Here is a 359,045-nt window from a genome sequence, read left to right on the forward strand (position 1 = left end):
TCGATCCCGCTAGGCTCCACTTTTTAAAAGATTATTTTGATCATGGCGGTGTAGCTCAGCTGGCTAGAGCGTACGGTTCATACCCGTGAGGTCGGGGGTTCGATCCCCTCCGCCGCTATAAAGGACCTTTAGCTCAGTTGGTTAGAGCAGACGGCTCATAACCGTCCGGTCGTAGGTTCGAGTCCTACAAGGTCCACCATCTATACGGAGGAATACCCAAGTCCGGCTGAAGGGATCGGTCTTGAAAACCGACAGGGGTGTCAAAGCCCGCGGGGGTTCGAATCCCTCTTCCTCCGCCATATTTTTTAAAACCCATATCATCGCGGGGTGGAGCAGTTCGGTAGCTCGTCGGGCTCATAACCCGAAGGTCGCAGGTTCAAATCCTGCCCCCGCAACCAAAATGGTCCGGTAGTTCAGTTGGTTAGAATGCCTGCCTGTCACGCAGGAGGTCGCGGGTTCGAGTCCCGTCCGGACCGCCATTTTTCAAAAGAATACTTGGCTCGGTAGCTCAGTTGGTAGAGCAACGGACTGAAAATCCGTGTGTCGGCGGTTCGATTCCGTCCCGAGCCACTTTTATAAAAATATTCATAGTATGGCGGTTGTGGCGAAGTGGTTAACGCACCAGATTGTGGCTCTGGCACTCGTGGGTTCGATTCCCATCAATCGCCCCATACATATTTTTGCGGGTGTAGTTTAGTGGTAAAACCTCAGCCTTCCAAGCTGATGTCGTGGGTTCGATTCCCATCACCCGCTCCATTTGTATATCTGTTCATGGGCCTGTAGCTCAGCTGGTTAGAGCGCACGCCTGATAAGCGTGAGGTCGGTGGTTCGAGTCCACTCAGGCCCACCATGATCTTCCGCAGTAGCTCAGTGGTAGAGCTATCGGCTGTTAACCGATCGGTCGTAGGTTCGAATCCTACCTGCGGAGCCAAATGGAGAAGTACTCAAGTGGCTGAAGAGGCGCCCCTGCTAAGGGTGTAGGTCGCGTAAGCGGCGCGAGGGTTCAAATCCCTCCTTCTCCGCCATTGATCTGGCCCGTTGGTCAAGCGGTTAAGACACCGCCCTTTCACGGCGGTAACACGGGTTCGAATCCCGTACGGGTCATTTTTAAAAGAGATCTTGTCAAAGATCTCTTTTTTATTTTCTCCAAAACGAAAGACCGCATCATGGCGGTCTTTTTTTTTACATATTCATGGAATAGATCGTATAAGACAAGTATGTGGCAAAGAAGCCCCATAAGACATAAGGAATCAGTAAAATTGGAACGACTTTGCTTAGTTTACGTGAGACGATGACAAGTGCAAGTGCTGTCAGTGCGACGAGAAGGCAGTCGATTGTAGCTACAAACAAATCCTTTTGTGTAAATTGAAAAAAGCTAAAGGCTTGATTGAAAACATAATTTAAAAGGAAAAGAATCCAAAATGGTAAAGTGATTTTTTGGAATCCATATTTTCCATAAATGATCGCTGCGGACAATGAGATGAGTGCAAATAAGACAGCCCACACAGCACCAATCACACCGCCACCAGGCGTCCATTCTGGTTTATTCAATGCGTCATACCATTCTCTGTCGATGGGGAACAAGAATCCGGCAATAGAGAATAGTGCGTATGTAATAAAGAAGACAACAATCGCCCAAATGATACTTTTTCTAGCCATCAAGAATCTCCTCCAATCAAATTCACTCTTAAAATGATTTCCCAATAATTACATGATATAAACATAAAGCCCCCAATATGAGGGGACTAATGATTTTCTTCTGTATAAGGTTCTTCCTCGTACGGTTTCAAGTCACCAAATACCGTCATGACACCTTCTTCGTCTAATGCATCTTCATAGGCCTCGTGTGCTTTGTTCGGATACACCTTGCTGGCTTTTCCTTCTATATCAGCAGCTGCGAATCCTTCGTAGTCCTCCACATAATCTTCATCTTCTGATTGTGTATACACATCATCGTATGTCAGAGGAGGGAATTCCATATCAGACGGGGTTTCAGAATTTCCGTAGCGTTCTACGTCTTGGTAGGCATCCTCTCCATCGTACGCAGCACTTTCTTCATTTTCAAATTGTCCCGCTGGCGGACTTAATAAATCCTCTTCAATCGGACGGTTTTGTGAAACGGTCTGTTCTTTTGAATGCTCTGTGCATGTGACGGCAGTAGGCAAGGCTTCTAAGCGTTCCTTTGGAATAGGGGCTTTACAGACTTTGCACAGACCATAAGAGCCGTCTGCAATGGCTTGAAGTGCTTCATTGATGTCTAACATATGTTCATGTTCCAAACTGTTTAAAGCAATATCTTTCCCACGCTCGAATAGCTCTGTCCCTTGATCACCCGGGTGGTTATCATAGGCAGACAATTCACCGATCGAATCGTAAGGAAAGGATACTTTCTGTTCATCGTCATGGCTTTTGGCTTCAAGTTCTTTCTTTTCATCGAGAAGGCGCTGCTTCAAATGATGTAATTCGTCTTTAGACAACAAAGCGATCATCCTTTCATATCAAACATATTGTTAGTATGAGCAATTTTGTATGTAAGACTAGTTCCAATTTGAAGCAATTCCTTATTAAAAAAACGCCTGCGGCTGCAGGCGTTTTTTGTTACGCGATATAGTATTGTAAGATCAAAGCGATCGTCAGCAGAAAACCAAAAAATGTATTGGTTTGAGCTGTAGACTTCATGGCATTCATTAATTCAATCGGTTTTTCTTTTTGCTTAAACTCTTTAATGGCTGTATAGGCTTTTGGCACACTGAGTAAAACAAGAAGACTCCAAAGACCGACGATATCTGTGAAGATATAAACAAAAATGAGTACATATGATACCAAAAACATAGAAAGTAAAATGTTCACTGCAGCTTTACGTCCAGCAAGAATGGCAAGTGTTCTTCGTCCATTTTCCTTATCTCCGTCTAAATCACGGATATTGTTCGACAGTAAAATGGCACCAACTAAAATAGAAATTGGTAGTGAGACGAGAACAGCTTTAGACGTCAGTGTGCCTGTTTGGATATAGAAACTAATCAGGATGATTCCTAATCCCATAAAAGCACCTGAAACAAGTTCTCCAAATGGTGTATATGCAATTGGTACAGGCCCGCCAGTATAGAAATAGCCTGCTGCCATACAAATAAGTCCTATTAGTGCAATCCACCAGCTAGACATCATGCAAATATATACCCCAAGTAATAAAGAAAGCGCAAATAGTGCATAAGCGAGGCTGAGAACTGTCTTTGGCTTCACACCGTTTCTTACAATGGCTCCGCCGATGCCGACAGATTTCTCGTTGTCGAGCCCGCGAACATAATCAAAGTACTCATTAAACATGTTTGTTGCGATTTGGATAAACATAGATGCAAATAGCATGGCTAAAAATAGCCCAACATGTATTTGACCACTTGGAAGTGCTAAAACAGTTCCTAAAGTAACGGGAATAAATGCCGCTGTTAGTGTATGCGGTCGTAGTAAATTCCACCAAATTCGCCAGTTTTTATCAGGCTTAATTGGTGAAAGCTGATCTGATATCGAATGATGCTGCATAAAATATACTCCTTTAAATAAAAAAATACGTACACGTCCAAATTCCAGTTTAGCAAAGTTCAAAAAGGTGTCAATATATTGATGCGATGAAACGGGAAAAAGATGTTTGCTAATCGTTGCCATATCGAAGGAAACTTGATTTTCGAACGAGGTCCGGCCATTTTACCTTAGATGCTCTCGTTTCAATAAGCAGGAGCGAAAAAATCTTGAAAGCGTGATATAATAAGGATTCGAGGTTTTAAAAGCTGTTTTCTTTACTAAGTTCATCTGTTAAGGTTTATAATAGAAAAGCAGGTCATTCGACATATTCGAATGTTCATGTATTTTTTCATTATGGTTTTATTTTTTTATGTTATTTCATGGGTTTTGGAGGAATGTATCATGGTGACAACAGTGCAAAGTACTTTCCGGCAGGAAGCGCTTGCGACATTAGAAGAAGCGAATAACGTCAACCATGCTGTTTTGATAAGCTACTCCAGAAGAGTTGACGATCTGGATCCTCTTGCCTTTTTCCAAAGCGGCGAAGCGGATTTTTTAGGCGAGCGGTTTTTTTGGTCTGATCCAGAAAGCCAAATGATATTTTCTGGACTTGGCAGAGCGGCCGTCATTAAATCATCTGAGCAAGGCAAGGAACGATTCGATATAATCCATCAAGAATGGGAACAGCTCAAGCAGCACATGTTCCATTTTCATGATGAGAAGGAGTTAAAGCAAGCGGCTGTTGGTCCGCTTTTATTTGGAGGATTTTCGTTTGATCCGTATGAAGAGAAGGCGCGTCATTGGGAAGCATTTGGCGAGGCTCATTTTTTCGTGCCATCGATCATGCTGACTGTCTCAAAAGAAGGCAGTTTTCTTACGATCAATGAGTGGAAGCAGGTGGACGGGAATGTTCATCAGCTTATTCAGGAATTAGAACAAAAAGCCTCTCGTTTCGAGACATTGCCAGTACGGACTGGTGGACAAGCTGAACTTGTTCATATGGAAGAGCTGGATGTGAAGGAATGGATGAAGGCGATCCAAGAAGCGACAGACCACATTCGTGCAAATGAATATGAAAAGGTTGTTTTAGCAAGAGAAGTCTTGCTTCACTATAAAAATCAAATTGAACTCGCTCCACTATTAGCAGAATTATTAAAGCATCAAACAACGAGTTATGTATTTGCGGTTGAACAAGGAAGACAAGCATTTGTCGGAGCCACGCCGGAGCGCTTAGTGAAAAAAAGCGGCGGAGAGGTCTTTTCATCCTGTTTAGCAGGTTCCATTGTTCGCGGAAAAGATGAAGCGGAGGATCACGCATTAGGCGAGGAACTGCTGCATGATGAGAAGAATTTGATTGAGCATCAAATTGTCGTCAATATGATTGAGCAAGCATTTGAAGCGAATTGCCTTCACGTGCATAAACCAAATCAACCAAGTCTTTATAAAACAAAAAACATTCAGCATTTGTTTACACCGATTGTGGGAGAAATCAAAAGCAGCTGTTCCCTCTTTTCATTAATTGAGCAGCTTCATCCGACGCCGGCACTAGGCGGATATCCTAAGGAAAAGGCGGTTGAAGTGATTCGTGAAATCGAACCGCTCAAGCGCGGCTGGTATGCAGCGCCGGTAGGCTGGATTGATTCTCAGGATAATGGAGAATTTGCTGTAGCCATTCGGTCTGGTCTTATTGAGGAAGATCATGTTCGTTTATTCGCTGGCTGCGGAATTGTAGAGGATTCCCTTGCAAAGCAGGAGTATGAGGAAACACAAGTGAAGTTAAGACCAATGCTGTCTGCTCTTGGAGGTCATCCTATTGAATAATCACATCATGACAACATATATAGGCAGATTGATGGATGAATTTGTCCAAGGTGGTGTGAAAGAGGCAGTAGTCTGTCCTGGTTCTCGTTCAACTCCGCTTGCAATGCTGGCCCTTGCTCATCAGGACATCCATGTCCATGTTTTAGTGGACGAACGGTCTGCTGCTTTTTATGCGCTTGGTCTTGCAAAAGCAAGTCAATCGCCAGTGCTGCTTATTTGTACATCAGGTACGGCAGCTGCTAACTTTTACCCAGCCATTGTAGAGGCGCATTATTCTCGTGTACCTCTTATTGTTTTAACTGCTGATCGGCCGCACGAATTGAGAGAAGTTGGGGCACCTCAAGCGATTGATCAGCAATTCTTATTCGGTAAGTTTGTTAAATGGTTCACAGACTTAGCGTTGCCAGAGGAAAGTCAAACGATGCTGCGTTATGTTCAGACGGCAGCTGCGAGAGCAAATCACATGTCGATGCAGGAGCCAAAGGGGCCTGTTCAGGTCAATGTACCTCTGAGAGAACCATTGCTTCCTGATCTGTCTATTGATCCTTTCGCGCGAGAAGAATCAGACACGAAAAAGGTATTAGCATCAGGTCAGGCTTTCCCAAATGATCGAGTGATGTCTGAAATCGTGACTGCCTTGAACCAATCTAAAAAGGGAATGATTGTGGCTGGTGAACTTCATACACAGGAAGAAAAAGAGGCAGTTTTACGCCTTTCGAAAGCCCTGCATTTTCCTATTTTAGCTGACCCGCTTTCTCTTTTGCGCAACGGGCATGAGAATAAAGAGCTAATTATCGATGCTTATGATTCTTTATTGAAAGATGAAGCATTGCAACAGCATCTATTACCGGATATGATTATTCGTTTTGGCCCGATGCCTGTGTCTAAGCCCTTATTCAAGTGGCTGGAAAAACATGCGGAAGTGAAGCAGATTGTTGTAGATGCAGCCGGAGGTTTTCGTGATCCTGGGTTAAGTGCTTCATACGTCATTGAAAGTACTGTCTCTGCTTTTGTAGAAGCAGCATTAAATCAAGCAGAAAAACGTGAGGAGACAAGTTTCTTAAAACGCTGGCAGAATGCTAATTCTTCATTTAGAACGCATGCAGCCCGCTTTTCAGATGAGGATTTGTCCTTCGAGGGGAATGTGTACCGTCAGCTTCAGCACCTCTTGCCAAAGGAGAGTGTCCTTTTTATCGGAAATAGTATGCCAATTCGTGATGTAGATACATTTTTTGAAACTCAGTCCAAGCCTTTTCGAATGATGGCGAATCGCGGAGCAAATGGCATTGACGGCGTTGTATCCACAGCACTTGGCACGTATGCAGCTTTAAAGCAGCCAGTTACTTTAGTCATTGGAGATTTATCATTTTACCATGATATGAACGGTCTGCTTGCAGCTAAACTGATGGACATTCCGCTGACAGTTGTTTTGATAAACAATGATGGGGGAGGTATCTTTTCTTTCCTTCCGCAGGCGTCTGATGAACCGTATTATGAAAAGCTCTTCGGTACGCCGACAGGACTGAATTTTGAGTATGCATCGAAGTTATATGGGGGAACCTATTCGAAACCGGCATCGAAACAAGAGTTACATGATGTGTATATGGCACACATCGATGAACCTGGGCTTCATTTAATTGAAATTGAAACAGATCGTCATTCCCGTGTAGACAAGCATCGTCAAATGATGGATGACATATTGGAAGAAGTGAAAAAAGAATGCCTTCTCTCATCATAAGAATGCGTGATGGGGTAGCGTACGAAGTGGTGGACCAGAACCCTTCGGCAGCAAATGCCACACTATGCTTACACGGCTTCACTGGAAGTGCAGCGTCTTGGACGTTCTTGAATGCTTATTTGGAGAATACAAGACTGATTCAGGTCAGCTTGCTCGGACATGGGCGTACGGACTCGCCAGAAAGTGTGAGAAGATATACAATGTCTCAGCAGCTGGCAGATCTTGCAGAGATTTTAAACCAATTAAAGCTTCACAAAGTGAATATTCTCGGATATTCTATGGGAGGACGTATTGCTTTATCATTTGCCGCTCGTTATCCAGATCGTGTCAATAAATTGATCCTTGAGAGTACGTCTCCAGGGCTACGCACTTTTAAAGAGCGGATGGCAAGACTGAAGCATGATCATCAGCTCGCTCAAAAAATCAGACATGAGGGCTTAGTGAAGTTTGTGGATTTTTGGGAAAGCATTCCTTTGTTTGCTTCGCAGAAAACTTTATCAGCTGAAAGGCAGACTGAGCTGAGAGAGGGAAGACTGAAGGCCAATCCTCTTGGGCTGGCTCGCAGCTTAGAAGGAATTGGAACAGGTTCACAGCCGTCTGTTTGGAAGGCATTAAAGCATATTCATTTGCCTGTATTATTCATTTGCGGAACGCTTGATGAAAAGTTCTGCCTTATCGGGAAACGTATGCAGCAGGAGCTGAAAGGAAGTCAATTCATTTTGGCGGAGCATGCTGGGCATACAGTTCATGTGGAACAACCACATTTTTTTGGTAAAATAGTAAGTGAGTTTATTTTAGCGCAAGATTAGAGGAGGAAATATTGATGGCTATTGAATGGCAAACTGAGCGTCAGTATGACGAAATTTTATATGAAACGTACAATGGGATCGCAAAGATTACGATTAATCGTCCACACGTACATAACGCGTTTACCCCAAAGACTGTTAGTGAATTAATTGATGCATTTTCACGAGCTCGTGATCATTCAGAAGTTGGTGTGATCGTACTTGCAGGTGCTGGCGGAAAAGCATTCTGTTCTGGTGGAGATCAAAAAGTTCGCGGCCATGGCGGTTATGTAGGAGACGATCAAATTCCACGTCTAAATGTATTAGACTTACAGCGTTTGATTCGTGTCATTCCAAAACCAGTTATCGCAATGGTGGCAGGGTATGCGATTGGCGGAGGACACGTTCTTCACGTTGTGTGTGACCTGACGATTGCAGCAGATAATGCGATTTTTGGACAAACAGGTCCAAAAGTAGGCAGCTTTGATGCTGGTTATGGTTCAGGCTACCTTGCACGTATTGTTGGTCATAAGAAAGCAAGAGAAATTTGGTACTTATGCCGTCAATACAATGCACAAGAAGCGCTTGATATGGGACTTGTTAACACAGTTGTACCATTAGATCAGCTTGAAGAGGAAACCGTGAAGTGGTGTGAGGAGATGCTAGAAAAGAGCCCGACTGCTTTACGATTCTTGAAGGCTGCATTTAACGCAGATACAGATGGATTAGCTGGAATTCAGCAATTTGCAGGAGATGCGACTCTTCTTTATTACACAACAGATGAAGCAAAAGAAGGACGCGATTCCTTTAAGGAAAAACGCAAGCCGGACTTCGGCCAGTTCCCGCGTTTCCCTTGATTCAATGATATTAATGAAAACAGCTTAGTGCATCAGACTAAGCTGTTTTCTTTTACGAAAAGGAGGTGTCATGATGAAGCAACCTAATTGGCTGCTGCACCGTGCCTATTTAACGCCAGATCGAGTCGCACTTATTTATCAAGAGAAAGAGTGGACATTTCACGAATTAGCTCATGAAGTGGACGAGCTTTCAAATAGACTTGCACAGGCATCATTGAAAAAAGGGGAAACGGTTGCCCTTTTGATGAACAATCATCCTCACATGGTGATGCTTGTACATGCCTGTTTTTTATTAGGGTTAAAAATTGTGCTATTGAATAATAAGCTGACAAAAGCTGAAAGACGCTATCAGCTAGAAGATGCAAAAGCAGCGGCTTTATTAACGGAATCTATTTATGCAAGCGACCATGAGGGTGATTTACCCGTTTATACAATGGAAACTTTACCTGAACCAGGGCAAGGCCATGACAAGAAGATCGAGAGCGAATTTGATTTGAATGAAACAGCGACCATCATGTATACATCTGGGACTACAGGACGTCCAAAAGGGGTAGAGCAAACGTTTGGCAATCATTTTCATAGTGCAGTTTCCTCTGCACTGAATCTGGGTCTCAGAGAGGTTGACCGCTGGCTCATTTCCCTGCCTCTTTTTCATATTAGCGGCTTATCCGCTTTATTTAAGTCTGTGATATATGGGATGACAGTCGTGCTTCATCAGAAGTTTGATGTTGATGAAGTAAAGGATTCTATTGAACGGCATCGTGTGACGATGATTTCTGTTGTTCAGACGATGTTATCTCGTTTATTAAGCAGACTGGAAGAATGTCCGTCTTCTTTGCGCTGTCTTTTATTAGGCGGAGGGCCTGCGCCTTATGCGATGCTCCAAGAAAGCAAAGAGAAGGGCTTTCCTGTCTTTCAATCGTACGGGATGACGGAAACCTGTTCACAAATTGTGACCCTTGCGCCCGAATTTAGCGTAGAGAAACTTGGTTCAGCGGGAAAACCTCTTTTTGGGTGTGAGCTGAAAATTCAAGATGGTGATCGCATTTGCCGTCCTTTTGAGCATGGCGAAATTATGGTGAAAGGTGCAAATGTGATGAAAGGATACCTTTACCGTGAAGAAGCGACCTCGGATGCCTTTGATGAGGGCTGGCTGAAAACGGGCGATATTGGCTATGTGGATGAGGAAGGGTTCTTATTTGTGCTTGACCGCCGTTCAGATTTAATTATTTCTGGCGGAGAAAATATTTATCCTGCGGAAATTGAAGCGGTTCTGCTAACACATCCGCATGTAAAGGAAGCCGGAGTAACGGGTATGTATGATGATAGATGGGGAGAGGTACCTGCTGCTTTCCTTGTAACAGATGATAAGATACCGGAGAATGAGCTCTATGCTTTATGTGGGTCGCATTTAGCCAAATATAAATGGCCCGCAGCTTTTCACTTTGTGGACGAGCTGCCAAGAAATGCGTCGAATAAATTGCAAAGGCACAGACTCAGATCAAAGGGGTTTTCAAATGATTCAAATTGAACGAGTAATTTTATATCATGTCACGATGAAGCTTAAACAGCCATTTACAACAAGTCTTGGAACCATTTCAGAGCGTGAGTTTATTATTGTTGAAGTCAAAGATCAGACAGGATTGACTGGATGGGGAGAAGTTTCTGCTTTTTCTTCTCCGTGGTATACAGAAGAAACAATTGAGACTTGCTATCATATGCTGAGGGCTTTCTTTATCCCGAACGTGCTGACGCGCACCTTTACACATCCTTCAGAAATCCCTGACAGTCTGTATCATTTTAAAGGCAATAGGATGGCGAAAGCAGGCATTGAAGCGGCTGTTTGGGATATTTATGCGAAGCGTGAGAATAAGTCTTTACGCGATGTATTAGGCGGTACAAAAGATAAAATACCATCTGGCGTTGTGGCGGGGTTAGGCCCTATTGACGATATGCTTGAGCAAATTCAGCAATTTGTTGACCAAGGCTATCAGCGGGTGAAGGTGAAAATTAAACCAGGACAAGATATTGGACTTCTTCAAAAGATCAGAGAGTCTTTTCCTGATCTGCCATTAATGGCAGATGCAAACTCTGCTTATGAATTAAAAGATATTAGCAAGCTTAAGCAGCTCGACGATATTCGTTTATTAATGATTGAACAGCCTTTAGCTGCAGATGATATTGTGGACCATCGCCATTTGCAAAAGCATTTAAAAACGCCGATTTGTTTAGATGAAAGTATCTGTTCTTTAGATGATGCTAGAAAAGCTGTAGAGCTTGGCAGCTGTCAAATTATTAATGTGAAGCCTTCACGAGTTGGCGGATTGACAGAGGCTCTTAAAATTCATACGTTCAGTAAGGAGCATCAAATTCCATTATGGTGCGGAGGGATGATTGAAACAGGTATTTCCCGAGCGCAGAACGTAGCACTTGCTTCGCTTCCTCAATTTACGATTCCCGGTGATATTTCAGCTTCGTCAAAATTTTGGGAGCAGGATATCATTTTTCCTGAAATTAAGGTTGAAAATGGGTTTATTGAGGTGCCCCGCTCCCCAGGAATGGGCGTGGAAGTTGATTACCAAGCGCTCCGTTCGTTTTCAGATAAAATCGACGTGTTTACAAAACATGATTTTGTGAGATAAAAACGAAGGAATCACCTTTTGCATCCCCAATATAATCTAGGTATAGTGAGAGAAAGTTTTTCCTTCCTGTCTGAACAAAAAAGAAAGAGCGGTGATCCGCTCTTTCTTACTCTTCAACCAGCTCGCTGTCAAAAGCAAGCTGTCCGATATACTGATGAATTTCACTTGGCATGTTTGATGCATGTCCATATTCATAATCCCAAAGATTTAAAAAGGAGTGAGCGGCTTGGTGGAATGCGGCTTCATCCGCGTCATGAATTTCGTCAAAAAACGTTTGAAGCAGCCGATCGTGTTTCAAATTGAAGCGCCTCCTTTAATGAGACTTAAAGGTCTTGTGGTTTAAACGTTTTACAATCCGTTTCTTCACTTTTCTCAGCCGTATTTCCTGTGTGGCTGACGACATATATTGCATCTGCACCACAGCGGTTTCCAGCATTCCAATAGGAACAGTTATTGACTTCACAAAGGATTTTTTGACTCATACAGATGACCTCCTTTTGAGTATGTCTTTCATCTATAATGTAACCGAAATGAAGCTCGTCCATTCATGTTAATCTTCCTGGCGAATATAGCGCTTATCCTTCATAAATAATTTCCAGAAGAAATAAAATCCGGGAAACAAGATGATAAACCCTACAATATAGGTGATAAATAATGCCCTAAATGTGACAGGGTCTGTAAATCCAGACATGATTGTAATATCTGGATAAGCCATGTAAGGCAAATGGGCACGCCCATACACATAGCTTGCTAAGAAATATTGAATGGTAATTGCAATGACGGCAAGGCGTGGTCTCCCTTTCCGATGCTTAAACCGGCTGTTTGGTAAAAATAGAGCCAGTCCTGCGAGCAGAAACATTAAGAGAGATACAAGAAGAATAGGAATGTTCTGCATCATTTTTGTGAACAGCCAATTGGCCTCGCTTCGTAATGTCAGCATGATAAAAAAGGCCATCATGAGTGAAAGTGGACCCGTAATGAGCGCCCCTCTTCTATAAATGCTGTAAGCTTCATCTTCATCAGCAACATTAGAGAAATCAGCTAAAAGCAAGGACGAAAGAAAAAGGGTGCTGAAAATGGCAAAGCCGACAAAAGAATAGACATTTGCACTTGTAAAGACCAGTCCAAGATCTAATGAGTAGACGTTGTTCTCCTGAAAGATAAAGCCACCATGGGTGATTGGGAGAACCATGATCAGGATGGACGGAATGATAAAGCCGCTGATCCCTGAAATATACGTCACCGCTTTTCGGTATTTCTTAGGCAGTGAATGAGAAAACACGAGAAACCCGCTTCGCAGTGCAAGAAGCAATAATATAATGCTGCCGGGTATTAATAAAACGGTACCAAGTACAAAGGTCGCACCTGGAAACAGGCTGAACAATGCGACAACGATGGCGACAATAAAGACGTTTGTCACTTCCCATGTTGGAGAAAGGTACTTATTTGCGATATTAGCGGCCTTTGTTTGTTCTCTATTCATATAAATCATCGACCAAAATCCTGCGCCGAAATCCATTGATGCCATCACTGCATAGATAAAAACGAATCCCCATAAGATGGTGATTGCAATGAGCGCATCAGTTGTAACATCCATTTGCATCAAGATCGCTCCCTTTTTAAGATTCTGTTAACCGTAGGTCTTCTTCAATCGAATGTTTTCTAAAGTAGTACGTCAGCACAATAACGGTTGCTATGCCTAAGATGAGATAGACAATGGCAAAAAGGATAAAAAGTGTCCCGATCGAGCCTGATGATGTGACAACCTCTGACGTTTTGAGCATTCGATAAATGACCCATGGCTGGCGGCCTGTACAAGCAAAGATCCAGCCAAATTCAATAGCCAAAAGACTAAGAGGCCCGCCGAATAAGTAAAGAAAAAGAAGCCACTTCGGAAATTTGTCCCGTTTTAAAATTTTACGGTAAAGCAGCGCTAATACCGCAAATAGAATGAGTACCGATCCAATAATGACCATGCCGTTAAATAATGTGTGTATAAATAAAGGCGGCCACTCGTCACGAGGAAAATCATTTAAGCCTTTGACCACTGTATCGAAGCTATTTCCTGCCAGAAAACTGAGCGCCCAAGGAATTTCGATCGCACCTTTAATTTCCTGCGAATCAGCATCCGTAAAACCACCTATTGCAAGAGGCGCATGTGATTGCGTTTCAAATAAACCTTCAGCTCCAGCCAGCTTTTCAGGCTGATATTCATACAGAAGCTGAGCGGATTCGTGGCCATTTAAGGCTGTTAGAAAAGAGAAAAGTCCTCCTACAATGAGTCCAAGAAAAAGGGCTTTTCGATGAAATGTATAGAGCTTCTCATTTTTTCTCGTTTTGAGCATTTTAAAAGCTGCAACTGAAGCAATCACAAAAGCACCTGTTGTAAAAGCAGACAGCACAACATGTGTAGCAGTTACAGCAAAGCTTGGATTGAAAAAGGCCTTCCAAGGCTCGATATTTGTGATTTCTCCATTTACCATCTGAAAGCCAGCAGGAGTTCCTTCAAAAGCATGTACGTTTGTAATTAGAATCGCTGATGCAGCTGCACCAATGACGATAAAAATAACCGTAATGATGCGCATTGCATTTGATAGGCGGTCCGCTGCGTACACATAAATAGACATAAATAATGCTTCTATAAAGAACGCATAGATTTCAATCTGGAATGGCAGTGACATGACCTTTCCGATGACCTCCATAAAACCTGGCCATAAAAGGGCAAGCTGCGTACCAGCAATGGTGCCTGTTGGAATGGCGACCCCTAACAGAACAGCCTGTGCTTTTGTCCACCGCTTGGCCATGATGGCATAATGCGGGTCCTTCGTTTTTTGAAAGATGAGTTCAGCTAACAAAATCATTAGCGGGATGCCAACGCCAAGCGAGGCATAAATAATATGAAAGCCCATGGTTGTGCCGAACAGGCTTCTAGCTAAAACGAGATCAGTCAATTTTTTCTCCGCCTTTCTTATCGCTTCTCTTTTTCATGATGCTTATTATTCTCCACCATTTTTAGATTATTCTTCCTGACTAAGAAAGCTTGTTTTTTGACAAGTTGTAAAAGAGGGAGTAGAATATAAATATAAAACGTAACCATTACGTTTTATTAACGAAAGGAGTTTTGACATTGAAAAAAGATATTCATCCAACCTCACATGAAGTTGTATTTATGGACGTAAACAGCGGTTACCGCTTCTTGAGTAGATCAACAAAGACATCAAACGAGACAGTAGAGTGGGAAGATGGGAAAACGTATCCTGTCATTAAAGTAGAAACAAGCTCTGATACGCATCCTTTTTATACAGGACGTCAAAAATTCGGAGAAAAAGGCGGAAGAGCTGAGCAGTTTAAGAAAAAATATCAAATGTAATCAAAAAAGCACGCCCGATAACGGTGTGCTTTTTTTACAGCAAAAAACCCCGGTTGATCACCCGGGGTTCAAAAGCATTAATCATTTAATGCAGTTTTTAAGGTCTTTAAGTTTTGTTTCATTAAGCTGACGTAGTTTTCGCCATTTTTGGCATCATCTTCAGTAATGGATTCTAGATTTTTAAGGGTCAAGCTTTTTGCCCCAATTTCACTGCGGATTGTATCTGATACTTTGCTGCTGACATTGTTTTCAAAAATAACGTATTGAATGTGATGCTTTTCCGCTTTTTGTACAATGTTTTCGAGCTGTTTTTGTGATGGCTCCTCAGAAGCGGATAACCCTAAAACACTGATTTGCTCAATGCCATAGCGCTTTTCCCAATAACCATAAGCTGCGTGAGAAACAAGAATTTCTTTATGTTTCGCTTTAGATAACGTTGTTTTAAATTCTTGATCTAACGATTGCAAATCTTTTTTTAGATGTTCATAGTTTTTTGTGTATTCGTCTTTATGATCTGGATCTAAAGAGACGAGTGTGTCTTTAATGTTTTTCGCCATTTGCTGTGCATAAACTGGGTCTAACCATGCATGAGGGTCTTTATCTCCGTGATCGTGCCCGTCATGATCATGGTCGTGGTCTTGACCTTCATGGTCATGATCTTCGCCTTCTTCATGTGCATGTTCTTCTTTTGTCGATAACAATTTGATGCCTTCGGCTGCTTTGACTGTTTTCACACCTTGGTCTTTTAAAGTGGCAGCAGTTTTGTCTGCGAATGCTTCAGCCCCTGTGCCGCTGTAGATAAAGGCATCACCTTCAGCCATTTCAACCATTGTTTTTGAACTTGGTTCAAAGCTGTGTGCATCTGCATTTGCAGGATACACGCTTTGAGCATGAACGTGAGAGCCGCCAATTTTTTCAGTGAAATCTTGAATTGGGAAGATCGTGGTGTAAATGATTAGTTTCCCGTCTGCCTTTCCTTTTGAAGCATTAGTGCCCGCACTGCTTGAGCAAGCGGCAAGACCGATCGCGAATAAAGCAGCTGTTAAAATAAAAAAGATTTTTTTCATGTAGAAAATGTCTCCTCTCAATCTAATAGATAGAAATGATTACGATTTAATGTCCTGAGTTATTGTATCGTAATAATTACGATTTGAAAAGAGGAAAATAAAAAATTTTCATCAGCAGATGTTTTCTTTAAAAAAATAAGCTGCAAAACGTGACGAAATTTCTTACATTGTGCTATATTTATTTTTAAAAAAAGATAAAGGAATGGACAAACGTATGAAACTTTTAGATGAAATCATCGAATATAATCAACAATTTATTGAAGAGAAGAAATACGAAGAGTTTACAACAACAAAGTTTCCACAGAAAAAAGCTGTCATTCTATCGTGTATGGATACAAGACTTGTTGAACTGCTTCCGCGTGCCATGAACATGAAAAATGGTGATATTAAGATTGTCAAAAGTGCTGGGGCGCTTGTTTCTCATCCATTTGGAAGTATTATGCGAAGCATTTTAGTTGCTGTTTACGAATTAAATGCTGACGAAGTATATGTCATTGGGCATCATGATTGCGGGATGAGTAAAATAGACAGCCAGACACTTTTAAATAAAGCCGTTGAGCGCGGTATTCCAGAAAAACGTATTGAAGTACTGGAATACTCAGGAATTGATTTTAAACAGTGGCTCAAAAGCTTTAGTTCAGTTGAAGAGAGCGTGAAGGACAGTGTGTCTGTAGTAAAAAATCACCCGCTTCTTCCATCAGATGTACCTGTACATGGGCTTGTCATTGACCCTGGAACAGGGAAGCTTGACTTAGTTGTCAACGGATATGAAGAAAAGTAAGTTATTTTTCCTTTTTAGGCGGAACAGGATCGATGCCTCCAGGATGAAGCGGATGACATTTCAAAATCCGTTTTATGGTGAGCCAGCCGCCCTTGATCGCGCCATGCGTTTTGATTGCCTCTAGTCCATAGTTTGAGCATGTTGGATAAAACCGGCAGCTTGGCGGTGTCAGAGGGGATATACATTTTTGATAAAAGCGTATCATGCCGATAAAAATTTGTTTCATAGAGGTTCCTCCTTGTCTGTCTTCCACAGTATAAGAAAAAAGGACAAGGAAGGAAAGTTTTATAAACTAAACTGGTCGGAGAAATATGTTATAATATAGGAAATTGCAATTATAGGAGTGGTGATTATGCCTTCAGTCGAAAGCTTTGAACTTGATCATAATGCTGTAAAAGCGCCATATGTTCGTCATTGCGGCGTTCATAAAGTGGGATCAGATGGGGAAGTAAATAAATTCGATATTCGTTTTTGTCAGCCCAACAAGCAGGCGATGAAACCTGATACGATTCATACATTAGAGCATTTGCTTGCGTTTAATATTAGAACACACTCAGAGAAATATGATCATTTTGATATCATCGATATTTCTCCAATGGGCTGCCAGACAGGCTACTATTTAGTTGTCAGTGGTGCACCAACTCCAAAAGAGATCGTTGAACTTCTTGATGCAACATTCAAGGATGCGGTTGAAGTAACAGAAATACCTGCTGCAAACGAAGAGCAATGCGGCCAAGCGAAGCTTCATGATCTTGAAGGGGCAAAACGTTTAATGCGTTTCTGGCTTTCTCAGGATCAAGAAGAGCTTTTAAAAGTATTTGGTTAATAGAATGATGAACCGGACATTTAGATGTCCGGTTTTTTATTTGAATTCAAACAGAGATGTCAAAATAGGGGATATTTGTTAAAATGGACATGTCAGTAAAAGAAGGGGGAAACGCAGGATGCGAAAAATGTTGGGAATGATTCTGATGCTCACGTTATTGAGTGCATGTGGAAACTCTGCAGCAAATAGCGGCAAAGGGGAAGTGCCTGAGCTATTAGAAGTAAAGCTCACAGGACCTGAGCAAGTGGAGAAAAATGAAAGCGTTATAGTAAAAGCAGCTGTCACATACGGTGATACGCCTGTTGATGATGCAGATGATGTTCAATTTGAAGTGTGGAAAGATGGCGACAAGGATAACAGCAAGATGATTCAGCCAAAGAAAGAAAACAAAGGTGTATACGAATTGCACACAGCCTTCAAAAAAGATGGCCTTTATATCATACAAGTCCATGTGACAGCTAAACAGCAGCATAATATGCCGAAAACGAACATCCACGTAGGTGAGGTGAAAAAAGAGAGTTCAACTACTGCAGAAGAAGAAACCTCACATCATTAAAAGCGGATTTATTTTGGATTAGGACGTTGATTTGGTTCTGCATCCTGTGGTGAATCGACTTTATGCTTATATTCATAAGCCTTCGATGTCGTCCACAATGATAAAAAGACAACGATTGAGATAATGATAAAGCTGATAATCCCAAGTAACAGCATCTAACTCCCTCCTTATTTCCATATTAACATATATTTCATGCAGTCAAAATAGAAGAAATTGACGGCAGGTTTCAGTATAATAAGAAAAGGGTATTCTCATACTAAACGCAATTACATAAGGAGGAATAAATATGTCTGAACAATTATTAAACGTCGTCAATAAACAAGTAGCTGATTGGACTGTGCTTTACGTGAAATTACATAACTATCATTGGTATGTAAAGGGGAAAGATTTCTTTACACTCCATGAGAAATTTGAAGAACTATATACAGAAACAGCTACATATATTGATGATTTGGCTGAGCGTATGCTTGCTTTAAATGGACAGCCTGTTGCGACAATGAAAGAGTGCTTAGAAATTTCCAGCATTCAAGAAGCAGAGGGCAAAGAATCAGCGGAGCAAATGGTGAAAAATCTATATGATGATTTCTCCAATATCGCTGAGGAATTAAAACAAGGAATGGAGCTAGCTGCAGAGGTTGGCGATGAAACTACAGGTGATATGCTGCTTGCGATTCATCAATCCATTGAAAAACACAACTGGATGCTTAAAGCATATTTAGGATAATACACGTATGTGAAAAGAATGTCGGTCATAAATAGGCCGACATTCTTTTTTTACTGGAATCGGGACAGACAGCCCATTGAAATCATAGGGCTTTCAGCCGAAGAGAAAAGAGAAGGGAGGGAAGAAGATGTCTTCTATTGCAGGAATGATGAGTCAGCAAGTAGCGAGCATTCAAAAGACACTCAATATTAGTTTGTTGAATTCACAGCTTGCTACGAATACAGCACAAGCTATGGTGATGCTGGATCAAGTGCAGCAGCAGCCTCAAGCTGTTCAACCAAAGGATTCAGATGCTTCATTTATTGATGTCAGAGTCTAAAAAGAGAAGCCGCCTCATGGGCGGCTTCAGCGTGTAGACAAACCCTCGCATTCGGTGTCAGGTCTGCGCTCCGGTGCTCACGAATGTTTCAATTCGCTCCGCTCCGGTACTCGCCCTTCCTAGGGCTGCAAAGGTTTTCTATCACTCTGAAAAGAAGACAAAGGGCTAAAATCAAGATCATTTTAGCCCTTTGTCAACAGTCTAAAGCCGCCTCATGGGCGGCTTTTTTGGTCTCATTCGTCTCCCTGAATACATAACAGCGCCTTTATTTTTTGTCGTCCAAGCTATTGCGAGAATTCGGCATATACTATTGAGGTAAGGAGTTCCACTTTGAAAGGATGTTGATGCCAAGTGAGCAAGGATTTAGGCATCTTTTCGTTGGTTACAGTGAGTTTGTCGGCGATGGGCTTTCTGTTTGGTGGAGCAGGATATTTACTGATGATTTTAGTGACGTTGATGGCTATTGAATTAATTTGTTCAAGCCTAAGAGAATCTTTGACTGGGCAGCTCACAATGAAACGGTTTTTGACACGGATTGTTCGAAAGGTCGTGACAGTCTCCTTAATATCTATGGCACATTTCTTCGATGTCATGCTGAAGACAAATGGGACGATTAAGGATTTAGCGATCATCTTTTATATTATTTATGAATCTTACCAAATCGTCTCGACAGCCAGAGCCCTTGGAGTTCCCATTCCACAGTTGTTTATTGATGTATTGGACATGTTGAAAAATAAATTGCGCAAAAAGCCGTAATTTCCTCATATCTGGTCATACTAAAGGAAAAAGGATGATTCAGATGGCGCGACACACGTACTATGTATCCGTACAAGATGGATCGATATCGCAGCATAGAGATGCAGCGGCTTGGCAATTTCAAATAGAAGCAGATGATGATCAAATTTTGCAGCTGAGAGACTATTTCGATGAACAGTATATGACAGATTGGAAAGGCTTCTTTCGGGCGCATGTTCCGTTTCTTGAATATCATTATGATAGTCCAAATGATGAAATGGATAGAAAAAGAAAAGAGATTTACACAATGATTTATGAGCTCGGCAATGAAGAAACAAGGAGCTTTATTGAGACAAATGGTTTGATGAATTGAAAAAGCATGTAGAGAATCTCTACATGCTTTATTTTCGCGGTTGTAAAATGCCTCCGATCAAATCACTGATCCCGCCGCCTCTATTTTCTTGCTGTAAATTGGTGAATTCATGAGAGGAGCTCTGGCTCTGAGGTTTGTAGCGATTATCATCTAAGCCCACCCGTAAGCCAGATGTGCGCTCAGATGGCTGGATAATGACGATTTGATCTTGTTCCTGGAACTCAAATAAGTAGGATTCGCCAGATGTTTGTCCAATGAAAGTTTTCCAGTTCACATCTAGTTTGACCTTCGGTGATTTGCCTGTCCAAGCAACAATTGCGTCAGGGTCTACACGGCAGGGGGCTTTTAAAATGAGCGGATTTCCATTCGTTTTAATGGCGACCTGCGCTCCGTGCCCTTGATAAGAGAGTTTTGATGTAAACAGTCCTTTCTGTGATAAAATACCAACGCCTACTGGTGTGACGCCGTAATGGCATTCCTCAGTAAAGGCAAGTAAATCTTCACTTTCTACACTTACATGCTGCCAAGGACCGCTTGGCTCAAGATTAATCACTGTTACATGCTCGCTTGCATCCGCCAAGTAGCAAGTACCTTGTCCACTCACTTCCATCATTTCAAGGTTTTCACCTGTGAATTTCCTGCTGATATGGTTAAATACTTGGCTGACCATATTTCCTTTATTCGTTCCAAGTAATCGCTTGCGGTATTGGAAACTTCCTTGATCAGCAATCATGGCGCCTTTTTTGGCAAAAAAGATTCCGCTGCCTTCTGCTTGTAAGGTAAGTTCTTCTATCGTGTTGAAATGAAATCCCATAGGTGCCGGCTCCTTTCCTGCGTCAAGATGTAAATCCGTAGATGCGGCATAAATCATTTAAATCTAGAGTAGTCCCTTGCCCGGTCGCGGTGATTTTCCATTCCTCCTGATCTCTCGTGAGTTCAGCGCATATAATGGATGTACAATACGAATAATCCTCTGTTAACTGAAAGGTACAAATCTCTTGCTGCGAGATTTGATCCGTAAGTCGCACGTAGGCATTGGTGACTTGTCCAAAATGATGCTGGCGTTCGTGTGCATCATGTATCGTGGCTGTGACGACAATTTTATGAATATCAGGTGAGACTCTGCTTAATTGCATAATAATCATTTCATTGTCTCGATACCCTCCGCCAAATTGATGATCACCAAGATGACGAACAGCTCCATCTAAGCTTTGCTGCTGGTGATAATAGATCAGATGCTTAGGAGACAACAGCTTATCCTCTTCATTTAAAAGAAACACTTGCGTATCTAAATCAATTGGCTGACCAGCCAGGTCCCAGCCAAGCCCGATATGAATTTGGTCGACCGATGGATTGTCTTTTGTTAAATCTAACTTTTGTCCTTTCACGAGGTGTTTCTTGATCACCTCATGGGGTGAGTCTTGTTTTGACCCATTTTTTATACTCATGCTGATTTCCTCCTCGTTGTCATAGGACAAACACTGATTCATTTACGTCATATAGGGATAAAAGGTTTCATGATTAAAATTGGGTGAAGTTGGAGATGATAAAAAGGTTTTAGCAACAATACCTCATTTTAGATACAGACGAGTTGGAACCACTTGTTTGTTTCACTTTTGATAAAAATTCTTCAGATAAATGTGATCTGTGGTATGATGTTTTACAAGAAGCAAGGACAGGATATGAGGGATTTCACATGCATGTATTTAAAGACTATTATCATAATACGGTCAAGCTCTCTTTTGAGGAGAAGCCTTTTTCAAGTCATCCTAAGCATGTTTGGGCCATCTGCCGCTACCAAGGGAAATGGCTGCTCACTGAACATGAGGATCGGGGCTATGAGTTTCCAGGAGGGAAAGTTGAGCCGGATGAAGAAGCAGACCAAGCCGCTATACGGGAGATTCAAGAAGAGACGGGTGCTGTTGTTCGTGAATTAACGTATATTGGTCAATATCAGGTGCTGGGCAGAGAAAAGGTCATTGTCAAGAATATTTATTTCGCTGATATTGAAAAACTAGTGAAGCAAGACACGTATTTTGAAACGAAAGGACCCGTTCTTTTCGCAGACTTGCCAAGATCCATCGCAAAAAATAAGAATTTCAGTTTTATTATGAAAGATGATGTGTTAAGACAAAGTCTTGCTTATTTAGAAAAGAACGGTTTGATTCGTTAAAAAAGCGCAGGGTGACAATCCCTGTGCTTTTTATTTTTGAAGAAAACGACGTTCGAGCCATTCCACAAGCTGGTACATGATGGTCGCAAACACGGCAATAATGAAAAGACTTAAGAACACGAGTGTAAAGTTGAAGACTTGAAAGCCGTAAATGATCATGTAGCCGAGCCCTTTTGAGGAAACAAGAAATTCCCCTACAATAACCCCTACCCAAGAAAGGCCGACATTGACCTTGATCGCAGAAATCATCGTTGGAATACTAGCTGGCAAAATGACCTCGCGAAAGACGACGCTTTTTTTCGCACCAAAGGTTTTCATCACCTTTAAATAATTCTCATCGACCTCTTGAAAGGCTGTATATATGACGATCGTCGTAATGATTACACTAATGATTGCGCCCATGGCAACGATGCTGATCATGCCAGGCCCAAGGGCAACAATTAAAATCGGGGCGAGGGCAACTTTTGGCATGGCATTTAAAATGACTAAATAAGGATCAAGAACGTTTGCCAGGCGGGTGGACCACCATAAGGCGGCAGCGAGCAAAATGCCGCAAAAGGTACCAAGTAGAAATCCGAGCACTGTTTCAAATAATGTAATACTCATATGATTCATTAAAGACCCATCGGATATTTTTTGTACAAACAATTGGCAGACTGCTGATGGTGAACTAAATATCAGTGGATCGATAAGACGAAAATGACTGGCAAGCTCCCAAAGCGAAAAGAAGCTGGCGAAAATAATGAACTGATAGATTCGGGTCATGCGTTTTTCCATTCGGTATTTTTTGCGATAGGCTTCATGTAAAAGGTCACTGTGTTTCAACGGTTTTCAGCTCCTTCCAAATCGTTTGAAAGAGCTCTTGGAAACTCTGGGTCTGTCTTGTTTCGAAAGGAGAAAGAGTCCTCAGTTCATCTGGAACGGTAAACATTCGCTTGATTGAGCCAGGATGCTTAGAGAATAAGAAAATGCGGTCACTCATCGCAATGGCTTCGCCGATGTCATGTGTCACAAGGACCGCTGTTTTTTGATAGTTTTTGAGTGTATGAAAGACGAGATCCTCTAAAGTGAGTTTGGTTTGATAGTCTAGAGCTGAAAAGGGTTCATCTAGTAAAAGCAGACCGGGATTCACTGCAAGCGTTCGGGCGAGAGCCGCACGCTGCCTCATACCGCCTGACAGCTCCTTCGGGTATTTTTCCTCTACATCATGAAGGCCAAGCTTAGGCAGTAAGCCAAGAGCGGCGGAGGTGGCTTCATGTGAATCTTGCTTGGTAATTTTTAACCCGAGAATGATATTTTCCTTGATGGTTTTCCAAGGAAACAAATAATCTTGCTGGAGCATGTAGCCGATTTGATGCTCTTTTTGATTCGGTTCTTTTCCTTCGATTAAAATTCGGCCTTCAGAGGGCGGCGTTATTCCTGCAATGATAGACAGCAGGGTGGTTTTTCCGCAGCCGCTGGGACCAATAAATGAGATAAATTCTCCTTGGTCTATCTCCATATTGATGTGCTGTATGGCCGTTGTTTTTTCTTTTAAAGAGAAGTACGTGTGGGTCACATGGTCAATTTGAAGGAAAGACATGTGCTACCTCCTATTCTATTTGTGTTCTGTGACCTTCTTTGCAATGGATGAATCGACAAGTTGTTTGTACGGGATAAATTTCGGCAATTCATCGCTCTCCTTCATGATTTCCTGCAATTTGTTCCATTCCTCTTCATTCAGAAGGGGATCTGCTGCATAGGAGTTTTGCTGTTTGTAGCGTTTGATGGCAGTTGATAAGACATCAAGTTCTGTGTCAGGAAAATGAGATTGAATGGTTTTGGCAATCTCCTCCGGCTGCTTGGCTTCTACCCATTTCTGCGCTTTGTAAATGGCGCGAGTGAAGGCTTCAGCTGTCTCTTTGTTTTCCTCTAAGTAACTCTTCTTTGCCATGAAGGTGGTATACGGCACCTTTCCGGAAGCCTCTCCAAAGGAGGCGGTAATGTACCCTTTGCCTTCTTTTTCAATTAAGGATGCTGTCGGTTCGAATAACTGCACAAAATCGCCAGTTCCAGAGGAGAAAGCGCCTGAAATGTTGGCAAAATCAATATTTTGAATCATGCGGAGATCCTTTTTTACATCAATGCCTTCCTTTTTCAGGACATATTCACCGACCATTTGCGGCATGCCGCCTTTCCGCTGTCCAAGAAAGTCTTTTCCTTTTAATTGATCCCAAGAGAATTCGCTCACTTTCTCCCTTGAAACAAGAAATGTACCGTCTGTTTGTGTCAGCTGTGCAAAGTTGATGACAGAGTCTTTTGTGTCTTGAGCCTCTACATAGATAGAGGATTCAGATCCGGTCAGGGCGATATCTGCACCGCCGGATAAGAGAGCTGTCATCGTTTTATCACCGCCCCAAGTCGTTTTTAATTCAACCTCTAGCCCTTCTTCTTTGAAGAAATCCTCAGATAAGGCAACATATAGCGGAGCATAAAAAACCGAATGGGTCACCTCGGCTACTTGTACGGTCTGCTCTTGTTCTTTTTTACAGGCGACAAATGGAATAAAGAGCAGGACAACGACGATGAATGCAAGTCTGACTTTGATGGAACGATTCAAGAGTAATTCGCCTCCTTTGTTCTAGATCACTAATTAAAGTATGTCAAAAGGGATTTTTGGTGAGTGCCTAGATGAAAATAAGAAGCGCATTGTTTATTTATAGAACGTGTCTTTTTTTCTATACTAGAAGCATGAATACTTTCTTGAATTTGGAAGAAATAAAGGGGCGGTTTCGTGTATAGAGTGAGTTGGGTATTTCTTGGATGGTATTTAGTAGGGCTCATATTAATGGTCTCTTTTGAAGTGCCAGCATGGCTTCAGTTTGCAAATGGCATTTTCCTTGTGCTTTATGCCTGCTGTGTGATAGAGATTGGGCGAAATATTTATGGGGCATGGGGGGGTGTGATCAAAAGGGCAGCCGTTGTCGGGGTGCTGACATTTACGGTTGAATGGGTTGGGATCACAACCGGTTTTCCTTTTGGGGCCTATGACTATTATCCGACGTTAGGTTTTCTAGTGGCAGGGGTGCCTTTAACCATTGCTTTTGCATGGGTTGGTGTGTTTTTAAACAGCCTTTTTTTATCCAATCAGCAGTCGAAATGGAAACGAGCTGTCGAAACGGGGATATGGATTGTCTTGCTTGACCTCATATTAGACCCAGTAGCGGCTGAACGGAAATTTTGGGTGTGGTATGACGGCGGCGGTTTTTATGGTATTCCTTTTGAGAATTTTGTGAGCTGGGGTATGATTGGAGCAGGACTTTCCTTTCTCTTCCCGCTTGTTCAGATTGATCAAAAGGCTCTGAGCTGGACGAGCCGTATTTATCAGGCAATGGTGTTCTTTTTTGGTGTGCTGGCATTAAAGGGCGGGCTCGATGTCATTTTTTATTTAGCACTGATCATTGTTATTTTGTGTGAAGGAAGGGTTCAATTTGAAAGAAAGCGACAAAAGCCGATCGTTTAGACGTATATTTTCTCTTTATCTTGAGCGGTATTTACTTCATAAACATTTCCGCTGCGTGATGATGAAAGGCACTGTGGACCCAAACGAGAAGCTGCCTGTTCTTTATATCGCCAATCATAGCTCATGGTGGGATGGACTGATCATCTTTCTTTTAACAGAAAAAGCGTCCGAACTCGATCACTATATGATGATGGAGGAGAAACAGCTGAAGCAATATGCCTTTTTCCGAAAGCTTGGTGCCTTTCCGGTTCAGAAAGAGAATCTGAAAAGTGTGAAGCAAGCATTAATGACGGCAAAAGAGAACATGCAGGCTGGCAGGGCTGTATGGCTTTTTCCACAGGGGAAAATCATGCATCAGGATATGCGGCCGCTTGAATTGGAGGGCGGGGCTTCATTTTTAGTGAGACAATTTGAGCAAGTCGTGGTGAAGCCTGTGACCTTGCATTATACATTTAATCAATTTCAAAAGCCGACAGTATCTGCTGTGTTTGGTGAAGATACCTTAGTATCTGGCGGAGAATTTCGAAGCAAGGACGTGACGCATCTGCTTAGAGATCTGCTTGAAACGCAGCTAAATACACATCAAGCACAGGTCATCACAGATCCTGATTTTTCAACTAATCAAGAATTTAGACAGATGACAAGGACAAGTCAATCAACAAGTGATGCGTTTGATTCCTTTAAAAAGTGGGTGAAAACATGGCGGTCTTCTTAACCGTAATCAGTGTACTCTTGCTCTGTCAGTTTATTTTCACCATATGGAATATGAGGCAGCTTCCTGTTTTAAAGCCAGCACCCTTTTCGCCAGGTGAACCTATTTCGTTATCAATTCTGATTCCAGCGAGAAATGAGGAAAAACGAATAGAAGCCTGTCTTCAGTCGATCGTTGATCAACGCTTTTATCCGAAAGAGCTTATCGTACTTGATGACCATTCGACAGATCAGACTAGAGCGCTGGTGGAGCGCTTCGCAGAAACATATCCGTGGATCCGAGTCCAGTCAGGTCAGCCATTAAAGCGGGGCTGGCTTGGTAAATCATATGCCTGTTCTCAGCTCGCAGAGGCAGCAGCTTCTGATTGGCTGCTATTTTTAGATGCGGATGTCCGGTTAAAAAAAGGGGCAGTTGAATCAGTTTACAAGCAGTTATGTATGCAAAAAACGGGCATGCTGTCAGGTTTTCCAGAACAAAAAACAGGTACATTTTTTGAGCATCTTGTCGTTCCTATGATGATGTTTACCATTGGCTGTCATCTGCCAGTGAAATGGGTAAGAAAATCAAAGAACCCCGCTTTTGCTGCAGCACATGGTGGTTTTATTGCCATTGAAAAGAATTGTTATCACGACATTGGCGGGCATGAAGCGATCAAGGATTCACTCGTTGATGATATGGCTTTGGCTAGAAGGGTGAAGGAAAAAGGCTTTCCGTTCACACTTGCAAGCATTCATCCATTTGTGTATATGAGAATGTATGAAAGTGGACAAGAGGTTTGGGAAGGTTACCGGAAAAATTTGTTCCCGGGGGTGAATCGAAGCATTGCTTTGTTAAGCAGTGTCTTTTGTTTATACACCCTCCTTTATTTGGCTCCTGTCATTTGTTTCATGATCGCCTTGTTTCAGCTGGATGTTTTGAGCATATGCTTAGCCATTCTTTGCTATGGGCTGGGTGTATCGATTAAAGCAGCAATTGATACTGAAAATGGGCGGACATCTGCGATGGCTTTTTTATTGCCGGTCAGTATTTTAAGCCTGATCGCCATTGGCTTTGCTTCTATGAAAATCGGTCTGAAAAAAGAAGGGTATGAATGGAAAGGGAGAAGGTACGAATGAAAAAAGTGATCATCATCGGCGGCGGACTTGGCGGATTATCAGCAGCGATCCGTCTACAGTCACGCGGGGTTCAGGTCACCATTTTAGAAAAAGAAGCGGCTTTAGGGGGGAAATTGCAGCGCCATCACGAGGCAGGCTACTCTTTTGATTTAGGACCGAGCACCATTACAATGAAGGCCTATTTTGAAGAAGTGTTTACATCCTGTCATAGACGGATGGAGGATTATGTGACCTTTTATCCGATTTCTCCGCTTACCAAAAATATTTTTCCAGATGGACATACGGTCGAGTTTACGCCGAATATTGAGCAAATGGAATCACAAATTGCTGCATTCAGTCCTGAAGATGCGAAGCAATACCGCGCATTTTTGCAGGAATCAAAGACGCTTTTTCAAAAGGCAGAGGAGCAGTTTTTAAATCGTTTGTTATTGAGCTGGAAGGATAAGGCGGATGTAAAGCTGATGAAAGCACTTCTCGCTGTCAAACCGTTCACATCGGTTCAGCGCCTGCTGCGTCAATATTTCCGTCATCCCCATACATTGGCGATGTTTGGACGGTATGCCACTTATATTGGCTCTTCTCCCTACGAGGCGCCGGCTATTTTTAATATGATGGCGTATTTAGAAGGGGAGAAAGGGATTTATGGAATACAGGGCGGTACGTATCGTTTAGTTGAGGCATTTGAGACACTGGCAAAAGAATTAGGCGTTCAGATTTACCTCAATGAACGAGTGAACAAGATTCATGTGAAGGATCGGCGGATCAAAGGAGTGGAGACGGATCAGCAGATGTATGAGGCAGATCAAGTCATTGCAGGAGCAGATGCGCTGACTGTATACCGTCATCTCATAGATGAAAAAGACCGTCCTCGTTTTTTAAATCAAAAACTGTCTGGCATTGAACCGTCGTTGTCGGGCTTTGTTCTCTTATTAGGGGTACCTAAAGTCTATGAACAGCTGGTCCATCACAATGTGTTTTTCCCTGAGGATTATGAGCAAGAATTCAAGGATATTTTTCAGAAAAAACAATTGCCTCAAGACCCGGCGCTATACATATGCTATTCAGGCCATTCAGAACCAGCTTTAAGCGGAGGACCGGGAAGAAGCAACCTGTTTGTACTGGCCAATGCACCTTATGTGACAAAAGAGCAAGATTGGGACATGCTAAAGGAGACATATCGTCAGCATGTAAAAAACAAATTAATGGAAAAAGGTCTTTTTAATTTGGATGAGCTTATCGAATATGAAGCGGTTCAAACCCCGCTCGATCTGCAGCAGAAAACGGGGGCATATCGTGGAGCCATTTATGGCATGTCTTCAAACTCGTTCAAACAGGCATTCTTTCGCATCAATAATCAGTCAAAGGATATTGAAGGACTTTGGTTTGTTGGTGGAACAAGTCATCCAGGCGGCGGCACGCCGATGGTGACAAAATCAGGCCAGCTTGTCGCAGAAGCGATACTGAAGCAATGGACGTAATCAAAGATGAAAAGGAGAGAAATCAAGTGATTGTGGAAAAAAGAAGGTTTCCGTCGCCCCATCCGCATATTCACTTATATACAGTGACCTATGAGGCAGATGGACTTCGGATGAAAGGCCTGCTCGCTGAACCAGCCGGGGAAGGTTTCTACGACGGCTTTTTGTATTTACGAGGCGGCATTAAAAATGTGGGGATGGTCAGACCTGGCCGGATTGTGCAATTTGCCGCGCAGGGCTTTGTCGTCTTTGCTCCCTTTTACCGGGGAAACCAAGGAGGCGAAGGGAACGAAGATTTTGCCGGAGAAGATCGAAAAGATGCGTTCGCTGCCTTTCAGCTGTTAAAACAGCACAAAAAAGTGAAGAAGGACCGCATTCATATCTTTGGTTTTTCGCGAGGCGGTATTATGGGCATCTGGACCGCTGTTGAAATGAAACAGGAGGCAGCTTCCTTTGTCACATGGGGAGGCGTCAGTGACATGAAACTGACTTATGAAGAGCGTGTGGATATGAGACGGATGATGAAGCGTGTGATTGGCGGTCCGCCGCATAAGGTGCCAGAGGCATATGAGAACAGAACCCCTTTAAATGATGTGGACAAAATTGAAGCACCTGTCCTTATCATCCACGGAGAAGAGGATCAAAATGTATCGATTGAGCATGCGTATTTGTTAGAAGATGCGCTGCGCCAGCACGGAAAGTCCGTGGAGACATGGTATTTCCATGGATACAACCACTATTTCCCGCCGCAGCATAATCGAGAAATTGTGAGAAGGCTGACCACATGGATGCACAGCCGAAAAAGCGGAAATGTGGTAAAATAAGCAGTATAACGAAATATAGAAAGTAGGGGGATTTTCATTATGGGAATGCCTGTTGAATTTAATACAATGATTGTCACAAAGGGAAAAGAGACAAGAATTGAAGAAAATGTATTTGAACTCATGAAGGATGGATACCGCATTTATCCATTAAATATTCCACTTGAGGTGCGCAAAACGAAAGACGGAGAAAAAACAGGGACAGCACATGTTGAAAAACTGGAGCTGACAGACAATGTCACGAAGGTGACGTACCGTCTTGTGTCATTGCATTCAACAAACTAAAAAAGCTGAGGAATTTTATTCTCCTCAGCTTTTTTCATTTGGTTATACGAGTGGACCGCCTTTGGCTTCAATGTCACTTGCCGCGTGGCTGAATTTTTGGAAGTTCTTTTTAAATTCATTGGCAAGGAAGTGTGCTTTTTCTTGATAAGCCTCTTGGTCCTCCCATGTTTTAGCAGGTTGAAGCACTTCATCTGGTACACCAGGAATATGAAGCGGGATGTGTAAGCCAAAGATGTCATCAGTAATCATCTCGGCATTGTCAAGGTCACCTTCGATTGCTGCCTGCACCATTGCTCTTGTATGAGCGAGATTCATTCGTTTGCCTGTACCGTAGCCTCCGCCAGTCCAGCCTGTATTCACAAGGAATACTTTTGCACCGTGCTCATCAATCTTTTTGCCAAGCATTTCAGCATAGACGTGAGCTGGAAGCGGAAGGAATGGTGAACCGAAGCAAGTAGAGAATGTCGTTTCTGGTGATGTGACACCGCGCTCAGTTCCAGCTAATTTACTTGTGTACCCGCTCAAGAAATGGTACATTGCCTGCTCTTTTGTTAAACGGCTGATTGGAGGTAAGACGCCAAACGCATCAGCTGTTAAGAAGACAATGGCAGATGGATGTCCTGCGATACTTGGTTTCACGATGTTATCAATCATTTCGATTGGGTAAGCAGCGCGTGTATTTTCAGTAAAGAAGGTATCATCGTAATCCGCTTCACGTGTTTCTTCATCAAGCACAACGTTCTCAAGAACTGATCCGAAGCTGATCGCTTTGTAGATCTGAGGTTCTTTTTCTTCACTTAAGTTCACACATTTCGCATAGCATCCGCCCTCGATATTGAAGACCCCTGTGCCAGACCAGCCGTGCTCATCGTCTCCGATCAGCTTGCGGCTTGCGCTTGCAGAAAGCGTCGTTTTCCCAGTACCTGAAAGCCCGAAGAATAAGGCTACATCGCCTTCTTGACCTACGTTTGCTGAGCAGTGCATGGATAAAATGTCTTGCTCAGGAAGCAGGTAGTTCATCACAGAGAAAATGGACTTTTTCATTTCTCCTGCATATTCTGTTCCACCGATAAGAATCGTGCGTTTTTCAAAAGAAACGATGATAAACGTTTCAGAGTTTGTGCCATCTGTTGCAGGATCTGCTTTAAAGTGCGGTGCAGATAAGATGGTGAAAGGTTTTTCGTTTGAAGAAGGTGTTGACCCGTCAGGTCTGATAAATAGCTGCTTGGCAAAAAGATTGTGCCATGCGAATTCGTTTACAACTGTAATCGGCATACGATATCTTTCATCAGCGCCTGCAAACCCTTCAAAGACGAATAGTTCATCACGTTCTTTTAAGTACGACACAACCTTTGTATATAAACGGTCAAATGCTTCTTTGGAGATCGGCTGGTTGACTTGACCCCAATCGATTTTATGTTCAGAGCTTTCTTCTTTGACGATAAATTTATCTTTAGGCGAACGTCCTGTATAGGCTCCAGTTGTGGCGCGGACAGCTCCAGTTGATGTTAAAACGCCTTCATTACGTGCCAAAATCTTTTCAACAAGTTTCGGAACAGATAAATTTTGGTGCGTATTTTCTAATGAGAGCAATGACTGCAAATCTTCTTTTAAATCCACTGAGTTCATAAAAAAACCCTTCCTTTACCGTTGAATTTGTTTGTTTCGATTAGTATAACACATTAATAATAATAGTCTATACTATTTAAAAATTTTTGTGTGTGTTTTTTCATTTCTGCTATGAAAATATGCTTTTTGGTGATGCTAATGGTGAGGAGAAAAAAGAGGGAGATAATTCTTATGAAGCATTGACATGACGCAAGGGTTTAAGATAAGATATCTTATTGAACGGATACTCTTATCCCGAGTTGGTGGAGGGACAGGCCCGATGAAGCCCAGCAACCGGTTTCTTATTTAAAAGGCATGAAAATGCTGAGAAACCAAGGTGCTAACCTGATGCAAGGTACAAGAACACCTTGAGCGATAAGAGTGAAAGGCATGCGATCTCAGACCCTTTCCTCGCAATGAAGGAAATGGTTTTTTTATTTTTGGGATATCATATGAACAAATTGCCAATAACATCTCTAATATAAACGTTTTCAAATATAAGAGGGAACGAGTTCCGTATCATATTGGAGGCCTCATCTTGGGATGATGTGGTCTTGTACAGGAGGAAATAGCCATTATGAGTCAAAATCGTCGTTTATTTACTTCAGAATCAGTGACAGAAGGACATCCGGATAAAATCTGTGATCAAATTTCAGACAGCATTTTGGATGAAATTTTAAAGAAAGATCCAAATGCACGTGTTGCCTGTGAAACTTCTGTTACAACCGGTCTCGTATTAGTAAGCGGTGAAATTACAACGTCTACTTATGTCGATATTCCAAAGACGGTGCGTGACACAATTAAGGAAATTGGCTACACACGTGCGAAATATGGTTTTGATGCGGAAACATGTGCGGTACTTACATCAATTGATGAACAGTCTGCTGATATTGCGCAAGGTGTAGACAAAGCGCTTGAAGCACGTGAAGGAACAATGACTGAAGAAGAAATTGATGCGATTGGTGCAGGTGACCAAGGATTGATGTTTGGTTTTGCCAATAACGAAACCGAAGAGCTCATGCCGCTGCCAATTTCACTAGCGCATAAATTATCTCGCCGTTTAACAGAAGTACGCAAGAATGAAACACTTGCATACCTTCGTCCAGACGGAAAAACACAAGTCACAGTTGAATATGATGAGCAAAACAAACCAGTTCGTATTGACACAGTGGTTATTTCTACGCAGCATGCACCAGAAGTGACGCTTGAACAAATTCAAAGTGACTTAAAAGAACATGTCATCAGTCCTGTCGTTCCAAGTGAACTGATTGATGAACAGACAAAATACTTTATTAACCCAACTGGCCGTTTCGTGATCGGTGGACCTCAAGGGGATGCTGGTTTAACTGGACGTAAAATCATTGTTGATACGTATGGCGGATACGCTCGTCATGGCGGCGGTGCTTTCTCAGGTAAGGATGCAACGAAGGTTGACCGTTCTGCGGCTTATGCTGCTCGTTACGTAGCGAAAAACATCGTAGCTGCCGGCCTTGCAGATTCTTGTGAAGTACAGCTTGCTTATGCAATTGGTGTAGCACAGCCTGTATCGATTTCAATTGATACATTCGGGACAGGAAAAGCTTCAGAAGAAAAATTAATTGAAGTGGTTCGTGCAAACTTTGATCTTCGTCCAGCTGGCATTATTAAAATGCTTGACCTGCGCCGTCCGATCTACAAACAAACAGCTGCATACGGACATTTCGGCCGTCACGACTTAGATCTTCCGTGGGAAAAAACGGATAAAGCCGATACACTTCGCAAAGAAGCATTGGGACAATAACAACATAAAAAACCGCTTATTTTAAGCGGTTTTCCTTTTGATTAAAAAAAAATCTTCAAAAAGCGAAAAAATGTGAAACAAAATCGGACAAAATACTGTCTAATTATAGGTCTACTTTTAAGAAATAACATAACGTGGAGGCAATAATATGTGTGGGTTTGTTGGTGTATTTAATCACCGTCCATTGTCCGAAACTACTGAACAGGAAGAGCTAATTAAACAAATGAATCGTCTCATCGTTCATCGTGGTCCGGATGATGAGGGTTACTTTCATGATGAGCATGTAGGATTTGGATTTAGACGTTTAAGTATTATAGATGTTGAGCACGGAAAGCAGCCGCTTTCTTATGAAGATGAAAAGTATTGGATTATTTTCAACGGAGAAATTTATAACTATGTGGAGCTGAAGGAAGAGCTTGTGAAAAAAGGCTATACGTTCAGCACAGATTCTGATACGGAAGTACTTCTTGCTACATACCGTCATTATAAAGAAGAAGCGGCTTCTAAGCTTCGCGGCATGTTTGCATTTTTAATTTGGGATAAAGAAGCGCAATTGTTATATGGCGCAAGAGATCCTTTCGGCATCAAACCGCTTTATTTTACACAAATGGATGAGCAAGTGTACTTTGCGTCTGAACGCAAAAGCTTGATGGCAGTGAACGAGAACATTTTATTTGATGAGACTGCTTTGCAGCAATACATGTCATTCCAGTTCGTACCTGAGCCAAATACACTTGATCAAAAGGTGCACAAAGTAGAGCCAGGTCATCAGTTTACTTTACGCCCAGGACAGGAGATTGAATTTAAGACTTACTGGAAAGTTCAATTCAAGCCTGAGCAAACACAAGAACAGAAGCTGATTGAAGAAGTACGCGATGCAATCTATGATTCTGTGAAAGTTCATATGAGAAGTGATGTTCCTGTTGGTTCATTCCTATCAGGTGGTATCGATTCTTCTTTCATCGTATCTGTTGCAAAGGAATTTCATCCTGAGCTGAAGACGTTTTCTGTTGGTTTCCAGCAGGATGGCTTTAGTGAAGTTGATGTAGCGAAGGAAACGGCTGATAAGCTGGGCTTACAAAACTTCAGTGCGGTAATTTCTCCTGAGGAATATATGAATGAGCTTCCGAAAATTGTTTGGCATTTAGATGATCCTTTAGCTGATCCGGCGGCGATTCCATTGTATTTCGTGGCAAAGGAAGCGAAGAAACAAGTGACGGTCGTTCTTTCTGGTGAGGGAGCAGACGAGCTGTTCGGTGGATATAATATTTACCGTGAGCCGCTTTCTCTTAAACCATTTGAATCTGTTCCATCTATGCTGAAAAAGCTTCTTCTTCGTCTGGCGCGCTTAATGCCAGAAGGAATGAAAGGAAAAAGCTTTATCGTCCGCGGCTGTACACCATTAGAGGAACGTTATATCGGTAATGCGAAAATCTTTGAAGAGCCAGTAAAGAAAAACCTCTTAAAGCAGTATGATCCGAACATTACGTATCGTGATGTGACGAAGACATACTTCGAGGAAAGTGCAGGCTACAGTGATATTAACAAAATGCAATATGTTGATATTCATACGTGGATGCGCGGGGACATCTTACTGAAAGCAGATAAGATGACAATGGCGAATTCTCTTGAGCTTCGCGTTCCTTTCCTTGATAAGGTCGTATTTGAAGCGGCTTCTAAAATTCCAGAAGAGCTGAAAACAAAAGATGGCACAACGAAATATTTATTGCGTAAAGCAGCAGAAGGCATTGTGCCTGACCATGTGTTAAACCGCAAGAAGCTGGGCTTCCCTGTTCCAATTCGTCATTGGCTGAAAAATGAGATGAACGCTTGGGCGAAAGACATCATTAAAAACAGTCAAACTGACGAATATATTAACAAAGCGTATGTACTTGATTTATTAAATGAACATTGTGCTGGTAAAGCAGATCATAGCCGTAAGATTTGGACCGTCCTGATCTTTATGATTTGGCACAGCATTTATGTCGAGCGCAGTATTGATCCAGAGCAATTGAATCATCAACCAAAAGAAGTCATCTTTAGTTAATGAAAAAAGGTTTTCAGCTTTGTGCTGAAAACCTTTTTTGTCATGATAGAAAGTGGCGAAAAAGGGTAAAATAACAAGCGGTTCATAGTTATTGCTTAATATCCTGAAAAAAACGTGATAAAGTGAAGATACACGTATGATGTTAACGAGATAAAAGGGAACGATAGTATTGTCCTTTTTCTACATATTCTCTGCGGATTCGGTCCATGTCTTGAATATCTTCATCTGTTAACAGCCGAACGACTTTGGCTGGACGACCAAAAGCGAGTGATCCTTTTGGGATGACCTTTCCTTGAGGGACAAGACTTCCTGCACCGATAAAGGCGCCTTCGCCAATCTCCGCACCATCGAGAATGATGGAACCCATGCCAATGAGGGCATTTTTTCGAATGATTGAGCTATGTAATGTGACTTGGTGTCCAATGGTAGCACCATCTTCAATAAGAAGTGTTTTTCCAGGACTTTGATGCAGACACGATAAATCTTGAATGTTGACGTTCTTTCCAATTCTCACAGGTGCAACATCGCCTCTGATGACGGTTTGAAACCACACGCTCGAATATTCTCCAATTGTGACATCACCGGTAATGGTGGCGTTATCTGCGACAAAGACCGATTCATGAATCTCAGGTGTAAACTGATGATATGGATAAATCACTTTTTCGACTTCCTTTCTTAATACAACATTTGTGAGGTGTTTCCTTTGTGGACTTGGCATGCTGAAAGACCAGTTGGTACAATTGTCATTGTACATGGTGCGAGTGAATATCACGGCCGATATAAATGGCTGATTGAAATGTGGCGGAATGCAGGCTATCACGTCGTCATGGGTGACTTGCCTGGGCAAGGCACATCGACACGTGCGCGAGGCCACATTCGTTCGTTTCAAGAATACATTGATACAGTCGATGAATGGATCGAACATGCGAAATCATTCAGGCTTCCTACTTTTTTACTTGGACACAGTATGGGTGGACTCATTTCAATTGAGTGGATGAAGCAGTATACCCATACGAAGTTGAATGGCCTTATTTTATCATCACCTTGTTTAGGTCTGCAATTTAAACCGAAGAAGCTGATGGATTTTGCGTCAAAAGGTCTAAATGTGCTGGCACCGTCTTTTAAAGTGGAGTCAGGGCTGTCGATTGAACTAGCCACACGAAATCAGGCGGTCATTGAGGCAGACTCAAATGATTCTCTTTACGTGACAAAGGTGTCGGTTCGCTGGTATCGAGAGCTGATCAAAAATATCGATGCGGCGATGCAGCCGACGAATGTCTTTAAATCGATCCCGCTCCTTTTAATGCAGGCGGGTGATGATAAGATCGTCGATAAAACGAGGGTGATTAAATGGTTCAATGGCATAGAATCAACCAATAAATCATACCGTGAATGGGAAGAGCTGTATCACGAAATTTTTAATGAACCAGAAAGAGAAGATGTGTTTAAGGCGGCAAGAGCCTTTACAGATCAATATATTTGATTGTGAGCTTTAAGTTGGGGGTGGAGTGATTTGTCAGTACCAGAGCGTCCTTTTGCACTGATGACAAAGGTGTATAAAGATATTTTTCCGCTTGTTCATCAGGAGCTGAAAAAGTGGCGGGCTCATGCCGAAATGATTGAAAATGAAGAACTGAGAACGCAGGCACTAGCGAGCATATCGAGTAAAACGTTTCACTGTGAAGGCGGAGGCATTTTATCTCTTTTAGCAGGTGAAGAGAAAGAAACGTGTATTGAATTCATTGTGGCGTATCAAACCATTAGTGATTACTTAGATAACCTATGTGACCGCAGCACGTCGCTTGATCCAAAGGATTTCCATATGCTGCATCAAGCGATGAGAGATGCGCTTGATATTCATGCTGAGCTCAAGCCATACTATCAATTCCGTGATGATCAAGAGGATCATGGATATTTACATGCGCTTGTCCGCACATGTCAAAACGTGCTTATGCGCGTTCGGCATTATCCGATCATTCAGCCATATTTACACACGCTGTGTGATTACTATAGTGACCTGCAAGTACATAAGCATGTCGTTCCTCATGAACGTGTGCCAAGATTAGAGTCGTGGTTCCGTCAATATGAAAAGGATTTGCCGAAGATGGAATGGTATGAGTTTTCAGCTTGTGCGGGATCAACGCTAGGGATATTCTGTCTTGTGGCGTATGCGCTGCAGCCTGATTTTACAGAAAAGCAGGCGAAGCAAATTTACGAAAGCTATTTCCCTTATATTCAAGGTCTGCACATTTTACTCGATTATTTAATAGACCAAGAAGAGGATCGGCTTGGGGGAGATCTGAACTTTTGCTCATACTATGATTCTCATCATGAGATGATGGATAGACTTCAGCATTTTATCGAAAAAGCGGATGAGCAGCTGAAAGGTATTCCGCATGAAAACTTTCACAAATTGATTAACAGAGGATTACTGGCGGTCTATTTGTCCGATGAAAAAGTGACAGCCCAAAAAGAGATGAACAAGCTGGCAAAGCGGCTGATCAAATCAAGCGGGAAAACATCGTTCTTTTTCTATATTAACGGAAGAGCCTATCGGACCTATCAGAAAATGCCTTGGATGAAATCATCATAAAAAAGCTCAAATCCATTAGGATTTGAGCTTTTTTTCAATGGCGACCACAAACGGCGGGTCGTTTTGAATATTCATGTATTGATATGATAAAACTTGTACCTCTTCATGAGGCAGGGATCTGCAATAGTCGAGAAGCACTTCTTTTTCTCTTTTTCCTTCGGGATGTCCATGGTAGATCACAAGGACGATTAGACCTCCGGGTTTGAGCCATTCGAGGAGCTGCTTGATCGATTCAATGGTTGTATGAGCCTGAGTGGTAACGGCTTTATCGCCTCCAGGCAAATACCCAAGGTTAAACACTGCACCAGATATATGTCCATAAACATCCTTCGGAAGATGATCCGCCAGTTTTTCATGTCCATCATGGATCAGGTGAACGTAAGGATATTGACCGCCAAGCCTTTTGCTTGTCTGCTGCAAGGCTTCCTCTTGCACGTCGAATGCAAACACTTGTCCATCAGTTCCTACAAGGTCCGCTAAATAGAGTGTATCGTGGCCGTTGCCCATTGTTGCATCTATAACGATGTCGCCTTTTTGACAAGCGCGTTCTAACAGCTCTTTACTAAAAGGAAGCATGCGTTTCAAAATCATTTTGCTGCTTCTTCCAATCTGACGAAACGTTTCCCTTGGTAGCTGTTACGTCTTTCGAGCTCAGCATTAATGGCATTGAGCACTTCCCACTTGTTAACACTCCACATTGGACCAACCATTAATTCAATTGGGCCGTCGCCTGTAATACGATGAATAATCATTTCTGGCGGCAGAATCTCCAGCTGATCACAAACAAGCTGAACATATTCCTCCTGGCTTAAAAACTCAAGCTTTCCTTTTTCATATTGCTTGACCATTGGGGTTCCTTTTAAAAGGTGAAGCAAATGAATTTTAATTCCCTGCACATCTAAATCCGCAACAGCTTTTGCTGTTTCCATCATCATGTCTCGGTTTTCAAGAGGCAATCCATTGATGATATGTGAGCAGACACGAATTCCGTGTTTTCTCAGTTTTTCTACACCTTCAACGTAGCATTCATAATCATGAGCACGGTTAATGAGCATAGCTGTCCGTTCGTGTACCGTTTGAAGACCAAGCTCTACCCATAGGTAAGTGCGTTCGTTTAATTCGGCTAAATACTCCACTACGTCATCCGGCAGACAGTCAGGTCTTGTTGCAATGGATAGACCTACGACACCATCCAGATTCATGACGGTTTCATATTTTTCTTTTAGGACAGGGAGCGGCGCGTGTGTGTTTGTATACGCCTGAAAATACGCCATGTATTTTCCATCTTTCCATTTTGTATGCATCCGGTCTTTGATTTCGTTAAATTGAGTGATGAGATCATCAGCCCGGTTTCCTGCAAAATCACCAGATCCAGCGGCACTGCAAAATGTACAGCCGCCGTGGGCTACAGTACCATCACGGTTTGGACAGTCAAAGCCGCCGTCTAAGGCAACTTTAAATACTTTATGACCAAAGTGTTCACGCAAATGATAATTCCATGTGTGATAACGTTTTTCGCTGTTTGAATATAAAAAAGGGTTATGCTGATCCAAGTCAGTAACCTCCTTGCATAATAATAGGCATCCTTAAAGTTTAACAAAAATCACGAAGGAGGACAATTGAATCTGTCCAACATTTTCTTTAGTGAAAAAGCTTTACATGGGCAAAATAGGCGGGAGCGATGATGAAATGGAGGGAATGTAAGATGGCAACAAGGCAGTCGATCGATGAATTTATCCAAAAAAGTACGGAAACCCTTGAGTTTGCAAATGAACAATTTGATTTGAGCTCACGTCAGGAACATTATAATGAGGAAGAGTTTTCAAAAGCACAGCTCATGCTTGAGAGTACGGTCAACGAATTAGAAAAATTAAAAGATGTCGCCAATGACCAGCAAAGAGAACGGTTAGACAGGGCGCGTGTTCAAATTCAGAGCTTGCAAAACCAAATGATTTTAGGGATTTCCTACGATAATGAATGATGAACAGATCCTTCTTTTAAGGGTCTGTTTTTTATTTTTTTAATAAGCTATTGACTTTTATACTGGGTGTCTATATTGTATTAAGTGTACTACATCAACTAATACACTACAGACACTTAAAAAGTGAAGAAAGGTGTTCAACCATGAAAAAAGAAAAAAAATCAATCAATTTGAAGTGGATGGTGCTGGCTGTTGCGATAGCATGTACATTTTTTTTCGTTCTCGTTTTCATTGGTTTTGAAGTTCAAAAAGATTTGATACCCAATTCGTTTCCTTTAATGCAAGGACATGAACAAGCGATAGGACTGCAAAAGCATGAATGAGGAAAGAGGGAGCCATCATGATCCAAATAGATCCAAGAAGCGCTGCGCCAATATATGAACAAATCATTGAGCAGCTCAAAATTTTATGTTTAAAAGGCGTGATGAAGCCAGGTGACAAACTGCCCTCTGTCAGAGAGCTCGCCACCATTATTATTGCCAACCCAAACACCGTCAGCAAAGCGTATAAAGAGCTTGAGCGGGAAGGCATTATTGAAACTCTGCGGGGCCGCGGTACGTATGTAACAGAAGGTGCTCAGTTAAAGCTGAATGAAGGGAAGGTGCTCGAGATGAAAGAACAGTTAAGACAACTCATCATAGAAGCTCATTATGCTGGTATTGATATTCATCAGCTCAAGGAATGGCTAGAAGAGATCGGCTCAAGTCTAAAAGGAGGAAAACAAGTTGATTGAGGTCAGAAATGTATCGAAGAAATTAAATGGACGCGAAGTACTCAGCGACGTTTCCTTCAAAATAGGCGAAGGTGAGATCTTCGGTCTGCTTGGCCGGAATGGCTCTGGGAAAACAACACTTCTCAGATTGATTCAGCAAATTCTTCTTCCAGATGAAGGAGAGATTTATTTTAAAGATGTGCTAGTGAAAGACCACCCTTTAGTAAAGCAAAATATTGTATTCATGCCAGTCGTGAATCCTTACTTTGACAGATACAATTACGGACAGCTTGTCCAGCTGTTAAAGCATATTTATCCAAAGTTTGACGTGACCTATGCCAATGAGCTTGTGAACCGCTATGAAATTCCGGAAAAAGTGAAGTATCGTGAATTGTCGACAGGGTTAAAGAAACAGCTGTCATTAATTTTAAGCTTTGCCATCAAACCAGCGGTCATTTTATTAGATGAGCCGACTGATGGTATTGATGCCGTCACAAGAAATGACGTTCTTCAGCTGATGATTGACGAGGTGGCAGAACGACAAACAACGATTTTAATTACATCTCACCGCTTAGAGGACATTGAGCGTATGTGTAATCGAATCGGGTTTTTAGAAGGAAATCAGCTCACAAGTGTCATGGATTTAGATGAATTAAAGAATGACTATGTCAAAATCCAAATGGCTTTTGAAGAAGATATGAACTTAAGTATTCGAAAAAATGGTGTTGCGATTTTGGATCAAGCGGGCGTTTTCTATACAGCGCTTGTTCTAAAAACCGACGAAGAAGCTAAAGAGTACTTGAAGTCACTGAAGCCAAAAGTATGGCATGAACTGCCTGTGAATTTAGAAGAAGTATTCATTGCGAAGTTTGGAGGGAAACGCAGATGGTAAAGCGGCAATTATTATATAAGGAGTGGAAGCAATCTGAGCTGACATTCATTTTAGTGATGCTTGTTGCGATGTTTGCGACACCATTATCCCTCTTAATGGATTACTCAACCTTTCAAGATTGTTTGAAAAATTCAGACTGTATAATGGATTCAACAACATTCACTTATATGTTTAAGAAGGATGCATTTCTCTCACTTTCATGGTTAATGGGAATATTTTTTGCTGTGATTCAGCTAGGGTTTGAGAGAAATAAAGGGCAGATGGACTTTACATTATCCTTGCCATTTAGCAGAAGTGCTATCTTTCATACCAAGTTTTTCTTAGGTGCTGGCATCATCGCAGGCGTTCATGTTGTCTCATATCTTATCATTTATTTACTCAAATTAGGCCTTCATCCAATAGAAACACCTGAGTTCAACAGTCGTTATTTTTATGCACTGTTGTCAGCTTTGATGATCTACACTTTATTTTTTGCAGCAGGTACATTAACAGGAAGTGCTATATCCCAAGCAATCGTTGGATTCAGTACGTCCATTCTACCATTTTTGTTAATTGGACTTCCGATTGTTCATTTAGATTTTATCTTTAGAACAAGTGAGAGGTGGATAGATACGAGCCTCAATTATTTGATATCGCCTATTTCACCAATTACTTATATTACAAATGACATTTTTCAACAAGAATATCAGCATTGGTTTAATGGTGAAGCATTCATCATTCCACTTGTCATGATGGTCATATTTTACCTAATTGGTTTGTTTAGCTTTATAAAACATCCAATTGAAAGAAATGGCCGCTTCTTCCTTTACTCAAGTATGGATAGACCTATTCAGATTATGGTCATTGTCTTCGGTGTTCTAGGGTTTGGATGGTTTGGTTTTTCTTCAGATAATTCCATATTTGGTTATATCGTTGGCATGCTCATCGGTGGAGCTGTGGGCGCACTAACGAGTTATTTCTTAATCTATCGAAAAAGATAAACAGAGAGCAGGGGAGTAGAGATGATTCAGATTCAAGCATTAGATCATGTATTTAAAATTGGTAAAAAGGGCAGGGAAAATGAAATTCCTGTGCTGAAAGGAATTGACCTGTCCATCAAAAGAGGCGATATTGCTTGTATTGTTGGACGAAGTGGTTCGGGGAAATCAACTTTATTGAACTTAATATCAGGCTATATTACGCCAACGAGCGGAAAAATTGTCATTGATGGCACCGATGTGACCGGCTTTAATGAAAAAGAATGGGCAGACTTTCGCTTAGATCACTTTGGCTTTATCTTTCAAAGCTTTCAGTTGATCGGGAGCTTAACAACGTATGAGAATGTTGAACTTCCGCTCACTTTAAAAGGGGTGAAGCCGTCTGAACGAAAGGCGAAAGTAAAAGAAATGTTGAAACGAGTAGGACTTGAACATCACGCAGGACATTACCCAAATGAGCTGTCAGGCGGACAGCAGCAGCGTGTGAGTATTGCAAGAGCCTTGATTTTAAATCCATCAATTATTTTAGCGGATGAACCAACAGGCAGTCTGGATTCAGAAACTGAAGGGGAAATTTTAGCCTTTATCCAGCAGCTCAATCGTGAAAAAGGAATTACATTTGTCATCATTACACATGACGATGAAGTCGCTTCAATTGCAGACACAACGTTCCAGCTTCACGATGGTGTATTAAAGAAAGGGGAACAATCCATTGAAATTTAGAGATCAGGTCAAATTCATTAGAAGAAATATGAAGAAAAATAGATTGCGTGTGTTTATGACCATTCTTGCGACAACAATGGCATGCTCCTTCCTAATCGTTCTAGCGTCTGTCGGTTTTGGTTTGCAAAAATCAGCTCAAGATGAAATTATGAAACAGCAAATCATCACAGAAATTAAAGTGTTAGGAAAAGAAAAAGGAGACGTCAAGATTGATGATTTAAAGAAATATGATCATGTGAAATCTGTTGTCTCAAGAACGGCAATCAATCCATCGGTTAATGTCGAGCTCGATAACCGTTCAAGTGAAACACAGGCTGCTTTGACCGATATGAAAGAAGAAAAAGAGGCAGGGCTTGAACTAGACCGAGGAAAAGTCCCAACATCAGCGAACGAAATTGTGGTCGGATATCATATGGCGCAGCAACTGTGGACAAAAAAAGAACGCGAAGCCTATGAAAAAGAATTAAACCAGACGTCAAATGGGGAAGAAACACCGAAGGAGCCAAAAGGCTACACGAAGGATATTTTAAATAAAGTGATTCAAATCAAAGTGCCAAAACTAAATGAAGAAGGTGAAGTCGTTAAAGAAAAAACATTTGATTTCCGTGTAGTAGGTGTTTTGAAAAAGCCGAATTTGGAGTGGCAGGAAGATCATAAAATTCTAATTCCGAATGCTTATGAAAAAGAATTTGGTCAAATACTCGACCTGTCTCCTGAAGCAGGAAATGTCGAGAAAAAGACCTCTGTTTATGCAGATAAATTCGACAATGTCGGTACGCTCACGAATAAACTAACAGATGAGGGCTATCAAGTCATCTCTGTGACGAACCAGCTTGAAGGAATGGATATGTTCTTTACGGTCTTCAAAATTGGACTCATTTTTGTCGGATGTATTGCAGTCATTATTTCTGCCATCGGAATTTTCAATACGATGACCATGGCGGTAACAGAGCGAACACAAGAGATTGGGATTATGAAAGCCATTGGCGCGAATCCATCCATTATCAAGCGGATGTTCCTAATGGAAAGTGCTTATATTGGAGTAATCGGATCAATCATCGGTATTATCATCTCATATTTGATTAGTTTCGCCGTTAATTTAATCATCCCAGCCATTTTGTCGTCCATGTCTGAGGGAGGATCAAGCGATCAATTCTCGATTACTTTTTCCTATATTCCACTCAGCCTTGTCATTACAGCGACAGTGATCAGCGCAGGGGTAGCGATCATTTCAGGGCTTAACCCGGCACGTAAGGCAACAAAAACGAATGTATTAGCAGCTTTAAGAAGAGAAATCTAAAAAAGAACCTCCTGTAAACCCGATTGGGCGCTCAGGAGGTTCTTTTTTATCTTCATTAAACATCGCTATTGCTTAGGTGCCCTGTATCCGGCACGCTCTGCTTCTTCTACTGAGCAGAACATTTTGGTTACATTCTTTGTTCTAGAGTAGTATCTGCTGCTTGGTGTGTGGTAAATGCCGTTGACACTCCCTTTAATGTTACAGGCAGCCGATTCTTTTTTTGTTTCCTTTTGTGATTCATGACCGCCTGTGCTTTTTCCTTCATCTTTAGGTGCGGAGCGCTGGACGGAGGAAGACTTCGTATCGCTGCTGCTATTCTTGATTTCTTGTTTGAGTGTTTCATTGCTGGAGGTGAGCTTGTCTATTTTCTCTTCAAGCGATTGAATGGTCTTCTCTTGCTGTTTGACCGTTTCTTTTTCTGAGGTGATGGTTTCCAGCTTTTTTTCTAGCTTTTCTTTTTCCTTCTCTGCATCTTCTAAAGAGGAGATAAGCGACTCTTTATCAGCTTTTAAGCGCGAAATGTCAGATGAGAGTTCCTTTTGATCCTTTAACAGCTGTTCAGAAGATGGATCGGCTTGTGCCTTTGGCGCATTTCCAGCAGTAAGCGGTAATGACATAATGGAAAAGAAGAGACCAATGATCAAAAAAGGATAAAAAAGTTTCTTTGAAAAAATCAGCTCGTTCTTGCGTTTGAGTAAGAAGAAATTGACAGCATATCCGATGGCAAAACAAACACATAAAAGACCTAATATGAGTAAAAACATATCTAACAGCCCCCCTAAATTGCTATTTACACCTATCATACCTCATTTTTCCATTTTGGGGAGCGGTTCAATTGAAAAAACCCTGTTTACACAGGGTTTTCAGCTAATGGTAATCCTTTTATGGCTTCTTTTACTGTCAAATAAGTGATCGTATTCTGGAAATCTGTATCGAGGTCTTTCATTTTCAGCGCAAGCTGCGGCTTAATCCCAGTGATGATCAGTTCGGTTCCAGTTAGATTGAGAAGATGATGCAGTTTGAAAATACGTGCTGCGACGGAATCATCGACCTCGATTAAACCAGAAAGGTCGACAATTAAATAATCATCCTTTGAATCATCTAATATACAGGTTAACTTAGCGACAATGGCATCAAAGCGTTCTTCAGATAATTTTCCGATAAGCGGAAGAGCAGATACACCACTTTTGATTGGGACGATTGGCGTCGAAAGAGAGGTGACTTCCTGTAAGGAATCTTCTAGGAGCTGTTCATATTCTTTCTGTTTCGTAATATCCTTTTGAAAACCAATGAAAAATGTTTTGTCATCTTGTTCAATGTATAGAGGATCTATATTGAGTTCATTCCAAAAAAAAGTGCCGTCTTTTTTATAATTTTTTAGCTGTGTGGTAATAGGTGTTTTGTTTTGAATTCCATCACGAATTAAAGCAAGCTGCTTTTGATCCGTGTCTTTTCCTTGAAGGAATCGACAATTACGACCAAGAATCTCATCTGGTTTGTATCCAGTCATTTGTGTAAAGCCGTGATTCACATAAACGATAGGGTTATCCTCTAAGGAAGGGTCTGTAATGACAACACCGATCCGCGCATGATCCAGCGCTTTTTTGATGAGTTCAAGCTGTTTTTGCAAGCCGAAAATGTTCGAGCTGACCATATTACCCTCCTTTGCTGCTATAAGACATATCAAATGGTTGTCTTTTCAACCAAACGAATCCTTTTAAACGTAACATAACATATGTTCTGTTTCAACGATTGCAAACGCTTTGTTAAATTTGTCATCATAGTTTGTCCTCCATTAGAATAGAGTAAGTAAGGAGACTTTTCATTAGAAAAAGAAGGAATCAATTACTCATCATTCATAAAATGACAAAAATAGTTAATATGGATTAGGTAAAAATGATTCCAATGCATCAAGATTGTTTTTAGGTCATTCACATATAATGGAAGAAACAAGCTTTTTTTCTTCGTTAGAGAGAATAGACCTTTTACATGGATTATGACGGAACAGCAGAATGGCATTACAGGGGGCTGGACAGCCTGAAGTCGCTTTACTATTCTAAGGGCTTTAGGAAGGTGATGAAAATGCTGCAACAAGTCATTATTGCTTGCGCCATTGGAGGGGTCATGGGCATTCTCGGTCACGTAAAGAAAAAAGGCAGGCTAGAGAAGCCCAGAATGACAAAAAAGTTTATTTACTTAGGGTTTATTGAAGATTGGCTCGTTGGGATGATTGCCGCTACACTGCTTGTCTTATCCTCAAATCCCGAATCTAGTCTGCACTTGATCATCTTATCCATTATTTCAGGTTACGGAGGAGAAGCAGTTCTGCGAAGCTTCGATTTTGTGAGAGAAGAACGTTCACAGGATGCAGGCTCCAACCGTCATAACCGATCTCCACACGAATAATATCCTCTACTTTACCCTAGTCTAGGGTACATTTCCATTGTATACAAACCTGCTTGCACTTATGATCATAATTCTATAAAATACTACTTAGATGACGGTTACGATAAGAACAGTGAAGAGGAGTAGTAGGAAAGCAGTATTTGTCTTTAGAGAATTGACGGCTGGTGAAAGTCAATCAAATCTGCTTCTGAACTCGCCTCAGAGTTGCAGTTGCGTTAAAGCTTCTGTCGCATGTCTGCGTTAAAGATATTAAGTGAGCGTACGAACAGCATGTTACGCTAACAAGGGTGGTACCGCGGGAACCAAAAAATCTCTCGTCCCTTTCCAGGGATGAGGGTTTTTTGTTGATTTTAGAAAAATCTGAATTCTTGCAGTGGTCATCTAAGCAGATAAAGCCGTACATATTAAAGGAGGTTTTCACATTGAGTTTTCAGCATCGGGAAATTGAAAAGAAGTGGCAGGATTATTGGCTGACACATAAAACATTCGCCACATCTGACTCGGAAGATAAACCGAAGTTTTATGCACTTGATATGTTTCCATATCCATCAGGAGCAGGGCTTCATGTCGGGCACCCTGAGGGCTATACAGCAACGGATATTCTATCACGCATGAAACGTATGCAGGGATATGATGTTCTTCATCCAATGGGATGGGACGCATTTGGTCTCCCGGCAGAACAGTATGCACTTGATACAGGAAATGACCCGGCGGCCTTTACAGAAGAGAACATCAATAACTTCCGCCGCCAAATTCAATCACTAGGGTTCTCGTATGATTGGGATCGAGAAATTAACACGACAGATCCGAATTACTACAAATGGACACAATGGATTTTCTTAAAATTGTACGAAAAAGGATTGGCCTATATTGATGAAGTACCAGTGAACTGGTGCCCAGCGCTTGGCACAGTGCTTGCAAATGAAGAAGTCATTGATGGAAAAAGTGAACGCGGAGGCCATCCTGTTGAAAGACGTCCTATGAAGCAGTGGATGCTAAAGATTACAGCATATGCGGACAGGCTGTTAGAAGATTTAGAGGACATTGATTGGCCTGAAAGCATCAAAGATATGCAACGTAACTGGATCGGACGCTCTGAAGGTGCGCACGTTCATTTTGAAGTAGAAGGACATGACGAACAGTTTACGGTTTTCACAACGCGTCCTGATACACTATTTGGCGCAACATATGCAGTGCTTGCACCAGAGCATGCACTTGTTGAAAAAATTACATCAGATGCTCAAAAAGAAGCTGTCAAAGCGTATATCAAAGAGATTCAATCAAAGAGTGACTTAGAGCGGACAGATCTTGCTAAAACGAAGACAGGTATTTTCACTGGAGCGTATGCCATCAATCCTTTAAATGGTGAAAAGATGCCGATCTGGATTGCCGATTACGTGCTGGCGACTTATGGAACTGGAGCCATTATGGCGGTTCCTGCCCATGATGAACGTGACTATGAATTCGCCAAAACCTTTGATCTTCCAATTAAAGAAGTTGTAGAAGGCGGAGACATTGAAAAAGAAGCCTACACAGGTGATGGAAAGCACATTAACTCTGATTTCCTAAATGGCTTAGGAAAAGAAGAAGCGATTGAAAAAGCGATTGCATGGCTTGAAGAACATCAAAAAGGTGAAAAGAAAGTCACATATCGTTTAAGAGACTGGCTGTTCAGCCGTCAGCGCTACTGGGGTGAGCCGATTCCAATCATTCATTGGGAGGACGGAACATCTTCAGCTGTTTCAGAAGAAGAGCTTCCACTGATCTTGCCTAAGACGACAGAGATTAAGCCAAGTGGTACAGGTGAATCACCATTAGCCAATATTAAAGACTGGGTTGAGGTTGTAGATCCTGTTACAGGTAAAAAAGGCCGCCGCGAAACGAATACAATGCCGCAATGGGCAGGCAGCTGCTGGTATTTCTTACGTTATATTGATCCTCATAACACAGAAGAGCTTGCCTCTCCTGAGAAGCTGAAGAAATGGCTTCCAGTTGATGTGTATATCGGCGGAGCAGAACACGCTGTACTGCATCTTCTATATGCACGCTTCTGGCATAAGTTCTTGTATGATATCGGTGTTGTTCCAACAAAAGAACCTTTCATGAAATTGTTCAACCAAGGTATGATTCTTGGGGAAAACAATGAAAAAATGAGTAAATCAAAAGGAAATGTGGTCAACCCAGATGATATTGTAGAATCTCATGGTGCGGATACATTACGACTTTATGAAATGTTCATGGGACCTTTAGATGCGTCAATTGCTTGGTCTGAAACAGGACTTGATGGCGCTCGTCGTTTCCTTGATCGTGTATGGCGTCTCTTTACAAATGAAGATGGCTCACTCAGTGATAAAGTGACAGAGCAATCTGGCGGCGCATTAGAACGCAGCTATCATGAAACAGTCATGAAGGTAACGGATCATTATGAAGGCTTGCGTTTCAATACAGGCATTTCACAATTAATGGTGTTTATCAACGATGCCTATAAGGCGGATACACTGCCGAAAGAATATGCAGAAGGCTTTGTAAAGCTTCTTTCTCCAATTGCACCGCATTTAGCAGAAGAGCTTTGGAATAAACTTGGTCATGAAGGATCTATTTCTTATGAAGCATGGCCTCAATATGATGAGTCAAAGCTTGTCGACGATGAAGTAGAAATTGTCGTACAGCTTAACGGTAAAGTAAAAGCAAAATTAACCGTTCCTGCTGATGCAACAAGGGAGCAGTTAGAAGAGCTCGCGAAAAATGATGCACGTGTAAAAGAACAGCTTGAAGGGAAAACCATTCGTAAAGTGATTGCAGTTCCTGGGAAGCTTGTCAATATTGTTGCGAACTAATGATGACACCCATCGGTATGAACCGATGGGTGTTCTTTATTTCCCGGGACATAATTTTGTCGAAAACAAGGTGATTCCCGCATCGGTCTCGTATTTTAACAGGTGATCAAGAAAATGAGGAGTGACGTCAATGGAAAAGGAAAGCAAACGTGAACAACTGCTCAGTCTGTTAGGAGAAATGCCAGAACGTCATCGCGTGGAGGCTTATACGTTAAAAATGGAGGAACGTGAATCATATGTAGTGGAAACACTCATTCTCTCCATGAATGGTGTAGAGGAAGTACCTGCTTATTTCGTGAAACCGAAGGATACAGTGAAAAAAAGACCCGTTGTGCTGTTCCAGCACTCTCATGGCGGGAATTACGTGAATGGGAAGGAAGAGCTGTTAAAGGGTGCCCATTATTTGCAAGAGCCTTCATATGCAAAAGAGTTTACATCAAAAGGATATAGTGTACTGGCCATTGATCATGCAGGGTTTGGTGAGAGAAGAGGAAGAACAGAAAGTGAAATTTTTAAGGAAATGCTTTTAACAGGAAAAGTGATGTGGGGCATGATGCTGTATGAAAGTATGTGTGCGATTGATTATTTGCTGTCTCGATCTGATGTGCTGGCGGACAGGTTAGCTGTCTTTGGGATGTCAATGGGCGGTCTTCTTTCCTGGTGGACGGCTGCACTTGATGAGAGGGTCAGTGTGTGTATTGATCTTTGCGCACAGGTGGACCATCATACATTAATTGAAACGAACAATTTGGACAGACATGGCTTTTATTACTATGTACCGAGTTTGGCGAAGCATTTTACAGCAGCGGACATTCAAGAAATGATTTTTCCAAGACCGCATTTAAGCTTAGTTGGAAAACTTGATCAGCTCACGCCTGCTGAAGGCGTTGGAAGGATTCAAAAGGTATTGAGTCAAACCTATGAAGCTGCTTCATTGAAAGAACGATATCAGCTTACCCGTCTTCATGCAGGTCATTTTGAAACAGCCGCTATGCGTCACGAGGCGACACGATTTTTGAAAAAGTGGCTGTAATCAAGAAACGCTTGGACATACTACGTCAAAAGAAAGGAGGAGACTAGATGAAAAAAATCACCATCATTGGCGGATGCGGTGTGATTGGACGTATTTTAACAAAAGTGCTCTCTACTGAGTACAGCGTCACGATTATTGATCTAACGAGCTGTGTAGAAGGAGTCATTTTAGCCGATGCAGCGAATGAACAGAATGTATATGAGGCAATTCCGCGGGATACAGATGTCATTTTGCATCTTCTAAACATGGACATGACGCATGATGTGATGGATCATGAAGAATTTGCAAAAATGACTGATATTTTTTGGAGGAGTACCTATTATATGTTTCGTTCAGCCGCCCGGCATGGCATACGAAAAGTCATTTTTGCAAGCAGCAACCATGTGACGGATCGTTATGAAGAGGATGGACGCTCCTTACTTGGACGGCAGATTACAACTGACGATGTGCCTGCGACTAAAAATGTCTATGGCATTTTAAAGTTTGCTTCCGAACAGCTGGGACGTTTGTTCCACGATCAATCGGGAATGTCTGTCATCAATTTAAGAATTGGAACAGTTGTAACAGATGAGATGAAGGCATTGCACAAAAAGCAAAGAACAAAAAGAACTCTGCTGTCACATGAGGATCTTACAGGTATGATAAAGGCAGCGATTGAATCGGATATTCCCTTTGGGACCTATTATGCTGTATCAGAGAATGAAGAAAAGCCGTGGTCTACTGAGAAAACGAAGCTGGAGTTAGGCTATGAACCAGATGTCAATACGACGGAAATCCTCGAAGAAAATGATCGAGCATAAGGCATAATCATGTCATGAGTTAATGATCTTATTCTTTTGTTTCATGAGCACAAAAGCACGGCTGATATGATCTATCCAGTTGGTCTGTCAAAATGATTATAGACGCTTTCTTCCCCCGTTTGTTACATTTTAATCACGATATCGTCACAGGCTGCAGCTTACTTTCAGATGAAATGATAACGCTTTCAAGGAAAGGGCGTGATGAACATAGATCGTTCTATTAAAGGCCGATTGTTCAATTTATTTAATTACTCTTTTCTACTCATGTTCGCATTAATATGTGTGCTTCCGTTCATCCATGTCATTGCTGCCTCTTTTGCAACAGTAGAAGAGGTCATCACGAAGAAGTTTATCTTGTTCCCGACGACGTTTTCTTTAGAGGCATATCGATATATTTTTTCTACAGATATTGTGTATCGCAGCCTCATTGTGTCCATTCTTGTGACGCTTGTTGGAACAGCTGTCAGCATGTTTTTGTCCTCGCTTATGGCATACGGTCTGTCTCGCCAGGAGCTAAAAGGCCGGAGAACACTGATGTTTCTCGTTGTTTTCACGATGCTGTTTAGCGGGGGTATGATTCCGACGTTTATTGTGGTGAAAACACTTGGTCTGCTTGATACCTATTGGTCACTTATTCTTCCGGTTGCAATCAATGCGTTCAACTTAATCATTTTGAAAAACTTCTTTCAAAACATACCGGCAAGCCTTGAGGAATCAGCGAAGATGGACGGTTGTAACGATTTAGGGATTTTCTTTAAAATTGTGCTCCCACTTTCTTTGCCTGCCATTGCAACCATTTCACTTTTTTATGCTGTGACGTATTGGAATACGTACATGACCGCCATTTTGTATTTAAATGATTCAGTGAAGTGGCCGATTCAGGTGCTGCTGAGACAGATTGTCATTGTCTCAAGCGGAATGCAGGGAGATATGTCGGATATGGGCTCATCCACACCACCGCCAGACCAGACGATTAAAATGGCTGTCATTGTTGTGGCAACCATTCCGGTTCTGCTTGTCTATCCATTTATACAAAAGCATTTCAACAAAGGGGCATTACTAGGTTCTGTAAAGGGTTAAAAAGATGGAACAACGGAGGGATCTTATGGGGAGAAAGAAATTATGGCTGATTGCGTTTGTCCTGTTATTTGCAGCAAGCGGAATTTTGTCAGCCTGTTCAAGTAAAGGGGCAAACTCATCAGATGAGAAGGTTGATTTAGACAAAAAGGTAAAGCTGACATGGATGGCGATTTTATATCATCAGCAGCCGCCGAAGGATTCCGTTTTAAAAGAGATTGAGAAGCTCACAAATACAGAGCTTGATATTACATGGGTGCCTGATGCAGTGAAGGAAGATCGTTTAAACTCCGCACTTGCAGCAGGGAATTTGCCGCAAATTGTGACGATTCAAGACATTAAAAATTCGTCTGCGATTAATGCGTTCAGATCAGGCATGTTTTGGGAAGTCGGTCCGTATTTAAAGGATTATCCAAATTTAAGTAAGATGAACGAACTGATTAATAAAAACGCCTCTATAGACGGTAAGCTTTATGGCATCTATAGAGAAAGACCACTTTCAAGACAAGGGATTGTCATTCGAAAGGATTGGCTTGAAAATTTAAATTTGGATACACCAAAAACATTGGATGATTTGTATGAAGTAGCCAAAGCCTTTACGGAAAAAGACCCGAATCAAAACGGAAAAGCCGATACAATTGGCTTTACGGATCGGAACGATTTAATTTATGGCGCATTTAAAACACTTGGTTCATATGAAGGAATGCCGACAGACTGGAAAGAAGAAAACGGGAAATTCACGCCGGACTTTATGACAGATGAGTATATGAATACAATGAAATACATGAAAAAGCTGCGCGATAATGGCTATATTAACAAAGACTTCCCAGTGACAAGCAAAACACAGCAGCAGGAATTATTCTCACAAGGAAAAGCAGGTATCTATGTTGGAAATATGGTAGATGCCGTGAACCTGAGAGATGATGCGACAGATAAAAACATGAAAGTAGATATTATCAACCGAATCAAAGGCCCAGATGGCAAAGAACGTGTGTGGGCATCAGGGGGGCATAATGGCATCTTCGCATTCCCTAAAACAAGCGTGAAATCAGAGGCGGAATTAAAGCGGATTTTGGCCTTCTTTGACCGTATTGCCGAAGAAGATGTATATGGTCTCATGACGTACGGTATAGATGGCAAGCATTATAAGAAAGAAGAAGGAAATACATTTGTCAGGGAAGAAAGCCAAGTGAAAGACTGGCAGACAGATGTACAGCCGCTTGTCAGTCTTGTAGGAATTGATAAACGTTACTTGAAAAATAAAGGGGATGCAGTTCGTTCTAAATATGAAGAGCTAGAAGAAGACAATCAAAACATCATCGTTGCCAACCCTGCTGAAAGCCTTTATTCAGAAACAGCATCAGAGCGTGGAAACGAATTGAAGAAAATCATCGATGATGCGACGTATAAGTTCATTCTTGGAGACATCAGTGAAGATCAATTTCAGAAGGATGTAGAGAAGTGGAAATCCAATGGTGGGAATAAAATCATAGAAGAATATGAAGCTTCCTTTAAAAAATCAAAATGACCAATAGGAACACCCCCGCAAAGCAAAAAAGCGGGGGTGTTTTCATTAAAAGTCGAAATTATCTGGATCTGGACCGATACGTTTGTTTTCATTTAAGTCAGAAAGACGTTTCATATCTTCATCAGATAAGACAAAATCAAATATATCAGCGTTTTCCTTTAAACGATGTGCTTTCGTTGATTTTGGGATGGTGATGACACCTTTTTGTACATCCCAGCGCAAAATAATTTGAGCAGGTGTTTTACCGTATGTGTCTGCGAGCTCTGTGATCAGCGGGTGATGCAGCAGTTCACCCTGCATCAGCGGTGACCAAGCTTCCATTTGAATGCCGCGAGAGTTCAAATACGTAGAGAGTGTTTCCTGCGTTAGTTTTGGATGAAATTCTACTTGGTTGATCGCTGGTTTGATGTCTGCATCTTTTAATAGCTCGTCTAGATGATGCGGCTGGAAGTTGCTCACTCCGATGGCTCTGACCTTTCCTTCACGATACAAGGTTTCCAGTGCACGCCAAGCTTCTTTGTATTTTCCTTCAACCGGCCAATGGATTAAATACAGATCAAGGTAGTCAAGCTGAAGTTTTTTTAAGCTTTCTTCGTATGCATTTAGAGTAGATTCATATCCTAAATCGGCATTCCACACTTTTGAGGTGACAAAGATGTCCTCACGGCGCAGTCCTGTTTCTGCTAAACCAAGCTGTATGCCTCGTCCAACACCTTCTTCATTTCCGTAAATAGCCGCTGTATCAATACTGCGATAGCCTATTTGAATGGCTGTTTTGACAGCATCAACTAATTCTGCTCCATCTTCCACCTTAAATACACCAAGGCCAAAGCCTGGCATGAGAACCCCATTGTTTAATGTTTTTGTACTTTGTAAATGTTCCATCATAAAAACTCCTTTAAATGGTTTGTGTTTGTTCTTTTTGTTCTATTTGATAACTGATCATCGTAAGAATGGCTGCGATGAGGACCATGATGCCGCCGACCCAGCCTGTATGCACAAGCCCAAGTGTATCTGTCACGATGCCGCCTAAAAATGAGCCAATAGCAATACCGGCATTAAAGGCAGCGATATTCATAGCAGATGCGACGTCGACCGCTCCAGGTGTGTATCTTTCTGCAAAATCAACGACGGCTACTTGCAGCCCAGGCACATTCATGAAAGCAAACAGCCCCATCAGCATGACGGTTCCAATGCCTAACACTGTGAATCCTGCAGTGAAGCTAAGGATAAACAAGATGATGCTTTGGATAATAAACATATAGATCAGTGCTTTCATTGGCTGTTCATTAGCAGCTTTTCCGCCAATGACATTTCCGGCTGCGATCGTGATTCCGTATAAAAGCAGAATCAAGGCCACAGCCCCAGGCGCAAGACCTGTCACATGCTGCAAGAGAGGAGATAAATACGTGAAGACGACAAAGGTTCCTCCATACCCTGTGGCTGTAATGACAAATAAAAGCAAAATTCTTTTTGTTTTTAATAGGACAGCTTGATCTTTAAAAGATGTTTTCACACCCTGCTTTAATTCAGACGGAACAAGAAAATAGTTGGAAATCAGTGCAATTAGACCAATGATCACAATCACACCAAATGATGTCCGCCAGCCGAACTCGTGACCAAGAAATGTCCCGAATGGCACACCTGTCACAGTTGCTACTGTTAAACCAGTGAACATAAAGGCAATCGCGCTTGCTCGTTTTTCTTTCACGACAAGGCTTGCAGCAATCGTAGAACCGATGGACATGAAGATTCCATGGGACAAGGCTGAAATCACCCGGCCGATTAACAGCACTGAAAAAGTCGGGGCAACGGTGGCAAGTGTATTACCAATCAAAAAGACGAGCATAATGAGCAAAAGCAATGTCTTTCTTTTCATCGTGGAAGTAAGGGAAGTCAAAATAGGCGCACCAAATGTCACACCAAGTGCATATAAAGAGACAGTCCAGCCCGCCTGACTGACGCTCACTCCAAAGTCTTCTGAGATCATTGGCAAAAGACCGACACTAATGAACTCAGTTGTTCCTATAGCAAAAGCACTAATCGCTAGTGCGAGAAGAGCAAAATGGTTTTGCTTTTTCTTCATAAGTAAGTTCACATCCTTCTGTGATGACATTTTGATAGACGAAGCCGATCGGCAAGAGTTATTATCTAACATAGATGACGAAAAAAAAAGTACGTACTTTTTTGTAATATAGGTACTAAAAAGTGCCTGTTCGTACAAAGAGGAGTGAACATTCGATGGAAAAGAAAAAATATAATATCTCTGTGGAAGCAACGCTTGAGGTCATAGGCGGGAAGTGGAAGTGTGTGATTTTATGTCATTTGACACACGGGAAAAAACGGACGAGCGAATTGAAGCGGCTCATGCCAAACATCACACAGAAAATGCTCACGCAGCAGCTGAGAGAGCTTGAAAGTGATGGGGTCATTAATCGAATTGTCTATGAACAGGTGCCGCCTAAAGTGGAATATGAATTAAGTGAATACGGACAGTCGCTCGAAAGAATTCTCAATGCGCTATGCGATTGGGGGGCAGCTCATATTGAACGTGTGTATGGAGAGCCGCTTTCCGTGCTGGAAGACAGCATCTTAAATGAACAGTTTAAATAAAAGAGTCCCGCTTTCTTGTGAGAGCGGGACTCTTTGTCTTACATGCCTTTTTTCTGGTCGCGGTATTTCCCAGGAGTAGTACCTTCCAGCTTTTTAAAGGACCGGATGAAATTTTGCGGGTTTTTATATTTCAGTTTTTCCGAAATTTCTTTGACGGACATATCGGTTTCTACTAGCCAGTTTTTAGCGACATGGTGTCTGTAGGAAGAGAGATATTCACTAAAGGAGATATCCATTTCCTTTCTGAAAATGCTGCTTAAATAATTGGGATTGTAATGCAGACGTGTGGCGATTTCATCCAATGTGAGATCTGAGTCGAATTCTTGATGAATAATATGAATGATTTTTTCTGAGATGTTTTTGTATTGTGAGTCTTCACGTGCAGCAAGCTGGTCAATAATTGGCCGGATGATCTCATGTTTGAGCCATGCTTCTGTATCTTCAAAGGTTTTAAATTCAAAAATCGTATCATAGAGCATTTTGTTATCTTCGACCTCAAATAATTCAATGCCCAGCAAATGCATCAGCTCAATTAAATTGTTTAAAAAACGAGCGAGGGCAATATGATATTCGTGCGGTCCTGCATTTTTAGAAAAAATGGATTGCAGGAGCACATGTAAATAGTGATCCGCTTTGCCTTGATCGCCAGCTTTCATCGCATCAAATAAATCATGCTGCAGCTGCTTTGGAAAATGGGTTTTGAACGTCTTTCCTTGCTGGATATGCTCATATAAGATAATGGACTTTTTCTCTGCTTTGAGTCTGTATTTTAAGGCTTCTTTTCCTTCAATGTAAGCATGTTTTGCCATCGTGAGTTCCTTAAACTGACGGCTGATCCCAATGCTGATCGATAAACCGAGCTCTTCTTCAATACGCTGCTGAATGCTTTCTGCTAATTGATTTAAATATTCAGTAAACTCTTCATCTGAATTTGAGTGGTTGAGGATAATCGTTGTTTGATGCTGATTGACAACGGTTGGCTGAAGGTGCTCCTCTTGCGGAATAATCTGCTCGATCAGTCCATTGATCGCAAATAAAAGCAAGTCAGCATCTTTTTTTTCATAAGGTGTTCCTTTTAATGTATCGATTTGGGTCACAAGCATGGACAAATGAGACCAGCCCTGAGGAAAGCCTAAGCTTTGGAACCGGTTGTTTACTTCTTCATCTGTCAGCTTTCCAAGCAGCAGCCGTACCATAAAGTATTGCTGTAAGTGTGTCACTTGTTGCTCAATCCGTTCCTCTAAATCATTGTTTTGATCTTTCATTTGTTTAATACTCGATTCAATCAACTCAAATTCATTTTGAAAAGGCTGTTTTTGCAAAAATGATTCATTGCGTGCAAATGACTCGTATAATAAGCGGATTGGTTTATAAAAATGTCTAGAACCAAACCATGAAAATAGTAATGAAAGCGCTAACAAAATAGTGCAGATAATAAAGGTAATCCACCCAATTGATTTCGTTTGCTGTTTAAGTTCTGGAATAGAAACAAAGGATAGGTACGTCCATTCATTATAATCTGATTTTTGAAATGTGATTTGATAGTTGAGTTCGTCGACCTTCATATCAAATTGGCCTGATCGTTTTTCAAGTGAGAGCACATGTTTGACGATATCTTGATGTTTCAGCGATTCACCAATTTGTTCTTTGCGATTATGTAGCAGCACTTTTCCGTTTGTATCGATGACAAACATACTATCCGATTGAGAGAAGTCAGGCATGTTATCAGCAATTACGCAGCTTGGAATGCTGGCGACAGCGATTCCCTTTTTTTGAACGCTGTTCATAGGCAGTTGTTTGATTAAATTCACATTGTACTTGCAAAAGGATGCTTTTCCTTCTTTGGTTGCAACAAGTGGATTATTCTCTTCAAGTGCCCAGCTGGAGTGACTTGGTATATTGAGGTAAGAGGTCAGCGCTTTTTCTTGGTCTTCGCTTGTGACATGATAAAGCCCCGAATTGTTCATGTACCAGTCTTCCATTTTACTGACGAGTGTAATATTGGAAAGGTCGGTGTCAAAGGTTTGCAGGTAGTTCAGTTCCTGCTGTACTTGATTATAAAGCTGGAATTGGTCTGGATTTAAAGGTTCTGCCAGTGTTTGAAGGAGAGGCGGCGAACTGACATAGTGAGTGAGAGAATGATCAACAGTTTTTAAAATATGCTCAATATTGGATTGCGTTTGTTTTACGCTGTCGAGCTTTTCATTTGAGATATTTTCAAGTGCTGTTTTTTGCGAATGCTGATAAGAAAAAATGCCGACAATGATAACAGGAATCGTACTAAGTATGAAAAAAAACGTCACTAGCTTGTAATAAAATTTGTACTGCCTTCTTTTCATAAAACCCCCCATTTCAAACGAAACAATCTTTTCCCCTTAATTTATTAATCCAAAAATCTGGTAGGTTTGTCAATAATCATTTTCTGAGATCAGGATCATTTTCTTATGTTTTATGTAACGTTTTGAGTAGCATCACCTATGAAAATATGATCTGTTGATATGATTGTAGACGGATTTTTCATCCTTAAGATACAGTTAACACATGCATTAGCATGAGGGGAGGCTTTATCAATGAAAACAGAGGATGTCACTGCCAAGGGTGTGCCTGCGGCAGCTTTGAAAAGCGAAAAAAGAAAGCGCTTACTTAATCAATTACTTAGTCAAAAGTTTTTGTATTTAATGATTTTGCCGGGGCTCATTTATTTTATTGTTTTTAAATATGTGCCAATGTGGGGGCTCATTATTGCCTTTCAAGATTACCAGCCGTTTCTCGGCATTCTTGGCAGTGAGTGGGTTGGCTTTAAACACTTTATTCGATTGTTTACAGAACCAACATTTTTCATCTTATTAAAAAATACGCTGATTTTATTTGCCATGAATGTCGTGATTTTCTTTCCAATTCCGATCTTATTAGCCCTTCTTTTAAATGAAGTGAGATTGGCATTGTTTAAGAAATTTGTACAGACGATGATTTATATCCCTCACTTCATGTCATGGGTAATTGTCGTGTCCTTATCTTTTGTTTTGTTAACAGTAGATGGCGGGTTAATTAATGAATTGATTGCTTTCTTTGGAGGAGAAAAGATTAACTTCCTTCTTAGTCAGGAATGGTTTAGACCGATGTACATTTTACAGGTAATCTGGCGGGAAGCAGGATGGTCAACAATCATTTACCTTGCGGCGATTACAGCGGTAGATCCGCAGCTATATGAAGCAGCAAAAATGGATGGGGCCGGGAGACTGAGACAAATGTGGCACATCACACTTCCTGCCATTAAAAGTGTCATTGTGGTTCTGCTTATTTTAAAAATCGGTGATACGCTTGAGCTTGGCTTTGAGCATGTCTATCTATTACTGAACGCAACGAACCGGGAAGTAGCAGAGATTTTTGATACGTACGTTTATACAGCAGGTCTTAAGCAAGGACAATTCAGCTATAGTACCGCTGTTGGTTTATTTAAAGCAGCCGTTGGACTTATTTTGGTCATGCTGGCAAACCGTTTAGCGAAGAAATTCGGGGAAGAAGGTATTTATTAAAAAGGGAGATGAGGAAGAATGACATTATCAATTGAAAAGGGATCACCACTTGAGCATGCAGAGAAATTAGCACAAACCATTATGAAAGCGTATACACCGATTGAGCTGCCGCCAGCTGGAAGATGGCATTATCATCAAGGGGTTTTCCTTTGCGGTGTCATGAAGCTATATGAGGCAACAGGGAACGAGGCGTATTTCGATTATGTGAAAAACTATGCGGACTCCCTCATTGATGAGTACGGAAATTTATTATTTCGCAGGGATGAGCTTGATGCCATTCAAGCAGGACTCATTTTATTCCCTCTTTACGAACGAACGAGAGAGAAACGGTATGTGCTGGCGGCGGAGAAACTGCGCGGACTTTATCGTACGCTAAACCGCACGTCTGAGGGCGGATTTTGGCATAAAGACAATTATGCTTATCAAATGTGGCTCGATGGTCTCTACATGGGCGGTCCTTTTGCCTTAAAGTATGCTCAGCTTAAAGGTGAAGAGTCACTAGTGGATATGGTCATTCATCAAGAGCATCTCATGAGAAAGCATACGAAAGATGAACAAACAGGTTTGTATTATCATGCGTGGGATGAACGAAAAACGATGCCATGGGCTGATCAAAAGACCGGCTGTTCCCCAGAGTTTTGGGCAAGATCGTTCGGCTGGTATGTCCTTGCATTAGCAGATATGATCGAGGACCTGCCCGAGCATCATGAAAGGCGGAAGGTATGGAAGGAAACGCTGACAGACATGCTGGAAAGTGTGGCAAAGTACCAGGATCAAAAGACAGGTCTCTGGCATCAAATCATTGATAAAGGAAATCACAGTGACAATTGGCTTGAAAGCTCGGGGTCGTGTTTATTCATGTACGCCATGGCAAAGGCCATGAATGAAGGGTATGTGAGCCTCCGTTATGTTGATCATGTGGTCAGAGCATATCAAGGCTTGATTCAGCATAAGACGGCTGAGAAAGAAAATGGTGATTTTACCATCAATGATATTTGTATTGGAACATCTGCGGGATTTTATGATTACTACGTTGGAAGAGAGCGGAGCACAAATGACTTGCACGGGGCAGGCGCTTTTATTATGGCGTTAACTGAGCTAGAAAAGCTGTCTGTTTTTCAAAAGGCATGAGGAGGCAAAAAAGAGCCGCCGTATGGCTCATCAGTTTCATCGCTGCCATTTGTTTATCTGCCTGTCAGGGGAAAACAAACGGGATCGATGTCCTGATTTTTTCTGATATGTCAAAGGGAATGAAGGATCAATTAGTGGAGAAGGCTTTTCAGCCGAAACAAGAGACTTATAGCGTCCACATCTTTCCGGCGATTCCTGAAAAGCTTCTTGTTGAAATTACCTCAAAAGAGGGGGACGTGATGCTTGTTCCAGAAGAAATGTTTAGAACGTATGATGATCCTGAAAGCTTTCAGCTGCTGGAAGAGATGGAAATAGGCGATCAAGCAGCAGGACCATATACGGTCGAGGACAAAAAGACAGGGAAAACGGTCGATTATGCAGTTCAAATCAATAAAGGAAAGAAAAAACTCAACGGCTATACCTTTCAATTACACCGAGATATGGTCGCTTTCATTCCCGTGTATGCTGATAAGACGGAAGAGGCGCTGTCTCTCATGAAACAGCTTCGTGAAAACCAATAGAAAATGGGGTGGGGAATGTGAAACGGGTCGTGATTTGCGGGCTGAGCCATCGTGCGTTCAATATGTTTATTCAACCGCTCATAGAGGATTTCAATGAGCATTATCGGATTACAGGGCTCCTAGATATAGATCATCAGCGGTATATACTTTGTCAGGAGCGTTTTCCGTCACTCCGGGGCGTTTCGTTTTTTCATGAAGATGCATTTGATCAGATGGTCAAAGAAACAAAACCAGATATCGTCATTGTGGCAGGCAGGGATGACACACATGTCACATATATCATGCAGGCACTTGACCATGATCTAGATGTCATCACTGAAAAGCCGATGGTGACAACAGCAAAAGACGCCAAAAAAGTGATGGAAAAAGAGGCGGAAAGTAAAGGGAAGGTCACGGTCACCTTTAATTATCGCTACAATCCTTTCCATCGAAAGGTAAAAGAACTGATTCTAGACGGGAAAATTGGAAGGGTCACATCTGTTGAACTGAGCTGGCTCATTGATACATATCATGGTGCTAGTTATTTCAAAAGGTGGAACCGCACACGTCAATTCTCTGGCGGACTGTCCATTCATAAGTCGACGCATCATTTTGATCTGGTCAACTGGTGGATTGATCAAAAGCCGAAGCAAGTATTTGCTTACGGGGCGCTGAACTATTACGGCAGCGAAAGCCCTTGGAATCCCTTGCAGGGGGAGGAAAATAGATTTTGCGGAACATGTCATGTGAAGGATATATGTCACTATGAAGCAAGGTGGAATCCGCGGGTTGAGCGCTCGAAGGTGGAGGACGACCATATTGAATCCGGTCAGGAGCAAACGCAGCAGTACTCAAACTATCGCCCGGATGCGTGCATTTTTGATCAGGAAATAGATATTGAGGATACATATGTGGCGTCAGTCGCTTATGATCAAGGGGCTCTGCTCAGCTATTCGATTCAATTCTCAGCCCCATATGAAGGCTACCGTCTGGCTATTAATGGGACGAAGGGGCGTATTGAAACAAATGAGTTTCATGTGCCATCAAGAATTCCTTTTCAATTTCCAGAACAAACAATTTCTTATTACCCGATGTTTGGATCAAAGGAGACGATTGAAGTAGTAAAGCAGCCAGGCGGACATGGCGGCGGAGATCCTCTGCTTTTGGCTGATTTATTTATAGGAAAAGATCCCTTGATTCACTATGACATCTTAGCAGGAGCAGAGGCTGGTGCTTATTCGATTGCTCTTGGTGAAGGCATGTGGCGCTCTGTCACAGAAAAACGCCCAATTGAAATCGATGAATTGTTTCATAAAGAGAAGGTGTAAAGAGAGAGGAGGGGAAAGAGATGGATCATGATGGTTCAATGAGCAGAATGCTGAGGATGTGTGAGTGGGTGATGAGACTCGCCTATACGAATTTGTTATGGCTTTTGTTCACCATTCTAGGGCTTGGCGTTTTTGGCTTGATGCCCGCGACCACTGCGTTATTTTCCGTGATGAGAAAGTGGATTCAAGGTCATGAGCAAGTCAATGTATTCCGCACTTTTTGGAAGGTATTCAGGGAGGAGTTTGTACGCTCTAACGTCATTGGAGTGGTGCTGTTCATCATTGGAACGATTATTTATGTCGACCTTGCTTATATCTATCCAACGAGCTGGCTCTTACATGTGCTTCGCTTTGCTATATATATTTTCGGTTTTCTGTTTATTGTGAGCTTATTTTATATTTTTCCGCTACTGGCTCATTACGATTGGAAAAAACGTCTCTATCTGAAATTCTCTCTTCTGCTTGGTATCTCATATTTGCAATATACACTCTCTATGCTTGTTTTCTCGGCTGTGCTGTTTGTTCTGTTTGCTTATTTACCGGGAATCGTGCCGTTCTTTAGTGTGAGCATACTCGCTTACGGTCATATGTGGCTGGCCTATCAAGTCTTTAAAAAGGTAGAGTTTGAAAGTGAGCACGAGACAGCCGAAGTGAAAAAGCGGCTGCCGTCTTTCCTTCAATCAAAGCGGGTGAATACGCAGTGAAGTGAATCATTTGCTATAATGGTGTCACCGTAATGAAAAGGAGAGATGAGAGTCGTGTCAGTGAAAGAAATTTCAATAGAAGAATTAAAACAAAAGCTGGAGCAGGAAGATGCCATTCAGCTTGTCGATGTACGTGAGGATGAAGAGGTAGCAGAAGGCATGATCCCGGAAGCCATCCACATTCGAATGGGCGATATCCCTGAGAAGCTGGATGCATTCGATCAAACGCAGGAATATTATATTATTTGCCGCTCTGGTAAACGTAGTGAAAATGTCTGCTATTATCTAGAAGATCAAGGCTACCAAGCGACCAATGTCGTTGGCGGGATGCTTGCTTGGACAGGAGAAACAAAACCGAAGCTGTAAATAGAAGGCCTTTCATCTTAACGATGAAAGGTTTTTTTGTTCATATGCCTCTCTCTATGTGCATAAAGATAGAGTAGCGAGAGAAGGGAGAGTGGCATAGGTGCTAAAGGTAGCTGTATTTGATGAAGAGCATGAGAAAGATTTGCAGAGTGAAATCAATCATTTTTTAAAAGGAATGGATGACGACCAAATCATTGACATCAAGTACAATGTAGCGGTGATCTGTGAGCAGGGAGGGGAACAGCTCTACTGTTTTTCTGCACTCATTTTATATAAAAAATAGACGGCATCAAAAAAAGGACCTGCTTGAAGGGTCCTTTTACTTTGGTTAGCTGGCGTCAATATATAACCGATGCTTGTTGCAGTGAACACATTGAAAAAGGTAGCCTTGTAAGTCTCCTCCGTTGACGAGCCATTGCTTTAGGTTCTCTTTTGTTAATCCTTCGCCGCTGCAAATGTCTTCGATATCCTCGGCGAGTTCTTCCTCTAGATGTTCAATCTCTTTCCAGCCGACATACTGGACGATTGCGCAAAAATCTCCGCAATGACTTAACCAATATTCTTGCTGCCATCCGCGATAGCCTGGCGTTCTGAAGATCAGCTCATCGATATATTCCTCTTGATCGACATCATCACAGCTTGCATCGTCTTGAAAGGTTCCATTGTATTTTTTCGCTGCTGATCCATCTTTAATGCACCAAGGACAAATTCCCTCTACATCTTCAACAGTATAAAAAGGGCCATGGTACACATAATCTCTTTCTTTCTCACAAACAGGACATGTCGTATGCTCTTTTTTGATCACGTTTAACGAAACTGGATCTGGGTTGTACTTGAACGTAGGTAACGTCATATAAACCTCCATTATGTAGAAAGTGATGATTCATCACTATTTTAAAGGAATCCTCAAGCTTACAACAATCTTAAATTGTTTATATAGAAAAAAGCCGTTCGGATAAGGAACGGCTTTTTCTCGCTTGCGATTATGCTTTTTTTACTCTTGGACTTCTTGGTTTATTGACTTTATTGGCTTGTTTGATGATTCTTCGTTCATCATTTAGTGATTTATACAGTGAGACAATCATCAATATAATGACAACGGAGAACGGCAAGGCTGCGAGCTTGGCTGTATTTTGCAAGGCTTCAAGTCCCCCTGAAAATAAAAGCACAGCAGCAACAGCCGATTGGATAATGCCCCAGCTGACTTTGACACTGCCAGAAGGATTCAATGATCCGTAGGTTGTCTGCATTCCAAGCACAAATGTAGCTGAATCAGCCGATGTAATAAAGAATACGGCGATTAAAATGAGTGCCAGTATCGATGTAATCATCGCCAGCGGATATTCATTCAGTACACCGAAGAGCATCGTTTCAGTTGAAAGACCTGCAACATCGACAATATTCTTTTGCTGTAAGTCCATTGCAGATACACCGAAAATCGAGAACCATAGGAATACTAGGATGGAAGGAGCGACTAAGACACCCACTAAAAATTCGCGAATTGTTCGCCCGCGTGACACTCTAGCGATAAAGATCCCGACAAATGGTGCCCAAGAAATCCACCATGCCCAATAAAAGATCGTCCATCCATTAATCCATTCTCTCTTTTCAGGATCATTGGGAGATAGACGGAAGCTCATTTGAACGATATTGGATAAGTATTGTCCAATCGAGTCAGTAAATGAATTTAAGATAAAAACAGTTGGACCTACCAAAAGTAAGAAAAACATCAGAACAGCTGCTAATACCATATTGATATTACTTAAGTATTTAATGCCTTTTCCAATCCCGCTTAAAGCAGATGCAAGGAAAAGCACCGTCACAATGATAATAATGATCAATTGTGTGCTAAAGGTATTTGGAATATGAAAAAGATAATTCAATCCACCATTTATTTGTGCCGCACCTAATCCTAGGCTTGTTGCAACACCAACCACAGTTGCAAATACCGCAATACAATCGATGGTTTTACCGATCCATCCGTGAATTTTATTTCCTAAAACGGGCTGCAGCGTTGCACTGATTAAACCAGGTGCATCTTTTCTAAATTTAAAGTAAGCAATGCAAAGTGCAACAATGGCATAAATAGCCCATGCATGAAGCCCCCAGTGGAAAAATGTATAGCGAAGGGAATCGCGGAAGGCCTGCGCAGTTTCAGTCTCCCCTGTTGGTGACTGAATAGCATAGTGGCTGATTGGTTCAGCTGCTCCGTAAAAAACAAGACCAATTCCCATACCGGCACTAAATAGCATAGCAAACCAAGAAAATAAACCAAATTCAGGCTCTTCCCCCGGCTTTCCTAGCGTAATCTTACCGATTGGGCTAAAAATAAAGAATAGACAAAAGCCGACAAGCAGTGATACCACTAACAAGTAATACCAGCCAAAGTCATTTGTAATGTATGTTTGAATTTGATCTGTGACATTTTGCAATGTGTCTGGAGAAAACGCTCCCCACATCACGGCAACAAATGTGATCGCAATCACAATCCAAAATACACTTGATACGTTTTTCACACCATCTCACTCTCCTGTTGTTCTACACGTTTAAGCAGAGGACTTTTGCTTAATATCCCCTAACTCAACTTATTTCAAACAAAAAGAGGCGAGCTTCTCACTCGACCTCTACTTTACCGTAACATGTTTTGCTTCCATTTATCAACTATCGATATGGGAAGACGATTTTTCCTCAATTCGTTTGCGAAGACGGTAGACATATTCTTTTAAACATACTGCAAAAATGGTAAACGCCAATACAATGGCGACTTTTAACGGGGTAATGGACAGCTTCAAGAAAACAGCGGCTGTCAAACTGATAACGACCGCAAGAACAATCGGTAATGCACGTCTGATCATTGATCTCTCTCCTTTGCTTCTAGTGCAGCATTCATCCCGGCAAGCCTGCCTGTCACAAGTGCTGACGTGATATTGTAGCCGCCTGTGTAGCCATGGATGTCTAAAATTTCTCCGCAGAAATAAAGACCGGGCATTTTTTTAGACGCCATTTTCTTCGGTTCAATTTCCTTCACAGAAACGCCGCCTCCTGTCACAAACGCTTTGTCCAAGGATAGCGTACCATTTGCATGCACAATAAAATGTTTGCAATCATGGGCAAATGCACGCAGTTTATCCTTGGCTAGACCAGAGAATGTGTCTTGTGGATCAATCCCGTTCCGTTCTAACAGAAACAATAAATAGCGTTCTTGCATCCAAGACTTGAGGACATTTTTAATGGCTTTCTTCGGTTCATCTTTAAGGTCACGATGAAGCTTCTGGAACAGCTCCTCGTCATTCAGCTTCGGATATAAGTCAATTTGAAGACGGACACTCGGCTGTTTTTTCAATTCCTTCACAACAAATCCGCTGCATCTAAGAACAGCTGGACCTGATAAACCAAAGTGAGTAAAAATCATATCCATGACATGTGTGACGACGGGTTTCCCTTTTTTATTTAAAACACTGACAGCCACACTTCTTAAAGAAAGACCTTGAAGCACTTTTTCTTTAATAAATCGTTCATCGGATGTGACCGGTACCTCTGTTGGGAAGAGCTCTGTAATGGTATGACCGGCTGCTTCTGCCCATGCATAGCCGTCTCCAGTAGAGCCGGTATGCGGCACACTTTTTCCGCCGACAGCAATGACGACAGACTTACTTGAAATTTTTTCATCATTATTTGTAACAATTCCAGCTGCTTGTCCGTCTTGATACAGAACTGTTTTAATTTTTTCGTTCGTTCGAATGGTGACATTGAGGGCGCGGAGCCTGTCTAGAAGGGCATCCACAACAGATTGTGCTTTGTTTGATACAGGGAACATACGTCCATGGTCTTCTTCTTTTAGTTCAATGCCAAGGTTTTCAAAAAACGAAATAATATCCTCGTTGTTGAACTCAGAAAATGCACTATATAGAAAACGGCCGTTTCCGGGAATATGTTTGATGATTTCTTCTACTGGAAGGCGATTGGTGACGTTACAGCGTCCGCCGCCAGAAATGGCCAGCTTTCTGCCAAGTTTGTTTCCTTTGTCAATTAACAGAACAGTCGCACCGTGCTCTGCTGATGCAATCGCGGCCATCAGCCCAGAAGGTCCGCCGCCAATGACAATGACATCATAATGTTTCATGTTACATTCCTCTTTCTACTTTCAGTCATTTTTCTATTATAACGAAGATTAGGGAAGGCTGAAATATGAATTGATTGGTTTTGTGACTTCCGTATTGGATTTGTTACCTGTGTGTTGAATTGATGTGGTAAAATAGTTAAGTTGAATATTCATTAGAAAAATGGTGGTTAAGCGCATGTCTAATAAACTGCTTCGTGGTACGTTGGTTTTAACGATAGGGACGTATCTCTCTCGTATTCTTGGTATGATTTATTTAATTCCATTTAGCGCAATGGTTGGAGCTACTGGTGGTGCGCTATTCCAATATGGATACAATCAGTATACGATCTTTTTAAGTATTGCTACGCTTGGTTTTCCAACAGCGGTATCAAAATTTGTTTCCAAATATAATGCGATCGGCGATTATGAGACAACAAGAAAAATGTTCAGGGCGGGTATGTCGGTCATGCTTGTCACCGGGATGATCGCCTTTTCTATTTTATATTTGTCCGCACCGATTTTTGCCAAGATTCAGCTTGGCGGATCAAATGAAACAGGCGGTTTGACTGTCGATCAAGTAGTATATGTGATTCGAATGGTCAGCTTAGGTCTTTTGGTTGTACCGATCATGAGTCTTGTACGCGGGTTCTTCCAAGGACACTCCATGATGGGACCGACAGCTGTTTCCCAAGTGATTGAACAACTTGTCAGAATCATCTTCCTATTAACGGCGACGTTTATTATTTTAAAGGTGCTTGACGGCGGGCTTGTCATTGCTGTCGGATATGCAACATTTGCGGCACTGATCGGTGCATTTGGCGGTTTATTCACGCTTTATTTATATTGGCTGAAGCGGAAGGATCGGCTCTTAGCTATGCAGCCGAATACAGGCGCTCACTCTGATTTATCTTATAAGCAAATGTTTACAGAGCTGTTTAGCTATGCGGCGCCGTATGTATTTGTTGGACTTGCGATTCCAATTTATTCTTATATCGATACAAACACAATTAACAGAGCCATGATTGCATCCGGACATCAGGATATTAGTACAGCGGTATTGTCCATTGTGACGTTATATTTACCGAAGGTCGTGATGATTCCTGTGTCACTTGCAACAGCGTTTGGCTTAACATTGATTCCGACGATTACGGAATTATTTACAGCACGTAATTACAAGCTGCTCAATAGACAAATTGATCAGACGATGCAAGTCATTTTATTTTTCGTGCTGCCTGCTTCATTTGGTATCTCGGCATTGGCTGGACCGGCTTATTGGTTTTTCTATCCGTCTGTTCATCCTGAGATTGGGATTTCCATTTTGTTCTGGTATGCACCTGTTGCATTATTGTTTTCTTTATTCACCATTAATGCAGCGATTCTGCAAGGGATCAACAAACAAAAATTTGCGATCGTCAGTCTTTTGTTAGGGATCATTATTAAAACGGTTCTGAACATCCCGCTGATCAGCTGGCTGCAAGGAAATGGTTCTGTATTGGCAACAGCATTAGGCTACAGTGCGTCCATCTTGTATATGTTTATCATGATTAAACGCCATGCCGGCTATTCTTTCCGCAGAATTTTCAAACGTTTTATTCTCATTGGTATTTTAACGGCGATCATGGCTGTCGTGGCATATTTGACAAGTCAGCTTGTGAACCAAGTAATTTCTTATGAAGACGGAATTTTACAAGCGGGTATCGTCATATTGATTTCCATGATCACTGGCGGCGGTGTGTATATGTACTTGTCTTATAAGGTGGGATTACTAGAGCGTGTACTGGGCAGCCGTATGCCGAAATTTTTAAGAAAAAAGAGTTAAGAAGAGGTAGATATTCATGAGGCTTGATAAATTACTTGCTAACAGCGGCTTTGGTTCAAGAAAAGATGTGAAAAAGCTTGTCAAGGCCCGGGCGGTCACAGTGAATGGAGAAGTGGCAAAGCAGGTGAAAGATCATGTTGATCCATCAAATGATGAAGTGCTCGTACACGGAGAGCGTGTAGAATATAAAGAATTCATTTACTTAATGATGAACAAGCCGGACGGAGTGATCTCAGCAACTGAAGATCTGCGGGATGAAACGGTTGTCGATTTACTCGAGCCGGAGGATATCGCAAGGGAGCCATTCCCTGTGGGGAGACTTGATAAGGATACGGTCGGTCTCCTTCTCCTCACAAATGATGGACAGCTTGCTCATCAATTACTTTCTCCAAAAAAGCATGTGCCAAAAACGTATGAGGTTCATTTGAAATATCCTTTAGGAGATCAAGACATTAAGCGTCTTGAAGAGGGCGTTGTCATCTTAGATGATTATCACACGAAGCCGGCGAAGGTGGAAGTAGATGCAAATGAAGAGGAAGATACACGCATCCGTTTGACGATTACTGAAGGGAAGTACCATCAAGTGAAGCTGATGGCCCAAGCGGTGGGAAATGAAGTGATCTTTTTAAAAAGGCTCTCGATGGGGGTTGTCTCTTTAGATGAAGATCTAGCACCGGGAGAGTACCGTGAATTGACGGATGAAGAATTAGACAGCTTAATGAATCGTGAATAACATAAGAACAAAAGACGAAGGGCTAAAATAAAAATCATTTTAGCCCTTCGTCAACAATTTGCAAAAGAAAAGAACCGGCATATCGCCGGTTCTTTTTGTTATATGGACAATTCATTATACGCTTAAGATGATATTTTTACTTTTTTTCTCGTTGTTTCCCATTTGCCTCTGCTTGGACTATGAACAAGATCGTTATAGGCAAGCACGTTTAAGTCTCTTTGAATGGTTCTAGGTGTGATCCCGAATTCATCAACCAGCTCTTGTGTCGTCACAAGACCTTTCTCTTGAATGAACATATAGACTGATTTGATTCGAGTCATCATACGGTTTGTTGAAGGTTTCAAAAAACCACTCCCTATCAATAAGATCGGATGGACTTGACTAACCACAACTTACTACACTAAAACTGCGAAATAAGGACAAGCAACAATGGTAAATGTTCGTGTTTCTTAATGTTTTATTCTATTATACACGTTATTATGCATCTAGTTCCACCAAAAAGTCAACTTTACGTGTTTTTAAACTTGTCTTCATGAAATGAAATATGGTATATATCATGATTTGAATCCGGTTACAACCCAATAATGATAAGGGATGCGATGGAAGCTGACATTTTCAAATTCCGAAAAATAAACACAGAAAATTTACAAAATAAAAAATTCAGTGAAGGCAAAAAGGCACATTCCATGTGAGGATGTGCCTTTTTTGTTTCTGTTATCCTTCTAAGAAAAAGAGCTGAATGAAAAATAAGACCGCAAAGATGAGAACAAGCACATGTACTTCTCTCCATTTCCCTTTCGCCAATTTCACAAGCGGATAGGAAATAAATCCAAGTGAAATTCCTGTAGAGATACTAGAAGTCAGCGGCATCGAAAGAATAACAAGGAAAGCAGGGAATGCCTCGTCTAGTTCGTTCCAGCGAATGCGTGACACCGAATTCATCATCAAGCAGCCAACAATGATTAAAACAGGTGATGTGATCGATGGTAAAGAGGAAATTGCTTGAACGAGCGGGCCAAAAAATAGTGCCACAATAAACAGCGCAGCGACCGTTAAAGACGTCAGCCCAGTTCTTCCGCCAGCAGCTACTCCTGATGATGATTCAATATAAGCAGTGGTTGGGCTTGTACCAAACATAGAACCAACCGTTGTTGCAGCCGAGTCAGCGAGCAGGGCTCTGCGCACTTTTGGCAGCTGGCCATTTTTCATTAATCCCGCTTGTTCGGCAACGCCGATCATAGTGCCTGTTGTATCAAAAATCGTCACCAGTAAGAAGGAGAAGACGACAGCATACAAATGATGAGAGAACACGTCACCAAAGGCAGCGATTGGATTTGTAATCAGCATGCCTTCAGGCAGTGCAGGGATGTCCATCAGTGTTTTAGGGAAATGAAGCTGGCCGGTTGCGAGCGCAATCAATGTGGTCGCTAACATGCCGATAAACAGTGCACCATTTATTTGAAGAACCATTAAAATAACCGAAATCATTAAGCCGACAAGCGTTAAAATGACAACTGGCGAGCTTAAATTGCCAAGCTTCACAAGGTTTTCTGGATCAGCAGCGATGATCCCAGACTGACGGAGGCCGATAAATGCAATGAAAAGCCCAATTCCTGCTGTAATGCCGTACTTTAAATTATCTGGAATGGCTTGAATCAGTTGTTTTCTAAGGGATGTTAACGATAAAATAATAAAGAGTAGACCAGCAACAAATACCGCACTAAACGCTGTTTGATAGCTGATGCCGCCACCGCCGACAACGGTAAAGGTGAAATAGACATTCAGCCCCATGCCTGGTGCAATGGCAATCGGATAATTTGCAAATAGTGCCATCCAGAGCGTACCGACAACAGCAGCGATGATTGTTGCAGTAAAGACTTGGTCAAAAGGAATACCTGCTTTTGAAAGAATTCCCGGGTTGACGGCAACAATATAGACCATGGTAAAGAATGTCGTCATACCAGCGATTATTTCTTTCTTTATGTTGGTTTGATTTTCTTTTAACTGAAACATAAAATCCTCCATTTACGAACATTATTACAAAACAATTAATATAATATTCGTTTTAAGGGTGGATTGCAACCTTTTTTCAAGGAGGAATGGAAAAATGAATTGGGAAGCTGAAGTAATACGAAAAAAAGACGACTTGATTCAGGACACACAATCTTTTTTACAAATTGAAAGTGTCCTTGATGAAGAAGGCGGCAAAGAAGGAAAGCCATTTGGTGAAAAAGTCGATGATGCCCTGCAGTATATGCTGAAAAAAGGGGAAGACGAAGGCTTCACAGTCAAGAATGTCGACGGCTATGCAGGTCATATTGAATACGGGGAAGGCGAAGACATTGTAGGTGTGCTGTGTCATGTGGACGTGGTTCCTGCTGGCGACGGCTGGACAACCCCGCCATTTTCAGCTGACATCAGAGAAAATAAAATCTTTGCACGCGGGGCTATTGATGACAAAGGCCCAACCATGGCGGCATTTTATGCGCTGAAAATCTTAAAAGATACTGGCCTGCAGCTGTCGAAAAAAATTCGAATGATCATTGGAACAGATGAAGAAAGCGATTGGCGCTGTGTGGATCATTATTTCAAGCATGAGGCGATGCCGCAAATCGGATTTGCACCAGACGCCGATTTTCCAATTATTCATGCGGAAAAAGGGATTATTGATGCCACCCTGTCATTTACATATCAACAAACAGCGAATCATCAGCGCTATACGCTGAAGCAATTTACATCGGGTATGAGGCTCAATATGGTGCCAGATGAGGCAGCTGCTACTGTGACTGCTGCACAGGAACACGATGCTGAATTAATAAAAACAGCTTTCAAAGCCTATCTTGCTGATCATCAATTATCTGGTGAGGTAAAAAGCGCAGCGGATGGACTGCATTTTACATTAAAAGGGGTATCTGTTCATGCCATGGAGCCGGCGCATGGGACAAATGCGGGCATTCATATGGCGAATTTCTTATGCGGACACGAATTAGATGAGCAGGGACTTGCCTTTACTTCCAAAATCAACGCTTTATTTGATCAGGATACAAGAGGACAAAAGCTGGGGATTGCTTGCAAAGATGAGATTAGTGGAGATTTGACGTTGAATGTTGGGACAATCCGCTATAAACAGAATGAGGAAGCAAAGGTAGGGTTAAATGTCCGCTATCCAGTGACAGCAGACGGCAAGGACGTCAAAAAAGGAATTGAAAGCATCAAAGGGGCGGCTCTTCTAAAATTCGAAGACAGTCCTCCGCATCACGTCTCAAAAGATCATCCGCTTGTGAAAACCTTGCAGCGGGTATATGAGGAACAAACGGGAGATCCTGCAACTCTTATTGCCATTGGGGGAGGAACGTATGCGAGATCTTTAGAAGCAGGCGTTGCCTTCGGACCTTTATTTCCTGGCAGACCAGACTGCGCCCATCAAAAGGATGAATATATTGAAATTGATGACTTACTGAGAGCAACAGCTCTTTATGCACAAGCCATGTATGAATTAGCAAAATAGAAATTGGAAAAGAGAAGAGGGGATTCACAGTGAAAAAAATGTTCTTATGCTCTTCATTCAAAGACAGTTATTCTCTCTTATCTGACTTTGCCGGTGAATCTTTAAAAGGGAAGTGCGTGACTTTCTTTCCAACGGCAAGTGCTGTAGAAGAAGTCACGCACTATGTGGAGGCAGCGAAGGAAGCTTTTCAGGAATTAGGGATGCAGCTTGAGACTGTACAGATAGATGAACAGTCCGCTGAAGAGATCGCGCAGATGATCAAACAAAATGATGTGATCTACGTTTCAGGAGGCAACACTTTTTATTTATTGCAGGAGTTAAGAAAGCATCGTCTCGATGACGTTTTGAAAGAAGAAATCAACAACGGCAAGCTGTACATCGGAGAGTCTGCGGGGAGTATCATCATGGCGCCAAGCATTGAATATATCTCCCTGATGGATGATCAAAAGAAGGCGCAGGAGCTTTCATCATTTCAAGGTGTCAATGAAATAAGCTGCTATCCAGTACCGCATATGCACAATGCCTATTTAGGCGAGGCTGCGCAGCTAATCACAGAGAAGTATCAGCAGACGCTCGATTTATGTCCGCTTACTGATGAACAGGCTTTACTTATCAGAGGGGAACAGGCTGAAGTGAAATCTGTCAAAACATCTTAACCGTGAAATGAAGAAAAAGGAACAGGGATTCATCGCCCTGTTCCTTTTTTAATCTTGAAAAACATCACTTGATAAGTATCGTTCGCCCGTATCTGCTGTCATACAGATCACAATTTGATCTGCCGGCAATTGTTTGGCTGTTTCAATGGCTGCATAGCAAGCCGCCCCAGAGGATGGGCCTACTAAAATTCCTTCAAGCTTAGCGAGCTGCCGTGTGATGTGATAAGCATCTTCGTCACTTACTTGCACGATGTCATCATAGACGTGCTCGTTTAAAATATGGGGGATAAATCCTGGGCTTGTGCCAACAAGTTTATGCTTCCCAGGTTTCCCGCCAGATAAGACAGGGGAACCCTTAGGCTCTGCCACACGGATGGTTAAATGAGGGAATGCTTTTTTTAATTCCTCTCCAGTTCCTGTAATAGTACCGCCTGTTCCAGCTGTTGCGACAAAGGCTCCAAGTGGCTGTCCAAGTTGTTTCACAGCTTCCATAATTTCGACTGCTGTTGTTCCTCTATGTGCATCTGGGTTCGCTCTATTGTCAAACTGCATGGGAATAAAGCTATGAGGAATTTGAGCAGCCAGTTCCTCAGCCTTGCGGATGCAGCCTGGCATTTTTTCTTCTCCTGGGGTTAAGACGACCTGCGCCCCGTATGCCTTCAAAATATTGATTCTTTCCTTTGTCATCGTATCAGGCATGACAAGGATGGCTTTGTAGCCTCTTGCGGCGGCATTCATGGCTAAACCAATCCCTGTATTCCCGCTCGTAGGCTCAATAATGGTTGCTCCTTTTGTGAGTTTCCCTTGTTTTTCTGCTTCGACGATCATATTGTAAGCCGCGCGGTCTTTTACACTTCCGCTGGGATTAAATGATTCCAGTTTTAAGTAAACAGCCGCCGCATTTTCTGGCTGGAGCCGCTGTAATTTGACAAGCGGTGTATCGCCAATCAGCTCAGCTATATTTTGTGCAACTTTCATCAGATGACACCCTTTCTTCTCATTCCGCATTTCTTTAGTTATACTATCATCAATGGGGATTCGTAAAGTTTGTTAAAAAAGGACAGGTGATATTGTGTCAGAAAACCGTCATTATTTTATAGGGATTCACATCCCTGAACAACTTGCGCATCAAATCAAACAAGACATTGATCAAAGGAGCGGACTGTTCTTTCAAAAATGGACAGCACCACATGATTATCATGTGACCCTTGTCTTTTTAGGCGCCATTCCAGAAGAACGTTTAAAAAAGATCATCCAGCTGCTTGACATCCTTTCAAATGAAGCGTCTGCATTTCCACTAGAGCTGAATGAGGTAGGGCAGTTTGGTGCGAAGGAACGCCCAAGAGTCTTTTTTGCAAAGCCTCATGAAAGTGAGCCGCTCATGCATGTAAGAGAAAAGGTAAAGGAAGCCGTCTTGTCAGCAGGACACCCTGTTGAAAAGAGACCGTTTCATCCGCATATGACGATTGCGCGCAAATGGAATGCGGATGACCCTTATGAAAAGCAAGCACCTTTACGCAAAGAGCCATATGTGATGGAGGTTTCTCGTATCACTTTATTTGAAATACGTCCGAAGGAAACCCCTCGTTATCACGCAATCAAACAATTTACACTACATAAATGATCCTAGAAGTTGGAGTGAGCAGCAGATGGCGCAAATTATCAAAATTCAAGATTATATATCACGATATGAACAAGACCCGCATCACTATATCAATCAATTCAATCGGTTGAAAAAACAAAGATGGGACGATTTAAAAAAGGCTTCAAAAGAGGAGGCGCAGCAACCGGTTGACCAAATTCCTCAACAAGCGCCTGAACAAGAGGAAGAAAAGAGAAAGAAATTCTCCTTAAAGAGAAAGCAAAAAGAAGCCGATATGAAAAAGGAACGGGACCTGAGTCTTTTTAACGAGCCGACAGATATAGAGCAAGGGGTTTTCAGAAACGTCCCTACCGATGAAACGAAGCTGATTCACTTTTTTAAGGATCATCTCTTTGAAGTGCAATTAAAATGGGCGAGTTCGACGATTTCACATATTTCAACCGTTTCCCATCATATTCGGTATGATGAAAAGCTGCGGATGCTTGCAAGGCAGCTTCCGGATTCTTATTTTGTGATGTACAAGCCGGTGCTGCTCATTCAAAAAGCTGAGATGGAATTATGTCCGATACTCATCACGCCGCTCGAAGTGATCTGTTTATCCTTCTTAGAGGCCGAGCCAGACAGCGTCTATATTGGAACAAAGGAACGTTTTTGGGAAAAACGGGCGACTGGGAAAGCTGTTCAGTCCGTCTTGAATCCTTGTCCAAGCCTTTTGCGTTCTGGCACCGTCGTGTCAAAGATTTTACAGCAAAGTGGTGTAGACCTTCCTGTGAAAAAAATCCTCATCAGCCGAACCTCTTATATTGATTTACCTGAAGTTCCATATGGGATGGAGGTTATCGATAAGAAGAAGGCAGAAGAGTGGTTTGAAAAGCAGCGGAAAAATTCGGCGCCGACAAAGCATCAGCAATTTAAGGCGACAAAGGCATTGCTTGCTTATGGTGAATCAGACAGCAAAAGAAGACAGGAATGGCTCGATTAAAGGCATGATGGAAGGTCACGAAAAATGAGACCTGAGTGGAGCTAATATATGAATGAATGGTACTTTATCGTTAATCCAGAAGCAGGACATGGAAAAGGACTCCGCACATGGAGGAGCATAGAGAAAGAATTACAAAAGGTGGAGATCTCTTATCGATCATTTCTCACCCAGCATGAAGGCCATGCAGAAGTTTTGGCAAGACAAATCAGTGCCATGCAGGATGACAGGCTGAAGCGATTGATTGTTATTGGCGGTGACGGCACCATTCATGAAGTACTGAATGGCTTAAAGGAAATCGATCATGTGCAGCTTAGTTTTGTCCCTGCTGGTCATTGGAATGATGCTGCGAAGGGTCTCGGTATCCATCGTCATGATGTCCTAAAAGAAGTGAGAAAGCAAAAGAGAATGCTCACCAAAACATTTTCTCTCGGCTCCTTTCAAGATCATGCCGAAAGTCCGCAATCTGTTCTCTTTCTCAATCACATCGGTGCGGGGTTTGACGCACATGTACTGAGAAAAACGGTGCATTTTAGAGGGAAAAAGTGGCTGAAACGGCTGGGGCTTGGCTTTATCATCTACCCGATGTCATTTATCCATTCTTTATGGTCGTTTAAGCCGTTTGATCTTGCGTTATTTATTGAAAATGAGAAGAAAGTCTTTCGCCAAGTGTGGTTTGTGATCGTCTGCAATCACCCGTATTACGGGGGAGGGCTGGCAGCGGCACCGGAAGTGAGTGCGAGGCAGCCAGGTTTTCAAACGATGGTTGTCACAGATTTGAATCCATTCAAAGTCCTTTTGTTTCTAAGTGCGATGGTGTTCCGAAAGCACCTTGGAATAAAGGGGGTTACCCTGTTTCAGCATGAGGAAGCGTACTTAGAAGCAGATGAAAAAATCTTATTTCACGCAGATGGAGAAGTGATCGGCGCAACGCCTGTCTTTGTGAAGGCAAGTGAACGATCCTTAAAATTACGTGCTTAAATAACTTGCGGTATATCCGAAGTCAAAGAACCGTGAAAAAAGCCTTCTTTTTCGTAAGGTTCTTGTCCTGATTTTTTAGTTTTGCTTGACGAGTATAAGAAGGTAACGATAAAATCTATAGGACGGCTATTGTTTAGCATCTCATTCTCAATAGCTGTCCTTTTTGTTTTTATGATCATATAAATAAAAAAAGAAACAGCCAATTGATCCTCAATCGGCTGAATTTTGTCGACTAAAAAAGCAAGATTTAAAATATTTTAAGAAATGATGGGTTGAAAATTGATATGAACTGGTTGGGACAAATATTAGGTAGCGAATGGCACATCTCTCCGGCTGGAGGCGCTACGGGAGATGCGTACTTCGCAACACACAATGACCAAAAGCTATTTTTAAAACGCAATACGTCACCGTTTCTTGCGGTTTTGTCAGCTGAAGGCATTGTGCCGAAGCTTGTCTGGACAAAACGGATGGAAAATGGAGATGTGATTACTGCACAGCACTGGCTGAGCGGCAGAGAGCTGAAGCCAAAGGACATGAATGATCGTCCTGTAGCAGAGCAGCTAAGAAAAATTCATACATCAAAAGAATTGCTCGATATGCTGAAACGATTAGAGAAGCACTCTCTAGACCCAGAATCCATTCTGATGCATCTGAAACAGTCCATATTAAACGAGCAAATTGATTCACAAGACATTTCGCGTGCCATCCAGTATTTAGAGAAGCATGTGGAGGCTGTCCATTTTGAGGACAAGGTCGTCTGTCATTGCGATCTCAATCATAATAATTGGCTGCTGACAGATGAAAATCAGCTCTATTTGATCGATTGGGATGGGGCGATGATTGCAGACCCAGCGATTGATCTTGGACCGCTTTTATACCATTATGTTGAGGAAGAGAACTGGGAAAGCTGGCTCTCTATGTACGGCGCCCCGCTGACGGACAATTTGCGAAAGCGCATGGCGTGGTACGTGCTCGCTGAAACCGTATCGTTTGTCGTTTGGCATAAACGAAAAGGGAATGAAAAGGCGCAAAAAGAAGTGCAAGCGGAGCTAAATGCACTCTTAAAACGATTAAATATCCATTAAGACAGTGGAATGTTCTCGACCCACTCAGACAGATGTGATTGATGCTCCTCAATATGTGCATCAATTGAACTGACAGAGGTGCCCTTTTGGCTGTAATCATAAATATCTGTTAATAGCTGACGAATGTCGGCATCCAGATCTTCTTTTGCCAGCATTAATTGAATCACGCGTCCCACCTGTTCATACTCTGCAACAGTCCCGCAGCAATCCAGCTGGTGATCGGTTAATATATCTTTGATTAATTGAAGCTGATGTTGACGGTTTAAACCCATACGAATGCTCCTTTCCTGCGTGTCATTTATGAGGTTAAACTGTGCATTCAGCGTCCAATTTATACATGCGGCAGACCAGCTCAAGCGAAGGGCTGGTCTTTTTATATGGACATAGAAGATGCTGTCTTGCGGGTCTTTATGTTTCATGGTATCTTGATAAAATGTAAAGAAAATAGAGGTGTATCAAATTGAGAATGCGACATAAACCATGGGCAGATGATTACTTAGCTGAGAATGCTCATATTGCTTTAGCAAGTCCCGAGCAATATAAAGGGAAATGGCATGAGCTATTTGGAAATGATCATCCAATCCATATCGAAGTTGGGACAGGAAAAGGGAGCTTTATTGCTGGAATGGGCAAGCTTCATCCTGATATCAACTATATTGGCATTGAATTATTTAAAAGTGTTATTGTGACGGCAGTAGATAAAATCAAAGAGACAGATGTTGAAAATGTAAAGCTTTTGAACATCAATGCTGAGACGCTGACAGATGTGTTTGCGGAAAATGAGATTGACCGGGTGTATTTGAATTTCTCTGATCCGTGGCCAAAAGCAAGACACGAAAAGCGCAGATTGACGTTTAAAACCTTTTTAGAGCGATATGAACATATTCTCCGTCCAGGCGGTGAGTTACATTTCAAAACAGATAACCGCGGGTTATTTGAATATTCCTTAAAAAGTTTTTCTGCATATGGCCTTCTTTTAACGTATGTCAGCCTAGATTTACATGAGGACGGCTTAGAAGGAAACGTGATGACTGAATATGAAGAGAAATTCTCGTCTATGGGACAACCGATCTATCGTTCAGAAGTCAAATTCCCAGAATAACAAGTGATATCAAGCTGGCTGCAAAGAAAAATGGCAGTCAGCTTTTTTTATGAAAAGATTGGTGCATGCGATTTTTGGCTGTATTTGCTACGATAGAAAAAGGAGGGATGACAGCAATGGAGACAATGAAAATAGGTGAAATGGAACTGTTTTGGTTAAACGGGGGAGATACGCACATGGACGGCGGAGCGATGTTCGGTGTCGTGCCAAAGCCATTATGGTCAAAAAAATACCCGGTAAATGACCGCAATCAAATTGAATTACGATGTGATCCAATTCTCATTCGGTGGAAGGGTCTTCATCTGTTAGTGGATTCCGGTATCGGATCAGGGAAGCTGACAGATAAACAAAAACGCAATTACGGCGTGACAGAGGAAACCAAATTGGAAGAATCTCTAGCAGCCCTTGGTCTGCGCCCATCAGATATTGATTACGTATTAATGACACATCTGCACTTTGATCATGCCAGCGGATTAACAAGACGTGAAGGCGATATGCTCGTGTCTGTTTTTCAGCACGCAAAAATCATCACATCGAAAATCGAATGGGATGAAATGAGAGCGCCAAACATTCGCTCAAGAAATACATATTGGAAAGAAAACTGGGAGCCTGTGGCAGATCAAGTCGTCACATTTGAAGAAAGCATCGAAGTGACAGAAGGAATCGAGCTGCATCATACAGGCGGACACAGCAATGGTCATAGCATTTTAACGCTCACAAGTGAGGGCGAAACAGCGATTCATTTAGCTGATATCATGCCAACACATGCTCATAAAAATCCACTTTGGGTTTTGGCTTATGATGATTACCCAATGACTTCGATTCCAGCCAAGCAAAAGTGGCAGGCATTTGCAGAAGAAAAAAATGCGTGGTACTTGTTTTATCATGATGCCATTTATCGTGCTGTAAAATGGGACGTAGACGGGCAGATCACACACGAAATCAAAAGACAAATAGGAAGATAAAAGATCATCTGTATGTTTTTTTCGCCTTTCACACAAAATAACGACAAAATGAACTTGTGAAAGGAAGAGTGCAGGTGAACCAATTTTATCGTGTACATGGTGATGTGATCGAAACACCATTAAGAGGGATGGAAGTCATGTCAGTCCCTTATTTAAACAAAGGGGTTGCATTTACAAAGGAAGAGCGTGAGGAGCTCGGGTTAAAGGGATTTCTTCCGCCTAAGGTCTTAACCTTAGAGGATCAAGCAAAGCGTGCATATGAGCAGTTCAAGGCACAGCCTGATGAACTGGGGAAAAATGTGTATTTAACATCACTTCATGATAGAAACGAAGTGCTTTTTTACAAATTACTTAATGAGCACTTGGCGGAAATGCTTCCGATTGTCTACACGCCGACTGTAGGAACGGCTATTCAGCGTTATAGCCATGAGTATCGAAAGCCGAGAGGGCTTTATTTATCGATTGATGATCTGGAAGGCATGGAAGAGATTTTTGCTTCTTATGGTGTCGATGAATCAATTGATTTAATCGTTGCAACTGATGCAGAAGGTATTTTAGGCATTGGAGACTGGGGTGTTGGCGGGATTGCCATTTCAGTTGGGAAACTTGCTGTTTATACAGCTGCAGCAGGCATTGATCCTAGCCGCGTGCTGGCAGTAGTGCTTGATGCCGGCACGAACCAGGAAAGTCTCTTGAATGATCCGCTTTATGTTGGAAATCAGCACTCCCGTGTTCGAGGAGAGCGCTATGATCAGTTCATTGATCAATATGTCGAGCTTGCCCGTGCTACTTTCCCAAATGCACTCCTTCACTGGGAAGACTTTGGCACAAAGAATGCCCGTGCGATATTGGAAAAATATAAGGACCGTATTTGTACATTTAACGATGACATTCAAGGGACTGGCGCCGTTTCACTTGCTGCAGTTATGGCATGTGCAAAAGCTTCGAAAGTTCCGCTGAAAGATCACCGTATCGTCATTTTTGGAGCGGGTACGGCAGGTATTGGCATAGCCGAGCAAATCCGTGATGCAATCGTCAGAGACGGAGTCAAAGAAGAGGAGTCCTACGATCATTTCTGGTGTATTGATAAAACGGGGCTGCTCACAGATGATTCACCTGACATTCAGCCATTTCAAAAGCCATATGCAAGGCGTTCTGACGAAGTAAAGGATTATGCCCGTAATGGTCCAAAGCATTCGATTGATCTATTAGAGGTCGTCAAGCAAGCGAAACCAACGATCTTAATTGGCACCTCGACTGTCGGAGGCGCTTTTACAGAGGAAATTGTAAAAGAAATGGCGTCACACGTGGAGCGCCCTGCGATTTTACCGATGTCGAATCCGACACCTCTTTCAGAAGCAAAGCCGCAAGATCTGATCGAGTGGACTGAAGGACGTGCCCTTGTGACAACAGGAAGTCCATTTGATCCTGTCGAATATGGCGGCGTCACTTATGAAATTGGACAAGCGAATAATGCCCTTGTCTTCCCAGGCCTTGGTCTAGGCACAATAGTGTCAAAAGCACGCCTCATGACAGACAGTATGTTTGTTGCGAGTGCTGAAGCCATTGCAAGCATGGTCAATGTTGGGAAGCCGGGTGCAGCGATGCTGCCAAGTGTCGATCAGCTTCGAACCGTTTCAGCGACAGTGGCCGTCCGTGTGGCGCAGGCAGCAATTGATGAAGGAATAGCAGAAGAAACGCCTGATGATCTTATTCAGGCTGTGCAGGACGCTATGTGGCATCCTGTGTACAAAAAAATCAAAGCCATATAAAAAAAGCTTCGCAAGGACACGTCTTTGCGAAGCTTTCTTGATCAAGCAACGGAATCAATTACATCCACGATCATGCCAGTTTTGGCATCAATCATCACTTCATACTGTTCAAGCTCGCCAAAGGCAGAGCGGGTAATGCCAGATTTGTATACATCAATCGTTTCGCCATTTACGGTATACGGTTCTGGTACAGTATAAATCCAAGAGCCATCAATCGGGCCGCGCTGTTTAAAAGCAGATTTCACAATTTTTAATGCTTTTTCAGACGAGATATACGTAGGGAAAAATACTTTCTTTGCAACAATTGCAGCGGCTACGCCAATACTCGCACCAATCAGAACATGTTTTAACTTCAACGTGCTGCACCTCCGTATTGCTGTTTTTTCCATTATACAAAACTTGTCCATTGATGTTAAGGAATCCGAATACTTGAAAGCATATTCAAAATTTCTGGAGAGATACTTGGAAAACCGAAAGAATTCTTATAGTATAAAGTGAGTGTAATTTTTATAGGAATATATATGGTCATTACATAGAAACGAGGTAAACTGTAGAATGAACGAAGAAACATTGTCGCTTTTCCGAAATTTAACAGAATTACAGGGAACTCCAGGAAATGAGCACCATGTGCGTGCTTTTATGAAAAAGGAAATTGAGAAATATTCTGATGAACTCATTCAAGACCGTCTTGGCGGAGTGTTTGGCGTACGCAAGGGGCAGGAAAACGCACCGAAAATTATGGTAGCGGGTCATATGGATGAAGTCGGATTCATGGTCTCATCCATTACAAAAAACGGGATGATTCGTTTTCAAACACTTGGCGGCTGGTGGAGTCAAGTCATGCTGGCGCAGCGTGTGGACGTCCATACCGATCACGGGCCAATTCCTGGTGTCGTCTCTAGTACACCTCCTCACCTTCTGACGCCAGAACAAAAAAGCAAACCTGTGAAGCCGTCAGATATGCTTATTGATATTGGTGCAGACAGTGAAGAAGAGGCAAAAGAGCTTGGCGTTCGTCCAGGACAGCAAATCGTTCCTGCAACGGTTTTTACCCCAATGGCGAATCCAAAAAAGATTTTAGCGAAGGCTTGGGATAACCGCTATGGCTGCGGCCTTGCAATTGAATTATTAAAAGAATTAAAAGACGAAACACTTTCATGTCAGCTGTACTCAGGAGCAACTGTTCAAGAGGAAGTAGGGCTTAGAGGGGCTGAGGTAGCTGCGAATATGATTCAGCCAGATCTTTTCTTCGCTTTAGATGCGAGTCCTGCAAACGATGTGACAGGTGACAAAACACAGTTCGGCCAGCTAGGAAAAGGTGCACTTCTACGTATTTTTGATCGGACAATGATTACGCACCGCGGTATGAGAGACTTTGTGCTTGATACTGCTGAGACAAACAACATTCCATATCAATATTTCGTATCACCGGGTGGTACGGACGCTGGACGTGTTCATATTTCAAACCAAGGTGTGCCTTCTGCTGTCATTGGGGTTTGCGCACGCTACATTCATACAAGTCATTCTGTTTTGCATGTGGATGATTACGCAGCGGCAAAAGAGTTAATTGTCCGCCTTGTGAAAAATTGTGATCAAAGTACAGTGGATTCTATTTACCAACAAGTATAAATAGAATAGAAAAAGGCTACTTCTTCAATGAGAGCAGCTTCAGCGTGTAGACAAACCCTCGCATTCGTTGTCAGTCCTGCGTGCCGGTGCTCACGAATGTACAATTCGCTCCGCTCCGGTACTCGTCCTTCCTAGACTGCAAAGGTTTTCTATCACGCTGAAAAGAAGACAAAGGGCTAAAATAAACATCATTTTAGCCCTTCGTCAATAATCTGAGGCTGCTTCTTCAATGAGAGCAGCCTTTTTTCTTATTGCTGTTCAAACACATAAGATAACGCCTTGATCGCTTGGTTTACGGTTTCCACAGTGATATTTGCTTTGTTTGAGAGTTCTTTTAATGGATGGTGCAGCTCTTTTGGACGGATTAAAATAAGAGGTTTACCTTTTGCAATCGCAGCAGATGCATCCATGGCTGTGTTCCACTGCTTATATTTCTCACCAAAGCGCGCAATGACGACATCTGCTTTGTTTAATAAAATTTCAGTACGAAAATTGTTCAAATCAGAAGCTGCATCATCTTTGAAAATGGCATTCGGCTGCTCACCTAAAATATCCTCACCGATGTTATCTGAGCGGTCATGATTTTCCATTGGACCGACAAATGTCACTGGCAGCTTCAAAGATTGGCTTTTCTCCTTGATTTCATCACGCCACTGGCTATGAATTTCTCCAGCTAAATAGACAGTTAATTGCATAACGATCTCCTCCTTTTGTACAAACTTAGTAAAGGTTTGTCCTGTTTCTTTTCATGTTACACAAGAAGTGCTTGATAAAGCAAAAAAAATATGATTATGATATTCATGGTAGAGACTATTTTTCATCGCAAGAATACTACATATAATGGGAAGGACAGGCCTCTTCGTCTTTCCTATGAGAAAGCAGGAAGACGACGTTGATGACTTATTTAAAAAGAAAGGGGATCTCCCTTTCGCCAAAGGTGTATTTCATTGATGCACTTTCTTATATGGCTTTAGGTCTATTTGCTACATTAGTGGTAGGTCTGATTTTAAAAACAGCAGGCGGTCTGTTATCACTTCCACTCATCATTAAAATGGGAACCCTCGCCATGGGGCTCATGGGACCGGCGATCGGCGTAGCGGTTGCGTACCGTTTACATGCATCTCCTTTGATCATTTTTGCAAGTGTTGTCTCAGGCGCTGCAGGAGCAGAGCTTGGGGGGCCTGCTGGAAGCTTTGCCGCAGCATTAATTGGTGTGGAACTCGGCAAGCTGGTCAGTGGTGAGACAAGAATTGATATTATTTTAACGCCGCTTGTCACCATTATCACTGGCTTTTTCACCGCTGCTCTAATCGGACCTGGGATTGAAGCCATGATGACAGGGCTCGGCAGGCTCATCATGTGGGGGACAGATCAAAGCCCGCTGATCATGGGCATGCTGGTAGCGACCATTGTTGGACTTGCTCTCAGTTCTCCGATCTCAAGTGCTGCACTTGCGCTCATGCTTGACTTAAGCGGGACAGCTGCTGGTGCTGCAACGATTGGCTGCTGTGCTCAAATGGTCGGCTTTGCCGCTGCAGGCTTTAGAGAAAATCGCTTTGGCGGTCTTGCGGCTGTTGGCATTGGAACGTCAAAGTTGCAGCTTTCGAACATTGTGAAAAATCCCCTCATCCTGATTCCGCCGACAATTGCTGGTCTGATTCTCGCGCCAATTGGTATTATTGGCTTTGGGATGGTCAATAATGCGGCAGGAGCGGGAATGGGAACGAGCGGGCTTGTTGGACAGCTCATGACGCTGACCGTCATGGGGTTTCATCCATCTGTATTTCTGGCGATCGCTCTCTTGCATATCGTTGGCCCGGCAGTGATTAGTTTGGTAGTATCAGAATGGATGAGAAAGAAAGGCTATATACAATTCGGAGATTTAACCATACAAACTGGAGGAATGAAACATGAAAAAAATTGAATCAAACGAAGAATTACAAAAAGTGATTCAAGAAGACTTAACGGTATTGCTATTTTCAGCTGACTGGTGCCCGGACTGCACATTTATTGAGCCATTCTTGCCAGAGCTTGAAGCAAACTACCCAGAATTTGAGTACTTCTATGTCGATAGAGACAAGTTCATTGACACTTGTGCAGAGTGGGAAATTTACGGTATTCCAAGCTTTTTAGTCTTTAAAAACGGACAAGAGATTAACCGCTTTGTCAGCAAAGATCGTAAGACAAAGGAAGAGATTGAAGCATTTTTAACAGATTCTCTTTCTAAATAACGAAAGGAGAGTCTAAAACGATGGCAAAAATGACATCAAGGCAGCTTGCGAATGAACTCAAAAGCCGTCTGACGAACGACAGCTGGTCACACGAGTTTGACCGGGAAAAAGATACGCTTCGTATTGAAGATAAACAAACAGGCAAAGGCATCACACTAGAGCTCCCGCCAATTATTGCAAAGTGGGAAGTAAAGCCTGATGAAACCATCGATGAGATCGTTTATTATGTGAAAGAAGCGCTGAGTGCCATGAAAGGCGAAGCGCAGCACATTTCAGGAAAAGAAAAGCAGATCTATCCAGTCATTCGTTCCACTTCCTTTCCTGAGGCATCCAGTGATGGGATTCCGCTCGTGTTTGATGAGCATACAGCAGAAACGAGAATCTACTATGCACTTGATCTTGGAAGCACCTACCGATTAATTGATGAAAAGATGCTTCAAAAGGAAAACTGGACAAAAGAGCGAATCAGAGAAACCGCCAGCTTCAACGTCCGTTCGCTTAAAACTGTAGTGAAAATGGATGAAGTGGCAGGCAACCGGTTTTATTTCTTCCGTGCAAATGACGGGTATGACGCCAGCAGACTTTTAAATGAGTCGTTATTACAAGAATACGCGCAAAAAATAGAAGGACAAATGGCGATTTCTGTTCCCCATCAAGATGTATTCATCATTGCAGATGTTCGCAATGATTCAGGCTATGATATTTTAGGACAGATGTCGATGAGCTTCTTCGCCAGCGGTACGGTTCCGATTACCGCATTGTCATTTTTATATGATGAGGGTAAGCTTGAACCGATCTTTATACTTGCAAAAAGCAGACCAAAACAGCAGTAGAAGGGAATTTTGAAGAATGAACGTTTTTTATAATGCAGAAGGTGTAGGCGACACACTCCTTATCTCATTGAAAGATGTAACGAGAGAAGAAGTAGGTCATGAGACGTTTGGAGATGTTGTACGAATCTTCAATCAAGAAACAAAAGAAACAACAGGCTTTAATATCTTCAATGCATCCACTTACATGAAAATTGAAGAAAACGGATCTGTCCCGCTTTCTGAAACCATTGTTCAAGATATCAATGAAATTTTAAACCGTAACGGTGTCAGTGAAACGTTGACTGTGGATCTATCACCAAAATTTGTTGTCGGCTATGTGAAGGAAAAAGAAAAGCATCCGAATGCAGATAAATTAAACATTTGCCAAGTTGATGTGGGCGATGAAACCTTACAAATCGTGTGCGGTGCACCAAACGTTGACCAAGGCCAATATGTCGTGGTTGCGAAGGTCGGTGCAGTGATGCCAAGCGGTATGGTCATCAAAGATGCTGAGCTAAGAGGCGTTCCATCAAGCGGCATGATCTGTTCAGCGAAAGAGTTAGATCTTCCAGATGCACCTGCTGAAAAAGGGATTCTTGTTTTAGATGGAAGCCATCAAGCTGGTGAACCCTTTAAAGCGTAACCTCCCATAAACGGGCACATAGGAGCGAAGAATGTGTTATACCAAAAGTCACTAAGTACGTACTTAGTGACTTTTTTTCATCTATAACAGAGATGTACAGCATAAAGCGGCACTTTTCTCGCTTTTCTGCATGAAAAAGCAATGGTATACTAAAAATCGCCCAAGAAAACGTAAGGGGAGTTAAAGTGAGTGATAAATGATGAGTTGGTTAGATAAATTTTTTAGTGTATTTTTAGGAGAAGAAAAGAAAGAAGAAAAAGCTGCAAGACCTGAAGAAGATCTAGCTGCACCAAAGCAGCCAGCTTTTGAACAGCATAAAGAATATAAAAAAATCGAAGATACGAAAGTGTATTATGAATATCCAAAAGGCAACTTTCGCTTTCCTCTCGTTCCTGATGAACCTCAGCGTGATGGAGTGAAGCAGGAGAGAAGACGCGTGAAACCAAGTCAGCCAAAGACCAAACAGACAACCTATCAGCCTAAACAAACGCTTCAGCCTGATATGAATAAAAAGCCATTCAAACCAGAGCAAATTCCATCACCGATCTATGGCTATCATCAGGATATGCGTCCAAAACGGGCAGATGCAAAAGAAGAAACAGCTTCAGTTCAAAGGAAAGCAGCAGAAGAAACGGCGCAGCGTGTCACACTGTTATCAGAAGAGGCAGAGCGTGAACGGAATGTCAGACAGCAAATGAACATCCCGTCAATACAGAAAGAAAAACGTATCAAGGAAATGGTTTCAGCGTCAGCAGAAGAGAGAGCAGATAAGGAGCCTGCAGTAACCCCGCCGCATACATTGCAAGAGGAACTCGCTTATCAAGATCATGTTCAATCGACGATGGAACGTTTAACTGACGAGCCTTTCATCCAGCCGGAAGAAAACGAGCCAGAAGATCATCATGAAGCTGATTTACATAAGCAGCAAGCAGAAGTCTATCAGGAGCAGGCGGTACAGTCCGAGCCGGAACAGGCTGTCTCCAGTGATGAAGAAGAAATAAAAGACGAGCCTGTCCATCAGTTTGAAGATCATACTGAGGAAATAGACATGTTGACCTTCGAAACACCGGAACCTTCGCAGCCAGCGATTGAAATGGAAGCAGACCTTCCAGTAGAAGAAGCGGCGTTAACAGAAAATATGTCAGCAGAACCAGTGGAAGAAGTAGAAGCTGATCCAATAGAAGACAAACAAGAAGAAGCGCCCGCGACAGCATTTGAAGAAGCTGAGCCAGTCAACCTGCAGAAAGAGCAGCTGGTTCAAGAAGCTGAAATTGAAGAAGAAAACTTGATGCCAGTAGAACAAGTAAGAGAGGAACAAACTGCATCTGAACCGGCAGAAACAGTCATAGAACAGACAGAGCAGCAAGAACAAACGCACGAAGTCAAGAAAGAAGAACCAAAACAGACATCTCCGCAGCCACCACGCGCAAGCGGTCAAACCTCTACGGTTCCGTTTAATGTCATGATGTTAAAAAGCGATCAGCGCGTGCAAGGGCAAAAGAAAGCAGCCGACACACAAGGGTATGTTTTTCCAAGTCTCGCCCTATTAGATGTACCGCCAGCTCAAAAAGAAGAGGACGGGACATGGGTGAAAGAGCGGGCAGAGCTGCTTAATGCGACGCTTAAAAATTTCAATGTAAGAGCAAGTGTTGTTCATGTCACGCAGGGCCCTTCTGTGACAAGGTTTGAAGTACATCCAGAACCAGGTGTCAAAGTGAACAAAATCACGAACCTGTCAGATGATATTAAACTTAGTTTGTCCGCAAAGGATATTCGAATTGAAGCACCGATTCCAGGAAAGAACACAATCGGGATCGAAGTGCCAAACCTGCACAGTAAAATGGTGTTCTTAAGAGAAATGATCAGAAGCAGTGCGTTTAGAGACAATCCATCTCCTTTAACAGCGGCACTCGGATTAGATATCTCAGGCCAGCCTGTCGTGGTTGATCTGCAAAAAATGCCGCATGGCTTAATTGCTGGAGCAACTGGTTCAGGAAAAAGTGTCTGCATTAATACTATTTTAGTGAGCCTCATGTTTAAAGCATCACCAGATGAAGTGAAAATGCTCTTAATTGACCCTAAAATGGTTGAGTTAGCGCCGTATAATCACATTCCGCATCTTGTGAGTCCTGTTATTACGGATGCCAAGACAGCAACTGCTGCTTTGAAATGGGTAGTGGATGAAATGGAAAGACGCTATGAACTATTTGCACACTCTGGCGTGAGAGAAATTAAACGATTCAATGAGCTTGTGAAAGAAAAACAAATGGGTGAAAAACTGCCTTATCTCGTCGTGGTGATCGATGAGCTGGCTGATTTAATGATGGTCGCACCAAATGAAGTCGAAGAAAGCATCTGCCGAATTGCACAAAAAGCAAGAGCATGCGGCATTCACTTATTGATTGCGACACAAAGACCGTCTGTTGATGTCATTACAGGTCTCATTAAAGCCAATATCCCCACAAGAATTGCGTTTTCTGTTTCAAGTCAGGTTGATTCAAGAACGATCATTGACATGGCAGGTGCAGAAAAGCTTCTCGGAAAAGGAGACATGCTCTTCTTAGAAAATGGCTCCGGCAAGCCGACAAGGCTGCAAGGGAACTTTGTATCAGACCGTGAGATTGATCAAGTGGTGGCACATGTGAGAAAGCAGCGCAAGCCCGTGTTCCTTTTTGAACAGGAGGAACTAATGCTGCAGGGCTCCGCGATTACAGACGAAGATGAATTGTTTATGGATGCCTGCCGTTTTGCCATCGAGCAGAATAGCGCTAGTACATCAAGTTTGCAGCGAAGATTTAGGATTGGCTACAATCGTGCAGCCAGACTGATTGATATGATGGAGCGCGAGGGCATGATCTCTGGTGCGAAAGGCAGTAAGCCAAGAGAAGTGCTCATGACACTGAGTGACTTAGAACAGTTGATCTAAACAAACCACTTCATTTTTTTCATAAACATGGTATGATAGCACATAGGTGCAATTTTGTAATTGGACGCTTTTCGCATGTCTGCCAGAACGCTTTTTTATGTAAAATAAGCGGAAACAGGTGTTAGAAATGGGAAAGTTGTCGGATACTAATCATAGTTAATATTGATTAGAATAGGAAGATCGGAAAAAAATCTTTATTTGGAGCTGCGATCTGTGATCAGCTAGAGGCAAAAATCACAAGTTGCAAATTGAAATGAGCGTCATATACTGTAAGTCAGATAGACGTTTGTTGGAGGTACAATTATGACTGTTTATCATTTTGTTGGAATAAAAGGGACAGGTATGAGTCCACTGGCCCAAATTCTTCATGATACTGGGTATACTGTCCAAGGATCGGATATCGAAAAACATATCTTTACACAAAAAGCATTAGAAGAACGAAATATTAAAATTCTACCATTTGACCCAGATAATATTCAGCCAGGGATGACGGTCATCGCAGGAAATGCATTCCCTGATACACACCCTGAGATTGAACGTGCCCTTTCTGAAGGGATTCCTGTCATTCGTTACCATAAATTCCTTGGAGAATACATGGATTCATTCACAAACGTTGCGATTACTGGTGCTCATGGCAAAACATCGACAACAGGACTGCTTGCTCACGTCATGCAGGCAGCCAAACCTACTTCGTACTTAATCGGTGATGGATCTGGAATGGGGAAAGAAAACAGCGAGTATTTTGTCTTTGAAGCATGCGAATACCGCAGACACTTCCTCAGCTATCATCCAGACTATGCGATCATGACCAATATTGATTTTGATCACCCTGATTATTTCTCGGATATTGATGACGTGTTTGATGCGTTTCAAAACATGGCGCTTCAAGTGAAAAAAGCCATTATCGCCTGTGGTGATGACGAGCATCTGCCGAAGATTCAAGCGAAGGTACCTGTTGTGTACTACGGTTTCAACGAAGAAAATGATTTCCAAGCACGCAATGTTGTGAAAAATACGGAAGGTACCACATTTGATGTATTTGTACGCAATACGTTTTATGATACCTTCTACATTCCTGCCTACGGAAATCATAATGTCCTCAACTCGTTAGCTGTCATTGCATTATGTCACTATGAGTCCATTGATGTAGAGCTTATCAAAGGCGCATTAACGACATTTGGCGGTGTGAAACGACGCTTTAATGAAAAAGTGGTTGGTGAGCAGGTCTTAATTGACGATTATGCACATCACCCAACTGAAATTGAAGTCACGATTGAAGCAGCTCGCCAAAAATATCCGGACCGTGATATTGTGGCTGTCTTCCAGCCGCATACGTTCACACGTACACAGCAATTCTTAAGTGAATTTGCTGACAGTCTAAAGAAAGCCGACTATGTCTACCTTTGTGATATTTTCGGTTCAGCCCGTGAAAACATTGGGAAGCTGAGCATTGAAGATTTACGAGAAAAAATCCCGCAGGCCCAATTGATTGAGGAAGAAGATACATCTGTGCTGAAAACGCACGAAGATGCGATTCTGATCTTTATGGGAGCAGGAGACATTCAGAAGTATTTGCGTGCTTATGAAAAAGTCGCTGTATAAATCCTTTAAAAAAGTGCCGTTTCACACGGCACTTTTTTTATTTTGAATAAAATGTGACAAAAGGGCTAAATGTGTCAACATGTGGCGCTTTTTTTCGTTCGCTGTGGACAGGAATTAGCGAATAAGTGTAGAATTATTATTCAATCGGTCATTCTAGGCGATGTTTGAATGATACAACGAGAGGGTAATGAATTGAATATGCCCGCAGCAAAGGAGGTATCAGATGATTATTATTCTATATCTAAGCGTTGCACTGATCGCAATTGCTTTCCTCATTCTTGTCATCTATTTGTCCAAAACATTAAAATCCTTACAGCTGACTTTAAAGAATGTTGCATCAACTTTAGAAGGTCTTGAAGGTCAGATGCAAGGCATCACCACAGAGACAGCACAGTTGCTACATAAGACGAATCAGCTTGCTGAAGATATTCAAGACAAATCAGCAAAACTTAACACAGTTGTGGATGCGGTGCAGGGAATTGGTGGCTCGATCAACCAATTTAATACAAGCATAAAGCAGGCAGCTGGTGCGGTTTCTTCATCCGTTGAAAGAAATCAAGAAAAAGTGACGGATGTGGTAAGCTGGAGTAACGCAGCACTTGAAATTTATAAAAAATGGAAACAGCGTAAACACCAAAAATAAACCATATTCGCATAGGAGGAATAATCATGAGCAAAGACGGAATCAATAGCAAAGACTTTTTGATCGGAACACTTATTGGTGGAATTGTTGGTGCAACAACAGCATTATTTTTAGCACCGAAGTCAGGGAAAGAGCTTCGCGATGATTTGAACACCCAAGCGAATGCGTTAAAAGAAAAAACAGACCGGCTCACAACAGATGCAAAAGAAAGAGGCACTGAATATGTGACGATTGCGAAAGATAAAACGTCTGAATTGTCTCAGCTTGTAGCAGAGCAGTCAAACCAGATTTTAGACAAAGTGAAAGACATAAAAGAGCGTGCGGCTGGAAAAGCTAATCACGTGAAAAATGAAGCAGAAGATGCGGCAGCGGATTTGGCAAGCGAAGCATCTGATGTAGCAGATGAAGCAAAAGTAAGAGCACAAGAAGCAAAATCAGAAATTGAAGACGGCATCAAAGATGTCAAAGAAAAAGTAGAACAATCTACTAAAGGCTAACTCTCACTGCTCGAAGTGAAGAAGGAGAACATCATGTCAAAACAACTCATTGAAACAGAAGAACAGTTTGATCAACTAACGAATCAAGATGGGACCTTTGTCTTTTTTAAGCACAGTTTGACATGTCCGATCAGCCAAGCGGCTTTTCAAGAGTTTGAAGCATTTGCGTCTGCACATGAAGACGTGCCAACTTATTTCTTGCAAATTCAAAACACGAGAGAGCTTTCATCCTACGTGGCTGAAAAATCGGGTGTAAAGCACGAAAGTCCGCAGGCACTCGTTTTTAGCGGTGGAAAAGTAAAATGGCATGCTTCTCACTCAAGCATTACAAAAGAAGCGCTTGAACATAATCTGTAAAAGAAAGAAACGTCAGCAGCGGCTGACGTTTTTTTTATAAAAAAGGTTTACTTGAACGAAAAGTATGCTATAATCTTACATACAATACTTTATCGCTTAAAAGCGTTTGGGTAATAAAGAAAATTTTCGTGACAATTCCGAAATCTTTGTTTATAATAAACCCTATCATGCAAGAATGAAAAAATAAAAAGCGAGAACAGGCAGAGGAAAGGATGACAAAAATGAGCAACAATGAACTAGAAAAATTGAGGCAGCAAGCAGATGAACTAAATCTTCAAATCTTAAAACTGATCAATGAAAGAGGAAACATTGTAAAAGAAATTGGAAAAGCGAAAGAAGCGCAAGGTGTCAACCGTTATGATCCTGTCAGAGAGCGCACAATGCTGAACCAAATTCTTGAAGAAAATGATGGACCATTTGAAAACTCAACGATTCAGCATATTTTCAAAGAGATTTTCAAAGCAGGTCTAGAGCTTCAAGAAGATGACCACAGCAAAGCACTTCTTGTTTCTCGTAAGAAAAAACCAGAAAACACAATCGTGAACATCAATGGGGAAGCGATCGGTGATGGAAAGCAGCGCTTCATCGTTGGACCATGTGCCGTTGAAAGCTACGAGCAAGTTGCAGAAGTAGCTGCAGCAGCGAAACAGCAAGGGTTAAAACTACTTCGTGGAGGCGCATTTAAACCTCGTACAAGTCCATACGATTTCCAAGGACTTGGTGTAGACGGTCTCAAGATTCTAAAGCGTGTAGCGGATGAATACGGTCTTGCTGTCATTAGTGAAATTGTTAATCCTGCTCATATTGAAGAAGCGATTGAGCATATTGATGTCATCCAAATTGGGGCGCGTAACATGCAAAACTTCGAACTGTTAAAAGAAGCAGGTTCCGTGAAGAAACCAGTTCTTTTAAAACGCGGTCTTGCAGCGACCATTTCTGAATTCATCAATGCAGCTGAATACATCATCGCCCAAGGAAATGATCAAATCATCCTTTGCGAGCGCGGTATCCGCACATATGAAACAGCGACAAGAAATACACTAGATATCTCGGCAGTGCCAATCTTGAAACAAGAGACACATTTACCAGTCTTCGTTGATGTGACGCATTCAACTGGACGTAGAGATCTTCTCCTTCCAACAGCAAAAGCAGCTCTTGCGATTGGAGCTGACGGTGTTATGGCAGAAGTACATCCAGATCCATCTGTTGCTCTATCTGATTCAGCGCAGCAAATGGACATTCCACAATTCGAAAAATGGTTAGATGCGCTAAGACCACTTGTCAACATTCACGCGTAATCATAAATAGAAATAGCCGCCGGATGACTGCCCGGCGGTTTTTTTTTGGAGAAAATACGATGAAGTTTGGAAATGAAAGGAAGAAAGCGCATTGCAAGCTCAAAAAGAGCTTGTTCACAATGTTTTCATTTTTAAAAATCGATAGAATCTGTTAAGATCATTGTCATAGCTGGCGTTCTCGATGGTTTTTTATGAAATATGATTCAAATTACAGGTAACAAGCTGTTTAAAGTTTGTTTAATTTAGTTATAAAAAGAAAGGGAACGTTTTCATATGACAAAAAAACGTGTATAATTTCATAAAAGAATGTCATTTTGATGTAGATTGAAAAATTATGTGTCTCTTTTCATCGTTTTAATGACAAATAGGATATTATTTTCCTCGTATCTGACATGTCTCTATACAATTGGTGAATGCTATAGATATGAAGTGTATTTGAAGGAGTGATTTATGTGAATAATGTTACAATATATGATGTAGCAAGAGAAGCAAATGTAAGTATGGCAACGGTATCACGCGTAGTAAATGGTAATCCAAACGTAAAACCAACAACAAGAAAAAAGGTGCTTGAAGCGATTGATCGCCTTGGGTATCGTCCGAATGCAGTGGCACGAGGCCTTGCAAGTAAAAAAACAACGACAGTTGGGGTCATCATCCCTGATATTTCTAGTATCTTCTATTCGGAATTAGCACGCGGTATTGAAGATATCGCCACGATGTATAAATACAACATCATTTTGAGCAATTCAGATCAAAATACAGATAAAGAGCTTCATTTGTTAAATACGATGCTCGGTAAACAAGTAGACGGAATTGTCTTTATGGGCGGAAACATCACAGACGTGCATGTGGAAGAATTTAAGCGCTCTCCTGTTCCGATTGTTCTTGCAGCATCTGTTGAAGAGCAGGCTCAAACACCATCTGTCAACATCAACTATGAGCAGGCCATTTATGATTCAGTTCAGCTGTTAGTTGAAAAAGGACATAAACGTATTGCGTTTGTTTCTGGTCCAATGTCAGAACCAATTAATTCCGTGAGAAAACTTGCAGGTTATAAGCGTGCGCTTGAAGAAGCGGGCATCGCGTTTGACGATGCACTCGTTGCTGAGGGCGATTACTCTTACGATTCTGGAATTGAAGCACTTGCTCATCTGCTTGAGCAGTCTGACAAGCCGACAGCTGTTATCGCAGCTACAGATGAAATGGCGCTAGGTGTCATTCATGGAGCACAAGACAGAGGGGTATCCATTCCTGAAGATTTAGAAGTGATTGGCTTCGATAACACAAGACTTTCTCTCATGGTGCGTCCTCAGCTGACAACAGTTGTTCAGCCGACATATGATATTGGTGCTGTTGCCATGAGACTGCTCACAAAGCTGATGAACAAAGAACAAGTGGACGATCAAATTGTTGAGCTTCCGCACAGAATTGAAGAAAGACAATCAACAAAATAAAACAAAAAAGCAGGCTTACCTTATGAGGGAAAGCCTGCTTTTCTTATGCCTTTTTCTTTTCTCTTCTAACAGGCATGAGTGCTTTTTCTACTGTTTGAGCATTTTTTTCTGTGATTTCTGCTTTTCTTGGGATCGGTGGATATAAATCGTCAGGATCTTTCCATGTAGGTGGAAGGGTAACAGGCGATTGCTTATTCCATGCCCGAATCCAGTCCTGAGGCAGCTCATCTGGCGGTGTAATGCCTTTCATCTCAAGCCAAATACGGCTCCAGGCTCTTGGAACGACGCGCCAAATATCATATCCCCCTCCGCCAACAGCGATCCATTTGCCATCACAATATTGATGCGCAAGCTCATGGGCAAGTCTAGGAATTTCCTCATATATTTTCATGGTGGCAGATAAATGAGTTAACGGATCATAGTAGTGTGCATCAGCCCCGTTTTGCGTCAAAATCACATCTGGTTTAAAAAAAGCAGCAATCTCAGTCACTGCTGTTCGGTATGCTTCGAGGAAGGATTCATCTTCCGTAAATGCATCTAGCGGAATATTATAGGCGTAGCCATAGCCTTTATCGTGGCCTCTTTCCTGTACTTGTCCGGTTCCAGGGAACAAGTAGCGTCCCGTTTCATGAATGGAGACTGTACATACCTCTGGGTCGTCATAGAAGCTGAACTGGACACCATCGCCGTGATGAGCATCCGTATCAATATATAAAATTCTAGCGCCATATGTCTTTTGAATATATTGAATCGCCACAGAGCTGTCATTATAAATACAAAAGCCAGATGCACGCCCTTTGAATCCGTGGTGAAGCCCGCCGCCAAGATTGAGTGCATGCTGCGAATGACCGAGCATCACTTGATCAACCGCTGTTAATGTTCCGCCAACAAGGAGAGATGCCGCCTCATGCATGCCTGCGAACATCGGTGTATCCTCAGTGCCAAGACCGTAGCGTTCACCCTCTTCTGTAGACAGCTTTCCTTCACTTGCTCGCTGCACAGCCTGGATATAATCTGCTGTATGGACGAGCTTTAATTCCTCCAGAGTAGCCATACGCGGTGCGACGATTTCATCCTCTGTTAACGCCTTCATTTTTTGAAGAAGATCATAAGTTAAGTAGACACGAAGCTGATTGAAGGGATGATCTTGGTTAAATTGGTACGTTTGAAAAGATGGTGAAAAAACAAAGGTCGCTTCCTTCATTTGATCGTCTGCTCCATAGGCCAGAGCACCTTATAGCCTTTTGCGCGAATCAGCTTCGTCACATGATCTGCATGAATGGTTTGAAGGCGGAATACGAGCACTTTAGAAGCCTCATTGGCATGAGGGTACACAAGTACACTCAGCAATTGAATATGCTGCTCCTTTAAAATGGCCGTAATGTCTGCGAGGCCTTCAGTCATCTGCTCCACTTCAACCTCTAAGTGCGATCCAGGCTGATCTGCACCTGTCAGTCTTACAAACGTACGAAGCAGATCTGTTTTTGTGATAATGCCTACAAGCTTGCCGCGTCTCACCACTGGAAGACAGCCAATTCCGTGCTCAAAAAAGACACTTGATATCTCCTCAACGAAATCAAGCGGGTGAGCAGTGATCGTCTCTAATACCATGATCTCTTCGACTGGCCGCTGAATAAAGAGCTTTCTTTTCTCTGTTTCAAAAATACTTGGACTGGCATTTTTAATATCTCGATCTGTCACCATCCCAATGACAGATCCTTGATCAGATACGATCGGAATATGCCGTATGTGGTGTGCACTCATTTTTTGAATGGCTTCTTCAATCGTATCGGTTTTTCGCAGCGTGATCACATCACGCTCCATAATTTGTTCAATCATCATTGTTTACCAATCCCCTTTGCCAAAAAAACGAATTGAACGTTAATACATAAAGCGCTGATGGAAGCGAAGACGATCGAAACGCTCGATCGAATCAGGACTCACATGTTTCCCAATTCTGGCCATTAAACAATTGGCTGGATGTGAGCTAATCTCTGGCTCGTCTGTTGCAAACCAGACAAGACCGCCTGCGTTCATCATTTTCTCCATCATTTTGCGGTACTCCCAAACGTTTTTATTTGTCCCCTTTAAATCCCAATGCCAGTAATATTCGGTTGTAATGATGATGTAATTCTCCATTTGTTCATCCATCATGCTCACATCAAGCAAATGCTTGCCAAGTGAGCATCCTCTAAATGGAGGAGCGACCTCAATCGCGCCAAGCTCAATTAAATTGTCCATTTTGCCCTCTGACCAGCGCTCAAGTGGATCAGGATACAAATACGTGACATAGCCTACGACGAGCTCATTCGCTCTTGCAATGATAATACGTCCTTCTGGAAGATCTGCTATTTCAACAAGTGCTTGTTTCTGTTCCTCAGGCGTGCGAAATGCCGTTAGTCCTTCATGAAACGTATAGTTCGCAAGCTCTGATGCAGGTACCGGTCCTTCAATCAGGATGAAACCTGTTTCTCGCTCAATGGTTTTTGAATAATAAGTTTTAGGATGCTCCACGTATCCACCGCCCCTAATTCTAGTGAGTCGTCTCTATTCTATCTTAAATCTTGCAATAATTAAAACGGTTTCATCAGAAGTTTTTTAAAAATTGAGAAAAAAAGTCATCTATACTATAATGGTCATTGTAAACGTATGCAAAGGGGGACTGTTTGATGAAATTGGAAACGCTACCATCAGTAAAAGGGGATTATCATTTAAATGATTATGAGCAGGCATACAAAGATTTTTCATGGGAGGAAGCTAGAAAAAACTTCTCCTGGTATGAAACAGGAAAAATAAATGCAGCCTATGAAGCGATTGACAGACATGCGGACTCGTTTCGTCAGAACAAGGTGGCGCTTCACTACAAAGATTCACAGCGGGATGAAAAGTATACGTTCAGGGATATGAAAATCAACACAAACAAAGCGGGGAATCTATTCAGAGAAAAGGCACATGTGGAAAAAGGGGATCGCGTGTTTATCTTTATGCCAAGATCACCTGAGCTCTATTTTCTTCTGCTTGGTGCGGTTAAAATTGGAGCGATCGTTGGCCCGTTATTTGAGGCATTTATGGAAGGTGCTGTCAAAGACCGTTTAGAGAATAGCGAGGCAAAGGTAATCGTGACAACACCTGATCTGCTCGAGCGAATTCCATTTGCAGAGCTTCCGAAGCTTGAATCTGTCGTCATTGTCGGCGGTGAAAACGAAGACGTCGATGGTGTGCGGACAATTCACTATGAAAAGGCGTTTGAGGAGGCAGCAAAGGAGCTTGAGATTGAATGGATGGATGAAAAAGACGGCTTCCTGCTTCATTACACATCAGGATCTACTGGTACGCCAAAAGGTGTGCTTCATGTCCATGGTGCAATGGTCCAGCAAGGTCAGACTGGTAAATGGGTGCTTGACTTGAAAGAAGATGACGTTTACTGGTGTACAGCTGATCCAGGCTGGGTTACAGGCACAGTGTACGGTATTTTTTCACCGTGGTTAAATGGGGCGACGAATGTGATTTTAGGCGGCCGGTTTAATCCTGATACGTGGTATGAAACCATTGAATCACTCGGTGTAACCGTTTGGTACAGTGCCCCGACCGCCTTTAGAATGCTCATGGGGGCAGGGGATGATCTTATTCAAAAATATGACCTCAGCTCGCTCCGACATGTCTTAAGTGTGGGAGAGCCACTTAATCCAGAAGTCATCCGCTGGGGAGATGCTGTTTTTGGCAAACGGATTCACGACACTTGGTGGATGACAGAAACCGGAGCACAGCTGATTTGTAATTATCCATGCATGGACATCAAGCCAGGCTCGATGGGAAAACCGATTCCAGGCGTAGAAGCGGCGATTGTCGATAATGCAGGAAATGAACTTCCGCCATACCGGATGGGCAACCTTGCGATTAAAAAAGGCTGGCCTTCTATGATGCATACGATCTGGAACAATCCTGAAAAATATGAATCTTACTTTATGCCGGGAGATTGGTATGTTTCAGGAGATTCAGCTTATATGGACGAAGACGGATACTTTTGGTTCCAGGGACGTGTCGATGATGTCATCATGACGTCAGGAGAGCGGGTCGGTCCATTTGAGGTGGAAAGTAAACTGGTCGAACATCCAGCTATTGCGGAGGCTGGTGTCATTGGAAAGCCAGATCCGGTCCGCGGTGAAATTATTAAAGCATTTATAGCGCTTAGAAGTGGATATGAGCCGACAGATGAGCTGAAAGAAGAGATTCGTACGTTTGTGAAAAAAGGACTCGCAGCACATGCGGCACCGCGGGAAATTGAGTTTAAAGACAAACTGCCGAAAACGAGAAGCGGAAAAATTATGAGACGTGTGCTAAAGGCGTGGGAGCTGAATTTACCTGCTGGCGACCTTTCGACAATGGAAGATTAAATTTTTCATCAGTTGACTTGATATCAAAAGTGTGTTAAAAATGACATTAGTTGAATATGAAAAGGTTTTGACTGAGATTCAGTAGAATGATCTTTCCCTGTTGAAGAGAGCTGACGGCTGGTGCAAGTCAGTACAAAGAGATATTCGAATTACCCTCACGAACCGCTTTTACGAAAAGGAGCATGCCCTGATTAGTGAAAGAACGGATCTGTCCGTTATCAGTGTAAGTGAAAAGACGAGATTTTTTGTCTTTTAAGCAGGGTGGTACCGCGATATATATCGTCCCTTCGTTCATTCGAAGGGGCGTTTTTTATGTTGAATTGTAAAAAAAGGAGATTTGGAAATGAGTCAATTGATGGAAGAGCTATCGTTCAGAGGATTAATTCAGCAGCAAACTGATGAAGAAGGTTTAACAAAATTGTTAGCAGAAGAGAAAATCAAACTATACTCCGGTTTTGATCCGACAGCTGACAGCTTACACATTGGTCATCTATTGCCAATTTTAACATTACGTAGATTCCAAGAAGCAGGTCATCATCCGATTGCTCTTGTTGGCGGCGCAACTGGACTCATTGGTGACCCTAGCTTCAAAAAAGCAGAACGTTCACTCAATCCAGCAGAAATCGTCGAACAGTGGTCAGAAAAAATCAAAGGACAGCTGTCTCAATTTCTTGATTTTGAAGCAGGCGAGAATCCAGCTGTCATCGTGAATAACTACGACTGGATCAGCCAAATGAATGTCATCACGTTCCTTCGTGATATTGGAAAGAACTTCGGTGTGAATTTCATGCTGGCAAAAGATATCGTGAGCTCACGTATCGAAACAGGGATTTCTTACACAGAATTCAGCTACGTCATCCTGCAGTCTTTAGATTTCTTAAACCTTTACAGAAATGAAAATTGTAAGCTGCAAATCGGCGGAAGTGACCAGTGGGGAAATATCACATCTGGACTTGAGCTGATCCGTAAGTCTGAAGCAGAAGGGGCAAAAGCATTCGGTCTGACGATGCCGCTTGTCACAAAAGCAGACGGCACAAAGTTTGGTAAAACAGAAGGCGGCGCCATCTGGTTAGATAAAGAAAAAACGTCTCCATACGAGTTCTACCAATTCTGGATCAACACAGATGACCGTGATGTCGTGAAATACTTAAAATACTTTACGTTCTTATCAAAAGAAGAGATCGCATCGTACGAAGAAAAAGTGCAAACAGCACCTGAAAAGCGTGAAGCGCAGCGCCGTCTAGCAGAGGAAGTGACAACACTTGTACATGGCCGTGAATCACTAGAACAGGCTGTTAACATCTCAAATGCGCTATTTAAAGGTGAGATCAAATCTCTTACAGCTGAAGAAGTGAAAGTAGGCTTTAAAGATGTTCCATCAATGGAGAAAAGCAGCACAGAAGAATTAACACTTGTCGATATCCTTGTGGAATCAAAGCTGTCTCCATCAAAGCGTCAAGCACGTGAAGATATCACAAATGGTGCTGTCTCCATCAACGGAGAGAGACAAACAGATAAAGATTATGTTCTTTCAGCTGACGACCGAATTGAAAACCAATTTACTGTTTTAAGAAGAGGGAAAAAGAAATACTTCCTCGTGACGTATAAATAAAGTATGAAACAGTAAGCATCATGGAAAAGCCCCTCAAATGTTCGTGTACATTGAGGTGCTTTTCTTTTTTATGTAGAAGTAGCTTATTCGTCTGCTTCTTGTTCAAGGAGTGAATCTTTGTTTGTATAAGCATGTTCTACCTTACAAATTCGAGTTGTATAGGATTCATACCAATCTTTTTTCCCCTTTTTTTGAACACGTTGATGTGCTGTGTGTGCTTTCCATTCTTTGATGGCTTCTAATGAATCCCAATAAGAGACAGTGATTCCAACACCATGTTCATCTCGTACACTTTCTATTCCAAGAAACCCATTTAGATCTTTCGCTAATTCTTCCAATTTTTGAGCAGCCGCATCGTATTGTTTCTGTTCGACATTTGTTCGTTTTGATGTGAAAATCACGGCATAATAGGGTGGTGAAGGTGTTTGAGTAAATAGCATTTAGTAGAACCTCCTTTTGTCTATTTGACATTATATATGAAAGAAAGAGGGTCTCGTAGTCTTTTTGTTTTAATTTAAAAAAGTCCAAGGTGCTTTTTGATTATTTATATTTTTGTAAAATCATCTCATAAACATTACCTTGTTCACTTTTCTGACATATTTTTCTTGTATAAAATAGAGTCGTATAAGATGAATAAGGGGGAATGAAAGTGATGTTCGTTAAGAAAAGGAGTTTGCAAATTCTCATTGCGCTTGCATTGGTGATTGGTTCAATGGCTTTTATCCAGCCGAAAGAGGTGAAGGCGGCTGAGCATAATCCAGTTGTGATGGTGCACGGCATTGGTGGTGCCTCTTATAACTTTTTTTCTATTAAAAATTACTTGATTGGACAAGGCTGGGATCGAAACCAATTATATGCTATTGATTTCATAGACAAAACAGGAAATAACCGCAACAATGGTCCGCGTCTATCGAGATTCGTCAAAGATGTGTTAGACAAAACGGGTGCCAAAAAAGTAGATATTGTGGCTCATAGTATGGGCGGGGCGAACACGCTATATTATATTAAGAATCTAGATGGCGGCGATAAAATTGAGAACGTTGTCACAATTGGTGGAGCAAACGGACTCGTTTCAAGCAGAGCATTACCAGGCACAGATCCAAATCAAAAAATTCTTTACACATCCGTCTATAGCTCAGCAGATCTTATTGTCGTCAACAGCCTCTCTCGTTTAATCGGCGCAAGAAACATCCTGATCCATGGCGTTGGCCATATCGGTCTATTAACCTCAAGCCAAGTGAAAGGGTATATTAAAGAAGGACTGAACGGCGGAGGACAGAATACGAATTAAAAAACAAAAAAAGACAGCGGCATATGCTGTCTTTTTTTATGTCAGTTGGCACATGGCGGCTGCTAGGTAAAAGAGATATTGATAAAGGAGGCAAAACGATGATGCAAAAACAGACAAAACATCGTACATAGCCAAATAAAAACATGTACAAAACGATCCTCATTCCTTACACTACATGTAGTGAATGTGAATATTCGGAGGTGGGCGTTTGTGAAAACGAATCAAAAGGCTTTTATCATTGTAGATGTACAAAAAGCGTTCGAGCATGAAAAATGGGGAGAACGCAATAACCTAGGGGCAGAGGGAAATATCAGCAGGCTATTGGCGTTTTGGCGAGAGAAAGGCTGGAAAGTGATTCATATTCAGCATACATCCGACAATCCGGACTCTGTATTTCATCCAGCAAATGAAGGGCACCTTTTCAAAGATATGGCTAAACCGCTAGAGGAAGAAACAGTGATACAAAAGAAAGTCAACAGCAGCTTTATAGGTACAAGCTTGGAGGAACAACTAAGGTCAAATCAGATTGACACGGTCGTAATTGCAGGATTAACAACCCCTCACTGCGTATCAACGACCACAAGAATGAGCGAAATCTTGGCTTTGATACGTACTTGATCTCAGATGCAACAGCCGCATTTGGACTAACAGATCAAAACGGTACATATTTTGACCCAGAAACGATCCACCGGCTCTCACTTGCAACCCTGCATGATGAATTTGCGACTGTCATGACAACAGAGCAGCTCATCGCAAAATGGACAAGTCCAGAATGAACGTTTGAAAGCTCCTAGGAAGAAATCTAGGAGCTTTTTTTATGCTAAGTATATGTGTCCAGCGATTGTTTTCGTTGTTTCTTACGTGAGTAAACGAGATCAATCTCAATAAATAAAAAACTGACAAAGAATGATAAAATCAATACGCCGTCATCCCCTATCGATACATTCATTAAGTTTAAGTAAAGGACATACTTGATAGAGAGATATAAAACGATCCAAGAACTCACCCATTCCAAAGCATAAGTGAGCCATACAGGAAGTTTAAGGAGATAAGCCAGTCCTTTTCCTATGAATAGAAGGACAGGTGACCAAAAAACGACGATAACACTCACGAACAAAGAGAAAGAGATCAAAGAAAAAAACGAATCATACGTGATGGTTTCTCCAAAAAGAAAATTCACGCCTAGAACGGTGATGTATAGCAATACACTTGAAACCGCGATCACAAAGCAGATAGAAAAAAAGAGCAGGAAGATAAACAGACTTGCAGCAAATCTATTGGGTGGCTCATCTATAATCTGTTTTTTTCTTAGAAGAGAATAGGCAATCACTGATAAGGTTAAAAGTAAGAATAGAATAATCGTGATACTATACATGGAACTCCTCCATCTAAGTACTATAGAAGACCATACGACTGATATGTCATCTATCATGATTGTACCAATAGAAAAAAGGAACTTCAATGAAATATTTCCTATATTTGTATATAAAAATAGAGACAGGTTTGATTGAAGTAGAAATGGAGGGGATGGTCGAGGAAAAGTGGTTTTTGAAAATGGGAGGTTTCTTCCAATAATCTCATGTATAATAGAGAATGTACAAATGTACGGCTTACTCAAAGGTGGTCTTGGCTAAATCCCCTTGAAAGGGGGTGACGCCTATGTCAACTTTTCAAGCATTATCCCTTATGTTTTTATTTGGGATGTTTATACTTGCTTTGTTGACGTATATAGACAAAAAGAAATAGACCACCCTTTGAGCCTAGACAACTTGTAGGGTAGGTCCATTTATTGCGTACCTTCTAGCCAGCTCACTTTGAGCCAAGCATTTGTGCATTGCCGGGATGTGACAGCATCCTGGCTTCTTTTATTTTACGCTAAGTCTATTTGTATTATAACATAAAAAGGATGCGGTTAAACACTGTCATACATTTGCTTTTACTTTATATGTTTGACCCGAAACAAAAAACCCTAGAAATCCTTGAACAATCAAGGGATCTAGGGTTTGTTTGCTCTGTCTTAGAGAAGTAATGAAATTAACGAGAGTAGAACTCAACGATTAGTTGTTCGCTGATTTCAGGCGCTAATTCAGAACGCTCTGGAAGACGAGTGAAAGTTCCTTCAAGCTTTTCAGCATCGAAAGAAAGGTATTCAGGAACGAAGTTGTTTACTTCAACTGATTCTTTCACTACTGCAAGGTTTTGAGATTTCTCACGAAGAGCAATCGTTTGACCTGGTTTCACAGAGAAAGATGGGATGTCTACACGGCTTCCATCAACAAGGATGTGACCATGGTTTACTAGCTGACGAGCTTGGCGGCGAGTGCGAGCAAGGCCAAGACGGTATACTAGGTTGTCAAGGCGAGTTTCAAGAAGGATCATGAAGTTTTCACCTTGTTTACCAGGAAGTTTAGCAGCTTTGTCATATAGTGTACGGAATTGACGTTCGTTGACACCGTACATGTGACGAAGCTTTTGCTTCTCTTGTAATTGTAAACCATATTCAGAAAGTTTTTTGCGTTGTCCTGGACCATGTGGGCCTGGAGCGTAAGGGCGTTTTTCAAGTTCCTTACCTGTTCCGCTTAATGAAATGCCTAAACGGCGGGAAATCTTCCAACTTGGACCTGTATAGCGAGCCATAATGTGACTCCTCCTTATTGTTTTTATTTGTGAAAAATAAAAACCGTCTGTTCTTCCTCTTTTTCGTCATTATGTTTTCATGCATCCTCGCTCCAGCAGCAGGGAGTTACAAGATACACCTTCATAATATAGAAGGAACAAAATGATACAAAAAAGCCGAACAAAAAGGCTGCCATATTTCACACAAACTCTATTATATGACGCTGGGTAGGAGAAGTCAACCTATTTAGAGGCAAAGGTGACGTTCTTCATTATATAAAGAAACATAAAAAAGCAGACAATGTGCCTGCTTTTTCTGCATGATTACGCATCCGTAGAGACGGATAACGCCTGTTGGAGAATTTCTGTAAATTGAATAAGGTAGGTCTCATCTACTTCACTGAAGCGGTCTTTCACAGGGCTGTCAATATCGAGTACCCCAATGATCTGTCCATTGACCTTGAGCGGAATGACTATTTCAGATTGCGATGCGGCATCACAGGCAATATGTCCAGGGAATGCATGGACATCAGCGATACGCTGCACTTCACCTGTCGCAAAGGCTGTACCGCAAACACCTTTTCCAGAAGGGATGCGCACACATGCAGGCAGTCCGTTAAATGGTCCAAGCACAAGCTCGCCGCCCTTTGCTAAATAAAACCCTGCCCAATTGACTTCAGGAAGTGAGTGATAGAGTAGCGCAGCTGCATTTGCCAAATTGGCAATCAGATCAGGTTCACCATCTGTAATGGCTTCTACCTGTTTGACAAGCAATTGATAGTCTTTTGAAGGATCGCCAGACTGTTTTTCGACATGAAACATGAAAATCTCCTACTTTCTATCTTAAAAATACATAACTTGCGTCTCGCATGTGGGATTTGTCGAGCAAATGTAAAAGGAACTTCCGCCTTCATCTTGAAGTATGTACACATGAAGAGGGGTGAGCGGATGAAAACATCAACAACCGTACAAACAAAAGATCGTATTATGGAGGCTGCCATCAGACTTTTTAACCAAAAAGGATTTTCTGGAACCTCTGTCCGTGAGATTGCGAAGGAAGCAAACGTCAACGTTGCCCACATTTCTTATTACTTTCAAGGAAAAGGAGGGCTGCTTGAGCAGCTCGTATCCGATTTTTATGAAGGCTACATTCACATGATTGAATCACATCTCCATCACATGGAAACCCGTCATGCAAAAGAATGCTTACTACATGTGGTTTTTGATATTTTATCTTATCAGCACAAGCACCGTCAATTAACCCGTTTCGTTTATCGGGAGGTGACGATTGATTCGACACTCATCAGAGAAATCATGTCGACATATTTAACAAAAGAAAAGTATCTGTTTCAGCTTATCATTGAAAAAGGAAAAAGCACCCATGTTATTTGTGAGCAGCTTTCACTCGCATCCTTTATGATTCAGCTAAAATCACTTCTCATGATGCCATATTTACAGCCGCAATATTTAACAGAGGTGCTTTATTTGAACCCAAGTGAGCCGTATTTCTATCAAATGTACTTTAAGGAGCTGAGCCGCTCGCTTCATTATCTGTTAGAACCAAAAGAGCCGGCACTAGATTCTCATCTGAACCTCATGATGTCCTCGAATTGATCATACGCATATCCGAGATCTTCCGCTTGATGGGCATCAGAGCCGAATATGAGCGGAATTTTTTTCTTTTTTGCAAGGTCAATCATCCATTGATCTAAATAGATACTTCTGGCATATGTTTTACGAAGACCTGATGTATTAAAATCTAAGGACATGCCTTTTTTTGCCGTTTCTTCAAGGCAAAGGGTGACCTTTTGACAAAGTTCAGGTGACATTTCATATGGAAAAAGCTGTTTGAATTTCTGGACAAGGGTGATATGACCGATTCTCTTTGGCTTATATTGGCCTAAAGATGATAGAATAGAAGAATGAATTTGGTCATAGTAGCTTTGATAGACCTGTTCGATGCTGCCATAGATGCTTATTAGCTGCTGGAAGGCATGCTCGTCAAAATCAAGGCAAATATAATCATCGCCAGCAGGAAGAAAGTGAACAGATAAAATGGCGTCGTCTAGTTCTGGACCGTAGCAGTCTAAAAAGGTTCTTGTTTCCTCTTCATACTCTTTGATAAAGTCAACCTCAAGCCCAGTTTTTACTATTAATTGTCCTTTGTATTCTTGTTTCAGCTGAGCCAGTTTCGTTATATACGCTTCAAGGTCTTGGCGCTTCATGGCACTATCCTGCTCAGGTGTTGGATCTTGAAACGATGGAGGCAGCGGGGCATGCTCGGTAAAGGTTATGGAATCAAATCCCTTTTTGATGGCTTTTTCAATATAAGAATGAAAAGAATCAAGCGAACCGTGCGGGCAAAACGGTGTATGTAGATGTGCATCTTGTTTCAGCATGTCGTCACCTCTTGTCGATATTTTGAAAAACGTGATGTTTATCAGCGAAAATAATGAAAAATCATGACCAAAAATGCTGGTTACATGGTATCATAATAACAATGAAAACGACAGCTTCCGCATACATAAAAGCAGGTCACATTGATACGTGTGATCAAATGATAGAAAGCGCACAAATACTTTCTTGAAAAAACATACATAAAACCGTGAATGGATGGTATTGGAAAACATACGATCCTGCTTATAAAAAACAAATGCAAAGCGGACACGAAAGGGTTCTCAGGTCTACTCGGGACACTTTTACCCTGACATCACTTAGATCACAACAAGGGGGCTCATTATGGAGTTAATCATCGGTTTAATTGTCATTTTGCTTGCTTTGTTTTCAGTCGGTTATTTCCTGCGAAAAAATATATATAAAGAGATTGACCGATTGGAAGCATGGAAAATTGAAATTTTAAACAGATCAATTGTAGAAGAAATTTCAAAGATCAAACATTTAAAAATGACCGGAGAAACAGAGCAATTTTTTGAAAGATGGCGTGCAGAGTGGGACGATATCGTCACAGCCCATCTTCCAAAGGTAGAGGAGCTATTATATGATGCAGAAGAGTATTCTGATAAATATCGATTCTCCAAAGCCAAGCAGGTTCTTACGCACATTGAGGACTTGCTGAGTGCTGCTGATTCGAACATTGAAGACATTTTAAAAGAGATTGCAGACCTTGTCACAAGCGAGGAGCAAAATCGCAAGGACATTGAAAAGGTCAAAGAACAATATCAAACAGTTCGAAAAAATCTGCTTGCGTACAGCCATTTGTACGGCACCCTTTATGACAAAATGGAGCAGGACTTAGATGAAGCCTGGGAAGGGATCAAGCAGTACGAGGAAGAGACAGAAAACGGCAACTATATGAAAGCAAGAAAGATTTTGCTTGAGCAAGACCGCAGACTCGATCAGCTTCAGCTGTATATCAATGATGTACCGAAGCTCATTGCAGACTGTAAACAAACCGTACCAGGCCAGCTGACGAAGCTGAAAGACGGATATAAAGAAATGACAGACAAAGGCTACAAGCTCGAGCACATCCAGATCACTAAAGAGCTTGAGAGCTTAAACAAACAGCTGACCCGTGCGGAAAAACTACTGATTGATGAACTCAATCTGGAAGAAGCATCAAGCATTTTGCAAATGATTGATGATGCCATTCAGACGCTGTATGATCAGCTGGAAGCGGAAGTAGAAGCAGGTCAGGAAATCAAAAGCAAAATGCCTGAGCTGACGGAAGCATTTGAAAAGCTCGAGCAGGATCACACCCAAACAAAGGCAGAAACAGCTCTTGTAAAAGAAAGCTACAAACTGACAGCCGGAGAGCTTGATCAACAGAAGGCGTTCGAAAAACGCTTAGAAGAAATTGAAAAGCTCATGAAACAAATTCGCGAGAAGCTTGATCGTGACCATGTCGCATATTCATTATTAATGAATGAAATCAATCAGCTTGAGACCTTTATCGATGATGCAAAAGCATTGCATGATACATTTAAGGATCATCTTCAATCATTAAGAAAAGAAGAGCTGCAAGCGAGAGAAACACTGGCTGAGCTCAAAACGATGCTGACAGATACAGTGCGTCAGCTGCAAAAAAGCAATATTCCAGGTGTACCTGCTGATATGAAAGAGCAGGCTGAAAAAGCGCAGGAGATGATTCAGCAAGTGCACGAGCAGCTGGAGAACCTGCCGCTCAACATGCCAGCTGTGAATGGGCAATTAAAAGAAGCCTCCAACACAGTGAGACATGTTGTGAATGAGACGGAAGAAATGCTCACTAAAGTGGATCAAATTGAACGAATCATTCAATATGGCAATCGTTTTAGAAGCCAAAATCATATTCTTTCAGAACAATTAAAAGAGGCAGAGCGAAGATTTTATGCGTATGATTATAACGGTTCATTTGATGTAGCAGCAGCAGCTGTTGAAAAAGCATCACCTGGAGCCGTTCAGAAGTTATTAGCTCAGCACGAAAAAGAATATCAGCATCAATAAAAAAGCTGAAGTCCATTGATAGGACTTCAGCTTTTTTTGTATTATGATGCCTGTTTCTGGCGTTCTTCTGAAGCAGAAGAAGTGAAAAGTGAGATCACGAACCCAATGGCGACTCCAAGTATCGCAGGAACAAGCCAGCCAATGCCAAGGTCATAAAAAGGCAGCACTGTTTGGAAAATGTCTTTTACTGGACCGATTGGAAGCTTTGCTGCTGCTAAGCCGTCAAATAAGCTGACGCACCCTGTTAAAATTAACGAGAGGACATATACAGGTCTTCTATGTCCAAGCCATTTATCTGCAAGTGATAGAACGATGATCACAATCGCCAGCGGATAAATCGCTGTTAAGACTGGAACAGAGAAAGCAACAATATGAGCAAGTCCAAAGTTAGAAATGATGAAACTAAATAATGTAACAAGTGTCACGACCATTTTATATGAAAGCTTAGGAAGTAACTTCGAGAAATACTCTCCACATGATGTGACAAGACCGATACTTGTTGTTAAACAAGCGACTGTGATGGCAGCACCTAATACAATATTTCCTAGACTGCCGAAAAGGAACTGAGAAGACTGTGCTAAGATTTTGCTTCCATCTCCAACGAATCCAATGGCATGTGTACTAGAAGCACCTAGATATGCAAGTGACAGGTAAACAAAGGCTAATCCAGCAGCTGCAATCAAACCTGCTTTGATACAAGCAGAAGCCAGTGCCTTTTTACTTGTCACACCGCGTCCTTTAATCGCGTTGATGACAACAATTCCAAATACAATAGAAGCAAGAGCATCCATCGTTTTATAACCCTCTAAAAACCCTTTGAAAAACGATCCGTTGCTATAAGATACATCTGGTGTACCAATGACGCCCATCGGTGTCAAAATGGCTTTGACAATGATAATAAAAATGATCGTAAATTTAATCGGTGTTAATATTTTCCCTACACGATCCACGATTTTCGTTGGATTTAAAGCAAGGTAATACGTAATACCGAAAAAGACGAGTGTAAATAAAAGAAGAGACAGCCAAGCTGGCACACTTGATAAAAATGGTAATGCTCCAATCTCATATGAAACTGTTCCTGTACGCGGAATAGCGAAAAGCGGCCCAATGGATAAATATAAAATGACGGTGAATGCTGTTCCAAACACTGGGTGAGCCTTATCTGCAAGTCCTTTTGCATCACGCCCTGTTAAAGCAATCGCAATAATCCCGAGTAGAGGTAAACCGACACCTGTTAATAAAAATCCGCCCATTGCTTTCCATACATTTGTTCCGGCATATTGCCCAAGCTCTGGTGGATAAATCATATTTCCGGCGCCGAAGAATAAAGCAAATAACATAAAACCTATAATAATCGTATCTTTCGTCGACAATGTTGCCTTCATTGAATATAAAGCCTCCAATATTATGTTGAAATATTCTGTTAATTAGCTGCTAAAACGGTTCTTCATTAACATTCACTAATTATAAAGGATGTACGCCTGATGTCAACATGTGTTTTCGTACAAAAGTCATGAATTTTTCTATTTTAGTATATGAAGAACAATAAAAAAACATCCCCTTCCACAGAAGAAGAGGATGTTTTGGTTCACGATAACTAGGAGGCGAGCTGTTTCGACGGATTGGTAAACATCGAAATAAGTAAACCAATCACAGCACCGAGAATAGCTGGTACGATCCAGCCAATCCCTAAATCATAAAACGGAACGATTGAACCTAAGATCTTAGGCAAGCCGCCTAGATTGACTTCGGCTGCTAATAATCCATCAATAATGGCAAAGAAACCAGTAAAGATGAGAGATACGATATAAATGAGTCTTCTGCCGTTAATCCAGCGGTCAAGGAATGACAATAAAATAATGACAATGGCCAATGGATAGATGGTTACAAGAACAGGAACAGATAGAGAAATAATTTGTGCCAGCCCAAGGTTTGCAACCAGTGTACTAAATAAAGAAACAATTAGAACGACTGTACGATAAGAAAAGCTAGGGAAAAGCTTTGAAAAATATTCCCCGCAAGATGAAATAAGTCCAACACTCGTCGTTAAACAAGCAAATAAAATGGCTGCGCCAAGAACAATGTTACCAGCAGAACCGAATAAAAAGTTGGCAGAGAGTGAAAGGAGCTTTCCACCTTCATTGGCTCCAACAATGCCCGTCGCATCAGGACTTGAAGCACCCACATAAGCAAGTGAAATGTACACGAGTGCCAGTCCAATAGCAGCCACGAATCCTGCTTTAATACAAGCTGCTGCAAGAGATTTTCGCTCCGTAATGCCTCTGTCTTTAACAGCTGTTACCACGACGATTCCAAAAACGATAGAAGCAAGAGCATCCATTGTTTTATAGCCTTCTAAAAAGCCAGTGAAGAGCGGGTTTGCTTTATATGTTGCATCAGGAGCACCGATCATTCCCATTGGCGTAGCAATGGCTTTAATGACAATAATAGCAATAACTGTTAATAAGATCGGTGTTAAAATTTTACCAATTCGATCAACCAGCTTTGAAGGATTTAAAGCGAGCAGATATGAAATGGCGAAAAACACAACGGTAAAGATGAATAGCGGTACCCATGAAGTAGATTGGGCACTTGACAAGAAAGGAGCTAATCCTATCTCATACGAAACCGTACCTGTTCTCGGAATAGCGAAAAATGGTCCAATGGACAAATACAGAATGACGGTGAAAATGGTGCCGAATTTAGGATGAGCTTTATCAGCAAGGCCTTTTGCACCGGTACCTGTCAGTGCGACTGCAATTACCCCTAGAAGCGGAAGACCTACTCCTGTGAGTAAAAATCCACCGATGGCGAGCCATACATTCTCACCAGCATATTGTCCAAGAACAGGTGGGAAAATCATATTTCCAGCGCCAAAGAATAATGCAAAAAGCATTAGACCAATGGCTAGCGTCTCTTTTATACTTAAACTATTTTTCAAAATAGTCCCTCCTCAATCTCAATCAGTGTAGTGTGCCAAATTAAAATATTCTGACAATTTAAATGTTTATGTGACAATTGCACTATGGATGATATAGTGAAAATGAAAAGTTGTCAACTGCCATTTTCAGAAAATTCTCTGTCTGACTTCATTATGGTAACATATAATTGCATTTATTTTTTAAGCTTTTTGTAAGGAGTTACATTTATGATCTATCTTGATAATAGTGCAACCACAAAACCGTACCCTGAGGTTTTACAAGTATATCAGCAAGTGAGTGAGCGTTATTTTGGAAATCCATCTTCGCTTCATCAGCTCGGAATAGATGCAAGCCGGCTGTTAAATGAAACGAGAAAACAAATGCTTCACTACACGGGCTTGAAACATTATGAGATTATTTTTACTTCTGGTGCAACAGAAGCGAATAACATTGCCATTAAAGGGGCAGCACTTGCCAAAATGAACCGGGGCAAGCATATTGTGACAACAGAAATAGAGCATCCTTCTGTTATTGAATCGTTTGAACAGCTGAAGGCGTTATTTGGCTTTGACATCTCCTATATTCAAGTAAATGAGCATGGCCATGCAGATATGACTCATTTAAAAGAAGTGCTTCGCCCTGATACAGTGCTTGTCAGCATGATGCACGTCAATAACGAAACCGGTGCCATCCAGCCGATTGAAGAGGCTGCTGGTATCATTCGAGAACATGCCGAAAACGCACTTTTTCATGTCGACGGGGTGCAGGGAATGTGCAAGATAGCACTCAATAAACAGCTGGATGTAGACCTTTTGACGATGTCAGGCCATAAAATTCATGGATTAAAAGGCACAGGAGCTCTCTTTTTAAAGAAAGATGTCACTCTCGCCCCTTTCATTACTGGAGGAGAGCAGGAATTAGGGCTTCGTTCAGGTACTGAAAACCCTGCTGGAGCTGTCAGCTTAGCAAAAGCCATGAAACAATCATTTGAACAGCTTGACAAGCATCATGATGAGATGCTGAACTTAAAAACGCAGCTGCAAAAACAGCTTGGAGAGATAGAAGGTATTGTGATGAATACACCGAGGGCACAAAGTGCGCCGCACATTGTGAATTTTTCAGTGCCGGGTATTCAAATTGAAGTCCTCCTCCATATGCTTGAAAAAGAAGGTATATATGTTTCTACAACCTCTGCCTGCTCAGCCAAGAAAAAAGAGCCAAGCCGTGTACTGCTGGCAATGGGAAAACCAGAGGAAGTAGCCAAAAGCAGTATGAGAATCAGCTTGACGTATGGACAAGGACCAGAGCTTGCAACGCAAATCATCACATCGATCGCACAAAGTGTGAAAAAATTAAAAGGAATGAGATAACAGCATGAAATATGATCATATTTTAGTCCGTTTTGGTGAAATCTCAACAAAAGGGAAGAATAGAAAGAAATTTATTGAAAAACTAAGAAAGCACATTCGGTTCGTCTTAAAGGATTTTGAAGCATTAAAGTTTGCATCTGATAGAGACCGCATCACGATTATGCTAAACGGAGAAGACCCTGAACCGATTTCAGAACAGCTCAAAAGTGTATTTGGTATTCAGAGCTTTAGTCTTGCGGTTAAATGTGAGACGAATCTAGATGCGATTAAAGAAGCAGCACTAACAGCGGTACAGGAAGTGTATGAACAAGGAAATACATTTAAAGTCTCAACGAAACGCTCTTATAAACAATTTGAACTTGATTCAAATGAAATGAACCGAGAAATTGGCGGACATGTTCTAAGTAATACGGAAAATTTAACGGTCAATGTGAAACAGCCGGATGTGCATTTACGCATTGAAATCAGAGAGCAAGCCACGTACATTACATTTAAAGATGTCAAAGGTGCAGGCGGACTGCCGGTCGGTTCTAGCGGAAGAGCGATGCTCATGCTTTCAGGCGGCTTTGACAGCCCAGTTGCCGGCTATCAAGCAATGAAACGCGGAATTGAAATTGAAGCTGTGCATTTCTTTAGCCCGCCGTATACAAGTGAACGTGCCAAACAAAAGGTCATTGATCTTGCAGAATGCCTGGCAGCATATGGAGGCGAAGTGAAGCTTCACATCGTACCTTTTACAAAAATTCAAGAGCTGATCCATAAACAAGTACCTGAAAACTATACGATGACATCAACAAGAAGAATGATGCTGAAAATAGCTGACAAAATAAGAGAAAAGCGCGATGCCCTTGCGATTATTACCGGAGAAAGCCTTGGTCAAGTGGCAAGTCAGACACTTGAAAGCATGTATGCTATTAACCATGTGTCCAATACACCAATCATCCGCCCGCTTATTGCTGTCGATAAAAATGACATTATTGATGAAGCGAGACGAATTGGCACATACGATACAAGTATTCAGCCTTTCGAGGATTGCTGCACGATCTTTACGCCGCCGTCTCCTAAAACAAAACCAAAGCTTGAGAAGGTAGAACGCTACGAAAGCTTTGCTGATTTCGAGCCGATGCTGGACGAGGCAGTAGAGCAAATTGAAACAATTATTGTGACAAATGAAAAGAAAGCGGCAGACGAATTCGCTGATTTATTCTAAAACGAAAATTTCATAATAATTACCATAAAATCAATCGCATGAAGTCATGTGTTTCTACACATTCTATATTCACAAGGAGGTGAGAACACATGGCTCAACAAAACAGACAAAGCAGTTCTAACCAATTACTAGTACCAGGCGCTGCACAAGCTATCGACCAAATGAAGTACGAAATCGCTTCTGAATTTGGTGTAAACCTTGGTGCAGAAACTACATCTCGCGCTAACGGATCAGTTGGTGGAGAAATCACTAAGCGTCTTGTATCTTACGCTCAACAACATATGGGTGGCGGATCTTTCTAAGACACACAATTTAAAAGCTATGGCTTATGAGCGGGATCCTTCCCGCTCTTTTCTTTTTGTACATATAAATAGTTAGAATATTTTAAAAAAAGAAGACGGATGAAAAAAATTATGGCATAATACTAGGAGTAGGTCCTAATTCAAGCATTTTTCAGTTATGAGTGTTAGAATAGGTAAATTGAAACATGTTTCGTTTCATAAGAAAGAGGCTAAAAGGAGCTGTACCATGAAAAGAGAAGACTTAATTGCACCAGAACAATATAACTTAGTCAGCGAGATTGAAGCGTTCAGTCATGACAAGGAGAAAATGGCCCTGCACTGGCAGGACGGCAATGGCCACGAAGCGCATGTGACGTATGCAGCATTAGTGGAAGAGGCAAATAAAATTGGACATGTTTTATTAAAAGCAGGCTTCAAAAAAGGTGATAAAATCATTGTGATGGTGCCGCGCATGCTCGAGGCATACAGCATTTATTTAGCAATTTTGAAAACAGGAATGGTTGTGATTCCTTGTTCTGAAATGCTGCGTGCGAAAGATATAGATTACCGAATTGAACATGCAGAAGCAAAGGGAGCGATCGTTTACTCTTCATTCATTCAATCGTTCGACGGAACCAAACAGCCAAACGATTTTAAAACATTCTCAATCGGTGAAAACGATCATGGCTGGAGAAACATTCTAGCGCAAAAGGAAGAGCAATCAAACGAGCTTGAGTTGGCAGATACAAAGCGCACAGACATGGCGTTTTTATCCTATACATCAGGTACAACAGGGAACCCAAAAGGGGTTGTTCATACACACGGATGGGCGTATGCACATTTACGCACAGCTGCAAAAGCATGGCTCTCCATTAATGAAGGAGATAAAGTATGGGCAACAGCAGGACCAGGCTGGCAAAAATGGGTGTGGAGCCCTCTCTTATCTGTGTTAGGAAGTGGAGCAGAAGGCTTTGTATATGGAGGAAAATTCAACCCAAATACATACTTAGAGCTGCTTCAAAATAATGAAATCAATGTCCTATGCTGTACACCGACAGAATACCGCTTTATGGCAAAAGTAGATGATTTAAGTCAGTACAAGCTGCCAAATCTGCATAGTGCTGTTTCTGCGGGAGAGCCGCTGAACCGTGAAGTCATTGATACATTCAAAAAGCATTTCGATATAGAAGTACGAGACGGCTATGGCCAAACTGAAAGCACACTGCTCGTAGGGGTGCTAAAAGGAATGGACATCAAGCCAGGCAGTATGGGAAAACCAACCCCTGGCAACGAAGTAGACATCATTGATGAGGATGGAAACGTCTGCGCACCTGGAGAAATTGGTGACATTGCGGTCCATCTTGAAACGCCGGCTTTATTTAAGGAATACTACAAAGACGAAGAGCGTACAAAGGCGCAGCGCCGCGGCAATTACTTTATTACGGGTGACCGCGCGAAAAAAGACGAAGATGGGTACTTCTGGTTTGAAAGTCGCAGAGATGACATCATTGTCAGCTCAGGCTATACGATTGGACCGTTTGAAGTAGAAGATGCGCTGATCAAGCATCCAGCAGTGAAGGAATGTGCAGTTGTGGCGAGCCCAGATGAAATCAGAGGATCAATCGTGAAAGCATACGTCGTCCTTCGTGATGGAACTGATCAAAGTGATGAACTGATCAAAGAGCTGCAAACACATGTGAAAAACACAACAGCACCGTACAAATACCCAAGAGAAATCGAATTCATTGACGAACTGCCAAAAACACCGTCAGCGAAAATCCGCCGTGTAGAGCTGAGAGAAAGAGAGCTTGCACGAAAAGGTCAATCATAAAGAAGCGAGAAGCGTTCGGATGGAAGCATTCGGCGCTTTTTTTGTACGGAAAATTAAATTTGTTGAAAGCAGGCAGGGTGCTTTGTGTTAAAATATGTAGGAATTTCTGAAAAAGGAGAATGTTAGTAGATGTCCATTGCGATCATTCATGGAATTGTGCTTGCCTTTGGTCTTATTTTACCTTTGGGCGCTCAAAATGTATTTGTATTTCAACAAGGAGCGCTGCAGCCTCGATTATATCGGGCTATGCCTGTTGTCATCACGGCTGCTCTTTGTGACACACTTTTAATTGCTTTAGCTGTCATAGGTGTTTCTGTTGTGGTGTTTACCATTCCAGTGCTGCAAATTGGTCTTTATATCATTGGTTTTTGTTTTTTAGTTTATATGGGATGGTCTGTATGGAACACAAGCTCATCATCAGGTGATCAAGAGAAGCAGAAATTAATGCCTGCAAGAAAACAAATTGTATTTGCCTGTTCAGTTTCTCTTTTAAATCCCCATGCGATTCTCGATACAATTGGTGTCATTGGTACAAATTCGCTGCAATATAGCGGGGCAGAAAAGCTGGCGTTTACACTTGCCTGTATCATCGTGTCCTGGTTATGGTTTATGGGGCTCGCCCTTTTAGGGAAGATGTTAGGAAAGTTAGATACAAACGGCAAATGGATGAACCGTATCAATAAGGCTTCGGCGGTCATGATCTGGCTGGTAGCGTTATACATTGCGTATCAATTGATTGTGTAAGATACATAGAGAATCGAACAAAGAAGCGTTTGGATGTAATGATCCTGCGCTTTTTTTGTCAAGTTGGAAGGTCGGCAGCCCAATCCTGCATGAGCGTAGTAGCGCTCATGCTTTTTTCATTGGGTCATTTTTTGAATATCGTTTGATTTAATAGACGGAGAGCTTGTACGATATCATCCATTTGTTCTATATCTGAGGAAGATAGGCTGTCTATTAGCACCCTTTCGATATGCTGGAAGGCTTCGTTCATACAGGCACGGCCTTTGTCAGAAAGCATAATGACATGCTTTCGTTTGTCATTACGGTCTTCTTCTCTAACAATGAATTGTTTTTCGTGCAGCTTTTTCAGTTCTCTGCTGACATTTGGAAGAGACATATGCTGGCAGTCTGCGATTTCACTAGGGGTAAGCGGTTCGCTGACCGCTAGCTGCTCTAAAATCAAATATTGTAAGGGTGTTAATTCTGGTGGTTTGACTTTGCTCATCAAGTCATGTTTTAACTCTGAAAAAGTAGAAGCAAATGCGACGAATTCCTTGAAGAAATGTGGATGTTGCATGATGATCACCTCCTCCGTAACATACCAAATTTATTATCGAAAAACAATTATCATTTGACAACTAGTTGGGTGGGGTGTATTATTTTGTTATCAAATGATAACTAAAGGAGAAAAATATGAATGTACTCATTATCTATACTCATCCTCATCACAATAGTTTAAATGGTGCTTTTTTAAAAGAAATTGTAAGAGGCAGTGAAGAAAATCCAATCGTTCAAGAAGTGAAAATCATCGATTTATATCAAGAAAAATTTGATCCTGTGCTTGTTTTTAATGAAGAGAAAAAAAGACGAGATATGCATAAGGACCCTGATATTCAGGTGTATCAGGATAAGATCAAGTGGGCAGACAAAATCGTGTTCGTTTATCCCATTTGGTGGGGGCGGCCGCCAGCTATGCTCCTTGGCTTTATTGACCGCATGTTTGCTGCGAATTTCGCCTATCGCCAAACAGGCGGTCTGCTACCAGAAGGATTATTAAAAGGGAAAAGCGCCGTTTGTGTATCAACAATGCAAGGACCAACCAACTACCCTTTGTTCTTTTTACAAAATGCGCACAAGATGTTAATCAAACGAGCTCTCTTACAATATGTCGGAATCAAACCTGTGAAGTTCTTTGAGTTTGGGATGATGGAAAGTCCAAAAGGGAAGCATGACATCAAATTAAAACGCACATACAACTATTTCAGAAACATCAGCTCTTAACATATTGGAGCAAGTCACTTTTCTTCTAATTTGATCCTTTTATGTTTTAAAATAACATTGAAGCGGGGTCACTCTTCCTCGTCATTTGAAAAGGGGGATATGGATGAAGAAAACATTGTTTAAAGATGCAGCTCTCTTAACACTGGATCCATCTTTAGGTTTTTTTGAAAAGGGAGATTTATTAATTGAAGGGAAACATATTTTAGAAGTTGGACCTTCAATTGAAGTAAGCGATGCAGACATCGTTGATGCATCTGATATGGTCATCATGCCAGGTCTTGTAGATACACATCGGCATGTGTGGCAGTCTGTCATCCGGGGCATAGGGACGGATTGGTCTTTGCAGACATATTTGAGCAAAATCTATTATGGCAACTATGGAGCGATGAGACGCCCATCCGACGATCGAATCGCCAATTATTTAGGGGCATTAGAGGCTTTAGATGCAGGCGTGACTACATTTTTAGACTGGACGATGATCAATTCAATGGATCATACAGAAGAGCTCATTGAAGGATTAAAAGATGCGGGTATTCGAGCTGTTTTTGCTTTTGGTTCCTCTGGAGATGCTGAATATTGGGATAGAGAGAGTACGCTCACTAATATGGAGGACGCAGCACGTGTGAAAAAAGCGCATTTTCAATCATCAGATCAGCTTTTAACAATGGGACTTGCGATTCGTGGTCCAGAGTTTTCTTCATGGGAGACGTCGGTATTTGAAATTGAAACAGCTCGGTCTCTAGATGCTCTATGCAGTATGCACATTGGCTTTGGGAATTGGGGAGCGGAGGATCGATCGATTGAGCGGCTTCACAAAGCAGGGTTACTCGGGCCGGATTTGAACATGGTGCATATTAATGCAATCGATGCGGATCAAATGAAGATGCTGGCAGACAGCGGAAGCTCCATATCCATTACCCCTGAAATTGAAATGATGATGGGTCACGGTTATCCTGTCACAGGACTTGCGATTGAACAAGGTGTTCTTCCAACGCTCGGTGTTGACGTAGTGACAGCGACAGGAGGAGATTTATTTGCCCAAATGAAATTCGGACTTCAGGCAGAGCGCGCGATCCAAAATCAATCGTTGTTAATGGATGGGATCATGCCGGGGCCTGAACTTGGGCTGTCTGCTTATCAAATGCTTGAAGCTGCGACGATCAATGGCGCTCGTGCATTACAGCTCGATCATAAAATTGGGTCACTTACACCTGGGAAAGAAGCTGATTTCATTTTGATCGATCGGACAAGCATGAATCTTCTTCCGATGACAGATCCGGCTGGAGCGGTTGTCCAAACGGCACATCCTTCAAATGTTGATTCTGTTTATGTGGCTGGAAAAGCAGTGAAACAGAACGGAAAGCTTGTCGGTGTGAACCTAGAAGAGGTCAAACGAATAGCTTATGCAGCAAGAGACCATATTTTATCACACAAGTTTGAATCGACACCTTCGTAAATAAAATAACCCCATAGGCGATGCCTATGGGGAATTGTTTACAAGGATTCTTTGATGACCTTTTTATAATATTGGACAGACAGGAATCCGAAGACAGAATAGAGGGCAGTGTAAATCGACATGACGATAAGCATTGGAGTCCACAATTCTCCGCCGAACAAAAACCAGCCTGATTGTACAGCAAAGTAGCTGTGCAGCAATCCGATGATGAGCGGAATCCCAAAGTTAAACAGCTGTTTAAGCCGGATGCCTTTTAATAGATCCTTCTCAGTAAAACCAAGCTTACGCAAGATTGTGTAGGAGCTTTGTTCCTCTTCACTTTCATTCATTTGTTTAAAGTATAAAATACAGCCTGATGTGACAAGGAAGCTGAGACCTAAAAATCCGACCACAAACATCATTAGTCCTATTGTCTGCTTTTGCTGCTGAGCTGAAGCTAATTGAGACATGCTGTTGTCACTTAGTTTTAAAGATGTAAACACGCGATTTGCTTGTTCAAGATTTTGATCATCTTTTATATTGACTGCGTTATATTGGCTATTCTCAAGCTGCAGCTTTGGATCTTTCTGCTTGTCGAGCTGCTCAAAAACATGTTGACTCACGACGGCAACAGGCAGACCGCCAAAAGTGAAGTTGTAAGAAATGAGATAATCTTTCTTCATATCCATGACTTTCAAATCAATAGGCTTCTTGATGAGAAGCTTCACATCGCCTGAGCTTTGAATTGGCATGAATTTCTTTAAGAGATCGCTGTAGCCGCTTAAAATCACTTCGCTTTTCTCTACATGAATATTTGGTGCGTTTTTCTCACTGATCACAGGCAGTGTCAATACGCCTGGATCATTATTCATATTTTTCAACTCTGTATCCATGATTTTTTTCGCATCAAAATCCGCTTTAATCACTTTGACCTGCTTTTGATCATAAGCAATATGTTTGTCAGAAAGTGCACGAGTGAAGGTTGCTGCTTCTTTTTCTGAGCCCATGACGAAATGAGCTGGAATTTGCTGCTCAGCGGTTTTTTCTGCTGAGTAATAAGAAATGTAGCTAAGAGCCAGCAAACCGATGGCAAGTGCAGATACGGTTGTAATAATCGTTAAAAGCAGTGCATTTGATTTTAGCCGGAACATAATGGATGACAAAGATAACACTTCATGAATGGCGAGATAGCCATTTTTTCTTTTACGTACGATATTGGCAATGAAAGAAACAGAGCCTTTGTAAAAAAGAAAGGTACCGATGATGACAGAGGCTAGAATATAAATCATGGCTAAAAGTAACTCAAGCATCGACGTATACGAGCCGGTAAAAAGCTTAGAAGAAATATAATAGCCTGAGCTGATCAAGACAATACCGAAAACCCCAATGATGATTTCAAACACAGAGATCTTTTTCACACGCTGTTCTGTCGAAGATGTTGTTCTAAACAAAGATAAAATCGTCTGTTTTTTAATAAAACGCCTATTTCTCAGCATAATCAATCCATAGATAATGAAAAAGACAATAAGTGTTTGCAGAAGGGCCATGCCTGAAAAATGCAGATTGGCGATGGCATTAACACCAGTCACTTTAAATAACACCATCAGCATCAGCTTTGAACCGATAAAGCCGGCAATGATGCCGATAACCATGGCTGCCACGTATAGGATAAAGTTTTCTGCATTGAGCAGTCTGGCAATTTTTTGTTTCGTCATACCAATGAGCTGTAAGAGACCTATTTCTTTTCCTCTGCGCTTAATAAAAATGCTATTCGCATATAGCAGGAAAATACCGACGATCGCAATGAGCAGAACCGAAGCGGCTTTAATTGAAGCGCCTCCTTTAATGGAGCCTTTTACACCATCAAGTGCTGGTGAGTACTGCAAGGTGACAAAGGAAAAATAGAGCGCGACACTAAACACGAGAGCAAACACATATAAATAGTAATTCTTCAAATTTTTCTTCAAGTTACGGAAGATGAGCTGATTAATGTTCATGCTTCACACCGCCTAAGACACCTTGCGTTTTCATAATATCTTCGAAAAACATTTTTCTTTCTAAAGCGCCTTTATTCAACTGTGTATAAATCTGTCCATCCTTGATAAAAATGACGCGGCTTGAATAGCTGGCTGCGACAGGATCATGTGTCACCATCACAATGGTCGCTTTTCGTTTGCGATTGAAATCTTGCAGCTTGTTGAGCAGGTCAGATGCCGATTTGGAATCAAGTGCCCCAGTAGGTTCATCAGCGAAAATAAGACTTGGTTCATGAATGAAGGCACGAACCGCCGATGTCCGCTGCTTTTGTCCGCCAGAGAGTTCATTCGGGTATTTGTCTCTTAGTTCATAAATCCCCATATCTTCTGCGAGCTGCTGAAAACGTTCAAAAGCTTCTTTTTTTGGTGTTTTGGAGATGGATAAAGGCAAAAGAATATTTTCTTTGACCGTGAGTGTATCAAGTAAATTATAATCTTGAAAAACAAAGCCAAGCTGCTTTTTTCTAAATTCCGCAAGCTGCTGATCCTTCATTTGCGTCATCTCAGCATCTGCAATACGAATGGATCCGCTGGACACATGATCGATAGACGACAATACGTTCAGAAGGGTGGTTTTCCCCGAGCCTGATGGCCCCATGATACTGACAAATTCCCCGGCTTCAATGGTCAAATCAATACCGCTCAGTACCTCTTGTTTGTTGAATTTATTTCCGTAGCTTTTATAAATTTTACGAGCTTCTAAAATGTTCATTTGCTGAACCCCTTTTTCTTTTAATTGATAACTCTAGTATAAAAAGAAGCCTGCCAGACGTCCTTCGATTTGGCGAACAAAACAGACGAGCATGTGACATTGTTGTCACATGCTCGCAATATGAACAAAATCATTCTTTTTCGGAAAGATGAAGGTGAAGGTTGTACCTTGATCTATCGTGGAGTTGACCTCGATCGTCATATGAAGAGCGTCTGCTCCTTTTTTCGTTAAATAGAGCCCCATTCCTGTTGAGGCGGTGTCATTGTGATGTCTAGTTGAGGTAAAGCCTTTTTCAAAAATACGAGAGATGTCTCTTGGATCAATTCCTCTGCCTTGATCTGTGATCGTCAGCATGACTTGTTCATTTATTTGCTTGCTTTCAATGACAATATCGGAAGAATGGCTGTATTTGACTGCATTTGTGAGTACCTGTCTGATCATAAAGGATAACCATTTTATATCACTTAATACGGTGCGTTCCTCCAGCGTCAGCTCAAAGCCGATTCCTTTTTGCATACACCAGGATTGGAGCGCTTTGATTTCTTTCGCTATGATGCTTTGCAGGTCCAGCTTTTCAATGAATAAATCATTTTCGATATGACGTACTCTGCTTTGGTGCAGCTGGGCATCAAGTAATAAATGTATTCTGAGCCACTCATACGTCATATTTGATTTCAGCGGCTGATCTGTTAAGCGGTCAATCATTAAGCGCATCGCTGTAAGCGGTGTTTTGACCTCATGTATCCAAGTGAGCAATTCATCTTTTTCTTCTTCGAGAGCAATTTTCTGCTCTGCTGCCATCTGCCGGTAGCGTGCGATTTGCTCTGACGTTGCATCATGGATGAGCTGCTCAAATGGGGAAGAGGGGGTTAGCCGTATTTGATGTTCAATGTCATCATCCCATTCTTTGAGCCCCTCATAATAAGCCGTTTCTTTTCGGTATCGGAAAAAGAGAAAGACAATCATGAGAAACGTAGATAATAGCACAATATAAAAAAGAGAAGCGATTGGAATGGTCGTATCCAAATAAGCAACAAACAGAATGAGGAGCTGCAAACTAAGAAAGAAAAGAATCCAGCTTCTTCGTTCTTTTAAAAATGCTTGCAGCATCATTGATCATCCTTTTCCTTTGCAAGATAGCCTTGACCCACTTTTGTCTCAATGAAGGCGCCAAGGGAGATCTCGTCTAGTTTTTTTCTGAGGCGGTTGACGTTTACAGTCAGTGTGTTGTCACTGACAAAACGTTCATCCTCCCACAATGCTTGAATGAGTGATTCACGGCTGACGATATGATTTTTATGCTGAATCAATTCCTTGAGAATAAATAACTCATTTTTTGTTAATTCAACCTCACCATGATCATTTGTTACGGTATTTTTTTCTAGGTCAATCGCAGCGCCGCACCATACCTTTAGGCTGGCCGGTTCTGCATTATAATCATGCACGCGGCGAAGAACAGCACTTATTTTGGCAATGAGCACGTCAAAATGGAAGGGCTTTTGCACAAAATCATCGGCACCGAGCTGCATTGACATGACCATATCAGCTGGATGGTCTCTTGAGGAGAGGAAGATGATTGGAACATTTGAATGATGCCGAATCATCCGGCACCAGTGAAAGCCATCGTATTTTGGCAGCTGTATATCTATAATGACGAGATCAGGCTGGACAGACGTGAATTCCTGCAGCACCTGATGGAAATCTTGAATCCCATAGACATCATAGGACCAGTTAACTAGACGTTCTTTGATTTCCTGGAAGAGGGTTGTATCATCTTCAATTAGTAAAATCTTAAACAAAATCAGCACCACACTTTTTGTATTCGCTTGTTGTCATTGTAGCGGAAAAAAGGACCTGCCGCTAGAACCAGACAAGAAAAAAGCAAGGGAAGAGGTCCCTTGCTTCAGCTTATTTACCTAAAAAGTGCTTTTTAAAGAATGATAGTTGGAATTCAAGTGTAAGTGGGTCATTAAAATAGAATTCCTCTGCATTGGCTTCATACACACGATGTTTTTTGACAGCTGGGATGGACTTGTAAATTTCACTGTTTTGATAGGAATTGTCCATTTCGCTGTTTTTACTAATGATCATATAGTCTCCAGCAAATTCAGGAATGACCTCCTGTGAAACCGCGTAGTAGCCGGCTTTTAATGCTTTTTCTTTCACTTTCTCAGGCATTTTCAGTTTCATTGCTTGATAGAGAATTTCTGTTCCGCGGCCCCATGCATCTCCAAAAACGTAAAGATCTTTTGTGCCACTTTCAAAGACAGAAACTGTTGCATCTTTACCGATTTTTGCTTTGATTTCTTTTCCAGCTTCAGCTGCGCGTTTTTTGAAATCTTTTACCCAAGCTTTTGCTTCTTTTTCTTTGTTTAAAACTTTTCCAATTTCAATGTGCTGCTGAAGGTAATCAACTTTGTTATACGTAAACAAAACGGTTGGTGCGATTTTTTTGAGTTTTTCTACATTTTTAGTATTGCTTAAGCCAATGATGACATCAGGCTTTAGCTTCATGATTTTCTCTACATTTGTATCCGATACTTCTTCCACATTTTTCAATTCCTTTTGGAAACGCGGATTCTTTTTGGACCAAGAGTCAACGCCGACAAGGTTCACACCAAGTGACATGACATTCCCTGTGTAAGAGCCGAGCACAACAACACGTTTTGGATGCGCTGGCAGCTTCACAGGTCCATTTTCAGATTGATATGTAATTTTGTCTGATGATGCTGATTGATTTCCTTTATTTGAGGAAGAGCTGCTGCTATTGCCACATGCGCTCAATGCAAGTACAAAGATGAGCATCAGAGGGAACAATATTTTCTTCATGAATGTAGACTCCTTTGAAATCGGCACATAAGCCGGATATTGGTTGTATTAGTGATAATGATAATTATTATCACTTGGATATCATATCATAGGAATGTAGGCTGTTGTCAATGACATTTTGATAGCTGGTAATAAAAAATAAAGGGGGGATTTTCAATAAAAAAAGATCAAGGCAGCATGTGTCCTGATCTTTTTTCTTATTTAAACCAGCCTTTTTCTTTTGAGCGTGTAATGGCCTCGATGCGGTTTTTCACTTCCAGCTTATCTAAAATAATGGAAATGTAGTTCCGGACAGTGCCGCTTTTGATGCTGAGTTCTTTTGCAATTTCTTTTGTGTTTTTACCGTCTGCGACGAGTTCAAGGACCGATTTCTCTCGCTCTGTTAAAGGATTTTCATCACTATATAAGTCTTCCATCAATTCAGGGGCATACACCTTTTTCCCTTTCATCACACTGCGAATCGCACTTGCCAGCTCCTCGCTTGGACTGTCTTTCAGCATGTAGCCGCTGACGCCCGCTTTTAGCGCCCTTTGGAAATAACCGGAGCGGGCAAAGGTCGTTAAAATAATGATTTTCACATCTGATCCTTTGAGCTCTTCCGCTGCATCAAGTCCGGATTTTCCCGGCATTTCAATATCCATTAAGCAAATATCAACAGGGTGTGTTTTGGCAAAATCAATGGCATCTTGGCCATTCGTCCCTTTTCCAACAACCGTCATATCGTCTTCTAAATCGAGAAGTGAACCGAGTGCACCAAGCAGCATTTGCTGATCTTCTGCGATAAAGATGTTGATCATTTCATCCCCTCCTTTTCTTTTGCTGCTGAATCATTTGGAATGCTCATAATGAGCTTTGTCCCGTCTTTTGTTTCAATACGCAGGCGTCCATTTGCAAATTCCAATCTTTCTCTTATTCCTAAAAGGCCGTGACCCTTCATTTGAGAGGGCGGATTGTCACCTTTAAATGTTCCGTCATCTTCAACGGTGATGATGGCTTCCTTTGACTTTTGGTGAATGGTGATTTTGCAAACCGTTGCATCACTATGTTTGACGACATTTGTCACCGCCTCTTTGATGCACATGCTCACAATGTTTTCGTTCAGAAGTGAGATGTGTTTCGGTGCTTCCTTTTCATCATAGATCAATTCAATTCCAGCTGCATCGAGAATTTGCTCGATGTTCGACATTTCCTCTTTGATTCGGATGCCCTTCATGGAGGAAACAATCTTCCGCACTTCATTGAGAGACGTTCTGGCGGTCTGCTGGACGCTTTTGAGTTCGGCACGAGCCTGTTCAGGGTCTTTATATACGAGTTTACGGGCAAGATCACTTTTTAACCCGATCAAAGAAAGCTTTTGTCCAAGGGTGTCATGCAGGTCGCGTGCAATGCGCTGCCTTTCTTCAAGCTTCACAAGATCAGCAATCCGCTCATTGGCATATTCTAATTTCTCCTCAAGCCGTTCACGTTCCTTCCTGCTCCGAATGCTGAGAGGAAGAAGAATGGCACTAATCAGGGTGATCACGACAAGAGGAATTTGTGTGAGAAACCAGCCCTTTTTTAAGATCAAACTAAAGTTCACCGCTATAGCAGCGCTCCCTAGATGAATATAGTATAAGATATAAAAAGGTACTTTTCTTTTAATATGCCCATTGAAATAGGCGATGCAAAAAGCGAAATAAATATAGCTGTAGAGCATCACATAACCAGTTGAAATACCGATCAATAAAAGACCGAAGACATATAAAGACCAGCCTTTTGCGACAAAGGCAAAACGATACACAGCGAAAAAGACGACGTTCAAAATAATGCCGATCACAATACCTAAAGTCGAAGGTGTCTTAAAGATAAAATAGAAGGGCAGGATGAAAAAAATGGCCCATATATAGGGAGAAATCCCATGCAACTTTTGAATTTTAAACTGTTTTTTCATCCGTGTGCCACCTTTTCCGTTTTCGTTCTTTTTCCTTACTTTATCAAATTCAACTTATGGTTGCATCCTGTAAATGACAACAAGCTCCTTCTAGTGTAAGAAAGAGCTTGCACCAATTATGCATTTTTCTTTAGAATGTCTCCTTTAATGACAGGTGCGGGCATCTTCTTAGATTGCCGTGCTTCTTTAAAGGTAACGAATGCTTTCGTTTCTTCATCCCAAAGTCTAAATTTCATTGATTCAATACTTGTTTTTAAAGTGATGGTTGGAACATTTTGAAGCGGCTCACTATGATCATGTGCATGCTCCAAGTGATAATTCGGTACCCTCGGACTTAAATGATGGACATGGTGATAACCGATATTGCCTGTTAACCACTGAAGAAGCTTTGGCAATTTGTAAAAAGAACTGCCTTCTACCGCTGCCTGCACATAATTCCAATGTTCATCTGCTTCAAAGTAAGAATCCTCAAACGTATGCTGAACATAAAACAGCCATACACCAATTGATCCTGAGATCAGGAAGATTGGACCTTGGACGAGCAGGAACTCCTGCCAGCCAAAAAGAAGACACGTTGCAGCTGCTAGCGCAATGATGCTCACGTTTGTGAAATACGTGTTCCAGCGCTCTTTTTTACGAGCATTTTTGACGTTGAAACGGTTTTTTAAGAGAAAGACAAAGATCGGACCTAAAATAAACATCACAAAAGGGTTACGATAAAATCTGTAGCGAAATTTCGTCCATGCTGATGCTTCTTGATATTCTTTGACTGTCAGGAGCCAAATGTCGCCAGTACCTCGTTTGTCTAAATTACTACTTGTGGCATGGTGAATTGAATGATCTCTTTGCCATTGAAGATAAGGGAAAAGGGTGAGTACGCCCGTTAAAAAACCGAACAGGTGATTCAGCGGCTTCTGTTTGAAAAAGGATTGATGGCAGCAGTCGTGAAAAATAATAAAGACACGTACTAAAAAACCAGCTGCAATAACCGCAAAGAAGAGGGTTAAAAGGTAGGAGATGTTCAGGCTATAATAGGCAAGAAACCAAAGCCCCAAAAATGGAATGAATGTATTAAAGAGTTGAATGATACTTTTTTTCGAATTAGCACCAGAGAATTGGCCAACTTGTTTTCTTAAAGTGGCTTGCTGCTGTGTGTTTGTTGAAGTCGTCATGAACGTTCAAGTCCTTTCCGTTTCTTTCTACTTCAAAGTATAGAAGGAAAGGTGTCATGCTCATAGTAGCACCCATCATGTATTCAATATGACATTTGTCATGTTTGTCACCAAAAAGGCTGATGGGATACGGTTTTTGAGCTTATTTCATCATAAATAAAAAAAGTAAAGGCGCTGGGCCTTCACTTTTTATGAACGAGCTTCATGTACTTTTAACTGCTTGCCTTTAATGGTAGTGTGGCGCATGGCATTCAGCACAAGAGGGCCTTTGCCGTTTAAAATATCGACATATGTTTTTGTATCTTGAATTGTAATAATCCCAATGTCATCAAAGGCAACGCCTTCTATTTTGGCAATGGTCCCAACGAAATCAACAGCCCTCAGCTTCTTTTTCTTCCCACCGTTAAAATAAAGCTTCATAATATCCTTCTCAACGCCTGCCTGTTTATTTTCCTTTTGAACAGGCGTTTCAATCTTTTCTTCAAAGCTTTCTACATGCTTTTCTGCTTCTTCTTTCGTTGGATAAGGCTGAGTTTGAAAGTCTATGCCGGCATCCTGCTTTAATTCATCAATGAGCGGCTTTGCATTCTTTGTCATAAACGCAATCGTTTTCCCGCTTTTCCCCGCTCTACCTGTTCTGCCAGTCCGGTGAATATAGCGCTCTTTTTCATAAGGAAGATCATAATGAATGACATGTGTCATATCACTGACATCAATTCCCCGGGCTGCTATATCTGTTGCGATCAGATAACGGAATTCACCTTTTTTAAATTCATCCATCACATCAAAGCGGTCTTCCTGTCTCATGCCGCCATGAATTTTGTCACAGGGCACATCCCATTCGTCCAGCTTCATCGTGAGTTCATTCACCCGGTCTTGTGTATTACAGAAAATAATGCAGCTATCTGGATTTTCAATGACGATTGTACGCTGTAAAAGAGAGAATTTCGATTCTTCTTCCGTTTCAATCACGGTGTGGGTGATTTGCTGTACAGACGTTTCTTCACGTGCAATCTCAATGACTTTTGGTGATTGTAAAAACTGTTCGCTCAATTTCTTCATGTCATCAGACATTGTCGCTGAAAACAGCATCGACATGCGCTTTGGCGGCAGATACTGAATAATAGAAGAGACTTGATCGATAAATCCCATGTTCAGCATTTCATCCGCTTCATCTAACACGAAAAATTTGAGATTTTCTAAAGAAAGGGTGCCTTTCTCAAGGTGATCCAAAATGCGGCCTGGTGTCCCGCACACAATATGGTTTTTCTGTGAAAGCTCTACTTTCTGCGCTTGAAAAGAGGCTTTTCCATAAATGGCTGCGGCTTTGATTCGTTTGAATCGCCCAAGGCTTGTGAGGTCTTGTTTGACCTGCATGGCGAGCTCCCGTGTTGGAACGAGGATGAGGGCTTGAGGTTTATTTTCAGCCCAATCAACCATTTCACAAATCGGCAGACCATAGGCTGCAGTCTTGCCGCTGCCAGTCTGAGATTTGACGATTAAATCCTGCTTTGAAAAAGCAACGGATAATGTCTCGTGCTGAACGGGTGTAGGTGTATGGAAGTGAAGCGCTTCTAACGCTTGTTTCAATTCATCACTTAATGGATATTGATCAAAATGTTGTAATGTCATCGTGTTCTCCTTTTCGTACATTCATACTTGTGACATCATACCATAACCATAAGGGTGAATGAAAAGCCATAAAAAAAAGCCCCGTAAAGGAGCTTTCAGCACGCGGACAAATTCTCAAAGGAATCTGCGTTTTACTTTTTCCCAGTAAGAGTTGTCTTTTAATTTCACCGTTTTAATGACTTTTCCTGAAAGGCCAATGTCAATTTGTTTGACGTGTTTTGTGCCGAGCGCTTCGTTATCAAGCCCGATAATTGGATGATCGTTTCCATCCTGCACTACCTTCAGCGTCAGCTTGCGGTCACTGCTCAAGATGAAAGGAGCACCTAATGTACGGTACGAGTTATTATTCAGCGATGCAAGCTCTGTGACTTGCATACAAGGAAGCATCGGATCAACCACGGCGCCGCTCACGGATTTATTATAAGCCGTTGAACCAGTCGGAGTGGAAATAATCATGCCGTCGCCTCTAAATGTTTCAAAGTGGAAATCATCTATATACACATCAATCACAAATGTTTTAATAATGCTGGAGCGGATCGACAGTTCATTTAAGCAATGGAACTGGTTTGTGCTGTCAACGCTTACATCGATGATCGGATATTTTCTCACTTCAAGCTGTTCAGTATTCATGGCATCAATCATTTTATCAAAATGTTCTAACGAGAAATCGCAGTATAGGTGCGTATTCTCTGATTTTGATACCCCTACATACAAGCAGTCATCCCGGAAGTTTGTTTTACGTACTGCTTGAAGAAATGTGCCATCCCCGCCAATTGAAGCAATAATGTGGGCATCCTCTGCACGCTTGACGACGTGAAAACCCTGATCGGTAGCGAGCTTCTCGAGAGAAGAAATGTGTCCATCCAATTCATGATCTTTTTTGTAAAAGAAAAATACATTGCGACGATTGTCTGTCATTGACGTTCTCCCCTTTGCTGTCAAAAATAATTTTCAATGATAAAGGGCTTACATGAAAACCCTTGCTCACATTTTACACTTTTTTCATATGAAAGTAAAAACTTTAGAAAGAACCACCTGATGATCGGATTGCTTTATGAGAAATGAGTCGATGTGAGTGATTTGAAATGGTTGAATCCTGAGCATAATTGAATAGCCGTTTTCTCATGAAAGAATGGTTTAGGTGTTTCGTTGCGGTGAAGATCTAGCCTATTAGGTGCAGGGAGAGGAGAAAAAAGCCAATTTTTCGTCATGCGCATGTCTAAGTAGACGACGTAAAGTTGATCGTTATTTAAGAGAGGTGCTATCATATGCCTACATGAAATGTAAAAAAACCACAATTCCTGTGAAACATTTCGTGTGGGCATTCGTATGAATGAAGTGAGATAAAAAGGAGGAGAAAAAGATGAATGCGAAAAGATGGGTAGCACTAATTATTGCACTTGGTGTTTTCGGATTTTCAATTGTGATTAGTGTCACGATGGCCTTGTTCGATAGCTTCAATGACAACAAAATGAGCTATCAATTCGGGGATGAAATAGAAGAGAAGGTACTAGAGAATGGCAGCGGTGCAGGCAAGATTGCTGTACTTGAGATTAATGGAACCATTCAAGATAATGGCGGCGCATCGAGCCTATTAGGCGGAGAAGGTTATGATCATCGTGCATTCCTCAAGGAACTAGATAAAGCGAAAGAGGATGCTTCTGTAAAAGGTGTACTTCTGCGCGTAAACTCTCCTGGCGGCGGTGTCTATGAAAGTGCTGAAATACATAAAAAATTAGAAGAAGTGAAAAAAGCGAAGAAGCCGATTTACGTATCTATGGGTTCAATGGCAGCTTCAGGCGGCTACTACGTGTCAACTCCAGCGAAGAAAATCTTTGCTTCACCTGAAACATTAACAGGATCGTTAGGTGTCATCATGCAAAGCTTGAATTATTCAAAGCTGGCAGATAATTTGGGTATTAAATATGAAACGATTAAGAGCGGGAAATTCAAAGATATCATGTCTCCTAACCGTGATATGACAAAAGATGAGCGCAACATCATGCAAAGCATGGTCGATAACTCTTATGAAGGATTTGTCAAAGTGATCTCTGAAGGACGCGGCATGTCAAAACAGGAAGTCAAGAAAATTGCGGACGGCCGAGTATATGACGGGACACAAGCAAAATCGAACGGATTAGTCGATGAGCTTGGGTATTATGAAGATGCATTAAAAGCGATGAAGAAAAATGAAAAAGGCTTAAAAGGAGCAACAGTGGTCAGCTATTCTCAAAGCTTTGGCTGGAACTCTCTTTTCAACATGAGTGCAAGCAAGCTCTTTAAAAGCGAAATTGATTTTCTGAATTTAAAAGAAACACTGGCTGGCTCAAATGGGTCTAAACCGATGTATCTCTATTCAAAATAAAGGAGGGATCATAGATGGATTCTACATTCGATGAAGTAAGCGAAAGCCGCAGCCAAGAGGAAGAATCGAAGCCGGCCTTTGTGAAGCGCGCTTCAATTGAAGCACAGGCGTTTGCAGGTTTTTGGATTAGATTTTGGGCACTTATTCTTGATTGGCTCGTCGTCTGGGGTGTAAACCATTTGACGGTTTCTCCAATCTTTAGTCTGTTTGGCTGGTCCAAAGGAGGGGGATGGTTTTCTCCGTTTTCCGTCACAACGACGATTGTATTCCTCCTTTACTTCGCCATCATGACGAAAATCTTTCAACAAACACTTGGCAAGATGGTATTTGGGATTAAAGTGGTCTCACTTCAGCCTGAGAAGAAGCTGGCATGGGATGTTATTTTCTTTAGAGAGATTGTGGGACGCTACATTAATACGATCTTTATTCTCTATGCTATCGTTGGGTTCTCACCGAAAAAGCAAGGGGTTCATGATTACTTTGCCGATACGGTGGTCGTTCATGAACATTTATATGAAAAAACAGAATCAAACGTATAATCAGAGGAGTTTGGCCGGGTACCGGTCAAACTCTTTTTTATTGATTGGGTATAAAATCCAGAATGAGAGCCATAATCGTAGGGGAAGCATCATTTGTTATGGAGGAAGTGAGCACAGTGCTTTACGTTTGGATCGCAGCGTTTTTGTTTCTTGTGATCTTGTTGATTTTCATGAAAGTAACCATTTCGCTGGACTATTCGCATACAAACGACAATGACCACATTGCACTGAAGGTCATCACCTTATATGGATTGGTCAGACTCAAAAAAGAGATTCCGATGGTGAGGGTCAATCCAGAAGACCAAACGATTGATATTCGTGAAAAGAAAATGAAGAGCGCCAAAACGCCTGATCACGAAAAAGAATCGATGCATAAAAAAGTAGGAAAACGTGATATGAAGCAGATCCTTCATCAAATGGAGCGCATCACAAAAGAGATTGTCGATTTAAACCGGATCATGCGCAAGTTCTTCATCCACGTAAAGATTGTCTCGTTTCACTGGTCGACATGGATCGGCTTTCAAGACGCCGCTTTAACAGGTGTAGCAGCCGGCGGTGTGTGGTCAGTTAAAGGAGCACTGCTTGCCTTTATGCAGGAGCATCTCACCTTTAAGCATAAACCGATATATGAAGTCATTCCGGCCTTTCAGCACAATGTGTCACAGACTCAGTTTACATGTATAGCTTATTTTCGTATTGGACATGCTATGCTTGCAGCCATTCGTTTACTTGTCCATTGGTTAAAAGGGAGAAAGGCGAGAAAAAGCGCCTCTCTTCAAGCAACGAAGAATGAATCATCTGTTTAAGGAGGAACCCGAAAATGGCAGATCATCCAATCCAAGGTCTCATGAAGACAGCGATGGAAAACTTAAAAGAAATGATAGATGTGAATACAATCATCGGCGATCCAGTCGAAACCCCTGACGGCAGTGTCATTCTCACTGTGTCAAAGGTTGGTTTTGGATTTGCAGCCGGCGGCAGTGAATTTAACGGGAACCAAAAGAAAGAAAAGCGTTCTGATGAACAGGAACGAAAAGAGCCGAGACTCCCATTTGGCGGCGGAAGCGGCGGCGGGGTGTCGATTACACCAATCGCCTTCTTAATTGTAGGAACAAATGGAGTTCGAATGCTTCATTTGGATGAACACACACATCTGCTCGATAAAATATTGGATTCTGCTCCTCAAGCAATTGAACGTCTTCAGCACATGTTTAAGAAGGATGAGCGGGAGCACCGTCACAAAGAACGAAAACTAGATGACATAGACCTTTAAAAAGTTAGCTGCGCTGCAGTTAACTTTTTTTGCAAAATGGACGATTAGGCTTTGCAGTTTTTTGCTTTCTCTACTATGATAGAACCATACATTTGAAAAGGGAGGAATTGTTTTGGCATCGATCACATTTAAAGGAAGTCCTGTCACGCTTGTAGGAAATGAAGTAAAGGTAGGCGAGCAGGCTCCTGATTTTACGGTATTAACGAACTCACTTGGAGAAGTTTCACTTTCTGATTTAGCAGGAAAAGTGACGATCATCTCAGTGATTCCTTCTATTGATACAGGTGTGTGTGACGCACAAACAAGACGTTTCAATGAAGAGGCATCGGATTTAGGTCCGGTCAATATTTATACGATTAGTGCAGACCTTCCATTTGCACAAGCACGCTGGTGCGGAGCAAACGGAATTGAAAATGTCGAAACATTATCTGATCACAGAGATATGTCATTTGGTGAAGCATTCGGAGTGTATATGAAAGAATTGCGTTTATTGGCGCGCGCAGTCTTCGTATTAGACCCTAACGGAAAAGTGGTTTACACTGAATACGTAAGTGAAGCAACGAATCACCCAAATTATGAAAAAGCCATTGAAGCTGCAAAATCACTGTTATAAAAGCAGCATCGACAAGAGCTCCGGCTTCATCCTGGGGCTCTTTTCAATGAGAACATATAGCTTTTAACAAAGCGAGGAGAGAAAAGCATTGCAGAAAGATCAAGTAAGTACTATTTTTGAACTGCTCGATACAGCTTCTATTCGATTAAAAAAGGAACAGAGCATTTCCTATATTGAAGCATTGGCAGAAGCAGGAGAAGCCTTTTTCCAAGCAAATGATCGAAACGGTTTATTAAAGGATTTAATAGAGAAAGCAGATTTTGCTTCTTATGATCATGAGCAGATTCGTAAAGCGTTTCAGCTCGCCGTATTGAAAGGTCAAAAGGATATTTCTCATCCAAATCGCCAGATGACACCGGATACGATTGGACTGTTTGTCAGTTATTTGGTGAACAAATTTTTAGACGGTCAAAAAGAGCTTGTAGTCTTTGATCCAGCAGCGGGAACAGGAAACTTACTTCTTGCTGTTTTAAATAATCTCACTGCAGAAACAAAACGCGGCTTTGCGTCTGAAATTGATGATGTGCTCATTAAAATTGCTTGGGCCCAGGCGAATTTAGAGGAGAAAGAAGTTGAGCTTTTCCACCAAGACAGTCTTGAGCCGCTTCTGATCTCACCAGCAGATGTCACTGTATGCAGTCTCCCAGTCGGCTATTATCCAAATGATGAGCGTGCAGCAGACTTTGAATTAAAGGCAAAAGAAGGACATGCCTTTGCCCATTATTTATTCATTGAACAAAGCCTTCGCTACACAAAAGAAGGCGGCTTCTTATTCTTCATCATTCCAAACGATTTGTTTGAAGGAAAAGAGAGCGTACAATTAAAGGATTTCATCAAAGATCATGCGTATATGAATGCGTTAATTCAGCTGCCAGTGTCCATGTTTAAGGATAAAAAACACGCCAAAAGCTTATTTGTGATGCAAAAGAAAAAAGAAGGGCTGGAAGCACCAAAACGAATGCTGTTTGCCAATCTTCCATCTTTCTCACAGAAGGAAGCAATGGTCGGTGTGATGAGAAAATTAGACCAGTGGTTTATAGAAGAAAAAGAAACGAAAGAATAGCCAGAGTGATTTCTGGCTATTTTACTATTCAGAAAATAACGACTTATTGATGTAAGCGATAACAGTTTGAAGGTGCACTTGAAATGCAAAGTTTTCAATGTTTAAATGAAAAAGTCAGATATTTTTCGGACTTATCGTTAAACTATAAAAGACCCGTCAAACAGGTTGAATATAGCACCGGAAAAAACGTGAAACCTTATATAACAACTGAGTAAAAGGAGCGACAGTAATGTCCAAAATTATTGCAATCAACGCAGGAAGCTCATCTCTTAAATTCCAATTGTTCGACATGCCAGAAGAAACCGTTTTAACAAAAGGGCTTGTTGAAAGAATCGGAATGGACAACAGTATCTTCACGATCTCTGTAGATGGAGAAAAGAAAACAGAAGTGACAGATATTCCAGATCACGCAGTAGCGGTCAAAATGCTGCTTGAAAAACTAACTGAATTTCACATCATCAAAGACTTTAATGAAATTGATGGCGTAGGTCACCGCGTTGTTCACGGCGGAGAGAAATTCAGCGATTCTGTTCTTTTAACTGATGAAGTGATCAATGACATTGATCAGCTTTCAGAGCTTGCACCACTTCACAACCCTGCAAACGTTGTAGGAATCAAAGCTTTCAAACAAATTCTGCCTGACGTACCAGCGGTTGCTGTGTTCGATACAGCATTCCACCAAACTATGCCAGAGCAGTCTTACCTATACAGCCTTCCGTACGACTACTACAAAAACTTTGGTATTCGTAAATACGGATTCCACGGGACAAGCCACAAGTTCGTAACAGAGCGTGCAGCAGAGCTATTAGGCCGTCCACTAGAAGAGCTTCGTCTGATTTCTTGCCACCTTGGAAATGGTGCGAGTATCGCAGCAGTTGAAGGCGGAAAATCAATCGATACATCTATGGGCTTTACACCACTTGCTGGTGTTGCAATGGGGACACGTTCAGGTAACATTGACCCTGCCCTTATTCCATTCATTATGGAAAAAACAGGACATACTGCTGAAGAAGTGCTTTCTACTTTGAATAAGAAGAGTGGTCTTTTAGGTGTGTCTGGTCTGTCAAGTGATCTTCGTGATATCGAAGAAGCAACAGAAGAAGGAAACGACCGTGCAGAAGTTGCTCTTGATATTTTTGCGAGCCGTATTCATAAATATATCGGTTCTTATGCAGCAAGAATGAATGGCGTAGATGCGATCATCTTCACAGCTGGAATCGGTGAAAACAGTTCAGAAGTAAGAGCACGTGTACTTCGTGGTCTAGAATTCATGGGCGTTTACTGGGATCCTTCCCTAAACAACATGAGAGGCGAAGAAGCATTCATCAGCTACCCGCACTCTCCTGTAAAAGTGATCGTCATCCCTACAAACGAAGAAGTCATGATTGCAAGAGACGTTATGCGTTTAGCGTAATCAAGTTTGAGAAGCTCTTTTCCAATAAGGAAAAGAGCTTTTTTCTGTTAAAAGCAGCATGCTATAATGTTGTCCAATATGAAGCAAAAGGGAGCGGTGCGAAAGATGAGCGTGACAGAACATAAACATGAGGCGAAAGAAAGGCTTTATGTGAAAGTCATTACGGTCAGTGATACAAGAACGAAAGAAACAGACAAAAGCGGCCGTCTGATGATCGATTTGCTCAAAGAACAAGGACATCTTGTTCTTGCATACGATATCGTAAAAGATAATATTGGAGCCATTCAAGACGCTGTGCTGGAAGGAACAAGCGAAGCGAAAATAGATGCGGTCTTGTTAAATGGCGGGACAGGAATTGCCGCAAGGGATGTGACCATTGAAGCCATCACCCCTCTTTTTTCCAAGGAACTGCCTGGTTTTGGTGAAATCTTCCGCATGCTCAGTTATACAGAAGACATAGGTTCAGCCGCTATTTTGTCCCGGGCAACGGCAGGAGTCGTCAATCAAAAAGCTGTCTTTGCCACGCCGGGATCTACCGGAGCCGTTCGTTTAGCCATGACCAAACTTGTGATTCCAGAGGTTCCTCATGTCTTACGAGAGCTTGAAAAGGATCAAAAATAGCCCAAAATGACTCTGCCAAGAAAATTTGGCAGAGTTTTTTTCATAAAGGGGTTGAAAAAACAATTTTTCCTTGTTACAGTGTATACATACTAAATGCATGTTTATAAATTAAAACTTATTTTTATGCAAAAAACATTCACAGAATCAAAACAAGCGAGAGGAGCTTTTCAATCATGTCACAAAATAAAAAAGTCGTATTAGCATATTCCGGAGGTCTTGATACCTCTGTTGCAGTTAAATGGTTACAAGAGCAAGGATACGAAGTCGTTGCTTGCTGCCTAGACGTAGGTGAAGGAAAAGATTTAGCATTCGTTCAACAAAAAGCACTTCAAGTCGGAGCTGTTCAATCATACATGATTGACGCAAAAGAAGAATTTGCTGAAGAGTTTGCACTCACTGCATTACAAGCACACACAATGTATGAAGGAAAATATCCACTAGTATCTGCACTATCCCGTCCGCTTATTGCAAAAAAATTAGTGGAAGTGGCAGAAAAAGAAAATGCAGTAGCAGTTGCTCATGGATGTACTGGAAAAGGGAACGACCAAGTTCGTTTTGAAGTATCCATTAAAGCATTGAATCCAGACCTAGAAGTTCTTGCACCAGTGCGTGAATGGAAATGGTCTCGTGATGAAGAAATCGATTATGCACAAAAACACGGTATTCCAATTCCGATTAACTTAGACAGCCCATATTCAATCGACCAAAACCTTTGGGGCAGAAGTAACGAATGTGGCATTTTAGAAGATCCTTGGGCTGCGCCGCCAGAGGGTGCATATGATCTGACAAATCCACTTGAAAAAACGCCTGACACACCTGAAATCATTGAAATCACGTTTGAAAAAGGAAAACCGACAGCCATTGATGGTATCCAGTATTCATTATCTGATCTCATCCTTCATTTAAATGAAGTCGCTGGACAGCATGGTGTTGGCAGAATCGATCACGTTGAAAACCGTCTTGTCGGCATCAAATCTCGTGAAGTGTACGAATGCCCAGGTGCTGTCACACTTCTAAAAGCGCATAAAGAGCTTGAAGACTTAACGCTTGTCAAAGAAGTCGCACACTTTAAACCAATCGTTGAACAAAAAATGGCTGAATTAATATACAACGGCTTATGGTTCTCACCGCTGAAAGAAGCACTAGATGCATTCTTACAAGAAACACAACAGAACGTAACGGGTGTTGTACGTGTGAAACTATTTAAAGGTCATGCCATTGTAGAAGGACGTAAATCACCATATTCACTTTATGATGAAAATCTAGCAACTTATACAAAAGCAGATGAATTCGATCATGATGCAGCTGTAGGATTTATTAATCTTTGGGGCTTACCGACAAAAGTAAACAGCATCGTGAATAAAAAGGAGCAGGTTAAAGCATGAAAAAGCTTTGGGGAGGCCGATTTCAAAAAACACCAGAAAAATGGGTCGATGAGTTTGGCGCATCCATTCATTTCGACAAACAATTAGTCAAAGAAGATCTGACCGGCTCCCTTGCTCATGCAAGTATGCTGAATAAATGCGGTATCCTCGGCGATGAGGAGGCCGCTGCCATCAAAGATGGACTAAATACGCTCATGAAAAAGGCAGAGGCGAATGAACTGGAATTCTCAGTCGATTATGAGGACATTCATTTAAACCTTGAAAAAATGCTCATTGATGAGATTGGTCCGCTTGGCGGCAAATTGCACACAGCGAGAAGCCGGAATGATCAAGTTGCAACCGATATGCATTTATATTTGAATAACCAAGTCGAGCATATTATTGAACTGATCTCTTCCTTTCAAACGGTGCTTGTAGAAAAGGCAGAACAGCACGTTGAAACGATTTTTCCAGGATATACGCACCTGCAGCGTGCACAGCCTATTTCCTTTGCCCATCATATGCTCGCCTATTTCTGGATGTTTGAGCGTGACAAAGCGCGTTTCCAAGATTCATTAAAGCGAATTAACGTGTCTCCACTTGGATGCGGTGCGTTAGCAGGAACGACATTCCCGATTGATCGTGAATATACAGCAGAGCAGCTTGGCTTTGACCACATTTACGAAAATAGCCTCGATGGTGTGAGTGACCGGGACTTCATTTTAGAGTTTTTATCTAATAGCAGTCTTGTGATGATGCACCTCTCACGTTTTTGTGAGGAAATCATTTTATGGTGTTCGCAAGAATTCAAATTCATTGAACTCGATGACACGTATGCAACAGGCAGCAGCATGATGCCGCAGAAGAAAAACCCAGATATGGCTGAATTAATTCGCGGGAAAACAGGCCGCGTGTATGGCAATCTGATGGGGCTTCTCACGATTATGAAAGGCTTGCCGCTTACGTATAACAAAGACCTGCAAGAAGATAAGGAAGGCATGTTTGATACAGTGAAAACCATCGCTGGCAGCCTGCAAATTTTCACAGGTATGATTCAAACGATGACAGTGAACGAAGATGTCATGAAAAAGGCAACAAAAGAAGATTTCTCAAATGCGACAGAAGTGGCAGACTACCTTGCGAAAAAAGGCATGCCATTCCGTGAAGCACACGAAATCGTTGGCAAGCTTGTGTATACATGTATTCAAAAAGGCATCTATCTAAGTGATCTATCTTTTGAATCATTCACAGAAGCAAGCGAGCTTTTTGAACAAGACATTTACACTGTTCTTGATCCATATGTTGCTGTTGAAAAAAGAACAAGTGCAGGCGGAACTGGATTCAAACAAATTCAGCTCGCTTTAGAAAAAGCAAAAGCATGCCTGGCGTAACTTATGAAAACCATTCGTTTATACGGATGGTTTTTTTGTCATGGAAAAAGGAGATTGATGATCATTGGAGAAATGAAAGCATACCTGCGTCAAGCAGAAGAGGGAGTGACAGCAGATCATGAAGAAAACGCTTGAGGCTTTGTTTCATCAACCAATCGTATCAGTGAAAGCGTTAGGAGAACAATATGATGGACGGGCTAATGATGTGTGGCTGATCTCCTTACAAGATAAAACGGAATATGTAGTCAAATCTCCTAAAACTGCAAGAGAAGAAAGTGAATTTGTGTCTGGGATCAAAATGATCTATGGAGTAGATGACCGTACTGTACAAGAGCATATTGATCAAATCAATCAAAAGCTGTCTCATACGCATTCCTTTCATATTCCAGAAGTTGTTCGTAAAGTGAAGAAGGCAGGGAGACAATTTTATGTAATGGAAAAAGTAGAAGGAACACCTTTCACATCTTTTGAGGGACGTTCATCAGACTTTTATAAGGATTATGGGAGGAAATTAGCACAGCTTCATTCATATCGTACTGACTTTTTTGGTGCAGTATACGGAGCTGAAAAGAAGCATTTGCGAGAATTCCATGCTGTGTTAAAAAAGGCTGTATCCAAACTCATAGGCCGCTATTACGCTGATCAGCCTGAATTTCACTGTTATGCAGAAATTGCGCTGCAAAAGATTGAAAAGCTAAAGCCTCCTGATTCAGCCAGTCTCATTTTAATTGATTTAGATCCGTCTCAATATATTGAAAAAGATGAGCAAGTGACGAGTTTAGTTGATACAGAATATGTCGTATATGGACCAGCTGCGTTTGATTTTATTGCATTGGAATACCTTTTGACGAAAGAAGCTGCCCGCAATGTTCAATTGGGCTATGAAGAGATTTGCCCGCTTCCTCGTGATCTTCATGAGGTGAGAGAGTGCTATCGTTTTGTTTCTCTTCTGCTCGATATCCATGGCTCATGGGATTTGAAAAAATGGATGAATCACCCTATACTGTTTGACTCATATCGATAAAGGGTTCATAAGTGCGCCAGATGCCGGTTTATAGTAAAGTAAAGATAACAAAAGAAACACGTGAACTTGCAACCTTTGCTTTAGGAGGAGATTGTGTGCGACACGCATTAATAACAGCGGGTTCTAAAGGACTTGGCCGGAAAGTCACCGAGTCTTTACTGAATATGGGGTATTCTGTGACAGTGAATTATCGAAGTGATGATGAAGCTGTCCGGCAGATGAAAGAAGAATTACACCAGTACGAAGATAAGCTTCAATTTGTCCAAGGTGATGTGACAAAAAAAGAAGATTTAAAAAACATGGTAGAGCTGGCAGCAGAGCGATTTGGGCGGATTGATGCCTTGATTAACAATGCCGGTCCTTATATTTTTGAACGAAAAAAATTGGCGGATTACTCTGAAGATGAATGGTATCAAATGATGGAAGGCAACCTATCAGCAGTATTCCATTTGTTCCGAATGGTCATCCCAATGATGAGAAAACAAGGCTTTGGCCGCATTATCACTTATGGCTTCCAAGGTGCAGACCATGCGCCAGGCTGGATGCACAGATCAGCCTTTGGAGCGGCAAAAGTGGGTCTTGCGTCATTGACGAAAACCATTGCGATTGAAGAAGCCGAAAATGGCATCACTGCTAATATGGTTTGTCCAGGCAAAATCGTTGGAGACATGAAAGAATCGACAATAGAGAAAGCCCGTCAAATCAAAGACGATGAAACGCCGATAGGCAGGTCTGGCACTGGAGAGGATATAGGGCGTATCATCTCATTTCTATGTGATGACCGTTCAGACCTCATTACAGGCACCGTCATTGAGGCAACAGGTGGTCTTAACGTGATTCACAGGCATTAAGTTTTTCAGCTTTTTATAGAGGGAATAAATGATATGAGATCAAAATTTGAAAGGTGGATATACTTACATGAAAGCTACATATCATGGACATTCAGTTGTACACATTGAAACAAACGGATACCATATTTGGATTGACCCATTTTTAAATGGAAATAAGCACACAGAGATTAATCCGCAAGATGTGAAAGCGGATGTCATTTTACTGACACATGGACATGGAGATCACCTTGGTGACACGATTGAAATTGCTAAAAATAATGACGCTCTCGTCGTTGCGCCAAATGAGCTTGCAGTTTATTTAAGCTGGCAAGGGGTGAAAACGCACCCGCTTCATATCGGCGGCGGACGTGAGTTTGAATTTGGTAAAGTGAAGCTCACGCAAGCGTTTCATGGTTCAGCTGTCATTGATGAAGAAACGAAAACAATTACGTATACAGGCATGCCATCAGGTATTTTATTCACGGCAGAGGGCAAAACGATTTATCATGCTGGAGACACCGCGCTCTTTTCAGATATGAAGCTGATCGGTGAACTGAATCATATTGACCTTGCCTTTCTTCCAATCGGGGATAACTTCACGATGGGACCGGAAGATGCAAGAATCGCAGCAGAATGGCTGCGTGCAAAGCAGGTCGTTCCGATTCACTACAGCACATTCCCGCCAATTGAACAGGATCCGCATGCCTTTGCAGACAGCCTGCATGGCGGCGTCGGTCATGTGTTAAACAGCGGGGAATCAATCGAGATTTAATCCTCATATGAAAGAAGCTGGCACACAAATGCCGGCTTTTTTATTTGCCTTCATCTGCCGAAAGAAAAGACAAATTGCTATTAAAAGCCTCCTGCCCTTATAATGAAACATAGATGAAAACGCTGAAAACAAAAAGGGTGAACGGGATTGGCGACAAAGCATGAGCAAATTTTATCGTATATTGATTCATTAGATGTCGGAGAGAAAATTTCTGTCCGGCGCATAGCGAAAGAAATGAAAGTGAGTGAAGGCACCGCTTACCGGGCCATCAAAGATGCTGAAAATAAAGGATTCGTCAGTACCATTGAACGAGTCGGCACCATTCGAATTGAACAAAAGAAAAAAGAAAATATTGAAAAACTGACATATGCAGAAGTGGTCAATGTCATTGATGGACAGGTCCTTGGAGGACGCGCCGGCTTACATAAAACGTTAAATAAATTTGTTATCGGAGCGATGGAGCTGGACGCAATGATGCGCTATACAGCAGCTGGCAACCTGCTCATCGTCGGAAACCGAATCAATGCCCACAGACAGGCATTAGAGGCAGGGGCGGCTGTGCTGGTCACAGGCGGATTCTCAACAGATGATGAAATCATTCAGCTCGCAGATGAGCTGGAGCTGCCGATTTTATCGACAAGCTACGATACATTTACCGTAGCGGCTCTCATTAACAGAGCCATTTATGACCAATTAATTAAAAAAGAAATTGTGCTTGTAGAAGATATTTTAACGCCGATTGAACGCACCGTGTATTTATCACCAGAGGATAAGCTTGAAAAATGGTATGAAAAGAATTATGAAACTGGCCACGGCCGTTTCCCGGTCGCAGATGATCAAATGAAGATTCACGGAATCCTCACCTCAAAGGATATTGCGGGGCATGACCGCTCCACACCGATTGAAAAAGTGATGACGAAAAATCCGCTGACGGTCATTGGCAAAACATCTGTCGCCTCAGCTGCACAAATGATGGTGTGGGAAGGCATTGAGGTGCTGCCAGTTGTGGATGATCATGCGAAGCTGATTGGTATGATCAGCCGTCAGGATGTGCTCAAGGCGCTCCAAATGATTCAAAAGCAGCCGCAGGTCGGAGAAAAGCTGGATGATGTTGTCTCAAGAGGATTTAAAGAAGCCGATACAGAGAAACCAAAAGCAGATGCGGTTTATCAATACGAGGTCACCCCGCAAATGACGAACCAGCTTGGAAACATTTCATATGGAGTGTTCACACAAATTTTAATCGAATCAGCCAACCGCTTCTTAAAATCTCATAAAAAAGGCGAACTGATCGTTGAGAGTCTTTCTGTCTACTTTTTAAAACCAGTCCAAATGGAATCCACAATCCAGATTAAGCCGAATATTTTAGAAGTAGGACGCAAATTTGGAAAGCTGGAAGTCGAGGTGTACCATCAATCGAATATCGTAGGAAAAGCGATGCTGATGGTGCAGCTGATGGAAAGAGGATAATGATAAAAAGGGCGAACTCATGTCGCCCCTTTCCTTATTACGCGTGATCTTTTTCGCCTTCCTTTAAAAAGAGCGGAAGATAGTGCTTGTAGGCTTTATACCCAGCCCATGTACTGCCGATACCAACAGCAACAAAAATAAATCCGATGACAAATGCAAGTGACGAGCGGTTTAAAAATAATTGATTCACACCGAAGAGCAGGACAAAGCAGCCAAGTGCCATACTGGATTTCGCCGACCAGAATTTTTTCTCGACTGGCCGGTTCGTACGAACATTTTTTGCTTTGTAGTATAAATAAAACATGGCAGAACAAATAATAAACACAATCAAAACAAGCATGTGCCAAGCCTCCATTGTAAGTGGTTACAACCCTATTTTAAACGTAAATAGGCTTGCTTACTAGAATAAATTGTCTATTCCTCACTTTTCCGTCACGATAGATTATGATTTAATAATAAAAAGAGTATCGCATGAGAAGGAGTTTTTATGAAAAAAGAACTGATTAGAACCATATCATTATATGACACCATCATCATCCATAGACATGTAAGACCAGATCCTGATGCGTATGGATCGCAGTGCGGCCTTACGGAAATCTTGCGTGCCACCTATCCAGAAAAAAATATTTATGCGACAGGAACGCCTGAGCCATCCCTTTCATTTTTATATGAACTCGATGAGGTACCAGACGACGTGTATAAAGGGGCCCTTGTCATTGTCTGTGATACGGCCAATCAAGCAAGAATCGATGATCAGCGCTATTTAATGGGCGATAAGCTGATGAAAATCGACCATCACCCGAATGAAGATCCTTATGGTGATTTGCTTTGGGTGGATACAGAGGCAAGCTCTGTGAGCGAGATGATTTATGAATTGTACTTAGAGGGGAAAGAAGAAGGATATCAGCTGAACACAAAGGCAGCTGAATTGATCTATGCCGGCATTGTAGGAGACACAGGCCGCTTCCTTTTCCCAAACACAACGAAAAAGACACTCAAATATGCAGGGGAACTGATCGAATATCCATTTTCATCTTCAGATCTTTTCAATCAATTGTATGAGACAGATTTGAATGTCGTGAAATTAAATGGCTATATTTTTCAACATATTTCTTTGTCAGAGAACGGGGTTGCATCTGTTTTCATTAAGCGTGAAATTTTGGAATCGTTCCAAACAACAGCGCAGCAGGCCTCACAACTTGTTGGGACACTAGGAAATATTGCAGGCATTAAGGCATGGGTCTTTTTTGTGGAAGAAAACGATCAGATTCGTGTGAGATTCCGCTCTAAAGGCGTCGTCATTAATACCATTGCGAAAAAATATCATGGCGGCGGCCACCCGCTTGCAGCCGGTGCGTCCATTTATGATTGGGCAGTAGCAGATGAGATTTTGCGTGATTTAGAGGAAGTATGTAAATCATCATCATAAGAGAGGAGGGATACTTAAGTCCCTTCTCTCTTTTTTGTCATGGAGAAAAGGGTTACTTGCATACAGGGATAAACCAGCAGCCGATGTCTGTTGAATCTTCATAGGCTTGGAGATTTTGATGCTTTAATTCTTTTTTAATTAAATGAGCCATCATTTCTGTCTCAGCATAAGCACACATGCCGTCTTTGATCCGGCTTGCTTTGTCTCGTGCCATTTGACGATAGCTGTAAACCTCCATTGTCCTCACCTCTTTCTATTTAAGATCTCGTTCTACTTTTAGTGTATAAAAATGAAGCGTGAAAAGAAATCATTGAGGGCAGAAATTCATAAAAATTCCACAACCTCTTTATTCAGCAAATGAAATACGTACTTCAAGTGAAAGCTTCGTATAAATTGTCAGCTCTGTCACTTTCGCGCGGTATGCCTTTTCCCGAATGGTATATTCTTTATTTTCCACTGTCCGTTTTAGTAATTCCTTTGTTTTATAGACACTTTCAATATCTTTTGTAATGACTTCTGAGATATCCTCCTTGACCTGATCTTCAAACTTTAGCGTATCTGGCTCTGGGATTTTATATTGCTCACGATTCACGAGATGAACATCTACGCTTTGGATCAGCAGCCGCTTCTTATTATCCTCATTTAACTTATGCAAATCTTCCCGATAGAGTGTGATTTGTTCTTTCAGACTGTCCATATGATGCTGCTGGCTTCTCAGCAGTGTCACTTGTTTTTCCTGAAAGGTTCCGTAAGTAAAGAGAAAAATAAGCCAGCTTACAATCGCACCAAACATCATTCCTGCAAAAAAACGCTGCCAGCCTGGGCGTTTATACAGCTCCGGCACCCTCATGATGACACATGCTCCTGGGTGAGCCACGTAATTATGAGATACCCCGTTTGTGCACCGCCCATGGCAGAGATGATTAATAAAATCTGCTTGAAAATATCACGCGTGTTTCCTTCAAAAATGCCTCGTTCAAAGCTATATACAGCATCAAATGTTCCGCCGATAGCGGCGACAAGCGCCCAAATCTTTAAACGGTTGGCAAGACTAGTAATAATGGATAAAGGCGGCTGACCAGATAAATACGCACCAACGCCGCCTATGATAGCACCACCCAAGATGACCCCTAGGGCGATAAAATAACAGCTGATAAAATTCGGAATAAAAGCTTCCTTCACATCCATTTTGTCCACCTCACTCTATTCAATATATGGCGTGTGCTGGACAAGTATGAACGGACAGAAAAGAAAGAACATTTGTTTCTCATCGCATCGCGTTTTATAATGAAAGAATGACTTTAGACGAAAGGAGTGGATTAAGCATGTCTTATGTTCATCTTCAGGTCCACAGTGGATACAGCTTGTTAAGCAGTGCAGCTAAAGTAAAGGAGCTTGTGCTGAAAGCAAAAGAACTTGGCTGCAAGGCGCTCGCACTTACCGATGACCATGTGATGTATGGCACGGTTGAATTTTATAAGGAATGTAAAAAACATGGCATCAAGCCGGTTATCGGTTTAACAGCTTCTGTCTTCATAGATGAACAAGAGACAGAGGCTTATCCCCTGGTACTCCTTGCAAAAAACAATGAAGGCTATCAAAACCTAATCAAAATCAGCAGTGTGCTGAAATCAAAATCAAAAGCCGGATTGAAAGAGAAATGGCTCAAAAGCTATCACCGCGGGCTCATTGCCATCACACCAGGCGCATCTGGGTATATTGAAACGCTTTTGCAGCATGATCAGTTAGAAGAAGCGCGTGAAGCCGCCAAACAATTGCAGCATATATTCGGCGAGGGACATGTGTATATCGCACTTCAGCCATTTCAGCAGGACGAATCGCTCGCCGGCAAACTGCGGGACGTCTCACAAAGTGCAGACATTCCTCTTGTTGCGACGGGTGATGTTCACTATATCAATCGAGAAGACAAAATGGCTTATACGTGCTTAAAGGCGATTAAAGCAGGTAAGCAGCTTTCAGAGATAGAGGAAGACCGAGGAGAAAAGCATTTCAGAACCTTTGAAGAAATGTTGGAATGGTATAGAGATGATCGAGAGCTGCTGACAAGAACGGTGGAGATTGCAAACCGCTGTGAAGTTGATTTAAATCTTGGGCAGACAAAACTTCCATCCTATCCGACTCCTGATCAATCAACAGCAGATCAGTTTTTACGCAGAGTGTGTGCAGAAGGGATGAAGCAAAGAAAGATTGCTTCAAATGACATGTATGTCAAAAGGCTTGAATATGAGCTGAGCATTATCCAAAAAATGAATTTCAGTGATTATTTTCTCATTGTGTGGGATTTTATGAAGTATGCGCATGACAAAGGGATTGTCACAGGCCCTGGAAGGGGATCAGCAGCGGGTTCACTTGTTGCGTATGTTCTGTTTATTACGGATGTCGATCCGATCCGTCACGGTCTTTTATTTGAGCGTTTCTTAAATCCAGAGCGGATCAGCATGCCAGATATTGATATTGATTTCCCCGACACGAGAAGAGATGAAATCATTTCTTATGTAAAAGACAAATACGGAGACATGCATGTGGCGCAAATTGTCACGTTTGGAACACTTGCAGCAAAAGCTGCTTTAAGGGATGTTGGACGTGTGATGGGAATTGATTCAAAGGCAGCGGACCGTCTTGCCAAGCTGATTCCATCAAAGCCAGGAACGACGCTGAAAGAAGCGGTGACTGCATCTTCTGAATTAAAAACGATGCTTCAGCAATCCGAAGAGCTTCGAAAGGTCTTCCAAACTGCTTTAAAAGTAGAAGGCTTGCCAAGACACACCTCGACACATGCAGCTGGTGTTGTGCTGAGTGAAGAGCCGCTGACAGAGGTCGTTCCGATTCAAGACGGCCATGAAGGTGTGTATTTAACGCAGTACGCCATGAATTATTTAGAAGATCTTGGACTTTTAAAGATGGATTTCTTAGGGCTCAGAAACTTAACATTAATTGAATCCATTAAAAACCAGATTGAAAGACAGGAAAACGTCCACATTAACTTTAGTGACATTTCATATGAGGATCAGAAAACGTTTGAATTGTTATCCGCGGGAGATACAACTGGAATATTCCAGCTTGAATCACAGGGAATGCGTCAGGTGCTGAGACGCCTGAAGCCGTCTAGTTTAGAAGACATCGTGGCGGTCAATGCTCTCTATCGTCCAGGTCCAATGGAAAATATCCCGCTTTTTATCGACCGAAAGCATGGCAGAGTCAAGGTCTCCTATCCTCATCCTGATTTGTATGACATATTAAAGGATACATATGGGGTCATCGTCTATCAGGAGCAAATCATGCTGATTGCAGCGAAGATGGCTGGTTTTCAGCTGGGCGAGGCAGATCTATTAAGAAGAGCTGTTTCAAAGAAGGATAAAAAGGTCCTGGATGAAGAGCGAAGCCATTTTGTTGAAGGATGCCTCAAAAAGGAGTATCCTGTTAACATTGCAAATGACGTTTATGACTTAATCGTCAAATTTGCAAACTATGGTTTTAATAGAAGCCATGCTGTTGCATATAGCATGATTGGCTTTCAGCTTGCTTATTTAAAAGCGCATTATCCGTTATATTTTATGTGCGGTCTTTTAACGAGTGTAATTGGAAATGAAGACAAAGTTGCTCAATATTTCTATGAGGCGAAGGAAAAAGGGATATCTGTGTTGAAGCCTTCTATTAATAAGAGTGAGTTTCCATTTACGGTTGAAAAAGGGGAGATCCGCTACAGCTTAAGAGCGATCAAAAATGTCGGAGTGTCAGCTGTAAAGGATATATACAGAGCAAGACAGGAAAAGCCGTTTGAAGATTTATTTGATTTTTGCGCAAGAGTATCACCAAAGAGTGTCAACCGAAAAACGATTGAAGCGCTCATTTTTTCAGGGGCGATGGATGAGTTTTATCCCAATCGTGCTTCGTTATTAGCATCGATAGATATCGCGTTAGATCACGTGTCATTTTTAAATCCAGAGGATCAGCTGGACTTTCTTGGGGATACAACCTTCTCCATTAAGCCAAAATATGCGGAGATAGAAGAAATGCCGCTTGTTGATCTCCTGCAATTTGAAAAAGAGGCACTCGGGTTATATTTATCAAATCACCCAGTACAAGCATACCGAGACCGCTTAAGAGAGAATGGTGCAGTGGAAATCATCAGGCTTTCTTCCTATATAAAGCGTAAAATCTCAATGGGTGGTCTTTTGACAAAAGTGAAATCGATTCGGACAAAAAATGGACAATCGATGGCATTTGTTACATTTGGGGATGAAACGGGAGAAATGGAAGGCGTCGTCTTTCCAGAGCAATTTAGAAAGCTGTCCCCCTTACTTGAGGAGGGCAACATGCTTTATGTTGAAGGCAGAGTAGAGGTCAGAAATGACAGCAGTCAAATCATCGTGCAAGAAGCTGCTTTGCTGGAAGAGATGGACGAAAAAAGAAAAGAGTCTGTCTACATTCGTGTGAAAGAAGAGAATCATACGCAGGAGCTGCTAGAGCAAGTAAAACGAGTCATCTCAATGCACAGCGGAGAAGCAGATGTCTATTTGTATTATGAGAAGCAAAAAAAGACGATGAGACTTCCAGATGCATACAAAGTTCATGCAGATCATGCTGTGATTTTCCAGTTAAAAGAGCTGCTCGGTGAACAAAACGTTGTGATTAAATGATGACAAATCGCCTGAATATGTTTTACAAATTCACCTATTGTGTTATCATTTTAAAGATTCTGTTTATTTAAAACTGCCAGTATGTGCTTATCAACTTAGCAAATCATTAAATCATTTTCCACTTGAAGGAGTGTTCATCACATGTCATTAAGAGAAGAAGCATTACATATGCACAAAGAGAATCAAGGCAAACTCGAATCAAAGTCAAAAGTACAAGTGAAAAATGCGAAAGACTTGAGCTTGGCTTATTCACCTGGTGTTGCAGAACCATGTAAGGATATTTATGACGACACAAGCAAAGTGTATGATTATACAATGAAAGGCAATATGGTCGCTGTTGTCACAGACGGAAGCGCTGTTTTAGGACTTGGAAATATTGGTGCAGAAGCATCTCTTCCAGTAATGGAAGGGAAAGCTGTATTATTCAAAAGTTTTGCAGGCGTAGATGCCTTCCCAATCGCGCTTGCAACGAACGATGTAGACAAAATCGTTGAAACAGTGAAGCTTCTTGAGCCGACTTTTGGCGGTGTGAACCTTGAAGATATTGCAGCGCCTAACTGCTTTATCATCGAAGAGCGCTTGAAAAAAGAGACAAACATTCCAGTTTTCCACGATGATCAGCACGGAACAGCCATTGTGACAGTAGCAGGACTTGTGAATGCATTGAAGCTATCTGGAAAATCCATGTCTTCAATCAAAGTAGTTGCAAACGGCGCCGGGGCAGCAGGAATTGCGATTATCAAACTTCTTTATCATTTCGGTGTACGTGATATCATTATGTGTGATACGAAAGGTGCTATTTACGAAGGCCGCCCGAACGGTATGAATGCAGTGAAAAACGAAGTAGCTAAATTCACGAACCAAGACCGCAAAGAAGGTTCATTAGAAGAGGTCATTGAAGGCGCAGACGTCTTTATCGGGGTTTCTGTAGCAGGCGCTTTAACAAAAGAAATGGTTGGAAAAATGGCAAAAGATCCTGTCATCTTTGCTATGGCTAATCCAAATCCAGAGATCATGCCAGAAGATGCACATGCAGCAGGAGCAAGTGTTGTAGGAACTGGCCGTTCTGACTTCCCGAACCAAGTGAATAACGTACTGGCATTCCCAGGAATTTTCCGCGGAGCATTAGATGTACGTGCAACTCACATTAACGAAGAAATGAAAATCGCAGCTGTTGAAGCCATTGCGTCTCTTGTTTCAGATGAAGAATTGTCAGCTGAATATGTCATCCCTGCACCATTTGATGCACGCGTAGCACCAGCGGTAGCAAAAGCGGTGGCAAAAGCAGCAATGGAAACTGGCGTTGCAAGAATCAAAGTCGACCCAGAAGCTGTCGCTGAAAAAACAAGAAAATTAACGATTATCGGCGAATAATCAACTGGAAAAGTGTGCACGTTCTTTCTGAAACTGGAGAAAAACGTGCACCATTTCCTCTCTTACGCGAAAATTTTTTCATCCGGAATGAGATTTTTTTGTAGACGTTCACAATTCAAACATATCAACTGCTCAGCGCCCCAAACACATACTCATTTCTCATCAATTCCCCACTGAAAAAATTGAATGAAGGATGACAGCGTTTGACAAAAAAAGTACAATAGTTTCGGTACAGTTATGACATGTCCTATAATAGTGGATGTGCGTGTAAAGAAAAAACCCTTCAAAAAGGGAGGTAGTCATTTGTCAATCAAGAATATTTTCAGTAAAAAGAAAAAATATGCATCTGTACCCTCTGAACAGGCAAGTCAAGATGTGCCTGAAGGCATCATGACCAAATGTCCGCAATGTAAAAAAATAATGCTCACCAAAGAACTAGATAAAAATTTACGTGTTTGTATGAATTGCGGCAGACATTTGCAAATGAATGCAAAACAGCGTATTGAAAGCCTTGTAGATGAAGGCACATTTGAAGAATTTAACGGGCACCTCATTTCATCAAACCCGCTCGGTTTCCCAGGCTACGAAGAAAAGCTTGAGAAAGACAGAGAAAAAACATCTTTGAATGAAGCCATTGTTACAGGTAAAGGTGAAATTGAAGGCCAAAGTGCTGTGATTGCTGTCATGGATGCCACGTTCCGTATGGGCAGCATGGGATCGGTTGTTGGTGAAAAAATCACGCTGGCGATCGAGAAAGCAAAAGCGGACAAGGTGCCATTTATTATCTTTACTGCTTCTGGCGGAGCGAGAATGCAAGAGGGAATTCTCAGTCTCATGCAGATGGCAAAAACAAGTTCAGCATTAAAACTGTTCAGCGAGGATCAAGGTTTGATTATCTCTGTGATGACGAACCCAACAACTGGCGGTGTATCAGCTAGTTTTGCTTCTCTCGGTGATTACAATTTTGCAGAACCTGGTGCTTTAATTGGTTTTGCAGGCCGCAGAATCATTGAACAAACGATTCGTGAAGACCTGCCGGAGGACTTCCAGACGGCTGAATTTTTAATGAAGCATGGACAGCTTGATGCTGTCATCCATCGTTCAGAAATGAAAGAAACACTAGGCCGAATCTTAGCGCTACACAGCACAGGAGGTGAACGAGAGTGGCTGGAGAACTAGAATTTGAAAAACCTGTCATTGAACTTCGAGCGAAAATTGATGAACTGAAAAAGTTCACACAAAACTCAGAAATGGATTTAAGTGCAGAAATTGAGCGCCTTGAAACACGTCTGAGCAAGCTTGAAGCAGACATTTATACAAATTTAAAGCCGTGGGACAGAGTGCAGATTGCTCGGCATGCGATGCGCCCAACAACTCTCGATTACATTCAAGAGCTGTTTGACAACTTTTTCGAATGTCACGGTGACCGTTTTTATGGTGATGATGAAGCGATCGTTGGAGGAATTGCCACGTTTAAAGGGCTTCCTGTCACGGTTATTGGCCATCAGCGCGGTAAAGATACAAAAGAAAACTTGCGCCGTAATTTCGGAATGCCTCATCCAGAAGGCTACCGTAAAGCGCTGCGCTTGATGAAACAAGCAGATAAATTTAATCGTCCAATCATTTGCTTTATTGATACAAAAGGAGCTTATCCTGGTAAAGCGGCTGAAGAGCGCGGACAAAGTGAAGCAATTGCGAAAAACCTATTCGAAATGGCAGGACTTCGTGTACCAGTTGTCTGTATTGTCATTGGAGAAGGCGGAAGCGGCGGCGCACTAGGCTTAGGCGTAGGAAACCACCTATTCATGCTAGAAAACTCTACGTATTCAGTGATTTCACCTGAAGGTGCAGCAGCACTGCTCTGGAAGGACTCATCACTTGCGAAAAAAGCTGCAGAATCAATGAAAATTACCGCTCCAGACCTAAAAGAATTAGATATTATAGATGATGTTATTAAAGAAGTGCAAGGTGGAGCACATCGAGACGTGAAACAACAAGCAGCTTACATGGAAAAAACATTAAAACAGTCACTTACATCTTTGCTCAAACTAACGCCTGAAGAACTAGTCGAACAAAGATATGAAAAATACAAAGCAATCGGGAAAGTCTCGATTGAAAATCAATATATTGGGGTAAACTAAATAAACGTACAGCCTTTTTGGCTGGCGTTTATTTTTTTCATCTTTTTTCATGAAAACCATCTTCATGTAAGCGCTATTTGAAAATAATTTTCTTTTGTTTTCATAAAATTTGAAACGTCTGAAAACCTTGATATGACAAGGTTTATAGCACTTGCCTTTACAGATTTCAGAGAGATTTGCTTTCATGACGTTCTTAACTTTTGTTTAAAAACGGTTTATTTAATTGTATAATAAGTACGGTTTTAGAAATTCGTATTGAAAACATCCAAATTTGCTCATGATTGTTTTCAAGCAGTGGAAATGGTATGTTTAATTCATATATGGTCTCTGAGGTGAAAAAGATGAAGCGTATAGGAGTTTTAACAAGCGGTGGGGATTCCCCAGGAATGAATGCAGCTGTGCGCGCAGTTGTAAGGAAAGCAATTTACCATAATGTTGAAGTTTACGGTATTTATAATGGATACTCAGGTCTAATTAACGGTAAAATTGAGAAACTCGAAATAGGTTCAGTAGGCGATATCATTCATCGTGGAGGAACAAAACTTTACACGGCAAGATGTCCTGAATTCAAGACAGTTGAAGGTCGTGAAAAGGGAATTGAAAACTTAAAAAAATTCGGTATTGAAGGACTTGTAGTCATTGGTGGAGACGGGTCATTTATGGGAGCGAAGAAATTAACAGAGCTCGGTTTTCCATGTGTAGGTGTCCCTGGCACGATTGACAACGATATTCCAGGTACTGATTTCACTATTGGCTTTGATACAGCACTGAATACTGTCATTGATGCCATTGATAAAATTCGTGATACAGCCACATCTCATGAACGTACATACGTAGTGGAAGTAATGGGAAGACATGCTGGTGATATTGCTCTTTGGTCAGGTCTTGCGGGCGGAGCCGAATCTATTTTGATTCCTGAAGCAGACTATGACATGGACGAAATTATTGCTAGGTTAAGAAGAGGTCACGAACGCGGCAAGAAGCATAGTATCATCATCGTTGCAGAAGGCGTAGGCAGCGGTGTTGAATTTGGTAAGCGGATTGAAGAGGAGACAAGCCTTGAAACACGTGTATCCGTCTTAGGACATATTCAGCGCGGAGGTTCTCCGAGCGCGTTTGACCGAGTGCTGGCAAGCCGTTTAGGAGCATATGCAGTCGAACTTCTTCTCGAAGGACAAGGCGGACGCTGTGTAGGCATTCAAAGTAATGAACTCGTTCATCACGATATTTTAGAAATCTTAGATAAAAAACATACAGTCGATAAAAATATGTACCGACTTTCACAAGAGCTCTCTATATAAAACGAGAAGACCTTAGGAGGAACAGTAATGAGAAAGACAAAAATCGTTTGTACAATCGGTCCAGCAAGTGAAAGCATTGAAAAGCTGACTGAATTGATTGAAGCAGGAATGAATGTAGCCAGACTAAACTTCTCCCATGGAGATTTTGAAGAGCATGGTGCACGCATTGAAAACATACGTAAAGCAGGTAAAACATTAGGCAAGGACATTGCGATCCTTCTAGATACAAAAGGTCCAGAGATCCGTACACGTACAGTTGAAAACGGCTCAATTGAGCTAGTCGCTGGTGCTGATCTTATCGTGAGTATGGAAGACATTGTTGGAAATACGGAAAAAATTAGTGTGACATACGAAGATTTAATTCATGATGTAGAAGTAGGTTCAACGATTCTATTAGATGATGGTCTGATTGGTTTAGAAGTAAAAGAAATTAACAAGGACCGCAAAGAAATCGTCACTAAAGTCATGAATACAGGCACGCTCAAAAACAAAAAAGGCGTCAACATACCTGGCGTCAGTGTGAACCTGCCAGGTATTACAGAAAAGGATGCCAATGATATTCTGTTTGGAATTGAACAAGGCGTCGATTTCATCGCAGCCTCTTTTGTGAGACGAGCTTCTGATGTTCTTGAAATTCGTGAGCTTCTTGAAAAGAACAATGCGACTGATATTCAAATCATCCCTAAGATTGAAAACCAAGAGGGTGTTGATAACATCGACGAGATCCTTGAGGTATCTGACGGTTTAATGGTTGCGCGTGGAGATCTTGGTGTAGAGATCCCGGCAGAAGAAGTACCGCTTGTTCAAAAAATGCTGATCAAAAAATGCAATCGTTTAGGCAAGCCTGTCATCACAGCGACTCAAATGCTGGACAGCATGCAGCGTAACCCTCGTCCAACTCGTGCGGAAGCAAGTGACGTGGCAAATGCTATTTTTGACGGTACAGATGCGATTATGCTTTCTGGTGAAACAGCAGCAGGAACATATCCAGTAGAAGCCGTACAAACAATGCATAACATTGCATCACGTTCAGAAGAAGCACTAAATTATAAAGCCATTCTTTCTCGCAGAAGCGAAGAAGTAGAAGTCAGTATTACAGACGCGATCGGTCAATCTGTTGCACATACAGCAATGAAGCTTGATGTAGCAGCGATTGTGACACCGACGGAAAGCGGACATACAGCAAGAATGATTTCAAAATATAGACCAAAAGCACCAATCGTAGCAGTTACTGCAAACGAATCAGTTGCGAGAAAGCTTTCACTTGTATTCGGTGTATTTGCAAAGAGCGGATCAAAAACGACGTCTACAGATGAAATGCTTGAGAATGCAGTAGAAAAGTCAATTGAAACAGGCTATGTAAGACACGGCGATTTAATCGTGATTACAGCAGGTGTGCCAGTTGGTGAAACAGGTACGACGAACTTAATGAAAGTATATGTTGTCGGTGACATCATTGCGAAAGGTCAAGGTATTGGCCGTAAATCTGCATTTGGACCGGTTGTCATTGCACAAAGCGGAAAAGAAGCAGAAGAAAAAATGTACGATGGTGCGATCCTAGTCGCAAACTGCACAGATCGTGATATGATGGGAGCTTTAGAAAAAGCATCTGCCCTTATCACAGAAGAAGGCGGTTTAACAAGCCATGCAGCAGTTGTTGGACTAAGCCTTGGCATTCCAGTGATTGTTGGTCTTGACAGCGCCACGACACTTTTAAAAGAAGGCGAAGAGATTACAGTAGATCCAGCACGCGGAGCGATCTACAAAGGCCGTGCGAGTGTCCTTTAAATCATCCAAGAGGGGAGTTGTCTGACTCCTCTCTTTTTTTATGTTACACTAAAAAAAGTAAACAGCTTTCGATGAAAGATACCCCATGAGGTGATATGGTTGAAGAAATATTTTCTACTATTATTAATTCTGTTCCCTGCGGTGGAAATTAGTTTATTTTTAATCTCAAGTAAAATCATTGGCATTTTGCCAACCATGCTGCTCATCGTGCTGACAAGTGCCTTAGGTGCTTATTTTGCAAGAAAACAAGGTATAGAAGCCTTCCAAAAAGTGCAGCGAGATTTACAATATGGCAAGATGCCAGGGGGAGCGATTGTCGATGGTTTTTGCATTCTAATCGGCGGTCTGCTGCTGCTCATTCCAGGCTTCTTATCGGATCTCATTGGGGCTTTGCTGCTCATTCCGGTGACGAGAAAGGGAATCAAGCCGCTCTTTGAACGCTGGCTTAGAAACATGTCTAATCGTAACCGCTACACGATCATTCGTTAAAGAGACCTTCAGGCTGAAGGTCTCTTTTATTTTTGCATGCCATACCGAATGTACTCATAAATATCTCTGAAAACTCCTGCATTACGGAACGCCTGCCACACGACAAGGGAAGCAGGGCCAATCACAAGTCCAAGAAAACCAAACCATTTTAACCCGACAAATAGCGCAACAAGCGTTGCTAAAGGATTAAGTCCGATGGATTTGCTTAAGACTTTTGGCTCTGATATTTGTCTTTGAATGAGGACGACAATATACAAAATGCCCAGTCCAATGGCGAGGGAAAGATTTCCTGTCATAGCAGAATAAATGATCCACGGTAGAAAAACAGTGCCGCTCCCGATATATGGAAGTAAATCGACGAGCCCGATACATAAAGCAATCACAAGGGCATGCTCAACTTTTAAAATGATGAGTCCAATCAATACAATACCAATCGTCATGGCCACAAGCAGGAGCTGGGCTTTCATAAAGCCGGTAATGGCTTTTTTGATTTCAGATAAAATGGCACGTGTATGCTGCATCCATTTTGCGGGAAAGATACGTGAGCCATATGTTTTTAACGTAAACCAATCTTTCGTGATAAAAAAAGTTGCCAGAGCAGAAAATAACAGAGTGGCTGCTGCATCAGGCAAAAGACCCAAAAAAGCCGGAATAAGCTCGAGTGTTTTAGAAAGAAAAGTCCCGATTTTTGCGGCCGCTTCATCACCGAGTGCTTGAATTTGTCCCAAAATTGATTCCTTTTGACCTGCTTGAAGCGTATTAAATTGGGCCGTCACATCATGATATAAAGGCAGAATCTTGTCTGTGAAAAATTGCTCCACAATACCAATCATTTGATCAAGATGGCGGGGCAGCACCTTTGCCAAATAAGCACTTCCTGAAATGATTTCTGCTACTAAAAGCGTCATTAAGCCGGCAGCTGCGACTAAAAAGAGCAAGAGCACAATGACCACAACAAATCCTCTCGGCATTCCAGTGATCTCTTCGATTTTGCATACGGCAGGATGAATCAAACAAGACACAATAAGGGCGATCCAAAAAGGATATAAAAACGGAAAAGACTGATATAAAAAGACAACAGCAAAAACAGCAATGCTGATCATCATCAAACTTCGCAAAAAAATGGCCACATAGGCGTGATTCACACAATCCCCTCCAAAAAACAAGCATGTCCGATACTTCATTTTATTCAAAAAGATTAGTAATATGAAAAGGTCGCAATAAAAAGAAAGAAAGGAGCGGCGTATGTTTACTCAAGCAAATTTATTTTTGGTACTTTTACTCGTTATTGCACTTATTGCAAAAAACAATTCGTTAATTGTAGCAGTCTCTGTGCTGATCGCGATTAAGCTGATTGGCCTGGATCAAAAAATTTTCCCGGTTCTCCAATCTAAAGGCATTAATTGGGGAGTCACCGTTATTACCATTGCAGTGCTGGTCCCGATTGCAACAGGTGACATTGGATTTAAGCAGCTTGGAGAAGCGATGAAATCTTCCTATGCTTGGATAGCTCTTGGAGCGGGTATATTAGTAGCATTAATTGCAAAAAACGGGATTGTGCTACTCGAAAATGATCCGCATATTACGGCAGCGCTTGTGTTTGGTACCATTTTGGCAGTCAGCTTATTTAAAGGTGTGGCTGTTGGGCCGCTTATCGGGGCAGGAATTGCTTATTTGGCGATGCAGGCTGTGAAATTTTTCAGCGGGTGAAAAGAGAGTGGTTCCTGCCACTTTCTTTTTTAAATTTTTTCTTGCGTGAGCTTTTGCAAAAAAACATAATTAAATATATTAAAAGAAGCAAAATCCCTTTATTCCATGCCTGATATAGGAGACTGGAAAAAAAAATATCAAAAAAAATTATAGTTAAACATTTAACAAATGTCTGATTATTGTTTATAATGGGAATAGGCTTAATTTTGAACTCATTGATCACACAAGAGATATGAGGCTAAAAGCGCTCTAACCGTATAGGTAAATGTAAGCATTTTCTTTTCTGAGCCTGCTATCTTATACGGATTGGATAGCGCTTTCAAAAAGTGAGAATTCTGCAACGAAGGGGAATCTTTTTAAAAAGGGGAGATTGAACATGACAGCAACAAGAGGTCTTGAAGGTATCGTGGCAACAACTTCATCCGTAAGCTCAATTATTGATGATACTCTTACTTATGTAGGGTACAATATCGATGATTTAACTGAAAAAGCTACATTCGAAGAAATTGTCTACCTGTTATGGCACTTAAAGCTGCCGAATGAGCAGGAGCTGAGTGAATTAAAACAGCAGCTCAACGAAAATGCTCAGATTCCGCAAGAAATCATTGAGCATTTTAAATCTTATTCGCTCGATGGGGTTCATCCAATGTCTGCGATTCGTACAGCAGTATCTTTACTAGGTTTACTCGATGACGAATCAGAGATTATGGACAAAGAAGCGAATTACAGAAAGGCGATTCGCTTACAGGCGAAAATTTCTGGACTAGTCGCTGCGTTTTCACGCATTCGCAAAGGACTTGAGCCTGTACAGCCAAAAGAAGAATACAGCTATGCTGCAAACTTCTTGTATATGCTAAATGGCGAAGAGCCGTCACCAGTAGAAATTGAAGCCATTGATAAGGCACTTATTCTACATGCGGATCATGAATTAAATGCATCGACATTTACAGCACGTGTATGTGTTGCTACACTATCAGATATCTACTCTGGTGTAACAGCGGCTATCGGTGCGCTGAAAGGACCGCTTCATGGCGGCGCTAATGAAGGCGTGATGAAGATGCTTTCAGAAATTGGCGAAGTTGAAAACGTAGATTCCTATATTCATGGTAAGCTAGAGAAGAAAGAAAAAATTATGGGCTTTGGCCACCGCGTATACCGTCAAGGTGACCCGCGTGCAAAGCATCTAAAAGAAATGAGCCAGCGTTTAACAAACCTCACTGGCGAGCCGAAATGGTATGAAATGTCTGTTCGCGCAGAGGAAATCGTGACATCAGAGAAAAATCTTCCACCAAATGTTGATTTTTATTCTGCATCTGTATATCACAGTCTTGGGATTGATCATGACTTGTTTACACCAATTTTCGTGATCAGCCGATTCTCTGGATGGATTGCTCACATTCTAGAGCAATATGACAACAACCGTCTTATCCGTCCAAGAGCTGACTACATTGGACCTGATCTTCAAACCTTTGTTCCGATCAGTGAAAGAGACTAATGTTTATAGAATAAGCGGGGGCTGATTTCAAAAGGCCAATCAGCCTCCATATCAACAAAAAACGAATCACGTGAAAAACTTCTTTGTTTGCAGACATCAAGCCAAGAAGTTTCAAATATTCACTACATAACCTGGGAGGTAATATCATTGTCACAAGGCGAAAAAATTACAGTTACTGGCGGCGTATTGAATGTACCAAATAATCCAATTATCCCGTTTATCGAAGGGGACGGAATCGGTCCTGACATTTGGAAAGCAGCATCAAGAGTACTTGAAGCAGCTGTAGAAAAAGCATATAAAGGTGAAAAGCAAATCACTTGGAAAGAAGTATATGCAGGTGAGAAAGCTTACAATAAAACTGGAGAGTGGCTTCCTGAGCAAACGCTTGAAGACATTCGTGAATATTTAATTGCAATTAAAGGACCACTAACAACACCAATTGGCGGAGGAATCCGTTCATTAAACGTGGCACTTAGACAAGAGCTTGATTTATTCACATGCTTACGTCCTGTTCGCTGGTTCAAAGGGGTACCTTCTCCTGTGAAACGTCCAGAAGACACAGATATGGTGATCTTCCGTGAGAACACAGAAGATATCTATGCTGGTATCGAGTATGCAAAAGGTTCAGACGAAGTGAAGAAATTAATTGACTTCTTGAAAAACGAATTAGGTGTAAATAAAATCCGTTTCCCAGAAACGTCAGGTATCGGAATCAAGCCAGTTTCTGAAGAGGGAACATCCCGTCTTGTCAGAGCGGCTATCCAATATGCAATTGACCAAGGCCGTAAATCTGTGACGCTTGTTCACAAAGGAAACATCATGAAATTTACAGAAGGTGCCTTCAAAAACTGGGGCTACGAAGTGGCTGAAAAAGAGTTTGGCGACAAAGTCTTTACATGGGCACAATATGATCGTATTGTAGAACAAGATGGAAAAGATGCGGCAAACAAAGCGCAAAGTGAAGCAGAAGCTGCTGGCAAAATCATTGTCAAAGACAGCATTGCAGATATTTTCCTTCAACAAATCCTAACTCGTCCAGCTGAGTTCGATGTTGTGGCTACAATGAACTTAAATGGAGATTACATCTCTGATGCACTTGCAGCACAAGTTGGTGGAATTGGTATCGCACCAGGTGCGAACATCAACTACGAAACAGGACACGCTATTTTTGAAGCGACTCACGGAACAGCACCAAAATATGCTGGTCTTGATAAAGTGAATCCATCTTCTGTTCTTCTATCAGGCGTGCTTTTACTTGAGCACCTTGGCTGGCAGGAAGCAGCTGATCTAGTGATTCAATCTGTTGAAAAAACAATTGCATCTAAAGTCGTCACATACGATTTTGCTAGATTAATGGATGGCGCAACAGAAGTGAAATGTTCTGAGTTTGCTGACGAGCTCATCAAAAACTTGTCTTGATTCTTAAACTTTAAAGTTAAAGGGGAAAAAGGAAATGGCAAACAAGCGTAAAAAAGTATCTGTCATCGGAGCAGGTTTTACAGGAGCAACTACAGCATTTCTAACGGCTCAAAAAGAATTAGCGGATGTCGTATTAGTTGATATCCCGCAGCTTGAGAACCCAACAAAAGGGAAAGCTCTTGATATGCTGGAAGCAAGCCCTGTTCAAGGCTTCGATGCGAACATTACAGGCACTTCTAACTACGAAGATACAGCCGGTTCTGATGTCGTGGTCATTACGGCAGGAATTGCAAGAAAGCCGGGAATGAGCCGTGACGATCTCGTGTCAACAAATGAAAAAATCATGCGCAGCGTGACACGCGAAATCGTTAAATATTCTCCAGAAGCCATTATTGTTGTGTTAACAAACCCTGTTGATGCAATGACATATGCCGTTTATAAAGAATCAGGATTACCAAAAGAAAAAGTCATTGGACAATCGGGTATTCTTGATACAGCACGCTTCCGTACGTTTGTTGCTCAAGAATTAAACCTATCTGTCAAAGATGTGACGGGCTTTGTGCTTGGTGGACATGGCGATGACATGGTTCCGCTTGTTCGTTACTCTTATGCAGGCGGTATCCCGCTTGAAACATTGATTCCAAAAGATCGTATTGATGCGATTGTTGAAAGAACAAGAAAAGGCGGCGGCGAAATCGTAAACCTATTAGGTAACGGTAGTGCCTATTATGCACCTGCTGCTTCACTCGTAGAAATGGTTGAGGCGATTCTAAAAGATCAGCGCCGCGTGATCCCAACGATTGCATACCTTGAAGGTGAATATGGCTACGAAGGCATTTACCTTGGTGTACCAACAATCGTAGGTGGAAACGGCCTTGAGCAGATCATTGAGCTTGAGCTGACAGAAGAAGAAAGAAGTCAGCTTGACCGTTCTGTTGAATCTGTTAAGAACGTCATGAAAGTATTGTCTTAATATGAAAAAAAGAAGGCTTCTCTTATGAGGGGCCTTCTTTTTGTTTACAAAACCAATCTTGTCGAAATTTTAAATTGTCCTCTTGTTAAGCTTTCGTTAAAATGAAAGAGAAAGCATGACTTCTCGCTTTTCACATAAAATACAAAAAAACGGATGCAGGGGAAATCACTAATTGGAGGCACAACATGAATAAAAAAATATTAGTTGTGGATGATGAAGAATCGATTGTAACACTTCTAAGCTATAACCTTGAAAGGGCGGGCTATGATGTCGTCACAGCAAGAGATGGGGAAGAAGCGCTTGAAAAAGCAGCAAGTGAACAGCCTGATCTCATTGTATTAGATTTAATGCTTCCGAAGATGGACGGAATTGAAGTGTGCAAACAACTGAGAATTCAAAAAATGATGTTCCCTATTTTAATGCTGACAGCAAAGGACGATGAATTTGATAAGGTGCTCGGTCTTGAACTTGGAGCCGATGATTACATGACAAAGCCATTCAGTCCTAGAGAAGTGGGTGCTCGGGTAAAAGCCATCTTGAGAAGAGCGCAGCAATCTCAGCCTGTCCCCGCGCAAGAGGAGAAGGAAGAGGTCATTGCAGACCAAATCAAAATTGGTGAACTGCGCATTTTACCAGAACACTATGAAGTCTACTTCCAAGAAGAACGCCTAGAGCTTACGCCGAAGGAATTCGAACTGCTGCTTTATTTGGCCAAGCATAAAGGACGTGTCCTCACACGTGATCTGCTGCTAAGTGCCGTTTGGAATTATGACTTTGCGGGTGATACTCGTATTGTGGATGTACATATCAGCCACTTGCGGGACAAAATTGAAAAGAATACGAAAAAACCAACATACATTAAAACCATTCGCGGCTTAGGCTACAAATTGGAGGAGCCAAAGCCAAATGAGTAAAATTAGAACCCGTCTGTTTTCGGGCCTTATTTTTCTCCTTTTTATTGTGTTTGTTGCACTTGGCCTTTTTTTGGATCACATGTTCCATGTTTTTTATGAAACAAAATTAACGGAACGAATGGAAAATGAATCGAGCTTTCTTCTTTCTTCCATGGATGGTGATGATCTGCAGGCGAAGCAAAACAAGGAGATCCTCAATCAGGCAAAGCAGCATCTCGATATGAATGCGTCAATTGTGGACCTGAAGGGGAATATCATACATACAACGGGTCAAGCGGAGCAAAGGGGCATCATTCAAAACACACTGAACAATGAACGCCTTCAAACAAAAGGCGTCGTCATTGAGGATGAGAAGGATGCGCTGTTTCATTACGCAGTCCCTATCCTGAAACAAAACAAACCAGTGGGCTATTTATTTCTCCATGCGTCATTCCAGCCTTTAAATGAAATTGACGGCCAGCTTTGGCTCGCATTAGCCGTTTGTCTTGGCTCGGCGATTATTATTATCGTTTTCTTTGGATACCGCATGTCGATGAAATATGTAAAACCGATAGATTATGCCACAAAGGTAGCCAAACAGCTGGAACGCGGGAACTATGATACCAATCATTATGAAGAGCTCATCATCGAAACAAGTGAGCTTAATACATCAATGAAGCGCCTGGCAGAAAGCCTTCAAGAAATGACCAGCACTGGGGAAATGCAGCGGGACCGTCTGCAAACAGTCATTGAAAACATCGGTGCAGGAATTATTTTGATTGATAAGATGGGATATATTAACCTAGTCAATCGAACTTTCCGCAAGCAGTTTAAGGTGCAAAAGCACATTTACATGCACAAGCTGTATCATGAAGCATTTACTCATGAAGAAATTATTGAGCTGATTGACGAAATTTTCATGACAGAAACGAAGGTGCGGAAGTTTTTACGCCTGGCCGTTGACATTGAACGGCGCTACTTCCAGGTGGATGGTGTTCCCATTTTAAGTACAGACGATGAATGGAAAGGAATTGTCCTTGTATTTCATGACGTGACAGAAACAAAGCAGCTGGAGCAGATGCGAAAAGATTTTGTCGCCAATGTGTCTCACGAATTAAAGACACCGATTACGTCGATTAAAGGATTCTCCGAAACTCTTCTTGATGGAGCGATTGATGACAAAGAAGCGCTGACACAATTCCTTTCCATCATTCTAAAAGAGAGTGTCCGTCTCGAAACTCTCATTCAAGATTTACTCGATCTTTCCAAAATCGAGCAGCAGCATTTCAAGCTGAATATTCAAGACGCCAATGCGACAGAAATCATTCAAGAGATTGAAGTCCTTTTAAAACAAAAGGCCGCAGAAAAAGGCATTCAATTACAAGTGCGAATCCCGAAAGAGCCTGTCTATGTGATGGCAGATCCGCTGAGGTTAAAGCAAATCTTCCTCAATCTCGTGAACAATGCCCTTACCTATACACCAGAGGGAGGGAGTGTCACCATCTCAGCAAGACCGCGGAAAGGCGCCTATGAATTTGATGTAGCAGATACAGGAATCGGCATGAAGAAAAGCGAGATTCCAAGAATATTTGAGAGATTTTATCGAATTGATAAAGATAGAAGTAGAAATTCAGGCGGTACAGGACTTGGTCTTGCCATTGTCAAACACCTTGTGGAGGCGCATGAAGGGACGATTTCGGTCCATAGCAAACAAGGGAAAGGAACGACTTTTACAGTGAGCCTGAAATCAAAATAGGGAAAAAAGGAAAGTCACGTTAAAATTTACATGATCTTTACAATGAATTCATGTTTAGTTAAACAATCATTGGTAGGATGAATAGGAACCCCTTCATCCAAGGAGCCAATTTTGTAAGGACGAAAACACTTGTTGTTTTCGTCCCTTTTTTTATGCAGGTTCGACTATTTTCTTTTCAAAATAAACTTTGATAAAATGATGATACAATGTGTGAAAGAGACGGCTGAAATGGCTCAGCCGATGGAGGATTAAAACATGACAGACAAAAAGAAATTAGTACTAGTGGATGGAAACAGTCTCGCTTATCGAGCCTTTTTTGCTTTGCCGCTATTATCAAATGATAAAGGCGTCCATACAAATGCCATTTATGGCTTTGCGATGATCTTAATGAAGATGCTCGAGGACGAGAAGCCAACCCATATGCTTGTCGCATTTGATGCGGGAAAAACAACGTTCCGCCACGAGACATTTAAAGAATATAAAGGCGGAAGACAAAAAACGCCGCCAGAGCTATCAGAACAAATGCCATTTATCCGTGAACTATTAGATGCCTATCAGGTGAAAAGGTACGAGCTTCCTCAATACGAGGCAGACGATATTATCGGGACATTGGCTGTGGAGGCAGAAAAAGACGGCTTTGAAGTCAAAATTTTCTCAGGAGATAAGGACTTAACGCAGCTTTCAACAGACCATACGACGGTAGCAATTACGAAAAAAGGCATTACAGAAGTTGAATATTACACACCGGCTCATATTGAAGAGAAATATGGCCTGCGCCCAGATCAAATCATCGATATGAAAGGTTTGATGGGAGATTCCTCAGATAATATCCCAGGGGTGCCAGGTGTAGGTGAAAAAACAGCGATTAAATTGTTAAAGCAGTTTGAAACGGTTGAAAACCTGCTTGAACATATTGACGAAGTCAGCGGGAAAAAACTCAAAGAAAAGCTTGAAGAATATAAAGAGCAGGCAGTGATGAGTAAAAAACTCGCAACGATTCTTGTAGAAGCGCCAATTGATGTATCAAGCAAGGATCTCGCATATGAAGGTCCTCATATGGATCAAGTGATCTCTCTTTATAAAGAACTAGGCTTTCAAACGCTGCTAGAACGTCTAGGAGAAGCACCAGAAACAGGTGAACAGGTCGAAGTAGAAGCATTAGAAGTGAAAAAAATGACCGAAGTAACGGATGAGATGCTGACAGATCATGCCGCCCTTGTGGTAGAACAGCTTGGAGATAATTATCATGAAGCAGATTTGATTGGTTTTGCGATCCATAATGAAAATGGTGCGTTTTTTATCACGAAAGAAGATGCGCTTCAATCAGATGCATTTAAACAATGGGTACAGGATGAAACGAAGAAGAAATGGGTCTTTGATTCAAAAAGAGCCGTTGTCGCCCTCAGATGGCATGATGTCGATCTAAAAGGTGTCGATAACGATGTTCTGCTTGCTTCCTATGTCGTCAACCCTCAGAAATCGTATGAGGACGTCGCAAGTGTGGCGAAGGAATACGGTCTCAACATCGCTCTTTCTGATGAAAAAGTGTACGGAAAAGGAGCAAAGCAGGCGATTCCACCTGAAGATGAACTGAAGGAACATCTTGGGCGAAAAGCAGCGGCGATCTCTGCTCTGCATGATTTAACACTTGAAGCGCTAGAAAAAAATGATCAGCATGAACTATATGAAGACTTAGAGCTGCCGCTTGCCCTCATCTTAGGTGAAATGGAATCCCTTGGCGTAAAGGTAGATATTGAGCGCCTAGAGAAGATGGGTGAAGAGTTAACGAAAAAGCTGAAAGAATATGAAGAAACCATTCACCGCTTAGCAGGTGAAACGTTTAACATCAATTCTCCTAAACAGCTTGGCGTGATTCTTTTTGAAAAATTAGGCCTGCCGGTTATTAAAAAGACAAAGACGGGCTACTCGACATCTGCGGATGTTCTTGAAAAGCTTGAAGATAAGCACGAGATCATTCGGTCCATTCTGCATTACCGCCAAATTGGAAAGCTCCAATCGACCTATGTGGAAGGCTTAATGAAAGTAACGCGCAAGGATACCCATAAAGTGCATACACGATTTAATCAAGCGCTCACGCAAACAGGAAGACTAAGCTCAACAGATCCCAATCTGCAAAATATCCCGATTCGTTTAGAGGAAGGACGAAAGATTCGTCAAGCATTCGTCCCTTCAAAAGAAGGCTGGCTCATGTTTGCTGCTGACTATTCTCAAATTGAGCTGCGTGTACTCGCTCATATTTCTCAGGATGAGAATTTGATCGAAGCGTTTACGCAAGATATGGATATTCACACGAAGACAGCGATGGACGTGTTCCATGTCTCAGAAGAAGAAGTGACTTCCTCTATGAGAAGACAAGCCAAAGCTGTCAACTTTGGTATTGTATATGGGATCAGTGATTATGGGTTATCTCAAAACCTTGGGATCACAAGAAAAGAAGCAGCTGCCTTTATCGAACGCTATTTAACAAGCTTTAAAGGCGTGAAAACCTATATGGAAGAAATCGTGCAGGAAGCGAAACAAAAAGGATATGTCACGACGCTTCTCAAACGCAGAAGGTATATCCCGGATATCACAAGCCGTAATTTTAATATCAAAAGCTTTGCCGAACGAACAGCTATGAACACACCGATCCAAGGAAGTGCAGCTGATATTATTAAAAAAGCTATGATTGATATGGCTCGAAAGTTAAAAGAACAAAACTTGCAGGCAAATCTTTTATTACAGGTGCACGATGAACTGATCTTCGAAGCACCGAAAGAAGAAATTGCCATACTTGAAAAAATTGTCCCTGAAGTCATGGAAAATGCACTTCAGCTAGATGTGCCGCTAAAAGTTGATTTTGCTTCAGGGCCATCTTGGTACGACGCAAAATAATAGAGAGAGAAAAAGGAGCGAGGAGCATGCCGGAATTACCAGAAGTTGAAACCGTCCGGCGCACACTCAAGCGGTTAGTCGAAGGAAAAACGATTGAAACGGTCGATATCAAATGGCCAAATATCATCAAACGTCCTGGGGAGCCGGAAGAGTTCGCAAGAAGGATGGTAGGAGAAACGATACAAACCATTGAAAGAAGAGGAAAGTTCCTGCTCTTTCATTTAGATCACTACGTGATGGTCTCCCATTTAAGGATGGAAGGGAAATACCGTGTACATGAAGCGCATGAGCCATACGATAAACATGTACACGTCGTCTTTACGTTTACAGACGGTACTGAGCTTCGGTACCATGATGTACGTAAATTTGGCACGATGCATTTATTTCAGCAGGGTGAAGAAGAAAAGGAACTCCCGCTCTCACAGCTGGGATATGAGCCTTTTGATGAACAATTCACTCCGGAATATTTATGGGAGCAATTGAAAAAAACATCCCGTGTGGTCAAAACAGCGCTGCTTGATCAAAAGATTGTCGTGGGACTAGGTAATATTTATGTAGATGAGGTTTTGTTTAAAGCGGGCATTCATCCAGAAACAAAAGCGAATCAGCTCAGTCTTGAATCCTGTAAAGTGCTTCACAGGCATATTATCGATACACTTCAAGTGGCGGTAGATGCAGGAGGCAGCACGATTCGCTCATATATCAATTCACAAGGTGATATTGGAACATTTCAGCTGCAGCTTCTTGTGTATGACCGGCGGGGAGAGCCTTGTCAAACATGCGGAAGCATCATTGAGAAAACAGTAGTCGGAGGACGCGGCACTCATTTTTGTGTGACCTGCCAAAAACGTCCTCAATAAAAATCAGCCATCAGCATGCTTCCTTTTTGCTGTGCATACGATAAAAAACATTCATTTATCAGCAAGGTGTAGACTGACACACAGCCCACCTGCTCTTCATATAGTGAAGAAGAGTCTAAGGACGCCTAGAGACTCTTGATCATCGTTGCATGAACAGAAAGGAAGAGTTCAGGTATGATTTCGATTTCGCTCCTGTTTTTAGCTATTGCAGTCAGTATTGACAGCTTTTCTGTAGGCTTTACGTATGGCCTTCGTAAAATGAAGATTCCATTTAAAGCGATTGTCATTATTGCATGCTGTTCAGGGATTGTGCTGCTCATTTCCATGCTGATTGGCAGCCTGCTGACGACATTCCTCCCTGTCTCAGTGACAGATAAACTTGGTGGAGGCATTTTGATCGCCATTGGACTTTGGGTCCTTTATCAATTTTACAAACCAGCGAAAGAGCGTGATTTGCTTCTTCATGAAAAGACATTGCTCAATGTGGAAGTGCAATCTCTTGGTCTTGTCATTCAAATTTTGCGAAAGCCGACAAGTGCAGATATTGACCGTTCTGGGACGATCAATGGAATAGAAGCGGTGCTTCTTGGGATTGCTTTATCCATTGATGCATTTGGCGCAGGGATTGGCGCTGCGATTCTAGGCTTTTCTCCAATTGTCATGAGTATCACTGTGGCCGTGATGAGCTCACTCTTTGTGTGTATTGGGCTCCGTTCTGGTCATTACTTGGCAAATTGGCGCTGGATCGATAAACTTGCATGCTTACCAGGGCTTCTGCTCATTTTAATTGGGGTGTGGAAGCTGTAAAGGAGGAAATCAATTGACGCTTGTCATTGGATTAACAGGCGGGATTGCTAGTGGAAAAAGCACCGTCTCGCAAATGATAAAAGAGCAAGGCATCAGGGTCGTGGACGCAGATGTCATTGCAAAAGAAGCGGTTGCTAAAGGAACACCAGCTCTTCAACAAATCGTTCAAACCTTTGGTGAGGATGTTCTCCTGCCAAATGGGGAGCTGAACCGGCAGCAGCTTGGAGCCATCATTTTTTCTGATGAAAAGAAAAGAAAGCAGCTGAATGCGATTGTTCATCCTGAAGTGAGAAAAGAAATGCTCAAACAGAGAGATGAAGGGGTTAGTCAGAAGGAAACCTTCGTTGTCCTCGATATCCCGCTTTTATTTGAAAGTCAGCTGGAAAGTCTCGTCGACCGCATCATTGTGGTGTATACTACGCCTGAATTGCAGCTATCGCGGCTCATGAATCGAAATGACCTCAGCGAGGAAGAAGCGCTGAATCGTATTCACTCTCAGCAGCCTCTTGAGGAGAAATGTAAAAAAGCAGACCGCGTGATAGAGAACACACAAGATCTCGCGTTTATTAGAAAGCAATTGCAGAACATATTAAATGAATGGGAACATACAGATAAGTAAGAGTACATACACGTACTCTTCTTTTTTTATGCTTTATTCTAATTTCTTTTGAAAAGAACAGCCCTTTTTAGAAAATATACGTTTATATACTGGCAATTACATTCTAATGTGATATACTAATTTCATAAATAAATTTATTGAGTATAACACATAATAGAGGAGTGACCTGTTCATGAAGGTAAAAGCAGCGATCAATGGGTTTGGCAGAATTGGACGCATGGTCTTCAGAAAAGCAATGCTTGATGATCAAATTCAAATTGTAGCGGTGAACGCAAGCTATCCTGCCGAAACGCTAGCACATTTAATTAAATATGATACAAATCATGGACGTTACGAATGTGATGTGACAGCAGAAGATGACGCCTTGATTGTGAATGGCAAAAGAGTTCTTTTGCTTAATAATAGAGACCCAAAGCAGCTTCCATGGGGAGAGCTTGGGATTGATATCGTCATTGAAGCAACAGGTAAATTTAATTCAAAAGATCAAGCGATGGGCCATATAGATGCTGGAGCGAAAAAAGTCGTTCTAACAGCTCCAGGTAAAAATGAAGACATTACGATTGTAATGGGTGTCAATGAGGATGATCTTGATCCTGAAAAGCACGTCATTATTTCAAACGCATCTTGTACAACAAACTGTTTAGCACCAGTTGTGAAACTGTTAGATGATGAATTTGGCATCGACAATGGTTTAATGACAACGGTTCATGCTTATACAAATGATCAAAAAAATATCGATAACCCGCATAAGGATCTGCGCCGGGCGAGAGCATGTGCTCAGTCCATTATTCCAACTACGACGGGTGCCGCTAAAGCGCTTTCTTTAGTGCTTCCGCACATGAAAGGAAAATTGCACGGACTTGCACTCCGCGTACCAGTTTCCAATGTGTCGATGGTTGATCTTGTCGTTGACTTGAAAAAAGATGTGACAGCAGAAGAAGTCAATGCAGCCTTCTCGAATGCATCTAAAACATCTCTTGCCGGTATTTTAGATTACACAGATGAGCCGCTTGTCTCTACGGACTTTAACACAAACCCTTATTCAGCAGTCGTTGATGGACTGACAACGATGGTAATGGAAGGGAGAAAAGTGAAAGTTCTTGCATGGTATGACAATGAATGGGGCTATTCATGCCGAGTGGTTGATCTTGTGAAGTTTGTCGGTGCACAGATGAAAGAGCTGTCTGCTGTTTGAAATGAAGAAGACGATCGTCCCTTTTCAAGAAATGAGAGAAAATCCCACTAAAAACACAGCTTGCAAAATGGGTCTAAACAAAGTATACTATTTTTCGTGAACTTCTTGTTCGCAGACTCATTCGGGTATACTTAAAGGGTTAGGACCTCTTAGGACTAACTTTCCCCCGTGGTATATGTCCGGTCCGGCTGCTTAGAACTTCACTCTTTCATTCTTGTTTAAAGGGGGGTCCATGATGGAAACAATCGGACGTCACGTTATCTCCGAGCTATGGGGATGCGACTGTGATAAACTGAACGACATGGATTTTATTGAAAAAACGTTTGTAAATGCAGCTTTGAAATCAGGAGCTGAGGTAAGAGAGGTTGCTTTTCACAAATTTGCACCTCAAGGAGTAAGTGGAGTTGTCATTATTTCTGAATCTCATCTGACAATTCACAGCTTTCCTGAACATGGTTATGCGAGCATAGATGTTTATACTTGCGGCGACCTAGATCCGAATATTGCAGCAGATCATATCGGAGATGAATTAGGTGCTGAAACAAGAGAAAACATCGAAATTCCTCGAGGCATGGGACCTGTACAAGTAAAACAGGCACAAGCCAAAGCACTGTAAACATAAAAAAGATTGCAATGGGAGCTGGCCAAAAGCATTGAATGCCTTTGTGTTATGCTCCTTTTTATATTTATTTAATAAAAAATCCAACATTCCCCAGCTTGCCTATACTTTTGTTCTAGGAAAACAAAGGTTTTTTTTATAAAATAAAGAAAGAGGCATTATGGCAAAGGGGATACGTGTATGACTTTAAGGCAAAAGTTTAAACGGTTCATGTCAAACCATACAGAAACATCTGACGAGCATCCAGTGTCAGAACTGAAAAGCCATTACTACAAATCGACGAATGCACAAGTTTTTCAAGCGTTGGAAGCTATGCTTTCCCGAAGCGATTCCTATCAAGTGACATCTGTTTCAGCAGAACGAGGTGAAATCAGCGCAAACATACGATTGCCGAAAAAAGCCTTTCTCGTGGCGACTGTCATTTCAATTCGTCCTTTTGAAACAGCTGTCGATTTTAATGTAACAACAGAAACGGCCCTGCCAACAGATTTCGGCTATAGTCAAAAGACCGTTCTGTCCCTTTATGATGAACTAGACAAACAACTTCCAAGAATAGATCGGAGCTGATGAAATGAAATGTCCCACATGTCAGCACCTTGGCACAAGGGTGCTTGATTCAAGACCAGTAGATGAAGGGAAATCCATCCGTCGTAGAAGAGAGTGCGAAAGCTGCCAATATCGCTTTACGACGTTTGAAAAATTAGAAGAATTACCGCTGATTGTGGTGAAAAAAGAAGGGATTCGAGAAGAATTCAGCCGCGAAAAAATGCTGAGAGGACTTATCAAAGCGTGTGAAAAGCGTCCTGTCGCTTTAAAGCAGCTGGAGGATGTCTGCTTTAATATTGAAAAAGAACTGCGCAATCAAGGTATGTCAGAAGTGAAAAGCGAGCTTGTAGGTGAAATGGTCATGGACGAGCTGGCGAAAATTGATGAAGTGTCTTACGTCAGGTTTGCCTCGGTTTACCGGCAGTTTAAAGACATCAACGTCTTTATTGATGAATTAAAAGATCTATTAAAGAAAGAACGCTAAAAAGAGCTGGAGATTCTTCATGCTCTTTTTCCTGCGTAAAGCGTAAAACGCAAAAAGAGTGTACAATGGAAACAATCGCAATTCATGGGGAGGATCAGCATATGACAGAGCATTGGAAGGAAGTGCTAGCCGTCGATCCGTATGTCGTCAAAAGCGCTTCATTGCTCGGTGACATCGATAGACAGCTCATCACTCTTTTATATCAGCCGCTTATTGGCATGTCCGCTTTCAGCTTATACATGACGCTGTGGGGAGAGCTGGAACAAAATCGTATGTGGGGGAAACCTGCACCTCATCGGCAGCTCATGGTCATGCTGCAAACGAATTTAAATGATATTTTTGAGGAACGTTTAAAGCTTGAAGCGATCGGCTTACTCCGCACATATGAACAGGAAACGGAAGAAGGCAGACTGTTTACATATGAGCTTGTACCACCGCTAAGACCAGATGAATTTTTCCAAGATGGTATGCTGAATGTTCTGCTGTACCATCGTGTAGAGAAAGCAAAATATATGCAGCTTCGCGATTATTTCTCTTATCCAGGTGTTCCTGCAGAAGCAAAGAATATTTCACGGTCGTTTGAAGAAGTGTTTCACGTATTGCAGCCAGGCGAGCGCAAGATGACAGAAGAAATTCATCAGGCGTCATCGCTTGATCAAGGCTATGAATATGTGACCGTTGGATCGAGTCAGCCGGCACCGCTCTCGGACGAATCCTTTGATTTCGATCTATTATTAGCGGGTATGTCTGACATGATGATTCCAAGAAAGGCTTTGACAAAGCAGGTAAAAGAAACAATTAAGAAGTTAGCTGTTGTATACGGCATCACCCCGCTTCAAATGCAAAATATTGTAGCAGGTGCATGCGGTTCGGATCAAATGATCTCAACAGAAGAGCTGAGAAAAGCAGCAAGAGACTGGTACCAAATTGAATACAGAGGCGAACAGCCAAAACTGATTGATCAAAAACAGCCAAGACACTTGCGCCAAGATGCTTCAAAGACGCCGGCGGCAGATACTCCAGATGCAAAATTGATTGAAAAGCTGGATCATATTTCGCCTAGGGAGCTGCTAAAAGACATGGCAGATGGCATTGAGCCAACGTATGCCGACTTAAGAATTGTCGAAGATATCATGCTCGAGCAGCAGCTAGAGCCAGGTGTCATGAATGTTCTCATCTACTATACATTACTCAAAACAGATATGAAGCTGTCGAAAACATATATGCAAAAAATCGCCGCTCATTGGGTGAGAAAGAAAATCAAAACCGTTGCTGCGGCCATGAAAATTGCCAAAGAAGAGAACAGACAAATGACAGAGTGGGCGCAGCAGAAAAAGCAGCGCAGCCCATATGGTTCAGGAAAAGTCGTCCGGGAAGAGAAACTGCCTGACTGGATGAAAGAAACCGAAACAAAAGAACAGCCGGCAAAAGAGCAAACGGACAATTTGTCTACAGAAGACCTTGAACGAGAAAAAGAAAAACTGTTAGATCAGTTTAAAAATATGAAAAAGTACAATGCACATTAAGGTGAGGTGAGATGGGATGAAACCGATCGGTCGTTCATTTGAACAGCTAAAAGGACGAGTAGATTTTCGCGTGAGATACAATCAGATTAAAGAAAGTGTGTTGTCTGATGAAGATGTGAAGGCCTTTTTACAGAAGCATCAAGAAGAGATACATGAAGACATGATCAATCGCAGCTTGAACCGGCTCTTTGAATATGTGCAGCAGTCGAAGGGCTGCTCTTACTGCTTAGATGACGAAAACGTCAATGCCATTTTAGATGGGTATCACCCGAAGCTTGTGATCAAAGGTCAGAGTATTGATATTGAATATTCCCCTTGCCTGGTCAAGCTGCGGCTCGATAGACAGAAGAAACAGCAAGAACTGATGAAAAGCATGTATATTCCGCAAAATGTCCTTCAAGCGACGTTCGCTGATCTGAACGTTGTGGGAAGACAAGAGGTTATTCAAAAAGTAGGTCAATTCCTCCAAAGCTATGATGAGACTGGAAAAGGAAAAGGCTTGTATTTACACGGAAAGTTTGGAGTAGGAAAAACGTATATACTAGCAGCTATTGCGCAGCAGCTAGCGGAGAAAGAATACCCATCTCTCCTTGTTTACGTGCCTGAATTTGTAAGAGAGTTAAAAAATTCATTAGCTGATCATACGCTAGAAGAAAAGCTGAATATGGTTAAATCCACTCCTATTTTAATGCTTGATGATATTGGGGCAGAATCGATGACAAGCTGGGTGCGGGATGAACTGCTCGGTACGATCTTACAATACCGTATGGCAGAGCAGCTGCCGACATTTTTCTCTTCTAATTTCTCACCAAACGAGCTGAAGCATCACTTTACGTACTCACAGCGGGGGGAAAAAGAAGAGGTCAAAGCCGCTCGTTTAATGGAACGGATTCTCTATTTAGCAGAGCCTGTCTTGCTCGAAGGAGAAAACCGCCGTCATTTATAAAAGCGTATGTCACCTGAAGGAGGAGCAAATGAAATGAACAAAAGAAAATGGCTGCTTTTTCTTGTGATTGGCATTCTTGCTGCTGCGCTGTGGTGGCTGAATAAACAGCATCTTCAGCTGGCGCCGAAAGATGTGAAGAATTGGGTGCTTCAATTTGGGATGCTGGCTCCTTTTGTTTTTCTTTTCCTATCTCTTTTCCGCCCGTTTGTTCTCGTCCCGATTACGGTCTTTTCTTTGGCGGCAGGTTTGGCATTCGGCAGTGTCCTTGGGACGATTTATGCCCTCATTGGAGCGACAGCCGGGGCAACAGGCTCTTTCATGATTGCTTCAACCTTTCGTGCAAAAAAGAAGGAAACGGAATCAAACAGCCGGAAGCTGAAAGCGGTGACGTCCCGCATACAGGAGCATGGATTTCTTTATATTTTGTTATTGCGTATTGCACCGATTCACTTTGATTTTGTCAGCTATGCGGCAGCTGCTTCACGTGCAAATTATCGTGCATTTGTGGCAGCCACCTTTTTAGGCTTAATACCGGGTACAATTGCGTTAAATGTTCTCGGCTCAAGCTTTGTCAGCGGCAATTATGCTGCCTTAGCGGTTGTTTGTTTGATTTATTTGATCTTTATCTCTGTTCCACTCATTTTAAAAAGAAAGATGCCTGATTTATTTTAGGCGTCTATTTTTTATGTTCCCCCCATATATATGTAACAGATGTCGTTAGGGGGGACAAACATGCTTGAAATAATCTTTGAAGATGAATATGATACCGCCGCTTTTTTACATCTTGCTGAACACTTGGACAGTCGGCATCACATGTCAATTCAACAAGGGAAAGACCGGCTTCTCATAGAGGCGAAGGAATCCGAAGAAGCACTTGAGCACATTGTGCGGCCATTATTGGTTCACTTTTTTTTGGAATGCAAAGAAAATGAGCGCATGCGCAGCATCCTTGAAAACACCTATTTGTTTAAAGATCCCGAAGAGCAGCACCAAATTCTTTCCATCGCACACAGTATCATGAATGGGGACTTAGATGATATTCCCGGCATTCAGCAAGACCCGTCAAGAGAAGCCCTTTTAAAAAAGGAGCTTGAGGCGATTTCTTTACAGCAAGGTGTTTTTTCAATTGGTTCATTTATGACATTTAGGCTGTCAGAGTATGACCGAAGGCTGAAGAACTATGTTGAAGTGTCCATTGAAGAATACAAAATGGAGCAGGAGTATCAAAATTTCATTCAATCGCTTCGAGACTATGTGATGGCAAGAGAGCCTAGGCTCGAAAAAGTACATGTTGTGCATCAGGACCGCCTGGTGATTTGGGAATTTCGCTACGCTTCTGACCGTGATCAAAAACAATACATAGACAGACAGTTTGTAAGAGAGCATCCAATGTATATTGATTCGCAGCTGATTGCACCGCTTGTTTCCATTGCACCGCAAAAAATTGACCTATTTACAAATGATACAGGTCACTCGATGGTGCAAACCATTCAAAATATTTTTCAAGAAAGAGTTGAGGTGTTCCCGTCTCATTCATTCCAAGAGCAGAATGTTCAATTTGTACATGCTCATTTCAACAAGAAAAGTGAAAAGCTTTCTTGATTTTCACGAAAAAACGTTTTATAATACGGTGTAACTTCATACAGAGACCGTATTGATAAGGACATGAACAAATGAACACCCGCTTAAAGAGAGGGAAGCCGCGGCTGAAAGCTTCCTAGCAGAGGACCATTTGCTTTACCACCTTTGAACATCAGCTGTGAACTTTTTAGTAATGGCTGACGGGAATTCCCGTTATCGAAACACAAGCCGTATTTGCTTATGAAAAAGCAAGCTGCAAGTACGGGAAAAAGGGTGGAACCACGATTCCGTTTATTCAACCTCGTCCCTTTCCAGGGGGCGGGGTTTTTATATTGCCAAAAAAAGGAGTGACCAGAGATGTCAGAACAAATTCAACTTACATTTCCAGATGGAGCAGTCAAGGAGTTTGACAAAACAGCTACAACAGAAGACATCGCGGCATCAATTAGCCCGGGCCTAAAGAAAAAAGCACTTGCCGGTAAATTGAACGGTAAAGAAATAGATCTACGTACGCCGCTATTAGAAAGTGGAACAATCGAGATCATCACAGATAAAAGTGAAGAAGCACTCGATATTATGCGCCACAGCACAGCACATTTGCTAGCGCAGGCGATCAAACGCCTGTATGGAAAAGAGCATCACGTTCAGTTTGGCGTAGGTCCTGTCATCGAAAATGGTTTCTACTACGATGTGGATATTGATGTTGCCATCACACCTGAAGACTTACCAAAGATTGAAAAAGAAATGAAGAAAATCATTAACAGCAATCTGCCAATTGAGCGAATTGAAGTATCAAGAGAAGAAGCGAAAAAACGCTTTGAAGCGATTGGTGATGAATTGAAGCTTGAACTGTTAGAGGCGATTCCAGAAGGTGAAGCTGTGACGATTTATGAGCAGGGTGAATTCTTTGACCTCTGCCGCGGGATTCACTTGCCGTCTACAGGGAAAATCAAAGAGTTTAAACTGTTAAGCCTTGCCGGTGCATACTGGAGAGGTGACAGTAACAACCAAATGCTTCAGCGTATTTACGGAACAGCTTTCTTCAGCAAAGAAGATTTAAATGAGCACTTACGTCTGCTGGAAGAAGCGAAAGAACGCGATCACCGTAAGCTTGGAAAAGAGCTGAAACTGTTTGCGAATTCCCAAAAGGTTGGTCAAGGTCTTCCGCTTTGGCTGCCAAAAGGCGCTACAATCCGCCGCGTCATTGAGCGTTACATTGTCGATAAAGAAGTGCGTCTTGGCTATGAACATGTGTACACACCAGTTCTTGCGAGTGTTGAATTGTATAAAACATCAGGACACTGGGCGCATTATCAAGAAGACATGTTCCCAGTAATGGAAATGGACAACGAAGATCTTGTTCTTCGTCCGATGAACTGTCCGCATCATATGATGATTTACAAAAACGAGCCGCACAGCTATCGCGAATTGCCAATTCGTATTGCAGAGCTTGGTACAATGCACCGCTATGAAATGTCAGGTGCTTTATCCGGCCTTCAGCGTGTTCGCGGTATGACATTAAACGATGCACACATCTTTGTTCGTCCAGATCAAATCAAAGACGAGTTCATCCGTACAGTTCGCTTAATTGAAGAAGTGTATCAAGACTTTGGCTTGAATGACTACACATTCCGCTTATCTTATCGTGATCCAGAAGATACTGAGAAGTATTTCGATGACGATGCGATGTGGAATAAAGCACAATCGATGCTGAAGGATGCAATGGACGAGCTTGGTCACGACTACTATGAAGCAGAAGGCGAAGCGGCATTTTATGGGCCGAAGCTTGATGTACAAGTGAAGACAGCTCTTGGAAAAGAAGAGACATTATCCACTGTACAGCTTGATTTCTTACTTCCAGAACGCTTTGATCTCACATATATCGGAGAAGATGGAAAGCACCATCGTCCAGTCGTCATTCATAGAGGCGTTGTTTCTACAATGGAACGCTTTGTTGCCTTCTTAATTGAAGAGTACAAAGGAGCCCTTCCAACATGGCTGGCACCTGTACAATTCCAAGTCATCCCAGTTTCACCGTCTGTTCATTTAGACTATGCGAAAAAAGTACAAGAACGTTTGCAGCTTGAAGGTCTTCGTGTAGAGCTTGACAGCCGCGATGAAAAAATTGGGTACAAAATTAGAGAAGCGCAAATGCAAAAGATTCCGTACATGCTTGTCGTCGGAGATCAAGAAGCAGAAAATGGCGCTGTCAATGTAAGAAAATACGGGGAACAAGATTCAGAAACAATGGATCTTGAAGCCTTTGTGAAACATGCAGTAGCAGAAGCAAAGAAATAATAAGCAAAGCCAGTGATTCTCTTTAGGTCACTGGCTTTTTCTTTTTGGAGAACACCTCCACTAGTGATCCAATTCCTCAAAAGAGACGTTTAGATAGTACAAAAGTAAGGGTAAGTATGTACTATTGGTTCGAGACAAATTGGGGGAATGAAAGCGATGATGCAAACAACAAACAATTTATCGTCACATGTATTGAAGCAATCAGCTGTTCTTCGTGCATTAGAGCACTCGCTGGCAATGATTGAATTTAATGTGACAGGTGAAGTTCTATGGGTGAACGATATTTTTGCAAAAGCCATGGGATATTCTAAAGAAGAGATGATCGGTCTTAAACATAGACAGTTCTGTCCTCCGCATATTACCGAACACACGAGCTATCACATGTTTTGGAAGCGTTTGAGAGAAGGTCAAGTCTTTCAGGAAAAAGTGCAGCGGATCACAAAAAACGGCAGCACCTTATGGCTTGAAGCGACATATTCACCTGTTCAAGATGAAGAAGGAACTGTAGTGGGTGTTGTGAAAGTGGCAACAGATATTACGGAGAGAGAACATACAATGAAGCAAGTCGTAGAAGACTTAAAGGAGATGTCTGCAAAATTAATGGAACGAGCAGAAGTTGGCATTCAGCATAGTCAAAGTGTCAATGCCTCCTTTGATCATATAGCAAACGAAACCGATCAAAATATGAGCTTGCTAAAAGGATTAACCGAGCAGGTAGAGTCCATCAGCTCCATTGCTGCAAGCATTAACAGCATTTCTTCACAAACCCAGCTGCTCGCCTTAAATGCGGCAATAGAAGCGGCACATGCGGGTTCCTATGGAAATGGCTTTAGTGTAGTGGCAGCAGAAATTCGAAAGCTAGCGACAAATTCAAAAGAAGCGATCGTCAAGGTAGATCAATATGTGAAGGCGATCCATGCAGAAGTAGAGAAAGTCAGCAGCGGAACAAGCCGGGCAAAGACAACCGTGTTTACTAACCGGGATCTTGTAAAGCAGGCAAGTGAGGAATTCATTATTGTAGGAGAAGCAGCACGCGGCTTAGACCGGCAAGCGCAAAGTCTAGCGGCAATCATTTAGCTCTAAGAATACAAAAACACCCAATCTCGTCAGGAGAAGGGTGTTTTTTGTTCTATTTTAATATATCAAACAATTCATGTAAGTCTTTGATTTCGTAATCAGGCATCACATCTGTTTCATTTTTCTTGTCATGGCGATTGATCCAAACCGTTTGGATACCAACGCGAGATGCGCCGAGAATATCTGTTTTTGGATTATCTCCAACCATGATCACTTCGTCTTTTGTTAAGTTTAACAGCTCAAGGCAATGCTCAAAGATACCAGGATCGGGTTTGCCTTTTCCATAATCTCCTGAAATCACAATTTCGTTAAAATAAGGGGCAAGCTCAGGAACACCTGCCAGTTTTTCCTTTTGAAGGCTAGGATCTCCGTTTGTTAAAAGGAGCAATTCGTAGCTGCCTTTCAGGCGGTTTAAAACAGGGTATGTTTCTTCATAGACATATGGGCGTTTTCTGCGTTCTGCTGCAAAGAAATCAGCCAAATATTGTCCAAATGCCTCATCGTCAATTCCCGCTGTCTTTAAGCCGTTGGTCCAAGCGTTTTTACGATACTCTGGTGCAATGGCGTTCAGCTTCTGAAAGCCTTCGCTAATCGGTTCACTAAAATTGGACCATAGTCCTTCGAAAGGATTAATGCCGATCATGACAGTATAATCATATGTTTCATAGGAAGAGTACAGCTTTCTAGCTTCTTCACGTACAATCTGTTCAAACGATTCTGGATCAAGTCCATATTTCTTTTCCGCTTCCCGGCAAGTTTCCTGAAAAGTTGTGTGAATGCTTTTTTCGTCCCAAAGCAAAGTATCATCTAAATCGAAAAATACGGCTTTCATGATCTTCTCCCTTGTTATGTATGTGTTACCTTCAATTGCAAGTGTCAGGCTCATGTTCATTTTACAATAGAAGAAGGGGGCGATAAAGAAAAGATTTGAGAGATCTTTGATCATTGACCGCACATGATAGAATAGAAAGACAGTAGATATGACATACATCATTCGAGGTGGCTGGTTTGCTTCATTTAATTATTATGATGATTGAGCGTGTGGGGATCATCGTTATTTTAGGATTTGTGCTTGCTCATGTGAAGGGCTTTCGCAATCTATTGCTACATAATCAAGGGTTTCGGAAAAAGGCAATCCTTGTCTTCATTTTTGCTTCTTTTAGTATTATCAGCAATTACACAGGAATTGAAATCCAACAGCAAATTGTCATGAATCATGAGTTTTCTTATCATCTTGGCTCGTCAAGCTCTATCGCCAATACGAGAATTATGGGGATCGAAATAGGTGGTTTGATCGGGGGGCCGTTTGTAGGGATTGGCGCAGGGCTTTTAGCTGGAATTCATCGCTATTCCCTAGGAGGAAGCACGGCGCTCAGCTGTGCGATTTCTTCCATTTTAGCGGGTGTCATTGCAGGCTATGTCGGCAGCAGATTTAAGCGGAGGAATCGAATGGTCACACCTCGCCAAGCAGCTCTTTTTGGTGTGGCGATGGAATCATTACAGATGATCATTATCCTTCTGTTTGCAAAGCCATTTGCGGATGCATGGGGGCTTGTCAGTATCATCGCTTTGCCGATGATCTTTGTGAATGGAATCGGCAGCTTTATCTTTTTATCTATTTTACAGTCAGTCATTCGGCAAGAAGAGCAGGCAAAAGCGATGCAGACACATCGTGTATTTTCGATCGCCGATCAAACACTGCCTTTTTTCCGCCAAGGGTTAAATGAACAGTCATGTAAAAGTGTGGCGGAGATCATTCATCGGTTGACTGAAACAGATGCGGTCTCCTTAACAGACACAGAAAAGATTTTAGCGCATGTCGGAGATGGAACAGATCATCATATTCCATCTAAAAGCCTAATTACAGGGCTGTCGAAACAAGTATTGATGAGCGGCAAGATTATGAAGGCACATTCGAAGGACGAAATCAATTGTTCAGTCGCCCATTGCCCTCTTGAAGCCGCAATCGTGCTGCCGCTCACTTCTAACGGCCAAACGATTGGAACGTTAAAAATGTATTTCAATTCTCCGGTCGGATTAAGCAGGGTGGAAGAGGAGCTTGCAGAAGGTTTGGCGATGCTGTTTTCCACACAGCTTGAGCTTGGGGAGGCGGAAACGCAAAGCCGCCTGCTAAAAGATGCAGAGATCAAAGCACTTCAAGCACAAGTGAACCCGCACTTTTTATTTAACGCCATTAATACCATCTCTGTTTTATGCAGAACCAATGTGGAGATGGCAAGGAAGCTGCTGCTGCAGCTAAGTATTTATTTTCGTTCAAATATGCAAGGTGCCCGCCAGCTGCTGATTCCAATGCATAAAGAAATTCAGCATGTGGAGGCATATTTATCACTTGAACAAGCAAGGTTTCCAAATAAGTACCATGTGACCTTTCAAATTGAAAAGGAGCTGGAGCAGGTGATGATTCCGCCCTTTGTGCTTCAGGTGCTTGTTGAAAATGCAGTGAGACATGCTTTTCCTAAACATCAAACGAATTGTGAAGTCATCGTATCCGCTTTGATGAAAGATGGGCATGTTTATATGAAAGTGACAGATAATGGACAGGGGATTGAAGATGATAAGATGGCTCAGCTATTAAAAGCGCCTGTCGAATCACTAGAAGGAACTGGGACAGCCCTTTTTAATTTAGATCAGCGGTTAAGAGGAATTTTTGGCAGACAAGCCGCTTTATCCATTCATAGTGACCAAGGCACTGACATCTCATTTCGCATTCCGATGGACTATGTAAAAAAGGATGATTCTCATTGATGAAGGTATTAATCGTAGATGATGAAGTGTTAGCAAGAGATGAATTAAAATACTTATTACGAAGAACGAAAGAGGATGTTCAAATAGAGGAAGCAGAAAATATAGAATCTGCTTTTGACCGGATGGTCGACCATAAGCCGGATCTGCTCTTTTTAGACATTGATTTATCTGGTGAGAACGGATTTGATATTGCCAAAAGGCTCAACCGGATGTCTGATCCGCCAGCGGTTGTATTTGCGACAGCCTTTGATCAATATGCGCTGAAGGCGTTTGAGGTAAGTGCGCTTGATTACTTAACAAAACCAATTGATGAAGAGCGGCTGCTCCAGACCATCCAGAAGTTTAAAAAATGGAAATCTGTTGAGACGCAAGAGCACCAGCTGTCAGATGAGAAAGCGCCCCACCAGCAAAAATTAGCGATCTCAGTCGATGACTCAATTGTGATCCTGCAAATTGAAGAGATCATGTATGTAGGACTCAGCGAGGGGAAAAAGGTCGTGAAAACAAAGCATCATATGTATGAGGTCTCAGAACCGCTTGTGGTCATTGAAAAGAAACTTCCTGAGGCTTACTTTATGAGGGTCCATCGCAGCTATATCGTGAATACCTCTCATATGAAAGAAGTACAGCCGTGGTTTAATTCGACGTATAATCTGCATATGACAGACGGGTCCATCATTCCTGTCAGCCGTACATATGCGAAAGAATTAAAGAAGTCGCTCCTGCTAGAGTAGGAGGGCTTTTTTTGTTTGTATTTCAATACTCGTTTTTTGCATTTCAGTCATTGAATCCAGCGAGTTTCATTGTAAACGCTTCATTTGTTTATTTCATGGCTTATACTGATGGCAGTCGAAGAAAGAGGTGAAGGGGCATGAGTGCCACGAAAGTATATGGGTTTCTATCTCAAGCATTTATTTTTGCAACCGTAATGTTCGTTTCTAATCTCATTTCAATGTATTTACCGATTCCGATGCCCGCATCCGTCATTGGTTTGGTTCTATTATTTGTTTTGTTAACAACGAAAATCGTCAAACTAGAGCAGGTGGAGCAATTAGGTACATCATTGACAGGACTCATTAGCTTTCTGTTTGTTCCCTCTGGGATATCAGTTATTCAATCATTAGGTGTCATGCAAGAAGTGGGTGTGCAAGTCGTCGGTGTCATTATCATTGCAACCATTATGCTACTTGCAGCGACAGGGCTGTTTTCGCAGCTTCTCATGCAATTATCAGAAAGACCGCAGAAACGTAAAGAGACAAAGGAGAGTCAATCTGCTCCTTCTCATTCAAATAAACCAGCTTCAAGTACGCATTAAAGGAGAGATGCAAAATGGGTACAAGTACGATGAGCCCTTATTTTGGCATTGTTGTCTCATTGGTCGCTTTTGGAATAGGGACATTCTTATTTAAAAAATCAAAAGGCTTCTTCTTGTTCACCCCGCTGTTTGTGGCGATGGTACTAGGCATTTTATTTTTGAAAGTTGGCGGTTTTTCCTACGCAGATTATAATGAGGGCGGCAAGATTATCAAATTTTTCTTAGAGCCTGCCACGATTGCTTTCGCTATCCCGCTTTATAAGCAGAGAGCTTTGCTTAAAAAATATTGGTGGCAAATTTTATCTGCTATTTTTGTAGGTTCACTTTGTTCTATTACGATCGTATATCTCGTAGCAAAAGGAATTCATTTAGATGCGGCTGTGATGAAAAGCATGCTTCCACAAGCAGCGACAACAGCGATTGCTCTTCCAATTGCAAAGGATATTGGCGGAATCGCAGATATCACAGCCTTTGCGGTCATATTTAATGCTGTCATTGTCTATGCACTAGGTGCTTTCTTCTTAAAATTGTTTCGCATTAAAAACCCAGTGGCAAAAGGTCTTGCACTTGGTACATCAGGACATGCGCTTGGGGTTTCTGTTGGAATTGAGATGGGAGAAGTAGAAGCAGCGATGGCAAGTATCGCCGTTGTAGTCGTAGGAGTTGTGACCGTTATCGTCATCCCAATCTTTATGCAGTTGATTCTTTGATGGCGTCATGGTGTGAAAAAGTCTTGCCCAATTCGTCTCATCATGTTAAACTGAAAAAGTTGTTTCAAGAGTTCGGTTACTTGACGGACAAATGAAAATTGTGTAGAATAGTTAACGAATTGAATAGATATCACAAGCAGAAGCACCCGCTTCTCACCTGATTGACACATGTTTGTAGTTGACAGGTTGACCGTACATTTATTTTTTCATGCAAATGTTCGCAGTGTGGGTGTTTTATATGCCCACACTTTTTGTTTGCCTGTAAAACATACAACGAAATGGTCAAAATGAATTGTGAACTCAATTCAAAATCTCATGGAGGTGGCTCACTATTAGCAAAGATCAATTAGTTAATGAAGGTATTCGTGCGCGTGAAGTTCGTTTGATCGGACAAAATGGCGATCAGCTTGGGATTAAAACCCGCCAGGAAGCTCTGGAAATTGCTGCTAAAGCTAATCTTGACCTTGTGTTAGTTGCTGCAAATGCAAAACCACCTGTTTGCCGAATCATGGACTATGGTAAGTTCCGATTCGAACAGCAGAAGAAGGAAAAAGAGGCACGTAAGAATCAAAAAATCATTAGCTTAAAAGAAGTTCGGTTGAGCCCGACAATCGATGAACATGATTTTAACACGAAGCTCCGTAATGCAATCAAATTCCTTGAAAAGGGAGATAAAGTGAAAGCTTCTATCCGCTTTAAAGGCCGTGCGATTACGCATAAAGAAATCGGACAGCGCGTGTTAGACCGTTTCTCTGAAGCTTGCGCTGAAGTAGCAACAGTAGAAACAAAACCTAAGATGGACGGACGCAGCATGTTCCTCATGCTTGCACCAAAAGTCGAAAAGTAAAGTAACAGAGGGAGGAAACATCCAATGCCAAAAATGAAAACTCACCGCGGATCTGCTAAACGTTTCAAAAAAACAGGTTCTGGTAAACTTAAACGTTCTCATGCGTACACAAGTCACTTGTTCGCTAACAAATCTACAAAGCAAAAACGTAAATTGCGTAAGAGCGCAATCGTAAGTGCTGGAGATTTCAAACGTATCAAACAACAACTTGCAAACATCAAGTAATTTGGAATAGGAATCATAGGAGGGAATTACAATGCCAAGAGTAAAAGGCGGAACTGTGTCGCGTCAGCGTCGTAAAAAGGTTCTTAAATTAGCAAAAGGTTATTTCGGTTCAAAACATAGATTATACAAAGTAGCAAACCAACAGGTGATGAAATCTGGAAACTACGCTTTCCGTGACCGTCGTCAGAAAAAACGTGACTTCCGTAAACTATGGATCACTCGTATCAACGCTGCAGCTCGTATGAACGGTCTTTCTTACAGCCGTTTAATGCATGGCTTAAAGCTTTCTGGTATCGAAGTAAACCGCAAAATGCTTGCTGACCTTGCTGTGAATGACCTAAATGCATTCAATCAGCTTGCTGATGCTGCAAAAGCACAACTAGACAAGTAAGTTTTATAAAAGATCATTCCTTCGAGGGGTGATCTTTTTTTCTCATCATGTGAGGTGAAATGAATGAATATGGCTTTGATCCTGCTGCTTATTTTGGTGAATGGCTACGGCTTTTTTCTCATGGGTGAAGACAAACGCCGGGCCAAAGCACATAAATGGAGAATTTCAGAGGCACATTTATGGAGTGCTGCGGTTCTTTTTGGCGCTGCCGGATCGTATCTAGGAATGCAGTATTTCCGGCATAAAACAAAGCATCCCGCCTTTCAAATCGGCATGCCTTTATTAATTATTTTGCAGTTGATCCTATTGGGATATATCCAAGTTATTTGAAAAAGGAGCAGACGCCATTAAGACGGCGTGTCTGCTCCTTTTTTTTGTTTGATTTTTTTGATGGGCTGATCCCAATCAATTTTTGTTTGAGGATAACGCTCGATAATGTTTTCCTCCAGTTTTTCAAAGTCTTCTAATGTAAATTCACTCAGCTTCTCAGGTGACTCCGTCCAAACGTAAATGGAGTGGACAAACAGAGGATGATCCTTAGAAGGAACATGCTTCTCCCCTTCAAACAAGACACCTTTATAGACGAAATTAAAATTTTTGCGCGCATTTTGCTGTTCGTCCATAAAATAAAAGCCTTCTTTTAATTGTGCTTGTTTCAGCTTTCTTCTCGGATTTGAGAAGAATTTTACCGCCATGTAGAAGATGTAGACAAGCAGTGCAACAAGAGCTAGTCTCATGAGGATTACAAACATGACAGGATGCACCTCCAATACCGTTATCTGATGTACTACGAATGAAAACGCCAAAAGGTTTCAACTTTTTTTAAAAAAATATTTCGTAAAACGAAAAAATATTCATAAAAAGATCGTATTGAACGAAAGAGGTTTTGTATAATAAGAATGCACCATGAAGATAAAGGAGGATAAATGGAATGACAAAGCTCGATCAAACATTAACTATGCTGAAAGACCTAACGGATGCAAAAGGGATTCCAGGAAATGAACGTGATGTCAAAAAAGTCATGCAGACATACATAGAATCATATGCAGATGAAGTCTCTACAGACCGCCTTGGCAGCTTGATCGCTAAAAAGGAAGGAAATGCTAACGGACCTAAAATTATGCTCGCAGGTCACTTAGATGAAGTAGGATTCATGGTGACAAAAATTGATGACAAAGGCTACATTCGTTTTCAAACAGTCGGCGGCTGGTGGTCACAGGTCATGCTCGCCCAGCGTGTCACCATTGTGACGAAAAAGGGAGAGATCACAGGGGTAATTGGTTCAAAGCCACCACACGTCTTGTCACCTGAAGCTCGTAAAAAGTCAATTGAGATTACGGATATGTTTATTGATATTGGGGCGTCAAGCAAAGAACAGGCAATGGAGTGGGGCGTGCTGCCTGGAGATCAAATCGTTCCTTACTTTGAATTTACAGTCATGAATGATGAAAAAATGCTCCTTGCAAAAGCATGGGACAACCGCATTGGCTGTGCAGTCGCCATTGATGTCATGAAAAATTTGCATAATGCTCAGCATGAGAATATTGCTTACAGCGTCGCAACTGTCCAAGAGGAAGTAGGCCTGCGCGGAGCTAAAACAGCAGCGGCTACGATTCAGCCTGATATTGGATTTGCCATTGATGTAGGTGTAGCAGGAGATACTCCGGGCATCACTGAGAAAGAAGCAACTAGCAAACTTGGCAAAGGCCCAACGATTGTTGTATTTGATGCTTCAATGGTCTCTCATAAAGGACTTCGTGATTTTGTTGTCCAAACAGCTGATGAGCTGAACATTCCTTATCAATATGACTCAATGCCTGGCGGCGGGACAGATGCTGGCGGTATTCATTTAACAGGTCATGGAGTTCCATCACTATCTATCGGGATTCCGAGCAGATATATTCATACCCATGCCGCAATGATTCACCGAGATGATTATGAAAATGCAGTGAAGCTTTTAACAGAAGTGATCAAAAGACTTGATCAAAAAACCGTTGAACAGATTACGTACGGTTCTTAAGTAAGAAAGCCTTTCCTCAGTACAGGGGAAAGGCTTTTTTTAATGAATTTCCCAGGAAATGAACGGTGTTTTCAAGGTGAGTCAAAAGAACTATTTTTGGTAAAAGGAGAGTGTATTTCCTAGTGAATAAGGCACATGTGATCGAGCGTTTATTTTTGTAAGATGAAAGCAATAAAAAGGACAGAGCCATAGAATGCCCTGTCAAAAGAGAGTTTATGGAAGTAGGTGAAGCTACCTTAAGAATAAACATATTATTCTTATTTGTCAACTTGGTTTTAAAAGAAAGAAAAATCAATCAATTTATGTTATATTTGTAACAAATTGTTTATACAAAGGGGATGGTTAAATGAATGCGGTTACAATTGTAATAGGATCTATGTGTATTTTAGCGATTGCCTATCGTCTTTATGGCACATTTATGATGGTCAAGGTATTAAAGGTCACAGATGATCATCCTACACCGGCTCACACGCTAGAGGACGGGAAAGATTATGTGCCGACAAATAAATGGGTTACATTTGGGCATCACTTTGCTGCGATTGCAGCTGCTGGTCCGTTAGTGGGTCCGATTTTAGCCGCTCAATTTGGATATTTACCTGGTCTCCTTTGGCTTTTAATTGGTGCAGTCATAGGCGGAGCTGTACATGATCTAGTCGTCTTATTTGCGTCGATGCGAAAAAAGGGGAAATCATTATCAGAGGTAGCGAAGGAAGAGCTGGGACCTGTTGCTGGTTTTTGTACAGGGCTTGCGATGCTGTTTATTATTACCATCACAATGGCAGGTTTGTCTATGGTTGTGCTTCATGCTTTAGAACGTAACCCTTGGGGGACATTTGCAGTTGGAATCACGATTCCGATTGCAATGGGGGTTGGTCTGTATTATAAAAAAACAGGCAATTTAAAGCTGGCGACATCTGCAGGATTTATTTTGCTGATGTTCGGTGTATTCCTTGGGCCAAATATTCAAGGAACGGCACTAGGTGATTTTTTAACACTTGATACAAAAACGCTTGCTCTTGCCCTGCCGATCTATGCCTTTTTTGCTGCGGCTCTGCCAGTTTGGCTGCTGCTTGCACCGAGGGACTATTTAAGTAGTTTTATGAAAATTGGTGTATTCATTGCGCTGATTGCTGGAATCTTTGTCGTGAATCCGTCCATTCAATTCCCGGCGTTTACAGAGTTTGTGAATGGAGGAGGACCTGTATTAGCTGGTCCTGTCTGGCCATTTATTTCGATTACCATTGCTTGCGGTGCGATCTCTGGTTTCCACGCATTTGTTGGTTCTGGGACAACGCCTAAGATGCTGGACCGCTGGAGTGATATGAAGCCTGTTGCGTTTGGCGCAATGCTTGTGGAATGCTTAGTTGGGATTATGGCTTTAATTGCGGCTACGGCCCTGCATCCAGGAGATTATTTTGCGATAAACAGTACACCAGAAGTGTTCCGAACACTCGGTATGAGTGTCGAAAACCTTCCACAGCTGAGTAAGGAAATCGGCCTTGACTTAGAAGGAAGAACGGGTGGTGCCGTGACATTGGCGGTAGGGATGGCGTATATCTTTACGGGGATTCCGTTCTTTAGTCATTTGGCTTCTTACTTCTTCCAGTTCGTCATTATGTTTGAGGCTGTCTTTATTTTAACTGCTATTGATGCGGGGACACGTGTGGCACGCTACTTGATTCAAGACTTCTTAGGTGAAGCATATAAACCGCTTAAACGAACTGACTGGGTACCTGGTTCGGTGTTTGCAAGTGCGCTTGCTTGTTTTATGTGGGGATACTTACTTTATTCAGGAGACATCGGGTCTATTTGGGCGCTGTTTGGGGTTTCAAATCAGTTAATGGCCTCGGTTGGTTTAATCATTGGGGCAACCGTTGTATTAAAAATTGCAGATAAAAGGCGATATATGCTGACTTGTTTAATTCCGCTTGCTTACTTATATGTGACGGTGAATTATGCAGGCTATTGGATGGTAGCGAATGTATATCTCAATCCTGAAGCATCCGGTTACAGCGTGCTGAATGCGGTGCTTTCGATCATTATGCTGATCTTAGGATTTGTGATTATTGTGTTTGCGATGAAAAAATGGGTTGAAATCTGGCGTGATCCAGCGCTTCGAATGGAAACGCCTATCACTGGCTAAATGAAAAAGGCCGGCTTGCTTTTATAAGCAAACCGGCTTCTTTTATTGCTGCTGCTGAGGCTTTAAGCCTTGTTCTAATGTTTCAAGGATCTCATTTTTCTCGTTTTCTGATGCTTCTTGCCATAGCACTTCGAACAACACGCCAAGGCCTGGCAACATTTTTTCCTCGCCACTTTGAATAGCATCTAAAATCGTATGCTCAAGCTGTTCTTGATTATGGCCAGTAATGTTTTGAATGACTGCGCCTCTTAAATTAAAATCCATTGCCCACACTCCTTTTTTGATGGTAATAGCCCTATTCTGTCTCAAAGACAGGTTTATTATGTAGTGTGCATGAGATATAATAAATTCATGATAATTAAAGGAGTTAACGTCGCTTGAAATATATAGAATCAGCTAAAAACACAAACATTAAACAGTGGAAGAAGCTCCATACGAAAAAAGAACGAACGAAAACGGGGCTGTTTCTCGTTGAGGGAATACATTTAGTCGAAGAAGCATTAAAGAGCGGGATCGTGAAGGAATTAATGGTCACCTCGCCCGATATGCTTCCTTCTCATATCCAGCCAGACATTGAGCTTTATGAACTGAGCGAAGAGGCCTTTTCTGCCATGACAGAAACAGAAACGCCTCAGCACATTGCCGCAGTCTGTACAGTTCCTGTTTTTGAAGAAAAGAAGGTTGAACGGCTTCTTTTATTAGACGCAGTACAGGACCCGGGGAATTTAGGCACACTCATTCGAACAGCAGATGCCGCTGGCCTTGATGCCGTGATCGTAGGAGAAGGAACAGTTGATGCGTTTAACGGAAAAACGCTCCGTTCGGCACAAGGGTCTCATTTTCACCTGCCTATCTTAAAGCAAACTCTTCAACAGGCGATCACGGAGCTGAAAGAACGAGGCATACCTGTATACGGAAGTGCCTTAAAAGATGCGAAAGAGTATAAAAACGTAACGGCAGAAGGTCCGTTTGCATTAATTGTTGGAAATGAAGGGGCTGGTATTGACCCAGAGATTCTGCAAATGACAGACCAAAATTTATATGTACCAATGTATGGGCAGGCAGAATCATTAAATGTAGCTGTTGCAGCCGCTGTTCTTGTTTATCATTTGCGTGGATAATGTTGCAACATGCGTTTATTTTCACTATAATAAAACTAATATTTTAAAAACCATGATAGAGGAAGATTGTTTCAAGAAGCGGCCTTTTAGGGAGAATGCATCGTAGACTGAAAGTGCATTTAAGGAATGCTGAAACAGGAATTCACCTCTGGAGTTGTCACCGGGACCGCAGGCTTTGCGTAAAGGTGGACCGGATTCGTTTGATTCCGTTATGTCAATGAAGCTTATTCGCACATGCATTTGTGCTTAACAAGGGTGGTACCGCGACCACAACTCGTCCCTTCTTTTATGGAGGAACGAGTTTTTTTATTGTCTTCAAACGACCAAACAGCCGTTTATCCGAGCGGTTTTGTATATCAAAAGGAGGATCACACTCATGCAAGAAACGTTAAAACAGCTTGAAACAGAGGCGATAGCGAAGGTTGAAGCAGCTAGCTCGCTCAAAGAGGTCAATGACATTCGTGTTCAATACTTAGGGAAAAAAGGACCGATTACAGAAGTACTTCGCGGAATGGGCAAGCTCTCCGCAGAAGAAAGACCGAAAATGGGTGCACTTGCAAACGAAGTAAGAGAGCAGATTGCTAGTGCCATTGCTGAAAAAAATGAACAGCTGGAAAAAGAAGAAGTGAAGAAAAAACTTGCTTCTCAAACGATCGATGTTACTTTGCCGGCAAGTCCAATCAAAATGGGGGCAAGACATCCATTAACGATAGTTGTCGAAGATATTGAAGATTTATTTATCGGAATGGGCTACACCGTTGAGGAAGGTCCTGAAGTGGAAACGGATTATTATAACTTTGAAGCATTGAATCTCCCAAAGGAGCATCCGGCACGTGATATGCAGGACAGCTTCTATATTACCGAAGATACACTGATGAGAACACAAACATCACCAGTACAAGCACGTACACTTGAGAAATATAAAGGACAAGGTCCTGTGAAGATCGTCTGTCCTGGTAAAGTATATAGACGTGACAGTGATGACGCGACTCATTCACATCAATTTATGCAAATTGAAGGGCTTGTCGTCGATCACAATATTAGCATGAGTGATCTAAAAGGAACGCTGGAGACAGTCGCAAGAAAAATGTTTGGGGAAGATCGTGAAATTAGACTGCGTCCAAGCTTTTTCCCTTTCACAGAACCATCTGTCGAAGTCGATGTGTCTTGCTTTAAATGCGGCGGGAAGGGCTGCTCTGTATGTAAAGGAACAGGCTGGATTGAGATTTTAGGTGCAGGAATGGTTCATCCGAATGTCCTGAAAATGAGCGGATTTGATCCAGAGACTTACCAAGGCTTTGCTTTTGGAATGGGTGTGGAACGGATCGCGATGCTGAAATACGGCATTGATGATATTCGCCATTTCTACACAAATGACATTAGATTCACAAAGCAATTCAAGCAGGACTAAGAGGAGGAAATCAACATGTTTGTTTCATATAAATGGTTAGAAGACTATGTCGATTTAGAAGGCATCAAGCCGGCTGAATTAGCAGAAAAAATCACAAGAAGCGGAATTGAAGTGGAAGCCGTTGAATATAAAGGCGAAGGCATCAAAGGAGTTGTCGTTGGACACGTCATTGAACGTGAACAGCATCCGAATGCGGATAAATTAAACAAATGTCTTGTTGATATCGGCGAAGACGCACCGGTGCAAATTATTTGCGGGGCTCCGAATGTGGAGAAAGGACAGTATGTGGCCGTCGCAACGGTTGGCGCAGTCCTTCCTGGCAACTTTAAAATTAAAAAAGCAAAACTGCGCGGTGAAGAGTCTCATGGCATGATTTGTTCTCTGCAAGAATTAGGCGTAGAGAGCAAGCTCGTACCAAAGGAATATGCAGAAGGGATTTTTGTTTTTCCGAATGACGTGAAACCAGGGGATGATGCTCTTCAAGCACTTCAATTAGATGATGCGGTACTTGAGCTTGGCTTAACACCAAACCGTGCCGATGCCCTGAATATGCTGGGTGTGGCTTATGAGGTTGCCGCCATTTTAGGAAGAGATATCAAGCTTCCTGATACAGCACATGACACTTCTTCCGAAAAAGCAGCAGACTATATTTCTGTTAAAATTGAGGATCAAGAAGCGAATCCACTTTATGCAGCAAAGATCATTAAAAATGTAAAGGTTGGACCAGCACCGCTTTGGATGCAAACAAGATTGATGAATGCAGGCATCCGTCCAATTAACAACGTTGTGGATATTACAAACTTTGTACTGCTTGAATACGGCCAGCCGCTTCATGCCTTTGATTATGACCGCTTTGGTTCAAAGCAGGTGGTCGTTCGTAAAGCGTCTGACAGCGAAATCATTCAAACACTCGATGAGCAAGAGCGTACATTGTCATCAAAGCATCTTGTCATCACGAATGGAACGAAAGCGCACGCGGTAGCAGGCGTCATGGGCGGCTTCGAATCAGAGGTACGGGATGAGACGACGACGATTCTTTTAGAAGCGGCATATTTCAACGGTCAAACAGTCCGTCAAGCATCTAGAGACTTAGGGCTTCGCAGTGAATCAAGCACACGATTTGAAAAAGGCCTCGATCCGCAGCGTACGAAACCGGCAGCAGAAAGAGCAGCTCAATTGATCAGCATGTATGCAGGCGGTGAAGTGCTAAGCGGTACAGTTGAGGAAAATCACCTTGAAGCAAGTATGAATGTCATCCACGTATCAACTGAGCGTGTGAACAAGGTGCTTGGAATGAGCATTTCAAAAGAAGATATGATTCAGATTTTCAACAAATTAGGCTTTACAGTGGGCGAATCAAATGATGTTCTTGTCGTAACAGTTCCTTCTCGCAGAATGGATATTACGATTGAAGAAGACCTCATTGAAGAAGTCGCAAGATTATACGGCTACGATAATATTCCATCTACACTGCCTGCGACAGCCGGCACTGTTGGCGGTCTCACCCCATACCAAGTAAAGCGCAGAAAGGTAAGACGTTTCTTAGAGGGCGCAGGACTTTCTCAAGCGATTACGTATTCATTGACAAATCAGCATAAGTCCACAGCTTTTGCCCTGCATCCAGCTTATGAAACGAGACTTTCTCTGCCAATGAGTGAGGAACGCAGTGTGTTAAGACAAAGTCTTCTGCCAAACTTACTTGATTCTGTAGCATATAACTTGGCAAGACAAGCTGATTCATTTGGATTTTATGAAACGGGCTCTGTTTTCTTAGCAGAAGCTGAAGGGGCAAAGCCAGTGGAAAAAGAACATGTCGCTGGTGCGCTGACAGGCTTATGGCATAAAAATCTTTGGCAGGGCGAGAAAAAAGCCGTCGATTTTTATGTAGCGAAAGGAATTGCTGAAGGATTGTTTGAAAAGCTTGGTGTGTCAGACCAAATCACATATGTTCAAGCAGAGCGTGAGGGTCTTCACCCAGGGCGAACAGCAGATGTTCACTTAAATGGTCAAGTCATTGGCTTTGTTGCCGCACTGCATCCAGTCGTTGAAAAAGAATTGGATTTAAAAGAAACGTATGTCTTCGAGTTTGATTTAACAGATGTGATGACATCTGAAACGAAGGATATGAAATATACAGCGATTACGAGATTCCCTGCTGTGACAAGAGATATCGCACTTGTTGTCGATCAGCATATCTCAAGCGGACAGCTGGAGCGTGTCATCTATGAAGCAGGCGGTCATCTACTCACAGACCTATCTGTATTTGATGTGTACGAAGGGGAACATATGGAAGAAGGCAAAAAATCTGTTGCATTCTCTCTTCAATATTTAAACCCTGAACAAACGTTGACCGAGGAAGAAGTCACCGCTGTTCACACAAAAGTTTTAAAAGCACTAGAAGATACGTATCAAGCCGTCTTACGCGGTTAAAGGAAAAAAGCTAGGGCCTCATGGGCTCTAGCTTTTTTTATAGCATTTTTTTCGCTTTTTGTGTGTTGGCAAAATGCAGCTTTGTAAATTGACGTAAAGCATCTTCACCATGCAGCTTGATGAGCTTGGCGGCGGCCTTATCTACATGAGGACCGGCCCCTTTTGGGATGTCAAAGCCTGCAGCCTGTGATAATTTGTCCATTTCAATTAAAAAGGCGTACCTTGCGATAATGGAAGCTGCAGCGACTGACAAATGGATGCCTTCTGCTTTTGTACTAAAATACGTCCGTTCCCGAATGATTTTTTTCCCGGCAAGATGCTTGAAATAAATGCCTGGTTCTGCAAATTGGTCAATCAAAATGGCTTCAGGCTGCTGTCCTTCCAGTTTTTCTAGCACAGAGGTGATGACTTGGTTATGAAGCAGTGCCTTCATTTTTCCTTGACTCATGCCCTTTTCCTGCATCGTATTGTACTTTTCATTTCGGAGAACGAGAAGGCTGAACGGAATGGTTTTGATGAGATCCTTGGCAATGTTGATAATTTGCGGGTCCTTTAATCCTTTTGAGTCTTTTACGCCAAGCTCTTTCATTAAAGCAAGCTGGCTGGCATCAACATAGGCCGCACAGACTGTGATCGGTCCGAAATAATCACCTGTACCTACTTCATCTGAACCGACGACCGACATGGAAGCAATGCCAGGCGGCGGACTGTATTTTGTGACAGCAGGTGATTTTTGACTTTTCGTATCAGCTGCTTGTAAATGGCTGAATTGACTGGCTTCAGCTTCTGCCTTTTGTCCTTGAAAGAGCACTTTTCCAGATCGATAAGCTGTAATCGTACAGCCAGGGACTTTTGCTTGAAAGAGGGCGCCTGGCGGCAAAGTGTCTGTTAAATGGTGCGCATACGCGCTCTTCATTTTTTTGAGGTCTTCTGATGTTGCTTTTAAAACGGATTGGGGCACAGTGGATAACTCCTTTTTACCTTGATATCATTGATTTCTAAAGTGTACCATAACAGGTAAGGGCTCGTCTTTCCATTCAATGTCTAAACATGTTATGATAGAGACTAGGATTCTCGTGGAATGGAGGAGAAACGTTGTCTGACGGCGGTAAAACGAAAACAACAGTTGAGATATACGGACAGTCCTATACGATCATCGGTCAAGAAACGAAGATGCATATGCGGCATGTTGCGTCAATTGTTGATGATAAAATGAGAGAAATAAATGAAAAAAATCCATACCTTGATATAAACAAATTAGCTGTACTGACAGCAGTCAATGTCGTCCACGACTACTTGAAATTAAAAGAGCAATACGAAAAATTAGAGATTCAGCTAAAAGAAAAGGAATGAAATTACCGTGATCGATATCATCATTTTGTTTTTGCTTCTTATGGGAACGCTTGTCGGTCTAAAACGCGGGTTTATTCTTCAATTTATTAAATTGATCAGCTTTGTTGTTTCTATATTAGTGGCTTCTATGTTTTATCAGTCACTGGCACCACAGCTTACGTGGATTCCGGCACCTAATTTTAGCGGCGGTCAACCGCAGCTCGCTTTCTTTAGCGGGAATCTAGAAACAGCTTATTATAACACCATTGCGTTTATCATTCTGTTTATCTTGACCAAAATCCTGCTCGCCATCATTGGCGGATTGCTCACAACCATTGCAAGTATACCTGTGATTAAACAGGTGAACAAACTGCTTGGCGGTGTTTTAGGATTTCTTGAAACCTATTTATTTGTGTTTATTCTATTGTTTGTCGCTGCATTACTTCCAGTAGATGCGCTGCAAACAATGATGAGCAAATCAATGTTAGCAGATGTGATCGTAAACAACACCCCTTACCTGTCCGGTCTTGTCAAAGACCTATGGTCGACGTATGGAGTTTAAAAACTTCTCCTTTCCTGGAGAAGTTTTTTCTCATTCCATGACAGAAAGTTGTAGGATGAAGGGAAAGTTTGTATATTTATATAGGAAGATGCCAAAGCGGCTGGAGGATGAGAGATGAATAAAAAAGATATTATCAAACTTCTTGAAACAATTGCAGTATATATGGAACTAAAAGGAGATAATCCTTTTAAAATTTCTGCCTTTCGTAAAGCAGCAGCGGCACTGGAACAAGACGACCGCAGCCTTTCTCAAATAGATGATCTATTAGCATTACCCGGCATTGGAAAAGGAACCTTTGCTGTGATCACAGAGTATATCGAAAAAGGACAATCAGAAACACTTGAACAATTAAAAAAGGAAGTGCCTGAAGGACTTGTCCCGCTCTTAAAATTACAAGGGCTTGGCGGGAAGAAGATTGCTAAGCTTTACCAAGAGCTTGGCGTCCATGATGCACAGTCATTAAAGGAAGCATGTGAAGCGGAAAAAGTACAAGCGCTTGCAGGCTTCGGTAAAAAAACAGAAGAAAAGATTCTCGCTGCTCTTGAGGAGGCCGGAAAGCAGCCAGAACGACTGCCAATTGGCTTTGCATTAGATGTGGCAGAGCGGATTGATCATGCGCTAGAACAGATGAAGGGTATTCTTCGTTTTTCTAGAGCTGGCAGTCTAAGACGTGCACGGAAAACCGTCAAAGATCTAGATTATATCATTGCAACCAGCGATCCTGAACAAGTCAGAGAGCAGCTCGTTGCACTTGATGATGTCAAAGACGTTATCGCAAGCGGTGATACGAAGGTATCTGTCATTCTTGCCCTTGATTTTGAGATCAGTGTAGACTTCCGGCTTGTGACAACAGACCAATTTGCCACAACGCTGCATCATTTCACCGGCTCAAAAGATCACAATATTCGCATGCGCCAGCTTGCGAAGGAACGCGGAGAGCGTATTAGTGAATATGGTGTGGAAACAATTGAAACTGGAGAAGTCAAAACGTTTGAAGACGAGGCCGCTTTTTATGCGCACTTTGAACTTCCGCTCATTCCGCCAGAAATTCGTGAAACCGGAGCGGAGATTGATACGTATAAAGAAAGTATGCAATTTGTAGAGTTAAAAGATATCAAAGGCGACCTTCATATGCACTCGACATGGAGTGACGGCGCATTTTCTATTCGCGAAATGGCAGAGGCATGTATCGCAAAAGGCTATGAATACATGGCGATTACAGACCACTCGCAATATTTAAAAGTAGCAAACGGTTTAACAAAAGAACGTTTACGTCTGCAAGCAAAAGAAATTGACAAGCTGAATCAAGAATTCGAGCATTTTCACATTTTCAAAGGGGTCGAAATGGATATTCTCCCGGATGGATCATTAGATTATGATGATGACTTTTTAGCAGACATGGATTTTGTCATTGCGTCTATCCATTCTAGCTTTTCTCAGCCGGAAGAAGTCATTATGGAGCGCCTTGAAAATGCCCTGCGGAATCAGCATGTGGATTTAATTGCACATCCAACAGGCCGTTTGATCGGCAGACGGGACGGCTATGCCTTAAATATAGATCAGCTCATAGAGCTTGCGAAAAAAACGGGAACTGCACTAGAGCTCAACAGCAACCCGTCAAGACTTGATTTAAAAGCAGAGCATTTAATAAAAGCAAACGAAGCAGGTGTGAACATCATGATCAATACAGATGCACACAATATCACCATGCTGGATCATATGGAAGTTGGTGTAACAGCTGCAAGAAAAGGCTGGACACCAAAAGCAAATGTCGTGAATACTTTTTCTCTAAGCGAGATCAAAAAGTTTTTAACGCGTGACAGGTAGTCGTTAGGAGGCTGGACCATGCTGCAACAAAAAGTGTTAGCATCATTAGAATTTCATAAAGTAAAAGAAAAAGTCATGTCCTATACCGCATCCTCATTAGGAAAAGAAAGAGCGCAGGATTTAACGCCGCTGACGGATATTGAAACCATTCAGCATTTGCTGGAAGAGGTAGCAGAAGCACAGGATGTCATCCGCTTAAAGGGATCGGCGCCATTTGGCGGGCTGACGGATATTAGACGCGGGGTCAAACGGGCAGAAATCGGCAGTACATTAAGCCCATCTGAGCTCATGGAAATTGCAGCGCTATTATATACTGCGAAAAATATGAAGCACTTTCTCACGTCACTGTATGAAGATGGTGTAGATATACCGCGCCTTCATGCTTATGCAGAGACGCTGATTTTGCTGCCTGAAGTCAGAAAAGAAATCGAAAGCTGTATCGGTGATAATGGAGAAGTGCTTGATCACGCAACTCCGGTGCTACGAACAATACGTACGCAATTACGTTCATTAGAATCAAAAGTTCGAGATAAATTAGAATCTATGATTCGCTCACAATCTGCTTCAAAAATGCTGTCAGACACGATTGTTACCATTCGTAATGACCGGTTCGTGATTCCAGTAAAGCAGGAGTACCGCTCGAATTACGGCGGAATTGTTCACGATCAGTCATCATCAGGAGCAACCCTATTTATCGAGCCGCAAGTGGTCGTGGATTTAAATAACACCTTGCAGCAAACCCGTTTAAAAGAAAAACAAGAAGTCGAAAAGATATTGCAAATGCTGACAGCGAGCGTGTCAGAGCACATTGAGGAACTGCTTCACAATGTAAAGGAGCTTCAGACGCTAGATTTTATTTTTGCTAAAGCCAAATATGCAAAGGCAGAAAAAGCCACAAAGCCTGCTGTGAACGATCAAGGGGAGATTTATTTAAAGCGGGCAAGACATCCTCTATTGCCTAGGGATCAGGTTGTGGCAAATGACATTGAGCTCGGCAAAGATTTTTCAACCATCGTTATTACTGGCCCAAATACAGGGGGTAAGACAGTTACCTTGAAAACGCTTGGTCTTCTTACGCTGATGACGCAGGCAGGCCTTCATATTCCAGTTGAAGAAGGCTCGGAAGTGGCTGTATTCGACCAAGTCTTTGCTGATATTGGAGATGAACAGTCCATTGAGCAAAGCTTGAGTACGTTCTCATCTCATATGGTCAATATTGTAGATATCTTAAAGAATTTGACATCTAACTCACTCGTGTTATTTGATGAATTAGGGGCAGGAACAGACCCTGCAGAAGGTGCCGCGCTGGCCATGAGTATCTTAGATGAAGTGCATCAAACAAATGCACGCGTCATCGCAACGACTCACTATCCTGAGCTGAAGGCTTACGGATATAACCGAGAAGGTGTCACAAATGCGAGCGTGGAGTTTGACATTGAAACCTTATCACCAACGTACCGCTTGCTCATCGGTGTGCCCGGACGAAGTAATGCATTTGAAATTTCTAAACGTCTTGGTTTGCCAGATCACCTCATTGACCGGGCAAAAGCGGATATGCATGCCGAACATAATGAAGTAGACCAAATGATTGCTTCATTAGAAGACAGCAAGAAACAAGCAGAAGAAGAGCTGCATGAGACAGAAATCTATAGAAAAGAAGCAGAAAAGCTTCATAAAGAATTGCAGAGACAAATTCTTGAATGGAATGAGCAAAAGGACAAACTGCTTGAAGAAGCTGAAAAAAAAGCAGCAGAAAAAATTGAACAAGCCTCAAAAGAAGCAGAAGACATCATTCAAGAGCTTCGGTCGATAAAAAATGAGCATCGATCATTCAAAGAGCATGAACTCATCGATGCGAGAAAGCGTCTTGAAGAAGCAGTCCCTGAGTTTGACCGGAAGAAAAAGCCAGAGCCGGTGAAAAAAGCAGCAAGACAGCTAAAATCAGGCGACGAAGTGAAAGTGCTCACCTTCGGGCAAAAAGGAACGCTGCTTGAACAAACAGGTGACAAAGAATGGAGTGTCCAAATGGGCATTCTGAAAATGAAAGTAAAAGAAAAAGATATGGAATTTATCAAATCAGCACCTGAATTTAAGCAGGAGAAAGCCATTACGGCAGTCAAAGGAAAAGACTATCATGTATCGCTTGAGCTTGACTTAAGGGGCGAGCGTTATGAAAATGCCTTAAGCAGAGTCGAGAAATATTTAGATGATGCTGTCTTAGCTGGTTATCCGCGAGTGTCAATCATTCACGGAAAAGGAACTGGCGCCCTTAGAAAAGGGGTTCAGGAATTACTGAAACAGCACCGAAGTGTGAAAAATGCTCGTTTTGGGGAACAAGGCGAGGGAGGATCAGGCGTTACCATCGTCGAATTAAAGTAAAAAGGAGAAAACGCATGAAAGCCTTTTGGGAAAATGAACTTGTGGAAATTGCCGCCTATTACAGCGTGGCCGTCCTATGTCTTGTCTTATTTCTAACCATTTTTGAACTCGTTACCTCCTATAAAAACTGGGAAGAGATCCAGCGTGGGAACTTAGCTGTTGCCATGGCAACAGGCGGAAAGATTTTCGGGATTGCGAATGTGTTTCAGCATTCAATCGCACAGCACAATTCCCTTCTACAAATGGTTGGATGGGGCGTATACGGCTTTGTGATGCTGCTTGTCAGCTATTTCATTTTTGAATTTTTAACACCACGATTTAAAGTAGACAAAGAGATTGAGAATGATAATAGAGCGGTCGGGTTTATTTCACTCATTATTTCAGTTGGGCTGTCTTACGTAGTAGCAGCCGGCATTTAAGGAGACGACATGGAAAAGCTAGCAAAAGTATTAATCGTAGTTGCCTGCACTTTTGCGGTCATTGGTGCCGTTTACATGTTCCTGTGAAATGAAGAAGACAAAGTGAGAAAGCTGTCAGGGATTCCTTGGCAGCTTTTATCTCACCCGAAGGCGGCGAATCACATGAAGAAAATTCTGCAAAAAGACGAACTCATAAAGCGTATTGATACTTGTCTCCAAATGACTTCCCTGCCAAGAGACATATATGAACCGTATATTGCACGTCCATTTCAAACGACTGGATTTTTTGATGATTTGAGCCCTTATATTCAAATCGATCCGAGTGGCTATATTCTCATTCAATATGAACGAGGAATCCAAATGCTGCACAAAAGAACAAAAGTAGCAGATGAAGTCATTTACTGGATTTTAGAAGACACAATCTTTCTTACAGTCTACATAGACATGATGAGGCAGTATCAAGTCGACAACATCCAGACGCATTTACCTAATGACCCGAGTATCCATCAACAGATCGTGGAGAGAGTAAATGAGTCATTCCGTGCAATCGGTGGATTATATGAACAGTGGCATCATGAAGGAAAAAGAGCATCAATCGAAACACCAGCGCAGAAATAAAGATGTCATGGAACCAAGCTCTATTTGAAAAAAGCAAACTGCCTTAAGGAAAAGTTTGCTATAATAAAATAGTACGAAAGTTCAGGAAGGAGGGTTTTTATGCAGTCAGATAAACGTTGGCTTCTGCATTACCCGAATCAAATTCCCCACGAACTCACCATCCCAAATGAGACGTTACAATCTTACTTATTCAGCTCCGCAGAGGCTGCACCTGAGCATACAGCCATTCATTTTCTAGGAAGAAACATCACCTATGAACAGCTCCAGGAAGAAGCATTGAAACTAGCTGGTCACCTGATGAAAATTGGCGTGAAAAAAGGCGACAGAGTAGCGATCATGCTGCCAAACTGTCCTCAATCCGTCATTTCTTATTATGCTGTTTTAATTGCAGGCGGCATCGTTGTTCAAACGAACCCGCTTTATACGGAGAAAGAACTGGCATATCAAATGGAGGACAGCGGCTCAAAAGTGCTGATTACACTGGATTTATTGTATCCAAAGGCCTATAAAATGAAAGCGCTGACAAGTATGGAGCACTTGATCATCACCAAACTACAGGATTATTTACCATTTCCGAAAAACATTCTGTTTCCTATCGTCCAAAAAAGAAAAAATAAAATGGTCATCCAAGTAGAGAAAAGCGAGACCATTCATCACTTCTCACAAATTATGAAAGAATCGTCAGGAGAACAGATTCCGGCTCTTGCCTTTGAACCGAAAGAGGATGTCGCTGTTTTGCAATATACAGGCGGAACGACTGGTTTACCAAAAGGGGTCATGCTGACGCATGAAAATATTTTAGCGAATACTGAAATGTGCGCTTCTTGGATGTATAAAACGACAAGAGGAAAAGAACGAATCCTTGGCATCATTCCGTTTTTTCATGTATACGGAATGACGACCGTATTAAACCTTGCTGTCAAAGAAGGGCATTCAATGATTCTCCTTCCTCGATTTGACGCAGCTGATACTCTCAAAACGATTGAAAAACAGAAACCGACGCTCTTTCCAGGTGCACCCACCATGTATATCGCCTTGCTGCATCATCCGAACATTGAAAAGTATGACCTGTCGTCCATCACTGCATGTTTAAGCGGCTCGGCGGCTCTTCCTGTTGAAGTCAAACAGAGCTTTGAGAAATTAACAGGAGGGCGTTTAGTAGAGGGGTATGGTCTTTCAGAAACTTCGCCGGTGACCCATTCTAACTTTTTGTGGGGAGCCAACAAAACAGGCAGCATTGGCTGTCCGTGGCCTGGGACAGACGCAGGCATTTATTGCGAGGAAACGGGTGGCCTTAAAGAGCCGTATGAGCACGGAGAAATTATCGTCAAAGGGCCGCAAATTATGAAAGGATACTGGAATCAGCCAGAGGAGACAGCAGCTGTATTAAGGGATGGATGGTTTTTCACCGGAGATATTGGGTATATGGATGAGGACGGTTTTTTCTATATCGTTGACCGGAAAAAAGATGTCATTATTGCGAGCGGTTATAATATTTACCCAAGAGAGGTCGAAGAAGCCCTATATGAACATGAGCTTGTACAAGAAGTCGTTGTCGCAGGTATACCAGATCCTTATAGAGGAGAAACAGTAAAAGCGTTTGTTGTGCCGAAAAAGGATGCTTATTTAACAGAGGATGAACTCGATCGCTTTGTCAGAACGAGAATTGCTTCATTTAAAGTACCGCGCGTGTATGAATTTAAAGAATCACTGCCTAAAACGGCTGTCGGAAAAATTTTACGCAGAGTATTAATTGAAGAAGAAAAAAGAAAGCAAGCTTCATCATCTGAGACACCTGTCGATCAATTGAAGAAATAACGACCTTCATCATCCGGTCGAGCGGCCGGATGATTTGAATGATGACAGTCTGCTCTGGTATGATAAAGGTTGAAAAGAAAGAAGAAGATCTCTTGACAAATCACCCGTTTCTTTTTAACATAAAGTTATGAATGAATGCTCATTCAATTTAGAAAGGGACGAAGCACATTGAAGCAGAAAAGACCGAAGTACATGCAAATTATTGATGCAGCAGTTGTGGTGATTGCGGAGAACGGCTATCATCAATCACAAGTTTCAAAGATTGCGAAACAAGCAGGGGTGGCAGACGGAACCATTTATCTTTATTTCAAAAACAAAGAGGATATTCTCATCTCATTGTTCAAAGAAAAAATGGGACAATTCATCGAACGAATGGAAACAGATATTCAAAAGAAGCCGTCTGCAAAAGAAAAGCTTCTACTGTTGATTGAGGAGCATTTTCGCATGCTGGCGCAAAATCATCATTTGGCTCTTGTGACACAGCTTGAACTCAGGCAGTCAAACCTTGAGCTGCGGCAAAAAATCAATGAGGTGCTAAAAGGGTATTTAAATATGCTCGAGTCGATTTTAACAGAAGGAAAGAAAACAGGAGAATTTAGACAAAATTTAGATGTCCGCTTAGCGAGACAAATGGTATTTGGGACGATTGATGAAACCGCAACAACATGGGTCATGAATGATCAAAAGTATGATCTGCCTGCACTCGCAGAAAGTGTACATGATCTGCTGTTAAACGGAATACATCAATCCTAAAGACAATGTGAAAAAGGGTGATTGACATGGAAAAAATACTTAGCTTACATCATGAAGGACAGACAGCGCTCATCACGATTCAGAACCCGCCTGCAAATGCCTTATCCTCTCAGCTGCTCACTGAGCTTAATGACATGTTCGATGAGCTCGAACAGAATGAAGAAGTAAGAGCGATTGTGATCCACGGAGAAGGCAGATTCTTCTCAGCAGGTGCTGATATTAAAGAATTTACCACTTTACAGGAAGAGTCTGATTATGCAAGCCTCGCAGATAGAGGACAGCAAGTCTTTGAACGGATTGAACAGTGTCCAAAGCCAGTCATTGCCTCGATTCACGGAGCAGCATTAGGCGGGGGCCTTGAGCTTGCCATGTCTTGTGATATCCGAATCGCAACAAAAGATGCAAAGCTTGGACTGCCAGAACTAAATCTTGGCATTATTCCAGGATTCGGCGGCACGCAGCGCCTCCCGCGCTACGTTGGTTCTGCTAAAGCGCTTGAAATGATGGGAACAGCTGAACCGATTACAGGTGAAGAAGCATTTGCGTGCGGCCTTGTTACAAAGCTGGCAGAAACAGAGGAAGAAGCGCTCGAAGCGGCCAAAACACTTGCGGGGAAATTTGCCGCAAAAAGCCCTAAATCACTTGAATATGTGCTTGATTTATTGAACGCAACAAAATTGTATTCATATGACGGCGGAATGAAGCTGGAAGCCAAAAAATTTGGTGAGGTTTTCCAATCAAATGACGCCAAAGAAGGCATCCAGGCCTTTATCGAAAAGCGCAAACCGAACTTTAAAGGGGAATAAGGGATAAGTACGACACAAGGGGGAGAAATAAATGAATATATTTGTTTTGATGAAGCGTACGTTTGACACGGAAGAGAAAATTTCGATTCAGTCTGGTGCAATTCAAGAAGATGGAGCAGAGTTCATTATTAATCCTTATGACGAGTATGCCATTGAAGAAGCCATTCAGCTTCGCGATGAGCACGGGGGAGAAGTGACCGTTGTGACAGTTGGCGGTGAGGATGCGGAGAAACAGCTGAGAACAGCACTTGCTATGGGCTGTGACAGGGCCGTCTTATTAAATGTGGAGGACGACTTAGAAGAGTGGGACCAATATTCAGCTTCTACCATTCTTTATCACTATTTAAAAGACAAAGAGGCTTCCTTGATCTTAGCAGGGAATGTAGCAATTGACGGCGGCTCTGGACAGGTAGCCCCGCGTCTTGCTGAATTACTTGGCTTTTCATATGTAACAACGATAACGAGTATTCAAATTGACGGCGGCTCTGTATCGATTGAACGGGATGCAGAGGGGGATGTGGAAGTCATTTCTGCCGAACTCCCGCTTGTCGTCACAGCTCAGCAAGGGCTCAATGAGCCTCGCTATCCATCATTACCAGGTATTATGAAGGCAAAGAAAAAGCCTTTAGAAGAATTGGAACTTGATGATTTAGATCTGGATGAAGACGATATACCATATAAAATCAAAACAATTGAACGTTTCTTACCGGAGAAAAAAGAGGGTGGCAAGGTGCTGAGCGGCGAGCTTCAGGATCAAGTCAAAGAACTGACAGATCTACTCAGAAATGAAGCAAAAGTCATCTAAACATCCACTTTACGATATCACGAGAACAAGGGGGAGCTTGAAGATGAGTAAAAAAGTTGTTGTACTTGGAGAAAGTCGTGACGGTAAATTAAGAAATGTGACATTTGAAGCCATTGCTGCCGCTCATAAAGTGGCAGATGGCGGTGAGGTCATTGGCGTGTTAATAGGGGATGACGTCAAAGACCTAGCAGATGAACTGCTTTACTATGGAGCGGATCATGTCATGATTGTGGAGCATCCACACCTTTCATATTATACGTCAGATGGTTTTGCGCAGGCACTTCAAGCCATATTAGATCAGGTCGATCCGGATGCTGTGCTCTTTGGCCATACATCTATCGGAAAAGACTTGTCGCCGAAAATAGCTGCACGTCTCCAGACTGGCTTAATCTCAGATGCGATCGATGTAAGCGTTACCGGCGAACACCTTGTTTTCACTAGACCGATTTACTCTGGAAAAGCCTTTGAAAAAGTCATTTCGACAGACCGTCTGCTTCTAGCAACCATCCGGCCAAACAACGTGGCACCACTTGAGCGTGATGCGTCACGAGGCGGAGAAGTCACACCGGTTTCTGTCGATATTCAGAACCTTCGGACGATCGTGAAGGAAGTCATTAAAAAAACGTCAGAAGGTGTAGATTTATCGGAAGCAAAGGTCATTGTTGCTGGAGGGCGCGGGGTTAAGAGCAAGGAAGGCTTTGAACCGCTGAATGAACTCGCTGAGACGCTGGGGGCAGCAGTCGGAGCCTCGCGCGGCGCCTGTGACGCCGACTACTGTGATTATGCCCTGCAAATTGGCCAGACAGGAAAAGTCGTCACACCAGACCTTTATATTGCATGTGGGATATCAGGAGCGATTCAGCATTTAGCGGGAATGTCTAACAGTAAAGTCATTGTGGCGATCAACAAAGACCCCGAAGCGGAAATCTTCAAAATCGCCGATTACGGAATCGTCGGTGACTTGTTTGAAGTGGTACCGCTTTTAAATGAAGAGTTAAAAAAGATGAATATCCACTCGTAACGCTCATACACTCAGAATGCCTAGGTATTCTGGGTTTTTTTGTATGTGATCAAGAGGAAAAGGAGCGGTTGATAAATGAAGGGGACAGTCAAAGTCAATGACGTGATCGGACGCATTTCTAAACACATTTATGGGCACTTTCAGGAGCATTTAGGAAGAGGGATTTATGACGGGATATGGGTAGGAAAAGACTCAGAGATTGATCATATTGAGGGAATTCGTACCGATGTGCTGAAGGCCCTTCAAGCATTACATATTCCGGTGCTGAGGTGGCCGGGAGGCTGTTTCGCAGACGAGTATCACTGGGCAAATGGTGTAGGTGATCTCAGTGAACGAAAGCCGATGGTCAATACCCATTGGGGTGGTACGGTTGAATCCAATGCATTTGGTACGCATGAATTTATGACATTGTGTGAGCTGCTTGAATGTGAGCCTTATATTTGCGGCAATGTGGGAAGCGGGTCTGTTCAAGAATTAGCCGATTGGGTCGAATACATGACATTTCCAAATGGGACACCTATGTCAGACTGGCGCATTCAAAATGGAAAACAAGAGCCTTGGAAGCTGACCTATGTTGGTGTAGGCAATGAAAGCTGGGGCTGCGGCGGGAATATGACGCCTGAATACTATGCAGATTTATATAAACGCTATCAAACGTACGTAAGAGAATTTGCAGGGCAGCGTATTTATAAAATCGCCTGCGGCGCGAACTCTAATGACGTGAATTGGACGAAAGTATTGATGGAGCAGGCTGCACCGTGGATGGATGGGCTCAGTTTACATTATTACACCGTACCTGGTACATGGGAGAAAAAGGGGTCAGCGACTGAATTTGATGAAGATGAATGGTTTATCACGCTGAAAAAGGCCTATGAGATGGAACGGCTGGTCGAAGACCATGGAGAAATCATGGATCGTTATGACCCAGACAAGCGAATCGGGATGATTATTGATGAATGGGGGACATGGTATGACCCAGAGCCAGGGACAAATCCTGGGTTTTTATATCAGCAAAACACACTAAGAGACGCCCTTGTGGCCGGCCTCCATTTTCATATTTTTCATCGCCATTGCGAGCGGATTCATATGGCAAATATTGCTCAGACGGTCAATGTGCTGCAAGCGATGGTATTAACAAAGGACGAAAAGATGCTTCTGACGCCTACGTATCATGTATTTCACATGTTTCAAGTGCATCAAGAGGAAGAAGCGCTTGAAGTAGAGTTCGTTTCACCCCCGTATGAACGAAGAGGTGAAAAAATTCCTCAGGTCAGTGTGTCAGCCTCACGTTCATCAGGGAAGATGCATATTAGCTACTGTCACCTGAATCCGCATGAACAAACAGAGACATCCCTTGCCATTGCAGGGATTGATGAACAAACGAAAGTCACTGGACGTGTGCTGACGGCCGATCGCATGAATGCCCATAATACATTCGATGAACCTCATTCTGTTCAGCCAAAAGACTTTCAGCAAATGACTGTAAAGTCCGGCGAATTAACGGTGGAGCTGCCGCCAATGTCAGTGGTCATGATAACTGTCGACCTCGCTTAATTGCATATTTCGATGTTTGATGAGAAGAATGTTGGGGCATCATACATTGTAAATGAAGCGGAAAGGGTGTCATGTCATATGCTTAGAACCATTCTAATGATCATCGGTGCGATTGTTGTTATTGGTGCGATTATACGGTTTGTTTTTTAATTCATTTCCTAAAAAATGATTCGTAAGCATTTCATTCGCAAGTCACATTGGTAGATGCTATACTAAAAAGCATAATTTACATTGGAGGAATGAATAATGGCAATCGTAAAAGCTACTGACGCAACATTTTCACAAGAAACTGCAGAAGGTGTTGTTCTTGCAGACTTTTGGGCACCATGGTGTGGACCTTGTAAAATGATTGCTCCAGTTCTTGAAGAACTTGATCAAGAAATGGGCGACAAAATGAAAATTGTAAAAATTGATGTAGACGATAACCAAGAAACTGCTGGTAAATACGGCGTTATGAGTATCCCAACACTTCTTGTTTTAAAAGACGGTGAAGTTGTAGAAACTTCTGTTGGTTTCAAACCAAAAGAAGCACTTGCTGAACTTGTCAACAAACATCTATAAACCGATCTATGTCCAAGCGGCATAATCATTGAAGCGGTTCTCGTAAAGACGAGAGCCGCTTTTCTTTCAACATGGTATAAAACAAATGTTCGTGATACACTAGAAGGAGTGAAAGAGGAAAACAAGGACGGATGAAAATATGAACAAACTAATCAAAGAAAAGCTGTCAGTCCTGCCGGATCAACCAGGCTGTTACTTAATGAAAGATAGACAAAATACGATCATTTATGTAGGAAAGGCAAAGGTTTTAAAAAACAGGGTGCGCTCTTATTTCACTGGATCACATGACGCCAAAACGCAGCGGCTTGTCAGTGAAATTGAAGACTTTGAATACATTGTCACCTCTTCTAATATCGAGGCGCTCATTTTAGAGCTGAATTTAATCAAAAAATATGACCCAAAATACAATGTCATGCTCAAGGATGACAAGACATATCCTTTTATAAAAATTACGAATGAACGCCATCCTAAGCTGATCGTCACCCGCAATGTAAAAAAGGACAAAGGAAAATATTTCGGTCCATACCCAAACGTACAAGCAGCTCGAGAAACAAAAAAGCTGCTCGACCGCTTATATCCACTGAGAAAATGCGCCACCCTTCCTGACCGCGTCTGTCTTTATTATCATCTTGGACAATGTCTTGCGCCATGTGTGTATGACATTTCCGAGGAAACGAATAAGCAGCTCGTGGACGAAATCACAAGGTTTCTAAACGGGGGACATCAGCAAATCAAAAAAGAACTCACCGAAAAGATGCAGGAAGCTGCTGAAAATTTAGAGTTTGAACGGGCAAAAGAACTGAGAGACCAAATCGCATATATCGACTCAACGATGGAAAAACAGAAAATGACGATGAGTGATTTATCAGATCGAGATGTCTTTGCCTATGCCTATGATAAAGGCTGGATGTGTGTCCAAGTCTTCTTTATCAGACAGGGGAAATTGATTGAACGTGACGTGAGCCTGTTTCCAATGTATCAGGACCCTGAAGAGGAGTTCCTCACGTTCATGGGGCAATTTTATGAAAAGAACAACCATTTTCTGCCGAAGGAAATTCTGGTTCCGGACAGTGTCGATCAAGAGATGATTGAGCAATTGCTTGAGACGAACGTTCACCAGCCGAAAAAAGGAAAGAAAAAGGATCTGCTTTTACTTGCGCATCAAAATGCCAAAATCGCCTTAAAAGAAAAGTTTTCGCTCATTGAGCGTGATGAAGAGCGGACAATTGGTGCGGTGAAGCAGCTCGGGGATGCGCTTAATATTTATATGCCATACAGAATCGAGGCATTTGATAACTCAAATATTCAAGGAGCAGACCCGGTTTCTGCCATGGTCGTCTTTCAGGACGGGAAGCCCTATAAAAAGGAATACCGAAAATACAAAATTAAAACCGTCTCAGGGCCAGATGATTATGCATCCATGCGTGAAGTCATTAGAAGACGATATACCCGCGTGTTAAAGGATGAACTGCCGCTGCCGGATTTAATTTTAATTGACGGAGGAAAAGGACAGATCAACGCAGCTATCGATGTGCTTGAAAATGAATTGAATCTGTCTGTCCCAGTCGCAGGTCTTGTAAAAGATGAAAAACACCGGACTTCGAATCTCATGATGGGAGATACACTTGAAATTGTTGCGCTGGAGCGGAATAGCCAGGCCTTTTACTTATTGCAGCGCATTCAAGATGAAGTGCACCGGTTCGCCATTAGCTTTCACCGGCAGCTGCGCGGAAAAAATGCATTCCAGTCTATTTTAGACGATGTACCAGGTATCGGAGAAAAGCGTAAAAAGCAGCTCCTCAAACATTTTGGCTCTGTGAAAAAGATGAAAGAAGCCTCTATCCAAGACTTTCAGGAGGCTGGCATTCCGAAACAGACGGCTGAACTTTTAATGGAAGCATTAAAAAAATAGATTGTACTTTTACCAAAAGTCTGTTAAGATGTGACTAATTTAATAAATGAACGTGTTGTTTGTTGAAGATAGAGGTGCGAACTTCAAGAGTAAGCCTTCGGAGATCGATGGGATCTAAGAAGAGGGCTGAAAGGGGAGCGTCGCCGAAGTGAATAAAATCCACTCATTTTATTCGCTGGCTGTACATTGAAGAAATGTAGGGCTGTCAAGAATTCATTTCTTGGAGGGCTATCTCATTGTTTGCATCGTTTAATGATGATTTTAAAGCAATGGGAGATTTGTTCTCTCATTGCTTTTTTATTTGCAGTGAGCGGACAGTCTCCAAAGCTGCCTCTTCTCTCACACGTGAACTTTTGAAAAAGGGTGGTAGACATGGGACTAATTGTACAAAAATTTGGCGGAACTTCCGTTGGGTCAACAGAAAAAATTCGCAATGCCGCAGAGAGAGTGATCGCTGAACGCGAGGCAGGACATGATGTGGTTGTGGTTGTATCAGCGATGGGCAAATCAACGGATGTTCTAGTAGACCTAGCGAAAGAACTCACAGACGATCCAAGCAAAAGAGAGATGGATATGCTGCTCGCAACTGGTGAGCAGGTGACCATATCATTATTAGCGATGGCACTCCAAAGAAGAGGCTATGATGCCATTTCCTTTACAGGCTGGCAGGCTGGTATGAAAACAGAGCATGTGCACGGAAATGCAAGAATCGTGGACATTGATGAATCAAGGATAAAAAAGGAATTAAGTGCGGGGAAAGTCGTTGTTGTGGCAGGTTTCCAAGGAATTGCAGATGACTTACATATCACAACTCTTGGCCGCGGCGGATCAGATACAACAGCTGTGGCACTGGCTGCCGCACTAAAAGCTGATAAATGTGATATATACACAGATGTACCAGGAGTGTTTACGACAGATCCGCGTTATGTATCATCTGCGCGGAAACTTGCAGGCATTTCATACGATGAGATGCTTGAGCTGGCTAATCTAGGAGCTGGGGTCCTGCATCCAAGAGCTGTTGAATTTGCGAAAAATTATCAAGTCCCGCTAGAAGTCCGTTCTAGTATTGAAAATGAATCGGGTACGTTAATTGAGGAGGAATCATCCATGGAACAAAATTTAGTCGTCAGAGGCATTGCATTTGAAGATCAGATTACACGTGTCACAGTGTGCGGGCTTTCAAGCGGTTTAACAACATTATCGACCATTTTTACGACGCTTGCGAAACAGAATATCAATGTGGATATCATCATTCAGTCTGTCACAAACACCAACCAGACATCGATCTCTTTCTCTGTCAAAACGGATGATTTGTCCAAAACAGTTGAAGTATTAGAAGAATATAAAGGGGCGCTTGGCTACGAGCAGATTGAGACAGAAAGCAAATTAGCGAAAGTATCTATTGTGGGATCTGGAATGGTCTCAAATCCAGGCGTAGCCGCTGAAATGTTTGCTGTGTTAGCGCAAAAAGACATTCAAGTGAAAATGGTCAGTACGTCTGAAATCAAAGTCTCAACGGTGGTTGGCCGTGATGATATGGTCAAAGCGGTTGAAGCGCTGCATGATGCGTTTGATTTATCAAAGGTGAGCGCCGCTGCTCATTCTTAAAAAGGTAAAGAGGTGATCTCATGAAAGAGGGTCGCCTCTTTTTTCTATATGGAAACGGCTGAAACGGGCGTAAACCCATTCATTAAGTATGCTATGATAGATGTAGACATATAAAAAAGGCGTGACCTGAAGTCCGCGCCTTTTATCAAGAGTATTAGCTAGGGTCTCTTAAATCCCATTTAACGGTTAAAATGACTTTCTCAGCACGCTTTTTCACTTGTTCATAGGATTCAGCCACGTGCTCATTCAGAAGCTGAATTTGTTCAGCAATAAAACCCGCTTCCATCTGAAAGCATGGCTCCTTTTGATAGGTGAGTCGATTGGATACTAGTGGACCTTCGAGCTCAAACTCAATTTCCTGTTTTTTCGAATGGACCATCGTGAGAGTCCCCCATCCGGCATCATGGAAAAATTCGGGGATCTTCTCCCATGACTCTTGAGGAAATTTACGAGCAAGCAGTTTACCCGCAAAATACATCATAGATGAATGGTCCTGACCAAGAATATCTGGCAGCAGAACTTCGCGTATCAGCTCGTAGGCAAATCCATTGACTTCAATTTCTTTTAGCTGTTCTAAGTTAGATTCGAATTTATTCATTGTACGGCTCCCCTCTTTCAACAATTTATTATAGCTTATGTGGGCATATGATGACAGAGTTTTCCCTGAAGTCTAAGAAATTCTTATTGTAGTAAAACGAATTTTGATTTAAAACTTTTAAATTTCGGAAAATTTTAATTTATGTACGCGGTTTCTTGACGCTTTTTTGACATAGGAGTAAAATGAAATTGTCAATAAATTTGAATAAAGTGCTTACAATTGAAAGAAGCGGGGGTAAGACAATTTTCAAGCAATTGCACTTTTTTTACTAGGGGGTAAAGTAATGTCGGGGAACAAAGAATTTTTTTATCGGAGATTGCATTCTTTGCTTGGCGTCATTCCGGTCGGTCTATTTTTAATACAGCACTTAGTGGTTAACCACTTTGCGACAAATGGACCAGAGGCGTTTAACAAAGCTGCACACTTTATGGAACAGCTTCCTTTCAGATATGCACTTGAGCTGTTCGTGATTTTCTTACCACTGATCTATCATGCTGTTTATGGGGTGTACATAGCCTTTACGGCACAAAACAACACGTCTCGCTTCAGTTACTTAAGAAACTGGCTGTTCAGACTGCAAAGGATTTCAGGTATTATCACATTGATTTTTGTCTCTTGGCACGTATGGGAAACACGAATTCAAGCTCAGCTTGGAGCTGAAGTCAACTATGACATGATGGCGAATATTTTAAGCTCTCCATTTATGCTAGGCTTCTATATTGTCGGCGTTTTATCTACTATTTTCCACTTTGCTAATGGCTTGTGGTCATTTGCTGTCAGCTGGGGAATTACCGTTTCACCACGCTCACAACGAATCTCCACATATGTGACATTAGGTATATTTATAGCGCTTTCATATGTAGGGCTAAGAGCAATTTTCGCTTTTGTTTAAGAGGAAATAGATTAGTAGAAGAGGGAGAGGGGCTACAATGAGTAATTCTAGCATCATCGTTGTCGGAGGCGGCTTAGCTGGTCTCATGGCAACTATTAAAGCAGCAGAAGCGGGAACAGCTGTTCAACTATTTTCAATCGTACCTGTGAAACGTTCGCATTCTGTATGTGCACAGGGCGGAATCAACGGAGCGGTTAATACAAAAGGTGAAGGGGATTCACCTTATGAGCATTTTGATGACACGGTATACGGTGGAGATTTCTTAGCCAACCAGCCGCCAGTAAAGGCAATGTGTGAAGCAGCGCCGTCCATTATCCATTTACTTGATCGTATGGGTGTTATGTTTAATAGAACACCAGAGGGATTATTGGACTTCCGCCGCTTCGGGGGAACACAGCACCACCGTACAGCGTTTGCTGGAGCTACAACAGGCCAGCAGCTATTATACGCACTGGATGAGCAGGTTCGCCGCTATGAAGTAGCAGGACTTGTCACGAAATATGAAGGCTGGGAATTCCTTGGCGCCGTTTTAGATGACGAGGAAGTGTGCCGCGGGATTGTCGCGCAGAACTTGACGACAATGGAAATTGAATCCTTCCGTTCAGATGCAGTCATCATGGCAACAGGCGGTCCTGGAATTGTGTTCGGTAAATCAACAAACTCCATGATTAACACTGGATCTGCTGCATCTATCGTCTATCAGCAAGGTGCGCATTATGCAAATGGAGAATTCATTCAAATTCACCCGACAGCGATTCCAGGAGATGACAAGCTTCGTCTTATGAGTGAATCAGCTCGTGGTGAGGGCGGACGTGTTTGGACATATAAAGACGGGAAGCCTTGGTACTTCCTTGAAGAAAAATACCCAGCATATGGGAACCTTGTACCGCGTGACATTGCAACGCGTGAAATCTTTGACGTATGTGTCGAGCAAAAGCTTGGCATCAACGGAGAGAACATGGTATATCTGGATCTTTCTCACAAAGATCCAAAAGAGCTTGATATTAAGCTTGGCGGAATCATTGAAATCTATGAAAAATTCATGGGTGACGACCCGCGTAAGCTGCCGATGAAAATCTTCCCAGCTGTTCATTACTCAATGGGCGGATTATGGGTCGATTATGATCAAATGACGAATATCAAAGGTCTGTTCGCTGCCGGAGAATGTGATTACTCAATGCACGGCGGAAATAGACTTGGTGCAAACTCACTTCTTTCTGCGATTTACGGCGGAATGGTCGCTGGACCAAATGCGGTGAAGTACATTAACGGTCTTGAAAAATCTGCGGAAGACCTTTCTTCTGCACTATTTGACAGCGCCGTGAAGAAAGAGCAGGAGAAATGGGACAACATCCTCAGCATGGATGGTACTGAAAATGCATACGTGCTTCATAAAGAGCTTGGAGAATGGATGACGGATAACGTTACAGTGGTTCGTTACAATGATAAACTCTTAAAAACAGATCAGAAGATCGAAGAACTAATGGAGCGCTACAAGAAGATCAACATCAATGATACCGCATCATGGAGCAACCAAGGCGCTGCCTTCACACGTCAGCTTGACAACATGCTACAGCTGGCAAGAGTCATTACGATCGGGGCATATAACCGGAATGAAAGCCGAGGCGCACACTATAAACCGGAATTCCCAGAAAGAAACGATGAAGAATTCCTTAAAACAACGATGGCTACGTTCAAAGGGAAAAATCAAAAGCCTGCATTCCACTATGAGGACGTCGATGTATCGTTAATTGCACCTCGTAAACGAGATTACTCGAAGAAAAAGGTGGAGAAATAAGATGAGTGAAAAAAACACAATTCAATTCATTATCACACGTCAAGATACTGCAGATGGTAAGCCTTATGATGAGGAATTCGAAATCCCTTACCGCCCAAATATGAACGTCATTTCCGCACTCATGGAAATTAGACGTAACCCGGTCAATAAACAAGGTGAAAAAACAACGGCGATCAACTGGGACATGAACTGTCTTGAAGAGGTGTGCGGAGCTTGTTCCATGGTCATTAATGGAAAACCGCGCCAGTCATGTACAGCCTTGATTGACAAGTTAGATCAGCCGATCCGTCTCCAGCCGATGAAGACATTCCCGGTCGTGAGAGACTTGCAGGTTGATAGAAGCCGCATGTTCAACTCCTTGAAAAAAGTAAAAGCATGGGTGCCGATCGATGGCACATATGATCTTGGACCTGGACCAAGAATGCCTGAGAAAAAACGTCAATGGGCGTATGAGCTTTCTAAATGTATGACATGTGGTGTCTGCCTTGAAGCTTGTCCAAACGTGAATGATAAGTCTTCCTTTATGGGCCCTGCACCGCTTTCACAAGTTCGTCTATTTAACGCACATCCGACAGGTGCGATGAATAAGTCTGACCGTCTAGAAGAAATTATGGGTGACGGAGGTCTTGCGAACTGTGGGAACTCTCAAAACTGTGTGCAGGCTTGTCCGAAAGGAATCCCGCTGACAACATCAATTGCAGCACTTAACCGAGATACAACATTACAAGCTTTCCGTAACTTCTTCGGAAGCGATCACGCAGAATAACATCACATTCAGTCCTCTTTGCCAATCATGATGAGTGTTTACAAGAGGCTGGATGGAACACAAAATAAACGCCTCTTCCAATATGGGAGAGGCGTTTATTGATGAATAAGGAGATGATGAAGTGAGACTTCCGTCATATATTGAGGAACCGTTTGATGAATGGAGAGCATCCTTTCGATTTTATGTCGAAACGACGGTCCGTTTTTCAGAAACGGATATGTTTGGTCATATGAACAATGTCACCCCTTTTGTATATTTTGAAGAAGCAAGGATAGCCTTTTTTCAAAAAACGGGAATTGTTGATAAACGAATGAAACGTGTGAGAGAGACGATTACAGTCGTGGCAAACCTGCAATGTGATTACATCAAACAGGTGGAGATTGGGGAGCGGCTTCGTGTGTATGTAAAGCCGGAAAAAGTCGGATCAAGCTCACTCATCCTTCATTATTTAGGAGAAAACGAGCAGCAGGAACCATGCTTTACAGGCTCGGTCACCATGGTGCAAATTAATAAAGAAACAGGCGCACCTGTCCCATTTACAGAGGAAGAAAAAGAGACATTTCAAGCTCAACGAAATAAGTAACATAGAGCCCTCATCATCGTGTAAGCTTCATTTTGTTATAATAAAAGGATCATATCAAGAAGAAACAAAAGGAGAACACATGAAGATTTTTCAATATGACACCATTGATAGTACAAATAATGAAGCGAAAAGGCTCATTCAGCAAGGAGAAAAACCTTCATTTGCTGTCTATGCACATCAGCAGACAGCAGGAAGAGGCAGGCTAGGCAGACCGTGGGAAACGCCTGCAGGGAATGTCGCTTTGACCATGACAGTTTTGCCGCCAGAAGAACTCTCCACCCAGTCAACGATCGCTCCGCTGACGGCACTAGCGATCTACGATGTACTCAAACCTCTCATCAGGGCTGAGGATCAGCTGGCGATTAAATGGCCAAATGATATTCTCATCAATGAAGCAAAGGTATCTGGCACATTGATTGAAGCGGACCGTAACGCCATTTATATCGGGGTTGGCATCAATGTGAAGACAAAGCCGGAGCATGTTCCGTACAAAACCATTTGCCTATCAGAACTTACAGAGGTAAAAGCCGATCAGCTTGTGAAGGAACTTGCCGCCGCTTTTGAAAAATATCATACACGCTGGAAGAATGAAGGGTTTGAAGCACTCACTTCCCTCTATAACAAACGGTTATATCGTCTTCATAAACCGCTGCGAATCTCGTTAGATCGTGAAAAACAAACATGGGAAGAGGGCATTTGCTGCGGAGTCAACCGCTACGGTCATCTCCAGCTAAAAGATGAGAAAGGACAGATAAAAGCTCATTCTGCCGGAGATATCGATGCACCGCTTCAGCATTAAAAAAAGCAGACGATATTCTCGTCTGCTTTAAGCTTCTCTTTTAATATGGGGCTGAATCACATAGTCTTGTTTTGTAAAGACAACTCCGTCTAGAATTTCTCTTGCAGTTCGAATGACTTTGACTCTGTTTTGAGAGATGTCAATTTCCGTTTGCATAATCCCAGCAGGATGCCCAATACGAAGGGTGTCATTTTGACCTTGAAACAGCTGAGAAGGAAGCGTTTCATCCAAGAAACAGCTGGCTGTCACGCAGACAGAGCCGGTAATGGCAAGTGCTTGGTGCGGTCTTTGCATCGATAGCATACGAACGATGATGTCCATATCTTCTGCTCGTCTCAAGATTCCATTTGTATCTACATAATCAGCAGGCTCACTAATGAGCGCAAGCTTTGGAACAGCTGGAGACTGTAATGTGGCCATTTCTTTTGTTGCAAAATGACACATTTCAGCAGCGAGGGAACGAATTTCTTCTAAATCATCCAGTAATTCGTCTGTAAACTCTTCAGGCAATTCAGTTCCTTTTAATTGAATATCTTTGGCACGAATAAAGGCAATCGGATTTGCAATGTCAACGATCGAGATTGGAATCTCCCCAAACTTTGTTTGAATCGTATCCATTTTGTTTCCAGTCGGAAAGGTTTTACCTGTGACAGCGCCTTCAGGTTTCTCAAAGGATAAATAAATGGGAGAACCGGTTCCTTTTACGCCTGGAATTTCTGCCTGTCCTTCAAATTTTACTTCTCCATTTTCGACTTCGACCTCTGCCGTAATGACTTTATTTGTATTGGTATTGAGGATACGTACAGTCGTAATAGGCTCAACCGCTTGAACAAGTCCTTTAATGATCGCATACGGCCCAACGGCTGATGAGATGTTCCCGCAGTTTCCTTTAAAGTCGACAAATCTCTCATTAATGCTGACTTGTGCAAATGTATAGTTCACATCCACATCCGGGCGTGTGGCTTTATCGATAATGGCCACTTTGCTTGTTAAAGAATTACCGCCGCCGATTCCATCGACCTGCAGCCGGTCAGGGCTGCCCATAATGTCTAATAGAAATGCCTCGAGCTCATCGTGTTCATATGGTGCATTGTTTGCGTGAATGAATACTCCTTTGCTTGTACCGCCTCGCATGATTGTGATTGGAACTTTTCTCATGACTCTCACCCTCAATTTTTAATGAACTGTTTATCTAACCAAAATGGTAAAGTATAATAAGAAATAAGTTAAATACATTATTTTAAGAGAAATCAATAAAAATATTTTATAATTAGTAAAAAAGGAGAACAAACAATGGATGAAAAAGATTGGCGGTTTTTAAAGGTGCTTTATGAAGAAAAGAACATCACAAAAGCGGCAGAAAAATTATTTGTCTCTCAGCCTGCCTTAAGCTATCGATTGAAACAGCTTGAAGAGGAGTTTGATATGAAGCTTTTCTTTAAAAGAAAACGAGGAATTGAATTTACATCAGAGGGCGAATACTTGGCTAAATACGCAAATGACATGCTCAAACAGCTGCAGCAAACGAAAGATGGCATGCTCAATATGCAAAAAAAGGTCAAAGGAACGATCCGGTTAGGGGTCTCAAGTAACTTTGCCCAGTATAAACTGCCAGAAATATTAAAAGAATTTTCTAAGCAGTATCCACATGTTCAATTTATGGTCAACACAGGCTGGAGCACAAAGGTAATGGATTTATTAGGAACATCAAGTGTGCATTTAGGGATTTTAAGAGGCGATTATGACTGGAATGGAGAGCGTTTTTTGCTGGATAAAGAGCGTCTTTGCATCATTTCAAAATCAGAAATCCAGCTAAAGCATCTCCCGAATCTGCCGCTCATTGACTATCATACAGACAGTTCATTGAAACGGCTGATTAACAGATGGTGGCAGGAAACATTCACAATGCCTCCGCTTGTGACAATGGAGACAGACCGTCAGGATACATCAAAAGAGATGGTGAAGCATGGTTTAGGCTATGCCATTGTCCCAGAAATTTGCCTCAGACCAAGTGATGAGTTATTTGTAAAAGGACTTTCGTATAAAGATGGACAACCTGTTTTAAGAGATACATGGCTCATGTACCAGCCAGACTCACTTCATTTGTCTGTTGTGAAAGCGTTCATTGAGTTTTTAAGAAATCAGCAAGGTTGATTATAAAAAAAATTTATTGAATATACGAAAAAATCGATATTTTCATTATAAAAAAAGCTATTATATCCTTGAAATAGAAAGCGCTAACATATAGATCGCAAGTGCAAGGGGGCGCTTGCAGATCATGTAAAGAAGAGGATGGAGGGATATAAAGTGCTAGCTATTTTAGGGATCTTGATGGTCTTGACATTTACATTTCTCATTATGACAAAACGTATGCATCCGGTGGTGGCTCTAACCGTTGTACCTATCATATTTGCATTGATCGGCGGCTTTAACAAAGGGTTAGGGGACATGATGCTTGATGGACTGAAAACTGTTGCACCATCAGCTGCTTTATTGTTATTTGCGATTTTATTCTTCGGTGTCATGCTGGATGCTGGATTGTTTGATCCTCTGATTAAACTCATTCTACGTATTGTAAAAGGTGATCCTGTCAAAATTGCTTTTGGGGTAGCGATTTTGTCTATGCTTGTTGCATTAGATGGTGACGGAACAACAACGTACATGATTACCGTATCAGCTATGCTGCCACTTTTCTTAAGAATTGGGATGAACCCATTAATTTTAGGAACAATTTCATTATTATCATTAGGAATTATGAGCGGAATGACGCCATGGGGCGGCCCGGCTACTCGTGCAATCGCAGCGCTTGGATTAGATGCAGGCGAATTTTTCATTCCATTACTCCCAACGATGGTTGGAGGCGGTCTTTTTATACTTTTTACTGCTTATGTACTTGGGAAAAAAGAAAGAAAACGGATTGGGATTGCAGAAATTCAGCACAAAGAAGAGGTATCTATTTCTCCAGAATTGGCTGCGTCAATTGAAGATGGAGTAGCCGATATCAAGAGACCGAATCTGATTTGGATTAACTTCTTCCTTACAGTTGCTGTCATGGTCACACTCGTCATGGATATCATACCAATTCCTGTACTCTTCTTAATTGGATTTGTCATCGCTCTGATGATCAACTATCCAAAGGTTGAAGATCAGCGCGAGCGAATTTTATCTCATGCAGGCAACGCATTAACGGTTATCACACTTGTATTTGCAGCAGGGATTTTCACAGGGATCTTTTCTGGAACAAAAATGGTTGAGTCCATTGCCAATTTGGTCATTTACATGATTCCGGATTCCTACAGCTCATTTTTCCCGCTGATTGTGGCTTTGACGAGTATGCCATTTACATTTGTGCTTTCAAACGATGCTTACTATTTCGGAGTACTGCCAATCTTGGCTGAAGCTGGCGCAGCTTACGGGATTGATCCGGTGGAAATTGCACGTGCCTCTATCATAGGGCAGCCTGTCCACTTACTGAGTCCGCTTGTAGCTTCAACACTGCTGCTTGTCAGTATGCTGAACAAAGATATTGGTGATTTGCAAAAATATGCACTGCTATGGACCGTGTTAACTGCCCTTTTTACAACCCTTATTGCATTGTTAACAGGCGCCATTTCAATCTTTTAAATACCACGCAAAAAAAGGACGATGTCTCGGGGAAGAGACACGTCCTTTTTTGCGTGGAGGAAAGCGTAGAAATTGGACGCTGATATGCGGGATTTCTTGATTTTAACGTCACCTACCTCAGGCACCCGGCATATGATATCTCGACTATACAGAATCCCATTCTATAGAGACTAGAGCTCTCACCTTAGCAAGGAGGGTTACAATACTTGAAGGAGAAAGAGTTTCAATCCAAGCCGCTATTAACCAAAAGAGAAAGAGAAGTATTCGAATTGCTCGTCCAAGATAAAACAACAAAAGAAATTGCAAGCGAGCTTTTTATTAGCGAAAAGACTGTTCGAAATCATATTTCGAATGCCATGCAAAAGCTAGGAGTCAAAGGCCGTTCACAGGCTGTAGTCGAGCTTCTGCGTATGGGTGAGCTAGAGCTCTAAAGTCAGCCGGTTTTCCTTCCATATCGGGAAGGAACCGGTTATTTCTATATGGTTTCCATTCTTCTTGCATTTTCTTTAAAAAACGAGGAAAATAGACATGTACGTTTTAATCAAAGTGAGATGCTATAGTGAGGTATCAATAAAATGGAAACGAATGAATCAGGCCATGTTGCAGACATTGAAAAATCATTGCGTCACATTGCCGCAATTATTAAGCAAAAAGGCAGAGAAATCCTGAATCAATATACGATTACACCTCCACAATTCATTGGGCTTCAGTGGCTTTATGAATTCGGAGATATGACCATAGGCGAGCTGTCACAAAAGATGTACTTGGCTTGCAGTACAACCACTGATTTAATTGATAGAATGGAAAAAAGTGAACTTGTCGAACGGGTGAAAGATCCATCTGACCGCCGCGTGGTTCGCATTCATTTATTGCCTGAAGGCGAGCGGATCATTCAAGAAGTGATTGCTAAACGCCAAGAATACGTCAGTGAACTTCTAGAGGCTTTCTCAGAAGAAGAAGCCATCGTTTTCAACCAATCCTTAACGAAACTACAGCAGCAAATGAAAAGAAAATGAGGCGATTTTGTTGGATCAACCAATCGGCGTCATTGATTCCGGCGTCGGCGGTTTAACCGTTGCAAAGGAAATCATGAGACAACTGCCAAAAGAAAAAATCATTTATGTAGGCGATACAAAACGATGTCCATATGGCCCGCGGAAAGAAGAAGAAGTTCTTCAATATACGTGGGAAATGGCGCACTACTTATTAAAACACCACCATATTAAAATGCTCGTCATTGCATGCAACACAGCAACGGCGATCGCACTGGATGAAATCAAAGCAACGCTTGATATTCCGGTCATTGGCGTCATTCAGCCTGGCGCCCGTACAGCGATCAAGGTGACAAACAACCAGCATATTGGCGTTATTGGCACAATCAATACGATCAAAAGCGAGGCATACAAAGAAGCGCTGCTGTCACTAAAAGCAGGTCTAACGGTTCAAAGTCTGGCGTGTCCGCTCCTTGTTCCATTTGTGGAAAGCGGTACGTTTTTAGATCAGACAGCAGAGGCAGTGGTCAAAGATTCCCTTGAACCGATGAAAGAAACAGGAATTGACACTCTTATTCTTGGCTGCACACACTATCCGATTTTAAAAGAGCCGATTCAGCGCTTTATGGGCAGTGATGTCAGCATCATTTCATCAGGGGATGAGACAGCGAGAGAAGCAAGTACGATTCTTTCATATAAAGGGCTGTTAAATACCTCTAAAGAAGCACCTGTCCATACATTTTACACAACAGGGCAGCAGCAAAATTTTCAAAACATCGCTCGTGACTGGTTTGGCTACCTGCCAGGGAAGGTCGAAACCGTGTCACTTGAACACATCTATCAGCAATAACCCCCTTCTATTTGAAGTGGGTTATTTTTTTATGAAAAGGGTCTAATCCTCTGGGGGAGCTCGTATACATAGTAGTACAAACTACTAGAGGAGGGTGAAGTATGCTGAAAAAAGGATCTACAGCAGCTGTTACGTGTATCGCGTCAGCCATGCTTTTGTCAGGATGCGGATTGTTTCAAACAGACCAAGCGAAAACAGAGATTGATCCACCACAAAACGTCACATATGTGAAAGAAAATAAAGAAGATAAACAAACAGCCAAAGAAGGAAAAGAAGAGAAGCAGGCAGATACGGTGATGAGAGAATTATATTTAATTGATAAAAACGGGTATGTCGTATCTCAATCTATTCCGCTGCCGAAAAATGAAGGAAGTGCCAAACAAACCCTTGAATATCTCGTGGATGGGGGACCTATTTCTAACTTAATGCCGAATGGCTTCAGAGCAGTGCTGCCAGCGGACACGAGGGTATCTGTCGATATTAAAGACGGAACGGCGGTTGTCGATTTTTCAAATGAATTTAAAAACTATAAAAAAGAAGACGAGCAGCGCATTTTGCAATCTGTCACTTGGACGTTAACTCAGTTTGATTCCATAGCCAAAGTCAAATTGAAGATGAATGGACATGAACTAAAAGAAATGCCAGTGAACGGTACACCTATCTCAGATGATTTAAGCAGAGAAGACGGTATTAATATCCAGCACGAGGCTGCTGCTGATATGACAGCGACAAAGCCAGTGACGGTGTACTATTTAGCTGAATCTGATGAACAGACGTACTATGTTCCGGTGACCACAAGAGCGCCAAAAGACGAGGATGATCCGATTACAGCAGCGATTGATGAGCTCGTCTCTGGACCAAGCAAAAAAAGCCATCTGCTTACAGACTTCGATCAGGATGTGAAGCTGAATGATGTACCAAAAGTAAAAGATGGCCATGTGACACTTGATTTCAACGAATCCATTTTTGGCAGTGCAGATGAAAAGAAAAAGGTCATTTCACAAAAAGTTCTTGATAGCATTGTGCTCACATTAACCGAGCTGCCGGACGTCAAAAGCGTATCTGTCAAGGTGAACGGCAAGGCTGAGCTTGTGAACGAAAAAGGAGCAGAGCTCACAAAGCCGGTTTCACGACCAGAACAAGTGAATACAGGTAGTTTTTAACGTCACACATTGATATAATGGAGAAAAAGAGGCATGCATATTCGCTGCCTCTTTTTTATTCCAAGCGATTAGAACGAGCTGAGGTTGTCAAAGTTAGTAGGAGAACCCCGCTGGCACTCGCGAGGAATGTATATCGTAACGGAGGTAAAACATGAGATTAGATGAAAGACAATATGACGAATTGAGAAAAATTGAAATAGAGGCAGGCTACATCACGCATCCAGAAGGCTCTGTCTTAATCTCAGCGGGAAATACGAAGGTGATTTGTAATGCATCGATCGAAGACCGTGTACCTCCTTTTTTAAGAGGAGAAGGAAAAGGCTGGATCACAGCAGAATATAGCATGCTTCCAAGAGCAACTGCACAAAGAACAATAAGAGAATCATCTAAAGGAAAAGTCACAGGACGTACTATGGAGATTCAGCGTTTAATTGGACGAGCACTCCGTGCAGTCGTTGACTTAGAAAAGCTTGGCGAACGCACCATTTGGATTGATTGTGATGTCATTCAAGCAGACGGCGGCACACGTACAGCGTCGATCACAGGTGCTTTTGTTGCCATGACACTCGCGATTCAAAAGCTACGAGCTGAAGGAGTTATCAAAGAAAACCCGATTACTGATTATTTAGCGGCGATATCCGTCGGAATTGATTCTCAGCAAGGACTTCTGTTAGATTTAAACTATGAAGAAGATTCTTCTGCTGAAGTAGATATGAATGTCATCATGACAGGCGCTGGACGCTTTGTTGAACTTCAAGGAACAGGCGAAGAAGCGACATTCTCAAGAGAACAGCTAAACGGACTGCTTGATTTAGCCGAAAAGGGCATCAAAGAATTAATCGAAAAGCAAAAAGCAGTAACAGGAGAAGTCATCGAATAAAGAGAAGGGTTTGATCAGGATGAAAACAGCCATCATTGCAACGCACAATGCGGGCAAAGCGAAAGAATTCAAAGCCATTCTTGAGCCAAAAGGATTCACGGTCAAAACACTAGCAGACATTGGCTTTACTGAAGAAATTGAAGAAACAGGACAAACCTTCGAAGAAAATGCCATCATCAAAGCCGAGGCGATTCAAGCCAAAGCAGGTGAAATGGTCATTGCAGACGATTCCGGTCTGTCCATTGATTATCTGGGAGGAAAACCTGGCGTGTATTCAGCGAGATACGCTGGTGAGCATAAAGACGATGCGGAGAATGTGGAAAAAGTACTGAGCGAACTTCAAGGCATTGAAAAAGAAGACCGCACAGCCAGATTCAGATGTGCCCTTGCTGTCAGCATACCGGGAAAAGAAACAAAGACGGTAGAAGGATCAGTAGAAGGCTTCATCGCAGAAAAACCAATCGGCGAAAACGGCTTCGGATACGACCCAATTTTCATCGTCAAAGACAAAGACCAGACGATGGCCGAGTTATCACCAGAGGAGAAAAACAAGATCAGCCATCGGGCGGTCGCGCTTCAAAAGCTTTCATCACTGCTAGACGCAAATGAATAAGGGGGAATGAAGCCATGAAGATACTCATCATTAGTGACAGTCATGGACTCACAGACGAACTTCAAACCATTGCCAATCGGCATGCGGCTGAAGTTGACATGATGATTCACTGCGGAGATTCAGAACTCGAAACGAACCACCCAGCACTCGAAGGATACAAAGTCGTCAAAGGAAATTGTGACTTTATGGGCGATTTTGAAGAAGAGCTCCTGCTCCCACTTGATGGAGGCGGAAAACTATTTCTCACTCACGGACATCTGCATGGCATCAAACAATCCTTACTTCAAGTCTACTACCGTGCAGAAGAGCTGGGCGCAGACATTATCTGCTTTGGCCACTCGCACATCCCAGGCAGTGAACTGCTAAGAGGAAAACTGCTCATTAATCCAGGCAGCGTGCACTTGCCAAGAGTGCGAAAAGAGCGCAGCTATGCTATACTGACACTAGATGGAAGCGAAGCAAACGTACAGTTTTTCACGGACGAAGGTCTTGCCATACAAGACCTCGAAAACACTGTCACATTGGAAGGTATTTCATAAGGGTGCAGCATTTGCCCCTTATGAAAAAACTTTCGAAAAACCGTTGACTTTAAAGAACAATAGTAATATAATAAATCTTGTCGCTGAGGTAATACACCAAAGCACAATACATAACAACATGTCCCAGTAGCTCAGCAGGATAGAGCAACGGCCTTCTAAGCCGTCGGTCGGGAGTTCGAATCTCTCCTGGGACGTACTAAATTAAAAGCCTGAAACCCTTGATATGAAAGGATTTCAGGCTTTTTTGCTAGTATTTATTAAATATTGCTCTGATCTTTCCTATGAGTTCTTAAAGATTTGTTTTATCCCTAGGATAGTCATTCTTATATTAAATTAGATGAAACTTTTATTTGTTTTTTTCGTAATAGAAATAGAGGTGATGACATTTTGATTGATATAGATGATATGTTATTTGAACTTAAACGAGAAGTGAGAAAAGTGAATACAATGAAATACTTATTAATAGATTCTCCTTTTTTAAATGAAGTGAAAGAAGAATCGGAAGTGAAGGCGCAAAAAAAGAACAAAATTTTTGTGGAATGTATATTAAAAATAGTCTCATGTTTAATTGTATTTATATTATTTATTTTCCTCTTTAATAAATTTTCACATGGAAAAGTATTCTTAATTGCAGTTGTGATTGTTTTCTTGCTACTATTATTTATAGCTATATACTGTATAATAAAAGGTTTAACTTATTTTTCTGAATTGTCAGGGTTTAAGACTTTTGATGAGTTAAGAAAAAATGTTATTTATGAAGCTTTTAACGAAAAACTAAATAAACATAATTTGTCAACAACTCAAATTGAAAAATATATATTGCCTCAACTAAAAGAAATAAATAAAGATAGAAGAGAAGCTTCTATAACAACATTTTTGAAAATTTCTATTCCTTCTATTCTAGTTTCGATGATCGCGAGTTGGTTTACTCTTATTATAAATACTGCTGTTGAAGAACCAACTCTAAAAGAAGAAGAGTTTAATCAAGTTCTAGGTTTATGGTTGATACACGGGATTCAAGTAATGGTTGTCGGAGCTTTTTTGTATACTGGTATACATTATGCCCAAAAAATTTTAAGTTCGAACAAAAACTATAAATTATTAGAAAAACTTTTTTATAGCTATCTTTTAGAGAAAAACTTCAATGCTTCAGTAAATAAAAAAGCAAAAAAGTCTAAGAAGAGTAAATAAACAAAAAATATTTGTAACTAATCAATAAAATGTTATTAACCAAGAGCACAGAAATAATAAGCTATTTTAAGATGCTATGTTTACAACAGGCTACGGTGACGGAATGTACCCCAGCTTTTGGGGGCTAGATCAAAACGGAGAACCTGCTTGCCTTGTGACAGACTTTTTATTAGTGGACTGATGAGAAACCCATGAAAACATGGGTTTTTATTGTTCTCTGATTATAGAGTATTAGTAGAGAGAGCTAGTGAAAGTGGATAAAGTTTTGAAGACTTACTATAAGAGATCGTTTTTTCTCTCGGCAAATGTTGCTGGCTATTCGAAACAATATTGTTCTTGCCGATAAAAAGATTAAAAGCACAAAAAGAATGATATGAAATTTGTTAAACAAACGCCAATTAACTTAACTTTGTCAGTTGTGGATTAAGACTACCTAATTTTTGTATAAATATAGTATAATAAACATATAAAACCTTTTGGGAAACGGTGATAATGATGAATAGCAATTTTTCATTTTTTCAAGGGAAGTGGGCAGTACTTTCCAATTTAGGAGAAACAGCTGAAAAAAATGTATATCATGATCCACATACAACAGTAATGAAACTACGGTTATTTGCCGAAACATTAACAAAATTTATTCTAGCCGCTGAAAATATTAAGGAAGCATATGGGACAAAACAAGTAGAGCGCATCAATATATTACGTCGAGAAGGAATACTTGAACCAGAATTAATAGATATCGTTGAAACGCTTCGTCGCAAAGGGAATGTGGCTATGCATGAAGCAGTTTATCAAAAAACAGAAGAAGCGAAATCTTTATTGCATTTGGCTTTTCGTTTGTCGACTTGGTTTATGGAGGTATACGGTGATTGGAATTTTCAAGCTCCAGAGTATATAGAGCCAAATATACAAACAGGAATAGATACACGACAGCTTCAACAAGAGTATGAAGTGAAAGTGAGGCAGCTTGAAGAGGAATTAGAGGCAATTCGCCATCAAGCTGAATTAGAGCAAACAGATGAGAAAATGAAACGTAGAAAAGCGTCCAAAAACTTTATGCGCAGGCAGCAACTGACTGAAGATGAAACACGTATCATCATTGATCAGAAGTTACGTGCTGCTGGATGGGAAGTAGACACGAACTTACTAAACTATAAAAAAAACAGGACGCTACCAAAGAAAAACAAACATATGGCCATTGCTGAGTGGAAGGTCGATGGCGGCTGGGTTGATTATGCATTATTTATTGGACTCAAGCTTGTTGGTTTCATTGAAGCAAAAGCAGAAAAGAAAACGATTCCTGGGGCATTAGATAGTCAAACAAAAGTGTACGCGAAAAATGTGGTGCAAGTAGAAGAAGAACAAATTACACAAACAACTGGTGATTATCAAGTCCCATTTTTATATGCAACAAATGGCCGACCTTATTTAAGACAGCTCCAAGAGGAATCGGGCATTTGGTTCTGGGATTCACGTAAACCATTTGAACATGCACGTCCACTTGAAGGATGGCATTCACCTGAAGATTTACAGCTTCTTCTTAGCCAAGATGATAAGGATGCGGATAAGCGTCTAGAAGAAGAGGATATAACGAAGTTTGGATTGCGTCACTATCAGCAGAATGCGGTTCTGGCTACAGAAAAGTCGTTAAAAGAAGGAAACAGAAGAATGCTTATTGCAATGGCTACAGGAACTGGGAAAACTCGTACCGCTATTGCGCTTATGTATCGCTTAATTAAGTCTAAAAAGTGTCGCCGCATTCTTTTTCTTGTCGACCGTAATTCACTCGGTAAACAAACAGAGGATTCACTGAAAGATACGAAAATTGAAGGTTACTCGTTTGCTGATATATATGATGTGAAGTCATTAGGAGATCTCACACCGGAAGTTGAAACGAAGGTGCAGATTGCAACCGTGCAGGGAATGGTTAGCAGACTTTTTTATAACGATAGCGAAAAGCTTCCAAGCGTCGGGCAATATGATTTCATCATTGTAGATGAGGCGCACCGAGGCTATACAAGTGATAGAGAAATGACAGAGGAAGAATTAGAATTCCGTGATCAGAATGATTATATTAGTCAATATCGGCGCGTTATCGATTATTTTGATGCGGCATGTTTAGGACTTACCGCAACCCCTGCACTACATACAACAGACATTTTCGGTATGCCAATTTTTAAATATTCATATAGCGAAGCAGTGTTGGATGGATATCTAGTGGACCACGAGCCTCCTTATTTGTTTAAAACAGAACTTTCACAAGTGGGCATTACCTTTGAAAAAGATGAGGAAGTAGAAGTGTATGATGTTGATAAAGGGGAGATTCAACTAGAAAAGTTAGAAGATACTGTGCACTTTGAAGTGGAGCAGTTTAATAAAAAAGTCATTACAGAACCGTTTAACCGTGCAGTTTTAAATAAATTAGTTGATTATATTGACCCTGCAGGTAAAGAAAAAACGCTCATCTTTGCAGCTACTGATCAACACGCAGATCTTGTTGTTCGCTTGTTAAAAGAAGCCTTTAAAGAACGTGGCGATGACATTGAAGATGATGCCATTATGAAAATTACTGGATATATCTACAAGCCATTAGATGCCATTACACGGTTTAAAAATGAGCGACTACCTAATGTCGTTGTTACAGTTGATTTACTTACAACAGGTATTGACGTGCCGCCGATCACAAATTTGGTGTTTTTAAGAAGAATACAATCTCGTATTCTCTATGATCAAATGCTTGGCCGTGCGACTCGTCTTTGCCCAGAGATTGGGAAAACACACTTTAACATCTACGACGCTGTTGGTATATATGACAAGTTGCAACATTATACAGAAATGAAACCAGTTGTGAAGAAACAAAACTTTCGTATCGGTGAGTTGTATGATTCTCTTGTAAATGCAACGACTGATGAGGAAGCTTCGTTTTATCGTGATCAATTAGTAGCAAAAATCCAACGTCGCAAACAAAGATTTGACGAAGAAGGCATGGGAAAGTTTGAAGAATTATCAAATGGAAAACATGTGGATGAATGGGTGAAAGAAATTCAAACATACTCACCACAAGAAGCCACACAGCACAATATCCTATTTGAATACATGGAAACGTACCAAGTAACACGTGAAAAACGCTATATATCTGATAAGGAAGATGAAGTAACAGACGTCATTCGTGGGTATGGTGAAGGGAACAAGCGACCAGAAGATTATCTGGATGGTTTTGTTCGATTTATCAAAGAAAATATCAATGAAATTCCCGCTTTGCATCTGATCTGTACACGACCAAAAGATCTAACGAGACAAGATTTGCGAGAACTTATGACAATTTTAGAAACAAAAGGCTTTAAGCAATCTCATTTACAAACTGCTTGGAAACAGACAAAAAATGAGGACATTGCAGCAGATATTATTAGTTTTATTCGCCAAGCCGCATTAGGTGAAGCACTCGTTGACCATGAAGCACGTATTAAACAGGCAATGCACAAAGTGTATTCACTGCATGATTGGACGCCAAGGCAAAAGAAGTGGTTAGAGAGAATAGAAAAGCAATTACTTCAAGTGCCTGTTCTTGCGCCTACCGCAGAAGAGGCATTCTCGGAAGAACCTTTTAGAACGTCTGGTGGCTACAAATTACTGAAACGTGAGTTCGGTGATGAAATTGATCAAATTGTGAATACGATCAATGAGAACCTTTATATCAGCTAACGACGGTGCCTCTTCATTGAGGCACTTTTTTGGGTTATAATGAAAAGGTTCGCTTTCAACTAAAAATCATCAAATGTGATTTAATAGATTAGAAGCTTTTCAGGAGGAAAAAAGATGAATAACCAAGAAATCGTTCAAAAATTATGGAATTTATGCAATGTGCTTCGTGATGATGGTATTACATATCAACAATATGTCACGGAGTTAACCTATATTTTATTTTTAAAAATGATGAAAGAACAGCAAACAGAAAATGTAATACCCGAAGGATATAGATGGGATGATTTGCTAGAAAAAGAAGGGGTAGAACTCAAAACATTTTATCAGCGATTGTTACTTGAATTAGGAAGCAGTGAAAATGAGCGGCTGCGTCTAATCTACAGTGATGCTGCTACTAGTATTACTGAACCCAAGAACCTAGAGAAAATTCTGAAGAGCATTGATGGCCTTGATTGGTACAACGCAAAAGAAGAAGGTTTAGGTAATTTATATGAAGGCTTGTTAGAAAAAAACGCAAGCGAAACAAAATCAGGTGCTGGTCAATACTTTACACCGCGTGTATTAATTGATGTAATGGTACAACTGATTGACCCTAAACCTGGAGAAAGATGTAATGACCCTGCAGCTGGTACATTTGGTTTTATGATTGCGGCAGACCAGTATTTGAAAAATAAGACAGATAACTATTATGATTTAGATCCACAACTGGGCGTTTTCCAAAAGAAAGAAGCGTTTACTGGAATGGAACTCGTCACAGGGACTCATCGTCTTGCTTTAATGAATGCATTACTTCATGATATCGAAGGGCGACTGGAACAAGGGGATTCGTTATCTAGTAATGGAAAATGGATGAAAAACTTTGATGTCATTTTAACCAATCCACCATTTGGGACGAAAAAAGGTGGAGAGAGTGTCTCCCGTGATGACCTGACGTTTGCAACTTCCAATAAACAGCTGAATTTTCTACAGTTAATTTATAACGCTTTAAAAGACGATGGTCATGCACGGGCAGCAGTTGTATTACCTGATAATGTCTTGTTTGAAAGCGGGGTTGGTGCACAGATTCGACGTGATTTAATGAATAAATGCAATCTGCATACAATCTTACGCTTACCAACGGGGATTTTCTATGCCCAAGGTGTGAAAACAAACGTCTTATTTTTCACAAGAGGAACAACAGACCAAGATAATACAAAGGATGTTTGGGTATATGATCTCCGCACCAATATGACGTCATTCGGAAAACGGAATCAGCTAACAATGGCACATTTTGAAAACTTCATGAAAGCATATGTAGCAGAAGACCGTTCAAAAGTGGAAGATGAACGATGGAACAAGTTTACACGAGAAGAAATTGCAAAAAAAGATGATAGTTTAGATATTGGATTGATTGCAGATGAATCATTATCTTCCTATGACAACTTACCAGATCCAATTGAATCAGCAGAAGAAGCAATTGCGAAACTTCAGCAGGCAATGAATTTATTAAATGAAGTGGTTGAGGAGTTACGTGCTGTTGAAGAGGATGAGGTGGTCAAACAGTGATTAGGAAAATGAAGTCCATTGAGGAGTTATTAGAAGAAGCTTTGGTGGGGGAGGCTGAACAGCCATATGAAGTTCCTGAGAATTGGATATGGAGTATTGCAGGAGCAGTTACTAAAACCTTAAGAGGGGTCTCTTATAAAAAGCATCAGGTTGAAAGTCTAAAAAATGTAAATAATTCACTTATTTTAAGAGGTGGAAACATTCAAGATGGTAAGTTGTTAAACCAGGATGATAATGTATATGTCCCTAAAGAGTTAGTAAAAGAAGAAAAGAAGTTAAAAATAGGTGATGTTGTAATTGTATCCTCAACAGGAAGTAGTAAAGTGATTGGGAAAGCTGCATCAGTTTCAAGTGACTTCGTAGGGGAAAGTTTCGGAGCGTTTTTAACTACTATTCGTCCTAGCAAAAAGATGGATAATGGGTATTTTAGTTTGTTTTATCAAACTTCAAACTATAGAAATATGATTTCTAACTTGGCAAAAGGTAGTAACATAAACAATATTAAAAGAGAACATTTAGATAGCCTACCCTTTCCCCTCCCGCCCCTCTATGAACAAAAACGGATTGCTGACAAAGTAGGGCGGCTTTTAAGTAAAATTGATGAAGCAAAGCAGTTGATTAAAGAAGCGAAGGAAACGTTTGAACTTCGTCGAGTAGCTATTTTGGATAAGGCATTTCGTGGGGATTTAACTAGAAAGTGGAGAGAAGAAAATGCTGATATTGATATTTTTGAGGTACAAGAACATTTAGATAGGTTAAGGGCCGATAAAGAATCAAGTCCGATTAAATCTAATACTTTGAATGTTAAGTCTGTTAATGAAGATGATGAACCTTTTAATTTACCTAGAGGATGGAAATGGGTTAGATTAGGTGAACTATCTTACTATGTAACGAGTGGTTCTAGAGATTGGTCTAAATACTATGCTAATCACGGTTCATATTTTATTAGAACCCAAGATATTAATAAAAATAAATTAAATTTAGCAAATGTTGCGTATGTACTACTTCCAGAGAAGGTAGAAGGTAAACGAAGCCTAGTAGAACCTTTTGATTTACTAACAACTATTACAGGAGCAAATGTCGGGAAATGTGCTATCGTTGAAGAAATAATTCCAGAAGCTTATGTAAGTCAATCAGTTGCACTTACTAAGTTAATAGATAAAAGCATGGCTAAATATGTTCACTTAAGCTTATTATCGACCTGTGGAGGTGGAGGTGAACTAGAAAACAGAGCATATGGAATTGGAAGACCAGTCTTAAGTTTAGAGGATATTAAAAATATTAGATTACCAATTGCTCCATACAGAGAAAGACAGGTTATAATTAATATGGTAAAAAAATTATTAGATATGGAAGAAACAACAGGAAATTTGCTTTTGCTTGAGGAGAAATTAGACCAATTAAAAAATTCTATTTTATCTAAAGCTTTTCGTGGCGAAATTGGAACAAATGATCCAAGTGAAGAAAGTGCTCTTGAATTGCTAAAAGAAATGCTACAAGAACAAGTGAAATAGTTATAAGAAGGCATCCAAATTAATTGGGTGTCTTTTATGGTTGCATACATGCCAAGTTGTGGTATTGGGTATGTTGGTGTCTTGGTTTGATACAGAACCACTCTCATTCACAAACTGACAATCGGTGAATTTCCGATACGACTCACATTATCAATGTAATTTAGCATGGTAAAGTAATAAGAAGTGCAGTGAAACCCTATTCAAGTTTGATAATAATATCGATAGCAGAAGTGTAGCCTTATAAGTGATATCAAAGGACAGATACCGCTGCCTTTGTCATGTTGTTTTCGATAGGCTGTGAGTTTCAAAAGGTACACTTTTTGAGACGCGCTTTGTGGAACGGTAGTATAAGGGTTCGGGGAGTCTCATATGGTATATGATTGACTTTTGATACGTATCATAACCGTGATTGAGCTTTTGATACAAAGGCGTTACGGTTAGAGTATCAAATAACAAGGCGGAATTAATTATGGACAACAAAGAATTTGGATACGTTAGAGTAAGCAGCACAGACCAAAACGAAGCACGTCAACTTGTTAGTATGTATGCTCTTGGAATCGATGAGCGTGATATATATCGATAAGCAAAGCGGGAAAGACTTCGATAGACCTCAATACCAAGCTTTGAAATTACGTTTGCGTAAAGGAGATACGTTATACATACATTCATTGGATAGGCTAGGTCGTAACAAAGAGATGATTTTAAACGAGTGGAAAGAAATCACACAGAACATCAAAGCACATATTGTTGTAATGGATATGCCATTGTTGGATACACGGAAATATAATGACTCAATCGGCTCTTTTGTAGCTGACTTAGTATTACAGGTATTATCGTGGGTTGCTGAAGAAGAGAGAACCAAGATTAAGACTCGTCAAGCTGAAGGGATAGCTGCAGCTAAAGCACAGGGCAAACATCTTGGAAGACCTAAAGTAACTATTAAAACTGAGTTTGAGCAGGTATAAACAAGAAGGGGAAGATGAACCGAGTATGAAGAAATTCGAGCATTTACAAAATCAAATTGAGTGATTTTCTTTTGAATGAAGGTGAAAAAAGAAGATCCAAATCATTTAGGGTTGCAAATGTATTGTAAGTATATAGATGAGAATAGAGATGAAGCTTGTCTTGTTACAGATTTTTTATTGACAGATAAAAAGGGAGACTAGAACTAAAACAGAAATAAAAGACAAAGCAAAGAAAAATACATAATCCCAAACGCCCCATAAAAACAATGAAAGGAATGATCCCTTGTACAACATCGATCCAACAAACTTAATTTTGGAAATGGAGAGAACAAAAGCAGCCCTGAAGGTGATTAATTATTTGCTAAACGGTTAGGCCATACGAGATCACGAGCGATCATATCGTTGCATGTGATCCTTTCGTTTCAGAAGGGGACCAATTATTTACGACGAAGGTTGCTCAAGGGAAATATCCTATTCTACTTGTAGTTAAGAGATTAGAAAGCGGTGACGAACGCGTCGTCTATGCATTGATCAAGTTTACAAACGAGCAAGCAATAGAATGGGAGATTGCCACAAGAGCAGGGCAGGAACTCAATCAATTGAAAGAAGACGAGATCTTTGGCTACGGTGTAAATAGGGGTATGGGCTGCTTTATGGTTGCGGAGGCAGCACTATATCTTCAAGCTTATGAGGATGAAGATATAAAGAGGACAATGATTTTTATCTTTATGAGGAATTTGCGAGCCCTTGAGCAAAACTACAAGCATACATGGGACTAGCTCGTCACCCGTTTTCATGACAAAGTAGACATTGCCATGTTTACAACAGGCTTTGGTGACGGGATGTACCCAAGCTTTTGGGGGATAGATGAAAACGGGGAACCTGCTTGTCTTGTGACGGATTTTCTTATAGTGGATTGATGAGAAACCCATGAAACCAGGGGTTCTTATCAAGATATAATTAAGGAAATATTTACATAGGAGTTAATATAAAACAAATTTTCTTAAATTTACCTTAAAATCATTGAAAATCTAATTAATATAATATAATATTTATATTCAACTAAATTTCTAATGAACTATAAGGAGTATTTAACATGATGAAAAAAATAATTTCCACACTATTAGCTCTATCCGTATTTACCTTTGTTTTACAAGCACCAGCAAAGGCAACAGAAAATGAAACTGTTGTAATTAACACAAATGATTTTGTATCATCTGAAGGAGAATTAAATCCTGATCAACTTGCAGAAACTAAATTCGCCATCCCACTTCCTTTCTTTTTTATTCCAGGGTTAGGACAAGCTGCAGTATTAGCAACTGGTGCTGTCATTGTAGGTGGTATGATATTTTCTTCAAACTCTTGGGAGGCTCAAGTTGTCAAACATCATAAAATGACAGCAGACCAATTCATCTCTAAGAATAGAAAAGGGTCAATCAGAAAAGAGTTTCCAAGTGAATACTTAAATAAAACGATAGAACAAATCAACAAAGACGCAAAAAAAGGGAAAAAGAATGCTAAAAAAGCTAAAAAACTGTTAACAGACAACAGATTTAAGAAAAAATGAAATGAAAGGTGATCATTTATGTACGATATTTATTCTGTAAAAGTTTTATTTGAATCAACAACTTCGCCACGATTAAGCCCTGAAAAAATATTTGAAGAGAGAATTTTTTTAATAAAAACAAAAAAACCAGATGAGATTGAAAGTATCATACAGGAAAACTTCCCAGAAGAAACTTATGAAAATTCAGAGGGTGGAATGACTACTACCAAAGTAGTTGCAATTTTAGATATCTTTGAATTAGTAGATAATATAGATGAATCCGTACATTTAAAAGAAGTTTATAGTCGTTATCTTGTGTTTGATAAAGAAACGTCTCCAGAAGAAGCCATTGAAAGATATTCCCTAGACAAATAAATTCGCACAAAATTCTCGAAGTAAATGAAATCAATGCCATCTAGTCCAACTAGGTGGCTTTTGCGTTAGTTCGACAGCTTTCAGCAATTTTAAGGCAAATTTAAGCTCGGATTTCATTTCAAATGTATTAAATCTTTGTTACAATAAGACAGCTTTGCGCAAAAGAGACGTTCTAAGGTTCGACATTTTTTTAGCATTTTCTTAAAAATTTTATGCTTTGATATGAAACTCTTTGAATGAGTCATGCGTCTCTATAAGTGTCAAAAGAAAAGAGGTTATCAATATGCTATTCAAAAAGCTATCAGAAAATAAGTCTGTAAAATGGATAGGATATACAAGCTTTTACTTACTTATTTTGCTATTATTGTTCTTTATTTACGGATTCCACACAGCAAATACGGGATCATTCATTTACAACGATTTTTAATTGGAGATTAAACTATGAAACTATTACACACGATTCATGAATACCAACAAACGAAACCAACACAGCCAGCATTTGTTTCTCAACATGCTTCGATCACATATGATGAGCTTTGGCGTCTATCAGACCAAATGGCTGGTGCGATTGATGCAGTCGCAGCTGGCAGTGAACCTGTCATTGTATACGGTCATATGGAGCCAGAGATGCTGATTTCTTTCTTAGGCAGTGTGAAATCAGGCAGACCGTATATTCCGGTCGATATCTCAATACCTGTCGAGCGCATCGTCTCAATTATTGAAAGCTCAAAAGCCAGTCTATTGATTTGTGCAAATGAGCAGAATGTATTAGATGTAGAAGAGCACATTGAAGTGAAGAGTGCGGCATCGCTTTTAGCACTTGAAAAAGAAGCACCGCCATCCACGCAGTGGGTTCAACAAGATGATGTTTTTTACATCATTTATACGTCTGGCAGTACCGGAAAACCGAAAGGCGTTCAGGTAACAGCCAATAATTTAGAAAGCTTTACAGAGTGGATGTGCCGCGACTTCCCAATTGGTGAGGGACGTACTTTCTTAAATCAAGCACCATTTTCTTTTGACTTATCAGTGATGGATCTCTATCCAGCGCTTCAATCAGGCGGCACGCTTTACTGTTTAGTGAAAAATCTTGTGAATAAGCCAAAGGATATGTTTGCAGCACTTGGTCAATCTGACGTTGAAGTGTGGACATCAACACCTTCTTTTGTGCAAATGTGCTTAATGGATCCTTCCTTTACAGGGGAGCTTTTACCTGAGCTGAAAGTTTTCTTGTTCTGCGGTGAGGCGCTTCCTGTAGCTGTAGCAAGTGCACTTCTGGAGCGTTTTCCAAAGGCGCAGGTCTTTAATACGTATGGTCCGACTGAAGCAACTGTTGCGATCACATCAATTGAAGTCACGCAGGCGATTCTTGATCAGCACGATTCTTTACCAGTCGGCTATGCCAAACCTGATACAGACATCGTCATTTTAGATGAAGAAGGCAAGAGTCTTCCTGATGGTGAAAAAGGGGAAATTGTCATCGTGGGGCCAAGCGTCAGCAATGGCTACTTAGGTGAACAAGCCTTGACAGATAAAGTGTTCTTTGAATACGAAGGACGTCCTGCTTACCGTACAGGTGACGCAGGTGTGGCGCAGGATGGATTAATTACGTGCCATGGTCGTCTCGACTATCAAATTAAGCTTCATGGATACCGGATGGAGCTTGAAGAAATTGAATATCATGTAAGCGAGACAACCTATGTCAATGCTTGTGTGATTGTGCCATTCCAGCCAAACGGTCATGTCGAGTACTTGATTGCAGCGATTGTTCCAGCAGCTCATTCATTTGAAAAAGAGTATCAGCTGACAAGTGCGATTAAGAAAGAAATGGCGGATTCACTGCCAGCGTACATGATTCCAAGAAAGTTTGTGTATCTTGAGCAGCTGTACATGACGCCAAACGGGAAGGTTGACCGTAAGAGAATCGCGAAAGAGGTTCTTCTATGATTCCGTTTAGTTCATTCTTTTTCTTCATTCTAATTGGTATTCTTCTTTTGCCGACGATCATCCTTGGTCTTCGCGGCAAAAGAATGCAGGGCTACAACATGTTTGCAACGGTTGTGGCGCTGGCGCTTATTTTCTCAAAGGATGCCCATGGCGCGCTGCTGCTCTTCTTGTTCACGGTGTGGCAAGTCATCATCATCCGCCTGTACCTTGCATACCGGTTAAAGGCGAATCAGGCATCCGTTTTCTATACAGCAGTGGTGGCATCTATTTTACCGCTTGTGCTGTCAAAGATTTTACCGTTCTTTTTAACTCATCAGCCGCACCAGCCGCCGCCAATGAACTGGCTGAGCTTTTTGGGGATCTCGTACTTAACATTTAAAGGTGTTCAGTTAATTATCGAGACAAGAGACGGCTTGATTAAGAAGAAAATTCCGATTCACCGTTTGGTCTATTTCATTGTCTTTTTCCCGACGATTTCATCAGGTCCGATTGATCGTTACCGCCGATTTGAAAAGGATATGGATACACCGCCTGAAAAGGAAGCATACAGTGATCTTCTATATGCCGGTATTCATAAAATTTTCATTGGCTTCTTATATAAGTTCATTATTGGTTATCTGATTCACACATATATTCTGATGAATATTCATCACATTAGCAGCAGTCACTTTGTTCAGCAGTTAACATATATGTATGCTTACAGCATGTATTTGTTCTTTGACTTTGCTGGATATACAGCGTTTGCTGTAGGTGTGAGTTATATGATGGGGATTAAATCACCAGAGAACTTTAATAAACCGTTTATCAGCCGAAACATTAAAGACTTCTGGAATCGCTGGCACATGTCCCTGTCCTTCTGGTTCAGAGACTACGTGTTTATGAGATTTGTGTTCTTTATGACCAAAAAGAAGTGGATCAAGAACCGAATGGCTGTATCAAATATTGGGTACTTTGTCCTCTTTCTATTGATGGGTGCTTGGCATGGTCTTGCCCTTCAATATATTATTTACGGACTATATCATGCAGTTGTCATGTCCGGTTACAATTTATTTGAGAAATGGAATAAAAAGCACAAGTGGTGGCCGGATAATAAGGTCACAATGGTTGTGTCGATCATTATTACATTCCATGTGATTTGTTTCGGATTTTATATTTTTTCAGGAAAACCATTTCATCATTAATGATTAAGGGAGTAGAAAATTATGGAATTTAAAAATCAAGTATACGGTATTATTGCAGAGGTTTGTCAGGATGACGTTGTGAAAGAAAATCCAGAGATTGCGATTTTTGAAGAAGGTCTTCTAGATTCATTTGGTACAGTAGAACTGCTTATGGCAATTGAAAGTCAACTCGGAATCACTGTTCCGATTACAGAATTCGATCGTGATGTGTGGGATACGCCGAATCATATTGCTGAGCAGCTGGCAGAGATGAAGTAATGAAAAAGCGTTTTTTTGGGCCGCTTATTTTAGCGGCTGTTCTATTCATTGGTGTTCTTCTTGTACCAAATGCATGGCTCTCACACCTGATCCCAAAAGACAAATTACAAAAGTCAGCCACAGAATTAGATCCAGGGATGTTCCAAGGGCTCTACTTACAAGATGAAATGCTAAAAGATCCAACTTATTTGCCGATCTATGGATCTTCTGAACTATCACGTTTTGATCCATATCACCCTTCGAATTTCTTTCATGAGAATCCTCAAGGGTTTACACCTTATCTTATTGGAAAAGGTGGATCGCAATCATTAATTCATGCGATGAACTTCGCAGCGCATATGGATGAATTAAAAGGGAAGAAGCTTGTATTTATCGTGTCCCCGCAGTGGTTTGTGAAATGGGGATCTGATGAGAATCACTTTGCACCGAACTATTCAGCGCTTCAAGCGCTTAATCTCGCCTATAATAAAGAAATTGATCCAACTGTGAAAAAAGAACTGATTAAAAGAATCATGAAGTTTAAAGCAGTCAAAAACGACATGGTGATTACAGAGCTTTTTAAAGCAGAGCTATCTGGGAACAAGTTCGCTTATGGCGCGATTTCTCCTATTGCGAAAATGTATTATGGCATGCTTCAAAAGAAAGACATGTACTATACGATTGGATCGGGGCATGAGCGCAAGCTTCAACCGTCTCCTTCAGTCAAAGGAAAAACATGGGCTGAGCTTGAAAAAGAAGCGAGCATTTTTGGTGCGAAAAGAGCAGGGAACAACCCGTTTTATATTAACCAAAAACTGTTTGACCACAAGCTGAAACCGATCATGAAAAAGATGAAGGATTCCCGTGAAGGTCATTCTTATGCGGAATCACCAGAATACAAAGATTTTCAAATCATGCTGGATATTTTAAAACAGGCAGGGGCGAAGCCTTTGTTTGTGACGATTCCTGTCAACGGAAAGTGGTATGATTACACCGGTTTTCCGAAAGAAGGCCGTACAGGTTATTATGAAAAAATCAATCGTCAAATTCGAGATAATGGGTATGAAGTCGCAGATTTGACTAAGCATGAGTACGATCCATATTTCTTTAAAGATACGATTCATGTGTCTTATAAAGGATGGGTGTACATCGATAAGGCAATTGAAAAGTTTTACAAAGAGCAGTAGAATGCAGCAGCTTTCTGCTGCTTTTTGTTTGTCGAATCAGCGGATATCTTGTATAACTGAGGGAAAAGGGCTATGCTGTAGATGGAGGCGATATGATGAATCGTTCTGAGAAAAAAGAACTATTAAAGCGTTCGAAGAAGCATTTTAATGATCATGCCTTTTGGGAAAAGCTAAAAAAGACGGCCCAAAAAGCTGGTGTCTCTCTTGTCTATGCTGTGCTATTACTTTACTATACATTGCAAAAACCCGAAGTGCCGGTCAAAGCAAAGACCTTGATTATTGGAGCACTCGGCTACTTTATCCTTCCACTTGATCTCATTCCGGATACATTGGTTGGTGTCGGCTATACAGATGATTTAGGAGCCATTACATTTGCTTTGCTTCAAGTAGCAATGTACATTGATGATGATGTGAAAGGGAAAGCAAAAGAAAGGCTGTCAAAATGGTTCGGCGAAAAAACCGATACGTCTTTGATTGATCAAAAGCTTGAGGATGGCGGTATGCCGTCTGTATAAAGAAAAGCCTCCGTTATTGGAGGCTTTTTTCTTTACCCTAAAAATTTCACGCAAACTGGATGAGGGACGGTAATGTCTGATTGTAAGACAGTAAGTCGTCCTGTTTCTTTGTCGCGTTTGTATAACACGAGATTGCTAGATTCTTGGTTTGAACCGACGAGGAATTCTTCTGTTGGATCAAGCACAAAATCTCTAGGCCAGTTACCTTCAGAAGAAGCAATCTCGACAAGACTTAATTGACCGTCAGCGTCTGTTTTAAAAATCGCAATGCTGTCATGACCGCGATTTCCTGCATAAACAAATTGTCCGTCTGAAGAGACATGAATGGCACTGCCTTGATTGTTCTCTGTAAAATCGCTTGGAATGGTCGCGATTGTTTGGATCTCTTCAAAATGACCATCTTCAAAGTAACGAAGCACAATGACCTCGGAGCTTAGTTCTGTCATTACATATGCCACAGGTTTCGTTGGGTGGAATGTGATATGACGAGGTCCGCTGCCTGGCTTTGTTTCAAATGTATGAGCAAGCTCAAGTTTGCCGTCTTCTTTCTTATACGTATAAATTCCATCTGTTCCAAGGTCAACAGCCACTGCAAATTGTTCATCTGGCGTGAGACCCATAAAGTGAGTGTGCGGTTTTTCCTGACGATCTTCGTTAGGGCCAGTTCCTTCATGCTGCGCCTGTGAGAGCGTGCGGATCACTGAGCCATTTTCAGCATCGATTTCATACATCTCTGCTGTCCCTTTATGATAATTCGCTGTATACGCTGTTTTCGTTTGACTGTCCACGCTGACGTGGCAAGGAGAAGCTCCATCGGCAAGCTCTTGGTTGATGAAGTGAAGTCTGCCTGTTGTTGAATCAATTTGATACGCAGCAAGGCCGCCCTGTGATCCTTTTTTCACAACAGCATAAACAAACTTTTGATCCTCTGACACGGTTAAATATGTAGGATTTTCAAGTTCAGCAGCGACTTCTACTTGCTCAATCTGCTGCTTGTCCGTATTTAATGTAAACGTATAAACGCCTTTACTGTCTCCCTTAGTATACGTACCGATATAACCTCTGATGTTAGCCATGTATTGCCCTCCTTCTATTAGATGCTCTCATTCTATCATAAATTCATAGGAAAACGCTTTAGAAAGGCATGCCAAAAGAAAAAACAAAGTCAATGAAATCTCACAATATTCATCAAAAATGTTGTGAAAAAATATCACAAAAGTTTTCTCAAAAGAAAACCGTTCATGTAAAGTAAATAAATTGAAGAAAAAATACAAAAAATTTTAAGTTTTTTCATTCCTTGTCTAGCAAAGGTGTAAGCGTATACATTTAATTTTGATTAGTCTAAATTGTCTAATAATTTTAAAAATGCTGTTGACACTGTATGGAAAGCGGCGTAAGATGGGTTCAACAAAAGCTAAACAAACACGCAGTGCAAGCGAGAGACACTTCAATATAAAGTGTCTGAAAATTCAACTACTTTTTGTTTGAAAGAGAGGGTGCTCACTGAAAATGGAAGACCAAAAGGAACAGTGGATCTTTTTAAACGATGAACTCGTGAAAAAAGAGGATGCGAAAATTTCAGTTTACGATCATGGCTTCTTATATGGCGACGGTGTTTTCGAAGGGATTCGCGTGTATAACGGAAATATCTTTCGAATGAAAGAACATTTAGACCGCCTGTATGATTCCGCTAGATCCATTATGCTGAACATTCCATATTCACTTGAGGAACTCACGGAAAAAATGATTCATACAGTTGAAAGGAACGGCTTAAAGGACGCCTATATCCGCCTTGTCGTCTCAAGAGGAGCAGGTGATCTTGGATTAGATCCTAACAACTGCGGGAGAGCCAATACAGTGATCATTGTAGAGCCGCTGGCCATTTTTCCAAAGCACCTATATGAAACGGGTATTGATATTGTGACGGTTCCAACAAGACGAAATCGTCCAGATGTCCTTAGCCCAAAAGTGAAATCATTAAACTATTTGAATAACATTCTTGTCCGAATCGAAGCCCATATGGCCGGTGTGAGTGAAGCGCTGATGCTCAACGATCAAGGGTACGTGGCGGAAGGTTCTGCAGACAACGTGTTTATTTATAAAAAAGGCAAGCTTTATACACCGCCAGGTTATATCGGCGCACTTGAAGGCATTACAAGAAATGCCATCATGGAGATTGCAGAAGACTTAGGCTACGAAGTGAAAGAAGAACCATTCACAAGACATGATGTGTATACAGCTGAAGAAGTATTTCTAACAGGAACCGCAGCCGAAGTCATCGCCGTTGTAAAAGTTGACGGCCGTACAATCGGTGAAGGAAAACCTGGGTTCCACACAAACAAACTTCTTGAACAATTCCGCAAGCGAGTAGTTGAAGAAGGAGAAAAAGTCGTTTTTACAGATGAAAACATTCATGCAAGTTAAATAGATATCGATAAACGTTGAAGAGGACTAGTAGCTTTAGAGTCAGTATCTACAGAGAGCCGGTGCTAGCTGGAAACCGGTGTTACTTTCTAAAGTGAACTCACCTCTGAGTGTCTGCTTGAAATGATAGTAGGGCAGACCGAGTGACATTGCTCACTCGTTACCAAAATGGACGAAAGATGTCCATGAGACGGCAGCAGGATATGCCGTGAACAAGGGTGGTACCGCGAAAAAACAAAGCTTTTTCGCCCCTTTGACCTAGTGAAAAGTAGTGTCATTGTGGGGTGAGAAGGCTTTTTTATATGGTCTCATATCTCTATCTTGAATAGAAAAGGGTGAAAGGACTTGACTGAAGCAAGACAAAGAGGAGGAAATCAAATGGGGACAAATGTACAAATGGAGACGGAAAAATCAAAAGCGCCACAAACGATGAACGGTGCACTCATGTTAATTGAAGCACTCAAAAGAGAAAAAGTAGAAGTCATTTTCGGCTATCCAGGCGGAGCAGTTTTACCAATCTACGATAAAATTTACGATTCTGGTTTATTTCATGTCCTGCCAAGACATGAGCAGGGAGCGATTCACGCAGCAGAAGGATACGCAAGAGTATCTGGTAAACCAGGTGTTGTCATTGCAACATCAGGGCCGGGAGCGACAAACCTTGTGACAGGGATTGCAGATGCAATGATTGATTCACTTCCCCTTGTTGTATTCACAGGGCAGGTGGCAACGTCAGTCATTGGATCGGATGCTTTCCAAGAAGCTGATGTACTCGGCATCACAATGCCAATTACAAAGCACAGCTACCAAGTAAGAAATCCAGAGGAATTACCGGGTGTCATTAAAGAGGCATTCCATATCGCAACAACAGGCAGACCTGGTCCAGTTTTGATTGATATTCCAAAAGATGTCGCAGGCATTGAAGGAACGTTTGAATATGATCAGCCAATTGATTTACCTGGTTATCAGCCAAAAGTAGAGCCGAACTATTTGCAAATTCGCAAATTGGTAGAAGCTGTCAGCAGAGCGAAAAAACCAGTCATTCTAGCAGGAGCCGGCGTACTTCATGGCAAAGCATCTGAAGAATTAAGACAGTATGTAGAGCAGCAGCAAATCCCAGTCGCTCATACACTGCTTGGACTTGGCGGATTCCCGGCAAAGCATCCTCTTTTCCTAGGGATGGCCGGTATGCATGGCACATATGCAGCGAACATGGCTCTTCATCAATGTGACCTGCTCATTTCAATCGGAGCAAGATTTGATGACAGGGTAACAGGCAACCTTAATCATTTTGCGAAACATGCGAAGGTGGCTCATATTGACATCGACCCAGCGGAAATCGGCAAGAACATTCATACCCATATCCCGGTTGTTGGAGACAGTAAGCTCGTTCTTAAAGAGCTGATCAAGCAGGACGGGAAGCAAGGGGAATCAGACGAATGGAAAAATCAATTAGATCAGTGGAAGGAAGAATATCCACTCTGGTACGTTGAAAACGAAGCAGAAGGCTTTAAGCCTCAAAAGCTGATTGAATACATTCATCAATTCACAAAAGGTGAAGCCATTGTCGCAACTGATGTCGGACAGCATCAAATGTGGGCGGCACAGTTCTATCCATTTGAAAATGCAGATAAGTGGGTCACATCTGGAGGTCTTGGCACAATGGGCTTTGGATTACCAGCAGCCATCGGCGCTCAGCTGGCTGATCAAGAGGCAACTGTTGTGGCAATTTTAGGAGACGGAGGTTTCCAAATGACCCTGCAAGAACTTGCCGTTATCCGTGAGCTGAACCTTCCAGTCAAAGTGATTGTACTCAATAATCACAGCCTTGGAATGGTAAGACAATGGCAAGAAATTTTCTACGAAGAACGCTACTCACATTCTAAATTTTCAGAGCAGCCAGACTTCGTCAAATTATCTGAAGCTTATGGCATTAAAGGAATCAGAATCTCATCAGACGAAGAGGCGAAAGAAAAGCTTGAAGAAGCCTTAACCTCTAGAGAGCCTGTTTTCATCGATGTCAATGTAGCGAGAGATGAAAAAGTATTCCCGATGGTAGCACCGGGGAAAGGACTTCATGAGATGGTGGGGGTGAAACCTTGAAAAGAATTATTGTGTTGACTGTATTAAATCGATCAGGCGTACTGAACAGAATCACAGGCCTCTTTACTAAAAGACACTACAACATTGAAAGCATTACGGTCGGCCATTCTGAGATTCAAGATGTATCACGCATCACGTTCGTCGTCCATGTAGACCAGGAGAAAGACATCGAGCAGCTGACAAAACAGCTGAACAAACAAATCGATGTTCTGAAGGTAACAGACATTACAAACCAATCAATCGTTCAGCGAGAGCTGGCTTTGATAAAAGTCGTATCTGCACCAGCATCTAGAATGGAGATCACGGGGGTCATTGAACCGTTTAGAGCTTCTATTGTAGATGTGAGCAGAGAGAGTGTCGTCATTCAGGTGACAGGTGAGTCTTCAAAAATTGAAGCACTCATTGAATTACTTAAGCCATACGGCATTAAAGAAGTCGCCAGAACTGGCACTACGGCCTTTGCGAGAGATAATCAGCAAAAGCTGCAAACAAATAAAACAATTTCAATTGTCTAAACAAAAGGAGAGAGTCAAATGGTAAAAGTATATTATAACGGTGATATTCAAGAAAACGTATTAAATGGTCAAAAGGTAGCAATCATTGGTTACGGTTCACAAGGTCATGCACATGCATTGAACTTAAAAGAAAGCGGCGTAGATGTGATCGTCGGCGTAAGAAAAGGTGGATCTTATACAAAAGCACAAGAAGACGGCCATCAAGTATTCACAGTAAAAGAAGCAGCAGCACAAGCAGACGTCGTGATGGTACTACTTCCAGATGAGCAGCAAAAGAAAGTATATGATGAAGAAATCAAAGATCAATTAGAAGCTGGCAACTCACTTGTATTCGCACACGGATTCAACGTTCACTTTCATCAAATTGTTCCTCCAAGTGACGTAGACGTGTATCTTGTAGCTCCAAAAGGTCCAGGACATCTTGTGAGAAGAACATATGAGCAAGGCGCTGGTGTACCTGCCCTATTTGCTATCTATCAAGACGTATCTGGCCAAGCAAAAGACAAAGCACTTGCTTATGCGAAAGCGATCGGCGGAGCAAGAGCGGGCGTTCTTGAAACAACATTTAAAGAAGAAACAGAAACGGATCTTTTTGGTGAGCAGGCAGTTCTTTGTGGAGGTCTTACTTCACTAGTAAAAGCAGGATTCGAAACGTTAACAGAAGCTGGTTATCAGCCAGAGCTCGCATACTTCGAGTGTCTGCATGAACTAAAATTGATCGTTGACCTTATGTATGAAGAAGGATTAGAAGGCATGAGATATTCAATCTCTGATACAGCACAATGGGGTGACTTCGTATCAGGACCACGTGTTGTGGATGCAAAAGTAAAAGAATCAATGAAAGCTGTTTTGACTGATATCCAAAACGGTACATTTGCAAAAGAATGGATTGTTGAAAACCAAGTGAATCGTCCACGTTTCAATGCGATCAATGCAAATGAAAATGAGCACCAAATTGAAATCGTTGGTAGAAAGCTTCGTGAAATGATGCCTTTCGTTAAACAAGGAAAGAAAAAGGAAGCGGTGAGCGTCGGTGCGGAAAATTAATTTTTTTGACACAACACTTCGAGATGGAGAGCAATCACCAGGAGTGAACTTAAATGCACAAGAAAAGCTAATCATTGCAAAGCAGCTTGAGCGCCTTGGGGTTAATATCATCGAAGCGGGTTTTCCCGCTTCATCCCGAGGGGATTTCTTAGGCGTACAAGAAATTGCAAGAACGATTAAAAACTGTTCTGTTGCTGGTCTTGCACGATGTGTGAAAGGTGACATTGATGCTGCATGGGAAGCATTAAAAGATGGAGTGGAGCCAAGGCTTCATGTCTTTATTGCCACTTCTGACATTCACCTGAAGCATAAACTAAAGAAAACACGTGAAGAAGTCGTAGAACAGGCAGTCGCAATGGTGAAATATGCGAAAGAACGTTTTCCAGTTGTCCAATGGTCAGCAGAAGATGCGTGCCGTACAGATCTTGCTTTCTTGGCAGAAATTGTAGAAAAGGTCATTGACGCTGGGGCGAGTGTCATTAACTTGCCAGATACAGTTGGATACCTAGCGCCAAAAGAGTACGGTAATATTTTTAAATATATGAAGGAACACGTTCCGAATATCGACCGCGTCAACTTGTCCGCTCACTGTCACGATGATCTAGGAATGGCTGTGGCAAACTCACTTGCTGCCATTGAAAATGGAGCAGATCAAATTGAAACGGCTGTCAACGGAATTGGCGAGCGCGCTGGAAATGCCGCGTTAGAAGAAATTGCAGTAGCTCTTCATATTCGAAAAGATTTTTACCAGGTGGAATCAACGATTCAATTGAATGAAATTAAGCGTACAAGTGATGTAGTGAGCAAATACTCAGGAATGATTGTGCCGCGTAATAAAGCAGTCGTTGGAAACAACGCATTTGCACATGAATCAGGTATTCACCAAGATGGTTTCCTCAAAGAAAAAACAACCTATGAAATTATTTCTCCAGAGCTTGTCGGCGTGACAACAGATGTGCTTGTCCTTGGAAAACACTCCGGAAGACACGCGTTTAAAGACCGCATGAAAACACTAGGCTTTAAACTAACGGAAGACGAAATCAATAAATTCTTTGAGACTTTCAAGAACTTGACAGAGAAGAAGAAAGAAATTACAGATGATGACTTGATCTCTATTATATTAGAAGAAAAAGTAGCAGACCGAAAAATCGGCTACGAATTTGAAAGTCTTCAAGTACACTATGGAACAGAACAAATGCCAACAGCAACAGTTTCTCTGAAAAATCAAGAAACACAGGAAGTCATTCAAGAAGCAGCTACAGGTGCAGGCAGTGTAGAGGCTGTGTACAACACGCTTGAGCGCTGTATGGAAGAAAGAATTCATTTGCTGGACTACCGCATTCAATCAAATGGAAAAGGCAGAGATGCACTAGCAGAAGTATATGTCACTGTTTCAATAGAAGGAAAAGAAACAGCAGGACGCGGTGTAGCGCAAGATGTGCTTGAAGCATCGGCGAAAGCTTACGTCAATGCAGTAAACAGGCATTTAATCTTCAAATCAAATCTGATTGAAATTGAGAAACATCACGCGATCTCATAGGAAAGGAGGAAGGTTCTCATGAAAAAGAAAATTGCACTTTTGCCCGGCGATGGAATCGGACCGGAAGTCGTGACATCTGCAGTCGCTATCCTTCAAGAGACGGCGGCTCAATTTAGGCACGAATTCGAATTTGAAACTGCGCTTATTGGCGGTATCGCAATAGATGAAAAAAACAACCCGCTTCCAAAGGAAACAGTAGATGTATGCAAAAACGCTGATGCGATTTTATTAGGAGCAGTCGGCGGACCAAAGTGGGATCAAAACCCGCCAGAGCTCCGTCCAGAAAAAGGCCTGCTCGCCATTCGTAAACAGCTGGACTTATTTGCCAACATTCGCCCTGTAAAGGTGTTCGATAGCTTAAGCGAGGCATCTCCGTTAAAACAGGATCACATTAACGGAGTTGATTTCGTCATCGTTCGTGAATTAACAGGTGGTCTCTATTTTGGTGAACCAAGCGAACGCTATACGGATGATGAAGGAAAAGAAGCTGCCGTTGACACGCTCCTTTATACAAAGGAAGAAATTGTCCGCGTATTAAAAGAAGCGTTCGACATGGCCTTAACAAGACGGAAAAAAGTGACGTCTGTGGATAAAGCGAATGTTCTTGCTTCTAGTAAACTATGGCGGGATGCAGTAGAAGAAGTTGCTGCTCAATATCCAGAAGTTGAATTTGAGCATATGCTCGTCGACAATGCTGCCATGCAGCTGATTTACAAGCCCGCTCAATTTGATGTCATTGTGACGGAGAATATGTTCGGTGATATTTTAAGTGACGAAGCTTCTATGATTACTGGATCACTCGGCATGCTGCCATCTGCTAGTTTATCAAGCACAGGCCTTCATTTATATGAGCCAATTCATGGTTCAGCACCCGATATTGCGGGGCAAAACGTTGCAAACCCTCTGGCAACCATTTTATCAGCAGCAAGCTTGCTTAGAACTTCCTTTGCATTAGAAGACGAAGCGGCTGCAATAGAAGAAGCTGTGGAAACTGTTCTTGCCTCTGGCAAACGAACAAAAGATTTAGCAGCAAAAGAGGGAACATATCAAACGACTAAAGAAATCACTAATGCAGTTGTAGACGCACTCAAGCAGCGCGTGCAAACCATTGTATAAATAGAATCTTGTGGAATTAGATAGAGGGAGGAAAAGGGTTATGCCTCGAACAATCATCGAAAAAATATGGGATCAGCATGTAGTCAAAAGCGGCGAGGGGAAACCAGACCTTTTATATATTGATCTGCACTTGGTGCATGAAGTGACATCACCTCAAGCATTTGAAGGATTAAGACAAAAAGGGCGCAAGGTGAGAAGACCTCAAAACACGTTTGCGACGATGGATCACAACATCCCAACTGTGAATCGATTTGTGATCAAAGATGAGATTGCTAAAAAGCAAGTGAGTGCTTTAGAGCGCAACTGTGCGGAATTTGGCGTTCGTCTTGCTGACCTTCACAGTGTCGACCAAGGAATCGTCCATGTCGTTGGACCTGAGCTTGGATTGACACTTCCGGGGAAAACAATCGTTTGTGGAGATAGTCATACATCAACTCACGGCGCGTTTGGCGCACTTGCCTTTGGGATCGGTACAAGTGAGGTTGAACATGTACTTTCTACACAAACACTTTGGCAGCAACGTCCGAAAACGCTAGAAATTAGAGTAGACGGAAAGCTTCAAAAAGGGGTAACCGCCAAAGATGTCATTTTAGCCGTCATTGGTGCACACGGCGTGAAGTTCGGCTCAGGTTATGTGATTGAATACACTGGGGAAGTATTCAGAAACATGACGATGGATGAGCGGATGACCGTTTGTAATATGTCAATTGAAGCAGGCGCAAGAGCAGGATTGATTGCACCTGATGAAGTCACCTTCGAATATTGCCGCGGCCGCAAATATGCACCGCAGGGCGAAGACTTCGAAGCAGCTATTAAAGAATGGGAAGAACTTAAAACAGATCCAGGTGCAACCTACGATAAAACCATTGTATTAGATGGAAATCAGATTTCACCAATGGTTACGTGGGGAATTAACCCAGGAATGGTACTCCCTGTGGATGCATCGATCCCAGGACCTGAGGACTTTGCACAAGAAGATGATCAAAAAGAAGCGATTCGTGCTTACGAATACATGGGTGTCCATCCGCATCAGCGTATAGAAGATATTACGATTGAGCATGTCTTTATCGGCTCATGTACGAACTCAAGAATGACTGATTTACGCCAAGCCGCTTCTATGATTGAAGGACAAAAAGTAGCAGATCATGTCAGAGCGATTGTGGTGCCTGGCTCTCAAAGTGTCAAATTGCAAGCAGAAAAAGAAGGTCTTCATGAAATCTTCCTTGAAGCAGGATTTGAATGGAGAGAATCAGGCTGCAGTATGTGCCTTAGTATGAATAACGATGTGGTACCGGAGGGCGAACGCTGCGCGTCCACATCAAACCGTAACTTTGAAGGGCGTCAAGGGAAGGGTGCGAGAACGCATCTTGTCAGCCCGGCAATGGCTGCAATGGCTGCGATACATGGCCGATTTGTCGATGTCAGGAAGTTTAATCAAGAGAAAACAGTCGTGTAAGGAGTTGTCATAGATGGAGCCTTTAGTCACTCATAAAGGAAAAGCCGCTGTGCTTAACCGAATCAATGTAGATACAGATCAAATTATTCCGAAGCAATTTTTAAAAAGAATCGAACGAACAGGATATGGCCGCTTTGCCTTTTTCGACTGGCGTTATTTAGCCGATGGCAGCCCAAATCCAGATTTCGAACTGAATCAGCCAATCTATGAAGGAGCATCCATTTTGATCGCAGGGGAGAACTTTGGCTGCGGATCATCTAGGGAACATGCTCCTTGGGCGCTTGATGATTATGGCTTTAAAATTGTCATCGCACCATCATTCGCAGATATATTTCATCAAAACTGCTTTAAAAATGGGATGCTTCCGATTCGCCTTGATTATGATGTGTGGAAAACCTTCGCTGCGTCATATGAGAACAAAGGGTATGAGATGACGATTGATCTTGAAAAACAGCAGATAGAAGATCACGAAGGGAATATCACCCCTTTTCAAGTCGACCCTCACTGGAGAGAAATGCTCCTAAATGGTTATGATGAGATTTCATTAACATTACTTCTAGAAGATGACATTCAAGCATTTGAAGAAAAGCGCAGCAGCTGGCTGCGCGCTTAAGCAACGAGAAGCTGTCCGCCCGAGGTGTGACGGCTTCTTTTTTGCATGAAAACCTCTCGTTACTTGTGTTTACTAATCTTCGTTGGTAAACTGATAAAAAATATGCGCCCGAAAGGAACGTAAGCATGAAGCATGACAAGAAGAAAGATAATGTCATTTTGTTTCCTGGTCTGAAAGAAAGACTGATTGAAAAAGGAATGGCAGCATTGAAAGATAAACAGTATCAAGAGGCGCTTCACTTGTTTTCAGAAGCTAAATCGTACGATGACGATGAAGAATCCGATATTCACCTCGGAATGGCCATTTGTTTTCTGGAGCTGGGTGAGCTGCAGGATGCAAAGCGTGTTTGTGAAAAAATGCTGCATGAAGGATATGGCCACTATTTCACTGTGCTCCAAGTGTATATGACGATCCTCATTCAGCTGAAAGAATATGAAGAAGTCAAACAGACGATTGAGGCCGTGCTTGAGGAAAACCACCTTCCGGCAGAAAGTGCGGAGCATTTTTACAAGCTGCTCGAATTTAGCAGAAAAATGATTGAATCACCTGAAGAGATTTTAGATGAAGATGAGGACGCCGGAAGTGAGGTCAACATAGATGATATGCTGAAGCGGCCGGAAGAACAGGTCCAGTTCATCCATTCATTGAAAGACCGGAATATTACACCGCACATGGGTCTATTAAATACCATCTTACAAAACCCTGATGGGAACCCTTTGGTCAAATCAATGATCCTGCAGCTTCTGGCAGATCATGATGTGGCAAAGCCGGTTCATGTGACAAAATTCGGTGATTCATTAACACTTATTCCTTCTGAGGCAGTAAAGCCAGAGCAGATGCCGCTTCTTCAGCAAGTCCTTCGTATGCTTGATGACACGCTTGGCAATGAGAATCCGACCCTTTACCAAGGCGTGGAAGAGTTATGGCGCCGGCACTTATTTGTACTGTATCCATTTCTTCCTAAATACACAGATCCGAGTCTTTGGGCAGCGGCACTTCATAAAGTCGGCTATGAAATGCATGGGATTGAGATTGAACTCGAAGAATTGCATCTATTGTATGAATTTAACGAACGAGAGCTGAGAGAAGCTTGCACAATGCTGAAAGATATTGAAGAAATTTCTTATTTGTAATTTGTCGATTTAGTTGAAAGACGGACTTGTTATGTTATAATATAATGGTTGTATTTGTGCATATATAGTGCAGTTGTCAGATTCCAACGGTTGAAAGACGATATCTATAATCAAGTCAAATGTTGTATACATAATGCAAGCTTCTTAGCGGAGTGCGTGGTTTTTGATTGGACGAAGTCTTTATGATGCTTTAGAATGGAGCAACGCACAATCTGAATAGATTTTTGGAGGGAAACACACATGTCAGTAAAATGGGAAAAACAAGAAGGTAACGAAGGCGTTCTAACTGTAGAAGTTGACGCTGAAACATTTAACAAAGCACTTGATGATGCATTTAAGAAAGTGGTTAAGCAAGTATCGATCCCTGGATTCCGTAAAGGGAAAGTACCACGTGGTCTTTTCGAGCAGCGTTTTGGTGTAGAATCTCTTTATCAAGATGCATTAGATATTCTTCTTCCGGTTGAATATCCAAAAGCAATCGACGAAGCTGGTATCGAGCCAGTTGACCGCCCTGAAATCGATGTTGAGAAAATCGAAAAAGGCGAAAACTTAATCTTCACTGCAAAAGTAACAGTGAAGCCTGAAGTAAAACTTGGTGACTACAAAGGTCTTAACGTAGAAAAAGACGACACAGCTGTCACTGATGAAGATGTACAAGAAGAGCTAAAAGGCATGCAAAACCGTCAAGCTGAGCTTGTTGTCAAAGAAGAAGGCGCAATCGAAAACGGCGATACAGTTGTTCTTGATTTCGAAGGATTCGTTGATGGAGAAGCATTCGAAGGCGGAAAAGCTGAGAACTACTCTCTTGAAGTAGGTTCTGGTTCATTCATCCCTGGTTTCGAAGAGCAATTAGTTGGTCTTGAAGCTGGCGCTGAAAAAGACGTAGAAGTTACATTCCCAGAAGAATACCATGCTGAAGACCTTGCAGGTAAACCAGCTGTATTCAAAGTGAAAATTCATGAAATCAAAGCAAAAGAACTTCCAGCACTTGACGATGAGTTCGCTAAAGATGTTGATGAAGAAGTAGAAACGCTTGCTGAGTTAACTGAAAAAACGAAGAAACGTCTTGAAGAAGCAAAAGAAAACGAAGCAGAAGGAAAACTTCGTGAAGAGCTAGTTGCGAAAGCTTCTGAAAATGCGGAAGTTGACATCCCACAAGCGATGGTTGACACTGAGCTAGACCGCATGATGAAAGAATTCGAACAACGTCTTCAAATGCAAGGAATGAACCTTGAGCTTTACTTCCAATTCTCTGGACAAGATGAAGATGCGCTGAAAGAGCAAATGAAAGAAGATGCTGCTAAACGCGTAAAATCTAACCTAACACTTGAAGCAATTGCTGCTGCAGAAAACTTACAAGTGTCTGACGAAGAAGTGGAAGAAGAACTTTCAAAAATGGCTGAAGCATACAACATGCCACTTGAAAATATCAAACAAGCGATCGGATCTACTGAAGCAATGAAAGAAGATCTAAAAGTTCGTAAAGCAATTGATTTTCTTGTAGAAAACCGTTAATATGGTGCATAATAATAAAACAGGGCGCGAGTGACTCGTGCCTTGTTTTGTACAATTTTTGACTTATCATCGCTTCTTTTGGAAACGATAGTGTAAGTCGCATCTTTCTGTCATACATATCTCAATGTGCAGTGTTAGAAACACATCGTTACCGTCTTTTAGGAAAGTATGGTAAAATGCATACATACTGGACCCAGAAAGGTAGCTGACTGTTAGCTACAGGCAAGTGAAGAAGAATAAGGGGTGAAAGAATGTTTAAATTCAACGAGGAAAAAGGTCAATTAAAATGCTCGTTTTGCGGAAAAACGCAAGATCAAGTGCGTAAACTGGTCGCAGGACCTGGCGTATATATATGTGATGAATGTATCGAGCTTTGCACGGAAATAGTTGAAGAAGAGCTCGGCACAGAGGAAGAAGTTGAATTCAAGGATGTTCCGAAGCCTCATGAAATTCGGGAGATTCTTGATGAATATGTCATCGGACAAGACAATGCGAAGAAATCCTTAGCTGTAGCGGTGTATAACCACTACAAACGGATCAATTCCAACAGCAAGATTGATGATGTTGAGCTTTCGAAAAGTAATATTTCTATGATTGGACCAACAGGAAGCGGTAAAACATTACTTGCTCAAACACTTGCTCGTATTTTAAATGTTCCATTTGCGATCGCAGATGCAACATCATTAACTGAAGCAGGTTATGTTGGTGAAGACGTAGAGAATATTTTACTAAAGCTGATTCAGGCAGCGGATTATGATGTAGAAAAAGCGGAAAAAGGCATTATCTACATCGATGAGATCGATAAAGTAGCAAGAAAATCAGAAAACCCTTCTATCACTCGCGATGTATCTGGGGAAGGTGTCCAGCAAGCCCTTTTGAAAATTCTTGAAGGAACAGTCGCTAGTGTACCGCCTCAAGGTGGACGTAAGCATCCGCATCAAGAATTCATTCAAATTGATACGACGAACATCCTCTTCATTTGTGGAGGAGCCTTTGACGGGATTGAGCAAATCATCAAACGCCGCTTAGGTCAAAAAGTAATTGGATTCGGTGCGGAAAATAAAGTCGAAGATCTTGAAAAAGAAGTCCTTCTATCAAAAGTACTGCCAGAAGACTTGCTTCGCTTCGGTTTAATTCCAGAATTCATCGGCCGCCTGCCGGTTATTGCAAGCCTAGAGCCGTTAGATGAAAAAGCACTTGTAGAAATCTTGACGAAGCCTAAAAATGCGCTTGTTAAGCAATATACAAAAATGCTTGAGCTTGACGATGTAGAGCTTGAATTTGAAGAAGATGCTCTTAGCGAAATTGCGAAAAAGGCAATTGAGCGTAAAACAGGGGCTCGTGGTCTTCGCTCAATCATTGAAGGCATCATGCTTGATGTCATGTTTGACCTTCCATCTCGTGATGATATTGAAAAATGTGTCATCACTGGTGCAACGGTTGCTGACGGTGAGCCGCCGCGTCTTGTGTTAAAGGATGGCACAGTCGTCAACAAAGATACTAAAACATCTGCATAAGAGAAGTCTCACTCCTGAATCATTTTGATTCAGGAGTTTTTTATTTATCACAGAAGACGTGTTTATTCCGTCCAGCTCTAGGAAATACTAGCAGACAGAAACCAATACATACGATAGATGAAGGAGGGAGCACCGATTGAGCTGGACAGGAATCGTATTATTTATACAGCTGTTCTTTGGTATCGTCATCGGGCTGTACTTTTGGAACTTACTGCGAAACCAGCGCACACAAAAGGTGACGATAGACAAAGAATCAAAGAAAGAAATGGAAGCACTCAGAAAGATGCGGTCAATCAAGCTGAGTGAGCCTTTATCAGAGAGAGTCCGGCCAAAGGGATTTCAAGATATTGTAGGGCAGGAAGACGGCATTCGTGCTCTAAAAGCAGCGCTGTGCGGACCGAATCCTCAGCATGTCATTGTCTACGGACCACCGGGGGTTGGAAAAACAGCCGCTGCCCGTCTTGTCATGGAAGAAGCGAAACGTCATGCTGATTCACCGTTTAAGAAAGATGCGGTATTTGTGGAGCTCGATGCCACAACCGCAAGATTCGATGAACGAGGCATCGCCGACCCGCTCATTGGTTCCGTGCATGACCCGATTTACCAAGGGGCGGGAGCTATGGGACAGGCAGGCATTCCGCAGCCAAAACAAGGAGCCGTTACGCATGCGCATGGCGGGGTTCTGTTTATCGATGAAATTGGGGAACTGCATCCGATTCAAATGAACAAAATGCTGAAAGTCCTTGAAGATCGGAAAGTATTTTTAGACAGTGCCTACTACAGCGAGGAAAACACCCAAATTCCGAATCACATTCATGACATTTTTCAAAATGGGCTTCCGGCTGATTTTCGATTGATTGGTGCCACGACAAGAACACCTGGAGAAATTCCACCAGCGATTCGATCGAGGTGTTTGGAAATTTTCTTTAAGGACCTTGACCAGCATGAACTGAAAATTGTTGCTGCTAAGGCTGTCAAGAAAATCCAAAAGGAATTATGTGATGAAGGGCTGAACCTGTTAACCTCTTATGTGAAAAATGGCCGTGAAGCAGTCAATATGGTGCAGATTGCCGCTGGAATGGCCGTCACGGAAAACAGAAAAGACATCACGATCGCCGATGTCGAGTGGGTCATTCACTCAAGCCAGCTGACACCAAGATATGAACAAAAAGTACCGGAAAAGCCAAAAGTCGGTGTAGTGAATGGTCTGGCAGTCTACGGACCAAACAGCGGTGCCTTGCTCGAGATTGAAGTGAATATATGTAAGGCACTCGAAAAAGGAAGTATCAACATTACAGGCATTGCAGAAGAAGAAAGTATTGGCAGTCAGTCTAAATCTATTCGACGAAAAAGTATGGCAAAAGGATCTGTTGAAAATGTATTAACAGTGCTGAGAAACTTGGGCATACGGACAAATGAATATGACATCCATATTAATTTTCCAGGCGGTGCCCCTATTGATGGACCGTCTGCTGGGATTGCCATGGCGGCGGCGATTTTCTCTGCCATTCATCAAATCCCGATTGATCATCTGACAGCGATGACAGGTGAAATCGGATTGCAGGGTCAGGTGAAGCCGATCGGCGGTGTGATACCGAAGATTAAGGCGGCGAAACAAGCTGGTGCCACAACCGTGATTATTCCTTATGACAACCAGCAGTCGATCTTAAAAGAGATTGAAGGCGTCACCATTGTGCCTGTGAAGCACTTCCAAGAGGTGCTGGATCAGTGTTTGGTCAACCCGCCAGACGAGAAGAAAGATGGACTAGAAGAGGAAATGAAAAGAAAATCTGTTTAATCCCCATCACATATGGGGATTTTTTAGTGAAATAGATCTTTTTTTCTTTTTCAAGATAAAAAGAAAGGGTATACTACGGTAAGATCATCATTTCTCAAGTCTTTTACATTGTACAAGACTGAAACAGGTATATTATAATGATTCATACTAGTGACGGAGGTGTCAATCAACATGGCAGATGAAATCAAAAAGAATGTTCCGCTCCTCCCATTGCGAGGCTTGCTTGTTTATCCAACAATGGTCTTGCATTTGGACGTTGGACGCGAGAAGTCTGTTCAAGCATTAGAACAGGCGATGATGAACGATCATATGATTTTTCTAGCAACACAGCGGGAAATTTCAATAGATGAACCAGGTGAAGAGGAAATTTTCAAAGTCGGCACCTATACAAAAATCAAACAAATGCTGAAGCTGCCGAATGGAACGATTCGTGTACTCGTTGAAGGCTTAAATCGAGCGCAGATCGAGTCATACGTGGAGCTGGAGGACTATACGTCCGTCGATATTAAAGAATTGGCAGAAGAAGAGTTAAAGGACGCAGAAGCAGAAGCACTCATGCGCACTTTGTTAGATCACTTTGATCAGTACATAAAAATTTCAAAAAAAATCTCAGCTGAAACATATGCAACGGTGACGGATATTGAGGAACCGGGGAGAATGGCAGATATCGTCGCTTCTCACCTGCCGCTTAAATTAAAGGACAAACAAGAAGTACTGGAAACAGTGGATGTCAAAAAACGTCTGAATCGTGTCATCAGCTTAATCCACAATGAAAAAGAAGTGCTTGAAATTGAAAAGAAAATTGGACAGCGCGTCAAACGTTCAATGGAACGAACGCAAAAAGAATATTATTTGCGTGAACAAATGAAAGCCATTCAAAAGGAGCTTGGAGACAAGGAAGGGAAAACAGGCGAAGTCAGTTCATTAATGTCTAAAATCGAAGAGTCCAGCATGCCTGAGTCTGTTCGTGAAACGGCGTTAAAAGAATTGAACCGTTATGAAAAAATTCCTTCAAGCTCTGCGGAGAGCTCTGTCATTCGAAATTATATTGATTGGCTGATCAATCTTCCATGGGGCATCTATACAGAAGATCGTCTAGATTTAAAGCTTGCAAGTGAAATTTTAGATGATGAGCATCATGGGCTGGAAAAAGTCAAAGAACGTGTGCTTGAATACCTTGCTGTACAGAAGCTGACCAATTCATTAAAAGGGCCGATTCTTTGCTTAGCAGGACCTCCCGGGGTAGGGAAAACGTCACTTGCCAAATCGATTGCTAAATCACTTGACCGAAAGTTTATCCGTATCTCTCTTGGCGGGGTGCGTGATGAATCTGAGATTCGTGGACATAGAAGAACTTATGTAGGGGCGATGCCAGGCCGTATCATTCGCGGGATGAGTAAGGCAGGCACAATGAATCCGGTGTTTCTTTTAGATGAAATCGATAAGATGTCCTCTGATTTTAGAGGTGATCCGTCTTCTGCGATGCTTGAAGTGCTGGACCCTGAGCAAAATCACAACTTTAGCGATCACTATATTGAAGAGACATTTGATTTATCGCAGGTGTTATTTATTGCTACTGCCAACAATTTAGCAACCATTCCGGGTCCACTTCGTGATAGAATGGAGATTATCACGATTGCAGGGTATACAGAGGTTGAAAAAGCAGAGATTGTGAAAGATCATCTTCTGCCGAAGCAGCTAAAGGAGCACGGATTAAAAAAAGGGAACTTGCAGCTTCGTGAAGCAGCGATTTATGATATGATTCGCTATTACACAAGAGAAGCAGGAGTTCGTGGATTAGAGCGTCAGCTTGCGGCCATTTGCCGAAAAGCGGCAAGAGCGATTGTGGCTGAAGACCGCAAACGCATCACAGTGACGGAAAAGAACTTATCTGAATTTCTCGGAAAAAGACTTTACCGTTATGGTCAGGCTGAAACGACAGACCAAGTCGGGGTTGTCACAGGACTTGCGTATACGACAGTTGGAGGAGACACCTTATCAATTGAGGTATCACTTTCTCCTGGTAAAGGCAAGCTCTTGTTAACAGGTAAGCTTGGCGATGTCATGAGAGAATCTGCACAGGCGGCATTCAGTTATATTCGTTCCAAAGCAGATGAACTGAACATTGATCCTAATTTTAATGAAAAGCACGATATTCATATCCATGTTCCAGAGGGTGCGGTTCCAAAGGACGGGCCATCAGCTGGTATCACCATTGCGACGGCTCTTGTATCAGCACTCACAGGACGTCCTGTGTCAAAAGAGGTTGGTATGACAGGAGAGATAACGTTAAGAGGAAGAGTGCTTCCGATTGGCGGACTAAAAGAAAAAGCATTAGGCGCACATCGTGCAGGATTGAAAACCATTATTCTTCCAAAGGACAATGAAAAGGATATTGATGATATTCCTGAAAGTGTGAGAGAAGGACTAACCTTTATTCCGGTCTCACATTTAGATGAGGTGCTTGAGAAAGCGTTGGTAGGAGAGGGAAGATGAAAGTAACAAAATCAGATATCGTCATTAGTGCGGTGAAACCAGAGCAGTACCCAAGCGGCGGACTGCCTGAAATCGCGCTTGCTGGACGATCAAATGTTGGAAAGTCCTCGTTCATCAACTCATTGATTAATCGTAAAAATTTAGCGCGTACGTCTTCTAAACCAGGAAAGACCCAAACGCTTAATTTCTACATTATTAATGATATGCTCCATTTTGTGGATGTTCCGGGCTACGGCTTTGCCAAAGTATCAAAAACAGAGCGCGAGGCCTGGGGTAGAATGATCGAAACGTATATTACAATGCGTGAAGAATTAAAAGCAGTCGTCCAAATTGTGGACCTGCGCCACAAGCCATCAGTAGATGATGTGAACATGTATGAATTCCTTAAATATTACGGAGTTCCCGTGATCGTCATCGCAACAAAAGCGGATAAAATTCCAAAAGGCAAATGGGAAAAACATGCGAAAGTCGTCAAACAGACGCTCGACATTGACCCATCAGATGAACTCATCTTATTCTCTTCTGAAACAAAAAAAGGAAAAGATGAAGCTTGGAATGCGATCCTTGCGAAAGTAAACGGCTAAAAAAAGCATCTGCGATGAGCAGATGCCTTTTTTATTGTATAAGTTATTTCCTTTTTAAAAATAATAAGAGGAGACTGACAGCAATCAGTACATAAGGCCAGTACAACTCAAAGCTGGAAACAGGGATCGAAAGGGAACTTAGCTGTTTTGTAATTTGCTGAAAGAAATAAAGGAACAAACCGAGTGCGATCAGCACAACACTTTCAATGCGATATTCTTTTTTCTGAGATGATTTCACAAAGAGTGCAAGTCCTACGATGAACACAATCATTGTAAATGTGTCTGGCCAATGGTCCAATTTAGGCTGAAGAATAAAGTGTAGCGAAAGGCCTGTCATGAGCATACCGATAAACACATGAGCGTTTTCTTGCTCCTTTTTTCCTTGATATAAAAAAGCGAGGCCAAAAAGCAGTAAAAGTGTATACCATTTCTCTTGATCCTTCCAAATGTCAAATTGACCTCCTGAGAGAATGGCATATAGCGCTACAGCCAGTAAAGTGAGCGGCAGCAAAATGGATTTCTTCTTCAAAGATGTCACCTTCTTTTAAGCAGATCATTTGTCCGCACGCGCCAAATCTGGTAAATTGCTTGAAGTGATGATATGGCATAATTGGTGTCGAACATTTTTCTACTATATCACAACTTTTTTGAAATCTGTTCACAATTTTTATCCAGTTAAAAATGAATATATGTTATAATCATTATAAATAATAAATTCTATATTGTAATTATTATAAATTAGACAGGGCGTTGGGGGTGCAAGCTGAAGTTATGCATATTCTTGTTGTGGGTTTAGATTATAAAACAGCCCCTGTTGAGATACGGGAACAGCTGAGCTTTGAACCGAGTGAGCTCGGAACAGCGATGTCCAAGCTTAAAGAAGAAAAAAGCATTCTAGAGAATATCGTCATCTCAACATGTAATCGAACAGAGATCTACGCAGTAGTAGATCAGCTTCATACTGGACGGTTTTATATAAAAAGATTTTTAGCCGATTGGTTCGGTTTAGAAAAGGAAGATGTCTCTCCATATTTGAAGTTTTATGAAAACGATGGAGCGGTTGAGCATTTATTCCGTGTGGCCTGTGGACTTGATTCCATGGTCATTGGTGAAACGCAAATACTCGGTCAAGTACGTTCCAGCTTTAAAGTAGCTCAAGAGGAGAAGACCATTGGTACCGTTTTCAATTATTTATTTAAACAGGCGGTAACCGTTGCAAAACGCTCTCATGCGGAAACGGATATTGCGTCTAATGCCGTGTCTGTCAGCTATGCAGCTGTTGAGCTTGCCAAAAAAATCTTTGGACGTCTTTCTGATAAGCATGTCCTGATTCTTGGTGCGGGCAAAATGGGCGAACTGGCGGCTCAAAACCTTCAAGGTCAAGGAATTGGCCAAGTAACGGTCATCAACCGAACGTTTGAGAAGGCAAAGGAATTGGCGGGTCGTTTTTCAGGAGAGCCTAAGAGCTTAAACCAATTAGAAAAAACATTATCCGAAGCGGACATTTTAATCAGCTCAACGGGAGCGAAACAATTTGTCATTACAAAAGAAATGGTCGAAAGTGCGAATAAAAAGCGGAAGGGCAGACCTCTATTTATGGTGGATATTGCTGTACCTCGTGATTTAGATCCAGCCATTTCTGAAGTAGAAGGTGCTTTTTTGTATGACATTGATGACCTTGAAGGCATCGTGGCTGCCAACTTAAAAGAGCGCCGTGCAGTAGCTGAGCAGGTTGAGCTCCTGATTGAAGCAGAAATTGTGGAATTTAAGCAATGGCTGAATACGTTAGGTGTTGTTCCGGTGATTTCTGCACTTAGAGAAAAGGCACTCACGATTCAAGCCGATACGATGCAGAGTATTGAGCGGAAGCTTCCAAACCTCACAAATCGTGAAATGAAGCTGTTAAATAAACATACGAAAAGCATCATCAACCAAATGTTGAAAGATCCTATCTTAAAGGCAAAAGAAATTGCCGCGGAGCCGAATGCAGAGGAAAAGCTTTTACTCTTTAAAGAAATCTTTGATTTACAGGTTGAAGATGAAGAGCAAAAGGTCGAGCCAATGCAGGTGGAGCAAGGATCATTTCAGCTGTTCAAACCAAATATGGCACAAGGCTTTGCTACAGTTGCCAGTGAGTGATTAAGCGATGATGGAATCCATTGTAGCGAGACTCAATGAAGCGACGATCTTAATCTATGCACTAAGTGTCTTGTTCTATTTCATAGATTTTCTTCAACACAACCGGAAGGCTGGAAAAATGGCTTTCTGGTTGCTTTCTATTGTCTGGCTGCTGCAAACAGTCTACATGTTCTATATTATGATGGAAACAGACCGATTCCCTGTGTTGAATGTAGCAGAGGGGTTATATTTTTATACGTGGGTGCTTGTGACACTGTCTCTTGTGCTCACAAAGGTATTGCGCGTTGAATTTATTGTCTTTTTTACAAATGTGATCGGTTTTTCCATGATGGCGATTCACACCTTTACACCATCTGACCTCCATTCAGCAGAACTGACGGGGAAGCTGACGAGTGAACTGCTCGTGATTCATATTACGATGGCGATTTTATCCTACGGTGCCTTTTCACTTTCATTTGCGTTTTCACTGCTTTATCTCTTTCAATATCGTTTACTGAAAAAGAAAAAATGGGGAAAATGGCTTCTGAGAATTGAAGACTTATCAAAGCTCGATCATATGGCGTACGTATTAAACATTATTGGTGTGCCTATGCTCTTGCTTAGTTTAATTCTTGGCATCATTTGGGCATATATTTCGTATGATACGTTGTACTGGACAGATGCAAAGGTGCTTGGTTCGTTTATTATGCTGTTTTTATACGGCTTTTACTTATATATCAGATTGGTGAGAAATATGCAGGGCAAAATCGTGGCACTATGGAATGTCGCTTCATTTCTTGTGCTGATGATTAATTATTTTCTGCTTGGTAGCTTATCAACCTTTCATTGGTTTCAATAATGATGAGTCTTAAAGGCATTGTCGGGAGGAAGACGTATTGCGTACAATTAAAGTAGGTTCTAGACGAAGTAAGCTGGCAATTACACAAACAAAATGGGTCATTCAAAAGCTGTCTGAACTAAACCCTTCTTATTCTTTTGAAATAAAAGAAATTGTAACAAAGGGTGATCAAATTTTAGATGTGACTTTATCTAAGGTTGGCGGAAAAGGACTGTTTGTTAAAGAGATCGAGCAGGCGATGCTGAATCATGACATCGATATGGCGGTGCACAGCATGAAGGATATGCCGGCTGCTCTTCCAGAAGGTTTAGTTATTGGCTGTATTCCTGAGCGTGAAGATGTGCGGGATGCCCTTATTTCGAAGGATCATCTAAGTCTCAGCGAACTGCCTAAGGGCGCAATTGTGGGAACAAGCAGCTTACGGCGCAGCGCCCAGCTTCTTCAGGAAAGACCAGATCTTGAGATTAAATGGATTCGAGGAAACATTGATACAAGATTGGAAAAGCTGAAAAATGAAGAGTATGATGCCATTATTCTAGCGGCTGCCGGTCTGTCCAGAATGGGATGGAGCAAAGAGGTCGTATCGGAATTTTTATCTCCTGAGACTTGCCTTCCTGCCGTTGGACAAGGCGCGCTATCGATTGAGTGCCGCGGGGATGATGAAGAACTGTTGCAGCTTCTCGCCCAATTTACGAATGAATATACGAAGAAAACGGTCCTTGCAGAAAGAGCCTTCCTCAAACAAATGGATGGAAGCTGTCAGGTGCCGATCGCTGGCTATGCAACGATGAATGAGCATAATGAAATTGAATTAACAGGTCTTGTTGCATCTGCCGATGGGCACACGATTATTCGAGAAACCGTCACAGGCACTGACCCTGAAGCCATTGGAACAGCGTGTGCGAAGCAGATGGCCGATAAGGGAGCAAAGGATTTGATTGACAAGGTGAAAAAGGATCTGTCTCAATGAGCATAGGCAAATCGCTTCACGGACAGACGGTGCTTGTCACTCGAAATGAACGTCAAGCGGGCGTGTTTCAGCAAAAGATCGAAGCGCTGAACGGCCATGCGGTTTTAACCTCTCTTATTCGGTTTGAGCCTACGCTCACAAAAGAAAAAGCGCAGGCCTTTTTAAAGGACTTAGAAAATTGCCATTGGCTTGTTTTCACGAGTGTGAATGGTGCGTCTTTTTTTCTCAACTACATAAAAGACCATCATTTACATAAGGCCTTAACCCATTTGAAAGTGGCTGCTGTAGGAGAGAAAACCTCTGCCTACCTTGAACAGCACGGCTTAAAGGTGGATGTGGTGCCAGAACGATTTATAGCGGAGGAACTGGCAGATGCATTACTTGACCATGTACGCCCAGGAGAGCGTGTGTTTGTTGCAAAAGGGCATCTGTCACGAGATGTGGTGAAAGAGACCCTCATTCCGCTCGGCATAGAGGTAAAAGAATGGATTTTATATGAAACAGTCAAGGATGAGGAAGGAATTGCTGCTCTCAAATCAGCAATGACAAAGCAATCATTTGATTTTATTACATTTACGAGCTCATCCACTGTTCATTCTTTTATGCATGTGATGGAACAAGACGCAGCGAAGCTTGCTGCATCTGACACCTGTTTTGTGACGATCGGTCCTCTGACAAAAGAGGCACTGCTTCAATACGGGATTTCTTCTGAAACCCCAGATACTTATACGATAGACGGAATGCTTGATTTAATGTGCCGTTTATCTGAAAGGAAGTTGAACCATTGATGAAATTTAATAGACACCGCAGATTGCGGACAAGCGCAGGAATGAGAGAATTAGTCAGAGAAACCTTTTTAAGACCATCTGATTTCATTTACCCGATCTTTTTTGTAGAGGGAGAAAATGTCCGAAAAGAAGTCTCTTCAATGCCGGGTGTATATCACATTTCTGTAGACCTCGTGAAAGAAGAAGTCCAAGAGCTTGTTGATCTTGGCATTAAATCGATCATTGTATTTGGTGTGCCGGATCATAAAGATCATGTAGGCAGTGAGGCGTATCACGATCATGGCATTGTTCAAAGAGCAACGCTTGAAATCAAAAAGCATTTCCCAGAGCTCGTGGTCATTGCAGACACTTGCTTATGCCAATATACAGATCACGGACACTGCGGAATCGTTGAAGATGGAGAAATTTTAAATGATGAATCTCTTCAGCTATTAGCGAAAACTGCTGTCAGCCAAGCGCGTGCAGGTGCAGATATCATCGCGCCTTCAAATATGATGGACGGATTTGTTGTTGCCATTCGTGAGGCGCTTGATGAAGCAGGCTTTATTCATGTACCTGTCATGTCATATGCGGTGAAATATGCAAGTGCTTTTTACGGTCCGTTCCGTGATGCGGCACATAGTACACCACAGTTTGGAGATCGTAAAACATATCAAATGGACCCTGCAAACCGTTTAGAAGCACTAAGAGAAGCGCAATCTGATGTAGAAGAGGGAGCTGACTTCTTGATTGTCAAACCATCTCTTTCTTACTTAGACATTATGCGTGATGTGAAAAATGAATTTACACTCCCTGTTGTTGCTTATAATGTGAGCGGAGAGTATGCGATGGTGAAAGCCGCCGCTCAAAATGGCTGGATTTCTGAAAAAGAGCTTGTTCTTGAAATGCTGACAAGCATGAAACGTGCAGGAGCAGAACTCATCATTACGTATCATGCAAAAGATGCAGCAAAATGGCTCTCAGAATAAAGAACGGATAGACAGGAGGACGTTGAAATGGGACGTAGCTATGAAAAATCAAAGCAAGCATTTGAAGAAGCACAGCAATTAATGCCTGGTGGTGTCAACAGCCCTGTGCGTGCATTTAAATCAGTCAACACAGACCCGATTTTTATGGAACGAGGCAAAGGCGCCAAGATCTATGATATTGATGGAAATGAATACATCGATTATGTCTTATCATGGGGACCGCTTATTTTAGGACATACGAATGATCGTGTCGTTGAAAGCATTCAGCGAGTAGCGGAAAATGGGACAAGCTTCGGTGCTTCTACGTTAGTTGAAAATGAATTAGCTAAACTTGTATCAGAACGGGTTCCTTCCATCGAAGTTATTCGCATGGTCAGCTCTGGTACAGAGGCGACGATGAGTGCACTTCGTCTAGCTCGTGGTTTTACAGGCAGAAATAAAATTGTGAAATTTGAAGGCTGCTATCATGGCCACGGTGATTCTTTGCTCATTAAAGCTGGTTCTGGAGTAGCAACGCTTGGACTGCCGGATAGTCCTGGTGTTCCTGAAGGGACTGCAAGTAACACAATCACAGTACCGTACAATGATTTAGAAAGTATTCAAGTTGCTTTTCAAGAATTCGGAGATGATATCGCTGGTGTTATTGTAGAGCCGGTCGCAGGAAATATGGGGGTTGTCCCTCCGCAAGAAGGTTTCTTGCAAGGACTAAGAGACATCACGGAGCAATACGGATCATTGCTTATTTTTGATGAGGTCATGACAGGCTTCCGTGTGGATTATCACTGCGCGCAAGGCTATTTTGGCATCACACCTGATCTGACGTGCCTTGGTAAAGTGATTGGAGGCGGTCTTCCAGTCGGTGCTTATGGCGGAAGAGCGGATATTATGAGACAAATTGCGCCAAGCGGTCCAATTTATCAAGCAGGAACGTTATCTGGTAACCCTCTTGCGATGACAGCAGGCTTAGAAACCCTAAAACAGCTGACACCTGAGTCTTATGAAGAATTTAAACGAAAAGGTGATCGTTTAGAAGAAGGCATTTCGAAAGCGGCAAAAGCATACGGAATTCCATTAACGTTTAACCGTGCGGGTTCCATGATCGGATTCTTCTTTACAAATGAAGAAGTGATCAATTATGACAAAGCGAAAACAGCTGATCTTGCTTTATTCGCTGAATTTTACAAGGAAATGGCCGATCACGGCATCTTCCTCCCGCCTTCTCAATTTGAAGGACTATTCCTGTCAACAGCTCATACAGACGAAGACATCGAATATACGATTGAGACAGTGGAAAAGGTTTTTCAAAAACTACGTCGATAAAACAAAAGGCCGATATGGAGACATATCGGCTTTTTTGCATTAGAGAAAACCAATCATATTTTCACTTCCTCCCTCATACAACTGTATTGACATCTAATTTTATTTTTTAAGGATTAGATGAAAGGAGGACACCGACTTGTCTCAAAACAATCGATTACAGTTTTCGGTAGAAGAATCCATTTATTTTAAAAGCGGACAGGAAGTCAGTGAGCTGCTGTCAATTTCTCTCGACCCTGACATTCTCGTTCAAGAAGTGAATGATTATGTTTCTATTAGAGGTTCACTCGAGCTAACAGGAGAATACAACATAAATCAAGAGGAGCTATTGGGTGAATTGAGTTCCTTTCCAACATACAGGGAAGCAGATGAGGTAAAGGTCAGAGAAGACGGAACGGCGGAGCTTTTGCATCAATTTCCAGTCGATATCACCATTCCGAAGAACAAAATTAGTCATTTAAATGATGTGTTTGTGTTTATTGATGCGTTTGATTACCAGCTGACAGAGAATCGTTTGCTCACCATTCAGGCTGATTTAGCCATTGAGGGCTTGTTAGACGAGGAAACGCCTCCGGCGCCTGTAGAGGAGCCGTATGAATTTGTCCATCGTCCTGAAGTGGATTTTGGCGATATGGCCTACGATTATCAATTGCAGCCGGAACAAGAAGAACAAGAAGAGCTGCAAGACGAAGAACGTGAGCGCGATGAGGATCAGCCTGTATTCCAACATGACACGCGCGCGGAGCAAGAGGAACAGGAAGTGCAGGAAGTACAAGAAGAAGAGGAAGAAGAAATTGAGATAGAATTGGTGAACAGGGAAGTAGAGGAAGCGTCCGACGAACCTGAAGAATTAGAAGAACCTGAAGAGCCAGAACAGCCGGAACAGCCGAATAATCAAGAAGAAGCTGTGGCGCTTGGTTATCGATCCATCCCTGAAGCTCAGGTGCAGGAACCGCCATTTTTTGAACCGCCAAAGCTATTAGAAGAAGAGGAGCGGGAAGAGCCGTTCTTTGAAGTGGAAGTAAGAAAGGATCCGGAAGCTGCTGAAGAGCAGGAAGAAACGGTACAGTCGTATCCGGCTTTTGAATCACCTGCTGATCAAGTGGAGCCTGAGCATGAGGCGCACGATGATGAATATCAGCTCGGGCGGTTATATGAACGGGAAGCACCTAAAATATATGAGTCAGCTCAAGAAGAAGAGGAGCTTGAAGAAGACGTGAGAGAAACGTCTGGCAGTGAGAACTCTCTTTATTTAACAAAGCTGTTCGCTAAGCAGGAGGAGGAAGATTTTTCCCGCATGAAAATATGTATAGTTCAGCAAGAAGATACGGTCGATCGTATTTGTGAGAGATATCAGTTGAATGTGCAGCAGCTTCTTCGCACAAACTCATTATCGATTGATGCGGAGCTTGAGGAAGGGCAGATTCTTTATATTCCTGAATATCAAAAAAGCAATGCATAGCAAGCGATGACTGACCGAGAAAATGTGGTGAGTGAACGTGGATGAAATCCAATCTGTCTTATACGAATACGGACTTGAGGCTGAATATATTGAACCTGTCAGTCCTGCTGTCATCAAGGTATATACAAAGCAGGGTGTATTTGCTCTAAAGCGAGTAAAAGCCAGCCGGCATATGCAATTTACAGAACAAATGCTTGAACTGGAATCAAAGGGCTATCGCTCCTTTGTGCCGATTTATCGGACAACGAGCGGTTCCTTTTTCTCAAGTCATCGAGAAAGCCAGTATGCATACTATCTGATGCCGTGGCTGACGAATGAAAAGAGAGAAGAGCAGGACGATAAGCACGAATATTTATTTCAAGAGATTGCAAGACTTCATAAGCGGACTGAAGTCATGATGGATATCACAGAGCAAGAGATAGAAGCACATTACACACAAATCAAGACCAAATGGGAAACAGAGAAAGACATGTATGAACGATTCATAGAGCGGGCAGAACAAACGTGGTATATGTCGCCATTTGAGCTGGCCGCTGCTATGTATTTTTCAGAGGCGATGTCTGCCAGTGAATTTGCGCTTGAACGTTTAGAAGATTGGCATGAAGAAATGAAAGACAAAGAGACAACGCGTGTTGTGCTAAATCATGGGCAGCTATCGATCCATCACTTTTTGTATAATGATGTAGGGACAGGACATTTCACCAATTTCGAGCGGTCTAAAAAAGCCTCCCCCATTTATGATCTTCTGACCTTTTACTTTCGGACTTTTAAAACCTATCCTACGTCTTGTCCTGAATGTACTTCTTTGTTTTATACGTATCAAAAAGGAAACCCTCTTCGAGAGGAAGAACTGCATTTGTTCCTAAGCTACCTCGCTTATCCGCAAGGGCTGTTTGATACAGTAAAAGCCTATGAAGCAGGCGGGCAGGATGAAATGGAAAGCTGCCAGCAGCTGTTAAGAGCGTATTGGCAGATGAAAAATTCTGAGCCGACCGTCATGAAAATTCACGAAATTGAGCAGGCTAGACGGCTTGAAGAAGAACAAAGTGCCTCGTCATCGGCGGAATGACGAGGTTATGCTTCGTTGGCTTTATATGGGCAGGTACATAATGATGAGTTTTTAAAACCAATCAAGATGAAAGGCACAGGCGAGAAAAATAAGAATACCTAGAATGAGGACGTCAAATGTCGTAGGGAAAATGATCGTACGAAATCCTTGAAATATAGCAATCGGGAGAACGACTTGGGAAGCAACTGCCCGAATTTGTCTCAGCCAGGGGGGAAGTGTGTAAGGATTGATCTTCTTCAAATCAAACGCCCTCCTTCTTCATTTTGTTATTATCATATGGGCAAAAGGGCGAAGGGTGCCTGCCCAATTTGTATAAAGAAGAAGAAAAGCGGAAAAGATGATTGACGAAAACAAAAGGCATTTAGTAATATTAATAAAAGATGAGTATGTGCTGATGAACGTGATATATCGTAAGCGTGGATCAGGAAGAGTACGAGCAAGACCCTAAAGAGAGGGAAGCCAAGAGCTGAAAGGTTTCCTAGGATGTACTTGTTTGGAAGGTCGCCTGTGAGCTTAATTTCTTGAATGAACAAGTAGAGAAATTCGGGAGAACCCCGTTATCCTTTAGAGTGTATGGGACACGTGTATGTGTCTCGTGAAAAAAGGTGGTACCGCGAAAAAGCTTTTTCGTCCTTTTATAAGGATGGAAAGGCTTTTTTTATGTTTCATCAGCCGAAAAAATGTGGAGGTTACACAAATGGGAACAAATAATCAAGAAATGCCAACAAAGTACGATCCAAATGCGATTGAAAAAGACCGCTATACGTACTGGCTTGAAGGGAAATTCTTCGAAGCACAAAATGACAAAACGAAAGATCCATATACAGTCGTCATTCCTCCACCAAACGTGACAGGAAAACTGCACCTTGGGCATGCATGGGATTCTACACTCCAAGACATCGTGACACGTATGAAACGGATGCAGGGGTATGACGTTCTTTGGCTTCCAGGTATGGACCATGCCGGTATTGCGACTCAAGCAAAAGTCGAGGCAAAGCTTCGCGAAGAAGGCGTTAGCCGGTATGACCTTGGCCGGGAGAAATTTGTGGAAGAAACGTGGAAGTGGAAAGAAGAATATGCAGATTTTATTCGCAGCCAGTGGGCGAAAATGGGACTTGGCCTCGATTACTCCCGTGAACGTTTTACTTTAGATGAAGGTCTGAATAAAGCCGTTCGCCAAGTGTTTGTTCAATTGTATGAAAAAGGGCTTATCTATCGCGGAGAGTACATCATTAACTGGGATCCAGCAACGAAAACGGCACTTTCTGATATTGAAGTGATTTATAAGGATGTTCAAGGTGCGTTTTATCACTTGAGATATCCGCTTTCAGATGGAACAGGTTCAATTGAAATTGCAACAACAAGACCTGAAACAATGCTGGGGGATACAGCCGTAGCCGTACACCCTGATGACGAACGCTATCAGCATTTGATTGGAAAAACAGTGGTTTTACCAATTACAGGCCGTGAAATCCCAATCGTCGGTGATGACTATGTCGATATGGAGTTTGGCTCAGGTGCTGTGAAAATTACACCTGCTCATGATCCGAATGACTTTGAGCTTGGAAACCGCCATGGGCTAGAGCGTATTCTTGTCATGAATGAAGATGGCACAATGAATGCGAATGCCTTGAAATACAAAGGAATGGACCGTTTCGAATGCCGCAAACAGCTTGTGAAGGATTTACAAGAGGAAGGCATATTGTTCAAAATTGAAGACCACATGCATTCAGTTGGTCATAGTGAGCGAAGTGGAGCTGTCGTTGAACCGTATTTATCGACACAATGGTTTGTGAAAATGCAGCCGCTGGCAGACGAAGCTATTCATCTGCAAAAAGGGGACGACCAAGTTCAATTTGTTCCAGACCGATTTGAAAAGACATATTTACATTGGATGGAAAATATCCGTGACTGGTGTATTTCTCGTCAGCTATGGTGGGGACACCGCATTCCGGCTTGGTATCATAAAGAAACGAAAGAAGTATACGTTGGACTTGAAGCACCAGAAGATATTGAGAACTGGGAACAGGATAACGATGTACTTGATACATGGTTTAGTTCAGCGCTGTGGCCGTTTTCTACAATGGGCTGGCCGGATGCAGACAGTGAAGACTTCAAGCGCTACTATCCAACCAATCTGCTTGTAACAGGCTATGACATCATTTTCTTCTGGGTATCCCGCATGATCTTCCAAGGTCTTGAATTCACAGGAGAAAAACCGTTTAAAGATGTCCTCATTCATGGGCTCATCCGCGACGAACAAGGACGTAAAATGAGTAAGTCGCTTGGCAACGGAATTGATCCAATGGAGGTCATCGACAAATACGGTGCGGATTCATTAAGATATTTCTTAGCGACTGGAAGCTCACCAGGCCAGGATCTTCGTTTTAGCTTTGAAAAGGTTGAATCCACTTGGAACTTTGCGAACAAAATTTGGAACGCATCCCGTTTTGCTTTAATGAATATGGATGGTTTAACGTATGATGAGCTTGATTTATCAGGAGAAAAATCAGTTGCTGATCAATGGATTTTAACACGCTTAAATGAAACAATTGAAAGTGTCACACAGCTTGCTGACAAGTATGAATTCGGTGAAGTGGGCAGACATTTATACAACTTCATTTGGGATGATTTCTGTGATTGGTACATTGAAATGGCGAAGCTTCCGCTTTATGGTGAAGACGAAGCAGCAAAGAAAACGACTCGTTCGATCCTTGCGTATGTATTAGATCAAACAATGAGACTTTTACATCCGTTTATGCCGTTCTTAACAGAAGAAATCTGGCAGCATCTACCGCATGAAGGTGAGTCTATTACTGTAGCGGCATGGCCTGAAGTGAAGCCGGAGCTTTCCAACGAACAAGCTTCTGCTGATATGAAGCTGCTTGTTGAACTCATTCGTTCTGTTCGTAACATTCGCAGTGAAGTGAACACGCCAATGAGCAAACAAGTTGAGCTTTACATTAAAGCATCTACGTCTGATGTTCAGGAACGTTTAGAGAAAAATCGTTCATATATTGAGCGATTCACGAACCCAAGTGTTCTTGAAATTGGCACAGATGTCCCAGCTAGTGATAAAGCGATGACGGCTGTCATTTCTGGAGCAGAACTCATTCTGCCGCTTGAAGGCTTAATCAACTTAGATGAAGAAATTGCTCGTCTGCAAAAAGAGCTTGATAAACTGACAAAAGAAGTGGAACGAGTTCAGAAAAAGCTTGGCAATGAAGGCTTTATGAAAAAAGCGCCTGAAAGTGTCGTAGAAGAAGAGCGTGCGAAAGAACGTGATTATGTCGCAAAACGCGAAGCTGTTCAAAAGCGTATTGAAGAGCTGAAAGCATAAGAGTGAAAAGACGGCTCCTAATGAAATGGAGTCGTCTTTTTTGAAAATTTCGTATGAAATGAGAGATGACATTGTTTACAACCTACCATGAAGCGATTGAGTGGATTCACAGCAGACTGGCCTTTGGCGTAAAACCGGGTCTTGAACGAATGAAATGGCTGATGAACAGACTAGGAAATCCGGAACAAAGCATAAAAGCAGTACATGTTGCAGGTACAAATGGCAAAGGATCAACCATTGCGTTCACACGTTCTGTTTTACAGGAAGCCGGCTATTCAGTCGGAACCTTCACCTCTCCGTTTATACTAACGTTCAATGAAAGAATCAGCGTGAACGGAGCGCCTATAGAGGATGAAGAATGGCTGAGTTTGGTGAATGAAATCAAGCCTTTTGTTGATGAATTAGATCAAACAGAGCTTGGCGCAGCAACAGAATTTGAAATCATTACAGCATGTGCATTTGCTTATTTTGCTCATGTGCACCAAGTAGACTTTGTCCTCTTGGAAACAGGGCTTGGCGGAAGGCTTGATTCTACAAATATTGCTGTGCCAATCTTAACAGCGATTACGTCGATTGGTCATGATCATATGGCCATTTTAGGTGACACACTTGAACAGATTGCAGCTGAAAAAGCGGGTATTATCAAAGAGGGTATTCCAATGATTACGGCAGTCCACCAGCCAGAAGCTCTTGCTGTCATTCAAAACACAGCAAAAGAAAAGAATGCCGAATGTATTTCCTTACAAGATACTTGCAGCTTTGATGAGCAGCAGCCGACAGAAACAGGTGAACGTTTCACGTTACGCACATCAAAAAGGCAGTATCCTCAGCTTGAAACAGGATTAATTGGAACGCATCAAAGGCAAAATGCTTCCCTTGCTGTTTTACTCATTGAATGGCTGGAGCAAGAAGGCTATATTAGCGTGACAAAAAAGCAAATATATGAAGGCATTCGGCAGGCAGTTTGGGCTGGGAGGTTTGAAAAGGTCAAAGATCATCCTCCAGTGTATTTAGACGGCGCACATAATGAAGAAGGGATCGACCGTTTAATTGAAACCGTACAAGCTCATTTTTCTAGTAAACAGGTGCATATATGTTTTAGTGCTTTAAAAGATAAGCCGTACAAGAAAATGATTCAAAAGCTTGAAGCTGTAAGTTCTTCTATCCATTTTGTTTCATTTGATTTTCCAAGAGCCGAATCAGCTGAAAAGCTTTATGTATGCAGTCATTTAGAAGCAAAGTCGTATGATGATGACCCTCGTACAGTGCTTGAGTTCATTCAGAAAAAAAGTGATGATCCTTCAGCGGTGATTCTTGTGACAGGCTCTCTTTATTTTATTTCAGATATACGAAATCGTATTTTAAGGTAATCAAAAGACGCAATTGCTTTTATGCAATGTGCGTCTTTTTTTTTTGAAATGTAAAAGAGCGGGTTTAATAGGTACTCAAGTTGAAGCTGATGACGGGAAGGAATTCTATATGGAGTGAACATATTTTATTCGATGCCCATCCCTTCTTATTCCCTCTATGAAGGTTTATGGGATATTTTTAATCAAATTTCACTTCAAGTAATGACTGCTGCTCTTTGGAATGGATTATCTTAGGGTTAATGTAACTTTATAGTACAATGGATAAAAAGGTGTATCGCGTAGTATTAATTTATAAATTAACAGATTGTAATTTAATTTTTAAAACGCTTTCCCTCAATTTTCACCTGAAAGGAGGAATAACTTGTTTATCATCAGTGGAGTACTTCTTTCTTTTATGTTATTAATAGTTGTTTTAATAGTTATAATCCTTTTTAAACGAATTATTTTAGGAAAAAGCATAGGTGTTTACTATACGCCCTTTGACAATATTACTGGAAACACCAGTATTGAATTTCATGAAGAGCAAAATGAAGAAGAAAATGAAGACGATCAAGGTGATGATAAGGATAAAAATAATGGGAAAAGATTCTAACCGCTATTAAATAATGAATTACTTAATAGTGATGGAAGTGTAGTTGAGATAATATATAGTGTTAATTTTAGTGCTCTTCTTACAAAACGGGCGTAAAATAATTGCTTATACAGATTAAGTATATGGAGATTTTATAAAGGACGGGTAAACTTCTATCTTGTGCTTTTCCTTGTTAGGATATCTGCTTTATTATCTTGTCATATTTGATCAGAAATTTATGAGTTTGAAGGAAAAGGTTTAGGGTATTTGTAACACTTTTTCTCGGATATCAGAAATCGTTTTTTAAGGCAATCAAAAGACGCAATTTCTTCTATGTAATGTGCGTCTTTTTTCTTTTGAAATGTAAAAGAGGAGGGGAATCACATTTTCATTAGGTGTTCAAGGTGAATCGCTATGGTACAATCCGGGATATTCTATTTCCGGAAGGGGTTACTGAATATGATTGGCATTTTTGTGTTTCTTGCAGGCATCACCATGGGGTCGTTCTTTCATCTAGTTGGTGAGAGGCTGCCACTGAAGCGGTCTATTCTTTTTCCTCGTTCTCACTGCACAGCCTGTAAACAGCCGCTTTCCTTGCGTGAGATGATCCCGCTAATTTCGTATGCATTATTGAGGGGGACTTGTAAACATTGCGGCACACGGCTGTCTTTGCTATATCCACTGGTTGAGCTGCTGTCAGGTAGTCTTTTTTTGCTCATATATAGAATCGCTGGTATTTCGTTTGAAGGTCTTTTTCTTGTGATTCTTTGTAGTTTATTTGTGATTGCTGTCGTGAGCGATCTCCTTTATATGAGGGTGCCAAACGAGCTGTTTCTCTTCTTTTTTCCTCTTTTCGTCATATACCGCACGCTTGAACCTCTTCTTATTTGGTGGGAAGGAGCGGCTTCGCTTCTTTTTTGCTTTCTCTTGTTTTATAGTTTAGATCGTTTCAAGCCAAATAGCATGGGTGGAGCTGATATGAAGCTGTTCGGTGTGCTTGCATTTTGCTTTGGCTTAAAGCCATTCCTTCTCATTCTTTTCCTCTCGTGTATCACTGGAATCGTCTATGCGAAGGTTTTTTCTTTTCGATTAGATGAGCCATTTCCCTTTGTTCCTGCGATCTCTTTTTCTTTTTGGCTGTATCTCTATGGAGCTCATGTCATGCTCCCGTTCGCCGGGTCGATCGGTTGAAAAAATTGGCGAACACTTTTTTTCCCTGCCGACAAAAGTCTTGTTCTTTTTTTTATCCGCTATGTTAAAGTGTGAAACAGAAAGAAGGACGGGTTACATTCGCGCTGATTCATTGGACAAAAAGGTCTTTCTTACAAACAATGTCAGAAAGCGGGGAATGACAGTGAAAAAAAGGCAGGCAAAAAAACAAGGGTTAAAAGTCAATATTAATGGCAAAGAAGAAATGCTTCATGAAGATGACCACCAGCCGCCAAAACAGCAAGAGGATGATCAAGTGACGTTTTCGAATTGGGAGGAAAAAAGGCAGGCAGAACAGGAGACAGCTGCATCTGAGGAAGAACCGGCTAAACCGAAAGAAGAAGATTTCCAGTGGGATGATGCAGCTGATCATATCTATCATTCTGACCCAAAGGTCGTCACACCTTATCAAAAGAAAAAAGGTTCCTTTGAAAACAAGTTCGGTAAAAACCGCGGCCCGTTTAAGAGAGTGATGACAACGATTGTGTTTGCAGTGGTTCTTGGGACAGGCCTTGGTGTGTTTGCACTTAGCTTAAGTCAAGATGGTACTCAGAATCCATCAGGGGGAGATATCAGCGTTTCAGCATCCGGAAATCAATCATCAATGAAAGCAGGCGGTGATGCGCCGCCAGCAGATACTGCTGATGATTCAAAAGAGAATAAGGATGAAAAAAGCGCCTCTGGCAGTTTTTCAACCTATGTTGTACAGGCTGGAAAGTTTTCCTCTGAAAAAGGAGCAGATGAATTAGTTGGCAGTTTAAAAGAAGCAGGATATGCGGGGAAAAAGGTCTCGATGGATGATGGCTATTATGTCATTGCCGGGCTTGCGACAGAACAGGGCATGACAAGTGCTGTTGGGAAGAAGCTGATTGATCAGCACTTTGAGGCGTGGGGAGGCAAGGAGCTCTCATTTCAAGTACCGGAGGAGCTGACTAGTTTAATAGAAAAGGCATCTGTTTTATCCTCTAAGGTCATTGCAGGGGATGATGTGGATCAAAAGGACGTTGCGCAGCTGATCTCTGAGCTTGAAAGTGCCAAAACAACGGACGCACCAGCTAAAAGCAGTTTGCTGAAAGCGGTGCAGCTGTTAAATGAACCTACTGCTGAAAACGGATGGAAATCTCAGCAGGCACTGCTTGATCAATTAAATACGTAAAATCATATTTTAAGAAACCAAACTAGTCAAAAAATGACTAGTTTTTTTCTTTTGCATCCAACATAATGATGATGGAACATGAAAAATGAATTTTCGTAAATTGTCGGTAAGATGTACATTTGATAGGATGAATGGGTATCTTACTTCTTAGGCTAAACCCTGAAAGGATGAACAAACATGAACCAATTGATTCTCGCATCTCAATCCCCTAGAAGAAAAGAATTGCTTGATCTAGCAGGGTTTTCTTATGACATTCAAGCAAGTCAATTAAAAGAAGAAATAAATCGAAACTTTTCTCCTGCAGAGAACGTCCAATGGTTGGCAGAACAAAAAGCAAGTGATATTCAAAGATTATATCCCGAAGCTGTGATTATTGGTGCAGATACGATTGTTGCAATTGACGGCAAATGTCTTGGGAAACCAAAAGACAAGGAAGAAGCGGCCTCAATGCTTCAATTATTGTCAGGAAAGACACATCAAGTCTTGACGGGTGTCACGATTCAGTCAGAGAATAGAAAAGAAACATTTTATGAACAGACAGAAGTGACGTTTTGGACACTTACGCAAAATGAAATAGACCGTTATATCGAAACGGGAGAACCGCTTGATAAAGCGGGAAGCTATGGCATTCAAGGAAAAGGCGCACTGTTTGTTCAAAAAATAGATGGTGATTATTTTTCCGTTGTCGGTCTCCCTATTGCCAAAACAGTTAGAGTGCTCGAAACATTTGGAATCACCCCTTTTTGATGACAGGAAGGAATCTAAAAGGAGTGGGCATCATGAACGATTTCCCTATGTTGCTAAAGCATTTTCCTCAAGATGAAAAGCCGAGAGAACGATTTATGAAATATGGTCCCGGCAGTCTGTCAAACCATGAACTTGTTGCGATTCTTTTAAGGACAGGTACAAAAAAGGAATCAGTTCTCCAAATTTCCGCAAGACTTCTGCAAACATTTGGCGGTCTTCGCTCTGTAAGAGAAGCCTCAATTGAAGAAATGTCGAAGATTCGAGGAGTTGGAAAGGCGAAGGCGGTCTCTCTATTAGCTGCTTTAGAACTCGGCACTAGATTACACCATCAAACGACGGACAACCGCTATGTGATCCGTACACCAGAGGATGGGGCAAACTTTGTGATGGAAGATATGAGGTTTTTACAACAGGAAAATTTCGTTTGTCTTTATCTCAATACTAAAAATCAAGTCCTTCATAAACATACCGTGTTTATTGGAAGTTTGAACTCATCCATCGTTCACCCGCGTGAAATTTTCAAAGAGGCCTTTAAACGGTCCGCTGCTTCATTTATATGTGTGCACAACCATCCATCTGGAGATCCGACGCCGAGCAGGGAAGATATTGAAGTCACACAGCGACTTTTTGAATGTGGAAAGCTGATTGGAATACAGCTGCTTGATCATCTTGTCATAGGTGATCAAAAATTTGTGAGTTTGAAGGAAAAAGGGTATTTGTAACACTTTTTTTTTCAATGTTTTACGATATAATAGAGTTTATGAGTTTTTCCCTAAGGGAATTTTGGTTTAAGAAAGGAAGATACATACATATGTTTGGAATTGGTACAAAAGACCTTGGAATAGATCTTGGAACAGCGAATACGCTTGTTTTTATTAAAGGAAAAGGCATTGTTGTGAGAGAACCTTCGGTCGTAGCCTTGGAAACTGATACGAAGTCTATAGTGGCAGTCGGAAATGATGCTAGAAACATGATTGGCCGTACACCTGGTAATGTTGTGGCACTACGCCCAATGAAAGACGGAGTCATTGCAGATTACGAGACGACAGCAACAATGATGAAATATTACATTAATCAAGCATTAAAAGGCAAAGGGCTTTTTGCTCGTAAACCTTACGTCATGGTATGTGTACCATCTGGTATTACAGCTGTAGAAGAGCGTGCAGTCATTGATGCAACAAGACAAGCTGGTGCACGTGACGCATACCCGATTGAAGAGCCATTTGCTGCGGCAATCGGTGCTAACCTGCCTGTATGGGAGCCAACAGGAAGTATGGTTGTGGACATTGGCGGCGGTACAACAGAGGTAGCGATTATTTCTCTTGGCGGCATTGTGACATCACAATCAATCCGCGTAGCAGGAGATGAAATGGATGATGCGATCAGCAGCTACATCCGTAAAACGTATAACCTAATGATCGGTGATCGTACGTCAGAAGCGATTAAAATGGAAATCGGTTCTGCGCAGCCTGATGTACATGATGAGATGGACATTCGCGGCCGTGACCTTTTAACAGGTCTGCCAAAAACAATCTCTATTACGGCAGAAGAGATTGCAAAAGCGCTTCGCGATACGGTGGAAACAATTGTCGATGCAGTGAAAATGACTCTTGAAAAAACCCCGCCTGAGCTCGCAGCAGATATTATGGACCGCGGAATTGTTTTAACAGGAGGCGGTGCATTGCTTCGTAATCTTGACAAAGTCATTAGTGATGAAACGAAAATGCCAGTCATTATTGCAGAAGACCCGCTTGACTGTGTGGCAATCGGAACAGGGAAAGCACTAGAACATATTCATTTGTTCAAAGGAAAATCAAAAGATAATCGATAATCGGTCGTAATTAAAGAGGTGTAAGACATGCCGCAGTTTTTTATGAATAAAAGATTAATGTTGCTCCTTGTCTGTGTCATCGTACTGGTGGCCATGATTGGTTTTTCAGTGAAAAGCGGCAGAGGTGCTTCATGGCCGGAAAAATTAGTGGGGGATACGACAGGCTTTTTTCAAGGTGTCTTTCATAAACCATCACAATTTATTGCCGGTATTTATGGGAACGTACAAGATTTAAAGAACACATATGATGAAAACGAGCGTCTTCGAAAAAAACTTGATGGACAAACTCAATATGAGGCGAAACTTCAAGAACTAGAAGATGAGAACAAAAAGCTTCGCAAACAGCTTGGCTATGTGAACTCTATTCGTGACTACACGCCAATTCTATCAACTGTTATCGCAAGAAACCCTTCACTTTGGGATAGCTTTGTGATGATTGATAAAGGGAAAAAACAAGGCGTGGAAAAAGATATGGCAGTCACAAATGAGAGTGGCGCATTAATTGGGAAGATTGAAAGTGATAAGCTCAACAATTTTACTTCGACTGTAAGATTGCTAAGCTCTACTGACCAAAATAATAGAATTTCAACGAAAATTTTTGCGAAAAAGGGCAAAGAAGAACTCAATGGAATCATTAACGGTTATGACAGCAAGAAAAAAATGCTGACTATGAATATTCTGAAATCCGATGCAGATGGGGATGTCAAAAAAGGAGATCTTGTTGAAACATCTGGAGCAGGGGGCGTATTCCCGCAAGGCTTAACGATTGGTAAGGTAAGTGAAATCGAGCCAGACCATTACGGCCTGACAAAGATCATTTACGTAGAACCAGCGGCTGAACTCAACAATTTAGACCGCGTGATTGTGGTGAATCGCAGCACAAGTACAGCAGATGCATCTGAATTGACGAAGGAGGAAGGCTCGTGAAACGTGTCCTTCTTGCTTTCGTCATGTTATTTATCTTCGTATTTGACAGCATTTTTGTTGATTTAGTGAAGCTCCCATTTGTTTCAGAGAATCAAATTTTAGCTCCTCATTTCATTTTACTCGCACTTGTATTTATGACTGCTTTTGTGAATCAAAAATATGGTGTGATTTACGGATTTATCTTTGGACTTTTATATGATATTTCATATACAGGCATACTTGGTGTTCATATGTTTGGCTTTGGGGCGCTTTGCTATTTGCTAGCAAAAGCCTTTAAAGTTCTGCAAACGAATATGTTAGTCGTTGTCTTTCTGTCGATTATTGCTGTTTCCGTGATGGAGTTTTATGTATACGGCGTTCAAGCGACAATTCAACCAGGGATTATGCCGTTTAATACGTATGTCATCGAACGCTTTATTCCAACGATTCTTTTAAATACTGCTGCGTCTCTCATACTTGTTGTGCCGTTTAGGCTCTTTTTCACCCACGTGAAACAAGGACTGATCGACGAATAAAAGCAGGAGTTTGTCCAATTACGGCGAAATGAGTATGTTGTTGAGGTGAGCATCTTGAAAACTCAAAAACAGCAATATGTGACGATAAAAGGTACAAAAAACGGATTAACATTACAGTTAAATGATGACTGTTCGTTTGATGACCTTCTTTCCGGCTTGCGAGAGGTTCTATTACTTGAGCAATATACAGATGGAAGAGAAGGACATAAGGTCAATGTGCATATTAAGCTTGGTTTTCGGTATTTAACAGAGGATCAGGAGACACGTTTGACTGAAGCGGTGTCTGAAAATGAACATCTCGTTATCCACTCCATTGAAAGTGACGTCATGTCAACTGAAGAGGCGAGACGATTAAAAGCAGAGGCTGAAATTACTTCTGTAGCAAAAATTGTACGCTCTGGACAGGTGCTATATGTCGAAGGAGATCTTTTATTAATAGGAGATGTCAATCCTGGCGGAACGATTCGCGCTGGGGGAAATATTTTTGTGCTTGGCGCATTAAAAGGTGTGGCGCATGCTGGATGTAATGGCAACAAACAGGCTGTTATTGCGGCATCTCATATGATTCCAACACAGCTTCGCATCGCACAAGTTTTTAACCGTGCACCAGACCAAAAAGAAGATGGAAATGAAATGGAATGTGCTTATTTAGATATAGATGGCAATATGATCATTGAACGCCTGCAGCAATTGGCTCATATAAGACCTAATCTGACAAGGCTTGAGGGAGGAATGTGAAATTGGGCGAGGCTATTGTGATTACCTCAGGAAAAGGCGGCGTTGGCAAAACAACAACATCTGCAAACTTAGGCACAGCACTAGCAATTCAAGGGAAAAAAGTGTGTCTAGTTGATACCGATATCGGCCTTCGGAATCTGGATGTCGTGATGGGGCTAGAAAACCGCATTATTTATGATCTAGTCGATGTAGTAGAAGGAAGATGCAAAATTCATCAAGCGCTTGTAAAAGATAAGCGTTTCGAGGATCTTTTGTATCTTTTACCTGCTGCTCAAACAAGTGATAAAACGGCTGTAGAGCCGGAACAGATCAAAGAATTAATTCAATCATTGAAACAAGACTTTGATTATGTTGTCATTGACTGCCCTGCTGGAATTGAGCAAGGCTTTAAAAATGCTGTATCCGGTGCAGACAAGGCCATTGTCGTGACGACGCCTGAAATCTCAGCTGTGAGAGATGCGGACCGAATCATCGGTTTGTTAGAACAAGAAGATATCGAACCGCCTCGTTTGATTGTCAATCGTATTCGTACACACATGGCGAAAAATGGCGATTCAATGGATGTAGATGAAGTGGTACATCATTTATCAATTGATCTACTTGGCATCGTAGCAGATGATGATGATGTGATTAAGGCTTCAAACAATGGTGAACCGATTGTTATGGATGCTAAAAACAAAGTATCGATTGCCTATCGCAATATTGCCCGCCGCGTACTAGGCGAATCTGTTCCGCTTCAATCTTTTGAAGAAGAAAACAAGGGAATGTTTGCAAAGCTCAAAGCATTTTTTGGTGTAAGAGCATAATCACTGAACTGTGATAGAAAACCTTTGCAGTCTAGGAAAGACGGCTGCCTTTGCGAAGCGAATTTGACATTCGTGAGCACCGGAGCGCAGACTGACACTGAATGCGAGTGTTTCTCTGCACGCTGAGACCGATTCGATGAGAATCGGTCTTTTTGTTGCATATCAGATGGGGTTGTCACATAAAATGTACAAACTGTTTGTATGTAAAGGGTGATCTCATGAAAAGAGTGGACGAGTACCGAAAGAAAATCGCGCAGCGCCGCAAAACGATGCAGCCAGCTGCTCCCCCTAAGAAGACGGCTTTCAAGAAAAAAGAAGATATCCCGCCATGGGTTATGCTGACAGAGGAAGAAAAACATTCTGGCTCGACCTCCTATGAACCGGCGTCCCATCAGCCAAAGAAATATCGTCATCCCTTATTTAACCCGAATACCTTTGTGCTTAAATGCTTATTATCAGCGTCCCTTGTCTTGATTGCAGCCATTTCATTTAAAGGTCAGACAGGTCCGTTTCAGCAGCTGAAGCCGATGATTACTCAGACTTTTGAGCAAGATTTTCAATTTGCTGCTGCTAACCGCTGGTTTGAAAAAACAGTTGGACATCCGCTGGCCTTTTTAACAGAGAAAAAAGATGGCCAAAAGGACGTACAAGCGAATCAAGAACTAGCTGTTCCTGCCTCTGGTAAAGTGCAGGAATCCTTTACGCAAAATGGCGCAGGGGTCAAAGTGGAGACATCCGCTGAAGCAATAGATAGTATGAAGGAAGGCTACGTGGTCGAGGTGAAAAAGCAAAGCGATACAGGGCTTACCGTTGTGGTGCAGCATGCAGATAACAGCTATAGCTGGTACGGTCAATTAAAGAAAGCCGATGTGGCCTTATACGATTTTGTTGATAAGGGTGAAAAAATTGGCCAGATTTCGCTTGATGATCAAGGGAAGGGCACGTATTACTTTGCCATTAAGCAAAATGAACAATTTATCGATCCTATTCAGGTGATGACCTTTGAATAGATGGCTGCTCATGCTGACGAAAATTCACATCCATCCGCTGCTGTGGATTGTGATGGCGTTTGCGATTCTGTCAGGTCAAATCAAGCCGCTGCTTTGTCTGCTCGTGATTGTCTGTGTCCATGAACTTGGACATGCAGCGGCTGCCTGCTATTATCATTGGCGCATTCGGCGGATTTTTTTACTGCCATTTGGCGGAACGGTGGAAGTAGAGGAACATGGGAACCGTCCGTTAAAAGAAGAGCTGGCGGTCATTTTGTGCGGGCCGCTTCAGCATGTACCGCTCCAGCTCATGGCATGGCTTTTCATGGAGGCTTCTCTTATCTCGCATGACGTCTTTACGATGTTTACCTTTTATAATATGGCGATTTTCCTTGTGAATCTTTTGCCCATTTGGCCGCTAGATGGCGGAAAATTATTCTTTTTGCTCTTATCCGTTTTTTACCCTTTCCAACGTGCACATGCCCTAGCAATAAAAGGCTCACTTGTCTTTTTCGGCCTATTGACAGGAGGGTTACTTTTGTTTGCACCGCTGCAATTCAATGGCTGGGTGATGCTTACTTTTTTAGCTTATTCACTCGTGATGGAGCACAGGCAGCGGCATTACGTCAGGGTTCGCTTTTTACTAGAACGGTATTACGGTAAAAAAGAGCAAAAGGTAGAAAAACTGATTCCGCTGAGGGCAAGTGCAGAGGAAAAAGTTTACGAAGTGATGGCCCGATTTCAAAGGGGTTGCAAGCATCCGATTATTATTGAAAGAGATGGCGTGAAGATGAGCCAGCTTGATGAAAATGAACTGCTCCATGCGTATTTTTCAGATCGCAGAACCACCTCCTCAATGGAAGAGCTTCTTTTACCATACTAATGGTGAAAATACATTGACATTCTGCGTCTAGTTTGATATATTTTTTAATGTTATGGATATGTAGCACCCGTGCTACAACCGCGCGGAGCAGGTGTAAAGTGCCTATGGCCCCCTGTATTCGGCGAGTCTGAGTTTATTAGGAGGTGCAGAGATGTACGCAATTATCGAAACTGGTGGTAAACAAGTAAAAGTTGAAGAAGGTCAAACTGTTTATGTTGAAAAACTAGCTGCTGAAGCAGGTGAAACAGTAACTTTCGAAAACGTATTGTTTGTCGGCGGAGACACTGTCAAAGTGGGTAACCCTTCAGTTGCTGGAGCAACAGTAACGGCTAAAGTTGAAAAACAAGGTCGCGGTAAGAAAATTACTGTGTTCAAGTACAAACCGAAGAAAAACAACCACAAGAAACAAGGTCATCGTCAACCTTACACTAAAGTTGTTATCGAAAAAATCAACGCTTAAGGCGTGTGAGTGATATGATCAAAGCAACCATTACTCGGTCATCAGCAGATGAAAGCATTACGTCTTTTCAGATGACTGGACATGCCGAGTTTGCTGAAAAAGGTCAGGATCTCGTTTGTGCAGGTGTATCTGCTGTTGTTTTCGGCTCAGTCAATTCAATTATTGCACTGACAGGACTGGACCCACTGCTTGATATTGGTGAAGAAGGCGGCTACTTCTCTTTTGAACTGCCGGCTGATACAGATCCAGTATCCTTTGAAAAAGCCCAGCTGCTTTTAGAAGGCATGGTCGTTTCCTTAGAGACAATTGAACGAGATTATCACGATTATGTGAGAATATCAACAAAAAAATAGGAGGTGAACTTCATGCTTAGATTAGATCTTCAATTTTTCGCATCTAAAAAAGGGGTAGGTTCTACAAAGAACGGACGTGACTCTGAGTCTAAACGTTTAGGCGCTAAACGTGCTGATGGTCAATTCGTAACTGGTGGTTCTATCCTTTATCGTCAACGTGGAACGAAAATCTATCCAGGTGAAAACGTTGGACGCGGAGGCGACGACACTCTTTTCGCTAAAATCGACGGAACGGTTAAATTCGAACGTTTCGGTCGTGACCGTAAAAAAGTGAGCGTATATCCTGCGGCACAATAATTGCTAAAAACTCCGGTCATTGACTGGAGTTTTTTTCACTTTTTACAAGCAGTACCGAAGATGATAAAAGAAGATGCACTCCATAAATATCAAAGAACGTTTGCTGACTTTGCCTCATTTTCTCCTATACGATCAGAAAAAACAACCTTTCCTCACATAACTAGTGTTTTTCTATGCTGTCTTCTCTGTTATAATTCAGGGAGACATATTGATGATAAGACTCCTAAAAGAGAGACCAAACGATTGGGAGTGCGATAATGGAAGAGATACCAAGTAAAGAAAATGAAAAATTAACTCACGTTGCATTAACAAATGAATTGATCTATCTGCTCAGTCGTTCAAGACACGACTGGATGAATAAATTACAGCTGATCAAAGGCAACTTGACATTAGAAAAATATGACCGCGTGTTTGAAATTATAGAAGAAATGGTCATTGAAGCACAGCATGAATCCAAACTCTCAAATTTAAAAATTCCCCAATTGGCCTATTACTTTCTAACATTTAATTGGGAGTCGCATTTTATCACCTTAGAATATGAAGTGCTGGGTGAAACCCGAGACTTATCAGCATATGAATCGCAGCTGCTAACGGTATCACAGGAGTTGTTTTCGATATTCGATCAATCAGTTTGCCAAAAAACTGAAAATCATTTAACGGTCACTTTCCAAACAGATCATGAAGAAAATGATGTGATCTTATATTTTGATTTCAAAGGAAAATTAACAAGTTTGGATGCGTTAAATGCGTTTCATGACGCAAACTATCCATGTATGAGTATAACGCAATTTCATGTGACGCCTCATGAGTCCATGATTGAGCTTTGTTTGAGGCAAGAACGAGATATGTGATGCAGAGAAACGGAGGAAGTTATGTTTGTAGATCAGGTTAAAGTGTATGTTAAAGGCGGTGACGGCGGAAACGGTATGGTGGCGTTCCGTCGTGAAAAATATGTACCAAAGGGCGGCCCAGCAGGCGGCGACGGCGGAAATGGTGCAGATGTTGTATTTGAAGTAGACGAAGGACTTAGAACGTTAATGGACTTTCGTTATAAGCGCCATTTCAAGGCTGAACGCGGCGAGCACGGAATGAGTAAAAACCAGCATGGCCGAAATGCGGAAGAAATGATTGTCAAAGTTCCGCCGGGTACGGTTGTGACAGATGCAGAGACGGAACAAGTACTAGCTGACTTGACAGAGCATGGGCAGCGGGCTGTAATTGCCAAAGGCGGACGTGGCGGACGTGGGAATTCACGCTTCGCAACACCAGCAAACCCTGCACCACAGCTGTCTGAAAACGGTGAACCAGGTAAAGAACGTGACGTCATCTTAGAATTAAAAGTACTTGCAGATGTTGGACTTGTTGGTTTCCCAAGTGTCGGGAAGTCAACGCTGCTCTCGATTGTCTCTTCTGCGAAACCAAAAATTGCGGATTATCATTTTACAACGCTTGTGCCGAACCTCGGAGTTGTTGAAACAGACGATAACCGAAGCTTTGTTATGGCGGATCTGCCAGGACTAATCGAAGGAGCGCACGAAGGCGTTGGCTTAGGTCATCAATTTTTACGTCATATTGAGCGTACACGTGTCATTGTCCATGTCATTGATATGTCTGGACTTGAAGGTCGTGACCCATACGAAGACTACGTGACGATTAATGAAGAGCTTGAGCAGTACAATATGAGATTGACAGAGCGTCCGCAAATCATTGTTGCGAACAAAATGGACATGCCAGATGCAGCTGACAATCTAGAGGCATTTAAAGAAAAATTAACGGATGACTATAAAGTGTTCCCGATTAGTGCGATCACAAGAGAAGGGCTTCGTGAGCTCTTATTTGAAATCGCCAATCAGCTTGAAACAACACCGGAATTCCCGCTCTATAATGAAGAGGAGCTGTCGGATAACCGCGTGATGTACAGATTTGATGAGGGTGATGCACCATTTGAGATCTCTAGAGATCCTGATGGCACATTTGTCTTAACGGGTAAAGCACTTGAGCGTCTGTTTAAGATGACAGACTTCTCAAGAGATGAATCTGTTAAACGATTCTCTAGACAGCTGCGCGGAATGGGTGTCGATGATGCCTTGCGTGAGCGCGGTGCAAAAGATGGCGACATCATTCGTCTGCTTGAATTTGAATTCGAATTTATCGATTGATCAAAAGGAGGGTCCAGTCCATGGGCTCTCCCGTTTTTAAAAGGGGAGAAAACAGGTGAAAGAAGAAACGTTCTATTTAGTAAGAGAGGATGTACTTCCAGATGCGATGCGAAAAACGCTTGAAGTCAAAAAGCTTCTCGATCGCAAAAAAGCGGATTCAGTTGCCGATGCTGTTCAAAAAGCGGATTTAAGCCGCAGTGCTTTTTATAAATACCGAGATGCTGTTTTTCCATTTTATACAATGGTGAAAGAGCAGATCATCACATTGTTTTTCCACCTTGAGGACCGGTCTGGGGCTTTATCAAGACTGCTTCAAATTGTGGCTGACTCTGGCTGTAATGTGTTATCCATTCACCAAACGATTCCGCTGCAAGGAAGAGCGAATGTCACCTTATCAATTAGTACAGCTGGTATGGCAGATGATATCAACACCGTCATGAATCAATTAAGAAAGCTTGAATTTGTCGAAAAAGTCGAAATTCTAGGTTCTGGGGCGTAAAAGGAGAGATCATAGCAGATGAAGCAATTAACTGTAGGTTATTTTGGACCAGAGGCAACATTTACTCATTTGGCCGTATGCTCTTGTTTTCCAAAAGATGCGGTGCAGCGTGCCTATGCAACGATTCCGCAATGTATGGATGCTGTGTCAAAGGGCGAAGTCGATTTGGCGGTCGTTCCACTTGAAAATGCACTCGAAGGATCTGTGAACTTAACGATTGATTATTTAATTCATGAAGAAGCGCTGTCCATTGTGGGGGAGATGACAGCACCAATTCGGCAGCATTTGCTTGTCCACCCATCAAGAGCGGAGAGCTGGGAGACGTTAGATGTCATTCAATCGCATCCTCACGCGATTGCCCAGTGTCATCAATTTCTGAAAAAGCAGTACCCTCATATTCCTCATCGGCCAGTGGAATCAACAGGCTATGCAGCAAAATACATCAGTGAGCATCCAGATGAAGCTGTCGGGGCTATTGCCAATGAAATTGCCGCAAAAACGTATGGTTTGACGATAGCAAAAAAAGACATTCATGATTATCCGCACAATCATACACGCTTTGTGATTTTACATAAAGATCCTAACGCATCGTTCCCAATGAATTCTGGTTTCTCATCAAAGCCAAAAACGACCATTGTGGTCAGTCTGCCTAAGGATGACCAATCAGGCGCATTGCACCGCGTGCTGTCTGCTTTTTCTTGGCGGAATCTCAACTTGTCAAAAATTGAATCTCGTCCGACAAAAACAGGTCTTGGACATTATTTATTTATTATTGATATTGAAAAAGAAATGGATGATGTCCTCGTCCCTGGTGCGATTCAAGAATTAGAAGCGATTGGCTGTGAGGTCAAGCTGCTCGGCAGCTATCAAACATATGAATTAACGAATGAAAAATAGTGTCCCGTGCAGGACACTATTTTTTTAGTCTTTTATTAAAAACCCAGCATCATCCAGCGCTTGAATGGCTTGGTCAAGCTGCTTTTGGCTGTAAGAAGTGAGAGTATGCAAATGCACGCCGTCTGTTAGTTCTGACAAGTAGGACGCGCCGGTGTTAGAAATATGATGGACAAAATCAGCGACTTGTTTCCGTGTGCTGACGCGAATAGAGGCCGTTAGTTCACCATAAACAGGGTGCTCAATGATCACATCTTTTATCGTCACTCCAAAGTCTACAATTAAGGTCAGTTCCTCTTCTGTACGAGCAGGATCATGCTTGCAGGCGATGATTTGTTCAATTTCTCTTTCTGGCGCATGCTGCGCTGCCATATACACATAGCCTTGGCTTGTGGCAATAATGGGTTCGTTTTTTGCTTTTAATAATGAAATATCTTGTACAATGACTTGCCGAGAGACAGCCGCTTTTTTAGCTAAAAAGCTTCCAGTAAGCGGTGTGTCTGTTTCTTTCAGCCACTCTAAAATGGCGTTTCTTCTTTCTTCGCCAATGAGTTTCCTCTCTTGCTCCACGTCCTAAGCTCCCTTCTTCTCCTTTTGCAAATGCTCAAATGTATGCAAAAGCTGATCGATGTCCTCTTTTGATGACTGCCATCCAAATGATAGTCGAATAAATTGTAGGGCATCACGATCTGATACACGCAATGCCTTCACAGCAGGGGAAGGATGGTGATAACCGGAAGCACATGCGCTTCCAGTTGATAGACAAATCCCGTGCCGGTTACATGCTAACATTACATATTGTCCTTCAAACCCTTCAAAAAAACAACCAATAATATGAGGCAGCGTGCGGCGATTTTCATTGCCTTGAAGTGTACGAACAGGCAGCTGTCTTATTTTTAACTGTTGAAGAAAATAATCACGCAGCTGCTTATCTAATTTTTGCTGTTCATCCAGCCTAAGCATCGCTTGTTCACTTGCGGCAGCAAAAGCACCGATACATGGAACGTTTACTGTCCCTGGACGTAAGCCATTTTCCTGAACTGCACCTGCATATAAAGGTTTCCAAGGAACATGAGCGCCCAGATAAACGGCACCAGCGCCTTTAGGAGCATACACTTTATGACTTGAGATGGACACGGCATCGACTCCAAGTTCTTTGATGGACACACGAATCTTTCCAAATGTTTGCACAGCATCTGTATGAAAAAGAATGTTCCTTTCTTTTAAAAGAGGCGCTAATTCAGCAAGCGGCTGGATAATTCCTGTTTCTGAATTAGCATGCTGAATAGATACTAGTCCTGTTTCAGGCAATAATGCTTTTTTGAGAATGTCCTTTGTTATAATTCCATCCTGATTCGGTTCAATGATCGTGACTTTTACGCCAAGACGCTCTAAGCTGCTAACTGCATGATGAACAGAAGGATGCTCAACTGAAGTTGTGATGACATGCTGTTGATGTGCTGGCAGTCCATTGATGATCGATTGAATCGCAAGGAGATTGGATTCAGTTCCACCGCTTGTAAAATAGATCCCATCCGGTTCACCCTCGATCATGGCAGCGAGTGATTGTCTGCTGTAAGTCAATATGTCATTTGCTTTTCCCCCAGCATCATGAAGGCTGCTTGCATTTCCGTAGAAATTTTTGCTTAGCTGCTCAAAAACATGCAGCGCTTCCTCTGAAACAGGTGTAGAAGCTGCGTAATCTAAATAAACCAACCCATCCATCTCCCGTGTGAAAATTTTTTCTTGTATTTATTTTAGTGTTGTGTAATGATATGTGTCAAGACAGGTGTAAATGACAGGAGGGGCGATGGTGTCATCAATCAAAAAAGTCATTGTGGTGGGATCAGGCATTGCAGCGCTTTCCTTTGCAAAAACCATTTCGAAAAGCTGCCAGGTCATCATGATGACAAAAAAACAATGTTCATCTAGTAATTCCATGCTGGCACAAGGAGGAATCGCTGCTGCCTTTTCAGCACATGACTCAGTTCAGCAGCATGTGCAAGATACACTAGCTGCCGGCTGTGATCACAATGATGAAAGAATCGTACAAGAAATCGTGAGACTTGGAAAACACCTTGTGGAGCAGCTCGTAGCAGAAGGCTGTCCATTTGATCAAGATGAGGCGGGAGAGCCGCAATTAGGCAAAGAGGGAGCACATACCACTCATCGCATCTTGCATGCAGGAGGAGATCAATCAGGCAAAACCCTTGTACAGTTTCTAAAAAGTCAGCTTGGCTCACATATTCATTTATACGAATGTCATCATGTCATTGATCTATTGATTCATGAAGGGAGATGTACGGGTGTTGTATGGAAAGACGAGGCAGGACACGTACATACGATGACCGCAGATGCCGTTGTTTTATCAACTGGCGGCTGCGGCTCCCTATATGAGACAAACACAAATGATCCTTCTATAACAGGAGACGGACTGATGATGGCCTATCGAGCAGGGGCACAATTAGTGGATCTCGAATTTGTTCAATTCCATCCAACTCTTTTAACGATCGCTGGAAAAGCAGCTGGTCTCATTTCAGAGGCAGTACGGGGAGAGGGAGCTTATTTAGAAGATGAGACAGGCAGGCGGATCATGAAAGGTATTCACCCACAAGCTGATTTAGCACCTAGAGATGTGGTCGCTAGAGCGATTTTTCATGAGCAGCAATTAGGTCATCAATTGTATCTTAACATCCATGATATTCCGCATTTTTCAGCTCGTTTTCCAGCCATAGCTGCGATGTGTCAGCGTGCAGGCGTCGATATGGCAAGCGGCAGGCTGCCAATTTCCCCCGGTATGCACTTTTTAATGGGCGGCATCAGCGTCAATGAATATGGAGAAACGACTGTTCCAGCGCTATTTGCCATTGGAGAAGCGGCCTGCACTGGCTTACACGGTGCGAATCGATTAGCAAGTAATTCTCTTCTGGAAGGACTAGTATTAGGCAGCAAAGCGGCACAGAGAATTGAACAGCTGCCTAAACAGAAAGAACCAAGTCCACCTTTTTCAATTCAAGAAATATGGATGGTCCCAATGATTTCAACAACTCAGCTGAGACAATGGATGACTACATTTGCGGCCATTGTGAGAGATGAAAAAGGCTTGCAGACTTTGCTTCATTCATTGCAACGTGTCAATTTTCAGCAAATTAATGTGAAGGATATCACAAATGAACAGATCGAATTAAGCAATCAATGGGCATTAGCGGTCTGCCTTGCTAAATCTGCATTACTTCGTACAGAAAGCAGAGGCGGCCATTATCGAATGGATTATCCAGAGCGGAGTGATGCGTTGTGGCGGGGCAGACAGATTGTTCATGAAAAAGGCGACATTCACATTATGAAAAATGAAAGGATCGGTGCCAAATGGAACGTTTACAGTTAAAACAAATGCTCACTCATTTTTTCACAGAAGATATTGGCTTTGGAGATGTATCAGCTGATGCCATCTTTGGAGACAAAAAAGGAACAGCTCTTATCATTGCGAAACAATCTGGTGTATTGGCAGGATCACAAGTGATTGATATAGGGTACCGCCTGTTGAATGAACAGATTCAAACTGAGCTGTATTTTCAAGAAGGTGATTGGATTCATTCAGGTGCTGTACTGGCGAAAATAAAGGGCCCAGTCAACGACTTATTAAAGGGAGAAAGAGTCATTTTAAATCTATTGCAGCGAATGACAGGTATCGCCACCTTAACACATGAGGCGGTGCAGCGATTAGGTGACCCGTCTATTACGATTTGTGATACGAGAAAAACGACACCCGGCTTGCGTATGTTAGAGAAATACGCAGTGAAGACGGGCGGTGGAAAGAATCATCGCTTTGGCTTATCGGATGGGGTGATGATTAAAGATAATCATATTGCGGCATGCGGTTCTATCCGTGAAGCTGTAGAGAAAGCAAGAGCATATGCCGGTCATATGGTGAAAATTGAAGTGGAAATTGAATCAGAAACGCAGCTTATGGAAGCCATTGATGCAAAAGCGGATGTCATCATGTTTGATAACTGCTCTCCGGACGAGGTAAAACGTTTTAAACAAATGACACCAGAGTCCATTCTGACAGAGGCTTCAGGAGGCATCACGCTAGAGACATTGCCAAGCTACAGGGGGACAGGAGTCGACCTTATTTCACTTGGCTTTCTGACACATTCTGCTCCAGCATTTGATTTTAGTATGAATATGGAATTCAGTCATAAAGGGGGAACAACTCATGTCCTTGCTTAATGTATTAGCCAATCAACATGCAGTCATGATGCCAGATGAATATAAACACCGCTCTGATGATGAGATGAAACAGCGAGTGTTAGACATTAAGCGGGCTTTTGGCTCAAAGCTTTTTATACCAGGCCACCATTATCAAAAGGATGAGGTCATCGAATTTGCAGATGCCACAGGAGATTCATTGCAGCTGGCACAAATAGCTGCTGACAATCACGAGGCTGAATACATTGTATTCTGCGGTGTTCATTTTATGGCAGAAACGGCAGATATGCTGTCAAACAAGAATCAAAGCGTCGTATTGCCAGATATGAGGGCAGGCTGTTCCATGGCAGATATGGCAAATATGAAACAAACAGACAGAGCATGGGAGCAGCTCACTGATCTGTTTGGGGATACAATACTTCCGCTTACGTATGTCAATTCAACAGCAGATATTAAAGCATTTGTCGGCAAACATGGCGGGGCGACTGTTACTTCGTCAAACGCTAAAAAAGTACTCGAGTGGGCGCTGACACAAAAAGAACGGATTCTCTTTCTCCCTGATCAGCACCTAGGGCGTAATACGGCTTTTGATTTAGGTATTCCGCTAGAAGAAATGGCTGTCTGGGATCAGATAGAAGAAAAGCTTATCACCGATCAGCCGCTTTCCCGAATCAAGATGATTTTATGGAAAGGCCATTGCTCCGTACATGAGAAGTTTACCGTTCAGAATATAGAAGAAATGAGAAAAAAAGACCGTGACATTCAAATTCTTGTCCATCCTGAATGCACGCATGAGGTCGTAAGAGCTTCTGACCTAGCAGGTTCAACGAAATTTATTATTGATACGATCAAACAGGCGCCAGCAGGCAGCAAATGGGCGATTGGAACAGAGATGAATCTAGTCAAACGGATCATAGCGCAGCACCCAGATAAACAAATTGAATCCCTCAACCCAGATATGTGTCCATGTTTGACTATGAACCGGATTGATCTGCCTCATTTGCTATGGTCACTTGAAAGCATTGAGAAGGGGCAGCCGGTGGGGTTGATACAGGTCAATGAAGACATCACGAAAGACGCTTTGCTTGCACTCGAGAAAATGCTCGCCATTAAATAATGAATCAGCCCCTCCTATCAGAAAACAAGTTTTTATCATATCGGCTTGTAAATAGGCATAAATTTATGTTGAAACATATTGTACTTCTGACATAACCGTTACGTTCACGTTTTGCATAGGAGGGGAAAACGTTGAAAATTCATATTGTGCAAAAAGGAGACTCCCTTTGGAAAATTTCAAAGAAATACGGAGTCGACTTTCAAGAATTGAAAAAACTAAATTCGCAGCTCAGTAATCCTGATTTAATCATGCCGGGTATGAAGATTAAAATTCCGTCTAGTGGTGTTCCTGTGAAAACAGATCATCACAAAGCAAAAGAAATGCCAAAAACGAAAGAACATCCGTATGTGAAAGAAAAGCCAAAAGATGTCGTGCAAGTGCAAGATACGAAACCGAAGGAAAAGCCAAATGAACCGGTACCATATGTACCGCCAGTGCCAAAAATCGAGCAGCCAGTTTTTCCGCAAGTGGATGTGAACTATTATCAGACCAATCTCTACCAGCCATTCACACCTCCTCCCAAAAAAGATCATCACGAGAAAAAAGACCACGTGCATGAGAAGAAAGATCATGTTCATGACAAAAAGGATCATAAGGATCATTTTCATCATGAAAATAAAGAACATAAAGATCACAAGGATCATGTCCATTATGAAAATAAGGAACATAAAGATCACAAGGACCATTTTCATCATGAAAATAAAGGTCATCTAAAAGATGAAGTGGCAAAGGGGTATGATCCGTTTATTCATATTCCGCATCAAAAAGAGGAGGGAAAAGACATGGAGCATGGCAATTATCCGAACCTTCCTAACTTCCCGCAAATGCCAAATGTGGGAGGGGCAGCGGTAGGGGGAGTGGCTGAAAATAACGAGCATCATCACCAGCATCATCATCATGAACCATATGATCCTTATTTTGGTTATGGTCATGGTCATTACATGCCGGCGATGTATCCATATCCGCAGCAAATGGTGCCGGCATCGCCAATTTTACCGGGATCAGGCCTATGTTATCCTATCCATCCATATTATCACCATCATATGATGCCATATCCATACCCGGCTCATCCTTATTATCCTGCGTATCAAGCGCCTGCTTACTACGGAGAAAATCATGAGCACCATGCAAACGACGGACATCACTGGCATCACCATATGCATCCAAACGCCAATGCAAATGCCAACGCAAATCAAGGCTTTTATCCAAACGTTTCAAATGCAGCATATGGCAAGGAAGATTGCGGATGCGATGATGGCATGAAGCATCATCAGCCTTGGCCAGGACATGATCCGAATCCTGTTCCTTATGGCCAAATGGGGGCTTATCCAGCTCAGCCTTACATGCAGCCATATCCAGGTCAATCCGTTTTTGCAAGGCCGGAGGAGGAGGAAGAGGATTAATGACAGAAGGAACGATCTCAATCGTTCCTTTCAGCGTGTAGACAAACCCTCGCATTCGGTGTCAGGTCTCTGCGCCGGTACTCACGAATGTCAAATTCGCTCCGTTCCGGTGCTCGCCCTTCCTAGATTGCAAAGGTTTTCTATTACGCTGAAAAGAAGACAAAGGGCTAAAATCAAGAACATTTTAGCCCTTTGTCACCAATCAGAAGGAACGATCTCAATCGTTCCTTTTTTTGTTTATAACTGACAGCTTGATTTTTTTCCTAACTGTACATGCTAAAACAGAGCCTGTTTCGCGCTCATGAGATTGAATTTGTACAGGGGGTTTTTCGTTTGAGACAAAAATGGCAAAAAACAATCGCATTAGTGCTTCTTCCTATTGGTTTAACGGCATGTGGTGCAAATAATAATGCAGGTGTCGATACACGTCATAATCAATCAGGCCAGCCGGTTGGTTATCATTCGAATCAACGAGCGGAAGACAACAACCAAGATCATCAAGGACCAGTTTCTGAAATCATGGAGGGAATGAACGGGAGAAATACAACAAATGTTGATTACCGTACACGTCCTCAAGCTGATGATCGAATGCCTCTCACAGGTGGAGATGGACGCTACAGTCATGGAGATATGAACTATCATAACCAAATGTCGTTCTCAGGCTATGATAAACAAGAGAACATCCAGCGTTCAAGAAAAATTGCCAACCGCATCAATAAAATGAATCACGTGGCAGACTCTCAAGTCATGGTGACGGATGAGAATGTGTATATTGCCATTAAATCAGATGGCCGCCTGACGTCAGAAGGCGTATCACAAGTAGAAGAAGCAGCGACTCGTTATGCGGATGGAAGAGCAGTCCAAGTCATAAAAGATGAAGGTGCATTCACACGCTTTAGAGACATGAGAAGAACGCAATTTGAAACAGGCCAAACAGGCATGACCCGATAGTTTGACACAAAAAGGCTAAAGTTCATTACGAACTTTAGCCTTTTCTTAAAAATAAACCTTGATGCCTATATAAAATTCGTAAAAGAAATAACAGCCAAACCCTAGTAATAAAATACCAGCAATAATGGATGTCCACTTGATCATCGTTCGATTCATCACTTTTCTTGTTAAGGATACAAGTGTGAGAAGACCGATGTCATGAAGGAGAATCCCTGCCAAAATACCGCCGGCAGCCAGCATAAATTCAGATGAATCTGTTTTTGTATAAGCATCCGCAAGTACAGCACCAAAAACAGAAACCCAGAACACAAGATTTCCAGGAGATACCGCCACGAGCAAGCCGTTTCGATACGTTTTTGCGAATGATTTATTGACCTTTTCTCCTGCTACATGGATATCTTGATCCGCATGTTTAATGGAATCGTATGCGAGAATCATTAAAAATACAGCTCCGATCAGCCAGAGCGGGATTTGAACAAACGGCAAAGATAAAAACTGAGCAAATCCAGCATATAAAGCCAAAATAAGTAATAAGTCTATGGTCATACCGCCTGCTCCGACAGTTAAACCATGAAAGAATCCGTTTTTGAGTCCCTGTTTTGTCATTTCAACCGTGATTGCTCCAACAGGCAGAGCAATTGAGAATCCTACGACGATAAATGTGAGAAATGTTTGCAATCGACTAGAACTTCCTTTGAATAAATTGTATAAAAATTCTCCGTTTAGATTAATTATACATAATAGGAGAAAAGGATCAACGATTATTTCAGATTTAATTGAAATGAGAGAGACGGATCATGTATAGAAATATGTATATCAATATGATCTATAAAGCTTGTAGGGGAAAGGAACTATTTTCCTGAATTCTCTTTTTTTCATGATGTCTCTGTGCTACACTGATGTGGAAATCAATAAAAGTGACTAGGGGTGCCCGTAAATGGGCTGAGAGAGAAGTATATGCTTCTTAACCCTTTGGACCTGATCTGGCTCGTACCAGCGTGGGGAAGTTGAAGATGATGCATGTATCCTATCAATGATATGCATGTTTATTTCTGACGACGAAACCAGGTTCTTTCAATAGAGCCTGGTTTTTTGCTGGTGCTGATTCCATCCTGTCCGGTGACAAGAAGAAAAGGAGAGAACAGCAAATGAAGGAAAAGAAAAGTGTCCCATCCAACCAATCATTATTATCCAGCTTTGACGGCAGTCGAAAGGTGTATGAGAAAGGATCAAGACCCGATATCTTAGTGCCGAAAAGAGAGATTGCCCTCTCGCATACTGTGACAGAGGCGGGCGACATAAAAAATGAACCAGTCCGTGTATACGATACGAGTGGACCGTACACTGATGAGAACGTTCATATTGACGTCACAAAAGGATTAAAGCGTCTTAGGGCAGCATGGATAGAAGAAAGAGGAGATACAGAAAGATATGAAGGGCGTCATGTAAAACCGGAAGATAACGGATATCGGTCAAGGGAGAAGGAGTCCTTCCATTCTGTCCAAACTGATTTTCATCATAAGCCGCTCCGCGCGAAACAAGGAGCGCGCGTGACGCAAATGCATTATGCCAAAAAAGGCATCATTACGCCTGAAATGGAGTTTATCGCAATAAGAGAAGAGCTAAGCCCTGAGTTCGTTAGAGAGGAAGTCGCGAGCGGAAGAGCCGTTATTCCTTCGAATATTAACCATCCAGAAAGTGAACCAATGATTATCGGAAGGAATTTTCATGTCAAAATCAATGCGAATATTGGCAATTCAGCTGTCACGTCATCCATTCATGAAGAGGTAGAAAAGATGACGTGGGCGATCAGATGGGGGGCAGACACAATGATGGATCTGTCTACTGGAAAGGATATTCATACAACGAGAGAATGGATCATTCGGAATTGCCCAGTTCCAGTAGGAACCGTTCCTATTTATCAGGCCCTTGAAAAAGTGAATGGAGTCGCAGAAGATTTGACGTGGGACGTGTACAGGGACACATTAATTGAACAAGCAGAACAAGGTGTAGATTATTTTACAATTCATGCGGGCGTGCTGTTAAGATATATTCCGCTAACAGTTGATCGGGTGACTGGAATTGTTTCAAGAGGCGGTGCGATTATGGCAAGATGGTGTCTTGCTCATCATCAAGAGAATTTCCTCTACACTCACTTCGAAGACATTTGTGAAATTATGAAAACGTATGATATTGCCTTTTCACTTGGAGATGGACTTAGACCAGGTTCGATTGCTGATGCCAATGATGAGGCGCAGTTTGCAGAGCTGGAAACGTTAGGTGAGTTAACAGAGATCGCTTGGAAACATGATGTGCAGGTGATGATTGAAGGGCCCGGCCATGTCCCAATGGATAAAATCAAAGAGAATGTGGACAAGCAAATGGACATTTGCAAGGAAGCCCCATTTTATACGTTAGGGCCTCTTACAACAGATATTGCGCCGGGATATGATCACATTACATCCGCCATCGGTGCGGCCATGATCGGCTGGTACGGAACAGCCATGCTATGCTATGTAACGCCAAAAGAGCATTTAGGTCTGCCGAATAAAGAAGATGTGAAAGAAGGCGTAATCGCCTATAAAATTGCCGCACATGCGGCTGATCTAGCAAAAGGACATCCTGCGGCTCAAAAGCGCGATGATGCTTTATCGAAAGCGAGATTTGAATTTAGGTGGCGGGACCAATTCAATCTGTCACTTGATCCTGAAAGAGCCTTGGCGTTCCATGATGAAACATTGCCTGCCGAAGGCGCTAAGACCGCTCACTTTTGCTCGATGTGCGGACCGAAGTTTTGCAGTATGAAAATTTCTCATGATATCCGCAATCAATCTGAAGAAGTGAAAAGAGAGATGGAAAAGAAGGCGAAGGAGTTTGTCAGCGGGGGAAGTCAAATTTATCAGCCCTAAAAAAAGAACCTCGCACGATGCTGTGCGGGGTTTTATCAAACGGCTGAGAAGGCTTTTCTTAAAAGGTGAAAAAATGTCTTTACTGCATATGCCATCATGTCCACACTCGGAATGAGAGCATCTGTTAAATGAAAAAAGACTGTTTGTTTTTCTGGAGATGTTCGTTTCTTTTTCTGCTTCATAAAGGGCAGCCTCCTTTTTAACCAATATACTTCTTTGCAGATATAAGAGATAGATGTGTTGTGTGAATTTAAACAAAATTTAAACTTCTTGGGTTTGAATGGAAACAAGGAGGGGAAACGAGTTCAATAGAGAATGAATGAAAAGAGCTGATCTATTTGACCAGCGAACAAGAAGAGTGGAAGGTGATCTTATGATGAAAGTATTTAAGGTAACATTTCATATGAACAATGGGGAAGTGCTTGATTTCGAGCTTAAACGTCCAGCTACCTATGATGTGTATAAAAAAATTGAAGAAGCCAATCATTGGTTTAAGCTGAATAATGAAATCATTAACCTATTAAACGTCAATAGTATCCATGTAGAAACAGAATAACGCAGAAAGCCGCTCAAAGAGAGCGGCTTTCATTATGCAGAAAAATCATTTCGATTATTAAGCTGCCCGCGGGACAGCCAGTTCTTTTTATACAAATAAGCAATGACTTCAAGCCACAAACGCGGTGCTTTTTTAGGGAAAAAAGGTTTTTGGTAATAGGCATAAGCGGCTTTTAAATCATCCCATTGATGACATGCTTTCGTTTGCGTGAACCTGGCAACGTCAATGACCCTGATCCGCCCTTCTTTTGTTAAGATCAGATTGCGCAGATGAATATCAGAAGGATTCAATCCTTTCTCGCGCGCTTCCTCCAGCGCATCATCAACTTGTTCAATCATTTGTTTTTTAATAGGAATTCCTTTTGTAAGGCATTCATAGAATGTGTAGCCTTTAATATATTCCATTAAAATATACTGATCCCCAGACTCATAAATCTCAGGGTAGTAAGACGAACCAGAAAGTTTTTCGTAAATGGCAGCCTCTTTGCGGGCAATATGCTGATAAGAAGGGAAAAAGACTTTTAGTGCCATTTTCTTGCCGTCTTTTTTATATAAAAAGACATAGGCACTTCTTCCTTTGCCGCACAGTTCAAGCTCTGCCGGTTTATAGGCAAGCTTATGAAAACGTTTCTCTTCATGATATTGAATCGATTCGGCTAATCTTTTAACATCTGACATTGACTTCACCTTCTTTGGTTTCAGTTTATGCGGCTGAAAAACGAATGATGAAAAAACCGTGTCATTCGATAAAGCAATGGATTGTATAAAACATAACATTTACGAATGAAGGATACAACGAAAGACTCTTACCATACATTTGAATGATCGATTTGGTTAATGTTTAGAAAAATGGGTCAAACTACATATGTCATGCATCGATCTCATGTTCTAAAGAGGTGTAAATAGTGAAAGTGAAGATGAAATGTTTCGTTACAGGACTTATCATGACAAGTGTGCTTTTTTTTGCTGCGGATATGGAAGGGAAAGAACACTTGCAAAAGCAGTCAAACTCTATTACCGTCCAGCTTGAAAAAGTCTATCTAGACGGCGATGTGAGTATTGAAAGACACCGGGCATCATTAGAAGACAAAGACACATTCTGGGCGCAGTATAAAGGCTGGACGCTGGTAGAACAAAAAGAGGATTTTGCCCTTTTTAGAAAGCAAATTGATGATATCTCTCCATTAAGTAAAGCAAATGGATATATCGGATTATCAGAGGACGGTGTAATTTCTACGTTTCATGGAAGGCCTGACGGCTGGGCGGAGCCTATTCATCTCTTTTTTCAAATTGATACGTCCCGTTTAGAAAGCCATGTGGAAAAGCAGCTTGAGCAAGGCATTCCTTTTCGAACAAAGGATGAATTTGAGCATGTGCTTGAAGTCATGAAGCCTTATCGAAATGAAATATCGTTTTAAAGCGTGTAACAGCTTGCTGGTGTGAAGACCGCAAGCTGTTTTTCGTGGTTTCATCATAAAAATGTACTGAGCGAACGTATGTTAACTTTTATTGCGGTTTTCTCTTCGATTTATGTTACAATGAAGAACAGTCAAAGAGGTGAAAACGGTGATAGAGTTTGTAAAAGGGACCATTGATTATGTGTGCCCGCAATATGTTGTCATTGAAAACGGCGGAGTGGGATATCAAGTCTATACCCCAAACCCGTTTATCTATCGAATAAATAAACAAGAAACGATTTATACGTATCATTACATAAAGGAAGACGCCTTTTCGTTATACGGTTTTCAAACACGAGAAGAAAAAGCGCTGTTCACAAAACTGTTAAATGTCACAGGAATTGGGCCAAAGGGTGCACTCGCGATTCTTGCTTCCGGCGATCCTGGCGCTGTCATTTCAGCGATAGAACGTGAAGATGAAGCCTTCCTGATTAAATTCCCTGGTGTGGGCAAAAAAACAGCACGTCAAATCATTCTGGATCTAAAAGGAAAACTGGCAGATGTGGTGCCAGAAATGATTGGCAACTTATTTAATCACGAGGACCACATTCAGGTCGAAACGCAGCAAACTGCATTAGATGAAGCGCTTGAAGCCTTAAGTGTCCTTGGATACGGTGATCGTGAAATCAAAAAGGTTCTTCCATTATTAAAAGAAGAAAAGAATCTCACAACCGATCAATATGTGAAAAAAGCTTTACAAAAAATGTTGAAATAGGGTGATGTCTCATGGATGAACGGCTCGTCTCAACTGAAGCAGACAACCATGAATCAGCCATTGAGCAAAGTCTGCGGCCACAGACACTTAGCCAATATATCGGTCAGCAAAAAGTAAAGGACAACCTCAGCGTATTTATTGAAGCTGCCCGAATGCGGCAGGAAACGCTTGATCACGTCCTTTTATATGGACCTCCTGGACTTGGGAAAACAACGCTTGCGTCGATCATTGCTAATGAAATGAATGTTCAGCTGCGTACAACGTCAGGACCAGCGATTGAGCGTCCTGGTGATTTGGCGGCCATCTTAACATCTCTTGAGCCAGGTGATGTATTGTTTATTGATGAAATTCACCGCTTGCAGCGCTCAATTGAAGAAGTGCTGTACCCAGCAATGGAGGATTTTTGTTTAGATATTGTCATTGGTAAAGGAGATACAGCACGCTCTGTACGGCTTGATTTACCGCCATTTACGCTTGTAGGTGCAACGACCCGTGTCGGGCTATTAACAGCGCCGCTTCGTGACAGGTTTGGGGTACATGCAAGATTGGAATACTATGAGCAAAGAGATTTGGCTCACATTGTGGCAAGAACAGCCGAGCTGTTTGAGATTGGGATCGATATTCGCTCTGCCGAAGAAATTGCGAGACGCTCCCGGGGAACACCGAGGGTTGCCAACCGTTTGCTCAGAAGAGTAAGAGATTTTGCGCAGGTGCTTGGGAATCATGCCATTACGCAAGACATTGCGGAAGATGCCCTTGAGCGTCTTCAAGTCGACAGGCTTGGCCTCGATCATATAGACCATAAGCTCCTTTTAAGTATGATCGAAAAATTTAGAGGCGGTCCTGTTGGGCTTGATACGATCTCAGCGACAATTGGAGAAGAATCACATACGATTGAAGATGTGTACGAACCGTACTTACTGCAAATTGGTTTCCTGCAAAGAACACCAAGAGGGCGGGTCGTCACAAGAGAAGCGTATGAACATTTTCAAATGGAGGTTCCGATTCGTGACTGAATTCCCTAAAATATTAATGATTTTAGGTGGTGTCCTTTTTGCCGCAGGATTAGTGTTTCAATTGGTTGGTAAGCTTCCAGGTGATATTTTTGTGAAAAAAGGAAATGTAACGTTCTTTTTTCCTGTCATTACATGCATTGTCATTAGTATCGTACTGACCATATTACTTAATATCTTTGGACGGATGAAATAACGTTAACTAGTTAACTACAGAATAGGTGAAGGAAATGAAGCTAGAACTATTTGATTTTGATTTACCAGAAAGATTAATTGCACAAGTGCCGCTTGAAAAAAGAGATGCATCAAGACTGATGGTCTTAAACAAACAAACGGGTGCGATTACACATGATACATTCTCACAAATCATCGATTATTTTCAAAAGGGTGATTGTCTCGTTCTAAACAACACGCGCGTTCTGCCTGCACGTCTGTTTGGTATGAAAGAGGATACAGGTGCCAAAGTTGAACTTCTTCTATTGAAACAAGAAGAAGGAGACAACTGGGAAACACTTGTCAAACCAGCCAAACGGGTGAAAAAAGGGACGGTTATCACGTTTGGTGATGGACGGCTCCAAGCTGTATGTACAGAGGAAATGGAACATGGCGGAAGAAAAGTCGAGTTTCAATATACAGGCATTTTTTATGAAGTGCTTGAATCCCTTGGTGAAATGCCGCTGCCTCCATATATTAAAGAGCAGCTTGACGACCGTGAACGCTATCAAACCGTTTATTCAAAAGAGGTTGGCTCCGCTGCTGCGCCAACTGCCGGTCTCCACTTTACAACCGAGCTGCTGGATGCGCTAAAAGCGAAAGGTGTACACATTGCTTTCATTACGCTGCACGTAGGGCTTGGCACGTTTCGTCCGGTAAGTGCAGAACGGATTGAAGAACACGAAATGCACGCAGAGTTTTACGAAATGAATGAAGAAACAGCTGATGAGCTTAATCGCGTTCGCAAGGAAGGCGGACGGATTATTTCAGTCGGTACAACATCGACAAGAACGCTTGAAACCATTGCAAGTGCACATGATGGTGAGTTCAAAGCCTCAAGCGGCTGGACGTCGATCTTTATTTACCCTGGCTACACATTCAAGGCAATTGATGGCATGATCACGAATTTCCATCTGCCAAAATCCTCGTTAATTATGCTTGTCAGCGCATTAGCTGGGCGAGAGCACGTACTAAAAGCGTACAATGAGGCTGTTAAAGAGGAATACCGATTCTTCAGCTTTGGCGATGCCATGCTGATTCAATAACATTATACAACTAAGACAGGAGGGCTCATTTTTGTCGCAATCACCGATACGTTATGAGTTCATTAAATCATGCAAACAGACAGGTGCACGTCTTGGCCGCGTTCATACACCGCACGGCTCCTTTGAAACACCTGTATTTATGCCAGTAGGTACACTGGCTACAGTCAAAACAATGGCGCCTGAAGAATTAAAGGCAATGGATGCAGGCATCATCTTAAGCAATACGTACCACTTATGGCTTCGTCCAGGTCACGATATCGTAAAAGAAGCAGGCGGTCTGCACAAATTTATGAACTGGGATCGAGCAATTCTAACTGATTCAGGCGGATTCCAAGTTTTTTCATTGAGTGAATTTAGAAAAATTGAAGAAGAAGGCGTTCACTTCCGTAATCATTTAAACGGAGACAAGCTGTTCCTATCTCCTGAAAAAGCCATGGACATCCAAAATGCACTTGGCTCTGATATTATGATGGCATTTGATGAATGCCCGCCGTATCCTGCAGAGTACGATTACATGAAACGTTCTGTGGAGCGGACAAGCAGATGGGCAGAGCGCTGTCTAACAGCGCACCAGCGTCCAGAGGATCAAGGGCTGTTTGGGATTGTCCAAGGCGGAGAATACGAAGAGCTTCGAAAACAAAGTGCAAAAGACCTTGTTTCACTTGATTTTCCAGGCTACGCCATCGGAGGCTTATCTGTAGGGGAACCAAAAGATGTGATGAATCGTGTACTTGAATTTACAACACCATTCTTACCAGCAGACAAACCGAGGTACTTAATGGGTGTCGGCTCACCAGATTCCTTAATTGACGGCGCCATTCGCGGTGTAGATATGTTTGATTGCGTACTGCCGACGCGAATTGCAAGAAACGGCACCTTGATGACAAGTGAAGGCCGTCTTGTTGTGAAAAATGCAAAATATGAGCGTGACTTTAGACCAATCGATGAAAACTGTGACTGCTATACATGTAAAAACTATACACGCGCCTATATTAGACATCTCATCCGAACAAATGAAACGTTCGGAATTCGATTAACAACTTATCATAATCTTCATTTTCTGTTAAAATTAATGGAGCAAGTGAGAGAAGCTATCCGTGAGGATCGTTTAGGTGATTTTAAAGAAGAGTTTTTTGAGCGTTACGGCTTTAACAAACCGAATGCGAAAAACTTTTAACGCATAAACGAAAGGCTTTACAATGCTTTAGAAAGGGGTGAAATAGAATGGATGGTGGTATGGGTTCAATCATTATGATTGTTGTCATGTTTGCTGTGCTTTACTTCTTGTTAATCCGTCCACAGCAAAAGCAACAGAAAGCTGTGCGTCAGATGCAGCAATCTTTATCAAAAGGCGATAAAATCGTCACAATCGGTGGTTTACACGGTGAAATCGACTCAATTGATGAATCAAAAGTGGTCATCAAAACAAGCGAAAACAACCGTTTAACTTTCGATCGTCGTGCTATTAGAGAATTAGCTGACAAAGACTAATCCTCTGATACATAGCCATAAAAAAAGAGCGATATGACCGCTCTTTTTTTATTTGCCTCGAAGATTGACGCCAATCATTCCCCCCAGCATACAAATGCCTAAAAAGGCTCCATGATAGATAAACTGCTCTGGTGAAAACGTTTTTCCAAACCCCAAATATTGAAATAAAAATACAGTGAGAGAAAAAATGATAGATGTGACCGCACCAATCAGCCAGCCGCGCTCCTTTGCTTTCCCGCCAGAAATGATGCCTCCTAATAAAAGGGCAGCAAAGGACAAGATCATAATCATCCATTTAAATGATGATTCTTGCATACTTGTGAATGTAAGCATGAGCGACACAAGTAAACTTGTGACAACCATCACGACAAAAATGGCAATTAAGCCGGATAAAATGCCTTTTCCAATTTGTTTCGTTTCCTGCATGTAGATTCGTCTCCTCTCCAATTGAACGAAGCTTGTCTTTTACTAAAATGTATTCACAGTGAAGAAAAAATAGACATGTTTCAGACGTTTCTTTTCTACATAAATAAAGTGTTTTGACACAAGCTATGTTGGAGAAGGAGGGGCTACATCACATGCAGGACATCTTGATCATTTCCATGAGAACCATCATCTTATATTTTCTTATTTGGTTTATATTTCGCTTAATGGGCAAAAGGGAAATTGGCGAGCTGAGCATTTTAGATCTAGTCATTTTTATGATGATCGCAGAAATTGCGGTTCTCGCCATAGAAGAAGTAGAGGATCACATGTTACATACGGTATGGCCAATCCTGCTGTTGACCTTCATTCAAATCACACTTGCCTACCTCTCATTGAAATTCCAAGGCGTCCGGCGCTTTCTTGACGGCAAACCGGCCCTGCTCATTATCAATGGGAAAATAGACGAGGGTGCAATGAGAAAACAGCGATACAATTTTGATGACCTGCTCATTCAATTAAGAGAAAATAACATCGACAGCATTCAGGATGTCTCTTACGCCATTTTAGAGCCGTCTGGAAAGCTCGCCGTCGTCGAAAAAGAAAACAAGCGCAAACATGCAGCGCTTGAGCTTCCACTTGTTGCGGATGGTGTAGTGCAGCATGACCACCTTAAGCAAATCAATCAAAATGAACAGTGGCTGAAAGATGAGCTTGCTAAAAGAGGCTATCATGATATCGAACAAATCTCTTACTGCAGCTTTAATCAAAAAACATTTTATATTGATTTGAAAGATGAAGTGATCAAAAAGAGATGAGCTAAAACAGCTTCCCAACGAACGGGATGCGGCGCAGCTCTTCTCGTTTCACTAGGCCTAGGCAGATTAATAGAATGACATACAGCGTGCACGTAACAAAAATGAGCGTCACAAGTTCAATAGGAGCAGAAAAGAGTCCGTTTACTTGAGATTTCAGCCAAAGGCTGACAGCCCCTGTACCGATAATCACAAGGACGCATAGTCCATATTCCTTTAATGGTAAATGAATAGGCAGCACCTTTCCAACAGTTGCCGCATGGAGCAGCGTGACAAGGATGATGCCGATTAAGATCGCAAGTGCAGCGCCCATAATGCCAAAGCCTGGCTGTGAAGCAAGAACAAAAATCATCCCTGTTTTCACAATAGCGCCAATCAGGCTGTTGGTCATCGCCGCACCAGCTAAATTGAGTGCTTGAAGCACGGCTTGAAGGGGCCCCTGAAAATAATATAGAAGGAAAAATGGCGCCATGAATTTCACATAAATGGCCGCGTGCGATGAACCATACATAAAGAGCGTTAAATCTTCTGCGTAAACGAAAAGAATAATACATGAAATGCCTCCACTGAGTAAACATAGGCGCATCGCCTGCTTCAGGCGGTATTCGACCGTTTTACGTTTATTCTGCTCCATTCCTTCACTGATCGCCGGAACTAATGCAGTGGAGAGTGAATACGTAATAAAACTAGGCAGTGTCAAAAGGGTCAGAGCAAGACCAGTCAACTCCCCGTACTGCCTTGTCGCCTCTACAGCCGCATATCCAGCAATGGCAAGACTTTGCGCGACAACAATCGGCTCTAAAAACCACGAAATATTCCCGATAAAACGGCTGCCTGTTGTTGGCAGGGCAATGCTCATCAGCTGTTTAAATGTGTCCTTCCCGTCATGAATCGCTTTAAAAAATCGTTTTCGAATACGAATGGTCTTTTTATAGCGAAAGGCGATCAGTAAGTAAGCAAGTGAAATCATCTCTCCAATGACAGATGACACCATCGCACCTGCTGCCGCAAATTCAATCCCGTAAGGAAGGAAAGCCGTTGTACACACCGCCACTAGTGAAATTCTTGCGACCTGTTCCAGAACTTGAGACATCGCAAGCGGACTCATTTGCTGTCTGCCCTGGAAATAGCCTCTTAACACACTGGAAATGGCGATGACTGGTACGACAGGTGTAATAGCAAGCAGTGGGTAGACCGTTCTAGGGTCTGTCAGCATATTTTCTGCCATGATGGGCGCAAACCATAAAAAGAGCGGCGTGAAAATCAGACTGAGTGTTCCTGTTATCGCAAGGGACATGACCAGAATACGTTTTGTTTTCTGTTTGTCACCCCGGGCTTCTGCTTCTGCGACAAGCTTACTAATGGCGACAGGCAGTCCGAATTGTGTGAGCGTCACGGCGAGAAAAAAAGTTGGTGCAGCCATCATATAAAGCCCGACCCCTTCTTCGCCAATGAACCTCGCAATGACAATTCGATTGACAAAACCCAATATTCTCGTGATAAAACCTGCTAAAATTAAAATAATGGTCCCCTTTAAAAACGTTTGCTTCGTCAAATCACAGATCACCTGCCTTCTCAAACGACATAGAATCATATACAATAAGATATGCGTGTATATCGTCCAAGCATGACAAGTCTCTCGATAAAAAACTGAAAAGGGGGAGCTACGCAATGACACAACACCCAGCTGCTATTTACAAAGACCATTTAAAGCCTTTTCTGTTCAGTAAGCTTGAAGAATTCATCGTTTTGGGCTATAAAGATGTAGATTTAGAGGAATTATGGTCATACTTAGAGAATAAGAAGTGGAAGAAAAAACAAGAGTATCCGATTCATGAAATGGTTGCAGATATTTTATCTGTGAAAATAGGCGAATTTATGAACTATGCAACCGTTCAGTCGTTTAAAACGTCTGCTTTTTTGGACAGTGAAGATGGCAAGAATATGCTTGATGAACTGTTGAAATAAGCCATCTTAATGGATTTAGGTGTTTAAGGAGGAAATACATAATGAAAAAAGGGCGCATTCTTGCGTTTTTCTTAGTGGTTCTGTTAATCGGAGCTGGCGTGGGCTTGCTGACAAAGCCTGTTGCGAAAGATATGACGCTAGGGCTGGATTTACAGGGTGGATTTGAAGTCCTGTATGATGTACATCCAGTGAAAAAAGAGGACAAGATCACAAATAGTGTTCTCGTTAGTACAGTGGAGGCTCTTAACCGAAGAGCGAACGTGCTTGGAGTAAGTGAGCCGAACATCTCGATTGAAGGCAATAATCGTATCCGTGTGCAGCTTGCGGGGGTAAAAGATCAAAACAGAGCTAGGGAGATTCTTTCCACTGAAGCACAGCTATCCTTCAGAGATACGAATGATAAAGAACTTCTTAACGGGGCTGACCTAGTCGAAAACAGTGCAAAACAAACATTCAGTCAAACGAATGAGCCAATTGTGACGGTTAAACTAAAGGATGCGAAAAAATTTGGTGACGTCACAAGAAAAGTAGCAGCGATGGCACCGAATAATCAGCTTGTCATTTGGCTTGATTACCACAAAGGAGATTCCTTTAAAAAAGAAGTCTCAAAATCAAACCACAAGTATGTATCTGCACCAAATGTGAATCAAGAGATTAACAGCAGTGACGTACAAATTGAAGGGAAATTTACTGTCCAAGAGGCAAAAGACCTTGCAAGTATTTTAAATGCCGGTGCATTGCCAGTGAAATTAACTGAAAAGTACTCCACTTCAGTGAGTGCGCAATTCGGTGAACAGGCATTAAATGAAACTGTCTTTGCAGGGATTGTGGGAATTGCCCTCATTTTCTTATTCATGCTTTTTTATTACCGAATACCTGGTCTTATTGCAGTCATTACGTTATCAACGTATATTTATATTACCTTACAGGTGTTTGACTGGATGGGTGCTGTTCTGACACTTCCTGGAATTGCGGCGCTGATTCTTGGAGTAGGGATGGCGGTTGATGCCAACATCATCACATATGAACGAATCAAAGAGGAGCTTAAGCTCGGTAAATCTGTCCGTTCTGCTTTCAGGTCAGGGAACCGCCGATCATTTGCGACCATCTTTGATGCAAATTTAACGAGTATTATTGCAGGGGGCGTCCTTTTCTTCTTCGGGACAAGTTCTGTAAAAGGATTTGCAACAATGCTCATCCTCTCGATTTTAACAAGCTTTATCACGGCTGTTTTCCTATCAAGATTCCTTCTTGGTCTGCTTGTGGAAAGCCGCGCGCTCGATCGAAAGAAAGGCTGGTTTGGTGTCCGTCAAAAAGACATCATCGATATTCATGAAACAACAGAAAATACTGAACCAAAAACACCGTTTGATAAATGGGATTTTGTCAGCAAGCGAAAAGGTTTCATGATTTTCTCAGTAGCCATTACCATTGCGGGGATTATCGTCCTTTCGATTTTCAAACTCAATGCGGGTATTGACTTTGCAAGTGGTACAAGAGTAGACATTCAAAGTGACCATAAGCTGTCAACTGCTCAAATCGAGCAAGACTTTCAAAAACTAGATCTTGATACAGATAGTGTTGTGTTATCTGGTCAAAAAGAAAATCAAGCAGCGGCACGATTTGTTGGTGTGCCAAATAAAGAAAAAATCGCAGAAGTGAAAGATTACTTTAAAGATAAGTATGGAACAGAACCGAATGTCAGCACGGTGTCTCCTACGGTTGGAAAAGAACTTGCACGTAATGCTTTATATGCCATCATCATTGCTTCGATTGGGATCATTATTTATGTTTCCATTCGGTTTGAATATAAAATGGCCATTGCCGCGATTGCTTCCCTTTTATATGATGCATTCTTCATTGTGGCATTCTTTAGTATCACACGATTAGAGGTAGATGTGACCTTCATTGCGGCGATCCTCACGGTGATCGGGTATTCGATCAATGACACGATCGTGACGTTCGATAGGGTTCGTGAGCAAATGAAGAAACGTAAACCAAAAACGGTAGAAGATCTATCTTACATCGTTAACTTGAGTTTACAGCAAACCTTTACAAGATCTATCAATACGGTTCTCACTGTAGTAATTGTTGTGATCGCACTGCTTATTTTCGGATCAGCGTCGATTACAAACTTCTCCATCGCCTTACTTGTCGGCTTATTAACAGGGGTGTACTCATCCCTTTATATCGCGGCACAAATTTGGCTGATGTGGAAAGGCCGTGAGCTGAAAAAACCAGCTAAGATAGATACAGATCAAGATATTTAATCTAGAAAGACTGCCTTCTCGGCAGTCTCAGCGTGTAGACAAACCCTCGCATTCTTTGTCAGTCCTGCGCGCTGGTGCTCACGAATGTTCAATTCGCTCCGCGCCAGTGCTCGTCCTTCCTAGACTGCAAAGGTTTTCTATCACGCTGAAAAGAAGACAAAGGGCTAAAATAAAAATCATTTTAGCCCTTTTTCAACAATCTGAGACTGCCTTCTCGGCAGTCTTTTTCTATCGTTTTTTCCCGAAAAGTAGACGCTTTGAAAAAACATTTTGGGTTTCATTGATCTTGAAATGGTCTTTTGCTATAATGACTTACGTTTAGACCAGTATAGAAAGCAAGTGTCTGTTTAGGGCATTTGGCTTTATTCATTGGAGGGGCTGTTATGAAGGTTCGGGAAACTGAACTGCCAGGTATCGGTCATAAAGCCGAAATGATCACAAGAAATAATGAGAAGCTTGCCATCATTACACATGATGACGGCAGAAGAGAAATGTATCATTTTCAGGAGGACGACCACGAAGAAACGATTTCTGGCATCCTGCTAAACGATGAAGAAGCAAGACAAATCGCGGCTATTTTAGGCGGCATGGTCTATAAGCCGAAAGCGCTTGAAACCGTAGAGGTAGCCATTGATGAACTGGTGATTGAATGGTTTAAAATTGAAAAGAATGCACCAGCTGTTCAGAAAAGCATCGGTGACCTCAATGTTCGCCAAAACTATCAAGTAACAGTCATCGCCATTGTGAGAAAATCACATGAGAAGATTTTAAATCCAGGACCAGATACCATCATCGAAGAAGGGGATACCCTTGTCATTTCTGGAGAAAGAAAAGAATTAAAGAATCTGATTAAAGAAAAACTCAGCAGCTGATGATGCCCATGCTGATAGGTTTTCTTCCACTGCTTTCTTTCGGTGTTTATAAAAGGCAGTGAAAAGGGAAGAATAAAAGAAAAAGCTTGGGGGATTTGTAGATGAACAAACAACAATGGACCATCATACTCGCATTTATTTTCGTATTAATTGTCTCAGTATTTGCCGTGATTAATGTACGGCCTGTCGAGGTACACTACTTATTTGGAACGGCTGAATGGCCGCTGATCCTTGTCATTATCGGTTCAGTTTTAATGGGCGGACTGATTGTGGCATTTGCAGGGATCTTCCAAATTGTGAAACTGAAACGTGAACTAAAGGCACTAAAAGCTGAGCGTGCAGCCGCTGCACCTGCTGCGGCGACGAAAAAAGCAGACAAAGATCTTCAAAAGAAATCTCATGTCACGCCTTTAAAAGAACAGCCATCATCATTTGACCGGAAGGAAAAATAATCTTCCAGCACAATTTCATAAAATAAAAATTGAAACCCCTCAGGCCACTCTAGTATAATAGTGTGGTTGAGGGGTGAATTTATGTTATTATCCAAAATGCGCTGGGAATATGAACATCCAAGCGAAGAAAAAGTGAAATCACTCTCTGAAAATCTGAATATTTCAGCGCTGACTGCATCGCTTCTCGTAAAAAGAGGACTTGAAGAAGTAGAAGAGGCGAGGTCTTTTTTATTTGATCAAAAAGCCGAATTTCATGATCCATTCCTATTAAAAGGAATGAAAGAAGCAGTAGAGCGCATCAACAAAGCGATCGAAGAGCAGGAATCGATTGTGATCTTCGGAGACTATGATGCAGATGGTGTGACAAGTACGTCTGTACTTTTACATACATTAAAAGAGCGGTCTGCGATAGTAGACTTTTATATTCCAGATCGATTTAAAGAAGGCTATGGACCTAATGAACAGGCTTTTCGATATATCAAGGAGCAAGGAGCATCGCTTGTTATCACGGTCGATACAGGCATTGCTGCTGTAAATGAAGCACGTATTGCAAAAGAAATAGGGTTAGACCTGATCATTACAGATCACCATGAACCAAGTGAGGAGCTGCCTGAGGCACTTGCCATTGTCCATCCTAAGCAGCCTGGCTGTGAGTATCCCTTTAAAGAACTTGCTGGTGTAGGTGTCGCGTTTAAAGTGGCGCATGCACTTCTTGGAGAGCTGCCAGTTCAGCTGTTAGATCTTGCAGCAATCGGGACCATCGCGGATCTTGTACCGCTTCATGATGAGAATAGATGGCTCGCCAAAAAAGGGCTTATGCAGCTTCGGCAGTCGAATAGACCGGGGCTGAAAGCGTTATTGAAAGAAGCGGGAGCCACTCTAGAAGAAGCAAGCGAGGAAACGGTCGGCTTTCAAATTGCGCCAAGGCTGAATGCTGTTGGGCGAATTGAACAGGCAGATCCAGCCGTTCATCTTCTGATGACTGAGGATAAGGATGAAGCAGAAGAGCTCGCTCGTTTTGTACAGGAACTGAATAAAGAACGACAAAAGATTGTCAGTACGATCACAGAAGAAGCCATTCAAATGGTGGAAGAGGCAGGTGATGACCAGTCTGCGATCGTTGTAGCGAAAGCTGGCTGGAATCCGGGCGTTGTCGGAATTGTTGCCTCTAAATTGACGGATACTTTTTCTCGTCCGGCAATTGTGCTTGGAATAGATGAAGAAACGCAAATGGCAAAAGGATCAGCCCGGAGTATTCCTGGCTTCGATCTATTTTTCCATCTAAGCAAATGCCGCGACATCCTGCCGCATTTCGGCGGGCATCCGATGGCAGCAGGGATGACACTTCGAGCGGATGATGTATCTTTACTAAGGGAAAGATTAAATCAATATGCAAATGAAACATTGACGGAAGAAGATTTTATTCCAATTCAGCGGGTCGATGCCGTGTGCAAAGTAGACGAATTGACGGTACAAGCGATTGAAGAAGCGGGAATGCTGTCACCATTTGGTATGTCAAACCCAAAACCGTTCATTATGATTGAAGATGCGAAGCTTGAAGATATCCGAACGATTGGGGCAAATCACAACCATATTAAAATGTCTCTGAAAGACGAAGACACGCTGCTTGACTGTGTTGGCTTTCACCAAGGGAAATTAAAGGAAGAAATTGTTCCAGGAAGCCGCATCTCCGTGATTGGGGAAATGTCCGTCAATGAATGGAATAACCGGAAAAAACCCCAGCTCATGCTAAAAGATGCACGAGTTGATGAATGGCAGCTGTTTGATCTGCGAGGGAAAAAGGATTGGGAGAAGAAAGTTTCGACACTTGATTCAGAAAAATCATTGGTCGTCTGTTTTGATGAAGCAACAAAACAGGACGTCGATCTCCCCATTCATCATGTTCATGCAGAAAATGTATCCACATTTGATGTACAAGGAAAGTATGTGGTCTTTGCGGATGTTCCCGCAGATGAGCAATTGCTGAAGCAGCTTTTAGAAAATCAAAAGCCTGCGAGAATTTATACGGTTTTTCAAAGAAAAGAAGATCATTTTATGTCCTCTTTCCCAAGCCGTGACCAATTCAAATGGTTTTATGGGTTCTTGTTTAAACGGGGAAGTTTTCCTATCAAAGAACAAGGAATGGAGCTTGCCAAACATAAAGGCTGGACAAAAGATACAATCATTTTTATGACAAAGGTGTTTTTTGAACTTGGTTTTGTTAAAATAGAAAATGGTGTGCTGTCAATAGTACTTGATGTCCCTAAAAAAGATTTAACGGCATCAGCGTCCTATACAGCAAAACAACGATTGATGGAACTCGATCAAACACTAACATATTCCTCAGCTAAAGAGCTGAAGGAATGGCTGAATAGCATGATGAGCGAAGTCTCACCTGTGCTTTGACGTACGAGGAGGAAAAGGAAAAGATGGATTTAAAACAATATGTGACAGTTGTACCTGACTACCCAAAGGAAGGTGTACAATTTAAAGATATTACAACGTTGATGGATAAAGGCGAAGTGTACCGATATGCAACGGATCAAATCGTTGATTACGCGAAGGAAAGAGACATTGATCTCATTGTTGGACCTGAAGCGCGTGGATTCATTATTGGCTGCCCTGTAGCATACGCACTTGGTGTAGGTTTTGCACCGGTTCGTAAAGAAGGAAAGCTTCCTCGTGAAGTCGTTAAAGTCGATTACGGCTTGGAATATGGTAAAGATGTATTAACGATTCATAAAGATGCGATTCGTCCTGGTCAGCGTGTCCTGATTACAGATGACTTACTGGCGACTGGTGGAACAATTGAAGCGTCCATTAAGCTTGTAGAGGAATTAGGCGGCGTTGTGGCAGGGATTGCATTTTTGATTGAGCTGACGTATCTGGACGGCAGAAAGAAGCTTGACGGCTACGACATCATGACGTTAATGCAATACTAATGGAGTTTTTCGTAAAAAGCACTCAGTAAGAAGGGTGCTTTTTTCCTATCAAAAATCTTTTAGCGGACTTCTTCTCTTTACATCTATCGAATTTTTCTTGATAATAAACTACAATACAGTTTTCATTTAAAAAGGTGATTCCATGGCGAACGAACAAGTTTTAACGGCGCAGCAGGTCATTGACAAGGCAAGAGAATACCTGTCCGCTGAACATATTCAATTTATAGAGCGAGCATATGAATATGCTGAAAATGCACACAAGGAGCAATACCGGAAATCTGGTGAGCCCTATATTATCCATCCAATTCAAGTGGCGGGTATTCTTGTTGATCTTGAAATGGACCCATCAACCATTGCAGGCGGTTTCCTGCACGATGTAGTTGAGGATACAGATGTGACATTACAGGATTTAAAAGAGCATTTTAACGAAGAAGTAGCAATGCTTGTTGATGGTGTCACAAAGCTCGGGAAGATTAAATATAAATCACAAGAAGAACAGCAGGCTGAAAACCATCGAAAAATGTTTGTTGCAATGGCGCAGGATATCCGTGTGATCTTGATTAAGCTGGCAGACCGTCTTCATAATATGAGAACGCTCAAGCATCTTCCGCAGGAAAAGCAGCGGAGAATTTCAAATGAAACACTTGAAATCTTTGCACCGCTTGCACACAGATTAGGGATTTCAAAGATTAAGTGGGAGCTTGAAGATACAGCACTCCGCTATTTAAATCCGCAGCAATATTACCGGATTGTGAATCTGATGAAGCGCAAAAGAGCGGAACGTGAGGAATACTTGGACGAGGTTGTCAATGAAGTAAAAGACCGCGTGTCTGAGGTGAACATCAAGGCCGAATTTTCCGGCAGACCAAAACATATTTATAGCATTTATCGCAAAATGGTCTTGCAAAATAAGCAGTTTAATGAAATTTATGATCTGCTTGCCGTTCGTATTTTGGTCGACAGCATTAAAGACTGTTATGCGGTGCTCGGAATTATCCATACATGCTGGAAGCCGATGCCAGGCAGGTTTAAGGATTATATTGCGATGCCAAAGCCGAACATGTACCAGTCTCTTCATACAACGGTGATTGGACCAAAAGGTGATCCGCTTGAAGTTCAGATCCGTACAGTGGAAATGCATGAAATCGCAGAATACGGGATTGCGGCACACTGGGCATACAAAGAAGGCAAAGAGTCAGCAGAATCAACGGAAGAAGCGGTCTTCCAAAAGAAGCTCTCTTGGTTTAGAGAAATTCTTGAATTCCAAAACGAATCCACAGATGCAGAAGAATTTATGGAGTCGTTAAAGATCGATCTCTTCTCTGATATGGTATTTGTGTTTACGCCAAAAGGAGACGTCATTGAACTGCCGTCGGGCTCAGTTCCGATTGATTTCTCTTACCGGATTCACTCGGAAATTGGGAATAAAACGATCGGTGCCAAGGTCAATGGCAAGATGGTCACACTCGATCACAAACTAAAAACAGGTGACATTATTGAAATTCTGACATCAAAGCACAGCTACGGGCCAAGTCAGGATTGGGTCAAGCTTGCCCAAACCTCCCAAGCGAAGCACAAGATCAGACAGTTTTTCAAAAAACAGCGCCGTGAAGAAAATGTCGAAAAAGGCCGAGAGCTCGTGGAAAAAGAAATCAAAAACCTTGAGTTTGATGTCAAAGACATTCTGACCGCTGAAAATCTGCAAAAAGTGGCTGACAAATTTAATTTTTCAAACGAAGAGGACATGTATGCAGCTGTTGGATATAACGGCATTACTGCACTGCAGGTCGCCAATCGTTTAACGGAAAAAGAAAGAAAACAAAGAGACCAAGAAGAGCAAGAGAAAACCGTTCAAGAAGTGACGGTGGAACCAAAGACGTATCACGGGAAAAAACGGGAAGCTGGCGTAAGGGTCAAAGGGATTGATAACCTGCTTGTCCGCTTATCTAAGTGCTGTAATCCTGTTCCTGGTGATAGCATTGTCGGTTTTATTACGAAGGGTCGAGGCGTATCTGTTCACCGCGACGACTGTCCGAACGTAAAGACAGGAGAAGCGCAGGAGCGGTTAATTCCGGTCGAGTGGGAGCATGAGCAGCCTGCTCAAAACCGTAAAGAATACAATGTGGAAATTGAAATATTAGGATATGATAGACGCGGCTTACTCAATGAGGTGCTTCAAGCCGTCAACGAAACCAAAACGAACATCTCCTCTGTTTCTGGGAAGTCTGATCGTAACAAAGTGGCGACGATCCATATGGCGATCTTTATCCAAAATATTAATCATTTGCACAAAGTGGTCGAACGCATTAAACAAATCAAAGACATTTACTCTGTTCGCCGATTCATGAATTAGAAAGGAAGTATATCGTCTATGAGGCTTGTTGTGCAGCGTGTGACAAATGCATCTGTGAAGGTAGAAGAAGAGATCACAGGTGCCATCAACGAAGGTTATATGGTGCTTGTTGGTGTCACACACGAAGATACAGAAGAAGATGTGCTTTACTTAGCTGAAAAGCTTGCACATTTACGTATTTTTGAAGATGAAAATGGGAAAATGAATCGTTCATTATTGGACATAAAAGGAAGCGTTCTGTCTGTATCTCAATTTACCCTTTATGGTGATACGAGAAAGGGCAGACGGCCGAATTTTATGAAAGCCGCCAAGCCGGATGCAGCCAATTCGCTTTACGAATGTTTCAATAATACCCTTAGAGAAAAAGGCATCCATGTCGAAACTGGCCGTTTTGGTGCGATGATGGACGTGTCATTGACCAATTCAGGACCGGTCACGATCTTGATGGACAGCAAAGAATAGATTCTCTTTAGACTGTAGATGAACTCATGCGGGAGTTTGTTTAGAGTCTTTTTCTTTTGCGGTCAAACAAAAAAGAGGCGCAGAGGCCTCTTTCTTTTTAACGGAAATATTGTTTTAATCCTTCAGTCATTCCTTCTGTGACTCGTTCTTGGTAAGAGGCGCTATAAATGATCGCTTCCTCCTGAGGATTGCTTAAGTACCCGAGTTCATATAAAAGGGAAGGGCGTTTGTTTTCTCTTAAAACAAAGTAATCTCCGAATTTGACACCCTTATCAGGGATTTGAGAGCGTTTTGCGACTTCGGAATGAACGCTTGACGCTAACTGCTGATCTTTTGCTGCTTGATAATAATACGCTGTACTTCCTCTAACACTTTGGTCCATAAAGCTATCATAATGAAGACTAATAAATGCATCTGCATTTCGGTAATGAGATGTTGCCACCCTTGATTGGAGGCTGATAAAGGTATCATCACTTCTTGTTAAATATACATTTGCACCAGAAGCCCTTAATTTGCCTGCAAGTAAATTGGCGGTTTTGATTGTGAGGTTCTTTTCAAAAGCACCGTCTGCGCCAATTGTGCCGCTGTCTTTTCCGCCATGACCAGGATCAAGAACAATCGTTTTTCCTTTTAAAGAACCAGTTCCAGACGATGAATCCTGCTGAGGTCTTGGCGCTTCGCCGCTATTTTTCTTCGTTTGAACGACCCAGCTCGCCACATAGCCAGTTCCGCCGTTTGATAGTGTCACCTCGTACCAGTCGCCTTGCGTCCGAACGATTTGATAGGCAGCTCCTTTTGTTGCTCTTTCTGCAATCCCAGCAGAGGTAGAAGCGCTTTTTCGAATGTTGGTGCCGTCATAGACAATGTACGCTTTTTGCTCAGAAGCCGAAGAGGATGAACTCTTTTCAGGTGCAGAGCCTGCTCCTTTGCCTGTGACAATGTAATAGCTTGCAACCCAGCCTTTTACGCCTTTGCCCTCAATTTCATACCAGCCGTTCTGCTCTCGCAAAATGGTGATCTGTGTGTTGCGTGCAAGTGAAGCGACGACTTGTGCATTTGGTGCGGCCGATTGCCTTACATTCAAGCTCGATACGCCAACTGTACCTGTCTGGTTAGAGCGAGAGGACTCGCCGGAGCTTGATTGAGAAGTTTTCTGCCCCCCTGAAACATAATCAGAGTGAACCCAGCCTTCTGCTTGTTTATACGAAATTTTCGTCCATTCGCCGCTTGTCTCGAGCTTTTTAGCGGTAGCGCCTTGCGGGAAAGTACCAATCACTTGATAGGAAGTCCCAGGGCCTGTCCGGATGCGAAGATCGGAAGCTGTCGATGTAATTGTACTGCCTCCAGCCGTGCTTTGACCTTGCGCCTTTGGCTTCGCGGATTTTTGAGCGCCGGATGATGTGGTAATCAGCCATGAGACGACCCAGCCTTTTTGTCCGTTTGATAATTGGATCTGCACCCATTCTCCTTGTTCTGTGAGAATAGGATAACTTTCGCCGCGTTTCACAACAGCTGCAATTCCATAGCTTAAACCAGGGCCCGTTCTCACATTGATTTCATCTGTTGCGACCACAGCTTGATCTGTTTGTGCTGTAGCATGTGTCATAGGCAAAGAACTCGCGATGAGAACAAAACAAGTAAGCAGCATCATCATTTGATTGTGTTTTTTCAGATTCAAAACGGTGTTTTCCCCTCCCTTGTAAAACCGATGAATGTTAATTCGTTATGTAGTGGATGAATTCCTTGCAGTTTTCCTAATAAAAATGAATCAATCTGTTTATACTAAATAAAAATGTGATAAAAGGATGTACAAACATGAGATTAAGCAGAAAATTAGGACGAGTGCAATATAATGGACATCGTGATATCGACCGCTGGCAGCACGACGAAATGGATCAGCCAGGCTTCCTTGAAGAGACCGCATCTGAATACGGATGTACGTCAAAAGAAGAGCTGGAAAAGAAAAAGAGGCACGGCAAGGGTTGACAGAGTGGCAGCACCGACCTTATTATAATATAAATCAACACACTTGAAAATTTAAAATGTGGAACTGATGATAGAGAATAGTAGGATAAATTGCGTGAGCAGAGAGGACTCGCCTGAGGCTGAAAGCGAATCCGCATGGCATTTATCACGAAAGAACACTCTGTAGGTTTCCTGCTGAACGCTCTGAAAATGAGTCAATAGGCGGAGAACGTGAATCTGCGTTAAGGATTTGAGCGGGAACATGCTTATTCATGTTCCAACTAGGGTGGCACCACGGGTATAACTCTCGTCCCTACTATACACATAGTAGAGGCGGGGGTTTTTTATATGTCCACATAAAAAATGAATGATGGTCGTAGGAGGACGAAAAATGAGTTTTAATATTCCAAGAGGCACACAGGATATTTTACCTGGAGAGTCAGAACGCTGGCAGTATGTTGAACAAATTGCGAGAGATACATGTGCAGCCTTTCAATACAAAGAAATCCGCACACCGATTTTTGAGCATACTGAGCTGTTTGCACGGGGAGTAGGCGAATCAACTGATATCGTTCAAAAAGAGATGTACACATTTGAAGACAAAAAAGGACGCAGCATCACACTTCGTCCAGAGGGAACAGCTTCAACTGTACGCTCTTATGTTGAAAATAAATTGTTCGCACAGCCGGCTCAGCCAACAAAGCTTTATTACATCGGACCAATGTTCCGCTATGAACGTCCGCAAACCGGAAGATATCGTCAATTTTATCAATTTGGGATAGAAGCGATTGGTTCCAAGGATCCTGCTATTGATGCAGAGGTCATTTCGCTTGCGATGAGTGTGTATGAGAAAGCAGGTCTTTCTAACTTAAAGCTCGTCATTAACAGCCTTGGTGACAAGGAGAGCCGTGCAGACTACCGCACAGCACTGGTCAAGCACTTTGAGCCAAGAATTGAGGAATTCTGTCACGACTGTCAAACGCGTTTACATCAAAATCCGCTGCGTATTCTTGATTGTAAAAAGGATCGTGATCATGAACTGATGACAACCGCTCCATCCATTCAAGATTACTTAAATGAAGAATCACGGACGTATTTTGAAAAGGTCAAACAATACTTATCAGATATAGGCATTGAGTATGTCGTCGATCCAAATTTAGTGCGCGGTCTTGATTACTACAATCACACAGCATTTGAGATCATGAGTAATGCAGAAGGCTTTGGTGCGATTACAACATTAGCCGGCGGCGGCCGTTATGATGGACTCGTTGAAGGAATTGGCGGTCCTGAATCACCAGGGATCGGATTTGCGATGAGTATTGAGCGTTTCTTATCTGCGATCGATGCTGAAGGAATTGAGCTTCCTCTCCAGGATGGTATTGATCTATACATTGCTGCTCTCGGAGATGAAGCGAAGGATTATTCTGTTTCATTATTAAACCGTCTGAGAAAAGAAGGTATCTCAAGTGAAATGGACTATACAGGGAAGAAATTAAAAGGACAATTTAAAGCGGCTGATCGATTAAAAGCCAAATTTATTGCAGTTCTTGGTGAAGATGAGCTAGCGCAGCAAATTGTGAATGTGAAAGATACAACAACGGGTGAACAAATTGAAGTGAAGCTTGATAAGCTGATTCAAATGTTGAAGGCCCACCAGAAAGCGTAAAGAAGGAGTGGAATGTTTGTGTTTGGTAGAACTTTTTATTGTGGAGAAGTAACAGAAGACCAAATTGGTCAGTCAGTTGTATTAAAAGGATGGGTTCAAAAAAGGCGTGACCTAGGCGGATTAATCTTTATTGATTTGCGCGACCGTACAGGTATTGTACAAGTTGTCTTCAATCCAGACTTATCAAAAGAGGCGCTTGAGACAGCAGAATCAATTCGTAATGAATATGTCCTTGATATTAAAGGAACGGTTGTCGCAAGAGAAGAAGCAACGATCAATCCAAATTTAAAAACGGGCAAAATTGAAATTCAAGTCGAAACGGTCACCGTTTTAAATGAAGCGAAGACTCCTCCATTTGTGATTTCAGATCAGGCAGACGAGGTATCAGAAGATGTTCGTTTAAAATATCGTTACCTGGATCTTCGCCGCCCTGCAATGTTTGAAACAATGAAAATGCGACATGAAGTCACAAAAGCATTCCGCCATTTCTTAGACGACAACGGCTTTCTAGACATTGAAACGCCAATTTTAACGAAAAGTACGCCAGAAGGTGCGCGTGACTATCTTGTTCCAAGCCGTGTACACGAGGGAGAATTTTATGCACTGCCGCAGTCACCGCAATTATTTAAACAATTGCTGATGGTTTCTGGGATGGACCGTTATTATCAAATTGCCCGCTGTTTTAGAGATGAAGACTTGCGTGCTGACCGTCAGCCGGAATTTACACAAGTCGATATTGAAATGTCCTTTATGAGTCAAGAGGACATCATGACGCTTGCTGAAGAGATGATGGCGAAGGTGATGAAAGATGTCAAAGGTGTAGACCTTACATTGCCATTACCTCGTATGACATACGATGAAGCGATGAATTCTTATGGATCTGATAAGCCGGATACACGTTTTGAGATGAAGCTAGTGAACATTTCAGACACGGTAAAAGACTCCGATTTCAAAGTGTTTAGCGGAGCTGTGAAAAATGGTGGAGCTGTGAAAGCCATCAATGTAAAAGGGGCTGCAGCGTACTACTCAAGAAAAGACATTGATGCACTCGGTGCATTTGCTGCGAACTACGGTGCAAAAGGTCTAGCTTGGCTAAAAGCAGAAGGGACTGAATTAAAAGGTCCGATCGCTAAATTCTTTGATGAAGTAAAGCAAGCTGAATTAAAAGAACAGCTGCAAGTTGAAGAAGGCGACCTTTTACTCTTTGTTGCAGATAAGACGTCTGTTGTCCATGATGCGCTTGGTGCACTTCGCTTAAAACTTGGTAAAGAGCTTGAACTGATTGATGAGTCTGTATTCAATTTCTTATGGGTTGTCGATTGGCCGCTGCTTGAAAAGGATGAAGAAGAAGGCCGCTTCTATGCTGCCCATCATCCATTCACAATGCCGGTTCGCGATGATCTTGAATTAATTGAAACAAGCCCAGAAGACATGAAGGCCCAGGCTTACGATCTTGTGCTGAATGGCTACGAGCTTGGCGGAGGTTCTATTCGTATTTTCGAAAAGGACATTCAAGAAAAGATGTTTGGCTTACTTGGTTTTTCAAAAGAAGAAGCTTACGAACAATTCGGCTTCCTGCTGGATGCGTTTGAGCATGGTGTTCCTCCGCATGGCGGAATTGCGCTTGGGCTTGACCGTTTAGTGATGCTGCTTGCAGGCCGCTCTAACTTAAGAGATACGATTGCATTCCCGAAAACGGCAAGTGCGAGCTGCGTTCTTACAGATGCCCCTGGCCATGTAAGCGAGGCGCAGCTTGATGAGCTGAGTTTAGCGATTAAAACAAAAGTAAAACAGTAAAATAGGCGCATGTTTATAGGTATGTAAACGCTTGAAAAAGAAATATGCCTATGATATGCTTTCATCAATCAATAAATAAAGTCCTGATACGTACGGTGGTTACCTAGTTTTGACCGAACATTTTTTTATACGGGAGCTTGCCTTTCCTTTCTGCATAAATGCCTCTTTAGAGGACTTATAAAGTCAGGGAGAAAGCACCCACCTGCATGGTGCGGGGTTCAAAACGAAGGAAATGCTGGCGGCGTCATCGGGACTTTTTTGTGTTTTTTTCTTTTAGAGAAGGATGACGGAGAAGTCTGAATATGATATGATTCTTTCGATTCATTTTAAATAAAGGTGGAGTGAGGCACTTGTTACATCAGTTTTCAAGAAACGAGCTTGCCATTGGCAAGGAAGGCTTAAATATACTAAAAAACAGTACAGTTGCAGTGCTTGGTGTGGGCGGCGTTGGTTCATTCGCAGTAGAGGCACTCGCGCGTTCAGGCGTTGGCCGTATTGTTCTTGTTGATAAAGATGATATTGATATTACAAATGTAAACCGTCAGCTTCCAGCATTGCTATCAACAGTTGGCCAGCCAAAGGTTGACTTAATGCAGGCGAGAATCGCTGATATTAACCCAGAATGTGAAGTTGTTGCGCTGAAGATGTTTTATACAGAAGAAACATACGAACAATTTTTTGAGTATCCGCTTGATTATGTCATTGATGCCTCAGATACCATTCACTATAAAATTCATTTAATGAAAGAGTGTCTGAAACGAGGTGTGAACATCATTTCAAGTATGGGAGCTGCGAACAAAACAGATCCGACACGCTTCAAAATTGATGATATTTCAAAAACACATACCGATCCTATTGCAAAAGTTGTGAGAACACGTTTGCGTAAGGAAGGGATTCGTAAAGGAATTGAAGTCATTTTCTCTGACGAAAGTCCAATTGTCATTCGCGAAGATGTCAGAAAAGAAGTTGGAAATGATGAAGCGAAGATTCGCAAGGCGCAAATGCCGCCATCATCTAATGCGTTCGTTCCGTCTGTTGCCGGACTGATCATGGGTGGTCATGTCATTATGAAGCTTTTAAAAGATATTCCAATTACTCGTGTGAAGGATAAATAAACAGCCCGCCTGCTAACATGCAGGGGGCTTTTTTTATTTCTGGCGTTTTAAATTCTCATAGACCTGTTTCAATGCACCTTCAAATTTTCCGGTTTGCTTCGGTACATAGTATTGCTTGTTTTTCAGCGGATCAGGTAAATATTGCTGCTTCACCCAGCCGTTTTCGTAATCATGTGGGTATAAGTAATCGACGCCTCTTCCGAGTGCTGTGGCGCCTTTGTAGTGAGCATCCTTTAAATGAACTGGAACTTCTCCAATTTTCCCTGTACGAATGTCACCAAGTGCCGCATCAATCGCCTTATATGCCGAATTAGACTTAGGAGAAAGACACAGCTCAATCACTGCGTTCGCCAGTGGAATCCGTGCTTCTGGGAAGCCGACTCTTTCTGCTGTTTGTACTGCGCTTAACACGCGGGGGCCAGCCTGCGGACTAGCTAAGCCAATGTCCTCGTAAGCCATCACGAGTAATCTCCTTGAAATGCTTTCAAGGTCTCCAGCTTCAATCAGTCTGGCAAGGTAATGCAGCGCCGCATCTGTATCAGATCCTCTAATGGATTTTTGAAAAGCCGAGAGGACATCATAATGAGCATCACCATTCTTGTCATGTGAGAAGCTCTTTTTTTGTAAACATTCTTCTGCTGCGGCAAGAGTGATTGTGATATGCCCTGTCTCATCAGCTTTTGTCGATAAGACAGCGAGCTCGAGTGCATTTAAAGCAGAACGCACGTCTCCTCCGCATCCATTGGCAAAATGATTCATCGCTTCATCGTCCACTGTCACCTCATAGCCGCCAAGCCCGCGATGCTCATCCTGTAAGGCTCTTGTTAACGCAGCTTTGATTTGCTCTGTTTCAAGCGGCTTCAGCTCGAATATTTGTGTCCGGCTTCGAATGGCAGGATTGATCGCATGATAGGGATTAGCCGTCGTTGCCCCAATTAAAATGATCATGCCATTTTCTAAATAAGGAAGAAGAAAATCCTGCTTTCCTTTATCAAGCCGGTGGACTTCGTCTAAAATAAGGATCACCTGGCCGCTCATTTTCGCTTCAGCGGCAACAGCTTCCATATCCTTTTTGTTATGAATGACCGCATTCAACGTTCGAAAAGCAATGCTTGTACTGCCAGCAATCGCGGTTGCAATCGATGTTTTGCCGATGCCCGGCGGTCCGTATAAAATCATCGAGGATAAATGTTTTGCCTCGACCATTCGCCTAATAATTTGACCTTCCCCAACAAGATGCTCCTGCCCAATAATGTCTTCAATATGACTTGGGCGCATCCGGTACGCTAAAGGTTTCATAATTATCTCTCCTATAGCAATGTCTTGTTTGTATAGAGTACCGAAAATTCTTCAAATAGAAAAGGGATTCGTCCTTCTATCATGCTCAGAACCCGTAAATGAAAGTTGGCTGAAAGTATGATATAATTGCTTTTGGTCTATATATCAGCGTATATGAAATCAGAAAAATAATTGATGACATAGAATAGAAAACGCAGAGGTGTTTAACTTGAAAATATCAACTAAAGGCAGATATGGTCTGACGATCATGATCGAATTAGCCAAAAAACATGGCGAAGGCCCTACATCATTAAAATCAATCGCTCAAAACAATGATTTGTCTGAGCATTATTTAGAGCAGCTTGTATCACCACTCCGCAATGCCCGTCTTGTAAAAAGTATCCGCGGAGCGTATGGCGGCTATGTTCTTGCACATGAACCAAACGAGATCACAGCAGGTGATATTATTCGTGTATTAGAAGGACCCATTAGTCCTGTTGAAGTCATCGAAAACGAAGAACCAGCAAAGCGTGAACTATGGATTCGTATTCGTGATGCAGTAAAAGACGTACTAGACAATACAACTCTTGAAGACTTGGCAAGCTACACAGATGACGGGGATCAAGACTCGTATATGTTCTATATTTAGATCAGAGGTGTACCGGAAATGGAACGAATCTATTTAGATCATGCGGCCACTACGCCGATGGATCAGCGTATTGTGGACAAGATGATGCCGTACTTTACAGAGATATTTGGCAATCCCTCTAGTATTCATTCATATGGGCGCGAGGCAAGAAAGTGGCTCGATGAAGCAAGAGAAGTCATTGCAGGAGAATTACACTGTAAGCCGCAGGAGATCATCCTCACAAGCGGTGGAACCGAGGCGGACAACCTGGCAATTACAGGTGTTGCCATGGCAAGACAGCATGAAGGAAAACATATTATCACAGTGAAAACAGAGCATCATGCGGTGCTGCATACATGTGAACGTCTAGAGAAACTTGGATTTGAAGTGACATATTTAGATGTGGACAAAACTGGATTGATTCATCTTGATCAATTAAAACAAGCATTGAGAGATGATACGATTCTTGTGACCGTTATGTACGGCAATAATGAAACAGGTGTGATTCAGCCAATTAAAGACATTGGCGAACTTCTGCGTGATCACTCTGCTCATTTTCATACAGACGCAGTGCAGGCGTTTGGAACAATGCCAATCGATGTAGCAGACCTTCATATTGATCTTTTATCTGCTTCTGGCCATAAACTGAATGGTCCGATGGGAACTGGCTTTTTATATGTAAACGAGGGCGTGAAACTTTCTCCGCAAATATTCGGAGGCGAACAAGAAAGAAAGCGCCGTGCTGGCACTGAAAATGTGGCAGGAATTGTTGGGCTTGCAGAAGCTGTTCAATTAACGAAGCAAAATAGAAGAGAAAAAGCGATGCATTATGGTAAGCTCAAAGAAACCATGCTGCAAGTATTCGAAGAGGAATCTCTCAATTTCTCTATCAATGGACATCCGAAAGAGACATTGCCGCACATTTTAAATGTTCATTTCCCGGGCGTCTCCATTGAATCGCTGCTTGTGAATTTAGATATGGAAGGAATTGCTGTTTCAAGCGGATCGGCATGTACGGCTGGATCTGTCCTTCCTTCGCACGTGTTAAGCGCCATGTATGGCGAAGAAGCAAAAGAGCTGACATCCTCAGTCAGAATAAGCTTCGGTCTTGGGAATGAAGAGGATCATGTGAAGCAGGCGGCACGTAAGATAGCGGCTGTTGTCAAACGCCTTGCCAAATAAATGCTTCCTTTTGTTCGTGTGTGAAAAATGAAACAGCAAAGCACCTAAAGAACGAAACGCGCATGTTGTTTCATTGAAATTGGAGTTGATGAAGATGACAAAAAGACCAGAAGAAACAAGAGTTGTGGTCGGTATGTCCGGAGGAGTCGATTCATCAGTTGCCGCTCTTATGTTAAAGGAGCAAGGCTATGATGTCATCGGCATATTTATGAAAAACTGGGATGACACTGATGAAAATGGTGTCTGCACAGCAACGGAAGACTATGAGGATGTCATCCGCGTATGTAACCAAATTGGAATCCCTTATTATGCAGTGAATTTCGAGAAGCAATATTGGGACAAAGTGTTTCAATATTTCCTTGATGAATATAAAGCGGGCAGAACGCCAAACCCAGATGTCATGTGTAACAAAGAAATTAAGTTCAAGGCATTCCTTGAGCATGCATTGTCACTTGGTGCGGATTATTTGGCAACAGGACACTATGCTCGTGTTGATCGAACTGGTGATGAAGTCAAAATGCTGCGAGGTCTTGATGCAAACAAAGACCAAACGTATTTCTTAAATCAGCTGACACAGGAACAACTTGATAAAGTCATGTTCCCAATCGGTGATTTAGAGAAAAAAAGGGTTCGTGAATTGGCAAAAGAAGCAGAGCTCGCAACAGCAACGAAAAAAGATTCAACAGGTATCTGCTTTATTGGAGAAAGAAACTTTAAAACGTTCCTCAGTCAATATTTGCCTGCACAGCCTGGTGTGATGCAGACAATGGACGGAGAAGTAAAAGGGGAGCACGATGGACTGATGTATTACACGATCGGTCAGCGCCAAGGACTTGGTATTGGCGGCAGTGGTGATCCTTGGTTTGTCGTTGGAAAAGACTTGGAGAAAAACATCTTGTTTGTTGAACAAGGCTTCCACAATCCACTTTTATACTCTGAAAGCATTTCAGCTGTTAATATCAGCTGGACTCGTCCTCATATTGTCGGAGAAAACGGTGAATTAACCTGTACAGCAAAATTCAGATACCGTCAAGAAGATCACCATGTGAAGGTCAAAATGACAGGTGAGCAAGAAGCGATGGTTATCTTTGATGAACCTGTTCGTGCTGTTACCCCGGGACAAGCGGTTGTTTTTTATGATGGCGACGAATGTCTTGGCGGCGGTACAATTGACGATGTCTTCAAAGATGGTCAAAAGCTGTCGTATGTGTAGCATGTTTCAAAACCTCAACGTCGCTGTTGAGGTTTTTTAATGAAAGGATGAGAGAGCGAATGAATTATAACGAAATCGGCATAGAAGCCTTGAATCAAGGGAATATCGAAAAAGCAGCTGAAGCTTTTACAAAAGCGATCGAAGAAAGCCCGAAGGACCCGGTTCCATATATTAACTTTGCGAACTTACTTTCAAGTATCAATGAATTTGAACGCGCTTTAAACTTTTTTCAGAAAGCAATTGAACTTGATCATACCGCAGCTGCAGCCTATTATGGAGCAGGAAATGTATATACATTAAAAGAAGACTTTATGAAAGCGAAAGACTATTTTGAACAAGCACTAAAAGCCGGCATGGAAAATAGTGATTTGTTTTATATGCTCGGGCAGACGCTCATCAAATTAGAGCAGCCAAAGCTTGCGATGCCGTATCTTCAGCGAGCCGTTGAACTAAACGAAGAAGATAATGAAGCAAGATTCCAATTTGGCATGTGCTTAGCCAATGAACACATGCTGGAAGAAGCGGTGACAACTTTTACTGAAGTCATCACGCGTGATCCGCAGCATGCAGATGCCTTTTATAATTTAGGGGTTGCGTATGCGTACTTAGAGAAAAAAGACGAAGCACTTGAGATGCTGGGTAAAGCCATTGACGTGCAGCCTGACCATATGCTGGCACTACATGCGCAAAAGCTGATTCAAGAGGCAGAATAGATGGAAGGAGGGAAGACCTGTGCAGGAACATCCAGATCAAATGAAGCTTGAGGACGAACCGTTTTTAAAGGGGATCATTCAAGCCGTTATTTTCCATAATGAAAGTAATTTATACTCGGTGTTAAAGGTAAAAGTCATTGAAACATCGGAAAACTTAGAGGAAAAAACAGCATCTGTCACAGGCTACTTCCCAGCACTTCATGAGGAGGAAACCTACACCTTTTATGGCAAAGTGACAAGCCATCCGAAATTTGGTGAACAGTTTCAGGCCACTCATTTTCAAAAGGAAGTACCGACAACGAAGCAAGGAATCATACATTATCTCTCAAGTGATTTATTTGAGGGGATAGGGAAAAAGACGGCTGAAGAAATCGTGGGGCAGCTTGGCAATCAGACGCTTCATAAGATTATGCGTGACCCAGCTGTTTTGTATGATGTACCGCGCTTATCAAAAAAGAAGGCGGATAAGCTTGCCGCAGCGCTTCAAGAGCATCAAGGGCTGGAACAAATCATGATCAGCCTGAATCAGTATGGCTTTGGTCCGCAGCTCAGCATGAAGATTTACCAAGTATACGAGAGTGAAACGCTGCAGAAAATAGAGGAAAATCCCTATCAGCTCGTTAAGGATGTTGAGGGAATCGGATTTATTAAGGCGGATGAGCTTGGCGCTAGAACAGGCATCTCAGGAAATGACCCAGAACGGATTCGCGCAGCCTTGCTATATACAGTGGAGACAGCCAGTCTACAGGACGGTCATACGTACATACAAACGAAAGATTTGATCGTCGAAACCCGCAAGCTGCTCAACCAAACAGGCAATGATTACAAAGTGACTGAAATGGATGTTGCCAATCAGATCATTGCACTTGGCGAAGGAAAAGAAATGATTATTGAAGATGACCGCTGCTATCATCCATCCTTATTTTATGCGGAGCAAAGTGTCGCCAAACGCATTCAAAAAATCGTCTCCCAAACAGAATATGCAGTTCAATTTCCTGAATCAGAATTCCTGCTAGCACTTGGCGAGCTGGAGGAGCGGTTAGGCGTCCAATATGCACCGACACAAAAGGAAGCGATTCAAAAGGCACTCATGTCCCCTATGCTGCTTTTAACAGGCGGGCCTGGAACAGGGAAGACAACAGTCATTAAAGGGATTGTCGAGCTTTACAGTGATCTTCACGGTGTATCTCTTGATCCAAGTGATTATAAAAAAGATGAATCCTTCCCATTTGTGCTTGCGGCACCAACTGGACGGGCGGCTAAACGGATGACAGAATCAACAGGGCTTCCAGCTGTCACCATTCACCGGCTGCTAGGCTGGAATGGTTCGGAGGGATTCTCTCATGATGAGGAACAGCCGATTGAAGGAAAGCTTGTCATCATTGATGAATCAAGTATGCTGGATATTTGGCTGGCGAATCATTTGTTTAAAGCGATTCCTGATCATATCCAAGTGATTATGGTAGGGGATGAACATCAGCTGCCATCTGTCGGACCAGGCCAAGTTTTACGGGATTTGCTGGCCTCAAAAGCCGTGCCGGCTGTTACCTTGACAGATATTTACCGGCAGGCAGACGGCTCAACCATTGTTGAACTTGCACATGATATGAAAAATGGTGTGCTGCCAAAGGATATCACTGCACGCTCAAAGGATCGGTCCTTCATTCAGTGTTCAGCTGATCAAATGAAAGAAGTCATTGAGAAAGTTGTCAGCAATGCTGCTCAAAAAGGGTTTTCGGCAAAGGATATTCAAGTGCTGGCACCGATGTATAAAGGAAAAGCAGGCATCAATGAGCTCAACAAAATGCTGCAGCACATTTTGAATCCTAAAAAACCAAAGGGCAGGGAAATCCCGTTTGGTGATGTGGTGTACCGGACAGGTGATAAGGTGCTTCAGCTTGTGAATCAGCCGGAGAACAACATTTTTAACGGCGATATCGGTGAAATTGTCTCGATTTTTTATGCAAAAGAAAATACAGAAAAAGAAGACATGGCTGTGATCTCCTTTGATGGAAATGAAATCACCTTTACAAAAAAAGATTTTCATCAATTTACCCATGCTTATTGCTGCTCTATTCACAAATCACAAGGAAGTGAATTCCCGATTGTTGTGCTGCCAGTCGTGAGGAGCTATTACCGAATGCTTCGGCGGAATCTGCTGTACACAGCCATTACACGCAGTAAAAAGTTTTTAATACTGTGCGGCGAGGAATCAGCGCTGGAGTGGGGCGTGAAAAACAATGAGGATTCCCTCAGACAAACGTCCTTAACGATGCGGCTAGTGCAAACCGAACAAATCATGGATGCAGAACTTGAAGCGCTCCAAAAAGAGCTTCCGTTTAGCGTACATGACGCAAATATTGGCATGGAGGGAATCACTCCATTTGATTTTATGCATGAGTAGAAGGCTTCCATATGGAAGCCTTTTAGCGTGAAAAGAACTTCACCCATTCCGTTCATGGAAGCCATTTCTTCGTATGAGTCATGAATCAAACGCACACGATAAGACTGTTCCGCAAAAGGTGGTTGAGCACATTTTGAGAACATGCCGAGAACTTGAAGGAATGACGATCTATGCAGGTGAGCTGTCCCAATCGCTTGGTTCCATAAAAGATATTTGCTTTTTAGCCGGAGGCAGCTGCGGAGGATATGTGTTAGAGGGGAAAAAGAAAGACTGTGCACTCGTTCCATTTTCTGCTTTTGATCAGCTGACAGACAAAGGTTTGTATGTGAGCTGCCAGGAGGGAGTGGGCATGGATTCCTCTGCTCCATTCTTGTTATTTTCGAAATTAAAAAAGAAAATGATGCAGTCGCCTGATGGTGAAAATTTAGGCATTTTGGAAGATGTATACTTTTGCTCAAATTCGGGCACAATCGTAGCATATGAACTCTCGGACGGCTTCTTTACAGAGCTATCAGGGATTCGGAAACAGCTGCAGGCTGCCGGAACCTTGATGAACGTTCAAAAAGAAGCTCTGGTTCTAAACCGAACGTAAAGAGGTGCTGATTATGCTCATTTGCCCAAATTGCAAATGTAAAGACATCGGAAAAATTGGGGTCAATCAATATTATTGCTGGGGCTGTTTTATTGAATTGACGCTGTCAAAAGGCAAAATATCTACACACCAAGTAGAGGAAGACGGGACACTAAGCAGCTTAGATGATCTGTTTAGTGACGATGAACGTTCAATTCAACTATAAGTGTTAAGGGGGAATTTCGAATGGGCAAAATGACTTCTTCACTATTAACGCTTGGTGCAGGTGCACTCGCATATCACTTTGCAAGCCGATATGATATGCCATCAAAGCGGGATATGAAAAAGCTAAGAAAACGTGTTATGAGAATGATGTAAACAAAAAGGGCTAAAATGATCTTCATTTTAGCCCTTTGTTTTTTTCAGCGTAATAGCAAACTGGTCTATACGCTGAGACATCCGCCAAGAGCGGATGTCCTTTTTATGCCTGCCTATATTCTAATCGTCTTGCAAGAATGGATAAGCTGAAATTAACGACAAAATACATCATAGCTGCCAATAGGAAAATCGGCAGTAAATAGGATTGGCTTTGACCGTTTAATATTTGAGCGTGATGTAATAATTCTGGAAGCGCAATGACAACGGCAAGCGACGTATCTTTCAAAAGAGATATGAACTGACTGACAATTGGCGGCACCATTCGGCGCAGAGCCTGCGGCATAATAATCATTTTCAGTGTTTGAATATAGGTTAAACCAGAAGATCTGGCTGCTTCAATCTGACCCTTATCAATTGATTTAAGACCGCTCCGAATAATTTCTGACAGCATCGCGGATTCAAACACGGTTAAAGCTGCAATGGCAGAGGCTGTGATGCTTAGCTTGATGCCGATCTCAGGCAATGCAAAATACGTGAAAAAGATGATCAGCAAAAGCGGTAGGTTTCGAATGGTCTCTACAACTACCGCAAGCACCTTCGATAAAACAGGTATTTGAGCGAACCGTAATGTACCAACGACTAATCCAATGATAAAGCTCAAAATGATGGAGATAAAAGCCACTTTTAAGGTGACAGCAAATCCTTCAAGTAAAAAGGCGAGATGATCAGGCTGGTAGGCACCTATAAAATCCATGATGTTTCCTCCTTTCTAGTGGCTTCTTGCTAATCTTCTTTCTAAATAACCGACGCCTAGACTGAGCGGAATGGTTAATAGCAGATAGAACATCGCAACAAAGATGTAGACATCAAACGTTACAAATGTTCTAGACGCAATGAGGTCTCCTTGATACATGAGATCAAACCCTGCAATGACTCCTAAAATCGAGGAGTTTTTGACAAGGTTAATAAATTGATTCCCAAGAGGGGGAATGACGATTTTAATCGCCTGCGGCAAAATGATATACCGCATCGTCCCGCCATATGACAGACCTGAGGCGCGGGCTGCTTCCATTTGTCCAAGCGGTACAGCTTGTATCCCTGCACGAATGGCTTCAGCAATAAAGGCAGACGTATAAATGGCAAGAGCAATCGTTCCAGCAGTAAAGCCATCTGCTACAATACCCAGCACCGGTAAACCAAAGAAGAAAACAAAGGTGATCAATAATAACGGAATATTCCGAATAAATTCAACATAAGCCGTTCCGAACCAGTTGAGCGGCCTAAATGGCGCAATTCTCATAATGGCAATGAGTGTACCGATCAAAAAGCTTCCAATCAGAGCAATGACACTTGCACCAAGGGTATATTTAAAGCCTTCTAAATAAAGATGAAAATTTTCAGTGAGAATGGAAAACCGCAGCAATCAGTTCACTTCCTTCCTGATCAACAGGGGAGCCTTTGAGCGGCTCACCTGAGGCATTGATCTTGACGAATCAAATGTTATTCTTTGATCCATTTTTTAAGAATCTTGTCATACTCTCCATTGTCTTTTAACGTTTTTAAGGCTTTATTGATCGCACCTGTTAATTCTTGATCTCCTTTTTTCACAGCAATGCCATAAGGCTCATCGGTAAAAGTGCCGCCGACCACTTCATAATTTGAATCTTCATCTGCCATACCAAATAAGATCGCATTATCAGTTGTCAGCACTTGCCCTTGGTTTGATTTTAATGCTGTAAAAGCCTCCTGATAGTTCTCAAATTCTAATACGGATGCTTCAGGTGCTTTCTCGCGGATATTTTGAGAAGAAGTAGATCCTTTCACGGCCAGCACCTTCGTTCCTTTTTTAAGATCATCAATGGATTGAATGTCGCTTCCTTTTTTCACAAGCAGTGATTGTCCTGCTTCAAAGTAAACATCTGAGAAATTGACTTCTTTTTTACGCTCTTCTGTAATTGTCATGGTCGCAACAATCGCATGGATATCCCCTTTTTGAAGCAGAGGAATTCTTGTTTTAGATGTCACTTCCTTAAATTCTGCTTTTCCTTCATCGCCGAGTATTTCCTTTGTGATGGCTTTTGCCATGTCAATATCAAATCCTTCAATATCACCGCTGCTCGGATTTTTTAGACCGAATAAACGTGTATCATTTTTTACACCGAAAATGATTTTTTTGTCTTTCTTAATGGCTTCTAAAGAACTTCCTTGTTTTGCATCAGTTGACCCTTTTTCAGTAGATCCACAAGCAGCCAAAGCGGCGATGCAGCAAGTCATAAAGAGCAGCAGGCCAAAGCGTTTCATTTTTTTCATCAAACCATTCCCCCTAGTGATTTAATATACGGCTTAAAAATAATTGAGCACGTTTCTCTTGCGGTTTTTCATAAAATGCAGCCGGTGTTGATTCTTCAAGAATTCTGCCTTCATCAATAAAGACAATACGGTCAGCCACTTCGCGGGCAAAGCCCATCTCATGCGTGACGACAACCATAGTCATTCCTTCACGAGCCAGCTGCTTCATCACATCTAATACCTCGCCGATCATCTCTGGATCAAGTGCAGATGTCGGTTCGTCGAAAAGCATCACCTCTGGCTTCATCGCAAGCCCTCTTGCAATGGCAACGCGCTGCTGCTGTCCGCCCGAGAGTCGTGAAGGGTAGGTGTCTGCCTTTTCAGGAATGCCGACTTTATTTAAATAAAATTCAGCTGTTTCCTTTGCTTCTTCCTTGCTTACTTTTTTGACCTTCATCGGGGCAAGCATAATGTTTTCAAGTACCGTCTTATGCGGATAGAGGTGAAAATGCTGAAAGACCATTCCGATATTTTGCCTGACAAGATTGATGTTGGTCTTCGGATGCTGAACAGACACTTGGTTGACGAGAACTTTTCCCGCATCAATGCTTTCAAGACGATTGATACACCTGAGCATCGTGCTTTTACCAGACCCTGAAGGACCGATGATCACAACAACCTCCCCTTTTTGAATATGTAGGTTCATGTCCTTAAGTACATGGAACTGGCCATAATGCTTGTTGACTTCTTCGAATGTGATCATGAAGAACCTCCTCTTGTGTTTCATTGGCTAAAGCTAAAGTGGATTCTAGCACAACTTGTGTAAAAAAAAGTAAATGATGGAATATTTTCTGACGAGATTTTACAGCAAACAGTGACTTTGGATGGAGCTGTATGTTTCATGTGTATTCATTTTTAACAAAGTTAGGACAAATTTTATTTACGTGGATAATTGCAGAAGATGGTTAAACAATAAGAAAAGAGGTGAAAAAGGTGAAGAAACGTCCGATCCAATTTCTAATATATGCTGCAGGGGTCCTGCTTGTCCTTGCATCCTTGCTCATTTTACTGCAGCTCGACGAGTTATGGATGCCTGTTTTTTTATTGCTGAAGGCGGTTCTCATTCCGCTTCTCATCGCTATTTTTATTTCTTATCTGCTTTATCCGATTGTGGAAAGACTGCATGCACGAGGGCTGCCGAGAACAGTCAGTCTCTTACTCATCTATGTCTTGTTTTTTGGCGGGATTGGTTTTGCGGTATATAAAGGAGCGCCTGTTATGATCGCACAGTTAAATGAGCTGTCAGAACAAATTCCTGTTATCGCTGAAACGTATAATGGCGCTTTATCACATATTCATCATCATACGAGCCACTGGCCTGACGGACTTCATGACCGCTTGGACCGCTTCATTGTTCAATCGGAGACATATGCAGCCAATAGCGCTGAGCGGATGATTCTTAGCTGTAAAGTTTTATTCGATTACGCATTAGTCGCAGCACTCATCCCTTTTCTTGTTTTTTATATGGTAAAAGACATGAACACGATGAAGCGGGCGGCATGGTATTTAACGCCGCCGTCATTTAGGAAGAGGGGGCATGCCTTTGTCAAAGCAGTGGATGAATCGCTTGGTGATTATATTCGAGGGCAGCTGCTTGTCTGTTCTTTAATCGGGGGTGCAGCGGCCATTGTGCTTTGGCTTTTTCATATCCCGTATCCGCTCGTTCTTGGCATGCTGATAGGAGCAACGAACGTGATTCCGTATTTTGGACCGATAATTGGCGCAGTTCCTGCCATCTTTATTGCGTTTACCATCTCAGTGAAATCGGTCATCATTGTATTGATCACAGTAGCGGTGCTGCAATTTTTAGAGAGCAATGTCCTAAGCCCGATCATTGTAGGGCGAAGTCTTCATATGCATCCTGTCGTCATTATGCTTGTCTTGCTTGCAGGAGGGGAGCTGTTTGGCTTAATTGGAATGATTTTAGCCGTACCAGCAGCTGCGATTATCAGGGTGATCATCGTGCAATATATCCTGATGAGACGAAGCGTTCATTGACAAGACGAGCCGAGTTGTCTATAATAATTTCGATTCATACATATTGAAATTCAATGACGGACCCGAGTACGTTAAAAAGCTGTTGCAGAGAGAGGCTTTATTTGCTGAGAAAAGCCTTATCAGACCTTTAACGGAAGCTAGTCCCGAGTGCAGATAAACACTGCCGCTCTCTTCCGGCGTTATCGGATGTGAAGGTGATAGACGAATGTGTCTATAATCAGGGTGGTACCGCGAGAACATCTCGTCCCTGTGTAAGTCGTTTTGTGCTTGCATAGGGCGGGGTGTTTTTTCGTTTGTGTGGAGATTGATGAATGAAAAGGGAGGATTTTTGAATGAAAACTTTAACTTCAGCTCAAGTACGTCAAATGTTTTTAGACTTTTTTAAAGAAAAAGGACATGCTGTAGAACCAAGTGCGTCACTTGTACCGCATGACGATCCGACGCTTTTATGGATCAACAGTGGGGTGGCAACATTAAAAAAATACTTTGATGGCCGCGTCGTACCTGACAATCCACGTATTTGCAACGCGCAAAAATCGATTCGTACGAATGATATTGAAAATGTAGGGAAGACAGCACGCCATCACACGTTCTTTGAAATGCTTGGCAACTTCTCTATTGGTGATTATTTTAAAGAAGAGGCCATTGAATGGGCGTGGGAATTCCTCACAAGTGAAGAGTGGATTGGCTTTGATCCGAATTTGTTATCTGTGACAGTCCACCCAGAGGACGAAGAAGCATATATTCTTTGGAGAGATAAAATTGGTGTGCCTGAAGAACGTATTATCCGTCTTGAAGGAAACTTCTGGGATATTGGCGAGGGTCCAAGCGGACCGAATACAGAAATTTTCTATGACCGCGGTGAATCATACGGTGACGACATGAACGATCCAGAATTATATCCAGGCGGAGAAAACGAGCGTTATCTAGAAGTATGGAATCTCGTGTTCTCTGAATTCAACCATAATCCAGATGGATCATACACTCCACTGCCGAAGAAAAACATTGATACAGGGATGGGCCTTGAACGAATGGTATCTGTCATTCAAAATGTGCCAACGAACTTCGATACAGACCTTTTCATGCCCATTATTCGTGCAGTCGAAACCATTTCTGGAGAAAGCTATGGTTTGGCGAAGGAAAAAGATACAGCATTTAAAGTCATTGCTGACCATATCCGGACAGTTGCCTTTGCTGTAAGTGACGGTGCGCTTCCTTCCAATGAAGGCCGCGGATATGTATTGAGACGTTTGCTGCGCCGCGCTGTGCGTTATGCAAAAACGATCCATATCCACCGTCCGTTTATGTATGATCTAGTGCCAGTTGTTGCTGAGATCATGAAGGATTTCTACCCAGATGTACAAGCAAAAGAAGAATTTATTGCGAAAGTCATCAAAAACGAAGAAGAACGTTTCCATGAAACACTGAATGAAGGGTTAGCGATTTTGTCAGAAGTGATCAAAAAAGAAAGAGACAAAGGCAGCTCACAGATTTCAGGTGAAGATGTATTTAAGCTGTATGACACGTATGGATTCCCTGTCGAGCTGACAGAAGAATACGCAGAAGATGAAAACATGACAGTTGATCGAGAAGGCTTCCAAGCGGAAATGGAGAAGCAGCGTGAACGGGCAAGAAATGCGAGACAAGATGTCGGCAGTATGCAGGTTCAAGGCGGCGCTTTAGGCGATATTAAAGTGGAAAGTACCTTTGTTGGATACGAAAATTTAACTGCGGAAACTCGCATTGTCGAACTGCTTCAAAATGGTGAACTTGTCTCTGAAGCACATGAAGGAGACACGGTGCAAATCTTGTTAGATGAAACGCCTTTCTATGCGGAAAGCGGCGGACAAGTAGCGGATAAAGGGACACTAAAAAGTGCAGAAGCCATCATTGAGATCAAAGATGTGAAAAAAGCGCCAAACGGTCAGCATGTCCATGAAGGAGTCGTCGTAAGCGGTACGGCTCAAAAAGGTCTCGAGGTCACTGCTGAAGTGGAATCAGCTCTTCGAAAAGGCATTGTCAAAAACCATACAGCGACACACCTTCTGCATCAGGCGCTGAAAGATGTATTAGGCAGCCACGTGAACCAAGCAGGGTCATTGGTAAATGAAAACAGACTTCGCTTTGATTTCTCTCATTTTGGACAAGTGACGAAAGAAGAATTGTCTCAAATTGAAAAAATCGTCAACGAAAAAATTTGGGAAGGCATCTCTGTTGCCATTGACTTGAAACCAATTGCTGAAGCAAAAGAAATGGGTGCAATGGCGCTCTTTGGCGAGAAGTATGGCGATATTGTCCGTGTTGTCCAAGTGGGCGATTACAGCATCGAGCTATGCGGCGGCTGTCACGTGCAAAACACTGCGGAAATCGGTTTGTTTAAAATTGCATCTGAGTCGGGTATTGGTGCTGGAACACGCCGTATTGAAGCTGTGACTGGTAAAGGTGCTTATGAAGAATTAAATGACCAGCTGGCGATATTAGAACAGGCAGCAAGTGAGCTGAAGTCAAATACGAAGGATGTACCAAAACGGATTGCTTCATTACAGGCAGATTTAAAAGAGGCTCAAAGAGAAAACGAATCTCTTCTTGCGAAATTAAGCCAAGCAGAAGCAGGCTCTATTTTAGAGAAAGTGACAGAAGTTGGCGGAGTGAAAGTATTAACTGAAAAAGTAAATGCTAAAGACATGAACCATTTAAGAACAATGGTTGATGACTTAAAAGCTAAATTAGGATCAGCTGTCATCGTCCTGGGAGCCGTTCAAAATGGAAAAGTAAACATTTCAGCAGGAGTAACAAAAGACGTGATCGAAAAAGGTCTGCATGCAGGGAAGCTTGTGAAGCAGGCAGCTGAAATCTGCGGCGGAGGCGGAGGCGGACGTCCAGACATGGCTCAAGCAGGCGGAAAACAACCAGAAAAGCTTGAAGAAGCACTGGCAACTGTCGAAGAATCTGTCAAATCCGTTTTATAATCAGGCAATGTAGTGTAGAATAATGGTATTAGATGAGCGGTTAGAAAAAAGCTTGCTAGTAGAATGTTGGAAGAGAGGTGCAAGAAGCAGTGAGTTCATTTGATAAGACAATGAAGTTTAACTTCTCTGATGATTCAGCTGAAACCAATGTGAATGAAGTGCTCATTACAGTTCATGACGCACTCCAAGAAAAAGGATACAACCCGATCAATCAAATTGTCGGATACTTGCTGTCAGGCGACCCTGCTTATATTCCAAGACATCAGGATGCACGCAACCTAATTCGTAAACTAGAACGAGACGAATTAATTGAGGAATTGGTTAAATCGTACTTAGAGACACATAAAGAGGCGTAAAACATGAGAATTTTGGGCTTAGATTTAGGCACGAAAACCCTTGGTGTTGCGATCAGTGATGAAATGGGATGGACAGCGCAAGGGATTGAAACAATTAAAATTGATGAAGCAGGCGGAGACTTTGGTCTCAGCCGCCTGTCTGAGATCGTTGCAGAATTTGGAGCGGATAAAATTGTACTTGGCTTTCCAAAAAATATGAACGGTACGGTCGGTCCTAGAGGCGAAGCCAGCCAATCATTTGCGAAAGTGCTAGAAAACACGTACAATGTTCCTGTTGTGCTTTGGGACGAGCGTCTGTCGACAATGGCAGCGGAAAAAATGCTCATCTCTGCAGATGTGAGCAGACAAAAGCGTAAAAAAGTCATTGATAAAATGGCGGCTGTCATGATCCTGCAAGGATATTTAGACAGCTTAAATTAAAATGAGGTGAATCAAATGGAACACGGAGAAAAGCAAATTACAATCGTTGATGATAATGGAAATGAACAGCTTTGCGAAGTACTATTTACTTTTGAAAGCGACCATTTTAACAAATCTTATGTCCTTTACTACCCAATTTCTGAACAAGACAATGAGGAAATTGAAATTCATGCATCAAGCTTTACACCGAACGAAGACGGTGAAGATGGCGAGCTAGAGCCGATTGAAACGGATGAAGAATGGGACATGATTGAAGAAACGTTAAATACGTTCTTAGATCAAGAAGACGAAGAATAGAACAAATACAAGGCCTGTGAACAGATCTTCTTGATCTTTCTTCACAGGTCTTTTTTTACGATTACTATGTTAACTTAATTTTATTTTATGTTGACATAATGAATTGTACCTTTTACTCTGTTTTTAACAATAAATTGAGTGAGGGGCATGGAGATTGAAAATACAAGATATGATGCAAATAGCGTTAATGACAGCGGTCATCGGGATGTTAGGCTTGATCCCGCCGATTTTACTTACATTTACACCTGTACCGATTACATTGCAAACCGCAGGTCTTTTGCTTGCTGGGGGGCTGTTAAAGCCAAAACAAGCACTGATCAGTTTATGTCTTTTTCTTTTGGTTGTGGCAGCAGGCGCACCTCTTTTGTCAGGCGGGAGAGGCGGGATAGGGGTCTTTTTTGGTCCAAGCGGTGGTTTTCTTCTTGCTTATCCTGTTGCTGCCTTCATGATCAGCTTATGGGTGAACCGGCTGAAAAAAGTAACCGCACTGCGTCTTTTTGTGATCTATGCGGTTTGCAGTATTGTGATTTTGTATATGTGCGGCATCCCCTTTCAAGCCATGATGATGCATATTAAGGTCTCGCAGGCCGCTTTCCTTAGTTTGATTTATCTTCCAGGTGATCTCATCAAAGCGGGAATGTGTGCTGTCTTTACGGTCAAAATCATACAGGCCATGTCATATCGAAAAAGGGATCTGCATAAAGGGAGGCGTGCAGTTTGAACAGAATAACGGAAAGCTATGCAGTACATGCAGAAATGAAACCAGATCAGATTGCCATCATAGATGAGCAAGAAAGCATTACATATCAAGATTGGTATGAACGTGTGCAGAGATCAGCGCAGTGGTTACAAGGAACGGCTCATCAGCAAAAAAGAATAGCTTTTTTATTATCAAATGGTGCTTCTTTTTTGCAAATATTTGCGGGCGCTGCTTGTGCAGGGTGGACAGCCGTTCCGCTTGATCCGAGATGGAGTCATGAAGAATGTGTCGAAAAGCTCTTGTTAAGTGAGGCGGATCTCGCCATTATAGAGGATCGATTGATAAAGAGATTTGAACAGGGAAGCGTGGACATGCCGCTTCTTTCTTTATCTGAATGGAAGGAAAGAATGAGCCTTCTCACAGACAGTCCATATAACAGCTGCGATACCGAGAAAGATCCTGTCTTTTATATGGGATTTACGTCAGGATCAACGGGCTCACCTAAAGCCTTTATTAGACGTCAGCATTCATGGATCGAGAGCTTTCGAATGACTGCCGCTTCATTTGGAATCACTCATCAAGATCATGCTCTTATATTAGGTACACTCTTATCCTCTCACTTTTTATATGGTGCCATCAGTACATTATACTTTGGCGGCACAGTGACGCTTTTAGAAAAATTTGTGCCAGTAAAAGCGAAGAAAGCCTTAGAGACAGGTGATATCACTGTTATGTATACCGTCCCAACAATGACAGAAACGTTACTGCAAATCGATGCTTTTAGAGGGGACAATTCGCTTCTTGTCATGTCATCGGGAGCAGATTGGAGCATCTCTTCAAAAGAACAGCTCGTCACCAACTATCCACATGTTACTTTTTTTGATTTTTATGGCACATCAGAGTTAAGTTTTGTCTCTTATTTGTCTTCAAATGACTTTTTGCAAAAACCTTCTTCTGTTGGACGGCCTTTCTCCTCCATTCAAGTAGAAGTAAGGCGGCCCGATCAATCTGTCTGTCAGCCAAATGAAACAGGGAGGATTTATGTAAAGAGCCCAATGACTTTTTCAGGTTACTTACATGAGCAGAAACCGCCGGAGGAGTGGCTGACAGTTTACGATATGGGATGGCTGGATGAAGACGGTTATCTGTATATGAGCGGCCGTGAGAATGGCATGATTGTCTATGGAGGACTGAATATTTTCCCAGAGGAAATTGAGCGTGTGCTAAATGAACAGCCAGAGGTAAAACGGTCGATTGTGGTTGGCGTTCCTGACCCATATTGGGGTGAAATCCCTGTTGCCATACTGGAGCAAGTGCAGCAAATAAAGGCGGTTCGACAAGCTGTTAAAGAAAAGCTGGCGGCCTACAAGGTACCAAAAAAATGGCTTGTGATTGATCAAATGATTGAAACATCCGGCGGAAAAATAGCCCGCGCGAGCATGAAAAAGTGGGCGGAGGAGCAATTGTCATGCAAGCAGTGATCGTACAAGCAAAACGAACACCCTTCGGTGACAAAAATGGAATGCTGAAAAATTATCGCCCAGAGCAATTAGCCGCTCCCCTTATTCGGCATTTGTCTCAGATGAGGACGCCGAATGATATCATATTAGGCAATGTCGTCGGAGGCGGTGGAAATATAGCCCGTCTGTCCTCATTAGAAGCAGGTCTTCCTTTACATGTTCCTGGTATGACGATTGACAGGCAGTGTGCCTCTGGTCTTGAAGCGATCCGAACAGCTTGCGTCATGGTTCAATCGGGGGAGGGCACGATGTATATCGCTGGCGGGACTGAGAGCATTTCCAGATCACCAATGAAAGAGAGAGCCCGCTTTTCACCGGAGTGGATAGGAGATCCGCATATGGGAGAAGCAGCAGAGCTGACCGCGTCGGCATTTTCTGTCACGAGAAAAGAACAAGATGACTATGCCCTTTTAAGCTGGGAAAGAAGTTTAGCGGCATTCACACATGGTACATATTCAGAAGAAATCGTTTCGATTGACGGGATGAACATAGATGAAGCGGCTGCTAAAATAAGACCGATGGCAAAGTTGATCAAGCGGGCAAAGCCTGTATTTTTACCGGGAAAAGGAACTGTGACCGCCGCCAATAGCTGTAAGGAAGCAGACGGAGCAGCCGCCGTCGCTGTGATGGAAAGATCGCTAGCGGAAGCAAGTGGATATAAGGCGATGCTACGGTATGCCGGAAGTGCTGTGACAGCGATACATCCTCATTTTCCAGCAGCTTCACCAATTGATGCGATCAAGAAGCTTTTACATCAAGAGAACATCAAGGCAGAGGAAGTGGCGCTATTTGAAATCAATGAAGCGTTTGCGCTGAAAGCTGCACTTATTGCCCGGACGCTGGGGATACCATATGACCGGATCAATAGAAGAGGCGGTGCACTTTGCCTTGGGCATCCTTACAGCGCGTCAGGAGCTGCTATGATGGTGAGATTATTTTATGAAGGGCGCGCCTTATCGAATGGAAGCTATGTCATGGCTGCTATTGGAAGTGGTGGCGGCATTGGTTTAGCCGTGTTATGTCAAGTTCTGTCATGACATGCATAAGCAAGGAATTGCCGAACTCCGTCGAATCATGTACTATAAAAGCTAGATGTGAGGAGGGCCATGCATGTTTTCAGAACAAAAGAAACGACTATTCTTCAAAAGAAAAATGGGGATCGTCCTGTTATCTGTCCTTGCTGTCATCATCATTGCAGCATTATCAGGCTTTTTATATGTTAAATCAGCACTCGGACCGGTCGATCAAAAAAGCAAACAAACCATTAATATTCATATTCCAAATGGGACATCTGTCCGCGAAATTGCGGGCATTTTAAAAGAAAATGGGCTCATTTCGAATGACACGATTTTTACTTATTATGCAAAATACAAAAAGGCGTCCGGCTTTAAAGCGGGATATTTTCATTTAAAACAAACAATGGACGCAGACACGCTGATCAAAAAGCTGACATCTGGCGGGACAGATTACGCCTTTCAGCTTGTGATTCCAGAGGGAAGACAGCTGTCTGATATTGCAGCCATTATTGCAAATCAGACGAATTTTTCAGCGAAAGAAGTTGAAGCAAAGCTGGATGATCCTGATTTTATTCAAACACTAATGAAAAAATATCCGAAAACCGTGACATCACAGGTGAATGGAAAACAGGTGAAACATCCGTTGGAGGGTTATTTATTCCCTGCTACGTATCCATTTTATCGTGAGGATGAATCGCTCGAAACGATCATTGAAACGATGATTAAACAAACAGATCAATACGTGAAAACGTATGAAAAAGACATGAAAAAGAGAAACATGTCCATACATGATGTGTTAACGATGGCTTCACTGATTGAAATGGAAGCAACAGAAAAGACAGATCGGGCAAAAATCTCAAGTGTATTCTATAACCGGTTGAAAAAGGACATGCCGCTTCAAACTGATCCAACCGTTCTTTATGCACTTGGTGAGCATAAATCCCGCGTGTATTACAAAGACCTAAAAGTGAAATCTCCTTATAACACGTATAACAACAAAGGGCTGCCGCCTGGACCTATTGCAAATGCTGGTGAATCCTCTTGGAAAGCCGCACTGCATCCAGAGAAAACGGATTACGTTTACTTCCTTGCGAAGAAAAATGGAGAGGTCATATTTACGAAAACGTTAAATGAGCATAATAAAGCAAAAGCGAAATACATCACAGGCAGCAATTAACGTACAAGTGAATCGAAAAAGACTGTAGACAACACGAGATTGCCTGCAGTTTTTTTCGTTGAAATATCCATTTTATAGGTTCGCAATTACCACTTCTTTGTGGTAAAATATATCGGGTTGTTTTTACTTAGATGAACGAAAGATTGACGAGAAAGAGAGCTGCAACAGGCAGGACTCTTCTTTTTCAGGTCATGAAGGAGCTAGACAGATAATGACTATCGAAGATGATCGAATAAATGATTATATTGAACATTTAATTCACCCAAGTCCTGATGCAATCGCTCAATTAGAGATCTATGCAAAAGAGCATCATGTGCCAATTATGGAAAAGGTGAGCATCGAGCTTTTACTGCAGCTTCTTTCGATGAAAAAGCCGAAGAAAATTCTTGAGGTTGGGACAGCGATTGGCTATTCCGCCATTCGAATGGCAACAGCTCTGCCAGATGCTGAGATTTATACGATTGAGCGAAATGCAAAGCGCTATGAAGAAGCGACACGGAACATTGAGGAATTAAAGTTAAAAGAAAGAATACACGTGTTTTTTGGTGATGCGATGGAATCGGCTAAAACGGTCCAAACGATGGCGCCCTATGATGTGATTTTTATTGATGCTGCAAAAGGGCAGTACAAGCGTTTTTTTGAATTGTTTGAACCGATGCTCGCTCATGACGGAATGATTATTACAGACAATGTATTATTCAAAGGCTTAGTGGCAACGAATTATGAAGAAGAAATTGAAGATAAACGAAAAAAACAATTAATTGGAAAAATTGATCGATACAATCAATGGCTCATGTCAAACCCTGATTTCCAAACGTGCATTATTCCAGTTGGAGACGGGATCGCCATTAGTACAAAAAGAGGTGACCAATCATGAAGAAACCAGAATTGCTTGTAACGCCAAGCAGCGTGTCAGACGTCATGCCATTAATTGAGGCAGGAGCTGATGCATTCTTAATAGGCGAACAAACATACGGTATTCGTCTTGCGGGTGAGTTTTCAAGAGAAGATGTGAAACAAACGGTTGAGGTTGCACATGCCTATCAGAAAAAAGTGTATGTGGCGATGAATGCAATTTTTCATAATGACCGCGTCCAGCTGCTTGGAGATTATTTAACTTTTCTCGATTCATTAAACGTGGATGGTGTCGTCTTTGGAGACCCAGCCGTGATCATGGCTGCAAAGGAAACAGGAGTGAACCTGAATCTTCACTGGAGTACAGAAACGACTGGGACAAACTATTACACTTGTAACTACTGGGGCAGAAAAGGTGCATCGCGTGCTGTTCTTGCAAAAGAGCTGAATATGGACAGTGTGATCGACATCAAAGAAAATGCTGAGGTGGAGATTGAAATTCAAGTCCATGGCATGACATGTATGTTTCAATCAAAACGTACGCTCATCGGCAACTACTTTGAATACCAGGGCAAACAAATGGATGTCGTAGGCAGAAATATGGAGGAAGGGCTATTCCTGCATGACCAAGAGCGTCAAAACAAATACCCTATTTTCGAGGATGCAAACGGGACACATATTATGAGTCCAAATGATGTGTGTATGATTGACGAATTAGAAGAGTTTGTTGACGCAGGCATTGACTCATTTAAAATTGACGGAATTTTAAAGTCACTTTCTTATATAACAGAGGTGACATCACTTTATAGAAAAGCAATTGATTTACTAACGACTGACAAAGACGCGTATGAAGATCAGAAAGAGGACTGGGTGAAGCGGATTGAAGAAATTCAGCCAGTGAATCGTTCGATTGATACAGGATTCTTCTTTAAAGAAACGGTTTATTAATATAAGAGGAGGCAGAGGAAATGGCATTATTGAAAGATGGTATTTCTGAAATGATTGATGGGAAACGTGTCATTACAAAAAAACCAGAACTGCTTGCACCCGCAGGAAACTTGGAAAAGCTGAAAATTGCTGTACATTATGGAGCTGACGCTGTTTTTATTGGCGGGAAAGAATTTGGGCTTCGCTCTAATGCAGATAACTTTTCAATTGAAGAAATGGCAGAGGGCGTCGCATTTGCAAACAAATATGGCGCACGCATTTATGTGACAACGAATATCTTCGCCCACAATGAAAACATGGACGGGCTGGAGGAATACCTTCAAGGGATTGAAGGCGCTGGAGTAGCAGGCATTATCGTAGCTGATCCATTGATCATTGAAACATGTAAACGTGTTGCACCGAAGCTTGAAGTCCACTTAAGCACACAGCAATCTCTTTCAAATTGGAAAGCTGTTCAATTTTGGAAGGAAGAAGGGCTTGAGCGTGTGGTGCTTGCACGTGAAACAAGTGCGCTAGAAATTAGAGAAATGAAGGAAAAGGTCGATATTGAAATCGAAACATTCATTCACGGTGCGATGTGTATCGCATACTCTGGCCGCTGCGTGCTCAGTAACCATATGACGGCAAGAGATTCCAACCGCGGAGGCTGCTGCCAGTCCTGCCGCTGGGATTATGATCTTTATAAACTAGAAGGTTCTGAGGAAGCACCATTATTTGGTGAAGAGGATGCACCATTTGCGATGAGTCCAAAAGATTTGAAGCTTGTTGAATCCATTCCTCAAATGATCGAAATGGGAATTGACAGCTTAAAAATCGAAGGACGGATGAAATCCATTCATTATGTTGCCACTGTTGTCAGTGTGTATCGTAAAGTCATTGATGCGTATTGTGCTGATCCAGACAATTTTGTCATTCAGCAGGAATGGTTAGATGAATTAGATAAATGCGCAAACCGTGACACAGCACCAGCCTTTTTCGAAGGCGTACCAGGAACGGATGAACAAATGTTTGGCATTCATGGAAAGAAAACCACATTTGATTTCGCAGGTCTTGTTCTTCATTATGATGAAAAAGAACAAATTGTGACATTGCAGCAGCGTAACTTTTTTAAAGCTGGCGACGAAGTCGAATTCTTCGGACCGGAAATTGAGAATTTCACATGCAAAATTGAAACGATTTGGGATGAAAAAGGAAATGAACTAGATGCCGCTCGTCATCCGCTGCAAATCGTCAAATTCAAGCTTGATCAAAAAGTATACCCTAGCAACATGATGAGAAAGGGGAAATAACAGCCACATGAGGAGTAAACCAGTTGTCATTGGTATTGCTGGCGGCTCGGGTTCAGGTAAAACGAGCGTCACCAATTCAATCTATGAAAAATTTAAAGGACATTCCATCCTCATGCTTCAGCAAGATTTATATTACAAAAATCAAAGTCATATGCCATTTGAAGAGCGCCTGCTCACGAACTATGATCATCCGCTTGCATTCGACAATGACCTGATGTTTGAGCATTTGGAACAGCTCTTAAGGTACGAATCCATTGAAAAACCAATATATGATTTTAAACTAAACACACGTTCAGAAGAGACGGTTCATGTTGAGCCAAAGGATGTCATTATCGTTGAAGGTATCTTTGCGCTCGAAGACGAACGTTTGAGAGACTTAATGGATATTAAACTGTATGTCGATACAGATGCAGACCTTCGCATCATTCGCCGCATTTTACGCGATACGAAGGAAAGAGGCCGGTCGATCGATTCTGTGATTGAACAATATGTATCTGTTGTCAGACCGATGCATAATCAATTCATTGAACCGACAAAGCGATACGCCGATATCATCATCCCAGAAGGCGGCCAAAACCATGTGGCGATCGACTTAATGGTGACAAAAATTCAAACGATTCTTCAAAACCGAGCAGAGTAAATGGTGGAGAAGAAAAAGACCTTTACACTGTAAAGGTCTCAGCTTGTAGACAAAG

Annotated in this window: 352 protein-coding genes, 13 tRNA genes, 1 other RNA gene, 3 pseudogenes, 3 riboswitches and 9 other annotated features; of the genes and pseudogenes, 287 read left to right on the forward strand and 82 right to left on the reverse strand. The window is 42.0% G+C overall.

The annotated features are described in order from the left end of the window. Positions 1–44: 44 nt before the first annotated feature. From AWT60_RS06940 to AWT60_RS06995, 12 genes are all read left to right on the forward strand, one after another. Positions 45–118, forward strand: a tRNA-Met gene (locus AWT60_RS06940). A gap of 4 nt (positions 119–122) precedes the next feature. Next, a tRNA-Ile gene (locus AWT60_RS06945) sits at positions 123–199 on the forward strand. A 7-nt stretch (positions 200–206) separates the two neighbouring features. Then, positions 207–299: transfer RNA gene (locus tag AWT60_RS06950), tRNA-Ser, on the forward strand. A gap of 22 nt (positions 300–321) precedes the next feature. Then, positions 322–398, forward strand: a tRNA-Met gene (locus tag AWT60_RS06955). A gap of 4 nt (positions 399–402) precedes the next feature. Further along, positions 403–479 (forward strand) — tRNA-Asp (locus AWT60_RS06960). Positions 480–497: 18 nt separating this feature from the next. Then, positions 498–570, forward strand: a tRNA-Phe gene (locus AWT60_RS06965). Between the two features lie 25 nt (positions 571–595). Further along, positions 596–671, forward strand: a tRNA-His gene (locus tag AWT60_RS06970). Positions 672–682: 11 nt separating this feature from the next. Next, positions 683–756: transfer RNA gene (locus AWT60_RS06975), tRNA-Gly, on the forward strand. 17 nt (positions 757–773) lie between these two features. Beyond that, positions 774–850 (forward strand) — tRNA-Ile (locus AWT60_RS06980). A gap of 6 nt (positions 851–856) precedes the next feature. Further along, positions 857–931 (forward strand) — tRNA-Asn (locus AWT60_RS06985). A gap of 3 nt (positions 932–934) precedes the next feature. Beyond that, positions 935–1,025, forward strand: a tRNA-Ser gene (locus AWT60_RS06990). A gap of 7 nt (positions 1,026–1,032) precedes the next feature. Further along, positions 1,033–1,104: transfer RNA gene (locus AWT60_RS06995), tRNA-Glu, on the forward strand. Positions 1,105–1,182: 78 nt separating this feature from the next. Here AWT60_RS06995 and AWT60_RS07000 read toward each other — a convergent pair. The 3 genes from AWT60_RS07000 to AWT60_RS07010 all read right to left on the reverse strand — a co-directional run bounded on the left by AWT60_RS07000 (position 1,183) and on the right by AWT60_RS07010 (position 3,537). Then, the gene (locus AWT60_RS07000) at positions 1,183–1,659 is read right to left on the reverse strand and encodes a TspO/MBR family protein (RefSeq protein WP_024424942.1); all 477 of its coding nucleotides are present in this window, start codon (positions 1,657–1,659) and stop codon (positions 1,183–1,185) included. Between the two features lie 86 nt (positions 1,660–1,745). Then, positions 1,746–2,480, reverse strand: a complete 735-nt coding sequence (locus tag AWT60_RS07005) for a TraR/DksA C4-type zinc finger protein (RefSeq protein ID WP_076839350.1) — start codon at positions 2,478–2,480, stop codon at positions 1,746–1,748. Positions 2,481–2,598: 118 nt separating this feature from the next. Beyond that, positions 2,599–3,537 (reverse strand): 1,4-dihydroxy-2-naphthoate polyprenyltransferase, encoded by a 939-nt coding sequence (locus tag AWT60_RS07010; RefSeq protein WP_076839349.1) that lies wholly within the window; start codon positions 3,535–3,537, stop codon positions 2,599–2,601. A 381-nt stretch (positions 3,538–3,918) separates the two neighbouring features. Between AWT60_RS07010 and AWT60_RS07015 the strand changes: the two genes are divergently transcribed. The 6 genes from AWT60_RS07015 to menC all read left to right on the forward strand — a co-directional run bounded on the left by AWT60_RS07015 (position 3,919) and on the right by menC (position 11,359). Further along, positions 3,919–5,337, forward strand: a complete 1,419-nt coding sequence (locus AWT60_RS07015; RefSeq protein ID WP_076839347.1) for an isochorismate synthase — start codon at positions 3,919–3,921, stop codon at positions 5,335–5,337. After that, complete coding sequence (gene menD, locus AWT60_RS07020) at positions 5,330–7,075, forward strand: 2-succinyl-5-enolpyruvyl-6-hydroxy-3-cyclohexene-1-carboxylic-acid synthase (RefSeq protein WP_218677078.1); 1,746 nt, start codon at positions 5,330–5,332, stop codon at positions 7,073–7,075. Before AWT60_RS07015 ends, menD begins: the two co-directional genes overlap by 8 nt. Then, positions 7,057–7,884: a 2-succinyl-6-hydroxy-2,4-cyclohexadiene-1-carboxylate synthase gene (gene menH, locus AWT60_RS07025; RefSeq protein ID WP_076839344.1), complete on the forward strand. Its 828-nt coding sequence runs from the start codon at positions 7,057–7,059 to the stop codon at positions 7,882–7,884. Before menD ends, menH begins: the two co-directional genes overlap by 19 nt. 14 nt (positions 7,885–7,898) lie before the next feature. Next, complete coding sequence (menB, locus tag AWT60_RS07030) at positions 7,899–8,717, forward strand: 1,4-dihydroxy-2-naphthoyl-CoA synthase (protein WP_041107389.1); 819 nt, start codon at positions 7,899–7,901, stop codon at positions 8,715–8,717. 70 nt (positions 8,718–8,787) lie between these two features. Beyond that, a complete protein-coding gene (locus AWT60_RS07035; protein WP_076839342.1) occupies positions 8,788–10,248 on the forward strand; it encodes an o-succinylbenzoate--CoA ligase in 1,461 nt (486 codons plus the stop codon). Next, positions 10,235–11,359, forward strand: a complete 1,125-nt coding sequence (menC, locus tag AWT60_RS07040; RefSeq protein ID WP_024425781.1) for an o-succinylbenzoate synthase — start codon at positions 10,235–10,237, stop codon at positions 11,357–11,359. Before AWT60_RS07035 ends, menC begins: the two co-directional genes overlap by 14 nt. A gap of 106 nt (positions 11,360–11,465) precedes the next feature. Here the strand turns inward: menC and AWT60_RS07045 are convergent, their stop codons facing one another. The 4 genes from AWT60_RS07045 to AWT60_RS07060 all read right to left on the reverse strand — a co-directional run bounded on the left by AWT60_RS07045 (position 11,466) and on the right by AWT60_RS07060 (position 14,310). Next, a complete protein-coding gene (locus AWT60_RS07045; protein ID WP_076839341.1) occupies positions 11,466–11,657 on the reverse strand; it encodes a hypothetical protein in 192 nt (63 codons plus the stop codon). Positions 11,658–11,682: 25 nt separating this feature from the next. Then, on the reverse strand, positions 11,683–11,841 hold the full coding sequence (locus AWT60_RS07050; RefSeq protein WP_008360682.1) for a DUF1540 domain-containing protein: 159 nt from the start codon (positions 11,839–11,841) through the stop codon (positions 11,683–11,685). A 68-nt stretch (positions 11,842–11,909) separates the two neighbouring features. Then, positions 11,910–12,956 carry a cytochrome d ubiquinol oxidase subunit II gene (locus tag AWT60_RS07055; RefSeq protein ID WP_170871266.1) on the reverse strand — a complete coding sequence of 349 codons (1,047 nt, stop codon included), beginning with the start codon at positions 12,954–12,956 and terminating at the stop codon, positions 11,910–11,912. Between the two features lie 22 nt (positions 12,957–12,978). Next, positions 12,979–14,310 carry a cytochrome ubiquinol oxidase subunit I gene (locus tag AWT60_RS07060; protein ID WP_024425783.1) on the reverse strand — a complete coding sequence of 444 codons (1,332 nt, stop codon included), beginning with the start codon at positions 14,308–14,310 and terminating at the stop codon, positions 12,979–12,981. A gap of 176 nt (positions 14,311–14,486) precedes the next feature. Here AWT60_RS07060 and AWT60_RS07065 point away from each other — a divergent pair, with 176 nt between their 5' ends. Beyond that, complete coding sequence (locus tag AWT60_RS07065) at positions 14,487–14,729, forward strand: type B 50S ribosomal protein L31 (RefSeq protein ID WP_076839339.1); 243 nt, start codon at positions 14,487–14,489, stop codon at positions 14,727–14,729. A 77-nt stretch (positions 14,730–14,806) separates the two neighbouring features. On the opposite strand, the gene AWT60_RS07070 is transcribed toward AWT60_RS07065, so the two are convergent. Then, positions 14,807–15,796 carry a metal ABC transporter solute-binding protein, Zn/Mn family gene (locus AWT60_RS07070; protein WP_076839338.1) on the reverse strand — a complete coding sequence of 330 codons (990 nt, stop codon included), beginning with the start codon at positions 15,794–15,796 and terminating at the stop codon, positions 14,807–14,809. Between the two features lie 214 nt (positions 15,797–16,010). Between AWT60_RS07070 and AWT60_RS07075 the strand changes: the two genes are divergently transcribed. Beyond that, complete coding sequence (locus AWT60_RS07075) at positions 16,011–16,577, forward strand: beta-class carbonic anhydrase (protein ID WP_024424929.1); 567 nt, start codon at positions 16,011–16,013, stop codon at positions 16,575–16,577. A 1-nt stretch (position 16,578) separates the two neighbouring features. On the opposite strand, the gene yidD is transcribed toward AWT60_RS07075, so the two are convergent. Beyond that, positions 16,579–16,803: a membrane protein insertion efficiency factor YidD gene (yidD, locus tag AWT60_RS07080; protein ID WP_041107381.1), complete on the reverse strand. Its 225-nt coding sequence runs from the start codon at positions 16,801–16,803 to the stop codon at positions 16,579–16,581. A gap of 126 nt (positions 16,804–16,929) precedes the next feature. On the opposite strand from yidD, the gene AWT60_RS07085 reads away from it, so the two are divergent. Together AWT60_RS07085 and AWT60_RS07090 are read left to right on the forward strand one after the other, a co-directional pair. Beyond that, positions 16,930–17,403, forward strand: coding sequence for an S-ribosylhomocysteine lyase (locus AWT60_RS07085; RefSeq protein WP_003217624.1), 474 nt, complete (start codon positions 16,930–16,932; stop codon positions 17,401–17,403). 118 nt (positions 17,404–17,521) lie between these two features. Further along, entirely contained in the window at positions 17,522–17,959 is a 438-nt protein-coding gene (locus AWT60_RS07090) for a FixH family protein (RefSeq protein WP_024424927.1), read from the forward strand. A gap of 8 nt (positions 17,960–17,967) precedes the next feature. Here AWT60_RS07090 and ytzI read toward each other — a convergent pair whose 3' ends face one another. Then, positions 17,968–18,114: a YtzI protein gene (gene ytzI, locus AWT60_RS07095; RefSeq protein WP_003217544.1), complete on the reverse strand. Its 147-nt coding sequence runs from the start codon at positions 18,112–18,114 to the stop codon at positions 17,968–17,970. Between the two features lie 131 nt (positions 18,115–18,245). Here ytzI and AWT60_RS07100 point away from each other — a divergent pair, with 131 nt between their 5' ends. The 4 genes from AWT60_RS07100 (at position 18,246) to AWT60_RS07115 (ending at position 20,110) form a co-directional block, all read left to right on the forward strand. After that, positions 18,246–18,683 carry a Dps family protein gene (locus AWT60_RS07100; RefSeq protein ID WP_024424926.1) on the forward strand — a complete coding sequence of 146 codons (438 nt, stop codon included), beginning with the start codon at positions 18,246–18,248 and terminating at the stop codon, positions 18,681–18,683. A gap of 127 nt (positions 18,684–18,810) precedes the next feature. Further along, positions 18,811–19,002: a hypothetical protein gene (locus AWT60_RS07105; RefSeq protein WP_024424925.1), complete on the forward strand. Its 192-nt coding sequence runs from the start codon at positions 18,811–18,813 to the stop codon at positions 19,000–19,002. Positions 19,003–19,353: 351 nt separating this feature from the next. Next, positions 19,354–19,758: a phage holin family protein gene (locus AWT60_RS07110; protein WP_076839335.1), complete on the forward strand. Its 405-nt coding sequence runs from the start codon at positions 19,354–19,356 to the stop codon at positions 19,756–19,758. A gap of 43 nt (positions 19,759–19,801) precedes the next feature. After that, a complete protein-coding gene (locus AWT60_RS07115; RefSeq protein ID WP_024425787.1) occupies positions 19,802–20,110 on the forward strand; it encodes a hypothetical protein in 309 nt (102 codons plus the stop codon). Positions 20,111–20,138: 28 nt separating this feature from the next. On the opposite strand, the gene AWT60_RS07120 is transcribed toward AWT60_RS07115, so the two are convergent. Next, entirely contained in the window at positions 20,139–20,924 is a 786-nt protein-coding gene (locus AWT60_RS07120; protein ID WP_095357094.1) for an AIM24 family protein, read from the reverse strand. 22 nt (positions 20,925–20,946) lie between these two features. Further along, entirely contained in the window at positions 20,947–21,558 is a 612-nt protein-coding gene (locus AWT60_RS07125) for a TerD family protein (protein WP_076839332.1), read from the reverse strand. 248 nt (positions 21,559–21,806) lie between these two features. Here AWT60_RS07125 and ytkD point away from each other — a divergent pair, with 248 nt between their 5' ends. Next, positions 21,807–22,283 carry an RNA deprotection pyrophosphohydrolase gene (gene ytkD / locus AWT60_RS07130; RefSeq protein WP_025093666.1) on the forward strand — a complete coding sequence of 159 codons (477 nt, stop codon included), beginning with the start codon at positions 21,807–21,809 and terminating at the stop codon, positions 22,281–22,283. Positions 22,284–22,313: 30 nt separating this feature from the next. Here the strand turns inward: ytkD and AWT60_RS07135 are convergent, their stop codons facing one another. The 3 genes from AWT60_RS07135 to AWT60_RS07145 are packed head-to-tail and all read right to left on the reverse strand — an operon-like array spanning position 22,314 to position 24,882. Beyond that, entirely contained in the window at positions 22,314–23,060 is a 747-nt protein-coding gene (locus AWT60_RS07135) for an ABC transporter permease (protein WP_370880888.1), read from the reverse strand. Between the two features lie 34 nt (positions 23,061–23,094). Continuing rightward, complete coding sequence (locus AWT60_RS07140) at positions 23,095–23,865, reverse strand: ABC transporter ATP-binding protein (protein WP_076839330.1); 771 nt, start codon at positions 23,863–23,865, stop codon at positions 23,095–23,097. 15 nt (positions 23,866–23,880) lie between these two features. Then, complete coding sequence (locus tag AWT60_RS07145; RefSeq protein WP_076839328.1) at positions 23,881–24,882, reverse strand: ABC transporter substrate-binding protein; 1,002 nt, start codon at positions 24,880–24,882, stop codon at positions 23,881–23,883. Between the two features lie 174 nt (positions 24,883–25,056). Here AWT60_RS07145 and AWT60_RS07150 point away from each other — a divergent pair, with 174 nt between their 5' ends. The 6 genes from AWT60_RS07150 to AWT60_RS07175 are packed head-to-tail and all read left to right on the forward strand — an operon-like array spanning position 25,057 to position 30,193. Further along, positions 25,057–25,785, forward strand: a complete 729-nt coding sequence (locus AWT60_RS07150; RefSeq protein WP_218677079.1) for a carotenoid biosynthesis protein — start codon at positions 25,057–25,059, stop codon at positions 25,783–25,785. Further along, positions 25,754–26,500, forward strand: a complete 747-nt coding sequence (locus AWT60_RS07155) for a lysophospholipid acyltransferase family protein (protein ID WP_218677080.1) — start codon at positions 25,754–25,756, stop codon at positions 26,498–26,500. Before AWT60_RS07150 ends, AWT60_RS07155 begins: the two co-directional genes overlap by 32 nt. Continuing rightward, positions 26,485–27,612: a glycosyltransferase family 2 protein gene (locus AWT60_RS07160; protein ID WP_218677081.1), complete on the forward strand. Its 1,128-nt coding sequence runs from the start codon at positions 26,485–26,487 to the stop codon at positions 27,610–27,612. The genes AWT60_RS07155 and AWT60_RS07160 overlap by 16 nt, the downstream gene beginning before the upstream one ends. Then, positions 27,609–29,090 carry a phytoene desaturase family protein gene (locus AWT60_RS07165; protein ID WP_218677082.1) on the forward strand — a complete coding sequence of 494 codons (1,482 nt, stop codon included), beginning with the start codon at positions 27,609–27,611 and terminating at the stop codon, positions 29,088–29,090. The genes AWT60_RS07160 and AWT60_RS07165 overlap by 4 nt, the downstream gene beginning before the upstream one ends. A gap of 26 nt (positions 29,091–29,116) precedes the next feature. Continuing rightward, positions 29,117–29,911: an alpha/beta hydrolase family protein gene (locus AWT60_RS07170; protein ID WP_041107366.1), complete on the forward strand. Its 795-nt coding sequence runs from the start codon at positions 29,117–29,119 to the stop codon at positions 29,909–29,911. Positions 29,912–29,950: 39 nt separating this feature from the next. Continuing rightward, a complete protein-coding gene (locus tag AWT60_RS07175) occupies positions 29,951–30,193 on the forward strand; it encodes a DUF2584 domain-containing protein (protein WP_025092385.1) in 243 nt (80 codons plus the stop codon). A 42-nt stretch (positions 30,194–30,235) separates the two neighbouring features. Here AWT60_RS07175 and pckA read toward each other — a convergent pair whose 3' ends face one another. Then, positions 30,236–31,822, reverse strand: coding sequence for a phosphoenolpyruvate carboxykinase (ATP) (gene pckA, locus AWT60_RS07180; protein WP_056768315.1), 1,587 nt, complete (start codon positions 31,820–31,822; stop codon positions 30,236–30,238). A 226-nt stretch (positions 31,823–32,048) separates the two neighbouring features. After that, positions 32,049–32,183: riboswitch (SAM riboswitch) on the forward strand. Between the two features lie 195 nt (positions 32,184–32,378). Here pckA and metK point away from each other — a divergent pair. Beyond that, complete coding sequence (gene metK, locus AWT60_RS07185; RefSeq protein ID WP_024424909.1) at positions 32,379–33,581, forward strand: methionine adenosyltransferase; 1,203 nt, start codon at positions 32,379–32,381, stop codon at positions 33,579–33,581. A 148-nt stretch (positions 33,582–33,729) separates the two neighbouring features. Continuing rightward, complete coding sequence (gene asnB, locus AWT60_RS07190) at positions 33,730–35,628, forward strand: asparagine synthase (glutamine-hydrolyzing) (RefSeq protein ID WP_046312154.1); 1,899 nt, start codon at positions 33,730–33,732, stop codon at positions 35,626–35,628. A gap of 142 nt (positions 35,629–35,770) precedes the next feature. Here the strand turns inward: asnB and AWT60_RS07195 are convergent, their stop codons facing one another. Then, the gene (locus tag AWT60_RS07195) at positions 35,771–36,286 is read right to left on the reverse strand and encodes a gamma carbonic anhydrase (RefSeq protein WP_024426216.1); all 516 of its coding nucleotides are present in this window, start codon (positions 36,284–36,286) and stop codon (positions 35,771–35,773) included. Positions 36,287–36,331: 45 nt separating this feature from the next. On the opposite strand from AWT60_RS07195, the gene AWT60_RS07200 reads away from it, so the two are divergent. Together AWT60_RS07200 and AWT60_RS07205 are read left to right on the forward strand one after the other, a co-directional pair. After that, positions 36,332–37,111, forward strand: a complete 780-nt coding sequence (locus AWT60_RS07200) for an alpha/beta hydrolase (RefSeq protein ID WP_024424906.1) — start codon at positions 36,332–36,334, stop codon at positions 37,109–37,111. Between the two features lie 30 nt (positions 37,112–37,141). Further along, positions 37,142–38,221, forward strand: a complete 1,080-nt coding sequence (locus AWT60_RS07205; protein ID WP_041107357.1) for a tetraprenyl-beta-curcumene synthase family protein — start codon at positions 37,142–37,144, stop codon at positions 38,219–38,221. Between the two features lie 15 nt (positions 38,222–38,236). On the opposite strand, the gene mnmM is transcribed toward AWT60_RS07205, so the two are convergent. Next, positions 38,237–38,812: a tRNA 5-(aminomethyl)-2-thiouridylate-methyltransferase MnmM gene (mnmM, locus tag AWT60_RS07210; RefSeq protein WP_041107355.1), complete on the reverse strand. Its 576-nt coding sequence runs from the start codon at positions 38,810–38,812 to the stop codon at positions 38,237–38,239. After that, positions 38,809–39,774 carry a tRNA modification radical SAM protein MnmL/YtqA gene (gene mnmL / locus AWT60_RS07215; protein WP_017358356.1) on the reverse strand — a complete coding sequence of 322 codons (966 nt, stop codon included), beginning with the start codon at positions 39,772–39,774 and terminating at the stop codon, positions 38,809–38,811. The genes mnmM and mnmL overlap by 4 nt, the downstream gene beginning before the upstream one ends. Before the next feature lie 152 nt (positions 39,775–39,926). On the opposite strand from mnmL, the gene AWT60_RS07220 reads away from it, so the two are divergent. The 7 genes from AWT60_RS07220 to AWT60_RS07250 all read left to right on the forward strand — a co-directional run bounded on the left by AWT60_RS07220 (position 39,927) and on the right by AWT60_RS07250 (position 44,806). After that, entirely contained in the window at positions 39,927–40,202 is a 276-nt protein-coding gene (locus AWT60_RS07220; RefSeq protein WP_056768312.1) for a YtzC family protein, read from the forward strand. 143 nt (positions 40,203–40,345) lie between these two features. Then, positions 40,346–40,525: a hypothetical protein gene (locus AWT60_RS07225; protein WP_076839319.1), complete on the forward strand. Its 180-nt coding sequence runs from the start codon at positions 40,346–40,348 to the stop codon at positions 40,523–40,525. Between the two features lie 17 nt (positions 40,526–40,542). Next, complete coding sequence (locus AWT60_RS07230; RefSeq protein WP_019743690.1) at positions 40,543–40,935, forward strand: GntR family transcriptional regulator; 393 nt, start codon at positions 40,543–40,545, stop codon at positions 40,933–40,935. Beyond that, on the forward strand, positions 40,928–41,806 hold the full coding sequence (locus AWT60_RS07235) for an ATP-binding cassette domain-containing protein (RefSeq protein ID WP_024426211.1): 879 nt from the start codon (positions 40,928–40,930) through the stop codon (positions 41,804–41,806). Before AWT60_RS07230 ends, AWT60_RS07235 begins: the two co-directional genes overlap by 8 nt. Then, on the forward strand, positions 41,800–42,786 hold the full coding sequence (locus tag AWT60_RS07240; RefSeq protein WP_056768310.1) for an ABC transporter permease subunit: 987 nt from the start codon (positions 41,800–41,802) through the stop codon (positions 42,784–42,786). Before AWT60_RS07235 ends, AWT60_RS07240 begins: the two co-directional genes overlap by 7 nt. 21 nt (positions 42,787–42,807) lie before the next feature. Continuing rightward, positions 42,808–43,506, forward strand: coding sequence for an ABC transporter ATP-binding protein (locus AWT60_RS07245; protein WP_024424897.1), 699 nt, complete (start codon positions 42,808–42,810; stop codon positions 43,504–43,506). Next, positions 43,496–44,806: an ABC transporter permease gene (locus tag AWT60_RS07250; protein WP_076839317.1), complete on the forward strand. Its 1,311-nt coding sequence runs from the start codon at positions 43,496–43,498 to the stop codon at positions 44,804–44,806. The genes AWT60_RS07245 and AWT60_RS07250 overlap by 11 nt, the downstream gene beginning before the upstream one ends. Before the next feature lie 65 nt (positions 44,807–44,871). On the opposite strand, the gene AWT60_RS07255 is transcribed toward AWT60_RS07250, so the two are convergent. Together AWT60_RS07255 and ytvA are read right to left on the reverse strand one after the other, a co-directional pair. Then, positions 44,872–45,570: a sunset domain-containing protein gene (locus tag AWT60_RS07255; protein ID WP_163114926.1), complete on the reverse strand. Its 699-nt coding sequence runs from the start codon at positions 45,568–45,570 to the stop codon at positions 44,872–44,874. 86 nt (positions 45,571–45,656) lie between these two features. Continuing rightward, positions 45,657–46,460, reverse strand: coding sequence for a YtvA family blue-light photoreceptor (gene ytvA / locus AWT60_RS07260; RefSeq protein ID WP_076839313.1), 804 nt, complete (start codon positions 46,458–46,460; stop codon positions 45,657–45,659). A gap of 422 nt (positions 46,461–46,882) precedes the next feature. Here ytvA and AWT60_RS07265 point away from each other — a divergent pair, with 422 nt between their 5' ends. The 6 genes from AWT60_RS07265 (at position 46,883) to AWT60_RS07290 (ending at position 54,487) form a co-directional block, all read left to right on the forward strand. After that, complete coding sequence (locus AWT60_RS07265) at positions 46,883–47,212, forward strand: DUF4257 domain-containing protein (protein WP_008343006.1); 330 nt, start codon at positions 46,883–46,885, stop codon at positions 47,210–47,212. Between the two features lie 103 nt (positions 47,213–47,315). Further along, positions 47,316–47,537, forward strand: a binding site (T-box leader). A 97-nt stretch (positions 47,538–47,634) separates the two neighbouring features. Beyond that, positions 47,635–50,049 carry a leucine--tRNA ligase gene (gene leuS / locus AWT60_RS07270; protein ID WP_024424893.1) on the forward strand — a complete coding sequence of 805 codons (2,415 nt, stop codon included), beginning with the start codon at positions 47,635–47,637 and terminating at the stop codon, positions 50,047–50,049. A 130-nt stretch (positions 50,050–50,179) separates the two neighbouring features. Further along, on the forward strand, positions 50,180–51,082 hold the full coding sequence (locus AWT60_RS07275; RefSeq protein WP_076839312.1) for a dienelactone hydrolase family protein: 903 nt from the start codon (positions 50,180–50,182) through the stop codon (positions 51,080–51,082). A 47-nt stretch (positions 51,083–51,129) separates the two neighbouring features. Then, positions 51,130–51,882 (forward strand): NAD-dependent epimerase/dehydratase family protein, encoded by a 753-nt coding sequence (locus AWT60_RS07280; protein ID WP_041107341.1) that lies wholly within the window; start codon positions 51,130–51,132, stop codon positions 51,880–51,882. Between the two features lie 219 nt (positions 51,883–52,101). Next, entirely contained in the window at positions 52,102–52,962 is an 861-nt protein-coding gene (locus tag AWT60_RS07285) for a carbohydrate ABC transporter permease (protein ID WP_087976618.1), read from the forward strand. A 25-nt stretch (positions 52,963–52,987) separates the two neighbouring features. After that, complete coding sequence (locus AWT60_RS07290; protein ID WP_041107339.1) at positions 52,988–54,487, forward strand: extracellular solute-binding protein; 1,500 nt, start codon at positions 52,988–52,990, stop codon at positions 54,485–54,487. Positions 54,488–54,532: 45 nt separating this feature from the next. On the opposite strand, the gene AWT60_RS07295 is transcribed toward AWT60_RS07290, so the two are convergent. Next, complete coding sequence (locus tag AWT60_RS07295) at positions 54,533–55,375, reverse strand: aldo/keto reductase (protein WP_056768292.1); 843 nt, start codon at positions 55,373–55,375, stop codon at positions 54,533–54,535. A 10-nt stretch (positions 55,376–55,385) separates the two neighbouring features. After that, on the reverse strand, positions 55,386–56,573 hold the full coding sequence (locus tag AWT60_RS07300) for an MFS transporter (RefSeq protein WP_326349508.1): 1,188 nt from the start codon (positions 56,571–56,573) through the stop codon (positions 55,386–55,388). Positions 56,574–56,728: 155 nt separating this feature from the next. Here AWT60_RS07300 and AWT60_RS07305 point away from each other — a divergent pair, with 155 nt between their 5' ends. Next, positions 56,729–57,100 carry a winged helix-turn-helix transcriptional regulator gene (locus AWT60_RS07305; RefSeq protein WP_003217763.1) on the forward strand — a complete coding sequence of 124 codons (372 nt, stop codon included), beginning with the start codon at positions 56,729–56,731 and terminating at the stop codon, positions 57,098–57,100. 38 nt (positions 57,101–57,138) lie between these two features. Here the strand turns inward: AWT60_RS07305 and AWT60_RS07310 are convergent, their stop codons facing one another. Further along, complete coding sequence (locus AWT60_RS07310) at positions 57,139–59,439, reverse strand: helix-turn-helix domain-containing protein (RefSeq protein WP_163114923.1); 2,301 nt, start codon at positions 59,437–59,439, stop codon at positions 57,139–57,141. Between the two features lie 231 nt (positions 59,440–59,670). Between AWT60_RS07310 and AWT60_RS07315 the strand changes: the two genes are divergently transcribed. The 7 genes from AWT60_RS07315 (at position 59,671) to AWT60_RS07345 (ending at position 64,948) form a co-directional block, all read left to right on the forward strand. Further along, positions 59,671–60,636, forward strand: a complete 966-nt coding sequence (locus AWT60_RS07315) for an ABC transporter permease (protein ID WP_041107330.1) — start codon at positions 59,671–59,673, stop codon at positions 60,634–60,636. A gap of 18 nt (positions 60,637–60,654) precedes the next feature. Then, positions 60,655–61,767, forward strand: a complete 1,113-nt coding sequence (locus AWT60_RS07320) for a glycoside hydrolase family 88/105 protein (RefSeq protein WP_041107328.1) — start codon at positions 60,655–60,657, stop codon at positions 61,765–61,767. Then, entirely contained in the window at positions 61,764–62,288 is a 525-nt protein-coding gene (locus tag AWT60_RS07325) for a hypothetical protein (protein WP_041107326.1), read from the forward strand. The genes AWT60_RS07320 and AWT60_RS07325 overlap by 4 nt, the downstream gene beginning before the upstream one ends. A gap of 17 nt (positions 62,289–62,305) precedes the next feature. Beyond that, positions 62,306–63,595 (forward strand): Gfo/Idh/MocA family protein, encoded by a 1,290-nt coding sequence (locus AWT60_RS07330; protein ID WP_041107324.1) that lies wholly within the window; start codon positions 62,306–62,308, stop codon positions 63,593–63,595. A gap of 20 nt (positions 63,596–63,615) precedes the next feature. Next, entirely contained in the window at positions 63,616–64,299 is a 684-nt protein-coding gene (locus AWT60_RS07335) for a YesL family protein (RefSeq protein WP_041107322.1), read from the forward strand. A gap of 54 nt (positions 64,300–64,353) precedes the next feature. Further along, a complete protein-coding gene (locus tag AWT60_RS07340) occupies positions 64,354–64,665 on the forward strand; it encodes a rhodanese-like domain-containing protein (protein ID WP_024424882.1) in 312 nt (103 codons plus the stop codon). 100 nt (positions 64,666–64,765) lie between these two features. Further along, positions 64,766–64,948 carry a sporulation protein Cse60 gene (locus tag AWT60_RS07345; protein ID WP_024424881.1) on the forward strand — a complete coding sequence of 61 codons (183 nt, stop codon included), beginning with the start codon at positions 64,766–64,768 and terminating at the stop codon, positions 64,946–64,948. A 45-nt stretch (positions 64,949–64,993) separates the two neighbouring features. Here the strand turns inward: AWT60_RS07345 and AWT60_RS07350 are convergent, their stop codons facing one another. The 4 genes from AWT60_RS07350 to AWT60_RS07365 all read right to left on the reverse strand — a co-directional run bounded on the left by AWT60_RS07350 (position 64,994) and on the right by AWT60_RS07365 (position 68,788). Further along, complete coding sequence (locus AWT60_RS07350; RefSeq protein ID WP_024426197.1) at positions 64,994–65,518, reverse strand: CbrC family protein; 525 nt, start codon at positions 65,516–65,518, stop codon at positions 64,994–64,996. Between the two features lie 130 nt (positions 65,519–65,648). Further along, a complete protein-coding gene (gene opuD, locus AWT60_RS07355; RefSeq protein ID WP_041107320.1) occupies positions 65,649–67,181 on the reverse strand; it encodes a glycine betaine transporter OpuD in 1,533 nt (510 codons plus the stop codon). 141 nt (positions 67,182–67,322) lie between these two features. Continuing rightward, positions 67,323–67,520, reverse strand: coding sequence for a hypothetical protein (locus AWT60_RS07360; RefSeq protein WP_024424878.1), 198 nt, complete (start codon positions 67,518–67,520; stop codon positions 67,323–67,325). Beyond that, a complete protein-coding gene (locus AWT60_RS07365) occupies positions 67,517–68,788 on the reverse strand; it encodes a BaiN/RdsA family NAD(P)/FAD-dependent oxidoreductase (RefSeq protein WP_034279477.1) in 1,272 nt (423 codons plus the stop codon). Before AWT60_RS07365 ends, AWT60_RS07360 begins: the two co-directional genes overlap by 4 nt. A gap of 175 nt (positions 68,789–68,963) precedes the next feature. On the opposite strand from AWT60_RS07365, the gene AWT60_RS07370 reads away from it, so the two are divergent. Together AWT60_RS07370 and AWT60_RS07375 are read left to right on the forward strand one after the other, a co-directional pair. Next, positions 68,964–70,586 carry a putative polysaccharide biosynthesis protein gene (locus AWT60_RS07370; RefSeq protein ID WP_025092401.1) on the forward strand — a complete coding sequence of 541 codons (1,623 nt, stop codon included), beginning with the start codon at positions 68,964–68,966 and terminating at the stop codon, positions 70,584–70,586. A 16-nt stretch (positions 70,587–70,602) separates the two neighbouring features. Continuing rightward, positions 70,603–71,319 (forward strand): pseudouridine synthase, encoded by a 717-nt coding sequence (locus tag AWT60_RS07375; RefSeq protein WP_218677084.1) that lies wholly within the window; start codon positions 70,603–70,605, stop codon positions 71,317–71,319. A 122-nt stretch (positions 71,320–71,441) separates the two neighbouring features. On the opposite strand, the gene AWT60_RS07380 is transcribed toward AWT60_RS07375, so the two are convergent. Beyond that, the gene (locus tag AWT60_RS07380; protein WP_008356419.1) at positions 71,442–71,663 is read right to left on the reverse strand and encodes a DeoR family transcriptional regulator; all 222 of its coding nucleotides are present in this window, start codon (positions 71,661–71,663) and stop codon (positions 71,442–71,444) included. A gap of 370 nt (positions 71,664–72,033) precedes the next feature. Next, a complete protein-coding gene (locus AWT60_RS07385; protein ID WP_076840265.1) occupies positions 72,034–73,332 on the reverse strand; it encodes an NCS2 family permease in 1,299 nt (432 codons plus the stop codon). Positions 73,333–73,426: 94 nt separating this feature from the next. Between AWT60_RS07385 and pepV the strand changes: the two genes are divergently transcribed. After that, complete coding sequence (gene pepV / locus AWT60_RS07390) at positions 73,427–74,827, forward strand: dipeptidase PepV (protein WP_218677085.1); 1,401 nt, start codon at positions 73,427–73,429, stop codon at positions 74,825–74,827. A 29-nt stretch (positions 74,828–74,856) separates the two neighbouring features. After that, complete coding sequence (locus tag AWT60_RS07395) at positions 74,857–75,483, forward strand: Type 1 glutamine amidotransferase-like domain-containing protein (RefSeq protein WP_218677086.1); 627 nt, start codon at positions 74,857–74,859, stop codon at positions 75,481–75,483. A gap of 48 nt (positions 75,484–75,531) precedes the next feature. On the opposite strand, the gene cysK is transcribed toward AWT60_RS07395, so the two are convergent. Next, positions 75,532–76,461: a cysteine synthase A gene (cysK, locus tag AWT60_RS07400; RefSeq protein WP_041107304.1), complete on the reverse strand. Its 930-nt coding sequence runs from the start codon at positions 76,459–76,461 to the stop codon at positions 75,532–75,534. A 94-nt stretch (positions 76,462–76,555) separates the two neighbouring features. On the opposite strand from cysK, the gene thpR reads away from it, so the two are divergent. The 4 genes from thpR (at position 76,556) to AWT60_RS07420 (ending at position 80,131) form a co-directional block, all read left to right on the forward strand. Further along, positions 76,556–77,107: an RNA 2',3'-cyclic phosphodiesterase gene (thpR, locus tag AWT60_RS07405; protein ID WP_075622005.1), complete on the forward strand. Its 552-nt coding sequence runs from the start codon at positions 76,556–76,558 to the stop codon at positions 77,105–77,107. Positions 77,108–77,132: 25 nt separating this feature from the next. Next, a complete protein-coding gene (locus AWT60_RS07410) occupies positions 77,133–78,068 on the forward strand; it encodes a hypothetical protein (protein WP_218677087.1) in 936 nt (311 codons plus the stop codon). A 48-nt stretch (positions 78,069–78,116) separates the two neighbouring features. Then, positions 78,117–79,046, forward strand: a complete 930-nt coding sequence (locus AWT60_RS07415) for a YegS/Rv2252/BmrU family lipid kinase (protein WP_218677088.1) — start codon at positions 78,117–78,119, stop codon at positions 79,044–79,046. A gap of 284 nt (positions 79,047–79,330) precedes the next feature. Next, positions 79,331–80,131 carry a phosphotransferase family protein gene (locus AWT60_RS07420; RefSeq protein ID WP_024424868.1) on the forward strand — a complete coding sequence of 267 codons (801 nt, stop codon included), beginning with the start codon at positions 79,331–79,333 and terminating at the stop codon, positions 80,129–80,131. On the opposite strand, the gene AWT60_RS07425 is transcribed toward AWT60_RS07420, so the two are convergent. Continuing rightward, entirely contained in the window at positions 80,128–80,403 is a 276-nt protein-coding gene (locus AWT60_RS07425; RefSeq protein WP_024424867.1) for a YtzH-like family protein, read from the reverse strand. The two genes, AWT60_RS07420 and AWT60_RS07425, sit on opposite strands and share 4 nt — an antisense overlap. Positions 80,404–80,591: 188 nt before the next feature. Here AWT60_RS07425 and trmB point away from each other — a divergent pair, with 188 nt between their 5' ends. From trmB to AWT60_RS07440, 3 genes are all read left to right on the forward strand, one after another. Next, positions 80,592–81,233, forward strand: a complete 642-nt coding sequence (trmB, locus tag AWT60_RS07430; protein ID WP_024424866.1) for a tRNA (guanosine(46)-N7)-methyltransferase TrmB — start codon at positions 80,592–80,594, stop codon at positions 81,231–81,233. A 116-nt stretch (positions 81,234–81,349) separates the two neighbouring features. Further along, positions 81,350–82,198: a YtnP family quorum-quenching lactonase gene (locus AWT60_RS07435; RefSeq protein WP_041107295.1), complete on the forward strand. Its 849-nt coding sequence runs from the start codon at positions 81,350–81,352 to the stop codon at positions 82,196–82,198. A gap of 74 nt (positions 82,199–82,272) precedes the next feature. Further along, entirely contained in the window at positions 82,273–83,970 is a 1,698-nt protein-coding gene (locus AWT60_RS07440) for an NAD-dependent malic enzyme (RefSeq protein WP_041107293.1), read from the forward strand. Positions 83,971–84,011: 41 nt separating this feature from the next. On the opposite strand, the gene AWT60_RS07445 is transcribed toward AWT60_RS07440, so the two are convergent. Further along, positions 84,012–84,326: a PepSY domain-containing protein gene (locus tag AWT60_RS07445; RefSeq protein ID WP_003217759.1), complete on the reverse strand. Its 315-nt coding sequence runs from the start codon at positions 84,324–84,326 to the stop codon at positions 84,012–84,014. Between the two features lie 199 nt (positions 84,327–84,525). Here AWT60_RS07445 and AWT60_RS07450 point away from each other — a divergent pair, with 199 nt between their 5' ends. After that, positions 84,526–85,599 (forward strand): M42 family metallopeptidase, encoded by a 1,074-nt coding sequence (locus tag AWT60_RS07450; protein ID WP_218677089.1) that lies wholly within the window; start codon positions 84,526–84,528, stop codon positions 85,597–85,599. A gap of 248 nt (positions 85,600–85,847) precedes the next feature. Here AWT60_RS07450 and AWT60_RS07455 read toward each other — a convergent pair whose 3' ends face one another. Beyond that, entirely contained in the window at positions 85,848–86,294 is a 447-nt protein-coding gene (locus AWT60_RS07455) for a YtoQ family protein (protein WP_024426182.1), read from the reverse strand. Positions 86,295–86,494: 200 nt separating this feature from the next. Between AWT60_RS07455 and AWT60_RS07460 the strand changes: the two genes are divergently transcribed. From AWT60_RS07460 to ccpA, 11 genes are all read left to right on the forward strand, one after another. Continuing rightward, complete coding sequence (locus AWT60_RS07460; RefSeq protein WP_041086667.1) at positions 86,495–87,523, forward strand: PTS sugar transporter subunit IIC; 1,029 nt, start codon at positions 86,495–86,497, stop codon at positions 87,521–87,523. After that, positions 87,510–87,830 carry a thioredoxin family protein gene (locus tag AWT60_RS07465; RefSeq protein WP_024424860.1) on the forward strand — a complete coding sequence of 107 codons (321 nt, stop codon included), beginning with the start codon at positions 87,510–87,512 and terminating at the stop codon, positions 87,828–87,830. The genes AWT60_RS07460 and AWT60_RS07465 overlap by 14 nt, the downstream gene beginning before the upstream one ends. A 20-nt stretch (positions 87,831–87,850) precedes the next feature. Beyond that, on the forward strand, positions 87,851–88,663 hold the full coding sequence (locus tag AWT60_RS07470) for a DUF1444 domain-containing protein (protein ID WP_076840277.1): 813 nt from the start codon (positions 87,851–87,853) through the stop codon (positions 88,661–88,663). 16 nt (positions 88,664–88,679) lie between these two features. Beyond that, positions 88,680–89,285 (forward strand): YtpR family tRNA-binding protein, encoded by a 606-nt coding sequence (gene ytpR / locus AWT60_RS07475; RefSeq protein ID WP_024424858.1) that lies wholly within the window; start codon positions 88,680–88,682, stop codon positions 89,283–89,285. Between the two features lie 196 nt (positions 89,286–89,481). After that, positions 89,482–92,211, forward strand: coding sequence for a DNA translocase FtsK (locus AWT60_RS07480; protein WP_306299195.1), 2,730 nt, complete (start codon positions 89,482–89,484; stop codon positions 92,209–92,211). Positions 92,212–92,514: 303 nt separating this feature from the next. Further along, positions 92,515–93,813 carry a UDP-N-acetylmuramate--L-alanine ligase gene (gene murC, locus AWT60_RS07485; RefSeq protein WP_025092288.1) on the forward strand — a complete coding sequence of 433 codons (1,299 nt, stop codon included), beginning with the start codon at positions 92,515–92,517 and terminating at the stop codon, positions 93,811–93,813. A 223-nt stretch (positions 93,814–94,036) separates the two neighbouring features. Further along, a complete protein-coding gene (locus AWT60_RS07490) occupies positions 94,037–94,456 on the forward strand; it encodes a DUF948 domain-containing protein (RefSeq protein WP_024424855.1) in 420 nt (139 codons plus the stop codon). Between the two features lie 26 nt (positions 94,457–94,482). Continuing rightward, entirely contained in the window at positions 94,483–94,953 is a 471-nt protein-coding gene (locus tag AWT60_RS07495; protein ID WP_041107287.1) for a YtxH domain-containing protein, read from the forward strand. Positions 94,954–94,986: 33 nt separating this feature from the next. Continuing rightward, positions 94,987–95,310 (forward strand): bacillithiol system redox-active protein YtxJ, encoded by a 324-nt coding sequence (gene ytxJ / locus AWT60_RS07500; protein ID WP_046312088.1) that lies wholly within the window; start codon positions 94,987–94,989, stop codon positions 95,308–95,310. 221 nt (positions 95,311–95,531) lie between these two features. After that, positions 95,532–96,608: a bifunctional 3-deoxy-7-phosphoheptulonate synthase/chorismate mutase gene (locus AWT60_RS07505; RefSeq protein WP_034279528.1), complete on the forward strand. Its 1,077-nt coding sequence runs from the start codon at positions 95,532–95,534 to the stop codon at positions 96,606–96,608. A 452-nt stretch (positions 96,609–97,060) separates the two neighbouring features. Continuing rightward, positions 97,061–98,062, forward strand: a complete 1,002-nt coding sequence (ccpA, locus tag AWT60_RS07510) for a catabolite control protein A (RefSeq protein ID WP_024424851.1) — start codon at positions 97,061–97,063, stop codon at positions 98,060–98,062. A gap of 43 nt (positions 98,063–98,105) precedes the next feature. Here the strand turns inward: ccpA and AWT60_RS07515 are convergent, their stop codons facing one another. The 3 genes from AWT60_RS07515 to AWT60_RS07525 are packed head-to-tail and all read right to left on the reverse strand — an operon-like array spanning position 98,106 to position 100,576. Further along, positions 98,106–99,266 carry an acetoin utilization protein AcuC gene (locus AWT60_RS07515; RefSeq protein WP_041086662.1) on the reverse strand — a complete coding sequence of 387 codons (1,161 nt, stop codon included), beginning with the start codon at positions 99,264–99,266 and terminating at the stop codon, positions 98,106–98,108. Continuing rightward, entirely contained in the window at positions 99,263–99,904 is a 642-nt protein-coding gene (locus tag AWT60_RS07520; protein ID WP_024424849.1) for a CBS and ACT domain-containing protein, read from the reverse strand. Before AWT60_RS07520 ends, AWT60_RS07515 begins: the two co-directional genes overlap by 4 nt. A 39-nt stretch (positions 99,905–99,943) precedes the next feature. Beyond that, complete coding sequence (locus AWT60_RS07525) at positions 99,944–100,576, reverse strand: GNAT family N-acetyltransferase (protein WP_218677091.1); 633 nt, start codon at positions 100,574–100,576, stop codon at positions 99,944–99,946. A gap of 155 nt (positions 100,577–100,731) precedes the next feature. Here AWT60_RS07525 and acsA point away from each other — a divergent pair, with 155 nt between their 5' ends. Beyond that, the gene (acsA, locus tag AWT60_RS07530) at positions 100,732–102,456 is read left to right on the forward strand and encodes an acetate--CoA ligase (RefSeq protein ID WP_024426174.1); all 1,725 of its coding nucleotides are present in this window, start codon (positions 100,732–100,734) and stop codon (positions 102,454–102,456) included. Positions 102,457–102,514: 58 nt separating this feature from the next. Further along, positions 102,515–102,746, forward strand: a binding site (T-box leader). Between the two features lie 53 nt (positions 102,747–102,799). Then, positions 102,800–104,068 carry a tyrosine--tRNA ligase gene (tyrS, locus tag AWT60_RS07535; protein WP_024424846.1) on the forward strand — a complete coding sequence of 423 codons (1,269 nt, stop codon included), beginning with the start codon at positions 102,800–102,802 and terminating at the stop codon, positions 104,066–104,068. A gap of 83 nt (positions 104,069–104,151) precedes the next feature. Here tyrS and AWT60_RS07540 read toward each other — a convergent pair whose 3' ends face one another. After that, positions 104,152–104,508: an antibiotic biosynthesis monooxygenase family protein gene (locus AWT60_RS07540; RefSeq protein WP_087976517.1), complete on the reverse strand. Its 357-nt coding sequence runs from the start codon at positions 104,506–104,508 to the stop codon at positions 104,152–104,154. Positions 104,509–104,717: 209 nt separating this feature from the next. Here AWT60_RS07540 and AWT60_RS07545 point away from each other — a divergent pair, with 209 nt between their 5' ends. Both AWT60_RS07545 and AWT60_RS07550 read left to right on the forward strand, forming a co-directional pair. Then, positions 104,718–105,359 (forward strand): esterase/lipase family protein, encoded by a 642-nt coding sequence (locus AWT60_RS07545; RefSeq protein ID WP_163114906.1) that lies wholly within the window; start codon positions 104,718–104,720, stop codon positions 105,357–105,359. Positions 105,360–105,569: 210 nt separating this feature from the next. Beyond that, positions 105,570–106,135 (forward strand): annotated as a pseudogene (locus AWT60_RS07550) (cysteine hydrolase family protein). A gap of 44 nt (positions 106,136–106,179) precedes the next feature. Here AWT60_RS07550 and AWT60_RS07555 read toward each other — a convergent pair. Further along, positions 106,180–106,734: a hypothetical protein gene (locus AWT60_RS07555; RefSeq protein WP_041107273.1), complete on the reverse strand. Its 555-nt coding sequence runs from the start codon at positions 106,732–106,734 to the stop codon at positions 106,180–106,182. Positions 106,735–107,018: 284 nt separating this feature from the next. On the opposite strand from AWT60_RS07555, the gene AWT60_RS18515 reads away from it, so the two are divergent. Beyond that, complete coding sequence (locus AWT60_RS18515) at positions 107,019–107,105, forward strand: putative holin-like toxin (protein WP_017358303.1); 87 nt, start codon at positions 107,019–107,021, stop codon at positions 107,103–107,105. Between the two features lie 288 nt (positions 107,106–107,393). Here the strand turns inward: AWT60_RS18515 and rpsD are convergent, their stop codons facing one another. After that, positions 107,394–107,996: a 30S ribosomal protein S4 gene (rpsD, locus tag AWT60_RS07560; RefSeq protein ID WP_024424838.1), complete on the reverse strand. Its 603-nt coding sequence runs from the start codon at positions 107,994–107,996 to the stop codon at positions 107,394–107,396. A gap of 303 nt (positions 107,997–108,299) precedes the next feature. Continuing rightward, entirely contained in the window at positions 108,300–108,797 is a 498-nt protein-coding gene (locus AWT60_RS07565) for a GAF domain-containing protein (RefSeq protein ID WP_024426170.1), read from the reverse strand. Between the two features lie 126 nt (positions 108,798–108,923). On the opposite strand from AWT60_RS07565, the gene refZ reads away from it, so the two are divergent. Continuing rightward, a complete protein-coding gene (refZ, locus tag AWT60_RS07570; protein WP_218677092.1) occupies positions 108,924–109,589 on the forward strand; it encodes a forespore capture DNA-binding protein RefZ in 666 nt (221 codons plus the stop codon). Here the strand turns inward: refZ and hisJ are convergent. Further along, on the reverse strand, positions 109,559–110,374 hold the full coding sequence (gene hisJ, locus AWT60_RS07575; protein ID WP_218677093.1) for a histidinol-phosphatase HisJ: 816 nt from the start codon (positions 110,372–110,374) through the stop codon (positions 109,559–109,561). The genes refZ and hisJ overlap by 31 nt on opposite strands. A 340-nt stretch (positions 110,375–110,714) precedes the next feature. Between hisJ and ezrA the strand changes: the two genes are divergently transcribed. Further along, entirely contained in the window at positions 110,715–112,418 is a 1,704-nt protein-coding gene (gene ezrA, locus AWT60_RS07580; protein ID WP_218677094.1) for a septation ring formation regulator EzrA, read from the forward strand. Between the two features lie 41 nt (positions 112,419–112,459). Here ezrA and brnQ (AWT60_RS07585) read toward each other — a convergent pair whose 3' ends face one another. Together brnQ (AWT60_RS07585) and brnQ (AWT60_RS07590) are read right to left on the reverse strand one after the other, a co-directional pair. Further along, on the reverse strand, positions 112,460–113,803 hold the full coding sequence (gene brnQ, locus AWT60_RS07585; RefSeq protein ID WP_076840287.1) for a branched-chain amino acid transport system II carrier protein: 1,344 nt from the start codon (positions 113,801–113,803) through the stop codon (positions 112,460–112,462). Positions 113,804–114,015: 212 nt separating this feature from the next. Then, positions 114,016–115,359 carry a branched-chain amino acid transport system II carrier protein gene (gene brnQ, locus AWT60_RS07590; protein ID WP_076840288.1) on the reverse strand — a complete coding sequence of 448 codons (1,344 nt, stop codon included), beginning with the start codon at positions 115,357–115,359 and terminating at the stop codon, positions 114,016–114,018. Between the two features lie 207 nt (positions 115,360–115,566). Here brnQ (AWT60_RS07590) and AWT60_RS07595 point away from each other — a divergent pair, with 207 nt between their 5' ends. From AWT60_RS07595 to AWT60_RS07615, 5 genes are all read left to right on the forward strand, one after another. Continuing rightward, the gene (locus tag AWT60_RS07595) at positions 115,567–116,709 is read left to right on the forward strand and encodes a cysteine desulfurase family protein (protein WP_218677095.1); all 1,143 of its coding nucleotides are present in this window, start codon (positions 115,567–115,569) and stop codon (positions 116,707–116,709) included. A 4-nt stretch (positions 116,710–116,713) separates the two neighbouring features. Further along, entirely contained in the window at positions 116,714–117,919 is a 1,206-nt protein-coding gene (gene thiI / locus AWT60_RS07600; protein ID WP_218677096.1) for a tRNA uracil 4-sulfurtransferase ThiI, read from the forward strand. Between the two features lie 89 nt (positions 117,920–118,008). Next, the gene (locus AWT60_RS07605; RefSeq protein WP_024424829.1) at positions 118,009–118,221 is read left to right on the forward strand and encodes an alpha/beta-type small acid-soluble spore protein; all 213 of its coding nucleotides are present in this window, start codon (positions 118,009–118,011) and stop codon (positions 118,219–118,221) included. 226 nt (positions 118,222–118,447) lie between these two features. Beyond that, positions 118,448–120,031, forward strand: a complete 1,584-nt coding sequence (gene mbcS / locus AWT60_RS07610) for an acyl-CoA synthetase MbcS (RefSeq protein WP_041107259.1) — start codon at positions 118,448–118,450, stop codon at positions 120,029–120,031. Between the two features lie 129 nt (positions 120,032–120,160). Beyond that, positions 120,161–120,775 carry a LysE/ArgO family amino acid transporter gene (locus AWT60_RS07615; protein ID WP_034624225.1) on the forward strand — a complete coding sequence of 205 codons (615 nt, stop codon included), beginning with the start codon at positions 120,161–120,163 and terminating at the stop codon, positions 120,773–120,775. Positions 120,776–120,899: 124 nt separating this feature from the next. Here the strand turns inward: AWT60_RS07615 and AWT60_RS07620 are convergent, their stop codons facing one another. Then, positions 120,900–121,331 carry a MarR family winged helix-turn-helix transcriptional regulator gene (locus AWT60_RS07620; protein WP_041107256.1) on the reverse strand — a complete coding sequence of 144 codons (432 nt, stop codon included), beginning with the start codon at positions 121,329–121,331 and terminating at the stop codon, positions 120,900–120,902. A 116-nt stretch (positions 121,332–121,447) separates the two neighbouring features. Here AWT60_RS07620 and AWT60_RS07625 point away from each other — a divergent pair, with 116 nt between their 5' ends. Together AWT60_RS07625 and AWT60_RS07630 are read left to right on the forward strand one after the other, a co-directional pair. Next, positions 121,448–122,035: an NAD(P)H-dependent oxidoreductase gene (locus AWT60_RS07625; protein ID WP_041107254.1), complete on the forward strand. Its 588-nt coding sequence runs from the start codon at positions 121,448–121,450 to the stop codon at positions 122,033–122,035. A 103-nt stretch (positions 122,036–122,138) separates the two neighbouring features. Then, positions 122,139–123,491 carry an amidohydrolase family protein gene (locus AWT60_RS07630; RefSeq protein ID WP_076840293.1) on the forward strand — a complete coding sequence of 451 codons (1,353 nt, stop codon included), beginning with the start codon at positions 122,139–122,141 and terminating at the stop codon, positions 123,489–123,491. 38 nt (positions 123,492–123,529) lie between these two features. Here the strand turns inward: AWT60_RS07630 and AWT60_RS07635 are convergent, their stop codons facing one another. The 10 genes from AWT60_RS07635 to AWT60_RS07680 form a co-directional block, all read right to left on the reverse strand. Further along, a complete protein-coding gene (locus AWT60_RS07635) occupies positions 123,530–125,467 on the reverse strand; it encodes an ABC transporter permease (protein WP_076840294.1) in 1,938 nt (645 codons plus the stop codon). Further along, complete coding sequence (locus AWT60_RS07640) at positions 125,457–126,218, reverse strand: ABC transporter ATP-binding protein (protein ID WP_024426158.1); 762 nt, start codon at positions 126,216–126,218, stop codon at positions 125,457–125,459. Before AWT60_RS07640 ends, AWT60_RS07635 begins: the two co-directional genes overlap by 11 nt. 105 nt (positions 126,219–126,323) lie before the next feature. Beyond that, positions 126,324–127,328 (reverse strand): sensor histidine kinase, encoded by a 1,005-nt coding sequence (locus tag AWT60_RS07645; RefSeq protein WP_076840295.1) that lies wholly within the window; start codon positions 127,326–127,328, stop codon positions 126,324–126,326. Next, positions 127,328–128,017, reverse strand: a complete 690-nt coding sequence (locus AWT60_RS07650) for a response regulator transcription factor (RefSeq protein WP_025092270.1) — start codon at positions 128,015–128,017, stop codon at positions 127,328–127,330. The genes AWT60_RS07645 and AWT60_RS07650 overlap by 1 nt, the downstream gene beginning before the upstream one ends. 109 nt (positions 128,018–128,126) lie before the next feature. Continuing rightward, positions 128,127–129,047, reverse strand: a complete 921-nt coding sequence (locus tag AWT60_RS07655) for an iron-hydroxamate ABC transporter substrate-binding protein (RefSeq protein WP_041107242.1) — start codon at positions 129,045–129,047, stop codon at positions 128,127–128,129. Positions 129,048–129,244: 197 nt separating this feature from the next. Further along, the gene (locus AWT60_RS07660; protein WP_024424818.1) at positions 129,245–129,844 is read right to left on the reverse strand and encodes a response regulator transcription factor; all 600 of its coding nucleotides are present in this window, start codon (positions 129,842–129,844) and stop codon (positions 129,245–129,247) included. Next, positions 129,841–130,977, reverse strand: coding sequence for a sensor histidine kinase (locus tag AWT60_RS07665; RefSeq protein ID WP_075622032.1), 1,137 nt, complete (start codon positions 130,975–130,977; stop codon positions 129,841–129,843). Before AWT60_RS07665 ends, AWT60_RS07660 begins: the two co-directional genes overlap by 4 nt. A gap of 116 nt (positions 130,978–131,093) precedes the next feature. Further along, the gene (gene desA / locus AWT60_RS07670; protein ID WP_041107238.1) at positions 131,094–132,149 is read right to left on the reverse strand and encodes a Delta(5) desaturase DesA; all 1,056 of its coding nucleotides are present in this window, start codon (positions 132,147–132,149) and stop codon (positions 131,094–131,096) included. A 189-nt stretch (positions 132,150–132,338) separates the two neighbouring features. After that, a complete protein-coding gene (locus AWT60_RS07675; protein WP_087976533.1) occupies positions 132,339–133,781 on the reverse strand; it encodes a DEAD/DEAH box helicase in 1,443 nt (480 codons plus the stop codon). 114 nt (positions 133,782–133,895) lie between these two features. Then, positions 133,896–134,699 carry an NAD kinase gene (locus AWT60_RS07680; RefSeq protein ID WP_024424814.1) on the reverse strand — a complete coding sequence of 268 codons (804 nt, stop codon included), beginning with the start codon at positions 134,697–134,699 and terminating at the stop codon, positions 133,896–133,898. Positions 134,700–135,144: 445 nt separating this feature from the next. Between AWT60_RS07680 and sppA the strand changes: the two genes are divergently transcribed. The 14 genes from sppA (at position 135,145) to AWT60_RS07750 (ending at position 148,520) form a co-directional block, all read left to right on the forward strand. Continuing rightward, positions 135,145–136,146, forward strand: a complete 1,002-nt coding sequence (gene sppA, locus AWT60_RS07685; protein ID WP_024424813.1) for a signal peptide peptidase SppA — start codon at positions 135,145–135,147, stop codon at positions 136,144–136,146. 14 nt (positions 136,147–136,160) lie between these two features. After that, positions 136,161–136,685 carry an RDD family protein gene (locus tag AWT60_RS07690; protein WP_218677097.1) on the forward strand — a complete coding sequence of 175 codons (525 nt, stop codon included), beginning with the start codon at positions 136,161–136,163 and terminating at the stop codon, positions 136,683–136,685. Between the two features lie 98 nt (positions 136,686–136,783). Beyond that, a complete protein-coding gene (locus tag AWT60_RS07695; RefSeq protein ID WP_075622034.1) occupies positions 136,784–137,491 on the forward strand; it encodes a DUF2953 domain-containing protein in 708 nt (235 codons plus the stop codon). A gap of 14 nt (positions 137,492–137,505) precedes the next feature. Further along, positions 137,506–137,958, forward strand: a complete 453-nt coding sequence (gene ytfJ / locus AWT60_RS07700) for a GerW family sporulation protein (protein WP_007501733.1) — start codon at positions 137,506–137,508, stop codon at positions 137,956–137,958. 112 nt (positions 137,959–138,070) lie between these two features. Further along, entirely contained in the window at positions 138,071–138,571 is a 501-nt protein-coding gene (gene tpx, locus AWT60_RS07705) for a thiol peroxidase (RefSeq protein ID WP_041107231.1), read from the forward strand. 88 nt (positions 138,572–138,659) lie between these two features. Further along, a complete protein-coding gene (locus tag AWT60_RS07710; protein ID WP_034279615.1) occupies positions 138,660–139,634 on the forward strand; it encodes a class I SAM-dependent methyltransferase in 975 nt (324 codons plus the stop codon). Between the two features lie 229 nt (positions 139,635–139,863). After that, entirely contained in the window at positions 139,864–141,048 is a 1,185-nt protein-coding gene (locus AWT60_RS07715) for an acetate kinase (protein WP_024424808.1), read from the forward strand. A 105-nt stretch (positions 141,049–141,153) separates the two neighbouring features. Next, entirely contained in the window at positions 141,154–141,669 is a 516-nt protein-coding gene (locus AWT60_RS07720; protein WP_218677098.1) for a MogA/MoaB family molybdenum cofactor biosynthesis protein, read from the forward strand. Positions 141,670–141,842: 173 nt separating this feature from the next. Further along, complete coding sequence (locus AWT60_RS07725; protein ID WP_024424806.1) at positions 141,843–143,054, forward strand: argininosuccinate synthase; 1,212 nt, start codon at positions 141,843–141,845, stop codon at positions 143,052–143,054. After that, positions 143,051–144,424 carry an argininosuccinate lyase gene (gene argH, locus AWT60_RS07730; RefSeq protein WP_218677099.1) on the forward strand — a complete coding sequence of 458 codons (1,374 nt, stop codon included), beginning with the start codon at positions 143,051–143,053 and terminating at the stop codon, positions 144,422–144,424. The genes AWT60_RS07725 and argH overlap by 4 nt, the downstream gene beginning before the upstream one ends. Before the next feature lie 118 nt (positions 144,425–144,542). Beyond that, entirely contained in the window at positions 144,543–145,448 is a 906-nt protein-coding gene (locus tag AWT60_RS07735) for an aminoglycoside phosphotransferase family protein (RefSeq protein WP_218677100.1), read from the forward strand. A gap of 95 nt (positions 145,449–145,543) precedes the next feature. Further along, a complete protein-coding gene (locus tag AWT60_RS07740) occupies positions 145,544–146,299 on the forward strand; it encodes an SDR family oxidoreductase (RefSeq protein ID WP_218677101.1) in 756 nt (251 codons plus the stop codon). Positions 146,300–146,366: 67 nt separating this feature from the next. Next, positions 146,367–147,050: a metal-dependent hydrolase gene (locus AWT60_RS07745; RefSeq protein WP_218677102.1), complete on the forward strand. Its 684-nt coding sequence runs from the start codon at positions 146,367–146,369 to the stop codon at positions 147,048–147,050. Between the two features lie 147 nt (positions 147,051–147,197). Continuing rightward, positions 147,198–148,520: a CBS domain-containing protein gene (locus AWT60_RS07750; RefSeq protein ID WP_024424801.1), complete on the forward strand. Its 1,323-nt coding sequence runs from the start codon at positions 147,198–147,200 to the stop codon at positions 148,518–148,520. Positions 148,521–148,557: 37 nt separating this feature from the next. Here AWT60_RS07750 and AWT60_RS07755 read toward each other — a convergent pair whose 3' ends face one another. Continuing rightward, positions 148,558–148,860 (reverse strand): YtpI family protein, encoded by a 303-nt coding sequence (locus tag AWT60_RS07755; RefSeq protein ID WP_003216665.1) that lies wholly within the window; start codon positions 148,858–148,860, stop codon positions 148,558–148,560. A gap of 147 nt (positions 148,861–149,007) precedes the next feature. Between AWT60_RS07755 and AWT60_RS07760 the strand changes: the two genes are divergently transcribed. Further along, on the forward strand, positions 149,008–149,949 hold the full coding sequence (locus AWT60_RS07760) for a DHH family phosphoesterase (protein WP_024424800.1): 942 nt from the start codon (positions 149,008–149,010) through the stop codon (positions 149,947–149,949). A gap of 52 nt (positions 149,950–150,001) precedes the next feature. On the opposite strand, the gene AWT60_RS07765 is transcribed toward AWT60_RS07760, so the two are convergent. The 3 genes from AWT60_RS07765 to ytrH form a co-directional block, all read right to left on the reverse strand. Continuing rightward, the gene (locus AWT60_RS07765) at positions 150,002–150,187 is read right to left on the reverse strand and encodes a YtzJ family protein (RefSeq protein WP_003216400.1); all 186 of its coding nucleotides are present in this window, start codon (positions 150,185–150,187) and stop codon (positions 150,002–150,004) included. Between the two features lie 108 nt (positions 150,188–150,295). Beyond that, positions 150,296–150,799 carry a sporulation membrane protein YtrI gene (gene ytrI, locus AWT60_RS07770; RefSeq protein ID WP_003216226.1) on the reverse strand — a complete coding sequence of 168 codons (504 nt, stop codon included), beginning with the start codon at positions 150,797–150,799 and terminating at the stop codon, positions 150,296–150,298. Then, positions 150,796–151,137: a sporulation membrane protein YtrH gene (ytrH, locus tag AWT60_RS07775; protein WP_024424798.1), complete on the reverse strand. Its 342-nt coding sequence runs from the start codon at positions 151,135–151,137 to the stop codon at positions 150,796–150,798. Before ytrH ends, ytrI begins: the two co-directional genes overlap by 4 nt. 137 nt (positions 151,138–151,274) lie before the next feature. Here ytrH and dnaE point away from each other — a divergent pair, with 137 nt between their 5' ends. From dnaE to AWT60_RS07810, 7 genes are all read left to right on the forward strand, one after another. After that, the gene (dnaE, locus tag AWT60_RS07780) at positions 151,275–154,610 is read left to right on the forward strand and encodes a DNA polymerase III subunit alpha (protein ID WP_218677103.1); all 3,336 of its coding nucleotides are present in this window, start codon (positions 151,275–151,277) and stop codon (positions 154,608–154,610) included. 141 nt (positions 154,611–154,751) lie between these two features. Beyond that, positions 154,752–155,984 (forward strand): NADP-dependent malic enzyme, encoded by a 1,233-nt coding sequence (gene ystJ / locus AWT60_RS07785; RefSeq protein ID WP_025092260.1) that lies wholly within the window; start codon positions 154,752–154,754, stop codon positions 155,982–155,984. 303 nt (positions 155,985–156,287) lie between these two features. After that, complete coding sequence (accD, locus tag AWT60_RS07790) at positions 156,288–157,163, forward strand: acetyl-CoA carboxylase, carboxyltransferase subunit beta (RefSeq protein WP_041107216.1); 876 nt, start codon at positions 156,288–156,290, stop codon at positions 157,161–157,163. Beyond that, entirely contained in the window at positions 157,148–158,125 is a 978-nt protein-coding gene (gene accA / locus AWT60_RS07795; protein WP_024424795.1) for an acetyl-CoA carboxylase carboxyl transferase subunit alpha, read from the forward strand. The genes accD and accA overlap by 16 nt, the downstream gene beginning before the upstream one ends. 341 nt (positions 158,126–158,466) lie before the next feature. Beyond that, complete coding sequence (pfkA, locus tag AWT60_RS07800) at positions 158,467–159,426, forward strand: 6-phosphofructokinase (protein WP_024424794.1); 960 nt, start codon at positions 158,467–158,469, stop codon at positions 159,424–159,426. Positions 159,427–159,453: 27 nt separating this feature from the next. Continuing rightward, on the forward strand, positions 159,454–161,214 hold the full coding sequence (gene pyk, locus AWT60_RS07805; protein ID WP_024426143.1) for a pyruvate kinase: 1,761 nt from the start codon (positions 159,454–159,456) through the stop codon (positions 161,212–161,214). 99 nt (positions 161,215–161,313) lie between these two features. Further along, entirely contained in the window at positions 161,314–161,703 is a 390-nt protein-coding gene (locus AWT60_RS07810; RefSeq protein WP_024424793.1) for an FxsA family protein, read from the forward strand. A 26-nt stretch (positions 161,704–161,729) separates the two neighbouring features. Here the strand turns inward: AWT60_RS07810 and ytvI are convergent, their stop codons facing one another. Beyond that, on the reverse strand, positions 161,730–162,848 hold the full coding sequence (gene ytvI / locus AWT60_RS07815) for a sporulation integral membrane protein YtvI (protein ID WP_076840305.1): 1,119 nt from the start codon (positions 162,846–162,848) through the stop codon (positions 161,730–161,732). A gap of 100 nt (positions 162,849–162,948) precedes the next feature. Between ytvI and AWT60_RS07820 the strand changes: the two genes are divergently transcribed. The 20 genes from AWT60_RS07820 to AWT60_RS07915 all read left to right on the forward strand — a co-directional run bounded on the left by AWT60_RS07820 (position 162,949) and on the right by AWT60_RS07915 (position 185,402). Beyond that, the gene (locus AWT60_RS07820) at positions 162,949–163,413 is read left to right on the forward strand and encodes a DUF441 domain-containing protein (RefSeq protein WP_024424791.1); all 465 of its coding nucleotides are present in this window, start codon (positions 162,949–162,951) and stop codon (positions 163,411–163,413) included. Positions 163,414–163,789: 376 nt separating this feature from the next. Then, positions 163,790–164,908, forward strand: a complete 1,119-nt coding sequence (gene citZ / locus AWT60_RS07825; RefSeq protein ID WP_024424790.1) for a citrate synthase — start codon at positions 163,790–163,792, stop codon at positions 164,906–164,908. Positions 164,909–165,055: 147 nt separating this feature from the next. After that, positions 165,056–166,327: an NADP-dependent isocitrate dehydrogenase gene (gene icd / locus AWT60_RS07830; protein WP_024424789.1), complete on the forward strand. Its 1,272-nt coding sequence runs from the start codon at positions 165,056–165,058 to the stop codon at positions 166,325–166,327. Positions 166,328–166,361: 34 nt separating this feature from the next. Beyond that, a complete protein-coding gene (gene mdh, locus AWT60_RS07835; RefSeq protein ID WP_008356047.1) occupies positions 166,362–167,300 on the forward strand; it encodes a malate dehydrogenase in 939 nt (312 codons plus the stop codon). Between the two features lie 185 nt (positions 167,301–167,485). Continuing rightward, entirely contained in the window at positions 167,486–168,214 is a 729-nt protein-coding gene (locus AWT60_RS07840; protein ID WP_024426141.1) for a response regulator transcription factor, read from the forward strand. Beyond that, the gene (gene pnpS / locus AWT60_RS07845; protein WP_024424787.1) at positions 168,207–169,949 is read left to right on the forward strand and encodes a two-component system histidine kinase PnpS; all 1,743 of its coding nucleotides are present in this window, start codon (positions 168,207–168,209) and stop codon (positions 169,947–169,949) included. Before AWT60_RS07840 ends, pnpS begins: the two co-directional genes overlap by 8 nt. A 255-nt stretch (positions 169,950–170,204) precedes the next feature. Further along, entirely contained in the window at positions 170,205–172,844 is a 2,640-nt protein-coding gene (gene polA, locus AWT60_RS07850) for a DNA polymerase I (protein WP_087976542.1), read from the forward strand. A 26-nt stretch (positions 172,845–172,870) separates the two neighbouring features. Next, positions 172,871–173,704 (forward strand): DNA-formamidopyrimidine glycosylase, encoded by an 834-nt coding sequence (gene mutM / locus AWT60_RS07855; protein WP_218677104.1) that lies wholly within the window; start codon positions 172,871–172,873, stop codon positions 173,702–173,704. Between the two features lie 174 nt (positions 173,705–173,878). Then, complete coding sequence (gene ytaF / locus AWT60_RS07860) at positions 173,879–174,511, forward strand: sporulation membrane protein YtaF (protein ID WP_034279660.1); 633 nt, start codon at positions 173,879–173,881, stop codon at positions 174,509–174,511. 13 nt (positions 174,512–174,524) lie between these two features. Continuing rightward, on the forward strand, positions 174,525–175,130 hold the full coding sequence (gene coaE / locus AWT60_RS07865) for a dephospho-CoA kinase (protein WP_087976544.1): 606 nt from the start codon (positions 174,525–174,527) through the stop codon (positions 175,128–175,130). A 172-nt stretch (positions 175,131–175,302) separates the two neighbouring features. After that, positions 175,303–176,325, forward strand: a complete 1,023-nt coding sequence (locus AWT60_RS07870) for a glyceraldehyde-3-phosphate dehydrogenase (protein WP_024425707.1) — start codon at positions 175,303–175,305, stop codon at positions 176,323–176,325. 235 nt (positions 176,326–176,560) lie between these two features. Continuing rightward, the gene (speD, locus tag AWT60_RS07875) at positions 176,561–176,941 is read left to right on the forward strand and encodes an adenosylmethionine decarboxylase (RefSeq protein ID WP_003216492.1); all 381 of its coding nucleotides are present in this window, start codon (positions 176,561–176,563) and stop codon (positions 176,939–176,941) included. A gap of 183 nt (positions 176,942–177,124) precedes the next feature. After that, positions 177,125–177,511 carry a cytosolic protein gene (locus AWT60_RS07880; RefSeq protein WP_087976545.1) on the forward strand — a complete coding sequence of 129 codons (387 nt, stop codon included), beginning with the start codon at positions 177,125–177,127 and terminating at the stop codon, positions 177,509–177,511. 4 nt (positions 177,512–177,515) lie between these two features. Next, positions 177,516–177,974, forward strand: a complete 459-nt coding sequence (gene nrdR, locus AWT60_RS07885; RefSeq protein ID WP_003216720.1) for a transcriptional regulator NrdR — start codon at positions 177,516–177,518, stop codon at positions 177,972–177,974. A 101-nt stretch (positions 177,975–178,075) separates the two neighbouring features. Further along, a complete protein-coding gene (dnaB, locus tag AWT60_RS07890) occupies positions 178,076–179,500 on the forward strand; it encodes a replicative helicase loading/DNA remodeling protein DnaB (RefSeq protein WP_041107520.1) in 1,425 nt (474 codons plus the stop codon). A gap of 16 nt (positions 179,501–179,516) precedes the next feature. After that, the gene (gene dnaI / locus AWT60_RS07895; protein ID WP_034279671.1) at positions 179,517–180,446 is read left to right on the forward strand and encodes a primosomal protein DnaI; all 930 of its coding nucleotides are present in this window, start codon (positions 179,517–179,519) and stop codon (positions 180,444–180,446) included. Between the two features lie 33 nt (positions 180,447–180,479). Then, positions 180,480–181,118 (forward strand): TVP38/TMEM64 family protein, encoded by a 639-nt coding sequence (locus tag AWT60_RS07900; protein ID WP_034280725.1) that lies wholly within the window; start codon positions 180,480–180,482, stop codon positions 181,116–181,118. Positions 181,119–181,178: 60 nt separating this feature from the next. Continuing rightward, positions 181,179–182,048, forward strand: a complete 870-nt coding sequence (gene ytxC / locus AWT60_RS07905) for a putative sporulation protein YtxC (protein WP_041107203.1) — start codon at positions 181,179–181,181, stop codon at positions 182,046–182,048. A 43-nt stretch (positions 182,049–182,091) separates the two neighbouring features. Further along, positions 182,092–182,339 (forward strand) — a binding site (T-box leader). Positions 182,340–182,384: 45 nt separating this feature from the next. After that, on the forward strand, positions 182,385–184,325 hold the full coding sequence (gene thrS / locus AWT60_RS07910; protein WP_024426134.1) for a threonine--tRNA ligase: 1,941 nt from the start codon (positions 182,385–182,387) through the stop codon (positions 184,323–184,325). A 156-nt stretch (positions 184,326–184,481) separates the two neighbouring features. Next, positions 184,482–185,402, forward strand: a complete 921-nt coding sequence (locus AWT60_RS07915; protein WP_076840310.1) for a methyl-accepting chemotaxis protein — start codon at positions 184,482–184,484, stop codon at positions 185,400–185,402. 52 nt (positions 185,403–185,454) lie between these two features. Here AWT60_RS07915 and AWT60_RS07920 read toward each other — a convergent pair whose 3' ends face one another. After that, positions 185,455–186,234 (reverse strand): HAD family hydrolase, encoded by a 780-nt coding sequence (locus tag AWT60_RS07920; protein ID WP_076840311.1) that lies wholly within the window; start codon positions 186,232–186,234, stop codon positions 185,455–185,457. Between the two features lie 176 nt (positions 186,235–186,410). Here AWT60_RS07920 and AWT60_RS07925 point away from each other — a divergent pair, with 176 nt between their 5' ends. The 8 genes from AWT60_RS07925 to AWT60_RS07960 all read left to right on the forward strand — a co-directional run bounded on the left by AWT60_RS07925 (position 186,411) and on the right by AWT60_RS07960 (position 191,986). Next, positions 186,411–188,168, forward strand: a complete 1,758-nt coding sequence (locus AWT60_RS07925; protein WP_076840312.1) for a sensor histidine kinase — start codon at positions 186,411–186,413, stop codon at positions 188,166–188,168. Next, complete coding sequence (locus AWT60_RS07930; RefSeq protein WP_076840313.1) at positions 188,165–188,902, forward strand: LytR/AlgR family response regulator transcription factor; 738 nt, start codon at positions 188,165–188,167, stop codon at positions 188,900–188,902. The genes AWT60_RS07925 and AWT60_RS07930 overlap by 4 nt, the downstream gene beginning before the upstream one ends. Before the next feature lie 137 nt (positions 188,903–189,039). Next, complete coding sequence (lrgA, locus tag AWT60_RS07935) at positions 189,040–189,483, forward strand: antiholin-like murein hydrolase modulator LrgA (RefSeq protein WP_041107196.1); 444 nt, start codon at positions 189,040–189,042, stop codon at positions 189,481–189,483. 14 nt (positions 189,484–189,497) lie between these two features. Continuing rightward, positions 189,498–190,193 (forward strand): antiholin-like protein LrgB, encoded by a 696-nt coding sequence (lrgB, locus tag AWT60_RS07940; protein WP_024425719.1) that lies wholly within the window; start codon positions 189,498–189,500, stop codon positions 190,191–190,193. A 128-nt stretch (positions 190,194–190,321) separates the two neighbouring features. Further along, positions 190,322–190,453 (forward strand) — a sequence feature (ribosomal protein L20 leader region). 71 nt (positions 190,454–190,524) lie between these two features. Beyond that, on the forward strand, positions 190,525–191,040 hold the full coding sequence (gene infC / locus AWT60_RS07945; protein WP_024425720.1) for a translation initiation factor IF-3: 516 nt from the start codon (positions 190,525–190,527) through the stop codon (positions 191,038–191,040). A gap of 24 nt (positions 191,041–191,064) precedes the next feature. Beyond that, entirely contained in the window at positions 191,065–191,265 is a 201-nt protein-coding gene (gene rpmI, locus AWT60_RS07950) for a 50S ribosomal protein L35 (RefSeq protein WP_003216324.1), read from the forward strand. Positions 191,266–191,296: 31 nt separating this feature from the next. Continuing rightward, complete coding sequence (gene rplT, locus AWT60_RS07955) at positions 191,297–191,656, forward strand: 50S ribosomal protein L20 (RefSeq protein WP_007501659.1); 360 nt, start codon at positions 191,297–191,299, stop codon at positions 191,654–191,656. A 63-nt stretch (positions 191,657–191,719) separates the two neighbouring features. Continuing rightward, a complete protein-coding gene (locus AWT60_RS07960) occupies positions 191,720–191,986 on the forward strand; it encodes a DUF1294 domain-containing protein (RefSeq protein ID WP_034279690.1) in 267 nt (88 codons plus the stop codon). A 17-nt stretch (positions 191,987–192,003) separates the two neighbouring features. Here AWT60_RS07960 and AWT60_RS07965 read toward each other — a convergent pair whose 3' ends face one another. Further along, positions 192,004–192,408: a hypothetical protein gene (locus tag AWT60_RS07965; protein ID WP_024426127.1), complete on the reverse strand. Its 405-nt coding sequence runs from the start codon at positions 192,406–192,408 to the stop codon at positions 192,004–192,006. 179 nt (positions 192,409–192,587) lie between these two features. Between AWT60_RS07965 and AWT60_RS07970 the strand changes: the two genes are divergently transcribed. Together AWT60_RS07970 and cstA are read left to right on the forward strand one after the other, a co-directional pair. Further along, positions 192,588–193,676: a M42 family metallopeptidase gene (locus AWT60_RS07970; RefSeq protein ID WP_024425723.1), complete on the forward strand. Its 1,089-nt coding sequence runs from the start codon at positions 192,588–192,590 to the stop codon at positions 193,674–193,676. Positions 193,677–194,022: 346 nt separating this feature from the next. Further along, on the forward strand, positions 194,023–195,819 hold the full coding sequence (cstA, locus tag AWT60_RS07975) for a carbon starvation protein CstA (protein WP_041086552.1): 1,797 nt from the start codon (positions 194,023–194,025) through the stop codon (positions 195,817–195,819). Between the two features lie 42 nt (positions 195,820–195,861). Here the strand turns inward: cstA and sspI are convergent, their stop codons facing one another. Then, complete coding sequence (sspI, locus tag AWT60_RS07980) at positions 195,862–196,083, reverse strand: small acid-soluble spore protein SspI (protein ID WP_024425725.1); 222 nt, start codon at positions 196,081–196,083, stop codon at positions 195,862–195,864. Between the two features lie 113 nt (positions 196,084–196,196). Between sspI and AWT60_RS07985 the strand changes: the two genes are divergently transcribed. The 3 genes from AWT60_RS07985 (at position 196,197) to pheT (ending at position 200,781) form a co-directional block, all read left to right on the forward strand. Further along, positions 196,197–196,940 (forward strand): TrmH family RNA methyltransferase, encoded by a 744-nt coding sequence (locus AWT60_RS07985; protein ID WP_076840314.1) that lies wholly within the window; start codon positions 196,197–196,199, stop codon positions 196,938–196,940. 376 nt (positions 196,941–197,316) lie between these two features. Next, entirely contained in the window at positions 197,317–198,351 is a 1,035-nt protein-coding gene (pheS, locus tag AWT60_RS07990) for a phenylalanine--tRNA ligase subunit alpha (RefSeq protein WP_076840315.1), read from the forward strand. Positions 198,352–198,366: 15 nt separating this feature from the next. After that, positions 198,367–200,781, forward strand: a complete 2,415-nt coding sequence (pheT, locus tag AWT60_RS07995; protein WP_218677105.1) for a phenylalanine--tRNA ligase subunit beta — start codon at positions 198,367–198,369, stop codon at positions 200,779–200,781. A gap of 37 nt (positions 200,782–200,818) precedes the next feature. Here pheT and rnhC read toward each other — a convergent pair whose 3' ends face one another. Next, positions 200,819–201,742 (reverse strand): ribonuclease HIII, encoded by a 924-nt coding sequence (rnhC, locus tag AWT60_RS08000; protein ID WP_076840317.1) that lies wholly within the window; start codon positions 201,740–201,742, stop codon positions 200,819–200,821. Positions 201,743–201,876: 134 nt separating this feature from the next. On the opposite strand from rnhC, the gene zapA reads away from it, so the two are divergent. The 15 genes from zapA to AWT60_RS08075 all read left to right on the forward strand — a co-directional run bounded on the left by zapA (position 201,877) and on the right by AWT60_RS08075 (position 218,756). Further along, entirely contained in the window at positions 201,877–202,134 is a 258-nt protein-coding gene (gene zapA, locus AWT60_RS08005) for a cell division protein ZapA (protein WP_012010831.1), read from the forward strand. A 7-nt stretch (positions 202,135–202,141) separates the two neighbouring features. Then, the gene (locus tag AWT60_RS08010) at positions 202,142–202,675 is read left to right on the forward strand and encodes a CvpA family protein (RefSeq protein WP_024423226.1); all 534 of its coding nucleotides are present in this window, start codon (positions 202,142–202,144) and stop codon (positions 202,673–202,675) included. A gap of 114 nt (positions 202,676–202,789) precedes the next feature. After that, complete coding sequence (polX, locus tag AWT60_RS08015) at positions 202,790–204,502, forward strand: DNA polymerase/3'-5' exonuclease PolX (RefSeq protein ID WP_218677106.1); 1,713 nt, start codon at positions 202,790–202,792, stop codon at positions 204,500–204,502. 21 nt (positions 204,503–204,523) lie between these two features. Further along, positions 204,524–206,881, forward strand: coding sequence for an endonuclease MutS2 (locus tag AWT60_RS08020; RefSeq protein WP_218677143.1), 2,358 nt, complete (start codon positions 204,524–204,526; stop codon positions 206,879–206,881). Between the two features lie 14 nt (positions 206,882–206,895). Then, the gene (locus tag AWT60_RS08025; RefSeq protein WP_007501637.1) at positions 206,896–207,300 is read left to right on the forward strand and encodes a DUF350 domain-containing protein; all 405 of its coding nucleotides are present in this window, start codon (positions 206,896–206,898) and stop codon (positions 207,298–207,300) included. 162 nt (positions 207,301–207,462) lie between these two features. Beyond that, positions 207,463–207,918, forward strand: a complete 456-nt coding sequence (locus AWT60_RS08030) for an immunity 63 family protein (RefSeq protein WP_076840457.1) — start codon at positions 207,463–207,465, stop codon at positions 207,916–207,918. A gap of 99 nt (positions 207,919–208,017) precedes the next feature. Further along, positions 208,018–209,736 carry an AMP-binding protein gene (locus AWT60_RS08035; RefSeq protein WP_218677107.1) on the forward strand — a complete coding sequence of 573 codons (1,719 nt, stop codon included), beginning with the start codon at positions 208,018–208,020 and terminating at the stop codon, positions 209,734–209,736. A gap of 168 nt (positions 209,737–209,904) precedes the next feature. Further along, positions 209,905–210,489 (forward strand): fatty acid metabolism transcriptional regulator FadR, encoded by a 585-nt coding sequence (locus AWT60_RS08040; protein ID WP_024427175.1) that lies wholly within the window; start codon positions 209,905–209,907, stop codon positions 210,487–210,489. Between the two features lie 26 nt (positions 210,490–210,515). Beyond that, positions 210,516–211,295 carry an enoyl-CoA hydratase gene (locus AWT60_RS08045; protein WP_039180497.1) on the forward strand — a complete coding sequence of 260 codons (780 nt, stop codon included), beginning with the start codon at positions 210,516–210,518 and terminating at the stop codon, positions 211,293–211,295. A 31-nt stretch (positions 211,296–211,326) separates the two neighbouring features. Continuing rightward, positions 211,327–212,100 carry an electron transfer flavoprotein subunit beta/FixA family protein gene (locus tag AWT60_RS08050; protein ID WP_218677108.1) on the forward strand — a complete coding sequence of 258 codons (774 nt, stop codon included), beginning with the start codon at positions 211,327–211,329 and terminating at the stop codon, positions 212,098–212,100. Positions 212,101–212,143: 43 nt separating this feature from the next. Next, a complete protein-coding gene (locus tag AWT60_RS08055; protein ID WP_073206874.1) occupies positions 212,144–213,121 on the forward strand; it encodes an electron transfer flavoprotein subunit alpha/FixB family protein in 978 nt (325 codons plus the stop codon). A 75-nt stretch (positions 213,122–213,196) separates the two neighbouring features. Continuing rightward, positions 213,197–214,675, forward strand: a complete 1,479-nt coding sequence (locus tag AWT60_RS08060) for an alpha-N-arabinofuranosidase (RefSeq protein ID WP_041107172.1) — start codon at positions 213,197–213,199, stop codon at positions 214,673–214,675. A gap of 246 nt (positions 214,676–214,921) precedes the next feature. After that, positions 214,922–215,236 carry a thioredoxin gene (trxA, locus tag AWT60_RS08065; RefSeq protein ID WP_007501629.1) on the forward strand — a complete coding sequence of 105 codons (315 nt, stop codon included), beginning with the start codon at positions 214,922–214,924 and terminating at the stop codon, positions 215,234–215,236. A gap of 139 nt (positions 215,237–215,375) precedes the next feature. Beyond that, positions 215,376–217,148 carry an excinuclease ABC subunit UvrC gene (gene uvrC / locus AWT60_RS08070; RefSeq protein WP_024423216.1) on the forward strand — a complete coding sequence of 591 codons (1,773 nt, stop codon included), beginning with the start codon at positions 215,376–215,378 and terminating at the stop codon, positions 217,146–217,148. A gap of 61 nt (positions 217,149–217,209) precedes the next feature. Beyond that, positions 217,210–217,387: riboswitch (Lysine riboswitch) on the forward strand. Between the two features lie 133 nt (positions 217,388–217,520). Beyond that, positions 217,521–218,756, forward strand: coding sequence for an aspartate kinase (locus AWT60_RS08075; RefSeq protein WP_218677109.1), 1,236 nt, complete (start codon positions 217,521–217,523; stop codon positions 218,754–218,756). Positions 218,757–218,910: 154 nt separating this feature from the next. Here the strand turns inward: AWT60_RS08075 and AWT60_RS08080 are convergent, their stop codons facing one another. Beyond that, on the reverse strand, positions 218,911–219,354 hold the full coding sequence (locus AWT60_RS08080; protein WP_024423214.1) for a YslB family protein: 444 nt from the start codon (positions 219,352–219,354) through the stop codon (positions 218,911–218,913). 283 nt (positions 219,355–219,637) lie between these two features. Between AWT60_RS08080 and AWT60_RS08085 the strand changes: the two genes are divergently transcribed. The 5 genes from AWT60_RS08085 to AWT60_RS08105 all read left to right on the forward strand — a co-directional run bounded on the left by AWT60_RS08085 (position 219,638) and on the right by AWT60_RS08105 (position 224,192). After that, positions 219,638–220,246 carry a succinate dehydrogenase cytochrome b558 subunit gene (locus tag AWT60_RS08085; protein ID WP_024423213.1) on the forward strand — a complete coding sequence of 203 codons (609 nt, stop codon included), beginning with the start codon at positions 219,638–219,640 and terminating at the stop codon, positions 220,244–220,246. Between the two features lie 37 nt (positions 220,247–220,283). Then, positions 220,284–222,044 carry a succinate dehydrogenase flavoprotein subunit gene (sdhA, locus tag AWT60_RS08090; protein WP_024423212.1) on the forward strand — a complete coding sequence of 587 codons (1,761 nt, stop codon included), beginning with the start codon at positions 220,284–220,286 and terminating at the stop codon, positions 222,042–222,044. Between the two features lies 1 nt (position 222,045). Then, positions 222,046–222,810, forward strand: a complete 765-nt coding sequence (gene sdhB, locus AWT60_RS08095; RefSeq protein ID WP_034279749.1) for a succinate dehydrogenase iron-sulfur subunit — start codon at positions 222,046–222,048, stop codon at positions 222,808–222,810. A gap of 121 nt (positions 222,811–222,931) precedes the next feature. Next, complete coding sequence (locus AWT60_RS08100; protein WP_218677110.1) at positions 222,932–223,393, forward strand: acyl-CoA thioesterase; 462 nt, start codon at positions 222,932–222,934, stop codon at positions 223,391–223,393. 79 nt (positions 223,394–223,472) lie between these two features. Then, positions 223,473–224,192 carry a biotin--[acetyl-CoA-carboxylase] ligase gene (locus AWT60_RS08105; protein WP_076840323.1) on the forward strand — a complete coding sequence of 240 codons (720 nt, stop codon included), beginning with the start codon at positions 223,473–223,475 and terminating at the stop codon, positions 224,190–224,192. Positions 224,193–224,219: 27 nt separating this feature from the next. On the opposite strand, the gene AWT60_RS08110 is transcribed toward AWT60_RS08105, so the two are convergent. Next, a complete protein-coding gene (locus AWT60_RS08110; protein ID WP_218677111.1) occupies positions 224,220–225,350 on the reverse strand; it encodes a 2-methylaconitate cis-trans isomerase PrpF family protein in 1,131 nt (376 codons plus the stop codon). A gap of 135 nt (positions 225,351–225,485) precedes the next feature. Here AWT60_RS08110 and AWT60_RS08115 point away from each other — a divergent pair, with 135 nt between their 5' ends. The 25 genes and pseudogenes from AWT60_RS08115 (at position 225,486) to AWT60_RS08240 (ending at position 248,758) form a co-directional block, all read left to right on the forward strand. Further along, the gene (locus AWT60_RS08115; protein WP_218677112.1) at positions 225,486–226,346 is read left to right on the forward strand and encodes a LysR family transcriptional regulator; all 861 of its coding nucleotides are present in this window, start codon (positions 225,486–225,488) and stop codon (positions 226,344–226,346) included. Between the two features lie 153 nt (positions 226,347–226,499). Beyond that, a complete protein-coding gene (locus tag AWT60_RS08120; protein WP_041107161.1) occupies positions 226,500–227,816 on the forward strand; it encodes a CitMHS family transporter in 1,317 nt (438 codons plus the stop codon). Positions 227,817–228,022: 206 nt separating this feature from the next. Next, on the forward strand, positions 228,023–228,247 hold the full coding sequence (gene gerE, locus AWT60_RS08125) for a spore germination transcription factor GerE (protein ID WP_003184172.1): 225 nt from the start codon (positions 228,023–228,025) through the stop codon (positions 228,245–228,247). A 144-nt stretch (positions 228,248–228,391) separates the two neighbouring features. After that, a complete protein-coding gene (locus tag AWT60_RS08130) occupies positions 228,392–228,832 on the forward strand; it encodes a MarR family winged helix-turn-helix transcriptional regulator (RefSeq protein WP_076840325.1) in 441 nt (146 codons plus the stop codon). Positions 228,833–228,839: 7 nt separating this feature from the next. Further along, on the forward strand, positions 228,840–229,658 hold the full coding sequence (gene racE / locus AWT60_RS08135; RefSeq protein ID WP_373272904.1) for a glutamate racemase: 819 nt from the start codon (positions 228,840–228,842) through the stop codon (positions 229,656–229,658). A gap of 101 nt (positions 229,659–229,759) precedes the next feature. Further along, entirely contained in the window at positions 229,760–230,821 is a 1,062-nt protein-coding gene (locus AWT60_RS08140; RefSeq protein ID WP_041107157.1) for a GerMN domain-containing protein, read from the forward strand. Between the two features lie 151 nt (positions 230,822–230,972). Then, positions 230,973–231,701 (forward strand): ribonuclease PH, encoded by a 729-nt coding sequence (gene rph, locus AWT60_RS08145; RefSeq protein ID WP_024427165.1) that lies wholly within the window; start codon positions 230,973–230,975, stop codon positions 231,699–231,701. A gap of 10 nt (positions 231,702–231,711) precedes the next feature. After that, positions 231,712–232,314 carry an XTP/dITP diphosphatase gene (locus AWT60_RS08150; protein WP_162860205.1) on the forward strand — a complete coding sequence of 201 codons (603 nt, stop codon included), beginning with the start codon at positions 231,712–231,714 and terminating at the stop codon, positions 232,312–232,314. Between the two features lie 14 nt (positions 232,315–232,328). Beyond that, on the forward strand, positions 232,329–232,853 hold the full coding sequence (locus AWT60_RS08155) for a YfcE family phosphodiesterase (protein ID WP_076840329.1): 525 nt from the start codon (positions 232,329–232,331) through the stop codon (positions 232,851–232,853). Between the two features lie 120 nt (positions 232,854–232,973). Next, positions 232,974–233,047 (forward strand) — tRNA-Arg (locus tag AWT60_RS08160). Between the two features lie 193 nt (positions 233,048–233,240). Further along, complete coding sequence (locus AWT60_RS08165; protein WP_218677113.1) at positions 233,241–234,044, forward strand: hypothetical protein; 804 nt, start codon at positions 233,241–233,243, stop codon at positions 234,042–234,044. Positions 234,045–234,120: 76 nt separating this feature from the next. Next, on the forward strand, positions 234,121–234,225 hold the full coding sequence (locus tag AWT60_RS08170; RefSeq protein WP_101676796.1) for a DUF4241 domain-containing protein: 105 nt from the start codon (positions 234,121–234,123) through the stop codon (positions 234,223–234,225). A 314-nt stretch (positions 234,226–234,539) separates the two neighbouring features. Continuing rightward, positions 234,540–237,746 carry a type I restriction-modification system endonuclease gene (gene hsdR, locus AWT60_RS08175; protein WP_218677144.1) on the forward strand — a complete coding sequence of 1,069 codons (3,207 nt, stop codon included), beginning with the start codon at positions 234,540–234,542 and terminating at the stop codon, positions 237,744–237,746. 114 nt (positions 237,747–237,860) lie between these two features. Beyond that, positions 237,861–239,291, forward strand: a complete 1,431-nt coding sequence (locus tag AWT60_RS08180) for a class I SAM-dependent DNA methyltransferase (RefSeq protein ID WP_144496281.1) — start codon at positions 237,861–237,863, stop codon at positions 239,289–239,291. 8 nt (positions 239,292–239,299) lie between these two features. Further along, the gene (locus AWT60_RS08185) at positions 239,300–240,805 is read left to right on the forward strand and encodes a restriction endonuclease subunit S (protein WP_256928390.1); all 1,506 of its coding nucleotides are present in this window, start codon (positions 239,300–239,302) and stop codon (positions 240,803–240,805) included. A gap of 469 nt (positions 240,806–241,274) precedes the next feature. After that, positions 241,275–241,758, forward strand: a pseudogene (locus AWT60_RS08190) (recombinase family protein); the annotation flags it as partial. A 395-nt stretch (positions 241,759–242,153) separates the two neighbouring features. Continuing rightward, positions 242,154–242,690, forward strand: a pseudogene (locus AWT60_RS18750) (DUF4241 domain-containing protein). A gap of 176 nt (positions 242,691–242,866) precedes the next feature. Then, the gene (locus tag AWT60_RS08205; RefSeq protein WP_144496279.1) at positions 242,867–243,337 is read left to right on the forward strand and encodes a hypothetical protein; all 471 of its coding nucleotides are present in this window, start codon (positions 242,867–242,869) and stop codon (positions 243,335–243,337) included. Positions 243,338–243,355: 18 nt separating this feature from the next. Continuing rightward, positions 243,356–243,691: a DUF4288 domain-containing protein gene (locus AWT60_RS08210; RefSeq protein WP_081124638.1), complete on the forward strand. Its 336-nt coding sequence runs from the start codon at positions 243,356–243,358 to the stop codon at positions 243,689–243,691. A 277-nt stretch (positions 243,692–243,968) separates the two neighbouring features. Beyond that, positions 243,969–244,118 (forward strand): teichoic acid D-Ala incorporation-associated protein DltX, encoded by a 150-nt coding sequence (locus AWT60_RS08215; protein WP_024427820.1) that lies wholly within the window; start codon positions 243,969–243,971, stop codon positions 244,116–244,118. A 14-nt stretch (positions 244,119–244,132) separates the two neighbouring features. Then, a complete protein-coding gene (gene dltA, locus AWT60_RS08220; protein WP_218677114.1) occupies positions 244,133–245,638 on the forward strand; it encodes a D-alanine--poly(phosphoribitol) ligase subunit DltA in 1,506 nt (501 codons plus the stop codon). After that, positions 245,635–246,819: a D-alanyl-lipoteichoic acid biosynthesis protein DltB gene (dltB, locus tag AWT60_RS08225; RefSeq protein ID WP_218677115.1), complete on the forward strand. Its 1,185-nt coding sequence runs from the start codon at positions 245,635–245,637 to the stop codon at positions 246,817–246,819. Before dltA ends, dltB begins: the two co-directional genes overlap by 4 nt. 21 nt (positions 246,820–246,840) lie before the next feature. Beyond that, entirely contained in the window at positions 246,841–247,077 is a 237-nt protein-coding gene (dltC, locus tag AWT60_RS08230; protein WP_024423191.1) for a D-alanine--poly(phosphoribitol) ligase subunit 2, read from the forward strand. Next, positions 247,077–248,243: a D-alanyl-lipoteichoic acid biosynthesis protein DltD gene (dltD, locus tag AWT60_RS08235; RefSeq protein ID WP_218677116.1), complete on the forward strand. Its 1,167-nt coding sequence runs from the start codon at positions 247,077–247,079 to the stop codon at positions 248,241–248,243. Before dltC ends, dltD begins: the two co-directional genes overlap by 1 nt. Positions 248,244–248,338: 95 nt before the next feature. Next, complete coding sequence (locus AWT60_RS08240; RefSeq protein ID WP_087975693.1) at positions 248,339–248,758, forward strand: YkvA family protein; 420 nt, start codon at positions 248,339–248,341, stop codon at positions 248,756–248,758. Between the two features lie 32 nt (positions 248,759–248,790). On the opposite strand, the gene AWT60_RS08245 is transcribed toward AWT60_RS08240, so the two are convergent. After that, the gene (locus AWT60_RS08245; protein WP_034621158.1) at positions 248,791–249,834 is read right to left on the reverse strand and encodes a lactonase family protein; all 1,044 of its coding nucleotides are present in this window, start codon (positions 249,832–249,834) and stop codon (positions 248,791–248,793) included. Positions 249,835–250,267: 433 nt separating this feature from the next. Between AWT60_RS08245 and ilvE the strand changes: the two genes are divergently transcribed. The 14 genes from ilvE to yihA all read left to right on the forward strand — a co-directional run bounded on the left by ilvE (position 250,268) and on the right by yihA (position 268,615). Then, positions 250,268–251,182: a branched-chain-amino-acid transaminase gene (gene ilvE, locus AWT60_RS08250; RefSeq protein WP_039180440.1), complete on the forward strand. Its 915-nt coding sequence runs from the start codon at positions 250,268–250,270 to the stop codon at positions 251,180–251,182. An 8-nt stretch (positions 251,183–251,190) separates the two neighbouring features. Continuing rightward, positions 251,191–251,438, forward strand: a binding site (T-box leader). A 122-nt stretch (positions 251,439–251,560) separates the two neighbouring features. Next, on the forward strand, positions 251,561–253,285 hold the full coding sequence (gene ilvB, locus AWT60_RS08255; RefSeq protein WP_041107118.1) for an acetolactate synthase large subunit: 1,725 nt from the start codon (positions 251,561–251,563) through the stop codon (positions 253,283–253,285). After that, positions 253,282–253,800, forward strand: a complete 519-nt coding sequence (ilvN, locus tag AWT60_RS08260; protein ID WP_041107116.1) for an acetolactate synthase small subunit — start codon at positions 253,282–253,284, stop codon at positions 253,798–253,800. The genes ilvB and ilvN overlap by 4 nt, the downstream gene beginning before the upstream one ends. Before the next feature lie 18 nt (positions 253,801–253,818). Beyond that, positions 253,819–254,847: a ketol-acid reductoisomerase gene (gene ilvC, locus AWT60_RS08265; RefSeq protein ID WP_024423187.1), complete on the forward strand. Its 1,029-nt coding sequence runs from the start codon at positions 253,819–253,821 to the stop codon at positions 254,845–254,847. Beyond that, complete coding sequence (locus AWT60_RS08270) at positions 254,834–256,387, forward strand: 2-isopropylmalate synthase (protein ID WP_024423186.1); 1,554 nt, start codon at positions 254,834–254,836, stop codon at positions 256,385–256,387. Before ilvC ends, AWT60_RS08270 begins: the two co-directional genes overlap by 14 nt. Before the next feature lie 18 nt (positions 256,388–256,405). Beyond that, positions 256,406–257,503, forward strand: coding sequence for a 3-isopropylmalate dehydrogenase (gene leuB, locus AWT60_RS08275; RefSeq protein ID WP_218677117.1), 1,098 nt, complete (start codon positions 256,406–256,408; stop codon positions 257,501–257,503). Between the two features lie 40 nt (positions 257,504–257,543). Next, positions 257,544–258,959 carry a 3-isopropylmalate dehydratase large subunit gene (leuC, locus tag AWT60_RS08280; RefSeq protein WP_076840341.1) on the forward strand — a complete coding sequence of 472 codons (1,416 nt, stop codon included), beginning with the start codon at positions 257,544–257,546 and terminating at the stop codon, positions 258,957–258,959. A gap of 13 nt (positions 258,960–258,972) precedes the next feature. After that, positions 258,973–259,572 carry a 3-isopropylmalate dehydratase small subunit gene (gene leuD / locus AWT60_RS08285; protein ID WP_218677118.1) on the forward strand — a complete coding sequence of 200 codons (600 nt, stop codon included), beginning with the start codon at positions 258,973–258,975 and terminating at the stop codon, positions 259,570–259,572. Between the two features lie 125 nt (positions 259,573–259,697). Continuing rightward, positions 259,698–260,705 (forward strand): DNA damage checkpoint antagonist DdcA, encoded by a 1,008-nt coding sequence (gene ddcA / locus AWT60_RS08290; RefSeq protein WP_041107110.1) that lies wholly within the window; start codon positions 259,698–259,700, stop codon positions 260,703–260,705. Positions 260,706–260,945: 240 nt separating this feature from the next. Further along, positions 260,946–262,220, forward strand: coding sequence for a trigger factor (gene tig, locus AWT60_RS08295; RefSeq protein ID WP_202738764.1), 1,275 nt, complete (start codon positions 260,946–260,948; stop codon positions 262,218–262,220). A gap of 251 nt (positions 262,221–262,471) precedes the next feature. Then, positions 262,472–263,737, forward strand: coding sequence for an ATP-dependent protease ATP-binding subunit ClpX (gene clpX, locus AWT60_RS08300; RefSeq protein WP_024423180.1), 1,266 nt, complete (start codon positions 262,472–262,474; stop codon positions 263,735–263,737). A gap of 136 nt (positions 263,738–263,873) precedes the next feature. After that, entirely contained in the window at positions 263,874–265,535 is a 1,662-nt protein-coding gene (gene lonB, locus AWT60_RS08305; RefSeq protein ID WP_218677119.1) for an ATP-dependent protease LonB, read from the forward strand. 171 nt (positions 265,536–265,706) lie between these two features. Further along, positions 265,707–268,031 (forward strand): endopeptidase La, encoded by a 2,325-nt coding sequence (gene lon / locus AWT60_RS08310; protein WP_024423178.1) that lies wholly within the window; start codon positions 265,707–265,709, stop codon positions 268,029–268,031. Further along, positions 268,028–268,615, forward strand: coding sequence for a ribosome biogenesis GTP-binding protein YihA/YsxC (gene yihA, locus AWT60_RS08315; RefSeq protein ID WP_024423177.1), 588 nt, complete (start codon positions 268,028–268,030; stop codon positions 268,613–268,615). The genes lon and yihA overlap by 4 nt, the downstream gene beginning before the upstream one ends. Before the next feature lie 43 nt (positions 268,616–268,658). Here the strand turns inward: yihA and AWT60_RS08320 are convergent, their stop codons facing one another. Next, the gene (locus AWT60_RS08320) at positions 268,659–269,144 is read right to left on the reverse strand and encodes a hypothetical protein (RefSeq protein ID WP_163114876.1); all 486 of its coding nucleotides are present in this window, start codon (positions 269,142–269,144) and stop codon (positions 268,659–268,661) included. Between the two features lie 242 nt (positions 269,145–269,386). Between AWT60_RS08320 and hemA the strand changes: the two genes are divergently transcribed. The 8 genes from hemA to ysxE all read left to right on the forward strand — a co-directional run bounded on the left by hemA (position 269,387) and on the right by ysxE (position 278,166). Beyond that, entirely contained in the window at positions 269,387–270,754 is a 1,368-nt protein-coding gene (gene hemA / locus AWT60_RS08325) for a glutamyl-tRNA reductase (RefSeq protein WP_024427831.1), read from the forward strand. A 7-nt stretch (positions 270,755–270,761) separates the two neighbouring features. Further along, complete coding sequence (locus AWT60_RS08330) at positions 270,762–271,592, forward strand: cytochrome c biogenesis protein (protein WP_024423174.1); 831 nt, start codon at positions 270,762–270,764, stop codon at positions 271,590–271,592. Positions 271,593–271,629: 37 nt separating this feature from the next. Next, complete coding sequence (gene hemC / locus AWT60_RS08335; RefSeq protein WP_034279812.1) at positions 271,630–272,562, forward strand: hydroxymethylbilane synthase; 933 nt, start codon at positions 271,630–271,632, stop codon at positions 272,560–272,562. Next, on the forward strand, positions 272,559–273,350 hold the full coding sequence (locus AWT60_RS08340; RefSeq protein WP_218677120.1) for a uroporphyrinogen-III synthase: 792 nt from the start codon (positions 272,559–272,561) through the stop codon (positions 273,348–273,350). Before hemC ends, AWT60_RS08340 begins: the two co-directional genes overlap by 4 nt. Beyond that, positions 273,350–274,318: a porphobilinogen synthase gene (gene hemB / locus AWT60_RS08345; RefSeq protein WP_029706177.1), complete on the forward strand. Its 969-nt coding sequence runs from the start codon at positions 273,350–273,352 to the stop codon at positions 274,316–274,318. The genes AWT60_RS08340 and hemB overlap by 1 nt, the downstream gene beginning before the upstream one ends. A gap of 27 nt (positions 274,319–274,345) precedes the next feature. Beyond that, positions 274,346–275,638 (forward strand): glutamate-1-semialdehyde 2,1-aminomutase, encoded by a 1,293-nt coding sequence (hemL, locus tag AWT60_RS08350; RefSeq protein ID WP_024427834.1) that lies wholly within the window; start codon positions 274,346–274,348, stop codon positions 275,636–275,638. A 136-nt stretch (positions 275,639–275,774) separates the two neighbouring features. Then, positions 275,775–277,097, forward strand: a complete 1,323-nt coding sequence (locus tag AWT60_RS08355; protein ID WP_218677121.1) for a LysM peptidoglycan-binding domain-containing protein — start codon at positions 275,775–275,777, stop codon at positions 277,095–277,097. Positions 277,098–277,134: 37 nt separating this feature from the next. Further along, positions 277,135–278,166 (forward strand): spore coat protein YsxE, encoded by a 1,032-nt coding sequence (gene ysxE, locus AWT60_RS08360; protein ID WP_034621137.1) that lies wholly within the window; start codon positions 277,135–277,137, stop codon positions 278,164–278,166. Positions 278,167–278,217: 51 nt separating this feature from the next. On the opposite strand, the gene AWT60_RS08365 is transcribed toward ysxE, so the two are convergent. Then, complete coding sequence (locus AWT60_RS08365) at positions 278,218–278,406, reverse strand: hypothetical protein (RefSeq protein WP_003216497.1); 189 nt, start codon at positions 278,404–278,406, stop codon at positions 278,218–278,220. Positions 278,407–278,574: 168 nt separating this feature from the next. Further along, positions 278,575–278,804 (forward strand) — a binding site (T-box leader). Positions 278,805–278,863: 59 nt separating this feature from the next. Here AWT60_RS08365 and AWT60_RS08370 point away from each other — a divergent pair. The 21 genes from AWT60_RS08370 to pheA all read left to right on the forward strand — a co-directional run bounded on the left by AWT60_RS08370 (position 278,864) and on the right by pheA (position 297,913). Then, entirely contained in the window at positions 278,864–281,506 is a 2,643-nt protein-coding gene (locus AWT60_RS08370; protein ID WP_073206700.1) for a valine--tRNA ligase, read from the forward strand. A 65-nt stretch (positions 281,507–281,571) separates the two neighbouring features. Continuing rightward, complete coding sequence (locus AWT60_RS08375) at positions 281,572–282,876, forward strand: bifunctional folylpolyglutamate synthase/dihydrofolate synthase (RefSeq protein WP_218677122.1); 1,305 nt, start codon at positions 281,572–281,574, stop codon at positions 282,874–282,876. Positions 282,877–283,270: 394 nt separating this feature from the next. After that, positions 283,271–283,468, forward strand: coding sequence for a DUF3951 domain-containing protein (locus tag AWT60_RS08380; protein ID WP_087975929.1), 198 nt, complete (start codon positions 283,271–283,273; stop codon positions 283,466–283,468). A 438-nt stretch (positions 283,469–283,906) separates the two neighbouring features. Beyond that, on the forward strand, positions 283,907–284,638 hold the full coding sequence (locus AWT60_RS08385) for a prepilin peptidase (protein ID WP_087975704.1): 732 nt from the start codon (positions 283,907–283,909) through the stop codon (positions 284,636–284,638). Positions 284,639–284,795: 157 nt separating this feature from the next. Then, positions 284,796–285,812 carry an SPOR domain-containing protein gene (locus tag AWT60_RS08390; protein WP_226014647.1) on the forward strand — a complete coding sequence of 339 codons (1,017 nt, stop codon included), beginning with the start codon at positions 284,796–284,798 and terminating at the stop codon, positions 285,810–285,812. A gap of 177 nt (positions 285,813–285,989) precedes the next feature. Beyond that, positions 285,990–286,559 carry a Maf family protein gene (locus tag AWT60_RS08395; protein WP_024423165.1) on the forward strand — a complete coding sequence of 190 codons (570 nt, stop codon included), beginning with the start codon at positions 285,990–285,992 and terminating at the stop codon, positions 286,557–286,559. A gap of 47 nt (positions 286,560–286,606) precedes the next feature. Then, on the forward strand, positions 286,607–287,281 hold the full coding sequence (gene radC, locus AWT60_RS08400; protein ID WP_172400649.1) for a RadC family protein: 675 nt from the start codon (positions 286,607–286,609) through the stop codon (positions 287,279–287,281). Between the two features lie 89 nt (positions 287,282–287,370). Continuing rightward, positions 287,371–288,390, forward strand: coding sequence for a rod shape-determining protein (locus tag AWT60_RS08405; protein WP_007501538.1), 1,020 nt, complete (start codon positions 287,371–287,373; stop codon positions 288,388–288,390). A gap of 27 nt (positions 288,391–288,417) precedes the next feature. Next, complete coding sequence (mreC, locus tag AWT60_RS08410) at positions 288,418–289,317, forward strand: rod shape-determining protein MreC (RefSeq protein ID WP_024423163.1); 900 nt, start codon at positions 288,418–288,420, stop codon at positions 289,315–289,317. After that, positions 289,314–289,832: a rod shape-determining protein MreD gene (gene mreD / locus AWT60_RS08415; RefSeq protein ID WP_024423162.1), complete on the forward strand. Its 519-nt coding sequence runs from the start codon at positions 289,314–289,316 to the stop codon at positions 289,830–289,832. Before mreC ends, mreD begins: the two co-directional genes overlap by 4 nt. Before the next feature lie 54 nt (positions 289,833–289,886). Next, positions 289,887–290,570 carry a septum site-determining protein MinC gene (minC, locus tag AWT60_RS08420; RefSeq protein ID WP_039180377.1) on the forward strand — a complete coding sequence of 228 codons (684 nt, stop codon included), beginning with the start codon at positions 289,887–289,889 and terminating at the stop codon, positions 290,568–290,570. A 2-nt stretch (positions 290,571–290,572) separates the two neighbouring features. Beyond that, on the forward strand, positions 290,573–291,376 hold the full coding sequence (gene minD / locus AWT60_RS08425) for a septum site-determining protein MinD (RefSeq protein ID WP_017358134.1): 804 nt from the start codon (positions 290,573–290,575) through the stop codon (positions 291,374–291,376). 218 nt (positions 291,377–291,594) lie between these two features. Beyond that, positions 291,595–292,386, forward strand: a complete 792-nt coding sequence (locus AWT60_RS08430) for a M23 family metallopeptidase (RefSeq protein WP_218677123.1) — start codon at positions 291,595–291,597, stop codon at positions 292,384–292,386. After that, positions 292,379–293,248: a M50 family metallopeptidase gene (locus AWT60_RS08435; RefSeq protein WP_218677124.1), complete on the forward strand. Its 870-nt coding sequence runs from the start codon at positions 292,379–292,381 to the stop codon at positions 293,246–293,248. Before AWT60_RS08430 ends, AWT60_RS08435 begins: the two co-directional genes overlap by 8 nt. A gap of 66 nt (positions 293,249–293,314) precedes the next feature. Continuing rightward, positions 293,315–293,387, forward strand: a sequence feature (ribosomal protein L21 leader region). 12 nt (positions 293,388–293,399) lie between these two features. Next, positions 293,400–293,708 (forward strand): 50S ribosomal protein L21, encoded by a 309-nt coding sequence (gene rplU / locus AWT60_RS08440; RefSeq protein WP_003216781.1) that lies wholly within the window; start codon positions 293,400–293,402, stop codon positions 293,706–293,708. Positions 293,709–293,722: 14 nt separating this feature from the next. Further along, a complete protein-coding gene (locus tag AWT60_RS08445) occupies positions 293,723–294,061 on the forward strand; it encodes a ribosomal-processing cysteine protease Prp (RefSeq protein ID WP_034279847.1) in 339 nt (112 codons plus the stop codon). 12 nt (positions 294,062–294,073) lie between these two features. Then, positions 294,074–294,358: a 50S ribosomal protein L27 gene (gene rpmA, locus AWT60_RS08450; RefSeq protein ID WP_003216586.1), complete on the forward strand. Its 285-nt coding sequence runs from the start codon at positions 294,074–294,076 to the stop codon at positions 294,356–294,358. Positions 294,359–294,615: 257 nt separating this feature from the next. Continuing rightward, positions 294,616–295,209: a sporulation initiation phosphotransferase B gene (locus AWT60_RS08455; protein WP_024423157.1), complete on the forward strand. Its 594-nt coding sequence runs from the start codon at positions 294,616–294,618 to the stop codon at positions 295,207–295,209. Between the two features lie 21 nt (positions 295,210–295,230). Further along, on the forward strand, positions 295,231–296,517 hold the full coding sequence (gene obgE, locus AWT60_RS08460; protein WP_218677125.1) for a GTPase ObgE: 1,287 nt from the start codon (positions 295,231–295,233) through the stop codon (positions 296,515–296,517). Positions 296,518–296,572: 55 nt separating this feature from the next. Continuing rightward, entirely contained in the window at positions 296,573–297,016 is a 444-nt protein-coding gene (locus tag AWT60_RS08465) for an ACT domain-containing protein (protein WP_008342790.1), read from the forward strand. Between the two features lie 18 nt (positions 297,017–297,034). Beyond that, the gene (gene pheA, locus AWT60_RS08470) at positions 297,035–297,913 is read left to right on the forward strand and encodes a prephenate dehydratase (protein ID WP_024423155.1); all 879 of its coding nucleotides are present in this window, start codon (positions 297,035–297,037) and stop codon (positions 297,911–297,913) included. Between the two features lie 24 nt (positions 297,914–297,937). Here pheA and AWT60_RS08475 read toward each other — a convergent pair whose 3' ends face one another. Together AWT60_RS08475 and AWT60_RS08480 are read right to left on the reverse strand one after the other, a co-directional pair. After that, positions 297,938–298,480 (reverse strand): transcription repressor NadR, encoded by a 543-nt coding sequence (locus tag AWT60_RS08475; RefSeq protein ID WP_170871291.1) that lies wholly within the window; start codon positions 298,478–298,480, stop codon positions 297,938–297,940. 3 nt (positions 298,481–298,483) lie between these two features. Further along, on the reverse strand, positions 298,484–299,626 hold the full coding sequence (locus tag AWT60_RS08480; RefSeq protein ID WP_170871292.1) for an IscS subfamily cysteine desulfurase: 1,143 nt from the start codon (positions 299,624–299,626) through the stop codon (positions 298,484–298,486). Positions 299,627–299,720: 94 nt separating this feature from the next. Here AWT60_RS08480 and nadB point away from each other — a divergent pair, with 94 nt between their 5' ends. From nadB to AWT60_RS08505, 5 genes are all read left to right on the forward strand, one after another. Next, positions 299,721–301,295, forward strand: coding sequence for an L-aspartate oxidase (gene nadB / locus AWT60_RS08485; protein WP_076840391.1), 1,575 nt, complete (start codon positions 299,721–299,723; stop codon positions 301,293–301,295). Beyond that, entirely contained in the window at positions 301,277–302,140 is an 864-nt protein-coding gene (nadC, locus tag AWT60_RS08490; RefSeq protein WP_041107077.1) for a carboxylating nicotinate-nucleotide diphosphorylase, read from the forward strand. Before nadB ends, nadC begins: the two co-directional genes overlap by 19 nt. After that, positions 302,127–303,236, forward strand: a complete 1,110-nt coding sequence (nadA, locus tag AWT60_RS08495; protein WP_041107075.1) for a quinolinate synthase NadA — start codon at positions 302,127–302,129, stop codon at positions 303,234–303,236. The genes nadC and nadA overlap by 14 nt, the downstream gene beginning before the upstream one ends. A gap of 131 nt (positions 303,237–303,367) precedes the next feature. After that, a complete protein-coding gene (safA, locus tag AWT60_RS08500) occupies positions 303,368–304,639 on the forward strand; it encodes a SafA/ExsA family spore coat assembly protein (RefSeq protein ID WP_218677126.1) in 1,272 nt (423 codons plus the stop codon). 333 nt (positions 304,640–304,972) lie between these two features. Next, positions 304,973–305,590 carry a YhcN/YlaJ family sporulation lipoprotein gene (locus tag AWT60_RS08505; RefSeq protein WP_041107071.1) on the forward strand — a complete coding sequence of 206 codons (618 nt, stop codon included), beginning with the start codon at positions 304,973–304,975 and terminating at the stop codon, positions 305,588–305,590. Positions 305,591–305,635: 45 nt separating this feature from the next. Here AWT60_RS08505 and AWT60_RS08510 read toward each other — a convergent pair whose 3' ends face one another. Then, entirely contained in the window at positions 305,636–306,268 is a 633-nt protein-coding gene (locus tag AWT60_RS08510; RefSeq protein WP_218677127.1) for a LysE family transporter, read from the reverse strand. A gap of 235 nt (positions 306,269–306,503) precedes the next feature. Beyond that, a riboswitch (TPP riboswitch) is annotated at positions 306,504–306,612 on the forward strand. 126 nt (positions 306,613–306,738) lie between these two features. On the opposite strand from AWT60_RS08510, the gene thiC reads away from it, so the two are divergent. After that, entirely contained in the window at positions 306,739–308,499 is a 1,761-nt protein-coding gene (gene thiC, locus AWT60_RS08515; protein ID WP_218677128.1) for a phosphomethylpyrimidine synthase ThiC, read from the forward strand. A 35-nt stretch (positions 308,500–308,534) separates the two neighbouring features. Here thiC and AWT60_RS08520 read toward each other — a convergent pair whose 3' ends face one another. Further along, the gene (locus AWT60_RS08520) at positions 308,535–308,681 is read right to left on the reverse strand and encodes a hypothetical protein (protein WP_196774878.1); all 147 of its coding nucleotides are present in this window, start codon (positions 308,679–308,681) and stop codon (positions 308,535–308,537) included. Positions 308,682–308,872: 191 nt separating this feature from the next. On the opposite strand from AWT60_RS08520, the gene AWT60_RS08525 reads away from it, so the two are divergent. After that, complete coding sequence (locus AWT60_RS08525; RefSeq protein ID WP_008342761.1) at positions 308,873–309,055, forward strand: hypothetical protein; 183 nt, start codon at positions 308,873–308,875, stop codon at positions 309,053–309,055. A 32-nt stretch (positions 309,056–309,087) separates the two neighbouring features. On the opposite strand, the gene AWT60_RS08530 is transcribed toward AWT60_RS08525, so the two are convergent. Then, positions 309,088–309,732: a serine/threonine protein kinase gene (locus AWT60_RS08530; protein ID WP_034279877.1), complete on the reverse strand. Its 645-nt coding sequence runs from the start codon at positions 309,730–309,732 to the stop codon at positions 309,088–309,090. 239 nt (positions 309,733–309,971) lie between these two features. Between AWT60_RS08530 and AWT60_RS08535 the strand changes: the two genes are divergently transcribed. The 7 genes from AWT60_RS08535 to yajC all read left to right on the forward strand — a co-directional run bounded on the left by AWT60_RS08535 (position 309,972) and on the right by yajC (position 314,989). Beyond that, a complete protein-coding gene (locus AWT60_RS08535) occupies positions 309,972–310,472 on the forward strand; it encodes an intercompartmental signaling factor BofC (protein ID WP_073979823.1) in 501 nt (166 codons plus the stop codon). A gap of 148 nt (positions 310,473–310,620) precedes the next feature. Further along, positions 310,621–311,226 carry a Holliday junction branch migration protein RuvA gene (ruvA, locus tag AWT60_RS08540; protein ID WP_076840395.1) on the forward strand — a complete coding sequence of 202 codons (606 nt, stop codon included), beginning with the start codon at positions 310,621–310,623 and terminating at the stop codon, positions 311,224–311,226. Positions 311,227–311,237: 11 nt separating this feature from the next. Beyond that, positions 311,238–312,242 carry a Holliday junction branch migration DNA helicase RuvB gene (gene ruvB / locus AWT60_RS08545; RefSeq protein WP_024423143.1) on the forward strand — a complete coding sequence of 335 codons (1,005 nt, stop codon included), beginning with the start codon at positions 311,238–311,240 and terminating at the stop codon, positions 312,240–312,242. After that, positions 312,235–312,435, forward strand: a complete 201-nt coding sequence (locus tag AWT60_RS08550; RefSeq protein ID WP_012010741.1) for a DUF2905 domain-containing protein — start codon at positions 312,235–312,237, stop codon at positions 312,433–312,435. The genes ruvB and AWT60_RS08550 overlap by 8 nt, the downstream gene beginning before the upstream one ends. 34 nt (positions 312,436–312,469) lie before the next feature. Further along, on the forward strand, positions 312,470–313,498 hold the full coding sequence (gene queA, locus AWT60_RS08555; protein ID WP_024423142.1) for a tRNA preQ1(34) S-adenosylmethionine ribosyltransferase-isomerase QueA: 1,029 nt from the start codon (positions 312,470–312,472) through the stop codon (positions 313,496–313,498). Between the two features lie 31 nt (positions 313,499–313,529). Continuing rightward, the gene (gene tgt / locus AWT60_RS08560; protein WP_025092430.1) at positions 313,530–314,675 is read left to right on the forward strand and encodes a tRNA guanosine(34) transglycosylase Tgt; all 1,146 of its coding nucleotides are present in this window, start codon (positions 313,530–313,532) and stop codon (positions 314,673–314,675) included. Between the two features lie 47 nt (positions 314,676–314,722). Further along, a complete protein-coding gene (gene yajC, locus AWT60_RS08565) occupies positions 314,723–314,989 on the forward strand; it encodes a preprotein translocase subunit YajC (protein WP_218677129.1) in 267 nt (88 codons plus the stop codon). Between the two features lie 48 nt (positions 314,990–315,037). Here the strand turns inward: yajC and AWT60_RS08570 are convergent, their stop codons facing one another. Next, positions 315,038–315,415, reverse strand: a complete 378-nt coding sequence (locus tag AWT60_RS08570) for a TIGR04086 family membrane protein (RefSeq protein WP_075622125.1) — start codon at positions 315,413–315,415, stop codon at positions 315,038–315,040. 152 nt (positions 315,416–315,567) lie between these two features. Between AWT60_RS08570 and AWT60_RS08575 the strand changes: the two genes are divergently transcribed. Beyond that, a complete protein-coding gene (locus AWT60_RS08575) occupies positions 315,568–316,230 on the forward strand; it encodes a DUF421 domain-containing protein (RefSeq protein ID WP_076840397.1) in 663 nt (220 codons plus the stop codon). A 1-nt stretch (position 316,231) separates the two neighbouring features. Here AWT60_RS08575 and spoVB read toward each other — a convergent pair whose 3' ends face one another. Next, the gene (spoVB, locus tag AWT60_RS08580; protein WP_041107054.1) at positions 316,232–317,782 is read right to left on the reverse strand and encodes a stage V sporulation protein B; all 1,551 of its coding nucleotides are present in this window, start codon (positions 317,780–317,782) and stop codon (positions 316,232–316,234) included. 116 nt (positions 317,783–317,898) lie between these two features. Here spoVB and AWT60_RS08585 point away from each other — a divergent pair, with 116 nt between their 5' ends. From AWT60_RS08585 to dtd, 8 genes are all read left to right on the forward strand, one after another. After that, positions 317,899–318,195: a post-transcriptional regulator gene (locus AWT60_RS08585; RefSeq protein WP_003216788.1), complete on the forward strand. Its 297-nt coding sequence runs from the start codon at positions 317,899–317,901 to the stop codon at positions 318,193–318,195. 41 nt (positions 318,196–318,236) lie between these two features. Next, positions 318,237–320,465 (forward strand): protein translocase subunit SecDF, encoded by a 2,229-nt coding sequence (secDF, locus tag AWT60_RS08590; RefSeq protein ID WP_041107052.1) that lies wholly within the window; start codon positions 318,237–318,239, stop codon positions 320,463–320,465. 383 nt (positions 320,466–320,848) lie between these two features. Further along, a complete protein-coding gene (locus AWT60_RS08595; protein ID WP_024423136.1) occupies positions 320,849–321,337 on the forward strand; it encodes a cation:proton antiporter regulatory subunit in 489 nt (162 codons plus the stop codon). A gap of 101 nt (positions 321,338–321,438) precedes the next feature. After that, positions 321,439–321,789 carry a LapA family protein gene (locus AWT60_RS08600; RefSeq protein WP_202738779.1) on the forward strand — a complete coding sequence of 117 codons (351 nt, stop codon included), beginning with the start codon at positions 321,439–321,441 and terminating at the stop codon, positions 321,787–321,789. 81 nt (positions 321,790–321,870) lie between these two features. Next, positions 321,871–324,195 carry a single-stranded-DNA-specific exonuclease RecJ gene (gene recJ / locus AWT60_RS08605; protein ID WP_218677130.1) on the forward strand — a complete coding sequence of 775 codons (2,325 nt, stop codon included), beginning with the start codon at positions 321,871–321,873 and terminating at the stop codon, positions 324,193–324,195. A 23-nt stretch (positions 324,196–324,218) separates the two neighbouring features. Continuing rightward, on the forward strand, positions 324,219–324,731 hold the full coding sequence (locus AWT60_RS08610) for an adenine phosphoribosyltransferase (protein ID WP_034279900.1): 513 nt from the start codon (positions 324,219–324,221) through the stop codon (positions 324,729–324,731). A gap of 142 nt (positions 324,732–324,873) precedes the next feature. After that, on the forward strand, positions 324,874–327,084 hold the full coding sequence (locus AWT60_RS08615) for a RelA/SpoT family protein (protein WP_034279902.1): 2,211 nt from the start codon (positions 324,874–324,876) through the stop codon (positions 327,082–327,084). Between the two features lie 18 nt (positions 327,085–327,102). Next, positions 327,103–327,546 (forward strand): D-aminoacyl-tRNA deacylase, encoded by a 444-nt coding sequence (dtd, locus tag AWT60_RS08620; protein WP_076840402.1) that lies wholly within the window; start codon positions 327,103–327,105, stop codon positions 327,544–327,546. Between the two features lie 97 nt (positions 327,547–327,643). Here the strand turns inward: dtd and AWT60_RS08625 are convergent, their stop codons facing one another. After that, entirely contained in the window at positions 327,644–329,224 is a 1,581-nt protein-coding gene (locus AWT60_RS08625) for an N-acetylmuramoyl-L-alanine amidase family protein (RefSeq protein ID WP_218677131.1), read from the reverse strand. A gap of 137 nt (positions 329,225–329,361) precedes the next feature. Here AWT60_RS08625 and AWT60_RS08630 point away from each other — a divergent pair, with 137 nt between their 5' ends. The 5 genes from AWT60_RS08630 to AWT60_RS08650 all read left to right on the forward strand — a co-directional run bounded on the left by AWT60_RS08630 (position 329,362) and on the right by AWT60_RS08650 (position 334,089). Further along, entirely contained in the window at positions 329,362–329,532 is a 171-nt protein-coding gene (locus AWT60_RS08630; RefSeq protein WP_003216250.1) for a YrzK family protein, read from the forward strand. A gap of 58 nt (positions 329,533–329,590) precedes the next feature. Beyond that, positions 329,591–329,829 (forward strand) — a binding site (T-box leader). Between the two features lie 73 nt (positions 329,830–329,902). Continuing rightward, positions 329,903–331,177 (forward strand): histidine--tRNA ligase, encoded by a 1,275-nt coding sequence (gene hisS, locus AWT60_RS08635; protein WP_218677132.1) that lies wholly within the window; start codon positions 329,903–329,905, stop codon positions 331,175–331,177. 18 nt (positions 331,178–331,195) lie between these two features. Continuing rightward, a complete protein-coding gene (gene aspS / locus AWT60_RS08640) occupies positions 331,196–332,974 on the forward strand; it encodes an aspartate--tRNA ligase (RefSeq protein WP_218677133.1) in 1,779 nt (592 codons plus the stop codon). Between the two features lie 77 nt (positions 332,975–333,051). After that, positions 333,052–333,232, forward strand: a non-coding RNA gene (ssrS, locus tag AWT60_RS08645) — 6S RNA. A gap of 92 nt (positions 333,233–333,324) precedes the next feature. Next, entirely contained in the window at positions 333,325–334,089 is a 765-nt protein-coding gene (locus tag AWT60_RS08650; protein ID WP_024423127.1) for a tRNA threonylcarbamoyladenosine dehydratase, read from the forward strand. Positions 334,090–334,122: 33 nt separating this feature from the next. Here AWT60_RS08650 and AWT60_RS08655 read toward each other — a convergent pair whose 3' ends face one another. Continuing rightward, positions 334,123–335,388, reverse strand: coding sequence for a replication-associated recombination protein A (locus AWT60_RS08655; protein ID WP_076840405.1), 1,266 nt, complete (start codon positions 335,386–335,388; stop codon positions 334,123–334,125). Positions 335,389–335,596: 208 nt separating this feature from the next. Between AWT60_RS08655 and cymR the strand changes: the two genes are divergently transcribed. The 8 genes from cymR (at position 335,597) to AWT60_RS08695 (ending at position 342,456) form a co-directional block, all read left to right on the forward strand. Continuing rightward, positions 335,597–336,016 (forward strand): cysteine metabolism transcriptional regulator CymR, encoded by a 420-nt coding sequence (cymR, locus tag AWT60_RS08660; RefSeq protein WP_024423125.1) that lies wholly within the window; start codon positions 335,597–335,599, stop codon positions 336,014–336,016. An 18-nt stretch (positions 336,017–336,034) separates the two neighbouring features. Beyond that, positions 336,035–337,177, forward strand: a complete 1,143-nt coding sequence (locus tag AWT60_RS08665) for a cysteine desulfurase family protein (RefSeq protein ID WP_076840406.1) — start codon at positions 336,035–336,037, stop codon at positions 337,175–337,177. Positions 337,178–337,271: 94 nt separating this feature from the next. Continuing rightward, positions 337,272–338,390: a tRNA 2-thiouridine(34) synthase MnmA gene (gene mnmA / locus AWT60_RS08670; RefSeq protein WP_041107037.1), complete on the forward strand. Its 1,119-nt coding sequence runs from the start codon at positions 337,272–337,274 to the stop codon at positions 338,388–338,390. Positions 338,391–338,449: 59 nt separating this feature from the next. Further along, entirely contained in the window at positions 338,450–339,103 is a 654-nt protein-coding gene (locus tag AWT60_RS08675; protein ID WP_076840407.1) for a tetratricopeptide repeat protein, read from the forward strand. Between the two features lie 19 nt (positions 339,104–339,122). Further along, a complete protein-coding gene (gene recD2 / locus AWT60_RS08680; protein ID WP_218677134.1) occupies positions 339,123–341,507 on the forward strand; it encodes an SF1B family DNA helicase RecD2 in 2,385 nt (794 codons plus the stop codon). Positions 341,508–341,580: 73 nt separating this feature from the next. Next, positions 341,581–342,099 (forward strand): PRC-barrel domain-containing protein, encoded by a 519-nt coding sequence (locus tag AWT60_RS08685; protein ID WP_218677135.1) that lies wholly within the window; start codon positions 341,581–341,583, stop codon positions 342,097–342,099. Positions 342,100–342,112: 13 nt separating this feature from the next. Beyond that, on the forward strand, positions 342,113–342,304 hold the full coding sequence (locus AWT60_RS08690) for a hypothetical protein (RefSeq protein WP_003216308.1): 192 nt from the start codon (positions 342,113–342,115) through the stop codon (positions 342,302–342,304). A 20-nt stretch (positions 342,305–342,324) separates the two neighbouring features. Then, the gene (locus AWT60_RS08695) at positions 342,325–342,456 is read left to right on the forward strand and encodes a YrzQ family protein (protein WP_003216198.1); all 132 of its coding nucleotides are present in this window, start codon (positions 342,325–342,327) and stop codon (positions 342,454–342,456) included. A 103-nt stretch (positions 342,457–342,559) separates the two neighbouring features. On the opposite strand, the gene AWT60_RS08700 is transcribed toward AWT60_RS08695, so the two are convergent. The 4 genes from AWT60_RS08700 to AWT60_RS08715 all read right to left on the reverse strand — a co-directional run bounded on the left by AWT60_RS08700 (position 342,560) and on the right by AWT60_RS08715 (position 345,508). Next, complete coding sequence (locus tag AWT60_RS08700) at positions 342,560–343,210, reverse strand: amino acid ABC transporter permease (protein ID WP_024427867.1); 651 nt, start codon at positions 343,208–343,210, stop codon at positions 342,560–342,562. A 15-nt stretch (positions 343,211–343,225) separates the two neighbouring features. Then, positions 343,226–343,879 (reverse strand): amino acid ABC transporter permease, encoded by a 654-nt coding sequence (locus tag AWT60_RS08705; RefSeq protein ID WP_218677136.1) that lies wholly within the window; start codon positions 343,877–343,879, stop codon positions 343,226–343,228. Between the two features lie 77 nt (positions 343,880–343,956). After that, positions 343,957–344,766 (reverse strand): transporter substrate-binding domain-containing protein, encoded by an 810-nt coding sequence (locus AWT60_RS08710; protein ID WP_218677137.1) that lies wholly within the window; start codon positions 344,764–344,766, stop codon positions 343,957–343,959. A gap of 13 nt (positions 344,767–344,779) precedes the next feature. Next, entirely contained in the window at positions 344,780–345,508 is a 729-nt protein-coding gene (locus AWT60_RS08715; protein ID WP_076840408.1) for an amino acid ABC transporter ATP-binding protein, read from the reverse strand. Between the two features lie 230 nt (positions 345,509–345,738). On the opposite strand from AWT60_RS08715, the gene AWT60_RS08720 reads away from it, so the two are divergent. From AWT60_RS08720 to udk, 13 genes are all read left to right on the forward strand, one after another. Beyond that, a complete protein-coding gene (locus AWT60_RS08720) occupies positions 345,739–346,803 on the forward strand; it encodes an AI-2E family transporter (protein WP_024423115.1) in 1,065 nt (354 codons plus the stop codon). Between the two features lie 44 nt (positions 346,804–346,847). After that, positions 346,848–347,055 (forward strand) — a binding site (T-box leader). A gap of 80 nt (positions 347,056–347,135) precedes the next feature. After that, positions 347,136–349,772 carry an alanine--tRNA ligase gene (gene alaS, locus AWT60_RS08725; RefSeq protein ID WP_218677138.1) on the forward strand — a complete coding sequence of 879 codons (2,637 nt, stop codon included), beginning with the start codon at positions 347,136–347,138 and terminating at the stop codon, positions 349,770–349,772. An 89-nt stretch (positions 349,773–349,861) separates the two neighbouring features. Continuing rightward, on the forward strand, positions 349,862–350,128 hold the full coding sequence (locus AWT60_RS08730) for an IreB family regulatory phosphoprotein (RefSeq protein ID WP_008358522.1): 267 nt from the start codon (positions 349,862–349,864) through the stop codon (positions 350,126–350,128). A gap of 3 nt (positions 350,129–350,131) precedes the next feature. Continuing rightward, positions 350,132–350,548 carry a Holliday junction resolvase RuvX gene (gene ruvX, locus AWT60_RS08735; protein ID WP_024427871.1) on the forward strand — a complete coding sequence of 139 codons (417 nt, stop codon included), beginning with the start codon at positions 350,132–350,134 and terminating at the stop codon, positions 350,546–350,548. A 15-nt stretch (positions 350,549–350,563) separates the two neighbouring features. Next, complete coding sequence (locus AWT60_RS08740; protein WP_024423112.1) at positions 350,564–350,845, forward strand: DUF1292 domain-containing protein; 282 nt, start codon at positions 350,564–350,566, stop codon at positions 350,843–350,845. Between the two features lie 154 nt (positions 350,846–350,999). Beyond that, positions 351,000–351,566: a biotin transporter BioY gene (locus AWT60_RS08745; protein ID WP_041107025.1), complete on the forward strand. Its 567-nt coding sequence runs from the start codon at positions 351,000–351,002 to the stop codon at positions 351,564–351,566. Next, positions 351,563–353,026, forward strand: a complete 1,464-nt coding sequence (locus tag AWT60_RS08750; RefSeq protein WP_218677139.1) for an acyl-CoA synthetase — start codon at positions 351,563–351,565, stop codon at positions 353,024–353,026. The genes AWT60_RS08745 and AWT60_RS08750 overlap by 4 nt, the downstream gene beginning before the upstream one ends. Further along, entirely contained in the window at positions 353,014–354,102 is a 1,089-nt protein-coding gene (locus tag AWT60_RS08755; RefSeq protein WP_218677140.1) for an acetyl-CoA C-acyltransferase, read from the forward strand. The genes AWT60_RS08750 and AWT60_RS08755 overlap by 13 nt, the downstream gene beginning before the upstream one ends. Before the next feature lie 73 nt (positions 354,103–354,175). Beyond that, on the forward strand, positions 354,176–355,258 hold the full coding sequence (mltG, locus tag AWT60_RS08760; RefSeq protein WP_218677141.1) for an endolytic transglycosylase MltG: 1,083 nt from the start codon (positions 354,176–354,178) through the stop codon (positions 355,256–355,258). A gap of 211 nt (positions 355,259–355,469) precedes the next feature. Next, positions 355,470–356,135 (forward strand): O-methyltransferase, encoded by a 666-nt coding sequence (locus AWT60_RS08765; RefSeq protein WP_039180249.1) that lies wholly within the window; start codon positions 355,470–355,472, stop codon positions 356,133–356,135. Then, positions 356,132–357,061: a peptidase U32 family protein gene (locus AWT60_RS08770; RefSeq protein WP_218677142.1), complete on the forward strand. Its 930-nt coding sequence runs from the start codon at positions 356,132–356,134 to the stop codon at positions 357,059–357,061. Before AWT60_RS08765 ends, AWT60_RS08770 begins: the two co-directional genes overlap by 4 nt. Positions 357,062–357,081: 20 nt before the next feature. Beyond that, entirely contained in the window at positions 357,082–358,350 is a 1,269-nt protein-coding gene (locus AWT60_RS08775) for a peptidase U32 family protein (RefSeq protein ID WP_034661487.1), read from the forward strand. Positions 358,351–358,357: 7 nt separating this feature from the next. Next, entirely contained in the window at positions 358,358–358,990 is a 633-nt protein-coding gene (gene udk / locus AWT60_RS08780; protein WP_024423106.1) for a uridine kinase, read from the forward strand. Positions 358,991–359,045 lie beyond the last annotated feature (55 nt).

Source organism: Bacillus sp. F2HM (assembly GCF_019266135.1).
GTDB classification, from domain to species: domain Bacteria; phylum Bacillota; class Bacilli; order Bacillales; family Bacillaceae; genus Bacillus; species Bacillus safensis.

Bases quoted from the DNA above. Each gene is read 5' to 3' on its own strand.
- AWT60_RS07000 (WP_024424942.1), bottom strand. From the start codon at position 1,659: ATGGCTAGAAAAAGTATCATTTGGGCGATTGTTGTCTTCTTTATTACA.
- AWT60_RS07010 (WP_076839349.1), bottom strand. From the start codon at position 3,537: ATGCAGCATCATTCGATATCAGATCAGCTTTCACCAATTAAGCCTGAT.
- AWT60_RS07015 (WP_076839347.1), top strand. From the start codon at position 3,919: ATGGTGACAACAGTGCAAAGTACTTTCCGGCAGGAAGCGCTTGCGACA.
- menH (WP_076839344.1), top strand. From the start codon at position 7,057: ATGCCTTCTCTCATCATAAGAATGCGTGATGGGGTAGCGTACGAAGTG.
- menB (WP_041107389.1), top strand. From the start codon at position 7,899: ATGGCTATTGAATGGCAAACTGAGCGTCAGTATGACGAAATTTTATAT.
- AWT60_RS07035 (WP_076839342.1), top strand. From the start codon at position 8,788: ATGATGAAGCAACCTAATTGGCTGCTGCACCGTGCCTATTTAACGCCA.
- menC (WP_024425781.1), top strand. From the start codon at position 10,235: ATGATTCAAATTGAACGAGTAATTTTATATCATGTCACGATGAAGCTT.
- AWT60_RS07050 (WP_008360682.1), bottom strand. From the start codon at position 11,841: ATGAGTCAAAAAATCCTTTGTGAAGTCAATAACTGTTCCTATTGGAAT.
- AWT60_RS07055 (WP_170871266.1), bottom strand. From the start codon at position 12,956: ATGGATGTTACAACTGATGCGCTCATTGCAATCACCATCTTATGGGGA.
- AWT60_RS07070 (WP_076839338.1), bottom strand. From the start codon at position 15,796: ATGAAAAAAATCTTTTTTATTTTAACAGCTGCTTTATTCGCGATCGGT.
- AWT60_RS07075 (WP_024424929.1), top strand. From the start codon at position 16,011: ATGAAACTTTTAGATGAAATCATCGAATATAATCAACAATTTATTGAA.
- yidD (WP_041107381.1), bottom strand. From the start codon at position 16,803: ATGAAACAAATTTTTATCGGCATGATACGCTTTTATCAAAAATGTATA.
- AWT60_RS07085 (WP_003217624.1), top strand. From the start codon at position 16,930: ATGCCTTCAGTCGAAAGCTTTGAACTTGATCATAATGCTGTAAAAGCG.
- AWT60_RS07090 (WP_024424927.1), top strand. From the start codon at position 17,522: ATGCGAAAAATGTTGGGAATGATTCTGATGCTCACGTTATTGAGTGCA.
- ytzI (WP_003217544.1), bottom strand. From the start codon at position 18,114: ATGCTGTTACTTGGGATTATCAGCTTTATCATTATCTCAATCGTTGTC.
- AWT60_RS07100 (WP_024424926.1), top strand. From the start codon at position 18,246: ATGTCTGAACAATTATTAAACGTCGTCAATAAACAAGTAGCTGATTGG.
- AWT60_RS07105 (WP_024424925.1), top strand. From the start codon at position 18,811: ATGTCTTCTATTGCAGGAATGATGAGTCAGCAAGTAGCGAGCATTCAA.
- AWT60_RS07115 (WP_024425787.1), top strand. From the start codon at position 19,802: ATGGCGCGACACACGTACTATGTATCCGTACAAGATGGATCGATATCG.
- AWT60_RS07120 (WP_095357094.1), bottom strand. From the start codon at position 20,924: ATGGGATTTCATTTCAACACGATAGAAGAACTTACCTTACAAGCAGAA.
- AWT60_RS07125 (WP_076839332.1), bottom strand. From the start codon at position 21,558: ATGAGTATAAAAAATGGGTCAAAACAAGACTCACCCCATGAGGTGATC.
- ytkD (WP_025093666.1), top strand. From the start codon at position 21,807: ATGCATGTATTTAAAGACTATTATCATAATACGGTCAAGCTCTCTTTT.
- AWT60_RS07135 (WP_370880888.1), bottom strand. From the start codon at position 23,060: ATGGAAAAACGCATGACCCGAATCTATCAGTTCATTATTTTCGCCAGC.
- AWT60_RS07140 (WP_076839330.1), bottom strand. From the start codon at position 23,865: ATGTCTTTCCTTCAAATTGACCATGTGACCCACACGTACTTCTCTTTA.
- AWT60_RS07160 (WP_218677081.1), top strand. From the start codon at position 26,485: ATGGCGGTCTTCTTAACCGTAATCAGTGTACTCTTGCTCTGTCAGTTT.
- AWT60_RS07165 (WP_218677082.1), top strand. From the start codon at position 27,609: ATGAAAAAAGTGATCATCATCGGCGGCGGACTTGGCGGATTATCAGCA.
- AWT60_RS07175 (WP_025092385.1), top strand. From the start codon at position 29,951: ATGGGAATGCCTGTTGAATTTAATACAATGATTGTCACAAAGGGAAAA.
- pckA (WP_056768315.1), bottom strand. From the start codon at position 31,822: ATGAACTCAGTGGATTTAAAAGAAGATTTGCAGTCATTGCTCTCATTA.
- metK (WP_024424909.1), top strand. From the start codon at position 32,379: ATGAGTCAAAATCGTCGTTTATTTACTTCAGAATCAGTGACAGAAGGA.
- asnB (WP_046312154.1), top strand. From the start codon at position 33,730: ATGTGTGGGTTTGTTGGTGTATTTAATCACCGTCCATTGTCCGAAACT.
- mnmM (WP_041107355.1), bottom strand. From the start codon at position 38,812: ATGATTTTGAAACGCATGCTTCCTTTTAGTAAAGAGCTGTTAGAACGC.
- AWT60_RS07220 (WP_056768312.1), top strand. From the start codon at position 39,927: ATGGCAACAAGGCAGTCGATCGATGAATTTATCCAAAAAAGTACGGAA.
- AWT60_RS07225 (WP_076839319.1), top strand. From the start codon at position 40,346: ATGAAAAAAGAAAAAAAATCAATCAATTTGAAGTGGATGGTGCTGGCT.
- AWT60_RS07230 (WP_019743690.1), top strand. From the start codon at position 40,543: ATGATCCAAATAGATCCAAGAAGCGCTGCGCCAATATATGAACAAATC.
- AWT60_RS07240 (WP_056768310.1), top strand. From the start codon at position 41,800: ATGGTAAAGCGGCAATTATTATATAAGGAGTGGAAGCAATCTGAGCTG.
- AWT60_RS07245 (WP_024424897.1), top strand. From the start codon at position 42,808: ATGATTCAGATTCAAGCATTAGATCATGTATTTAAAATTGGTAAAAAG.
- AWT60_RS07255 (WP_163114926.1), bottom strand. From the start codon at position 45,570: ATGTTTTTACTCATATTAGGTCTTTTATGTGTTTGTTTTGCCATCGGA.
- ytvA (WP_076839313.1), bottom strand. From the start codon at position 46,460: ATGGTCAGCTCGAACATTTTCGGCTTGCAAAAACAGCTTGAACTCATC.
- AWT60_RS07265 (WP_008343006.1), top strand. From the start codon at position 46,883: ATGAAAATGCTGCAACAAGTCATTATTGCTTGCGCCATTGGAGGGGTC.
- AWT60_RS07275 (WP_076839312.1), top strand. From the start codon at position 50,180: ATGGAAAAGGAAAGCAAACGTGAACAACTGCTCAGTCTGTTAGGAGAA.
- AWT60_RS07280 (WP_041107341.1), top strand. From the start codon at position 51,130: ATGAAAAAAATCACCATCATTGGCGGATGCGGTGTGATTGGACGTATT.
- AWT60_RS07290 (WP_041107339.1), top strand. From the start codon at position 52,988: ATGGGGAGAAAGAAATTATGGCTGATTGCGTTTGTCCTGTTATTTGCA.
- AWT60_RS07295 (WP_056768292.1), bottom strand. From the start codon at position 55,375: ATGATGGAACATTTACAAAGTACAAAAACATTAAACAATGGGGTTCTC.
- AWT60_RS07300 (WP_326349508.1), bottom strand. From the start codon at position 56,573: ATGAAGAAAAAGCAAAACCATTTTGCTCTTCTCGCACTAGCGATTAGT.
- AWT60_RS07305 (WP_003217763.1), top strand. From the start codon at position 56,729: ATGGAAAAGAAAAAATATAATATCTCTGTGGAAGCAACGCTTGAGGTC.
- AWT60_RS07310 (WP_163114923.1), bottom strand. From the start codon at position 59,439: ATGAAAAGAAGGCAGTACAAATTTTATTACAAGCTAGTGACGTTTTTT.
- AWT60_RS07315 (WP_041107330.1), top strand. From the start codon at position 59,671: ATGAAAACAGAGGATGTCACTGCCAAGGGTGTGCCTGCGGCAGCTTTG.
- AWT60_RS07320 (WP_041107328.1), top strand. From the start codon at position 60,655: ATGACATTATCAATTGAAAAGGGATCACCACTTGAGCATGCAGAGAAA.
- AWT60_RS07325 (WP_041107326.1), top strand. From the start codon at position 61,764: ATGAGGAGGCAAAAAAGAGCCGCCGTATGGCTCATCAGTTTCATCGCT.
- AWT60_RS07335 (WP_041107322.1), top strand. From the start codon at position 63,616: ATGGATCATGATGGTTCAATGAGCAGAATGCTGAGGATGTGTGAGTGG.
- AWT60_RS07350 (WP_024426197.1), bottom strand. From the start codon at position 65,518: ATGACGTTACCTACGTTCAAGTACAACCCAGATCCAGTTTCGTTAAAC.
- AWT60_RS07360 (WP_024424878.1), bottom strand. From the start codon at position 67,520: ATGATCAGACGTGCATTACCGATTGTTCTTGCGGTCGTTATCAGTTTG.
- AWT60_RS07365 (WP_034279477.1), bottom strand. From the start codon at position 68,788: ATGAAACATTATGATGTCATTGTCATTGGCGGCGGACCTTCTGGGCTG.
- AWT60_RS07370 (WP_025092401.1), top strand. From the start codon at position 68,964: ATGTCTAATAAACTGCTTCGTGGTACGTTGGTTTTAACGATAGGGACG.
- AWT60_RS07375 (WP_218677084.1), top strand. From the start codon at position 70,603: ATGAGGCTTGATAAATTACTTGCTAACAGCGGCTTTGGTTCAAGAAAA.
- AWT60_RS07385 (WP_076840265.1), bottom strand. From the start codon at position 73,332: ATGTTTCAGTTAAAAGAAAATCAAACCAACATAAAGAAAGAAATAATC.
- pepV (WP_218677085.1), top strand. From the start codon at position 73,427: ATGAATTGGGAAGCTGAAGTAATACGAAAAAAAGACGACTTGATTCAG.
- cysK (WP_041107304.1), bottom strand. From the start codon at position 76,461: ATGAAAGTTGCACAAAATATAGCTGAGCTGATTGGCGATACACCGCTT.
- AWT60_RS07410 (WP_218677087.1), top strand. From the start codon at position 77,133: ATGGCGCAAATTATCAAAATTCAAGATTATATATCACGATATGAACAA.
- AWT60_RS07415 (WP_218677088.1), top strand. From the start codon at position 78,117: ATGAATGAATGGTACTTTATCGTTAATCCAGAAGCAGGACATGGAAAA.
- AWT60_RS07420 (WP_024424868.1), top strand. From the start codon at position 79,331: ATGAACTGGTTGGGACAAATATTAGGTAGCGAATGGCACATCTCTCCG.
- AWT60_RS07425 (WP_024424867.1), bottom strand. From the start codon at position 80,403: ATGGGTTTAAACCGTCAACATCAGCTTCAATTAATCAAAGATATATTA.
- AWT60_RS07435 (WP_041107295.1), top strand. From the start codon at position 81,350: ATGGAGACAATGAAAATAGGTGAAATGGAACTGTTTTGGTTAAACGGG.
- AWT60_RS07450 (WP_218677089.1), top strand. From the start codon at position 84,526: ATGAACGAAGAAACATTGTCGCTTTTCCGAAATTTAACAGAATTACAG.
- AWT60_RS07455 (WP_024426182.1), bottom strand. From the start codon at position 86,294: ATGCAATTAACTGTCTATTTAGCTGGAGAAATTCATAGCCAGTGGCGT.
- AWT60_RS07460 (WP_041086667.1), top strand. From the start codon at position 86,495: ATGACTTATTTAAAAAGAAAGGGGATCTCCCTTTCGCCAAAGGTGTAT.
- AWT60_RS07465 (WP_024424860.1), top strand. From the start codon at position 87,510: ATGAAAAAAATTGAATCAAACGAAGAATTACAAAAAGTGATTCAAGAA.
- AWT60_RS07470 (WP_076840277.1), top strand. From the start codon at position 87,851: ATGGCAAAAATGACATCAAGGCAGCTTGCGAATGAACTCAAAAGCCGT.
- ytpR (WP_024424858.1), top strand. From the start codon at position 88,680: ATGAACGTTTTTTATAATGCAGAAGGTGTAGGCGACACACTCCTTATC.
- AWT60_RS07480 (WP_306299195.1), top strand. From the start codon at position 89,482: ATGATGAGTTGGTTAGATAAATTTTTTAGTGTATTTTTAGGAGAAGAA.
- murC (WP_025092288.1), top strand. From the start codon at position 92,515: ATGACTGTTTATCATTTTGTTGGAATAAAAGGGACAGGTATGAGTCCA.
- AWT60_RS07490 (WP_024424855.1), top strand. From the start codon at position 94,037: ATGATTATTATTCTATATCTAAGCGTTGCACTGATCGCAATTGCTTTC.
- AWT60_RS07495 (WP_041107287.1), top strand. From the start codon at position 94,483: ATGAGCAAAGACGGAATCAATAGCAAAGACTTTTTGATCGGAACACTT.
- ytxJ (WP_046312088.1), top strand. From the start codon at position 94,987: ATGTCAAAACAACTCATTGAAACAGAAGAACAGTTTGATCAACTAACG.
- AWT60_RS07505 (WP_034279528.1), top strand. From the start codon at position 95,532: ATGAGCAACAATGAACTAGAAAAATTGAGGCAGCAAGCAGATGAACTA.
- AWT60_RS07515 (WP_041086662.1), bottom strand. From the start codon at position 99,266: ATGAAGGAAGCGACCTTTGTTTTTTCACCATCTTTTCAAACGTACCAA.
- AWT60_RS07520 (WP_024424849.1), bottom strand. From the start codon at position 99,904: ATGATGATTGAACAAATTATGGAGCGTGATGTGATCACGCTGCGAAAA.
- acsA (WP_024426174.1), top strand. From the start codon at position 100,732: ATGAAATTGGAAACGCTACCATCAGTAAAAGGGGATTATCATTTAAAT.
- tyrS (WP_024424846.1), top strand. From the start codon at position 102,800: ATGAGTCAATTGATGGAAGAGCTATCGTTCAGAGGATTAATTCAGCAG.
- AWT60_RS07540 (WP_087976517.1), bottom strand. From the start codon at position 104,508: ATGCTATTTACTCAAACACCTTCACCACCCTATTATGCCGTGATTTTC.
- AWT60_RS07555 (WP_041107273.1), bottom strand. From the start codon at position 106,734: ATGTATAGTATCACGATTATTCTATTCTTACTTTTAACCTTATCAGTG.
- AWT60_RS18515 (WP_017358303.1), top strand. From the start codon at position 107,019: ATGTCAACTTTTCAAGCATTATCCCTTATGTTTTTATTTGGGATGTTT.
- rpsD (WP_024424838.1), bottom strand. From the start codon at position 107,996: ATGGCTCGCTATACAGGTCCAAGTTGGAAGATTTCCCGCCGTTTAGGC.
- AWT60_RS07565 (WP_024426170.1), bottom strand. From the start codon at position 108,797: ATGTTTCATGTCGAAAAACAGTCTGGCGATCCTTCAAAAGACTATCAA.
- refZ (WP_218677092.1), top strand. From the start codon at position 108,924: ATGAAAACATCAACAACCGTACAAACAAAAGATCGTATTATGGAGGCT.
- hisJ (WP_218677093.1), bottom strand. From the start codon at position 110,374: ATGCTGAAACAAGATGCACATCTACATACACCGTTTTGCCCGCACGGT.
- ezrA (WP_218677094.1), top strand. From the start codon at position 110,715: ATGGAGTTAATCATCGGTTTAATTGTCATTTTGCTTGCTTTGTTTTCA.
- brnQ (WP_076840287.1), bottom strand. From the start codon at position 113,803: ATGAAGGCAACATTGTCGACGAAAGATACGATTATTATAGGTTTTATG.
- AWT60_RS07595 (WP_218677095.1), top strand. From the start codon at position 115,567: ATGATCTATCTTGATAATAGTGCAACCACAAAACCGTACCCTGAGGTT.
- thiI (WP_218677096.1), top strand. From the start codon at position 116,714: ATGAAATATGATCATATTTTAGTCCGTTTTGGTGAAATCTCAACAAAA.
- AWT60_RS07605 (WP_024424829.1), top strand. From the start codon at position 118,009: ATGGCTCAACAAAACAGACAAAGCAGTTCTAACCAATTACTAGTACCA.
- mbcS (WP_041107259.1), top strand. From the start codon at position 118,448: ATGAAAAGAGAAGACTTAATTGCACCAGAACAATATAACTTAGTCAGC.
- AWT60_RS07615 (WP_034624225.1), top strand. From the start codon at position 120,161: ATGTCCATTGCGATCATTCATGGAATTGTGCTTGCCTTTGGTCTTATT.
- AWT60_RS07620 (WP_041107256.1), bottom strand. From the start codon at position 121,331: ATGCAACATCCACATTTCTTCAAGGAATTCGTCGCATTTGCTTCTACT.
- AWT60_RS07625 (WP_041107254.1), top strand. From the start codon at position 121,448: ATGAATGTACTCATTATCTATACTCATCCTCATCACAATAGTTTAAAT.
- AWT60_RS07630 (WP_076840293.1), top strand. From the start codon at position 122,139: ATGAAGAAAACATTGTTTAAAGATGCAGCTCTCTTAACACTGGATCCA.
- AWT60_RS07635 (WP_076840294.1), bottom strand. From the start codon at position 125,467: ATGAACATTAATCAGCTCATCTTCCGTAACTTGAAGAAAAATTTGAAG.
- AWT60_RS07640 (WP_024426158.1), bottom strand. From the start codon at position 126,218: ATGAACATTTTAGAAGCTCGTAAAATTTATAAAAGCTACGGAAATAAA.
- AWT60_RS07645 (WP_076840295.1), bottom strand. From the start codon at position 127,328: ATGCTGCAAGCATTTTTAAAAGAACGAAGAAGCTGGATTCTTTTCTTT.
- AWT60_RS07655 (WP_041107242.1), bottom strand. From the start codon at position 129,047: ATGAAGAAAATATTGTTCCCTCTGATGCTCATCTTTGTACTTGCATTG.
- AWT60_RS07660 (WP_024424818.1), bottom strand. From the start codon at position 129,844: ATGATCAACATCTTTATCGCAGAAGATCAGCAAATGCTGCTTGGTGCA.
- AWT60_RS07665 (WP_075622032.1), bottom strand. From the start codon at position 130,977: ATGAAAAAACAGTTTAAAATTCAAAAGTTGCATGGGATTTCTCCCTAT.
- desA (WP_041107238.1), bottom strand. From the start codon at position 132,149: ATGACGACTTCAACAAACACACAGCAGCAAGCCACTTTAAGAAAACAA.
- AWT60_RS07675 (WP_087976533.1), bottom strand. From the start codon at position 133,781: ATGACATTACAACATTTTGATCAATATCCATTAAGTGATGAATTGAAA.
- AWT60_RS07680 (WP_024424814.1), bottom strand. From the start codon at position 134,699: ATGACAGACAATCGTCGCAATGTATTTTTCTTTTACAAAAAAGATCAT.
- sppA (WP_024424813.1), top strand. From the start codon at position 135,145: ATGAATGCGAAAAGATGGGTAGCACTAATTATTGCACTTGGTGTTTTC.
- AWT60_RS07690 (WP_218677097.1), top strand. From the start codon at position 136,161: ATGGATTCTACATTCGATGAAGTAAGCGAAAGCCGCAGCCAAGAGGAA.
- AWT60_RS07695 (WP_075622034.1), top strand. From the start codon at position 136,784: ATGGAGGAAGTGAGCACAGTGCTTTACGTTTGGATCGCAGCGTTTTTG.
- ytfJ (WP_007501733.1), top strand. From the start codon at position 137,506: ATGGCAGATCATCCAATCCAAGGTCTCATGAAGACAGCGATGGAAAAC.
- AWT60_RS07715 (WP_024424808.1), top strand. From the start codon at position 139,864: ATGTCCAAAATTATTGCAATCAACGCAGGAAGCTCATCTCTTAAATTC.
- AWT60_RS07720 (WP_218677098.1), top strand. From the start codon at position 141,154: ATGAGCGTGACAGAACATAAACATGAGGCGAAAGAAAGGCTTTATGTG.
- AWT60_RS07725 (WP_024424806.1), top strand. From the start codon at position 141,843: ATGTCACAAAATAAAAAAGTCGTATTAGCATATTCCGGAGGTCTTGAT.
- argH (WP_218677099.1), top strand. From the start codon at position 143,051: ATGAAAAAGCTTTGGGGAGGCCGATTTCAAAAAACACCAGAAAAATGG.
- AWT60_RS07735 (WP_218677100.1), top strand. From the start codon at position 144,543: ATGAAGAAAACGCTTGAGGCTTTGTTTCATCAACCAATCGTATCAGTG.
- AWT60_RS07745 (WP_218677102.1), top strand. From the start codon at position 146,367: ATGAAAGCTACATATCATGGACATTCAGTTGTACACATTGAAACAAAC.
- AWT60_RS07755 (WP_003216665.1), bottom strand. From the start codon at position 148,860: ATGCTTGTTTTGATTGTGTTTATTATTTGTTCTGCCATGTTTTATTTA.
- AWT60_RS07760 (WP_024424800.1), top strand. From the start codon at position 149,008: ATGAAAAAAGAACTGATTAGAACCATATCATTATATGACACCATCATC.
- AWT60_RS07765 (WP_003216400.1), bottom strand. From the start codon at position 150,187: ATGGAGGTTTACAGCTATCGTCAAATGGCACGAGACAAAGCAAGCCGG.
- ytrI (WP_003216226.1), bottom strand. From the start codon at position 150,799: ATGAGGGTGCCGGAGCTGTATAAACGCCCAGGCTGGCAGCGTTTTTTT.
- ytrH (WP_024424798.1), bottom strand. From the start codon at position 151,137: ATGGATGTGAAGGAAGCTTTTATTCCGAATTTTATCAGCTGTTATTTT.
- dnaE (WP_218677103.1), top strand. From the start codon at position 151,275: ATGTCTTATGTTCATCTTCAGGTCCACAGTGGATACAGCTTGTTAAGC.
- ystJ (WP_025092260.1), top strand. From the start codon at position 154,752: ATGTCATTAAGAGAAGAAGCATTACATATGCACAAAGAGAATCAAGGC.
- pfkA (WP_024424794.1), top strand. From the start codon at position 158,467: ATGAAGCGTATAGGAGTTTTAACAAGCGGTGGGGATTCCCCAGGAATG.
- pyk (WP_024426143.1), top strand. From the start codon at position 159,454: ATGAGAAAGACAAAAATCGTTTGTACAATCGGTCCAGCAAGTGAAAGC.
- AWT60_RS07820 (WP_024424791.1), top strand. From the start codon at position 162,949: ATGTTTACTCAAGCAAATTTATTTTTGGTACTTTTACTCGTTATTGCA.
- citZ (WP_024424790.1), top strand. From the start codon at position 163,790: ATGACAGCAACAAGAGGTCTTGAAGGTATCGTGGCAACAACTTCATCC.
- mdh (WP_008356047.1), top strand. From the start codon at position 166,362: ATGGCAAACAAGCGTAAAAAAGTATCTGTCATCGGAGCAGGTTTTACA.
- AWT60_RS07840 (WP_024426141.1), top strand. From the start codon at position 167,486: ATGAATAAAAAAATATTAGTTGTGGATGATGAAGAATCGATTGTAACA.
- pnpS (WP_024424787.1), top strand. From the start codon at position 168,207: ATGAGTAAAATTAGAACCCGTCTGTTTTCGGGCCTTATTTTTCTCCTT.
- polA (WP_087976542.1), top strand. From the start codon at position 170,205: ATGACAGACAAAAAGAAATTAGTACTAGTGGATGGAAACAGTCTCGCT.
- mutM (WP_218677104.1), top strand. From the start codon at position 172,871: ATGCCGGAATTACCAGAAGTTGAAACCGTCCGGCGCACACTCAAGCGG.
- ytaF (WP_034279660.1), top strand. From the start codon at position 173,879: ATGATTTCGATTTCGCTCCTGTTTTTAGCTATTGCAGTCAGTATTGAC.
- AWT60_RS07870 (WP_024425707.1), top strand. From the start codon at position 175,303: ATGAAGGTAAAAGCAGCGATCAATGGGTTTGGCAGAATTGGACGCATG.
- speD (WP_003216492.1), top strand. From the start codon at position 176,561: ATGGAAACAATCGGACGTCACGTTATCTCCGAGCTATGGGGATGCGAC.
- AWT60_RS07880 (WP_087976545.1), top strand. From the start codon at position 177,125: ATGACTTTAAGGCAAAAGTTTAAACGGTTCATGTCAAACCATACAGAA.
- nrdR (WP_003216720.1), top strand. From the start codon at position 177,516: ATGAAATGTCCCACATGTCAGCACCTTGGCACAAGGGTGCTTGATTCA.
- dnaB (WP_041107520.1), top strand. From the start codon at position 178,076: ATGACAGAGCATTGGAAGGAAGTGCTAGCCGTCGATCCGTATGTCGTC.
- dnaI (WP_034279671.1), top strand. From the start codon at position 179,517: ATGAAACCGATCGGTCGTTCATTTGAACAGCTAAAAGGACGAGTAGAT.
- AWT60_RS07900 (WP_034280725.1), top strand. From the start codon at position 180,480: ATGAACAAAAGAAAATGGCTGCTTTTTCTTGTGATTGGCATTCTTGCT.
- ytxC (WP_041107203.1), top strand. From the start codon at position 181,179: ATGCTTGAAATAATCTTTGAAGATGAATATGATACCGCCGCTTTTTTA.
- thrS (WP_024426134.1), top strand. From the start codon at position 182,385: ATGTCAGAACAAATTCAACTTACATTTCCAGATGGAGCAGTCAAGGAG.
- AWT60_RS07915 (WP_076840310.1), top strand. From the start codon at position 184,482: ATGATGCAAACAACAAACAATTTATCGTCACATGTATTGAAGCAATCA.
- AWT60_RS07920 (WP_076840311.1), bottom strand. From the start codon at position 186,234: ATGAAAGCCGTATTTTTCGATTTAGATGATACTTTGCTTTGGGACGAA.
- lrgA (WP_041107196.1), top strand. From the start codon at position 189,040: ATGAGTGCCACGAAAGTATATGGGTTTCTATCTCAAGCATTTATTTTT.
- lrgB (WP_024425719.1), top strand. From the start codon at position 189,498: ATGGGTACAAGTACGATGAGCCCTTATTTTGGCATTGTTGTCTCATTG.
- rpmI (WP_003216324.1), top strand. From the start codon at position 191,065: ATGCCAAAAATGAAAACTCACCGCGGATCTGCTAAACGTTTCAAAAAA.
- rplT (WP_007501659.1), top strand. From the start codon at position 191,297: ATGCCAAGAGTAAAAGGCGGAACTGTGTCGCGTCAGCGTCGTAAAAAG.
- AWT60_RS07960 (WP_034279690.1), top strand. From the start codon at position 191,720: ATGAATATGGCTTTGATCCTGCTGCTTATTTTGGTGAATGGCTACGGC.
- AWT60_RS07965 (WP_024426127.1), bottom strand. From the start codon at position 192,408: ATGTTTGTAATCCTCATGAGACTAGCTCTTGTTGCACTGCTTGTCTAC.
- AWT60_RS07970 (WP_024425723.1), top strand. From the start codon at position 192,588: ATGACAAAGCTCGATCAAACATTAACTATGCTGAAAGACCTAACGGAT.
- cstA (WP_041086552.1), top strand. From the start codon at position 194,023: ATGAATGCGGTTACAATTGTAATAGGATCTATGTGTATTTTAGCGATT.
- sspI (WP_024425725.1), bottom strand. From the start codon at position 196,083: ATGGATTTTAATTTAAGAGGCGCAGTCATTCAAAACATTACTGGCCAT.
- pheS (WP_076840315.1), top strand. From the start codon at position 197,317: ATGCAAGAAACGTTAAAACAGCTTGAAACAGAGGCGATAGCGAAGGTT.
- pheT (WP_218677105.1), top strand. From the start codon at position 198,367: ATGTTTGTTTCATATAAATGGTTAGAAGACTATGTCGATTTAGAAGGC.
- polX (WP_218677106.1), top strand. From the start codon at position 202,790: ATGAATAAAAAAGATATTATCAAACTTCTTGAAACAATTGCAGTATAT.
- AWT60_RS08025 (WP_007501637.1), top strand. From the start codon at position 206,896: ATGAAAGCCTTTTGGGAAAATGAACTTGTGGAAATTGCCGCCTATTAC.
- AWT60_RS08030 (WP_076840457.1), top strand. From the start codon at position 207,463: ATGAAGAAAATTCTGCAAAAAGACGAACTCATAAAGCGTATTGATACT.
- AWT60_RS08035 (WP_218677107.1), top strand. From the start codon at position 208,018: ATGCAGTCAGATAAACGTTGGCTTCTGCATTACCCGAATCAAATTCCC.
- AWT60_RS08045 (WP_039180497.1), top strand. From the start codon at position 210,516: ATGGAAAAAATACTTAGCTTACATCATGAAGGACAGACAGCGCTCATC.
- AWT60_RS08050 (WP_218677108.1), top strand. From the start codon at position 211,327: ATGAATATATTTGTTTTGATGAAGCGTACGTTTGACACGGAAGAGAAA.
- AWT60_RS08055 (WP_073206874.1), top strand. From the start codon at position 212,144: ATGAGTAAAAAAGTTGTTGTACTTGGAGAAAGTCGTGACGGTAAATTA.
- AWT60_RS08060 (WP_041107172.1), top strand. From the start codon at position 213,197: ATGAAGGGGACAGTCAAAGTCAATGACGTGATCGGACGCATTTCTAAA.
- trxA (WP_007501629.1), top strand. From the start codon at position 214,922: ATGGCAATCGTAAAAGCTACTGACGCAACATTTTCACAAGAAACTGCA.
- uvrC (WP_024423216.1), top strand. From the start codon at position 215,376: ATGAACAAACTAATCAAAGAAAAGCTGTCAGTCCTGCCGGATCAACCA.
- AWT60_RS08075 (WP_218677109.1), top strand. From the start codon at position 217,521: ATGGGACTAATTGTACAAAAATTTGGCGGAACTTCCGTTGGGTCAACA.
- AWT60_RS08080 (WP_024423214.1), bottom strand. From the start codon at position 219,354: ATGAATAAATTCGAATCTAACTTAGAACAGCTAAAAGAAATTGAAGTC.
- AWT60_RS08085 (WP_024423213.1), top strand. From the start codon at position 219,638: ATGTCGGGGAACAAAGAATTTTTTTATCGGAGATTGCATTCTTTGCTT.
- sdhA (WP_024423212.1), top strand. From the start codon at position 220,284: ATGAGTAATTCTAGCATCATCGTTGTCGGAGGCGGCTTAGCTGGTCTC.
- sdhB (WP_034279749.1), top strand. From the start codon at position 222,046: ATGAGTGAAAAAAACACAATTCAATTCATTATCACACGTCAAGATACT.
- AWT60_RS08105 (WP_076840323.1), top strand. From the start codon at position 223,473: ATGAAGATTTTTCAATATGACACCATTGATAGTACAAATAATGAAGCG.
- AWT60_RS08110 (WP_218677111.1), bottom strand. From the start codon at position 225,350: ATGAGAAAAGTTCCAATCACAATCATGCGAGGCGGTACAAGCAAAGGA.
- AWT60_RS08115 (WP_218677112.1), top strand. From the start codon at position 225,486: ATGGATGAAAAAGATTGGCGGTTTTTAAAGGTGCTTTATGAAGAAAAG.
- AWT60_RS08130 (WP_076840325.1), top strand. From the start codon at position 228,392: ATGGAAACGAATGAATCAGGCCATGTTGCAGACATTGAAAAATCATTG.
- AWT60_RS08140 (WP_041107157.1), top strand. From the start codon at position 229,760: ATGCTGAAAAAAGGATCTACAGCAGCTGTTACGTGTATCGCGTCAGCC.
- rph (WP_024427165.1), top strand. From the start codon at position 230,973: ATGAGATTAGATGAAAGACAATATGACGAATTGAGAAAAATTGAAATA.
- AWT60_RS08155 (WP_076840329.1), top strand. From the start codon at position 232,329: ATGAAGATACTCATCATTAGTGACAGTCATGGACTCACAGACGAACTT.
- AWT60_RS08170 (WP_101676796.1), top strand. From the start codon at position 234,121: ATGTTTACAACAGGCTACGGTGACGGAATGTACCCCAGCTTTTGGGGG.
- hsdR (WP_218677144.1), top strand. From the start codon at position 234,540: ATGAATAGCAATTTTTCATTTTTTCAAGGGAAGTGGGCAGTACTTTCC.
- AWT60_RS08180 (WP_144496281.1), top strand. From the start codon at position 237,861: ATGAATAACCAAGAAATCGTTCAAAAATTATGGAATTTATGCAATGTG.
- AWT60_RS08185 (WP_256928390.1), top strand. From the start codon at position 239,300: ATGAAGTCCATTGAGGAGTTATTAGAAGAAGCTTTGGTGGGGGAGGCT.
- AWT60_RS08205 (WP_144496279.1), top strand. From the start codon at position 242,867: ATGATGAAAAAAATAATTTCCACACTATTAGCTCTATCCGTATTTACC.
- AWT60_RS08210 (WP_081124638.1), top strand. From the start codon at position 243,356: ATGTACGATATTTATTCTGTAAAAGTTTTATTTGAATCAACAACTTCG.
- dltA (WP_218677114.1), top strand. From the start codon at position 244,133: ATGAAACTATTACACACGATTCATGAATACCAACAAACGAAACCAACA.
- dltB (WP_218677115.1), top strand. From the start codon at position 245,635: ATGATTCCGTTTAGTTCATTCTTTTTCTTCATTCTAATTGGTATTCTT.
- dltC (WP_024423191.1), top strand. From the start codon at position 246,841: ATGGAATTTAAAAATCAAGTATACGGTATTATTGCAGAGGTTTGTCAG.
- dltD (WP_218677116.1), top strand. From the start codon at position 247,077: ATGAAAAAGCGTTTTTTTGGGCCGCTTATTTTAGCGGCTGTTCTATTC.
- AWT60_RS08240 (WP_087975693.1), top strand. From the start codon at position 248,339: ATGAATCGTTCTGAGAAAAAAGAACTATTAAAGCGTTCGAAGAAGCAT.
- AWT60_RS08245 (WP_034621158.1), bottom strand. From the start codon at position 249,834: ATGGCTAACATCAGAGGTTATATCGGTACGTATACTAAGGGAGACAGT.
- ilvE (WP_039180440.1), top strand. From the start codon at position 250,268: ATGGAAGACCAAAAGGAACAGTGGATCTTTTTAAACGATGAACTCGTG.
- ilvB (WP_041107118.1), top strand. From the start codon at position 251,561: ATGGGGACAAATGTACAAATGGAGACGGAAAAATCAAAAGCGCCACAA.
- ilvC (WP_024423187.1), top strand. From the start codon at position 253,819: ATGGTAAAAGTATATTATAACGGTGATATTCAAGAAAACGTATTAAAT.
- leuB (WP_218677117.1), top strand. From the start codon at position 256,406: ATGAAAAAGAAAATTGCACTTTTGCCCGGCGATGGAATCGGACCGGAA.
- leuC (WP_076840341.1), top strand. From the start codon at position 257,544: ATGCCTCGAACAATCATCGAAAAAATATGGGATCAGCATGTAGTCAAA.
- leuD (WP_218677118.1), top strand. From the start codon at position 258,973: ATGGAGCCTTTAGTCACTCATAAAGGAAAAGCCGCTGTGCTTAACCGA.
- ddcA (WP_041107110.1), top strand. From the start codon at position 259,698: ATGAAGCATGACAAGAAGAAAGATAATGTCATTTTGTTTCCTGGTCTG.
- tig (WP_202738764.1), top strand. From the start codon at position 260,946: ATGTCAGTAAAATGGGAAAAACAAGAAGGTAACGAAGGCGTTCTAACT.
- clpX (WP_024423180.1), top strand. From the start codon at position 262,472: ATGTTTAAATTCAACGAGGAAAAAGGTCAATTAAAATGCTCGTTTTGC.
- lon (WP_024423178.1), top strand. From the start codon at position 265,707: ATGGCAGATGAAATCAAAAAGAATGTTCCGCTCCTCCCATTGCGAGGC.
- yihA (WP_024423177.1), top strand. From the start codon at position 268,028: ATGAAAGTAACAAAATCAGATATCGTCATTAGTGCGGTGAAACCAGAG.
- hemA (WP_024427831.1), top strand. From the start codon at position 269,387: ATGCATATTCTTGTTGTGGGTTTAGATTATAAAACAGCCCCTGTTGAG.
- AWT60_RS08330 (WP_024423174.1), top strand. From the start codon at position 270,762: ATGATGGAATCCATTGTAGCGAGACTCAATGAAGCGACGATCTTAATC.
- AWT60_RS08340 (WP_218677120.1), top strand. From the start codon at position 272,559: ATGAGCATAGGCAAATCGCTTCACGGACAGACGGTGCTTGTCACTCGA.
- hemB (WP_029706177.1), top strand. From the start codon at position 273,350: ATGAAATTTAATAGACACCGCAGATTGCGGACAAGCGCAGGAATGAGA.
- hemL (WP_024427834.1), top strand. From the start codon at position 274,346: ATGGGACGTAGCTATGAAAAATCAAAGCAAGCATTTGAAGAAGCACAG.
- AWT60_RS08370 (WP_073206700.1), top strand. From the start codon at position 278,864: ATGGGAACAAATAATCAAGAAATGCCAACAAAGTACGATCCAAATGCG.
- AWT60_RS08375 (WP_218677122.1), top strand. From the start codon at position 281,572: ATGACATTGTTTACAACCTACCATGAAGCGATTGAGTGGATTCACAGC.
- AWT60_RS08380 (WP_087975929.1), top strand. From the start codon at position 283,271: ATGTTATTAATAGTTGTTTTAATAGTTATAATCCTTTTTAAACGAATT.
- AWT60_RS08385 (WP_087975704.1), top strand. From the start codon at position 283,907: ATGATTGGCATTTTTGTGTTTCTTGCAGGCATCACCATGGGGTCGTTC.
- AWT60_RS08390 (WP_226014647.1), top strand. From the start codon at position 284,796: ATGACAGTGAAAAAAAGGCAGGCAAAAAAACAAGGGTTAAAAGTCAAT.
- AWT60_RS08395 (WP_024423165.1), top strand. From the start codon at position 285,990: ATGAACCAATTGATTCTCGCATCTCAATCCCCTAGAAGAAAAGAATTG.
- radC (WP_172400649.1), top strand. From the start codon at position 286,607: ATGTTGCTAAAGCATTTTCCTCAAGATGAAAAGCCGAGAGAACGATTT.
- AWT60_RS08405 (WP_007501538.1), top strand. From the start codon at position 287,371: ATGTTTGGAATTGGTACAAAAGACCTTGGAATAGATCTTGGAACAGCG.
- mreC (WP_024423163.1), top strand. From the start codon at position 288,418: ATGCCGCAGTTTTTTATGAATAAAAGATTAATGTTGCTCCTTGTCTGT.
- AWT60_RS08430 (WP_218677123.1), top strand. From the start codon at position 291,595: ATGAAAAGAGTGGACGAGTACCGAAAGAAAATCGCGCAGCGCCGCAAA.
- rplU (WP_003216781.1), top strand. From the start codon at position 293,400: ATGTACGCAATTATCGAAACTGGTGGTAAACAAGTAAAAGTTGAAGAA.
- AWT60_RS08445 (WP_034279847.1), top strand. From the start codon at position 293,723: ATGATCAAAGCAACCATTACTCGGTCATCAGCAGATGAAAGCATTACG.
- rpmA (WP_003216586.1), top strand. From the start codon at position 294,074: ATGCTTAGATTAGATCTTCAATTTTTCGCATCTAAAAAAGGGGTAGGT.
- AWT60_RS08455 (WP_024423157.1), top strand. From the start codon at position 294,616: ATGGAAGAGATACCAAGTAAAGAAAATGAAAAATTAACTCACGTTGCA.
- obgE (WP_218677125.1), top strand. From the start codon at position 295,231: ATGTTTGTAGATCAGGTTAAAGTGTATGTTAAAGGCGGTGACGGCGGA.
- pheA (WP_024423155.1), top strand. From the start codon at position 297,035: ATGAAGCAATTAACTGTAGGTTATTTTGGACCAGAGGCAACATTTACT.
- nadB (WP_076840391.1), top strand. From the start codon at position 299,721: ATGGTGTCATCAATCAAAAAAGTCATTGTGGTGGGATCAGGCATTGCA.
- nadC (WP_041107077.1), top strand. From the start codon at position 301,277: ATGGAACGTTTACAGTTAAAACAAATGCTCACTCATTTTTTCACAGAA.
- nadA (WP_041107075.1), top strand. From the start codon at position 302,127: ATGTCCTTGCTTAATGTATTAGCCAATCAACATGCAGTCATGATGCCA.
- thiC (WP_218677128.1), top strand. From the start codon at position 306,739: ATGAAGGAAAAGAAAAGTGTCCCATCCAACCAATCATTATTATCCAGC.
- AWT60_RS08520 (WP_196774878.1), bottom strand. From the start codon at position 308,681: ATGAAGCAGAAAAAGAAACGAACATCTCCAGAAAAACAAACAGTCTTT.
- AWT60_RS08525 (WP_008342761.1), top strand. From the start codon at position 308,873: ATGATGAAAGTATTTAAGGTAACATTTCATATGAACAATGGGGAAGTG.
- AWT60_RS08530 (WP_034279877.1), bottom strand. From the start codon at position 309,732: ATGTCAGATGTTAAAAGATTAGCCGAATCGATTCAATATCATGAAGAG.
- AWT60_RS08535 (WP_073979823.1), top strand. From the start codon at position 309,972: ATGAAATGTTTCGTTACAGGACTTATCATGACAAGTGTGCTTTTTTTT.
- ruvB (WP_024423143.1), top strand. From the start codon at position 311,238: ATGGATGAACGGCTCGTCTCAACTGAAGCAGACAACCATGAATCAGCC.
- queA (WP_024423142.1), top strand. From the start codon at position 312,470: ATGAAGCTAGAACTATTTGATTTTGATTTACCAGAAAGATTAATTGCA.
- yajC (WP_218677129.1), top strand. From the start codon at position 314,723: ATGGATGGTGGTATGGGTTCAATCATTATGATTGTTGTCATGTTTGCT.
- AWT60_RS08570 (WP_075622125.1), bottom strand. From the start codon at position 315,415: ATGCAGGAAACGAAACAAATTGGAAAAGGCATTTTATCCGGCTTAATT.
- AWT60_RS08575 (WP_076840397.1), top strand. From the start codon at position 315,568: ATGCAGGACATCTTGATCATTTCCATGAGAACCATCATCTTATATTTT.
- AWT60_RS08585 (WP_003216788.1), top strand. From the start codon at position 317,899: ATGACACAACACCCAGCTGCTATTTACAAAGACCATTTAAAGCCTTTT.
- secDF (WP_041107052.1), top strand. From the start codon at position 318,237: ATGAAAAAAGGGCGCATTCTTGCGTTTTTCTTAGTGGTTCTGTTAATC.
- AWT60_RS08595 (WP_024423136.1), top strand. From the start codon at position 320,849: ATGAAGGTTCGGGAAACTGAACTGCCAGGTATCGGTCATAAAGCCGAA.
- AWT60_RS08600 (WP_202738779.1), top strand. From the start codon at position 321,439: ATGAACAAACAACAATGGACCATCATACTCGCATTTATTTTCGTATTA.
- recJ (WP_218677130.1), top strand. From the start codon at position 321,871: ATGTTATTATCCAAAATGCGCTGGGAATATGAACATCCAAGCGAAGAA.
- AWT60_RS08610 (WP_034279900.1), top strand. From the start codon at position 324,219: ATGGATTTAAAACAATATGTGACAGTTGTACCTGACTACCCAAAGGAA.
- AWT60_RS08615 (WP_034279902.1), top strand. From the start codon at position 324,874: ATGGCGAACGAACAAGTTTTAACGGCGCAGCAGGTCATTGACAAGGCA.
- dtd (WP_076840402.1), top strand. From the start codon at position 327,103: ATGAGGCTTGTTGTGCAGCGTGTGACAAATGCATCTGTGAAGGTAGAA.
- AWT60_RS08630 (WP_003216250.1), top strand. From the start codon at position 329,362: ATGAGATTAAGCAGAAAATTAGGACGAGTGCAATATAATGGACATCGT.
- hisS (WP_218677132.1), top strand. From the start codon at position 329,903: ATGAGTTTTAATATTCCAAGAGGCACACAGGATATTTTACCTGGAGAG.
- AWT60_RS08655 (WP_076840405.1), bottom strand. From the start codon at position 335,388: ATGAAACCTTTAGCGTACCGGATGCGCCCAAGTCATATTGAAGACATT.
- AWT60_RS08665 (WP_076840406.1), top strand. From the start codon at position 336,035: ATGGAACGAATCTATTTAGATCATGCGGCCACTACGCCGATGGATCAG.
- mnmA (WP_041107037.1), top strand. From the start codon at position 337,272: ATGACAAAAAGACCAGAAGAAACAAGAGTTGTGGTCGGTATGTCCGGA.
- AWT60_RS08675 (WP_076840407.1), top strand. From the start codon at position 338,450: ATGAATTATAACGAAATCGGCATAGAAGCCTTGAATCAAGGGAATATC.
- AWT60_RS08685 (WP_218677135.1), top strand. From the start codon at position 341,581: ATGAGTCATGAATCAAACGCACACGATAAGACTGTTCCGCAAAAGGTG.
- AWT60_RS08690 (WP_003216308.1), top strand. From the start codon at position 342,113: ATGCTCATTTGCCCAAATTGCAAATGTAAAGACATCGGAAAAATTGGG.
- AWT60_RS08695 (WP_003216198.1), top strand. From the start codon at position 342,325: ATGGGCAAAATGACTTCTTCACTATTAACGCTTGGTGCAGGTGCACTC.
- AWT60_RS08700 (WP_024427867.1), bottom strand. From the start codon at position 343,210: ATGGATTTTATAGGTGCCTACCAGCCTGATCATCTCGCCTTTTTACTT.
- AWT60_RS08710 (WP_218677137.1), bottom strand. From the start codon at position 344,766: ATGAAAAAAATGAAACGCTTTGGCCTGCTGCTCTTTATGACTTGCTGC.
- AWT60_RS08715 (WP_076840408.1), bottom strand. From the start codon at position 345,508: ATGATCACATTCGAAGAAGTCAACAAGCATTATGGCCAGTTCCATGTA.
- alaS (WP_218677138.1), top strand. From the start codon at position 347,136: ATGAAAACTTTAACTTCAGCTCAAGTACGTCAAATGTTTTTAGACTTT.
- ruvX (WP_024427871.1), top strand. From the start codon at position 350,132: ATGAGAATTTTGGGCTTAGATTTAGGCACGAAAACCCTTGGTGTTGCG.
- AWT60_RS08740 (WP_024423112.1), top strand. From the start codon at position 350,564: ATGGAACACGGAGAAAAGCAAATTACAATCGTTGATGATAATGGAAAT.
- AWT60_RS08755 (WP_218677140.1), top strand. From the start codon at position 353,014: ATGCAAGCAGTGATCGTACAAGCAAAACGAACACCCTTCGGTGACAAA.
- mltG (WP_218677141.1), top strand. From the start codon at position 354,176: ATGTTTTCAGAACAAAAGAAACGACTATTCTTCAAAAGAAAAATGGGG.
- AWT60_RS08765 (WP_039180249.1), top strand. From the start codon at position 355,470: ATGACTATCGAAGATGATCGAATAAATGATTATATTGAACATTTAATT.
- AWT60_RS08770 (WP_218677142.1), top strand. From the start codon at position 356,132: ATGAAGAAACCAGAATTGCTTGTAACGCCAAGCAGCGTGTCAGACGTC.
- AWT60_RS08775 (WP_034661487.1), top strand. From the start codon at position 357,082: ATGGCATTATTGAAAGATGGTATTTCTGAAATGATTGATGGGAAACGT.
- udk (WP_024423106.1), top strand. From the start codon at position 358,358: ATGAGGAGTAAACCAGTTGTCATTGGTATTGCTGGCGGCTCGGGTTCA.